Source organism: Pseudomonas sp. HS6-2 (genome assembly GCF_049325675.2).
GTDB lineage: Bacteria > Pseudomonadota > Gammaproteobacteria > Pseudomonadales > Pseudomonadaceae > Aquipseudomonas > Aquipseudomonas putida_N.
In genome coordinates this window covers 1,981,869-2,433,871 of sequence record NZ_CM143906.1, presented here as the reverse complement: position 1 = coordinate 2,433,871, position 452,003 = coordinate 1,981,869, and the positions used below count along the sequence as shown (strand labels likewise).

418 protein-coding genes, 6 tRNA genes, 3 rRNA genes and 17 pseudogenes (2 of these 444 cut by a window edge) are annotated in these 452,003 nt (G+C 60.7%); 221 read left to right on the top strand and 223 right to left on the bottom strand.

All coding sequences use genetic code 11. The features are described 5' to 3' along the window. A protein-coding gene (locus tag ACOKS3_RS11435) for an HD domain-containing protein (protein WP_422764215.1) crosses the window boundary here: on the bottom strand, nt 1–215 show its 5' end (the start). The gene continues 439 nt to the left of window position 1, outside the view; only the first 215 of its 654 coding nucleotides appear in the window; its start codon is at nt 213–215; its stop codon lies off the left edge, out of view. Between the two features lie 20 nt (nt 216–235). Continuing rightward, on the bottom strand, nt 236–598 hold the full coding sequence (locus tag ACOKS3_RS11430) for a hypothetical protein (RefSeq protein ID WP_103446837.1): 363 nt from the start codon (nt 596–598) through the stop codon (nt 236–238). 189 nt (nt 599–787) lie between these two features. Between ACOKS3_RS11430 and ACOKS3_RS11425 the strand changes: the two genes are divergently transcribed. After that, nucleotides 788–1,558: a class I SAM-dependent methyltransferase gene (locus ACOKS3_RS11425; RefSeq protein ID WP_422764216.1), complete on the top strand. Its 771-nt coding sequence runs from the start codon at nt 788–790 to the stop codon at nt 1,556–1,558. A gap of 15 nt (nt 1,559–1,573) precedes the next feature. Here ACOKS3_RS11425 and ACOKS3_RS11420 read toward each other — a convergent pair whose 3' ends face one another. The 3 genes and pseudogenes from ACOKS3_RS11420 to ACOKS3_RS11410 all read right to left on the bottom strand — a co-directional run. Then, complete coding sequence (locus ACOKS3_RS11420) at nt 1,574–1,951, bottom strand: hypothetical protein (RefSeq protein WP_422764217.1); 378 nt, start codon at nt 1,949–1,951, stop codon at nt 1,574–1,576. Nucleotides 1,952–2,083: 132 nt separating this feature from the next. Beyond that, a complete protein-coding gene (locus tag ACOKS3_RS11415; protein WP_422764218.1) occupies nt 2,084–2,512 on the bottom strand; it encodes an MAPEG family protein in 429 nt (142 codons plus the stop codon). Between the two features lie 38 nt (nt 2,513–2,550). After that, nucleotides 2,551–2,661: pseudogene (locus ACOKS3_RS11410) on the bottom strand (DUF2834 domain-containing protein); the annotation flags it as partial. A 107-nt stretch (nt 2,662–2,768) separates the two neighbouring features. Here ACOKS3_RS11410 and ACOKS3_RS11405 point away from each other — a divergent pair. The 3 genes from ACOKS3_RS11405 to ACOKS3_RS11395 all read left to right on the top strand — a co-directional run bounded on the left by ACOKS3_RS11405 (nt 2,769) and on the right by ACOKS3_RS11395 (nt 5,957). Further along, nucleotides 2,769–3,590: a helix-turn-helix domain-containing protein gene (locus ACOKS3_RS11405; protein WP_422764219.1), complete on the top strand. Its 822-nt coding sequence runs from the start codon at nt 2,769–2,771 to the stop codon at nt 3,588–3,590. Nucleotides 3,591–3,653: 63 nt separating this feature from the next. Continuing rightward, nucleotides 3,654–5,402 (top strand): OPT family oligopeptide transporter, encoded by a 1,749-nt coding sequence (locus ACOKS3_RS11400; RefSeq protein WP_422764220.1) that lies wholly within the window; start codon nt 3,654–3,656, stop codon nt 5,400–5,402. Between the two features lie 54 nt (nt 5,403–5,456). Continuing rightward, the gene (locus tag ACOKS3_RS11395) at nt 5,457–5,957 is read left to right on the top strand and encodes a GNAT family N-acetyltransferase (protein WP_103446833.1); all 501 of its coding nucleotides are present in this window, start codon (nt 5,457–5,459) and stop codon (nt 5,955–5,957) included. Nucleotides 5,958–6,033: 76 nt separating this feature from the next. On the opposite strand, the pseudogene ACOKS3_RS11390 reads toward ACOKS3_RS11395, so the two are convergent. The 3 genes and pseudogenes from ACOKS3_RS11390 to ACOKS3_RS11380 all read right to left on the bottom strand — a co-directional run. After that, a pseudogene (locus ACOKS3_RS11390) lies at nt 6,034–6,468 on the bottom strand (GMC oxidoreductase); the annotation flags it as partial. A 602-nt stretch (nt 6,469–7,070) separates the two neighbouring features. Beyond that, nucleotides 7,071–7,457, bottom strand: a complete 387-nt coding sequence (locus ACOKS3_RS11385; RefSeq protein WP_103446832.1) for a cupin domain-containing protein — start codon at nt 7,455–7,457, stop codon at nt 7,071–7,073. Between the two features lie 72 nt (nt 7,458–7,529). Next, a complete protein-coding gene (locus ACOKS3_RS11380) occupies nt 7,530–8,354 on the bottom strand; it encodes an AraC family transcriptional regulator (RefSeq protein ID WP_103446831.1) in 825 nt (274 codons plus the stop codon). A 188-nt stretch (nt 8,355–8,542) separates the two neighbouring features. On the opposite strand from ACOKS3_RS11380, the gene ACOKS3_RS11375 reads away from it, so the two are divergent. Then, nucleotides 8,543–9,259 carry a tellurite resistance TerB family protein gene (locus tag ACOKS3_RS11375; protein WP_422764221.1) on the top strand — a complete coding sequence of 239 codons (717 nt, stop codon included), beginning with the start codon at nt 8,543–8,545 and terminating at the stop codon, nt 9,257–9,259. A 109-nt stretch (nt 9,260–9,368) separates the two neighbouring features. Here ACOKS3_RS11375 and ACOKS3_RS11370 read toward each other — a convergent pair whose 3' ends face one another. The 4 genes from ACOKS3_RS11370 to ACOKS3_RS11355 form a co-directional block, all read right to left on the bottom strand. Then, nucleotides 9,369–9,881 carry a ProQ/FinO family protein gene (locus ACOKS3_RS11370; RefSeq protein ID WP_103446829.1) on the bottom strand — a complete coding sequence of 171 codons (513 nt, stop codon included), beginning with the start codon at nt 9,879–9,881 and terminating at the stop codon, nt 9,369–9,371. Between the two features lie 121 nt (nt 9,882–10,002). Next, nucleotides 10,003–10,353 carry a hydroxyisourate hydrolase gene (locus tag ACOKS3_RS11365; protein ID WP_103446828.1) on the bottom strand — a complete coding sequence of 117 codons (351 nt, stop codon included), beginning with the start codon at nt 10,351–10,353 and terminating at the stop codon, nt 10,003–10,005. Next, nucleotides 10,350–10,853: a nucleoside deaminase gene (locus ACOKS3_RS11360; protein WP_103446827.1), complete on the bottom strand. Its 504-nt coding sequence runs from the start codon at nt 10,851–10,853 to the stop codon at nt 10,350–10,352. The genes ACOKS3_RS11365 and ACOKS3_RS11360 overlap by 4 nt, the downstream gene beginning before the upstream one ends. Nucleotides 10,854–10,914: 61 nt before the next feature. Further along, nucleotides 10,915–12,252: a nucleobase:cation symporter-2 family protein gene (locus ACOKS3_RS11355; protein ID WP_422764222.1), complete on the bottom strand. Its 1,338-nt coding sequence runs from the start codon at nt 12,250–12,252 to the stop codon at nt 10,915–10,917. A gap of 181 nt (nt 12,253–12,433) precedes the next feature. Here ACOKS3_RS11355 and ACOKS3_RS11350 point away from each other — a divergent pair, with 181 nt between their 5' ends. Continuing rightward, nucleotides 12,434–13,348, top strand: coding sequence for a LysR family transcriptional regulator (locus tag ACOKS3_RS11350; RefSeq protein WP_103446825.1), 915 nt, complete (start codon nt 12,434–12,436; stop codon nt 13,346–13,348). Nucleotides 13,349–13,382: 34 nt separating this feature from the next. Here the strand turns inward: ACOKS3_RS11350 and ACOKS3_RS11345 are convergent, their stop codons facing one another. The 3 genes from ACOKS3_RS11345 to ACOKS3_RS11335 all read right to left on the bottom strand — a co-directional run bounded on the left by ACOKS3_RS11345 (nt 13,383) and on the right by ACOKS3_RS11335 (nt 17,476). After that, nucleotides 13,383–14,768, bottom strand: coding sequence for an MFS transporter (locus ACOKS3_RS11345; protein WP_422764223.1), 1,386 nt, complete (start codon nt 14,766–14,768; stop codon nt 13,383–13,385). 78 nt (nt 14,769–14,846) lie between these two features. Further along, entirely contained in the window at nt 14,847–16,430 is a 1,584-nt protein-coding gene (locus ACOKS3_RS11340) for an aldehyde dehydrogenase (NADP(+)) (protein WP_422764224.1), read from the bottom strand. 98 nt (nt 16,431–16,528) lie between these two features. Continuing rightward, on the bottom strand, nt 16,529–17,476 hold the full coding sequence (locus ACOKS3_RS11335; RefSeq protein ID WP_103446822.1) for a LysR family transcriptional regulator: 948 nt from the start codon (nt 17,474–17,476) through the stop codon (nt 16,529–16,531). A 116-nt stretch (nt 17,477–17,592) separates the two neighbouring features. On the opposite strand from ACOKS3_RS11335, the gene ACOKS3_RS11330 reads away from it, so the two are divergent. After that, nucleotides 17,593–18,774 (top strand): fumarylacetoacetate hydrolase family protein, encoded by a 1,182-nt coding sequence (locus ACOKS3_RS11330; protein WP_422764225.1) that lies wholly within the window; start codon nt 17,593–17,595, stop codon nt 18,772–18,774. Nucleotides 18,775–18,794: 20 nt separating this feature from the next. Next, complete coding sequence (locus ACOKS3_RS11325) at nt 18,795–20,582, top strand: IlvD/Edd family dehydratase (protein WP_422764226.1); 1,788 nt, start codon at nt 18,795–18,797, stop codon at nt 20,580–20,582. A gap of 17 nt (nt 20,583–20,599) precedes the next feature. On the opposite strand, the gene ACOKS3_RS11320 is transcribed toward ACOKS3_RS11325, so the two are convergent. Continuing rightward, a complete protein-coding gene (locus ACOKS3_RS11320; RefSeq protein ID WP_103446819.1) occupies nt 20,600–20,992 on the bottom strand; it encodes a RidA family protein in 393 nt (130 codons plus the stop codon). 123 nt (nt 20,993–21,115) lie between these two features. Here ACOKS3_RS11320 and ACOKS3_RS11315 point away from each other — a divergent pair, with 123 nt between their 5' ends. After that, nucleotides 21,116–22,024, top strand: a complete 909-nt coding sequence (locus tag ACOKS3_RS11315) for a LysR family transcriptional regulator (RefSeq protein ID WP_422764227.1) — start codon at nt 21,116–21,118, stop codon at nt 22,022–22,024. 102 nt (nt 22,025–22,126) lie between these two features. Beyond that, nucleotides 22,127–23,035 carry a glutaminase B gene (gene glsB, locus ACOKS3_RS11310; protein ID WP_103446817.1) on the top strand — a complete coding sequence of 303 codons (909 nt, stop codon included), beginning with the start codon at nt 22,127–22,129 and terminating at the stop codon, nt 23,033–23,035. A gap of 141 nt (nt 23,036–23,176) precedes the next feature. On the opposite strand, the gene ACOKS3_RS11305 is transcribed toward glsB, so the two are convergent. Further along, nucleotides 23,177–24,061, bottom strand: a complete 885-nt coding sequence (locus tag ACOKS3_RS11305) for a homocysteine S-methyltransferase family protein (RefSeq protein WP_181004472.1) — start codon at nt 24,059–24,061, stop codon at nt 23,177–23,179. A 118-nt stretch (nt 24,062–24,179) separates the two neighbouring features. On the opposite strand from ACOKS3_RS11305, the gene ACOKS3_RS11300 reads away from it, so the two are divergent. The 3 genes from ACOKS3_RS11300 (at nt 24,180) to ACOKS3_RS11290 (ending at nt 27,449) form a co-directional block, all read left to right on the top strand. Beyond that, entirely contained in the window at nt 24,180–25,001 is an 822-nt protein-coding gene (locus ACOKS3_RS11300; RefSeq protein WP_422764228.1) for an ABC transporter substrate-binding protein, read from the top strand. Then, nucleotides 24,998–25,819: an amino acid ABC transporter permease gene (locus ACOKS3_RS11295; RefSeq protein ID WP_422764229.1), complete on the top strand. Its 822-nt coding sequence runs from the start codon at nt 24,998–25,000 to the stop codon at nt 25,817–25,819. The genes ACOKS3_RS11300 and ACOKS3_RS11295 overlap by 4 nt, the downstream gene beginning before the upstream one ends. Nucleotides 25,820–26,285: 466 nt before the next feature. Continuing rightward, nucleotides 26,286–27,449, top strand: coding sequence for an AAA family ATPase (locus tag ACOKS3_RS11290; protein ID WP_422764230.1), 1,164 nt, complete (start codon nt 26,286–26,288; stop codon nt 27,447–27,449). Between the two features lie 37 nt (nt 27,450–27,486). Here the strand turns inward: ACOKS3_RS11290 and ACOKS3_RS11285 are convergent, their stop codons facing one another. Further along, a complete protein-coding gene (locus ACOKS3_RS11285; RefSeq protein WP_422764231.1) occupies nt 27,487–27,726 on the bottom strand; it encodes a hypothetical protein in 240 nt (79 codons plus the stop codon). Nucleotides 27,727–27,961: 235 nt separating this feature from the next. On the opposite strand from ACOKS3_RS11285, the gene ACOKS3_RS11280 reads away from it, so the two are divergent. From ACOKS3_RS11280 to ACOKS3_RS11270, 3 genes are read left to right on the top strand one after another with little or no spacing between them, the layout of a single operon-like run. Beyond that, nucleotides 27,962–29,662, top strand: a complete 1,701-nt coding sequence (locus tag ACOKS3_RS11280; RefSeq protein ID WP_422764232.1) for an FAD-dependent monooxygenase — start codon at nt 27,962–27,964, stop codon at nt 29,660–29,662. An 11-nt stretch (nt 29,663–29,673) separates the two neighbouring features. Further along, on the top strand, nt 29,674–29,856 hold the full coding sequence (locus tag ACOKS3_RS11275) for a DUF2783 domain-containing protein (RefSeq protein WP_422764233.1): 183 nt from the start codon (nt 29,674–29,676) through the stop codon (nt 29,854–29,856). Between the two features lie 42 nt (nt 29,857–29,898). After that, entirely contained in the window at nt 29,899–31,245 is a 1,347-nt protein-coding gene (locus ACOKS3_RS11270) for an MFS transporter (protein WP_422764234.1), read from the top strand. A 33-nt stretch (nt 31,246–31,278) separates the two neighbouring features. Here ACOKS3_RS11270 and ACOKS3_RS11265 read toward each other — a convergent pair whose 3' ends face one another. Next, entirely contained in the window at nt 31,279–32,670 is a 1,392-nt protein-coding gene (locus ACOKS3_RS11265) for an amino acid permease (protein WP_422764235.1), read from the bottom strand. A gap of 80 nt (nt 32,671–32,750) precedes the next feature. Beyond that, nucleotides 32,751–33,575 (bottom strand): phytanoyl-CoA dioxygenase family protein, encoded by an 825-nt coding sequence (locus ACOKS3_RS11260; protein WP_400724672.1) that lies wholly within the window; start codon nt 33,573–33,575, stop codon nt 32,751–32,753. A gap of 216 nt (nt 33,576–33,791) precedes the next feature. Between ACOKS3_RS11260 and ACOKS3_RS11255 the strand changes: the two genes are divergently transcribed. The 4 genes from ACOKS3_RS11255 to ACOKS3_RS11240 all read left to right on the top strand — a co-directional run bounded on the left by ACOKS3_RS11255 (nt 33,792) and on the right by ACOKS3_RS11240 (nt 36,767). After that, nucleotides 33,792–34,700, top strand: a complete 909-nt coding sequence (locus tag ACOKS3_RS11255) for a LysR substrate-binding domain-containing protein (RefSeq protein ID WP_422764236.1) — start codon at nt 33,792–33,794, stop codon at nt 34,698–34,700. A gap of 267 nt (nt 34,701–34,967) precedes the next feature. Further along, entirely contained in the window at nt 34,968–35,795 is an 828-nt protein-coding gene (locus ACOKS3_RS11250) for a helix-turn-helix transcriptional regulator (protein ID WP_422764237.1), read from the top strand. Between the two features lie 359 nt (nt 35,796–36,154). After that, nucleotides 36,155–36,397 (top strand): hypothetical protein, encoded by a 243-nt coding sequence (locus tag ACOKS3_RS11245; RefSeq protein WP_422764238.1) that lies wholly within the window; start codon nt 36,155–36,157, stop codon nt 36,395–36,397. A 103-nt stretch (nt 36,398–36,500) separates the two neighbouring features. Continuing rightward, entirely contained in the window at nt 36,501–36,767 is a 267-nt protein-coding gene (locus ACOKS3_RS11240; RefSeq protein ID WP_422764239.1) for a DUF3077 domain-containing protein, read from the top strand. Between the two features lie 114 nt (nt 36,768–36,881). On the opposite strand, the pseudogene ACOKS3_RS11235 reads toward ACOKS3_RS11240, so the two are convergent. The 19 genes and pseudogenes from ACOKS3_RS11235 to thrS form a co-directional block, all read right to left on the bottom strand. Beyond that, nucleotides 36,882–37,562, bottom strand: a pseudogene (locus ACOKS3_RS11235) (HNH endonuclease); the annotation flags it as partial. Nucleotides 37,563–37,707: 145 nt separating this feature from the next. Next, nucleotides 37,708–38,508, bottom strand: a complete 801-nt coding sequence (gene istB, locus ACOKS3_RS11230) for an IS21-like element helper ATPase IstB (protein WP_013970780.1) — start codon at nt 38,506–38,508, stop codon at nt 37,708–37,710. Then, entirely contained in the window at nt 38,501–40,000 is a 1,500-nt protein-coding gene (gene istA, locus ACOKS3_RS11225; RefSeq protein WP_169725187.1) for an IS21 family transposase, read from the bottom strand. The genes istB (ACOKS3_RS11230) and istA (ACOKS3_RS11225) overlap by 8 nt, the downstream gene beginning before the upstream one ends. A 69-nt stretch (nt 40,001–40,069) precedes the next feature. Further along, nucleotides 40,070–40,750: an AAA family ATPase gene (locus ACOKS3_RS11220; RefSeq protein ID WP_463581483.1), complete on the bottom strand. Its 681-nt coding sequence runs from the start codon at nt 40,748–40,750 to the stop codon at nt 40,070–40,072. Between the two features lie 151 nt (nt 40,751–40,901). Then, nucleotides 40,902–42,728, bottom strand: coding sequence for an AAA family ATPase (locus tag ACOKS3_RS11215; RefSeq protein WP_422764582.1), 1,827 nt, complete (start codon nt 42,726–42,728; stop codon nt 40,902–40,904). 14 nt (nt 42,729–42,742) lie between these two features. Continuing rightward, nucleotides 42,743–43,936 (bottom strand): restriction endonuclease subunit S, encoded by a 1,194-nt coding sequence (locus ACOKS3_RS11210; RefSeq protein WP_102082553.1) that lies wholly within the window; start codon nt 43,934–43,936, stop codon nt 42,743–42,745. Then, the gene (locus ACOKS3_RS11205; RefSeq protein ID WP_102082554.1) at nt 43,933–45,516 is read right to left on the bottom strand and encodes a type I restriction-modification system subunit M; all 1,584 of its coding nucleotides are present in this window, start codon (nt 45,514–45,516) and stop codon (nt 43,933–43,935) included. Before ACOKS3_RS11205 ends, ACOKS3_RS11210 begins: the two co-directional genes overlap by 4 nt. 29 nt (nt 45,517–45,545) lie before the next feature. Further along, a complete protein-coding gene (locus ACOKS3_RS11200; protein ID WP_241502472.1) occupies nt 45,546–47,678 on the bottom strand; it encodes a DNA recombination protein RmuC in 2,133 nt (710 codons plus the stop codon). An 8-nt stretch (nt 47,679–47,686) separates the two neighbouring features. Then, complete coding sequence (locus ACOKS3_RS11195; protein WP_102082580.1) at nt 47,687–51,067, bottom strand: type I restriction endonuclease subunit R; 3,381 nt, start codon at nt 51,065–51,067, stop codon at nt 47,687–47,689. 49 nt (nt 51,068–51,116) lie between these two features. Continuing rightward, complete coding sequence (locus ACOKS3_RS11190; protein WP_102082555.1) at nt 51,117–52,598, bottom strand: sigma-54 interaction domain-containing protein; 1,482 nt, start codon at nt 52,596–52,598, stop codon at nt 51,117–51,119. A 370-nt stretch (nt 52,599–52,968) separates the two neighbouring features. Continuing rightward, nucleotides 52,969–53,045 (bottom strand) — tRNA-Pro (locus tag ACOKS3_RS11185). 117 nt (nt 53,046–53,162) lie between these two features. Beyond that, entirely contained in the window at nt 53,163–53,519 is a 357-nt protein-coding gene (locus tag ACOKS3_RS11180; protein ID WP_008100384.1) for a MerR family transcriptional regulator, read from the bottom strand. Continuing rightward, nucleotides 53,500–53,802, bottom strand: a complete 303-nt coding sequence (ihfA, locus tag ACOKS3_RS11175; protein WP_003250679.1) for an integration host factor subunit alpha — start codon at nt 53,800–53,802, stop codon at nt 53,500–53,502. Before ihfA ends, ACOKS3_RS11180 begins: the two co-directional genes overlap by 20 nt. Before the next feature lie 4 nt (nt 53,803–53,806). Beyond that, a complete protein-coding gene (pheT, locus tag ACOKS3_RS11170) occupies nt 53,807–56,188 on the bottom strand; it encodes a phenylalanine--tRNA ligase subunit beta (protein WP_422764583.1) in 2,382 nt (793 codons plus the stop codon). 31 nt (nt 56,189–56,219) lie between these two features. Next, nucleotides 56,220–57,236, bottom strand: coding sequence for a phenylalanine--tRNA ligase subunit alpha (gene pheS / locus ACOKS3_RS11165; protein ID WP_422764584.1), 1,017 nt, complete (start codon nt 57,234–57,236; stop codon nt 56,220–56,222). Between the two features lie 109 nt (nt 57,237–57,345). After that, complete coding sequence (gene rplT, locus ACOKS3_RS11160; RefSeq protein ID WP_003250671.1) at nt 57,346–57,702, bottom strand: 50S ribosomal protein L20; 357 nt, start codon at nt 57,700–57,702, stop codon at nt 57,346–57,348. Nucleotides 57,703–57,729: 27 nt separating this feature from the next. Next, a complete protein-coding gene (gene rpmI, locus ACOKS3_RS11155) occupies nt 57,730–57,924 on the bottom strand; it encodes a 50S ribosomal protein L35 (RefSeq protein ID WP_003250667.1) in 195 nt (64 codons plus the stop codon). A gap of 61 nt (nt 57,925–57,985) precedes the next feature. Then, on the bottom strand, nt 57,986–58,537 hold the full coding sequence (gene infC / locus ACOKS3_RS11150; RefSeq protein ID WP_012052879.1) for a translation initiation factor IF-3: 552 nt from the start codon (nt 58,535–58,537) through the stop codon (nt 57,986–57,988). After that, entirely contained in the window at nt 58,537–60,459 is a 1,923-nt protein-coding gene (gene thrS, locus ACOKS3_RS11145; RefSeq protein WP_422764585.1) for a threonine--tRNA ligase, read from the bottom strand. Before thrS ends, infC begins: the two co-directional genes overlap by 1 nt. Nucleotides 60,460–60,789: 330 nt before the next feature. Between thrS and ACOKS3_RS11140 the strand changes: the two genes are divergently transcribed. Continuing rightward, complete coding sequence (locus tag ACOKS3_RS11140; protein WP_103446791.1) at nt 60,790–61,092, top strand: hypothetical protein; 303 nt, start codon at nt 60,790–60,792, stop codon at nt 61,090–61,092. A gap of 162 nt (nt 61,093–61,254) precedes the next feature. Then, the gene (locus tag ACOKS3_RS11135; protein WP_003250656.1) at nt 61,255–61,467 is read left to right on the top strand and encodes a cold-shock protein; all 213 of its coding nucleotides are present in this window, start codon (nt 61,255–61,257) and stop codon (nt 61,465–61,467) included. A gap of 89 nt (nt 61,468–61,556) precedes the next feature. Here the strand turns inward: ACOKS3_RS11135 and ACOKS3_RS11130 are convergent, their stop codons facing one another. After that, nucleotides 61,557–61,877: an I78 family peptidase inhibitor gene (locus tag ACOKS3_RS11130; RefSeq protein ID WP_103446790.1), complete on the bottom strand. Its 321-nt coding sequence runs from the start codon at nt 61,875–61,877 to the stop codon at nt 61,557–61,559. Between the two features lie 261 nt (nt 61,878–62,138). Between ACOKS3_RS11130 and ACOKS3_RS11125 the strand changes: the two genes are divergently transcribed. After that, entirely contained in the window at nt 62,139–62,351 is a 213-nt protein-coding gene (locus tag ACOKS3_RS11125) for a hypothetical protein (protein WP_103446789.1), read from the top strand. Here ACOKS3_RS11125 and ACOKS3_RS11120 read toward each other — a convergent pair. The 7 genes from ACOKS3_RS11120 to ACOKS3_RS11090 all read right to left on the bottom strand — a co-directional run bounded on the left by ACOKS3_RS11120 (nt 62,323) and on the right by ACOKS3_RS11090 (nt 69,259). Then, nucleotides 62,323–63,330, bottom strand: coding sequence for a nucleoside hydrolase (locus ACOKS3_RS11120; RefSeq protein WP_103446788.1), 1,008 nt, complete (start codon nt 63,328–63,330; stop codon nt 62,323–62,325). The two genes, ACOKS3_RS11125 and ACOKS3_RS11120, sit on opposite strands and share 29 nt — an antisense overlap. Nucleotides 63,331–63,395: 65 nt before the next feature. Continuing rightward, nucleotides 63,396–63,794, bottom strand: a complete 399-nt coding sequence (rbsD, locus tag ACOKS3_RS11115; protein ID WP_103446787.1) for a D-ribose pyranase — start codon at nt 63,792–63,794, stop codon at nt 63,396–63,398. Further along, the gene (gene rbsK, locus ACOKS3_RS11110; RefSeq protein ID WP_103446786.1) at nt 63,791–64,699 is read right to left on the bottom strand and encodes a ribokinase; all 909 of its coding nucleotides are present in this window, start codon (nt 64,697–64,699) and stop codon (nt 63,791–63,793) included. The genes rbsD and rbsK overlap by 4 nt, the downstream gene beginning before the upstream one ends. A gap of 9 nt (nt 64,700–64,708) precedes the next feature. After that, nucleotides 64,709–65,731 (bottom strand): LacI family DNA-binding transcriptional regulator, encoded by a 1,023-nt coding sequence (locus tag ACOKS3_RS11105; RefSeq protein ID WP_103446785.1) that lies wholly within the window; start codon nt 65,729–65,731, stop codon nt 64,709–64,711. Between the two features lie 4 nt (nt 65,732–65,735). Continuing rightward, entirely contained in the window at nt 65,736–66,731 is a 996-nt protein-coding gene (locus tag ACOKS3_RS11100; RefSeq protein ID WP_422764586.1) for an ABC transporter permease, read from the bottom strand. Further along, nucleotides 66,728–68,281, bottom strand: a complete 1,554-nt coding sequence (locus ACOKS3_RS11095; protein WP_422764587.1) for a sugar ABC transporter ATP-binding protein — start codon at nt 68,279–68,281, stop codon at nt 66,728–66,730. The genes ACOKS3_RS11100 and ACOKS3_RS11095 overlap by 4 nt, the downstream gene beginning before the upstream one ends. Nucleotides 68,282–68,302: 21 nt before the next feature. Beyond that, nucleotides 68,303–69,259 carry a sugar ABC transporter substrate-binding protein gene (locus ACOKS3_RS11090; RefSeq protein WP_422764588.1) on the bottom strand — a complete coding sequence of 319 codons (957 nt, stop codon included), beginning with the start codon at nt 69,257–69,259 and terminating at the stop codon, nt 68,303–68,305. A gap of 299 nt (nt 69,260–69,558) precedes the next feature. Here ACOKS3_RS11090 and ACOKS3_RS11085 point away from each other — a divergent pair, with 299 nt between their 5' ends. Further along, complete coding sequence (locus tag ACOKS3_RS11085) at nt 69,559–70,647, top strand: asparaginase (RefSeq protein WP_103446781.1); 1,089 nt, start codon at nt 69,559–69,561, stop codon at nt 70,645–70,647. 133 nt (nt 70,648–70,780) lie between these two features. Next, the gene (locus tag ACOKS3_RS11080) at nt 70,781–71,023 is read left to right on the top strand and encodes a DUF1654 domain-containing protein (protein ID WP_103446780.1); all 243 of its coding nucleotides are present in this window, start codon (nt 70,781–70,783) and stop codon (nt 71,021–71,023) included. 3 nt (nt 71,024–71,026) lie between these two features. Here ACOKS3_RS11080 and ACOKS3_RS11075 read toward each other — a convergent pair whose 3' ends face one another. The 4 genes from ACOKS3_RS11075 to ACOKS3_RS11060 all read right to left on the bottom strand — a co-directional run bounded on the left by ACOKS3_RS11075 (nt 71,027) and on the right by ACOKS3_RS11060 (nt 72,592). After that, on the bottom strand, nt 71,027–71,452 hold the full coding sequence (locus tag ACOKS3_RS11075) for a GTP pyrophosphokinase (RefSeq protein WP_103446779.1): 426 nt from the start codon (nt 71,450–71,452) through the stop codon (nt 71,027–71,029). 62 nt (nt 71,453–71,514) lie between these two features. Next, the gene (locus tag ACOKS3_RS11070; protein WP_103446778.1) at nt 71,515–72,087 is read right to left on the bottom strand and encodes an SPOR domain-containing protein; all 573 of its coding nucleotides are present in this window, start codon (nt 72,085–72,087) and stop codon (nt 71,515–71,517) included. 172 nt (nt 72,088–72,259) lie between these two features. Further along, nucleotides 72,260–72,336, bottom strand: a tRNA-Val gene (locus ACOKS3_RS11065). Between the two features lie 179 nt (nt 72,337–72,515). Then, nucleotides 72,516–72,592 (bottom strand) — tRNA-Val (locus ACOKS3_RS11060). A 202-nt stretch (nt 72,593–72,794) separates the two neighbouring features. On the opposite strand from ACOKS3_RS11060, the gene ACOKS3_RS11055 reads away from it, so the two are divergent. Beyond that, nucleotides 72,795–74,078: an NAD(P)/FAD-dependent oxidoreductase gene (locus tag ACOKS3_RS11055; RefSeq protein WP_103446777.1), complete on the top strand. Its 1,284-nt coding sequence runs from the start codon at nt 72,795–72,797 to the stop codon at nt 74,076–74,078. 72 nt (nt 74,079–74,150) lie between these two features. Here the strand turns inward: ACOKS3_RS11055 and ACOKS3_RS11050 are convergent, their stop codons facing one another. Next, complete coding sequence (locus ACOKS3_RS11050) at nt 74,151–74,894, bottom strand: peptidase C39 family protein (RefSeq protein ID WP_103446776.1); 744 nt, start codon at nt 74,892–74,894, stop codon at nt 74,151–74,153. A gap of 156 nt (nt 74,895–75,050) precedes the next feature. On the opposite strand from ACOKS3_RS11050, the gene ACOKS3_RS11045 reads away from it, so the two are divergent. After that, nucleotides 75,051–75,230 (top strand): hypothetical protein, encoded by a 180-nt coding sequence (locus ACOKS3_RS11045; RefSeq protein ID WP_027920521.1) that lies wholly within the window; start codon nt 75,051–75,053, stop codon nt 75,228–75,230. 63 nt (nt 75,231–75,293) lie between these two features. Here ACOKS3_RS11045 and ACOKS3_RS11040 read toward each other — a convergent pair whose 3' ends face one another. Both ACOKS3_RS11040 and ACOKS3_RS11035 read right to left on the bottom strand, forming a co-directional pair. Next, a complete protein-coding gene (locus tag ACOKS3_RS11040) occupies nt 75,294–76,046 on the bottom strand; it encodes a TerC family protein (protein WP_103446775.1) in 753 nt (250 codons plus the stop codon). 30 nt (nt 76,047–76,076) lie between these two features. Next, entirely contained in the window at nt 76,077–76,316 is a 240-nt protein-coding gene (locus tag ACOKS3_RS11035; RefSeq protein WP_103446774.1) for a hypothetical protein, read from the bottom strand. A gap of 132 nt (nt 76,317–76,448) precedes the next feature. Here ACOKS3_RS11035 and nhaR point away from each other — a divergent pair, with 132 nt between their 5' ends. The 3 genes from nhaR (at nt 76,449) to ACOKS3_RS11020 (ending at nt 79,407) form a co-directional block, all read left to right on the top strand. Further along, complete coding sequence (gene nhaR / locus ACOKS3_RS11030) at nt 76,449–77,342, top strand: transcriptional activator NhaR (RefSeq protein WP_103446773.1); 894 nt, start codon at nt 76,449–76,451, stop codon at nt 77,340–77,342. A 74-nt stretch (nt 77,343–77,416) separates the two neighbouring features. Beyond that, on the top strand, nt 77,417–78,628 hold the full coding sequence (sstT, locus tag ACOKS3_RS11025; RefSeq protein ID WP_103446772.1) for a serine/threonine transporter SstT: 1,212 nt from the start codon (nt 77,417–77,419) through the stop codon (nt 78,626–78,628). A gap of 131 nt (nt 78,629–78,759) precedes the next feature. After that, nucleotides 78,760–79,407: a YceH family protein gene (locus tag ACOKS3_RS11020; protein ID WP_103446771.1), complete on the top strand. Its 648-nt coding sequence runs from the start codon at nt 78,760–78,762 to the stop codon at nt 79,405–79,407. A gap of 5 nt (nt 79,408–79,412) precedes the next feature. Here the strand turns inward: ACOKS3_RS11020 and ACOKS3_RS11015 are convergent, their stop codons facing one another. The 8 genes from ACOKS3_RS11015 to ACOKS3_RS10980 all read right to left on the bottom strand — a co-directional run bounded on the left by ACOKS3_RS11015 (nt 79,413) and on the right by ACOKS3_RS10980 (nt 86,741). Beyond that, the gene (locus ACOKS3_RS11015; RefSeq protein ID WP_041166543.1) at nt 79,413–79,601 is read right to left on the bottom strand and encodes a hypothetical protein; all 189 of its coding nucleotides are present in this window, start codon (nt 79,599–79,601) and stop codon (nt 79,413–79,415) included. 83 nt (nt 79,602–79,684) lie between these two features. Beyond that, nucleotides 79,685–81,262 (bottom strand): alkyl hydroperoxide reductase subunit F, encoded by a 1,578-nt coding sequence (ahpF, locus tag ACOKS3_RS11010; RefSeq protein ID WP_422764589.1) that lies wholly within the window; start codon nt 81,260–81,262, stop codon nt 79,685–79,687. Nucleotides 81,263–81,387: 125 nt separating this feature from the next. Beyond that, nucleotides 81,388–81,951: an alkyl hydroperoxide reductase subunit C gene (ahpC, locus tag ACOKS3_RS11005; protein WP_004375926.1), complete on the bottom strand. Its 564-nt coding sequence runs from the start codon at nt 81,949–81,951 to the stop codon at nt 81,388–81,390. Nucleotides 81,952–82,156: 205 nt separating this feature from the next. Next, complete coding sequence (gene gorA, locus ACOKS3_RS11000; protein ID WP_422764590.1) at nt 82,157–83,512, bottom strand: glutathione-disulfide reductase; 1,356 nt, start codon at nt 83,510–83,512, stop codon at nt 82,157–82,159. 98 nt (nt 83,513–83,610) lie between these two features. Next, nucleotides 83,611–84,450, bottom strand: a complete 840-nt coding sequence (gene galU, locus ACOKS3_RS10995) for a UTP--glucose-1-phosphate uridylyltransferase GalU (RefSeq protein ID WP_103446768.1) — start codon at nt 84,448–84,450, stop codon at nt 83,611–83,613. Between the two features lie 218 nt (nt 84,451–84,668). Beyond that, entirely contained in the window at nt 84,669–85,589 is a 921-nt protein-coding gene (locus tag ACOKS3_RS10990; protein WP_103446767.1) for a c-type cytochrome, read from the bottom strand. Continuing rightward, on the bottom strand, nt 85,586–86,236 hold the full coding sequence (locus ACOKS3_RS10985) for a c-type cytochrome (protein WP_103446766.1): 651 nt from the start codon (nt 86,234–86,236) through the stop codon (nt 85,586–85,588). Before ACOKS3_RS10985 ends, ACOKS3_RS10990 begins: the two co-directional genes overlap by 4 nt. A gap of 145 nt (nt 86,237–86,381) precedes the next feature. Continuing rightward, on the bottom strand, nt 86,382–86,741 hold the full coding sequence (locus tag ACOKS3_RS10980) for a hypothetical protein (protein WP_103446765.1): 360 nt from the start codon (nt 86,739–86,741) through the stop codon (nt 86,382–86,384). 159 nt (nt 86,742–86,900) lie between these two features. On the opposite strand from ACOKS3_RS10980, the gene ACOKS3_RS10975 reads away from it, so the two are divergent. The 8 genes from ACOKS3_RS10975 (at nt 86,901) to csrA (ending at nt 92,707) form a co-directional block, all read left to right on the top strand. Next, a complete protein-coding gene (locus ACOKS3_RS10975) occupies nt 86,901–87,203 on the top strand; it encodes a DUF1883 domain-containing protein (RefSeq protein ID WP_008090281.1) in 303 nt (100 codons plus the stop codon). Between the two features lie 8 nt (nt 87,204–87,211). After that, a complete protein-coding gene (locus tag ACOKS3_RS10970; RefSeq protein WP_181004470.1) occupies nt 87,212–87,382 on the top strand; it encodes a hypothetical protein in 171 nt (56 codons plus the stop codon). Nucleotides 87,383–87,406: 24 nt separating this feature from the next. Beyond that, complete coding sequence (locus ACOKS3_RS10965) at nt 87,407–88,483, top strand: NAD(P)H-dependent flavin oxidoreductase (protein WP_422764591.1); 1,077 nt, start codon at nt 87,407–87,409, stop codon at nt 88,481–88,483. A gap of 160 nt (nt 88,484–88,643) precedes the next feature. Continuing rightward, nucleotides 88,644–89,402, top strand: a complete 759-nt coding sequence (gene modA / locus ACOKS3_RS10960) for a molybdate ABC transporter substrate-binding protein (RefSeq protein ID WP_103446763.1) — start codon at nt 88,644–88,646, stop codon at nt 89,400–89,402. Further along, nucleotides 89,402–90,082 (top strand): molybdate ABC transporter permease subunit, encoded by a 681-nt coding sequence (gene modB / locus ACOKS3_RS10955; protein WP_103446762.1) that lies wholly within the window; start codon nt 89,402–89,404, stop codon nt 90,080–90,082. Before modA ends, modB begins: the two co-directional genes overlap by 1 nt. A 1-nt stretch (nt 90,083) precedes the next feature. Beyond that, complete coding sequence (gene modC / locus ACOKS3_RS10950) at nt 90,084–91,175, top strand: molybdenum ABC transporter ATP-binding protein (RefSeq protein WP_103446761.1); 1,092 nt, start codon at nt 90,084–90,086, stop codon at nt 91,173–91,175. A 57-nt stretch (nt 91,176–91,232) separates the two neighbouring features. After that, nucleotides 91,233–92,255 (top strand): DNA topoisomerase IB, encoded by a 1,023-nt coding sequence (locus tag ACOKS3_RS10945; RefSeq protein ID WP_103446760.1) that lies wholly within the window; start codon nt 91,233–91,235, stop codon nt 92,253–92,255. Nucleotides 92,256–92,509: 254 nt separating this feature from the next. Further along, nucleotides 92,510–92,707 (top strand): carbon storage regulator CsrA, encoded by a 198-nt coding sequence (gene csrA, locus ACOKS3_RS10940; RefSeq protein WP_012315047.1) that lies wholly within the window; start codon nt 92,510–92,512, stop codon nt 92,705–92,707. A 68-nt stretch (nt 92,708–92,775) separates the two neighbouring features. Here the strand turns inward: csrA and ACOKS3_RS10935 are convergent, their stop codons facing one another. The 4 genes from ACOKS3_RS10935 to ACOKS3_RS10920 form a co-directional block, all read right to left on the bottom strand. Further along, entirely contained in the window at nt 92,776–93,129 is a 354-nt protein-coding gene (locus tag ACOKS3_RS10935; protein WP_103446759.1) for a response regulator, read from the bottom strand. 12 nt (nt 93,130–93,141) lie between these two features. Continuing rightward, nucleotides 93,142–94,587 carry an ATPase domain-containing protein gene (locus tag ACOKS3_RS10930; RefSeq protein WP_103446758.1) on the bottom strand — a complete coding sequence of 482 codons (1,446 nt, stop codon included), beginning with the start codon at nt 94,585–94,587 and terminating at the stop codon, nt 93,142–93,144. Between the two features lie 5 nt (nt 94,588–94,592). Further along, complete coding sequence (locus ACOKS3_RS10925; RefSeq protein WP_103446757.1) at nt 94,593–95,753, bottom strand: two-component system sensor histidine kinase NtrB; 1,161 nt, start codon at nt 95,751–95,753, stop codon at nt 94,593–94,595. Between the two features lie 84 nt (nt 95,754–95,837). Then, nucleotides 95,838–96,122, bottom strand: coding sequence for a hypothetical protein (locus ACOKS3_RS10920; RefSeq protein WP_181004469.1), 285 nt, complete (start codon nt 96,120–96,122; stop codon nt 95,838–95,840). Nucleotides 96,123–96,326: 204 nt separating this feature from the next. Here ACOKS3_RS10920 and ACOKS3_RS10915 point away from each other — a divergent pair. Both ACOKS3_RS10915 and ACOKS3_RS10910 read left to right on the top strand, forming a co-directional pair. Continuing rightward, nucleotides 96,327–96,411, top strand: a tRNA-Leu gene (locus tag ACOKS3_RS10915). Between the two features lie 104 nt (nt 96,412–96,515). Continuing rightward, entirely contained in the window at nt 96,516–96,929 is a 414-nt protein-coding gene (locus ACOKS3_RS10910; RefSeq protein WP_103446756.1) for a DoxX family protein, read from the top strand. Between the two features lies 1 nt (nt 96,930). Here ACOKS3_RS10910 and ACOKS3_RS10905 read toward each other — a convergent pair whose 3' ends face one another. Then, nucleotides 96,931–97,125 carry a hypothetical protein gene (locus tag ACOKS3_RS10905; protein WP_103446755.1) on the bottom strand — a complete coding sequence of 65 codons (195 nt, stop codon included), beginning with the start codon at nt 97,123–97,125 and terminating at the stop codon, nt 96,931–96,933. Between the two features lie 615 nt (nt 97,126–97,740). On the opposite strand from ACOKS3_RS10905, the gene ACOKS3_RS10900 reads away from it, so the two are divergent. Beyond that, nucleotides 97,741–98,415, top strand: coding sequence for a polysaccharide lyase family 7 protein (locus ACOKS3_RS10900; protein ID WP_103446754.1), 675 nt, complete (start codon nt 97,741–97,743; stop codon nt 98,413–98,415). Between the two features lie 807 nt (nt 98,416–99,222). On the opposite strand, the gene ACOKS3_RS10895 is transcribed toward ACOKS3_RS10900, so the two are convergent. The 10 genes from ACOKS3_RS10895 to ACOKS3_RS10850 form a co-directional block, all read right to left on the bottom strand. Continuing rightward, a complete protein-coding gene (locus tag ACOKS3_RS10895; protein WP_103446753.1) occupies nt 99,223–99,672 on the bottom strand; it encodes a GNAT family N-acetyltransferase in 450 nt (149 codons plus the stop codon). Between the two features lie 443 nt (nt 99,673–100,115). Continuing rightward, the gene (locus tag ACOKS3_RS10890) at nt 100,116–100,415 is read right to left on the bottom strand and encodes a hypothetical protein (protein WP_103446752.1); all 300 of its coding nucleotides are present in this window, start codon (nt 100,413–100,415) and stop codon (nt 100,116–100,118) included. A gap of 421 nt (nt 100,416–100,836) precedes the next feature. Beyond that, a tRNA-Cys gene (locus ACOKS3_RS10885) sits at nt 100,837–100,910 on the bottom strand. A 153-nt stretch (nt 100,911–101,063) separates the two neighbouring features. After that, the gene (sohB, locus tag ACOKS3_RS10880; protein WP_103446751.1) at nt 101,064–102,083 is read right to left on the bottom strand and encodes a protease SohB; all 1,020 of its coding nucleotides are present in this window, start codon (nt 102,081–102,083) and stop codon (nt 101,064–101,066) included. Nucleotides 102,084–102,728: 645 nt separating this feature from the next. Beyond that, nucleotides 102,729–103,202: a Rha family transcriptional regulator gene (locus ACOKS3_RS10875; protein ID WP_054903677.1), complete on the bottom strand. Its 474-nt coding sequence runs from the start codon at nt 103,200–103,202 to the stop codon at nt 102,729–102,731. A gap of 237 nt (nt 103,203–103,439) precedes the next feature. After that, nucleotides 103,440–104,441 (bottom strand): hypothetical protein, encoded by a 1,002-nt coding sequence (locus ACOKS3_RS10870; protein WP_060482673.1) that lies wholly within the window; start codon nt 104,439–104,441, stop codon nt 103,440–103,442. 55 nt (nt 104,442–104,496) lie between these two features. Further along, nucleotides 104,497–104,898 (bottom strand): DUF6971 family protein, encoded by a 402-nt coding sequence (locus ACOKS3_RS10865; protein ID WP_054903696.1) that lies wholly within the window; start codon nt 104,896–104,898, stop codon nt 104,497–104,499. 765 nt (nt 104,899–105,663) lie between these two features. After that, nucleotides 105,664–106,299, bottom strand: a complete 636-nt coding sequence (locus ACOKS3_RS10860; protein ID WP_054903457.1) for a hypothetical protein — start codon at nt 106,297–106,299, stop codon at nt 105,664–105,666. Nucleotides 106,300–106,396: 97 nt separating this feature from the next. Beyond that, the gene (locus ACOKS3_RS10855) at nt 106,397–106,834 is read right to left on the bottom strand and encodes a hypothetical protein (RefSeq protein WP_135192339.1); all 438 of its coding nucleotides are present in this window, start codon (nt 106,832–106,834) and stop codon (nt 106,397–106,399) included. Between the two features lie 205 nt (nt 106,835–107,039). Further along, nucleotides 107,040–108,320: a tyrosine-type recombinase/integrase gene (locus ACOKS3_RS10850; RefSeq protein WP_054903458.1), complete on the bottom strand. Its 1,281-nt coding sequence runs from the start codon at nt 108,318–108,320 to the stop codon at nt 107,040–107,042. Between the two features lie 432 nt (nt 108,321–108,752). Between ACOKS3_RS10850 and ACOKS3_RS10845 the strand changes: the two genes are divergently transcribed. From ACOKS3_RS10845 to ACOKS3_RS10830, 4 genes are all read left to right on the top strand, one after another. Next, nucleotides 108,753–109,463, top strand: a complete 711-nt coding sequence (locus tag ACOKS3_RS10845) for a histidine phosphatase family protein (RefSeq protein ID WP_422763810.1) — start codon at nt 108,753–108,755, stop codon at nt 109,461–109,463. 54 nt (nt 109,464–109,517) lie between these two features. Further along, a complete protein-coding gene (locus tag ACOKS3_RS10840) occupies nt 109,518–109,835 on the top strand; it encodes an SCP2 sterol-binding domain-containing protein (protein ID WP_027920549.1) in 318 nt (105 codons plus the stop codon). Between the two features lie 185 nt (nt 109,836–110,020). Beyond that, nucleotides 110,021–111,088, top strand: coding sequence for a phosphotransferase family protein (locus tag ACOKS3_RS10835; protein WP_422763811.1), 1,068 nt, complete (start codon nt 110,021–110,023; stop codon nt 111,086–111,088). Between the two features lie 23 nt (nt 111,089–111,111). Beyond that, a complete protein-coding gene (locus ACOKS3_RS10830) occupies nt 111,112–111,879 on the top strand; it encodes an SDR family oxidoreductase (protein ID WP_422763812.1) in 768 nt (255 codons plus the stop codon). Nucleotides 111,880–111,988: 109 nt separating this feature from the next. Here ACOKS3_RS10830 and ACOKS3_RS10825 read toward each other — a convergent pair whose 3' ends face one another. After that, nucleotides 111,989–112,339, bottom strand: coding sequence for a hypothetical protein (locus ACOKS3_RS10825; protein WP_103446747.1), 351 nt, complete (start codon nt 112,337–112,339; stop codon nt 111,989–111,991). Between the two features lie 173 nt (nt 112,340–112,512). Here ACOKS3_RS10825 and ACOKS3_RS10820 point away from each other — a divergent pair, with 173 nt between their 5' ends. The 4 genes from ACOKS3_RS10820 to ACOKS3_RS10805 all read left to right on the top strand — a co-directional run bounded on the left by ACOKS3_RS10820 (nt 112,513) and on the right by ACOKS3_RS10805 (nt 116,697). Further along, nucleotides 112,513–112,692, top strand: a complete 180-nt coding sequence (locus tag ACOKS3_RS10820) for a hypothetical protein (protein ID WP_103446746.1) — start codon at nt 112,513–112,515, stop codon at nt 112,690–112,692. Between the two features lie 74 nt (nt 112,693–112,766). Beyond that, nucleotides 112,767–113,156, top strand: a complete 390-nt coding sequence (locus ACOKS3_RS10815) for a glycine zipper domain-containing protein (protein ID WP_103446745.1) — start codon at nt 112,767–112,769, stop codon at nt 113,154–113,156. 154 nt (nt 113,157–113,310) lie between these two features. Next, entirely contained in the window at nt 113,311–115,140 is a 1,830-nt protein-coding gene (locus ACOKS3_RS10810) for an SLC13 family permease (RefSeq protein WP_422763813.1), read from the top strand. Between the two features lie 138 nt (nt 115,141–115,278). Continuing rightward, a complete protein-coding gene (locus ACOKS3_RS10805; protein ID WP_422763814.1) occupies nt 115,279–116,697 on the top strand; it encodes a GGDEF domain-containing protein in 1,419 nt (472 codons plus the stop codon). Between the two features lies 1 nt (nt 116,698). On the opposite strand, the gene ACOKS3_RS10800 is transcribed toward ACOKS3_RS10805, so the two are convergent. Next, entirely contained in the window at nt 116,699–117,457 is a 759-nt protein-coding gene (locus ACOKS3_RS10800) for a sulfite exporter TauE/SafE family protein (protein ID WP_103446742.1), read from the bottom strand. Nucleotides 117,458–117,556: 99 nt separating this feature from the next. Here ACOKS3_RS10800 and ACOKS3_RS10795 point away from each other — a divergent pair, with 99 nt between their 5' ends. Further along, nucleotides 117,557–118,477, top strand: a complete 921-nt coding sequence (locus ACOKS3_RS10795; RefSeq protein ID WP_422763815.1) for a LysR family transcriptional regulator — start codon at nt 117,557–117,559, stop codon at nt 118,475–118,477. Nucleotides 118,478–118,593: 116 nt separating this feature from the next. Here ACOKS3_RS10795 and ACOKS3_RS10790 read toward each other — a convergent pair whose 3' ends face one another. Then, a complete protein-coding gene (locus ACOKS3_RS10790; protein ID WP_103446740.1) occupies nt 118,594–118,788 on the bottom strand; it encodes a hypothetical protein in 195 nt (64 codons plus the stop codon). Between the two features lie 451 nt (nt 118,789–119,239). Between ACOKS3_RS10790 and ACOKS3_RS10785 the strand changes: the two genes are divergently transcribed. From ACOKS3_RS10785 to ACOKS3_RS10775, 3 genes are all read left to right on the top strand, one after another. Then, nucleotides 119,240–119,815, top strand: a complete 576-nt coding sequence (locus tag ACOKS3_RS10785; RefSeq protein ID WP_103446739.1) for a cysteine hydrolase family protein — start codon at nt 119,240–119,242, stop codon at nt 119,813–119,815. A gap of 114 nt (nt 119,816–119,929) precedes the next feature. After that, nucleotides 119,930–120,976, top strand: coding sequence for an alpha/beta fold hydrolase (locus ACOKS3_RS10780; RefSeq protein WP_463581482.1), 1,047 nt, complete (start codon nt 119,930–119,932; stop codon nt 120,974–120,976). 136 nt (nt 120,977–121,112) lie between these two features. Next, the gene (locus tag ACOKS3_RS10775) at nt 121,113–123,026 is read left to right on the top strand and encodes a tyrosine-protein phosphatase (RefSeq protein WP_422763817.1); all 1,914 of its coding nucleotides are present in this window, start codon (nt 121,113–121,115) and stop codon (nt 123,024–123,026) included. 32 nt (nt 123,027–123,058) lie between these two features. Here the strand turns inward: ACOKS3_RS10775 and ACOKS3_RS10770 are convergent, their stop codons facing one another. Then, nucleotides 123,059–123,997, bottom strand: coding sequence for a helix-turn-helix transcriptional regulator (locus tag ACOKS3_RS10770; protein WP_374755298.1), 939 nt, complete (start codon nt 123,995–123,997; stop codon nt 123,059–123,061). Nucleotides 123,998–124,101: 104 nt separating this feature from the next. Here ACOKS3_RS10770 and ACOKS3_RS10765 point away from each other — a divergent pair, with 104 nt between their 5' ends. Next, entirely contained in the window at nt 124,102–124,359 is a 258-nt protein-coding gene (locus ACOKS3_RS10765) for a hypothetical protein (RefSeq protein WP_422763818.1), read from the top strand. Here ACOKS3_RS10765 and ACOKS3_RS10760 read toward each other — a convergent pair. Further along, on the bottom strand, nt 124,343–125,059 hold the full coding sequence (locus tag ACOKS3_RS10760; protein WP_422763819.1) for a glycosyltransferase family 25 protein: 717 nt from the start codon (nt 125,057–125,059) through the stop codon (nt 124,343–124,345). The genes ACOKS3_RS10765 and ACOKS3_RS10760 overlap by 17 nt on opposite strands. Nucleotides 125,060–125,083: 24 nt before the next feature. Then, on the bottom strand, nt 125,084–126,457 hold the full coding sequence (locus tag ACOKS3_RS10755; RefSeq protein WP_422763820.1) for an oligosaccharide flippase family protein: 1,374 nt from the start codon (nt 126,455–126,457) through the stop codon (nt 125,084–125,086). 239 nt (nt 126,458–126,696) lie between these two features. Between ACOKS3_RS10755 and ACOKS3_RS10750 the strand changes: the two genes are divergently transcribed. After that, complete coding sequence (locus tag ACOKS3_RS10750; RefSeq protein ID WP_103446734.1) at nt 126,697–128,196, top strand: sensor domain-containing diguanylate cyclase; 1,500 nt, start codon at nt 126,697–126,699, stop codon at nt 128,194–128,196. Nucleotides 128,197–128,218: 22 nt separating this feature from the next. Here ACOKS3_RS10750 and ACOKS3_RS10745 read toward each other — a convergent pair whose 3' ends face one another. Continuing rightward, complete coding sequence (locus ACOKS3_RS10745; RefSeq protein WP_422763821.1) at nt 128,219–132,799, bottom strand: NEL-type E3 ubiquitin ligase domain-containing protein; 4,581 nt, start codon at nt 132,797–132,799, stop codon at nt 128,219–128,221. Between the two features lie 1,678 nt (nt 132,800–134,477). Here ACOKS3_RS10745 and ACOKS3_RS10740 point away from each other — a divergent pair. Further along, nucleotides 134,478–135,157: pseudogene (locus ACOKS3_RS10740) on the top strand (OprD family outer membrane porin); the annotation flags it as partial. A gap of 148 nt (nt 135,158–135,305) precedes the next feature. On the opposite strand, the gene ACOKS3_RS10735 reads toward ACOKS3_RS10740, so the two are convergent. Further along, nucleotides 135,306–136,388 carry a LacI family DNA-binding transcriptional regulator gene (locus tag ACOKS3_RS10735; protein ID WP_075045727.1) on the bottom strand — a complete coding sequence of 361 codons (1,083 nt, stop codon included), beginning with the start codon at nt 136,386–136,388 and terminating at the stop codon, nt 135,306–135,308. Between the two features lie 4 nt (nt 136,389–136,392). Here ACOKS3_RS10735 and ACOKS3_RS10730 point away from each other — a divergent pair. Continuing rightward, nucleotides 136,393–136,584, top strand: a pseudogene (locus ACOKS3_RS10730) (GntP family permease); the annotation flags it as partial. 291 nt (nt 136,585–136,875) lie between these two features. On the opposite strand, the gene ACOKS3_RS10725 reads toward ACOKS3_RS10730, so the two are convergent. Further along, nucleotides 136,876–137,799, bottom strand: a complete 924-nt coding sequence (locus tag ACOKS3_RS10725; protein ID WP_075045729.1) for a LysR family transcriptional regulator — start codon at nt 137,797–137,799, stop codon at nt 136,876–136,878. A gap of 111 nt (nt 137,800–137,910) precedes the next feature. On the opposite strand from ACOKS3_RS10725, the gene araD1 reads away from it, so the two are divergent. From araD1 to ACOKS3_RS10670, 11 genes are all read left to right on the top strand, one after another. Then, complete coding sequence (gene araD1 / locus ACOKS3_RS10720) at nt 137,911–138,909, top strand: AraD1 family protein (protein WP_075045730.1); 999 nt, start codon at nt 137,911–137,913, stop codon at nt 138,907–138,909. Between the two features lie 64 nt (nt 138,910–138,973). Beyond that, complete coding sequence (locus ACOKS3_RS10715) at nt 138,974–140,293, top strand: MFS transporter (protein WP_075047011.1); 1,320 nt, start codon at nt 138,974–138,976, stop codon at nt 140,291–140,293. A 27-nt stretch (nt 140,294–140,320) separates the two neighbouring features. Further along, nucleotides 140,321–141,874 (top strand): UxaA family hydrolase, encoded by a 1,554-nt coding sequence (locus ACOKS3_RS10710; protein WP_103469836.1) that lies wholly within the window; start codon nt 140,321–140,323, stop codon nt 141,872–141,874. 29 nt (nt 141,875–141,903) lie between these two features. Beyond that, complete coding sequence (locus ACOKS3_RS10705; protein ID WP_075045732.1) at nt 141,904–143,490, top strand: aldehyde dehydrogenase (NADP(+)); 1,587 nt, start codon at nt 141,904–141,906, stop codon at nt 143,488–143,490. A 620-nt stretch (nt 143,491–144,110) separates the two neighbouring features. Continuing rightward, the gene (locus tag ACOKS3_RS10700; protein WP_232861571.1) at nt 144,111–145,103 is read left to right on the top strand and encodes a GntR family transcriptional regulator; all 993 of its coding nucleotides are present in this window, start codon (nt 144,111–144,113) and stop codon (nt 145,101–145,103) included. A gap of 474 nt (nt 145,104–145,577) precedes the next feature. Continuing rightward, complete coding sequence (locus tag ACOKS3_RS10695; protein WP_075045734.1) at nt 145,578–146,084, top strand: TRAP transporter small permease; 507 nt, start codon at nt 145,578–145,580, stop codon at nt 146,082–146,084. 73 nt (nt 146,085–146,157) lie between these two features. Then, on the top strand, nt 146,158–147,435 hold the full coding sequence (locus tag ACOKS3_RS10690) for a TRAP transporter large permease subunit (RefSeq protein ID WP_075047012.1): 1,278 nt from the start codon (nt 146,158–146,160) through the stop codon (nt 147,433–147,435). Nucleotides 147,436–147,532: 97 nt separating this feature from the next. Further along, the gene (locus ACOKS3_RS10685; RefSeq protein ID WP_103469838.1) at nt 147,533–148,555 is read left to right on the top strand and encodes a TRAP transporter substrate-binding protein; all 1,023 of its coding nucleotides are present in this window, start codon (nt 147,533–147,535) and stop codon (nt 148,553–148,555) included. Between the two features lie 40 nt (nt 148,556–148,595). Continuing rightward, the gene (locus ACOKS3_RS10680) at nt 148,596–149,513 is read left to right on the top strand and encodes an NAD(P)-dependent oxidoreductase (protein WP_075045735.1); all 918 of its coding nucleotides are present in this window, start codon (nt 148,596–148,598) and stop codon (nt 149,511–149,513) included. After that, complete coding sequence (locus tag ACOKS3_RS10675) at nt 149,510–150,358, top strand: fumarylacetoacetate hydrolase family protein (RefSeq protein WP_075045736.1); 849 nt, start codon at nt 149,510–149,512, stop codon at nt 150,356–150,358. The genes ACOKS3_RS10680 and ACOKS3_RS10675 overlap by 4 nt, the downstream gene beginning before the upstream one ends. Before the next feature lie 67 nt (nt 150,359–150,425). Continuing rightward, a complete protein-coding gene (locus tag ACOKS3_RS10670; protein ID WP_075045737.1) occupies nt 150,426–151,673 on the top strand; it encodes an alpha-hydroxy acid oxidase in 1,248 nt (415 codons plus the stop codon). A gap of 35 nt (nt 151,674–151,708) precedes the next feature. On the opposite strand, the gene ACOKS3_RS10665 is transcribed toward ACOKS3_RS10670, so the two are convergent. Next, nucleotides 151,709–151,945, bottom strand: coding sequence for a carbohydrate porin (locus ACOKS3_RS10665; RefSeq protein WP_374755443.1), 237 nt, complete (start codon nt 151,943–151,945; stop codon nt 151,709–151,711). A 223-nt stretch (nt 151,946–152,168) separates the two neighbouring features. After that, nucleotides 152,169–153,193: pseudogene (locus tag ACOKS3_RS10660) on the bottom strand (IS3 family transposase); the annotation flags it as partial. 366 nt (nt 153,194–153,559) lie between these two features. Here ACOKS3_RS10660 and ACOKS3_RS10655 point away from each other — a divergent pair. The 3 genes from ACOKS3_RS10655 to dld all read left to right on the top strand — a co-directional run bounded on the left by ACOKS3_RS10655 (nt 153,560) and on the right by dld (nt 158,031). Further along, the gene (locus tag ACOKS3_RS10655; RefSeq protein ID WP_075045739.1) at nt 153,560–154,696 is read left to right on the top strand and encodes an iron-containing alcohol dehydrogenase; all 1,137 of its coding nucleotides are present in this window, start codon (nt 153,560–153,562) and stop codon (nt 154,694–154,696) included. A 161-nt stretch (nt 154,697–154,857) separates the two neighbouring features. Next, nucleotides 154,858–156,201, top strand: coding sequence for an MFS transporter (locus ACOKS3_RS10650; RefSeq protein ID WP_075045740.1), 1,344 nt, complete (start codon nt 154,858–154,860; stop codon nt 156,199–156,201). A gap of 69 nt (nt 156,202–156,270) precedes the next feature. After that, nucleotides 156,271–158,031 carry a D-lactate dehydrogenase gene (gene dld / locus ACOKS3_RS10645; RefSeq protein WP_075045741.1) on the top strand — a complete coding sequence of 587 codons (1,761 nt, stop codon included), beginning with the start codon at nt 156,271–156,273 and terminating at the stop codon, nt 158,029–158,031. A 28-nt stretch (nt 158,032–158,059) separates the two neighbouring features. Here dld and ACOKS3_RS10640 read toward each other — a convergent pair whose 3' ends face one another. Continuing rightward, nucleotides 158,060–158,365 carry a type 2 periplasmic-binding domain-containing protein gene (locus tag ACOKS3_RS10640; RefSeq protein WP_204249901.1) on the bottom strand — a complete coding sequence of 102 codons (306 nt, stop codon included), beginning with the start codon at nt 158,363–158,365 and terminating at the stop codon, nt 158,060–158,062. A 10-nt stretch (nt 158,366–158,375) separates the two neighbouring features. Here ACOKS3_RS10640 and ACOKS3_RS10635 point away from each other — a divergent pair. Next, a pseudogene (locus tag ACOKS3_RS10635) lies at nt 158,376–159,206 on the top strand (IS5 family transposase); the annotation flags it as partial. A 10-nt stretch (nt 159,207–159,216) separates the two neighbouring features. On the opposite strand, the gene ACOKS3_RS10630 reads toward ACOKS3_RS10635, so the two are convergent. Further along, the gene (locus tag ACOKS3_RS10630; RefSeq protein ID WP_204249902.1) at nt 159,217–159,552 is read right to left on the bottom strand and encodes a hypothetical protein; all 336 of its coding nucleotides are present in this window, start codon (nt 159,550–159,552) and stop codon (nt 159,217–159,219) included. 149 nt (nt 159,553–159,701) lie between these two features. Between ACOKS3_RS10630 and ACOKS3_RS10625 the strand changes: the two genes are divergently transcribed. Both ACOKS3_RS10625 and ACOKS3_RS10620 read left to right on the top strand, forming a co-directional pair. Next, a complete protein-coding gene (locus tag ACOKS3_RS10625; protein ID WP_084785226.1) occupies nt 159,702–160,082 on the top strand; it encodes a YidH family protein in 381 nt (126 codons plus the stop codon). Between the two features lie 11 nt (nt 160,083–160,093). Then, complete coding sequence (locus tag ACOKS3_RS10620) at nt 160,094–160,402, top strand: DUF202 domain-containing protein (protein WP_042132572.1); 309 nt, start codon at nt 160,094–160,096, stop codon at nt 160,400–160,402. Between the two features lie 98 nt (nt 160,403–160,500). Here ACOKS3_RS10620 and ACOKS3_RS10615 read toward each other — a convergent pair. The 8 genes and pseudogenes from ACOKS3_RS10615 to ACOKS3_RS10580 all read right to left on the bottom strand — a co-directional run. Then, a pseudogene (locus ACOKS3_RS10615) lies at nt 160,501–160,620 on the bottom strand (IS5/IS1182 family transposase); the annotation flags it as partial. A gap of 203 nt (nt 160,621–160,823) precedes the next feature. Beyond that, nucleotides 160,824–162,056, bottom strand: coding sequence for a CynX/NimT family MFS transporter (locus tag ACOKS3_RS10610; RefSeq protein ID WP_075045743.1), 1,233 nt, complete (start codon nt 162,054–162,056; stop codon nt 160,824–160,826). Between the two features lie 81 nt (nt 162,057–162,137). Next, complete coding sequence (locus tag ACOKS3_RS10605; RefSeq protein ID WP_016488019.1) at nt 162,138–163,349, bottom strand: M24 family metallopeptidase; 1,212 nt, start codon at nt 163,347–163,349, stop codon at nt 162,138–162,140. Between the two features lie 315 nt (nt 163,350–163,664). Then, nucleotides 163,665–164,057, bottom strand: coding sequence for a type 1 glutamine amidotransferase family protein (locus ACOKS3_RS10600; RefSeq protein ID WP_075045744.1), 393 nt, complete (start codon nt 164,055–164,057; stop codon nt 163,665–163,667). Between the two features lie 86 nt (nt 164,058–164,143). Next, entirely contained in the window at nt 164,144–165,232 is a 1,089-nt protein-coding gene (locus ACOKS3_RS10595; protein ID WP_075045745.1) for an ABC transporter ATP-binding protein, read from the bottom strand. A gap of 28 nt (nt 165,233–165,260) precedes the next feature. After that, nucleotides 165,261–166,070 (bottom strand): ABC transporter permease, encoded by an 810-nt coding sequence (locus tag ACOKS3_RS10590; protein WP_028699712.1) that lies wholly within the window; start codon nt 166,068–166,070, stop codon nt 165,261–165,263. Then, nucleotides 166,067–166,984 (bottom strand): ABC transporter permease, encoded by a 918-nt coding sequence (locus ACOKS3_RS10585; protein ID WP_232861573.1) that lies wholly within the window; start codon nt 166,982–166,984, stop codon nt 166,067–166,069. The genes ACOKS3_RS10590 and ACOKS3_RS10585 overlap by 4 nt, the downstream gene beginning before the upstream one ends. Nucleotides 166,985–167,008: 24 nt before the next feature. Continuing rightward, entirely contained in the window at nt 167,009–168,136 is a 1,128-nt protein-coding gene (locus tag ACOKS3_RS10580; RefSeq protein WP_075045746.1) for a polyamine ABC transporter substrate-binding protein, read from the bottom strand. A gap of 316 nt (nt 168,137–168,452) precedes the next feature. On the opposite strand from ACOKS3_RS10580, the gene ACOKS3_RS10575 reads away from it, so the two are divergent. The 3 genes from ACOKS3_RS10575 (at nt 168,453) to ACOKS3_RS10565 (ending at nt 171,910) form a co-directional block, all read left to right on the top strand. Continuing rightward, nucleotides 168,453–169,235, top strand: coding sequence for a creatininase (locus ACOKS3_RS10575; RefSeq protein ID WP_016488025.1), 783 nt, complete (start codon nt 168,453–168,455; stop codon nt 169,233–169,235). Nucleotides 169,236–169,308: 73 nt separating this feature from the next. Next, nucleotides 169,309–170,694: a GABA permease gene (gabP, locus tag ACOKS3_RS10570; protein ID WP_075045747.1), complete on the top strand. Its 1,386-nt coding sequence runs from the start codon at nt 169,309–169,311 to the stop codon at nt 170,692–170,694. Between the two features lie 196 nt (nt 170,695–170,890). After that, nucleotides 170,891–171,910 carry a GlxA family transcriptional regulator gene (locus tag ACOKS3_RS10565; protein ID WP_084785227.1) on the top strand — a complete coding sequence of 340 codons (1,020 nt, stop codon included), beginning with the start codon at nt 170,891–170,893 and terminating at the stop codon, nt 171,908–171,910. A 248-nt stretch (nt 171,911–172,158) separates the two neighbouring features. On the opposite strand, the gene ACOKS3_RS10560 is transcribed toward ACOKS3_RS10565, so the two are convergent. After that, nucleotides 172,159–173,376: a PucR family transcriptional regulator gene (locus tag ACOKS3_RS10560; RefSeq protein WP_075045748.1), complete on the bottom strand. Its 1,218-nt coding sequence runs from the start codon at nt 173,374–173,376 to the stop codon at nt 172,159–172,161. Between the two features lie 725 nt (nt 173,377–174,101). Here ACOKS3_RS10560 and ACOKS3_RS10555 point away from each other — a divergent pair. The 3 genes from ACOKS3_RS10555 to ACOKS3_RS10545 all read left to right on the top strand — a co-directional run bounded on the left by ACOKS3_RS10555 (nt 174,102) and on the right by ACOKS3_RS10545 (nt 176,047). After that, complete coding sequence (locus ACOKS3_RS10555; RefSeq protein WP_084785228.1) at nt 174,102–174,740, top strand: LysR substrate-binding domain-containing protein; 639 nt, start codon at nt 174,102–174,104, stop codon at nt 174,738–174,740. A gap of 491 nt (nt 174,741–175,231) precedes the next feature. Continuing rightward, a complete protein-coding gene (locus tag ACOKS3_RS10550) occupies nt 175,232–175,507 on the top strand; it encodes a hypothetical protein (RefSeq protein ID WP_028699718.1) in 276 nt (91 codons plus the stop codon). A 216-nt stretch (nt 175,508–175,723) separates the two neighbouring features. Continuing rightward, a complete protein-coding gene (locus tag ACOKS3_RS10545; protein ID WP_136915578.1) occupies nt 175,724–176,047 on the top strand; it encodes a hypothetical protein in 324 nt (107 codons plus the stop codon). A gap of 312 nt (nt 176,048–176,359) precedes the next feature. On the opposite strand, the gene ACOKS3_RS10540 is transcribed toward ACOKS3_RS10545, so the two are convergent. From ACOKS3_RS10540 to tnpB (ACOKS3_RS10525), 4 genes and pseudogenes are all read right to left on the bottom strand, one after another. Continuing rightward, the gene (locus tag ACOKS3_RS10540; RefSeq protein ID WP_146050510.1) at nt 176,360–176,686 is read right to left on the bottom strand and encodes a hypothetical protein; all 327 of its coding nucleotides are present in this window, start codon (nt 176,684–176,686) and stop codon (nt 176,360–176,362) included. A gap of 186 nt (nt 176,687–176,872) precedes the next feature. Beyond that, the gene (locus ACOKS3_RS10535) at nt 176,873–177,349 is read right to left on the bottom strand and encodes a hypothetical protein (protein WP_075045749.1); all 477 of its coding nucleotides are present in this window, start codon (nt 177,347–177,349) and stop codon (nt 176,873–176,875) included. A 97-nt stretch (nt 177,350–177,446) separates the two neighbouring features. Then, nucleotides 177,447–178,978 (bottom strand): annotated as a pseudogene (gene tnpC, locus ACOKS3_RS10530) (IS66 family transposase). Nucleotides 178,979–178,996: 18 nt separating this feature from the next. Then, entirely contained in the window at nt 178,997–179,356 is a 360-nt protein-coding gene (tnpB, locus tag ACOKS3_RS10525; protein WP_028699721.1) for an IS66 family insertion sequence element accessory protein TnpB, read from the bottom strand. A gap of 297 nt (nt 179,357–179,653) precedes the next feature. On the opposite strand from tnpB (ACOKS3_RS10525), the gene ACOKS3_RS10520 reads away from it, so the two are divergent. Then, nucleotides 179,654–181,204 (top strand): EAL domain-containing protein, encoded by a 1,551-nt coding sequence (locus ACOKS3_RS10520; protein ID WP_422763823.1) that lies wholly within the window; start codon nt 179,654–179,656, stop codon nt 181,202–181,204. Nucleotides 181,205–181,798: 594 nt separating this feature from the next. Here ACOKS3_RS10520 and ACOKS3_RS10515 read toward each other — a convergent pair. Beyond that, nucleotides 181,799–182,311, bottom strand: coding sequence for a recombinase family protein (locus ACOKS3_RS10515; protein WP_075045752.1), 513 nt, complete (start codon nt 182,309–182,311; stop codon nt 181,799–181,801). Here ACOKS3_RS10515 and ACOKS3_RS10510 point away from each other — a divergent pair. Beyond that, nucleotides 182,292–182,417: pseudogene (locus ACOKS3_RS10510) on the top strand (IS30 family transposase); the annotation flags it as partial. The gene ACOKS3_RS10515 and the pseudogene ACOKS3_RS10510 overlap by 20 nt on opposite strands. Before the next feature lie 87 nt (nt 182,418–182,504). Here ACOKS3_RS10510 and ACOKS3_RS10505 read toward each other — a convergent pair. Genes ACOKS3_RS10505 through ACOKS3_RS10495 form a run of 3 tightly spaced genes read right to left on the bottom strand, consistent with a single transcriptional unit; the run spans nt 182,505 to nt 186,646 of the window. After that, a complete protein-coding gene (locus tag ACOKS3_RS10505) occupies nt 182,505–184,094 on the bottom strand; it encodes an aldehyde dehydrogenase (NADP(+)) (protein ID WP_070095585.1) in 1,590 nt (529 codons plus the stop codon). Nucleotides 184,095–184,114: 20 nt separating this feature from the next. Then, nucleotides 184,115–185,458: an MFS transporter gene (locus ACOKS3_RS10500; RefSeq protein ID WP_070095586.1), complete on the bottom strand. Its 1,344-nt coding sequence runs from the start codon at nt 185,456–185,458 to the stop codon at nt 184,115–184,117. 45 nt (nt 185,459–185,503) lie between these two features. Then, complete coding sequence (locus ACOKS3_RS10495) at nt 185,504–186,646, bottom strand: iron-containing alcohol dehydrogenase (protein ID WP_047595526.1); 1,143 nt, start codon at nt 186,644–186,646, stop codon at nt 185,504–185,506. A gap of 155 nt (nt 186,647–186,801) precedes the next feature. Here ACOKS3_RS10495 and ACOKS3_RS10490 point away from each other — a divergent pair, with 155 nt between their 5' ends. The 10 genes from ACOKS3_RS10490 to ACOKS3_RS10445 all read left to right on the top strand — a co-directional run bounded on the left by ACOKS3_RS10490 (nt 186,802) and on the right by ACOKS3_RS10445 (nt 195,349). Next, nucleotides 186,802–187,800, top strand: coding sequence for a LysR family transcriptional regulator (locus ACOKS3_RS10490; RefSeq protein WP_063423925.1), 999 nt, complete (start codon nt 186,802–186,804; stop codon nt 187,798–187,800). 168 nt (nt 187,801–187,968) lie between these two features. Further along, nucleotides 187,969–188,601 carry a hypothetical protein gene (locus tag ACOKS3_RS10485; protein WP_232891571.1) on the top strand — a complete coding sequence of 211 codons (633 nt, stop codon included), beginning with the start codon at nt 187,969–187,971 and terminating at the stop codon, nt 188,599–188,601. A gap of 218 nt (nt 188,602–188,819) precedes the next feature. Continuing rightward, entirely contained in the window at nt 188,820–189,035 is a 216-nt protein-coding gene (locus ACOKS3_RS10480) for an AlpA family transcriptional regulator (RefSeq protein WP_075045754.1), read from the top strand. 4 nt (nt 189,036–189,039) lie between these two features. Then, nucleotides 189,040–189,927, top strand: coding sequence for a ParA family protein (locus ACOKS3_RS10475; protein ID WP_075045755.1), 888 nt, complete (start codon nt 189,040–189,042; stop codon nt 189,925–189,927). Nucleotides 189,928–190,018: 91 nt separating this feature from the next. Next, nucleotides 190,019–191,590, top strand: coding sequence for a ParB family protein (locus ACOKS3_RS10470; protein WP_075045756.1), 1,572 nt, complete (start codon nt 190,019–190,021; stop codon nt 191,588–191,590). A gap of 16 nt (nt 191,591–191,606) precedes the next feature. Beyond that, a complete protein-coding gene (locus tag ACOKS3_RS10465; protein WP_075045757.1) occupies nt 191,607–192,158 on the top strand; it encodes a DUF2857 domain-containing protein in 552 nt (183 codons plus the stop codon). After that, a complete protein-coding gene (locus ACOKS3_RS10460) occupies nt 192,152–193,006 on the top strand; it encodes an STY4528 family pathogenicity island replication protein (protein WP_232891572.1) in 855 nt (284 codons plus the stop codon). The genes ACOKS3_RS10465 and ACOKS3_RS10460 overlap by 7 nt, the downstream gene beginning before the upstream one ends. A gap of 662 nt (nt 193,007–193,668) precedes the next feature. Beyond that, nucleotides 193,669–194,424 (top strand): PFL_4669 family integrating conjugative element protein, encoded by a 756-nt coding sequence (locus ACOKS3_RS10455; RefSeq protein WP_075045758.1) that lies wholly within the window; start codon nt 193,669–193,671, stop codon nt 194,422–194,424. Continuing rightward, entirely contained in the window at nt 194,421–194,924 is a 504-nt protein-coding gene (locus tag ACOKS3_RS10450) for a DUF3158 family protein (RefSeq protein WP_075045759.1), read from the top strand. Before ACOKS3_RS10455 ends, ACOKS3_RS10450 begins: the two co-directional genes overlap by 4 nt. Next, complete coding sequence (locus tag ACOKS3_RS10445; protein ID WP_075045760.1) at nt 194,921–195,349, top strand: single-stranded DNA-binding protein; 429 nt, start codon at nt 194,921–194,923, stop codon at nt 195,347–195,349. Before ACOKS3_RS10450 ends, ACOKS3_RS10445 begins: the two co-directional genes overlap by 4 nt. A gap of 44 nt (nt 195,350–195,393) precedes the next feature. On the opposite strand, the gene ACOKS3_RS10440 is transcribed toward ACOKS3_RS10445, so the two are convergent. Then, complete coding sequence (locus tag ACOKS3_RS10440) at nt 195,394–195,636, bottom strand: hypothetical protein (RefSeq protein ID WP_075045761.1); 243 nt, start codon at nt 195,634–195,636, stop codon at nt 195,394–195,396. A gap of 140 nt (nt 195,637–195,776) precedes the next feature. On the opposite strand from ACOKS3_RS10440, the gene ACOKS3_RS10435 reads away from it, so the two are divergent. From ACOKS3_RS10435 to ACOKS3_RS10420, 4 genes and pseudogenes are all read left to right on the top strand, one after another. Next, nucleotides 195,777–196,118: a helix-turn-helix domain-containing protein gene (locus tag ACOKS3_RS10435; protein ID WP_075045762.1), complete on the top strand. Its 342-nt coding sequence runs from the start codon at nt 195,777–195,779 to the stop codon at nt 196,116–196,118. A 111-nt stretch (nt 196,119–196,229) separates the two neighbouring features. Continuing rightward, entirely contained in the window at nt 196,230–198,209 is a 1,980-nt protein-coding gene (locus ACOKS3_RS10430; RefSeq protein ID WP_075045763.1) for a DNA topoisomerase III, read from the top strand. Between the two features lie 743 nt (nt 198,210–198,952). Further along, nucleotides 198,953–199,300: pseudogene (locus ACOKS3_RS10425) on the top strand (DUF3577 domain-containing protein); the annotation flags it as partial. Next, nucleotides 199,286–199,648: pseudogene (locus ACOKS3_RS10420) on the top strand (transposase). The pseudogenes ACOKS3_RS10425 and ACOKS3_RS10420, both read left to right, overlap by 15 nt. Before the next feature lie 293 nt (nt 199,649–199,941). Here the strand turns inward: ACOKS3_RS10420 and ACOKS3_RS10415 are convergent. The 17 genes from ACOKS3_RS10415 to ACOKS3_RS10335 form a co-directional block, all read right to left on the bottom strand. After that, nucleotides 199,942–200,544, bottom strand: a complete 603-nt coding sequence (locus tag ACOKS3_RS10415) for a TetR/AcrR family transcriptional regulator (RefSeq protein WP_075045764.1) — start codon at nt 200,542–200,544, stop codon at nt 199,942–199,944. Between the two features lie 111 nt (nt 200,545–200,655). Next, nucleotides 200,656–201,525, bottom strand: coding sequence for a pantoate--beta-alanine ligase (gene panC / locus ACOKS3_RS10410; protein ID WP_051095676.1), 870 nt, complete (start codon nt 201,523–201,525; stop codon nt 200,656–200,658). Nucleotides 201,526–201,529: 4 nt separating this feature from the next. Continuing rightward, nucleotides 201,530–202,081 (bottom strand): glutathione peroxidase, encoded by a 552-nt coding sequence (locus ACOKS3_RS10405; protein WP_051095677.1) that lies wholly within the window; start codon nt 202,079–202,081, stop codon nt 201,530–201,532. Nucleotides 202,082–202,105: 24 nt separating this feature from the next. Beyond that, on the bottom strand, nt 202,106–203,308 hold the full coding sequence (locus ACOKS3_RS10400; protein WP_051095678.1) for an MFS transporter: 1,203 nt from the start codon (nt 203,306–203,308) through the stop codon (nt 202,106–202,108). Beyond that, nucleotides 203,274–204,131, bottom strand: coding sequence for a cache domain-containing protein (locus ACOKS3_RS10395; protein ID WP_051095679.1), 858 nt, complete (start codon nt 204,129–204,131; stop codon nt 203,274–203,276). Before ACOKS3_RS10395 ends, ACOKS3_RS10400 begins: the two co-directional genes overlap by 35 nt. A gap of 58 nt (nt 204,132–204,189) precedes the next feature. Then, entirely contained in the window at nt 204,190–205,314 is a 1,125-nt protein-coding gene (locus ACOKS3_RS10390; protein WP_051095680.1) for an acyl-CoA dehydrogenase family protein, read from the bottom strand. A 41-nt stretch (nt 205,315–205,355) separates the two neighbouring features. Further along, complete coding sequence (locus ACOKS3_RS10385; protein WP_051095681.1) at nt 205,356–206,156, bottom strand: crotonase/enoyl-CoA hydratase family protein; 801 nt, start codon at nt 206,154–206,156, stop codon at nt 205,356–205,358. Next, nucleotides 206,153–207,226, bottom strand: coding sequence for an acyl-CoA dehydrogenase family protein (locus tag ACOKS3_RS10380; RefSeq protein ID WP_051095682.1), 1,074 nt, complete (start codon nt 207,224–207,226; stop codon nt 206,153–206,155). The genes ACOKS3_RS10385 and ACOKS3_RS10380 overlap by 4 nt, the downstream gene beginning before the upstream one ends. Further along, a complete protein-coding gene (locus ACOKS3_RS10375) occupies nt 207,226–208,374 on the bottom strand; it encodes an acyl-CoA dehydrogenase family protein (RefSeq protein ID WP_051095683.1) in 1,149 nt (382 codons plus the stop codon). The genes ACOKS3_RS10380 and ACOKS3_RS10375 overlap by 1 nt, the downstream gene beginning before the upstream one ends. A gap of 110 nt (nt 208,375–208,484) precedes the next feature. Next, a complete protein-coding gene (locus ACOKS3_RS10370; RefSeq protein ID WP_046785926.1) occupies nt 208,485–209,792 on the bottom strand; it encodes an amidohydrolase family protein in 1,308 nt (435 codons plus the stop codon). Nucleotides 209,793–209,925: 133 nt separating this feature from the next. Further along, entirely contained in the window at nt 209,926–211,203 is a 1,278-nt protein-coding gene (locus ACOKS3_RS10365) for a cytochrome P450 (protein WP_051095685.1), read from the bottom strand. Nucleotides 211,204–211,343: 140 nt separating this feature from the next. Beyond that, complete coding sequence (locus ACOKS3_RS10360) at nt 211,344–211,847, bottom strand: carboxymuconolactone decarboxylase family protein (RefSeq protein WP_177328426.1); 504 nt, start codon at nt 211,845–211,847, stop codon at nt 211,344–211,346. 1 nt (nt 211,848) lies between these two features. Then, the gene (locus ACOKS3_RS10355) at nt 211,849–213,024 is read right to left on the bottom strand and encodes a thiolase family protein (protein WP_051095686.1); all 1,176 of its coding nucleotides are present in this window, start codon (nt 213,022–213,024) and stop codon (nt 211,849–211,851) included. Continuing rightward, entirely contained in the window at nt 213,021–213,926 is a 906-nt protein-coding gene (locus tag ACOKS3_RS10350; protein ID WP_051095687.1) for a 3-hydroxyacyl-CoA dehydrogenase, read from the bottom strand. Before ACOKS3_RS10350 ends, ACOKS3_RS10355 begins: the two co-directional genes overlap by 4 nt. Continuing rightward, nucleotides 213,923–214,789: a fumarylacetoacetate hydrolase family protein gene (locus tag ACOKS3_RS10345; protein WP_051095688.1), complete on the bottom strand. Its 867-nt coding sequence runs from the start codon at nt 214,787–214,789 to the stop codon at nt 213,923–213,925. Before ACOKS3_RS10345 ends, ACOKS3_RS10350 begins: the two co-directional genes overlap by 4 nt. Further along, nucleotides 214,789–215,853 carry an amidohydrolase family protein gene (locus ACOKS3_RS10340; RefSeq protein WP_051095689.1) on the bottom strand — a complete coding sequence of 355 codons (1,065 nt, stop codon included), beginning with the start codon at nt 215,851–215,853 and terminating at the stop codon, nt 214,789–214,791. Before ACOKS3_RS10340 ends, ACOKS3_RS10345 begins: the two co-directional genes overlap by 1 nt. Before the next feature lie 321 nt (nt 215,854–216,174). Next, entirely contained in the window at nt 216,175–216,912 is a 738-nt protein-coding gene (locus ACOKS3_RS10335; protein WP_051095690.1) for a TetR/AcrR family transcriptional regulator, read from the bottom strand. Between the two features lie 183 nt (nt 216,913–217,095). Between ACOKS3_RS10335 and ACOKS3_RS10330 the strand changes: the two genes are divergently transcribed. Further along, nucleotides 217,096–218,727 carry an ATP-dependent acyl-CoA ligase gene (locus ACOKS3_RS10330; RefSeq protein WP_051095691.1) on the top strand — a complete coding sequence of 544 codons (1,632 nt, stop codon included), beginning with the start codon at nt 217,096–217,098 and terminating at the stop codon, nt 218,725–218,727. A 54-nt stretch (nt 218,728–218,781) separates the two neighbouring features. Here ACOKS3_RS10330 and ACOKS3_RS10325 read toward each other — a convergent pair whose 3' ends face one another. Next, entirely contained in the window at nt 218,782–219,582 is an 801-nt protein-coding gene (locus ACOKS3_RS10325; RefSeq protein ID WP_051095692.1) for an SDR family NAD(P)-dependent oxidoreductase, read from the bottom strand. 99 nt (nt 219,583–219,681) lie between these two features. On the opposite strand from ACOKS3_RS10325, the gene ACOKS3_RS10320 reads away from it, so the two are divergent. Further along, nucleotides 219,682–220,425, top strand: coding sequence for a DUF2889 domain-containing protein (locus tag ACOKS3_RS10320; protein ID WP_051095693.1), 744 nt, complete (start codon nt 219,682–219,684; stop codon nt 220,423–220,425). A gap of 27 nt (nt 220,426–220,452) precedes the next feature. Here ACOKS3_RS10320 and ACOKS3_RS10315 read toward each other — a convergent pair whose 3' ends face one another. From ACOKS3_RS10315 to ACOKS3_RS10300, 4 genes are all read right to left on the bottom strand, one after another. Further along, entirely contained in the window at nt 220,453–221,028 is a 576-nt protein-coding gene (locus ACOKS3_RS10315) for an aromatic-ring-hydroxylating dioxygenase subunit beta (RefSeq protein WP_051095694.1), read from the bottom strand. Nucleotides 221,029–221,123: 95 nt separating this feature from the next. Beyond that, the gene (locus ACOKS3_RS10310; RefSeq protein ID WP_051095695.1) at nt 221,124–222,524 is read right to left on the bottom strand and encodes an aromatic ring-hydroxylating dioxygenase subunit alpha; all 1,401 of its coding nucleotides are present in this window, start codon (nt 222,522–222,524) and stop codon (nt 221,124–221,126) included. A gap of 111 nt (nt 222,525–222,635) precedes the next feature. Continuing rightward, entirely contained in the window at nt 222,636–223,637 is a 1,002-nt protein-coding gene (locus ACOKS3_RS10305; protein WP_051095696.1) for a fumarylacetoacetate hydrolase family protein, read from the bottom strand. Next, nucleotides 223,634–224,335 (bottom strand): SDR family NAD(P)-dependent oxidoreductase, encoded by a 702-nt coding sequence (locus tag ACOKS3_RS10300; RefSeq protein ID WP_051095697.1) that lies wholly within the window; start codon nt 224,333–224,335, stop codon nt 223,634–223,636. The genes ACOKS3_RS10305 and ACOKS3_RS10300 overlap by 4 nt, the downstream gene beginning before the upstream one ends. Before the next feature lie 135 nt (nt 224,336–224,470). Between ACOKS3_RS10300 and ACOKS3_RS10295 the strand changes: the two genes are divergently transcribed. Continuing rightward, nucleotides 224,471–224,869: a Zn-ribbon domain-containing OB-fold protein gene (locus tag ACOKS3_RS10295; RefSeq protein ID WP_046786390.1), complete on the top strand. Its 399-nt coding sequence runs from the start codon at nt 224,471–224,473 to the stop codon at nt 224,867–224,869. Next, nucleotides 224,869–226,059 (top strand): thiolase family protein, encoded by a 1,191-nt coding sequence (locus tag ACOKS3_RS10290; protein ID WP_051095800.1) that lies wholly within the window; start codon nt 224,869–224,871, stop codon nt 226,057–226,059. Before ACOKS3_RS10295 ends, ACOKS3_RS10290 begins: the two co-directional genes overlap by 1 nt. A gap of 9 nt (nt 226,060–226,068) precedes the next feature. Here the strand turns inward: ACOKS3_RS10290 and ACOKS3_RS10285 are convergent, their stop codons facing one another. The 6 genes from ACOKS3_RS10285 to ACOKS3_RS10260 form a co-directional block, all read right to left on the bottom strand. Beyond that, nucleotides 226,069–226,839, bottom strand: coding sequence for an IclR family transcriptional regulator (locus ACOKS3_RS10285; RefSeq protein ID WP_196996667.1), 771 nt, complete (start codon nt 226,837–226,839; stop codon nt 226,069–226,071). Between the two features lie 107 nt (nt 226,840–226,946). Next, the gene (locus tag ACOKS3_RS10280; RefSeq protein ID WP_103469843.1) at nt 226,947–228,527 is read right to left on the bottom strand and encodes an MFS transporter; all 1,581 of its coding nucleotides are present in this window, start codon (nt 228,525–228,527) and stop codon (nt 226,947–226,949) included. Nucleotides 228,528–228,560: 33 nt separating this feature from the next. Next, nucleotides 228,561–229,445 carry a fumarylacetoacetate hydrolase family protein gene (locus ACOKS3_RS10275; protein ID WP_075045767.1) on the bottom strand — a complete coding sequence of 295 codons (885 nt, stop codon included), beginning with the start codon at nt 229,443–229,445 and terminating at the stop codon, nt 228,561–228,563. A 1-nt stretch (nt 229,446) separates the two neighbouring features. Next, nucleotides 229,447–230,397 (bottom strand): VOC family protein, encoded by a 951-nt coding sequence (locus ACOKS3_RS10270; RefSeq protein ID WP_046786388.1) that lies wholly within the window; start codon nt 230,395–230,397, stop codon nt 229,447–229,449. Between the two features lie 66 nt (nt 230,398–230,463). Continuing rightward, nucleotides 230,464–231,222 carry an SDR family NAD(P)-dependent oxidoreductase gene (locus ACOKS3_RS10265; protein WP_046785910.1) on the bottom strand — a complete coding sequence of 253 codons (759 nt, stop codon included), beginning with the start codon at nt 231,220–231,222 and terminating at the stop codon, nt 230,464–230,466. Nucleotides 231,223–231,273: 51 nt separating this feature from the next. Further along, on the bottom strand, nt 231,274–231,510 hold the full coding sequence (locus ACOKS3_RS10260; RefSeq protein ID WP_046785909.1) for a ferredoxin: 237 nt from the start codon (nt 231,508–231,510) through the stop codon (nt 231,274–231,276). A 307-nt stretch (nt 231,511–231,817) separates the two neighbouring features. On the opposite strand from ACOKS3_RS10260, the gene ACOKS3_RS10255 reads away from it, so the two are divergent. The 4 genes from ACOKS3_RS10255 (at nt 231,818) to ACOKS3_RS10240 (ending at nt 235,595) form a co-directional block, all read left to right on the top strand. Then, nucleotides 231,818–233,077, top strand: coding sequence for an MFS transporter (locus tag ACOKS3_RS10255; protein WP_075045768.1), 1,260 nt, complete (start codon nt 231,818–231,820; stop codon nt 233,075–233,077). A gap of 23 nt (nt 233,078–233,100) precedes the next feature. After that, nucleotides 233,101–233,421, top strand: a complete 321-nt coding sequence (locus ACOKS3_RS10250; RefSeq protein WP_046785907.1) for a 2Fe-2S iron-sulfur cluster-binding protein — start codon at nt 233,101–233,103, stop codon at nt 233,419–233,421. Between the two features lie 20 nt (nt 233,422–233,441). Beyond that, the gene (locus tag ACOKS3_RS10245) at nt 233,442–234,677 is read left to right on the top strand and encodes an NAD(P)/FAD-dependent oxidoreductase (RefSeq protein ID WP_046785906.1); all 1,236 of its coding nucleotides are present in this window, start codon (nt 233,442–233,444) and stop codon (nt 234,675–234,677) included. 78 nt (nt 234,678–234,755) lie between these two features. Then, complete coding sequence (locus ACOKS3_RS10240; protein ID WP_054573044.1) at nt 234,756–235,595, top strand: SDR family NAD(P)-dependent oxidoreductase; 840 nt, start codon at nt 234,756–234,758, stop codon at nt 235,593–235,595. On the opposite strand, the gene ACOKS3_RS10235 is transcribed toward ACOKS3_RS10240, so the two are convergent. The 5 genes from ACOKS3_RS10235 to ACOKS3_RS10215 form a co-directional block, all read right to left on the bottom strand. After that, nucleotides 235,585–235,935, bottom strand: a complete 351-nt coding sequence (locus ACOKS3_RS10235) for a nuclear transport factor 2 family protein (protein ID WP_046785904.1) — start codon at nt 235,933–235,935, stop codon at nt 235,585–235,587. The genes ACOKS3_RS10240 and ACOKS3_RS10235 overlap by 11 nt on opposite strands. A 13-nt stretch (nt 235,936–235,948) precedes the next feature. Beyond that, entirely contained in the window at nt 235,949–237,238 is a 1,290-nt protein-coding gene (locus ACOKS3_RS10230) for an MFS transporter (RefSeq protein WP_046785903.1), read from the bottom strand. Nucleotides 237,239–237,268: 30 nt separating this feature from the next. Continuing rightward, the gene (locus ACOKS3_RS10225; RefSeq protein ID WP_054573042.1) at nt 237,269–238,057 is read right to left on the bottom strand and encodes an SDR family NAD(P)-dependent oxidoreductase; all 789 of its coding nucleotides are present in this window, start codon (nt 238,055–238,057) and stop codon (nt 237,269–237,271) included. A gap of 82 nt (nt 238,058–238,139) precedes the next feature. Beyond that, nucleotides 238,140–239,171, bottom strand: coding sequence for a hypothetical protein (locus ACOKS3_RS10220; protein WP_041505808.1), 1,032 nt, complete (start codon nt 239,169–239,171; stop codon nt 238,140–238,142). Nucleotides 239,172–239,228: 57 nt separating this feature from the next. Further along, complete coding sequence (locus ACOKS3_RS10215) at nt 239,229–240,506, bottom strand: cytochrome P450 (protein ID WP_169774697.1); 1,278 nt, start codon at nt 240,504–240,506, stop codon at nt 239,229–239,231. A gap of 204 nt (nt 240,507–240,710) precedes the next feature. Between ACOKS3_RS10215 and ACOKS3_RS10210 the strand changes: the two genes are divergently transcribed. Further along, nucleotides 240,711–241,376: a TetR/AcrR family transcriptional regulator gene (locus tag ACOKS3_RS10210; protein WP_075047015.1), complete on the top strand. Its 666-nt coding sequence runs from the start codon at nt 240,711–240,713 to the stop codon at nt 241,374–241,376. 47 nt (nt 241,377–241,423) lie between these two features. Here ACOKS3_RS10210 and ACOKS3_RS10205 read toward each other — a convergent pair whose 3' ends face one another. The 8 genes from ACOKS3_RS10205 to ACOKS3_RS10170 all read right to left on the bottom strand — a co-directional run bounded on the left by ACOKS3_RS10205 (nt 241,424) and on the right by ACOKS3_RS10170 (nt 252,633). After that, entirely contained in the window at nt 241,424–243,028 is a 1,605-nt protein-coding gene (locus ACOKS3_RS10205; RefSeq protein WP_075045769.1) for a phytoene desaturase family protein, read from the bottom strand. Between the two features lie 58 nt (nt 243,029–243,086). Next, complete coding sequence (locus ACOKS3_RS10200) at nt 243,087–243,908, bottom strand: SDR family NAD(P)-dependent oxidoreductase (RefSeq protein WP_046785900.1); 822 nt, start codon at nt 243,906–243,908, stop codon at nt 243,087–243,089. Nucleotides 243,909–243,936: 28 nt separating this feature from the next. Then, nucleotides 243,937–244,746: an enoyl-CoA hydratase/isomerase family protein gene (locus tag ACOKS3_RS10195; RefSeq protein ID WP_046785899.1), complete on the bottom strand. Its 810-nt coding sequence runs from the start codon at nt 244,744–244,746 to the stop codon at nt 243,937–243,939. Continuing rightward, on the bottom strand, nt 244,743–245,714 hold the full coding sequence (locus ACOKS3_RS10190; protein WP_046785898.1) for a VOC family protein: 972 nt from the start codon (nt 245,712–245,714) through the stop codon (nt 244,743–244,745). Before ACOKS3_RS10190 ends, ACOKS3_RS10195 begins: the two co-directional genes overlap by 4 nt. 44 nt (nt 245,715–245,758) lie before the next feature. Beyond that, on the bottom strand, nt 245,759–248,293 hold the full coding sequence (locus ACOKS3_RS10185) for an efflux RND transporter permease subunit (RefSeq protein WP_075045770.1): 2,535 nt from the start codon (nt 248,291–248,293) through the stop codon (nt 245,759–245,761). A gap of 35 nt (nt 248,294–248,328) precedes the next feature. Continuing rightward, on the bottom strand, nt 248,329–249,468 hold the full coding sequence (locus ACOKS3_RS10180) for a WD40/YVTN/BNR-like repeat-containing protein (protein WP_463581481.1): 1,140 nt from the start codon (nt 249,466–249,468) through the stop codon (nt 248,329–248,331). Between the two features lie 114 nt (nt 249,469–249,582). Further along, nucleotides 249,583–250,947, bottom strand: coding sequence for a DUF1329 domain-containing protein (locus tag ACOKS3_RS10175; protein ID WP_046785895.1), 1,365 nt, complete (start codon nt 250,945–250,947; stop codon nt 249,583–249,585). Nucleotides 250,948–250,977: 30 nt separating this feature from the next. Next, nucleotides 250,978–252,633, bottom strand: coding sequence for a DUF1302 domain-containing protein (locus ACOKS3_RS10170; RefSeq protein WP_046785894.1), 1,656 nt, complete (start codon nt 252,631–252,633; stop codon nt 250,978–250,980). Between the two features lie 407 nt (nt 252,634–253,040). On the opposite strand from ACOKS3_RS10170, the gene ACOKS3_RS10165 reads away from it, so the two are divergent. Both ACOKS3_RS10165 and ACOKS3_RS10160 read left to right on the top strand, forming a co-directional pair. Then, nucleotides 253,041–253,886, top strand: coding sequence for an SDR family oxidoreductase (locus tag ACOKS3_RS10165; protein ID WP_075045772.1), 846 nt, complete (start codon nt 253,041–253,043; stop codon nt 253,884–253,886). Nucleotides 253,887–253,896: 10 nt separating this feature from the next. Next, nucleotides 253,897–254,781 (top strand): DMT family transporter, encoded by an 885-nt coding sequence (locus tag ACOKS3_RS10160; RefSeq protein ID WP_046785892.1) that lies wholly within the window; start codon nt 253,897–253,899, stop codon nt 254,779–254,781. Between the two features lie 128 nt (nt 254,782–254,909). Here ACOKS3_RS10160 and ACOKS3_RS10155 read toward each other — a convergent pair whose 3' ends face one another. The 4 genes from ACOKS3_RS10155 to ACOKS3_RS10140 all read right to left on the bottom strand — a co-directional run bounded on the left by ACOKS3_RS10155 (nt 254,910) and on the right by ACOKS3_RS10140 (nt 259,189). Further along, a complete protein-coding gene (locus tag ACOKS3_RS10155) occupies nt 254,910–256,109 on the bottom strand; it encodes a phosphotransferase family protein (protein WP_103469844.1) in 1,200 nt (399 codons plus the stop codon). Continuing rightward, nucleotides 256,106–257,143 (bottom strand): amidohydrolase family protein, encoded by a 1,038-nt coding sequence (locus ACOKS3_RS10150; protein ID WP_075045774.1) that lies wholly within the window; start codon nt 257,141–257,143, stop codon nt 256,106–256,108. The genes ACOKS3_RS10155 and ACOKS3_RS10150 overlap by 4 nt, the downstream gene beginning before the upstream one ends. Before the next feature lie 153 nt (nt 257,144–257,296). Then, entirely contained in the window at nt 257,297–258,208 is a 912-nt protein-coding gene (locus ACOKS3_RS10145) for a LysR family transcriptional regulator (RefSeq protein ID WP_075045775.1), read from the bottom strand. Between the two features lie 54 nt (nt 258,209–258,262). Continuing rightward, nucleotides 258,263–259,189: a quinone oxidoreductase family protein gene (locus tag ACOKS3_RS10140; protein ID WP_054573037.1), complete on the bottom strand. Its 927-nt coding sequence runs from the start codon at nt 259,187–259,189 to the stop codon at nt 258,263–258,265. Nucleotides 259,190–259,465: 276 nt separating this feature from the next. On the opposite strand from ACOKS3_RS10140, the gene ACOKS3_RS10135 reads away from it, so the two are divergent. Both ACOKS3_RS10135 and folE read left to right on the top strand, forming a co-directional pair. Next, nucleotides 259,466–263,029 carry an indolepyruvate ferredoxin oxidoreductase family protein gene (locus ACOKS3_RS10135; protein ID WP_060493177.1) on the top strand — a complete coding sequence of 1,188 codons (3,564 nt, stop codon included), beginning with the start codon at nt 259,466–259,468 and terminating at the stop codon, nt 263,027–263,029. A 12-nt stretch (nt 263,030–263,041) separates the two neighbouring features. Next, nucleotides 263,042–263,599, top strand: coding sequence for a GTP cyclohydrolase I FolE (folE, locus tag ACOKS3_RS10130; protein WP_046785888.1), 558 nt, complete (start codon nt 263,042–263,044; stop codon nt 263,597–263,599). 54 nt (nt 263,600–263,653) lie between these two features. Here folE and ACOKS3_RS10125 read toward each other — a convergent pair whose 3' ends face one another. Next, nucleotides 263,654–265,300, bottom strand: coding sequence for a methyl-accepting chemotaxis protein (locus ACOKS3_RS10125; protein ID WP_075047016.1), 1,647 nt, complete (start codon nt 265,298–265,300; stop codon nt 263,654–263,656). 296 nt (nt 265,301–265,596) lie between these two features. On the opposite strand from ACOKS3_RS10125, the gene ACOKS3_RS10120 reads away from it, so the two are divergent. From ACOKS3_RS10120 to ACOKS3_RS10075, 10 genes are all read left to right on the top strand, one after another. Then, nucleotides 265,597–266,481: a TonB-dependent receptor gene (locus tag ACOKS3_RS10120; RefSeq protein WP_311295249.1), complete on the top strand. Its 885-nt coding sequence runs from the start codon at nt 265,597–265,599 to the stop codon at nt 266,479–266,481. Between the two features lie 383 nt (nt 266,482–266,864). Next, nucleotides 266,865–267,602, top strand: coding sequence for a hypothetical protein (locus ACOKS3_RS10115; RefSeq protein ID WP_051095719.1), 738 nt, complete (start codon nt 266,865–266,867; stop codon nt 267,600–267,602). Between the two features lie 113 nt (nt 267,603–267,715). Next, on the top strand, nt 267,716–267,931 hold the full coding sequence (locus ACOKS3_RS10110; RefSeq protein WP_051095720.1) for an AlpA family transcriptional regulator: 216 nt from the start codon (nt 267,716–267,718) through the stop codon (nt 267,929–267,931). A 4-nt stretch (nt 267,932–267,935) separates the two neighbouring features. Next, nucleotides 267,936–268,814: a ParA family protein gene (locus ACOKS3_RS10105; RefSeq protein WP_422763824.1), complete on the top strand. Its 879-nt coding sequence runs from the start codon at nt 267,936–267,938 to the stop codon at nt 268,812–268,814. Between the two features lie 14 nt (nt 268,815–268,828). Then, entirely contained in the window at nt 268,829–270,367 is a 1,539-nt protein-coding gene (locus ACOKS3_RS10100; protein ID WP_051095722.1) for a ParB family protein, read from the top strand. A gap of 16 nt (nt 270,368–270,383) precedes the next feature. Continuing rightward, a complete protein-coding gene (locus tag ACOKS3_RS10095) occupies nt 270,384–270,935 on the top strand; it encodes a DUF2857 domain-containing protein (RefSeq protein WP_075045776.1) in 552 nt (183 codons plus the stop codon). Then, nucleotides 270,929–272,149 (top strand): STY4528 family pathogenicity island replication protein, encoded by a 1,221-nt coding sequence (locus tag ACOKS3_RS10090; RefSeq protein WP_051095724.1) that lies wholly within the window; start codon nt 270,929–270,931, stop codon nt 272,147–272,149. Before ACOKS3_RS10095 ends, ACOKS3_RS10090 begins: the two co-directional genes overlap by 7 nt. A 150-nt stretch (nt 272,150–272,299) precedes the next feature. Continuing rightward, nucleotides 272,300–273,055, top strand: coding sequence for a PFL_4669 family integrating conjugative element protein (locus tag ACOKS3_RS10085; RefSeq protein ID WP_051095725.1), 756 nt, complete (start codon nt 272,300–272,302; stop codon nt 273,053–273,055). After that, complete coding sequence (locus ACOKS3_RS10080) at nt 273,052–273,546, top strand: DUF3158 family protein (RefSeq protein WP_051095726.1); 495 nt, start codon at nt 273,052–273,054, stop codon at nt 273,544–273,546. The genes ACOKS3_RS10085 and ACOKS3_RS10080 overlap by 4 nt, the downstream gene beginning before the upstream one ends. A 5-nt stretch (nt 273,547–273,551) precedes the next feature. Next, complete coding sequence (locus ACOKS3_RS10075; protein ID WP_051095727.1) at nt 273,552–273,980, top strand: single-stranded DNA-binding protein; 429 nt, start codon at nt 273,552–273,554, stop codon at nt 273,978–273,980. A 93-nt stretch (nt 273,981–274,073) separates the two neighbouring features. On the opposite strand, the gene ACOKS3_RS10070 is transcribed toward ACOKS3_RS10075, so the two are convergent. Beyond that, a complete protein-coding gene (locus ACOKS3_RS10070; RefSeq protein ID WP_051095728.1) occupies nt 274,074–274,301 on the bottom strand; it encodes a hypothetical protein in 228 nt (75 codons plus the stop codon). Nucleotides 274,302–274,405: 104 nt separating this feature from the next. On the opposite strand from ACOKS3_RS10070, the gene ACOKS3_RS10065 reads away from it, so the two are divergent. The 16 genes from ACOKS3_RS10065 (at nt 274,406) to ACOKS3_RS09990 (ending at nt 289,302) form a co-directional block, all read left to right on the top strand. After that, nucleotides 274,406–274,750 (top strand): helix-turn-helix domain-containing protein, encoded by a 345-nt coding sequence (locus tag ACOKS3_RS10065; RefSeq protein ID WP_075045778.1) that lies wholly within the window; start codon nt 274,406–274,408, stop codon nt 274,748–274,750. 111 nt (nt 274,751–274,861) lie between these two features. After that, complete coding sequence (locus tag ACOKS3_RS10060) at nt 274,862–276,835, top strand: DNA topoisomerase III (protein WP_051095730.1); 1,974 nt, start codon at nt 274,862–274,864, stop codon at nt 276,833–276,835. A gap of 737 nt (nt 276,836–277,572) precedes the next feature. Then, on the top strand, nt 277,573–278,112 hold the full coding sequence (locus ACOKS3_RS10055; protein ID WP_051095731.1) for an STY4534 family ICE replication protein: 540 nt from the start codon (nt 277,573–277,575) through the stop codon (nt 278,110–278,112). Nucleotides 278,113–278,179: 67 nt separating this feature from the next. Continuing rightward, nucleotides 278,180–278,437 carry a hypothetical protein gene (locus ACOKS3_RS10050; protein ID WP_051095807.1) on the top strand — a complete coding sequence of 86 codons (258 nt, stop codon included), beginning with the start codon at nt 278,180–278,182 and terminating at the stop codon, nt 278,435–278,437. A 66-nt stretch (nt 278,438–278,503) separates the two neighbouring features. Next, complete coding sequence (locus tag ACOKS3_RS10045) at nt 278,504–278,998, top strand: JAB domain-containing protein (RefSeq protein ID WP_051095732.1); 495 nt, start codon at nt 278,504–278,506, stop codon at nt 278,996–278,998. Between the two features lie 67 nt (nt 278,999–279,065). Further along, nucleotides 279,066–279,782 (top strand): DUF5983 family protein, encoded by a 717-nt coding sequence (locus ACOKS3_RS10040; RefSeq protein ID WP_075045779.1) that lies wholly within the window; start codon nt 279,066–279,068, stop codon nt 279,780–279,782. A gap of 129 nt (nt 279,783–279,911) precedes the next feature. Continuing rightward, a complete protein-coding gene (pilL2, locus tag ACOKS3_RS10035) occupies nt 279,912–280,418 on the top strand; it encodes a PFGI-1 class ICE element type IV pilus protein PilL2 (RefSeq protein WP_051095734.1) in 507 nt (168 codons plus the stop codon). Further along, complete coding sequence (locus ACOKS3_RS10030; RefSeq protein ID WP_075045780.1) at nt 280,415–281,086, top strand: hypothetical protein; 672 nt, start codon at nt 280,415–280,417, stop codon at nt 281,084–281,086. The genes pilL2 and ACOKS3_RS10030 overlap by 4 nt, the downstream gene beginning before the upstream one ends. Nucleotides 281,087–281,096: 10 nt before the next feature. Next, nucleotides 281,097–281,816 carry a TIGR03759 family integrating conjugative element protein gene (locus tag ACOKS3_RS10025; RefSeq protein ID WP_051095736.1) on the top strand — a complete coding sequence of 240 codons (720 nt, stop codon included), beginning with the start codon at nt 281,097–281,099 and terminating at the stop codon, nt 281,814–281,816. Beyond that, nucleotides 281,798–282,352: a lysozyme family protein gene (locus ACOKS3_RS10020; RefSeq protein ID WP_463581480.1), complete on the top strand. Its 555-nt coding sequence runs from the start codon at nt 281,798–281,800 to the stop codon at nt 282,350–282,352. The genes ACOKS3_RS10025 and ACOKS3_RS10020 overlap by 19 nt, the downstream gene beginning before the upstream one ends. Further along, a complete protein-coding gene (locus ACOKS3_RS10015; RefSeq protein WP_075045781.1) occupies nt 282,349–282,768 on the top strand; it encodes an integrating conjugative element protein in 420 nt (139 codons plus the stop codon). The genes ACOKS3_RS10020 and ACOKS3_RS10015 overlap by 4 nt, the downstream gene beginning before the upstream one ends. A gap of 9 nt (nt 282,769–282,777) precedes the next feature. Then, complete coding sequence (gene traD, locus ACOKS3_RS10010) at nt 282,778–284,904, top strand: type IV conjugative transfer system coupling protein TraD (protein WP_232891579.1); 2,127 nt, start codon at nt 282,778–282,780, stop codon at nt 284,902–284,904. A 35-nt stretch (nt 284,905–284,939) separates the two neighbouring features. Next, entirely contained in the window at nt 284,940–285,668 is a 729-nt protein-coding gene (locus ACOKS3_RS10005; protein WP_051095739.1) for a TIGR03747 family integrating conjugative element membrane protein, read from the top strand. An 82-nt stretch (nt 285,669–285,750) separates the two neighbouring features. After that, nucleotides 285,751–287,187 carry an IS1182 family transposase gene (locus ACOKS3_RS10000; protein WP_051095811.1) on the top strand — a complete coding sequence of 479 codons (1,437 nt, stop codon included), beginning with the start codon at nt 285,751–285,753 and terminating at the stop codon, nt 287,185–287,187. Between the two features lie 407 nt (nt 287,188–287,594). Beyond that, entirely contained in the window at nt 287,595–288,728 is a 1,134-nt protein-coding gene (locus ACOKS3_RS09995) for an aminotransferase class V-fold PLP-dependent enzyme (RefSeq protein ID WP_075045783.1), read from the top strand. Between the two features lie 22 nt (nt 288,729–288,750). Further along, a complete protein-coding gene (locus tag ACOKS3_RS09990; RefSeq protein WP_075045784.1) occupies nt 288,751–289,302 on the top strand; it encodes a YdeI/OmpD-associated family protein in 552 nt (183 codons plus the stop codon). A gap of 231 nt (nt 289,303–289,533) precedes the next feature. Here ACOKS3_RS09990 and ACOKS3_RS09985 read toward each other — a convergent pair. Further along, a protein-coding gene (locus ACOKS3_RS09985; protein ID WP_087535084.1) for an IS3 family transposase occupies nt 289,534–290,684 on the bottom strand; the annotation gives its coding sequence in 2 pieces (ribosomal slippage) (nt 289,534–290,450 and nt 290,450–290,684; 1,152 coding nt in all). A gap of 224 nt (nt 290,685–290,908) precedes the next feature. Between ACOKS3_RS09985 and ACOKS3_RS09980 the strand changes: the two genes are divergently transcribed. The 14 genes from ACOKS3_RS09980 to ACOKS3_RS09915 all read left to right on the top strand — a co-directional run bounded on the left by ACOKS3_RS09980 (nt 290,909) and on the right by ACOKS3_RS09915 (nt 303,376). Beyond that, nucleotides 290,909–291,328: a helix-turn-helix domain-containing protein gene (locus ACOKS3_RS09980; RefSeq protein WP_051095746.1), complete on the top strand. Its 420-nt coding sequence runs from the start codon at nt 290,909–290,911 to the stop codon at nt 291,326–291,328. A 209-nt stretch (nt 291,329–291,537) separates the two neighbouring features. Further along, entirely contained in the window at nt 291,538–291,873 is a 336-nt protein-coding gene (locus ACOKS3_RS09975) for an integrative conjugative element protein, RAQPRD family (protein ID WP_051095747.1), read from the top strand. Further along, nucleotides 291,860–292,099 carry a TIGR03758 family integrating conjugative element protein gene (locus tag ACOKS3_RS09970; protein WP_051095748.1) on the top strand — a complete coding sequence of 80 codons (240 nt, stop codon included), beginning with the start codon at nt 291,860–291,862 and terminating at the stop codon, nt 292,097–292,099. Before ACOKS3_RS09975 ends, ACOKS3_RS09970 begins: the two co-directional genes overlap by 14 nt. 15 nt (nt 292,100–292,114) lie before the next feature. Beyond that, nucleotides 292,115–292,492: a TIGR03745 family integrating conjugative element membrane protein gene (locus tag ACOKS3_RS09965; RefSeq protein ID WP_075045785.1), complete on the top strand. Its 378-nt coding sequence runs from the start codon at nt 292,115–292,117 to the stop codon at nt 292,490–292,492. A 7-nt stretch (nt 292,493–292,499) separates the two neighbouring features. Then, nucleotides 292,500–292,901: a TIGR03750 family conjugal transfer protein gene (locus ACOKS3_RS09960; RefSeq protein ID WP_051095750.1), complete on the top strand. Its 402-nt coding sequence runs from the start codon at nt 292,500–292,502 to the stop codon at nt 292,899–292,901. Beyond that, the gene (locus tag ACOKS3_RS09955; RefSeq protein ID WP_051095751.1) at nt 292,898–293,536 is read left to right on the top strand and encodes a PFL_4703 family integrating conjugative element protein; all 639 of its coding nucleotides are present in this window, start codon (nt 292,898–292,900) and stop codon (nt 293,534–293,536) included. The genes ACOKS3_RS09960 and ACOKS3_RS09955 overlap by 4 nt, the downstream gene beginning before the upstream one ends. Then, nucleotides 293,536–294,342, top strand: a complete 807-nt coding sequence (locus ACOKS3_RS09950; RefSeq protein ID WP_075045786.1) for a TIGR03749 family integrating conjugative element protein — start codon at nt 293,536–293,538, stop codon at nt 294,340–294,342. Before ACOKS3_RS09955 ends, ACOKS3_RS09950 begins: the two co-directional genes overlap by 1 nt. Next, nucleotides 294,332–295,843, top strand: coding sequence for a TIGR03752 family integrating conjugative element protein (locus ACOKS3_RS09945; protein WP_422764659.1), 1,512 nt, complete (start codon nt 294,332–294,334; stop codon nt 295,841–295,843). The genes ACOKS3_RS09950 and ACOKS3_RS09945 overlap by 11 nt, the downstream gene beginning before the upstream one ends. Beyond that, nucleotides 295,806–296,225 (top strand): TIGR03751 family conjugal transfer lipoprotein, encoded by a 420-nt coding sequence (locus ACOKS3_RS09940; protein WP_051095754.1) that lies wholly within the window; start codon nt 295,806–295,808, stop codon nt 296,223–296,225. The genes ACOKS3_RS09945 and ACOKS3_RS09940 overlap by 38 nt, the downstream gene beginning before the upstream one ends. Further along, a complete protein-coding gene (locus tag ACOKS3_RS09935) occupies nt 296,225–298,966 on the top strand; it encodes a conjugative transfer ATPase (RefSeq protein WP_075045787.1) in 2,742 nt (913 codons plus the stop codon). The genes ACOKS3_RS09940 and ACOKS3_RS09935 overlap by 1 nt, the downstream gene beginning before the upstream one ends. A 224-nt stretch (nt 298,967–299,190) precedes the next feature. After that, complete coding sequence (locus tag ACOKS3_RS09930) at nt 299,191–300,168, top strand: TIGR03756 family integrating conjugative element protein (RefSeq protein ID WP_084785231.1); 978 nt, start codon at nt 299,191–299,193, stop codon at nt 300,166–300,168. Beyond that, on the top strand, nt 300,168–301,523 hold the full coding sequence (locus ACOKS3_RS09925; protein WP_051095756.1) for an integrating conjugative element protein: 1,356 nt from the start codon (nt 300,168–300,170) through the stop codon (nt 301,521–301,523). Before ACOKS3_RS09930 ends, ACOKS3_RS09925 begins: the two co-directional genes overlap by 1 nt. Then, the gene (locus ACOKS3_RS09920; protein WP_051095757.1) at nt 301,520–301,825 is read left to right on the top strand and encodes a hypothetical protein; all 306 of its coding nucleotides are present in this window, start codon (nt 301,520–301,522) and stop codon (nt 301,823–301,825) included. Before ACOKS3_RS09925 ends, ACOKS3_RS09920 begins: the two co-directional genes overlap by 4 nt. A gap of 9 nt (nt 301,826–301,834) precedes the next feature. Continuing rightward, entirely contained in the window at nt 301,835–303,376 is a 1,542-nt protein-coding gene (locus ACOKS3_RS09915) for a conjugal transfer protein TraG N-terminal domain-containing protein (RefSeq protein ID WP_422764658.1), read from the top strand. Here the strand turns inward: ACOKS3_RS09915 and ACOKS3_RS09910 are convergent. Further along, nucleotides 303,365–303,730: a hypothetical protein gene (locus ACOKS3_RS09910; RefSeq protein ID WP_177328428.1), complete on the bottom strand. Its 366-nt coding sequence runs from the start codon at nt 303,728–303,730 to the stop codon at nt 303,365–303,367. The genes ACOKS3_RS09915 and ACOKS3_RS09910 overlap by 12 nt on opposite strands. 438 nt (nt 303,731–304,168) lie before the next feature. On the opposite strand from ACOKS3_RS09910, the gene ACOKS3_RS09905 reads away from it, so the two are divergent. Further along, nucleotides 304,169–304,534 (top strand): DUF3085 domain-containing protein, encoded by a 366-nt coding sequence (locus tag ACOKS3_RS09905; RefSeq protein ID WP_075045789.1) that lies wholly within the window; start codon nt 304,169–304,171, stop codon nt 304,532–304,534. 703 nt (nt 304,535–305,237) lie between these two features. After that, nucleotides 305,238–306,175, top strand: a pseudogene (locus ACOKS3_RS09900) (ArdC family protein). 81 nt (nt 306,176–306,256) lie between these two features. Here ACOKS3_RS09900 and ACOKS3_RS09895 read toward each other — a convergent pair. Continuing rightward, nucleotides 306,257–306,622 (bottom strand): histone-like nucleoid-structuring protein, MvaT/MvaU family, encoded by a 366-nt coding sequence (locus ACOKS3_RS09895; RefSeq protein WP_051095762.1) that lies wholly within the window; start codon nt 306,620–306,622, stop codon nt 306,257–306,259. A gap of 127 nt (nt 306,623–306,749) precedes the next feature. Continuing rightward, nucleotides 306,750–306,944, bottom strand: a complete 195-nt coding sequence (locus ACOKS3_RS09890) for a DUF7740 domain-containing protein (protein WP_075045791.1) — start codon at nt 306,942–306,944, stop codon at nt 306,750–306,752. Nucleotides 306,945–307,168: 224 nt separating this feature from the next. Here ACOKS3_RS09890 and mobH point away from each other — a divergent pair, with 224 nt between their 5' ends. The 4 genes from mobH to ACOKS3_RS09870 all read left to right on the top strand — a co-directional run bounded on the left by mobH (nt 307,169) and on the right by ACOKS3_RS09870 (nt 310,649). Next, nucleotides 307,169–308,887 (top strand): MobH family relaxase, encoded by a 1,719-nt coding sequence (mobH, locus tag ACOKS3_RS09885; RefSeq protein ID WP_051095763.1) that lies wholly within the window; start codon nt 307,169–307,171, stop codon nt 308,885–308,887. 305 nt (nt 308,888–309,192) lie between these two features. Further along, entirely contained in the window at nt 309,193–309,603 is a 411-nt protein-coding gene (locus ACOKS3_RS09880) for a helix-turn-helix domain-containing protein (protein WP_311295225.1), read from the top strand. 58 nt (nt 309,604–309,661) lie between these two features. Beyond that, nucleotides 309,662–310,087, top strand: a complete 426-nt coding sequence (locus ACOKS3_RS09875) for a hypothetical protein (RefSeq protein ID WP_232891582.1) — start codon at nt 309,662–309,664, stop codon at nt 310,085–310,087. A gap of 208 nt (nt 310,088–310,295) precedes the next feature. Then, a complete protein-coding gene (locus ACOKS3_RS09870; protein WP_051095765.1) occupies nt 310,296–310,649 on the top strand; it encodes a hypothetical protein in 354 nt (117 codons plus the stop codon). 931 nt (nt 310,650–311,580) lie between these two features. Here the strand turns inward: ACOKS3_RS09870 and ACOKS3_RS09865 are convergent. The 5 genes and pseudogenes from ACOKS3_RS09865 to ACOKS3_RS09845 all read right to left on the bottom strand — a co-directional run. Continuing rightward, nucleotides 311,581–311,868: pseudogene (locus tag ACOKS3_RS09865) on the bottom strand (group II intron reverse transcriptase/maturase); the annotation flags it as partial. 405 nt (nt 311,869–312,273) lie between these two features. Beyond that, nucleotides 312,274–312,582: an IS66 family insertion sequence element accessory protein TnpB gene (gene tnpB / locus ACOKS3_RS09860; RefSeq protein ID WP_051095814.1), complete on the bottom strand. Its 309-nt coding sequence runs from the start codon at nt 312,580–312,582 to the stop codon at nt 312,274–312,276. Between the two features lie 490 nt (nt 312,583–313,072). Then, a complete protein-coding gene (locus ACOKS3_RS09855) occupies nt 313,073–313,774 on the bottom strand; it encodes a TetR/AcrR family transcriptional regulator (protein ID WP_075045793.1) in 702 nt (233 codons plus the stop codon). Between the two features lie 23 nt (nt 313,775–313,797). Further along, nucleotides 313,798–314,793: a hypothetical protein gene (locus tag ACOKS3_RS09850; RefSeq protein ID WP_075045794.1), complete on the bottom strand. Its 996-nt coding sequence runs from the start codon at nt 314,791–314,793 to the stop codon at nt 313,798–313,800. A gap of 144 nt (nt 314,794–314,937) precedes the next feature. Continuing rightward, nucleotides 314,938–315,654, bottom strand: a complete 717-nt coding sequence (locus ACOKS3_RS09845; RefSeq protein WP_463581479.1) for a PucR family transcriptional regulator — start codon at nt 315,652–315,654, stop codon at nt 314,938–314,940. A 134-nt stretch (nt 315,655–315,788) separates the two neighbouring features. On the opposite strand from ACOKS3_RS09845, the gene ACOKS3_RS09840 reads away from it, so the two are divergent. Continuing rightward, nucleotides 315,789–316,939, top strand: a protein-coding gene (locus ACOKS3_RS09840) for an IS3 family transposase (protein WP_087535084.1) whose coding sequence is annotated in 2 segments (ribosomal slippage) — nt 315,789–316,023 and nt 316,023–316,939 — 1,152 coding nt in all. Because the reading frame shifts where the segments join, the coding sequence is not laid out codon by codon here. Here the strand turns inward: ACOKS3_RS09840 and ACOKS3_RS09835 are convergent. The 11 genes and pseudogenes from ACOKS3_RS09835 to ACOKS3_RS09785 all read right to left on the bottom strand — a co-directional run bounded on the left by ACOKS3_RS09835 (nt 316,878) and on the right by ACOKS3_RS09785 (nt 327,441). Beyond that, the gene (locus ACOKS3_RS09835) at nt 316,878–317,531 is read right to left on the bottom strand and encodes a hypothetical protein (protein ID WP_463581478.1); all 654 of its coding nucleotides are present in this window, start codon (nt 317,529–317,531) and stop codon (nt 316,878–316,880) included. The genes ACOKS3_RS09840 and ACOKS3_RS09835 overlap by 62 nt on opposite strands. 120 nt (nt 317,532–317,651) lie before the next feature. After that, the gene (locus ACOKS3_RS09830) at nt 317,652–318,656 is read right to left on the bottom strand and encodes a SphA family protein (RefSeq protein ID WP_051095769.1); all 1,005 of its coding nucleotides are present in this window, start codon (nt 318,654–318,656) and stop codon (nt 317,652–317,654) included. Between the two features lie 188 nt (nt 318,657–318,844). Continuing rightward, a pseudogene (locus tag ACOKS3_RS09825) lies at nt 318,845–319,936 on the bottom strand (aldehyde dehydrogenase family protein); the annotation flags it as partial. Nucleotides 319,937–320,090: 154 nt separating this feature from the next. Further along, entirely contained in the window at nt 320,091–320,891 is an 801-nt protein-coding gene (istB, locus tag ACOKS3_RS09820; protein WP_013970780.1) for an IS21-like element helper ATPase IstB, read from the bottom strand. Next, on the bottom strand, nt 320,884–322,383 hold the full coding sequence (gene istA, locus ACOKS3_RS09815; RefSeq protein ID WP_169725187.1) for an IS21 family transposase: 1,500 nt from the start codon (nt 322,381–322,383) through the stop codon (nt 320,884–320,886). The genes istB (ACOKS3_RS09820) and istA (ACOKS3_RS09815) overlap by 8 nt, the downstream gene beginning before the upstream one ends. A 105-nt stretch (nt 322,384–322,488) precedes the next feature. Beyond that, a pseudogene (locus ACOKS3_RS09810) lies at nt 322,489–323,565 on the bottom strand (tyrosine-type recombinase/integrase); the annotation flags it as partial. 221 nt (nt 323,566–323,786) lie between these two features. Continuing rightward, nucleotides 323,787–323,862 (bottom strand) — tRNA-Gly (locus ACOKS3_RS09805). A 63-nt stretch (nt 323,863–323,925) separates the two neighbouring features. After that, on the bottom strand, nt 323,926–324,486 hold the full coding sequence (gene pgsA, locus ACOKS3_RS09800) for a CDP-diacylglycerol--glycerol-3-phosphate 3-phosphatidyltransferase (protein ID WP_103446732.1): 561 nt from the start codon (nt 324,484–324,486) through the stop codon (nt 323,926–323,928). Between the two features lie 33 nt (nt 324,487–324,519). Continuing rightward, nucleotides 324,520–326,343 carry an excinuclease ABC subunit UvrC gene (gene uvrC, locus ACOKS3_RS09795; protein ID WP_103446731.1) on the bottom strand — a complete coding sequence of 608 codons (1,824 nt, stop codon included), beginning with the start codon at nt 326,341–326,343 and terminating at the stop codon, nt 324,520–324,522. A 6-nt stretch (nt 326,344–326,349) separates the two neighbouring features. After that, entirely contained in the window at nt 326,350–326,988 is a 639-nt protein-coding gene (gacA, locus tag ACOKS3_RS09790) for a response regulator transcription factor GacA (protein WP_054884910.1), read from the bottom strand. A gap of 63 nt (nt 326,989–327,051) precedes the next feature. After that, nucleotides 327,052–327,441, bottom strand: coding sequence for a helix-turn-helix domain-containing protein (locus tag ACOKS3_RS09785; RefSeq protein ID WP_103446730.1), 390 nt, complete (start codon nt 327,439–327,441; stop codon nt 327,052–327,054). A gap of 525 nt (nt 327,442–327,966) precedes the next feature. Here ACOKS3_RS09785 and ACOKS3_RS09780 point away from each other — a divergent pair. From ACOKS3_RS09780 to ACOKS3_RS09725, 12 genes are all read left to right on the top strand, one after another. Continuing rightward, nucleotides 327,967–329,274 (top strand): nucleotide sugar dehydrogenase, encoded by a 1,308-nt coding sequence (locus tag ACOKS3_RS09780; RefSeq protein ID WP_103446729.1) that lies wholly within the window; start codon nt 327,967–327,969, stop codon nt 329,272–329,274. A gap of 91 nt (nt 329,275–329,365) precedes the next feature. Next, nucleotides 329,366–330,895 (top strand): glycosyltransferase, encoded by a 1,530-nt coding sequence (locus ACOKS3_RS09775; protein ID WP_181004468.1) that lies wholly within the window; start codon nt 329,366–329,368, stop codon nt 330,893–330,895. A 16-nt stretch (nt 330,896–330,911) separates the two neighbouring features. Beyond that, on the top strand, nt 330,912–332,075 hold the full coding sequence (locus tag ACOKS3_RS09770) for a PilZ domain-containing protein (RefSeq protein ID WP_422764661.1): 1,164 nt from the start codon (nt 330,912–330,914) through the stop codon (nt 332,073–332,075). A gap of 21 nt (nt 332,076–332,096) precedes the next feature. Beyond that, the gene (locus tag ACOKS3_RS09765) at nt 332,097–333,548 is read left to right on the top strand and encodes a tetratricopeptide repeat protein (protein ID WP_422764662.1); all 1,452 of its coding nucleotides are present in this window, start codon (nt 332,097–332,099) and stop codon (nt 333,546–333,548) included. Next, entirely contained in the window at nt 333,545–334,999 is a 1,455-nt protein-coding gene (locus tag ACOKS3_RS09760; protein ID WP_422764663.1) for an alginate export family protein, read from the top strand. Before ACOKS3_RS09765 ends, ACOKS3_RS09760 begins: the two co-directional genes overlap by 4 nt. 14 nt (nt 335,000–335,013) lie before the next feature. Next, the gene (locus ACOKS3_RS09755; protein WP_103446725.1) at nt 335,014–336,441 is read left to right on the top strand and encodes an MBOAT family O-acyltransferase; all 1,428 of its coding nucleotides are present in this window, start codon (nt 335,014–335,016) and stop codon (nt 336,439–336,441) included. A gap of 9 nt (nt 336,442–336,450) precedes the next feature. After that, nucleotides 336,451–337,545, top strand: a complete 1,095-nt coding sequence (locus tag ACOKS3_RS09750; protein WP_103446724.1) for an alginate O-acetyltransferase — start codon at nt 336,451–336,453, stop codon at nt 337,543–337,545. Nucleotides 337,546–337,563: 18 nt separating this feature from the next. Continuing rightward, the gene (locus tag ACOKS3_RS09745; RefSeq protein WP_103446723.1) at nt 337,564–338,193 is read left to right on the top strand and encodes an alginate O-acetyltransferase AlgF; all 630 of its coding nucleotides are present in this window, start codon (nt 337,564–337,566) and stop codon (nt 338,191–338,193) included. 27 nt (nt 338,194–338,220) lie between these two features. After that, nucleotides 338,221–339,624: an alginate O-acetyltransferase AlgX-related protein gene (locus tag ACOKS3_RS09740; protein WP_103446722.1), complete on the top strand. Its 1,404-nt coding sequence runs from the start codon at nt 338,221–338,223 to the stop codon at nt 339,622–339,624. After that, nucleotides 339,615–340,793: a polysaccharide lyase gene (locus tag ACOKS3_RS09735; protein ID WP_463581477.1), complete on the top strand. Its 1,179-nt coding sequence runs from the start codon at nt 339,615–339,617 to the stop codon at nt 340,791–340,793. The genes ACOKS3_RS09740 and ACOKS3_RS09735 overlap by 10 nt, the downstream gene beginning before the upstream one ends. Before the next feature lie 3 nt (nt 340,794–340,796). Further along, a complete protein-coding gene (locus ACOKS3_RS09730; RefSeq protein WP_103446721.1) occupies nt 340,797–342,251 on the top strand; it encodes a right-handed parallel beta-helix repeat-containing protein in 1,455 nt (484 codons plus the stop codon). 122 nt (nt 342,252–342,373) lie between these two features. Beyond that, nucleotides 342,374–343,746, top strand: a protein-coding gene (locus tag ACOKS3_RS09725; protein WP_422764683.1) for an IS3 family transposase whose coding sequence is annotated in 2 segments (ribosomal slippage) — nt 342,374–342,847 and nt 342,850–343,746 — 1,371 coding nt in all. Because the reading frame shifts where the segments join, the coding sequence is not laid out codon by codon here. 75 nt (nt 343,747–343,821) lie between these two features. Here the strand turns inward: ACOKS3_RS09725 and ACOKS3_RS09720 are convergent. Both ACOKS3_RS09720 and ACOKS3_RS09715 read right to left on the bottom strand, forming a co-directional pair. Beyond that, complete coding sequence (locus ACOKS3_RS09720; RefSeq protein ID WP_103446720.1) at nt 343,822–344,253, bottom strand: GNAT family N-acetyltransferase; 432 nt, start codon at nt 344,251–344,253, stop codon at nt 343,822–343,824. Beyond that, complete coding sequence (locus ACOKS3_RS09715; protein ID WP_422764626.1) at nt 344,243–344,629, bottom strand: DUF488 domain-containing protein; 387 nt, start codon at nt 344,627–344,629, stop codon at nt 344,243–344,245. The genes ACOKS3_RS09720 and ACOKS3_RS09715 overlap by 11 nt, the downstream gene beginning before the upstream one ends. 121 nt (nt 344,630–344,750) lie before the next feature. On the opposite strand from ACOKS3_RS09715, the gene ACOKS3_RS09710 reads away from it, so the two are divergent. Then, nucleotides 344,751–346,367, top strand: coding sequence for an inorganic phosphate transporter (locus ACOKS3_RS09710; protein ID WP_422764625.1), 1,617 nt, complete (start codon nt 344,751–344,753; stop codon nt 346,365–346,367). Here the strand turns inward: ACOKS3_RS09710 and ACOKS3_RS09705 are convergent, their stop codons facing one another. From ACOKS3_RS09705 to ACOKS3_RS09695, 3 genes are all read right to left on the bottom strand, one after another. Continuing rightward, the gene (locus ACOKS3_RS09705) at nt 346,368–347,063 is read right to left on the bottom strand and encodes a glutathione S-transferase N-terminal domain-containing protein (protein ID WP_422764624.1); all 696 of its coding nucleotides are present in this window, start codon (nt 347,061–347,063) and stop codon (nt 346,368–346,370) included. 74 nt (nt 347,064–347,137) lie between these two features. Further along, a complete protein-coding gene (locus tag ACOKS3_RS09700; RefSeq protein WP_103446716.1) occupies nt 347,138–347,638 on the bottom strand; it encodes a PaaI family thioesterase in 501 nt (166 codons plus the stop codon). Nucleotides 347,639–347,696: 58 nt separating this feature from the next. Further along, the gene (locus ACOKS3_RS09695) at nt 347,697–349,079 is read right to left on the bottom strand and encodes an amino acid permease (RefSeq protein WP_103446715.1); all 1,383 of its coding nucleotides are present in this window, start codon (nt 349,077–349,079) and stop codon (nt 347,697–347,699) included. Between the two features lie 267 nt (nt 349,080–349,346). On the opposite strand from ACOKS3_RS09695, the gene gcvA reads away from it, so the two are divergent. Beyond that, nucleotides 349,347–350,246, top strand: coding sequence for a transcriptional regulator GcvA (gene gcvA, locus ACOKS3_RS09690; RefSeq protein ID WP_422764623.1), 900 nt, complete (start codon nt 349,347–349,349; stop codon nt 350,244–350,246). 102 nt (nt 350,247–350,348) lie between these two features. After that, complete coding sequence (locus tag ACOKS3_RS09685) at nt 350,349–351,599, top strand: 2-aminoadipate transaminase (protein WP_103446713.1); 1,251 nt, start codon at nt 350,349–350,351, stop codon at nt 351,597–351,599. A 3-nt stretch (nt 351,600–351,602) separates the two neighbouring features. On the opposite strand, the gene ACOKS3_RS09680 is transcribed toward ACOKS3_RS09685, so the two are convergent. Then, nucleotides 351,603–351,905, bottom strand: a complete 303-nt coding sequence (locus tag ACOKS3_RS09680; RefSeq protein ID WP_054884890.1) for a hypothetical protein — start codon at nt 351,903–351,905, stop codon at nt 351,603–351,605. 131 nt (nt 351,906–352,036) lie between these two features. Between ACOKS3_RS09680 and ACOKS3_RS09675 the strand changes: the two genes are divergently transcribed. Beyond that, entirely contained in the window at nt 352,037–352,462 is a 426-nt protein-coding gene (locus ACOKS3_RS09675; protein WP_103446712.1) for a hypothetical protein, read from the top strand. Nucleotides 352,463–352,535: 73 nt separating this feature from the next. Further along, nucleotides 352,536–354,647, top strand: coding sequence for an elongation factor G (gene fusA, locus ACOKS3_RS09670; protein WP_422764622.1), 2,112 nt, complete (start codon nt 352,536–352,538; stop codon nt 354,645–354,647). Between the two features lie 113 nt (nt 354,648–354,760). On the opposite strand, the gene ACOKS3_RS09665 is transcribed toward fusA, so the two are convergent. Further along, a complete protein-coding gene (locus ACOKS3_RS09665; protein WP_422764621.1) occupies nt 354,761–356,203 on the bottom strand; it encodes a SulP family inorganic anion transporter in 1,443 nt (480 codons plus the stop codon). Between the two features lie 222 nt (nt 356,204–356,425). Here ACOKS3_RS09665 and ACOKS3_RS09660 point away from each other — a divergent pair, with 222 nt between their 5' ends. From ACOKS3_RS09660 to nuoN, 16 genes are all read left to right on the top strand, one after another. Further along, a complete protein-coding gene (locus tag ACOKS3_RS09660) occupies nt 356,426–357,160 on the top strand; it encodes a secretin N-terminal domain-containing protein (RefSeq protein WP_103448228.1) in 735 nt (244 codons plus the stop codon). Nucleotides 357,161–357,650: 490 nt separating this feature from the next. Beyond that, nucleotides 357,651–358,976, top strand: a complete 1,326-nt coding sequence (aceA, locus tag ACOKS3_RS09655) for an isocitrate lyase (protein ID WP_054913919.1) — start codon at nt 357,651–357,653, stop codon at nt 358,974–358,976. Between the two features lie 147 nt (nt 358,977–359,123). Further along, entirely contained in the window at nt 359,124–359,786 is a 663-nt protein-coding gene (locus ACOKS3_RS09650; protein ID WP_422764620.1) for a lysoplasmalogenase, read from the top strand. A 380-nt stretch (nt 359,787–360,166) separates the two neighbouring features. Next, nucleotides 360,167–360,580, top strand: a complete 414-nt coding sequence (locus ACOKS3_RS09645; protein ID WP_011534614.1) for an NADH-quinone oxidoreductase subunit A — start codon at nt 360,167–360,169, stop codon at nt 360,578–360,580. A 10-nt stretch (nt 360,581–360,590) separates the two neighbouring features. Then, on the top strand, nt 360,591–361,268 hold the full coding sequence (locus tag ACOKS3_RS09640; protein ID WP_029614113.1) for a NuoB/complex I 20 kDa subunit family protein: 678 nt from the start codon (nt 360,591–360,593) through the stop codon (nt 361,266–361,268). 79 nt (nt 361,269–361,347) lie between these two features. Then, the gene (gene nuoC / locus ACOKS3_RS09635; RefSeq protein ID WP_027920599.1) at nt 361,348–363,129 is read left to right on the top strand and encodes an NADH-quinone oxidoreductase subunit C/D; all 1,782 of its coding nucleotides are present in this window, start codon (nt 361,348–361,350) and stop codon (nt 363,127–363,129) included. A gap of 2 nt (nt 363,130–363,131) precedes the next feature. Next, a complete protein-coding gene (gene nuoE / locus ACOKS3_RS09630; RefSeq protein WP_003251433.1) occupies nt 363,132–363,629 on the top strand; it encodes an NADH-quinone oxidoreductase subunit NuoE in 498 nt (165 codons plus the stop codon). Then, the gene (gene nuoF / locus ACOKS3_RS09625) at nt 363,626–364,990 is read left to right on the top strand and encodes an NADH-quinone oxidoreductase subunit NuoF (protein ID WP_422764619.1); all 1,365 of its coding nucleotides are present in this window, start codon (nt 363,626–363,628) and stop codon (nt 364,988–364,990) included. The genes nuoE and nuoF overlap by 4 nt, the downstream gene beginning before the upstream one ends. 133 nt (nt 364,991–365,123) lie before the next feature. Beyond that, nucleotides 365,124–367,838 carry an NADH-quinone oxidoreductase subunit NuoG gene (nuoG, locus tag ACOKS3_RS09620; RefSeq protein ID WP_103446707.1) on the top strand — a complete coding sequence of 905 codons (2,715 nt, stop codon included), beginning with the start codon at nt 365,124–365,126 and terminating at the stop codon, nt 367,836–367,838. Then, on the top strand, nt 367,835–368,842 hold the full coding sequence (nuoH, locus tag ACOKS3_RS09615) for an NADH-quinone oxidoreductase subunit NuoH (protein ID WP_422764618.1): 1,008 nt from the start codon (nt 367,835–367,837) through the stop codon (nt 368,840–368,842). Before nuoG ends, nuoH begins: the two co-directional genes overlap by 4 nt. Before the next feature lie 11 nt (nt 368,843–368,853). Next, nucleotides 368,854–369,402, top strand: a complete 549-nt coding sequence (nuoI, locus tag ACOKS3_RS09610; protein WP_003251442.1) for an NADH-quinone oxidoreductase subunit NuoI — start codon at nt 368,854–368,856, stop codon at nt 369,400–369,402. Between the two features lie 10 nt (nt 369,403–369,412). Beyond that, complete coding sequence (gene nuoJ / locus ACOKS3_RS09605) at nt 369,413–369,913, top strand: NADH-quinone oxidoreductase subunit J (protein ID WP_027920603.1); 501 nt, start codon at nt 369,413–369,415, stop codon at nt 369,911–369,913. Between the two features lie 3 nt (nt 369,914–369,916). Beyond that, nucleotides 369,917–370,225, top strand: a complete 309-nt coding sequence (gene nuoK / locus ACOKS3_RS09600; RefSeq protein WP_008096201.1) for an NADH-quinone oxidoreductase subunit NuoK — start codon at nt 369,917–369,919, stop codon at nt 370,223–370,225. Continuing rightward, a complete protein-coding gene (nuoL, locus tag ACOKS3_RS09595) occupies nt 370,222–372,075 on the top strand; it encodes an NADH-quinone oxidoreductase subunit L (protein ID WP_103446706.1) in 1,854 nt (617 codons plus the stop codon). Before nuoK ends, nuoL begins: the two co-directional genes overlap by 4 nt. A gap of 49 nt (nt 372,076–372,124) precedes the next feature. Next, nucleotides 372,125–373,657, top strand: a complete 1,533-nt coding sequence (gene nuoM / locus ACOKS3_RS09590) for an NADH-quinone oxidoreductase subunit M (protein WP_103446705.1) — start codon at nt 372,125–372,127, stop codon at nt 373,655–373,657. A 7-nt stretch (nt 373,658–373,664) separates the two neighbouring features. Continuing rightward, nucleotides 373,665–375,134 (top strand): NADH-quinone oxidoreductase subunit NuoN, encoded by a 1,470-nt coding sequence (gene nuoN, locus ACOKS3_RS09585; RefSeq protein WP_103446704.1) that lies wholly within the window; start codon nt 373,665–373,667, stop codon nt 375,132–375,134. Between the two features lie 43 nt (nt 375,135–375,177). Here nuoN and ACOKS3_RS09580 read toward each other — a convergent pair whose 3' ends face one another. Next, complete coding sequence (locus tag ACOKS3_RS09580; RefSeq protein ID WP_103446703.1) at nt 375,178–375,483, bottom strand: Ogr/Delta-like zinc finger protein; 306 nt, start codon at nt 375,481–375,483, stop codon at nt 375,178–375,180. A gap of 201 nt (nt 375,484–375,684) precedes the next feature. On the opposite strand from ACOKS3_RS09580, the gene ACOKS3_RS09575 reads away from it, so the two are divergent. Then, the gene (locus ACOKS3_RS09575; RefSeq protein WP_422764617.1) at nt 375,685–376,071 is read left to right on the top strand and encodes a helix-turn-helix domain-containing protein; all 387 of its coding nucleotides are present in this window, start codon (nt 375,685–375,687) and stop codon (nt 376,069–376,071) included. A 2-nt stretch (nt 376,072–376,073) separates the two neighbouring features. Here ACOKS3_RS09575 and ACOKS3_RS09570 read toward each other — a convergent pair whose 3' ends face one another. The 3 genes from ACOKS3_RS09570 to ACOKS3_RS09560 are packed head-to-tail and all read right to left on the bottom strand — an operon-like array spanning nt 376,074 to nt 377,060. After that, the gene (locus tag ACOKS3_RS09570; RefSeq protein WP_103448227.1) at nt 376,074–376,439 is read right to left on the bottom strand and encodes a hypothetical protein; all 366 of its coding nucleotides are present in this window, start codon (nt 376,437–376,439) and stop codon (nt 376,074–376,076) included. After that, nucleotides 376,432–376,803, bottom strand: coding sequence for a head completion/stabilization protein (locus ACOKS3_RS09565; protein WP_103446701.1), 372 nt, complete (start codon nt 376,801–376,803; stop codon nt 376,432–376,434). The genes ACOKS3_RS09570 and ACOKS3_RS09565 overlap by 8 nt, the downstream gene beginning before the upstream one ends. 11 nt (nt 376,804–376,814) lie before the next feature. Next, nucleotides 376,815–377,060: a helix-turn-helix domain-containing protein gene (locus ACOKS3_RS09560; protein WP_103446700.1), complete on the bottom strand. Its 246-nt coding sequence runs from the start codon at nt 377,058–377,060 to the stop codon at nt 376,815–376,817. A 230-nt stretch (nt 377,061–377,290) separates the two neighbouring features. Between ACOKS3_RS09560 and ACOKS3_RS09555 the strand changes: the two genes are divergently transcribed. Then, nucleotides 377,291–379,369, top strand: coding sequence for a TonB-dependent receptor family protein (locus ACOKS3_RS09555; protein WP_422764616.1), 2,079 nt, complete (start codon nt 377,291–377,293; stop codon nt 379,367–379,369). A 9-nt stretch (nt 379,370–379,378) separates the two neighbouring features. Here ACOKS3_RS09555 and ACOKS3_RS09550 read toward each other — a convergent pair whose 3' ends face one another. Beyond that, a complete protein-coding gene (locus ACOKS3_RS09550) occupies nt 379,379–380,443 on the bottom strand; it encodes an AI-2E family transporter (protein ID WP_103446698.1) in 1,065 nt (354 codons plus the stop codon). Between the two features lie 129 nt (nt 380,444–380,572). Here ACOKS3_RS09550 and trhP point away from each other — a divergent pair, with 129 nt between their 5' ends. The 6 genes from trhP to ACOKS3_RS09520 all read left to right on the top strand — a co-directional run bounded on the left by trhP (nt 380,573) and on the right by ACOKS3_RS09520 (nt 386,505). After that, a complete protein-coding gene (gene trhP / locus ACOKS3_RS09545) occupies nt 380,573–381,907 on the top strand; it encodes a prephenate-dependent tRNA uridine(34) hydroxylase TrhP (protein WP_422764615.1) in 1,335 nt (444 codons plus the stop codon). Nucleotides 381,908–381,985: 78 nt separating this feature from the next. After that, nucleotides 381,986–383,677, top strand: a complete 1,692-nt coding sequence (locus ACOKS3_RS09540) for a copper resistance system multicopper oxidase (protein ID WP_422764614.1) — start codon at nt 381,986–381,988, stop codon at nt 383,675–383,677. Next, nucleotides 383,670–384,551, top strand: a complete 882-nt coding sequence (locus tag ACOKS3_RS09535) for a copper resistance protein B (RefSeq protein WP_103446695.1) — start codon at nt 383,670–383,672, stop codon at nt 384,549–384,551. The genes ACOKS3_RS09540 and ACOKS3_RS09535 overlap by 8 nt, the downstream gene beginning before the upstream one ends. A gap of 14 nt (nt 384,552–384,565) precedes the next feature. Continuing rightward, on the top strand, nt 384,566–384,994 hold the full coding sequence (locus ACOKS3_RS09530) for a DUF411 domain-containing protein (RefSeq protein WP_422764613.1): 429 nt from the start codon (nt 384,566–384,568) through the stop codon (nt 384,992–384,994). After that, nucleotides 384,994–385,431 (top strand): YqaA family protein, encoded by a 438-nt coding sequence (locus ACOKS3_RS09525; protein ID WP_103446693.1) that lies wholly within the window; start codon nt 384,994–384,996, stop codon nt 385,429–385,431. Before ACOKS3_RS09530 ends, ACOKS3_RS09525 begins: the two co-directional genes overlap by 1 nt. 75 nt (nt 385,432–385,506) lie before the next feature. Continuing rightward, complete coding sequence (locus ACOKS3_RS09520) at nt 385,507–386,505, top strand: alpha/beta fold hydrolase (RefSeq protein ID WP_422764612.1); 999 nt, start codon at nt 385,507–385,509, stop codon at nt 386,503–386,505. Here ACOKS3_RS09520 and ACOKS3_RS09515 read toward each other — a convergent pair. From ACOKS3_RS09515 to ACOKS3_RS09490, 6 genes are all read right to left on the bottom strand, one after another. Next, nucleotides 386,502–387,083 (bottom strand): DinB family protein, encoded by a 582-nt coding sequence (locus ACOKS3_RS09515; protein ID WP_103446691.1) that lies wholly within the window; start codon nt 387,081–387,083, stop codon nt 386,502–386,504. The two genes, ACOKS3_RS09520 and ACOKS3_RS09515, sit on opposite strands and share 4 nt — an antisense overlap. Before the next feature lie 12 nt (nt 387,084–387,095). Beyond that, on the bottom strand, nt 387,096–388,205 hold the full coding sequence (zapE, locus tag ACOKS3_RS09510; protein WP_103446690.1) for a cell division protein ZapE: 1,110 nt from the start codon (nt 388,203–388,205) through the stop codon (nt 387,096–387,098). 76 nt (nt 388,206–388,281) lie between these two features. Continuing rightward, nucleotides 388,282–389,430, bottom strand: a complete 1,149-nt coding sequence (locus ACOKS3_RS09505) for a PQQ-dependent sugar dehydrogenase (RefSeq protein ID WP_422764611.1) — start codon at nt 389,428–389,430, stop codon at nt 388,282–388,284. Nucleotides 389,431–389,471: 41 nt separating this feature from the next. Continuing rightward, complete coding sequence (locus ACOKS3_RS09500) at nt 389,472–389,789, bottom strand: hypothetical protein (RefSeq protein ID WP_422764610.1); 318 nt, start codon at nt 389,787–389,789, stop codon at nt 389,472–389,474. Nucleotides 389,790–389,926: 137 nt separating this feature from the next. Next, nucleotides 389,927–390,889, bottom strand: a complete 963-nt coding sequence (speB, locus tag ACOKS3_RS09495; RefSeq protein WP_422764609.1) for an agmatinase — start codon at nt 390,887–390,889, stop codon at nt 389,927–389,929. A 25-nt stretch (nt 390,890–390,914) separates the two neighbouring features. Beyond that, nucleotides 390,915–391,994 (bottom strand): extracellular solute-binding protein, encoded by a 1,080-nt coding sequence (locus ACOKS3_RS09490; protein ID WP_422764608.1) that lies wholly within the window; start codon nt 391,992–391,994, stop codon nt 390,915–390,917. Between the two features lie 102 nt (nt 391,995–392,096). Between ACOKS3_RS09490 and ACOKS3_RS09485 the strand changes: the two genes are divergently transcribed. Next, nucleotides 392,097–392,987: a LysR family transcriptional regulator gene (locus ACOKS3_RS09485; protein ID WP_422764607.1), complete on the top strand. Its 891-nt coding sequence runs from the start codon at nt 392,097–392,099 to the stop codon at nt 392,985–392,987. A gap of 97 nt (nt 392,988–393,084) precedes the next feature. Here ACOKS3_RS09485 and ACOKS3_RS09480 read toward each other — a convergent pair whose 3' ends face one another. From ACOKS3_RS09480 to ACOKS3_RS09470, 3 genes and pseudogenes are all read right to left on the bottom strand, one after another. Next, nucleotides 393,085–395,508, bottom strand: coding sequence for a TonB-dependent receptor (locus tag ACOKS3_RS09480; RefSeq protein ID WP_422764627.1), 2,424 nt, complete (start codon nt 395,506–395,508; stop codon nt 393,085–393,087). A gap of 129 nt (nt 395,509–395,637) precedes the next feature. Continuing rightward, nucleotides 395,638–396,513 (bottom strand): FecR family protein, encoded by an 876-nt coding sequence (locus tag ACOKS3_RS09475; protein WP_422764606.1) that lies wholly within the window; start codon nt 396,511–396,513, stop codon nt 395,638–395,640. A 4-nt stretch (nt 396,514–396,517) separates the two neighbouring features. Further along, nucleotides 396,518–397,024: pseudogene (locus ACOKS3_RS09470) on the bottom strand (RNA polymerase sigma factor); the annotation flags it as partial. A gap of 136 nt (nt 397,025–397,160) precedes the next feature. Here ACOKS3_RS09470 and ACOKS3_RS09465 point away from each other — a divergent pair. Beyond that, nucleotides 397,161–397,649: an LEA/WHy family protein gene (locus ACOKS3_RS09465; protein ID WP_103446684.1), complete on the top strand. Its 489-nt coding sequence runs from the start codon at nt 397,161–397,163 to the stop codon at nt 397,647–397,649. A gap of 9 nt (nt 397,650–397,658) precedes the next feature. Here ACOKS3_RS09465 and ACOKS3_RS09460 read toward each other — a convergent pair whose 3' ends face one another. Beyond that, nucleotides 397,659–397,922, bottom strand: a complete 264-nt coding sequence (locus ACOKS3_RS09460; protein ID WP_103446683.1) for a hypothetical protein — start codon at nt 397,920–397,922, stop codon at nt 397,659–397,661. A gap of 129 nt (nt 397,923–398,051) precedes the next feature. Here ACOKS3_RS09460 and ACOKS3_RS09455 point away from each other — a divergent pair, with 129 nt between their 5' ends. Beyond that, entirely contained in the window at nt 398,052–398,372 is a 321-nt protein-coding gene (locus tag ACOKS3_RS09455; RefSeq protein ID WP_103446682.1) for an ElaB/YgaM/YqjD family protein, read from the top strand. A gap of 3 nt (nt 398,373–398,375) precedes the next feature. Here ACOKS3_RS09455 and ACOKS3_RS09450 read toward each other — a convergent pair whose 3' ends face one another. Further along, on the bottom strand, nt 398,376–398,993 hold the full coding sequence (locus ACOKS3_RS09450) for a MiaE family protein (RefSeq protein WP_422764605.1): 618 nt from the start codon (nt 398,991–398,993) through the stop codon (nt 398,376–398,378). A gap of 153 nt (nt 398,994–399,146) precedes the next feature. Here ACOKS3_RS09450 and ACOKS3_RS09445 point away from each other — a divergent pair, with 153 nt between their 5' ends. Beyond that, nucleotides 399,147–400,010, top strand: coding sequence for a universal stress protein (locus ACOKS3_RS09445; RefSeq protein WP_103446680.1), 864 nt, complete (start codon nt 399,147–399,149; stop codon nt 400,008–400,010). A gap of 67 nt (nt 400,011–400,077) precedes the next feature. Here the strand turns inward: ACOKS3_RS09445 and rrf are convergent. From rrf to ACOKS3_RS09430, 3 genes are all read right to left on the bottom strand, one after another. Continuing rightward, nucleotides 400,078–400,193, bottom strand: a 5S ribosomal RNA gene (gene rrf, locus ACOKS3_RS09440). A gap of 130 nt (nt 400,194–400,323) precedes the next feature. Further along, nucleotides 400,324–403,215, bottom strand: a 23S ribosomal RNA gene (locus tag ACOKS3_RS09435). Between the two features lie 280 nt (nt 403,216–403,495). Continuing rightward, nucleotides 403,496–405,032: ribosomal RNA gene (locus tag ACOKS3_RS09430) — 16S ribosomal RNA — on the bottom strand. Together the 16S, 23S and 5S rRNA genes form the textbook arrangement of a ribosomal RNA operon. Nucleotides 405,033–405,636: 604 nt before the next feature. Here ACOKS3_RS09430 and rhtA point away from each other — a divergent pair. Further along, nucleotides 405,637–406,524 carry a threonine/homoserine exporter RhtA gene (rhtA, locus tag ACOKS3_RS09425; protein ID WP_422763288.1) on the top strand — a complete coding sequence of 296 codons (888 nt, stop codon included), beginning with the start codon at nt 405,637–405,639 and terminating at the stop codon, nt 406,522–406,524. Between the two features lie 190 nt (nt 406,525–406,714). Continuing rightward, nucleotides 406,715–406,996, top strand: a complete 282-nt coding sequence (locus tag ACOKS3_RS09420) for a hypothetical protein (RefSeq protein ID WP_422763287.1) — start codon at nt 406,715–406,717, stop codon at nt 406,994–406,996. A 56-nt stretch (nt 406,997–407,052) separates the two neighbouring features. Here ACOKS3_RS09420 and ACOKS3_RS09415 read toward each other — a convergent pair whose 3' ends face one another. Then, on the bottom strand, nt 407,053–408,861 hold the full coding sequence (locus tag ACOKS3_RS09415; RefSeq protein ID WP_103446676.1) for an aminopeptidase P family protein: 1,809 nt from the start codon (nt 408,859–408,861) through the stop codon (nt 407,053–407,055). Nucleotides 408,862–409,081: 220 nt separating this feature from the next. Here ACOKS3_RS09415 and ACOKS3_RS09410 point away from each other — a divergent pair, with 220 nt between their 5' ends. Together ACOKS3_RS09410 and ACOKS3_RS09405 are read left to right on the top strand one after the other, a co-directional pair. Then, on the top strand, nt 409,082–410,200 hold the full coding sequence (locus tag ACOKS3_RS09410) for a DUF3182 family protein (RefSeq protein WP_422763286.1): 1,119 nt from the start codon (nt 409,082–409,084) through the stop codon (nt 410,198–410,200). Further along, nucleotides 410,184–410,954 (top strand): alpha/beta hydrolase family protein, encoded by a 771-nt coding sequence (locus ACOKS3_RS09405; RefSeq protein WP_103446674.1) that lies wholly within the window; start codon nt 410,184–410,186, stop codon nt 410,952–410,954. The genes ACOKS3_RS09410 and ACOKS3_RS09405 overlap by 17 nt, the downstream gene beginning before the upstream one ends. Here ACOKS3_RS09405 and ACOKS3_RS09400 read toward each other — a convergent pair. Continuing rightward, nucleotides 410,933–411,313, bottom strand: a complete 381-nt coding sequence (locus ACOKS3_RS09400; protein WP_103446673.1) for an antibiotic biosynthesis monooxygenase — start codon at nt 411,311–411,313, stop codon at nt 410,933–410,935. The two genes, ACOKS3_RS09405 and ACOKS3_RS09400, sit on opposite strands and share 22 nt — an antisense overlap. Nucleotides 411,314–411,399: 86 nt before the next feature. Here ACOKS3_RS09400 and soxR point away from each other — a divergent pair, with 86 nt between their 5' ends. After that, entirely contained in the window at nt 411,400–411,852 is a 453-nt protein-coding gene (soxR, locus tag ACOKS3_RS09395; RefSeq protein WP_103446672.1) for a redox-sensitive transcriptional activator SoxR, read from the top strand. On the opposite strand, the gene ACOKS3_RS09390 is transcribed toward soxR, so the two are convergent. Beyond that, nucleotides 411,844–412,833, bottom strand: coding sequence for a GlxA family transcriptional regulator (locus ACOKS3_RS09390; RefSeq protein WP_103446671.1), 990 nt, complete (start codon nt 412,831–412,833; stop codon nt 411,844–411,846). The genes soxR and ACOKS3_RS09390 overlap by 9 nt on opposite strands. Before the next feature lie 82 nt (nt 412,834–412,915). Here ACOKS3_RS09390 and ACOKS3_RS09385 point away from each other — a divergent pair, with 82 nt between their 5' ends. Further along, entirely contained in the window at nt 412,916–413,464 is a 549-nt protein-coding gene (locus ACOKS3_RS09385; protein ID WP_103446670.1) for a cysteine hydrolase family protein, read from the top strand. An 11-nt stretch (nt 413,465–413,475) separates the two neighbouring features. Here ACOKS3_RS09385 and ACOKS3_RS09380 read toward each other — a convergent pair whose 3' ends face one another. Next, on the bottom strand, nt 413,476–414,039 hold the full coding sequence (locus tag ACOKS3_RS09380; RefSeq protein ID WP_103446669.1) for a helix-turn-helix domain-containing protein: 564 nt from the start codon (nt 414,037–414,039) through the stop codon (nt 413,476–413,478). Between the two features lie 83 nt (nt 414,040–414,122). On the opposite strand from ACOKS3_RS09380, the gene ACOKS3_RS09375 reads away from it, so the two are divergent. The 7 genes from ACOKS3_RS09375 (at nt 414,123) to ACOKS3_RS09345 (ending at nt 421,279) form a co-directional block, all read left to right on the top strand. Then, nucleotides 414,123–415,073, top strand: coding sequence for a DMT family transporter (locus ACOKS3_RS09375; RefSeq protein ID WP_422763285.1), 951 nt, complete (start codon nt 414,123–414,125; stop codon nt 415,071–415,073). Nucleotides 415,074–415,221: 148 nt separating this feature from the next. Further along, the gene (locus ACOKS3_RS09370; protein WP_422763284.1) at nt 415,222–418,137 is read left to right on the top strand and encodes a monovalent cation/H+ antiporter subunit A; all 2,916 of its coding nucleotides are present in this window, start codon (nt 415,222–415,224) and stop codon (nt 418,135–418,137) included. Beyond that, the gene (locus tag ACOKS3_RS09365) at nt 418,137–418,481 is read left to right on the top strand and encodes a Na+/H+ antiporter subunit C (RefSeq protein ID WP_003250128.1); all 345 of its coding nucleotides are present in this window, start codon (nt 418,137–418,139) and stop codon (nt 418,479–418,481) included. The genes ACOKS3_RS09370 and ACOKS3_RS09365 overlap by 1 nt, the downstream gene beginning before the upstream one ends. Beyond that, the gene (locus ACOKS3_RS09360; protein ID WP_422763283.1) at nt 418,478–420,157 is read left to right on the top strand and encodes a monovalent cation/H+ antiporter subunit D; all 1,680 of its coding nucleotides are present in this window, start codon (nt 418,478–418,480) and stop codon (nt 420,155–420,157) included. Before ACOKS3_RS09365 ends, ACOKS3_RS09360 begins: the two co-directional genes overlap by 4 nt. Next, complete coding sequence (locus ACOKS3_RS09355) at nt 420,154–420,642, top strand: Na+/H+ antiporter subunit E (protein ID WP_422763282.1); 489 nt, start codon at nt 420,154–420,156, stop codon at nt 420,640–420,642. Before ACOKS3_RS09360 ends, ACOKS3_RS09355 begins: the two co-directional genes overlap by 4 nt. Then, nucleotides 420,639–420,917 carry a K+/H+ antiporter subunit F gene (locus ACOKS3_RS09350; RefSeq protein WP_103446664.1) on the top strand — a complete coding sequence of 93 codons (279 nt, stop codon included), beginning with the start codon at nt 420,639–420,641 and terminating at the stop codon, nt 420,915–420,917. Before ACOKS3_RS09355 ends, ACOKS3_RS09350 begins: the two co-directional genes overlap by 4 nt. Further along, on the top strand, nt 420,914–421,279 hold the full coding sequence (locus ACOKS3_RS09345) for a Na+/H+ antiporter subunit G (protein ID WP_103446663.1): 366 nt from the start codon (nt 420,914–420,916) through the stop codon (nt 421,277–421,279). The genes ACOKS3_RS09350 and ACOKS3_RS09345 overlap by 4 nt, the downstream gene beginning before the upstream one ends. An 11-nt stretch (nt 421,280–421,290) precedes the next feature. On the opposite strand, the gene ACOKS3_RS09340 is transcribed toward ACOKS3_RS09345, so the two are convergent. The 13 genes from ACOKS3_RS09340 to ACOKS3_RS09280 all read right to left on the bottom strand — a co-directional run bounded on the left by ACOKS3_RS09340 (nt 421,291) and on the right by ACOKS3_RS09280 (nt 440,301). Beyond that, nucleotides 421,291–421,503 (bottom strand): hypothetical protein, encoded by a 213-nt coding sequence (locus ACOKS3_RS09340; RefSeq protein ID WP_103446662.1) that lies wholly within the window; start codon nt 421,501–421,503, stop codon nt 421,291–421,293. Next, nucleotides 421,500–421,970, bottom strand: coding sequence for a hypothetical protein (locus ACOKS3_RS09335; RefSeq protein ID WP_422763281.1), 471 nt, complete (start codon nt 421,968–421,970; stop codon nt 421,500–421,502). Before ACOKS3_RS09335 ends, ACOKS3_RS09340 begins: the two co-directional genes overlap by 4 nt. 511 nt (nt 421,971–422,481) lie before the next feature. Beyond that, on the bottom strand, nt 422,482–422,676 hold the full coding sequence (locus ACOKS3_RS09330; RefSeq protein ID WP_159411346.1) for a hypothetical protein: 195 nt from the start codon (nt 422,674–422,676) through the stop codon (nt 422,482–422,484). A 187-nt stretch (nt 422,677–422,863) separates the two neighbouring features. Then, nucleotides 422,864–423,268 (bottom strand): TraR/DksA family transcriptional regulator, encoded by a 405-nt coding sequence (locus tag ACOKS3_RS09325; protein ID WP_027919101.1) that lies wholly within the window; start codon nt 423,266–423,268, stop codon nt 422,864–422,866. A 317-nt stretch (nt 423,269–423,585) separates the two neighbouring features. Beyond that, nucleotides 423,586–424,359: an enoyl-CoA hydratase gene (locus ACOKS3_RS09320; protein WP_103446659.1), complete on the bottom strand. Its 774-nt coding sequence runs from the start codon at nt 424,357–424,359 to the stop codon at nt 423,586–423,588. A 13-nt stretch (nt 424,360–424,372) separates the two neighbouring features. Then, on the bottom strand, nt 424,373–425,500 hold the full coding sequence (locus ACOKS3_RS09315; protein WP_103446658.1) for an acyl-CoA dehydrogenase: 1,128 nt from the start codon (nt 425,498–425,500) through the stop codon (nt 424,373–424,375). A gap of 8 nt (nt 425,501–425,508) precedes the next feature. Continuing rightward, on the bottom strand, nt 425,509–426,702 hold the full coding sequence (locus ACOKS3_RS09310) for an acetyl-CoA C-acyltransferase (RefSeq protein WP_103446657.1): 1,194 nt from the start codon (nt 426,700–426,702) through the stop codon (nt 425,509–425,511). Between the two features lie 11 nt (nt 426,703–426,713). Further along, nucleotides 426,714–427,481: an SDR family NAD(P)-dependent oxidoreductase gene (locus tag ACOKS3_RS09305; RefSeq protein ID WP_103446656.1), complete on the bottom strand. Its 768-nt coding sequence runs from the start codon at nt 427,479–427,481 to the stop codon at nt 426,714–426,716. 14 nt (nt 427,482–427,495) lie between these two features. After that, nucleotides 427,496–429,142, bottom strand: a complete 1,647-nt coding sequence (locus tag ACOKS3_RS09300) for an AMP-binding protein (RefSeq protein WP_103446655.1) — start codon at nt 429,140–429,142, stop codon at nt 427,496–427,498. Nucleotides 429,143–429,264: 122 nt separating this feature from the next. Next, complete coding sequence (locus tag ACOKS3_RS09295) at nt 429,265–433,695, bottom strand: NEL-type E3 ubiquitin ligase domain-containing protein (RefSeq protein WP_422763280.1); 4,431 nt, start codon at nt 433,693–433,695, stop codon at nt 429,265–429,267. A gap of 53 nt (nt 433,696–433,748) precedes the next feature. Beyond that, on the bottom strand, nt 433,749–438,299 hold the full coding sequence (locus ACOKS3_RS09290; protein WP_422763279.1) for an NEL-type E3 ubiquitin ligase domain-containing protein: 4,551 nt from the start codon (nt 438,297–438,299) through the stop codon (nt 433,749–433,751). A 77-nt stretch (nt 438,300–438,376) separates the two neighbouring features. After that, nucleotides 438,377–439,399, bottom strand: coding sequence for an AraC family transcriptional regulator (locus tag ACOKS3_RS09285; RefSeq protein WP_103446652.1), 1,023 nt, complete (start codon nt 439,397–439,399; stop codon nt 438,377–438,379). A 38-nt stretch (nt 439,400–439,437) separates the two neighbouring features. Then, nucleotides 439,438–440,301 carry a LysR substrate-binding domain-containing protein gene (locus ACOKS3_RS09280; RefSeq protein WP_422763278.1) on the bottom strand — a complete coding sequence of 288 codons (864 nt, stop codon included), beginning with the start codon at nt 440,299–440,301 and terminating at the stop codon, nt 439,438–439,440. A gap of 113 nt (nt 440,302–440,414) precedes the next feature. Between ACOKS3_RS09280 and ACOKS3_RS09275 the strand changes: the two genes are divergently transcribed. Next, nucleotides 440,415–441,521: a 2-aminoethylphosphonate--pyruvate transaminase gene (locus tag ACOKS3_RS09275; protein WP_422763277.1), complete on the top strand. Its 1,107-nt coding sequence runs from the start codon at nt 440,415–440,417 to the stop codon at nt 441,519–441,521. Nucleotides 441,522–441,556: 35 nt separating this feature from the next. Further along, nucleotides 441,557–442,384, top strand: coding sequence for a phosphonoacetaldehyde hydrolase (phnX, locus tag ACOKS3_RS09270; RefSeq protein ID WP_103446649.1), 828 nt, complete (start codon nt 441,557–441,559; stop codon nt 442,382–442,384). Between the two features lie 65 nt (nt 442,385–442,449). On the opposite strand, the gene ACOKS3_RS09265 is transcribed toward phnX, so the two are convergent. Beyond that, the gene (locus tag ACOKS3_RS09265) at nt 442,450–443,010 is read right to left on the bottom strand and encodes an NADPH-dependent FMN reductase (RefSeq protein WP_422763276.1); all 561 of its coding nucleotides are present in this window, start codon (nt 443,008–443,010) and stop codon (nt 442,450–442,452) included. Nucleotides 443,011–443,168: 158 nt separating this feature from the next. On the opposite strand from ACOKS3_RS09265, the gene ACOKS3_RS09260 reads away from it, so the two are divergent. After that, nucleotides 443,169–443,387, top strand: a complete 219-nt coding sequence (locus ACOKS3_RS09260) for a hypothetical protein (RefSeq protein ID WP_103446647.1) — start codon at nt 443,169–443,171, stop codon at nt 443,385–443,387. On the opposite strand, the gene ACOKS3_RS09255 is transcribed toward ACOKS3_RS09260, so the two are convergent. The 4 genes from ACOKS3_RS09255 to ACOKS3_RS09240 all read right to left on the bottom strand — a co-directional run bounded on the left by ACOKS3_RS09255 (nt 443,371) and on the right by ACOKS3_RS09240 (nt 447,841). Further along, nucleotides 443,371–445,620 carry an Orn/Lys/Arg family decarboxylase gene (locus tag ACOKS3_RS09255; RefSeq protein WP_422763275.1) on the bottom strand — a complete coding sequence of 750 codons (2,250 nt, stop codon included), beginning with the start codon at nt 445,618–445,620 and terminating at the stop codon, nt 443,371–443,373. The two genes, ACOKS3_RS09260 and ACOKS3_RS09255, sit on opposite strands and share 17 nt — an antisense overlap. Nucleotides 445,621–445,797: 177 nt before the next feature. Continuing rightward, on the bottom strand, nt 445,798–446,556 hold the full coding sequence (gene dnaQ / locus ACOKS3_RS09250) for a DNA polymerase III subunit epsilon (RefSeq protein ID WP_103446645.1): 759 nt from the start codon (nt 446,554–446,556) through the stop codon (nt 445,798–445,800). A 51-nt stretch (nt 446,557–446,607) separates the two neighbouring features. Beyond that, nucleotides 446,608–447,054 carry a ribonuclease HI gene (rnhA, locus tag ACOKS3_RS09245; RefSeq protein WP_103446644.1) on the bottom strand — a complete coding sequence of 149 codons (447 nt, stop codon included), beginning with the start codon at nt 447,052–447,054 and terminating at the stop codon, nt 446,608–446,610. Between the two features lie 13 nt (nt 447,055–447,067). Beyond that, complete coding sequence (locus ACOKS3_RS09240; RefSeq protein WP_103446643.1) at nt 447,068–447,841, bottom strand: class I SAM-dependent methyltransferase; 774 nt, start codon at nt 447,839–447,841, stop codon at nt 447,068–447,070. An 85-nt stretch (nt 447,842–447,926) separates the two neighbouring features. Between ACOKS3_RS09240 and gloB the strand changes: the two genes are divergently transcribed. The 4 genes from gloB to ACOKS3_RS09220 form a co-directional block, all read left to right on the top strand. Then, complete coding sequence (gloB, locus tag ACOKS3_RS09235) at nt 447,927–448,706, top strand: hydroxyacylglutathione hydrolase (RefSeq protein WP_422763274.1); 780 nt, start codon at nt 447,927–447,929, stop codon at nt 448,704–448,706. 100 nt (nt 448,707–448,806) lie between these two features. Further along, nucleotides 448,807–450,231 (top strand): lytic transglycosylase domain-containing protein, encoded by a 1,425-nt coding sequence (locus ACOKS3_RS09230; RefSeq protein WP_103446641.1) that lies wholly within the window; start codon nt 448,807–448,809, stop codon nt 450,229–450,231. A 139-nt stretch (nt 450,232–450,370) separates the two neighbouring features. Beyond that, nucleotides 450,371–450,901 (top strand): hypothetical protein, encoded by a 531-nt coding sequence (locus ACOKS3_RS09225; RefSeq protein ID WP_422763273.1) that lies wholly within the window; start codon nt 450,371–450,373, stop codon nt 450,899–450,901. Between the two features lie 104 nt (nt 450,902–451,005). Then, a protein-coding gene (locus ACOKS3_RS09220; protein WP_422763272.1) for an extracellular solute-binding protein crosses the window boundary here: on the top strand, nt 451,006–452,003 show its 5' portion. It continues 832 nt past the right edge of the window; 998 of the gene's 1,830 nt are visible here — the first part of the coding sequence; it begins with the start codon at nt 451,006–451,008; its stop codon lies beyond the right edge, outside the window.

The following is a 452,003-nucleotide window of genomic DNA, read 5'->3' as shown; positions in this document are numbered from 1 at the left end:
GGCGAGTTCTTTTCTATCGCGACACAGTCATGCAGCACAGTCGCGGCGAGCAGCACTTGCAGATCACCGCCTTCCACCCGCTGGATCCGCTGTACATTGACCCACACGCGATGGATGTGAGACTGGTCGTGGGAGCCATCTTGCTGGCTCGCCGGCAGGCATTTCAGCAGTTCGGCGGCAAGCATCTGGAAAGGGGCAAACGCCTCGCTGGTCATCTCAGTTTCTCCATCGACTGCTAGTCGACCAGCTCGACATAACTGGATTCCCCGCCACCCTCTGCACCGGACAACCAGCCCCAGACAAAGCGCAGCGTTGTACGCCCGCTCGGGTCCCGGCCCACCTCGCCGCGCGACCAGCCGGCAAGCAGCTCGCCCTCAGTGGTGATGCACTGGAAAAGCAGTTCGAAGGTGTTACCGCCCGTCACCCGCCCCACTTGATTGCCCACGCGGATGCGGCCGCCCTGATAGGTACTGGTAATGGCCTCGCCGTCGACAAAATAACGGAACACCGTGCCGCTACCCGATAAGCCCTGGCTGTTGCTGGCGACGGTGAATCGACGGTTGTGCAAGCGCGCGTACATATCAAAAGAGTTATCCATGACCCTGGTGCCTTCTGGTGACGTTCCATTTCAGACGCCAAACCTTATCCGAACAGCGTGGGTACTGCCATAAGATCGCAACGCTCACCAGCACCCTGCTCCGCCCGCTGCTGACCTGCTTCTTCATCTTCACGCCACCGCACCGTTTCTATAATCAGCCCATCGCCCGCCCTATCAGGAGCCAGCCACATGCCTCCCGTCCATGACGCCGCCCAGACCGGCTACTCCCGCCAGGCCCACACCTACACCCAAGGCCGGCCAACCTACCCCGAGGCCCTGTCCAGCTGGCTGCAGCAGAGGCTGATGATCAACGGGCAGACGCGTGTGGTCGATCTTGGCGCTGGCACCGGCAAGTTCACCCGTTTGCTGCTGCCGCTGACGGACCGCCTGACGGCCGTCGAGCCCGTCGATGCGATGCGCCAGCAGTTCGCCAAATGTGTACCCGGCATCGAGGTGCTTGCCGGAACAGCCCAGGCCATACCGTTGCCCGCTGCCAGCGCCGACGTGGTGCTGTGTGCCCAGGCGTTCCACTGGTTCGCGGACGCCCAGGCACTGGCGGAGATCCATCGGGTGCTCACACCTGGCGGGCGCCTGGGGCTTGTGTGGAACGTACGGGACGAATCGGTCGATTGGGTGGCGGCGATTACCCGGATCATCACCCCTTACGAGGGTGATACACCGCGCTTTCATACCGGCCAATGGCGCGCTGCGTTCGACGGCTCAGGCTTCTCGGCGCCTGAACTGACCTGCTTCGCACACACTCACCTCGGCAATGCCGAAACGGTGATCATGGACCGTATTCTGTCTGTCAGCTTCATCGCCAGCCTGCCGCCTGCGGACAAGGCCGAGGTAACCCGGCAACTGCGCGAACTGATCCAGACGCACCCTGCGCTGCGCGGCCAGGAAAGCATCGCGTTTCCCTATCAGACCCAGGCGTACCTCTGCCAGCGACTTGGCTGAGGCCCTAGCGGAAAATCACGCCGCCCAGGTTTCATGGAGATGGCGCCACAGAACGCGATCGCCCTGAAGGCTGAACAGTGCCGTCGAGAGCCGTGTCTTAGTGTCCTGGCCGGGCTGCCGATGTGTCTCCTGATAGCGGACCACTGCGCCGTCCGGCCCTTGCGCCAAGGTTTCCAACCCGGTGAGCTCGATGGTCAACCCTGGCTGGCTACCGGCACGCTTGGCGAACAGGGTGGATACATCTTGCAGGCATACCTGCAGGCCAGTCGGCGTGATCATGGAGAAGTCTGGCGTGAAGCGCTCGATCATGGCTTCAACCTGGCCCTCCCCTCTGGCGAAGAGCGCCTCGATCAGTACGTGCAGGTCGATGACTTCTTGTAGGTAAGGATTCATGGCGTTTCAGTCCTGATTCAATAGCCGATTATGACTGATTGTCTGCAACAACGAATATGCCTTCAGGCGCCCGGGGTATGATGCGCCGGAAAGGTGAGCGGCGCTTTGGCGCCAGGGCCCTGCCTCGGCCTTCTAGCGCACCAACATCGTCACTGTGAGCGACCCGCAGAACCCCAAGAGGCAAAGTAACCCAACCCCATAGAAAACCGTGCGCCATGGCTGAACCCCACTCAAGTAAGCCAAGGTATGCAGGACCCTGGCGACGGTGAATAGAATGCTCAGCCCTGCTGTGACGGCTGCAGGTGCATTCATGGCAATGGCCAACCCACCAAGCGCGAAAAAGGCCGGGATGTTTTCCAGGTCGTTTGCCCAGGCCCTGCTCGCCCGAATCACTTGTGCAAGCTCAGACTCGCGGGCAACCCGATTGAAAACGGCGGCGTCCTCTGCGTTAGTGAATGCTCTGTGTCGCAGTCGGAACCAACCTTGGTAACAGGAGACCGCAAACATCTTGAGGAACAGCACAACCACGCACAGCGCGTAGACGTTCAAGGCACCGTTCATACCTGGTGCCCCCGATCAAGGCCATTCACCGCCAGATAAATCAGCTCGCGACCGAAGGCCACCAGCGATTGTTCGGCAATCGACATTGTCCAGCCGGTGTAGATCGAAAAGAGCACCAGCGATGCCAGCGCATAAAAGCGAAGTACCATGATCCTGTCCTTGGAATGTTTTCCTGGCACAGTAGGGATAGGATTGTTGAGGCTCAATGACCTCTGAGGTCATTGAGCCCGAGCGCAAGGACGGGCAGAGACGAAGCATGAGTTACCCATTGTTCCATCAAAAATCCCCCACACCGACCACAACGGCAGGCCAGCATTTGCGCAACCTGCGTCGGCAGGCGGGGCTCAGCCAACTTGAACTTGCACTAATGGCCGGGGTTTCACAGCGCCACCTCAGCTGCATCGAAACCGGGCGCGCGCAAGCCAGCCCCAGCACCTTGCATGCCATACTTTCGGCCCTTGGGGCCCCACTGGATCACTGCAACGAAGTCTTTCTTGCGGCTGGCTACGCGCCGCGCTACGCCGCGACGCCGCTCGATGCACCCGCCATGGAAGTGGTGCACGCAGCCATCGAACATATTCTGCATGCGAACAATCCGGCGCCTGCCATCGTCATCGACAGCAACTGGGATATCACTGCTGCCAACGTGAGCACTGGCCTGCTGTTGGCGCTGGCGGGTGTGACGCAGGAGGTATCATCAGGCCTCAACCTGCTTGAAACACTGCTGAGCCCCGGAGGCCTGGGTGATCGCCTGGCCAACGCCCAGGAGATCCGTGCTGCCGCGTGGCAACGCGCGGCCAGGGAGTCAGTCAGCAACCCTGCGCTCGCCGAGCGCCTGTGCAGCCTCCCGCCACCGGCCATTGCCTTGCAGGCAGCGACTGCCAGCCCCGTGCTGCTGACACGTGTACGCACCGCAGATGACGAGTTGAGCTTCCTCTCTACCTTCACCACCTTCGGGCTACCCCTGGACATCACTGTCGAGTCACTGCGTATCGAGCACCTGATTCCTGCCGATGAATCAACCCGGCGAAGGATGACCCAAGCCTTCGAGCAATGGCGCGTGGATCACGGCCAGTGAACCTTCGTGGCTGTCAGGGCTCAGTTGTCCAGAGCGCGTTTGCGACGTCGACAAAGGATTGCCATGGGACATGCCCCCTCCACCGCCCTCCCTCCGGTTCGCGTCGAACGTGAACTGAGCCTGCGGGCGGTGTTCACCGGCACGGTGCTGGGCATCTTGCTCACGCCCTCGAATGTGTACGCAGGGCTGAAGATCGGTTGGTCATTCAACATGTCGATCATCGCCTTGCTGGTCGGTTTCGCCCTGTGGCAGGGCCTGGCGGGGCGCCGCAAGCACCGCCCCGCGTGGACCTTGCACGAAAGCAACATCAACCAGACCGTGGCATCGGCCGCGGCCTCCATCGTGTCGGGCGGGTTGGTCGCGCCGATCCCCGCCTATACCCTGCTCACCGGTCACCAACTGGACCCGGTGCCGATGATGGCCTGGGTGTTCTCGGTGAGCTTCCTGGGCATCTGGATCGCCTGGTACCTGCGCCCCGCCCTGCTCAACGACCATGGCCTGAAGTTTCCCGAAGGCATGGCGACCCTGGAAACGCTGCAGCAGATCTATAACCATGGGCGCGAAGCCATGGCACGGATCAGGGTGCTGTGCAGCGCCGCGTTGTTGTCAGCACTGGTGAAGTGGATCGACGGGTTCGTCTGGACGATACCGCGCTGGGCACCCACGCCGGCGCTCGAACGCCTGACCTTCACGGTCGACCCTTCGCTGATGCTGATCGGTTTCGGCAGCATCATCGGCATTCGCGTTGGGCTGACGTTGCTGATCGGCGCTGCGCTGGCATGGGGTGGATTGGCGCCGTGGCTGATCGAGCATGCCCTGGTGGTGCTGGCCCCGAACGCCAGCGGGCCACAGTTCGCCGCGCTGGTGGAATGGCTGTTGTGGCCGGGCGTGAGCCTGATGGTCTGCGCGACCCTGACTTCGTTGGCGGTTCGTCTGTTTCAGGTACCCCGGCGATCGGCTGCTGAGCAGCGCACGCCACGCGCCAGGATGCGCTTTACCCCATGGCCTGCGTCGGGGCTGCTGCTGTCCATGGCGCTGGTCGTGACCCTGCAGGTGTTGTTGTTCGGGATCGACGGGTGGATGGCGCTGCTGAGCATTCCGTTGGCGGTGTGCCTTGCCGTAGTCGCGGCGCGCGTGGTCGGCGCCACTGGCATCGCACCGATTGGCGCCATTGGCAAGCTGTCGCAGCTGAGCTTCGGTGTTATCGCCCCAGGCCAGGTGGCGATCAACCTGATGAGCGCCAACACGGCGGGTGGCGCGGCCGGGCAATCCACCGACCTGATGAACGACTTCAAGGTTGGCCTGGCGATTGGCGCTACGCCGCACAAGCAGCTGGTTGCTCAGTGCATCGGGATTTTGATCGGTAGTGTGGTCGGCGTGCTGGTGTATAGGGTGCTGATTCCCGATCCGCAGGCCTTGTTGATCACCGAGCAGTGGCCGGCACCGGCCGTGGCGACCTGGAAAGCGGTGGCGCAGACGCTTACGCAGGGGCTGGGAGCTCTGCCGCTTGAGCTGCGCTGGGCGATCGTGGCGGGTTGCAGTGTCGGGGTACTGCTGGGCGTGCTGGACAGCCTGCTGCCGCAACGGACGGCCCGCTGGCTGCCGAGTACGGCGGCGTTGGGGCTGGCGTTCATCTTGCCGGCATCGATCAGCCTGATGATGGGGCTTGGGGCAGTGATTACCTGGCTGGTCAGTTGCCGCTGGCCCAGCGTTACCGAGCGGTTTGCGATTACCGCGGCGGCGGGGATGATTGCCGGTGAGAGCATCATGGGGGTGGGCGCGTCGTTCTGGGAGATGTTGCGAGGGTTGTAGGGAGTGGCATAGGCTGCATCGTCATGAGTGGATGCTACTGGCGCTGGAGAAACGATGATGGAGGTATCAGGATGTGCAGGATTTCAGGGGCTCGCGTGTCGGCCAGTTGAGCCCTCTGACACAGAAATGATCTGCTCGCATCGCGAGCAAATGTTCCTTGAGGCGGGCGGGAATCCTGAAGAACTGCGCGTCATGACTGAGCACTTTCGCCCATGGCTGGAGCAGCGGCTTGGTGACGGTCGGTATTACGGATTCAAACTCCTGGATGGCGAGCAAGCGGTCGCCGCCATTGGCCTGATGAGCATTGATTGGCCGCCCCATCCCTCGCACCCGACCCTGGACAAGCGTGGGTACGTGTTGAACGTGTACGTCCAGCCGGCCTACCGCCGCCGCGGCCTGGCTTCGGCCTTGATGCAAGCGGCTGACGCCGAGTTCGCTCGCCGGGGCATCACGTTCGCGGTCCTGCACGCCACCGAGACGGGCAAACCGGTCTATGCGCAAGGCGGTTGGGCTGGAACGGCGGAAATGGCCAAATCCATTGCTGCGAAACCCTGATTCACCATGGCTGCGAGAGCAACCCCACATTACTGCGGCATTAGCGCAGCACTGTGGGGTTGGTATGACAGCGCTTACCGACCAGGAACAGGTTGGGGTGGTCCCAGCTGCGCTGGTCTTTGTCCACCACCGACTTGTTGCGGTCCGAGCCCATACGGTAGGTGCCCATCAGGTGACCAGCGCCGAAGAACGGGTAGTTCTGGCCGTCGTACTCGAACACCGTTTGCGAGCCGGGCTCAAGCCTAGGGTTCAGGTCAGTCAGCTCGGTGGCGCCCATCAGCTCGGTGATGATATGCGTGGCGGCCAGGCGCGCCTGCTTGAAGCCCTCCTGGGTGTAATCCGACAGTTCGTAGGTGATTTGAGGCCGAGGCAGGCCCAAGCCGTCGGTGAGTTTTGTGGTCCTCTCCACCCGGCACAGCGCATTGTCGGAGTCTTTCTCCACCTGCTCGATCAGGAAGCCCAGACGGAACTGGCGGGTCAGCACACTGTTGAGCTGCTGCACCAGCGCTTGGCAACAGGACGAAGCCTGGGGCGTCGTGCCCTGGTTGTAGGTTTCCAGCGTGGCGTTGGCCAGGAAGTTCGGCGCAGGCGTGCCCAGCGGGTTGGTCGGCGACGGTATCTCGCAGTTGTCGGCAGGGTCGGTCGGCCACTGGGTGCTGATCAACTGGTAGTTTGCCCACACCGTGCCCTTGAGCGCGCCTTGCCACTGTGCGTTGAGCTGGTGGGTTGCGGCGGTGAGCGGAATTTCCCGCACGATCTGCGAAGGCGTGGCCTTCTTCGACGGATCCCACGGTTGCGCGGGTGGCTCGTTCACCGGGCGGTCGCTGGCCTGGGCGTCGTAGAACAGGTAGGGGCCTTTGCGCTCGTTGATCGGCGTGGAAGTCTTCCGGCTTGTCGCTGCCATCGAGCACTTTCCAGGACGACTTGACCATGATCGCGTTGCGCGTGTAGGTGCCGCTCTGGTCCACCAGTGGGCCGGCAACCTTGCCCATCTGCTGCAGCACAGGCAGGTCACCCTTGCCTTGGCAGGCGGCGGGCAGCGGCGCCTTCTGATTCCAACCGACTGGCTTCCCGCTCTCTGGCCAATAGCGCCTCGTTGCCGGCGACGTCAACCTAGATCCAGACGTCATTCACCGCAGTGCGCGCCCCACCTTCATGGCCGGTGTTCAAAACGCCTCGCGGCTCGATCATCATCAGTTTCGTTTCCGCCTGTGCCGCTGTTCTGTGCTCTACCCCACGTGGCACGACATACAGTTCACCCGGCTGCACATACACGCAGCCCTCTGGCAGGTCGATACGCAAGGTGCCTTCAAGCACCAGAAACGCTTCGTCGGTTTCCGGGTGCGAGTGCCAGATGAATTCCCCTTCGATGCGCACCACCTTGAACTGGTAGTCGTTCATTTCCGCGACCACCCTTGGGCTCCACTGCTGCTCGATCAGTGCAGCCTTTTGAGCCAGGTTCACAGGTTGCGATGCGCGTTGCTCGTGTAAGTCGGCCATGACAGATCCTCTGTAGTTAGAGCGATCAGCCTATCGAACGCAAAGCACGCTGCTCTTGTACGATCCTGCAAGTCAGCGAGCAGGCCGCAGGCGTTCCAGCCAGCGCAGGGGCGGCACGCCGTAGCTGCGCGTGAAGTGTCGGGTCATGTGGCTCTGGTCGTGAAAGCCTGCAGCGAGGGCGGCATCGACCAGGGTGAAACCGTCCAGGATCAGCCTGCGAAAACAGTCCAGGCGCCGCAGCGTGACAAACCGGTATGGGCTGGTGCCGTAAAGCGCCCGGAAATCCCGTGACAAGCTCCACTGCTCACGCCCGCTGGCCTGTTCGAGCATCTCCAGCGTGATACCGTGGTGAAGGTGCTCCATGATGAATTCCCTGGCGCGCTCGGCCGAACGGTAGTCCAGGCGTTTGCGGCCACGTGGCTTGCCGCCGACTGCACGCAGCGCCATGGCCAGGTCATAGACGGCATCCTGCTCCTCCAGTGTTTCCAGGGGATGATCCAATGCCTGCACGAAGGCCTCGCTGGCACGATAGAGGCGCGGGTCGCTGGACAGCCCGCCGGCAATGAAAGGCAACGGTTCGCCGCCGAGCACGTGCTGGATCAGCGCTGGGTCGATGTAGGCCATCCGGTAGCGAAAGCCGATATCCGTGCCGGCCATGCCGTCATGGACTTCGTCCGGGTGCAGCACCAAGGTGTTGCCCGGCACGCCGTGGCACAACACCCCCTTGTAGTGAAAGCTCTGCACACCGGCAAGGGTGCGGCCTATCGAGTAGGTATCGTGCCGATGTGGGTCGTAGCCGTGGCCACCAAACCACGCTTCGATGCGCTCTACGCTGCCAGGCGTGGCGCTGCGTATTACCCAGTCAGACGCGGATGACAGGTTTGCTTTTCGTTCCATGGATAGGGCTTGCTGCCATCGCACAATGTTGGCTGAGGAGGGTCCATCCTATTGCAGATTTGCGCGGGCACCCAATCCATTTCCGCTTGACCTCCGCCAGGGGTCGTCAGCCAGACGGTCATGGCGCATCGCCTTCAGAGGACTATCGTTGCTTGTCTGGGCAACGACTACCGATCGAGGTTAGCGCCATGAACACCAGTGACTTACTCGAACAGCTACTTCGGGCCGGGCAGAATTCGCAAGTGCAACAAAGCAGCGGCGGCATGTCTTCGCAAGACGGTTTGGGTGGTTTGCTGGGCGGCCTGCTTGGCGGCGGTAGCGCCAAGGGCGGCGGCAATGGCCTTGGTGGTCTGCTAGGCGGCTTGTTGGGTGGCAGTAGTGGCAGCAGCGCTGGCGGCTCTTCCCAGGGGCGCGCCGCAGGTGGCATCAATTACGCAGCCCTGGCGTCGTTGGGCATGATGGCGTTCCAGGCCTACCAAAGTTGGCAGCGCAACCAGGCGGCAGCCCCGCAACAGGCGGTGCGTACGGTCGATCAACTGTCCGGCCCCGAGGCCGAGGATCACAGCCATGCAATCTTGCGTGCACTGATCGCTGCTGCCAAAGCTGACGGGCGCATCGATGAGCAGGAAGAACAGTTGATCTACGCGGAAATCAAACGTCAGACCAGCGACCCGCAACTGCAGCAATGGCTGGATGAAGAAGTCAGCAAGCCACTCGACGCGGCCGAGGTGGCGCGGTCGGCGAAAGACCCGGCCATGGCCGCAGAAATGTACCTGGCCAGCGTGATGCTGGTGGACGACCAGCAGGACGCTGAGCGGGCTTACCTTGATGAGCTTGCCAGCGCGCTACAGCTTGACCCGGCTTTGCAGGTGCACCTGGAGCAGCAGGCCAAGGGGGCAGCCTGACGGGCTGAGATTGCGTCCGTTGCTCAGTGCGCGAAGTGGTCGCCAACCAGCAGACGCCCAGGCCCCAACGCCATCAAACTCAATGGCGCAGGGCCGAGCGCGACTGGGCTCAGTCCGCAGGCTGTTCCACTGCGGTTTCGGCGACCGGGGCCGGGGCAGCCGCTTTTGCCTTCGCGCGGTCCTTGCGGCCTTTACCACGCTGCCGCGAAGCTTGCTGCTTGGCGTATAGCGCCTGGCCGGCGGTGACAACGCCCGCGGGCTGGCCATTCAAGTCCAGGCGCGGCGCACCTTCCACCATGCTTGCCCAATAGCGGTTGCCCCGACACCAGGTCGAAATGCCCAGCTTCAGCTGCTCAACGGTGATACCCAGCAGCTCCAGGTGTTGCTCGGCATCCTTGAAGATGCCCTCTTTGAGCGGCACCTTGGGGGCCGGGTTGACCGGGAAGGCCAACGGGAAATGCTTCTGCAGTGGCCAGATGGCTTCCACCGCCGGGTCCTGCTCACGCGCCTTGGCCTGCGGGGCGGGCTTGCGCTTGGCAGGGCGCGGGTTTTCGGCCTTTGCCTGCTGCTCTTTTTCAGACCGCAGGCGGTCACGTAACTCAGCTAGTTGTTCAAAACCCATCGTTAATTCACTGCTTCTACGTTGATTGCGTGGCGCAAGGATAAGCCATGCAGCGCTTGGTAGCAGCAGAAAGAGGATGAATCGCTGCTGATTTAGTTATCAAGCACGGCCACACGCCCCTTCAAGCGCCCCCGCGAAAGCAGCTGACGCCCCAGGCGGTGAGCTTGAACGGCAAGTGATAGTGCGCCTGCGCATCGCCGATACCGAAGCGGTACACCAGTTCATCCAGAAAAGGTATTTCGGGCAACTGCGTACCTATCTCACGATAAAACCGGGCCACCTGCAAACGCACTTCATAGACGCCCACCCCGAATAGCGCGTTCAATTCAGCCAGCCCCGCCCACTGGCCGCGCGCATCGATGATGCCCTGCGCGATCGGCGCGCCGCCCGCTAACCCGATGCTCAGGCGCAGCCCTTGCGCGGCACGCCCGCTGGCAATGTCGACAACATGCACCGAGACGCCACCGTTCATGCCCAGAAGCCCTGGTGAGCAACCGCGGCCTCTTCCTCAAGCACCGGGCCATGCACCTGCACGGTGCGTTGACCGCGGGCAAACACCTCGCGGCACGGCAGCGAAAAGGTGGGGTTTTCCGGGTGCGCACCGGTCAGCCCGAGCAGGGCGTGCTCCGACAACGCATAGACCACCCGGCCAATGCCGGTCCAATACACCGCGCCAGCACACATGCAGCAGGGCTCGGCGCTGGTGTACAGGGTGCAGCCTGCAAGTTGTTCCGGTGTCAGGAGCCTGGCCGCGCGAGCCGCTGCGGCCAGCTCGGCATGCTGGGTCGGGTCGCCCTCCGGGGGCATGGAGTTGTTGCCGGCGCTGGCGATGATCTGGCCTTGCGCATCGGCCACGAGGGCAGCGAATGGGTGGCGGCCGTCCTTGCGCGATTGCTCGGACAGGCGGATCGACTCGCGCAGCAGGGCCAGGTCCATCTCGGACAGGTCGGCGCCGGAGCGGGTGAAAGTCATGGCTGTTACTCCTTGAACGGCAGTTGAAAGCGCGCCTGCTGGCGCGCGTGAAAATGCAGGCTCACTTGGCCATGCTGGTATCGATGGCGTCCTGGCTGCTGGGTTCGGCTTCACGGTTGAGCAGCAGGTTGAGCAGGATGGCGCTGACTGCGGCAAGGAAGATCCCGCTTTCCAGCACCAGCTTCAGCGGGCCGCTGATGTGCTCGAACAGCGCCGGCATAGACATCGGCAACACGCCGATGCTGACCGACACCGCCACCACCAGGCCGTTGCGGGTGCCCTCGAAACGTACCCGGGCCAGCTCCTGGATGCCCGCCACCGTGGTCATGCCGAACATCACGATTGCGCAGCCACCGAGCACTGGCGTCGGCACACTGGCGATCAGCGCGCCCAGTTTGGGGAACAGGCCCATCAACACCATGATGGCGCCCGAGGCGGCGACCACGAAGCGGCTCTTGACGCCGGAAAGCGCGATCAGGCCGGTATTTTGCGTGAAGGCGTTGTAAGGAAAGCTGTTGAATACGCCCCCAAGCATTGTCGACAGGCCATCGGCGCGGAAGGCGTTGCCCAACGTGCGCTGATCGGTCGGCTTGCCGGTCAGCTTGCCAATGGCCAGGCAGTTGCCAGTGGTCTCGGCCATGATCACCAGCATCGCCAACAGCATGATCAGCACCGGGGTGAAGGCGAACTGCGGCACGCCGAACGCCATCGGCGCGCTGAGCTCGAACCACGCGGCATCGGCTACCCGGCTGAAGTCGGTCATGCCAAAGGCCGCGGCCACCACGCTGCCGGCAATCAGCCCCAGAAGCACGCTGAGGTTGCCGATAAAGCCACGAAAACGTGCGTGGATCACCAGCGTCAGCGCCACCGTGGCCACGCCCAGCATCAGGTTGGCCGGCTTGCCGAAGTCTGCAGTGCCTGGTTGCCCTCCCCCCAGCCAGATGGCGGCGGCCGGCATCAGCGAAATGCCGATGACGGTGATCAGGCTGCCGATCACCACTGGCGGGAAAAACCGCAGCAGACGGCTGAACAGCGGCGCGATGGCAATGGTGAGCGCACCGGCCGCGATCACCGCCCCGAACACGTGAGGTAGGCCGAATTCCTTGCCGATCATGATCATCGGCGCCAGGGCAATGAACGAGCAGCCCTGGATCAGCGGCAAGCGCGCGCCGAAGCGCCACAGCCCGAGGGTTTGCAGCAAGGTGGCAACACCCGAGGTCAGCAGGTTGGCATTGATCAACGTCACCACCTGGGCCTGGCTCAGCCCCAGAGCGCTTCCCAGAATCAGTGGCACGGCGACGGCACCGGCATACATCACCAGCACATGCTGCAGACCAAAGCTGAACAGCTGCCGTGCAGGCAGTATTTCGTCTACGGGATGGATAACAGGTTGGCTCATGTCGTGAATCTCCTGAAGTGCGGCTCTTTTTATTGTTGAAGGCGCCCGGAGTGACATGCAGCGCAGGGAAGCGTGGCAGCTGTCGCCGATGTCGAAGTGGAGAATCCTGTGAAATCACCGATGGAGCAAATGATTAACCATCGCTACCATCGATGGATCGACCCGTGGACAGGAGCAGGTAATGCGTTTTTCTCTGGACCAGTTGCAGGTGTTTGTCAGCGCCGTGCAGGCCGGCTCGTTCTCTGCCGCTGCGCGGCGGCTGGGGCGTACGCAGTCGACGGTCAGTGCTGCCATCAGCAACCTGGAAACCGACCTGGGCGTGCAGCTGTTCGATCGCTCCAGCCGCATCCCGGCCTTGACCGCGGCGGGCCATAAACTGCTGCTGCGCGCCGAGGGAATCCTTGAGCGCTGCTACGCCCTGGAAGGCAGCGCAGACAGCCTGGCAGGCCAGGTGGAAGCCGCGCTGACCCTGGCGATCGAGGTGCCATATGGCCCGCTGATAGCGCCCTTCAAAGGCTTTGACGAAGCGTTTCCTTTCGTGGACTTGCTGATCCGCCACCCGCTGCACGGTGATGTCAGCGAGATGATCCTGACCGGCGAGGCGGACCTCGGGGTGAGCTTCGCCCAGCCCCACTACCCGCCGGAGCTGGCCTTCCAGCAGCTGGGCAAGCTGATCATGACCCACGTCTGCCACCCGGAGTTCGCCCTGGCGCGGCAGTGCCCGGTCAGCTTTGCCGACCTCAACGCCCATCGCCGGCTGGCCTTTTTCGCCCATGCCGACAAACTGCCCAGCAGCGAATACCTGCGTGCCGGCCAGCTGTGGCGGGCGGAGAGTTACCTGGCGTTGGTGGAGATGGTGCGCGGTGGGCTTGGCTGGGCAACCCTGCCGCGCCAACTGGTGCAGCAAGAGCTGGAAAGCGGGCAGTTGGTGGAGTTGCAACTGGAGGCCTACCCCCACACCGACTGGCTGGTGGGGGTGGACCTGTTGTGGCATCGCAAGCGCCAGCCTGGCCCGGCGGCGCGCTACCTGCGCGAGTGCCTGCAACGCAGCAAGGTGTTCGAGATCAACCGGATGGGCCAGTCTACGACCTTGTGAGCGGCCCCTTGGCTGGCACCCGATTCAGCACTGCTCAGGCCGCCTTCAGTTCCAGTTGCCCGTGCGTCTCGGCGCCCGAACGCTTGAGCATCGCGGCGGGTATCGCCAGGATCAGCAGGCCGCTGACGAAAAGGCACACGCCCAATACGTAGGTACCGTCGTTGATGTCACCGGTCAGGCTCTCTGCGGTGGCCGTGATCATCGAGCCGGTGAAGCCCGACAGGTTGCCGATGGCGTTGATCATGCCGATGCCCGCCGCCGCCGCGACACCGGACAACACCGTACCTGGCAGAGTCCAGAAAATCGGCATCAGGCTCAGCACACCCGAGGCTGCCACCGTCAGGAACAGGATCGACAGCACGACGTCATGGGCGAACATGGCGCTGAGGATGAGGCCGCAGCCACCGATGAATGCAGGAATTGCAGCATGCCAGCGGCGCTCGCCGGTGCGGTTGGAGTGGCGCGCATTCAGGAACATGGCAACCACGGCCACACTGTAAGGAATGGCGGTCAGCAAGCCGATCTCCAGGGTGCTGGTCACGCCCGCGCTCTTGATGATCGATGGCATCCAGAAGGCCAGGCCATAGAAGCCAGTGTTGAAGGTCAGCAGGATCAGCACCAGCAGCCACACCCGCGGGTTGAAGAACACATCGCTCAGGCGCGAGACCTTGCCGTGCGCCTCCTGTTGCAGATTGGCCTTGAGCAGTTGCTTCTGCGCCTCCGACAGCCAGCCAGCCTTGTCGATGTTGTCGCACAGGCAGGTGAATACCACCACCGCCATGATCACCGAAGGCACGCCTTCGATCAGCAGCATCCACTGCCAGCCTGCCATTTCATGCCAGCCATCCAGGCGGGTCATCAGCCAGCCCGACAGCACGCCGCCCAAGGTGAGGCTGACCGGCATCGCCATCAGAAAACCCGACATCACCCGGCTCTGTCGATGGGTCGGGAACCAGTAGTTGAGGTAGAGGATCACGCCGGGGAAGAACCCGGCCTCGCAGATGCCCAGCAAGAAGCGCAGCACGTAGAACATGGTGCTGGACTCGATGTGGAAGAACCCGGCCAACGGCTGGGTGAACGCCACCGCCATCGAGATGATCGCCCAGCTCAGCATGATCCGTGCGATCCAGAAGCGTGCGCCATAGCGATGCAGCAGCAGGTTGCTGGGCACCTCGAACAGGAAGTAGCCCCAGAAGAACACGCTGGCGCCGAGGGCATAGACGGTGTTACTGAACTGCAGGTCGTCGAGCATGCTCAGCTTGGCAAAGCCGATATTGACCCGGTCAAGGTAGGCGGCGATGTAGCACAGCAGCAGGATCGGCAGGATACGCAGGATGACCTTGCGGTAGGTGCGGTCTTCGAACGCCTGATCGTGGGTGGGGGCGACAGTTTGATGAGCCATGGCCAAGCCTCTTGGCATGTCGTGCATGCCTGATTGTTGTTATTGGAAGCCCACCGGGTGCATGCGCAGCCGGCGGGTGACTATCAGCAGCGGTAATCAGCGAATCGGGTCACGGCTGTACTGGCCATCGATCAGGCGCAGCAGCCCCAGCGGGTTGGCATCGCGTAGCGCCTCGGGCAGCAACGCATCAGGGAAATTCTGGTAGCACACCGGGCGCAGGAAACGGTCGATCGCCAAGGTGCCGACCGAGGTGCCACGGCTGTCGGAGGTGGCCGGGAACGGGCCGCCATGGACCATGGCGTCGCACACTTCGACACCGGTCGGGTAGCCGTTGACCAGCACGCGGCCGGCCTTCTGTTCCAGCAACGCCACCAGTGGCGCAGCGTGCGCAAAGTCGCCTGGCTCGCCGATCAGCGTGGCGGTCAGCTGCCCGCCCAGCGCCTGCAGCGCAGCCAGCAACTGGGCCTGGTCGGCAAGCTCGACCACCACGCTGGCCGGGCCGAAGATTTCCTCCTGCAGCAGCGCTTCGCCAGCCAGCAACAACTGCGCATCAGCCTGGAACAGCTGCGGCCAGGCCTGGTTGCCCTGTTGCTCGGCACCGGCCAGCAGTCGCACGCCGGCATGCGCCTTGAGCGTGGCCACGCCGTGTGCATAGCTTGCCAGGGTGCCGGCATTGAGCATGGTCTGCGGCGGCTGCTCTGCCATCTGCGCAGCCAACTGCTCGACAAAGGCGCTGAACGCGGGTGAACGTACCCCCAGCACCAGGCCAGGGTTGGTGCAAAACTGCCCACAGCCCAGCACCACCGATGCCGCCAGTTCGCGGGCCACGGCCTCACCGCGCGCGGCCAGCGCCCCGGGTAGCACCAGCACCGGGTTGATGCTGCTCATTTCGGCGAACACCGGAATCGGCTGCGGCCGCGCCGCCGCCATGTCGCACAGGGCACGGCCGCCCTTGAGCGAGCCGGTGAAGCCCACGGCCTGGATGGCCGGGTGCTTGACCAGCGCCTCGCCGACCCGGCCACCGTAGATCATGTTGAAGACCCCCGCCGGCATCGCACAACGCTCGGCGGCGGCGACGATAGCCTCGGCCACCCACTGCGCCGTGGCCATGTGGCCGCTGTGGGCCTTGAACACCACCGGGCAGCCGGCGGCCAGCGCCGCGGCGGTGTCGCCACCGGCCGTGGAAAACGCCAAGGGGAAGTTGCTGGCACCGAACACCGCGACCGGCCCCAGCCCCATGCGGCACTGGCGGATGTCCAGGCGCGGCAGCGGGGTGCGCTGAGGCTGCGCACGGTCGATGCGCGCGCCGGCAAAATCACCGCGGCGCAACACCGTGGCGAACAGCCTCAACTGGCCGCTGGTACGCGCCCGTTCGCCGTGGATACGGGCTGGCGGCAAGGCTGTTTCGCGGCATACGGTATCAATGAAGTCTTCACCCAAGGCATCGAGTGCCTCGGCGATTGCGTCGAGAAACTCGGCACGGCGAGCGGCGGGCAAGGCCCGGTACACGGGATAGGCCGCAGCAGCGGCCTGGGCGGCGGCATCGACCTCCTCGTCGCTGGCTTGGTGGAACGCGCCTGGCAGTGGCTGCCCGCTGTGCGCATCGACACTGTACAAGGCCGCCTGACCGGTGGCGCGGCGAACCCCGCCGATGAATTGCTGGCCTGCGTGGGACGTCATGGATGATTCCTCGGCATTGCGAAAGACATGGGGGGCTAATCTAGGCGGCCCTGCGATGCTTTCCCAATGGCATTTATCGATCATCCGATAACGCCGCGTTATCGCTCCCCTTCCCCTCGGCCCGCATGGGCCAGGAGGATTTCAGCGAACTCCAGCGCCGCCCCGTTCAACGGCTCGCCCTTGCGGGTAAGGATGCCGTAGTCCTGGGGCGCCAGGTGCAGCGGCGTGTCGAGGTTGACCAGTACCCCGCTGGCCAGGTGCGGTTCGACCATCGCCTGGGGCAGCATGCCGATCATCGGCCCGCCCAGCAGCACCTTGAGGAAGGTCTGCATGGAAATGGTATCGATGGTATTGCGCGGCACAGCTACGCCCGCCTCGGCGAACGCGCGCTCCATGCGCCCACGGATGGGTGTGCCTTTGGGGTAGAGAATCCAAGGCCACTCCAGCAGTTGCGGCAGGGTCACCGGGCCAGCACCGCTCAACGGGTGCTGATCGTTGACCACGAAGCAGAACGGTTCCGGCGCCAGCGGCTGGAAGTCGAAGCGCTGCTGCTGGGACACGTCGGTAAAGCGCGCCACGGCCAAGTGCAAGTGTTTGTCTTCAAGCATGGCCATCAGGTGATCGCTGGTCTGCTCCACCACCTCGATCGACAGCAATGGCTTGCGCTGCTTGATCTCGACGATGGCATCCGGCAGCGCCACGGCTGTGGCGGCAAAGATGCCGCCCACCTTCAGGTGCCCGTGCCCACCCTGGCGCAAGCTGTCGATCTGGTCGACGAAATTGCGCGCATCGTTCAAGGCCACCTGGGCATAGCGCAGCACCTGCTCGCCGAGCGCGGTGGGCGGCATGCTGCGCGGCAAGCGCTCGAACAGGGCAAAACCGAGCAGGTGCTCGATTTCCTTGAGCATCTTGCTGATTGCCGGCTGGGTCAGGTTCATCTGCTGCGCCGCGACGTGCATGTTGTGCGTGCGCCCGAGGGTCTCGATCAGCAACAGATGGCGGAACTTGAGCCAGTTGCAAACGTGGGAAAAGGAAAGGTCCGACATGCAAGCCCCTGTCGCTGCGATAACCGCTTGTTATTGAATAGTGAGATTAAGCCATTGGAGTTTATCGCGCCGCTTGCCTAGCGTGCAGCTCTCACGTTCCGAGAGATTGCGATGCCATGCCGATGACCCTCACCCCCGCCAACACCCTGCCTGCGGACGGCCTGACCGGCACCCTGATCGGCCGCGCCTGGACCCCGGGCGAACCTGGCGGCCCCTCCCCGATCACCTTGCGCCCCGACGGTGTTTTCGACCTGTCCGAACGCTTCGCCACCCTCAGCCAGCTGCTGGAAAGCGAAGACCCATTGCAGGCCGTGCGCAGCACCCCGGGCCGCTTCCTGGGCAGCCTGGAAGCGTTGCTGGCCAATAGCGGCGAGGCGTTCGACGCCAACCAGCCTTACCTACTTGCCCCGGTCGACCTGCAAGTGATCAAGGCGGCCGGCGTGACCTTCGCCGCCAGCATGATCGAGCGGGTGATCGAAGAGCAGGCCGCCGGTGACGCCAGCAAGGCCGAAGCAGTACGCGCCACCGTGCATTCGGTGATCGGCGACAACCTGCGCGCGGTGCGCCCTGGCTCACAACAGGCCATGGCCTTGAAGGCGCTGCTGATCGAACAAGGCATGTGGTCGCAGTACCTGGAAGTGGGCATCGGCCCGGATGCCGAAGTGTTCACCAAGGCCCCGGTGCTGGCGGCGGTTGGCAGCGGCAGCGCGATCGGCGTGCACCCCGGCTCGGCATGGAACAACCCCGAACCCGAGGTGGTGCTGGCGGTCGACAGCCACGGGCGCATTCACGGGGCAACGCTGGGCAACGACGTCAACCTGCGTGATTTCGAAGGCCGCAGCGCGCTGTTGCTGAGCAAGGCCAAGGACAACAACGCCTCGTGCGCCGTCGGCCCGTTCATCCGCCTGTTCGACGACACCTTCGACCTGGACGCTGTGCGCCGCTGCGTGGTTGACCTGGAAGTCCAAGGTAACGACGGTTACCGCCTGGTCGGCAGCAGCTCGATGGACCAGATCAGCCGCGACCCTGAAGACCTGGTGCGCCAGACCCTCAACGCCAACCATCAATACCCCGACGGCTTCCTGCTGTTCCTTGGTACGCTCTTCGCCCCTATTGAAGATCGCGATCAGCCGGGCGCGGGGTTCACCCACAAACTGGGTGACCGGGTACGCATCGCCAGCCCCCTGCTCGGCCAGTTGCACAACCGGGTCACGACCAGCGACCAGGCAGCGCCGTGGACCTTCGGCCTTCGCGCCCTGATGCACAACCTGGCCGCACGCGGCCTGCTGCATCGCTAAAATAAAAAAGAGAGCCTGAAATGACCGATACCCCGAAACGCCCGCTGCGCAGCCAGCAATGGTTCGACGACCCGAGCCACGCCGACATGACCGCGCTGTACGTCGAGCGTTACATGAACTACGGCCTGACCCGCGACGAACTGCAGTCGGGCCGGCCGATCATCGGCATTGCCCAGACCGGCAGCGACCTTACCCCCTGCAACCGCCACCACATCGAACTGGCCCAGCGGGTCAAGGCCGGCATACGTGATGCCGGGGGCATTCCGATGGAGTTCCCGGTGCACCCGATCGCCGAACAGAGCCGCCGGCCAACGGCGGCCCTGGACCGCAACCTGGCTTACCTGGGCCTGGTGGAAATCCTCCACGGTTACCCACTGGACGGCGTAGTGCTGACCACCGGCTGCGACAAGACCACCCCGGCCTGCCTGATGGCCGCAGCCACCACCGACCTGCCGGCCATCGTACTGTCGGGTGGGCCCATGCTCGACGGCCATCACAAAGGCCAGCTGATTGGCTCGGGCACGGTGCTGTGGCACGCCCGCAACCTGATGGCCGCGGGTGAAATTAACTACGAAGGCTTCATGGAAATGACCACCGCCGCCTCGCCTTCGGTGGGCCACTGCAACACCATGGGCACGGCACTGTCGATGAACGCCCTGGCCGAAGCCCTGGGCATGTCGCTGCCAGGCTGCGCCAGCATCCCCGCGCCCTACCGCGAACGTGGGCAGATGGCCTATGCGACCGGCAGGCGCATCTGCGAACTGGTGCTGCAAGACGTACGCCCGTCCTCGATCATGACCCGCGAGGCCTTCGAAAACGCCATTGCCGTGGCCTCGGCACTGGGCGCCTCGAGCAACTGCCCGCCGCACCTGATCGCCATCGCCCGGCACATGGGCATCGAGCTGTCGCTGGACGACTGGCAGCGCATCGGCGAAGACGTACCGCTACTGGTCAACTGCATGCCGGCCGGCAAGTACCTGGGCGAAGGCTTCCACCGCGCTGGCGGTGTGCCGGCGGTGATGCATGAACTGCGCAAGGCCGGCCGCCTGCACGAGGCCTGTGCCACGGTCAGCGGCAAGACCATCGGCGAGGTGGTCAGCGACACGGTCACCAGCAACCGCGAGGTGATCCTGCCGTTCGACGCGCCGCTCAAGCACAATGCCGGGTTCATCGTGCTCAGCGGCAACTTCTTCGACAGCGCGATCATGAAGATGTCGGTGGTCGGCGAGGCCTTCCGCAAGACCTACCTGGCCGAGCCCGGCAAGGAAAACAGCTTCGAGGCCAGGGCCATCGTGTTCGAAGGGCCGGAGGACTACCACGCGCGCATCGACGACCCGTCGCTGGACATCGACGAGCGTTGCATCCTGGTGATCCGCGGCGCCGGTACCGTGGGTTACCCGGGCAGTGCCGAAGTGGTCAACATGGCGCCCCCGGCCGCGCTGATCAAGCAAGGCATCGACTCGCTGCCCTGCCTGGGCGACGGTCGCCAGAGCGGCACCTCGGCCAGCCCGTCGATCCTCAACATGTCGCCGGAAGCGGCGGTCGGTGGCGGCCTGGCCTTGCTGCAGACCAACGACTGGCTGCGTGTGGACCTCAACCAGCGCCGCGTCGACCTGCTGGTGGACGATGACGAAGTGGCGCGCCGTCGCGCCGCCTGGAAGCCGAACATCCCGGCCTCGCAGACACCGTGGCAGGAGCTCTACCGCCAGCTCGTGGGGCAGTTGTCCACCGGTGGCTGCCTGGAGCCGGCGACGCTGCACATGCGCGTGATCGACCGAGAAGGCGGGATGCCGCGGCATTCGCACTGAAAATGACGGGCGGCGCGTCAGGGTAGCTTGGCGATCACCTTGATCTCGAAGTCGAAGCCTGCCAGCCAGGTCACGCCCACCGCGGTGACCGTCGGGTAAGGGGCTTCACCCCAGAACTCGGCGGCCACCTCCCAGATGGTCGCGAAGGTGGCGTCGGGGTCGATCATGAACAGGGTGGTATCGATCACGTCGGCGAAGCTGCTGCCCGCCTCGGCCAGGATGGCGTTGAGGTTGGCGAAGGCCAGGCGCACCTGCGCTGCCAGGTCGGGCTCGGCCGAGCCATCCTTGCGGCTGCCCACCTGGCCGGACACGAACAGAAAGCCATTGGAGCGAATCGCCGGCGAGTAACGGTGCAGGTCATACAAGGCATGGCGGTCAGGGGGGAAGACGACATCGCGTTGGCGGGTCATGGCAAAGCTCCGGGCTGTTTACGGTGTAGCCACTGTAGAAAGGCCGCCCGCCCCGATAAACGGGCAATGCTGGTCATGACTGTTTGTATAATCCAAACAATCCCGAGCTGATCGAGCCTTGAAATGGACCGTATCAATGCGATGCAGGCCTTCGCCCGCGTGGTCGAAACCGGCAGCTTCACCAAAGCCGCAGACACCCTGGGCATGAGCAAAACCAGCGTGACCCAGCTGGTCCAGCAATTGGAGGCCAGGCTGCGTGTACGCCTGCTCAACCGCACCACCCGCAAGGTCAACGTCACCGCCGACGGCGCTGCCTACTATGAACGCGTCGTCCGGCTGCTGGCGGATATCGACGATGCCGAGACCAGCTTGTCCAGCGCCTCGGCGGCCCCACGTGGGCGGCTGCGGGTCGATGTACCCAGCCCGCTGGCGCGCCTGCTGCTGATACCCGCCCTGCCCGCTTTTTATGCCCGCTACCCGGACATTCAGCTGACGTTGGGTGCGAGCGATCGCATCGTCGACATCATCGAAGAAAACGTCGACTGCGTGGTGCGCGGCGGCGAGATCACCGACCAGTCCCTGGTGGCGCGGCATGTCGCCGACCTGCAGCTGGGCGTCTACGCGACCCCGGGTTACCTGCAGGACGCTGGCAGGCCCGTGCACCCAGGGCAGCTGGAAGAGGGCCGCCACCGCACGGTCAGTTACCTCTGGTTCCGCACTGGCAAGGCGTTGCCGCTGGTGATGCAGCGCGGCGAAGAACGTGTCGAGGTGCAAGGCCGTTCGGTGCTGACGGTCGACGACGGCAACGCCTACCTCGCCGCCGGCCTCGCAGGCCTGGGCGCGCTGTGGCTACCGCATTACATGGCCAGGCCGCACCTGGCCAGCGGCGAACTGCTGCCGCTGTTCGAGGACTGGCAGATGGCGCCGATGCCGCTGTACCTGGCCTTCCCGCCCAACCGCCATGTCAGCGCCAAGCTGCGGGTGTTCATCAACTGGGTCGTGGAGCTGATGGCCGAGCACGCCGGGCCATGATCACCTGCACCATTTGTTCATCATCGTGTGATTTCTGCCGTGCAGTCTGCGTCACAAGCGCAACCCCTCGCTGTCGTCCGGGGACTGATAACAAGGCCTTCCATGCAAACGCTGTTGAACGAGATTCTCGACGAAGTGCGCCCCTTGATCGGCAAGGGCAAAGTGGCTGACTACATCCCTGCGCTGGCCGACGTGCCAGCCAATCAGCTGGGCATCGCCGTCTATGGCAACGATGGCAGCCACTACTGCGCAGGCGACGCCCTGGTACCCTTTTCGGTGCAGAGTATTTCCAAGGTGTTCAGCCTGGTCCAGGCGATTGGTCACTCCGGTGAAGCCATCTGGGAGCGCCTGGGCCATGAGCCCTCCGGCCAGCCGTTCAACTCGCTGGTGCAGCTGGAGTTCGAGCGTGGGCGGCCGCGCAATCCGTTCATCAACGCTGGCGCGCTGGTGATCTGCGACATCAACCAGTCGCGCTTTGCCGCGCCCACCTTGTCGATGCGCGATTTTGTCCGCCGGTTGTCGGCCAATCCCCACATTGCGATCGATGCCCGCGTCGCCGATTCGGAATACCAGTTCCGCGCGCGCAACGCCGCCATGGCTTACCTGATGCAATCGTTCGGCAACTTCCATAACGAAGTCGAGACGGTGCTGCGCAGCTACTTCAGTTATTGCGCACTGCAAATGAGCTGCCTGGACCTGGCGCGAGCCTTCTGCTTCCTGGCCAACGACGGGTTCTGCAAGCACAGCGGAGAGCAGATCCTCAGCCGGCGCCAGACCCAGCAGGTGAACTCGATCATGGCCACCAGCGGGCTGTACGACGAGGCCGGCAACTTCGCCTACCGGGTCGGGTTGCCCGGCAAGAGCGGCGTGGGTGGTGGGATCGTGGCCATCGTGCCGGGGCAATTTACCGTGTGCGTGTGGTCGCCGGAGCTGAATGCGGCGGGCAATTCCCTGGCGGGGATGGCAGCGCTGGAGCTGCTCAGTTCGCGGATCGGCTGGTCGGTGTTCTGATCAAGGCAGATGGGCCGTTAAACAGTAGACAGGATGACCTCGAATGTCGTCCCCTGCTCCGCTGTTGACGCGACCTCAAGAACACGTGAAACCCCGGCTTCATGGGCCAGGGAGACACGGATTGGAAGCCTCGAATCGCCATCAAACCAGGCTGCGCTTGATCTCGGCGATGTGCTCCGGGCCGATGCCACAGCAGCCGCCGATCAGGCTCGCCCCTCGCGCACGCCAGTCGCGGGCCCACACCAGATAACCCGGCGGGTCGAGGTCTTCACGCAGCTCATCCAGGCCATCGTTGGCAGTGGCTTCCTTGGGTTGCGGCGGGAAGGCATTGGCGTAGGCGCCGATGGCGATATCCGCCTGGCGTGCTTCGATCACCGAACGCGCCACATCCAGCGCTGCACCGATGACTTCAGGCTGGCTGCAGTTGAACAGCACCGCCGCAACACCCAGGCCTGCCACCGCCTCGATGGCATCGGCCACCGGCTCGCCGGAACGCAGGCGCGGCACGGCGTCGACGTCTTCGTCCTGCAAGGTGAACGACACCCAGAACGGCTTGCCGTCCGCTGGCAGATGGCTGTGAATGGCCTGCACCTCGGCAATCGCGCTCTGGGTCTCAGCCAGCCACAGGTCCACATGCGGTGCCAGCCCCTGCAGCAGCGGCGTCAGCACCTCAGCCACCCGCTCCGGCTGGAACAGGTCTGGCCGGTAGGAACCGAACAGCGGCGGCAACGACCCCGCCACCTGCACCGGCTGCGCACTGGCATCCGCCGCCCGACGTGCCAGCTGGCCCGCCACCGTGGCCAGTTGCAGGCCCTCCTTGGCAAAGCGCTCCTCGCCGATATGGAACGGCACCACCGCATAGCTGTTGCTGGTGATCACCTGCGCACCGGCGGCAATGAACGCCGCATGCACCCCCACCACCGCTTCGGGGGCCTCGCTCAGGGCCAGCGCAGACCACTCCGGCTGGCGGAACGGCGCACCGCTGCGCTGCAATTCCCGCCCCATGCCACCGTCCAGTACTAACATCGCTCGCTGTTTCATATAACTACTCTGAAGGTTCTTATGAATAAAATTCATTATGTAGGAATGATTTATAACTATTTAATACACTAATCCAGTTTTGGCCAACTTTTCAGGTATTTACATGCGCGTCCCTGCCCTGCTTGGCGCGAGCCTCCTGTTGCTCGCTACCACTACTCAAGCCTTTGCCGGCACGACCCTTGAGCGTGTCGAGACGAACAAAGAACTGGTAAACGTGCTGATGGAAAGCTACCCGCCGTTCTCGTTCCTCAACGCGCAGAACCAGCTCGACGGCTTCGATGTGGACGTGGCCAAGGCAGTGGCGCAGAAGCTCGGCGTCAAGCTGCGCCTGGAAACCCCGTCGTGGGACGTGATCGCTGCTGGCCGCTGGAGCGGGCGCTATGACATCTGCATCTGCTCGATGACCCCGAGCAAGGCCCGCGCCGAAGTGTTCGCCTTCCCGGTGGAATACTACGCCTCGCCCGCCGTCATCGTGGTCAACGCCAAGGATGAGCGCATCCACAGCGCCAAGGACCTGGACGGGCGCAAGGTCGGCCTGACCGCCGCCTCCAGCTACGAGAGCTACCTGAACAAGAACCTGGTGATCGAAGGCGCCGAAGACCGCCACATCGACTACCCGTTCGAGGCCGTGCAGATCGCCCCTTACGACACCGACAACGTCGCCTTCCAGGACCTGGGCCTGGGTGCTGGCGTGCGCCTGGACGCCATCCTCACCAACCTGGTGACCGCCAAGCCGCGCCTGGACCAGGACAACCGCTTCAAGCTGGCCGGCGCCCCGCTGTATGAAGAGCCGAATTCGGTGGCCATCGAGAAAGGCGACCCGGAGTGGGATGCCAAGGTGCGCCAGGTGTTCGCCGAGCTGAAGGCTGACGGCACGCTGGCGCAGATTTCGCAGAAATGGATCGGCGCCGACATCAGCAAATGAGCACTTTCCCCCCTGCCCCCAAACCCGCGGCCCGCGCCAAGGTCGTCGGCTTGTTCGGCTTTCGTACCCGGCTGTACCTGACCTGGCTGGCGCTGTTCGCCCTGTTTGTGGCGTTTTTCCTCAGCTTTGACCTGAAGTTCGCGATCATTCTGGAGAAGTTCCCTAACCTCGCCGGCTTCAAGCTCGGGCCCAACGGCTTTTTGCAGGGCGCGGCACTGACCCTGTTCCTGTGCCTGTGCTCGATGGTGGTGTCGGTGGCGTTCGGCTTTGCCGCGGCGCTTGCGCGGCTGTCGAACAGTGCGGTGCTGGTGGGCATCGCCAGCTTCTACACCTCGTTCTTCCGCGGCACCCCGCTGCTGATCCAGATCCTGCTCATCTACCTCGGGCTACCGCAGCTAGGCCTGGTACCCGGCGCCATCAGCGCCGGCATCATCGCGTTGTCGTTGAACTACGGTGCGTACCTGAGCGAGATCTTCCGCGCCGGCATCCTCGGCGTGGCCCGCGGCCAGCGTGAAGCGGCGCTGGCGCTGGGCATGCGGCCGGTGCAGATCTTCTGCAGCATCGTGCTGCCCCAAGCGATGCGGGTGATCATTCCGCCTACGGCCAACCAGTTCATCTCGATGCTCAAGGACTCGTCGCTGATCTCGGTGATGGGGGTTTGGGAGGTGATGTTCCTGGCGCAGTCGTATGGGCGCTCAAGCTACCGGTACCTGGAAATGCTGACCACGGCGGCGGTGATCTACTGGGTGTTGTCGATCTTGCTGGAGCTGGTGCAGGCACGGCTTGAGCGGCATTTCGGCAAGGCCTACCAGCGCTGACCTACCCGCATTGCGCACTGCTGTAGGAGCGGATTTATCCGCGATGGGCCGCAAAGCGGCCCCAGCTCCCGAAGTAGCGAATTGCCCTGTGGCAAAAGGAGGCATCGTCGGGGCCGGTCAGCACCCGGTAAATCGGTAATCCATCCGGTGGTTGAGTCACTTGTTCCGTCCTTGCAGTAGTAGGTGTGTATTTCGAGAGTACTGTTAACTATCGGGGCATGGCTACGCGCCTGATCATTTCCGGGACAGTCCTCGATTGGACTGCGCCCGCTAGCTCAACCACACCGGCGTCATGCTAGGTGACCACCGCAGGGTCGCTGCCTCCCACAACCTCAATATGATGGTTCGCGCCCTTTTTGATGAACTCGAACACAGCCGCCCCCACTCCCGACGCCGAGCTGACAGGTAGTAACGCCACCCCAGTTCGGCCACAATCGGTCACTCAGTTCAAGCTGGGACGCACCGGATGCTCACCACCCTCGCTATCGGCAACTACCGCTCGATCAATCACCTTGTGTTGCCACTAGGCCAACTCAACCTCGTGACCGGCGCCAACGGCAGTGGCAAATCCAATCTCTACAAAGCCCTGCGCCTGCTCGCCGAAACCGCCCAGGGCGGGGTGATCGAAGCGCTTGCCCGTGAAGGCGGACTGGATTCGACCTGGTGGGCCGGGCCTGAAATGAGTGCGCGCATGAAGCGCGGTGAAGTGCCCATCCAAGGCCAGCATCCGAGCGACGTCAAACGCCTGCGCCTGGGTTTTGCCACCGAGGATTTCGGCTTTGCCATCTCGCTCGGCCTGCCGATTCCTCTGCCCTATCCCAGCGCCTTCATGCTCGACCCCGAAATAAAGAGTGAAGCCATTTGGGGCGCTGGCGCCTACCGGCCGGCTTCCTTGTTGGTAGAGCGCAAGAACGCCATGGTACGCGCCCGGGAGGGCAACAGCTGGACAGTGCTCGATCAACATGCCGACAGCTGCGAGAGCTTCTTCAACATCGTTGGCCGCCCTCGCCAAGCACCAGAGATCGGCGAGCTACGCGCCTTCATCAATAGCTGGCGGTTCTACGATCACTTCCGCATCGACCGCGATGCGCCCTGCCGCCAGCCTCAGCTGGGTACCCGCTCGCCAGTGCTGCACCACGACGGCCGCAATCTCGCCTCGGCGCTGCAGACCATTATCGAGATCGGTGAAGTTGAAGACCTCGTAGCTGCGCTGGAGGACGCATTCCCCGGCAGCCGCCTGCAGATCGATGCGCCGCCGGGCGGCCTGTTCAGTGTGCGACTGCATCAGCATGGGCTGCTGCGCCCGCTGGGCGGTGCCGAGTTGTCAGATGGCACCCTGCGTTATCTGTTGCTGATGGCCGCGTTGCTGACGCCACGGCCGCCGTCGCTGATGGTGCTCAACGAACCGGAAACCAGCTTGCATGCCGACCTGCTCCCGGCTTTGGCGCGGCTGATCATCCGCGCGTCGCAACGTAGCCAGGTGTGGGTGGTATCGCACAGCAGGCCGCTGATCGAGGCGTTGACGGCGTGCGAGGGGTGCAACGTGTTGGAGTTGGAGAAGGTACAGGGCCAGACCCAGCTGCGCGGGGTTGGGCTGTTGGATGAACCGCTATGGCGCTGGATTGACTGATCCATGAGCCGGAAGGGATATCCGGCGAAGAAGCGTATCAGGTGGCGATGAAGTATGCCGCCAGGCCCTTGGCCAAGTGCCAAGGTTTCCACAAGGACAGATGATCGAACATTCGGCTGGAGTTGCCCGCCAGCCCAGCCACCGCGAGATAGATGAACCACTTTCGCAGCGCTCTGGAGAGTTTTCTTTTCACGAATCGCAACAGACGGCACACCTTGGAAAATGCCCTGTCGCCAGAAAGGAAAAAGCCCAACACATTGTTGGGCTTTAGCGCCACTCCTCACCGCGCACAGGAATGGCAGGACGGCGCTATGTTCGGCAAAGCGGCAAAGGAAGTCAATCGGCCGTTCGCCCCAAAGGCGCTCCTGCTTTAGAGGCTCTACTCCAGCGGTTTTCGCCTCAGCAGCCATTTCGTCCAGCGTTGTCCCCTACAGGGGACATCGCGCCGTGCCACCTCAAGTACAGTCATCTGCACACCTGAATACCTACAAGAAATTAGGATGTGCACCGCCATGCATAACCCCCACAGCGCGCCGCGCCGCTCCCTCTATTTCAACTACCAGGTCTTCCCTGCCCACACCGCCAGCGTCGGCGCTGCCCGCCCTGAGCGCAAACCGGTGGTGGTGGCAGGCGCCGGCCCGATCGGCCTGACCACTGCCCTGGACCTTGCCCGCCATGGCATCGCCTGCGTAGTACTGGCTGCAGAGCGGCAAGTGAGTGAAGGCAGCCGGGCGATCGTGTTCACGCGCCGCTCGATGGAAATCTTGCAACAGGTGGGTGTCGCCGACCGAGTCTGCGAACTTGGCTTGCCGTGGAGCTGTGGCAATTCGTTCTACCGCAACCGGCTGGTGTTCCGTATGGAGAACCCACACGACCTAGATGACCGCTTCGCGCCCATGACCAACCTGCAGCAGCCCTGCCTGGAGCAGTTTCTGGTCGAGGCCGCCGAGGCCAACCCGTTGATCGAGCTGCGCTGGGGCAACCGCGTGACCGGTTTGACGCAGCATGACGATTTCGCCCGGCTGGTCATCGACACCCCCGCCGGCAACTACGAACTGGACGCTGACTGGGTAGGGGCTGCAGATGGCGCCCGCTCGACACTGCGCACGCTGCTCGATCTGAAACTTGAAGGCACCGCCTACGAAGGCCGCTTCGTGATCGCCGACATCAAGATCGACCTCGGCCTGCCCACCGAGCGCCTGGCCTACTTCGACCCAGCCTGGAACCCGGGCAACACCGTATTGATGCATCGCGAACCGGGTGATATCTGGCGCATCGATTACCAACTGCCGCCAGACGAAACTGCGGAGCAGGCGTTGCAGCCCGAATCCTTGCGCGAACGCATCAATGCCCAGTTGCAGATGATGGGTATAGAAGACCCGCAGTGGGAAATGGACTGGAACTCGGTCTATTCGGCCCGCGCCTTGACCCTGCCGGACTACATTCACCAGCGCGTGATATTCGCGGGCGACGCGGCCCACCTGTTGCCGATCTTCGGCGTGCGAGGTGCCAACACCGGCTTCCAGGATTGCCATGGCCTGGTGTGGAAGCTGGCCCTGACCCTCAAGGGCCTGGCCGGTCCCAAGCTGCTGCCGTCCTATTCCAGCGAACGCGTGAGTGCCGCGCGGGAAATCATCAGCGAAGCTGGCAAGAGCACCCGTTTCATGGCGCCTCCCACAGCGGGCTACCGCCTGGTACGCGATGCGGTGTTGTCGTTGTCGCTGACCCAGGCGTTCGTCCGGCCGTTGTATCACTGGCGCACCTCGCGGCCACACGACTATGCCGACTCGGTGCTCAACAGTGCGGCTGACGACAACTCGCGTTTCACGGCCGGGCCGCGCAACGGCGCCCCGCTGCTGAATATCCGCCTGGCCGAAGACGACTACTTGTTCGACCGCCTGGGCGCCAGCTTCTACCTGCTGTGCTTCACCGACAGCGATTGCATCCCGACCGACCTGGTCGAGCAGGTGCAGGCCATTCGCAGCAGCGGCGTGCCCTTGGAGATCATCGCGATTGCGCGAGACGCCCAAGCCGCCATCAATGGTGCAGACCAGTTGATCGGCGACGCCAGCGGCCGTATCGCCGCCAAGTATGGCATCACCGGCAACGGCGCCTATCTGGTGCGCCCTGACCAGCACATCTGCGCCCGCTGGCTGCAGCTGTCTGCTGCACAACTGCACACCGCCGTCGACACCGCCCTGGGCAAGTACTGAGAGGAAGCGCCATGAACACCCTGACCGCAGCAGAACTGGAAGTGGTTTACGACGTACTGGCAGAGGCCCTGGACCAGGCCACACCGGCCAAGGCCGAGCTGTTCCTGACCAAGCTGGCGTTGCTCAGCGCCCATGCCCTCGGCGATGCCCAGGCTTTCACTGCACTGACCCAGTCGGCGCTACACAACTTGTAAGCCCTGGCGTTGCCGCATAAACAATAATAATCAGGCGCCCCCATGCACCCGAACACCGCCCCCCTTGCCACGCTAACAACCGCCAGCAGCCCACAGCACGCCGTGATGCGCAAAGTCTCCAGGCGCCTGCTCGGCTTTCTGTTCCTGTGCTTTGTGCTGTCGTTTCTCGACCGCATCAACATCGGCTTCGCCGGCCTGACCATGATGGGCGACCTGGGCCTGAGCAGCACCCAGTTCGGCATGGCGACCACGCTGTTCTACATCGCCTACGTCGCCTGCGGCATCCCCAGCAACATGGCCTTGGCCAAGGTTGGCGCACGCAGATGGATCGGCAGCCTGATGATCGCCTGGGGGCTGGCCTCGACCGCGACCCTGTTCGCGACCGATGCCAGCAGCCTGTACCTGCTGCGGATGCTGGTCGGTATCACCGAAGCCGGCTTCCTGCCTGGTGTGCTGCTGTACCTGACGTTCTGGTTCCCGGCCGCATACCGGGCACGCGCCAATGCGCTGTTCATGATCGCCATGCCGTTTACCGCAGGCTTCGGCTCGGCACTCTCGGGGTTGATACTGAGCCTGGATGGAGTGTGGGGGCTGCACGGCTGGCAGTGGCTGTTCCTGCTCGAAGGCATGCCCTCGGTGGTCATGGGCTTTGTGGTGTTCGGCTACCTGAACGATAGGCCAGCCCAGGCCCACTGGTTGAGCCAGGAAGAGAAGCAACAGTTGCAGCAAGCCCTGGCCGCCGATAAGCCGGCTACAACTGATACGGAGAAAGATGAACCCGGCAGCCTGCTGCGCGAAATGCTCTCGCCCACCATGCTGCTGTTCAGCCTGGTGTACTTCTGCCTGGTCAACACGCTGGCGATGATCGCCGTTTGGACGCCGCTGATCATCAAGAGCATCAGTGCCGCCGACAGCAGCAACAGCACCATTGGCTTTCTGGCGATGATCCCGCAGGTGTGCACCATCATCGGCATGCTGGTGTGGGGCCTGCATTCCGACCGCAGCCAAGAGCGCCGATGGCACCTGGTGCTGCCGATGCTGATGGCCGCTGCCGGCTGGTTGTTCGCGGCCTACGCCGGTAACCCGCTGGTGCAGCTGTGCGGGATCTGCATGGCTGCCACAGGTTCCTACACCGCCATGTCGATTTTCTGGACGACCCCGGACCAGGCACTGACGTTCAAGGCGCGGGCCATTGGCATTGCGGTGATCAATGCGTTCGGCAATATCGGTTCGGCGCTGAACCCGCTGGTTGTTGGCTGGCTCAAGGACCTGACCCAAAGCTTCACGGCCGGGATCGTGTATGCCACGGCGTTGCTGGTGATGGGGGCGCTGTTGACCTTCCTGCTGCCGCTGCGCTCGGCTACATCGGTATCCAAGCAGGCGCGGTAGGAGCGGGCTTGCCCGCCCCTACCGTTCAATGCCTCAAGCGCTCGCAGACACTGGCCGTGGCGCACGCACGCCCCACAACCAGTAACCCAGGGAGAGCAGGACCAACCAGCCAACCCCGACATACAGGGCGGTGCGGCTAGCCGGGAACCAGCCCAGCACGCCAAAGATGAACACCATGAACGCAATCGCGCAGGCTGGGCCCACCGGCCACAGCGGCACCCGATAATCCAGTGCCGCCGCCTCCTCCTCGCTCATGCCGCGACGCATCGCCACTTGCGACAGCAGGATCATCAACCAGACCCACACAATCGAGAACGTGACCACTGCCGCCAGCACCATGAACAAGTCTTCCGGCACCAGGTAGTTCAATATCACGCCCAACAGCAGCGCCACGCCCATGACCGCAACGGTCATCCACGGCACACCGAAACGCGACAGCGCTGCAAAGCCCGCAGGCGCCTGGCCGTTCTGCGCCATGCCATACATCATGCGCCCGGCGCTGAAGATATCGCTGTTGATCGCCGATACAGCCGCAGAAATCACCACGATGTTCAACACCGTTGCCGCTGAACTGATACCCAGGCCGCTGAAAATCTGCACGAACGGGCTACCGTGGCTGCCAATGCTGGTCCACGGGTAAATGGCCATGAGCACGAACAGGGTCAGGATGTAGAACAGCAGGATGCGCAGCGGCACCGAGTTGATGGCCTTCGGCAACACGCGCTTCGGGTCCCTGGCCTCGCCTGCGGTGATGCCGATCATCTCGACCCCGCCAAAGGCGAACATCACCACCGTGAACGAAGCGATCATCCCACCGATGCCATTAGGGAAGAACCCGCCATGGCTCCAGAGATTCGAGACGCTGGCCACAGTGCCTGCGTCGTTATTCAGCTGGATACCCATCAGCAGCACCGCCGCCCCTGCCACGATCATGGCAACGATAGCGGTCACCTTGAGCAACGACAGCCAGAACTCCATTTCCCCAAACACTTTCACGCTGCAAAGGTTCAGTGCCCCGATGAAGAACACGATCCCAAGCACCCAGATCCACGCGGGCGTGTCCGGGAACCACAGCCCCATGTAGACGCCAAAGGCCGTAACGTCTGCCAGGCACACCACCAGCATCGAGAACGCATAACTCCACCCTGTCAGAAAACCCAAGTAGCGCCCCAGGTACTGGCTGGCATAGTGGCCGAACGAACCGGACACCGGGTTATGCACCGCCATTTCGCCAAGGGCGCGCATCATTATGTAGATGGCCGCGCCCCCGATCAGGTAGGCCAGCAGCACCGAAGGCCCTGCCAGTTTTATCGCCGATGCCGAGCCATAAAACAGCCCCGTACCGATAGCAGAACCCAACGCCATGAAACGAATATGCCGGGTCGACAGCCCCCGCTTGAGCTGGTGTGAGGATTGAGCGTTCATAGATACCTTCTTGATCTTATTATCAGGTCCGCACAACGCAGATGCCGTGCGGTTTCATCAGGCACGCATCAGTTCAATCATCAAGCCCTTGGCCACAGCACCGGGAACAGTTCATGGTCCATCGGCGCACCGCTGGCCAGTTGCGTTTCGAGCCCGGGGAACTGTGGCGAAGTTTTCCACTGCCGCGGCGCGTGGGTAATGTCATCGCCCAGGAAGCGCACCGAGAAGGCACGACGCCGGCGATTGCCACCGACACCACCCGAGGCGTGCAAGGTCAGCATGTGGAAGAACACCGCATCGCCTGGGGAGAGTTCCCAGCCAAGGATGTTCCAGGCACTGCGATCGGCCTCGATATCCGGCAAGTCAGCCAGGCTGCCCTCCGGGAACCATTGCGCCTGGCTGTCGAGGAAACTGCGCGGCATCAGCCACGGCCCAAGGTGCGAGCCGCCGACAAACTCAAGGGTGGACTCCCGCGCAACAGGGTCGATGGGCATCCACATGCTGCAGTTCTGGCGCCCATCGATGTTGTAATAGGGCTGGTCCTGATGCCAGGGCGTGCGCTGGCGTGTGTTGGGCTCCTTGACCAGCAGGTGATCGTGATAAAGCCGGGCGGTTTCGCTATTCATCAGTTGAGCGGCAACGCTACCCACCCGGCTTTCCAGGATGAACTGGCGATAGGCCGAAATATCACGCCAGTTGCAGAAATCCTCGAAGAACCAACCCGGGTCATCCGGGCGGCTGGCCACTTTGGCGCGCTCGCTGGGAGTTTTCAGGTTCTGCTCGATGCCGGTTTCGAGCAGTGCAACTTCTTCCGGCGTGAACAGGTTACGCACACAAACGGCACCATCACGCTGGAACGCCTCGATGGTTTCATTATCCAGTTGAAATTCAGCGGACTGTTTCATGAAGCACCCTTTAGTCTTTTTATTCGGGCCGGCGCATACAAGTTGCCCTGTATTTCTTGCGCCAAGTAAAAAACAAGGCAACAAACTGGGTGCACCGCCTATTTCACTTAACGGGCGATCTGGTTTTTAACTGAAGTAAGCAAGGTGCAAGGCGAGTATTGCTTTTCGGCACCAATAGGAAAAGAATATATTTCCTAATTTTGAGTATAGGAAAACATGATAGGGTTCTCCTTCAGGCAGCTCGAGTACTTCGTCGCGGTGGCCGAACATGGCAGCATCAGCGCTGCAGCGAGAGCCCGGCACGTCTCACAGCCCTCGGTTTCGGTGGCGATCGCCCAACTTGAGGAAGCGCTGAACGAACGCCTTTTCCGCCGCCAGGTCAGCCGCGGCCTGGAGCTGACGTCAGCCGGCACGCGTTTGCTGGCCCAAGCCCGCGAAATCATCGGCATGGCCATCGCCATGAATCAAAAGGCCGACCCCACCCAAGGCACGCTGCGTGGCAACCTATCGCTGATCTGCTTTCAAGACCTGGGCCCTTACTACGCGCCGCGCCTGCTATCGAGCTTTCGCAAGCAGTACCCCGAAGTCGAGGTGACCCTGTTCGAGACCGACCTGGCAGGCGTACACCGCCACCTGAGTGCTGGCAAAGCCGAACTCGCGCTGACTTACGACATCGGCCTCGACCCCACGATGCCGCGCCAGGTACTGGCGGAGTTGAAACCCTACGCGCTGATCGCTGTCGACCATCGGCTGGCCCACCTGGCCGAGATACCACTGCATGAGCTGGCGCAAGAGTGCGTGATCCTGGAAGACATCGCCCAAACCCGTGAGTATTTTCTCTCACTGTTCTGGGCGCATAACCTGCAACCACGCACCCAGCAATATACCCAGACCTTCGAGATGCAAAGGGGCCTGGTCGCCCACGGCTACGGCGTAGCCCTGTCCTGCACCCGCCCTGCGGGGGACCACTGCTATGACGGCACGCCGCTGCTATGCCGGCCACTGCTGGAGGACGTATCACCGCAAAAAGTGGTGCTGGCGCAATCAGGCGCGATGCACCCATCCCCAGTAGCGGAGGCGTTCGAGGCCTGGGTCGCCCGCGAAATATCAGCCCAGGCAACCTGATCTCGCACATTCATCACTGCACTCAAAAGCGGCGCAGTCCCCCTGTGGGAGCGGCCTTGTGTCGCGAAAGGGCCGCAAAGCGGCCCCATTCACCGAACTCACAACATCAGTGGTCTACCCGCAAACACCACACACCCAGCACCATGCACCGCACCACTCTTCCCATCGGCCACGCGCCGCATTCACAAATTAGGTATCCTGCCCAACAGCCCACACCAAGGGGCCACCTAAAACAATAAATCATGCCTTTTCCCCAGGGAGCACAGCATGGAATTCTGGCCACTACGCCCCTCCACGACCGACTTTCGCCTGAGCATCGAGCAAACCGCCACCCTGCTCTCCCGCACCCGCGAAAGCCACGGCAAGCTGCTGGCCGCCGACATGCTGAAACTGGTCAGCGCCCAAGTTCCCTTGGCCCAGTGCACCATCTTCGCCTACAACCCCAACCGCAGCCCGCAAATAATCTCCTTCGCCGACCGCGCCCGGATGATTGAGCTGCCCAGAATCTCCAGCAACTATGCCGAACGCTTCTACAGCATGGACGGCAACCAACAGGCGATGACCGCGCGCCCTACTCTCTCGCCTACCGACCGCATCCTGGTGCAACGCCAAGGCATCGAAGACATTGCCCACCGAGACTACCGACGCATTTGCTACGAGCTACCGCAAATATCAGAACGCGTTGCGCTGCTGACCCATTGCGAGGGCAACCGTTGGCTGTCGGTGAATTTCTATCGGGGGCGTGAACATGGGCGATTTTCAGCCAACGAGATCAATGTCATCGAAACAGCGGCGCCGCTGATCGTACAAATCTCTCGGCTGCATTACCGCGCTTATCTCGAAGCCAATGAAATGCCGACGTTGCTCAGTGAGCGGGTTATCAGCCTGTATCCGGGACTGACACGGCGTGACCAGGAGCTGCTGCAATTGATGCTGGCTGGGTGTGAGGTTGAGGGCATCAGTGCGAGCATGGGCATACAGCTGTCGAGTGCGGCTACGTATATCAAGCGGCTGTATCGCAAGTTGGGGATTTCCGGGCAGCGTGAGTTGTTGGCGCTGGCTACTCAGCGTAAGTGGTCGAGTCAGGTTCACTGACTCTGATGGACGTTACAAGTTGTTACGGCGAACGGCTAAAAAATCAGATTTAACCCCTTTTCTGTAGGACGTTTCCCAAAGATACTCGCTCCGGCTGTTATTCGTTGCATACGCTAAAAGTGGACTCTAGTCTCGGCCTGTCGTTGCCATTCAACGACCGGGTTTAGCCGCCCGAACACGTCCGACACCACAGCCGTGCAATACCGAGTTATCGGCAGTTGCGCCTTTATGGCGGCTGTACGTGGGGCACCTTCGGGTGCGCCGGGTGCCTGACGTCCCGGTCGGCTAACCCGCGTACAGCTGCCACCCATTCGTTTAGCCGCGGTTGGTGGCTGCTCCATTACGACAGGAGCCACACCATGCTGAAGATCGTTCCCGATCCGCCCCACAATCTCCACTCCCTCGAAGACACGTTGATGATGGCGGCTGACTATGCACTTTGCGCGGAAGTCGTTGCCCAGCAGGCGATGTTGATGCAGCCCAAGTCACCGGTGTCCTTGTTGATCATGACGTCAATGCACGAGCTTGATTCGCTGCGGAAATTGCTCGAATCGGCGCTGGTTCAAATCCAGAAACCAGCCGATCCGCAGACGCTGCATTAATTCGCATCATGATTCTGCCTGGTCTGACGCTTTCGTCTTTGGGTTCCCAGCTTGCCAGCGATTGGGCCAGCCCAGGCAGCTACAAATTCAGGGAGATCAAACAATGGCCACCGAAGAAACCAAATTCACAGTCGGCAAAACCACCTTCTTCCAAGGTGAAAACCAGACCCATCCCCTCTTCCGCATCGAACCCGGCATACCCTGCCAAAACGCCCGCGAACAGGCCTCTGAACTGATGGGCTACGTCCGCGACCTGACCATCGACGGCCTGATGGAAGACAAACCCCAGCTGCTCTGGGCCTCGCACTACCTCAGCGCCCTGGCCAAGGCCCTGCTTGATGATGCCGAACTGGGCATGATGAAAGATTGAAATAACCCCTCCAGCAGCACCTGCACCGCCCACCCAGTGGGAGCCTCGCTTGCCGGCGATGGGCCGCAAAGCGGCCCCAACAACCTAAGCCCCTGCGCCCAACTCCAGGAGAACTCACTGCTGGGAGTCAGTCTGCGCTAAAGGCTCGAATACCCATCGCCCACGCACTATTCCTCTCAATTGATCGATGCTAAGAGTCATATCCCGCTTGCGGTGGACGACTGCATGACAGTTGGCGCACAACGTTACGAGATCAGTCTCAGGATCAACAGCTTTCTCACCACCAAACTCCGAAATCGGTACTACATGGTGAACGTGAATGAAGCCCTTCGCGTGTTCACCATAAGCCTGTTCAAAATCAAACCCACATCCTTTGCAGTCAAGGCCGTGGATAGCAATAGCCTTCATTCTCAGATCTTTTCGGCGCTCGTAGCGAGTTCCAAAGTAGCTAGATTTGCTGCCTTCATTGGCCGACTCGAAGGTGAATGGGTCGCTTTCCACATTCGGGACATCTGCTTCTGCTTGCGAAGGCTGGAGCTTCGCATGGCTTAAAATGCCATCGAAATCGGCTTGGGATATGGGCCGAACCCCGTCACGCCAATAGTTTTTTTCGCGGATGGCAGGGATGGTCTCTAGGTACGCCCCATCAATTTTCGAAGGGACAGCACCTTCAAACTGCGCGAAGTTCTCGATCAGCGCGTAAAGGTCCCCCTTACTACTATCAGTATCTGCGTAGACCTTACCGATGCGCGCCGTACCAAAATAGTGCGGATTAGCACTCAGCCGTGTCGGCGCTGATTGAAAACTGACCCACCCTGCCGATTGAAAAATGACCCAGGGCTGCTTGCCGATTTAGACCCCGGCAATTGTGGATAAGCCTAGCAGTCGACAGCGTCGTGAAAGTGCTGACCCTGCACTCAGCAAGGCCAGCCCAAAGAGGTCAAAACGGGTCGTCCTCCGATTCCTCGACATCCTGCCGTCTGCGCTCCCTCGCCTGGATCTTGGTCTTGGCCACCAAGGTGCTGTTTTGCAGGCGGTATGATTCATTCCCCGTCTCGACGATGTGGCAGTGGTGTGTCAATCGGTCGAGCAAGGCCGTGGTCATCTTGGCGTCGCCAAATACGCTCGACCACTCGGCGAAGCTGAGGTTGGTGGTGATGATCACGCTGGTGTGCTCGTAAAGCTTCGAAAGCAGGTGGAACAGCAGGGCTCCGCCGCTCTGACTGAAAGGTAGGTAGCCAAGCTCATCAAGGATTACCAGATCTGCACGCAGTAGTCCTCGGGCGATACGCCCTGTCTTGCCCTCATGTTTTTCACGCTCCAGCAGGTTGACCAGATCGACTGTGGAGTGAAAACGCACACGCTTGTTATGTTGGGTGATGCCGGCCACTGCCAAGGCAGTAGCGAGGTGCGTTTTACCGGTGCCAGGGCCACCGATGAACACCACATTTTGCGCTGTGTCGGTGAAGGCCAGAGTGGACAGTTCCCTGATCAATCGGACATCGGCGCTGGATACACCGAAGTCGAAGCCAGCCAGGTCACGGTGCATGGGCAGTTTCGCCATGCTCATCTGATGATGCACCGAGCGTACTGCTCGGTCGGCGTGCTCTTGATCAAGGAGATGCTCGATCAGCCATTTCGATGACGCAGTGGAAGATTCGCCTTGTGCGGCCAGCTCTGCCCAGGCATCGGCCATGCCGTGCAGGCGTAAGTCTTTGAGTTCCTCTGTGAGATCACGCATTGCGCACCTCCTCATCCGTGCTGCGCAACCGGTCATAGCGTGCGGTATTGGCAACAGGGGTAACGTTCAGTTGCAGGTTGGTTTCGACCGAGGGTGGTGCTTCACGAGCGGTCAGACGGGCCACGATGTTGAGGATGTGGTCAGCGCTCAGGCTGCCAGACTCCAAAACCAGCTCAACCGCTACGAGAACAGCATCCAGGCCAGCGATGGGCACGGCGGCCAAGACCTGGGTCATAACCCGGTCACCCTGTAGATTCCGCAGCAGCCCGCGCCTGAGCAGGCGTAGTGGCTTAGGCAGATCGGCAAACGGGGCACCATTGCGTAGGGCCCCCGGTTTGCGTTCAATGAGGGGGATGTAGTGTTGCCAGTCGTAGCTGACCTGATCGCGATCAAACAGGCGCTCATGGCTAGCAATCACACCCTCATCGGCAATCACGACGATTCGCGAGGGATAGAGCCGACTGCTGACCCACTGGCCAACACGCTCACAGGGTACTGAATAGCGGTTGCGAGCCACGTTGATCAGACAGGTGCTGGAAACGCGAACCGTGCGTTCTACATATCCGTCGAAAGGCGTCGGCATCGGCATCATTTCGACGCGCTCCAATTCCAAGACTTCTGCGACGGTAAGGCCGTTGTACTGCGGATGAATCAGCTCATGCCAGAGAGCCCGGCAGCGCTGGGCAAGCCAGGCATTCAACTCTTCGAAGCTATGGAAAGTATTGTCGCGGGCGGACAGCCAGATGCGGCGCCGACTGTCTTGGACATTCTTTTCGACGATACCTTTTTCCCAGCCGGACGCTACGTTGCAGAAGTCCGGGTCGAACAGGTAGTGCGAGCACATCACCATGAAGCGAGCATTGACCGTGCGGCCTTTACCCTTGGAGACCTTGTCGACCGCAGTTTTCATGTTGTCGTAGATGCCGCGACGCGGCACGCCACCTAAGGCGGCGAATGAGCGGGTATGGGCATCGAACAGCATTTCATGCCCTTGGCTGGGATAGGCCACTAGCCAGAAAGCTCGGCTGGCACATAGCTTCATGTGCGCGACCTGGACGCGCCTGAAAACACCGCCAACCAGCAGGCCTTCCTCGCTCCAATCGAACTGGAAGGCCTCGCCCAAGGCGAATGCCAACGGCACAAATGCCCGTACCGCCTTGCCTTGCTCTCCGCGCCAATGACGAACGAAGGCAGTGAGCTGGCTGTAGCCGCCGTCATAGCCTTCAGCGCGGATCATGGCCAGCAGCGCCTTGGCACTGCGACGATGTTGCTTGGCCCTTAAGGCATCAGCCCGCAGCGCTTGCTCCAACATCTCGTGAAAGGGACTGAGCTTGTTGAACACGGCTCGACGCTGATAAACCGGCTGTTTGGACTCCGGCGCTCTGACCCATTTTCGGATGGTGTTGCGCGACAGTCCGGTGCGCTTGGCTATCTCATGCAACGACAGCTTGTCGCGGAAATACATCCGCCGAATTTTGCCCATCATTTCCATGCTGATCACCCTGTGTTCTCCTGCTCAAAAATTGAGCAGGTGCAGTGGAACACCTGGGTCAGTTTTCAGTCAGCACAACGGGCGAAACTGGGTCAGTTTTCGGTCAGCGGCAACATTTCTGGGAACCGATTTGGGTTTGCGATTGGCATTGAGCAACTCATGCAAGTAGCTGACAAACTCACCGCCTGCATAGTCATCCTGATCTGCCTCGGTCAACAGCGCTGAGTGCCGATAATTGAGCCAAGTGATCACCGGCTGCCTGAGGCCGGCATCGCTAGAGAGCTCGGCGATCAGGCTGTCATCCAGCCAGACCTTGTAGCAGGCCACATACGCCATATCCTCGGCTTTCGACCAAGCGACATGAAACTCAACCGCCATGCGGTCGGTGTCTGCCGTCGGGCTGTCTACGGGCAAACAAAAATCCCCACCAACCAGATCCAAAATTTGGTTGTAGCTTGCGCCTATAGAGCCAGACTTATCCAAAGTGAACTTGAGGACCATGCGCTTGGAGAGATCCCGGCCATTGACCAGACTCTTGAACCCGCCAATATGCTTCTCACCCAGCGCATCAATACGCTGTGGGTCGCACTGCCCCTTCTCCAGCATCTGCTGGATATAGAACAGCGCCATCAGTACCGAGCTTTTACCCACGCTGTTGGGTCCGAACAGCAGAGTGACGGGCGCCAGCGCAATCGATTGGGTAGCCTGAAAGGAACGAAAGTTGGTGAGGGCGATTTCTGTAATTCGCATTTTTATGCCCTAGCTCGGCCTAAGGCCGGCAATGTCTTATTTGTAATTTTTAGATGGCAATGGCACCTGCCGATGCATGCACTCACGCAGCCTCTGCACGGCTCGCAGTCAGAGCAAACCGCTTTCGGCTGGTTCTCATGCCGCGCTGAGTTCAAGGGACCAACGCCAGCAGGCTCTCGACTAGCTCTTTAAGCTCTGAGCGCTGCTCAGCGCCCTCTTGGTACATTGAGCACTGGAGAATTTGGGCGGCATTCATCAGTGGCCAGAATCGATCTGAAACATCGTCCGGTTTCATGCCCACTGCGTTACCGATGATCTGCTTTGCATCGCAGGTATCCGTGAAATTAACCACAGCGCCAGCTTCGTGCCGAATCAAATCTGGACACAGGTAGTTTTCGATTTCGCGTTTACGGGTCGAGTAGAACGGCCGGCCAAGGCCCTCTACCTCCTGTTTTCGCTTGAGATTGGTCTTGTGCTGAAAGGGATCCCCGAGATCTGAGTCCAGGAAAACGCACCACGGCAGGCCAATTTCGTCGGCAAGCTGATGGGTAACCCAATGCTTCACGTTTCCACAGCCGCCAACGTGAATCGGGATAAGTCCCTGATCATCGAGATCGCGATCAATAACGTTTGCTGCCTTGAGGGTGCTAGCCGTGTGACGCAGGAAGGTGATATCGCTCTTGCCTTCCACCAGGATGATTCCCTTCGCCCGCTCCATACCCGTTTCGGGAAGTACGCCCAGGCTCTCGGCAGCCTCTTTGAGCACATCGTCATTGGGCATTTTGACGATGGGAATACCGTTCTCATCCTTAGTCACATAGCGGATACCGTCGATGGGCATAAGGCCGGCAAGGGCGGGAACGTGGGTGGTGACGATGATCTGCCGGTTGGGTTGGTTGGAAAGTTCTAGCAACGCCTTCATCAGCATCATCTGGTAGTTCGGGTGCTGGGAGGTCTCCGGCTCTTCGATGGCGTAAATCACATTGCGCTGGGAGCCTACTACCGCCTTCTCCGCCTCGGCTCGGAAGAAGTTGAGCAGGATCAAACGGCGCACGCCGCTGCCGCGTTTGTTGATGGGGATACCGTTCTCACCATCCAGAGTGAAGCTGAAGCTCCACTTGGGCTTTTCCTTGAAACGTGGGGTCAGCTCATTGGCCAGCTCGGGGGCCATTTCCCGCAACTTATCGAGGGTGCGGGCGGCGACATCGAGGACGCTGGCTTCGATCTGCTGCTCCAGCGCGCTGATCTGATCCTGCAGTGCAGCCTGAGCTTCCTTGACCGCCTGCTGTAGCGGGTTCTTAGCTTCGGCGTCACCATCGCTGCTTTCACGATCCGCCTTGAATAGGGCGAAGGTGGGCAGCTGGGCCTCGATCTTTTCCCAGATGGGTTTGTTGTCCGCCGAGATTCCTTTGCCGACTTCGAGCAGGGTTTCCTGGCAAACAATGGGTTGTACTGAAGCACGAATAGCCTGTCGCCACTGCGAAGCAACCCGCTGATCCGCCACCTGCTCTGCGATGCCGCGCTGTACGCCGAGCTTTTTCAAAGCATCCATCTTGAGGCTTAGCAGCCCAGCCAGCGCCTCATCCGTTGGGTGCTGGCAGCGGATGGCGGTACGCTCCAGCTTGCCGGTGCTGGCCTTGAAGGTTTTGACGATCTCCAACGCACCCTCAGCGTTGAGCAGGTATTCCTGTACCAAGGAAGTCTCGGCATTCTCATCCAGCACCAGTGCTTCAGGCAGGCCGTCAAACTCACAGGCAATCTCGAACTGCTCGACGCCCTCGGCCAGGCTGAAGCAGTTCATATCGCTCTTGTCGGCCTTGACGTCGCCGCTCTCGAAGAAGATCGCCAAGGCTTCGAGGATGGTCGATTTGCCATAGTCATTGCGGCCAACGATGCCGGTCATGGCTTCGTCGATGAGAATGACGGTGGTGGCACGGTAGCCACGGAAGTGTGTGAGCTTGACGGACTTGAGGCGCATGGGGATGTCCTTATCTACAGATGGCCAGAAAACGCTTTTTGGCTTAGCGATTCAAATAGACTGTCTCCCGCCTCCCTTGAAGAGGCAGATGCGTCGAGAGTTTCTTGAAGAGCCCAATAAATACGCTTGAATTTTCCCTGAAGCTCCATATTCGGAAAAAATGTATCTGTCTCTTCGAATTTCGACTTTGAAATATTCAACATTGAACCACTCGTACCAGTGGCCTGGGATGTCAACCTTTCTTTAAATCTTGGCTGCCAAAGTAGATAGTTAAGAAATTCTGGCAGAAGTTTATTTTGATCGGTTTCAACCAACCACAGCTTGTCTGGCAGAAAAACATCCTCTGCATCAGTCATAACAATACAACTTGCAGCCACCAGCTCCCTTGTATTTGCCCGACTAAACAAAAGATCCCCTCTTTTGGGGAATAAAAGTTTTTTCCCGTCAGGTATCTGGTCAATGGGGACGGCTTTATTTTCTTCTGGCTTGAAAACGCCACTTGTAACTGCACTAATTTTAAGAACGCCTTTCTCACCAGCGCCGCAAGGACGGTTTTCACCAGACGCGCTCCACCCCGAAGAAATTGACCTTATGCCGGCAGAGAGCGGTTTCACACTCCAACCCTTCGGATTGGTCACTGGGTCGCCGAACATGTCTAGGAACACGGCGCGGAGGAAGTCGTCGGCGAGCTGGCTAGATTGCTGGCGTTTGCGGCGAATGGCGTCGGCCTTGTCGAGGATGGCGGCGATGCGCTTTTGTTCGGGTAGGGGTGGTAGGGGAATCTCAGTTGATCTAATTAGCCCTTGGCTTATGTTTGGCTGCGCACCACCAATAGCACTCCTAAGAAAATCAGGAACCTTACTTAATAGGGCATAGTAAACATACTTGGTGTCTGCCTTAGATGCATCGGGAACAACATTGCACACAGCCTGATTAGTAGCTGCATCAATGCCAAGCAAAGCCATTCGCCCAACAGTTGCACCATACATAGCGACCAAGATGGCACCTTGAGAAACTATCTTGGCACTACTTTTCTTAATGGCCTCGCGCGAAATAAATTCAGTTGCCGAGGTAACAATGTTTTCCTTCAAGTCTCCTGATTTTATCCAGGGAATATCACCTTCATAATACTCAGGAATATCGCGAGATGGAGTACCCCCGCTGCCTGTTTGGCAGAAATCTGAAATCTTAACCAACGGCCAACTCACAGCATCACCTCCAGCTCATCCAGATCCGCCAGAATCTCCTGCTCCAGCCCTTTCAGCCGTCGCAGAATCACCTTCGGATCTTCGTACTGTTCCTGCTGATACTCCACTTCCTTGTAGCGATTGATGGAGAGGTCGTACTTGTTGGCGGCGATATCCTCGGCCGGCACGACAAAGGCCTTTTTGCGCTTGTCGCCGAACAGGGTGTTGATGGTGCTCGCGCTGATGTTGCCCTCGACCATCTGCCGGTACTTATGCCACTGGGCGATAGCATCGGGCAGATCGTTGCTGCCCTCGCCTTTCAGCTCGGTGCGCTTGTCGTCCAGCGAGTAACCGTCGGCCTGGAGGTCGTAAAACCACACGCGCTCGGTGGTGCCGCCCTTGGTGAAAATCAGGATGGCGGTGCTGACACCGGCGTAGGGTTTGAACACACCACTGGGCAGGCTGACGACGCCTTCCAACTGGTTGTTGTCGAGCAGCTCCTGGCGCAATTGCTGGTGGGCCTTGGACGAGCCGAACAGAACGCCGTCCGGCACGATCACCGCCGCACGGCCACCGAGCTTGAGCGAGCGGAGGATGTGGGCGACGAACAGCAGCTCGGTCTTCTTGGTTTTCACCAGGCCGAGTACGTCGGGGTTGGTGTTGGTTTCGTCCAGGCTGCCTTTGAACGGCGGGTTGGCCAGCACCACGTCGAAGAAGTCCTGCTCCTGACGCGGGTAGTGCTCCTTGATGGATTTGCTCAGGGAGTCCTGGTAGCGGATGTTCGCGCCGTTCACGCCGTGGAGCATCATGTTCATGCTGGAGACGCGCAGCATGGTGGTGTCGAAGTCGAAGCCCCAGAACATCTGGCTGTTGATGTGCTGGCGATAGGGTTCGAGCAGGTCACCGGAGTAATGCAGGTTGCCGTCTTCGTCGGTGAAGGTGCCCGCTTCGCTGGAGTGCACTCGGTTGAGGTACTCCATGGTGCGGGCGAGGAAGCCAGCGGTGCCGCAGGACGGGTCGCAGATGACCTCGGTGGGCTGTGGGGCGATCAGTTCGATCATCGCGTCGATGATATGGCGCGGCGTGCGGAACTGGCCGTTGATGCCGGCGGTGGTGAGCTTGCTCAGCAGGTATTCGTAGATATCGCCCTTTACGTCGCTCTGGGTCAGCGGCAGGTCGTTGACCATCTCCACGGCGGAGGTGAGCACGGACTCGTTCTTGATCTCCAGATCGGCGTCCTGCATGTATTCGCTGATATGGCCGAGGCCTTCGCGCTCACCGCCCTCACCGTCGGCACTGCCGAGTTGGGCGAAGAACGGATAGACCTTCTGTTTGAGGTGGCTGTGCAGCTCCTTGCCGCTCATGTTGCGGAAGTTCTTCCAGCGCAGCAGCTGGCCTTCCGGGGTATTGGGGAACAGGCGGGCAAAGTCCTTGCCGGTGCGGCTGGCTTTGCGCTCGGCCACGTCTTCCTGCATGTCGAGCATGCGGGCGAACATCAGGTAGCTGATCTGTTCGATCACAGTCAGCGGATTGGTGATTCCGCCAGTCCAGAATTTTTCCCAGAGCTTGTCGATATCGTTGCGGATTTTGCCGGTGAGCATTCGAGGTACTTCTCTCGTTAAAAATGGGGTCAGGCCTGCGGCAGCGCTTCGCTGTCGTTAGCGATGTGGTTCATGAGCGGTGGCAGCTCTGCGGTGGGCTCATCCGCCTCGTCGAGCGCCTCGACGATCAGGGAGAGTCGCTCGCTTTCGAAATCCATGTGGGTTGGCTCCAGCGCCGGCAGCGTCTTGCTGACCTTGGCCGACAGCTTGTTGAAGCGTTCCACTTTGCCGTACAGACCCTGCTTGCCAGCCAGTGCCTTGACGGTGTCGTTGTAGTGGTTGCTCACGGTATTGAGCGTGCCGCCTAGCTTGCCCAAGCGTTCGGCCACAAGGCAGACCTGGTTGTAGATCTCGCCGGCCTTCTCGCTGATCTCGCGCGCCTCGGCATTACTGCGCTCAATCATCCATAGGTTGGAAACGGTGCGCAGGATCGGGATCAGGGTGGTGTGGGAAACCAGGACGATGCCCTTCTTGTAGCCGTACTCGAACAGGTCCTTGTTGTGCTTCATGGCCTCGATGTAGGCCGGCTCAATAGGCATGAACATCAGCACGAAACTGGGGCTGCGCATCCCAACGAGGTTGGTGTAGTCCTTGGATGCGAGGTCATCGATGTGCCGGCGAACCGCTTTGACGTGCTCAGCCATGGCCTGCTGGGACTCACTTGTTGTCTCTGCCGAAACAGCACGGTCGTAGGCAACCAGTGAGACCTTGCTGTCGATGATGATGTGTTTGCCATCAGGCAGCTTGATCAGGTAATCGGTCTGCTTGCTCTTACCTTCGGCATCCTTGAAGGCGCTCTGCACTTCGTAGTGCGCCTCTTCGATCAGGCCGCTCATTTCCAGCGTGCGACGCAACTGCGCCTCGCCCCAAGCGCCGCGCTGCTGGGAGTCACCTTTGAGCGCCGAGGTCAGGTTGTTGGCCTCTTTGCTCATCTGCAGGCCGATTTCCAGCACCTTCTTGATTTCAGAGTTGAGGCTGGTATTGCCCTGCAGGGACGCATCGTGAACTTCGTTGATGCGCTTCTGGAAGCCTTCGATCTGTTCGCGGAACGGCTTAAGCATGCCGTCGATACTGGTCTGACTGGTCTGGGTGAAGGTCTTGCCCTTCTCCTCGAAAATCTTATTGGCCAGGTTCTCGAATTCCTGAGTCAGCGACTTACGCGCATCAGCCAGTTGCGTCATCTGCTCTTGGAAGTGGTCCTCGCGCTGACTCAGGGTGGTTTTGAGCTCGGTGTGGTCCGCGTTGAGCTGCTGCAGGCGTTCCTGCAGCTCGCTGAAAGACTGCACTTGCTTGACCAGCGCTTGCTTGGTTTCTGCCAGCTGCTCGCGCACTTCGCGCTCAGCGGTTTCCAGAGCCTTAGCCCGCTTACCTTCGCTGGCCAGCTCATCCTTTAGTGATTCACGCTCAGCCTGCAGTTGAAGACCTGCAGCTTGAGCCTTGGCAAGTCGATCATTTAGATCAGCCACTAATTCCTCACGCTTTTCCAAGGCAGTCTTAAGCTCTGCATGAGCATTACTCAGCGGCCCATAACGATCCTGTAGCTCGGCGCGAGACTGTGTCTGCTCAGCAAGTTTCTGCTTGGTTTCGTTGAGCTGCTCACGCGCCTCACGCACTTCTGATGCGGCCACCTGGGCATTGGCATCCAGGCTAGCCAGCTCGTTTTTGAGGCCGTCACGCTCGCGTTGCAGCGAGGTGATGGTGGTTTGCGCCGTATTCAGACGATCACGCAGGTCGGTGACTTGCTCCTGATGCGCTCGCCCTTCAGCTTGAGCCGTTTCCAGAAGCTTGGCGGTTTCGTTATGCCGCCGGTTGGCGTCCTCCAGTTTTAGCTCTTGGGCTGCCTTTACGTCCTTGCTCTCTTGCTGCTCTTGGTTCAGCCGCGCCACGTTGTCGAAGGCTGCCTGCAGCTTGGCTTTCAGTGAGCTTTCTTCGATTTGAAGCGCCTGACCGCGTGCCTCTGCTGCCTTCAATTGCTCACTCAGCGCCGTGCTGGCGGCCACTGCTGAGGCCTGTGCCTCTTGCGCCTGCTCAAGCTGCGCAGTGAGCCGGCTGAGCTGCCGTCCCTGACGCAGGGCTGCGACAACGTAGCCAAACACCACGCTGATTAGAGCGGCGATCGCGCAGATTACGATGATTTCGGTAGTCCATTGACTGGCTTGCATGTGCACTCCTAGTGACTGGTAGGCGGGGTTTCCCCACGCAAGAAGGGCTTGAGCACGGCCACCAGCTCACCCACGTCGGCTGGGGTAAACACACCGTCGATACCTTCGTGGGAAATACTGGAGAACGGTGCGTCGTAGAGCTTTTCGATGACGATGCTGCCGTGCTGGGCAATGTAGTTTTTGAGCAGGTTCATGAAGCTCACCTGCCGGGCCGTGAGTCCTGGATGGTTATGCAGGAAGCTGGCGAAGTGCTGCTCGATGGCTTGTGCGTCCAGCCCGATTAGCTCGCGCACGGTCAGCTGCAGCTCATTGGCAGTACGGCCATAGAACTCGTTGAGCACCTGCAGGCTAACGCCGGGGTGGGTGGTGAGGATGGTCGAGGTGAGCGAGTTCAGCTCCTGCTCGGCAATCGGCTCACCCTTGTGGATTTTCTGCAGGGTCGGGTTGGCAGCCAGCATGTCGTCGAGGATGCCCTTCAGGCGGCGCCGGTAGATCATTGCCTCGTTGGCGCCGGCAATGGTGACCTTGCGCTCATTAACCTCTACGCCGGTATCACGGGTACCTGTGCTGGGCATGGCATAACCGTCGGTGCCACCGGTTTGGCGGTATTTCATGATGCCGCGCAGCTCCTGCCGAGCCCGCTCCAGTTTGCCCACGTCGGAATTGAGCCAGAAGTCCGCGCTGCGCACCTCGGCAATCAAGGTATCCTTCTGACGCACGGCCTGGATATTGATGGCGAGCTTGTCGATCTCTTCCAACAAAGTGATCTTGCCATCCTCGAAACAGCTGGCCTGCTCCACCAGGCAGCGCTCGATACCGGCGATGAGTTTGTCGAGCGCGGTGGCATGTTTGTCGCGCAGGACACGAGCGGACATCAGAGGAGCGATGGTGGTCGCCAGCAGGTGCTGGGTCCTGGCGTCGAACTTCTGCAGTTGGTCGCCCTGCTGTAACTGGTGCACGGCACGCAGCTCGCGTTTGACGGCCACGCTGCTCTCCGGCAGATCGTTGATGTCGGCACGCAGCAGTTCGATGGCGGCATCGAAGGCTGCGGCATGGTTGTGCCTGAGTGCCGCCTGCGCCAGCTCCAGACGTGCTTCGAAGGTGGTCTGCAGGAGCGACTTGCCCCCCTGGTCTTCTGGCTCTTCGTACTCCTGCTCGAAGAAGTCGAAGTTGCCGTAGTGATCGAAGATGAGGAACTCGGTCTTGTGCTTGCCCTGACCAAACAGGTTGGGGCGCAGGCGTGTGCCGCGCCCGATCATCTGCCAGAACTTCACCCAGGATTTGACCGGTTTGGCGAAGACCAGGTTGGCCACTTCGGGCACGTCGATACCGGTATCAAGCATGTCCACCGAGATGGCGATGCGGAACTCATTGCCCGGCTTTTTGAATTCCTTGATCAGGGTATCCACGTGCGGAATGGCGTTGTGGATGACCTTGCAGACCTTGCTGCCGTACTGGGGGTAGAGCTTGCAGAAGAGCGCCTCCAGATGCTCGGCATGGTCCTGACGCTGGGCGAACACGATGGTCTTGCCGACCAGTGAGCCTGTCTCGTCCTTGATGCCGTTGTTGATCAGGTTTTCCAGGATGATGCGGTCGGTGTCTTCGCTGAAGATCTTGCGACCGATGTCCTTGCCAGCGATGGTGGTGCGCTTGGCCTCCTCCTCGCCGAGGTCTTCTTCGAGCTGACGCTGCTGTTCTTCGCTCAGGTCGTTGTAGTGAATGCCATCACGCAGGAAGTCGGTGGTGAGGTCTTTGACACGGAACGGCACCAGGTAAGGAGGATCGTTGTTGATGGCGGCATCGAGGCCGAACTCGAAGGTCGGGTCGGTGGTCTCGCAGTCGAACATGTCGAAGGTGTTGCGGCTGATGAACTTCACCGGGGTCGCAGTGAGACCTACCTGTAGCGCATCGAAGTAGTCGAACAGGTCGCGGTACTTGTTGTAGATACTGCGGTGACTTTCGTCGGCAATGATCAGGTCGAAGAAACCCACATCCAGCTGGGCGAAGCGATTCATCATGCCCGGGTAGGTGGCGATGTAGATGCGTGCGGTCTGATCAACCTTATTGGTTTCCCCAATCACGCAACGCGGCTCGCTGGGCAGGTTCTGCTTGAAGGCATCATCGGCCTGCACGCGCAGCTCTTTGCGGTCACACAGAAACAGCACACGCTTGGCCCAACCGGTGCGCAGCAGCAGCTCGGCCAAGGCGATTGCCACACGGGTCTTGCCCGTGCCGGTGGCCTGGATGATCAGCGCACGGCGACGTTGCTGCTGGAAGTGCGCAGCAACCGTTTTGATCGCTTCGATCTGATAGGGACGGTCAGCGATGTTCAGATCAGGGTTATGACGCTCCAGCTCCGCTCTGCGGTATTGGCGCTGGTAGATCAGGTATTCGAGGCTGTCCTTGCTGTAGAGGCCATACACCGGGCGGTAGGTGTTGTACTGCGCGTCGTCCCAGATGAAGGTTTCGTAGCCGTTGCTGTAGAAAATCACCGGGCGCTGCATGCCCATGCGCTCAAAGCCATCGGCATACATGCGGGCTTGCTCGCGTCCGGCCTGCAGGCTGACATTGCCGGATTTCTTGGCCTCGATCACGGCCAGCGGCTGACCGTTGTCGCCCCATAGCACGTAGTCCGCACGGCCCTTGCCGGAAACGTTATCGGGAAAGTCGACTTCCACTTCCTGGCCGACCTGCGAGGGGTTGCTGATATCCCAGCCCGCCTGCACCAGCATGGCGTCGATCAACAGGGCGCGGGTCTTGGCCTCGCTCCACTGCAGGCTGTCGGCTACCTTCTGGCTCTGCTGCTGACGCTTCTGCTGGTCAGGCTTGGCAGGCGGTTCCAGCTTGTCGAGATGGCGTGTGCGTTCCTGCTCCAGCTTCTCCATGACGCGCTGCAGCTCTTCCTGCTGCTTATGCAGTTCTTTCTCGTAGCTGGAAACGGATTGCTGAAGCTGGTTGAGCGCAGCGGTTGGATCCTTAACTTCCTCGAATACCGGCAGTGCGGCCTGAGCCACACCGTAGTATTTAACGGCCATGTACTTGGCCAACTCATGAGCCGAGTTCAAGGCCAGCTTGGCGTTGCGCACATCACCCTCACCGCCGTGGGCAGTGTCGTTACCCTGGATACGCAGGAAGTTGATCTGATAGACCAGTGACTTGCTGACGCAGTCAGTAAACACCGGGCTCTTCACCAGGTCGTAGAAGGTTGACTGCGGCATGCGCGGCAGCAGCTCTTCCTTGTAGATGGCTTTGGTCAGCTCTTCGGCGAAGCTGCGCAGACGAGTGAGGGCACTGCCCGGATCGATATGCAGAACGGCTTCGGCGAGGCCGGCGAGGTTCGCCAGCAGTTCATTGCCGGAGCGGAGAAACTCGAAGTTGACTGATTTCATGTAGGCGATTCTGTCCATGAGGGTCCTAGAGCGAGGACCGTGCCAAGTTTTATTCGATGCCGTACTTTTCCATCCAGTTGCTCAGCGTCTGCTGGCTTTTGAGGCCTAGCAGACTGGCCGCACGGGTTTTGTTTTTGCCGGTAAGCTTTAGAGCCTGACGCAGATAGTGCCCAGCCACCCCGGACATTATCTCTTGTAAATCAATGCCTTGAGAGACATCTTGAGACATTGAGCTATTCTGCTCACGAGGTAGTTGGAACATCGCCTGATCAATATCCGCAGCGCCAATCACATCACCCGAGCACCAGAGAGCGGCGCGCAACAAGGTGGACTGCAACTCCCGGACATTGCCTCTCCACGGATGGCTTAGGATAAGTTTTTTTGCCTCTGCGGAAATTTTCTTACCCTTTAACGATGCATCCCCTGCTGCAACCTTACTCAACAGAGAATCGGCCAACATCAGCAGATCACCCTCGCGCTCGCGTAATGGCGGTAGATGCAGGACTCCGATGGCAACGCGATAGAAAAGGTCCTCCCGGAAACCACCTTCTGCGACGGTTTGCATCAGGTTGCGGTGAGTAGCGGTAACAAATCGCACATTCACTCTGACTTCCTGGCTACCCCCTACCGGAGTCACCACACCCTCTTGCAGCACCCGCAGCAAACGCACCTGGGCATCAGGAGTCAGCTCACCAAACTCGTCCAGGAACAGGGTTCCACCATCAGCCTGTTGGAAAACACCGGCACGGCTCTCAACAGCGCCCGTGAATGCGCCTTTGCGGTGACCAAACAATGTGGAGTCAATCAGCTCCGGGGGGATAGCGCCGCAATTGACCGCAACAAATGGCCCCGATGAACGAGGACTGGCATTGTGAATCGCTCTGGCAAATAACTCCTTGCCAGTGCCCGTTTCGCCATAGATCAGGACAGGCACCTGCTTTTGAGCAAGAACCTGCGCCTGCGCCTTGAGCCTGAGCATGCGCTCACTCTGAGTAACGATGCTGTCAAAGGCCGCGTTGACTGGGGCCTGGCCGTCAGCAAGCTGAAGCAGCTTGTCACCCGTAATGGTGTTGGCTGCCGGCACATATTCCGCCGCGATCTCGAATGGCACCTCGACCTTCTGCACACCCTGCTCTAACGAGGACTGGTAGAAGGTGACTGAATAGCGGGTCTTGCCTAGCAGAATCCAAACCGCCTGCATGGCTGGGGTGCCGGGGCTGAGCAGAATGGATAGCTGTGTGCCAGGGACATGCAGCCGCTTTAGGTGTGCATTGGCAGCCTGGTAGATATCTCCGAAATGCACTGGGGACGTGAGCGATTCATAGCTGAGATTGACCTGCGAATTTACCTGCTCACGCAGCCAGGCCAGGTAGGGCTCAACCTGCTCAGCCGGGTAAGAAGAAAGCAATTCAACCTGATCGAAAGACTCTGCTCTCAGCGTCGAAAGTACAGGCCCAGCATCAGTTCCTGATAGTGCCTTGAGGTCGTTGCCACCCACCCAGCAGAGCAGCACATTCTGCTTTTTAGCCACGCACCTAACCCTCTATTTTTTATTCGCTTCCACATGCGCGACTTACCAGCACCGTGCTTTGCCTCACAGTTTTCTGGACAGTAAACCTCAATCTGGCGTCAGACTTGAGCGGACCCTTGAGGCTCTCGCCAAGCAGCGAATCAGCTCCATAGGCACTCCCCGCCCTATTGACCAGCGCCGTCATCCACGCAGCGCGCATGAAGCTGATAGCACTGCGCCTCCTAACCGATACTAATCCCCCACCGCTTGCAAGCCAATCTCAATTGGCAACCAATTGGCAACCAGAACGATCATTTTTGATCAGCCATAAAAAACAGCGGGCATAAAAAAATCCAAGCACTCGTAAGTGCTTGGATTTCTTGGAGTATTTTGGTCGGGACGGAGTGATTCGAACACTCGACCCCTTGCACCCCATGCAAGTGCGCTACCGGGCTGCGCTACGCCCCGACTGGGCTTGAAGCATGTTCTCAATCTTGCCGAGAACGTTGAAGAATGTACCCTAACCTCCTGATAAATGAAACCTTTTTCTCAAAAAAAATCCACTCATCAGAAAAACCGCCAGGCTCATTTCTTCAACACCACCAACACATCCTCCAATTCAACAATCATCTGCCGAATCAGCTGCTTGTACTGGCTCGATTCATCCTTCACCTCATCACTGGAGAGCCGCAACCGCGCCCCGCCAATAGTGAACCCCTGGTCATACAGCAGGGCCCGGATCTGGCGGATCATCAGCACATCCTGCCGCTGATAATACCGCCGGTTCCCCCGCCGCTTCACAGGGTTGAGCTGAGGAAACTCCTGCTCCCAATACCGCAGCACGTGTGGCTTCACGGCACACAACTCGCTCACTTCACCGATGGTGAAGTAGCGTTTGCCCGGTATGGGGGGCAGTTCGTCGTTATGGCTTGGTTCCAGCATAGGCCTCAACCCGGGCCTTCAACTTCTGCCCTGGACGAAAGGTGACGACGCGCCGTGCAGTGATCGGGATCTCTTCCCCAGTCTTGGGGTTGCGGCCCGGCCGCTGGCGTTTGTCGCGAAGGTCGAAGTTGCCGAAACCGGACAACTTGACCTGCTCGTTCTCTTCAAGTGCGTGCCGAATTTCTTCAAAAAACAGCTCGACCAGCTCCTTGGCCTCACGCTTGTTAAGCCCCAGCTCCTCGTACAGCCTTTCGGCCATCTCAGCTTTCGTCAGAGCACCCATGCCGTTATTTCCTTAACGTGGTGTTCAACCTTTGTTCGAGCGAGGTGAGGATGTTTTGCAGGGTAGTGTTCACCTCATCGTCGTTAAGAGTGCGCGATGGATGCTGCCAGGTCAAGCCGACGGCAAGGCTTTTTCTATCAGGATCAATGCCTTTACCTTGGTAGACATCAAACAGCCTGAGGTCTGTGAGCCATTCGCCTGCATTGTCACGAATTACTTCAAGCACGTCTTGAGAAGCTACATCACGTCCTGCGATCAAAGCCAGGTCGCGACGGGTTTCCGGGAACTTGGAAAGTTCGCTGAATTTCGGCAGGCGGCCTTCGACCACATCGCCCAGTACCAGCTCGAAGACGAACACCGGGCGGTCCAGGTCCAGGGCTTTGGCAAGCTCTGGGTGGATGGCGCCGAGGTAGCCGACGTCCTTGCCGTCGCGCTGGATCACAGCGGTCTGGCCAGGGTGCAGGGCTGGGTGCTTGCCGGCGGCGAAGGTGAAGTCGCTCAGGGCGCCGCTGTAGCCCAGCAGGGCTTCGACGTCGGCCTTGACGTCGAAGAAGTCGATGGTGTCGCGGCCGTTCGCCCAGCCTTCTGGCAGGCGGCTGCCGGTGACGACGCCGGCGATCATTGGCTGCTGCTGCAGGTTACCGAGTTGGCCGACGAAGCGCAGGCCGCTTTCGAACAGGCGCACGCGGTCTTGCTGGCGGTTGAGGTTGTGCTGCAGTGCCTTGACCAGGCCCGGCCACAACGAGGCGCGCATGGCGGCCATGTCGTTGGAGATCGGGTTGGCCAGCAGCAGTGGCTCGACGCCTGGGCTGAACAGCTCGAACAGCTTCGGGTCGATGAAGCTGTAGGTGATGGCTTCCTGGTAGCCGCGAGCAACCAGCAGGCGGCGCAGGTTTGGCAGCTCGCCGCGGGTTTCCGGGCGGGCTTGCGGTGCGAGGCGGGCTTGCGGGTAGCGCACTGGCAGGTTGTTGTAACCGTACAGGCGGGCCAGCTCTTCGATCAGGTCGACTTCCAGGCTGATGTCGAAGCGGTGGCTTGGGACGTTGACGGTCCACTGCCCTGCCCCGTCCGCCTTGGTGGCCAAACCGAGGTTGTTGAGCAACTGCTCGACCTGGGCCGGGTCCATCTCCATGCCGAGCATCTGGGTGATGCGCTCGGCGCGCAGGGTGACCGGGGCGACGTTTGGCAGGTGCTGTTCGCTGACGGCTTCGACGATCGGGCCGGCTTCGCCGCCGACGATGTCGAGGATCAGCTGGGTGGCGCGCTCCATGGCTTCGCGGGCCAGCTGCGAGTCGACGCCGCGCTCGTAGCGGTGCGAGGCATCGGTGTGCAGGCCGTAGGAGCGGGCTTTGCCGGCGACGGAGATCGGCTCGAAGAAGGCGCTTTCGAGGAACAGGTCGCGGGTTTTATCGGTGTTCACACCGCTGTGCTCGCCCCCCATGACGCCGGCGATGGCCAGAGCGCGGGTGTGGTCGGCGATCACCAGGGTGTCGCCACGCAGGGCCACTTCCTGGCCGTCGAGCAGGACCAGCTTCTCGCCCTCTTCGGCCATGCGCACGCGGATGCCACCGTTGATTTCGGCGAGGTCGAAGGCGTGCATCGGCTGGCCGAGTTCGAGCATCACGTAGTTGGTGATGTCGACGGCGGCGTCGATGCTGCGCACGTCGCTGCGGCGCAGGCGCTCGACCATCCACAGCGGGGTCGGCTTGCTCAGGTCGACGTTGCGGATGACGCGGCCGAGATAACGTGGGCAGGCAGCCGGAGCGCTGACTTCGACCGGGCGCACTTCGTCATGGGCCGGGGCAACGGCTGGCACGACCGGGCGGGTGACCGGGGTGTCGTACAGGGCGCTGACGTCGCGGGCGAGGCCTGCGATGGACAGGCAGTCACCGCGGTTCGGCGTCAGGCCGATCTCGATGCTGGCGTCGTCCAGGCTCAGGTACTGGCGGATGTCTTCACCCACTGGGGCGTCGGCAGCCAGTTCCAGCAGGCCGTCGTTTTCTTCGCTGATCTGCAGCTCGGCGGCCGAGCAGAGCATGCCGAACGACTCGACGCCGCGCAGCTTGGCCTTCTTGATCTTGAAGTCGCCTGGCAGTTCGGCGCCGATCATGGCGAACGGGATTTTGATGCCTGGGCGGGCGTTAGGCGCGCCGCACACGACCTGGAAGGTTTCCTGGCCGTTGCTCACCTGGCACACGCGCAGTTTGTCGGCGTCCGGGTGTTGTTCGGTGGCGAGGATCTCGCCCACGACGATGCCGCTGAACTGGCCGGCAGCGGGGGTAACGCTGTCGACTTCGAGGCCGGCCATGGACAGGCGGGCGACCAGTTCGTCACGGGAGACTTGCGGGTTTACCCAACCGCGCAGCCACTGTTCACTGAATTTCATGCTGTTCTCCTAGAAAGTGCGTCGATTGGGCCTAGCGGAATTGGGCGAGGAACCGCAGGTCGTTATCGAAGAACAGACGCAAATCGTTGACGCCATAGCGCAGCATGGCCAGGCGCTCGGCGCCCATGCCGAAGGCGAAGCCCTGGAATTCTTCAGGGTCGATGCCAGACATGCGCAGCACGTTCGGGTGCACCATGCCGCAGCCCATGACTTCCAGCCAGCCGGTCTGCTTGCACACGCGGCAGCCCTTGCCGGAACACATCACGCACTGGATGTCGACTTCGGCGGACGGCTCGGTGAACGGGAAGAACGACGGGCGGAAGCGCACGGCCAGTTCTTTTTCGAAGAACACGCGCAGGAATTCTTCGATGGTGCCCTTGAGGTCGGCGAAGTTGATGCCGCGGTCGATCAGCAGGCCTTCGACCTGGTGGAACATCGGCGAGTGGGTGATATCCGAGTCGCAGCGGTAGACGCGGCCTGGGCAGACAATGCGGATCGGCGGCTGGCTGGACTCCATGGTCCGCACCTGCACCGGCGAGGTGTGGGTGCGCAGCAGCATGTTGGCATTGAAGTAGAAGGTGTCGTGCATCGCCCGGGCCGGGTGGTGGCCAGGGATGTTGAGCGCTTCGAAGTTGTGGTAGTCGTCTTCGACCTCAGGGCCTTCGGCGATGCCGTAGCCGATGTGGGTGAAGAACTGCTCGATGCGCTCGAGAGTACGGGTGATCGGGTGCAGCCCGCCGGTGGTCTGGCCACGGCCTGGCAGGGTCACGTCGATGCATTCGGCGGCCAGGCGAGCGCTGAGTTCAGCCTCTTCGAAGGCGGCCTTGCGTGCGTTGAGCACGACGGTGACGCGCTCTTTGGCGTCGTTGATCAGCGCGCCGACTTTCGGGCGCTCGTCGGCTGGCAGGTTGCCCAGGGTCTTCATCACCTGGGTCAGTTCGCCCTTCTTGCCGAGGTACTGAACCCGGATCTGTTCCAGGGTATTGATGTCTTCAGCGCGCTCGACGGCCTCCAGGGCTTGTGAGACCAGCGCATCCAGGTTTTCCATGTACAGACTCCAGATACGAAAATAGGGGAAGAGCTTTGAAGGCTCTTCCCCTATCGATGACGTTCAATGCCCGGCGCCGCAAGCGCCGCCGGGTGATTGTCGCGGGTACTTAAGCCAGAACGGCTTTAGCTTTCTCGACAATCGCAGCAAACGCCGCTTTTTCGTTCACTGCCAGATCGGCCAGAACCTTACGGTCGATTTCGATCGAAGCCTTTTTCAGGCCAGCAATCAGACGGCTGTAGGACAGACCGTTGGTGCGGGCACCGGCGTTGATACGAGCGATCCACAGTGCGCGGAACTGACGCTTCTTCTGGCGACGGTCGCGGTAGGCGTATTGGCCTGCCTTGATGACCGCTTGCTTGGCTACACGGAATACGCGCGAACGTGCACCGTAGTAACCTTTAGCCAGTTTCAGAATTTTCTTGTGACGCTTACGAGCGATGACGCCACGCTTAACACGAGCCATGAGTAACTTCCTCTATCTAAACCAGAATTAACGTACGCGCAGCATGCGCTCGACTTTTGCCACGTCAGACGGGTGCAGCAAGCTGGCACCGCGCAGTTGACGCTTACGCTTGGTCGACATTTTGGTCAGGATGTGGCTCTTGAAAGCGTGCTTGTGCTTGAAGCCCGAAGCTGTCTTCAGGAAGCGCTTCGCAGCACCGCTCTTGGTTTTCATTTTTGGCATGTTGAACTCCGCATTCGAAAAAAATTACACAATAATCATCAGGCCTGCCGTGCCCGGGAGATTACTTCTTCTTTTTGGGGGCGATGACCATCATAAGCTGGCGTCCTTCCATCTTCGGATGCTGCTCAACGGTGCCGTATTCGGCGAGGTCAGCTTCGACCCGCTTCAACAGCTCCATGCCCAGCTCCTGGTGGGCCATCTCACGGCCGCGGAATCTCAGAGAGATCTTGGCCTTGTCCCCATCGGTAAGGAAACGTACCAGGTTGCGTAGTTTTACCTGGTAATCCCCATCCTCCGTCCCTGGACGAAACTTGATTTCTTTAATCTGAATCTGCTTCTGGTTTTTCTTGGCTTCGTTAGCCTGCTTCTTCTTCTCGAAGAGGTGCTTGCCGTAGTCCATGACCTTGCAGACAGGTGGTACCGCGTCTGCAGAAATTTCTACCAGATCCAGCTTCGCTTCATCAGCGATACGAAGCGCTTCATCAATCGAGACGATGCCAACCTGCTCGCCATCAGCGCCAATTAACCGAACCTCGCGGGCCGAGATATTCTCGTTGATCGGGGCCTTCGGTACAGCACGCTTATCGTTTCTCATTTCACGCTTAATAGTCATTACTCCGATTCTTGGCGACCACGCCGGGAAACCGCTTGTGTCAGGAGCTCAGCGAACTGGGCGACGGGCATGGAGCCCAGGTCTGCGCCTTCGCGAGTACGCACAGCAACGGTTCGTGTTTCGACTTCGCGATCCCCTATAACCAAAAGGTACGGGACCTTGAGCAAAGTATGCTCGCGGATTTTAAAGCCGATCTTCTCATTTCTCAAGTCCGACTTGGCACGGAAACCGCTACCGTTCAGAGCATTTTCCACTTCGAGGGCGAAATCGGCCTGTTTGTCGGTGATGTTCATGATCACCGCCTGGGTCGGTGCCAGCCACGCCGGGAACACGCCGGCGTAGTGCTCGATCAGCATGCCGATGAAGCGTTCGAACGAACCGAGGATCGCGCGGTGCAGCATGACGGGGCGAACCCGGCTGTTATCTTCGGCGATATAGCTGGCATCCAGACGCTCTGGCAGGTTCGGGTCGTACTGCAGGGTACCACACTGCCAGTTACGGCCGAGGCAGTCGCGCAGGGTGAACTCGATCTTCGGGCCGTAGAACGCGCCCTCGCCCGGCTGGTATTCCCACTCCAGACCCGACTCGTTCAGGGCGTCGGCCAGTGCGCCTTCGGCACGGTCCCACAGCTCTTCGGAGCCGACACGCTTGGCCGGACGAGTGGACAGCTTCATAGCGATATCGGTGAAGCCGAAGTCCTTGTACACGTCCAGGGTCAGCTTGATGAAGTCGGCGGCTTCTTTCTTCACCTGCTCTTCGGTGCAGAAGATGTGCGCGTCGTCCTGCACGAAGCCACGCACGCGCATGATGCCGTGCAGGGCGCCGGATGGCTCGTTACGGTGGCAGGCACCGAACTCGGCCAGGCGCAGTGGCAGGTCACGGTAGCTCTTAAGGCCCTGGTTGAACACCTGCACGTGGCACGGGCAGTTCATCGGCTTGACCGCGTAATCACGGCTTTCCGACGAAGTGGTGAACATGTTTTCGGCGTAGTTCGACCAGTGACCGGAACGCTCCCAGAGGATGCGGTCGACGACCTGGGGGGTCTTGATTTCCTGGTAGCCGTTGACGCGCTGAACCTGGCGCATGTACTGCTCGAGCACCTGGTATACGGTCCAGCCGTTGGCGTGCCAGAACACCATGCCCGGGGCTTCTTCCTGCAGGTGGAAGAGGTCGAGCTGCTTGCCGATCTTGCGGTGGTCGCGTTTTTCGGCTTCTTCGATGCGCTGGATGTAGGCGGCCAGCTGCTTCTTGTCGGCCCAGGCGGTGCCGTACACGCGTTGCAGCTGCTCGTTCTTGGCATCGCCGCGCCAGTAGGCGCCGGACAGCTTGGTCAGCTTGAATGCCTTGAGGAAACGAGTGTTCGGCACGTGCGGGCCACGGCACATGTCGACGTATTCTTCGTGGTAGTACAGGCCCATGGCCTTCTCGTCCGGCATGTCTTCGACCAGGCGCAGCTTGTAGTCTTCGCCACGGGCCTTGAACACGTCGATGACTTCGGCGCGCGGGGTGACCTTCTTGACCACGTCGTAGTCTTTTTCGATCAGCTCCATCATGCGCTTTTCGATGGCGGCCATGTCTTCAGGGGTGAAGGGGCGCTCGTAGGCGATGTCGTAATAGAAGCCTTCGTCGATCACCGGGCCGATCACCATCTTGGCAGTCGGGTACAGCTGTTTCACCGCGTGGCCTACCAGGTGGGCACACGAGTGACGAATGATCTCCAGTCCCTCTGCATCTTTAGGAGTGATGATCTGCAGGGTGGCGTCGTTGTGGATCAGGTCGCAAGCATCGACCAGTTTGCCGTCGACCTTGCCGGCCACGGTGGCCTTGGCCAGGCCTGCGCCGATGGAAGCGGCGACGTCGGCGACGGATACGGCGTGATCAAACGAACGTTGACTGCCATCGGGAAGAGTAATAATGGGCATGGCGCCTCCTCTCCTAGTGGTGACCCCTACCAAAGGTCACGTGGGTTGGGATGAGCCAGTACAAGATCCGACCTGCCTTCCCTGCGGGGAAGCCTGCCTCACAGTGGCAGAAGCCTTTCGGCTTGCCAGGGACGAACCAGAGTGACTGGAAAGAAAAAAGCTCGCAGCAAGGGCGTTGCTGCGAGCCAGGCATGCTAGCACGCGGGTTGCGTGACTCGTAGAAATATTTGGAAATTACGCCGCTGCGGTGAACTATCGCGGAAAAATTCCTATCAGACCTTGGGAAGCAACCTACTCTTGTTGAGACCTTAACCCAAGGAGTAACTGGTTATGCGAGTACCGTCTCTTCTGGCCCTGGCGGCCGCTGGCGCCCTGCTGCTGCCCGTGGCTGCCAATGCTGGCAACTTCCCTGCCGGGAAGGAGGGCCACTACATGACCCAGTGCCAACAGGTGGCAAGCGGCCAGGGCGTCGACGCCGCGACCGCGAAAAAGCACTGCGACTGTGGTGCCCAGGCCATCAAAAAGAATTTCACCGATAAGGAGATCGCAGATCTGGACAGCACCGACGGCGTGGACGCCAAGCTGATGCAGAAAGCACAGACGGTTGTGCAGGCTGCCTGCAAGCCGAAATGAGCCGTGCGCAGGGTGTGATCGACGCATCATTTGCCATGGATCAACATCCTGCGAAGGTAAAAGGCGCTAGATGCGCAGAATTAGACTATGATGTTGCCCGTGCTCCGTAGCCTCGGCCACATTGCACCACTGAAAAATCTAAATGTTCTGGAGATTCACCTCATGTCCAATCGCCAACAAGGCACCGTCAAATGGTTCAATGATGAGAAAGGCTACGGCTTCATCACCCCAGCAGGCGGCGGCGACGACCTGTTCGTACACTTCAAAGCCATCGAATCCGACGGCTTCAAGAGCCTGAAAGAAGGCCAGACTGTTTCCTTCGTCGCCGAGCGCGGCCAGAAGGGCATGCAGGCTGCGCAGGTTCGTCCGGAGTAATTCGGGCAGCTGTAAAAAAACCCGCCCTCGTGGCGGGTTTTTTTATGCCTGCTTGCCGGGCCCCTGTGGGAGCGGGCCTCAAGCGCGCATTAACCGCAATTGACGCGGGTCACTACACCCTGCTCGTCCACATTCAGGTTCAGGCGCTCGGAGCGGTATTCCAGGGTCACTACGTCGTGCGGCTTGAGTATGCGCGCCATCTGCGAACCACTGGCCTTGCGCGCCTGCTCCAGCAGGTCGGCGCTGCCCGGCTTGCCGATGGCGAAGTCGGCACCACTGGCCTCGCAGCGGCCATCGTTGCCGGCCGACGCCTCAGGCGCCTTGCCACCCCCGGCGTTACCGCCAGTGCTGCAACCAGCCAGGACAGCAGCCACCGCCAGGGTTGCCAGGAAAGCGCGGGTACGGAACATGAATCCTCCTAAAATCTATCTGGGAACTGCCTGATCCGACAGCTCCACCCGGAATTTGTTGCAAAACCGCGCAAGTCTGCCTGAACACGGCACCTTGGGGCCAAAGGCAATCGTGACCGAATTTTACCATTCAACCGACGAGCCGCTTGGTTTGCGCCGCAAAGTCATGATTTACTTTAGGAAGTGAAGGCACAGTGCCTCCTTCGAACACCAGGATCCGGTGTTCGCCCCTCCGCCCCGGGCCCGCAGCGAGAGCCTTCCATGAGCAGCCACAGCATCGACGCCGATATCAAGGTCAAATGGGCCGAAGGCCAGAGCGCCTACAGCCCCAGCACGCCCGAAGAGTTGCTGTTGATTGCCATCGACCTGCTGGTGCGCGACCGCGGTGGCGAGGCGGCACGCAGCTTCATCGACCAGGTGTTCGAGCGCTACGCACCGCACACGGCTATTGCAATCGAGCCAGGCGCGCGCTGAGCAGGTCGAAAAAGCCCTGGGCGTCACCCTCGTTCACCCACAGCACATTTGCAGGCTGCTTGAGTACGCCGTACCAGTCGGCGATGGTCTGGCCGAAGGTCGGGCCTTCGCGGCTGTCGACGCTCATGTGGATGCGCCGGCCGCTGAACAGCTCGGGTTTCAGCAGGTAGGCGATGACGCTTGCGTCATGCACCGGGCCACCGGGCATGCCGTACACGTCCATGTCGTGCTTGACGTAGGTTTCGAGGATATCGAGCACTTTCTTACTGGCCTGGTTGTTCACGGCCGCCAGCTGCCTGAAGCGGGCGTCGCTGGTGATGATCTTGTGGGTGACATCCAGCGGCAGGTAAGTCAGCTGCACGCCGCTGGCCAGCACCACCTCGGCGGCATGCGGATCGGCATAGAGGTTGAACTCGGCAACCGGGGTCATGTTGCCGCCATTGAAGTGAGCACCGCCCATGACCACCACTTCCTTGATGCCCTTGACGATGTCTGGGCGCTGGATCAGCGCCAGGGCCAGGTTGGTCTGCGGGCCGAGCATGGCAATGGTGATGCTTTGGGGCTTGGCGTGGCCCAGGGTGTCGACCAGGTATTGCACCGCATTGCCTTCGGCCAGGGGCTTTTTCGGCTCATGCACGGGCACGCCGGTCAGGCCTTCTTCGCCGTGGACATCGGCGGCGTAGATGGGCGCCCGCACCATTGGGCGCCCTGCCCCGGCGTATATCGGGATGTCTTCGCGGTTGGCCCATTCGCGGGCCAGGCGGGCGTTGCGCGAGGTCTTTTCCAGGCGCACATTGCCGGCGACGGTGGTGATGGCGCGGATGTTGAGTTCTTCAGGGGAAGCCATGGCCAGGAACAGCGCGACCACGTCGTCGGCGCCAGGGTCGGTGTCGATGATCAGGTCACGCGGGGCGGCCTGAAGGGTGGTGGTGGCGGCTGCAGCCATGAGGGTGAGTCCTTGTAGCAGAGGTTTGAGCATGAGGGCACTCCTGTTGCCGTGAACAATGCTCCTGGGACACCACAGAAGCAGTATCTCGCCTTGCGTTAAAAGGTGACGCCGGAAATCAGGGCGATGTTGCTGTAGGGCTGGCATTCGCCGGTGCGGACAATGGCCCGCGCATTGCGCGACATTTCCTTGAAGGCTTCATGGCTCAGCCATTCGCGCTTGCCCAGCTTGCCCTTCAAGCGCTCGATCTCGACCAGCGCCGGTGGCACCACCTTCTGCATCTCTTCGGCCAGCACGTGCCGCTCCACCTGCAGCTCGCTCAACACCGCGCGCAGCACGCTGGCGAAATCCGGTATCCCCGCCGTCAACGCCAGGTCGATCAGTTCGACACCCGGCGGCACCGGCAACCCGGCATCACCGATCACCAGAATGTCGCCATGGCCCATCCCGGCGATGGTCCGCGACAGCGCGACGTTGAGCAGCGTGGTCTTTTTCATGGGGTCAGCTCCGCCAGATAAGGAATCGACGGCTGGGCACCGGCGCGGGTGACGGACAAGGCCGCGGCGCGCTGGCCGAAAACGATGGCCTCGCCCTCCCCCTTGCCCTGCACCAATGCAGCGGCAAAACCGCCGATGAAGGTGTCGCCTGCCGCCGTGGTGTCCAGCGGCTGCACCTGGGGCGCCGGAAAATGCTGGCTGCCGTCGCGGCTGACGAACAATGCCCCCTGCGCGCCGAGGGTGACGATCACCTTGCGTGCGCCCAGCTGCAGCAAACGCTCACCTGCGCGGCGGGCGCTCTCCAGGTCATTGACCGGCTCGCCGGTCAACGCCTCGGCCTCGCTTTCATTGGGGGTGAGGTAGTCGATATGAGCGAACCAGTCGGCCGGCAGCGGGCCGGTGGCCGGCGCCGGGTTGAGGATCACGTGCTTGCCCAGCTCGCGACCTCTGGCCAGGGTCCAGGCCACAGTCTCGGCCGGGACCTCGAGTTGACAGATGATCACTTCGGCCGCCTGCAGCAAGGCATCGAAACGCTGCACCGATTCGGGCGTCAGCAGCCCGTTGCCGCCCGGGATGATGACGATGCAGTTCTGGCTGGCAGCGTCCACGGTAATCAGCGCCACGCCACTGGACACGCCAGGGCACACGCTGACTGCCTGGCAATCGATGCCTTCCTCTTCCAGCGCCTGGCGCAACTGCTGGCCGTAGGCGTCATCGCCGACATTGCCCACCATCGCCACACTGCCCCCCAGGCGCGCCACCGCCACCGCCTGGTTGGCGCCCTTGCCGCCGGGCACGGTGAAAAAACTTTCCCCGGCCAGCGTTTCGCCGGCGCGCGGCAGCCGCTGAGCGCGGGCCACCAGATCCATGTTGAGGCTCCCGACCACCACTACCTTGGCATGCATGGCAATTCCTTAGCGGTAATCATTGAACAGGTCCTGGCGCGGCCCGGTAGATTCGCGCAGCACGATGCGCGGGGCGACGATGCGTTGCTCGGCTGCATCGCGACGTGGTGTGGCGATCCGCGACAGCAGCAAGGCGGCAGCATTCTCGCCCAGCTCGCGAATCGACTGGCCGACCGTGGTCAGCGGCGGGTACACATAGCGGCTCAATTCGATGTCGTCGAAGCCGATCACCGACAGCTCGCCCGGCACGTTGATGTTGCGCTCGGCAGCGGCGCGCAGCACGCCGAAACCGATCATGTCGTTGCCGGCGAAGATCGCCGTCGGCCGCTTGCCATCGAGCAGCTGTGCGGCGGCGGCATGGCCACCCGGGCTGGTGAAGTCGCAATGCAGCACACGACCGGCCAGCACCTCGGCCTCGGCTTCGGCCATCGCCCGGCGGAAGCCGCTCAGGCGCAATTGAGTGACGCCGGTTTCGGCCGGGCCACCGATGTAGGCGATGTCGCGATGGCCCAGCTCCAGCAGATGGCGGGTCGCCAGGTAGGCACCGTGTTCGTGGTCGATGCGCACCAGGTCGGCGTCGACGCCCTCCAGCTCACGGTCGACGATGACCATCGGCGTGCGCACGTTGGTCAGGCTCTGCAGCAGGTCGGCATCCTCGCCCACCGACGCCACCACCAGGCCGTCGATGCGCTTTTCCAGCAGCACGCGCAGGTAGCTGCGCTGCTTCTGCGGGTTGTCGTCGGAGTTGCACAGGATCACGCAATAGCCGTTGCGCTCGCAGGCATCCTCGATGCCCCGGGCCAGCTCGGCGAAGTACGGGTTGACGCTGTTGGGCACCAACAGGCCGATGGTGGCCGTGCTGCGCGCCTTGAGTGAGCGCGCCACGGCGCTGGGCACGTAGTCGAGCTCCAGAATGGCCGCTTCGACCTTGAGCCGTACCTGCTCGCTGACCGGGCGGGTCTTGTTCAGTACATGGGACACCGTGGTGTAGGAAATACCCGCGAGGGCTGCGACGTCTTTTATGGTTGCCATGTTGTCAGTTCCGCCGGCCTGCTCGCCGGCTGCGATAAGTGTCGAGCACCACGGCGATGACGATCACCGCCCCGGTGATGATGCGTTTGGTCGGTTCCGAAGCGCCGATCTGCGCCAGGCCTGCGGCCAGCACGGAAATGATCAGCACGCCGAAGAAGGTACTGATGACCGAGCCGCGCCCGCCCATCAGGCTGGTGCCGCCGATCACCACGGCGGCGATCACCTGCAGCTCCAGGCCGGACCCGGCATTGGGGTCGGCGGCTTCCAGGCGCGAAATCTGGAACAGCGCGGCCAGGCCGGCGAGCAGCCCCATCAGGGCGAATACCAGTACCTTGTACGGGCGCGGGTCGATGCCGGCCAGGCGCACGGCCTCTTCGTTGGTGCCGATGCCGATCAGGTAACGGCCGAACACCGTGCGGGTCAGCACCAGCTGGGCCAATACGATCACCAGCAAGGCGATGATGAAGGCCGGCGAGATGCCGAAGGCGACCGGGTCGGAGAACCAGGCGTAGGAATCGCCGATATAGGCAGTGCGCGAGTCGGTGAACTGGTAGGCCAGGCCGCGGGCCATTTCCAGCACGCCGAGCGAGACGATGAACGACGGGATGCGCCAGGCCACCGTGACGCCCCCGGTGATACTGCCTGCCAGGGCGGCCACGGCCATGCCGAGCAAGGCGGCGGGCAGCACGCCCAAGCCCCAGCCGAGGATCGCCACGCTGACCGTGGAGGCCGCCAGGGCCAACACCGAGCCGACCGACAGGTCGATGCCGCCGATGATCAGCACGAAGGTCATGCCCACGGCCAGCACCATCAGGTCGGGGATCTGGTTGGCCAAGGTACTGAAAGTAGCGTAGGACCAGAAATGGCTGCTCAGGAACGAGAACAGCACGATCATCGCCAGCAAGGCGCCGGCCAGGCCCAGGTAGGTGCCCAGGCCGAAATAAGTGCCGCTGTGGCGCGCGGGGGTGCCGCTCGGGGTGTCGAGGGGTGTGGTCTTCATGCATCCATCCTGGGCGCTGCGTCATGTAGCAGGGCATCACGTTTCTGGTAGCCGGCGAAGGCAGCGGCTAGAAGCTGGTCCTGGCTCCAGTGCTCGCGGTCGAAGGTATCGATCAGGCGGCCGGCGGAAAGCACGGCGATGCGGTCGCAGATCAGCATCAGTTCGCGCAGGTCGCTGGACACCACCACCAGGGCCTTGCCCTGGCGCGCCAGCTCGGCCAGCAGGCCATAGATGTCGAACTTGGCGCCGACGTCGATGCCGCGGGTGGGCTCGTCGAACAGCAGCACCTGGCAGTCGCGCTCCAGCCAGCGGCCGATCACCACCTTCTGCTGGTTGCCGCCGGACAGCTCGCCGACCGCCTGCGCCGGGCTGGCGCTGCGAATGCGCATGGCGCTGATCTGGCGCTTGGCCAGGGCATGCTCCGCCTCGCCGTCGAGCACCCCGGCGCGGGACACGGCGGGCAGGTTGCCCAGGGCGATGTTGGCGCTGATCGATTGGGTCAGCAGCAGGCCTTCGCCCTTGCGGTCCTCGGTAATCAGGGCGATACCGGCTTTTACCGCCGCCTTGGGCGAATCGATGGTGACCGCCTTGAGCGGCTGGCCGATTTCGATGCTGCCGCTGTCGGCGCGGTCGGCACCGTAGATCAGCCGCAGCAGCTCGGTGCGCCCGGCACCGATCAGCCCGGAGATGCCAAAGATCTCCCCTGCCCTGACCTGCAGCGACACGTCACGCACCTTGTCGCCGCGGCGCAGCTTGTTGACCTTGAGCAGCGGCGCGCCGATGGTGCGGCGGCCCAGGTCGATATGCTCGCCCAGTTCGCGGCCGACCATCAGGTTGACCAGTTCGGCGCTGCTGTAGCGCTGGATCGGCTCGTCGCACACCAGCTGGCCGTCGCGCAGCACGGCGATGCGCTGCGCCACACGCTGCAGCTCTTCAAGGCGGTGGGAGATGTAGACGATGGCCACGCCGCGCTGGCGCAGGCGCTCGATCTGGGTGAACAGCAGCTCCACTTCGCGGGCAGTGAGCATCGCTGTGGGTTCGTCGAAGATCAGTACATGGCAGTCGCCGATCAGGTTGCGGGCGATCTCGACCATCTGCTGATGGCCGATGCCCAGCTCGCCGACCGGGGTGTCAGGGTCGATGGCATCAAGGCCGACCTGGGCCATGGCGGCCGCGGCCAACTGGCGCAGGCGCTTGTGGCTGATCCAGCCGAAGCGGCTGGGCAGATTGTCGAGAAACAGGTTTTCCGCCACGGTCAGGGTCGGCAGCAGGTTGAGTTCCTGCATGACCATGCGCACGCCGAGGCGCTCGGCCTCGCTGCGGCTGGCCGGTGCGTAGGCCTGGCCACGGTAGGTCAGGTGCCCGGTGGTAGGGGTTTCCAGGCCGCAGATGAGCTTGGACAGCGTGCTCTTGCCCGCCCCGTTCTCGCCGGTCAGCGCCAGCACTTCGCCGGCGCGCAGGGCCAGGCTGACCTCCGCCAGCACCGGCTGGGCGTAGCTCTTGCCCAGGCCACTGGCGGCAAGCACCACTTCATTGGCCGATGCTGGCATGGCCATCTCTCCTGCTAGGGGTCAGGGCTTGGTGATCAGTTCGACCGGGGTCTGGATGACGTTGTCGGCATCCACGTCCGGCTTCTCGCCCTTGAGTATTTTCAGCGCTGCCTGGATGCCGTAGACGGCCTGCTGGCTGGCGGCCTGGTCGAGTGTGGCGAGCACGCGCCCATCCTTGAGCATCGGCTTGATGGCGTTGATGTTGTCGTAGCCCACCACCTGCACCTGGCCGGTCTTGCCGGCAGCCCGCACGGCCGAGACGGCGCCCAATGCCATGCTGTCGTTACCGGCCAGCAGCGCCTTGAGGTCGGGGTATTCGTTGAGCATGGAAGCGGCAACGGCGTTGCCCTTGTCGATCTCCCAGTTGCCGGACTGCACCGAGACGATCTTCATCTTCGCGGCTTCCATCGCATCCTTGAAGCCAGCGGTACGCTGCTGGGCATTGGTGGTGGTCGGCACGCCTTCGATGATGCCGACCTGGTCACCGGCCTTGAGTTTCTGCTGGGCCAGGTAGTCGCCGACCAGGCGGGCGCCCTTGCGGTTGTCAGGGCCGACGAAGGGCACGCTGATGCCTTTGCTCTTGAGCAGTTCCGGGTCCAGGCGGTTGTCGATGTTGATGACGGTGACGCCCTGGTCCATGGCCTTTTTCACGGCCGAGACCAGTGCCTTGGAGTCGGCCGGCGCGATCACCAGGGCCTTGGCGCCGGAGTTGACCATCTGCTCGACGATGCGGATCTGTTCACCGGTATCGGTTTCGTTCTTGATGCCGTTGGCAACCAGATCGAAATCGCCAGGGTGGGCTTTCTGGTAGTCCTTGGCGCCGTCTTCCATGGTGCGGAAGAATTCGTTGGCCAGCGACTTCATGACCAGCGCGACCTTGGGTTTTTCCTCTGCATGGGCAGCGGACAGCGGCATGGCGAGGGACAGCGAGGACATGACGGCGAGCGCCAGCAGACGACCGGGGAACGGCAGTTTCATGGGAGATGACTCCGAATCTTGTGATTTTTATCGGATCGCAAACGTTTGCGCTGAGTAACTATGGAAACAAGACCTGGTTTTGTCAAATCCGTTTCGCTGGCGGGGGCAAGACGCGGCTGGTGCTGATTATCCGTAATTTCTCCGAAAAACCGAACACCTTTTCCTATGCTTGTTCGGGGTTCCGAATGGAATACGCCCCGTAAGGCCCGCGAGCCGGCCTTGAGCGCTGCTGGTACGAAACCTGCCTTGGTTACCGTGCGACACAGCAACCATCTCATTAGGAAGAGAGAATAATAATCATGAATGCTGCACTGAAGTCCTTCGCCCCCAGCGCCTTGGCGCTGCTACTGATCCTGCCCGCCACTGCCTCGGCAAAGGAAGCCGAAACCCAGCAGAAACTGGCCAATGTGGTCATTCTCGCCACCGGCGGCACCATTGCCGGCGCCGGCGCCAGCGCTGCCAACAGCGCCACCTACCAGGCCGCCAAGCTCGGCGTCGACAAGCTGATTGCCGGCGTGCCGGAACTGGCCGACTTGGCCAATGTGCGCGGTGAGCAGGTGATGCAGATCGCCTCGGAAAGCATCACCAACGACGACCTGCTGAAACTGGCCAAGCGCGTCGCCGAGCTTGCCGATAGCAAGGACGTCGATGGCATCGTCATCACCCACGGCACCGACACCCTGGAAGAAACTGCCTACTTCCTCAACCTGGTCGAGAAGACTGACAAGCCGATCGTGGTGGTCGGCTCCATGCGCCCGGGCACGGCGATGTCTGCCGACGGCATGCTCAACCTGTACAACGCCGTGGCGGTGGCCAGCGACAAGCAGTCGCGCGGCAAGGGCGTGCTGGTGACCATGAACGACGAGATCCAGTCCGGCCGTGACGTGAGCAAGTCGGTGAATATCAAGACCGAAGCGTTCAAGAGCGCCTGGGGCCCGATGGGCATGGTGGTGGAAGGCAAGTCGTACTGGTTCCGCCTGCCGGCCAAGCGCCATACCACCCAGTCGGAGTTCGACATCAAGCAGATCAGCAGCCTGCCGCAGGTGGACATCGCCTACAGCTACGGCAACGTGACCGACACCGCATACAAGGCGCTGGCGCAGAGCGGCGCGAAAGCGATCATCCATGCCGGTACCGGCAATGGCTCGGTGTCGTCGCGGGTGGTACCGGCGCTGCAGGAACTGCACAAGAACGGCGTGCAGATCATTCGCTCGTCCCACGTCAACCAGGGTGGTTTCGTGCTGCGCAATGCCGAGCAGCCGGATGACAAGTATGACTGGGTGGTGGCCCATGACCTGAACCCGCAGAAGGCGCGGATCCTGGCGATGGTGGCGATGACCAAGACCCAGGACAGCAAGGAGCTGCAGCGGATCTTCTGGGAGTACTGATAGCGGCATGACCTGGGGCTGGTGCGCTGACTGCACCGGCCCTTGCCCGCGAAAAATCCAGCAGCGATGCAGTTGCGAAATATTTTGCCTTGAAATACTGTACACACATACAGCACAACAAGGAATCGCCTCCGTGGCCAACACCGCCGAAGCAACCGCAAGCAGCTACCAGCAACTGGGCCTGCGCATCCAGAAGATCATCAACAATCCCCTCGCCCAGCGCAGCCGCGCCGCGCTGATCTTCCGCCTGGAACACGAGTCGCCCGATGACTGGGCAACCCTGCTCGAGGAAATCGCCGAGAACGACAACGTTACCCTCGCCCACCGCGACGACGGCGGCGTGCAGATTTTCTGGACGGTGCCGAAGGAAGACTGAGGCTCAGGGCAGCGCCTGCAGATAGGCACTGGCCTCGCGGTAGCGAGCCAGCCGCGCCAGGTCGGCGGGGCCTGGGACGGCTATACGCGAGAGGTCGCTATTGTCGGCCAGGTCGGCCAGCTTGACGGTGCGCGCCAGCGGGTCACTGCCCAGGCGCACTACGAAGTCCTGATAGCTCTCGCCCTTGTTCCGGCTCAACGCCAGCAAGGCGGCGAGAATTTTCAGGGGGAAGCCCTCACGGGCCAGGTCGGAAAGGGTCAGCGACGTGTCTTCGATCACGTCATGCAGCACCGCGACAATGCGCTGCTCCGGTGTGCTGACCCGCATCATCACTCGCAATGGGTGGAGGATATAAGCCGCTCCACCCTTGTCGCATTGCCCTTCATGTGCCCTGGCGGCCACGGCAATGGCCCGCTCCAGCGTAGACATGAGGCCCTCCCCGTTTGGCTAGTCTCAAGCCAAGCATAGCCGGGGAAGGCTACAGATTACAGTTAACGCTGCGCACCATGCTGGATGACGATCGAATCGGTACCCAGCTTGGCCATCACCTCGGCCTTGCGCGCATCGGCTTCGGCCTTGCTCGGGAACGGCCCCATCAGCACCACGGGTTTGCCGTCGCGGTATTCGACCGAGGACGGGATGCCCTTCTCGATCAGGCGTGCGGTCATGTCGGTCAGCGCACCCATGTTGGCACCCTGGATCACTTCGACATCCCACCCCTCAGGGGCCGGCTGATCGGCCAGGGCCTCGGCGCGACGTTGCAGTTCGGCACCGCCGCAGTATTCGCGAATACGCAGATTGTTGCCGCCGTCATCGACGATGATTTCATACTGGCCATCGGCACCCTTGATTGCCACGTAGCTGCGATAGGCCTCGTACTGACCAGCATCGTCCTTGCCACGCACCTGGCCGCAGATGGTGCCCTTGGTGTCGATCCGCACGTTGCCGAACTTGGCAGTCTTGGGGTTGTTCAGGTGCTCGGCAACTTGCTTGTGCACACCCTCGACCTCGTTCTCACAGCCCGCCAGGGCCAGCACTGCCAATACCACTGCCAGTTTGCGCACGCGTGTACCTCCAGATTCGAAGCGGCGGATTCTACCATGGCCGCACGGGGTACCGCCCGCGACCAAAGGTTACACGCTGCGTCGAGGGGTTTTGTTCGAGAGGGGCATGGAATGCAAAAAGGGCGACCCTTGCGGATCGCCCTTTCTGATGCCCGGATACCGGGACTTTGTTTGGTAGGCACAATTGGACTCGAACCAACGACCCCCACCATGTCAAGGTGGTGCTCTAACCAACTGAGCTATGTGCCTGTCGTGTGGTGCGCATATTAGTGATCGAATGCGTACCTGTAAAGCGTTTTTTTCAAAAAAATCAAAAACTTTCAGAAACCTGCGGGCGCCGGTACCCACGACTTCGAAAGCGCCCATAATGCAAAAAGGGCGACCCTTGCGGATCGCCCTTTTCGATGCCCGGAGACCGGGACTTTGTTTGGTAGGCACAATTGGACTCGAACCAACGACCCCCACCATGTCAAGGTGGTGCTCTAACCAACTGAGCTATGTGCCTGTCGTGTGGTGCGCATTCTACGCAATCCAAAAACCCTGTCAACACTTTTTTTCGCGCTAACTCACTGAATCTTAAACTGTTTATAGAGAAGGGCCCGCTGCAGGCCAGTAAAGGATTTTCAACAGACGACTAGCGGGTGTTTATTATTATTGATAGCATCGGTACATTCGTTAAAAATATAAAACACAGAGGTTTCTGCAGCATGGCTAACACCCCCTACCCCCAGTCCTACTACGCCGCCTCGGCCAACCCGGTGCCGCCACGTCCGGCGCTGCAGGGTGAGGTGGAAACCGATATCTGCATCATCGGTGCCGGCTACACCGGCCTGTCCAGCGCGCTGTTCCTGCTGGAAAACGGCTTCAAGGTGAGCATCGTCGAAGCGGCCAAGGTCGGCTTCGGCGCATCGGGCCGCAACGGTGGCCAGATCGTCAACAGCTACAGCCGCGACATCGACGTCATCGAGCGCACCGTCGGCCCTAAAGAAGCACAGCTGCTAGGCCAGATGGCCTTCGAAGGCGGCCGCATCATCCGTGAGCGCGTGGCCAAGTACAACATCCAGTGCGACCTGAAGGACGGCGGCGTGTTCGCTGCGCTGACCGCCAAGCAGATGGGCCACCTGGAATCGCAAAAGCGCCTGTGGGAACGCTTTGGCCATAATCAGCTGGAGCTGATGGACCAGAAGCGCATCCGTGAAGTGGTCGCCTGCGACAACTACCTGGGCGGCATGCTGGACATGAGCGGCGGCCACATCCACCCGCTGAACCTGGCCCTGGGCGAAGCCGCCGCGGTCGAGTCGCTGGGCGGCATCATCTATGAGCAGACTCCGGCCATCCGTATCGAGCGTGGTGCCAACCCGGTGGTGCACACTCCGCAAGGTAAGATCCGCGCCAAGTTCATCATCGTTGCCGGCAACGCCTACCTGGGTAACCTGGTACCGGAACTGGCTGCCAAGTCGATGCCATGCGGCACCCAGGTGATCACCACCGAGCCGCTGGGCGAAGAACTGGCCCGCACCCTGCTGCCGCAGGACTACTGCGTGGAAGACTGCAACTACCTGCTCGACTACTACCGCCTGACCAGCGACAAGCGCCTGATCTTCGGCGGTGGTGTGGTGTACGGTGCGCGCGACCCGGCCAACATCGAAGCGATCATTCGCCCGAAGATGCTCAAGGCCTTCCCGCAACTGAAGAACGTCAAGATCGACTACGCCTGGACCGGAAACTTCCTGCTGACCCTGTCGCGTCTGCCACAGGTCGGCCGTATCGGCGACAACATCTACTACTCGCAGGGTTGCTCGGGCCACGGCGTGACCTACACCCACCTCGCAGGCAAGGTGCTGGCCGAGGCCCTGCGTGGCCAGGCCGAGCGCTTCGACGCCTTTGCCGGCCTGCCGCACTACCCGTTCCCGGGTGGCCAGATGCTGCGTGTGCCGTTCAGCGCCATTGGTGCCTGGTACTACAGCCTGCGTGATCGTCTGGGCTTCTGATGATGTAAGCAGGCCTGGCCTCTTCGCGGGGCAAGCCCGCTCCTACAGGAGCGGGCTTGCCCCGGCGAAACGCTATTTATTCAGACTACGCACAGCTTGTTTAGCCGCAACCTCCTGGCCCGCCCGGGCCAGTTCGTCGGCAGCCTGCAGCCAACGCTGGCGGTCCACCTGGGCCGGTAGCTGGCGCGGGGGCTGCACCAGCACCGCCCAACTCCCCTCCTTCGCCCACGCCGAGGCAAAGTCGTCGAACGCCATCAGCTGGCGCCGATGCATCCCTGAACGCAGCAGCACGCGCTTCTTGAAGCTGTCATAGCCGATCAGCACCGCGTAACGCGGCTCGCTCCACCACGCCGAACCTTCCTCGTAACGCAGCAGCACCGGGTTGCCAGCGGCCACCTGAGTCAGCAAGGCATCCAGTTGCTTGTCCAGCGGGTACACGACCATGCCGTACTCGCGAGCCACACGCGGGATGCTGGTTTCCAGCGCATCGGCTGCCTTCGGCAGATTCAGCGGTTTGTCCAGCAGCCCCGGGGTGATTGGCGCACCTTGCTGCGAGAGCAGCGCGGCCAGGGCCATCGCCCCGCTGTGGTTGGCATTGCCGCGGTAGAACGGCACGCTGCTGATCTCGACCCGCTGGGGCATGCCCTTGAGGCTTGCAGGGGGTGCGCTGGCGCAGCCGCCCAGGGTCGCCGCCACCAGGCAGGCGGCCAACAGCTGACGTGGGACGATCGCCCAGCGCTTGCAGGAATATTGCTCCATGGACACTCGCTTGTTCCGATGCCAGGCAGGCAGCGCCCGGCTCTGGCCACCGATCATAGGGCGCCGCGTTGCGCGGGTATAGTCCGACAAGAAATTGCAACCAATCGGCTTAAGCAATCGACCTTTGGTCAATGGAACGTCACGGGCGGGCAGCTAGACTAAAGCTGTGTCTGGAGGGCAAACCGCAGGTTGGCCCAAGAGAAGGAGGCACACATGAGCCTGACCATGGCAATCCTTATGCTGGTGGGTATGTGGCTGAGCGTCGCGGCCGCCATGCTGTGGGGTGTTCTGCGTATCGTGCGGCGTCATTCCCAGCATCACCACCTGCCACCGCAGGCCCCGGCCAAGGCGCAGCCTGTGCGCAGGGCGCGGCGGCATGCCGGGGTGCACTGAGGTTTCTTCAGCTGAATGCAAACGGGGCGCCAAGCGCCCCGTTGTTTTTTTCACCAGCCTTAATCAGCCTTCAGCAGCTTCACGCTTGAGCCGCGCTCGGCGGGCCAGGATGTTGAGGATCTCGATCACCGTCGAGAAGGCCATCGCCGCATACACATACCCTTTCGGTACATGGGCGCCAAAACCTTCGGCGATCAGCGTCATGCCAATCATGATCAGGAAGCCCAGGGCCAACATCACCACTGTCGGGTTGTCATTGATGAAGTTGGCCAGCGGGTCGGCGGCCACCATCATGACGATGACGGCGGTGATCACGGCAATGATCATGATCGGCAGGTGCTCGGTCATGCCCACGGCAGTGATGATGCTGTCGACCGAGAAGACGATGTCCAGCAACAGGATCTGGAAGATCGCCGCCGCAAAGCCCAGGGTAACCGTATTAGAGACCTTGGCTTCTTCCTTGGCGCCATGCGGGTCGACGTTTTCGTGAATCTCCTTGGTGGCCTTCCACAGCAGGAACAGGCCGCCGGCAATCAGGATCACGTCCTTCCAGGAGAAGGCGTTACCGAACACTTCGAACACCGGGTCGGTCAACTGCACGATCCAGGCCACGGTGCTGAGCAGTGCCAGGCGCATGACCAGCGCCATGCTGATACCGATACGACGCGCCTTGGAACGGTACTCCACAGGCAGTTTGTTGGTCAGGATCGAGATGAAGATCAGGTTGTCGATACCCAGTACCACTTCCATGGCCACCAGCGTTGCCAGGGCGACCCAGGCGGTAGGGCTAGCGGCGAGTTCCAGCAAGTATTCCATTGTTCAAATCCTGAAGCGGCGGTTGTAGGGTCAGATTTCCTGGGTGTGTTCTTTCTTCTCGGCGTCCTTGGGCTTCTGGCCCTCGTGACCGATGGCATCGCTCAACGCCTGCTGGGCGGCCTTGTTGGTGTCGTCGATGGCCTGCTTGGCCGACTTGGCGGCCTGGTCGAGCATCTGCTGGGCAGACTTCTCGGCCTGGTCGCAACCAGCCAGGCTGAACAGCGCCAGGGCCAGCACCAGCGGAGTGCCAATGGATTTGAGATACAGCATGGTGTCCTCGCTTGAAAAATCCCGGCGGCGCGAAGCGCCTGATGGGGTCGCATTCTAAAGACGCCAATACTTCAGGAAAATTCGTATTTCCAGTGTGTATACTTCGGTTTTTTCGAATCGGGACCCGCGTGCGTGCTCAACTATCGCCAGCTCCACTACTTCTGGGCCGTGGCCAAGACCGGCAGCATCGCTCGCGCCAGCGAACAGCTGAACCTGACGCCACAGACCATCAGCGGGCAGATCAGCCTGTTCGAGCAAACCTACGGGCTGGAGCTGTTTCAGCGCGTCGGCCGGCAACTGGAGCTGACCGAAACCGGCCGTCAAACGCTGGTCTACGCCGAGCAGATGTTCCAGATCGGCGGCGAGCTGGAGGCCCTGCTCAGGGCCGGCCCGCAGGAGCAGATCCTGTTTCGCGTGGGGGTGGCCGACGTGGTGCCGAAGTCGATCGTCTATCGCCTGCTGGCGCCGACCATGGAGCTGGACGAGGTGCTGCGCATCAATTGCCGCGAAGACAAGCTCGAACGGCTGCTGGCAGACCTGGCGATCCAGCGCCTGGACCTGGTGATTTCCGACAGCCCGATGCCCAGCCACCTGGACATCAAGGGCTACAGCCAGAAGCTCGGCGAATGCGGCCTGAGCTTCTTCGCCACCCCGGCCCTGGCCCGGCAGCATGCCGGCCTCTTCCCTGCCTGCCTGCAGGATGCGCCGCTGCTGATTCCCGGCCCGGAAACCGTGGTGAGCAGCCGCCTGTTGCGTTGGCTGAGCGAACAGCAAGTGCAGCCACGCATCGTTGGAGAGTTCGATGACAGTGCGTTGATGCAGGCGTTCGGCCAGTCAGGCAGCGGGATTTTCGTCGCACCAAGCGTGATTGCCGAGGAAGTCTGCCGCCAGTATGGCGTCGAGCTGATCGGCCAGACCGAAGCAGTGCATGAATCGTTCTATGCCATTTCAGTGGAGCGCAAGGTCAAGCACCCGGGGATCGTGGCGATTACCGAGGGCGCGCGGCGGGAGCTGTTTCACTGGTAGTGGCTGCCGGCGATAGGGCCGGGCCTGATTGTGCTAAAGTCGCGCCCTTTGAAGATTCCGAGACTTCGCTGCACATGACGCCTGTTTACCACCTCCTCAACCGCACCAGCCTGGTGACCCAGATCGTCATCGGCCTGGTCGCCGGCATCGCCCTGGCCCTGCTGGCACCCGCCCTCGCCCGTGACCTGGGCTTCCTCGGCAAAGTGTTCGTCAGCGCCCTCAAGGCCGTCGCGCCGGTGCTGGTGTTCATTCTGGTCATGGCGTCGATCGCCAACCACCGCCACGGCCAGGAAACCCACATCCGCCCGATCCTCTGGCTGTACCTGCTGGGCACCTTTGCCGCCGCCGTGGTGGCCGTGGTCGCCAGCATGCTGTTCCCTTCGCAGTTGGCCCTGAGTACCAGCGAGGCGACCCTGAGCGCGCCGGGCGGCATCGGTGAGGTGATGCAGAACCTGCTGCTGAGCGCGGTCGACAACCCGGTCAATGCATTGCTCAACGCCAACTTCATCGGTGTGCTGACCTGGGCCGTCGGCCTGGGCGTGGCCCTGCGCCATGCCGGCCAGACTACCCGTACCGTGGTCGAGGATCTGTCCAATGGCGTGACCTTGATCGTGCGCGTGGTGATCCGTTTCGCCCCGCTGGGCATCTTCGGGCTGGTCAGCTCGACCCTGGCCCAGTCTGGCCTCAGCGCCCTGCTTGGCTACCTGCACCTGCTGGGTGTGCTGATCGGCTGCATGCTGTTCGTGGCGCTGGTGATGAACCCGCTGATCGTGTTCTGGAAGATCCGCCGCAACCCTTACCCGCTGACCTTGCTGTGCCTGCGCGAAAGCGGCATTACCGCCTTCTTCACCCGCAGCTCGGCGGCCAACATCCCGGTCAACCTGGCGCTGTCGGAGCGCCTGGGGCTGCATGAGGACACTTATTCGGTGTCGATCCCGCTGGGGGCGACCATCAACATGGCCGGCGCGGCGATCACCATCACCGTGCTGACCCTGGCGGCGGTGCATACCCTGGGCATTCCAGTCGACTTGCCGACGGCGGTGCTGCTGAGCCTGGTGGCGGCAATCTGCGCCTGCGGTGCCTCTGGAGTCGCGGGTGGTTCACTGCTGCTGATTCCGCTGGCGTGTAGCCTGTTCGGCATCCCCAGCGAGATTGCCATGCAGGTGGTGGCAGTGGGCTTCATCATTGGCGTGCTGCAGGATTCGGCGGAGACGGCGCTGAATTCTTCGACCGATGTGTTGTTCACGGCGGCGGCTTGCCAGGCAGAAGAGCGGCGTAGCGTTTGAGATTGCCGGGGCCGCTTTGCGGCCCATTCGCGGGGGCAAGCCCGCTCCTACACAGCCCGCAACAGCGGTGATTGCTTAAGCCTGGCGCTTTACCTACGCTAGTGGCCTTTCCCAAGCAATGAGACAGGGCCATGTCAGAACACGAAACCGCAGGCGAAGGCCGCTTCAGCAGTATCGAGATCCGCATTCTCGGCGCGCTGATCGAGAAGCAGGCCACCAGCCCGGAAAGCTACCCGCTGACCCTCAACGCCCTGGTCCTGGCCTGTAACCAGAAGACCAGCCGGGAACCGGTCATGAACCTCACCCAAGGCCAAGTCGGCCAGGCCCTGCGCGCCCTCGAGGGCCAGGACATGACCCGCCTGCAGATGGGCAGCCGCGCCGATCGCTGGGAACATCGGGTGGACAAGGCCCTGGAACTGGTCCCTGCTCAGCTGGTGCTGATGGGCCTGATGTTCCTGCGGGGGCCGCAGACCCTCAACGAGCTACTGACCCGCAGCAACCGCCTGCACGACTTCGACGACACCGAGCAGATCCAGCATCAGCTGGAGCGCCTGATTTCGCGCGGCCTGGCCCTGCACCTGCCACGCCAGGCCGGGCAGCGGGAAGACCGCTATACCCACGCCCTCGGTGACCCGGCGGAAATCGAAGCCATTCTGGTCGCACGCCAGCAGGAGGGAGGCGTTCGCGGCAGTGGCGGCACTGTTTCGGAAGAGCGCATTGAAGCCCTGGAAGCGCGGATCGCGGCACTGGAAGCACGCCTGGCCGAGTTCGAAGGCTGAACCGCCTACGGTTCAGGGTCGGGGAAGTTGCGACAGCTTTTGCGCTCGGCCAGCTCCCGGTCACTGGGGCGCTGGTCGACGAACACGGTGCGGCCGTCGGCATAGATCTCGAGGTAGCCCCAATGCAGGTCCTGCTCTTTCTGCCCGGGCTTGGGGGGGACTAGCCACCAGGGTTCGCGGCTGATCAGGGTCATGGTGAAGTTCCTGAGGGTGTCTGCGCTAAGCATAGACACCTTCAGGTTTTGCTTCGTCAGTGCGCGAAGGGGCCGGCGCAGGCTTACGCCGGTGCCGAAGTGCGGATCAAGTGATCGAATGCCGCCAACGAAGCCTTGGCGCCCTCGCCCACCGCAATGACGATCTGCTTGTACGGCACGGTGGTCACGTCACCTGCGGCAAACACACCCGGCACACTGGTCTGGCCCTTGGCATCAACGATGATCTCGCCACGCGGCGACAGCTCGACCGAGCCTTTGAGCCAATCAGTGTTCGGCAGCAGGCCGATCTGCACGAAGATGCCTTCCAGCGCCAGGTCATGCACCTCATCCGTGGTGCGGTCCTTGTAACGCAAGCCCGTCACTTTCTCGCCATTACCGACCACTTCGGTGGTCAGCGCGCTGGTGATCACCTTGACGTTCGGCAGGCTGTGCAGCTTGCGCTGCAGCACCGCATCGGCACGCAGCTGGCTGTCGAACTCGATCAGCGTCACCTGGGCGACGATACCGGCCAGGTCGATGGCCGCTTCCACGCCAGAGTTGCCACCGCCGATCACCGCCACGCGCTTGCCCTTGAACAGCGGGCCGTCGCAGTGCGGGCAGTAGGCCACGCCGCGGGCGCGGTATTCCTGCTCGCCCGGCACGTTCATTTCGCGCCAGCGGGCACCGGTGGCGAGGATCACGGTCTTGGCCTTGAGCGAGGCGCCGCCCGCCAGGCGCACTTCATGCAGGCCGCCGTCGGTGGCCGGGATCAGCGCTTCACCGCGCTGCAGGTTCATGATGTCGACGTCGTACTGCTTGACGTGCTCTTCCAGCGCCGTGGCCAGCTTCGGCCCTTCGGTCTCTTGCACCGAGATGAAGTTCTCGATGGCCAGGGTGTCGAGCACCTGGCCGCCGAAACGCTCGGCAGCGACACCGGTACGGATGCCTTTACGTGCGGCATAGATGGCCGCCGCAGCGCCGGCAGGCCCACCACCGACCACCAGCACGTCAAAGGCCTCCTTGGCGTTGATCTTTTCGGCCTGGCGGCTGCCTGCGTTGGTGTCGATCTTGCCGAGGATTTCTTCCAGGCCCATGCGGCCCTGGCCGAACACTTCGCCGTTCAGGTAGATGCTCGGCACCGCCATGATCTTGCGCGACTCGACTTCTTCCTGGAACAGCGCACCGTCGATGGCCACGTGGCGCACATTGGGGTTGAGCACCGCCATCAGGTTCAATGCCTGGACCACGTCCGGGCAATTCTGGCACGACAGCGAGAAGTAGGTTTCAAAGCTGAACTCGCCTTCCAGTGCCTGGATCTGCTCGATCACTTCGGCGCTGGCCTTGGACGGATGGCCGCCGACTTGCAGCAGCGCCAGCACCAGGGAGGTGAATTCGTGGCCCATGGGGATGCCGGCGAAGCGCAGGCTTATGTTTTTGCCATCAAGGGCAGCACCCGGGCGGCTCAGCGAGAACGAAGGGCGACGAGCATCGCTGCCATCCGCGCTGAAAGTAATGAGGTTCGACAGGCCGGCGATTTCCACCAGCAGGTCGTGCAATTCGCGGGACTTCGCGCCGTCGTCGAGAGAGGCAACGATCTCGATCGGCTGGGTGACCCGCTCCAGGTAGGTTTTCAGTTGCGATTTAAGCGTGGCGTCCAACATACGGGCGATTCCTTTTTCAAAACTCGGATACAAAAACGCCCAGGCGAGGTCGCCCGGGCGTTTTTACGGGGCGGTAGGTACTTCAGCTTTGGCGGCTGTCTACCGCCCGCGACGTGCACATCGGCTTAGATCTTGCCGACCAGGTCCAACGATGGTGCCAGGGTGGCTTCGCCTTCTTTCCATTTGGCCGGGCAGACTTCGCCTGGGTGAGCGGCAACGTACTGGGCAGCCTTCACTTTGCGCAGCAGCTCGGCTGCGTCGCGGCCAACACCACCGTCGTTCAGTTCGACGATCTTGATCTGGCCTTCCGGGTTGATCACGAAGGTACCGCGATCGGCCAGGCCGGCTTCTTCGATCAGCACGTCGAAGTTGCGCGAGATGACGTGGGTCGGGTCACCGATCAGCGGGTACTGGATCTTGCCGATGGTATCCGAAGTGTCGTGCCAGGCTTTGTGGGTGAAGTGGGTGTCGGTCGATACGCCATAGATTTCCACGCCCAGCTTCTGGAACTCGGCGTAGTTGTCGGCGAGGTCACCCAGTTCGGTCGGGCAGACGAAGGTGAAGTCGGCCGGGTAGAAGAACACGACGGACCACTTGCCTTTCAGGTCGGCTTCGCTGACCTGAACGAACTCGCCCTTGTGGTAGGCGGTGGCGTTGAACGGTTTGACCTGGCTGTTGATGATTGGCATGAGAGACGCTCCTTCATGGGGTTGGAATCAGTTGATGGAAAGAATCCTAACCGCTGGTCCCGATAAAGGCTCATTGGCAAAGCTCATGCTCGTGATTGGTTTTGGCTATAACCAGGGATAATTAATAGAAGGGAATGGGCTGAGCAAAGGATTGCGGGGTATTCAAGACCCCATCGCCGGCTTGCCGGCGATGGGGCCAGTTGCATCAGCGCGTGACTGTGCGCATGGTGACGAACTCTTCAGCGGCAGTCGGGTGCACGCCAATGGTCTCGTCGAACTGTTGCTTGGTCGCACCGGCCTTGAGGGCGATACCCAAGCCCTGGATGATCTCGCCGGCATCCGGGCCGACCATGTGGCAGCCCAGCACCCTGTCGGTCTCGGCATCCACCACCAGCTTCATCAGGGTCTTTTCCTGGATGTCGGTGAGGGTCAGCTTCATGGCGCGGAAGCGGCTCTCGAAGATCTGCACCTTGTGCCCGGCTTCCAGCGCTTGCTCCTCGGTAAGGCCGACGGTACCGATCGGAGGCTGACTGAACACCGCAGTCGGGATGTTCTGGTAATCCACCGGGCGGTATTGCTCAGGCTTGAACAGCCGCCGTGCCACGGCCATGCCTTCGGCCAGGGCCACCGGGGTGAGCTGCACGCGGCCGATCACGTCGCCAATGGCAAGGATCGACGGTGCGGTGGTCTGGTACTGCTCGTCGACGCGGATGTAGCCGCGGGCATCCAACTCAACGCCGGTGTTTTCCAAGCCCAGGTTGTCGAGCATCGGGCGACGGCCGGTGGCGTAGAACACGCAATCGGCGACCAGCTCGCGGCCGTCCTTGAGGGTGGCTTTCAGGCTGCCGTCGTCAAGCTTGTCGATGCGCTGGATGTCGGCGTTGAACTGCAGATTCAGGCCGCGCTTTTCCAGCTCTTCCTTGAGGTGGGTGCGCACCGAGCCGTCGAAGCCGCGCAGGAACAGGTCACCGCGATACAGCAAAGTGGTATCGGCGCCCAGGCCCTGGAAGATGCCGGCGAACTCGACGGCAATGTAACCACCACCGACCACCAGCACACGGCGTGGCAGGTCCTTGAGGTAGAACGCCTCGTTGGAGGTGATGGCCAGTTCCTTGCCCGGAATGTCCGGCACCTGTGGCCAGCCGCCGGTGGCAATCAGGATATGCTCGGCGCTGAAGCGCTGGCCGTCCACTTCCACTTGGTTGGCGCCGGTGATGCGGGCATGGCCCTGCAGCAAGGTCACGCCGCTGTTTACCAGCAGGTTGCGGTAGATGCCGTTGAGGCGCTCGATCTCGCGGTTCTTGTTAGCGATCAGCGTGCCCCAGTCGAAGTGGCCCTCTTCCAGGGTCCAGCCGAAGCCGGCTGCCTGTTCCAGCTCATCGGCGACGTGGGCGCCGTACACCAGCAGTTTTTTCGGCACGCAGCCGACGTTGACGCAGGTGCCACCCAGGTAACGGCTCTCGGCCACTGCCACTTTTGCACCGAAGCCCGCAGCGAAGCGCGCCGCACGCACACCGCCGGAACCCGCGCCAATCACAAACAGATCAAAATCGTAGGCCATGTATTCACTCTCCTAGGCAGGCGCCCAGCATACCGCCGTTGGCCGCCGCAAACAAAAAAGCCACCCCGAAGGGTGGCTCCTTGAACCTGCATTGCGTATCAGTAGGCCTTGCCGGCCTTGTAGAAGTTCTCGAAGCAGAAGTTGGTCGCCTCGATGTAGCCTTCGGCACCACCGCAGTCGAAACGCTTGCCCTTGAACTTGTAGGCGATCACGTTGCCTTCGGCAGCCTGTTTCATCAGTGCGTCGGTGATCTGGATCTCGCCGCCCTTGCCTGGCTCGGTCTGTTCGATCTTCTCGAAGATGTCCGGGGTCAGGATGTAGCGACCGATGATCGCCAGGTTGGACGGTGCATCCTCCGGCTTCGGCTTCTCGACCATGGCGTGCACGCGGAAGATGCCGTCCTTGATCTCTTCACCGGCGATGACACCGTACTTGTTGGTTTCCTGCGGATCGACTTCCTGGATGGCGACGATCGAGCAACGGTACTGTTTGTGCAGCTTGACCATCTGCGCGAGCACGCCGTCGCCGTCGAGGTTGACGCACAGGTCATCCGCCAACACCACGGCGAACGGTTCGTCACCGATCAGCGGGCGGCCGGTCAGGATGGCGTGGCCCAGGCCTTTCATTTCGGTCTGGCGAGTGTAGGAGAACGAGCACTCGTCGAGCAGGCGACGGATACCGACCAGGTATTTTTCCTTGTCGGTGCCCTTGATCTGGTTTTCCAGCTCGTAGCTGATGTCGAAGTGGTCTTCCAGGGCGCGCTTGCCGCGGCCGGTGACGATGGAAATCTCGTTCAGACCAGCATCCAATGCTTCTTCAACGCCATACTGGATCAGTGGCTTGTTGACCACCGGCAGCATTTCCTTGGGCATGGCTTTGGTAGCAGGCAGGAAGCGAGTGCCGTAGCCGGCTGCCGGGAACAAGCATTTCTTGATCATAAACATCCTTAAACATAGGCGAGGCCTGTGGAATTCGGCGCAGTCTAATCAGGCGGCATGCAGCTTACAATGCCCTGCCTGTGATGACCGCTGCCATGATAGAGATAACCCAGTGTAGATAGTTCCAAAAAGTTCGTGAAAATCCCGTCATCCGGCCCTTGCGCGGCCCTGTGGAAAGCACCGCGCAAGGGCTCGCATAGCGCCGCCGCAACGCCCGCTCAGCTACCCGTGCCCTGCCCGATCATCACCCCGTCGACCTGCTGGCCATACAGGTTGACGCCGTCGTTGGCATGGAATTTCAGCCGTGTTTTTTCGATGGAGCCCTCGATCAGGCGTGGGTCCTGGGGGCGCTCGTGGCGGTTGACCCAGGCGGCCACGTCCCAGGCCTGCTGATCGCTCAGGCTGCCCGGTTTGCCCAAGGGCATGTTGTACTTGATGAACGATGCTGCGGTATTGATCCGGTGCATGCCCGCGCCCCAGTTGTAGGAGTCCTTGCCCCAGAGTGGCGGCATTACGTATTCACCGGCCACCTTCTGCCCCTCACCGTTGTCGCCGTGGCAGATGGCGCATTGTTCACGGTAGACCTGCTGGCCACGCTTGAAGTCATAGCCCCCCTTTGGCTGCGCCACCTCGGGGTATCCGCGCCCGGCAATTTCCACGCCGGTGGGGGCCTTGGTCGAAAGCCAGTAGGCATATACGGCGAGCGCGGTCATCTGCGGGCTGTCGGCGGCCGGCGGCTTGCCGTTCATGCTGAACTGGAAACAGCCCTGGATACGCTCGGCGAAGGTGTTCACCTTGTCGTTCTTCTTGCGGTAAGCCGGGTACATCGGATAGGCACCCCACAGCGGCGCGGAATGCGCCAGGCGGCCCTGGTCGAGGTGGCAGTTGCTGCAGTTCATGCCATTGCCCACCGCCTCAGGCATCAACCGACGGGTATCGACAAACAACGCGTGGCCCTCGCGGACCATCTTGCCGAAGGCATTGTCCGGCAGCTCGCTTTCGGCAGGTGGGGCGAATTGTGGTGCGGCCTGGGCAGCGGGGACCTTCAGTTGCGACTGGTCTTCCATGGCGATGGGCGCCTGATTGGCAAAGGCAGTTGTCGTGGCCAGCAGCAGTAACGTTGGCAGCAAGGTTTTCATGGCTTGACCTCCGGGCTGGCGGGATGGGCGAAGTACTCGGCAATCGCCTTGACTTCGGCGTCGGTCATGGCCTTGGCCACGCCTGCCATCAGCTGGTTGGGGTCATTGCTGCGGCTGCCGTCGCGCCAGCCGTTGAGCTGCGCCACAAGGTAGGCGGCGGGCTGCCCGGCCAGCGGCGGGAAGTGCTCGCCGACACCGCTGCCGCCTGGGCCATGGCACTGCACGCATCCGGGGATCTGCCGGCTCCAGTCGCCATATAGGGCCAGGCGTTCGGTGGGGTTGCTCGCGATCTGCTGGCGATGCAGGTCTGGCGCAGGATCACCCGGCAGACCAGCCAGGTAATGGCTGACGGCCTCGATCTCATCTTCGCTCAGGGCTTTGGCCAGTGGTGCCATGACCGGCTGCTGGCGGCTGCCAGTGCGCCAGTCATGCAGCTGCTTACTCAGGTAACCGGCCGGCAGGCCAGCCAGGCGGGGGAACCCTGCGGCGGCAATACCCTTGCCGTCCGGGCCATGGCAGCCCAGGCAGGCCATGGCGGCGGGCTTGGCCCCGCCCTGGGTGAAGACTTTCTGGCCATCGGCGGCATGCGCCGCAGGCCAGGCCAGGATCAGCAGGCTGCCGATCACGACGCGACTCAACGGTGTCATCACGAATCTCCATTTCTTTTGTTATAAGCTTAGGCTTAAAAAACATAAGCAAATGGATACTAGCCCTGTCAGGGAATTCGCAACAACGCCCAAGCCGACCACCGGCTGGCAATTGGCCTGCTAACCACCGATCCGTTGAGCCAGATCAACTGCCAGAGATGCACTCCGTCGTTGCCTCGCGTACATCACCCGGGCGCAACGGGAAGTTGTTCAGCCGCTCATGCAGCTTGATGCTGCTGCCGCTGCCGCGCTTGTGGATATCGAGCAAGGCTGCCGGCCCGGCACCTGCCGTGAGCTTTTGCGGCACGATCAGGCGCAAGCCGTCATTGCGTTGCTCTTCCACCAACGGGTCACGGCTCTTGGCCAGGTGCGCCTTGACGCAATCGGCGTATTCACGCGGCGTCTTGCCAGACATGACGTCCATGGTTTCATGGGATTGCTCAAGTTCCGAAACACTGACACAACCACCCAGCGCCAGGAACAACGCCGCCACCATCCACTTCATTTCCCGCACCTCGACTGACAAGAGAGCGTAGGACAACGGCCAGGCGGTTTTGCTCCCCGCTTTGGCCGTTTTATCTGCCAGGTGCCATCAGGCGCGGCAGTACAAGCCGACATCGTGGTATCGTTCGCGTTTGCAGAACCAATCTTTGCGGAGCACCCCATGAAATTCGTACACCAGCGCGAGCACCTCAACGAGGACGATATCGTCGTCATCGAGTGCTCCCAGCGCTGCAACATCCGCCTGATGAACGACGCCAACTTCCGCAGCTTCAAGAACGGCGGCCGGCACACCTACCACGGTGGCCACTTCGAGCGCTTCCCGGCCAAGATCACCGTGCCGAGCACCGGTTTCTGGAACATCACCATCGATACCGTGACCACCCGCCCGATCTCGGTAACGCGCAAGCCGACCCTGACCCACAAGATCAAGATCATCCGCCGCTCGTCGTCGAAACTCGGATAAGGCCTACCATGACCCAGAACATCAAGTACGTCATCAAGTACAAGCTCGACGGCCAGCGCCGCTGGGACTTCGCCGTGATGGCCGGCGCCTCGCACGAACAGGCCATGGAAGCCCTGCGCAAGATCCACGGCGAAGACGCCGAAAAGATCAGCGACATTCAGGTGAGCAAAGCACTGTAAGGCAGCAGCGACAAGGAGAAGCGCATGAGCAACTGGCCCGACCGTCGTATCCTCGATCTGCTGGGCATCGAGTTGCCCATTCTGCAGGCGCCGATGGCCGGTGCCAGCGGTTCGGCCATGGCCATTGCCGTAGCCATGGCGGGTGGCCTGGGTGCCCTGCCCTGCGCCATGCTCACCGGCGACCAGCTACGGGGCGAGATCAAAGCCTTCCGCACGGCCTGCCCTGGCCAGCCGCTGAACCTGAACTTCTTCTGCCACCAGCCTCCAGCACCCGACCCCGAGCGCGACGCCCGCTGGAAGCAGGCACTTAAAGCCTACTACGCCGAAGTCGGCGCCGACTTCGATACGCCTACGCCAGTTTCCAACCGCGCGCCCTTCGATGAGCAGAGCTGCCTGCTGGTCGAGCAGTTGCGCCCGGAGGTGGTGAGTTTCCACTTCGGCTTGCCGCAAACTGCACTGCTGCAGCGGGTCAAGGCCACGGGCGCCAAGGTGCTGTCCAGTGCCACTACGGTGGAAGAAGCGCTGTGGCTCGAAGCCAATGGCTGCGATGCAATCATCGCCATGGGCTATGAAGCCGGCGGTCATCGCGGCATGTTCCTCAGCGACGACATCACCAGCCAGATCGGCACCTTCGCCCTGGTGCCACAGATTGCCGATGCCGTGCGCCTGCCGGTGATCGCGGCAGGCGGCATTGGCGACCACCGTGGCTTGGCAGCGGCTTTGGCATTGGGTGCCAGCGCTGTGCAGATTGGCACAGCCTACCTGTTCTGCCCGGAGGCCAAGGTCTCTCCTGCCCACCGCCATGCACTGGACACCGCACCAGCCAGCGACACCGCGTTGACCAACCTGTTCACCGGGCGCCCTGCACGCGGCATCAACAACCGCATAATGCGTGAGCTGGGGCCGATGAGCGAACTGGCGCCGCGCTTCCCCCTGGCTGGTGGCGCGCTGATGCCGCTGCGCGCGATTACCGATGCGCAGGGCAACAGTGATTTCAGCAACCTGTGGTCAGGACAGGCACTGCGCCTGGGCCGACCTATGCCGGCTGAGCAACTGACCAGGGAGATAGCCTCCAAGGCATTGGCGCAGATTGCTCGATAAGGCTTTGAAACCGCGCTGCCTCTTCGCTGGTATACCCGCGAAGAGTCCGGCACTGACAGAACATCACTTCCAGGTTACCCCCCTCCAGCCCCTTCCCGACAAATGGCCTATCGCTATATAGTCCGCACCATAACGATAACCACCTCAAGGAGCTGTCTTCATGCGCATCCGTCTGTACCACTTGAGCGCCATCACCCTGGCCAGCCTGTTCTCCCTCAACAGCGCCTGGGCCGACGAAGTGCAGGTTGCGGTCGCCGCGAACTTCACCGCGCCGATCCAGGCCATCGCCAAGGACTTCGAGAAAGATACCGGCCACAAGCTGGTCGCTGCCTACGGCGCCACCGGGCAGTTCTACGCGCAGATCAAGAACGGCGCGCCGTTCGAAGTGTTCCTCGCCGCCGACGACAGCACCCCAAAGAAGCTGGAAGAGGAAAAGGAAATCGTCCCGGGCTCGCGCTTTACCTACGCCACCGGCACCCTGGCCCTGTGGTCGGCCAAGCCTGGCTATGTGGATGACAAGGGTGAGGTACTGAAGAAGAACCAGTTCCAGCATCTGTCCATCGCCAACCCGAAAGCCGCCCCTTACGGCTTGGCCGCCACCCAGGTGCTGGACAAGCTGAAGCTGACCGAGGCCACCAAGGCCAAGATCGTCGAAGGCCAGAACATCACCCAGGCCTACCAGTTCGTCTCCACCGGCAACGCCGAGCTGGGCTTCGTCGCACTGTCGCAGATCTACAAGGACGGCAAGGTTGAAAGCGGTTCGGCCTGGATCGTCCCGGCCAACCTGCACGAGCCGATCCTGCAGGATGCGGTCATTCTCAGCAAAGGCAAGGACAACCCGGCTGCCAAGGCCCTGGTCGACTACCTGAAAGGCCCGAAAGCCGCAGCGGTGATCAAGTCCTACGGTTATGAAATCTGATGCCACTGGACGCCAGTGACTTCGGCGCGGTCTGGCTGACCATCAAACTGGCCAGCCTGACCACGCTGATCCTGCTGATCGTCGGCACGCCCATCGCCTGGTGGCTGGCGCGCACGCGCTCGTGGCTGCGCGGGCCGGTGGGCGCGGTGGTGGCACTGCCACTGGTGCTGCCGCCGACGGTGATTGGTTTCTACCTGCTGATCGCCCTCGGCCCGCACGGCTGGCTCGGCCAGGCTACCCAGGCCATGGGCCTGGGTACCGTGGTGTTCAGCTTCACGGGCCTGGTAATCGGCTCGACGGTGTACTCCATGCCCTTCGTGGTGCAGCCGCTGCAAAACGCCTTCGCCGCCATCGGCCAGCGCCCGCTGGAAGTGGCCGCGACCCTGCGTGCCAGCCCCTGGGACACGTTCGTGCATGTGGTGCTGCCGCTGGCCCGGCCTGGCTTCGTCACCGCCAGCATCCTCGGCTTTGCCCATACCGTGGGCGAGTTCGGCGTGGTGCTGATGATCGGTGGCAACATCCCCGACAAAACCCGCGTGGTCTCGGTGCAAATCTTCGATCACGTCGAGGCCATGGAATATTCGCAAGCCCACTGGCTGGCCGGTGCCATGCTGGTGTTCTCGTTCCTGATACTGCTCCTGCTCTACGCCGGGCGCCGTAGCAAAGCTGGCTGGAGCTGAAATGAGCGGATCGATTGTGGCGCGCCTGAAGCTGGCGCGCGACGACTTCACCCTGGACGTTGACCTGAACCTGCCGGGCCGCGGCATCAGCGCGCTGTTTGGCCATTCCGGTTCGGGCAAGACCTCGTGCCTGCGCTGCCTGGCCGGGCTGGAACGGGCGGCCAGTGCCTATATCGAGGTCAACGGCGAGGTCTGGGAGGACAGCGCCCACGCTCACTTCCTGGCACCGCACCTGCGGCCGGTGGGCTACGTGTTCCAGGAGGCCAGCTTGTTTGCGCACCTGTCGGTGCGCGGCAACCTGGAATTCGGCTGGCGGCGCATCGCCCCGACCGAGCGCAAGGTCAGCCTTGAGCAGGCCTGCCAACTGCTGGGCATCGGCCACCTGCTCGAACGCAAGCCGGCCACCTTGTCGGGCGGCGAAGCCCAGCGGGTCGGCATTGCCCGCGCATTGCTCAGCAGCCCGCGCCTGTTGCTGATGGACGAACCGCTGGCCGCACTCGATGGGCCACGCAAGCGCGAGATCCTGCCGTACCTCGAACGCCTGCACGACGAACTGGACATCCCTCTTATCTATGTCAGCCATGCCCAGGACGAAGTGGCACGGCTGGCCGACCACCTGGTACTGCTGGAGCAAGGCCGGGCCATGGCCAGTGGGCCGATCGGCGAGACCCTGGCCCGCCTCGACCTGTCGCTGGCCCAAGGCGAGGACGCCGGGGTGGTCTTCGAGGGCATGGTCGTCGGTCACGACCCGCACTACGACCTGCTCGACCTGCGCCTGCCCGGCAGTGACGCACTTTTGCTGCGCATCGCCCACCCCGCGCACAGCATGGGCAGCACCTTGCGGGTCAAGGTCCAGGCCCGGGATGTGAGCCTGGCACTGCGCGCCGACAGCACCTCGAGCATTCTCAACCGCCTGCCGGTGCGAGTGCGCGAAGCGCGCCCGGCGGACAACCCGGCGCATGTACTGGTAAGCCTGGATGCCGGCGGCAACGCCTTGCTGGCGCGCATCACCCGGTTCTCGGCGGACCAGCTCGGCCTGCACTCGGGCCAGGCGCTGTTCGCCCAGATCAAGTCGGTGGCACTGCTGGGCTGAGCATCATCGCCGTGGCCGTTGTCCACTGATCAGTGACCTGATCGAGGCCTGCCACCGATGCTCGACTGCCCTCTTCCACCCAGCCTGCACTATGTCGACGACAGCCAGCCGGGGCTGACCCGGCGTCGCTGGCGCGACCGTTTCATCTACCTCGATGACCAGGGGCGACGCATCCGCGACCAGGAGACCCTGGCGCGAATCGCCGCGCTGGTCATCCCGCCGGCCTACACCGATGTCTGGATCTGCAGCGACCCGCGGGGCCACCTGCAAGCCACCGGCCGCGATGCCCGAGGCCGCAAGCAATACCGCTACCACGCGCAATGGCGCGAACTGCGCGACCAGCACAAGTATGGGCGCATGCTGGCCTTTGCCCAGGCCCTGCCCAAGCTGCGGGCACAACTGGAAGCGCATCTCGCCCGCCCGGGTCTTGACCGGGAAAAGGTCATGGCGCTGGTGGTGAGCCTGCTCGACCACACACTCATCCGCATCGGCAACCAGCGCTATCTGCGCGACAACCAGTCCTACGGCCTGACCACGCTGCGCAATCGCCACGTCGAGGTGAAAGGCAGCACCGTACGCTTCCAGTTCCGTGGCAAGCGCGGTGTCGAGCACAACGTCACGCTGCGTGACCGGCGCCTGGCCAACCTGCTCAAGCGCTGTATGGAATTGCCCGGGCAGGCCCTGTTCCAGTACCTGGATGAAGACGGCCAGCGGCACAGCATCGGCTCCAGCGAGGTCAACCAGTTCCTGCAGCAACTGACCGGCGCCGACTTCACCGCCAAGGACTACCGCACCTGGGCAGGAAGCAGCCTGGCCCTGAGCCTGCTCAGGCCTCTGGCCTGGGAGCCGGAAAGCGAGGCCAAGCGCCAGATCGCGACCATCGTCAAGCAGGTCGCCGCTCGCCTGGGCAATACCCCGGCGGTGTGCAGGCGCTGTTATATCCATCCGGCCGTGCTCGAACATTACGCCCTCGGGCGCCTGGCCGAATTGCCTGGGCGCCGCGTGCGCAAGGGGCTGGATGCCGAAGAGGTGGCCTTGCTGCTGTTCCTCCAGGCCCTGGAAACAACAGACGATGATTGAGCCGAACTATTCGACCTATCATGCAGAGAAATTTCCCATTAAGGCCGAAGCCCCCTATTCTTGCCACCGAGCACCTTCGCCGACACGCTTAGCAGCATTTACCTCGGCACCTGCAACTAAAGACACGCAACAGAATTTGTCTTTCGGGGAATTACTATCCGCCGAAAGCGTCTTTAATGAGAAGGAAGAGGGACAAGCTCCCACCGTTGCAGCCCAATGGCCCGACGGATTTCGACATCACCAAGGAGAACTACATGCTGATACTCACCCGTAAGGTTGGCGAAAGTATCGTCATCAACGATGACATCAAAGTCACCATTCTGGGCGTAAAAGGGATGCAGGTGAGGATTGGCATCGATGCACCAAAGGATGTTCAGGTGCACCGTGAAGAAATCTTCAAGCGCATCCAGGCCGGCAGCCCGGCTCCGGAAAAGCACGACGACCAACACTGACCCGAGCCTCGCTTCAAGCCGCACGGACGCGCTTGATCGAATGGCCGGCGCAAGCCGCAACCTGAACCTCAGGTGCCGAGCAGCTCGCGCACCTTGGCGATCATCCTGTCCATGTCGAACGGCTTGTCGAAGACCGCAGCGAACAGTCTCGGGTCGGCCTTGTTGGCCTGTGCGCCGCTCATGAGAATCACTGGCAAGTCATTCAGCCCCAGTTCGTCGCGGATAGCCCGCGCCAGCTCTCCGCCGTCGAGCACTGGCATCATGTAGTCGGTGATCACCAGCTCCACTCGCTTTTCCTGCAACGCCTCCAGGGCCTTGCGCCCGTTGCTCGCCTTTTCCACCAGAAACCCTTCGTCCTCCAGGGCAAAGCCGAGGATATCGGCGATCAGGTATTCGTCATCGACGATCAGGATGGTGTTCATCGGCAGGCCCCGTCAGCCACCCCCTTGCGGCACCGGCGTGCCCGAAAGAACGCCACAGGCACCCTCGAACGCCTTGCGCAGGCTTATACCCTGTGGCCCGATGTGCAGCTCGTGCAGCGCAGGGTCGTGATGGCTGTCGCGCACCTTAAGGATCGACAGCATGCGCCGCAGTTGCGAGTCCAGCTCGACGAAGCGCATCAGCATGAGGTTGTCGACGATGCTCGACAAGTCCGGCGCCGGGGCGGTGATTTCCGAACCGAAAATATCACGCATCTCCCAGGTGAGCATGACGCTGACATCCCGGGCCCGCAGCTCACCCGCCAAGGCACGGAAGAACGCATTGAGCCGCGCCGGGTCGGTCGCCAGGCGGCTGAACGCGCCCAGGCTGTCGATCAGCACGCGCTTGCTGCCCTGCTGCTCGACCTGCTCGAGCAGGCGCGCGCCCACCTGGTCCAGCAGGCCTTCGGTGGTCGGTTGCCAGCAAAGCTGCAAGGCACCTGTGCGCTCCTGTGCGGCGAAGTCGTAACCCAGCGATGCAGCTTTCAGCCGCAGCCTCGCGGGGGTCTCGTAGAAGCCAAAATGCAAGGCCGGCTGCTCGGCGCTGGCCGCCGCCAGAAATGCCAGGCCCAGGGAGGTCTTGCCAATCCCTGAAGGCCCCATCAGCAGGCTGACCGAGCCCAATGTCAGCCCCCCGCCCAGCATTTCATCCAATGCCTCGACACCCGTGGATACCCGGCTCAGGGAGGCACTACCAAACTGGCTGGGGTGACTGTAAAGCGATTCCAGACGCGGATAGACGTGCATCCCCGCCTCATCGATCAGGCACTCGTGGCGACCGGACAATGCCCCGCTGCCCCGAGTCTTGCGCAGCTGCACATGGCGTACCGCTCGGCTACCGACCAGTTGCTCGCCCAACTCGATCACACCATCGACCATGGTGTGCTCCGGGCTGTTGTCATCCAGGCGCGCGCTGGTCAGCAGCAGCACGGTACAACCGGCGAACGCCGCATGGCCCTGCAATTCCGAGACGAACTTCTTGGTGTCCAGCGCGGTTTCCGCACGCACTCGGGCATTGAGCACGCCATCGACGATGAGCAGGCTCGCCTGTTGCTTGCTGATTTCCTGGCGCAGCAGTTTGACCACTGCATCCAGCCCTTCCTGTTCAAGGGTATCGAAGGCGCTGACGAACTGGATCTGATCACCGACCATGCCAGGGTCGAAGAACTCCATGGTCGCCAGGTACTGGAACAAGCGTTCGTGGGACTCGCTGAGCAAGGTCGCCACCAGCACCTTGCCACCTTCACGCACATGGCCGCAAGCCAACTGGTTGGCCAGGATGGTCTTGCCCGCACCGGGCGGCCCCTGAACGATGTAGGAGGCGCCCGCGACCAAGCCGCCCTTGAGCAATGCATCGAGCCCTTCGATCCCCGTGACCAGCCGTTTGAGTGCCTGCACCATGGTGGCTACCTGTCGTCTTGTGCCCCAGCATCGGGCTGATAGGCCGGAAGATACAGGCGCATGCACGTGCCCCGGCCGAGCGTGCTGTCGACACGGATGGCGCCATTGCTCTGCTTGGCAAAACCGTAGACCTGGCTGAGGCCAAGCCCGGTGCCCTTGCCAAAAGGCTTGGTGGTGAAGAACGGCTCGAAGATGCGCGGCAGCACCAGCGGGCCGATACCGTCACCACTGTCATTCACTTCGAAGCACACGAACCTGCCGTGCAGCCCCTCGACTTCGCCTGCCAGATCGACCGTGAGCACCGCCAGGTCGATCGTGCCCCGCTCACCGATCGCATCGCGCGCGTTGAACAGCAGGTTGAGCAGCACCATCTGCAGCTGCCCGATATCCACCTCGATCAGCGGCAGATCCGACTGCAAGTACTCCTGCAAGACGATTTCACGCGGCAACGCATGCTCCAGCAGGCCGCGCGTGGACTCCAGCAGCTTGGCCGGGGCGACCAGCGAGACATCGAGTTCTCGGTGACGGGCAAAGCTGAGCAGTTGTTGGGTCAGCTCGGTGCCGCGCTGCCCGGCATCGAGAATGTGCCCAAGCATGCGCTGCACCCGCTCCGGGTCCTGGCTGGCTTGCGCCAGGCGCGCCGAGCTGATGATGATGGTCAGCAGGTTGTTGAAGTCGTGCGCCAGGCCGCCGGTAAGCTGGCCCAGCGCCTCGAGCTTCTGCGCCTGGAACAGCTGGGCACGCACGGCATCGAGCTGCAGCGCGGATTCGCGCCGGTCGGTGATATCACGGGTGACCTTGGCCAGGCCGACGATCTGCCCCTGTTCGTCACGGATGACATCGAGCGCGGCCAGGGCCCAGAACTGCGTGCCGTCCTTGCGCACGCGCCAGCCTTCGTCCTGCGCCACGCCCTGCTCCAGGGCCTGCTTGAGCAGGCACTCCGGGCGCCCTTCGGCGCAATCTTGAGGAGTGAAGAACAGCGAGAAATGCCGGCCTATGACTTCTTCGGCGCGGTAGCCCTTGATCCGCTGCGCGCCTGCGTTCCAGGACACCACATGGCCGGAGGGATCAAGCATGTAGATGGCGTAATCCACAACCGATTGCACCAACTGCTCATAGCGGCTAGCGGGCATGACCGGGTGATCGATACAGTCGGCTGAAACCATGCAAACTCCACAGGCACAGCAGGAGGGATTTGGATAGCTTAGCCAAGCGTACGCTTCTTCAACAGCACACGCTGCAACAGATTATCAATGCTCGGGTTCGACCATGACCGGGCTGATTCGCCGCGGCATCGCCACTATCAGCAACCACAGGCCCACCAGCAGTATCAGGCCGCCACCCGCCAGCGCCATCAAGCGCTGCGGTTGCGGGTGCTCGGCATCGAAACCGAGCAGCAGCAGGTAACCACCGAGGGTGATCAGACTAAGGTAAAGAAAAGCGCCCAGCAGCAACACCTGCGCGAACAGCAGGCGCCAGAACAACCGGGGGCGAACAGTACGCCCGGGAAGTGCCGAGGGAGTGGAATGGGACATGGAGTCTCACTCATTGGATCCAAAGAAGTGGGCAACAGTGGCCTAATGACAGCAAGGTGTCAATTGCCCAATCGATCGACTCCCTCATCCCTTTGATCATAGTTGCTGCGATTGACTCAACTATAACAATGGGTTATAAAGCGCACTTGATTGTCAGGCCCTTCTGCCTAGAAGCGCGCCGGTCACTACGACCCTGTCAAGCGTGCGAGTGTGGTGGAATTGGTATACACAGCAGACTTAAAATCTGTCGGCGTGAGCCTTGCGGGTTCGAGTCCCGCCACTCGCACCAAACTCCTTTGAAAAGGCGCCCTTGCGGCGCCTTTTTGCTGCCCGACAGCAATCCCCCGCGCAACTGCTAGAGTGGAGCTTGTCTCCATCTACCGGTATGCCGCCATGCGCTACTCCCTGTTCGATGGTCAACGCGACATCATCCTCCTGATCGCCCGCGTTCTGCTCATGATCCTCTTCGTCCTTTCTGGCTGGGCCAAGATCACTGGCTTCGAAGGCACGGTCGGCTACATGACCTCACTGGGCGCCCCTGCCCCGATGCTGGCGGCAGCGATTGCGGTGATCATGGAGTTCGTTGTCGGCATCCTGCTGATCCTGGGCTTCTACACCCGCCCGCTGGCCTTCCTGTTTGCCCTGTTCGTGCTGGGGACCGGGCTGCTTGGCCATCCGTTCTGGAACATGGTCGACCCGGAGCGCGCTGCCAACATGACCCAGTTCCTGAAAAACCTCAGCATCTGCGGCGGCCTGCTGGTGCTGGCGGTCAGCGGCCCTGGGCGCTTCTCGGTCGACGGGCGCTGATTCAGTCGTCCAGGTCGTCGTGCCAGGCTGGGTGATCGCGCTCTTCGTCATCGAGGTCATCCAGCAGCTCTTCGTCCTCCTCGACTTCGTCTTCGGCGCCTTGGGCATCCGCTTCAGGGTCGTAGTCTTCATAGAGGAATTCATGATCGAGCAGGTGATCGTGCTCGGGTTCGTGCAGGTCGTCTTCGTCGCGCATGGTGGCTCCTGGAAATCTGGCACGCCTGTATAGGCGCATCGTTGGCCGTGGTCAATGGATTGCGGTTAATGCTGACTTAACCAGCGGGCCTCAGGCTGAAATCTCTCCCTTCAAAACGTCTGTTGCCCGCCTTCATGGCGGGCTTTTTTGCTCATGAAGAGTGTCGACACGCTATCAACGTGAACTTCACGAGTTCATGACAAGCGCTTTGGCATTCTGATCCTGCTCCGTACGTTCTTTAGGACCCGCCCCTGGTTGGCGGGTTTTTCTTTTTCCGGGTATTGGAAATGTGTACGGAAGGTTGTCGCATCCTATGCCCGAGCGCACGCAGGCGAGCCCCTCATCGCCAGAAAAACCTGAGCAAAGCCCGACCCTGAGCCGGGCTTTTCTTTGGCTTCCCCCGCAGAGCTGGGCCACTTTCTTACCTGTCATCACGCCTTACCTGTTTGCGGGGCTTGCAAAAAGATCATTCGAATGTACTGTATATACATACAGGTGTCGCGCATTCCAGATCATCCGCCTGCGCATTCACGAGTGCCCAGCCGGATGCGGAGGAACGCATCACGGTTGGAAGGCAATCGTGCCAGGCCAATGATTTTATCGTCAGGAGTATTTATGACCGTAAACATCAGCAATCTAACGATCGCTACCCCGGTGGCAGTCTCTTCAACGAACCCTGTCGCACTTGAACTCAATGGCGCCGAGGCCATCGCCGAGTTCCCCAGCGTGGTGAAGGTGCTCAGCGACGGGTCGGTTCAGTTCACGGCACCGACCAAAGGGGCTTCGAGCAAGAGCACCCACAGAACCCGTTGCGAGTGGTCGGAGACTCAGAACTGGACGCTGGGCAGCGCCCCGGATCACTGGAACCGCCAGGCCATGACCCTGACCAAGGTCAACTCGGCGCAAAAAGTCGTCGTCAGCCAGATGCACGTCAGGGGGGACGACAGCCCGCCGGTGAAGGTGTTCTGGAACAAGGGCAACATCACCCTGGGTTTCCGGACGTCCTACAACCAGACCACCCCGGTGAACAGCACGCTCCTGCAGGGCGTGCCGCTCGGTACGAAATTCGACGTGATCATTCATGCCACCTCGGCGGGTGTGGTCAAGGTGACCGCCCGGTGCAACGGCGTCTCCAGAACATCGAGTGAACTGCAGCTGGATGACAGCTGGGACACTCGCCTGTTCGAGTTCCATGGCGGGATCTACAACCAGGTCGATTACACCGATGCGACGCCGGCTGATGACGGTTCGGTGTGCATCATCAGTGAGCTTTCGCTCAGTCATGGCTGAATGCCGGGCAAAATGAAAAACCCCGCAGATTTTCATCTGCGGGGTTTCTCGAATGGGGGAGGCCGAGGTCGGAATCGAACCGGCGTAGACGGATTTACAATCCGCAATTCATTTTCTTTCTTTTCAAAAACTTACAATCTTTTCGTTTCCGCACCGATTAAGGACATCGTCGGTGGGGCCTGGACATAAATTTGCGGGTTGGGGAACAATGGATTTACCCATGCAGTTGACTGCCGCAAAGTATTTACGGCCGCTTGAATGGGACAACCTTGCGTGACATTCGCAACAATACTCGTCGTGGTATTGGCCATCAGATTTGAAAAATAGTTTGGCCTCGTTGAGGTCGGTTATTAAAAATCCCTCAGATTTCAAAATTTGTTCAAAACGATCACGTAATGAAGAGAGGGCGGTGGGAAGGTGGGGATGACTGCGAAGCTCCTTCGGGTATGGGGTCGCACTCAGTAGATCCACCGTCGCGAAAGGCTCCCCGGTTACTTTGAGCGCTTGCAACAGATGTGGGTGTACGTACGACAGACCGCTGGCAGCGTGATGCGCAATACTTTGACAGACACTACTGAGGCGGCGACGGGAAGGCATTCATTCTTCCAGATTTGGTTTGCGAGCTGCGTCGAGCTGCTGGATTCCTAGAGACCATATGGTGCCTCAAAACCCGGACAAATACCCCATGGCCGAATCGTTATAAAAATGTGTTTTCACACAGCCTGGACCCATGGCGGCCCTTGGCGCAACGCCCCTAACGGCCATTGAAGTCATTAGTGAACAGCAGCCTGGGAGTTAGGCGTCCCTTCAAATGGTCAACCGCTTCTCCATCGGTTGGTAGAACAGCCCGGCAAACTCACCCACTTCCCCTGCCAACGCAAAACCGTAACGTTCATAAGCGGCGACTGAAGATAGCGACGCTCTAACTGTTACTACATTGGCCCTGGCCTGCCCCAGAGCCGCATTCACCAAACGCCTGCCGACGCCGTGGCGCTGCCAGGCCGGCGCAACGAACAGCATTGCTACATGGCGCCCTTCCTTTAGCTCGATCAGCCCGACCAGGATTCCCTCCGCGATACAAACCAGCATTAGGTTGTCACTTGCCATTCGTTCGGCAAACGCCTTCTGAGCAGCCAGCTTTGAGAAGGTTTCCACCCCCTGGGCCGACAGCGATGGCGCAACGGCTAACATGAACGCCTCCAGGCACAGGGCATTGGCGCTTGGCAGGTCTTCCTGAGTCATCTTGCGTATCAGCATCGTCGTCGTCCGTGACTTGGGTAGGGGTATTTTTATACCCGAACATCCGCCTTTGAGATACGCAGCAATGCCTCTCTAACAGTCACTGCCATGCGCGACAGGTAACGTTATGGACTGACAGCTTCGGGTTGGATGTTGCCCTTTGCCCCAGTCAGCGACCGGCCAGACGAGGGCATTGATTGATGGCCGCTTCTAACCGTTAGATGCCCTCAGCGAAAGGCAGTTGTGAGTCGATAGCGGTCGATGACCAACTCGCTATCAAATTGCCACCTTTCGCAAACAGCGCACAAGAAGCCGAACATCTGCCGGTACCGCTCCAAGCATGCCCGATCAGCGCCAAAACTCGCCCCGAAGATGATCGGCATCGTGCACACGCCGCAGGCCGAGTACGACGAACCCTGAAGGAGTACATCCGTACTCCATCGCTGCAACCCCTCTCCCCTCTATCCCGAGGCGGTGAGACGATCAACAGAAGACACGCCCTCCACAGCAATGCGGCGCGCACGGACGACACCCCAGGCTAGCGCCCTGGCCATCGACTCTCTGGGTCTGGAGGCAAATGCCTCCTCATGCAATGCCATACCCGATCGCGCGTAAACGCCCAGAAAAAGCTGCGTCCCTCCGGTGCGGGAAAGTCGGACCTGAACATTTATGTGGGTGCCGTCGTGCAGCGTCTCTTCATGACTTCTATGGTGAAGCGTAGGGTCCGCCCAAGCCCAGTAAACGTTGCCTCGCATGCGCATGCAGCTCTCCTCCATCGCCGGATGATGAATGGTGCAACTAGAACAGGAAGGCCCCTCATTTGTGATTAGGCCTATCCAACTAGCTTGACCACCGGCTGCGAACAAAAGCTCCATTTTTTAACCCCTCCCCCTCTGTTCACTGCCGCGATATGGCGGCCAAGGACGAAGCCATGCCTGAAAAAAAGCAACTGATTCAGCCAGTAGCCATTGAGCGTGATGAGCACGGCTTCTGGATGCGCGGCCATCCACAGACGAGGAGTTGATTTCCTACGCCTGGTTCTACGATCACCGGCTGGAAGTGGTCGGCCCGACCAAGTAGAGGGCTGATGCGGAAACGATGCATCAGGATGCGGAAACGATCTGGTTTTGTATCGCCCAAAGAAAAACCCCGCAGACGTTAATCTGCGGGGCTTTCGAATGGTGGAGGCCGAGGTCGGAATCGAACCGGCGTAGACGGATTTGCAATCCGGAGCATAACCACTTTGCTACTCGGCCTCAAAGTTCGGATCTAGCAGCTTGCGCCTTGCTATCTCCTTGAAACACCGCACCTTTTCAAGGTTTGCTGCGTTTCGATGGGCGCCATTATGTCCGCATTCCTTTCACCTTGCAACCCCCTGAACGAAAAAAAATTTCAACGGGTTCAAGGTGTTAGCGCAAGCGCCCGAGTTTACTCCACAAACCTACCACGGTGTTCTCGACAGTGCCGCTGGCCGCCATGCCGATACGCTCCTGCAAACTCTTGCGCTCGGCATAGTGCAGGTGGAACAGGTTGGCCGTGCGGGCACGGTCGCTGAGGTATTCGTCACTGGTCTGCAGTGCATCGACCAGCTTGCGGTTCAGGGCGGCAACGCCGAGCCAGACCTCACCGGTGGCCACTTCATCGATGTGCAGCTGCGGGCGGTAGCGGGCCACGAAGTCCTTGAACAGCTGGTGAGTGATGTCCAGGTCTTCCTGGAACTTTTCCCGGCCCTTCTCGGTGTTTTCGCCAAATACGGTCAGGGTGCGCTTGTACTCGCCGGCGGTCAGAACTTCGAAATCGATGTCGTGCTTCTTCAACAGGCGGTTGACGTTGGGCAGCTGCGCCACCACACCGATCGAACCCAACACGGCGAATGGCGCGCTGACGATCTTCTCACCGATGCAAGCCATCATGTACCCGCCGCTGGCCGCGACCTTGTCGATGCACACGGTGAGCGGGATGCCGGCCTGGCGGATGCGTGCCAGTTGCGAGGCGGCCAGGCCATAGCTGTGTACCAGGCCACCGCCGCTTTCCAGGCGCAGCACCACTTCATCGCGTGGGGTGGCCAGGGTCAGCAGTGCGGTGATCTCGTTTCGCAGGCTTTCGGTGGCGGAAGCCTTGATATCACCGTCGAAGTCGAGCACGAACACTCGGTCCTTCTGTTCGGCCTTGCCCTTCTTCTGCTGTTTTTCCGCCTTGGCCTGCTGCTTGCGCAGGGCCTTGAGCTGGGCCTTGTCGAGCAGGCCGCTTTCCAGGCGCTCACGCAGCTCTTTATAGAATTCGTTGAGCCGGGTGACCTGCAATTGCCCACCGGCCTTGCGCCGCCCCTTGCCGCGCAAACCGGCGATGGCGGACAACACCACCAGGATGGCAATAACCAGGGTGGCCGTTTTGGCGAGAAAGCTTGCGTATTCGGCAAGAAACTCCACAGTAGTCCTCAATGCCCGGAATTAAAGGGCTACGCTACCATGGCTTGTGACACTTTGGTACGGTCTTGTGACATTCCGAAGCACTTGAGGCAGGCTCAGCGGCGCACCTTTCGGGCTTTCTTCTGGGTCCTTATCACCTGCCCGTGAGGGGTCCCTATCGCGCCTACGGGCACCCATGCGAGGGCCTACGGGGGAACCTGCGCGGGAATGATTGAATAGGTGACCTTTCAGATTTTTCTGTCGGATTCTCAAGGGGGCCTATGCGACCACAACCAGAACCCCAGTTGAACGGCCAGACAGACCCAGTAGAGGGCCTGTAGGTGGTCCATGGGGTTCTCCTTGAAGGGTTAGAGTGACTTGTGAAAGCGAACGTCTGTGAGTTCGTGTTGCAGGGCTACCTCAAGGAGGCGCTCATAGGTATGCGGCCACCTCCCTTGAGATTGGTCATTAGAAGCGCCTGATTGAAGCAAGGCATAGCATAGCGCCGCATGTGGTGTCAGAGACTCGACAGGCACCTTAGTGACTACCCGTTTGCCCTTGTAGGTGTAGCACAGTGTGACACTCATCGCGGGACCTTTTTGTGGGCAACTTAGCTATTGAGCATAGCCCGTCACGCTTCGTTTGAGGAAGTATCAATCAACGACCTCAGCGGGCCTTGAGACGCCTTGCAGCGGCCTTGATGTCCCTCATTGCGATTCGATAGTTGTCCTTCTCTCGTTCGAGCAGGTGAACCACAGCAGCCTGTATCGACACACGTTCAAACCCTGAGCCTTCCAGTTCAAGCCAGCGCTTGACGATCATGTTGGACAGCTTGAAGGAATACCGGGAGAGCAGCGTAAAGGTCAGCTCTTTGTCGAGAATGGTCAGCGGTAATAACTTGCTTTGACTGGACTGGTAGCTGGCCTCGACCCATTGAGGTGCCCCCAGATTTGGGGTCTCCCTTTCCAGCTCGTTGAGCATCTTTCGGATGTCTCTGAGTACATGGTCATGGCGCTTACCGGTGATCTCAGCGATCTCCAAGGACGACATACCGGGTAAGCCGTTGAGAGTCGTTGAGGATACCGCTCCGGCCTTGGAGATGTTCTCGAAGATGGTCGCTGTATTGGTGGTCATGGTCATAGTCTGTTTTCCTCTTGTTTGCTCCCTCAAGTTCGCTCCCACCGGCAGCCGAAAGACCCGACCAAGGTTTCTGCCGGTGGCATGAAGGAACAAACAGAAAGACTTTCGGTTAGATAGATGCCCAGCGACGGGCGATGATGCGGATAGGTGAAGCTGTGCCCCTGCCGGTCCCTCTTTAGGTCCGGCCTTACGGGGCTATCAGGGTTTCCCTTAGATCAGCTCAGGGTTTCCCTTAGATCAGCTCAGGGCAATGCGAGTGACCAGCGGGAACGGCACTTGAACGGTCTGAAGACGATCCTCGGTCAGAGCTACCTTGACCATGCCATTGGCGATGATGTCCACCACAGCCACGATCTCAAGGTCCCAGCCTTGGGCGTTTGGGTTGCGAGTCGCTTCAATCTTCCAGATGCTACCGTCTTGGCGCTCACGGTAGCTCAGCGAGGTGAAAAGCTTGGGCAACATGAAGACGCCGTGGTCAGTGCCTGTATACGGCTGTACGCCTGCGCCAATGAGGTCCTCGATAGAGTCCTGACCAGCACGTTGAGCAGCACGCTCAAGAACAGCCACCAGTGACACGGGCAGCAGGATCACGAAGTCGCTCAGCGAGGTCCCTACAGTCTGGTTAACGTGGGTCGTGAGGATGTCGATGAGGTCCTCAGCGATCTCAGCAGGCTTACCCGTTGGTTTGGCCTCAGAGACGCTCTCAGTGCTTGGGGCAGTCGCCAAGATGGCAGCGACCTTACCGGCTGCGCTGTGCTCAATGTCACGAAGCATCTTGTCAGCGGTTTGCTCCATAGACTGGACGGTGAAGCCTGCCATCAGGTTGTGGTCAAAGATCGTAGCTCGGTGGCTGATGACCAATGCCTTGTCGGTCGCCTCGGTGAAGATCACAGAACCGGCCAGGACCTCGCCCTTCTCGACGGTCTGGTTATCCCAGTTCTTACGAGGGTCGAAGGTGACAGAGCGGTCGGCCATGGTGATGATTTGTTGCCCAGTGGCCTCAGAGCCAGCCGGACGGAACTCGCAAGGGGTTGCCTCCATGGCAGCCTCTCGCCACTCATCGCCGTTCAAATAGTCCTCAGCGGCTTCCACAAGGGCTTCCACATAGACGGACACATCGGTGGCCGCTTGGGTCTCTGGACGGACATCGGCAGTGTTGAATCGAATCGACCCTGTGTGCTCATCGACAATGGCAGTGGAGTAGGTCGAGGGTTTGGTGTACTGGAATGGCTTAGTCATGGTTGTTGTCTCCTGAATAGATGAATGAAGTGGTTGTGTGTCGAGGGAAGTGCTGTTACCAGCCACCGCTATTGCTACGACGAGCAGCCAGAATTTTCTGACCATGCTCACGAATGGCAGCGTTTCGGGCTTCCCGATCAGCCTTCGCTTGGGCGATCTCTCGGGGCGTATGCTCACGGCACCGCTCAGCATGGGCATTGGCCTCAGCCTGTTTACGGGCCTTCTCTTGGGCGTCCTCGTACTGATGCTGGCGGTACTCTCGGGCAACTACAGGAATCGCTTGGAGCGACAGACCGGCCTCATCGAACGCCTTAACGATCTCGAATTGCTGGCCCTTAACGGTCCCGCATTGGGCGACCAGCATGGGCAGCATGATGTTCTCGACGTACTCACGGTTCAGGGTCTGGCCCGACACGGTGACTTCGTTCTTCAGGACTTTCGTGATAGTGATTTTCATGGTTTGGGTTCTCCTGTGAGGTGACCCATTCGCTCAGCCTTGGTGCCATAGACGCGCACGACAAGACGGCAAGGAGTGAGCCGCGTGGGCACCTTCCAAGGCTGACGAATGAGTTCTTGATTTGAGTGGTGTTGATGACGGATCAGGACATGGCGGGCCTGAAGGGCATCGGTATTGCGAAGGGTTCAACCGTGGCAACGGCTGTGCAGCAATGGCAGAGAGAAATTATTTTGTTGTTGGTCTTCCTGTCTTACCCATAGTGAGGGTTTTTAACGACAGTCTTGACGGACATCTTTAAGTTGTGAGTGAGATTCCCTCAGAGCCACTCAATGGAATCCTCAAGTGAGTCGAGGCGATGGCTTGAAGACACAACCCTTGTTCAAGTAGTTGATTCAAACGGTCGAGAGTCTTTTGGGGGCACTTAGCGAGGACCCGTTGGGCCACACCGTCCATATCGAAGGTGACCTGTCCAGCCTTGTAGGTCCTGAAGTTGGAGCGATGGTCACTAAGGGCACGACGCAACTCGATGAGCTGGGTTCGAGCTGGTCGAGGGAATACAGTAGACAAGACTGACATATCTTGTTCGGTGAGGCGTGAGTTAGCTGGGCAGACAATGCTGGTCATGTTGGAAGGTCTCCTTTGAGGTGTTCTTAAAGATGCCCTTTGAGATGAGGGGAGTTGTAATTAACAACCCCTCTCCCTCTGGGTCTGGTCGATGCTTTGACCTGAAGATGGTCGTTGAGATTTTCTTTATATTATCCGGCGTTAAGTCGCTAAGCCCCGGAATAGAGCCTCTGCGCCTACCTCAGCCACAATCTCAGCCTTGATGTCTGGGTGTCTCTCGACATACGAAGCGATCCCATGGGCAGCGTGTCGAGCAGCCTTGGCGATTCGCTGGGCGGTCCTCAAGGAATACTCATTGGTCTTACAGGCGTCCGCTGTGATCTCCGAAAGGAACAACGCACCGATGACCGCTCGTGCCTTGACGTTGATCTTTCCGTTGGTGACTCCGGCACTGGTGATGATTGACCCGGTAATGATGTCGTCTACCCATGGCAGCGGATCGGGAATCGCAAGGAGGTGCATGTAGGCTGCGACAGGGTTAGCGAAGGTGGCCTTTGGGCGTCCACGGCCTCGCTTGGGTTCATCGCTTGGGGTCTCTTGGGGTTGCCCTTGGGTGCCGTTGGTCAGGCCCTTGGCGGCTTTCTGTTGGTCCTCAGAGAGGGACTCATCGGCACGACGCTCAGCGGCCCATGCCTGATACTGGGCTTCGAGGTTTGCGGGTCGTACCATGTCCTTGCGGCGGATGACCTCGCCAGTGATTGGGTCAATGTGAAGGATGGTGCCGGTTTCGTGATCGACGTGGCGGTGTAATGGTCCGGGTTGGGTGAGCAGGGTCATGATAGTGGTCCTCATATGGCCGCTGCGAACGTGCAGCCATAGTGAGGGTTTTTACGACACCTACTTACGAAACAGCTTTAAGCTCAAGCCTTGCGCTTCAGCTCTTTTTTAAGCGAGTCACACAATTAACCCAAGAATTATTAAACACCTTGGTATACTCCGCCACTGCAACATCTTGATCTGGACTGTACTCAAACGATGGTGGCTGACCTTGCTGAATGTTGGCGTTTCTAATTAGATTCCTGAGGTAGGCATGATAATGCGGATTAGCTTGCATCGCGTTAGCTGTTTCAATTGACGTGCACTCACATACTGAAGACGGGCTAATCCTCAAATGATTTAATGCATCACTTTTCGCAGAGTCGTTCTGTATAGTGATAAAGCAGAAGTTAGAGCTTGTCTTTTTAGTTAGCCCATACAACTCATCTTCAACCTGCCCCCCCAACGCCACCACAGGGAGCACCAGGATTGCCGCACAAACTATTTCCCTTGCATTCATTGATCGACCTACAATTCTTAAGTTTTCTTTCAACATGGGCGCGAAGCATCTTAAGAAAAACCTTTTGAGGCGCTTTCACTTCCCTGTACAAGCAGCTTACCTATTAGTCTGGCTTGATGGCAATTTGATTTTAACGGATATCTAAACGGAACGCCTCCACAAGCACTTCAAGGAGAGCCGCTTAGGAGCCCTCTGTAATCCGGCATTTAGGTCTTTGTGGTGCTCCCTGAGACGCGCCCCGTTATCGAATCATCCCCAGCGCCTCGACCATAAGGCCCCTCGAAGCAGCCGCATTGCCCCCGTAGACATCGAATGCAAGTGACCCAGAGCTGTGCCCCAAGATGGCCTGGACGATCCCCACAGACACGCCAGCGGCCTTCAGATCGGACGCCATAGAGTGCCTCAACGAGTGGAACGACAGCCCTCCCCCGGTCTTAGTGCCCAGCAGGTCTCGGATCATCTGATTGGTGAGTTGATCGAAGCCACTCTTGGACTGAGTGAACAACCGCCCTTGGGTCTGCGAGAGTTTCTCAAGGTGGTCCTCTGGGATTCCCAGCAGTGGCACTGTGCGACGACTGAATGAGTTCTTGAGGGTCTTCCCGTCCTTGTCGTTGATGTCCATGACCCAGTGACCGCCATCCTCATAGATGTCACTGCCGGTGAGCTGGTGAATCTCTCCAATGCGTGCCCCGGTGGCAACCCCAAGGGCAATGACAGATGCTTTCCAGTCGTTCCCAAGGTTGCCCATTGCCCAGTCATGGAGAGCCTTTAGGTGGTCCCCAGTGAAGGCTGTGCGGTCGCTATCCGCCCCTTTGGTGATAGTCAGCTTCTTGGAGTAGTCACGCTCAATGAGACCCGTAGCCACAGCCCAGCCAATGACAGTGGAGGCATGGGTCATGACCTTGTTAACAGAGGATGGCTTACGACCATCAGCCAAGAGAGCATCACGAAGGCCCACAAAGGTTGCCCTTGTGTGCTTGGACATATCGGTGTCCCTGAGGTGCGCAACGATGGTGCTGGTGCTGCTCTTCCAGTTCTTCAAGGTATTGGCCGACTTGTCCCCGCCACGCTCAGCCTTGAAGGCTTCGTAGAGGGACTGGAATGTGGTCGTAGAGCTGTCCGTGGAGAGCGACTTACAGATAGGGACAGGGACAGGCACAGGCTCACGACTATCGACATCTCCTACTTGATTAACACTGCCTATAGGTCCCTTCAGGTCCCCATTGAGCAGCTCGACCAGCTCTCTCAGGTCTCCGCTGTGCCGCCCTTGAGCAGCCTCCAGAACCCTCTGAGCCATCAGAACGGCCTGCGCTTGGGCTAACCTCATGGGCATCGTCTCGGCTATCTGAGCGAGGTTCTCGGAGACCTCAGACAGGACCAGCCCATAGGCTTCGCCTTGTGGGTTGCCCAAGGCTTCCTCAGCGATGTCCCGAAGGTTATCCCGTAGTTCCCCCCAAGATGCCTCTGGGTTGTCGAGGTGGAACGCTTTGAGGGTCTGAAGCAGGTGCTTGGCAGTTGTCATGGCAGCAGGTCGATTGGTGGTCTTGAGCGAGATCGTGCAGGAGGTGTGGCAGCCCTTGAGGCGAACTCGAAGGTGATAGCGCCCAGAGGCTCTACGGTAGACGTAGGGCACTGCGATTTGTGACACGTTGGGACGATTTGTGACACTGGATTCAGCGGTAAGGATGGACATTTTGGGTGGAAGCCCCGTGCTGCTTGGCTTTACCCGAGATCAAGGACAGTTGGCAAGAAACTCCACGTTGACTCCTTATGAACCTGCGCCAGATCGGCGCGAAACTGTAGCAAGCATACCGTTGCGCCCGTGCCCTCGCCAGCCGAGGTAAACGCTGGCAACACAGTTCAAACAACCTTTTCAAACGCTTGTATGTTTTTTCGTTGACAGCCTGTGTGGCGCATCCTAACCTCGCAGCAACCTTCAACGCCGGATACCGCAGTGGGCAATCTCTACCTGATCCGACATGGCCAAGCCTCCTTCGGTGCAGACGACTACGATGTCCTCTCGCCCATAGGTGTGCGCCAGAGCCAGGCCCTGGGTGAACACCTCGCCCAGCTCGGCCTGCGCCTGGACCGCTGCGTGGCCGGTAATCTGCGCCGCCAGCAGGACACTGCACGGCACGCACTGCAGGCGATGAACGCCGGCGGTTGCGCGGTGCCGGCCATTGAGACCGACCCGGCGTTCAATGAGTTCGATGCCGATGGCGTGATTCGTGCCCTGCTGCCTGGCCTGCTGGATACGGAACCGCATGCCCGTGAGGTGCTGCGCAACGGTGCACAGAACCGCAGCGAGTTCCAGCGCTTGTTCGCCCTGATGGTGCAACGCTGGCACGCCGGCGACCACGCCGATGACGGACTGGAAACCTGGCAGGCGTTCACCGCACGGGTCGAAGCCGGCCTGCAGCGCGTGCTGGGCACTGCTGAGAGTGGCGACAACATCGCCGTGTTCACCTCCGGAGGCACCATCGCCGCCCTGCTCCACCTCATTACCCGAATCACCCCCAGCCAGGCCTTTGCGCTGAACTGGCAGATCATCAACACGTCGCTCAGCCAGCTGAAGTTCCGCGGCCGCGACGTGGCACTGGCCTCCTTCAACAGCCAAGCCCATGTGCAGCTGTTGAGGGCGCCGGAGCTCATCACCTACCGTTGAGCCCGGCCCGTTGTGTCCTTGCGGACGCGAATATCACTTAACAAGGAAAACACCATGAGCGATGTAGCTAAAGCCGTCGAGGCGATGAAAGCAAAATTCAACCCAGCTGCTGCGGCTGGCCTGGACCTGGTGTTCGGCTTCAACATCACCGACGAAGACAAGCACTATGCGCTGCTGGTCAAGGACGGTACCTGCGAAATTCAGGAAGGCGAGAACCCGGATGCCAACTGCACCCTGGTGCTGGACAGCGAAACCCTGAAGGGCATCGTCAGCGGTGAAACCGACGGCATGCAGGCCTTCATGGGCGGCAAGCTGCGCGTCGAAGGCGACATGATGCTGTCGATGAAACTCAGCGAGCTGTTCCCTTCCTGAGTGATGGGCACAACGCACGATGAGAAAACCGAAGCCTGACCGGCTTCGGTTTTTTTTTGCCCGGCATTCGGTGCAGTGATCGACCAGCAACACCCTCGCCAATATGGCACCTGGCACGCTTGTTCCACGGCCGCCAGGCCATTAGATTAGCCAATAGTCCTTGCGCCAGATAATAAGGAAAACGCATGACGCTCACCGACCAGTCCACCCAGGTACGCCCCGGCGAAGAACTCGACGCGGCCGTTATCGATCCTTACCTGAAGGACCACATTGCCGGCCTAGAGGGCACACCGAGCATCAGCCAGTTCCCGGGCGGCGCGTCCAACCTCACCTACCTGGTCAGCTACCCAGACCGTGAATTCGTGTTGCGCCGCCCACCGTTCGGCCAGAAGGCCAAGTCGGCCCATGACATGGGCCGCGAGTTCCGCATCCTCAACCAGCTCAACAGCGGCTTCCCTTATTGCCCCAAGGCCTACGCCCACTGCACCGACGAATCGCTGATCGGTGGCGAGTTCTACGTGATGGAGAGGGTCAAGGGCGTAATTCTGCGCTCCGACATCCCCACCGAGCTGGGCCTGGACGCCAGCCGCACCGAGGCCTTGTGCAAAAGCTTCATTGACCGCTTGGTCGAGCTGCACCAGGTGGACTACCACGCCTGTGGCCTGGCTGACCTGGGCAAGCCCGAAGGTTATGTGCAACGTCAGATCGAGGGCTGGACCAGCCGCTACGAAAAAGCCCTGACCCTCGATGCGCCACGGTGGGATAAGGTGATCGCCTGGCTGCACGAGAAGATGCCCGCCGACCACTCGCGTCCAGGCATCGTGCACAACGACTACCGCTTCGACAACGTGATCCTCGACGCCGACAACCCGATGCGCATCATCGGTGTGCTCGACTGGGAGATGGCCACCATCGGCGACCCGCTGATGGACCTGGGCAACAGCCTGGCCTACTGGATCGAGGCCAGCGACCCGGCACCGTTGCAACTGATGCGCCGCCAGCCGAGCAATGCCCCTGGCATGCTCACCCGCCGCCAGTTCGTCGACTACTACGCCGAGCGCGCCGGCATCCGCCTGGACAACTTCGATTACTACTATTGCTACGGCCTGTTCCGCCTGGCCGGCATCGTCCAGCAGATCTACTACCGCTATTACCACGGCCAGACCCAGGACAAACGCTTCGCCCAGTTCATTCACATGAACCGGCTGCTGGAGCAGATGAGCCTGCAGGTCATCGGCAAGTCCACGTTCTGACGCCAGACAATAAGGAAAACAGCATGCCCAAGACCCAACTGTTCGACCTCGACGGCAAGATCGCTTTCGTCTCCGGCGCCAGCCGTGGCATCGGCGAAGCCATTGCCCATCTGCTGGCCCAGCAGGGCGCCCACGTGATCGTCTCCAGCCGCAAGCTGGAGGGCTGCCAGCAGGTGGCCGACGCCATCATCGCCGCGGGCGGCAAGGCCACGCCGGTCGCCTGCCATATTGGCGAACTGGAGCAGATCCAGCAGGTGTTCGCCGGCATCCGTGAACAGTTCGGGCGCCTGGATATCCTGGTCAACAACGCGGCCACCAACCCACAGTTCTGCAACGTGCTCGACACCGACCCGAATGCCTTCCAGAAGACCGTCGATGTGAATATCCGCGGCTACTTCTTCATGTCGGTGGAGGCCGGCAAGCTGATGCGCGAGAACGGTGGCGGCAGCATCATCAACGTGGCCTCGATCAACGGTGTTTCTCCGGGCCTGTTCCAAGGCATCTATTCGGTGACCAAAGCTGCAGTGATCAACATGACCAAGGTGTTCGCCAAGGAATGCGCGCAGTTCGGCATTCGCTGCAACGCCCTGCTGCCAGGCCTGACCGACACCAAGTTTGCCTCGGCCCTGGTAAAGAATGACGCCATCCTCAATGCCGCGCTGCAGCAGATCCCGCTCAAGCGCGTGGCCGACCCCAAGGAAATGGCCGGCGCAGTGCTGTACCTGGCCAGCGATGCGTCCAGCTACACCACTGGCACCGCGCTGAATGTCGATGGTGGTTTCTTGTCCTGATCATCGGGGCGGGGTGGCGCTGAGCGCAGGGCTTGGGTGTTGTGTTGACGCGGATACCGAGCGCCGCCCGCGCGGCGCTCGGTATCTGCCCCACCAGAAGACTCAAGCCTTACAAACAGGTGGCCGCCGCCGCCCGGCGCTGCAGGGCCATGCCGTCATTCTTCTGCGCGTAGTAATCCACTCGCGTCCCGCCCGCCTGTGGATACACATCCACGAACGACTCCGCCTCGCGGGTATAAACAGTCAACCCGCCCTGCTTGCGTGGCTCCAGGTAGCCACTGGCGTCGTCGCCGAACACATCCTCTTTCTGCCAGCTGAACTGGATGCACTGGGCCACCAGCTCCGGCGCCTTGCGTGAATCAAGCTGGGCCGTCGGCTTGCCGCCCCGCGCCGTATCCATGGTCGCGCTTGCGCAACCGACCAACACCAGCGCCGCAGCCATCGGCAGAATTGCTCGCATGTTCCATCCTCGGGGCAAAAAAGAAAGCGACTCTAGCACTGCCAATGAATTGGCCCAAGTACGCCATTCATCGCCCACACGGCAAAATTTTGCAGGGCATGGAAACCAAATGGATCGATCCCAGTCTCAGTAAGTGTCCCGTAAACCTATGCGGATCAAGGACCTATATTGAGATGACCCGCTTTGCAAGCTTTTCGCTGATCGCCGCCTTCCTGCTGTTGTCGGGATGCTATCACGACCACTACCGTGATGACGGCGGCTGGCGCGATGACGACCGCGGCCACCGGCACCACCACCGACACGATCGCGACGACGACGACCGCCAATGGCGCGGTGACCGATACGACCGCTGAAGCGTCTCCCCTACCCTGACCCGCCGCCCAACCGTGCGGCGCCTTAACCTGATGATTCCTTCGAGGTTCCAATCATGCGTCTGACTCTACCTTCCCTCGCTCTTGGCCTGCTGCTGTGCCAGGGCGCTTTCGCCGGTGACGGTACTGCCGCCATTGGCGGTGGCCTGGGTGGTGTCCTGGGCAACGTTGTCGGCCAGCAAATGGGCGGCCGCACTGGCGCAGCTATCGGCGCCGGTGTCGGCGGTGCAGCCGGTAGTGCGGTAGCGGCGAAGAAAGGCAACCGTACCGAAGCCGCCATCGGCGGTGGCCTGGGTTCGGCCGGCGGCTCGCTGCTGGGCGGCGCGGTAGGCGGCAAGAATGGCTCCACCATCGGTGCCGGCCTGGGCGGCGCAGCCGGTGGTGCCCTGGGCAACCACCTGGGCGACAACGGTGGCAGCAAGAAGCACCATCACCGCCGTCACTAAGTGATGACAATGAAAAGGGCCGCATCTTGCGGCCCTTTTCATTTGTGCCAAGGCTGCAAACCTTGCAGCACATCAACACCACCTTCACCGCAAGCTGCCACACTGACTGCTACTGTCTTTCGTGCCCCCTTGAGTGAAGGAACACCCCCGCCCCATGAACCAGGAACTGCTCTGGGTCCTCGGCCTGCTGGCTGTCGTCGTCATGCTCTTCGTCATCAACCGCCCACGCATGGACGTGGTCGCCCTGTTGGTGATCCTTGCCCTGCCGCTGTCGGGAATCCTCACCGTGGAACAGGCCCTGGCCGGTTTCAGCGACCCCAACGTGGTGCTGATCGCCGCCCTGTTCGTGATCGGCGAAGGGCTGGTACGCACCGGCATCGCCTACCGCATCGGTGAGTGGATGAGCGAACGGGCCGGTAACAGCGAGGCCCGCCTGCTGGTCTTGCTGATGGTGTCGGTGGCCGGGCTGGGTTCGGTGATGAGCTCGACCGGTGTGGTGGCGATCTTCATCCCGGTGGTGCTGAGCATTGCCGCACGCCTGATGCTGTCACCCAGCCGGCTGATGATGCCGCTTAGCTTCGCCGGCCTGATCAGTGGCATGCTCAGCCTGGTGGCCACCCCTCCCAACGTGGTGGTGCACAGCGAGCTGGTACGCCATGGCGAGCCCGGCTTCAGCTTCTTCAGTTTCACCCCGTTCGGCCTGGTGGTGCTGGTGCTGGGCATCGGTTACATGCTACTGACGCGCCACTGGCTCAATGGCGAAGTGCGCAAGGACGGTCGCGTCGAGAGCCGGCGCACGCTGCTCGACCTGGTGCTCGACTACAAGCTCAGCGGCCGCGAACGGCGCCTGCGCATCCGCCCGCAGTCGCCACTGATCGGCCATACCCTGGGTGAACTGGAGCTGCGTACAAAGCACGGCGCCAACGTGATCGGCATCGAACGCCAGCACAAGTTCACCACCCGGGTGATCGCCGCCGACTCGGGCACCGTCCTGCACGAGGGCGATGTGCTGCTGCTCGACCTGTTCGCCAATCGTGACGACCTGCGTAACCTGTGCCAGACCATGCAACTGGAACCGCTGCACTTCAAGGCGGCCTACTTCATCGACCAGTCCCAGGACCTGGGCATGGCGGAAGTGTCACTGCCGCCAGGCTCGCAGCTGATCGGCAAGAGCATTCTGGAGCTGGCCTTCCGCAGCCGCTATGACCTCAACGTGGTCGGTCTGCGCCGCGAACAGGCGGCCATCGAAGAGCAACTGGTGGAAGAAAAACTGCGCCTCGCAGATACCCTGCTGGTGGTCGGCCCATGGAAGGCCGTGCGCCAGCTGCAGAGCCAGCCAAAGGACTTCCTGGTCTTAAGCCTGCCGGCCGAAATCGATCAGGTCGCGCCCGCCCGCACCCGTGCACCGCACGCGCTGGTCAGCCTGGTGGTGATGGTCGGGTTGATGGTCAGCGGTGCGGTACCCAATGTCATCGCCGCGCTGATCGGCTGCCTGCTGATGGGCGCCGGGCGCTGCATCGACATGAACAGCGCCTATCGGGCCATTCACTGGCAGAGCCTGGTGCTGATCGTCGGCATGCTGCCGTTCGCCCAGGCGCTGCAGAAAACCGGCGGCATCGACCTGGCGGTGGGCGGCCTGGTCAGCCTGCTGGGCGGCGCCGGGCCTCTGGCCATGCTGGCCTGCCTGTTCACGGTAACGGCCGTCATCGGCCTGTTCATTTCCAACACCGCCACCGCGGTGCTGATGGCACCGGTGGCGATCAGCACAGCAACGCAACTGGGGATGTCGCCCTACCCGTTCGCCATGACCGTGGCCCTGGCGGCATCGGCGGCGTTCATGACGCCAGTGTCTTCACCCGTCAACACCCTGGTGCTCGGCCCAGGTCAGTACCGCTTTGGCGACTTCGTCAAAATCGGCGTGCCCTTTACCGTGCTGGTGATGCTGGTGACCGTGCTGATGGTGCCCTGGTTCTTCGGCCTTTAGGCAATCTGGCAAGGAATGGAGGCTATTTGACATCAACTTGCACGATTACGGCAGATTGACATCAAGCACCCGGTGCCAACACACTGACACGTCAACGCCCCAGGTGCTTATTGCCGTTGTCCTGGATTTCGTTCCCGCTTGTCGGTCGAGCCTATGGTTTTTCCAGCACAATCGCGCCTGTTGCCCTTTATCGCCCTGTTCGGGCTGACCTTTGCCCTGACCCTCGGCGGGATCCTGGCCCGACCGATCGAATCGTTATCACTGTTCTGGCCAGTCAACGCGGTGCTGGCCGGCGTGCTCTTGCGCTACCCGCGCCAGGCCAGTCTCGTGGGCTTTATCCTGGTGTGGCTGGCGATGGTCGCGGCCGACCTGGCCTGTGGCAGTGCCTGGGCGCCAGCCCTGTGGTTCAACCTGTGCAACCTCGGCGTGGTGGTGACGGTGTGGTGGCTGCTGTCGCGCCTGCCCCGCCCGCACCGGCGCATGCGCACGCCGTATGGCGTGCTCAGTGTGTTCGGTGCCTGCGCGGCGGGTGCCGTGGTGGCGGCCAGCATGGCCTGCGTAATGGCCGCACCGTGGTTCGAAAAGTCGCTGCAGGCCACCTGGCAGGCCTGGTTCAGCGAACAGTTCTCGACCAGCGTGCTGGTGTTGCCGGTGCTGCTCACCGCCCCTTCGGCGCGCGTACTGATGCGCAGCGGCGCCCAGGCAATCCGCCTGGCGCCCTTGCTGGTGCTGCTGGCCTCAATAGCCTTCAGCATTGCCTTTGGTGGGCCAGGCGCCATCGCCTTTCCGATTGCCGCGCTGTTGTGGTGTGCCTGGACGTACTCACCCTTCCTGGTGTCGTTGCTGGCACTCATCGCCGGCAGCACGCTGATCGTCGCAGTGGCGCAGAACCTCATGCATTTCAGCGTGCCGCAGAGCGAACCCGGGGTCACCACACTGATGTCGGCACGCCTGGGTATCGCCATGCTGGTCCTCGGCCCGCTGGTGGTCGCCTGTGTCAGCCAGGCCAATCGCAGCCTGCTGGCGCGCCTGGCACGCCAGGCCACCATCGACCACCTCACCGGCCTGCTCAGCCGCAGTGCCTTTACCCGCCAAGCCAATGCCCTGCTTGACAACCGCCAGCAGCATGCACTGCCGCTGACCTTGATGATGCTCGACATCGATCACTTCAAATCGATCAACGACCACCATGGCCATGCGGTGGGCGACCAGGTCCTGCGCCAGTTCGCCCGCACCCTGCAGGACCAGTTGCATGACGAAGAACTGCTGGCTCGCCTGGGCGGCGAAGAGTTCGTGGTGGTTCTCCCGGGCTTGCCGCCGGAGCAGGCCAAGTTCACCGCCGAACGCCTTCGCCGCGCCGTGCAGGACCTGCATACGGCCCAGGGCGATGCGCGCCTGCAGATCACGGTCAGCATTGGCCTGGCCGGCTGCGCCGCGGACGAAACCGCGCCCAGCCTGGACGAACTGCTGGCACGCGCCGATCAGGCGCTGTACCGGGCCAAGGCCCATGGCCGCAACCGCGTCGAACAGGCCGAGGCACAGCGCCAGGTGATCTGAATCAGGTCAGCAGGTCCCAGGACAGCTTGGCGATCAGCACGCACAGCAAGATCAGGAACAGCCCGCGCACGAAGCCTGCGCCCTTGCGCACCGCCAGCCAGGTCCCGGTCAGTGCGCCGAGGATATTGCACGCGGCCATCGGCAGGGCAATGGCGTAAAGCACATTGCCCGACGGCACGAAGAACACCAGGGCTGCCAGGTTGGTGGCGATGTTGACCACTTTCGCCGACGCCGAGGCATGCAGGAAGTCGAGGGCGAAGAAGCGGATGAACAGGAAGATCAGGAAGCTGCCGGTGCCTGGGCCGAACAAGCCGTCATAGAAACCGATCGCCCCCCCGATCAGCACCGCCAGGCACTGCTCCCGACGGCCGATCTTCGCCGGCTTGTGCAAGGTGCCGAAGTCCTTCTTGCAGAAGGTGTAGATCGCCATCAGCACGATCAGCACCAGCACCGCCGGGCGCATCACGCTGGGCGGCACCAGCGAAACCGTGGCTGCCCCGGCGAACGACATGACAAAGGCGCTGAGCGCCGCCGGCACGATCAAGCCCCAGTCCAGGGTCACCTTGCGAATGAACGAGCGAGCGGCAAAGGCCGTGCCGCACACTGAAGCCAGCTTGTTGCTGCCCAGCAACGCTGCCGGCTGCGCAGTGGGCAACACGTTGAACAGCGCCGGGATCTGAATCAGGCCGCCTCCGCCGACAGCGGCATCGATCAGGCCAGCAGCAAAAGCAAACACGGAGAGTACGGCGATATCCATCATGGCGCGGTTCCAGGCAGTTAAAACGGACTGCAAGGCTAATCAAAGCGGCGCGCTTGTGTTGAAATGCCATATTGCGAAAACTGCAACAAGGAGCCTTCCATGGCATTGGACATGCTGCGCGAAATCCAGGCGTTCGTCAGTGTTGCGCACAAGCGCAGCTTCGTCGCCGCCGCACGCGCGCTGGGTCGCTCGCCCAGCGCGGTGACACGGGCGGTGCAAACCCTGGAAGACAACAGCGGCTGCAAGCTACTCAACCGTAACGCCAACGCTGTGTCCCTCACCGAAGCCGGTGAGCGCCTGCTGCCTCACGCCGAACGCTTGCTGGATGTGCAACGCGACGCGGTCGATGAACTGGCCGCGCTTACCGGCAGCGCGCAAGGCTGGGTGCGCTTTGCTGCGCCGCAACTGCTCGGCGAGCATGTTTTACCGGGTGTGCTGGCCAACTTCGGCCAGCGCCACCCGCAAGTAACCCTCGACGTGCAATACAGCGACGCAGCCCTCGACCCATTGCACGGCAAGTTCGATTTCGTGGTCCGTGGCGCCTTTGCGCAGTCGAGCGAACTGATTGGTTACCCGCTGTGGCGCTACCACCGACACTTGTATGCCAGCCCGGCCTATGTCGCCCGCGCCGGCATGCCCGAGCGGCCCGAGCAGTTGGACAAGCACGCCCTCATCTTGCATACCGCCCCGCGCATCCTCAAGGCCTGGCACTTCTGCCGTGACGGCCAGATTACCAGCCTACGCCCGCACCCACGCTTGCGCCTGGGTTCTGGCGATGCGGTTTATCACAGCACCCTCGCCGGTGCCGGTATTGCACGCCTGGCCGATTGGGTGGCAGAGGCACAGGTAAGGGCAGGACGCCTGGTGAGGGTGTGCGCGGATTACCGGCTGACCTCAAGCACCGGCCAGGACCCGCAGATGCACGCGGTGTACCCCTCCGGCGAGCTGCCCGCCCGGGTGCGCGAGTTGCTGCTGGCCTTGCGCCAGGCGGGTGAAGCCGCCTCTGAAAGGGCCGGCTGAAGGCTGTTCAAATTCTGCTCAATTTAACAGAACCCGCAATTTGCCTGGCTTACAGAATCTTATCCACAGACCTACCCACGTTTTTTGTGGACAGATTTCCCCGAGCAATGAAGGACTTATCGCACGCTCAGCAGCGCGATATTCGCCGCCTTGACCAGCTCGATCCACTCCTGCGCGCTGATCTCCCCGGACTGTTCCAGGGACTCGGCACAGCGCAGCGCCTGATCGTATTGATCCTCTTCGAGGATGCCTTCGCTGAGAAAACGGCTACGCCACTCCAGCATGGCTGAAGTGCCCTTCTTGCATTCCATCTATGTACTGACTCCCAAGGCAAAAGACTGGGTGCGCTATATACGACCCATTATGACGCAGCGGGAGACTACACGAGGCTTTTACACTTGAGAACGACTTGCACCTACCACTGGTCCAGCGGTACGGCCGAGGGAGACTGCCAGGATCTGGCAGCAATCTGGCCCATCTCGCGAGGTAGACGGGCCGGAGGGCGTGGGGAGAATCAGCTTGGCGGAATGGTGCCCAACAGGCCAATCAGAATGGTCAACAGCAGAAAGCCACCCAGAAACAGCGCGAGCTTGCCCATCGGAACCTCTTCAGTGTGATAGCAGGGATGAAGAGCATTGTCGGCATCAGGCTGATACGGTTACAGATTCAGGTTCGAAGAAAAAAAGCGGATCAGATGATGCGGCCCGGAGCAAAACCTGGCACCTGTGCTAGCTTCAAACGCTCCCAGACAAGGACCCCTCCATGACCGCGCTCGCCGCCAACGCTGCCCTGCTGCTGATCGACCTGCAAGTCGGCATCCACCACCCTCGCCTGGGCCGGCGCAACAATCCCGAGGCCGAATTGCGCATGGGCGAACTGCTGGCGGCATGGCGCCTGGGCGGGCGACCGGTCGTGCACGTACGGCACGTATCCCGCTCGCCCACTTCGGTGTTCTGGCCAGGCCAGGCGGGCTGCGAATTCCAGCCGGCCTTCACGCCGCTGGCCAGCGAAACCGTGTTCGACAAGCATGTGCCGGATGCCTTCGCCAACTCGGGGCTGGAGCGCTGGCTGCACAATCGCGGTATCAGCGAGCTGGTGATCGCGGGTGTGATCACCAACAATTCGGTGGAATCCACGGCGCGCTCGGCAGGCAATCTCGGTTTCACCGTGGTAGTAGCGGCAGACGCCTGCTTCACCTTCGACCAGCATGACCTGCAAGGCCGGCTCTGGCTTGCCGAGGATGTGCATGCAATGTCGTTGAGCAACCTGGCACTCGATTACGCACAGATTCTGGACAGCGCCGACCTGTGCGCCTGTATCTCAATGTGTACAAACTGAGACCGGATACACAAGAACGCTCACCGCAGCTGCAATCGACACATCCTCGATACAGCGATCGTCTTGAATGACTTGCATCCCGCAGCGCCGATGGCCAAGCCAAGGAGACGCCCCATGCAAGCTCGCCACATACCCGTCGCATCGACCGCCCCCCGTCGTTTCAGCCGTTCCATCCTGTTTGCCTGCGCCCTGCTGCCACTGGCCGTATCGGCAGGCGCCACCACGCAGGCGGGGCAAGCGCAACCTGCCGTCGAGGCAAGCGACACTTTCGGCCCGCTGAAACACATCAAGGCTGGCGTCCTCGACGTCGCCTACGTTGAGCAAGGCCCGGCCGACGGGCCGGTGGTGATCCTGCTGCACGGCTGGCCCTACGACATCCACAGTTTCCAGGACGTCGCTCCAGCCCTCGCCGCCAAGGGCTATCGGGTACTGGTGCCTTACTTGCGCGGCTACGGCGAAACGCGCTTCCTCTCGCCTGACACGCCACGCAACGGCCAACCCTCGGCGTTGGCCAGCGACGTGATCGCCTTCATGGATGCACTGCAGGTCAAGCACACGGTGCTGGCCGGCTTCGACTGGGGCGCGCGCACTGCCGATATCGTGGCGGCGCTGTGGCCCGAGCGGGTCAAGGCACTGGTCTCGGTCAGCGGTTATCTGATCAGCAGCCAGGAAGCTGCCAAGGCGCCGTTGCCGCCGAGCGCGGAGCTGGAGTGGTGGTACCAGTACTACTTCGCTACAGAGCGCGGCCAGGCCGGCTACGAGAAGAACCGCCATGATTTCGCCAAACTGATCTGGCAGACCGCATCACCCAAGTGGGGCTTCGACAGCGTCACCTTCGAGCGCAGCGCCAAGGCGCTGGACAACCCGGACCAGGTCGCCATCACCGTGCACAACTACCGCTGGCGCCTGGGCCTGGCCCAGGGCGAAACCCAGTACGACCCACTGGAAGCCAGGCTGGCCAAGCTGCCCAGCATCGGTGTGCCAACCATCACCCTCGAAGGTGACGCCAATGGCGCGCCGCACCCGCCATCCGAGGCCTACGCACAGCGGTTCACCGGCAAGTACGAGTACCGACTGATCACTGGCGGTGTTGGCCACAACCTGCCACAAGAGGCCCCGCAGGCATTCGCCAAGGCAGTTGTGGATGCCGATCACCTCTGACCGGTCCACAGAGACGAAAAACGCACGCAGCAGACAGAACGCGCAGCCATTTGCGTTGCGCGGAAACTTGTAACATCCAGTTTCATCTTGCCCACGGACAGTAGCCAGCCCAACGCACCTGATCGAGGCTACTTCCGTGTTGCAACGTCTATTCTGCTCCGTGTCCCTGCTGGCCCTGGCCATTTCCACCGCCCATGCCGCCGACGCGCTCGACGCCCCGCGCCTGGCCGGCATGGACAACTTCCGCGACATCGCCGGCACCACCAGCGCCTACACCACCAGCGACGATGGGGTGATGCGTGGCGGGGTGTTCTACCGCTCCAATGCCCTGACGCCGACGGCGGCCGACCTCGCCATCCTCAACAGCCTGGGCATCAGCGATGTCTACGACCTGCGCACCCCCAGCGAAATCGCCAGCACCCCCGACACCCTGCCAGCCGGCGCCAGCTACACCAACATCGACATCATCGGCAGCACCACGTCGGGTTCGAACATCACCAGCATGTCGTTCAGCAGCGCCGCCCAGGCGCGGGCGATGATGCAGGACACCAACCGCGCCTTCGTCAGCGATGCCGGCATGCGTGGGCAGTTCAGCGTACTGTTCAACGAACTGGCCAGCGCCGACGGTGCCGCGCTGTTCCACTGCACCGCCGGCAAGGACCGCACCGGCTGGACCGCCGCCGTGCTGCTGAGCATCGCCGGGGTCGACGACGCCACTATCATGAGCAACTACCTGGCCACCAACGACTATACCGCCGCCCGTGTGGCCGCGACGCTGGCCGCCATGCCGGCGAGTATGGCCGCGATCTACGCGCCGCTGCTCGGGGTCGAAGCCAGCTATCTGCAGGCTGGCCTGGATGAGCTCACCGCCGAATACGGGACCATGGACAATTACCTGAAACAGGGCCTGGGGCTGTCGCAGGAAACCATCTACGTGCTGCGCGGCAAGATGGTGCGCTACGGCACGCTGCCCGGCGAAGCCGGCCTGCTGGGCAACGACGCGGCGGGGGCGCAGTTGCTACGCCAACTGCAGGACACCTCGCTCTCGGGCAGCTACACCGCCTACAACTACTACCTGCAGTCGGCCATCGACGCCGGCACGCTGGGTGGCGTCGAGTCGACCGTGGGTGGCCAGGTGCATGCCGACGCCGCCAGCTTCCTGCTGCGCCAGGGGGCGATGATCGACCGTGCGGCCGCGCCCTTTGCCGATGGCAGCGACCTCAAGGTCGGCCAGTCGCGCCTGTGGAGCACCGCGCTGGCCGGCTACCTGGGTACCGATGGTTCTTCCCACGCCGCCAGCAGCAACGAGCACAGCCAGGGCCTGATGGTCGGCATGACTCAGCGCTTCTCCGAGCAGCTCAGCGCCCATGCAGGGTTCGGCTACAGCAATGGCAATGTAGGCGGCGCCGGTGGCGAGGCGGACACCGACCTGACCTTCCTCAGCCTGGGGGCGCGCTTCGCGCCGAATGGCCTGGAGCAAGGTCTGTTCATCAACGCCGATGCCAGCGCCGGCTTGCTCGACTATTCGAGCAAGCGCGAACTCGGCGGCGGCCTGGGTACGGCCAAGGGCGACAGCCACGGCACCCTGGCCGGCAGCAGCCTGGCGCTGGGCTACCGCCTGCCCACCGGCGCCATGGTGCTGGAGCCGAGCCTCGGGCTGCGGGTCAGCCGCGTTGACGTAAATGGCTTCACCGAGAAAGGCAGCGAGTTGGCCCTGCAGGTTGATGACCTGAAAGAAACCCGTCGCGCTGCTGTGGCCAACCTCAAGGCCTCCTTCGCGCCGGTCGCCATGGGCAACTGGCAGCTGGTGCCAGGTGTCGAGGTGGGTTACGAGCATGTGCTGGGCGATCATGAGGTCGACAGCGAAGGCCATCTGCTGGGGCTGGATATCGAGCAGCAGGCGGCCTTTGATAATCGTGACCAGTTCATGGGTGGCGTGAACCTGATGGCCAACCTCGGGGCGCTGAGTGTCGGTGCCGAAGTGGCAGCCATGGGTGGCGGGGACAGCCATGGGGTCAGTGGCAGCCTCAAGGCCAGTTATGCCTTCTGATGCCTGAAGGGGGGCCACTTTGTGGCCCCCGACTACCGGCGCCGAATCAAAGCCGGGCTGACACCAAAGGCTTGCTGAAAGTACTGGGCAAACCGCCCGGCATTGCTGAAACCATGGTGCAAGGCAACCTCCGCCACCGACCCGCCCTCCCCGCGCGCCAGCACCTCTCGCGCCTGCTCCAGCCGCACCTGCCGCTGATAGCCAACAATCGATGTCCCGGCAAAACGCCGAAAGCCATCCTGCAAGGCCCGCAGGCTGACATTGGCCAACCCCGCCAGCTCGCTGCCACTGACTTGCCTGGCCGGATGCTCGCGCAAATAGGCCATGGCCAGCTTCACGTGCCGCGGTGCAATCGCCGGGGCCGGCTTGCGCAATGCCTCGCTGTAGTTGTGCGGCCAGGTTTCGAGGAGCGCGTCGACCAGCATCTCCTGCAAGCGCACAGGCATCAGCAGGCCGGTGTTGATCAACTGGTCGAACTCGGTCCCGGTTGCCAGTTCGAGCAAGGCCCGGATCCCCTGAAACGCCGGGTTGCCCAGGTCGACCTGCGGCGCGAAGCGAATCGGCGCAGGCAAGGGTTGTTCGAGCAGGGTCGAAAGCCGCTCGGCGAACGCGCTGCGGCGGATCGACATACCGCACTGGGCATGCCCATCGGTGATCCTCACCGAACGGATGTCGAGCTTGTCCACTGCCAGGCCGACCTGGGCACCGCCGATCGACTCGCTGCGGTGGTCGAAGATGATCTTGCCCGCAGTAGGCAGCACAAAGGTAATTTCGTCCTGCGGCGCCGGCAGGACGATGGTGAAGTCGCCCCGATACTGCATGTGCCGCACGCTCATGCCGCCGAAACGGCCGTAGACGCCACCGATGGCGATACCTTCGCCCAGTGGCGGCATGTCGGCATACAAGTTGCCGTACAGTTGCGTGAACAAGGCGGCGAACTCGTCGCTGCGCATGTCGCTGGAACGGAGCATGAACTGCTTGCGGGTCGTGCCGGGATACACCGCTGCACACCTTGTGCCACGAAAGGGGACCGGTACACTATCAGCCGCGCATGACAGGCATGTGACGCCCTATCTTGGCCCAATCAACCTACCGATTTCAGCTGCGGCCGCCCTTCCAGGCGTTCGAGCATGGTCTCGCAGTACAGCACGCGGAACTCAATGCGTGGTCGCCCAAAAGTGGTTCCAGCGGGTCCGTGTTCAGCCGGCTGGCCTTTGCACAACTCAGCACTTCGCTGTCCTTGAGCAACTTTTGGGAAGGCCTGATTGCGACATCGGGCGCTATCAGCCCAAAACTGAAGTTGAATGCGCTGAAGGCTATCGAGTTCTCCTGAGTTTTTCCGCCTTCAAGCGCCGATACAAAGCCATTACCGGCCGCAGCATGGCCAGCCGGTCGAATATCGACAAGGCATGCAGGTCGGTGCGCGAAGGCCTTTGGTAACCGAGGCTCCAGGTGAAGTAGTAGGCCTGGATGTTCTTGTCGGTGTGGATCAGCGTGTTGAGGGCCGCGTCATAGTGCATCGGCCCGCCGTCGGGGTGCCCTGGCGGGCGCTGCAGGATCTGCGCGAGAAAGTCCCGCAGCTTGCCCACGCTCTTGCCGTTCACCGCATAGAAGTGCGACAGGTGGATGGGGCGATCGACCGGTGCCCAGCCCGGGGTATCGGAATTGCCCTCGCAGGAATGGCCCAGGTATGCAATGTCCCAGTCCATGCCTTGCAGGGACTCGACGGCCTTCTTGCCAAACGGGCCAATGTGCCGGGAAAACTGGATGTCGTCTTCCATGATGAGGATGTTGTCGACATTCAGGCGCACGGCTTCTTCCAGTATCTGCATGTGGCTCATGAAGCAGCCCCGGGCGCCGATGCTGGGGAAGCCCTCTTGGCCGGTAGGCGTCACTGCCGGGAAAAAGCCGATCTTTTGGTCATCGATGTGGAAGCCGTTGCGGGCGAACTCGGCTTCGGTTTCTTCGCGGCGGTCCGTTCTGGACGGGATATTGATGATTCGGGTCCGATCAAAAAAGTCGATCACATTCATCGTTCAGGTCCTTGGTACAGCCGATCAGAAGGCGAACAGGTGGCTGATGAACTGGCCACACAGGGCGCCAAACACCATGACGGGCAAGACCACCAGTTCACGCTTGATACTCAGCATGCCCAGCTGGTGGCTGACCTTGAAGATCAGGAACAGCGTGAAGAAGGTATGCAGGGCCACCCCCCACAGTGCGTAGGTCACCCCGCCGATGGCCAGCAGCAACGGCATCAGGGTGAACAGCGCCACCACCCGGATGATGTTGTCCATGGCCATGTACTTGGTCAGCCCCAAGGCCATCCAGATCTGTTGCGTCAGGCCGTAGCGCAAGGTGAACAGCGACAGCGACAGAATCGCCATCATGTGCCCGGCGTCCTGGTACCGGGCGTCATACAGCCAATGGATGATCAGCGGGCTGGCGGTGAACAGGAAGCCGCAGGTGAACAGGGTCAGCACATCGAAGATCAGCCTGAAGCGGAAATACAGATTGCGCAGGCGCTCCATGTCGCCGGTCCTGGCCGCCTCGCTGAAGGCCGGCAAGGCGACCGCCCCGGCCAGCCGCTGCAGGCTGAGCTGGAAGGCCGCCAGAATGCCCACGGCAATCGAATACACCCCCAGCTGCGCCACGGTCATGCTGCCGCCGAACCAGATCCGGTCGCCCTGCATGGCCAGCACGCCGACGGCGGACGACAGAAACACCCAACGGCCGTAATTGACGATCTCGCGCAGGGCTGCCGGGTCCCACTGCGGGCGGTCTTTGTGCCCCGGGAAAATCATATGGCTGAGCACTGTGGTCACCAGAGTGGAGACCAGGCCTGCTGCCACCAGCGCCCAGATGGAACGGAAGAGATAACCGATCACCAGCATCACCACCAGGCCGGCGATTTGCGAAACCAGTTCGACCAGCACCACTTTCTTCTGCTGGAAGGTGCGGATGGCCACATCTATCTTGGTTGACTGGAAGGCGAAGATGATCGCGAAAAAGCCGGTGACAGCCAGTATCCCGGGCAGCTGAGGGTCAGCGTAGGTGGAATGCATCGGCCACATTTCGAAGTGCTGGGAAATCCACGACGCCAGCGCCACCAGCTGCATCACCACAAACAGCCCCAGGCCGCGAATGATCTGCAGTGACCAGATGGTATTGAGGAACAGCGGCTCGTCGCCGCGCGGGCTTTGAATGATGTTTTGCCGCAGCCCTACATCGGACAGCAACAGCAGCAACACCGAAACCGTGGTGGCAATGGCCATGAGGCCGAACATTTCCGGCAGCAGCAAACGGGTGATAATCAGGTTGCCACCCAATCGGATGACCTGGGAGGCGACGATGGAGCCGATATTCAGTGCCCCAGCCAACAACACGCGTTTGCGAAGACTTTGCGAGGACGACAGATCGATCGTAGACATGGCACCCACAGTCCCTGTTTTTATGACGTTACTATAGTCTCAATCTGCCATGTTGCTATGGCGCCAATGATCATCCCCACGGATGGCCGCACCCTGCCCGGCATGGCCCGGCGTTACGGTAGTTACTGCGCTTTCAGGTAGCGCCTTGTATGCTTGCCTGCAGCCAGGAATGGCTATATGCCATGGCTTTCAACGATTGATCGCCAGCGTCGGAATTCGGATTTCCATCAGGTACTACCGTGAAGCGTGACATTCAACTCGTCGTTCTGCTGCTATCAGTCATTGGTTGCTCCCTCGCTTCGCTGACGCTCTGGAAAGTCATGGCTTCCCGCGAACGCGCCCTTGCAGAAGTCGACATCCATGGCCTGAACCTGACCCAAGCCCTGTCCACCTACTCCGAGGGGATTGTCCGGCAAAGCTCCATGATCCTGCTCGGGCTGGTCGAACGCCTTGAAACCGAAGGCAGCGGGCCACGGCAGATCGAACGCCTCAGCCAGCTTGTCAGCAGGCAGCAACCGCTGATGCCGCAGTTGAGCGGGATCACCGTATACGACAGGGACGGGCGCTGGCTGATGTCCTCCAACCGCCCCATCCCGGCCGGTGCCAACAGCAGCGACCGGGCGTACTTCATCCACCACCGTGACGACCCTTCCCGCGAGCCCTTCATAGGGCTGCCCATACGCAGCCGCGCTACTCAGGAATGGGTCATCACCATCAGCCGCCGCTTCGACGACGTCACCGGGCAATTCGCCGGTGTGGTGGCCGTGACCTTGGGCGTGGAGAATTTCCTGCGCCTGTTCGGCCAGATCGACCTCGGCCACGACGGGGCCATCGGGCTGTCCTACACCGATGGCTCGCTGCTGGTGCGTTACCCGTTTCGCGAGCAGGACATGGGGCGCAATTTTTCCAGCTCGCCCATTTATGCCAAGTACCTGATCGACAAGTCGGTGGGTACCGCTTCGTTCACGTCAAGCCTGGATGGCGTCGAACGCCTGTATGCGTTTCGCAAGAGCGACCAGCTTCCTCTGGTGACCACTGTCGCCCTGGGCAAGCGTGAGGCACTGGCGGCCTGGCAGCTGGAAGCGCAACTGTCGGCGCTGGTGGTGAGCGGCCTGCTACTGCTGATCGGCAGTATCGGCTGGCTGTTGATCGGCGCCATGCGTCGTCGCAGCCTGGCAGAAGGTGAACTGCGGGTGACCCAGCAGCAACTGCTCGACAGCAACCAGCAACTGGAGCGCCTGGCGATGCACGATGCGCTGACCGGGCTTGCCAACCGGCGCCGCTTCAACGAGACCCTGGCCCAGGAGGTCGGCAGGGCCAGGCGTAGTGGCAGGCCCCTAGCGCTGCTGATGATCGACATCGATCACTTCAAGCGTTACAACGACAGCCACGGCCACCTGGCCGGTGACGCCTGCCTGCAGCAAGTGGCCCAGCGCCTTGCGGGCTGCACGCGCCGGCCACCCGACTTGCTGGCGCGCTACGGCGGCGAGGAGCTGGCAGCGATCCTGCCGGATACCGACTGCGCAGGCGCGGCCAGGGTAGCCCAGGCGATGCTCGACTGCCTGGCCCTGGAACCGCTTGCCCACGCTGACAGTCCTTTTGAAAAGGTGACCGTAAGCATCGGCGTCGCCAGTGCCCGTGGCTGCGACCTGGACAACAGCGAGGCGCTGCTGGCACGCGCCGACCAAGCACTGTACGTCGCCAAGGAAGCGGGTCGCAACCGCCTGCATATCGGCTGAAAACGACGCGCGCGGCAACTGCTTAAACCGCGGACGCCCCCGGCGACACAGGCTCTTCTGTACCACCGCTCGCCTGCGGATCAGCGCCAGGCTCCAGCGCAGCCAAGGTCAACTCCTCCATCAATTGACGCTGTGCAGCCTGGCGCGCATCCCGCACCCGGTTCATCTCCGTCAGCCGTTCACCGTCCGGAACAGCCTGCTCGTCCATCAGCACATTCAACTGCTCATGAAAAGGCGCATCGACGGCTTCAAATCGCGCCCCATAGGTTCGCTGCAAATGGTCCTGCCAAAAACCACGTTCGACAAGGGATGCAGCAACTGTGGCGGAAGTTTCAGCCTCCCGAACACGCGCCAGTGCATCGGCCACACCCGCCTCGTCTACCCGAGCAGACTCTCTGAACAGCATGCCGCCGGGCTGCGCAGGCAAGTCGAGCGCATCACGCAGGGACACTCGATAGGCCAGCCCGACCTCGACCTCATCAGGATCTGCCCCATCCTTTCGCCGGGCCTGTATCTCCTCAAGTGCAATGCGGTTTACCTCATCCAGCCGCCACAACTGTCGCCCCAGGTGCAACAAACCCTCTTCTCGATCTTCAGCACCGCGCTGCGTTTGCCACACCAACATGCGCAGCTCCAAGTTGCTGAAGGTAAGCGCTGCACCATCCTGGCAATTGGTTTCGTCTACCTCGTTGAATAACTCCTCCCGCAAGCTGGAGTACTCCGACATGGCCACAATCATCGAGTACACGCGATCTGCCAACGCCTGAGGACTCTGATGAAAATCGGCCGAACGCAGCAGGAGTGTGAGCATGGAGAAAAACTCGCCTGACCGAGGGGCGCTCTGGAGATTGTCCCAATGCAAAGAGAACTCTCCTCTATGTGTACTCTGGCAGGCATCCAACCAACGCCGACGGGAGTGCCCTACGTCATCGACAACCACCTCTTCACGTAACGTTCCCACGCCTTCCAAGGATGCTCGCAAGCGCGAGATCTCCATCTCGGTCAGTGGATTACCGCGTACCAGAATGCTACGGCGGATCCACCCGGGCGCTCGATAGAAATGCTCAGGCAAGCGATCAATCTGGTTGTCACGCAAATCAGCCAAAAGCAAATCCGGTCGATCCGTCAGAGCATTAGGCAGTTGGTTGATCCCCGTACTGCGCATATGTAATCGTCGTAGCCGGCCAAGCCCGGCCAGCGAGAACACCCGCCCAAGGGGATTGAACGAAAGGTTGATGTACTCCAGTGATTCACAACAGGCCAGTATGGTTGCCTGAGCAGGCGTCATCACAATCTGGTTACCAAAGAGGTCCAGACTCTGCAATGATCTGATTTGCATCAGCTGCAATGGCAATTGTGTGAGTCGATTCCCTGGAAGCTCTAATGTTCTCAGGTTCGGAAACGCCCGTATGAACTGCTCCGGCAGCGCTGTGAGCCCCACTTCAAAAACCGCCATCTCGGTGACATGGCCAAAGCTGACCTGTGAGGGCAGTTCAGGCAGCGCCGGGAGTGATAGATTGAAGATGGCCCAACGATAACTGTGGGTCTGCCCAGTGGCTGGTCCTGGGTAAGTGAGTCGTCGCCGCCAGCAATTGACCAACGACTCACGAAACTCTCGCCGCACGCTGCGCTCCCCTCCCATCGGAGCACGCATCTGCCATTGATGAAGACTGGTTCCGAGTGCCTCCAGTTCCTGCCCCAACCTTTGCAGCTCCGATTCCAGGTTCAGCCCTGCTGCCTGTACATCGCTAATCCAAGTAAGGGACTGCTCATCAGAGAATGATGGATAGAGAGAACGAATAATGGCGAACAGTGCTTGCGGTCGTCTTCTAACTGGCGCGCCCCCCTCGCCCCGCCCACTCAACGGGTAACCAATACGCCCGTCTTGTATACGTTGGGGCGGCGTAAACCATACTCCGTCGCCTTGGCGCCGCCCAAACAGCGCCTGGACTTGCGCACGTCGAACGTTAGCAAGCCGAGCCAGTAGCACCCGCAGGTTATGAGCAATCGGATCGCCCACTCCCAAAGATTGCCGCAGCCCTTCGTCGTAGGCTGAGGCCATGATGTCAAACAGTTCCCCTGGAGCCCCCACGGCAGTGCCTTGATCATCAAGCAACTGAAAGCGCCCATCCCGATGCAAGAGCCCGCGTTGTCGAGTGCCAGACTCGCTATCCAGCAACTTAATGTTTGCGTCACTCCCAGCCTCAAGTAGCCGCCAACGAATGCCGGTGGAGGCATTCGGTAGATACTTGCTCATTGCCACTGCAGCTCTTGCAGTGTCCGCATTCTGCGGGGAATCGATCACCAACGATTCATAGGCCCTCGCCGTGCGAATCCGCTGCACACAGTTGCGGGCAGCCTCTGACAAACTCAATGAAATGCGTTTGTCGACTTCCAGTAGACGACGATCCGTCACACTGGCAGCGCTTATCAAGCCTCTCGCCGCTGGCCCATGCAAACTGGTGAATACCCGGCGAAGCTGCGCCACACCGGATGAGTCGGTTTCCTGCATGCTTTCGTACAGTCGCTGGAACAGCTCACGCCTTCGAGGCGAGATTTGATTGGCCAAGTCGGCACTGACGCTTGTACTGTTCCCCAGCAGGCTGCGGGCATGCTCAAGCACAAGCTGATCCGTTACAGCTTTGCCTGAACGAAGATCGCCAATGACATTGCGAATACGTTGATCAAGCTTGACGCGTAGCACCGTGTCCATCACTTCGGGATCAAGTGCCCGACCGTACACATGAAGTCCACGCAGATGCTCTGCATCCAACGCATGAGCCGCCAGAACCTGGTCGATCTGCTCTTCATCCAACCCTTGGGCATCCTCGCCAAAACGGCGGAACAAGGTGTGAAGGTCATCCCATTGGGCAGGCTGTTCGCTCCACAAACGCCAGGCACCTGCGCCGTTGTGGCATAGCAACGGTGCGTGACCCTCCCGAGCCAACAGCCGCCACGCCCCCGTTGTCACTCGTTGCTCTACTGCGTAGTAGCCTCCGTCAATCTCCACCCACGCGAACGTACCCAGGCGATGAATGCCCTGGGCGTCCCGAACGGCCCCTGGCGCTGGCCCGGCCAATCTATAAGGCAAGAGGTCCTGGTTCCACAGTTTGACCGTGCCATCTTCAAGGTGAGCAGGCACCAGCTCATCGACCACTGTGGCGCCATGCCATAAACGTCGGGTCAAAAGCAAACCCGCCGATGTCACTGTCATCGCCGCGACATCGCCCCCCACATTGAGCAAGTGACCGAGTGCTTCATTGTCGTCACCCTCACGCCAGGCATCGATGCCATGGTAAACCTCGCCCAATAGCCTCCATGCCGTGATGGCAAGCAAGCCGAGGCCAATGGCAGGTACAAACAGGCCTGCCAGGTTCAGCAGCGTCCATCCCTCGGCCGCCAGTCGCCGGTTATGCGCGACTTCGACCGCCCGGTCCAGCTTGGCCACCGGCACGGCGATCATGGCTGCATCATCTTTGATCTGTGCTATACGCGCTGTCGCCAGTGTATTGAACAGCGGCAACCCATACGGCTCGACCTCTTCATTGAGTTCGTAATTGGCGGTCGAGACCAGATCGGCATAGGCTGGAATGATTTCACCGAAGAAGGCCTGGCTATCGCGCCGTCGTACAAAGCGAGTGAAGAACTTTTGGTAACTCGGCTCGCGCAAGCGCCGGCCCAGCGCATTTGCGAATTTGCGCAGACTCTCGAATGCACACCAAGCGCCATGTTCATCACCCGGAATGTGCACGAGTACCCGCTTGATGGTGTTGCGAATGATGCCTTCGTCCATGACCGCGAGCACGACGATCTGCTGCATCGTATGGCCCAACAGTTGAAGACGGTTAGCGACTACAGGATCGCCATTCAACCTACCCAAGGCATTGTCGTTGCAAAGTCCCGCGATCAATTGCAGTTCCGCCTGAGTCAGCACACCTGTGAGCTTGGCCTCATAGGCATCCACCAGCAGCGCATCACGATGGGCATCAGCCAACAGGCGAGGCGTGCCCGATGCCTGATCGAAACCGGACGTGGGCTGCAATGCTTCGTCCAGATGCTGTTGATACTGCGCGCCTAGGTCCAACTCTCGACAGAACCGCGCAAACTGGTCCGCACTGGGTGGCGTTACCCTGCCCTGCCGAGGATTCAACAAACGGTTTCCCCTGGGTTGCGCGCCGTCCAGGGTTCTGTCCGAAGCAGTCTCTGCCTCAGTGAAATTGCGCAAGGCCGCCTCCAGCAGCGGCATCGGCTCGTACTTCACTTCGGTGAGGTGCGCGCCCACGGGTAGCGCATTGATCACGACCTCCCGATTGCCAACCAGCATCTGCCAACGTCGAACGTTGTACGCATGGCCGAACTTCGCCTGCATTTGCGAGGCCAGGATCGGCGTTGCGAATGCGTCGATGCCCTCAATCTGCGCCAGGACCCTCGACAGGTGGCGGCGAGTGTCCAGGCTTCGGCGCATTGCTGCGCGAAGCTGTTGCAGTTCTTCCGTGGTAGCAGCTTTCAGCCAGGCGGGGAGGCGCTTGGCAATGATGCTGTCCTGATAGGCTTGCGCCAATGCGAGCGCGTCGGGAACGGTGGATGCTCGATCTGTCTGCATGACAATACCCAATGGGATGATTGAGCAATCAACCTATCGGAGCACGCTGTCGAGGGGGTGTATACAGTTAACACCCGCGCTTGAGCCCCTGCTCGGGGGAGAAATGGTGTCTGCCTTTGGCCTGTGTCCTCATTTCTACCTATTGCCAGAAAGCCAGGCACTCGTGCAAAAGGCAGTGGAATCCCACCGACCTCGTCTGCACGAGACAAACATACCGCTGATCTGGGACGCAAGGTCTTTGCCAAGGCATCGGAGACATGGCCCTAGGCTCTTGCGCTGGGCCTTGGTCACGGGTGGGTTCAACCCATGCACCACGAGGCATCCAATAGCAGCCTGACGCTGCTGCGCCCGCACGTCAGCGTGTCCATCAACGAGTTGTATCAGTGGCCGCCAATGTCATGTGGCTGGCCGAACGTCCGCATCTTGCCGCACTGCGCGAGGCCAGCGTCAATGACACTCACGTGCCTTGTGGACCTTCGTGCTGTACTTAAATTTCGTGGCTGCTGATGGGTTCAGGCAGACTGCGCTGAAACGAAAAAAGACGCCGAAGCGTCTATTTTCAAGTATCTACAGACTTCCATGGAACTCTGTAGATCTATATTTGGAGCGGGAAACGAGACTCGCATCTGGCTTCCGAGCCGTTGAAATCAAAGGGCTTTCAGCGTTCCCTGAAACAGGGATAGCCTTGATTCTGGACTCATTTTTAGAGATAGGCAAGTGAGCGGGCATGCACATGGTCAGACAGCGCAGTCGCTTCGGCGCCGACTGATCACCAGCACTTCTCGGCCGCTCAATCCACCCTCCCCGTTGGTCAGCAGGAGGTTTGACCGAAAACCATGCACGGTGATGACGAAGAGGATGGCATCAAAAATCGCTTTGAACGGGTTCTATAGCAGAAAAGTCAAAATGTTATTTGTTCGAAGATCACTTGTTCGACGATGAAGAGGAGCGTGTATTTTTCTTTACTCGAGTAGGATGATAAGTTGCTTTCCATTATTGGCAAGCAAGATACCTGCGGTAAGGTCTACAGATCGGGCTGGATGTTAGCTCATCCGCCCGATTGACCGGCCACCAATGCAGAATTCTACCAGCCATTCAGCTGGTAATTTCAACGCTTGCCCCCTACGCGTGCCCCAGGCCGGTGCAACGGGGAGTGGATATCACCCTTCACCTTGGTCGAGCGTGCCGAGGAAATAGTGCGGAAAGGCTGCCGGCCTGCCACTGACTTCAAGTGGCATCCTGTAAGCAAGGAAGTGAGGAATATCCATAACCAGGGACCTCAATTGATATCAGCTGAAAGCTGCAAACAACATCTGGCAGGCTGCGGAGCAGAGCTTATGAAATTTTACCGGCTAAATTCGATAATTCATATGCGGGTATTCAAATAGAAATTTTGGCTAAAGAAATTTTCAAACAAAAAACTCTATAAACCTACAAATGTAGAACTCCACATACAGATCAATGCTGATTGGAGCAAACCGCTTTACGCAAAAGCACAAACCATGCGCACGCTTGTACCTTTGTACATTCCATTGACACTCACCCAATGATTCAGATCAAACCAGCCACCGATATAACAACACTAACTCTCACGCTCAATTAGCGTCGACCCGTTACCGGAGGAACCATATCCACCGTAAATTTACTCATCATTCTTTGCATTGAAGTTGTGCGGTGGCTTGACTACAAACCTACCGACAACCTGACCCTGCAGTACTACTACGGGAGCCTCGAAGACTTCTACAAACAGCACTTCCTGGGCCTGAAGCACGACCTCAAGCTTGGTGAAGGCACCCTGCGTACTGACCTGCGCCACTTCGACAATCACTCCGACGGCGCCAATGGCCACGACAGCGACTACTACACCGTGGGCTATTACGGAAATGGCGTGACCAAGGGCAAGGTCGACAGCCGCCTGTCCAGCGCCCAGTTTTCCTATCTGATCAAGGGCCACATGTTCGCTGCGGGCTACCAGGTGGTCAGCGGTAAAAGCGATGCGGTATGGCTGAACCAGGGCGATGGTTCCACCGCCTATTTCATGACCGAGTCGATGATCGGGAAATTCCAACGTGCCGGCGAACGCACCTGGCAAGTACGTTACGGCTATGACTTCGCTAACGTCGGTATACCGGGCCTGACCTTCGTCGGCATGTACGAAAGCGGTTCCAACATCAAGGCGGTCGATGGCGACAAGCAGGAATGGGAACGCAACGTCACCCTTGCCTACACCGTGCAATCGGGCCCTGCGAAAGACCTGAACATACAGCTTCGCCATGCACAGCTGCGTTCAACCGTCGGCAACCAGCGCGATGCCGACGAGCACCGGATATGATCAACTATCCGATCAATATCTTGTAACGCCATGATCGTAGCGGCTGACCACGCCCCCGCCATTCTCCGCCCTGGAAGTGGGACAGCCTCTGACCGGGGGCTTAGAGACCGAGGTAGGCGCCAGCCGCACGAAAAAAGCTCTTGGCTCTATCTACATACGGGGCGCTCTCCCCCATCAACTGGTGGCTTTGCCAATCTCAGTCGGTGCCCATATGGTGTCTTGACCAAGCTTGGTAAGGCCAGTTACAGGACGGCGAGCGCTGTCTCTAATAATCAGATTTCCGGGCAATACCTGCTGAATGGATGGCGTAGTGCTCTCTTCCAGTTGCGCCCTGATGATGCCTATGGCTTGCTCCACAAGCTGGTCTATGGGCTGCACATAGGTCGTCAAACCGACCAATGGCCAGCCGGCAATATCGATATTGTCAAATCCAACTACCGAAACATCCTTACCAGGGACAAGGCCTAACTCCTTCGTAATGACGTTCAGGGCAGCAATGGCCATTAGGTCGTTGGCGCAAAAAATGCCATCAGGAGGAGATTGCCGTGACATCAACAATCGCGTTGATGCCATCGCATCGGCAAAGTTGTAGTTACCTACCTCACGTAATGGCGCAGGGTAACCATGCTGGGCAAGCCGGCTAGTAAAGCTGCGTTCCCGATCCCGGCTGGTCGATGAATGTTCATTACCTGCCATGAACGCTAGATGCTTGTGCTGCGTAGAGACGAAGAAATCCGCAATGACCTCCCCTCCCTTGGCATTGTCACTCGTCACGCTCGAGACGGTATCACTGTCATTTTTCCGGTTGAGCAATACCACGGGGAGCCCCGTCTGCTTGCACTCCTGCGCAAAATGCGACGAAAGAGAGGACGAGACTAGAATCAACGCCTCCACCCGATGCCGCAAGACCTCCTCCAAAATGGGGTCCGAGTTCTCATTTGTACTTGTCGAGAACAGCAGCACCCGATAGCCGGTTTCTTCAAATGCCTTGGATAGAGCCTCCAGCACGGCGGAATAGAAAGGGTTCACCATGCTAGGAATTACCACGCCAACAAGGCTTGAGCGACGGGTGATCAACGATCGAGCGACGAAATTAGGACGGTAGCCTAGTGCCGCTGCGGCGGCTTCGACCTTCTCTCGTGTCTTGGGCGCCACGCTGGCGCCCTTTGTGTAAGTGCGTGAAACAGCAGACTGCGAAACCCCTGCGAGCCTAGCTACGTCGTGAGCTGTGACGGGGCGACGAACAGATTCAGCCATGGTCATTAAGGCCTTGCACAGAACGAAAAAAATCATCCTACCCACCCTACCCCATAACGGCGCTGTCATTACCCTGCTAGCGGTGACGGGCCTGACCCACCGAGAAGCATATAAGTTCATATTTGGCATTACAGGGTTCAAAATTTTAGGCGCATTCTTTGCCATTGCCCTGTATTATATTTTCGGCATCATTTAATCACCCGTCATTTCCAGTGCCTGCCCAATTTAAGCGCCTCGAAGAAACTAGTATTCGAGACCCAGGGGACACAAAGGCAATAAATAACCATTATCGACCCAACGATAAAACATGCGATTATGAGCTAACTACGGGGAACACAAGCCCTTGTCAGAGGCCCATGGCGCGCCAAAGAAAAGGTCAACGATATGATGAATGTGTATTTAATAAGGGCTGCTCATGGCATATCCCATACGACAACGAAAAGGCGCCCTTCCGAAAACTGGCGAGGCTATAGATCAGATGATCTATTCAATCTTTGGCCATTAGAATCTCGATGAACACATTGGCGGGTCGGCTCAATTCGACTTCTCGTCGCGTCACCACTTCGTAAGGCTCGCTACGCGCCATGAGCTGCAACGGCAAGCGTACCAGCATGCCGTGATCCACTGCCACCTTGGCGACATCCCAGGGCATGACGGCGAGCAAATCGGCATCTTGCTGCAACATCGACAACGTGGTGAACGTTGACGAGGTTTCTATAGGGTATTGTGGAAAGCTCAATCCGGCCTCTCGAAACTCGCGCTCAAGCGTCAGGCGCATGGGCATGTTCACGGGGAACACGATCCAGCGCGACTCAGTCAGTTGCGCCAAGTTCAGCGATTCGCGGCCAGCCAAAGGATGTGCTGGATTGGCCACCAGCACGAGTTGCTCCTGATGCTTGACCCGGCTCTCGTATGCCCCTGGCCGTGGGCTGACACTGGTCCGGCAGATCACCACGTCCAGGCGACCCTGATCGAGCAGATTAAGCAGGCGATCGCTTGTGTCTTCGACCACCGATACCGACAGATCCGGCTGACACTCGCGCAAACGCGCCAAGCCGTCCACCAGGATCGGCACCGCCCCCATGATGGTACCCACCGACAAGCGCCCGCCATGGCCTTGGAGGATGCCGAGCATCTCTTCGCGCAGGTGCGCCAGGTCATTGCTGATCAAGCGCGCATAACGCACCACGCAACGCCCCAGGTCATTGGCCTCAAGGCCTTTGCTGGTGCGTTCGAAAAGCACCGCGCCCAAGGTTGACTCGATCTCGTTGAGGGCTTTGGTAGCGCCGGGTTGGGTAATCGACATTGCCTCAGCCGCTTTATGGACCGAGCCCAGCTCATCGAGGCTGATCAGTAAGCGCAATTGGCGCAGGCGAAGGCGTGAAGCGATGGAGCTCAACGATGGCAGCATAGGGGATCACTAAAAGTTATCACAGTGTCAGCAGCTCTCATTAGGCAGCAATCCCGAGGAAATTTAAAGTGGCCATCAACCATTTCCCTAGAAGAACAAACAGGAGCCAGCATGCGCCTGATCCAATTTGAAACCGCACACGCCCAGCGCCATGTCGGCGTGGTCGAAGGCGACCTGATCCAGATCGTCCGTAACACGGCGTCCATGCGTGAACTGGCCCTGGCGGCTATTCGCAATCAGCGTAGCCTGGGCGCGGAAGTGCTCGAGCGTGGCCTTGACAACAGCAACGAGCGCTATGCCCAGGCCTTGGACGAGTGCCGGGTATTGCCCCCGCTGGACCACGAAGACCCTGCTCACTGCCTGGTCAGCGGCACCGGCCTGACCCACCTCGGCAGCGCCTCGACCCGCGACAAGATGCATCAGCAGAAAATCGACGATGCCGCCGCCCTTACCGACACCGCGCGGATCTTCCAGTGGGGTATCGAAGGTGGCCGCCCTGCCCCAGGCACCGCCGGCGTACAGCCGGAATGGTTCTACAAGGGGGACGGTTCGATCGTGATCCGCCCGGGCCAGCCATTCCAGACCCCGGCCTTCGCCGAAGACGCCGGTGAAGAACCGGAGCTCGCCGGCCTCTATGTGATCGCCGATGATGGCCAGCCCTACCGCCTGGGCTTTGCCATCGGCAACGAGTTTTCCGATCATGTGATGGAACGGCGCAATTACCTGTACCTGGCGCACTCCAAGCTACGCAATTGCTCGTTCGGCCCGGAACTGCGGGTGGGCGAATTGCCCCGTCACCTGGATGGCATCAGCCGGATCCGTCGGGACGGCCAGGTGATCTGGGAGAAAGCGTTCCTCAGCGGCGAGGACAACATGTGCCACTCGCTGGAAAACCTCGAATACCACCACTTCAAGTACGCCCAGTTCCTGCGCCCAGGCGATGTACACATTCACTTCTTCGGCACCGCAACCCTGTCGTTCGCCGACCAGGTCAAGACCGCCGAAGGCGATGTGTTCGAGATCAGTCTGCCGGAATTCGGCGCCCCGCTGCGCAATGGCATTGCCGTAACGCCATCGGCCATCTCACCCGGAGAGGTGAAAGCACTCTGACCTGTCGGCGGCGCAGGGCCGCGCCGCCGCGGCATTTCATAACAATCACAAGAGTGAGATGAGCATGAAGAACAGCCCTAGTACGGCGGCCTCTGCGCCCGCCATGGCCATCACCGACATTGCCAAGCCGACCACGGTGCGCTGGCGGATCTTCCTGATTCTGCTGTTGCTGGCAGCGATCAACTACATCGACCGCGCCTCGCTGTCGGTCGCCCTGCCGCTGATTTCCGCCGAGTTCGAACTGACCCCGGCACTCGAGGGGCTGATCCTCAGTGCGTTCTTCTGGTCGTACGCATTGATGCAGATCCCGGCTGGGGTCATGCTCGACCGCTTCCAGGTGCGCAACATCATTGGCGTGGCCACTATTGGCTGGGGCGCCTTCCAGGCGCTGGGAGGCTTTGCCCACAACTGGATCACCCTGCTGATCACCCGCATCGGGCTGGGCGTGGCCGAGTCGCCGATCATGCCGGCCGGGGCCAAACTCAACGGCGCCTGGCTGACCCCCAACGAGCGTGGCCGTGGCGCCACCCTGGTCGACGGCGGCGCGCCATTGGGCACTGCGTTCGGCGCTATCATCATCGCCGGCCTGATCACCTGGTTCGACTCCTGGCGCATCGCTTTCATCGTGGCCGGTGTCGGCACCGTGGCCGCTGGCATCTGGGCCTGGTGGTACATCCGCAACCACCCCAGCGAACACCCGCAGGTCAACGCCACGGAGCTTGCTTACATCACCCAGGCCAACGAGACCGCGAGCAAGGCCAACGGCAACCGCAAGGCAGTCCTCAAGGAACTGCTCAAGAGCCGCTCGGTGCTATGCATGTTTGCCGGCTACGCCTGCTACAACAGCGTGTTCTACGGCCTGCTGACCTGGATGCCGAGCTACCTGCACCAGGCCCACAACCTGGACATCAAGGCCATGGGCGGCGCGACCTTCCTGATCTTTATGTGCGGTTTCGTCGGTGAACTGGTCGGTGGCTGGATCTCCGACAAGTGGAAGGCCAACGGCGGCCAGCCCAACACCGTCATGCGCAGCATGTTCGCCGGCTCCGCGGCCGTGGCAGCGCTGTGCATCCTGCTCGTAGCCTACACCCCGGATGCCGCGCTGGTGATCGCCCTGCTCTGCGTCGCGCTGTTCTTCATCCGCTGGTGCGGCATGTACTGGTGCCTGCCAGCAATCCTCGGCGGCAAGTCCAAGGCTGGCGTGCTCGGTGGCAGCATGAACTTCTGCGGCAACATGGTTGGCGTGCTGGTGCCGATCCTGATCGGCCTGATCGTGCAGTTCACCGGTTCCTATTTCCTGGCCCTCATCTTCTTCGTGGTCATGGCCTTCGGCCTGATGCTGTTCTCCGGCCTGATCGACTATCGCGAGCGCGGGCTGGCCTGAGCCCCGCTCCCCACTGAGGTAACAGTCATGCAACTCATTACGACAACAGGCAGTACAAGCGCTGCCAATGCCGTGATCCGACTCAACCCGCTGGACGATGTGCTGATCGCCCGTCAGCCGCTGCCCGAAGGCCTGCTGCTGGACGAAGCGATTACCGTACGCGAGCCGATTCCGGCAGGTCACAAGGTCGCCGCACGGGCGCTGGCAGCCGGCCAGCCACTGCGTCGCTACGGGCAGATCATCGGTTTTGCCAGCCAGGCCATCGAGGCCGGCCAGCATGTCCATGTGCATAATCTGGCGATGGGCGACTTTGCCCGCGACTATGCCTTCGGTGCCGATGCCCGCGGCGTGCAAGCGTCTAGCGACGATACGTTCATGGGCATCGTGCGCGCCGACGGCCGGGTCGCCACGCGCAACTACATCGGCATTCTCACCTCGGTGAACTGCTCGGCCACCGTGGCCCGGGCCATCGCCGACCACTTCCGTCGCGATATCCACCCCGAAGCGCTGGTGGCCTATCCCAATGTCGACGGCGTGGTCGCCCTGACCCACGGCGTCGGCTGCGCCGTCGATCCCGGCGGCGAAGCCCTGGCGATGTTGCGCCGCACCCTGGGTGGCTACGCCGTGCACGCCAACTTTGCCTCGGTGCTGTTGATCGGCCTGGGCTGCGAGACCAACCAGATCCCCGACCTGCTTGCCGCCCAGGGCCTGGAACGCAGCCACACCCTGCGTACCTTCACCATCCAGGGCACCGGTGGCACCTCCAAGACCATCGCCAGCGGCATTGAGCAGGTCAAAGCGTTGTTGGCCGAAGCCAACCAGGTCGAGCGCCAGCCGGTCAGCGTCCGTCACCTCACGGTCGGTCTGCAGTGCGGTGGCTCGGACGGCTACTCAGGCATCACCGCCAATCCGGCGCTGGGCAATGCAGTAGACCGCCTGGTCGCTGCGGGCGGCACCGCGATTCTTTCGGAAACCCCGGAGATCTATGGCGCCGAACACTTGCTGACCCGGCGCGCCGTGAGCCAGCAGGTCGGCGAAAAGCTGATTGCCCGTATCCATTGGTGGGAAGCCTACTGCGAACGCATGGGTGCCGAACTCAACAACAACCCCTCGGCCGGCAACAAGGCCGGGGGCCTGACCACCATTCTGGAAAAGTCCCTCGGCGCCGTCGCCAAGGCTGGCTCCAGCGACCTGGTGGATGTCTACGAATATGCGGAACCCGTCCGCTCCCACGGCCTTGTATTCATGGACACACCTGGCTACGACCCGATTTCCGCCACTGGCCAGGTCGCCGGCGGCGCCAACCTGATCGCGTTTACCACTGGCCGTGGCTCGGCTTACGGCTGTGCGCCCTCGCCCTCGATCAAGCTGGCGACCAATACCTGCCTTTGGGAAACGCAGGAGGAAGACATGGACGTCAACTGCGGTGGCATTGCCGACGGCAGCATGACCATCGAAGAGCGTGGCGAACACATCTATCAATTGATGCTGCGCATTGCCTCGGGCGAACGCAGCAAGAGTGAACAGCATGGCTACGGCCAGAACGAATTCGTGCCGTGGCAGATCGGTGCCATCACTTGAATCACCCCTTATTCGCGACAGGAGCCCTCATGACCTCGATCCTCGGTCATAACTATATCGGCGGCCAACGCTCGGCCCAGGGCAGTACCTTGCTCAAGAGCCTCGATGCCAGCTCTGGCGAGCCCCTGCCTGGTGTGTTCAGCCAGGCCACCGAAACGGAAGTCGACGCCGCGGCCCGCGCCGCCGCCGCCGCCTTCCCTATTTATCGAAACCTGCCTGCCGAGCGACGCGCAACGTTTCTCGAGGCCATAGCCGACGAACTGGACGCCTTGGGCGACGACTTCATCGCCACCGTGTGCCGCGAGACAGCCCTGCCAAGCGGGCGCATCCTCGGCGAACGAGGCCGCACCAGCGGCCAGATGCGCCTTTTTGCCAAAGTGCTGCGTCGTGGCGACTTCCATGGCGCGCGTATCGATCGTGCCCTGCCCGAACGCCAACCCATCCCTCGCCCGGACCTTCGCCAGTACCGCATCGGCGTTGGTCCGGTCGCCGTGTTCGGCGCCAGTAACTTTCCGCTGGCCTTCTCCACGGCTGGCGGCGATACCGCCTCGGCCCTGGCCGCCGGCTGCCCGGTCGTGTTCAAGGCCCACAGCGGCCATATGGCCACCGCTGAACGGGTGGCCGATGCCATCCTGCGCGCAGCCGAACGCACCGCCATGCCGGTTGGCGTTTTCAATATGGTCTATGGCGGCGGCGTTGGAGAGTGGCTGGTCAAGCATCCGGCGATCCAGGCAGTCGGCTTTACCGGCTCGCTCAAGGGTGGCAACGCCCTGTGTCGCATGGCCACCGAGCGGCCTCAGCCCATTCCGGTGTTTGCTGAGATGTCCAGCATCAACCCTGTGATCCTGCTACCTGATGCCCTGCGGGTACGCAGCGAGGCCATCGCTCGGGAACTCAGCGCCTCGGTAGCTCTGGGCTGTGGTCAGTTCTGCACAAACCCTGGTTTGATCATCGGCTTGCGCTCTGCTGAGTTCAGCACCTTTGTCGAACAGTTCAAAACCCAGATGGCCGACCAACCGGCGCAGACCATGCTCAATGCCGGCACACTGGCCAGCTACCGCGAAGGCCTGGAGCATTTGCACGCCCACCCCGGCATCAGCCACCTGGCAGGCGCGAAGCAAGGGGTGCAGCAGGCCCAGCCGCAACTGTTCAAAGCCGACGTCGACCTGCTGCTTGATGGCGACGAACTGTTGCAGGAAGAAGTATTTGGCCCTGCCACACTGGTGATCGAAGTCGAAGACCAAGCGCAACTGGGCGCCGCCGTCCAGGCACTGCGTGGTCAACTGACCGCAACCTTGATTGGCGAGCCTGCAGAGCTGCTGGCCCATGGCTGGTTGAGCGAGCTGCTACAGGAGAAAGTCGGCCGTTTGCTGCTCAATGGCTACCCGACCGGCGTCGAAGTCTGCGACGCGATGGTGCACGGTGGCCCGTACCCCGCCACTTCGGATGCGCGGGGTACCTCTGTCGGGACGGCAGCCATCGATCGCTTTTTACGGCCTGTATGCTTTCAGAACTATCCCGATGAGTTGCTCCCCGCCGTTCTGCAGAACGCTAATCCTTTAGGTCTCTTGCGCCTGATCGATGGTGAATACAGCCGGGCAGAGATAGCAGGTTGAGCTAGGTAACACATCAACGTCATCGGCCAGGCCGAGGAACCATCCCAGACGGGTTCCTCGGCCTCTTTCTTCATTGCCTCTCCCCTTTGCTGCGCTCAGGCGATATTGGCGGCGCATCACGTTTCACAGCATCGCTTATGAAAAGAGCTTTGATGCTATCGCATCCTCAGAATATTAGTTGCCGACCTTATGCAACGGAGCCCGTAGCCCATGGTGACATGGGTATTCTAGCCATAAGGAAAATATCCATCAGCGTCGCCGAGCTTCGCGAACTTCCCTGCTTAGGTTTTGAGCAACTTAAAACCCGTGTGACTCCCCCTGAATCATTCTGCTGCACAACAGCATAGTGCCCCCCCCAATACACCATTGGCAAAGTTGCACTGCCATCAGCTCATGATTGCGGCTAAAAAGCACCGGGATTATGGGTGAACCGCAGAGGGATTTGCGAAAATAGCTTGACTATGGTTCCATACGTCGTTTGGGTTTTGCGTCACCGATATCTCTGGCTCGCCTAATATCCTAGGTCACATAAGGCTTAACGGTGCCCTCGACATCATCTGAAGCTCGATGAACCTCCTGAGGATAATGGCTGTCACGGTGGACACAGGCTGGATCAATGCATGAAAGCATCAACGATGAAAAAACACCTGAATGATCAGCTTTTCGAGATCATCGCTGAAAGCATCAGATCCGGCCAACTGAAGGTAGGCACCCTGTTGCTCGAGGGTCCGCTGGCAGAGTTGTTCGGTGTGAGTCGCTCGCCGGTAAGACAAGCATTGCTCAGTTTGCAACAGGCCCGATTGATCTGCACCTTTGAAGGTCGTGGATACCTCGTTGGGCCACTGCCGGGAGCGGTGCTGCGACGGAAACTAGGGGCCAGCGACTTCAGATTTACCGAAGACAATGTACAGGCACCACGCAAGACCGAAGCCTGGCAAGCTGTATACAACCAGATCGAGCGTGACCTGCTGCACCAGTCGCTGTTTGGCATCTACCACGTTAATGAGCTGGAGCTTTCGCGTTATTACTCGATCAGTCGCACCGTATCGAACCAAGTGCTGACCCGACTATCGCTGATGGGCCTTGTGGAACGCGACGAACGGTCTCGCTGGCAACTCTGGCAGTGGGACGAGGGGCGCGTCGGCGAGCTCTTTGAAGTACGGCGTCACCTGGAGCCCTATGTGCTAAAGCGTGCTGCCGCGTTCCTGCAGGCCGAGCAGCTTGATAGCTACATCGAACGTCTGCACCGCGCCATGGAAATCTACCCGAACATGGACAGTCGCCAGCTCGATGAGCTTGAGAGCGACCTGCATATCGAGACGCTGGGGCATTGCCCGAATCGGCAAATGCTGCAGATTCTGCGACGCACCCACTCATTATTGCTGTCAGCCAAACACATTCTGCTCGACAAAAGCTACTTCCCCGATGAAGAACCCTTCTTCCGCGAGCACCTGAGCATCTTCGAGAATCTGCGAGGGGGATGCGTAGATCTCGCAGCACAGAGCATGGAGGAGCACTTGGTGACCGCCGAACGCAAGATAAAGCAACGGTTGGCCCACTTCCGCGCGCATAATCGCATCGCGCCCATGCCTTATCTCGATAAGTTGACCTGAAGCCGTACCGTTTGCCTCGCCCTGAGGGAGCGGTGATGCGACCCCCTTCCCATCGAACTGGACTTATCTTCCCGTCATTCTACTGCCATGCTTTTCGTTAGCGTGTCCGAGACGCTTTCGTAAACCTTGGCAACGCCTGCATTACGGTGCCTCGCAGCACGCGCGCCAAGAACCTGTAGCTGCCGCTGATCACATTACCTTGCGACAGCGGGCTTCAGGTTATCCCTCATCGCCCCCTGGCACGACCCTGATAGCCGGAACGCTCTGACCGCAGCAAAGGCATGTCTTGCGCATAAATTGTACATTGCACGCAATGAACGCTACTGCTAATATTCACCTACAAATGGCCTAGGGCCGCAATAAGAACAACATCAAGGTGTACACTTATGGTTAGTGCCATTGCTCTGTGCTCAATACGCGTTCATCCTGAAACCTACCCCGCACTAGTCATCCACACTCAGCTGGAGGTGGTCCATGGCTAGATGGGTAAATTGGTATTTCAATGGTCTCAAGATACTGGCAGTATTTTTCTTGCTGGTGATGTTGGTATTGGTCTTTGGCAACGTTGTTTTGCGCTATGGCTTTAACACCGGCATCTCGGTTTCCGAGGAACTTTCCCGCTGGGCCTTCGTCTGGCTGACATTTACCGGCGCCATCGTGGTACTGCGTGAACGGCAACACATGAATGTCGATGCGGCATTACGAAAAATGCCCCCCCTGGCGCAACGTGCTTGTCTGTGGGCCAGTCAACTACTCATGCTGATGTGTTCGATGTTGTTCTTCTGGGGCAGTTTTCAGCAAGTTGAAATCAATATTCACACCCCTTCACCTGCAACCGGCCTTTCCCTGGGGCTGTTCTATGGTGCCGGTATGGTCTTCGGTTTTTGTGCCAGCCTTATTCATCTTTATGAGATGTATCGGTTGGCGCGTGGCGCCGGTTTGCCCGAGCCACCCTGTGACGATACCGGTACCCCCCACTAAATATTGAGCCCCTGCTCCGCCGCCTCGGCGTAGCCCTCGCTAGTAGAAAAACAACAAGCGGAGTGATCCCATGATCATTATTGGTCTGTTCGTGCTGACTTTGATCGGCGCGATGGTCATCGGTGTGCCCATTGCCTACGCACTGATCCTGTGTGGTGTCAGCATGATGTACTACCTGGACCTGTTCGATGCGCAAATCATCGCGCAGAACCTTATCCACGGTTCCGACAGTTTCCCCCTGATGGCGATCCCGTTCTTCATGCTGGCCGGTGAGTTGATGAACACCGGCGGGTTGTCCAAGCGTATCGTCAATATGGCGATCACCAGCGTGGGCCATATCAAAGGTGGCCTGGGCTATGTAGCGATCCTGGCCGGCGTGCTGCTGGCTAGTCTGTCCGGCTCCGCAGCCGCCGATGCGGCCGCCCTCGCTGCCTTGCTAGTGCCGATGATGGTCCGTGCCGGGCACAACAAAGCCACCTCCGTAGGCCTCATCGCCTCGGCCGGCGTCATCGCCCCGGTCCTGCCTCCGTCCATCGGACTGATCCTCTTTGGTGTGGCTGGCAATATCTCGATCACCAAGCTGTTTCTTGCGGGAATCGTTCCCGGCTTGTTGATGGGGGTGTCGCTGTGCGTAGCGTGGTATTTCATTGCTCGTCGAGATCAGGTCGAAACCGCAACCAAGTCCACCCGTGCCGAACGCCTCAAAGCATTTACCGAGGGCATTTGGGCACTGATGCTGCCTGTGATCATCCTGGTAGGGCTGAAGTTCGGAGTGTTTACCCCCACTGAAGCGGGTGTGGTAGCAGCCGTGTACGCCTTCCTGGTGTCGATGCTGGTGTACAGGGAAATGACACTGAGCGACCTCGCACGCGTTCTGCTGGCCTCTGTACGCACGACCTCCATGGTGATGTTCCTGGTGGCGGCGGCGATGGTTGCCGCTTGGGTGATTACCGTGACCGACCTGCCAAGCGAGGTGATCAGCCTACTTGAGCCGGTGATGGATAGCCCTCGCCTATTGATGGTGATCATGGTGCTGATCGTGCTGGCCGTGGGCACCGCCATGGACATGTCACCGGTCATCCTGATCCTGGCTCCGGTAATGCTACCGGTGGCGGTGGCCGCAGGCATCGATCCGATTTACTTCGGCGTGGTGTTCGTCGTGACCTGCGCGGTCAGCTTGATCACACCGCCGGTGGGCCTGGTGCTCAACGTGGTCTCTGGGGTAACCAAGCTGGACTTGCTCGATACCGTGCGAGGCTGCCTGCCATTTTTGCTGGCCGAGCTGGTGGTGCTGGCGCTGATTACCTTGATCCCCGAACTGATCACTGTACCGATGCACTGGATGTTCTGATTCACCGGGCCGCCCGCTGGCCGGGCAGCTTGCGCCATGGGCTGTTGAACGGCCTATTCACAGCTCTGCTAGGGCTACTTCCAACGAGAGATAGATCATGAAAACAATTCCAAGATTGATCGGTGCACTGCTCTGCGCCAGCGTCCTGTTCAGCGGCTTCGCGCAGGCAGAGGAAGAAATCAACAAACGACTTTTCAAGGTGGCGGTCGTTCAGGCCAAGGACCACCCCCATGGCCTGGGTGCCCAGAAATTTGCCGAGCTGATCAAACAGAAAAGCGACGGCAAGATGAAGGTCATGGTGTTTGCCAATGGCACCCTGGGCGGTGATGCTCAAGTGATTTCGTCGATTCAAGGCGGCACTGTCGACATGGCCATGGTCACGCCCGGCCTGCTGACGGGCATCAACAAGGGTTTCGGTGTGTTCGGCCTGCCTTTTGCCTTCAACAACTTCGAAGAAGTTGATGCAGTGCTCGACGGCCCTCTGGGACAAAGCCTGCTGGCAACCCTGCCCAACAATGGGCTGATTGGCCTGGACTACTGGGACCATGGCTTTCGTCATGTGACCAACAGCAAGCACCCGATCACCCGGATGGAAGACCTTGCCGGCCTCAAGCTACGCGTCATGCAGATCCCTTCGGCGGTGGACAGCTTCAACGGCCTCGGGGCCAACGCCGTGCCCATGTCCTATACCGAGATCTACACAGCGCTGGAAACCCGCACCGTGGATGGCCAGGAAAACCCGCTGTCGTCGATCGAGGCGTCGAAGTTCTACGAAGTCCAGCGCTACCTGTCGCTCACCGGGCATTTCTACGACCCCCTGGCGGTAATTTTCAGCAAGAAGGTCTGGGACCGCCTCAACGAGCGCGAACGCAGTATCGTCTCCGAGGCTGCCCGCGAAGCCGGCCGCTACGAGCGCCAGGTATCCCGCGAGATGAGCGCCAAGGCGCTGGCCTTCCTCTCCTCGCAGGCCAACGTGGCCGTCAACCAGGTATCGCCTGAGGAGATTGAGCGTATGCGTGAATCCCTCAAACCGACCATCGAGAAACATATCGAAGCGTTCGGCGCCGAGCGCGTGGCTGAACTGAACAAGACCCTGGCAGCGATCCGCAGCAAGAATTAAAGCGTACCCCGGCTCGGCCGGGGTTATTGGAGCTCATGCTATGACTGGAACTACCGTAGGTTTTATTGGCCTGGGCCTTATGGGACAGGGCATGGCCAGCAATCTGCTGAACAAAGGGTTCGCCCTCACTATCATGGCTCACCGCAACCGTGAGCCGCTTGAGGCTCTTGTCACTCGCGGCGCGGTAGAGGTCGAAGACCCCTTCGCCATGGCCCAGTGCAGCACCGTCGTGCTGCTGTGCCTCCCTGGAAGCCAAGAAGTGTGCTCCGTATTGACCGGGCCGCGCGGCCTGCTTGCGGGCCTGCGGCCCGGGCAACTGGTGATCGACTGCAGCACCGGCGACCCGTCACGAACCCGCGAGATCGACACCCTGGTCCGCGAAGCCGGTGGCCGCTACATGGACGCACCAGTCAACCGCACGCCCAAAGAAGCAGCCGAGGGCCGGCTGAATGGCCTCGTCGGCGGTAGCGATGCCGATGTCGAGCAGGCACGGCCGATTCTCCAGGCGTTTTGTGAAACCCTGCATCACCTCGGGGTGGTCGGCAGCGGCCACAAGGCCAAAGTGATTCATAACTTCATCGCTCAGGGCAATGCCGCCATTCTCGCCGAAGCGTTCTGCGCTGCGGCGAAAAACGGCCTGGACTTGCGTGCCTTTGCTGATATCTGCCGGCTCAGCGGTGGCCACAGCCGAACCTTCGACCGCATCATTCCCTTCGTGTTGGAGGGCGATGACAACGGCCAACGCTTCGCCCTGGCCAACTGCGAGAAGGACATGCGCTATTACACCGACCTGGCACGAGCTACGCCCACCACAGGGCCGGTGGCAGATGCGGTGTACCAAACCTTCCTGTTGGCCAAGAGCCTGGGACATGGGGACAAGTATGTGCCGCACCTGTTCGATGTGCAGGGGCAGATCAACGGCACGCAGGTGCGTGCAGAGCTGGAGTTGAATGGATGAAAGTCGTACGTTATGGGCCCCTGGGGGCAGAAAAACCCGGCCTGGTTGATGAACAGGGCTTATTGCGTGATCTCAGTGGGCAGCTCACGGATATTGACGCGCAGTGGCTGGCCGATGGCGGTATGCAGGCATTGGGCCAACAAGATCTGAGCCAGCTTCCCGAGGTACAGGGCAGCCCGCGCCTAGGGGTGCCGTGGGCCGGGATCGGCAAAATTATCTGCGTCGGTCTGAACTACGCCGACCATGCCAAGGAGTCAGGGCTGCCAGTCCCTACCGAACCGGTACTGTTCACCAAGGCGATCAGCGCGATCAACGGCCCCAATGATCCGGTGATGCTGCCTCGTGACTCGCAGAAGACCGACTGGGAAGTGGAGCTGGGTGTGGTCATCGGCCGCACCGCTCGTTATGTCAGCCGTGAGCAGGCGTTAACGCACGTGGCAGGCTACTGCATCGTCAACGACGTCTCCGAACGGTCTTTCCAACTGGAGCGCGGAGGAACCTGGGACAAGGGCAAGGGTTGCGACACATTCGCGCCTATCGGCCCATGGCTAGTGAGCCCCGAGGCGATCAGTGACGTGCGCGATCTGGACATGCGCCTGAGCGTCAATGGTGAACTTCGCCAGGTCGGCAATACCCGGACCATGGTGTTCGGTATTGACCAGATCGTCAGCTACATCAGCGAATTCATGACCCTGCATCCCGGCGATCTGATCTGCTCCGGGACCCCGCCCGGGGTAGGCGCAGGCATGAGCCCACCACAGTTTCTCAAGGCTGGCGACCGCATGAGCCTGAGCATCAGCGGCCTGGGCGAGCAAAGTCAGCCCGTGATCGCCTGGCAACCTTGAGGCTTGCGCAGACCTATTCCAATCGGGCGCGCCATAGGGCGCGTCGTGGCAAGAGCTTGGAGCATCTATGAGACGTTTCTATACGGGCCGTGATTATCGCAGGGCTCAAAACATCGATGAATTACGGGCGATGGCGCAGCGTCGACTGCCAAACTTTTCCTTCGAGTATGTCGAGGGTGGTGCCGACGATGAGGTGACACTCAAGCGAAATCGCAGCGTATTCGAAGACATCAGCTTGCAACCACGCACACTGGTCGATGTCGGACAGCGAAACCTGAGTTGTAGCTTCTTCGATCGCCCATCGACGATGCCCTGCCTAATCGGCCCGACCGGGTTCAATGGACTACTGACCGATCGTGGTGATTGGCACCTGGCTCAGGCCGCAGCCCGCGCCGGTATTCCCTTCGTTCTGAGCAATGCCTCGACGATCTCCATCGAAGAGATAGCGACAATCGATAACGTACGTGCATGGATGCAGATATACCTATACCGCACCCGCCAGCATGTCGCTGACCTTGTGGCGCGTTGCAAAGCCTTGGAACTCGAAGCGATAGTAGTCACTACCGACAGCGCGATCCTAGGTAATCGTGAATGGGACAGGCGCAATTATAAACGGCCACTGAAGCTTGATCTGCGCAATGTTCTGGATGTTGCCGCACACCCCCGCTGGATCTGGGATGTGCTGATTCCCCATGGCGTACCGCGCTTCAAGAATTTGGGCAATCTGCTGAAACCAGGGCAAGACTCTGTAAAGGGCGCAGCTAGTGCCATTGGCAAGGAGCTGGACGCCACCTTGAACTGGCAGGATATTGCATGGTTACGTGATTTGTGGCCGGGTAAGTTGCTGGTCAAGGGGTTGATGCACCCTGACGATGCGCCACACGCACTCAAGTACGGTGTCGATGGCGTCGTGCTGTCCAACCACGGTGGTCGTCAGCTTGATGGCGCGGTCTCGGCCATGGAGGTACTGCCTGATATCGCCCAACAGTTGAAAGGCCGTGTCAGCGTGTTCCTCGACGGCGGTTTCCGCCGGGGAACGGACATCCTGAAGGCGCGTCTGTTAGGCGCCGATGGGGTGTTCCTAGGACGTGCGGGCTTGTACGGTCTGGCTGCGGGGAAAGGGCCTGGGGCCAGCCATGCGATTGAGATACTGCGTTGCGAGATGGACCGCTCCCTTGGTCTGTTGGGCTGCAGCGAGTTGGCGGGCCTGACGCCAGACCTGATCTACGACCCTGCCTGGCGCGCCGCCGCTGAGCGAGTCCAACGACAGGCTGTCGGGGGGGCCCTTGCACGCACTGGTTTCGTCCGGGCTTAGACAATGGCAGGCGCCATCCAGCAGCTGGAGGGTGCCTACCAGGTCATACAGATGCAAACCTCTCGATATGTATGCCCAGAGAAACTGCTCTGCCCCTTCACTCCCAGCACCCACGCATCATCGACCTCACTGACCCCACCGGGATTGCGCACATACTGCACATTCGGGCGAATCACCAGCCAGCGGGTGGCGTGGATGCGTAGTACAGCTGTAATAGGCTCCGGCAGGATCAGGCCCTTGTCGCCGCTGAAATTGAGTTTACGCGAGGCCATCCAAAATCAGCCAACCTAAATCGACGCTCCTGAGCCCTCTCGTTCCCAATCCGGTATACAACCGGCATGCGATGATTCAGCAAGATTCTTGGTGGGGCAAAAAGTGGGGCAAAAAATGCTAACAGCTGGAAAACGTACAAGAACAAAAAAATCCAGTCACCGCTAAGTGACTGGATTTTCCAGGGATTTTTGGTCGGGACGGAATGATTCGAATACTCGACCCCTTGCCCCCAATGCACTCGACCTTCAGGCTGTGGAAGAAGCTCTCTGCACAGGCATTGTCGTAGCAGTTGCCTTTGGCGCTCATGCTGCATCGCAAGTGATGGGCGCGGATCAGCTCCTGGTAAGCCGCTGAGCAGTACTGGCTGCCGCGGTCGCTATGCACGATCACGTCATTAGGCTGCCTGCGTCGCCACAGCGCCATGTGCAAGGCATCGCAAACCAAGTCGGCCGTCATGCGTTCGTTCATGGCCCAGCCGATCACCATCCGTGAATACAGATCGATGACCACTGCCAGATACAGCCAGCCTTCCTCCGTATGCAGGTAGGTGATGTCACCCACCCATTTCTGATTTGGCGCAGATGCCTTGAAATCCTGCTTGAGCAAGTTCTCTGCCACTGGCAGGGAGTGCTGAGAATTGGTCGTGGCCTTGAACTTCTTGGCGGCCTTGGCACGCAGTCCTTGCCGTTGCATCGAGGCGGCTACCGTCTTGCGATTGCAGGGTAGGCCGGCTTCCCGCAGGTCGTGGCACAGCCGTGGAGCCCCGCTGCGGCCCTTGCGTGCGCTGTATGCCTGAGCGACCTGCCGATCCAGTTCGGCTCTTCGCCGCTGGCGCATTGACGGCCTGCGAGAGCACCAAGCGTAGTAACCGCTGCGGGCAACGCCCAACACGCGACACATGGCCTGGATCGAGAAATGCGCGGTATGAGTCCTCATGAAGGCGTACTTCACTTGAGGCTCTTGGCAAAGTACGCGGCGGCCTTTTTTACGATGGCCAGCTCCTCGGCGTGCTCGGCCAACAGCCGCTTGAGTCGGGCATTCTCGTCGGCCAGCGACTGCTCGCGCTCGCTGCCGGCCTGAGTCTGGTGCTTCTTGCTCCGCCAGCCGTAGAGCTGGGAAGCATGCAGGCCGAGCTGTTCGGCAGCCTTGCTGACGCCAATGCGCTCGGCCAAAGCCAGCGCTTCGTCCTTGTAGGCTTGGGAATGGCGGGTGCGGGTCTGTTTCATTGGGGTTGCTTGTCTTGCCATGATTCACCTCGTTGCAGTTTATCGCTTAACGGGGTGTCCACTGGGACTGGGCAAGATCACTAGCGCGCTTGTAGAGTACGACAGGCACTCACCAGGTAGAGCGCGCCATTCGGAACGCGCTCATCCCCATCCCATATCACCGCCCTCACGCAACAGCTGAGCCCTCTGCAATACGCATGAGCCACGTCAAAAAGCCTTTTCGAAGACAGCCGTCGCCGGTACTCAGTTGCGCCCAGCAGTCTTCAAAAGGCGCGCGACTGATCTAACTCACAGTTATATCGCTATCGCTACCTCTCAGTATTTGGAATGGTAATGCCGTCGCTATAATCGGGCCGTCTAAGAATTTCAAAAATAACAGGACGGATCATGGCGATAATCAACTATGTAACGGAGATTCGCTTCGGCGCAGGCTGTGCCGCTGAACTAAGTGAAGTCAGTGCGCGCTTGGGCTTTAAACGCCCGCTGATTGTTACCGACCGCGGCGTGGTGGCTGCCGGCCTCATTGATCAGCTTCTGGATCTGAGCCCCCTGCCAGCCTATCAGGTGTTTGACGGCACGCCGGCCAACCCCACCGAGGCCGCTACCCGAGCAGGCGTAGCCTGCTTCCTTGAAGCGCAGTGCGACGGCATCATCGCCGTCGGTGGCGGTTCGTCCATCGACCTGGCCAAGGCGATTGCGGTATCCGCTCGCCATCCAGGGCCGCTGAAAAACTTTGCAGTGATAGAGGGCGGCCTGGCGCGAATTACCGCGGCCACCGTCCCCATCATCGCCATTCCGACCACGGCCGGCACCGGCAGCGAGGTTGGCCGTGGCGCCATCATCATCCTCGATGACGGTCGCAAGGTCGGCATCCTCTCCCCTCACGTCATTCCGCGTGTAGCAATCTGCGACCCCAGCCTGACCCTCAGCCTGCCACCGCACCTGACTGCGGCAACGGGCATGGACGCAGTGGCTCATTGCATCGAGACCTTTCTTGCTCCTGGCTTCAATCCGCCAGCCGATGGCATCGCACTGGATGGCCTGCGACGTGCCTGGCGCAACCTGGAGCTGGCCTTCAACGAGCCAGGCAATATCGAGGCTCGCACCCAGATGCTCAGCGCTTCGCTGCAGGGCGCGCTGGCTTTCCAGAAGGGGCTGGGTTGTGTGCACAGCGTGAGCCATTCATTGGGTGGAATTGATCCACGTCTGCACCATGGCACCCTCAACTCGATAATGTTGCCTGCCGTGATCAGCTTCAACCGAGGGGCCGAATCGGTGATCCGCGAGGAGAAACTCGAACGCCTTGCCCAGGCCATGCAACTGCCTGCTCAGTTGTCGGTGGAGCAAGCGCTGGCGGACAAGGCCGCGGCGTTGCACCTGCCTAGTGGACTGGCGCAGATGAGCGTTGGTGAGGGACTCATCCCGAGTATCGTTGCCGGTGCCCTGGCCGATCACAGCCACAAGACCAACCCCCGGGAGGCCACGGCGGAGGACTATGTCCGGCTGATCCAGGCCTCGTTCTAAGTGCCTGGCAAACCAATGGACTGAACCTCTACCACCGCATAGCCCGCAATCTTTGCCCCGTGGCACAGCCTGGTTACGGGGCTGCAGATAACGGGTTGTGCATGACTACTGTGCAAGACAATCGCGCTGCAAACACAACAATTAAAAGGACGCGAAACATTATGGCAATCCTCGCTACCTCCGTATCCAAGGTGCAGCTAGACCCGCTGTACCGCAAAGTCGCCTGGCGGGTACTGCCGCTGCTCCTGTTGGGCTACATCGTCGCTTATCTCGATAGAGTCAACGTCGGCTTCGCCAAGCTCGCCATGCTCAGCGATCTTGGCATGTCCGATGCCGCTTTCGGGCTGGGGGCCGGCATCTTCTTCATCGGCTATTTCATCTTCGAGGTCCCCAGCAACCTGATGCTGCATCGCGTCGGCGCCAAGCTGTGGATCGCCCGCATCATGATCAGTTGGGGGCTGATTTCATCGCTGATGGCCTTCACAGGCCCCATCGCGCAGTTGCTGGGGATCAGCCACGAAGCCACGTTCTACGTGCTGCGCTTTCTGCTGGGCGTGTGCGAGGCCGGCTTCTTTCCTGGCGTCATCCTTTACCTGACCTACTGGTTTCCTGCAGCGCTGCACAGCCGCATGATGGCCATCGTGATTCTCGGCAATCCGGTGTCCTTCATCTTCGGCGGGCCGCTCAGCGGGGCCATCATGTACTACACGGCAGGCAGCAGCCTGTTGGCCGGCTGGCAGTGGATGTTCGTCATCGAGGCAGTGCCCGCCGTGATAATCGGGGTGGTGGTACTGTGCCTGCTGGACAACGGCATCCAGAGCGCCAAGTGGCTTAACACGCAGGAAAAAGCCGAGCTGGCCCGTCGCCTCGCGGTGGACGCTGCGGAAAAACCCCGCATTGGCCTTAAACGGCTCTACGCCATGCCTATTATCTGGATGCTAACCCTGATCTATGTGCTGCTGATGATCGGCAACTACGGCATCAATTTCTGGGTGCCAACCATCATCAAGAACGCCGGAGTCGCCTCGATCCTGGATATCGGCCTCATCACCGCAATTCCCTACGTGTTTGGCGCGGTGACCATGGTCTGGGTTACCCGCCAGGCCCAACGCACTGGCAACCAGCGGGCCTATGCGGCGCTGATGACGGTACTCGCTGGTATCGGCCTGATTCTCTGCGCGGCCTTTCCCCAGCAACTGCTGCTGATGATCCTGGGCGTCGCCTTCGCAGTCGGCGGCAGTCTGAGCGCCATTGCACTGTTCTGGGGGCTGCCGGGCGCCTTCCTGCAGGGCGCCGCAGCCGCGGCTGGCATCGCCATCATCAACTCATTCGGCAACCTTGGCGGTTTCGCCGGCCCCTATCTACTGGGCCTGCTGACCACGCTTTTCGGCTCGGCGCAAGCTGGCCTGATGCTGCTTGGGGTTTGCCTGTTGGCGTGCGCAGCACTGATGCTTTGGGTGACACGTCGGCCGGCCCAGTCGAGTGTCGGCATGTTGGCCGACTAACCACTCGAGCGTAGTTGCAACCGGGAGCGGTAGACTCGCTCCCCTCCTTTCACCAACGAAGAGAGCTTCATGGATCTGGTCAGCGAGTTGCAAAAGATCGTCGGGCGTCGCCATGTCCTGCAGGGCGATGCCGAGACCCGTCGATTCCGCCTGGGTATCCGCTATGGCGGCGGGGCAGTACTCGCCGTAGTTCAGCCGGGCAGCCTGGTGGAAATGTGGCGCGTGCTGCAAGGCTGCCACCGCGCAGGCACAGTCATCATCTGCCAGGCAGCCAATACCGGCCTGACTGGTGGCTCTACCCCGGTAGCCGAGGGCTATGATCGACCGGTAGTGCTGATCAACACCCTGCGGCTGACGCTCCTAGCGCTCCTGCGCCAGGGCGAGCAGGTCATCTGCCAGCCGGGTGTGAGCCTGAGTCAACTGGAGACAACCTTGAAGCCGCTCGGGCGCGAGCCACACTCGGTGATCGGCTCGACCTGCATCGGTGCATCGGTCGCCGGAGGCGTATGCAACAACTCTGGCGGATCGTTGATTCGCCGTGGCCCGGCCTTTACCCAGTTGTCGCTGTTCGCCCGCATCGACGAAGCCGGGCAACTGCAACTGGTCAATCACCTGGGCATGGACTTGGGCGATACACCCGAGGAGATTCTGGGCCGGCTCGATGAAGGACGCTTCGATGACAGCGTTGTGCAGGATCCAGCAGGTGCCATGGCCTCCGATCGCGAATACTCAAGCCACGTTCGCGACGTGGGCTCGGCCACCCCGGCGCGCTATAACGCCGATCCTCGGCGGCTTTACGAAGCGTCGGGCTCGGCAGGCAAGATCGCGGTGTTCGCCTTGCGTCTGGATACCTTCCCCGCTGATCGCAACACCCAGGTCTTCTACATAGGGTCCAATCGGGCCGCCGATCTCGAAACCATTCGCCGGCACATCTTGGTCAATTTCACCGCGCTGCCGATCGCCGGTGAATACATGCATCGCACGGCCTACGAGCTGAGCCGCACCTATGGCAAGGATCTGTTTCTCTTCATTCAGCGTTGCGGCGCGCAACGGGTGCCACAGGCGTTCGCCTGGAAGACCCGCTTCGATGCTTTAACGGAGCGCCTGGGGCTCGGTGCCCAACTCGGTGATCGCCTACTGCAACGCCTCGCGGCACCACTGCCCGAACATTTGCCCCCGCGCCTGAACGCCTTTGCCGCGCGCTTCGAACATCATCTGCTGCTGAAGATGGGCGAAGACGGCATCGACGAAGCGCGGGCCTATCTGCAGTCGTGGCTGCCCACAACGGATGCGGACTTCATCGAATGCGACGCTGCGGAAGGCAACGCAGCGTTCCTCAATCGCTTCTCGGTCGGCAACGCCATGAATCGCTACCGAGCGGTGCACCGGGATACCGTCGAAGACATTCTTGCCCTGGACATCGCCTTGCCGCGTAACACACAGGACTGGTTCGAGACGTTGCCATCGGAGCTTGCAGAGCAAATCGAAGTATCCATGTACTGCGGGCATTTCTTCTGCCATGTGCTGCACCAGGAATACCTGGTGAAGAAGGGCCGCGATTGCGCAGCGCTCAAGCAGAGCCTGCTGAACCTGCTCGATGCTCGTGGCGCCCGCTATCCCGCCGAACACAATGTCGGCCACCTCTACGACGCCGCGCCCGAACTGGAGCAGCATTATCGCCAGCTCGATCCGACCAATGCCTTCAACCCCGGTATCGGTCGCCTGACACGCAGTTATCGCTGGAGAGACGACTGTTGCGCCAAGCATCCCGAGAACACCATCGCAGCAGCCGCTACCGCTGCCCGAGCAGAACAAAAGACCCAGACATAGCTCGCCATGCCAAGGCTTCGAGGCGAGCTCAGCCCTCTTGCTGGATGGCGTACAGCGACTCCACGAGTAGCGAGAAAGCCGGATTCTGCTGGGCGCTGGGCCGCGAGACCAGCTCATAGGGTTCGCTGTGAGATTTGAGCTGCAGCGGCAAGCGGCTTACCAGACCATGCAGGCAGACGTAGTCCGCCACCTCGACTGACACCAGGGCCACCAGCCTCGGATTGCGGCTGAGCAGTGACAAGGTGGCCAGCGCCGAGGTGGTCTCGATCAGGTGCAGCGGGAACGGCAACTGCGCTTCGAAGAATTCGTGCTCCAGCGTTCGGCGCATGGGCATGTTGGCCCGATATCCGCTAGAGACCATGCTGCGCATTCATCTGCTGCAGAACTGGTTTTCTCTCAGTGATCCAGCCATGGAAGAGGCCCTGTACGAAATCACCTCGATGCGCCAGTTCGCTCGACTGACGCTCAGCGCTCCGATCCCTGAAGACACCACGATCATGAACTTCCGGCACCTTCTGGAGAAACACCAACTGGCAGCGGGCATCCTGGACGTAATCAATCGCTACTGGCAGGACAAAGGTCTGTCGCTTCGCCAAGGCACCATCGTCGACGCCACAAACATCCACGCCCCCAGTTCGACCAAGAACAAAGAAGGCAAACGTGACCCTGAAATGCATCAGACCAAGAAAGGGAATCAGTACTTTTTTAGCATGAAAGCCCACATCGGTGCCGATGTAGAATCGAGCCTGGTGCATCACGTCCAGGGTGCTGCGGCCAATGTCGCAGATGTGACGCAAGTGACTGAACTGCTGCACGGTGACGAGAACGCGGTCTATGCCGACGCGGGGTATACCGGTGTTGAAAAGCGGGAAGAGCATGAAGGCCGCAAGGTGATCTGGCAGATTGCAGCGCGTCGCAGTACGTACACGAAGCTGAGAAAGCGCAGCCTGATCTACAAGACCAAGCGCGAGATCGAGCGGGTAAAAGCACAGACCCGAGCCAAGGTCGAACACCCGTTTCGGATGATCAAGCGTCAGTTCGTCCATGTGAAAACCCGGATCCTTGGTTAGGTGAAAAACACGGTTCATCTGACCACGCTGTTTGCCCTGTCGAATCTGTGGATGGTGCGCAAGAAACTGATGGGCAGATACCTAAATCTGTGCTGCGCACCATAGTTTGTTATCGCTACTCGCCTTCCAGGACGAACACATGCACATCCTGGATAGGGTGCGTATGCGGCGGTATGAAGCTGCCGGGCGGGTCATAGGTCAACCAGGCAAAACTGCTTTGATCATCCCCGCCAAGAATCGGCCAATACGAAGTACCCAGCACGTTCCAGACTTTGCGGCCGATCATGGATTTTATGTCGTCAACACCGAAAGGCAGTGGCACGTTTTGCGCGGAGTGCAGTTTCCCGGACGCCATATAGTTCACCTCTTTAAAATATAATTGGTCGGATGCTTTACCCAGCCTGACCTTAGCCAACCGCCCAATGTGTGGGCTATGCAGATATTCGAGCAACGCTGTGCTTTTTTAGCAAGGCCGTTGCCAAGAAGTGCATAGCATTCAGCAAGAACTGCCCTAGCCAGACAAACAAAACCATTCAGAATGCCAACGCAGGCGGTCAATCGACCGTACAACACCGGCGTTTAAATAGAAGGTTTGTTGCCATGCAGCATCCACCCGCTGAAAAATCGTTTAAATCCAGATTCCGTCAGGTCTTTGCACTGGCCGATGGATGCGAGCCCGACCCACGCTTCACGCTCGCCAATGAACGCACCTTTCTGGCCTGGATCCGCACGGCCCTTGCCCTGCTGGCCAGCGGCATCGCACTGGATGCACTGCCGCTGGAGCTGTTGGCCGGCCGCCCACAAACGCTGCTGTCCCATGCCCTGACTGGCATGGCGTTGCTAGTGAGCGTCAATGCGACCCTACGCTGGCTCAACGTCGAGCGCGCCCTGCGTCATCGGCAAGCGCTTCCGTACCCGATCCTGGCACCGCTGCTGGGCTTGTTCGGGCTGATCGTTTCCACCCTGCTGTTGCTGCCTTGAGGGCACCCAACATGCCCCTGCATGACGACCAAGGCCTGCAGCCCGAGCGCACGGCGTTGACCTGGGAGCGCACGGTGCTGTCTACCTTGGTATTGGGATGCATCGTTTTTCGTCATCCCCTGGCCCATTACGTTGCCATGACCACACTCATGCTCATGGCAGTGGCTATCGGCACCGTCTATTCGCTGTTGATTGGCGGCGGCTATCGCAGGTCAGCGCGGCACATCCGCGAAGAAAGCTCGGCCCCCCGACCGGGCGCTGTGGTGGCATTGGGGTTTGGCGTTGCGCTGCTGAGCATTGCAACATGGTGGAGCACCTGATCTCCGAGGAAACACGCACGCCCCTATGCAACGAGCTCTGCCAGGGAACCGCGTTTATAGGCTGGAAGACCGCCTTCGACTTTCGCGTAGTGCGGCTAAATCAGAGCAATCAAATCCTTCCATGGAATCACTTGATCCTTCTCGATAAGAAACAACTCATTGCGGGTCTGCTCACACATACCGGCGGACTCAGCATCGGCGAAGGTCATCTGCTTCATCGGGATAATCGGGTAGTTGGATCTGGGCAGGGCTTTGGCCAGGAAGTGGGTGCTTCTCATCCAGTATTTGGGAGTTCCAAAAAGATGCTCGACAGTCTGTAGCCGCAGCTTCATCTTTTCTGCGTCAATTTCCAAGTGGATCTGTACCGCTTCGCTTGATGTTCCGAGCGCTCCGGTGACTAGGTGTCAGCTGGAGGATAGCGCTAATGGCGGGCTGCCACGAGTCGGCGTCGACCTGAGGTATATCCGAAATACAGCATCGCTACGCCTACCCCGCTAAGAAATATCTCAACGTGCGCATAGCCAATGACCGGCGTATAAAGCACCCCGACTAGCAACGGCCCGAGTGCGCCCAGGCCATAGCCGACGCCTTGCACCATGCTCGAAAGTTCTGCCGCAACCTGTGCGTTTGCCGAGCGCAGCACAATCATGGTGATGGCAATGGAAGTCAAGGCACCTTGCCCGATGCCTTGTACCCCGCCCCACAGCCATACCGTGTCGAGCGGCGCGGACAGGCAACCGAGAAAACCGACCGTGGTGAGCACCACCACAACAACATTGAACCAGGATTGATTCGGCAAGCGTGTGGCTATCAGCGGCCCGAACAGACAAGCGACCATTTGTAGCAGGATTGAACTGGAGACGATGACGCTGGACTCCAGCGGTGTCATCCCCCGCCCATTCAGAAACGGGGCGAGCCAGCCAAACACGGTAAACGAATACATCGATTGCAGCACCATGAACAGCGTGAGTTGCCAGGCTAGCGCGCAGCGCCACACCCCTCGTACGCGCGGCGCAGCCTTGGGTGCCAGCGCACTGCCCTTGGGCAGTTGGAAAAGCCAGCAGGCACAGGCTGCCGCTGCCGGCACTGACCACAGCGCCAACGCCGTCGTCCAGCCACCGCCCAAGGTGCTTTGCAGCGCCAGGGTGAACCCTGCGGCAGTCGCCGCCCCGCTCAACAGCGCCATGGAGTAGAGGCCGGCCATCAGCCCGGTGATCTTGGCGAAGTCGCGTTTGATAAGCCCAGGGAGCAATACGTTGATGATTGCGATGGCGCTGCCAATGACGATCGAACCGACCACCAGGCCGCTGACGTTCCCGGCGCCACGTATCAATAGCCCTACGGACAATGCCACCATCAATACCAATATCGTGCGCTCTGTGCCTATTTTGCGGGCAAGCCAGGGCGCCACGGGCGCGAACAACCCCAGGCAAAGTACAGGCAGCGTGGTAATTGCACTGGCGACGGCAGGCGTCAGGCCTAGGTCGCTGGATATATCGGCAAGCACAGCGCCGAGGCTTGGGTATGCAGTGCGAAGGTTGAAGGCTACGAAAATGATGCTGCAGGCGAAATAAAAAAGCCGCGAACCCTTGGCAATTTTGCCAGGTTGCGGCAGCCCCCGTTCATTGCGAGCGTGCGCTGTAGTGTACTCCACACATGTCCTCCTTGAACCTTGGGCATGGACAACGACATACTGATAAAAAAAGCCGCACAGTTTCCTGTGCGGCTTGCTCGGTTACTTCTTGATGATGTTGTGTTCTGGGCCGTATGGGAACTTGGTGATGTTTTCAGCGCCGTTTTCATTGACGATCAGAATATCATGCTCGCGGTAACCACCCGCACCCGGCAGCCCTTCGGGCAGCATGATCATCGGCTCGATGGACACGACCATGCCAGGTTCCAGCACGGTGTCGATGTCTTCGCGCAGCTCAAGACCAGCTTCACGGCCGTAATAATGGCTCAGGGTGCCGAACGAATGGCCATAACCGAAGGTGCGGTATTGCAGCAAGTCGTGCTCGAGGAAAATCTCGTTCAACTGATGGGCAATATCGCTGCAACGCATGCCTGGCTTGATCAGCTTCAGTCCGGCCTCGTGGACCTTGACGTTGACCTCCCACAGGCGCAGGTGCTCATCGGAGCAATGGTCGAGGAACAACGTGCGCTCCAGCGCGGTGTAGTAACCGGCGATCATCGGGAAGCAGTTGAGGCTCAGAATGTCGCCCTTATTGACCTTGCGAGAGGTTACCGGGTTATGCGCGCCATCGGTGTTGATACCAGACTGGAACCAGGTCCAGGTGTCCATCAGTTCGGAATCGGGGAAAGTACGGGCAATTTCACGGACCATGGCCTGGGTGGCATGCAGCGCCACTTCGTACTCAGGCACCTGGTCACGCAGAGCCTCAACCACCGCAGCACCACCGATATCGGCAACGCGGGCACCGTGACGAATGATGGCGTGTTCTTCAGCCGACTTGATCATGCGCATGCGCATGCATGGCGCGGCGACGTCCACCAGCTCGGCCTGGGGATAACGGCTGGCCAATTTGTCGCGGTTGACCAGGTTCAAGTGGTCGAACTCGATCCCGATACGTCCGGCCTTGGGCAAGGCTTGTTGAATCGCGACAAAGTAGTTATCGCGCTGCCAGTCAGTGTAGATGATGTTTTCGGTGCCCACGGTACGCCGCCATGGCTGGCCACCGTCGATGTTAGCGCTGATCGACACCACGGCGTCCTGAGTCACCACCAGGGCATAAGGACGGCCAAACGAGCAATACAGGAAATCGCTGTAGTAGTTGATGTTGTGATAAGACGTGAAGACGGCGGCGTCGATATTGTTCTGGGCCAGATAGCTGCGCAACTTGGATTGACGGTTGGCGTATTCCTGGTGCGAGAACGTCGGCTTAACTTTTTCGCCGTTTTGAATCTGTATTGTTTTCGGCATTTGCATGTCTTCACTCCTTGGTAGGTGATCAGTAGAGAGGCCCTGTTTTGGGTGCCACTGGAGATCATTCGAACAGATAAAAGGCGGCCTTTTTTGCGCGAATCCGACCCCTAGATGATCAGATCCGCCTTGCTGTAAACACCGCTGTGGAAAGGACAATATTGCCCGCCACTGCCGTACAGGCCTCGCTGCGGCAAGAACAGGCAGAGGTATAGATGAGGGGGAATGAAGGAGAGGAAACGCGCGATGTCGCACCCATTGCAGGCGCGGATCAATATAATTATCGAGGCAGGTTCAGCTCTGGTAGCGGGTGAACACGCGCTACGGGGACAACCGGGCAACGCTGATCAATTCGGCCAATTCGCCGACATCGAGCGTGCGGCAGGTCGGTTTGGTCAGCAGCGCCAGCGATTCGCGGACACTGTCGTCGGTACACAACTGCAATTCACTGCCAAGGCACAGAATCAGCACATCGAGGGGCTTGGCCTGGCTCAGTTGCAAGGTGGCCGCCACGATGCCATTGTTGGCCTTCAGCGGCTGGCCCTCAAGGCTCAGTATCTGCCATTCGCAGACCACGCAGCGGGCCACGTCGTTGGCTTGGCGCAAGGGTTCCAGCGCAGCGGCCAAGGCATAGAAATCGAACCCTTCGGCCAGCAGGAAGCCAATACGCACGGCGCTGGCCAGGTTTTCGCTGGTTTCAGTCAATTGCTGCATGTACTGCCTCCTTCGGGTCAACTGGGCGTGGGTACGTCTACAATTGTCCACGCTGCCGCCCCTGCGCAGATGTCAGATATCGACCTCTAATTGCCACGTAAAATCAGCGCCCGCGCATCGTCCCACCCGACATGCACCCTCTGCCCGCTCTTGAGCCCAAGTAGGTCGTAATCCGCGTACGGCTTCTGCACTTGCAGTTCCAGCCCGTTGGCGGCTTCCAGGTATATGTTGACCATTGACCCAATGAATTCCTCCCCCATCACGGTACACGCCAGGCGGCTGGCTGTGGTCGGTTGCGCGGCGAGGTTGATATGTTCGGCACTGATGCACAGGGTGACCTCTTCCCCTACCGCAACAGATCGGTCTTCGGGCAAGCGTGCCAGAAAGCGACCATACGCCGAGTCCAGTTGCACCAGCCCGGTGTCGTCGAAGCCAAGCACAACGCCGCCAAGCATGTTCTTGCCGCCGACGAATTCAGCGACAAAACGGTTGTGCGGTTCGAAGAAAATATCCTTGGGCGTGCCAATCTGCTCAACCCGGCCACGGCTCATGATCACCACGCGGTCAGCCATGGCGAAGGCTTCGGATTGGCTGTGGGTGACATAGACGAAGGTGATGCCAAGGTCCTTCTGCAACCCAGTCAACACCGCCTGCATGCGCACGCTCAAGTGCGCATCGAGGGCACTGAGCGGTTCGTCCAGCAGCAGTATCGGGGGCTCGGTGACCAGTGAACGCGCCAGCGCCACCCGCTGCCGTTGCCCGCCAGAAAGCATGCTGATATCACGGTTGGCAAACTCGCCCAGGTCCAGGCGCTCTAGCCAGTGCAGGGCTTTTTTGCGCCGTTCAGCTTTGCCCATGCCGCGCATGCGCAAACCGAACTCAACGTTTTCAAGCACGCTCAGAAAGGGGAACAGCGCCAGGTTCTGCCACACCAGCGGGGTGTCCCTTTGCCAGGAATACAAGTCGTTGACGCGCTCGCCGTTCAAGCGAATTTCACCGCTGCTGGGCTTGTCGAGCCCGGCAAGCATGCGCAGCGTGGTGGTTTTACCACAGCCACTGGAGCCCATGATCGCGACGAACTCGCCCTTGTAGATTTCCAGGTTCATCGGTTCGACAGCGACGTAACTGCCGAAGTGTTTGGTCACGTTATCGAATACCACTAACGGTTGAGTCATGGGGAGCTCCTGCGTCGGCATGGGATGTTCAGCTTTTTTTGCCGTCAGCCGGTTTCTTCTGCCGGCGCATGAGCAAAACCTGGGCAACGATCGTCAGCGTGATCGTGGTGATGAAAACGATCGTGCCTATCGCATTGATGGTCGGGCTGACCTGCCCTTGCAAAGTATTGAGGATGCGTACCGGGACTGTCTCGTTAAGGCCCGAAACGAACCAGGCCACCGCGAACTCGTCGAACGACACGGCCATGGTCACGAACAGTGCGGCGAAAATGCTCGGGGCGGTGAACGGCAGGATCACGTAGCGCATGGCCTGCCATTGGCTGGCGCTCAGGTTCCAGGCGGCGGCCTCCAGTTGCGGGTCCATCTGCGCCAGGCGCATGCGAATCACCGCCATGGCGAATGGTGAGCACATGACGATGTGGCAGATCATGACGGCATACAGCTCGCCGGACAGGCCGATTCGCGACAAGAACGCGAGCATCGCCAGGCCCAGAATCACCACCGGAATGGTAGGAGGCAGCAGTGCCAATGCCATGTACACCGACTTGCCAAAAAAGTGATAACGAAAGTCGGTATAGGCGGCAGTGAAGCCCAGCAGCGTGGAAACCAGCGATACCACCACACCGACGACCAGGCTGTTGTTGAAGGCTTGCCAGACTTGCGGGTCGGCGGCAATCGCTTCGTACCAGCGCAAACTGAAGCCACCCAGGGGCAAGGATGGGAAGCGGTCGACGTTGAAGGAAAACACGAAGCTGCCAATGATAGGCGTGAGGATGAACAAGAACACCAGGACGACGAAGCTGCGCAGCATGAAGTTGATGACACGGTGTTCGTTCATGCGCGCCTCCTATAGGCGTGGCGAACCATCAGGAACGCCGTGGCCAGCAAGGTCACGATCATCGTCGTGGCAATAACCGCCGCGCGTGGCCATTGCTGCCCCGATTTGGTCGTGTCGGTAATCAGGGTGCTCAAGGTTGGTGGTTGGCCGCCCCCCAGATAGAGCGGGCTGACAAAGTCACCGAAGGTCATGATGAAACAGAACAGTGCGGCGATGACGATGCCGACCCGCGCCGATGGAATCACTACCCCAAATACCGCGCGCAGACGGCCCGCGCGCAAGTTGTGGGCAGCTTCGATCAGCGTGCGGTCGATGTACATGAGGCTGAACAACTGCAGCAACACCACCAGCGGCAGGCACAGGGTGAAGTAACCCACATAGCTACCAAAACTGGTATTGAGCAAGGGCAACGGCCCAATCCCCAGCAACGCCAGGGCGCTATTGAGCAGCCCCTGGTCACTGAGAAAGACTTGCCAGGAATAGGTGCGCACTAGGTAACTGGTAAAAAATGGCGTGATCAACAACAGCACCAACCATTGCCGGGTCGATTCGCGGAACTTGAAGGCAATGGTATAGGCGCACGGAAAGGCTACGGCACTGATCAGCACACTGGCCCCCGCCGCCATCGCCCAGGTGTGCAAGTAGGCATCCCAGAAGTACTCGCGGCTGAACAGGTACTTCCAGTTCAGCCACTCGAACGCAGGGACCATGCGAAAGTTGCGCACCAGCCAAAAACTGATGGTCAGCAGAAACAGCAAGGGCGCTACAAAAAACAGTAACTGCCAGACCAGTATCGGCAGCGACAGGATCAGCCCATACCCCGGTAAGCGCCAGGTGCGCTTGCCGAACTGCCCACGCGTGCGTGCAGGCTCCTCACTGGCGGGCAGTGGGGGCGATAGCTTGTTCGAAATCATTACGCCGCTCCTGTGTAGGCGCCATCAAGCGCCCTTGTACTGCGACCAGAAGTCGTTCCAGTCCTCCAGGCTCTGCTGCATGGGGAGCGCGCGATACTGAATACGCCCCTCGCGGATGTCGTCCATGACATTGCGCTGGCCCAGTACCATGCCTTGGCGTCTGGCTTCGGCAAGGTCGGTCTTGTTCAGCAACTCCCAGCCGCGCTTATTGGGAATCAGCGCCGGGTAAGCCTCCATCTTCGCCGACTTCACCTGGCCTTCAGGGGAGGTGATGTATTGAATGAACTTCTTCGCAAGTTCCGGGCTGCGGGCTTTCTTGGCGATGCAATAAGACTCGGTCCATTGCAGGCCGCCCTCCTCGGGTATCACTGTTTTTACCGGTGCCCCGGCACGCTGCAAGACCCCGGTAATCCAGTCGCCAATGCCACACATCGCGTGGATCTGGCCGTTTTTCAGGGAGGAGAAGGTACCGCCATAATCGAAGAACCCGGCCACTTGTCCGCGTAGGCTCATGGTTTTGTCCTGGAGCCTCTTCCAGTGCGCCGCGTCGATGTCGTAGGGCAGCCTGTTGCCATTGAGCAAACTGATCTGGCCCAGGTTTGGCAGGTGCCAGTCGAAGTGGCCGACCTTGCCCTTGAGGCTATCGTCCCAGAACACCTGGTAGCTTTTCGCCTTGGACTCCGGCAGCAACTGGGTATTGAAGGCGATACCGAGAAAGCCGAAGCGGACCATGACCGAATACAGTTCATCGCCCTGCCAGTGCCCTGGAAAGTGCTGAAACTCTGGGTAGAAGTCATCGAAGGGATAATCGGCAGGGTCCAGTCGCTCGATATAGTCGGCGGCGTTGAGTTGTTGCACATACTCGGCATCCGACAGGATCAGGTCGAAGGTGCCCGGTGGTGACTGCGAAATGAGCCCCAGCATGTTATCGCCGCCGGTGTAGTACTTGGCCCGCACCTTGACCCCATGCTCGCGCTCGAAATCCGCGACGATGTCGGGCGCGGCGTGGCCTGCCCACGCCAGTATCACCAGTTCTTTTTCGGCTGCGCCAAAGGTTCTGTTCGGAAGTACCCCGGAGAGCGCCGCCACACCGGCCAAAATGCTGCTGTTCTTGATGAATGTACGGCGTGAAAAATCGGCGCGACGCGTCATGGAGATACCCTCGGTAATCAAAAGTGCCTTGGCCCTGCCGCGCTTTCGCCCCGCTTCCCCAAGGTTTTCACCGCCTGTGTGATTACCGATTGCAGCAGATTGCCATCAGGGCAAGTTGTGTTTTTCCGACCTGTAATTTGTCAAATTCGCCCCCTGCCCCACCCGACCCACCTGGATCGCAGGTCCGTCAGCATTTGTCAAATTCAGGTCGGGAACTGACAAGTGAATGTCGTTGTGATCTGATCAAATCGTTGCATGTACTGGCTCGCTGCAAACGGACTACTTCAACGAATACAAGAATAAAGAGAGATAACCGATGAACGAAAGCGTAGTGGTTGGCGAACTCACCTGGCCTGAGTACGCACAGAAGGTAGCTTCCGGCAGCACGATTTTCTTGCCGGTGGGCGCCTTGGAGCAGCACGGTCATCACATGTGCATGGAGGTGGATGTGCTATTGCCTACCGCCCTGTGCAAGGCAGTAGCGCGAGAAGTCGACGGCTTGGTGTTACCCGCCTTGGCCTATGGCTACAAGTCACAACAGAAGTCGGGAGGTGGCAACCACTTTCCCGGCACCACCAGCCTGGATGGCGCAACGCTGACCCATACCATCCAGGACATCATCCGCGAACTCGCCCGGCATGGGGCGCGCAAGCTGGTCTTGATGAATGGCCATTATGAAAACTCGATGTTCATCGTCGAAGGCATCGACCTGGCGCTGCGCGAACTGCGTTATGGCGGTATCACCGATTTCAAGGTGGTCGTTCTGTCCTACTGGGATTTCGTCAACGCGCCGGCGGTCATCGAAGAGCTCTACCCCGAAGGTTTCCTCGGCTGGGACATCGAACACGGTGGCGTTTTCGAAACTTCACTGATGCTGGCCCTGCACCCTGAAAAGGTCGACCTGAGCCGCGCCGTCGACCACCCTCCGGCAAAATTCCCACCTTACGATGTCTTCCCCATCATCCCTGAACGCACCCCCGCCTGCGGAACGCTTTCCTCGCCTAAGGGCGCCAACCGAGAAAAAGGCGAGTTGATTCTGCGAGTTTGCGTAGAGGGCATTAGCAGCGCTGTGCGGGAGGCCTTCGACCTGCAGAAATAACACCGATCTCCAGCCCAGAGCAGCACCGCCGTTCGCAGTTCACCCTCCCTCAAGAATAAAAAGGGTAATTAGCATGTCCAGCAACTCAACTCTGGCCCCCGGTCTCAAGCAGCGCCACGTCACCATGTTGTCAATCGCCGGCGCTATTGGCGCCGGCCTCTTCATCGGCTCGGGGCATGCCATTGCTGCAGCCGGTCCTGCGGCAATTCTCGCGTACATCATGTCTGGCACACTGGTCGTTCTGGTCATGCGCATGCTCGGAGAAATGGCGGTGGCCTCGCCAGATACCGGGTCATTCTCCACCTACGCCGAGCGCGCAATGGGACGTACAGCAGGCTTTACCATTGGCTGGCTGTACTGGTGGTTCTGGGTGCTGGTCATTCCAATCGAAGCCATTGCAGCAGCGGCCATTCTGCATGCCTGGTTCCCTGCGATAGAAACCTGGGAATTCGCACTGGTGGTGACCGGTTTGCTGACCGTAACCAACCTGTTCAGTGTGGCGCGCTACGGTGAATTCGAGTTTTGGTTCGCGATGCTCAAGGTTATCGCGGTGCTAGGGTTCATTGCTCTGGGTGCATTGGCACTGACAGGCGCGCTGCCCGATATTTCAGTTAGCGGTGTGGTCAACCTGAGTCATGAGTTTGGTGGTTTCATGCCCAACGGCATGACCGCTGTCATCGGTGCCATGCTCACCACCGTGTTCAGTTTCATGGGAACCGAAATTGTCACCATTGCCGCTGCCGAGTCGAAAAACCCCTCCAAGCAAATCACCCGTGCCACCAATTCCGTGGTGTGGCGAATGGGGATCTTCTACATCGTCTCGGTGTTCCTGATCATCTCCATCGTGCCCTGGAACGACCCCATGCTGGTGCAGGTCGGCTCCTATCAACGGGCCCTTGAGCTGATGAACATCCCGCACGCCAAGATGATCGTCGATATCGTCGTGCTGATTGCCGTTGCCAGTTGCCTCAACTCGGCCATCTACACCGCATCGCGCATGGTCTATTCGCTGAGCAAGCGCGGCGACGGCCCTCGCGTTCTGCAGCGCACCTCAGCGGCGGGCGTGCCAGTGATTGCAGTGCTGGCCAGTACCGCAGTGGGCTTCTTGACCACAGCACTCAATTACTTTGCTCCCGACGAGGTGTTTTCCTTCCTGCTGGCAAGTTCGGGGGCGGTAGCGCTTCTGGTCTATCTGGCAATCGCTGTTTCGCAATTGGTTCTGCGTAAACGGATGGATAGCCAAGGTACTGCGCTGGACTTCAAGATGTGGCTGTTCCCCTGGCTCAGCTACCTGGTCATCTTCTCCATCATCAGTATCTTGACGATGATGCTGATGATGCCAGGGCATCGAATGGAAGTGGTGGCAACCGGTGCGCTGGCGTTGTCCATCGTCTGCATGAGCGCCATTTTCTCGTCTAGAAGGAGCACTTCGGCCACGGTGGCGAGCAAGCCTGCCTGACCAGGCCAACTCATTACCCACCCTGCGAAGGCGTTACTTTCGCAGGGTTTTTTGCTTTTCGCCGGGGCACCTCCCAATGCTAAGGCACTGCGTGTACTATCACTCGGATAAATGCATCAACCTAAACATAATGAATTGCCGATTTACGACAAACAGACGCAGAGCACGTCATTTTTGCATTCAAGGAGTCATATTGATGGGTACGTTGAAATCCTCGCCGTCGGCACCGGCATACCCTGTCAATGATGCCCCGCCGCTGAAGGTCGTCGGTTTCCTGGTCATTCCCAATTTCACCACCATTGGCTTCGCCTCGGCGGTGGAAACCTTGCGCATGGCCAACCTGGCAGCACGCAAAACCATGTTCCAGACCCTGATCATTGCAGCCGACATGGAGCCAGTGAGTGCCAGCAACGGCATGCGAATCCTGCCCGATTTCAGTATCAAGGATACCCCAAAGCTGGACATGCTGTTCGTGGTGGGCCCAAACCCGATAGTCTCCGACCACAATACCCGCCCCATCCTCAACTGGCTTCGCAAGTTGGCACATGACCAGGTACCATTGGGCGGAATTTGCACAGGCAGCCATTTGCTAGCGCGCGCCAATCTGCTCACGGGTTATCGGTGCACCATCCACTGGGAAGATATCGAGGCGCTAAAAGAGCGATTTCCCGGCATTATCATTTCCAACCAACTGTTCGAGCTTGACCGTGACCGTTTCACGAGCTCCGGCGGCGTGGCCTCCATGGACATGATCCTACAACTGATTGCCCGAGAACCTGGCGGACGGGACATTGCCAGTCATGCGGCTGAACTGCTGTTATGTGATCGAGTACGTGGTTCGCAAGAGCGCCAGCGCGTGCCTTTGCGGCAAAAGCTCGGCACTTCTCAGCCCAAACTCAGTCAGATTGTTACAATCATGGAAGCCAACCTTGAAGACCCGATGACCTTGGAAGAGCTTGCAGAACTAAATGAGATCTCGGTTCGGCAAATGGAGCGTTTGTTCCACAAGCATCTTCAAAACACACCGAGTCAGTATTACTTGGAACTACGCCTGACACGGGCTAGGCAACTATTGCTACACAGTGAATCCCAAGTGCGTGATATCGCCCTCGCCTGTGGTTTCATTTCGCCAGCACACTTCTCAAAGTGCTACAGTCGTTTCTTTGGTGTCTCACCAATCGGCGAGCGGAAAAAGGTAGTCTCTTCACTTCACTGAACAACCCTGTCGTTAGTTTTCGTGGCGCGGCCCAGGATTTCCTCGCCATGCTCCCCTCAGCTGGCCCGCAATGTGAGGGCATCCAAGTGAATGTGCGCTCCACGAGGGCGCCACCACAATTCTGCAGGGGAATCTCGGTCATTCCGCACAGTTTTGGACCATCACTTGGATCTGGCTAGATGTCATGCCATTCAGGACGAAGCGGACTACGCTTGCTACGCAGGCGCGCATTGATGATGTTCATGTCATTATTCCTTACCTCGGGCGACAGACATGTGCCATACCATAATAGCGATCGAAGCATTCATACGAAAAAGTGGATCGTCCAGGGATTTTCCACTCAGTTGTTCGATGCGCTGGATACGTTGATTGATGGTGTTACGGTGAAGTCCCAGGCGCTGGGCAGCCTTGAGCCCGTTGCCATTTTCCTTGAGCAAAGCGTCGAGGGTATGCACGAGTACTTTAGGGTGTTTACGGCCGGGCACGAACAACGGGCCGAGTGTCTTTTCGACGAAGTCGTCGATGAGCGTGCGGTCGACTACCCCCTGCAGCAAACCCAACACGCCCAACTCGTTGAAATCGCAGTAACCGCTCTCCGGGCGCAGTTTCTGCGCCACATTCAACGCCTGGCGCGCTTCGTTGAGCACTCGGCGGTAATGACCACAATCTTCAGCAACCCTCGACAGGCCCATGTACATATCCAACTCCCCTGCCACTCCGATCAGTTGCCGACGCAACGTGGTCAAGGCTGCCGGCAGGTCATCGGCATCCGCCAGCAGTAGCACGAAGAGGTCGCCCGGCATCTCTACCGTCATCGTTCCCGGGCGGCTGCGACCCCAGGCTTCAAGTTGGTCTTCCATGGACTGGCGAGTGGCTTGCCACAGCTGCTCGCCTTGGGCCAAGCCTTGGCGCTCAAACAGCGTCTCGATACCTGACAAGCGCAGCACGACCAGTCGCCGTGGAATATCAAGCATCAGTTGCAGATGCGCAGCCCGCTGTCGGGCAATGGCCAGACTCGGGTAATCTCCGGTCAGCAACTGGCCGAGAATGTGGTTACGTGAGCGCCGCACTTGAGTCATATGCATCAGGGCCGTATCGATCAGGTGGGTCACAAACACCAACTTCAGCGGAGAGGGCTGCTCGATCAGCGACAAGCCCAACTGTTCAGCACGAGCGATCACTGCAGACGGGATGCACTGGGGAAACGGGCCTCCAGTAAGAACCACCATCCCGGCAATACCCAACACAGCACCAGTCTCGACCAAAGTGAGTAGCTTGCGTTCGTCACATAGGTAATTGATTTCCGAAATAAATACTAGTTCGCCGCCCATTTTACACGCGGTGATACCCTCATTTCCCGCCACGTAGGACCAGCATACTCGCCGTTGCAAGTAAAGCTCGCCTGCACGGACCCTCATGTCTTCCAAGCCGGGCAGGTTCAGGACCTCACTCAGAGTCAAGCTCATGGCTCGACACCCGCCAGGCTCTGCATCTGACGCCCTCTAACTGGCTCGCACATGAGAATGTCGGGCTGTACCATGGCGTCACTGCTCGCCGAAGATATCAACTTTAGAAATTGAAAGGACATGCCAGTACTGCTCCTACGCCATGACCGAATTGCGCATGCGGTTAAGTCTCAGCAAGTTCATCGACGACCATGCCGGGGACTTGTAATAGAGATGCTACCTGAAATCGTTCATGATCACTCCCTCAAACGGCGAGATGACTGCGATCAACAGCACCAAGTATCGAGATGCCCTCCCGTACATTCCATCTACTCTCACGACTTTGGAGATAATCCCATCAAGCTTCATGCACTCGACGACCACGCGGACGTATGACCAAGTTTCCGGTGGAGTGATGCTCACCCCCTATCCAAACGTTACAGCTTAGTGCTCGCTTTCTCTACGATCTCTTAGCAACATCTACGTGAGCAACCGAGCGGCCTCGCCCTGCTGGTGCTCAACACTGCCCGGTATCAAGCGACATCACTGACCGTGCCCGCCGCCGCACGCCGCTACACCTTGCAAGCAACCAACGCTGACCGACAAAACGGTGACGTTCAATGGCAGACTCCTAAAGCTCGGCACCAACGATGAAATGCCGACAATGGACTTTGTGCCGACCAAAGCCGGCAAACTGGCCCTCGAGTCGGCAAGCGATACTTTCCTGAGCCTGCCATCCGCTGGAAATGAGACCTGCAATTACATTAGCCCTGAATTGGCCGGCCTCTTTCGGCCGTCTGGTGGTCATCCCGGCACTGCCCACCTTTTACCAAATCTACCACGAGATCATGCTGGAGATCGGCATCGGTGACCGAATGATTGATCTGGTACAAGAAGGCGTCGATTGTGTGGTCAGAGTCGGCGAACTGTCGGACTCAACCTTGGTCGCGCACCCTTTGCCCCCGTTGCGCCAGGTCACCTGCGGTAGTACCGACTATGTGGCCCGTTATTGCCTTCCCTCCAAGCTCGAACAACTCGAAGGGCAGCGTTGCGTGGACTACCTATCGGCCACCACCGGCAAGCTGCAACCTTTGGAGTTCTGCGTCCACGGCCAGGTGTTGCTTCGCACCCTGCCAGCCAGCCTGGCGGTCAACAATGGAGAATCTTATGTGGCTGCCTGCGAGGCTAACTTCGGCCTCGTCCAAGTCCCTTATTACCATGTCGCCCGTCAACTGGAACACGGGAGCTTGATCGAAGTACTGCCCCAGCATCGACCGCCGGATTTACCCATCACCATCCTCTACCCCCACCATCGACGTCTAACGCCACGCTTGCGGGTGTTTATCGACTGGCTGAATGCGCAGTGCAGAAACCCAAACATTTGAATACAACCTCAGGCGTGGTGATCAGTCAGTACGGTGCGATCTACTGAAAGCCTGCTGCTTTCGGTGCGAATGATCCTGTGTGACTGGATAGGAAGTCGAATCAAGGCTTGCCACCTGAAATCACATCCAGCGAGCCCGCAATCTTAATCTGCTGGTGCGAGTATCGGTGCTCGCTAGTCGTTTCACATCTGAAGCAGGTAGAGGTTTGTGCGAACATCGTGAAATCTCAAAAAGCAGTAGGATGGGATAGCGTAGGAACTGTGAAATACAATGACTGTTATAAAATATCAGACGTATCAACTTATTGCGGGACGAACGGAAGCGGAGTTATTGCGCTGAAATTCAGTAGAGATAACGCAAATGGCAGCACAACACCTTAAAGCTCTTGACCAAACCGCCTAGCAAGGCGGTTTTTATTAGACCAAAGTATTATTGCCTTGGGTAAAGAATTATTTTTAGTGTCGTGAAACACCAAAAGCAGGAAGCAAAGGATGCGACAGAAAATTATCGAAATCCATAGCATTTCATCGGTTCAGGACTGGTATTTCGACTTGGACAGTGGAAATGACCCAAACGATTATGAGGGAATTGTCTGCTTGGCGTTAGTCACCACTATGGATCTCGACGATGAAGACCATAGGATAGAAAAGAAAATTGTCCCGGTAGAATCACAAGACTTTTATGCTTTTCGAGTCGGAGAGATTTACCAACTAAAATGTGAGGCTCTGGTCAGAGGGAATCACATTCGAATGCGCAATCCAAAATGATACGCGCTTTGCGCCGTGTTGGTTGGAATACCAATGGCGCATTCCAGAGCAAAATTTTAAGTGCATATGTGAACAGCCTTTGCCAAGATGTTCCCTCACGGGCTATTATCCCTGATATAGTTAAATTCCAACTTTTGTCTCACCAAGACTTTCGTGCGATGGCAAATAAATTGACAGCCTTGTAGGTTGTGTATATGCTTGGGAAAAGAGGAGTGCGTGGCAATGGATAAAGCAAAGGATTATGAAGGCGCAGTCATTCAGATCAATAATTCAATTCGTGAATTAGAAAAGATAATTCTATCCGACCGAATCGAAGGGGTTAAAGTCTTAGAGTTTTTCCTTTCTTTCAATCCTGCAATATTTAATCAAGACGATTTGAGCATTAAAATGGATGCATGGCGATTTCTTGATGGGCATTGCAAAGCTCATGCACGCCTGATTGTTGAACAAAGCATATCCTTTGATATACCCATCTGGAAAACCTATCGGGAGAAAATCCAAAAGGTGATTGACCTTAGAAGAGAAGTTTTCTCGGTCTAAGCAAAATTATTGGATTAGGAGGGAGAAGGATTCGCCAAGATGCTCCCCTTACGGGGTTGTTTAACCAAAGGCAAAAGCATCATCCTCTCCAGTGTAGAACATCCCTCGGGCCATTTCTGGTGGGATTTCTATTTGCTGTTCAGTTCGTAGCAGGGACTGCTGAAAATCAGCCAGTAGTTTAGGCGTAACCAAAACCTTACCTATTGTTATATTCGACCTCCTATGATTATCCCAATGCCATTCTACCAATTTATTCAACGAAAACTCATGCTTTTTGAAACTGAGAGTAGATTCTTCGTTTTCACCACCGAACTACATACGCTGAAGAGTATTTAGGTTATTACTAAACTGACGACCATGAACAAATTTATCAAATACTACGGCAAGGGCAGGAAGATCATCAACCTGATAGCAAAAGAGGCATGCACTTACACGGTCTAATTTGAGATCACCAAGATAGTACTGATTGGTTATACCACTATAAGAGAGACTTTTACGCTCCCATTCACCAGCGTAACACTCCCAAAAACTATCATTTTCAATACGATAAATATCAAAGCCCTGCTTTATAGTCAGCCTGGTCTGCATTTCGCTTTTTAGTCCCTTGTTAAGGGTGAGATTGTAGATTTTAAATGTCATGTAATGCCTAATATTGTTGTTTTTATATCGTAAAACTTAAAGTTAAAAAATCAAGAGCAAGACAATGATTTAATGGTCTTTCGGTGCTGGAAATTGCAAGAGCAAAACCATGTCTAAAAGGCAGATTCAAATAATACTTACAACCCCCTCACCGCAGTATCCCCTTAGATAACAGGACGAAGTAGTTCACCCTACTTGTAACCCCCAAGTTTGCTGCCTTTGTAACTTCTTACGCTTGCAATAAGTCGTTTTGCCTATTCCTAACTTTTCCCATGGCTTAGTTCGGGCATCACTATTCTTCTGTTCACTCGCTCCACGCTGCCTGCGCTCCCATATTTTCCTTTCTTTTCCTCGGCGTGCTCTTTCCACTGGATCAATGATAGTAATCATGTGTTGTTGTTCCTCCGGCGTGATATTGAAAGCACGTATCAGCGTTGAATTACGGGGAGTGTAGAGTGGCTTATAGCTTTCCCCATTAAACTCGACCTTCTCACCTCTGCAATGCTGACAGACCTTCTCAAACACGGTTCCAAGCGCCGCTTCTTCCCAATCACCATTGGGGAAGAACCTCTCTGCTACGGCTTTGGCCTCAACCCAAAAGTTCATACTGTTGACCTGGAAGCTCATACCCATGAAATTGAGTGACCAGAACAGGAACAGCATGCGCTGTCCTTCCTGAACGCCACCACGGAGGCTCGCCAAGGTGCGAAGGTCTGTAACCGATCCATGAACCCCACCTACCGCAAGGTGGAAGCCAAGGTTACCGTGGCATCTCTGGCGAACAGTTCCATGGCAGCAGCGCTTCGTAGTCTGCTACTGACGACGCATGCGGCAGTCGCTCAAGTACGTGGCGCAGCCACGTATAGGACTCTTGGCCGTTGATCTTGGCGGTTTCGACCAAGCTGTAGATCTGCGCGCTGGCCGTGGCTCCCTTGGGCGTGTCACTGAACAGCCAAGCCTTGCGCCCGATCACAAACGGCTTTATGGCCCGCTCTGCCAGGTTGTTGTCGATCGGCAGGTGGCCCGCCTCGACGTAGCGTTCCAGGCGGTTCCAATTGTTTGCCAGATAATGCAACGCCTTGCCCAGTACGCTTTGCGGTGTCACTTGCGAGTGCGTCTTGTCGAGCCAACTTTTCAACTGCTCAAGGATCGGCAGGCTTCGTTCCTGACGACCGATAAATCGATGTTCATCGCTGGCATCCTTGAGGTCGCGTTCGATGCCATACAGTTTGTTGATCATCGTCAGCTCAACATCGGCGCGACCGGTCTTGCCCTTGGGCTGCACCTTCTGCGTTTCGACGAATTTACGCCGGGCATGCGCCATGCACGCCAGTCGTTCAACACCCGGCTGTAGCGCCAACGCGTTGTAGCCAGCGTAATCATCGGTCATCACGTAGCCGCGATAGCCCTCCAGCAGGCGCAGCGACACCTCCTGCGCGCGACTGGTGGTGTAATCGAACAGCACGACTTGTCGATCAGGCGGGCCACTGGCCTGCACCCACATCCAGGATTGACTGGTCGGATCACGATCCGGCTCTTTGAGCACCTGCACTCTAGTTTCGTCGCAATGGATCACCGGGCTTTCCAGCAAGCGGTCACGCATCAGGTTCAGCAATGGCTGAACGTGTTCGCTGCACTGGATGACCCAGCGGGCCAGGGTTTGCCGGGGAATCTCGATACCATGTCGGCTCAGCACCGTCTCGAAGCGGTGCAACGGTAGGCCATCGACGTACTTGGTGGTCAGCAACATGGCCAGCACGCTGGGACTGGCCATGCTCTTTTCGATCAATTGCGCCGGCTTGCCAGCGGTGAACGGCGCAGTTTCGCAACCACGGCAGCCATAGACTTTGCGTACGTGTTTGAGCACACGGATCTGCATCGGCACGATGTCGAGCTGTTCGCTGGTTTGCTCGCCAATCACGTGTTTGCGGCAACCACAGGCGCAAGTCAGTTCGTGATCGGGCAAGTCATGAATGACTTCAATACGTGGTAGGTCAGCCGACAGGGGTTTGCGTTTGCCACGCGGCTCGGTCGGGGCAACAACGTCTTCGTCGGCATCATCAGCGGCAGGTACCCACTGGCTTTCAGGTTCGTTAAACAACGCCAGTTGGGGTGTGTTGGACTCGACGGTTTGCTCGACTTGCGATTGAACAGTCGGTCGCGCAGCAGCTTGACCTGTTCTTTAAGATCGACGATCTGGCCTTTATCGACCGTGCGCTCGGCCAACAACTGCGCAAGCAGTTGTTTGAGCGCGGCAGGGTCGTCAGGAAGGTCATCGGGCACTGAAATCATGGCCCGGATTATACCGGCTCAAGCGACGAAACGGGGTGTCAAAACCTGATGCGGACGGTTGCGCCAGAGATCGAAACCGTCGAGTAGCCAATTCAGTTCCTGGACGGTCAGAATGATAGCTTCGTCGGTGGCGTCGGGGGAGGTTTTGAAACGCTCGGCTTCGAGGCGCTTGAGCCAAAGGCAGAAGCCGTTGCGCTCCCAGTACAACACCTTAATGCGGTTGCGGGCTTTATTGAGGAAGACGAAAAGTACCGGGTCGAACACGGCGACTTTGATATCCAGTTCGACCAGGGCAGTGAGCCCGTCGATGGACTTTCGAAAGTCCACGGACTTGGGATAGAGGTAGACTTTTTCGACTTTGCTGTCGGGACGCATCATGGTGGGCTGGCTCCAGAAAGAAATCGGGAGCGCAGCATCGTGAATCAGGTGGACGCTTGGAATGTGGGGATGATGGATCCCTTACATTTGTCCAGCGCCTCGGACTTGTCCGAGGCTTTGGTTTTTAGCCGGATTTGTCCGGCTGGCCCTGACTTGTTAGGGCCAGCATTTGGCGCTGGATTTGTCCAGCGCCGTCACGCATAGCGTGATGGTTGAAAATGCTCATATAGCCCCTATGCAACCCCACAGAGATCTGGCATAAGGCGGAAATAGGGAATCATGGGTGGTGCGGTGCGCATGAAAAAGCTCGAAAAAAGCACTCTGTGCTATTTAGCTGGATGCCTGACAGTTGGAGTGCTGTTCTCATTTGGAGTGACACAGCTTTTATGGTTGGCTAGTGCAGATAACAGGATAGAGTCCCACGCTAAGGTTATTCTCAATCATGCCGAAATGGTCGCAGGAAACCTTACAGCTGCACTTGATGAGCTAAACAATACCTCTGACGAGTCTTGCGGGCTAACTGACCTAGACACGTTAAAACGAGTTTTATATGAATATCGCTTTGTAAAAGATGCAGGGCGAATAAAAAACAACACTATTACTTGCTCCGCTATGTGGGGCGTAATCCCTGCTTTCAGGTTGGCTGGTGAGGGTAGACTTACGAAAAACAATGTTAGGCTGTGGAGTGCAGCTTCAAGCTATTTTCCCGGCGCAATAAAAATTGATGTTTCAGCAAAAGAAAACTCATTTGTGGTTACGTCACCCACCGCATTTGCACCTTTTGAATCACCGCCAGCAGAATTAAATGCATTTATTGTCTCTCGTGACGGCAAAACCATCATGCGCACGTTCGGCGATTTTCAGCAAGGAAATATCCTAAGCAGCGCATCTGCAAGAGTGTGCTCTGAAAAATACGACATTTGTGTTAGCTCGAACATTCAAGCAAATGTTTTCAAGGCCAGCAAACCTACTCTTTTCCTGTTTGTCGCATTAATTGGCTGTTCTTTGGGCTTGTTGGCTTTCTATGCTGCCCACCAATATCGTAGAGTTAGAAACTCACTTTCATATCGTTTAAAATACGCTATTAGAAATGGGCTAATATCAACTACATATCAGCCAATTGTTCATGGCAAGACCGGCAAGGTTTCCGGGTTCGAAGTTTTGGCGCGCTGGCACGATAAGAAATTCGGATCAGTCCCTCCAAATGTCTTCATCCAAAAAGCGGAAGCTCTTGGTTTGCAAGAGAAGCTGAACAAGCTGATTGTTAATAGGGCTTTGGAAGAGTGTTCGAGAGGCCTGGCTTGCCATCCGGGAGTATATTTGAGTTTTAACATTGAAACCAAGGACCTGCTGGATGGCGGTCTAATTCGACACATATCAGATACAGCAAGAAGTCACGGCGTATCAGCTAGCCAGATTGCAATTGAAATTCTTGAAGGGGCAACGGCTGAAATTAGCCAGGTCGAACAAAAAATTGAGTCCATTCGAGCTTCTGGTTATAAAGTATTAATTGACGATTTCGGCTCAGGATATTCAAGTCTATCCTATCTGGCCGGGCTCAATGTTGATATTATAAAAATTGACAAGTCGTTCTCAAAAGCTGCTGGAACAGACTCTCCGGCAGCAGTAGTGCTGCAAAAGATTCATGAGATAGCAAAAGCTTTAAACGCAAAAATAATTTTTGAGGGCGTGGAGACGGAAGCTCAGAAAAAAGCAATTCTTGATTTCTGTCCTGATGCACTTGTTCAAGGATGGCTATTCAGCAAGGCATTGCCAATTAGCGAACTTACTGAAAAAGTCAGATCGCAAAGAGCTAGGGGTGAAGCGATGAATTTTGCACATGAATAAATTTTATATTAGCCCTAAAAGGTGCCCAATCTTTGACTGGGTGCGTTTTAGGGCTGGTAGCGATTTAGAGATGGGGCTTCTTTTCGGCAGTGTATCCATTCGGGGTGAAACTGATGCGGTCAATGTGCTCATCAGCCAAGTGAACATCCATGATGAAATGTTTTTCTTAGTAGGCGTTATAGTAATTCTTACGTTTTGACCGATTAGGAAATTATTTACTCGCATTCGCCCATGCTCGTTCAAAAGGAGCTTGTAAATTTCCATAACGTTAAGCATGGATTTACTGGCCAGATGCAGCGAACTAATTCTTAGGCTAATCTCATTATGCTTTGCTTTAAGCTGGTCCAAGTCGTGAGCTACTTCCTCAATTTTGCTTAGAATGTATTTTTTGGCCGTTTCCGAGGTATTAGTAAGAATGTCGAAATTGCTTGCTAACGATTTTTCCTGTTGAAGAATTTTTCCAGCTAGCTCTTGCTTTTCATTTTCCAGCGACTTAATATCCTTAGGCTTTGGTATTATTCTGTGAAATGGGATAAGAGATTGGTAGGCAAGGAATATTTCCTCTATTCGTGCATATCTATATCTGACGCCTTTTCATGGTGATGCATACGTGCAGCGCCCAGCCAATGAGGCCGAGCACACCAAGTCAACATACTCTCTTTTTTGTGCGTGGTAACGGAAGCCCGAGCCACAGGCACAAAAAACAATCCCTCGTAAGATGTTTTTGAATTCTGCGACCTTCCGCCCTGCAAGTTTTGGGTCTTGTCGCTCACTCAATTTTGCGCCGACTCTATAAAACTCTGACTCTGAAATTACTGCCGGATAATAGCCTTTAATCTCTTTTTTGACCTGAATCGGCTTACCTGATTCGTCCCACTCCATAGCGATAAAAGACCCGTAAATTGCGGGCTGTCGAAGAACCTTCCCAACAATGCTTTCAGTATATTTCTTGGGGAAGTTCATCTTGTTTAATTCTTGGGCAGTTGCTCTTGCACCCATTTCAAAACAGAGTTCTGCGGCACGTTTCACGGCTTCTGCATGTTCGTTAAGGATGAATCCCTCATCAACATAGCTGATCCAGAAAGGGGTCGCACTGCAACTGAACATGCGTCCGCGTAAGCGCTTCGACTTCAAATGCCCAATCGAGGTTATGGGCGAGGTGATGCAGAAGGCCATGGTTATGCGGCATGATGCTCCAGCTTCAATTCAATGACCGTGTTGCACTCAGCTCCTGCAACCGCCATTTGATCAATTGGATGCCAGCAGCCACGGCTGCGTGTGGCTGCTGGCATTTGTTGCTCTAGCCTTTCGGAGCAGTGGTTTTTCCGTCTACCAGGCGCCAGATATTCAAAGGGTTGTTTTGCTTCAATGCCTCAGGGAGGAGGACATTTGGCAAATTTTGATAGCAAACAGGACGAAGGAAGCGGTCGATTGCAGTCGAACCAACCGACGTTGTGCGGCTGTCAGAGGTAGCAGGGAAAGCACCGCCGTGTACCATGGAGTCACATACCTCCACGCCAGTTGGGAAGCCGTTGACCAATACGCGGCCAGCCTTCTTCTCCATGGCTTGCACCAAACCTTGAGCAATCGCCAAGTCCTCATCTTCAAGATGAAGTGTCGCCGTCAGCTGACCCTCGATGGATTTGGCGAACGCGAGCATTTCGTTGACGTTCTGGCAACGGATGACGATAGCTGCCGGGCCAAACACCTCCTCCAAGAGCTGTGCATTGGCTGCCACGCTTTCGAAGGTCGTTTGATAGAGATGCCCCTGTGCCTGTGTGGCTCCAAGATCAGGCTGGCCTGAAGCAACGGCCTGAACGCAGGACTGACTGGTGATGCGATCAATCCCTTGCGAATAGGCAGAATGAATGCCAGGAGTCAGCATGGTTTGCGCAGCCTTGTCGCCCAGATGAGCTCCGGCCTTGTCCAGGAAGGCTTCCAGGTCAGGGCCATCGACTGCAAGCACGATGCCTGGGTTGGTGCAGAACTGGCCTGCGCCCATTACCAGAGCGTCGATGAAGCCGGTGGCGATGGACTCTGCCCGAGCAGACAGTGCACCTGGCAGGAGGAATACCGGGTTGATGCTGCTCATTTCGGCGTAGACGGGGATGGGTTCAGGCCGCGCTGCCGCTGCCCGCATCAATGCCAGGCCACCGCTACGTGATCCGGTGAAACCTACGGCTTTGATAGCCGGGTGCGATACCAACTGCTGTCCTACATCGTTGCCATCACCGACAATCAGCGAGAACGTTCCCTCAGGCAATTCAAGGCGCTTCGAAGCTTCCTGGATCACTCGCCCTACGAGCTCGGAGGTTCCCAGGTGAGCGCGGTGTGCTTTCACGACAACAGGGCAACCTGCGGCCAGTGCGGAAGCGGTATCGCCACCTGCGACAGAGAAAGCGAGCGGGAAATTACTTGCACCGAAGACGGTGACAGGCCCCAGCGCAATTTTGCACATGCGCAGGTCCGGGCGTGGAAGCGGCTGACGATCTGGCAGAGCCGAGTCGAGTGTCGCATCCTGCCAACGGCCTTGGCGAAGAACAGATGCGAAAAGCCGCAACTGACCGACGGTGCGTCCCCGCTCGCCTTCAAGTCGAGCCATGGGCAGCCCGGTTTCGAGGTGAGCACGCTCAGTCAATGTAGAGCCCAGGCCTACGATCCCTTCCGCAATCTCTTCGAGAAAACGGGCACGCAATTCAGGTGCAGCGGAGCGGAACGAGTCGAACGCCTGTTCGGCCAGCTCGCAGGCCTCGTTAACCAGAGCTGCGCTTGCGCAGTTGAACACAGGGCTTGGAATAGACTGTTGGTTATTAGGATTGATCGCAAGGAGTTCACGGCCTTCGCCGCGCACCGCTCGATAACCGATTAGTTGTTCACCTGTGAGTTGCATATATCTACTCCGAAAACTTGTTACTTGTCAGTGGAAATGGGCTGCTTCAGAAGAAGCACGTAAGCCATTGCTGCCACCGATGCCACGGCAGCACTGATCAAAAATGCGGAAGCGAATGAGCCGGATTGCTGGATGCTGAAGCCAGTGACAATGGGTGCCACCGATCCCGCCAGGTAACCGCCGAAGTTCTGGATAGAGCCGAAGGAAGCAACCCGTCGACTATCCACGACTGTGTTAGCGATCATCCAAGCAGTTGAGCTGGCCATGTTGACGCTGAACAATGCACCGCACAGCAACACCACGCTGAGGATGAAGCCACTGCCGAACGACAGAGGGATGGTGAATGCAGCAGCTGAGAACAGTGCGCAGACAACTACGAGCTTCCGGCTACCCAGTACGGTGGCCCCATTCTTCACCAGTCGGTCACAGAAACGGCCAGCGACGATGGTGCCCAAGGCGCCAAATACATAGGCCAAGGAAACGATCCAGGCAGTTTGATACAGGCTGAGACCGTGCTCACGCTCGAAATAACCTGGCAACCAGGTGAGGTGCAGCCATAGCATGTAGATCACGCCCATGAACCCCAGGACTGCACCCCAAGTGCTTTTGTGCTGGAACAGCTCAGCCCACGCGCTCAACTGAGCTTTCACGCTGGGCCTTGCTGTAATTGCTGCCTGCCTCTGTGCTTGCGTAGCCAGTAGACGTTCGCGTTCCTCTGCAGGAAGCTCAGCCAAAAAACGCTCTTTGCTCTTGTAGAAGGCGAACCAGCAGGCAGCGATCAAGATTCCAAAAACGCCGGTGGCAATGAACATGCCACGCCATCCCCAATTGACCATCAGCAGGGTCAAGAGTGGTGGCGCGATGCAAGGCCCTATGCATGTCGACGACAACACGATCCCAGTGGGCGTCCCACGCTTCTCAGCTTCGAACCACTCTGAAAGTGCCTTAGCAGCTGAAGGAAACATTGGTGCTTCACCGATACCCAGCACGATCCGCAAACCGATGAACGCAGAGAATGTGTTGATCAAGCCAGAAGCAGTTTGAGCAACAGACCAGCCAAGAAGCGCTGCGCCCAGTGAAATCTTGCTGCCCAGGCGATCAATGATCACACCCAGTGGAAGCTGAGCCAGGGCATATGCCAACGAGAACGCTGACAGGAGGATGCCCATCTGGGAAGGCGTAATCCCCATATCCCGCTGGATAGAGGTGTTTGCAATCGACAGAGCGCTCCGATCCACATAGTTGATGATGCCGATCACCAGCAGCAGGCTGACGGTGATGACCTGGTACTTCTTGAAGGGGTTTGAGCTCGCCACCGTTTCAGGCTTACGGTTGAGCTCCGCTTCCGCATATTTGGTGTTCATAGGCGTTCACTTTCTTGTTATTGGATGAGGGCAGGATTTCGAGGCTTACATGGAGGCCTCGAGAATCCACTGGTAATCCTCTGCAGAAGCTTCACGCGGGTTTGTGCGATGGCTGTGATCTGCGAGAGCGCCTTTGATGATTTTGGGGAACATGTCTTCAGTGACTTCCAGCTCCCGCAGGCCGGTTGGCAGGCCGAGTGCTCGGGTCATGTCCCGGATCGCATCTTCGATTTGGCTTTCGTCAGCCAACCCCATCGCTTGAGCAATACGCGCTGTCTTGTGCTCGTTGACCATGGTCGCTGCCTTGCGGTTGAACTGGATCACAGCCGGCAGGAAGATTGCGTTGAGAGTGCCGTGGTGCAGGCGAGGATTGATGCCGCCCAGCGAGTGGCTCAGGCTATGAACGCAACCCAGACCTTTCTGGAACGCGAGAGCGCCTTGCAGGGAAGCACTCATCATGTTGGTGCGACCTTCCAGATTTTTCGGATCTTGGGTAGCGGTTTCGATGAAGCGCCAGGCACGCCACAGGCCGTCCAATGCAATACCGTCCGCAGGTGGGTTGAACGACGGAGCCATGAAGGTTTCGAGGCAGTGGGCAATCGCATCCATCCCGGTAGCAGCAGTCAAAACTGCAGGCAGGCCAAGAGTCAGTTCCGGGTCACAGATTGCAGATTTTGGAACAACGTGGGGGGAGATCACGCCAACCTTACGGCCATCGTCCAAGATGAGAATGGCGCCACGACCAACTTCGCTGCCGGTGCCGGCAGTGGTCGGCACTGCGATCACAGGGGCCGTTGCTGGAGTGATGCGAGCCAGGCCACCTTCGATGACAGCGAAGCTTTTCAGCGGGCCTTCGTGCTTGGCGCATACGGCTACACCTTTGGCAAGGTCAATAGCGGAACCGCCGCCGATGGCGATGATGCCGTCGCAACCGCATTCCTTGAACATGGCCACTGCTTCACGAACAGCATTTTCGTTTGGGTTGGGTGGCGTGCCGTCATAGATCGGCAGCTGAACAGTGGAGTCGGTGAATTTGCTCAGAGCTACATCGACGATACCTGCCGCACGGACACCACGGTCAGTGACGATCAAAGGGCGGGTAATACCAATGCGCTGACACTCTGCAGGCAGGAGCGAAATAGCTCCGACTTCAAACTGGATCTGGGTGATGTAATTGATCAGGGACATGGGGTCTCCTCGAGCCTACTGGCTTTGTTATTTTGGGCCGATCTCAGGCCAATCCGCCGCACCGAGTGCGACATCGTGCCGCGCCAGTATAGAAATCTGAATTCAGCCGTGGTATTGAGAACAATCCATACAGGTATAACTAGGATTCATACCAAATGACCCCGTCCCTCAACTCGATCATGTCCAGGCTCCACGCTAGACACCTGCGATTGCTCATCGAGCTGGACGAGCACCGCTCTCTTCTCGGAGCCGCAAATAGCGTGGGGCTGACACAACCTGGGGCAAGCAAGGCCCTTCAGGAGATCGAGACGACTTTTGGTACGACGCTTTTTAATCGCAACAACCGTGGGCTTGAACCAACGGCTGCCGGCTATTGCGCCATCAGGTACGCCAGGGTGGTGCAGACTGATATCTCGAACCTGCGGCACGATTTGGATGCGATCCTGAGAGGGGTCGGGGGACGCCTTGCGGTGGGGGCGATCATGGGGGCAGTGCCGCTGTTGATGAAGGCGGTCTCCCAGCTGACTGCTATACAGCCGGAAATGTCATTCGAGATCATTGAGGACACCAGCCAATCGCTCTTAACCCAGATCGAGAGCGGGCGTCTGGACATGGCCCTGTGCCGGACGAGTGTGAGCAGTTCGCCGCATCTTTTCTCGAGTGCGTTTGTTCAGGACGAGACTCTGGCGGTCATCGCCAACATCGACCACCCCCTCCAGGCCGCTGGAGCACTTCGCTTGGAGGAGTTGGCTGAAAGTCGGTGGATCGTCTACCGGGCCAACATGCCTATGCGGGTGCAGCTTGAGCGAGAGTTCCATGATGCGGGCATCCGCTTCCCTCTGCACCTGGTGGAGACCACGTCGATTCTGGCAACGCTGTCACTGCTGCAGAACCAGCCCGAATTCGTTGCGCTTGTGTCAATCGATGTGGCCAAGCAGTGCGTCCAGCACAACCGCGTATGCATCTTGCCCTTGGCCATCAAGTCCGTAAGCGACCCCTACGAGTTGGTAACACGCAGAGGTAGCCAGGCCACACCGGCTATGGAGCAACTGAGGGGGTTGCTGATACAAGTCGAGCTCGACGATGCAGGCCGCCCTAAAGCGCTTCAATCAGAAGGTGGTCGGGCACTGCGACCGAACCACAATCCCCACTGATCTACGTCAAAACTCGTCGCAGCCTGAAGAGTTACGGCGAACTATAATGAAAATACTTTGTCACGTTATTGGATCCGAAACTGCTTTCGGAGTCTAGCTCGCTCGAATGAGATTCAAAATAATGATCCCATCGGCGATTAGGACGACTTCAGCTGGAGGCTGTTCTCCATGGACGCGATCAAAAGCTGCTATCACCCCATCGATGCGGCAATTCTTTGGTGCGATCTGGCCGATCACACCGCAGAGATCTTACAGGTCGAAATAGCCCACTCAGGTGAGCTACTCAAGCATTTTCCGCAGTGGCCCTGTCTCTACTTCTATGTGGAGCGCATCTACGACGCCATTGCCTCGGGTGAGCTACCGGCAACGTTCCTCGGCGGGCCCATTACGCTCAACGACCACGCCGAGCGAGTGTATTGGTCCACACGCCGTCCGGATCTGCGGGCCTGGTTTGCGCTAAACCATCCGGAGGAAAAACCCGAATTCCTGTTCCCCAAAAATATCGACCACCTCGAATGCGTGAGTTTGAACGCCTTTTTGGCTGTGCAAGCTGAACGGGACTTCTACGCGCGTGAGTTTGAGAAAATGCATCAGGCCTACGATTCTGTTGTCGAAGAGATGACGGTCTACAAGCGCCATGAAAACGAGCTAACGGCGCAGCTTGATGCAGCGGAGCCAGCCCCTGAAGCCTCCGCCAGCGTCCACTACACGATCATCGGCGCCCTACTGGCAATCACCGTAGGCAAGTCGAAATCCGGCCTAGTGCAGTCGATCTATAAAAATCAGACTGCGGTAGTCTAGGCTATTTTGTCTCAATTTCCCGGCCTACATGGTTTGAGCAAACACACCCTTGATCGGAAATTTGCGTTGGCTCGCCGCCATTTGGCCCAAGCGGAGCAGGCCTAACTCCGAATAGCCAGGCAATGGCGGCCATTGCCTGGCAATGATTTTTCACCCCCACGGACCTTCACTGACTGTCACATCCCACTGCGCGCCACATGGCGCTAAGGAGTGACACCATGGAACCGGCCAGCCCTGCCCCAGCTTCCGCCGATCGCCACATCATGCGCCGCGATGAGGTGGAACAAAAAACCGGCTTCAAACGCTCGCACATCTACAACTTGATGAAGGCCGGACTATTCCCGCAATGCCGGCGCATCGGCACGCGCGCGGTCGGTTGGGACTCGCTGGAGATTGAGCAGTGGGTTCAGGATCGCCTGTCTGTTCGGGAGTAGTGCCATGAAAGTCCTTTCGCTGATCTCGACCAAGGGCGGGGCCGGCAAGACCACGGTTGCCGCCAACCTCGGCGGCCTGCTTGCCGACGCGGGCTTGAAGGTGCTGCTGCTCGACCTAGACAGTCAACCGACGTTGTCCAGCTACTACGCTCTGTGCAAGTCACGTGAAGCGGGCAGTTACGAACTGATCTCGCAGCGGCTCACGGTTGCCGAGCAGATCATTTCCGTCACCACCATCCCGCGGCTTGAACTGATCGTTTCCAACGACCGCGCGGGCCACCTGGGCACCGTACTGCTGCACGCGACCGATGGCCGACTGCGCCTGCGCAACCTGCTACCCGCATTTGCCGATCAGTACGATGTGCTGATCGTCGACACCCAGGGCGCGCGCAGCGTGGTGGTGGAAATGGCCATCCTCGCCTCCGATTGTGCGCTATGCCCGTTGCCACCGGAAATGCTCGCGGCACGCGAACTGCGCCGCGGCACGCTCGGCCTGTTCGAAGAGCTGGAACCCTACCGCTACCTCGGCGTGTACTTGCCCCCGGTGAAACTGCTTCTCAATCAGGTGAACGCCAACCGGCGCGATACCTGCCTGATCATGCAGAGCCTGCGCAACACCTTTGCCGCCGACCCGCATGTCAGCGTCTGTAAAACGGTGATTCCCGATCGCGTCGCGTACCTCAATGCCGCGTCATTGGGATTGCCGGTGCACCGGATCGAGTCGAAAGCCGCCCCTCGATCGCGCAGTCGCTGCGCGGCCGATGTCATGCGGGCACTGGCCAATGAACTGTTCCCGGAGTGGGAGCAGCGACTGGCCCAGCCCAGGGGCCGTGCGCGCTCTTATCCCGACAGCATTGCCTCAGAGGAATGCGTCACCGGCCGACCCGCCTAGTGCCCTGCCCTTCCCCCCGCTGCCCCACCCACGCAGACAACTGGGAAGGCCAGGGCGGGGGCGCCTGCACTGACAGATCAGGGGCAAACCCATGAAACCACCAACCTCCGACGACATCACGCGTAAGCTCCAGCACGGGCACTTCCCACAGCGGGCAACACAGGTATCGCCCACCGATCCCGACTGCGACACGCCGATGGTGGTGACCCTCGAGCAGCTGCGGCCCTACGAGCACAATCCACGCTTCATCCGTAATCCGCTGTACGAGGAACTGAAGGCCTCCATCCGCGACCGCGGCCTGGACCAGCCCCCCTCTATCACGCGCCGGCCCGGCGAGCCGCAGTTCATCATCCGAAATGGCGGCAATACACGGCTGAGTATCCTCGGCGAACTGTGGCAAGAAACCCGTGACGACCGTTTTTTCCGCATCCATTGCCTGTTTCGCCCCTGGCAGTCGGAGCTCCATACGCTGCTGGGCCATCTGGCCGAAAGTGACCTGCACGGCCAACTGACTTTCATCGAGCGGGCCCTGGCCGTGGCCAAGTTCCGCGACATGCTTCTGGTAGACGGTGGTAGCCTGAGTCAACGTGAACTGGCGGCGCAACTATCGGCCGGCGGCTACCCAATCTCGCAATCGCACATCAGCCGGATGCTGGACACCCTGGAGCACCTGCTGCCGGCGATCCCGCAAACCTTGTACGCCGGCTTAGGCAGACCTTCGATCGAGCGGACCCTTAACCTGCGTCGACGTGCCGAATCGGTGTGGAATCGGTACGTTGCGACACGGTTGGATTTCACCGCGTTGTGGTTGGAGGTGCTGTCTACGTTCGACTGCACAGCCGCCGAGCTGGACACCGCCGAGCTGCAGGACGAACTGCTCGCGCACATGGCGAAATCCTTGGACCAGTCACCACGCCTGCTGGCGTTGGAGCTGTTCCAGGATAGCGGCCAGGCATCACGTCAGCCACTGACGCCCGACCGGTCCCTGCCCTCGCCGCAGGGCGTGGGCCAAGACACCGATACCACTTCCGGTAGTGAGCCTGAAGCCCCCACGGGGCTCCACTCACCGGAGCTGGTCTGCCCTCCGCAACCTGCTGATAGGCAACCCGAACAGGCAGACCTGAAGCAGCCTCCTGCCGTCACCCGTGAACAGGTACGCACTCCAACTGCGCCACCGCCCGCTCAGTCTGCCAATCTCGGCAATGCTGGGCTTCAGTCCTCGCCCGGCTCACTGGATACGATCTGGCCGATTCCGCCGGCTCTGGAAGATCTGGTGCGACTGCGCCAGGCGTGCGCGCAGCTGGCCAGCGAACTGGCCGGCTACGCCAATGCACCACACATGGTCTGCGCCACGGAGGAAGGCCTCGGTTTCTCATTGGCGCCCGATACAGCAGCGCCTTCGACACCCCACCGCACCGGGATTCAACTGCTGTTGGGCGCGCTGCTGCGCGTGCAAGACGACGTTGCTTGGGAGCAACGTCAGCAGCTCCCGGCAGCGCTGTTTGGTCAACTGCTGCTGGGTGTCTACGACCTGCCGCTGATCGAGCGCCCAGCGCTCGCGATCGGGATTGAGCGGCTCCCCGATCCTCAACTGGCGCAACTGTTTTCACTTATCCGGCTCTCTCGACGCCTGATCGAACTCACGCTGTCGTCCACCCGCTGACACCCGGAGGTGCCGCATGAGCACGTCGTTCAATCTGCTGAACCACGCCATGTTGAACCAGGTCCTGCATGAGCTGCGCCATGGTCGGCTGCAACGCTGCAAGGCCTTGGGCCTCGGCGACGAGGACATCGAGGTGCTGCAGTCGCTGGCGCCTACGACCTTGTCCCACCTGGCGCACTCCACGATTGCCTGGGTCGAAATCAAGGTCGACACCACGGTGCTGCGGCGCCTGATCGCCCAGGCCGAACGCGACGAGCTGAACGAGCGGCTGATCAACCGCGCCCTGAAGTTGGGGGCGAGTTCGAACATCATGTACCGCTGCTTCGGCCTCGACCACTCCGACACGGCGTTGCGTCGGCGAATCCTGAAGATCGAGACCCATCGAGGTCGCCCTGTCCAGCTCAGCGAAGCCCAGGAACATGCCGTGTGGAACCGTTGGCGCCAGTTGCGAACTGAAGATCCGGACAGCGAGCCACTGGACGCGATGATGATGCTGGCCGAGGAACAACAGATCAGCCTGACCCTGATCTGGCAGCAGATCGAGCTGTACGGAGGTATCCCATGCTGAATTTCTACTCCGTGGACTGGGCTGACGTGGTGCGCCAGAGCATGGTCACGCTCAAGCGCTGTCTGGAGCAGGCCGAACAAGCCAGGGCCGCCCGTGCGTTGGCCGAGGGGCCGGGCTTCGTCTACCACGGCAGCACCGAACCGCTACCGCAGGGATTGCTGCAGGATCGCCGGCTCACGCCCGTGGAGCGCAATCTCTGGTTGGTGCTGCGCTGGTTGATCACCGAGCGGCAAATGCGTACCCCACGTTATCAGGACCTGCAGCCCTATCTGGCGACCAGCCCCTGTGGCGCGCGGGCTTCCCGCGAGACCATCGCCCGCGCGCTGAACGTGCTGCGTGCCACCCGCTGGCTCAGCCTGAGCGAACGTTATCGCGATGAGCAGGGTTGCCTGCGCGGCTGTGTCTACGTGCTGCACGACGCGCCGCTGTCACCCGCACAAGCCATCGGCCAAGATGCCGGCTACCTGCCCCTGATCAGCCAAAACCTGTCCCATGCCACCAAAGGCGTGCGCGATCTCGCTCAACACCTCCTCCAGGAACTGCGGGCGGATCCGGAGGTGGCTGAAGAGGCCTTAACCATGATGGCTTCGCTCCCCGCAACAGGCGCTCAACAGGTCTTGCCGCTGCAGGCCGACAGCCATGTCGAGCATTCCGAACTAGGCGAGGCGCACTGCGTTCGGTCTGCCGCACCGTCCTCGACCGATTCCGAACCCAGCGTAGATGTCCCGGCTACGGCTGCCGTTCGGAATTCAACGCTCGACCGTACCGTACAAAAAAAAGCAAAAAAAGTACAGTACCGCCCACCTCGGCCGATGGCAGCGCCGATTGGCCAGAGGGTCTGCAGCTGAGTCCGACCGAACAGCGTCGGGCAGTCCAGGCGCTGCGCCAGCTCGAGCCCGAACAGCGACAAGCGGTGATCAATGAAGCAGCCGTTCGCTGCAGCCGCGGCGACATCCGCAAACCCATTGCCTACTTGTTGGGGCTGATCAAGCGAGCCTGCCAGGGCGAATTCACGCTTTGGGCCGCACGAAGAGATGTACCACCAGCACCGCGCAAGCGCATTCGCCCGCCTGAGCCGGCTGATGAGCGCTCACGGGAATCCGGAAGCCGGGTGGCCTCGCCGCTGGCCAAGGCGTACCTGGAGCAGCTCAAGCTTCGCTGCGGTGTCGTCAACGGGACAACGTAACAGCGCGTTGAGTCTTCCAGGTCTCCAACGTTCAGCGGCCCTCAATGGATTTGATCACAGTGGCATCAGTCCAGTGACGTCTTCTAGCCAGACACAATCGCTCGAGGGGTGCGATAGGTAGGGTTAGGTGACAGATCGGAGCAGTGGCCGAGGCAGAACGTATCCCTTGGCTGCGTTGGCACTCAGTGGATTTGATCACAGTGGCATCAGTGTCAAGACCATTGAGACCCCAAGCAATGTGAGCCCATCGCCTTCATATTGATCACTGTCAGGTCGCCCTAGAGCGCAGATCGTCGGCGTCATTCCGACGGCGAGGATCTGGCAATGGCCGACCACTACCAGCTCAACCTGGGCTCACTGCGCAGCAGCATCACCCTCACCCTGCACACGCATCATGCGGCACGTCTGTGGCAGGGCCGTGCCGGACGCGAAGGCGTGTTCGGGATCATGGGCATGGCGGGCTACATCAGCGTCACCAACCTGCTCAAGCAGGCGAGCAGTCAGGACGACCCCTTCGCCGACTGGTTCATGTTGCAATTGGAAGACAAGGTGCTGCAGGTCAAGGCCGAGCTGCTGGCGTTGACCGAGCAAGTCAAACTGGTCGAGCGCGACCTACCGTCCCAGGTCAGCATCGGCGACAACCTGAACATCCACCCTGTCACCCTGCCACTGTTCATCGGCAGCCAGTTGGGGTTTCTCGCAGTCTACCTGCTGACCGACTACGATAGCCTGGTGCGCCGGATCCTGCTGGCCCACCACACTGCGCTGATTGGCCGGGTCGACATGGAGCATTGGATCGATCGTGGCGCTCACCTGCTGCGCAGCCTGTTCAGCATGGCGCAGCTGTACCGGCTCGCTGGGGTCAGCCGAGATGACATGGCCGCCAACAACGCCCGCGCTCGCGAAGCCATCGACAAGTTCGGCATCCCACCGCAAGACATTCTCGAAGGCACGCGGCGCTCGCAATTCGCGCCGCCCATCGTCCGCGCAACAAAAGCACCGTTGACCGTCGAGGTCGATCCACTGGAGACCGGCGTGGAGCCCTCGCCCGGCGCCCCAGCCGAAGGCGGTGAAGCATGACTCTGGCCGAAGCGATCGCCCATTGCTTGTCATCGGAGGCCTATCGCGAGTTTGAACAAAGTGCCTCTCTAAAAGGCCTTTTAAAGCCTTTTAAGGGTAAGGGGGAGCTGTTCCAGTTCGCCGAGACAATCAAACAGCTGCGCGGCGAACTCGAGACCCTGATGGGCGCGATGCTGGCGATCATGGCGCAGCCACCCTTCTCGTTGCTCGAGTTGCGACTGAGCGTCCAGCACAGCTCCCAGGGCGCCTGCTTCCTCCGCTGGCGCAGCCCGGACTTCAAGCGCATGGGCGTGGAGGTCTGGGAAGCGGCGATGGAGCATCCGTTGCTTCAGCCGGAGTTGCGCCAGGCGCTGTACCAGCTGGAGGCCAACCGGATCGTCCTCAACCTGCAGATGAGCAGCCTGAACTCGCTCTATCGCCAGGTATTCATCGGCGCCATCAAGCTCGGCTATGCCGACGACGTCCTTTCCGATTTCACCACCGAGGAGAAACACCCATGAGCACGTTCTTTGTTGGCGAAGGCAACATCGGCAGTCCGCCTGAGTTTCAGGAGTTCAACAGCAACCCGGACGAGCCAAAGCGGTTGCTGCGGCTGAATGTGTATTTCGACAACCCAGTACCACGCGAGGGCGGCTACGAAGATCGCGGCGGCTACTGGGCCCCGGTCGAGCTCTGGCACCGCGATGCCGAGCACTGGAGCACCTTGTACCAGAAAGGCATGCGCGTCTTGGTCATGGGCCGAACGGTCAAGGATGAGTGGGAAGACAGCGAGGACAATGCCCGGGTGACATTCAAGGTCGAGGCGCGGCACATCGGCATCCTGCCGCATCGTCTGGCCGGCGTATCCATGCGCGAAAAGGCCAGTGACAATGGGGGCAGCAGCCGCAAGCCGGCCGGCAAGAAAACCACCCGCAAGTCGACCTGAGCGGATGGACGTCAGTGGAAGCGGGCCCTTCAGCGCGATACCGCTCAGTCGCTGCGCCCCACGCGGCGGGCGACGCCCTGCAGGTCGTCCCCCTCGATCAACCCTTTGACTTCCGCCAGGTACTGGTCCAGGGCAAGGAACGCCCGCCAGTGCGCCGGCGCTTCCTTGGCCCACTCCATCAATTTGTCGCGCGCAGCCTGATTGTCAGGTTCCTGATAGGTGGCCATGAACAAATCGCAGGCCTTGATCGCTAACGCATCCGCTTCATGCTGTTCAGATTCGTACAAGTCGCTCCCTCCGCGTGATGGGCAGGTCCCCAAACTCTCATCATGTGATACGCCCTCTAGCGTTGCTAGTCAACCTTTCAAGGCGTTCATATTTTTGGGTGGCTGGTCAACCATACGGGTTGAATTGGAGAGCTGCCCCGTTGCCAGTCAAAGAGCCTAGCCCACAACACATCGGCCGCCAGTTGGCCAAGTACCGCCGTGCCCAGGGCTTTACCCAGGCGCAGGTCGGTGAACACCTGGAGATCGGCACCGAAGCAGTGTCGCGCATGGAGCGTGGCAAGGTCGAGCTGACCGTGCCCAAGCTGCTACAGTTGGCGGATATGTATGGCTGTCCGGCCGATGAGCTGCTGCTGGCCATCAGTCCTCGGCCACAGGACCAGGGGCAAAAGATTGCCTCGCTGATCAAGGACCTTGGCGAGACGGACAAGCAATTTGCCTTGGACCTTCTGCAGACCGTGACCGCGCACCTCGCGCAACGGTAAGTCGTTCGGTGATGGCGGCTACACCGATATGATCTCGACCAATTCAGCTTTTCCCTAGCGCTCCCCTGCCACGCGACCACCCTGTCGGTACCTGTCCGAGAGGGCCATGCCATGCGCCTCTACATCTGCGAGAAACCGTCCCAAGCCCGCGACATTGCCCGGGTGCTGCAGGCTCATCGTCGCGGCGAAGGCTGCCTGCAGGGCACGGGAGTGACCGTGACCTGGTGCGTGGGTCATCTGCTGGAGACCGCGCCACCGGAAATTTATGGCGACCAGTTCAAGCGCTGGTCGCTGGAGCACCTGCCGATCATCCCGCAGCACTGGCAACTGGTGGTGAAGCCCAAGGTCGCCGCGCAGCTGAAGGCCATCAGCCGGCTGCTGCAGGCCTGCGCCGAGGTGGTGATTGCCACCGATGCCGACCGCGAGGGCGAGATGATTGCCCGGGAAATCCTCGAACGCTGCGATTACCAAGGGCCGGTCCTGCGTTTGTGGCTGTCCGCCCTCGACGAGGCCTCGATCCGCCGGGCCCTGACGGCGTTGCGTCCGGGCGAGCAAACCCTGCCGCTGTACCACTGCGCCCTTGCCCGGTCGCATGCCGATTGGCTGGTCGGCATCAACCTCAGTCGGCTGTTCACCCTGCTCGGTCGCCGCGCCGGCTTCGACGGTACGCTACCGGTGGGCCGCGTGCAGACGCCGACGCTGCGCCTGGTGGTCGAACGTGATCGCGCCATCACCAGCTTTGTCGCCCTGCCATTCTGGACCGTGTTCGTTGTACTGCACGCTGACGGGGTTGAATTTGAGGCACGCTGGCAACCACCCGCTGCACACTGCGATGATACCGGTCGCTGCGTTGATCAGGTGGCGGCCCAGCAGGCTGCCCGGCGCCTGGCAGCTGCGCGGTCAGTACAAGTCGAGCGGGTCGACGTTGAACGCGTGACGGAGGGGCCGCCCTTGCCGTTCGACTTGGGCACGCTGCAGGAGGTCTGCTCGGCCAAACTCGGCCTGGGCGCGCAGGAAACCCTCAGTGTGGCGCAGGCGCTGTACGAAACCCACAAGGCCACCACCTACCCCCGCAGCGACTGTGGCTACCTGCCAGAGAGCATGCTGGACGAAGTGCCGCGTGTGCTGCATGCCCTGGCCGCGGCCGACCCGCCGCTTGGCCAGCGCTGCAAAGAGCTTGATCGGACACGACGTTCCCGCGCCTGGAACAGCAGCAAAGTCACCGCCCACCACGGCATCATCCCCACCGCCGTGATGATCCCGCTGGATCAATTGTCCGAGCGGGAGCGCGCCGTGTACACCCTGATCCGCGCCCGCTACCTGGCGCAGTTTCTGCCTCACCACGAATACCTGAAGACCCTGGTGCAGTTGCGCAGCCAGGCCGATCAGCTGGTGGCCCGCGGCAAGCAGATCCAGGGACGTGGCTGGAAGGCCGTGATCGACGAAGCCGACGCCAGCGAGCCGACCGAGCAAACGCAGCGGCTCCCCACCTTGCAGGAAGGTGCGTCGGTTGGTGTGCGCGACGCCAAGGTCAACACGCAGCGCACCCAGCCGCCCAAACCCTACACCGAAGGCACACTGGTCAAGGCGATGAAAACCATCGCCAACCAGGTGGCCGACGTGCGCCTGAAGCAAACGTTGAAAGACAGCATTGGCATCGGCACCGAGGCCACCCGCGCCGCGATCATCCAGGGCCTGATCGATCACGGCTACTTGACCAAGAAAAAGCGCAGCCTGGCGGCCTCTGCCGCCGCCCACACGTTGATCGAGGCCGTTCCGCGTGTGGTGGCTGACCCGGTGATGACCGCGGTGTGGGAACAGGCACTGGCACGGATCGAGACAGGGCAGCTGAGTATCGAGGCGTTTCTCGCCAAGCAGTCGGCCTGGCTCACCCAGGTGGTGCGCAGCCAGGCCTCGTTGAACCTGCAGCTACCCCGTTCGAAAGGTCCGGCCTGCCCGGTGTGCCGAAGCCCCATGCGCCAGCGCAAAGGCCGCACCGGTAACTTCTGGTCCTGTGTGCGCTACCCGGACTGCAAGGGCACCAAGCCAGTGAAGGCCAGCGCGGCGTCTGCCAAGCCGAAGCATTCCTGACTGCTTGACGCTAGGGGCCGTCACTGGTGTAGTGAACAGGCCCCTCGCCATTTGGCGACCCCAGGCCGATTCGCTCCGGGCAGCTCGGCCAGACTCGTTGAGTTCGGAGCCTCTTTCATTACGCTGCATCACTGTTCCGGATGTCCAAGGTTCCCGAGACGGATGACCCGTGCGACCTGCTGCAGGCTGCAGGGGTCATCCGCCTCGGCGACGATGCTCAGTGCCGGTGCCCGCCGGCGAAAAAACGGGCGCCGTTTGTGCGCGGATGCGTGCCAGTTATCCCGACCCAGGCCACGACAAGGGTCGGTTGATCAGGGTGACAAGACAGCGGAAGTGAAGCGACGACTTCGCTGCCAACGAACCGGATCAAGGGTGGCCCTTCTGTTCCTAGCCTGACGACCGTTGGGCTATTTTTTCGCGCGCTTGGGTCCACTGCGCGCCACCCACGTTCACGCCTCTGAACCCAGTCAAAATCGCCGTTGACGGGCGCTGCGCACCGTTCTATAGATGAACTGCAATGCGCTGTCGTTGACAGCACCAGGTAGCCGGAACCTGCAAGGCTACGCTCTCCCCAGAGTGGTTCCTCCCAAAGTGCGACTAGCGTTCGGCGGCTCGCACGGTTATCGCTCCCCGCGATGATGAGCGCTCTTACACCACTGCTGTTGCACCTGACCTTCCCTTGCGGACTCACCCCCCGCCAGGGCCGGTGAATATCCGCGTTTCTCGCAAACAGGAGATTCACCATGACCACAGCAAACACTGCTGCCCCCACCACGTACTTCAACCTGCACACCCAGGGCATTGGTTACTTGAACCGCGTGCGCGAGGTGCCAGTGCGGCGCGGCCAGCCCTTTTTGGCCTGCGACATCGCCGCCTTGCACGGTGCGTCGGATGACGTCGAGTACACCCGCTTCGACTGCAAGGTCGCTGGCGGTGAAGCCGAACGGCTGATCCGCGAACACCTCGAGGATGTCCGTGCCGAACGCAAGGTGCTGATCGCGTTTCGCATTGGCGACCTTTGGGTCGATGCCTTCACCTACGAGAAAGGTGAGCGCAAAGGCCAACCCGGTGCCAGCCTGAAAGGTCGGCTGATCTTCATCGAGTGGATCAAGGTCAACGGTCAGCTCACCTACAAAGCGCCAGCTCGGCAGGATGCTTCCTCGCCTGATCAGCCGTCCGAAGCGGCTGGCGAGGATGCGCCGGATTCTTCACGCAGTGCCCTGTACAAAGCGATACGTAAGATCGAGAAGGCCAAGGCTCAGGTTCGAGCCAAGGTCGAGCACCCGTTCCGGGTGATCAAGCACCAGTTTGGCTATGAAAAAGTGCGTTTTCGGGGCTTGGTCAAAAACACCGTATAGATGGTGACGCTGTTCGCTCTGTCGAACCTGTGGATGGCACGTCGACATTTGTTGGCGAACGCAGGAGAGGTACGCGTGTAATACAGAAAATGGCTGCTGCGCAGTGGCCGATGGGCCCGAAAAATCAAAGAGGATCGATCAAATCCTGGCGTGCGTCGTTTTTTGAAGTGCTGACCGCTCGATAGCCGGATAATATCCGGCTATTTCAGACCATCCCTAGTACAACTCGCTAACCGCCATATTCTAACTTGCTAACAAAAAGCCCCGTGATGCATGCCGCGGGGTATCCCGCAAAAGTTACGACAGTTCGCCCCTCCGACAGGAAATGCCGGTTCGGGTATTCGATCTGCAAACGGCGTTGTACGAAGCCCCAGTCAGGCAACGGTCGCACTTATCGCACCATTGATAATACTGGTCAGCTGGTCAACCTCATCCCTAGGCGATGAAGCGGCCTCGCCGCGGTCCCAAAAGTGCGAGCCCTGCAGCATGCCAATGATTACCACAATTAAAAGATCGAAGCGGTGATTGAAAGTATGCCCCTTGGCAGGCTGACCGGCGATCACCGACTTCAGGCAGCGGGCATAATCCTCCACTAGGGATTTGATATGTTCTTGCTGCTCGGTAGAGAGATTGATCATCTCGCGATTGATCAGGATCATGCGCTTGCCCTCACGCTTCTGGAAATCCAGCGACGCTTGGACGAACAGCCGTATACGCTCATTACGAGTTTTGCCCTGCTTGACACTGGTGCGTGTATTGGCCAACAGGTCGTCCAGCGCTTCTTCCATCAGCTCGTAGAGCAGCGACTGTTTGTTCTCTATATGATTGTACAGGGACCCCGCTTGCATCCCGAGGCAGGATGCCAGGTCGCGCAGGCTGGTTGATTGATATCCCTTCTGGGTGAATAGTTCAAGCGCGGCTTGACGCACGCGCTCGTGTGTTTCAGCGTTGACATGCGATGAAGAGACTCGAGACATTTGTTTTCTCCGCTCGCAGTTGGTTGTTGCATCTAGAGGCGTAGAGGGCCATACAAGCGACGGGCAAATCGCGCAGTAGATAGCGCCTGTAGTAGAGAATCCGACTCCCATTCAAGGGACAGCGACCGCTGGAACGTGAACATCGACCACAAGGTTGTCGATAAGCCGCGTCTTACCTAGACGAGCTGCGCCCAGAATCACCCAGTGGTCGTCATCGTGTGTCGCCGGTTCCAAGCTCTGCGCGTTTCTGACCTCCAGGTACTCAAGCTCGAACCCTGCTGCCTCTAACCGCTGTCGGCAACCATTCAAGGAGGGACCGACCTCCTGCCCTAGCTTTAGCAATGAGGCTAGGTCCACCAGGCACTTGTGCAGCAACGGCGCCATCGAACGTTGCTCCTCACTCAGATAGCCATTTCGGGAAGAGAGTGCCAAGCCGTCCTGGGCACGAACTGTCGGCGCCCCCACGATCTGTGTCCCTATGTTGAGGTCTCGCACCATTGCACGGATGACCGCTAACTGCTGGTAGTCCTTTTCACCAAAGATCGCCACGTCCGGCTGGACAACATTCAGCAGCTTGATGACCACCGTTGCCATGCCATCAAAATGGCCAGGGCGCGAGGCGCCACACAACCCTTGAGAAACTCGCGGCACCCTGACGAGAGTGACATCCTGCATTCCATCCGGGTACATCTGTTCGACGGTGGGTGCAAACAGCACATCGCATCCTACAGCCGTCAAGCGTTCCTTGTCGGCTTGCAGCGTTCTGGGGTAATTGGCCAGATCTTCGCCAAGCCCGAACTGCAGGGGGTTGACGAAGATACTGACCACCACGACGTCGGCCTTCTGCTTGGCCAGCTCAACCAACGCGATATGCCCGTCGTGCAAGTTGCCCATGGTGGCCACCAGCGCTATCGTGCTGTGTTCGGCACGCAGGTGCCCAAGGTGTGTGTGAAGCGCCTTGACCGTACCTATTGTCAGCACAGATTTATACCCCACTGGCCAACTGAGCGTCGATTGCTTCGAGCAAGCGTGGGTCGTCAGCCGCCACATCGGGAGCGAAACGGGCGACAACCTTTCCCATCCGGTCTACTAGGAATTTCTCGAAATTCCACAGCACGTCCGTGCGGTTATCAGCCACGATGCCATAGCCCTTGAGCCGCTCCCTGAATGGGCCTTCACCAATCGTCTCGGGTTGCGCAGCCGTGAGCTCGGCGTATAGCGGGTGCCGATCTTCACCGTTGACCGACAGCTTCGAGAACAGCGGGAATTGTATGCCGTAGTTCAACGAGCAGAACTCGGCGATTTCGGTGTCGCTGCCGGGTTCCTGCTCCTTGAAATTGTTAGCTGGGAAACCCAACACCTGCAGCCCTTGGTCTTTCTTGCGCTGATAGAGTTTTTCCAAACCTTCATACTGTGGGGTTAGCCCGCACTTCGAAGCCACATTGACCAGCAATAGAACTTTGCCGCGATAACGGCCAAGGGTGCTGGCTGTGCCATCGATCTGCTGCAAGGGAATATCGTAAATGGAATTGCTCATGATTACTGCCCCTAAAGATTGAGTTCAACGGTGGGAAGAACTGGATTTCCAATACAGGTGAAGAACTAGCCCCCCAGCGCTCCCTGACAACAGTGCAGACCAAAGGAACACCCAAGCGTAGCCGTAGCCTGCAGCAACCAGGCCCAGCGCCGGCCCAGCCACCCCGACTGCGACGTCAAAAAACAATGAAAGTGCACTGAGCGCCAAGGTTCGGTTAGCCGCAGGGATCATCGCCAGAGTTTCCATGCCTAGCCCTGGATAGACCCACGACACGCCGATGCCAGTGAGGGCGCCCCCTGCGATCACCAGTGCCGGTGACGGCGCCAGCCCGACCAGCAGCAGGCCGCTCGTCTGTACCAGCAGGCAGCCAGCAACCACCGTATAGCCGCGCAACCGGTGCAGAATGCCCGGCGATGCCAGCCGCGCCACGATGAAACCCGCACCAAACCCGCTCAGACAAAACGCCGCACCCTGCCAACCCAGGCTGTCGAAATACAGTGCTACAAATGCCATGAGCCCACCGTATCCAACCGAGCTGCACACGAGCACAATCCCATTGGGCAGCACCGCCAGCAGTACCCGATGAAAGGCCAGCCTCACCCCAGCCACTACCGGCGCCGGGCGCTTGCCCAGGGCCATGAACACAAATACCAAGCCCAGCAGAGCACTGCACAGCCCGACACTGGCAATGCCGAACGTATTGCCCAGTAACCTTCCCAACGGCGCGCCAACCGCCACACCGCCATAGGCCGCGATGCCGTTCCAAGACATCACCTTGGCGGTGCTAGGTACACCGTTCAGGCCAATCGCCCAGGTACAGCAGGGCGTGGAGATCATGGCGGTACACAGACCCAAGATGATCCTGCCCAGCACCAGAAGCACCAGGCACAGCGACACTGGAGCCAGCAGCGTAAGCGCAAGCCAGGTCGACAGACCGCTAGCGATCAGGCCGCCGAGCCCGCAGAGCACCGAGCACCTGGCCCCAAAGCGGTCTGCCACGCTGCCAGCCAGCGGCCGTGCGAGCAATGTCGCTACGTACTGCACACCGATCACCGCGCCAGCCAGCACCGCGCCCAAGCCGAGGTCATGCAGCACGAAGCCCGGCAGCACCGCCAGCGGCAAGCCGCTGCATATGTACCCGATGAAGTTGAAGCAGATGATCGAAAGGATCTGCGCATTGGGATGCGCCGGCCTACTGACCGCTGTAGTATCCCAGCGCAACCACATACCCGTTTACCCGCTGCAATAAGGTTTTCTTGAACTCGTTCTGCCCAGTGATGGGGTTGCGCCACAGGTAGTCGAGTTCACCGGTTTCATGCTGTTGCATTTGCCGCAACATAGCCTCGCCAATCGGCTGGCCATCGGTGGAACGCAGCGACTTGAAATCCGTACCGATCAGGCGCGGCAGGAAGCCGTGGGCAACGAAGCGCTGGCTCTTGATGTCCACCACGAAGGCATACAGGTCATCCTGGGTGAGCTCTTTGTCGTGCTGGTTGATGAGGGCAAAGGCCGCGTTTGGGTCCTTGTGCACTTGGTCCACGACCCGCTGCAGCAGTTCACGGGCCCGTTCAGGGCTGGAGCGCGGCATGTAATAGCCCACGGAGATCACCCGCTCGCCCACCCGTTGATAGAACACGCGCTTGCGCTCTACCTTGGCATGTTGCCAGTTCCACCAGCGATACTCGGCGCTGCGCACGGTGCCATCAGCGGGCTGCTCCATAGCTTGGCGAAACGCGGCCTTGAGGTCGTCGTCCAGCACGCTCACCACCGGTTTGCCGACCAGCGACACCGATGGCCCGCCGCTGGCCAGCATCACCCCAGAGGTATCGACCACGTAGATATACAACTCGCCATCGACGAACGCACCCTGGCGGCTGAACTCGGCCAGGGCGTTATCGCCGCTGGCCTGGTAACGGGCCACCGCCTTCGCCAGCAGTGCACGAGCGCGCTGGCTTTCAGCATCGTAGACGTCACTCGACGGCGGCTGCGCCATGGCGAACAAGCAAGCAAGACACAAGCAAACACCTGTGAACGCTCGATAAAGGCTCATTGTTTTCATTTCTCCGGTGACTTTACGGGTAGCACTGCCACGCCCTGCCCGTCGGCGCCTACAGCGTGCGACCGATAATCTCTTTCATGATTTCCGAGGTACCGCCGTAGATCCTCGCAACACGCGCATCGACCCAGGCCCGGCTGATCTTGTACTCGCTCATGAACCCATAGCCGCCGTGCAGTTGCAGGAACTCGTCAAGTAGCTTGCCCTGCATCTCCGAGCCCAGCAGCTTGGCCATGGCCGCCACATCCGCGGGCAGCTCGCCGCGCATGACCTTGGCCAGGCAATCATCGACAAATACTCTCAGCATGGTGAACTGCGCCTTTGCTTCGGCGAGCTTGAAGCGGGTGTTCTGGAAATCCAGCACCGGCTTGCCGAATACCTTCCGCTCGCGGGTGTATTCGATGGTCTCTTCCAGTAGCGTCTGGATCGACTGTGCGGCGCGGATCGCGATGATCAGGCGCTCCCACGCCAATTGGTGAGTCAGGTACTTGAAGCCCTGCCCCTCCTCGCCGAGCCGGTTGCCGGCAGGCACCCGCACATCGTCGAAGAACAATTCGGCGGTGTCCTGGCCCTTCAGGCCGATCTTTTCCAGCAACCGCCCCTTGGAGAACCCCTGGCGCTCTTCTTCGACGCAAATCAGGGTGAGCTCTTTGGCGCTGAGGTCGAGCTTGGTTGCGGTCACCATCAGGCCGGCATTGCCCCCGTTGGTGATGAAGGTCTTCTGCCCGGAAATGATGTAATCATCGCCCTCCCGGCGCGCCAAGGTCCGCATCGAGCGCAGGTCGCTGCCGATACCCGGCTCGCTCATGGCGATCACGCCAATCAGCTCGCCGCTGACCATCCGGGGCAGCCAGCGCTGTTTCTGCTCTTCGCTGCCGTAGGCGACAATGTAAGGGGCAACGATCTCTGAGTGGGTAGTAAACCCTACCGCGGTGGCATTGGCCCGCGCCAGCTCCTCGATCATCACGGCCGAGTGGCCAAAGTCCCCGCCAGGCCCGCCGTACTCCTCGGGCACGGTAGAACACAAAAGTCCGGTCTCCCCCGCCTTGAGCCAGAGCTCCTTGGGCACTATGCCGTTCTTTTCCCACTCATGCAGGTAGGGCACGATCTCGCGATCGACGAACCGGCGCGCTTGTTCGCGGAACATGTTGTGGTCTTCACGGAAAACGCCACGCATCTTCAATACTCCAAAATTCCGTCGGTTGTGCCTTTATGCGGTCACCGGTCGAGGTAGTCGGGATTTCGCTTTTCGACAAACGCCGAAACGGCTTCTTGATGGTCTTCAGTGTGGTGGGCCAGCGATTGATAAGCCGCCGACAGCTCGAGCAGTGAGTCCAGGCGCATGTGCTGCCCTTCGCGCAGCAAGCGCTTGCACAGGCGCAGCGAGTGCCCCGGGTTGCTGGCGATGCGCTCGGCCAACGAACGCGCTTCAGCCATCAGCGTCTCGTGTGTGCACACCTGCTCCACCAGCCCCCATTCCAGGGCTTTGACCGCATTGATGGTGTCGCCGGTAAAGGACATCAGGCTCGCCTTGGGAACGCCGATGATCCGCGGCAGCAACCAGGCGCCGCCATCGCCCGGCACGATACCCAGGCGTACGAAGCTCTCGGCGAATACCGCCGAGGTGGATGCCAGGCGGATGTCGCACATGCAGGCAAGGTCCAGGCCCGCGCCAATCGCGGGCCCGTTGACGGCGGCGATAACCGGAATGTCCAGGTCGTACAGCGCCAGCGGAATGCGCTGGATGCCGTCACGGTAGGTGTTGCGCAGCTCATAGGGCGAGCCTGCAAAGATGCCGGCACGCTCGTGCATATCCTTGACATTGCCGCCGGCGCAAAAGGCGCTGCCATTGCCGGTCAGCACCATGACCCTGGCGGACTTGTCGCGGCGCAATGCGGCGCACAGATCGACAAACTCCTGGATCTGCTCCGGTGTGGTCAGGGCATTGCGGGTGTCCGGGTGGTTCATGCGCACAGTGACGATACCGCCCTCGCGCTCGATCTGAAGAAAAGGGTTCATAGTCGATTGCTCGCAAGGCCGGTCAAGGGTTGCTCGCTGTGGTGGGTCAACAACGGCCAGTACCCGTCGCTGCCACCCTGGCAGATTTGTGCGCCCAGGCGTTGGCTCCAGAGGCTGGCCGAGCCAAACTCGCTGCGCCATGCCCACAGCCTTCGGCTGAGCAGATGAAGGGGGTATTCCTCGGTAAAGCCGATGGCGCCGTGTACCGAATGGGCGATGCTGGCGCCGACACTCGCGGCGTCGGCGGTACTGATTTTCGCTACGGCGATGGTCAATGCCGCGAGCCCGTCGTCGGACTCGCAAAAGGCCGCTTCAGCGGCAATGCTGGCAGCGGCCGTCTGCTCGGCCAGTACCGCCAGCTGTTGCTGGATCGCCTGGAACGACCCGATGGCCTTGCCGAACTGCTTGCGCTCTCGCGCATAGTTGGCGGTCATGTCCAGCAACGCATGCAGCGCCCCGGCGGTCTGCGCCGAGCGCAGCATCGCGCCCCCAAGCTCCAGGACATCGACACCGAGCCCGTCTGGCAGGTGTGCGTGGGCAACTACCCGCGCACCGCGGAAGACCAGATCATCGCGCGGTTCTCCCGCCACGTTGAGGCTGGGGGTGAGTTCGCAGGCCGTGCTGCGTTGCAGCAACACCACCTGCGGTGTACCTGCATCGGTCGTGGCGACGGTCACCACGGCATCTACATTGCGCCCCCAGGGTACGGCGCGGGCGGTGCCGCTGACGTGTCCATCGGTCAGGGTCAAATCGGCATGGGCGGCGATGCTCAAGGCGCCCTCGCGCCCTTCAAGGCCGGCCTTGCTCAGCAGCCAGTTGGCCAGCAAGGCCTCGCCCAGCGGGGCCGGCACCGAATAGCGCCCGGCGGCGCGGACCATCACATAGATATCCGCCCAGCTGGCGCCCGCGCCGCCCAGCGCTTCGGCGGTGCCCGCTAGGGTAAAGCCTGACTCATCGAGCGCAGACCACAGCTCGGCTGGCCACTCGCCGCCCTCGCAGCCAAGCACATAGGCCGGGGTGGCCAGGTCGGCAAACAGGCGTTCGATCATCGTCTCAAATAGTTCGCGCATTATCGCAACTCCAGGCCCCGGGCAATGATGCCGCGCAGAATCTCGCGCGTACCGCCACGCAGTGAAAAGGACGGCGCCATCTGTGTCAGGTAAGCCAGCACCCGTGCGTATTCGCTGCCACCCTCCTGTCGCGGCTCGGTGTCCAGCAGCAGTTGCGCGACTTCCGGCAATTCCTGTTCAAACACATTACCCAGGTCTTTCACGCAAGAAGCGGCCCACGCAGGATGTTCGCCTGCAGCCAGTTGCGCGGTGACGGACAGCGACATGTTGCGCAATGTGAGCAGCTTGGCCGACAGGCGTCCCACCTCCCGTGCCTGCAAGGCATCCGGCGCCTTGCCGAGTGCGTCGATCAAGGCAGTGAGCAGCGCCATGCAACTGAGAAAGCGCTCGGGGCCGCTGCGCTCGAACGCCAGTTCGGCGGTCACCTGATCCCAGCCCTTGCCTTCACTGCCGATCAACGCGTCGGCCGGCAAGCGCACGTTGTCGAAGAACACTTCGTTGAAATGTTCGCCGCCGGCCAAGTCGCGGATCGGCCGGATGGTTATGCCGGGCAGGCTCAGGTCGACGATGAATTGCGACATGCCCTCGTGGCGCGCGGCCTGCTTTTCGCCGGTGCGCACCAGGGCAATCATGTACTGCGAATGGTGGGCGTTGGTAGTCCAGACTTTCTGCCCGTTGAGCAGCCAGCTGTCCCCCTCACGGACTGCATTGCTCTTGATGGACGCAAGATCAGAGCCGGAATTGGGCTCGCTCATGCCGATGCAGAAGTAGCTTTCACCCCGGCAGATGGCAGGCAAGTAGCGCTGTTTCTGTTGTTCCGTACCGAACCGATTGATCAGCGGCCCGCTTTGCCGGTCGGCGATCCAATGGGCCGACACCGGCGCACCGGCAGCCAGTAGTTCCTCGATGATCACGTAGCGGGCGAACGGCCCCGCCGCAGCGCCGCCGTAGGCTTTGGGCAACGCCATGCCGACCCAGCCGCGGGCGCCCAGCTTCTTGCTGAAATCGGCGTCGAAACCCATCCATGAATGGGCACGCAAGGTCGGCGGGGAATCGGCCAGGTGGACCTGGATGAACTCCCGGACTTCGGCACGAAGCGCCTCGGCCTCGGGAGGGATGGAGCTGTAGCTGAATTGACTGATGGCCATATGCGCTCTCTAACGCTGAACACAGGCGCAATCGCCCCGCTTGAGGCGACCACAGAACCGCCCCCTTGCTTCAGCCGCCGATGCGCGACACCTGAAGCAAGGTGGGCGACTTACAACGCGGTTTGCGCGTCAGCCTGGGCGAACATCGCATTGATGTCGCCGGAGGTGACAGGCTTGTTGTCATGGCGTCCATGGTCGGCGCCGCCCAGGCCCAGGGCAGGCTCGATGCTGACGTGTGTGGCCTGGGCCCGCAGCGCACCCACCGTGCAGTTTTCGCGACCGTGGATGGAGAATGGGTCGAAGGAAAACTCGCGCATCGCATTCAGATGGGTGACCTTGTCGATGACGTCCTTGGAGAGGTGTTGCAGCCCTTCCCAGGCGGTTTCCGGCGAGTTGGGCCATGTGCAGTCGGAGTGTGGGTAATCGCTCTCCCAGGTAACCATGTCGGCGTTGAGGAAATCCAGGTTTTTGAGGCCGAAATTGTCCTCAATGAAACAGGTGATGAAGTGCTTGTTGAAGATATCGCTAGGCATCTTCCCGCCGAAGTTGGAGTTGGTCCAGGCGTTGTGATGGCGGTGAGTGAAGTCGGCACGCTCCAGCAGATAAGGCACCCAGCCGATGCCCCCTTCGGACAGGGCCATGCGCAGGTCGGGGAATTTCTTCCACATTGGCGCCCAGATCCAGTCGGCCGCCGAATTGGCGATGGAGATGGGCATGGACGTGATCCAGGCATCGATAGGCGACATGTCAGACGCATGGTTCGCTTTCACGCCAGTACCGATATGGCAGCAGATGACCACCTTGTTGTCGCTACAGGCCTTCCACAGTGGGTCCCAATAGTCGCTGTGAATCGACGGGTAACCATGGATGGCCGGGTTATCCGACAGCGAAATGGCATGCACGCCTTGCCGTGCCAGGCGCTCGACTTCAGCGGCAGCGGCCTTCATGTCCCACCACGGTACGATCATCAGCGGGATGAAACGGCCCGGAGCGGCGTTGCACCAGTCGTGCAGGTGCCAGTCGTTATAGGCCTGGATTGCAGCCAGCGACACGGCGCGGTCGCCGTGCACCTGAAAGCGCTGCCCGGCAAAGCCCGGGAAGGTGGGGAAGCACAAGGAGCCCAGTACGCCGTTAGCGTTCATGTCGTCGACACGGTCCTTGATGTTCCAGGTGCCACGACGCATCTGGTCGTAGCCCAGCGGCTCCATGCCGTATTCCTCTTTCGGCCGGCCGACTACCGAGTTCAAGCCCATGTAGCCGGTGGCCTGCTCTTCGAACACCCAGACGTCGCGCTCGCCTTTCTTGACCACATGCGGCTCGCGCCCCTTGAAGCGGGCCGGCATATGGCGGGCAAAGGCATTGGGCGGCTCAATCGCGTGGTCATCGACACTGACGAGAATCAGATCTTCAACTTTCATGGCTATCCCCTTCGCATTCGGGCTTGTTGTTGTGAATGAAGCATAGAGCAGATTCAAACAGAATTAAACACTTTTTTTATTTGTGTTCATATTTAGTCGAATGCAAGGCTGTCAGCGACGACCAGGGGCTGCTTCAATCCCACAGCACATGCAGGTAATGCGGACCGCGCAGCTGCGCGCCTACTATCTGCGGCGCGGGTTTGCTCGGGTCTAGGCGGATGTTGGGCATCAGGTCGAGAATCGCGTTCAGCGCGCAGTTGATCTCGGTCTTGGCCACGAATTGGCCGATGCACATATGCGGACCGAAGCCGAAGCCGAACGAAGGCTTCGGTTTGCGATCGATGTCGAACACGTCGGGGTGTTCGAAGGCGTCTTCGTCGCGGTTGGCGGAGCTGACAATGCACTGCACCATCGCCCCTTGCGGGATAGGTACATCGCGGATCTGCAGGTCTTTGGCGGCCTGGCGCACCTTGAAGGTGGCCACGGGCTCGAAGCGCACCGCTTCATCGATGGCCTTGTTCACCAGGCTGCGGTCATTGCGCACCCGCTCCAACACCTCGGGGTGCTGCAGCAGTAGAGACATCAGGGTGCCGAAGGTGCGGGTGGTGGTTTCACTAGCCGCAGGCAGCAGCGACCGCACGAAGGTCGCGATCTCATGATCATCCAGTGATCGGCCCTGGTATTCAGCCTGGATCAGGCGGCTGATCAGGTCATCACCCGTACCACCCTGGGCACGGCGCTCCGCTACCACGTCCTTGACCACGTCATACAGCGCCTGAGCCGCCTGCATTGCCGCGCCGCGTGCGGAAGCGGCCTTTTCCGGGTCCACCTGGGGCCCCGCCAGGATCGCCAGTGCCCAGGCCGCATACTGCTCGATCTGCTCTGGCCGGTCTTCGGGAAAGCCGATCAGCGAATAAATCACACGGATGGGGAAATACAGCGCGAAGTCCATCAGATCGGCCGACCTGGCCGACACCATGGGCTTGAGGTATTCCTCGCGAATCACCCGGTCGATCCGGGTTTCCTTCCAGCGGTTGACGGTATCGGGCATGAACACCGGCTGCAGCAGGCTGCGGATGTTCTTGTGCGCCTCGCCATCCATCGCGGTCAGGATCAAGCCATCGAAAAAGGCACCCAGACCCTCGGCGATAAAGCCGCTGGTGAAGTTGCCGGCATCACGCATCACAGCCATCACGTCGTCATACTTGAACAAGGTGAAGGTGGGCCGTGTGGCATCCAGCCCGGCGATGGACGGCACCCCGAGGCGTGCCATGAAGTTGTCTTGAAGGACGGGGGAATTGGCGCGCATGTCACGGTAGGTCGCGTGCAGATCGATGTCGCTGGTACCCCGGTAATTGCTGGCTACATCGGTGAATGCCTTGGTCAGGTCGCTTTGTGCCGGTGTGGACATGATCATCTCCTGTTTTATTGTCATTATTTTTTATCAGGCCGTGGCAGAGCCCCTATACGCTGGGTAATGGTAGGCCTTATTTAACTACAACTGAACAAATATGACTTTTTTGATCACCAAACATGAATGCGTGACAATTTTCAATAGGCCTGGTGTACCAGCGTCATGCGTCCGCCTGCCAGCATCAGCGCGCAGTACATTCCCAGCTCGGCTATCTGGCCGGCAGAAAAATAGGCTTCGAGCCGTCTGAAATGCTGGTCGTCGATGGCCAGATAATCGCTGGCGAACAACTCAGCGTAGTCCAGCGCCGCCCTTTCCTCAGGGCTGAATTGCGCGCTGTCGCTGGCCATGCAGGCGATGTCCTGTTCTGTGACGGTGTCCGACTTGCGCGCCAACTGGCAGGCCTGGCAGGTGGTGATGCTGGCGATCTTCAGGCGCACCATCTCGCGCAAGCGCTCGGGCAGCAGGCTGTCGCTATGCAAACTTTCCATCAGCTCTAGCCAAGCCAAAGCGGCCGCGGGACGGTGCGCCCAGACCTGAACTGGGGTGACGGAACTGAGCATGCGGCTACGTTGCCCACGCTCGACCGCGTCCTGCAACGCGGCCGGCATGTCACCGAGGGCAACCAGAGGCAGGCGGGCCACCTTAATCGAGCCGCTCGATAAGGGTGGCGGTGCCCATGCCACCGGCACAGCAGATGGCCTGCAGGCCGAAGCGGCCACCCCGGCGCTCAAGCTCGTTGAGCAAGGTGGTCATCAGGCGCGCACCGCTGGCCCCCAGCGGATGTCCCAGGGCAATGGCTCCCCCGTTGACGTTCAACTTCTCATGGGTTACGCCAGTTTCCAGCATCCACGCCAGCGGCACCGAGGCAAATGCTTCATTGACCTCGAACAGGTCGATGTCATTGATGCTCAACCCGGCCTTGGCCAGCACCTTGCGAGTGGCAGTAATCGGCCCGGTCAGCATCAAGGTCGGGTCAGAGCCAACCGTGGTGAAAGCGCGAATGCGCGCACGCGCCTTGAGCCCAAGTTTTTTCGCCGTGTCGGCATTCATCAGCAGCAGCGCGGCAGCACCATCGGAGATCTGCGAAGAATTGCCTGCGGTGATGCGCCCGGACTCGGGGCGGAAGCTGGTCTTGAGCGTCGCCAGCTTTTCCCGCGAGGTATCCCGGCGAATGGTTTCATCGCGACGCAACACACCAGCCGGCTCGGCCAGTGATTGCTCCTTCAGGTCATCGACCACGACCTGCACGATCTCGTTGTCGAAATACCCCGCGTCGCAAGCGGCCGCAGCGCGCTGATGGCTGGCAAAGGCGAAGTCATCCAGGGCGTCGCGGCTGAGCGACCATTGGTCGACGATCCGCTCGGCCGCCTCGCCTTGGCTGGTCAATTCATAGCGTTGCACCGCCATCCAGCCGAACGCCTCGCCGTGAAGGTCTCGGTTGCTGCCCATCGGAACGCGGCTCATGTTTTCCGCGCCACCGGCCACTACCACATCCACCGCGCCACTGGCGATGGCGCCAGCGGCCAGGTGCACAGCGACTTCACCCGAACCGCATTTACGGTCGATGGTCAACCCGGGAATGCTGACCGGCCAGCCTGCACCCAACAATGCGGTACGGGCGATATTGGCGGACTGCTCACCGATCTGCGTCACACAGCCGAAGATCACATCTTCGACCTGCTCAGGAGCCATATCTACGCGCTCCAGCAAGCGGCTGATCACCAGCGAGCCCAGATGATCGGCGCGCACTCCCGCAAGGCTGCCACGAAACCTGCCGATGGGCGTGCGCACCGCATCAACGATAACGACCTCGTTCATAGTGCACTCGCCTTGAGGCCGGACCCCGGAACCTGCTTGCCATCGGCATAGCGATACACGCCCTGCCCTGTCTTGCGCCCCAGGCGTCCGGCCGCAACCATCTTGATAATCAGTGGGCAGGGGCGAAATTTCTCGCCCAGGGTCTGATGCAGGTAGCGCAGCACCGACAATCGCGTATCCCAGCCGGTCAGATCGCCCAGCTCCAGCGGCCCCATCGGGTGATTGAAGCCCAGGCGCAGTGCGGTATCGATGTCTTCGGCGGTCGCGGTGCCTTCTTGGAGCATCCACATCGCCTCATTACCCAGCAGCGCAGACATGCGACTGGTGGTGAGCCCTGGCGACTCATTGACGATGATGGAGGTCTTGCCGATCTGCTCGCACAGCGCGCGCGTGCGTATCACCACCTCGTCGCTGGTGGCCAGGCCACGCACCAGCTCCACCAGCTTCATCTTGTGCACTGGGTTGAAAAAATGCATGCCGATGACCCGGTCGGCACTGTCCACCGACGCGGCAATTTCGGTCACACTCAGGGCCGAAGTGTTGGTGGCGATGATCGCGTCGGCGGCCAGCAGCGGGGCTGCCTGGCTGATGACTGCCTTCTTCACCGCCAGTTGTTCGGAGACGGTTTCCACCAGCCAGTTCGCCCCGCTAGCGGCTTCGCTCAGGTCACTGGTAGTCAGCAAATTAGCCAGTGATTGCTGCGCCTGCTCCTCGCTGACCTTGCCCAGACGTACGCCATCGCCAAGGACCTTTTCGATGCTGGCCCGCGCGTGGGTCAACGAGGCCGGCTTAGTATCGACCACGACGGTGGCGAAGCCGGAACTGGCGAAAGCATGCGCAATGCCGGTGCCCATCAAACCAGCACCCACGACCACTACTTTCTCTTTATTGTTGGTGTTCATGTCTGGCTCTCGATTGGCTGCGGTTTTTTACCGACTACATTTCGCAATGTGCCGATGCCTTCGACGCTGGCTTCAACCACGTCGCCCTCCTTGAGATACAGCCCTGTGCCCATGCCCACGCCCGCCGGCGACCCGGTGAACAGTACGTCGCCCGTGGCAAAGCTGGAGCGTTGCTGCACAAAGCTGATTAACTGCCCCACGTCCCAGGTCATCTCCGCGGTGGAACCATCCTGGCGAACCTCGCCATTGACCTTCAGGGTCAAGCGCAACCGCGGGGAGCCCTCGGCAAACTCGTCCTTGGTGACGATCCACGGGCCCAGGCCCGTGGTCCGGTCCTGGCTCTTGGCGGCGAACAGGTCCATGCCGATGCCGGGCGGCCCGCTGCGCTGCAGGTCACGCGCACTCACGTCGTTGCCGACGGTGTAGCCCAGCACGCAGGCCATCGGGTTTTCGACGTCGATCTCGCCCGTACCGATCACCACCACCAGTTCAACCTCGTGGTCGAGTTCTTCGGTCAAGGGCGGAAAGCGTATTGGGTCCCTGGCGCCGATTAACGCACCGTAGGCCTTGAGGAATGCGACCGGCTGCGCCGGTGCATTCAGTCCGAACTCCACCAGGTGCTTGGCATAGTTGGCGCCCGCCACCACTACCCGATTGATCGGTTCGATCGGTGGCAACAAGCACACTTTCGACAGCGCCAGCGCCGGGCCGGCGAGCCGGACGGAGCTGATGCCCCGCCCCGCCGCCACGCCCGGAGCCCAGTCCCTGAAGTCGCCGGAAATAGGGGTTACCTGGTCCTGGGCGACATCGACCACGGCCCAGAAAATACCGACCGCTGGATGCTCACAGCGTGCCAACTTCATCAGGCACCTACCTTGCCCAGCTTGGTGGGATCCAGATGCAGCAGGCGGCAGGCATTCTCATAGCGGATCTTGCGCAGATCGGCATCCGAAAGCTTCAGGCCATGGGTCAGGTCATGACGCACCGCATCGCTGCCGCCGAAGTTGCTGCCGTACAGCACATGGTCGGCACCGATGATATCGACCAACGCCTGGCGCATCGGCACTTCGTGCAATTCGACATCGAAGTAGAAGTTCTTCATGTAGTCGAGCAACGGCTTCTTGTTGTATTTGACGTCCAGGTTCTCGTTGGTCTTGGCCAGGCGCCCAAGCTGATACGGCACGTAGCCGCCGCCGTGGGTGATGTACACCTTGAGGTCGGGGAAGCGGTCCAGCACGCCACCGCAGATCAGGTTCCAGAAGCAGCGACTTTCGTCGTACTGCATGCCGACGATGGCGGTGGTTTCGTAACGGTCGTCGTTGGCGTTCTTGCCCCAGGTGACCGACTGGTTGTAGCCGTGGATGAACATCGGCAGGTCCAAGTCGCAGAGGGTGCGCCACACCACGTCAAGCTCCGGCGAATCGAACTCCAGCCCGCCGAAGTTGGCGCCACCGGCCACCATGCCCTTGGCCCCCAGCTCGGTACAGGCATAGCGCAGTTCGGCGGCGGCCGCCTCGGGCGCGTTCAACGGCACGTGGGCCCAGAACATCAGGCGGTCCGGGGCCGCCGAGCAGTACTCAGCCAGCGTCGTGTTGACGGTACGTGCAAATGGTACGGCGAACTCGGCCTCGGTCCAGTACATGTAGCAGTGCGACGGCACCGAGATTACCTGCAGGTTCTGCCCTGCCGCATCCATGCCGGCCAGGCGGACTTTCGGATCCGCCCAGCGCGCGAAATACTCTTCAAGCTTGGGGCCGTTGCCAGAACGCACGGCAGCCTTACGCTCAGGCGAACCGAGCCCCAGAATCCATTCCCCCACCCGCAGCTTGATATCGCCATCGGCGTGCTGTTCGAAGAACGGCCCCCAGTGCGGGTGCTGGTTGTAGTAGCCCGGATGGGGTGCGTGAGCGTGCAGATCGATAAGCATGTGCAGGTACCTCGAGGTTGGCACTTTTTTGTTGGTTTGCAGCAGGGCGCCTTTGCGCGGTCACGGTCAACCGACGCGGGAAGGGGAACGGCAAGGCTCGCTACTAGGCCAGAGCTTAAAATTAATTTGAGCATAAATCAAAATTCTGTTCATATTATTTTCAGGCCACCCTGAAACCCCCGAGGCAGAGCCTGCCCCAACCTAGGCAAGAGGGCTTGAACTGACCAACAAGCGCGAAAATGAGGAAGAAGAATTTCGACAAACCACAAAAAACCCCCGACTGACGGGGGCTTAGGGTGTACCGAATGGCGAAAGAAGGTTTCAGCGGCGGGTGCGCGAGGTAGACCCCATGATCAATGCGCCAAGCAGCTTTTTCACGCGTACCGGGAATAGTCGGCGTCCCGCCGCCTCCGGCACCAGGACTTCGCTCAACACATAGCGAATGATCATTTCGCAGATCAGCTCCCGATCCAGGCGTACGCCCAGGCGGTCGTCCCAGTCATCGAAGACAATGCCCAGGCCATCCTGAAAACGCACGATCGAGTCGTGGAAAATTCGCCGAAAGAACCCCAGCGCATAGTCTGGCGCCACCACCAGCAGGCGCCGCGCACGGCTTTGCTCAAGGTAGTTGTCGAGGTAGGCGAACAGTGCGTTCAGCCGCGCTTCCGGGTCACTGATGTGGCCCAGTTCCTGCGACAACGAGGTGTGGAAGCTTTCACGCTTGTGCCGTGAGAAGGTGTCCAGCAGGTCTTCCTGGGAAGAGAAATAGCGGTAAAAGGTACCGCGCGATACACCCGCGACCTGGCACACATCGAGAATGGAAATGCGATCGGCGCCTGACATCAGCACCACTTCTTCGGTCGCCTTGAGGATGTTGGCGATGGTTTCTTCCGAACGGCGATTGGGCTTGACCTTATTGCCTGACGTCGCCGGGCCATTGCGTCGCTCGACGGTCTTGACGGCTTTGGCGCCGCTTGCAGGGGCGTCAGGTGCGGCTTTTTTTCTGGTTTTGGCAGCGGCCTTAGGCGCTTCTGCCAGCTGAGTAGCATTTTTTGGCATGGACTTGCAGGCTCGTGGAGAGTAATGATGAGGCAACGTTAGCACAGAATCTGCGCACAAATAATCGTATATGTTCAACTTTATGCTAAAGACAATTTGATATTTTGCATTTAGAATCAGGTTCTCTATTTAAAACAAAAACCAGGCAGACCAGCAGTTTCGGGGCCTAAACGGAGAAAACTCATGGGTAGCAGTGGGAATCCAGACACTTGGGCGGTAGGAGAACGAGACACGGTCATTGATGCGCTAGACCGTGCGGTGGCACGGCATCCGGAGCGAATCCTGCTGGATTTCAGCGGAGAGTTATACACATACGGTGAAGTTGATTCACTTTCGACAAGAATGGCCAACGCCCTGGCGTCGCTCGGCATCAAGCCGGGTGAAACTGTACTGACCATGCTCGACAACAATATCGATGCGGTCATCACCTGGCTGGCCATCAACAAGCTGCGCGCAGTAAGCGTGCCGATCAACACGGCACTCAAGGGCGAGTTTCTGCGCCACCAGATCGCCGACACTGGCACCTCGCTGGTGATCTGCGAAGCTGCCTACCTGCAGCGCATCACACCGCTGGCAGAACAGCTGCATGACGTGCACCACATTTTGCACCGCGGCACCCCCGACAGCGTGCCCGAGTGCGCGATTCGCATTACCGCGCTGGACAGCTATCGCGGCCAGGACGCCACCCCGCTGGCCACTAAGCCGCAACCTTCCGATCTCGCCTGCCTGATCTACACCTCGGGCACCACCGGCCCGTCCAAAGGCTGCATGATCAGCTACAACTTCATGTGTAACCTGGCCCGCCTGCAATTGCGTGCCGGACCTGCTAGTGCCGATGACGTCACCATCACACCGCTGCCGCTATTCCACATGAATGCCCTGTGCGTGTCGATCATCGCCAGCATTCTGGTGGGTGCACGTGCCGCCATCCTGCCGCGCTTTTCGGTGTCCGGCTTCTGGCCGGAAGTGGAACGCTCGGGCGCCACTATCGCCTCGATTCTCGGCGGCATGGGCGGGCTCCTCGCACAGGCGCCAGACAACGAGGCCATGTTGCGCTGCGTCGGGCAAATACACACCGCTCGCGGCAACCCCTATACCGAAGAAACCAAGAAGATCTGGCGCGAACGCTTCGGCACGCCGCTGGTGGGTGGCAACGGCTATGGCCTGACCGAAGCCTGCGTGATCACCTCGCTGGCAGCCGGCGAATATGCAGCGCCCGGCTCCTCGGGCAAACGTATTGCCGACTTCGATGTACGCATTGTCGACGACCTTGACCAGGAAGTACCCCCTGATACCGCCGGTGAAATCGTGGTACGCCCACTGCGCCCGGACATCATGTTCCAGGGCTACTGGCGCCGGCCGGAAGACACCCAGAAGCTGATGCGCAACATGTGGTTCCATACTGGCGACATCGGCAAGTTCGATCATGACGGCTTCTTCTACTTTGTTGACCGCAAAAAGGACTATCTGCGACGCCGTGGAGAAAACATCTCCAGCTTCGAGATGGAGGCGGCCTTCGGCGTGCATCCTGCCCTGGCCGAAGTGGCGGTACATGCGGTGCCGTCCGATAAAGGCGAAGATGACGTGAAGGTCACTGCAGTTTTGCATGAAGGCGCCACGCTGCACCCCGAAGACCTGTTCCACTGGGCCGTGGAGACGGTGCCCTACTACGCCCTACCGCGCTACATCGAGTTTCGCCCCAGCTTGCCGAAGAACCCACAGGGCCGTGTTTTGAAATACCTGCTGCGCGACGAAGGCAAAACCTCTACTACCTGGGACCTCGAGACTACCTCGATCAGCGTTGCCAAGAAGTAGCCGCTTCACCCAGCACGCGAAAAGCGCGGCACTAGCCGCGCTTTTTTATTGGCTTCAGTATTCGCGCACGGGGATGCCTTTGGGCCGAGAGTTGTAGCCAGGCAGGTGCAGACCGCCGTCGACGTGAATGGTTTCGCCGGTAATGAAGCGCGACATCTCGCTGGCCAGGAACACCACCACCGGGCCGATATCGGCCTCAGGCTCGCCACAACGCCCCAGCGGGCGCATGGAAGCAGACATTTCAGCGAACCCCGGGTTCTCTGCCGCCAGCTTGTGGAAGGTGGCGCCCATCGCGGTGGGCGCGATAGCGTTGGTGCGAATGTTGAAGCGCCCCCATTCGGAGGCCGCGCTGCGGGTCAGCCCCACGATGGCCGACTTTGCGGTGTTGTAGTCGCCATGCAGCCAGGCACCGATCTCGATATCGATCGAGTAGAAGTTGATGATCTTGCCGCCCCCGCGCGCCTTCATGTGCGGGAGCGCCGCCTTCATCGCCCACCAGGCTGCCCACACGGTCGAACCCAGTGTCTGCGCGAGCATCGCATCGGTCTTGTCTTCCAGCAACACGTTGGGCGTGGGCGCAAACGCGTTGTTGACCAGTATGTCCAGGCCACCGAACTCGTCTACGGCCAGTTGCACCGCGGCTTCGATATCGGCCTTGCTGCAGACGTCCGTGCGGATGAACACCGCCCTGGCGCCAAGCGCCTTGAGATCCGCTACCACCGCTTCCCCGCTGGCTTCATCCAGTTCTGCGACCACCACCGCAGCTCCCTCTTTGGCGAAGTTCAGCGCGATGCCTCGGCCGATTCCGCCCCCTGCGCCGGTAATCAGCGCGACCTGTTCGTTCAGCAGGGCCATAACCGCTCCTTTTCTTGTTTTTAGTGAACATTATAGTATTTAGTGTTCAAATATAGCTGATTTCAGCGCCCCTCACACCCTTTGCAAAAGGACACCAGGATGACTGTATTTCGACGCCGCGTAGACATCATTGCCCACGCAGACCACGTTCGTGCGGCCCTGGAAGATGATTTTCACCACTTTCGCGTATGGGCCAGCCACACAGCCGGCCATGTCACGGCCATCGGTGGCGAAGCGCTGCGCTACCCCTATTCGCTGTGCCCGCAGGCAGGCGACCAACTGCAGGCGCTGATAGGCATGCCACTGGCGCGCATTGCGCATTCGGTCACCCGGCACACTGACGCCAGCCATCAATGCACCCACCTGCTCGACCTGGCCGGCCTGGCTATTGCGCGCGCCGCCCGCGGCGCCGGCGAGCGGCGCTACGAGATCCAGGTCGGCGCACGTATCGACGGGCGTACCCGCGCCAGTCTGAGCTGCGACAGCGGGCAGGTCCTGAGCTGGGAAGTGAACGGTACGATGATCGAAGGGCCGCCACCCTATGCTGGGGTCAACCTTCGCGAAGGGATGGCGCGCTGGGCGTTGGGCACCCTCAGCGAAGACACCGCCGAAGCGTCGCTGCTTCTGCGCCGTTGCACGCTTATATCGATGGGGCGCGCCTACAACCTCGACGAACAAGCCCACGCCGTCAGCAGCGGTCGCTGCTACAGCCAGCAACCGGCCCGCGCCGAACAGGCACTGCGTATGCAGGGCTCGACCTTGGATTTCAGCAACAACCCACAGGCATTGTGCGCCCAGGACCAGGCGTGGCTGCGTGCCATGCCCGGTGACCACGCGGCGTGACACGCCGAGTGGCCTTTACACGACGCTTTAGAGGAAGATGGCCAGGTTGGGTGTGCCCAGCACCGCCTGGTCCAGAATCACCTCGCGCCGCGCCAGCTTGAACCCGGCCGCCCCCAGGCGCAGCACATCGCGCCGCTCACCGCTGATGATGTCGACGTGGTGGTCTTTGAAACGGCTGCGCGTGAGCAACAGGTAACTGGTGACCACGAACTCGTCAGGCTTCTGCGTTTCCTCCACGAACACGTTGGTCACCAGCCGGCGGGTACGCGAAGGCGGGTCTTCTGCCCAGGCGCTCTTGCCGGACAAGCGCAGGATGCGCCCCATCATCGAACGGTAGTCGTCGTGGTAGTGCTGCACACTGCGCACGATGGTGGTCTTAAGTTCCGAGGCCAGGCGCGTTTGGCGCAGCGGCACTGTGTAAACCAGGTCGGTGTCCAGGCGCTCGGCCCATTCCTGAAGGCGAATCTGGTCGAGCAAGGTGGCCTCCTCGAAAAGGAAGGTCACTACATCGTTGTAGACCGCCGACCCCACCGGCACTCGCCGTGTGCCGACCGGGGAGCCAGGCTGGATCTCCTCCACGCCGCGTTGCTGAACCTGCGTCATGAGCAATTCCTCATTGTTGTTCTTCTACTTGAAGGGTGACGAGTTGAGGCGACAGCACAGGAAGGGCCGCTTCGAAAAGCGAGCCTCCCCCATGCTCATGCCTCATCCGCGGCAGTCATCAGTTCGTGCCAGTACAGCCACCAGTGCCACTGCGTGTCGTCCTTGGTAAAGCCTTCGTTGACGATGCCCGGGCCGGGCCAGCCTTCAGGCGCACCCGTCTCGTAGCAGGCCTGATACTTGAGGGTGCTCTTACGCCCCATCGCGCCCTTGGCGGCCAACGTCATGTGCGGCCAGGTATCGGAGTCATCCTGCTCGACCATGCCGGAGGTGCCGAATAGTTGAATGGTCTGCTTGAGCATCTTGTCTCGCAGCTCTGGTGGCGCGTCCTTCTCGGCGAACACCCAGTTGACGAACTCCAACTTGTCAGGGCCTTGCGGCACATAGGCGTGCAGGGTCATGGAACCGACGACGCTGCCGTCGGGCTGTGGAATGTAGACAAACCCAAAAAGAATATTCGGGAACATGCCACCCACTTGTGGAGGCATGCTGGTGAGCACCTGCAACTGCTCGTCGCTCAGGTTGCGTGCCAGCTGCTCGACCATCCCGGCGGTCATGCCGGCAGGTGGCAGTGCTTCAAGCTTCTGCTGCACGCTCAGCTCGGCCGGATCCAGGCCGGTAAGGCGCTTGATCTTGCGGGCCAGGTCGATGCAACGCAGGGCATGGCCATGCGGCGAACTGATCTCGACACCGATCATTTCCGGGCTCAGGTCGGCGGTTTCACCCTCGCCCTTCTTCGCATAGTTGCCCACCTCGCCCAGCCAGCGGTGCAGGGTCAGGGTGTGGAAGCCGTCCGCGGCGGACTGCTCGCCAGCGGTTTTCCAGTTGGCGTTGACGATGAAGCGCTGAGGCGGACCGAGCACTTCCATGCCCTTGTCGGAACGACAGAACAGCATGTCGTAGTACCACTTAGCGTCGCCCAGAAACTCCTCGAAGGACGGCCCCTCGGTGTTCCAGGTGGCAAACACCAGGCCGCCGTACAACGTGACCCGCGCCTTTTTCAGCCCCAGCTCCTCTTTAGGCATCATCTTGCCGTGCATGCACTCGCGCTCCACCGGCGAACCGATGAAATCCCCGTTCGGACGGAATGCCCAACCATGGTAGATGCATTTATGGATCTGAGTGTTGCCGCAATCGGCGGTGGTGATGCGCATGCCGCGGTGCGGGCACACGTTTAAGGTGACGAAGACCTCGCCTTGTTTGCCGCGGGCGACGATCACCGAGTCAGAACCCAGGTCGCGAACCATGAAGTCCCCGGCGTTAGGGATCTCCGTTTCATGGCCCAGCAGTACCCAGATCTTGCCGAAGATCTTTTCCATCTCCAGCTCGTAGATTTCACGGTCGGACAGCACGCGCATCTGCACTTCGCGAGTGTTGGGGTAAATGAGGTCAGAGACCTTGGTTCCATCAGACAATACGGGGCTTGTTCTTGTTAGCATGATTGCCTCCTGCTCAGGGTGTCACGGCGGGTCCGCAACGAATATAAGACACTTTATTAATTTTTGTATACTTAATTTACGTTCAAAAAAGAGACCCTTGGCGGTCCAGTATCAGGCCTCAGTAGCCGCCTTGCGGCCAACCTGGGTGCGCAGCATGCCGATACCGTCGATTTCCAGCTCGACCACATCGCCAGGCTTGAGGTAGCGCAGCTGCTCCAGGCCACAGCCGTTGCCTACCGTGCCCGAGCCCAGGAACTCGCCGGGGTATAGAGTCTCGGAACGCGAAACATGGGCGATCACGTCTTCGAAGCGCCAGCGCATGTCTCGGGTGTTGCCACGCCCCCACTCCTCGCCGTTAACCCGCGCCACCATGTTAAGGTCGTAGGGATCTCCCAGTTCATCCACAGTCACCAGGCATGGGCCCATGATGTTGGCAGTGTCGAAGTCCTTGCTCTTGGCTGGGCCGAGCATGCCAGGCATTTCCAGAGCCTGGGCATCGCGGGCGCTCATGTCGTTGAAAATGGTGTAACCGACGATGTGCGCGCCAGCGGCCTCACGACTGATGTCCTTGCCCCGCTTGCCGATGTAACAGCCGAACTCCAGCTCAAAATCCATCGCGCAGCTGAAGCTGGGCCACTGAAACTCATCGTCGATGCCCACCACGGCAAAGCGATTGCCCTTGTAGTAGATGGGCTGCTTGTTAAAGGTCTCGATCACTCGGTCGTCGGCACGCGTATTCATGGCCTTGAGGGTCGCTTCGGGATCGTCGGTACGCAGCGCTCGGGCGCGCCGTGCGGCGGCAAAACTCTGGCGCAGGTGCAGTTCGAAACAGGAGCAATCGCGTATTTGCGGTGGTGGCTGGATCGGTGCTCGCAACTTGACCGCAGAGCGCTCCAGCACAGCCGCCGAGGGCGCCTTGGCTACCAGGGCGCGGGCCAGCTCCAGCGCCGCATCACCGCCTTCGACCAACGCAAGGATGCTTTCCAGAACGGGGCTGTCGCCCCCTTGCATCACCCGATAGGCCGTTTGCAGATCGAGCACCTGGCGATCCTGGTCAAGCAGTGCACCGGCACGGTCAACGCCATTGGCGTCCGTATAAGTAACCAGCCTCATACCCTACCGCTCACAGGCAACAACGCGCCGGTCACGACCGCCGCTTCATCGGACAATAGGAACGCGACCACCCCCGACAGTGCCTGCGGGGTCACCCAGCGGCTGCTGTCGGCGCCAGGCATGTCAGCGCGGTTGGCGGGGGTGTCGATGATGCTAGGTAATACCGCGTTCACCGTCACACCACGGTCTTTCAGCTCCTCGGCCAGGGCTTCGGTCAGCCGGGCCACTCCCGCCTTGGAAGCAGCATAGGCGCCCATGCCGGCAGCGGCCTTGACCGATGCCAGCGCGCCGACATTGACGATTCGCCCGGCGCCGGACTGCAGCAGGTAAGCCAGCGCCGACTGGGCGCTTACCACGGCGGTGCGCACGTTCATCTGGTACAGACGGTCCCAGGTGTTCAGGCTGCCACCCTCGAGGGTTTCCCAGGCAAACCCGCCGGCGACATTGACCAGGCCATCGACGCCGCCCCAGTGCGCTGCCACCTGTTCGAAGGCGGCAGCGGCCGACTCGGTCGAGGTCAGATCGACGCCGCCCAGCCGCAGCAGGTTGTGCGTATCGAGCAGGTCGGCAGGTGCCTCGCTGCGGTCCAGCAGGGCCACTCGCGCGCCCTGCGCCAGCAAGTACTTGCCCAGCGCGCTGCCCAAGACACCGAAACCGCCCGTGACGACTACCCTTTTGTCCAGTAATGACTGGGACATAGCCAAATCCTCTTGTTGTTTTACCGCGCGAACGGTCGATTCGTGCTTTCGCCTGAGCCAATATATGACACTTTTCCAAAATATGTGCAAATGATACTGTGTGACTCCATGTCAAACATTCACCACGGACTGCTGATGCCTAGAAAACTCCCTGCACTGAACGCCGACAACCGCGCCTTCTGGCAAGGCGGTGAAACGGGCCAGTTACTGATCCACCGCTGCGCCGCGTGCAGCCGCTACTTTCACCCGCCTGCTCCGCTCTGCCCGCAGTGCGCCAGCTTTGAGGTGGGCCCCGAAGTGGTGTCTGGCCGGGGCAAGGTGCTCAGCTTCACCATCAACTATCAGGGTTGGACGCCCGACCTAGAGGTGCCCTACGTGGTGGCGATCATCGAACTCGCCGAACAGGCCGGCTTGCAGTTCATCAGCAACGTAGTGGGCATGCCGGTCACGGATGTGCACATCGACATGCCGGTTCGGGTCAGTTTCCTCAATGTCGAGGACGTGTGGCTGCCCCTGTTCGAGAGGGCTCAATGATGTTCGATCACCGTTACGAAAAAGACGTGGCCATCACCGGCATCGGCCAGTCGGAAGTCGGCCGGCCGTCGGACAAATCAGCCATGCGTCTGACCCTCGATGCGTGCCTGCAAGCGATTGCCGACGCTGGGCTGCAACGCAGCGATATCGACGGGGTGGCCTGCTGGCCCGGCGACAACAACAATGGCGACCCGTTTTCCCCGGTGGGGCCCAGCGCACTGAAGAGTGCACTGGGGCTCAACGTCAACTGGTTTGGCGCAGGCTACGAAGGACCGGGTCCCCTGGCTGGGGTGATCAACGGGGCGATGGCGATCGCCGCCGGGTTATGCAAGCATGTGCTGGTGTTCCGCACCATCACCGAAGCCTCGGCACGCGCAGTCAACCGCCAGGCCGGCGCCTTGACCGCCAAAACCCAGGGCCGCGACAACAGCTACGCCTGGCAATGGTTCACCCCATTCAATGTGCATTCGGGAATCAACCTGATGGCCCTGTATGCCCAGCGCCATTTTCACGAGTACGGCACCCGCCCCGAGCAACTGGCACAGATCGCCCTCACCTGCCGACGCAATGCCATGCGCAACCCCAAGGCGGTGTACCGCACGCCCATGACGATGGACGACTACATGAACGCGCGGATGATCTCCTCGCCCCTGCGCCTGTTCGACTGCGATGTGCACTGCGATGCCTCTACCGCGATCATCCTGTCGCATCGCGATGTCGCCCAGGATCTGCCGAACAGGCCGATCCGCATCGAGGCGATGGGCGCCGCGCTGAACCAGCCCTGGTCGTGGGACCAGATTTCACTGACCCGGATGGCCGCCTTCGATGTCGGCCAGATGATGTGGGCGCGCACCGACTACACCCCGCAGGACGTCGGCTCAGCGCAGCTGTACGACGGCTTCTCAATCCTGACCCTGATCTGGCTGGAAGCCCTGGGTCTGTGCCCGGTGGGTGAAAGCGGGTCCTTTGTCGAAGGTGGAGGGCGTATCGCGCTGCAAGGCAGCTTGCCGATCAACACCAATGGCGGGCAGTTGTCAGGCGGGCGCACCCACGGGCTGGGCTATGTGCACGAGGCGTGCCTGCAACTGTGGGGGCGCGCCGAAGGCCGGCAAACCCGCGACCATGGCGTCAGTACGGTGGCCGCAGGCGGCGGCCCGCTGGGGGGCAGCTTACTGTTGGTACGCGAATAGCGACGGGGTTCAGTAGAGTACGCAGGCCACTTCGTTGCAGAACTCGATCAGCGCCTTGCCCATCTCGGCAAGGCCCTCTTCGTCGCGCTGGCCGCGGAACATCACCGCCGAAACGGTGAACTCGATGCTGTTGGAAGGAGAATAGATCGGCGCTGCCACGGCCAGGATACCGCCGGAAAAATGCCCATCGTCCATCGCCCAGCCGCGCTCGGCAGCCACTTTGACGTCCTCGCGGTAATTTTCCAGAGACAACGGCCGGGCCCAGCGGATCTTCTCGAAATTACTTTCCACCAGCGGGTCGTGCATGTCGAGCTGAGTGGCGAACAGTCGCCCGCTTGCGCCCATCAGGATCGGCAGTCGTTGGCCTTCGGCCATGTCGATGCGCACATCGGTGGGGCTGGCCGCGGAGCTGACGATCACGATCCGGTCCGGACTCATCTTGCGCCACAGCGTGATGGTCACCCGCAGCCGCGACGCAAGGTTCTGTAACAACGGCTTGGCCATCTGCACGCGATGACCCTGAGTCACCAGTTGCTCCACCAGGCGCGCCAGGCCGGAGCCCACTGAGTAGCGTTTGGACAGCGGGCTGAAATCGACCACATCCTCCTGCACCAGGGTACGCAGGATGTTGAAGCAGGTACTGGGGTTGATGGAAAGCTGCCGGGCGATATCCAAGGAGCGTTCAGGTTTGCCGACCTGGCTCAGATGACGCAGGATGCGTATGGCGTTGGATACCGGCTTGACGAGGGTTGCATTGGCCGATTTGGCGGTGTCGCTCATGTCTGAAGTGTCCATACTGCGTCCGGTAACTAGTTGTTACCAACATTCTAGCCTGAGAATTACTCGCCCCGTAAAGTTTTACATGGGAATTTACCGCGATCCGGAGCCTATGGGTTCAGCGGCGGCTGGTAGATCAGCCGGCGGGTTTGCAGGTCTTCGCGGCGAAACTGCTGCAAAAGCCCTTCCAGAGCCAGGTCGGCCTGGGTCACCCGCACCTGCTGGCGCAAGTAGTCGAGCCAGGACTCGACGATGAACCGTTCGCTGTAGCGTTGCGTCTCGGCCATGTCGCGGTAGAGCCGCCAGTTCTGCGCGCCATTGCGCCGCCGCGCCTTGCCTACCGCATACACCGCCAACAGAAAATCATCTCGCTGCGGCGCAGGCACCTCGTATATCACCTCCACCGAAACCGGCCCGTCGGCGTGCGCCACTGGGGCCTGCAATTGAAGGTTGTCGGTCAGCGGCGCCTGTGCAAAGTCGGCTTCTTGGCCCAGTTCCACACGGCCGTTACGCGTCAGTAGCACCCCGGCGAACAGGCACAGCGTCGAAACCAGCAGGCTTGCCTGCAGCCCCGCATACTCGGCCAGCACCCCCCAGGCGGCGCCACCGAAGGCCATCGCGCCCATCAGGGTCAATACGTACATCGACGCTACGCGGGCGCGCACCCAGTTGGCGGCATAAGTCTGCACCACCGAAGAGAGCGTGGCGTTGACCGCCATCCAGCCGAACCCGGCACACAGCATCATGACGCACACTAGGTAGCGGTTGCTCGACAACGCAGCGGCCAGCGCGGCGGCGGCAAAGGCGGCGGTACCGCAGGCAATCAGTTGACGCAGGCCGAGCCTGCGATGCAGGCGAGGTGAGTTCAGTGCAGCCAGTACCGCCCCCGCCCCCAGGAATGCCATCAGCAGGCCGTAGCCACCGGCGCCCATGCCCAGTTGCTGGCGCGCAACCAGGGGCATCAGCGCCCACAGAGCACTGGCGCTGGCAGTGAACACCAGCACCTGCTGCATTGCGCTGGACAGTACCGCCGAATGGCGAATGTAGCGCAGCCCGCTGCGCATACCGCCTATCAGGGTTTCCGGCGGAAGCCCGTGGACAGGCGGTGCCGGCGCCAGGCGCAACAGAAAGAACATCACGGCGCCCATGCACAGCGCGATCAGCACGAACACAGACGTGTTGTTCCAGTAGGCAATCAACGCCCCGGCCAAGGCCGGCCCCAGGGCACGGGTGGCGTTGACCGCAATGCCATTCAGGGCGACCGCTGCCGGTACCTGATCACGCGACAGCACGCTGATCATGGTCACCATCCACGCCGCCATACCCAGCGCGCTGCCGGTGCCCAGCACGAAGGTGAAAGCCAGCAGCCCCCAGGCTTCGAGGCGCTCGAACCCGGCCAACAGGCTGAGCATGATGGCCGCGAACACCATCAGGCACTGGGTGACGATCAGCCAGCGACGTCGGTCGACCAGGTCGGCGAGCACCCCGCCCGGCAGTGCGAATAGAAAGACCGGCAGTGTCACCGCGCTTTGCACCAGCGACACCATGATTGGTGAGGCGGTAAGCGTGGTCATGATCCACGCTGCGCCGACCGTCTGCATCCAGATCGCCAGATTCACCACCGCACCGGCCAGCCACAAGCCCCGAAAGGCCCGGTTGCGAAATGGCGCCCACGCCGAACCCTCGCTCATCATTGCTCCTTAGAACGTCTAGCCCATCAGGGTTTAGTGATCCAGCGGCAGCCCCAGGCGCCCCACCGCGCGGGCCGGGCCGAGCGGGCACGGCGCAGCAATGGTATTGCGCAGCTGGCCGATGCCGGAGATTTGCGCCACCACCTGGTCACCCGGTTGCAGGAAGCGCCCGCTTTCCAGGCCCACCCCGTGCGTGGAGCCAGTGAACACCAGGTCGCCGGGGCGCAGCTTGATCCGTGCATCCAGGTAATTGAGCAGCTCGTCCAGGGGGAAGATCATGTGCTGGGTATTGTCGTGTTGGCGTACTTCGTCATTGACGCTCAGGCGCATCTCCAGCGCAGGCTGCTGCTCGCCGCCCAGCTCGTCAGCCGTCACGATCCACGGCCCTGCGGGCGTGGTGCAGTCCATGGCCTTCTGGGTCAGTAGGTCGAGCCGCCCGATCTGCTGGCCCGCATCGCGTGCACTGATGTCGTTACCCACAGTGAAACCCAGAAGGCAGGCGCTGGCGCGGGGTTCATCCTGCAGCGCTCGCCCCACTACCGCCACCAGCTCCACCTCGTAATCCAGTTGCCTGGTCAGCGGCGAATACCTGATCGGGTCATTGGCCCCGACCAAGGCCGACTCGGGCTTGAGGTAGGCCAGTGGGTGTGCCGGGGCCTGACTGCCCAGGCGTTCGAGGTGGCTCAGGTAGTTCAGGCCCACGCCGAACACGCGGCTGCCCGGTTCCAATGGCGGCAGCAAACGTGCCCGGGCCAACGGCAGGCGTTCGCCAGCCAGGTCCAGAGCGTCCAGGTGCAGCCCCGCGCCCAGCCGCGCCCAGCACGCGAACGGCGCCCGAACCTGCCTGCAGTGCTCGCTGCTGGCGTCTACCAATGCCCAGAACGCCTGCCCGCCCAGCTCGATCCGCGCCAGGCGCATGTCACTGCCGGGCCAGGTAGGTAGGCAGATACTCGGCGTCATGGACCTCTTCGGGAGTCTTGACACTCGGTCCCAGGATGGGCCCCACCATCTCGTGGCCCCACAGGCTCAGTTTTTCGGGGTTCAGCTCGTAGGGGTCGCCTTGCCACGGCTCGATTTCAGCAATGGTTTCGAAGGCAAAACCCGAGGGGTTGTAGTGATAGAAGGACAGGTGCGGGTCTTGCGCATGCTGGCCGAGCGTCATCATCATCGGCAGTTCGCGCTGGCGCACGATATCGTAGGTCTCGCCCACATCACGCACGTTGCGAACGAACAGCCCGACGTGCTGGACGCCCATTCGCCCGGGCCCATGGCCATAGGCGATGTCGTGGCTGGTGTGATGGTTGAGCCGGGAGCGGAAGAAGCCGGTACGCCCCTTGCCCGCTCCCGCGCCATACCAGCTGAAGCCCATGACATTGAGCAGGAAGTCTTCAAGTTCCGGGGTGTACTCCGGAGTGATCAGCACTACGTGCCCTGCACCGCGCTCGTCGGCCAGAAAGCCGCTGTGGGGGCGCCCTGGCTGAAATGAACGCGGCAGCCATTTCTGTCCGTAAAACAACTCATGTTGGTAGCCGACCGGGTCACGAAAACGCACCACCTCACGCACGCCGCGGGTCTCGCACAGCTGCGCGTCACCACGGGTGTAGGCCACGTTGGCGGCCTCGAGCTTCCTGATCCCATCCTCGAACGCCATGCGCCCGATGGCTTCCCAGCCGATATACGCGATGCGGTCCACCTTACCCGGATGGAATGCGAAGCGGTGACGGCGATCATCGATTCTGAAATACAGCGACGCCGGGTCGCCGGGCGGATTTTTGCCGATACCAAAGCCCATCACCTGCGGGCCATACTCGCGCCAGGCGTCAAGATCAGGGGTTTCGAAGCCCATATAACCGATACCAATGATGTCCAATTTGTTCACCTTGTTCTTGTTCGAGATGAAACGATGCCAACTATCGCTCGCGCTGTCGCAGCAGGGCTAGACCGCCAGCAGCCCGCCGTCTATGACAAAGTCCGAACCGGTAATGAAGGAGGCCTCTTCGGAAGCCACGAACACCGCCAGCGCCACCACCTCTTCAGGTTCGCCGGGGCGATCCATCAGCACACCGTCGAGCAGCATGGCGCGGGCCTTGGGGTTTTCCAGAAACGCTTGAGTGCCAGGCGTGGCGACGAAGCCAGGACTCAGGCTGATGGCACGAATACCGACGGCTGCTCCCTCCACGGCCAATTGCCGGGTAAACGACACTACCGCGCCTTTGGCTGCCGCGTGGGCACTGATACCGGCCACCTTCGAACCGCCCCACGCCGCAGTGGAAGAAACGTTGATAATCACTCCGCGCTGCTCGGCCAGGTATGCCCAGGCGTACTTGGTGGTATAGAACAGCAGGTCGATTTCATTACGCAGGGTGTACTGCCAGTCTTCGATCGACAGCTCACTCACCAGGCCGAAGCGCGCTGCTGAAGCGTTGTTGTAGAGAACATCAATGCGCCCGTGCTCGGCGACGGCCGCCTCGATCCACGCCCTGGCCTGCTCGTGATCGCCCAGGTCCACGGGGGCAGTGCCATACAAGGTAAACCCCTCGTCGCTCATCAGGGCACGGGTCTGTTCGTGGCCCTCGGCATTGAAGTCGCACCCGACCACGATCGCCCCTTCACGGGCAAAGCGCAGCGCTGCCGCACGGCCTTGGCCGCCTCCGGTGCCGGTAATCAGGGCCACCTTGTTGTGTAAACGTCCCATCAGCACCTCCTCAACTCGTTGGTAATGACACCCTCTCAAGTGAGTGTGTACTCAAGCGGGGCAGTCTTGGGCGTCGATGGGCTCCAGCCATACTGCTTCGGCCGGGCAAGCAGCAGCGCCCTCGCGGGCATCTTCTTCAAGTTCGGGGGGTACCCGAGCGTCATCGAAGTACACCAGGCCGTCGGCATCGAGCTTGTACACACTGGGGCAAATGGTGGCGCACAGGCCGTAACCACAGCAGCGGCTACGGTCGGCAACAGCTTTGAACTGCGCTTTTTCTGAACTCATTTTTTTCTCCTTATCAGGTTCAGTCTCAGCAAATTATGAACACTTATTTATTTTATGTGCAATTTATTTTTAGCGAGGATATGCTCGGCCTCAGTTGCAGCAGTGAACCACGGTTGCGCCCTGGCAAACGCTCTGCGGTCAGCGCGATGTTGAACATGGCGTGACCGAGGGTGATTCAACTGGGTGCGCAGCGCAGCACATTCGTTTGTCTGTGAGTCATACGGCTGTGCTGGACAAACCGGAAATCACGGTTTTCACACAAAAAATGCAGTGTTTGGCTCAACAAAACCTACAAGGAAGCCAACTCATGAACCCTTCGAAAAACCAGGCGGCCATCGACCTGCACGAGTTCCGGCACAGCTGGAGAATCCTGCTTCTGTCAGTTGCCGGCGTGGCCATCAGCATCAATGCCGCGCTTCTGTACGGTTTTGGCACGCTAGTGGTACCGCTGGGCGATGCCTTTGGCTGGGGCAAAAGCGAATTGCAGGCGTGCATCACCTTCCTGTTTGGCGGCGCGGTGGTGTCGCTGCAACTAGTGGGCTGGTTCAACCTGCGCTTTGGCATGAGGCGCGTCACCGTGGTGTCCCTGTTGCTGCTGTCGGTCGGCTACCTGGCCACCACCCAGGTCAGCTCTTCGATCTGGTCGATGTACCTGGCCTTTGCGCTGCTGCCGATCGTGGGCATGGGCGCACTGGCCGTGACCTGGACCCAACTGATCAGCCTTTGGTACGACCGAAATCGCGGCCTGGCGCTGGCCATTGGCCTGTCAGGTACCGGCGTCACCGCCGCCACCGTTCCCCGGCTGATGACGTGGGGCATAGAGCAGTGGGACTGGCGTGCGGCCTTCGTGATCCTTGCGCTGCTCAACCTGCTGGTGCTGCTGCCGCTGATCCTGCTGTGGTTCAAGCTGCCCAAGGCCGCCGATACCACCCGGCAGGACGCCCTGGAGCAATTGCCGGGCATGAGCTTTCGCGAAGGCATGTGCTCGCTGAAATTCTGGACCTGCAACCTGGCGCTGGGCCTGGTAATTTCGTCGATTGTCGGCATGGTCACCAGCACGGTGCCGATGCTCCAAGCCAAGGGGCTATCGGCGGCAGATGCGGCCACCATTTTCAGCGGCTTCGGTATTTCGCTGATCCTGGGGCGTATGGTCATCGGCTATCTGCTCGACCGCCTGTGGCCGCCGGTGGTCTCAGCGTGCAGCCTGCTGCTGCCCGCTGTCGGCTGCCTGGTATACCTGAGTGGCACCACCGAGTTCATGCCCCTGATGCTGGCAGCCGTGCTGGTCGGGTTCGGCGCCGGGGCAGAGTTTGATATCGCCGCGTTCCTGATTGCGCGCTACTTCGGCCTGCGTGAATACGGCCGGTTATTCGGTGTGCACCAGGGCCTCAATACCGTGGCATCGGCCTTGGCGCCGCTGCTGTTCGCCTTCCTACTCGCACGTACCGGCTCATACACCGCCATGCTGGTGTACAGCGCCGCATGTTGCGTGGTCGGCCCGCTGTTGCTACTGACCCTTGGACGAGTGCCGCGCTTCGACGCGCAGCCCTTGCCCAGCCACTCCTGAGCCCACAAGAAACGGAGCAGAACATGCCCACACTGACCTTTATCGAACATAACGGCACCCACCATCAGGTCAACGGCGAAGTCGGCCAGTCGGTCATGCAGGCCGCCACGTTCGCTAGCGTGCCGGGCCTGCCCGCCGATTGCGGCGGCGCCTGCAGCTGCGCCACATGCCACACCTACGTAGACGAAGCGTGGCTGCACAAGGTGCAGGCACCGGAAAGCATGGAGAGTGACATGCTCGAGTACGCCTTCGAGCGTCGTGACAACAGCCGCCTGAGCTGCCAACTGATTATCAGTGAAGACATGGAAGGCATGGTACTGCACCTGCCCTCTTCGCAATTCTGAATGCGTTGCAAGGAGTACTCATGACCCTCGCCTCAGTCGTTATCGTCGGTGCCGGCCAAGCCGGATTCCAAGTGGCCGCATCGCTGCGCCAGGAAGGCTATGAAGGCCGTATCACCCTGATCGGCAATGAACCCGGCCTGCCCTACCAACGCCCACCACTGTCCAAGGCCTACCTGCTCGGCAAGATCCAGGAAAACAACCTGCTATTCCGCCCGGCCGAGTTCTACGCCACCCAGCGCATCGAGCTGCTGCACGACCCGGCCACCGCCATCGACCGGCTCAACCGCCGCGTGGTGCTGGCTTCCGGCACCGCCCTGAGCTATGACCACCTGATACTGGCGACCGGCGCGCACAACCGCCCGCTGCCAGTGCCTGGCGCGGAGCTGCCTCAGGTGTTCGGCATCAAGACCAAGGCCGATGCCGACGCCCTGGCGCCGCTGGCCAGGCAGGCGCGCAACGTGGTGGTGGTCGGCGCAGGCTTTATCGGCCTCGAGTTTGCCGCGGTAGCCGCCGCCCAGGGTGCGCAGGTGCATGTGCTGGAGCTGGGCGAGCGCCCCATGGCGCGTGCGGTGTCGCGGGAAATGTCCGAGTTGTTTCGCCAGGCGCATGAGCAGTGGGGCGTGCACTTCGATTTCCGCCAAGGCCTTGCCCGCATTCTCGACGACAACGGCAAGGTGTGCGGCGTGCAAACCGCAGATGGCCGCACCCTGCCGGCTGACCTGGTGGTATTCGGCATCGGCGTTATCCCCAATACGCAACTGGCCACCGAGGCCGGCCTGGACATCGAGAACGGCATCAAGGTGGATGCCCACCTACTCACCTCTGACCCACAGATTTCCGCACTCGGTGATGTGGCCAGCTTTCCATGTGTACAGAACGAAGAGCAGCACACCCGACTCGAGTCGGTGCAGAACGCCATCGACCAGGCGCGTACCGTGGCCGCGCGCCTGATGGGTAAGCCCTCGCCCTATGCCGCCCTACCCTGGTTCTGGACCGATCAAGGCGACCTAAAGCTGCAGATCGCCGGGCTGTCCAGCGGCTACGACAGCACGGTTGTGCTCGGTTCTGCCCATGACCGGCAACTTTCGGTGCTGTGCTTTCGCAATGAGCGCTTGGTGGCTGTGGAGTCTTGCAACCGCCTGGGCGACCACATGGCCGCGCGCAAGATTCTCGCCCGCGCACCCAGGCTGACGGCGGCTCAAGCAGCAGCCGAAGGTTTCGACCTCAAGACTTGGGAAGCGGCTAACCGCGACTGACAGCCCTCACCCACATCTCGCCGCACTGTACCCCCAAGGGCCCAGCGCGGCGTTTGCGCAACCTGATGGAGCGATGCAATGAACAAGGTCTGGTTTGTTACCGGTGCGGGCCGCGGGTTGGGCGCCGCCATTGCCAGGGCGGCATTGGCGGACGGTGACTGCGTGGTGGTCAGTGGCCGGCGCCTGGCGCACCTGCAAGGCATGTTTGCCGAGTACGGCGACCGGGTGCTGGCGGTGCCCCTCGAAGTCAGCAATCAAGCGCAGGCATTGGCCGCCGTGGAGCAGGCAGTGGCCCGCTTCGGTCGAATCGACGTGCTGGTCAACAACGCCGGGTATGGCCAACTGGCACCCTTCGAGGACAACCTGCCGAGCGATGCCGAAAAGCAGTTCGCCACCAATGTGTTCGGTGTGTTCAACGTGTGCCGCGCCGTGCTGCCGGTGATGCGCGCACAACGTAGCGGCCACCTGTTCAATGTGTCGTCCATGGCCGGCGTGTTAGGCATGGGAGGCGCCGCACTATACTGCGCCTCCAAATTCGCGGTGGAGGGGTTCTCCGAATCCCTGGCCCAGGAGGTAGCGCAGTTCGGCATCAAGGTCACGCTGGTGGAACCCGGGGTGTTTCGCACCGACTTTCTCGATGCCAGCTCCGCAATGTTCGGTGAACGCGGGTTGCAGGACTACGCCGCGTTCACGGCCAAGGTCAAGGCTGCGTCGGCTGCCGGCAATCATCAACAGGGCGGCAACCCGGCGAAGCTGGGCGAAGCCCTGGTGCGCCTGGCCAACACCGACCAGCCACCATTGCGCTACCTGGCCGGTTCCGACGCCTACGGCCAGATCAGCGTCAAGCTCACCGGAATGCTCGCTCAGATAGAAGCCTGGCGCGAGCTCTCCTGTTCTACCGATGGTTCTACTGGTTGATGAAGTAACGCACGGACAACCGCCCCCCTTCGAACCGGTACAGCTCGATCGTCTCTATGCCACCGTCCTGCTCGCGAAAAGCGTTCAAGTGGTGGCACGCCACTTCATTGCCATTGATGATGCACTGGCGTACCTCGACCCGAACTTTGGGTTGCTGTTGCGCCCACATGCCCTCCAGCACCTGCCAAGCGTCATGCTGCGGCTTGCCAACATACTCGATACTCAAGCCATTGGGTGACACGCTGCGGTAGTGGGCAAAAAAGCCTTCCTTGTCGCCGCGGTTCCAGCAGTCGACCTGGCCGTGCAGAAAGTCTTCGATCACGTGTTTGTCCATTGTCATGTAAGGGTCGTCCCTAGGCAGTTTGTTGTTTGAGCTGACGCTGCAGCGCTTGAAATGCCGGTTCCATTCTCAGCCACAGCAGAATGATCGGGCCGATGATGGCGCAGAAGAAGCAGCTCACCAGTACTGCCGAATAGCTGCCGTACACATCGAACAGGTGGCCGAAAAGCATCGGCACCAGGCCGGACACGATGGTGATCAGGCACAGGTGCAGGCCAAAGATGCGCGCGTAGTCCTTCAGGCCGAAGTAGCGCGCCATCAGAAACGCCGCCAGGTCAAACTCGGCGCCGGCACTGGCACCGATGCACAGGGTCGCCAGCATCAACAGCGGTACGTGCTGCGAGCCGCCAAAAAAGAAGATTGCGCACCCCAGTGCCGGTAACGCAAGGCTCACCGCCGCCACCAGCGACGGCGAGTAGCGGTCCAGCAGGTACCCCACCAGCAGGCGCCCGCCAATGATCGAAATGCCGAACGTACTGAAGATCTGGCTGGCCTGCTGCGCGCTCAGGCCCTTGCTTTGCAGCATCGGCACAATGTTGGTGACCATGCCCACTGTCAATGACACTGATAGGATCAACGCGATATTGAAACCCCAGTACTTGCCCGAGCGCAGCGCCTGTCTGAAGCTCATGCCCGACAACGACGGTTGCGGCTGCGCCGTCAAAGGGTCGGCCGCGGCGACCTCGACCGGCATGCGCAACCACATCAACGCCAGCGGCAGCGTGAACAGCAGCGGCATCGCCCCCAGGGCAATGAAACCGGCCTGCCAGCCATAGGCACCTATCAGCCGGGACAATAACGGAGGCAGGATCATCGCCATCAGACCGGTGCCGCACAGGATCACCGCCAGGGCCAGCCCCCGGTTACGCTCGAACCACAGGTTGACCAGCTGCGTCCAGGTGATGGCGATGGTACCGGCACAGACGATCGGCATGCTGAAGAACGCCAGGTACAACCAGGCGATTGCCCCCTGGATCTGGGTGATGGCGAAGTAGCCGACGATCTGCAGCATGATCGAGACGATGGCGACCCGACGCAGGCCGTAGCGCCGATACAGCCAACCGACCATCTGGGTGGAGATGGCCACCCCGGCGAACAGAAAGGAAATCGAGGCCTGCAAGTCGCCCCGGCTCCAGCCGAAGGCCTGTTCCAGCGGAATCACCAGGGTGCCGAACGCATACAGCAAGGCGGCGGTGATGCTGGTGCAGATGCCGAACAGCCCCAACAGCACCACGCGCCAGCCGCGCCTGAATTCGGAAAAATCGTTGCCAGCGCGTTGGCGCTCACGTGTGTCTGTAGTCATGCACTTTCACTCCCGTAGCAGCGCGGCGCGTTACTGGCCCTTGAGGATTTCTTCGACCTTGGGCAACGCCACCATGGTGGCGCCCCCGTCCACCAGCAACGAGGTGCCAGTGATATACGACGCCTCGTTGGAGGTCAGGAACAGCACCGCATTGGCAATGTCGGCAGACTCGCCCAGACGCCCGACCGGAAAATGCGCCGCCAGCTTGTGGGGCAGCTCCTCGCCCAGGGTTTCGAGCATGTGATCAGTGCCAATAAGGCCGGGCTCGACCACGTTAACCAGAATGTTCATGGCGCCGAATTCCACCGCCAGCCCACGGGCGAAGGCATTCATGAAAGCTTTGCTGGAACCATAGGCGATCAGCCGCGGGGTGTATTTGCGGTTGGCTTCACCGGAGGAGATAAAGATCAGCCGGCCCTTGTCGGGGGCCTTGGACAGGTACGGCGCGCTGTCCTTGGCCAGCCAGAACAGCGACTGGATATTGCTGCGCACGATGTGATCGAACGCGTCGTCCGGCATCTCGGCGATCAACCCGTGACGGGTGTCGGCGGCACAGTGCACCACGATATCCAGGCCGCCGAACTGCGCCACGCCGCCCTCGACCATCGACCTGATGGCATCGCGGTCGGCAATGTCGCCGCCCACCAGGCATGCCTGGGCGCCCAGTGCGCGGATCTGCTCGACGGTGTCTTCACCGTAGCGCGCAGTACGTGCCGAGACCACCACCCGCGCCCCTTCGCGCGCGTAGGCCAGTGCAATCGCCCGACCCATGCCACGACCCGCACCGGTTACCAGTACTACTTTGTCGCGAAACTTCATCGCGGTTCCCCGTTGTTGTTATTGGTTGAGGGTTTTGCTTTATGCATACGCCTGCCCACCGAGGCAGGCGCACAGTGCAGCGTTACAGATCCTTGCCAGGCACATTACGCGCCGAACCGTTGCGCCGGTCAGATTCACCCCAGCCCAGCCAGTGCGACGGCTCACGGGTATCGCCTACCCGACGCCAGCGCCCTTCCTGCTGGGCAGTGATCGGGAAGCCGCCGACAAAATCGATCATCTCGCCCCGCTCGTCCGGCAGGAACTCCCATTCTTCCTTGCCTTCCAGCACGATCCGCGCCGACTTCAGGAAGTAGCTACCGTCCTTGTGCTCGGTCTGGCCTTCGATGTCGGTGGTCACCCGCACTTCGCCTTTTTCATTGTTGAAGAAGGCATAGCCGAGATGGTCGTGGCCGACCATGAACGAGCCGGTATCCCAGGTGCCGTCCTTGTACACGGTGACGAACGACCACCAGATCACGTGCTTGTTGTTGTTCACCACCAGGTCTTTCTTGAAATGGATGGCGCCGCCTTCAGCCATGTAGAACTGGTCCAGCGCCAGCGCACCTTTGACCGGCCGACCCTCGCATACGCCCGCCACATCCCACAACTGCGAAACATAGAACGTACCCCACTCCACGCCCGGCAAGTACCATTGCAAACCCGGCCCGAGCAGGCGACCCTCGATAGCGAACAGGCCCTCCTCCTTCCAGGTCAGGCGTTCGCTGCTGGCAGTGATTTCCCAGGCATTGCCCGGTTCCCCCGGTTGGCTGGCCCAGCGCGCGGTATCACCGTCGAGGCTGTGCACGGGCATGGGCGTTAGCGCCTGTTTGGCCATCTTCTCGTGGTCCATGCGCAGGTTGACCTTGTCGACATGGTTGTTCAGGTAAAAGAACTTGGTCGGGTTCGGCGTGCCGTTGGGGGCCATCAGCGAGCGAACGAAGGAATAGATGTTGCCTTGCTCATCGCGCACCGATCCGAAGGGTGAGCTCTTGCTCAGGTGCAGGCCGAAAAAACCGCGCTCGGCCGACATCGAGGCGCCGCTTACCTTGTGCGGGCCCACCAGTTGCTGGAAGCCGAAGTCGCCGCGCTCTGGAATGGTCTTGAACGTTCTCATAGTGCCCTCTGTTGTTTTTGTAAGGCCGTAAAGCTGAATGTGGTATCCGAGGTAGGCTCAGTCCCAGATCACTGGCAACCTGGATACGCCGCGCAGCTGCGCGCCGCTAATCATCGGCAGCGGTTGGCTGGGGTCCAGGCGCAGGTTGGGCAACAGGTCGAGGATGGCGTTGACCGCGCAACTGATCTCGACCTTGGCGACAAACTGGCCGATACACATGTGCGGACCGAAACCGAAGCCGAAGGAAGGCTTGGGCTTGCGGTCGATGTCGAACACGTCAGGGTTTTCGAAGGCGTCTTCGTCGCGGTTGGCCGACACCACCATGCACTGCACGAACGAACCCTTGGGGATTTTTACGCCATGGAATTCGACGTCCTTGGCCGTCTCGCGCACCTTGAAGGTGGCCACCGGCTCGAAGCGCGTGGTTTCGTCCATCAGCTTGGCAATCAGGCTGCGGTCGGCCTTGACCCGCTCCAGCAGGCCCGGCGTGGTCAGCAGCAGGGTCATGACCGAGCCGAACATGCGCGTGGTGGTTTCACCTGCCGCCGGCAGCAACGAGCGAGTAAAGGTGATGACCTCATGGTCGTTCAGCGTGCGCCCCTCGTATTCGGCGCGCAGTAGGCGGCCCACCACGTCGTCGCCCTGGCTGCCCGCCTGACGGCGTTGCACCACCACTTCGGCCAGCGCGTCGTATAGCCCTTTAACCGCGATCCCGGCCTGGCGGCGCGCCTCGACCATCTTGCTCGGGTCGATCTGGTTGCCCCCCACGATGGCCAGTGCCCAGGCCGCGTACTGCTTGTATTTGGACGGGTCGTCGGAGGGGAACCCCATCAGTGCGTACATGATGCGAATCGGCAGCTCCAGGCCGAACTTCATCAGGTCGGCCTTTTTCGCCGGCAGCATCGGATGGATATATTCCTCGCGGATCACCTGGTCGATCTGCGGACGCCACTTGTTGACCGTTTCGGGCATGAACGCCGGTTGCAACAAGGCGCGCACCTTGCGGTGCTCGTCACCGTCCATAGCCAGGATGATCAGTCCATCAAAAAACGCACCAAGGCCCTCAGCGATGAAACCGTTGGTGTAGGTGGCGCCGTCGCGCAGCACGCTCATCACGTCCTGGTACTTGAACAACGCGAAGGTCGGGCGCGTGCCCTGCTGAGTGCCCGCATTGGTCGGCACGCCGAACTGGGTGATGAAATCGCCTTCGTAGATGGGTGATTTCAATCGTTGCTCGCGGCACACCGCGTGAATGTCCAGATCGGTACCGCGGTACATTTCCGACACGGCGTTGTACGCCGTTGCCAGGTCCAGGGCTGCACTTTCGTTGCTCATCAGGATCTCCTGTGTTGTTTTTATTCTTGCCTGCGCACCGATATTTCTGCGCTTTACGTAGGATGTATCGCCTGCCAACCTATGGTATGCCCTTGTCTGTGAGGGGCGGCTCCGATTCGTTTGACTCGGGGTCAAACGAAGGCAGCCGGGTAAATGCTTCAAGGTGTGAACAACAAGGGCCAACACCGGCATGAGGAGTCCAGGGTGGTAGTCAAAGCAACAGACGGTGTCGAACAGGGCAAGCGCAGCACGATGAAACGGCTGCTCGCGGCTGCACGTGTGGAGTTCGCCAAGAAAGGCCTGGCTGGGGCACGGGTGGAAGAAATAGCTCGGGAGGCCGGCGTCACCAAACAGCTGGTCTACCACTACTACGGTTCCAAGGAAGGCCTGTTCGTAGCGGTACTGGACGAGTCGTCGAGCCACATCATGTCCGAGCTGGTGAACCTGGAGGTCGAGCAACTGCCACCGCCTGTGGCGCTGCGTGCCGTCCTCAATCACTTCTTCGACCAGTACCGGCTCGACCCCTTCCTCGGCAGCCTGGCGCTGGAGGGCATTCGCTATCACGACGCCCACGAAACACCTCGTAATCATTTCCAAGAAATGGCGCCGGCACTGATTGCCAAGCTCGACGCCATCCTGCGCAGGGGCGCCGCCAGCGGGGATTTTCGCGCCGACATCAACCCACGCCTGCTACTGGCCTGTGCCTCGCTGGTGACCACGGGCTGGTTCACCAACCGCTATTCGATGTCGACCCTCGCCGGCCTGGATACCGACTCTGCCGAAGGCATGATCACCTGGCGCCAGTACTCGGCCGACTTCGTCATTGCGAGCCTGTCTCTGGGCGCAGAAAAGAAAACCGGCAGCGTCTGACGGCTGCCGGTTTCGTCTGCCTGCGGCCCCTGTAGACGGGGCGCGTTTCAGCGCCGCGACTTGCTCAGGTAGCGGCTGACCCGCCTGGCCGCCAGCCGGCCTGCCATGCCATTGACCCCGCCCCCAGGATGGATGCCCGCACTGCCCAAGTACAACCCCGCCACCGGCAGCGTATCGCCACCCAGGCCGTGCGCCGGGCGCATGGTGCTGGAGCGCATCGAAGTGGTATCGATATGCACCACGCAACCGTTCACGGTATTCAGGCGCGCGGTGAAGTCCGGGGCAGCCTCGATGCGTCGGCCGATGATTTGCCCCTCGATACCGTCGACATAGGCGTACAACTGCTCGATCACCTGATCAGCCACTCGCTCACGCAGGGCATCCCACCCTTCATTCGGGTTGACCGGCATCACCGGTGGGTAGATGTACAGCACGTCCTGGCCCGCAGGCGCCTGTGACGGGTCGGCGGCGCTGGGTACGGCCATGGTGATGTAAGGCAAGGTCGGCACTTCGCCCCGCGCACAGGCGGCAAAGTTCTCCAGCACGGCCTCTTCGGTGCCGATCAGCAGACAGGTGTTGCGCAAGTCGACACCATCGCCGCGCACCGCCTCGAAGCGTGGCAGCGAAATCTGCCCGCGCAGGGCCACATCCACCTTCAACGGGCCCGAGCCCTTGGCGTTGGCCGGGGCCATGGCGATGCGGGTCAGCAGATGCTTGGGAAGCTGACCGGCAGTGACCATCTCCAGCGCCGGCCGGGGGTGGCAGCCGGCAATCACGGCGCGGGCAGAGAAGGTACGGCCATCGGCCAATTTCACGCCTTTGACCACGCCGTCACTGGCCACGATTTCACTGACGCTGGCCGACACCAGCACCTGGCCGCCCAACGCCTCCAGGCGGGCCCGCATGGCATTGCTCAACTGCTGCATGCCGCCCATCACCCGCCCCACACCGAAGCGGTGCAGGAACCCTAGCAGGGCGTAGTAGATGCCACCGCCGTCGGCTGTGATGTCGCCCGCAAGCCCGGTAAGCGCGCACATCGCCGAGCGGGTGATCGGATGCTCGAATCGTTCGCGCGCCGCCTGCAGAGCCGACCCAGTCATCAGCGCCATCAGTTCGGGCTTCAGGGCCCTATGCCTGATTGCTGTGGCGACCATCCGCAGCTTGACCCCCAGGTTGGCCTTGGCCGGATCGACCCGCATCATCGGCAGCGCGATCTCCAGGAACAGGTCGATGACCTTCATGAATTCAAGAAACGCGTCGGCGTCGCGGGTGCTGAAGCGGCGGATCTCGGCAGCGGTACGCTCGCGGTCACGCCAGAAGATCAGCGATTGGCCGTCCGGGTGCAGATACACATACCCCGGCGCCAGTTCCACAGATTTGAAGCCGTGTTGCTCCAGGCCAAGCTCCGCCGGCACGTGGGCGTGCACGCGCATCGACATCATGTCCAGCGCGCAGGGGTGAACCAAGTGCTGCGGCGCCTCAGGTATCAGGTAGCCCGAGGAGGCCATGCCACCCACCTTGTCCAGGGCTTCGAGCACCAGCACTTTCTTGCCCTCCATGCCCAGGTAGCAGCCAGCAGATAGGCCATTGGTGCCCCCGCCGACCACGATCACATCAAAATCAGGGTTTACTGCGGATTGCGTCTGGTTCATCACATGCTTCCAAGTCGAAGGTCAGCTGCGGCGACGCAGGTACGCGTCGCCGCGGGGGTCACATGCCAGTTCTGCCCATCTGCGCGAATAGCGAGCGCATGGCCACCAATGAAGGGGTGTGGGTACTGAACCCGCCATCGGCCACCAGTGTGCTGCCGGTAACGAAGGACGACTCGTCGCTCGCCAGGAACGCCACGACATCGGCGATCTGGCGCGGGGTGCCTAGTTCGGCGGTACAGTGGTTGTCGCGCAGGATGTCTAGCAACGCCGGCGGCATGGCGTGTTCGGAGGGCGCCAAACCGATCTGTACGGCATTGCCGCGAATGCCCTGCTTGCCGTACTGCGAGGCCACCATGCGCGGTAACATCATCAGGCCGGCCTTGGAGGTAGCGTATCCGGTCAGGGACATGTCACCCTGCATACCGAGCCCCGAGGTGGCGAAAATGATCGAGCCCTTGCCCAGTTCCAGCATGGCCGGGATCACGTGCTTGGTGCACAACACCGCGCCGCGCAGGTTAACGGCGATGGCGCGGTCCCAGGCCGCCATGTCGAGATTGACGAAATCGCGGTCTGCCTGGCGCTGCTCAGCATTGAGGATTGCCGCATTGTTGTGCAGTACGTCGATACGACCAAACCGCTGCCTGACCTGGGCAACCATCGCCTGGACGTCGGCCTCCGACGACACGTCGGTGCGAATCGCCAACGCCTGGTGCCCTTCGTCGAGCAACGATTGGGCAACCGTCGTGGCCCCGTCCAGGTTGATGTCGACCACGGCGATGCTCGCACCATGGGAGGCGAGCACGCGGGCGCATTCTGCCCCCAACCCGCCACCGGCGCCCGTGATGATGGCCACCCGTCCTGCCAGCTTGCCTGTACTCATGTGGATTTCCTTGTTGTAAGTGAGCCCGTCACTCGCCGGTGAAACGCGGCTCACGCCGTTCGCTAAAGGCCTGGGCAGCCTCGCGCGCGTCGTGGGTAGGTGCCAGCAGCGCGAACAAGTCGAGCTCCAGGTTCAGTCCGCTCTTGAGGTCCAACTCCAGCGCGGCACGGGCCGCCTGCTTGACGAAGGCCGATGCGGTGGGCGGCTTGGCGGCGATACGCCGGGCAAAGGTCGTGACCTCCTCCAGCAGGCCGTGGTTGTCGCTGGCCACCCGACTTACCAGCCCGATGCGCTGCGCTTGTGCTGCATTCATGCGATCACCAGAAAGCAGCATGTCCAGTGCCTGGCCCGGTGCGACCACACGCGACAGACGTTGCGTGCCGCCGCCACCGGGGATCAGCCCCAGGCCGGTTTCCGGCAGCGCAAACACCGCATTGGGCGCCGCGAAGCGAATGTCGCAGGCCAACGCCAGCTCCAGCCCGCCGCCCATGCAGTAGCCGTGGATGGCCGCGATCACCGGCTTGGCGATACCGTCCAGAGCTTCGATCCAGCGCACCTTTTCCATGCGCTGGCGAACCTGAAGGCTGGATTCAGGGCCACGGCGTTCCTTGATGTCGGCGCCGGCGCAGAAGCCGCGCTCGCCTTCACCACGAATCACGATCACGCGAATCTCGGGATCTTGCTGCAGCAGGGTCAGCGCCTGCGGTACCCCCTGACGAATCGCGTCATTGATGGCGTTGATCTGGTTGGGGCGAGTCAGTACCACCCAGCCGACCCGTGCGTCACACTCCACGCGCACCGCCTCGTTGATCACCTGCTCGCTCAGCGCTGTGCTCATGCAGGGCACTCCTCAAACTCGAACACCTGACCATTGAGCTCTTGCGGGTCGACCTTGATCAGCGCCCGGCCGTCCACCGCCTGCGATGACTCAACCCACTCAAAACGGGTGCCGCGGGCGCGCAGGTCCTCGGCCTTGGCGGCCAAGTCGTTGACGCCGATGCGGATGTAGTAAGGGCCCGGCCCCCAGTTGTTGAGGTAATGGCCGGCATCAGTGTTCCAATAAGTGGCCTCCAGTACATCGAGGGTGGCGCTGTTGGGCACGCTGAACCCCATGCGTGCACGGCGATATCCTTCACCGGCGATATGCTCTACCGGCCCGCTCGGTTCCCAGTCCAGGTTGGTGGAAATCTTGCGCAGAGTTTCATCCAGGTCTCGCACCAGGAACCCACGGGCGGTCACGCGCACCATGTCGCCGGGCTTGAGATCTCGCGGCTTGACCGGCGGCAGTTGGTAGGTTTCGGCCGGCATCTGCAATGGCTCGGTCGGCATGATCTCGATGCACAGGCCCCCATCCACGGACGGCTGGTAACAGGGCTTCTCGGGGGTCGCACCGAGCCATAGACGATCGAATGGCATTTCCGGGGTACGCTGCGCCATGCGAAAAGGCAGGCGACGGCGCATCAGCTTGTCCACCAGCGCATCGAACTTGTCACCATGCAGCGCCAGCACGATGGAGTGGGTCAGCATGGGCCGATGGCGGCCCTGGTAGTCCTTTAGACTCTCCAGGAACTCATGGAACAGCGGGTCGCCCGGATTGGGGCGATCCAGGTGCCACTGCGGCTCAATGCGCGTGGGAGACACTGCCAGAGACTTGTGCACCCGCAGAAAGTGCGCAATGTACGGGTGATTGTCGAACGCCTGGCGCCAGCGTTCATGCTTGTAGATACCGAGCTTGTCGACCAGTATTTCCGTCATGGCGTCCGGGTCCGGCACCATCATGTCGGCACTCATCAGTAATTCGAACATTTCTCTCTCCTCAAAGGGGTTGGCAAGGCCTATACCCGGCCTTTTCAGTCAGCGGGCACGCCGCGTACGGTGGGCGCGGGCAATGCATGGCGTTTGGCCACGCTTGCAGGCTTGTCGGGGCGCTGCTGCACGCGGGCCTCGTCAAGATCCAGGGTGGTCCCGGCCTTGGCGTTGCGTCTGGGGTTGAGCAGGTAATGTGACAGTGCCGGGATCAGGACCAGCGCCCCGAGCATGTTCCACAGGAACATGAAGGTCAGCAGGATGCCCATGTCGGCTTGGAACTTGATGGGTGACCAGGCCCAGGTAATCACCCCGGCCGCCATGGTCAGGCCGACCAGCGCGACCACGCGGCCGGTGAAGTCCAGCGAACGACGGTAGGCGACTGCCAGGCTGGCGCCGCGCTCTTGCACCGCCAGCTGTACGCTGAGTAGGTACAGCGCATAGTCCACGCCGACACCGACGCCCACCGCAATGACCGGCAACGTCGCGACCTTCAGGCCGATGCCCAACCACACCATCAGCGCCTTGCAGATGATCGTGGTCATCAGCAGAGGGATCAGCGCAACCACCGTCGCGCGCCAGCTGCGGAACGTCAGCAGGCACAGCAGCGCCGTTGCGCCGTACACCGCCAGGTACATGGTGATGATGCCCTTCTCGACCTCGATGTTGGTTGCGGCCTCGATGCCGGCATTGCCCGCTGCCAGCAGGAACTCCACTGGGTTATCGGCGTCCGCACTGGTGTTGTTTTCCTTGGCGAACGCTTCCGATACTTTCAGAACCCGGCTCAAGGTGTCTGCCTTGTGATCGGCCAGGTAGGCAATCATTGGGGTAACCGAACACTGCTGATTGGTGATTCCAGGGGCGGAAATCATTGCCGCATCCACCGCCGCGTTGGTAATGGCCTGGTCGCGACTGATACTGAGCCATTTCGGGCTGCCCTCGGCCATACCCGAACTGATCATGCGCACGGTTTCGGCCAGAGACTGGGTGGTCTGCACCCCCGGAGTCCGGTTAAGCTGCCAGGCCAACTTGTCCATGCGTTGCAAAGCCTGGTAAAGCCTGCAACTGTCTTCGTCGGTTTTCATGATGACCACGAACTGGTCACTGGAGAGCCCGTAATTCTGGGTAATGAAGGCATTGTCGCGGTTGTAGCGCGAGTCCGGGCGCAGCTCGGGAGCCCCTGGATCCAGGTCGCCCACCTTCAGGTGCATCATCACCATGCTGCCCAGCAGTGTCACCACCAGCGACAAAGCAATGATCGCGGTGGCCATCGGGCGCTCCGTAAAACGGTCCAGGCCACGCCAAACACGCCCCAAAATACCTTGTCCGGCCTCCCCCGCCTGGTCCTTGGCGATTGCGATGCGCGCGGCTTTGGCACTCACGCCCAGGTACGACAACGCCACCGGAATCAACAGCAACTTGGTGAAGATGAGTACCGCCACACCGATGCTCGTGGTCAGGGCCAGATCGCGGATCACTGGGATGTCGATGATGACCAGCACTGCAAAACCGACGATATTGGTCAACAGCGCGGTAAGCCCGGTCAGGAACAGGCGACGGAACGTGTAACGCGCCGCCACGTACTTGTGTGTACCGCGGCCGATGTCCTGGAGAATGCCGTTCATTTTCTGGGTGCCATGGGAGATGCCAATGGCGAAGATCAGGAACGGCACCAGAATCGAGTAAGGGTCCAGATCGTAACCCAGCAGTTGCATCAGCCCCAGCAGCCAGACCACGCCAGCCACCGCTACGCCTACCAGCAGCAGCGTACTGCGCAGGCAACGGGTGTAGAAGTACACGAACACCCCTGCAATCACTACCGAGGCACCAAAGAACAGCATGACCGAATACAGACCATCGATCAGGTCGCCCACCAGCTTGCTGAAGCCAACGATGTGGATGCCGATCTTGTCGCTCTCTAACGCGCGAATCTTCTCTTCGAGCTGTTTGGAGAACACGCCGTAGTCCAGCGGCTCGCCGGTTTGCGGGTTGGTATCGAGCAGCGGTGCCACTAGCATGCTCGACTTGCTGTCGTTGGCCACCAGATTGCCGATGATGCCGGCGCGTGTGATGTTACGACGCAAGGCCTGGATGGATTGTTCGCTGCCGTCGTAGTCCGATGGCATCACCGCCCCGCCATCGATGCCCTCCTCCGTGACCTCCTTCCAGCGTACGATGGGCATCCACAACGACTTCATCCATGAGCGGTCTACGCCAGGAATCAGGTACAACATGTCGTTGACCTTCTGCAGGGCCAGCAGATAGTCGGCGTCGTAGATATCGCCCGTCTTGTTCTCGACCACCACACGAACGCTGTTCCCCAGGCCCGGCAACTGGTTCTTGTAAGCCAGGTAGTTCTTGATGTACGGGCTGGAGCTTGGAATCATCTTTTCAAAGCTGGCGTTCACCTGCAGCTGTGCAGCGAAGAAGCCCAGCACCACGGTGGCGAGCAGGCAGGCAACGATGACCAACATGCGGTTACGGAAGATCACCCGCTCAAACCAGCCGCCGGAGCTTTTATCGAAGTCCTCCAGGTGGGTGATCACTGGCATCCCGCTGTTGAATTTTTGCTCGACCATGTTTTCTTTCTCGTTAGGGAATCGTGCCGACGGCGTCAGTTAGCCCGGGCGATATCGATGACCTTGGCACCGGCAAAGCGTGCCACCACTAGCCGCCCGGCCTGCTTCGTGTCGCTTGCTGCATACACCTCGCCCACGCGCGTTTGTACCAGCGGAGTGACCTTGAGACTGTGGAGATCCAGACTGACCAGTTGCCCGCCCTGGCTCACCATCACTAGCGCCGGTCCTTGCTCCACAATGCTGACCAGGCTGGTGTCGATCCCGGTTTCTATCTGCTGCCACTGCTGGCCATCATCAACACTTGCGAACAAATTGCCGCGCAGCCCGTAGGCCAGCAGCAGGTTTTCAAAGGCGGCGATGCCAAAATAGGTGCCGGTGTAGGGCGTCTCGATTTTTTCAAAGCGCTGTTGGCCAGGCTCAAGGCGCAGCAATACACCCTGTTCTCCGCTGATGTAGAACGTGCCATTGCGCTCCGCCAGTCCATACAAATGCATTCTGCGTGGGTTGTCTGCGCGCTCGAGCCAGGGTTGCCAGGTGCTGCCGGCATCCTCACTTCGAAGGATCATGCCAAAGGCACCTACGACGAAGCCGCGACCGCTGGCGTCGAATAACACGTCCAGCAAGGGCGCCGGTATCACAGCGGGTGTCGCGGACGTAGCCACCGCGCGGTTTACCTCCTGGACCAGATCGCCGGCTTCCTGGTCGCCCTGTTCGGCCCGCCGGCCATAGACACTGCCAAGCAGGCTGAACAACTTGCGCCCATCCATCTGCACGACCCATGTGGCGCCGCCGTCACTGCTGTGCAACACCACTGAGTCGTGGCCGACAATCCAGCCGTTTCGCGCATCGCTGAAGCGCACTTGAACGAAGTCACTGGACACCGGACTGGGGACTTGCTCCCAGCTGGTGCCATTGTCGTGGGAGCGTTGAATCAGGCCGTGCAGGCCGACACCGACCAGCACGTCGCCGGCGCGGGCCACGCTGATCAACGGTGCGGTCAGCGGCTGTGCGAGTGTCGGCGCCTGCATTTCAAGCGGATCAATGGTGGGCGTGCCAGCCTGGGTTGTCCCCATCATGGCCAGCCACAAAGGAATCAGAGCCGCACTCAACAAGTGCACACTCAAAGAATTAGGTCTTGCTAGGCCTTGGCTAATCATTGTTTTTATCCTCACCATGCCAGAGTCGCCCTGCTACCCGACAACAAGCGCCACTCATTGCCGGGCTCAGGAACAACGTTTTCAACTGCGAACCACTTTGCACGCGCGCAGCTCACAACCAGCCCGGAGGGCTTAGCGCTGGGTCTCCCGAGCGACAATTGCCTCGGGGTTCATGTCCCGTTCGGTTCGTGGTGTATCGACGAACTTGTAGCCGCCCTTCAACCCGTCGTTGAGCAGCGCCCACATGCCTTTGTTGAAGTCATACACGACGTTTTTCACGTTGTACGGCAAGTTTTTGTCGTACAACTGCACACCACTGAGGAAGATCGCGCGATACAAGGCACCGCTTTGGTCCCAGGCGTCGTACAGCCCAATCCCAAAGGTGTCCTCGTCTAGGTAATAAGTTCGCTTGCTGTAGACGTGTCGCTTGCCCGGCTTGAGCGTGGCCTCGACAACCCATACACGGTGCAACTCCCAACGCTCGCACGCCGGATTGGCATGGTGCTTAAGGAATTGCTCGTCCTGGTTGCACTCGAAGTAGAACTTGTAGGCGTTGTAAGGAATGAACATCTCCTTTCGGCCCACCAGCTTGTAATCGAAACGGTCCTGACTGCCCGAGAACATTTGCAGCTCATCGAACAGCGTAACCCCGCCTTGGCTAGCGACTGGCGTATCGAAAGCAAACTCCGGCGCCAGCTTCACCCGCCGCTGGCCAGGCGAATAACTGAAGGCTCGACGCGCTTTGGCCGCAGGGTCCAGATAATCGTTGAGTACGGTGACTTCACCCGAACGGCGTGCCGGATAGTTGTTCAGTGAATACACACGGGCATACATCATTGGATCGCGGTCGGCCTGCGTAGGCTGATAGTAGGGCTGCTCTTCGAACGTGGCTTGCTCGGCAGCCTTGGTCCGCTGACCATTCGCATCCATCACCCAGCTATTAGAGGAGCTGGTGGTGGAGTACCCGGGGCCGATCTTGTATCGCAGTTGCTGGTTCCAGATAACCTCGTTGCCAGTCTTCGGAATCGGGAATGGCAACCCTCCACGGCAGGCCGGGTCGACTGCCAGCCCGTCTCTCTGTGTGTTACAAGTGGTGGCGTTGCGTACCGTGGCATCCAACACCTCCTTTGGATATGCCGTGGTGCGGTGGCTCGGATAGATATCGAAGTAGTACTCCGGGTATTTCTTGAGGATTTCCTTTTGTCCTTCACTGAGCTTGTCAGCGTATTGGGCCATATTCTGCGAAGTGATGCGGAACAAGGGTTTCTCATTGCGGAATGGATCGGCCCAGAACCCGCTGTCTGGTTTGAAATCTGGCGGTGCAGTACGCAACCCGCCATCGTAGGCAGGGATCGTGCCCTCTGCATTTCCCTCTTTGATCGCACCGAAAAGGGTCAGGGTTTTACCTAGCTGCGCCGCTTCCTCCGGGCTGACCGCGGCCACGCTGCAGGTAGCGATGCCGAACAGCGCCAGGGACAAGGCCAATTGTCTTTTCATTCGGGCAGTCTCCGTTTTTATTGGATTTGTTCAGAAGGAGGTTTTGAATGTGAATGCCAACCAGCCCCGGTCTGTGTTACCAACGCCGCCATTGCCGCCGACGGTGCCATTTGCCAGGTTCTTGGGTTGGGCGCGGGTATCGGCGTAACGTAGGCCGAATTCATACTGTTGCTGATAGGTGAACTTCACACCAGCCGACCAGGACATCGCACCTTCACTGCCGCCACCAGCCGAGGCAGCGTTACCATGAATGCCATAGTTGATGGTCAGAGGTACGTCCATGTCCCAAGATGGGAAGATGCTCAGGTATTGCGGCGTGTAGTTGACTGCCACCGCGTAGTAGTCGCGCGTCGAGCAACCATCGGACGCGTCGCCGGAGCCGGCGACACCGGGTGTACGGGCGTCCGTACAGGCGGCATTGCCCTTGTACTTGAACAACTCGTCATGCTCGGTCACCTTGACCAGGTGACTGTAGGCAAACTCGCCAACCAAGGTCGCGTTATTGGCAATGAAGTTGCGTGGCATGCCATACACGGCGTTAGCGATAAAGTGGATGGTGTCACCACGCGGCCCCTCGTCATCCAGCGTGCTGACACCAGTGGCGTTCAATGCGCCGTTCTTGCGGTATGACAGCTCCGTGCCCACGGCCACCGAATCGAACACACGAGCAAAACTGATACCGGCAAGCTTGACCCCGCGGGGGTACACGACGCGGTACTCACCCAGGTTCGCCTTGACCTGCGGTGCGAGCCAAGGCTGATAGTCGTCGAACTGGCGGTAGTAGAAGCCGAAGGTCGATTCGATCGCCTCAACGTTGTATTTGGCCATCACGCCCCAGTTGGCATTACTGTCGCGACCATACTTGGAGGAGGCGCGCTTGAGTGCCCCAGCACCGGCTGGCATCTGATCCGGACCTTCGAACAGGAAGTCTGCACCGCCGAAGTAGGTCCCGCCGTAGGGAATACGGGTGTAGTCCCACTCATAGAAGTACTGGCCGGCGATGGAAAGATGATCAGTGACCTGGGCCTTGGCAGATATCTGGCCGATGGGCAGAAATACTTCTTTTGTCTCGATACCCGGGCTGGTAGCGGCTTTTACACCGTCGCTCGGGGCCTGAGAGTAGGAAACTGAGTGTGCACCGAACAGCAGGCCCTCGCCCCAGTAGTTGGTATGGCGACCGATCTTGACGTTAAGCGGTGTATCGCCTACCTGAAAGTTTTTCCACACGAACGCATCGAGGATTTCACCAGAAGGTCCTCTGACATAGCGCTTGACCTCATCGCTGTAGTGACCATTTTCGTAGCTGGTCTGGCCACCCACCTGGCTGTGGACCTTGGTGTCACGGTAGGCATTGTCGTACCAGCCAGCAGCACTCAGGCGTGCCCCCCATTCGTTCAGGTAGGAGAAATCCACTTCGCTCAACACATCGAGTCGATTTGTAACGATATCGCCTTTGTCGAATTTGCTGTCGGACTCGTCGTAGGTCGGGGTCCGCATGATGCGGTGGTCTTGGTCTTCCATGCGCACGCCCAAGTTGTAGCGGACGGTATTGTCCCAACGCAGGCGGTAGTCAGGGTTGCTCAGGTCAAACGAAACAGCGTGCGCTCCACTCATCCCGCCGAGCACTGCCAGCGCTATCGCGCTGCGGCTAAACACATGCCTTCCCTGCTTGGTCATGTCTTTCATACGGCACCTTTTATTTTTATTTTCAGTCGTTTGTATAAGGCCAAGTACTGGCTACAGCCGTGCTGACGTACTGCTACCTCACCTGCCTAAGCAGCTCGGGTGAGCTTGTCGGCAGGTTTCACCGGTGAAGCGCGCCCATGGCTTGATTTCAAATTAACCGAGAAAAACAAATAATTCCATATAAAGATTTCAATTCTGTATTTAGAATCTCAGTCGATTTTTTTGTTGCCGCTGATCGCCCCCGGTGTCAGAGGGCATGGAGAAAAGCATGGTCAATACTGCACACAAAAATGCTAACTGTTCAATTATGTTTTGCTCAACCGGCTTTTTTCCGGTAAACAAGCCACTGAAGACACCCGCAACGTGCCTGCGTCAATCCAACAAGAATCACAAGGAGCTTGCCCCGCATGAACATCGATCTGAGCGGAAAACGCGTGATTGTCACTGGTGCTTCACGCGGTATAGGCCTTGCGATAGCCCGTGCCTTCGCACTGGAAGGTGCCCGTGTGGCCATCTGCGCACGTAGCTTGGCGGCCGTCCGCGAAGCGGAAGCACAACTGCAGGAACATGCGCAGGCGGTACTGGCCCGAGCCGTGGATGTCACGGACACTCAGGGTGTTCAACATTTCGTCGGTGAGGTGGTGCAGACCTGGGGAGGCGTGGACATTTTGGTAAATAACGCGGGCCAGGGGCGTGGGGGCAACCTAGAGACCCTCACGCCGGAAGCCATCCTTGAACACGCCAATGTGTTGCAGATGGGGCATTTTCGCTTCGTCCAGGCTGTGGTGCCGTTCATGCGGCAACAGCGCTGGGGGCGGATCATCGAGATCAATGCCCTGGCCGGCACCGTGCCGACCCCCGACGGGATCCCTTCGGTGATCAACCGTGCATCATGTGTAGCGCTTTCGCGCTCGCTGGGCATGTCGCTGGCCAAGGACAATATTCTCGTCAATAGCCTGAACATGGGCTGGATCGACACTGGCCAGTGGGACCGCCACTACAAGGAGATGGGCCCCGGGGTCAGCCGTGAGGAGTTCGATGCGATGGTTATGAAGGTGGTGCCGATCGGCCGTTATGGCAAACCGGAAGATGTTGCAGGCATGGTGTTGTTCCTTTCCAGCGAATACGCCTGTTTCATCAGCGCGGCTTCGATAGACATTGCCGGGGGCATGGGTGGCCAGATTGCCTACTTCCCGACACTCAAGCGTGATTTTGCCGCGGCACTGGCCGCTCGAAACACCGACAGCCACTAGAGCGCCCGTAATGAAGCTGCTGTTTCCAGTGCTTGCCACACTGATCTGGGCTGCCAGTACCGTGGTCAATCGCCTGTCGGTGGGGGTGATAGATCCCGCGGCCATTTCGTTCTATCGCTGGTTGACCGCATTGCTGGTGTTGTCACCAGTCATGCTGCCCAGGGTCTGGAGAATGCGCCAGAGGATACGGCCATACCTGCCCAAACTATGGCTACTGGGATTGCTCGGCATGTCGCTGTATCAGTCTCTGGCCTACTTTGCTGCACATACGGTCAGTGCCACCTCAATGGGATTGATCCTGGCGACCATGCCCTTGCTGACGGTACTGGTAGCCTTCCCGCTGCTGAACACACGCCCCACCCTGCCGTTACTGACAGGCACGGCAGTTTCATTCGCAGGGTTGGCATGGTTGCTGACCGCGGGCCACCTGCCATCGCTCTGGCAGCGCGGGGTGGGTCTGGGTGAATGGCTGATGCTGCTGGCGTCACTGTCCTACGCCCTGTATTGCGTGCTGGTGAAGCGCTGGCAAATCCCCCTGCCCACCTGGGAAAGCCTTTATGTACAGATACTCTGCGGCACGTTAATGCTGGTACCGCCATTTTTGCTTACATCATCGATGGCCCTGAGCGCTCAGAGCCTGCCGCTGGTTCTGTTTGCTGGTCTATTCGCTTCGGCGTTGGCACCGGGCCTGTGGATGCAAGGCCTGCAACGCCTGGGCCCGGAAAAAACCGCGGCACTGATGAATCTGGTCCCTCTCTTCACCGCAGCCTTGGCGATTGGGCTGCTCGGTGAGCCATTGCACCTGTATCACGCGGTAGGCGGCGGACTGATTCTGCTGGGAATTGCATTGGCCCAATGGCAACCCGTACGGGTCACCGCAAGTACCCTGCCCTAAGCCACTAGGAGTCGATTGCGGAGCGCGTCCAAGCCGTAACGATCTATACCGCTCAAGCGCGCCAGGTAGTACTCCAGTCCGCCATACTCAGCCTCGCTTACCTCCATGCACGTGCGTTTTGACCATGTTCAATCCTTCAAGAGGTGTGCATAGGCTGGCGTCAGCGGACGAGCGCCCTCGCCCAGCACCGGAGTACGCCGTGGCTTGCGTCCTCGTGTCAGCAGGCGAAGCGTGTCGAAGTCTTCGGCGGCGGTAAAAAATCGCTCCACCATCGGCAATCCTGACTGCCCCCAGTCATCCATGTTCGACATCCATGTCTGCATGCCCCACACCGGCCAACGCCGCAGTTGCTCCCAGGCGGCGTGCTGGTCGAGTACACCAGCCGCTCCCAGACTGATCAACTTTTCGCGGTACACCTGCAGAAGCCGTTGCCCCTCGGCGCGGCGTTCTTCTATCGTCAACGCGCCGAGCATGAAGTACGCCACATCGCGCCATGGCCGCCCGCGTCTTGCCAACTGCCAGTCGAGCCAGATGCGTTGTCCATTGTCACGCTGAAAACTGTTCCCTTGGTGCGAATCGCCATGGATCAAGCAAGAGGGCGAAACCTGTGCCCGCTCGAAGGCAGCCAACTCATCGAAAGCATGGCTGAAGAGCTCTGGCGTCTCATAGATCCAACGAGGTAGACGCTGCCGGTAGTCATCCTTGCCCAGGTTGACCTTGATGTAGTTGTACATACGCAGCAGGCCGTCGTTGTCTACCGGGTTGGCCATCGACACCGGAAGCCAGACCTGACGGTGCAGCCGTGGGTGGGCCCAGGTCACGGCATGCAACGCGGCTAAAGACTCCAGCCCCTGCGCGACTCCATCCACGCCCAGGTGATCAGTGCTGTGGCCGAACTTCCCGGCTGCCAGCCCAAGATCCTCCATTACCACTACGCCGCGCCCACCACCATCGGCGTCCCAATCAGTGAAATACGTGGCAGGCAATGGCGCGCCGGACCACGCGCGGGTCAGATGATAGAAACGCGACTCCAATTCGCAGATATCGCCGCTCTCGAAGCCTTCTGACCAGTTCGATTTCAGGCAGACATGGGACGGTATCCCTGCGCGCTGACCGACCTCGTTCAGCTCGAGCCTGGCGCGCAGCTTGGTGGTATGCCCATTGCGGACCTCCACCACCACCAACGCCTGCACCTCGATACCGGGGTAACACGGCTGCAGCAGTTGCGTCAGCCAGGCGGCGCTGATGGCGCCGAGTTGCCGCGGCAGCCGCCCGACACGTTGCGGATAAGGCCGCCCATCACTCATCGCCAGCAGGCTGCCCGTCATGGCGTCACGGCACGCGCAGCGTGGGCCGGCACTTTCAGTTTGAGCAGTTCGATTGCGTTGCCGCTGCGGATCCGCTCGCGGTCCTCCACCGATAACCCCAGCCCGGCGGTCAGGTCACCGTGGTCATAGGCCCCACCAAAGTTTGTGCCGTACAGCAAGCGTTCAGCGCCCACCACTTCAGCGACACCGCGACGCAAACCAGGTGCGTGCACGTCGAGATCGAAGTAAAAGTTCTGCAGATAGTCCAGCAGCGGCCGCTGGTTGCGCGTATCAGGCGCCATCGCTTGGTTGAGCTCGCTGAGTCGGCCCAGCTGGAAGATCGCCATGCCCCCCGCATGGGTGATATAGGTCTTCAGGGTTGGAAAGACATCCAGTGCTCCACCACAGATCAGGTACCAGAAAAACAAGGTCTCATCGACGCAATCACCCACGATGGAGGTCGTTTCGAACTTGTCATCAGTGTGTTTCTCGCCCCAGTAGATCGACTGGTTGAAGCCATGCACCATGATCGGTACATCCAGCTGTGTGAGCTTCTCCCACACTGGGAACAACTGCTCGTCATGAGCTTGCAATCCGTTGAAGTTGGCACCGCCTACGCATACACCCTTGGCCCCCAATTGGGTTACCGCTCGCTCGATTTCCTTGGCGGCGTTGCGTGGGTCGGCCAGATTAGCATGGCACCAGAAGTCGAAATGGTCAGGGTCGGCGCGGCAGAACGCTGACATCTCGTCATTGCAGATACGCGCGTACTCGTTGGCAAAATCACCAGCCCAATACATGAAGCAATGCGAAGGCGTGGAGACCACCAGCTTGTCGACACCCCGCTCGGCCATCAGCTTGCGACGACTGGCGTGGGTCATGCGTGCCAATAGGTTGACTTGCGCCTCAGCGTCGCTCGTGGCTTTGGCCGGCTGCTTGGTGCCGAGGGAAAAATGGCCGACAGTCAACCCCTGCACCTTCATGAAGGGGCCCCAGAATTCGTGGCGGTTGAGCATACCCTCTGTCAGCAGGTGGGCGTGTACATCGATCAGCATGGCATTCTCCTTGTTGTAATCGGCCAGCAGGCCGAACGGTCACCGCTCGGCACTTTCGGAACCAATGCAAATATAGACATTTATATTATTTTTGTTCATTTATATTTATTTTGCGCATAGCAGCCTGAGGAACAGCGCTAGGCCAGCAAGGTTTCACGACGTACACGCCATGATCAGGAACTGTCGAAATGCTTGGACCGATATCGATAAGTGCTTGTCGGGTCGCCAGATCAGCCCCAGTTCCATGGGCGGAATGACATCCGCCAATGGCCGAGCCTCGATCCTCTTACCCTCCAGAGACCAGGGTCGGTAAAGCATGTCGGAAAGAATGGTAACGCCAAAGCCATGGCCGACCAGGCCGCGCAGCGCCTCCATGGAAGAAGTACGAAAAGCCACGTTGGGAGCCAACCCACGAGACGCCCAGTAGCGAAACGTCGAGCTGTCACCTTCATCCACGGTGGCAAGGATGTAGGCGTGCTGCGCCACGTCTTCGAGGTTGATTGAGGAGGCAGTCATTAAGGGGTGCTGGATGGCCAACCAGAGTTGCCGGCGGGACCGAATCAACACCTGATGGGAGAACACATTCAGGCTGGGGGTGTTGGACACTATCACCAAGCCTAGGTCGAGATCGCCATTGTTAACGGCCTGCTCGATGCTGTGGCGATCTATGTCGACGAGTTCGATCTCCACCTGCGGATAGTTGCGCTTGAATCGTGCAAGCAGCGCTGGCAGGAAGTAGCCCAGCAGCGTGTAGGAAGCCCCCACACGCACGCTTCCCCGTGTCGAGTGGCTGAGGAACAGCGGCTCGCTCAGGGCGTCCTGCAACGTTTCGAGGATATGCCGCGCATGCTGGGCAAACTTATTGCCTTCGGCTGTCAGTGTCACGCCATAGGGCAAACGGTCGAAAAGGCTAACACCCATAGTCTCTTCCAGGTGCTGCACCGCGGCGGTGATGGCCGACTGCGACACGTGCACCTTCAGAGCCGCCTGGGAGAACTGACCCGCATCAGCCGCCGCCACGAAGTACCGAAGCTGGCGCATGGAAACGTCTTTGCCCTTGATCATCTGCTATGCCGAGCCCGCCGCCAGAACCAATGAAACCGCTTGCCGCTGCGGCCTTCAGCGGCGGATCGTGGCCGTGATCTTGGCGTGCGGTCCATCTATCTGAGCAGCCCAAGCCTCTGCGGCCTGGTCAAGGGTGAAATCCAAGTAGTCCACGTGTATCTGCTGTTCCCTGGCGATCTTCAACAGTCGCAGCCAGATCTGTTCACGGTCCGCAGGGGGACGCTGGCCGGTCCCGATGCACGACAAGCTGCGAAACAGCAGGTCGGCGATATCCAGGTTGAGCTGGCGGCCAGCACCAGTGCCAATGGTCATAATGCGTGCCCCCCAATTGGTGGCCTTCAGAGACGTCAGCAAGGGTTGTCCGCACACCAGGTCGAGTACCACATCGAAGCCACCGGCCGCTGCCTCCTTAAGTGCGTCAACATCATCGCTGCCACCCAGGGTAACGACCTCGTCGGCGATTCCGCGCGACTTCAGACGGCCAAGCGCTTCCTGTGAACGCGCAGCACCAACGACCTTGCCAGCACCCATGCCACGCGCAAGCTGCAAGGCAATCTGTCCCAGGGTGCCGGTGGCGCCGAGGACCAAGACCTTTTCGCCCTTCTGAATCTCAGCCTTTTCCAACGGCACGATGGCCCCGGTAGCGGCAATACCCATGCTGATCGCGGTTTTGTCGTCCACATCATCCGGCACATTCCACACTTCGGCTTGCGGCACCAAAGTGCGCTCGGCCCAGGCACCGTAGGGCAGCACCGAACGCTCACCGAAATATACCCGCCGCCCATCCGGCGCTCGTCCCACGCCCTCACCACGGATGACGCAAGGGTATTCGACACCCAGACGGTAGGCCCCGAGCACATCCCACCCCCCAAGGCCGGCCGTGTCCACGTCGATCAGCACCGCACCGTCTTGCGCTTGCGGCTCATTGAACTCACGTACCTGTGGCAACGCATTGCGTTCGGAAATGATGGCTGCACGCATGGCTTTCTCCCTTGTCTGTTTTGTTCTCAAGCGTCTTCAAGACAAATAATTGAACATTTTTTGATTATTTGTCCATATTTAATTAGCATCTAGGCCCGACAGTCCCGGTTTGAGCTGCAACACCGCCAATGCCGACGCATGCAGGTATTTGAAACACCAATACCTCACGGCTGTTTTTGTGATTTTACGATCGCGCCCCTGCTTTCTAGAGTCGGCCTCTACAAGGCATCGCCCTTACCGGTGCAGCCATACAAGAACAACGCCTGGAGGATGAACATGAGTACCCCGGTTTCTCTGGAAGATAAGTACGTACAACACAGTGGACATGTACTGCTCACGGGGATTCAGGCGCTAGTGCGCCTGCCCCTGATGCAACGGCTACGCGATCAGGCCAACGGTCTGAATACCGCCGGGTTCATTTCCGGATATCGAGGCTCGCCGCTAGGGGGACTCGATCAGGCCCTGTGGAAAGCACGTGACTACCTCAAAGCACACCACACAGTGTTCCACCCTGGTATGAACGAAGACCTTGCCGCAACCTCGATCTGGGGTACGCAGCAGGTCAATTTGTTCGAAGGTGCCATGTATGATGGCGTATTCGGCATGTGGTACGGCAAGGGCCCCGGCGTAGACCGTTGCGGTGATGTTTTCCGCCACGCGAACGCAGCTGGCACATCAAAATTTGGGGGTGTATTGGCCATTGCAGGCGATGACCATGGCGCCCGCTCCTCTTCCCTTCCCCACCAGACCGAGCACATTTTCAAGGCAGTGATGATGCCGGTGTTGGCGCCCTCCGGCGTACAGGAGTACCTCGACTATGGCATGCATGGTTGGGCCATGTCGCGCTACTCAGGCTGCTGGGTCGCCCTCAAGGCTGTGGCGGACACTGTTGAAAGCGCGGCCGTCGTCGATATCGACATTCATCGCGTACAGCCTGTAATCCCGACCATTGCGTTGCCTGAAGGGGGTCTGAACATCCGCTGGCCCGACCCACCACTGGCCCAGGAACAGCGCCTGCTGGAGCATAAGCTGTATGCCGCCCTGGCGTATGCCCGAGCCAACCGCCTCGATCGCATTGTCATGGATTCGCCGAATGCACGAATTGGCATTGTCACTTCGGGAAAGTCCTATCTCGACGTATGCCAGGCCCTGCGCATCCTTGGGATCGACGAAACACAAGCGCAAAAAATCGGTCTGCGCCTTTACAAGGTCGGCATGGTCTGGCCGCTGGAAGCTGAAGGTGTGCGACAGTTCGCCGAAGGTCTGGAAGAGATTGTGGTGGTGGAAGAAAAGCGCCACATGATCGAGTACCAACTCAAGGAAGAGCTCTACAACTGGCGTGAGGACGTACGTCCGCGTATCGTTGGCAAGTTCGACGACAAGGGTGAATGGAGCCTGCCGCACACCGATTGGCTGCTGCCGGCTATAAATGACCTGACGCCGGCGATGATCGCACGAGCCCTGGCCAAGCGAATCCTGCGCCTGCACCCAGGCGGTTCGCTTCAAATGCGCCTAGCCCTTTTGGAAGCGCAGCTGGCGTGCAAAGGCCAGTTCAGCAACCTGATGGAACGCGTGCCGCACTACTGCTCTGGCTGTCCGCACAACACCTCGACCAAGGTGCCGCAAGGTAGCCGCGCGCTGGCCGGTATCGGCTGCCATTACATGGCCGCCTGGATCTACCCGCAAACCCAAACTTTCAGCCAAATGGGTGGCGAAGGTGTGGCCTGGATCGGCCAAGCGCCGTTTACCACCACCCAACACGTCTTCGCCAACTTGGGTGACGGTACTTACTTCCACTCCGGTATTCTCGCTATTCGTGCCGCCATCGCGGCAAAGGCGCAAATTACCTACAAGATTCTCTACAACGATGCCGTTGCCATGACAGGCGGGCAGCCAGTGGACGGCAGCCTCAGCGTGGCACAAATCAGCCGCCAACTGGCTGCAGAGGGCGTTCAGCGCTTAGTGGTGGTCAGTGACGATGTTGAGAAGTACAAGGGCACTGATGATCTGGCCCAAAGTGTCCCGGTAGTACGCCGCGACAAGATGGACGAGGTCCAGGAGCAATTGCGCCAGTTCCAGGGAGTGTCGGCAATCATCTATGACCAGACCTGCGCAGCGGAGAAGCGCAGGCGTCGAAAGCGCGGCAAGTTCCCCGACCCGGCACGTCGAGTGGTGATCAACGAAGCGGTATGTGAAGGCTGTGGCGACTGCAGCAGCAAGTCCAACTGCATGTCGGTGGTGGCGGTGGACACAGAGTACGGCCGCAAGCGCGAGATCGACCAATCTTCGTGCAACAAGGACTTCACTTGCCTGAACGGCTTTTGCCCAAGCTTTGTCACCGTCGAAGGCGGAACGCTGCGCAAGCCACAGGCCCTGGCAGCCAAGGCCGACGATGACTGGGACTTGCCCGCTCCGTCGGTCGTCGCCCTCGAAGAGCCATACAGCATTCTGGTGACCGGTGTGGGCGGCACTGGTGTAGTAACCATAGGTGCCTTACTGGGCATGGCGGCATTTATCGAAGGTAAGGGAACGCTTAACCTCGACATGGCTGGCATGGCACAAAAAGGCGGCGCCGTCTGGTCCCACATTCGCATCGCTGCCCGCCAGGATCAGTTGTTCGCCCCGCGGATCGCCGAAGGTGAAGCAGCCTTGTTGTTGGGTTGCGATCTGGTTGTCAGTGCCAACACCGAAACGTTATCCAAGTTGCGCCAAGGTGTGACGCACGCTCTGGTCAACAGCGAGCAAAGCATTACCAGTGCGTTCGTGCGTACCTTTGCTCTGCAGGCGCAAAGCGGTGATCTGGCCAGCCACCCTGACCCGCAATTCCATACGCAAGGCATGTCAGCGCAAATAGCCGAAACCGTTGGCGCAGCGCGGGCGGACTTTGTCGACGCAAGCAAAATTGCCACGACTCTGATGGGCGATTCAATCGCTACAAATACCTTCATGCTGGGCTATGCCTATCAGAAAGGCTGGTTACCGGTCGGCGAAGAGGCGCTGGAACAGGCCATCGAGTTGAATGGCACCGCGGTAGCCTTCAACCTGGCAGCCTTCGCCTGGGGCCGACGCAGTGCCCACGATTTGCCACGGGTACTTAGCATTGTGGAAGCCGGCAAAAAGCAAAGCGCCGACCGCATACTTTCGCAAAACCTGGAAGAAATGGTTAAGCGGCGTATGAGCGTCCTGACGCAATATCAGAATAAAGCCTATGCCCAGCGTTACCGGCAACGCGTAGAGCAGTTTATGGAGGCCGAAACTCGGCTGCTGGGCCAGCCGGACGAGCTGTCCAAAAGCGTTGCCCGCCACTACTTCAAGGTCCTGGCAATCAAAGATGAATACGAGGTAGCCCGACTGTTCAGCAACGGCGACTTTCTGACAAAGATCCAGTCAACGTTCGAAGGCAACTACCGCCTGCGTTTCCACCTGGCACCGCCGCTGCTCAACGATAACAGCATTAGCAAAGAACCCAAAAAACGCTGCTACGGGCCTTGGATGCTGCAAGGCTTCAAGCTGCTGGCCAAACTCAAGATACTGCGCAACAGCTGGCTCGATCCGTTCGGCCATACCCATGAGCGCAGGGTCGAGCGTAACTGGTTGCGTAACTATGAAAGCATTCTGGATGAAGTGTTCGCAGGCCTGCGCAGCGACAACCTGCAACTAGCCCGCGAGCTGCTGGAGCTGCCAAACAGCGTGCGCGGTTACGGGCCAGTGAAAGAGCGCTTTCTACATCATGCCCACCAGCGTCAAGCGCTGTTACTGGAGCAATGGCGTAATGGCTCGACTGCACAGTTTCACGACGCCAGCCAAGCCACCGACAAAATTTCTATAATTCAACTCTAAACAGGGACAACAATGAACGAGGAACTGACCCGAAACTATCGCGAAATTCTGCAGGGCATTGGCGAAAACCCGCAGCGCGAGGGCTTGTTGGACACTCCAAGACGCGCCGCTAAAGCCATGCAGTACCTGTGCCATGGCTATCAGCAAAGCCTTGAGCAGATCGTCAACGGCGCACTGTTCGACTCGGACAACGACGAGATGGTCATCGTCCGTGATATCGAATTGTATTCGCTGTGCGAGCACCACCTGTTGCCGTTCATTGGCAAGGCGCACGTTGCCTATATCCCCACAGGCAAAGTGCTGGGGCTGTCGAAAGTGGCGCGTATAGTCGATATGTTTGCTCGCAGACTGCAGATTCAGGAAAACCTGACCCGCCAGGTTGCCGAAGCGATTGCCCAAGTTACCCATGCCGCCGGTGTGGCGGTAGTGATCGAGGCGAAACATATGTGCATGATGATGCGCGGTGTGGAAAAGCAAAACTCGGTAATGAGCACCTCGGTCATGCTCGGATGCATGCGCGACTCGTATAACACTCGCCAAGAGTTCCTACAACTGATTCGTAACCGTTAGCTCTCACTGATTTTGTGGGGAGCGGCGCATGCGCCGCTCCCCACAAAAACAGATTTAGAAGCGGAAGCGACTCACCGCCAGGCTCAGTTCCTCCGAAAACTCACGCAGTGATACCACCGCTCCAGAAACTTGACGTGTAATCGCATCTCCTTCCCCAGCCATACGGGCAATGTGCTCGATGTGCTCCGCGATCCCTCGCCCGCCCTCGCTTTGCACACTCACCGCATCAGCGATCTGGTCTACACCTTTAGTCGAGTTCCCAACTAGGTCCGCAGCTTGCTGCAAAGTGCTCTCCAGTTCGCTCAATAGCCTGCCACTGTCATCCAGTGCCACAGTGCCTGCATGCAGAGCGTCGCCAACCGCCTCGGACTGGCCTTCAAGGTTAACTGTCAAATCATTGATTGAATTGGCCGCTTGGGCCGAGCGTTGCGCTAACTGACGCACTTCATCTGCTACCACACTGAAGCCGCGCCCACTTTCACCTGCCCGCGCCGCCTCGATCGCCGCATTGAGCGCCAGCAAGTTGGTTTGTGCAGAGAGATCCTTGACCTGGGTGATACTGGCGGTAATCGCCGAGGTGCTTTCGACAAAAGCACCTACCGAGCCGCGAATCGCTAAGAATGCCAGCCGTACGCTGTCGATGTTTTCGAGTAGACGCGACAGCGCCAAGTGTCCGTCCTGCGTGCCTCGCAAGCTAGCCTCGGCCGAACCTCGCAGGCTCTGGGCATGGTTGGAGATGGCGGCAATACTGGCGCTCATCTGCTCGATGGTCATCGATACTACCCCAACCGCACCGGTCTGTGCTGAGGAGCTCTCGGCCACCTGCGCCGAGGCGCCTACCAGCGTCTCAGCCGATGCACTGACCGAGGCGGCTACCGCGGCAACCTGACGCATCGCCTGCTGGAAACTGTCAATTAGCTCATTGAACGCCTGCGCAGTGTGAGCGATCTCGTCGCCACCGATCACGCGCACTCGGTGCGTCAGATCACCGTCTCGCAACCTAATCGATGCCTGCTCGATTTCCCGGATGGGGCGCAAGATCTGCCCCCTTAACAAAAGACTGACCAGCAACGCCAGAGCACTGGCGGCCAGTGATATCACTACTAGCATCTTTGATACCTGACGCTGCAAAGCTTCGGCCTCGGCAAACGCGTCAGAGGTCAGTTGCGCCTGCAGCGCTAACAGGCGGTTGAATTGCGCTTGCAAGCCGTTGCTGTCAGCGCGCACCCGTCCCAACAACGAAGCAGCCTGAATCTGATCTTTCAAGGCAGTGCGCTGAAAATCGTCCAGTCCCTCGGTCACTACAGCAGCCTGCTCCTGCACCGCCCGATAGAGTGCCTTTTCCTCGTCACCCAAGCGGGTCTCACGGGCTGCATTGCCAAGGCCAGTGCGCATGTCGTCGACACTCGCCCGTATATCCTCGAAGTAAGATTCCAGTTCCTCCAGCTCGGTCTGCCCACCGGATTCAAGAATGCGTGCCCCCGTGGCATAGGCGCCAACCATCGCCGCCTGCAGAGCAGTCGCGGTTTCCAAGACCTGCCTATATTGCTGGAAGCGCAACTGTTGAATTTCTTCGATCACTGCCTGCTGCCTGGCCAGCCCGTGGTAGGCGACACCCGAGACAACCAATAATGCAAGTACGAACAAGATGGGCAGGACCAAAAGCTTGGCGCCAATGGAGAATTTCTGTGCAAAGAGCATGATCAAAGACCGTTCTTCTTGTTATGAGGAGCCTCTAGCTTAGTAAGTCTTCACGAGCAATTCTATATTTGATATTAAATTCTCAATATAGAATAATATAGACTAGCCACTGTGCCTCTCGAATGGCCCAACCGCCACTTACCCAGTACAAAGATCATAAAATGCCCACTCACTTTATCGCGAGATGGGACAGACTCTGCGCCTTACCAATGCTCCACTGGTTTGTTCCTCTCACCTAGCTCTGCTCGGTTCATGGTTCCTTTTCCCGATTTTAAGCCCTCAAAGGCCGCCCTCAGATTGCCTTTATCAAAGACACTGGCTTTACTCTGCTCAATGCGTGTGCTCTGTCGGATAAATGGCTGCTCAACACCGGCGTACGTCTGGACTACTACAACACTCGGGTGCACCAGAGCGGCACGCAGAACCTGCAGAACATCGCCAACCTGTTCAGCTACCAGGTGGGCCTGGTGCACAAACCCATCGACAACCTAAGCCTCTATTCCTCGTACGGCACCTCGGCCAATCCGCCCGGCGCCAACGGTGGCACGGGGGGCGGCAACGACCAACTAACCGCGGCCAATGACGACCTCTCACCCGAGCGCAGCCGCAATATCGAAGTGGGGGCCAAGTGGGATGTGCTAGACGGTCGCCTGTCGCTGACTTCGGCGATTTTCCAGACCGACAAGACCAACGCACGTGTCAGCAATGGCCTAGGCGGTATCGAGAACGCCGGTTCCCAGCGCGTACGCGGCGTGGAACTGGGTGTGGCCGGCGAGTTGACCCCGCAATGGCGTGTGTTCGGCGGCTACTCTTACCTCAATGCCGTTACCACCGATGCCGGCGATGCTAACGAATCGGCATCGGGCCTGCCAATGGTCATGGTACCCAAACACAATCTGACGCTCTGGACCTACTATGATGTGACGCCGAAATGGACGGTGGGCACCAGCGTGAAAGCTTCCAGCCTGATCTACGCGTCGGTCAGCGACACCACGCGTAAGTGGACACCAGGCTACGCCGAGGTCGATGCCATGGCGTCTTACAAATTCTCCAAGTCGCTGGACGTTCATCTGAAACTGAAGAACCTGTTCGACCTTCAGTACTTTGCCTCATCCTACCCAATCTATGCGACCTGGGCTGAAGGCCGCTCGGCCCAGATGACGCTGAACTTCCATTACTAATTCCGAAGCAGACACAGCGTCGTACTCATAGGCTAGAGGCAAAGAGCGCAAGGCCTAGGTCTGGAGCTCCCGTCTTTAGCCGCGAGTATTTGGCACGACAGGTGCCATACAATGCACCGACCGATTTGAGCGACGATGTCTGGATCAGCGTGGCAACCTTGCCAGGGCAGCCACATTTAGTCAGACAGACTCAGATTTAGGGACGAGAGAGCAGCGCCGAAACCTGTCGTGACCACCACTACCCTGCCGAACCAACTGATCAGAACATTGTCACCACCATTGGATCTTAAACGGTCTTGTTGGAGTCAGGCTCACTAGACTGAGGCCAAGATCATTGCCCCCGCCAGCGAGTCTAGGACGAATTCAGCAGGAGGCTGTGCGTCATGATCTCAATCAGAAGCTCTTACCACCCTATCGATGCCGCGATTCTCTGGTGTGACCTCGAAGATCACCAAGACGAGATTCTGCAGATAGACCTCTCTCACCCCGGTAGTTTGCTCAAGCACTTTCCACAATGGCCTTTTCTCCACGCCTATGCCGAGCGCATCTACGATGCCATCGCCTGTGGTGAGTTACCTGCGACCTACCTAGGACGTCCGATCACTACAGACAGCCAAGCGGACCGCGTCTACTGGTCCATTCGCCATGTGGATCTTCGCCTTTGGTTTGTACGCAACTACCCGGCAGAGAAGCCCACATTCTTGTTTTCGCAAAATATCGATCATGCTGAATGCGTGAGCCTGAACGCTTATTTGGCACTGCAAGCGGAGCACGATGCAGCCTTACGCAAGTTCGAAAATCTACGCCAAACACATTCGGCTGCCGTCGACGAGGTGACAGCTCTCGCTGCTCATAACAAAGAACTATCAGAGCGGCTTGACGCCCTCGGGATTCCCTCCGAAGCGTCTGCAGGTACGCAATGCATAATCGTCGGTGCACTGCTGGAGGTCACGCTGGGCAAATCGAAGGACGGCCGTGTGCAGTCAATCTACAGGTCCCAGAGTGCTCTAGTCGAAGAGATTACGCGCCGGTTCCCTGGTACTCCCGGCCTGAGCAAAAGTACCCTTGATCGGAGATTTGCCGACGCGCGTCGGCATTTGGCCCAAGTCACACGGGGCTAACGCTGCATTGTCAGGCAATGGTCGGCATTGCCTGACAATGTTTTTTCTCTCCTGTCGACCTTCACTGACTGTCACATCCCACTGCGCACCACATGGTGCTACGGAGTGACATCATGCAACCGATCAGCCCTGCCCCTCTGCCTACCGACCGCCACATCATGCGTCGCGATGAGGTCGAACAGAAAACCGGTTTCAAGCGCTCGCACATCTACAACCTGATGAAGGCCGGCCAGTTCCCGCAATGCCGGAGGATCGGTACGCGTGCCGTCGGCTGGGATTCACTGGAGATCGAGAAGTGGGTCCAGGATCGTCTGGCGCTCAAGGAGTAGCGCCATGCACGTTCTCTCGCTGATCTCGACCAAGGGCGGCGCGGGTAAGACCACGGTCGCCGCCAACTTGGGCGGAGTCCTTGCCGATGCGGGCTTTCGCGTATTGCTGCTGGACCTGGACAGCCAACCGACGCTGTCCAGCTACTACGCCTTGTGCGCACCCCGTGAGGCCGGCAGCTACGAGCTCATCGCCCAGGGTCTCACCGCGCCTGAGCAGGTCATCTCCACGATGGTCATTCAACATCTGGATCTGATCGTCTCCAACGACCGCGCCGGACACATCAACACCCTGCTCTTGCATGCCGCCGATGGCCGCCTGCGTTTACGCAACCTGCTGCCGGCCTTCCAGGATCAATACGATGTGCTCATTATTGATACTCAAGGGGCACGCAGCGTCGTGGTGGAGATGGTCATCCTCGCCTCCGATTGCGCCCTGTGCCCGGTCCCACCGGAAATGCTCGCCGCGCGCGAGCTGCGCCGTGGCACCCTGGGGCTGTTTGACGAATTGGAGCCCTACCGCTACCTGGGGGTGGCGTTGCCATCGGTGAAGCTGTTGCTCAACCAGGTCAACGCCAATCGCCGCGATACCCGCTTAATCATGCAGAGCCTGCAAGCGTCCTTTGAAGGCGATCCTCACGTCAGCGTGTGCGCCACGGTCATTCCCGACCGCGTGGCCTACCCCAATGCCGCCTCGCTGGGACTGCCTGTGCACCGGGTCGAGCCCACCCCGCCCCCCAGAAGCCGCAGCCCTTGTGCCGCGGAGGTGATGCGTGCCTTGGCAGTCGAATTGTTCCCGCAATGGGCCAAGCGGCTGGTCGGGGCCGGTCCGCAGATGCCCAGCCAGCAGTCAGCAGTCGAATGCCGGCTGATCCGTCGCGGCTGATCGGAGGATGTGTGATGAAACCGCCGACCTCCGAAGACATCACGCGTCAACTGCAGCAGTCGCATTTCCCGCAAAAACACGACCGTGAGGCCACGGTAGTGCCGATCAGTGACACACCCATGGTGGTCAGTCTCGAGCAGTTGCGCCCCTACGAGCTCAACCCACGCATTGTCCGCAACCCGCTGTACGACGAAATCAAAGCGTCGATCCGCGAACGCGGCCTGGACCAGCCCCCGGCCATTACCCGCCGGCCGGATGAGCAGCACTTCATCATCCGTAACGGCGGCAATACGCGGCTGAGCATCCTCGCTGAGCTTTGGCAGGAAACCCGCGAGGAGCGGTTCTTTCGCATCCATTGCCTGTTTCGTCCTTGGCAGTCCGAGTGCCATGCCTTGCTCGGGCATCTGGCTGAAAGCGACTTGCATGGCCAACTCACGTTCATCGAACGGTCGCTGGCCGTGGCGAAACTCAAGGACATGTTTCAGGAACCGGACAGGCCTCTCAGTCAACGGGAGCTCTCCGTGCACTTGAGCCAGGGTGGCTATCCCATCTCCCAATCCCATATCAGTCGCATGTTCGACGCGTTGGAGCACTTGCTGCCTGCCATTCCACTGGTGCTGTATGCGGGTCTCGGCAAACCCGCCATCGATCGCCTGATAACGGTAAGGCGTCGCGCGGAATCGAGCTGGAATCGCTATTTCGGTGATACCCAACAGTTCGCGCTGCTGTGGCTGGAGGTGCTGTCAACGTTTGACGGTGAAACACCTGAGCTGGACGCGAGCGAGTTGCAGGACGAACTGATTGCCCAAATGGCGGTGGCGCTACAGCAGACACCCCGTCTGCTGGCCCTGGAAATGCATCAGGAGCAACGCCTTTCGCCTATCATGTCGCCCGCTCTCCAACCGGTGCCGCAGGATCTGGCGAGCAAGCCTGTGGAGTCGCCACCTACCCTTGAGGCCGCGTCTGGAACAGCCACTGAGTTGCCCAGCCCAGACCCGGCAGATTCTGGCAGTGATCCCTCGCTGGTGGTGGAACCACGCCTGCCCCACATTCGCCAAGCGTTGAGTGATGAGCCGCCTTCTGCGAAGCAACCCGATGGTGGGAAAGCCGTTCAGCCGCAGGTGGGCCCATCTCCATCGTCCCCCGCTTCGCCGGACGACATCAGCAGCTTGCGTGAACGCTGTGCGGAATTGGCGGCTAACCTTGCCGATTATGCTGATGCCGCAGCCTTGGTCAGCCCGCACCCTGATGGACTCGGGTTCACGCTGTCACCTGAACACAGCGATCGGCTTAGCCCGCGACACACCGGCATTCAGCTGATCCTCTCGGCCTTGCTACGCCTGCAGGATGATGTGAGCTGGAGCCAACGCCAGCAGTTGCCAGCCGCATTGTTTGGTCAGTTGCTGATCGGCGTCTACGACCTGCCCTTTGCCGAGCGCCCTGCCCTGACCGTGGGCCTCGAACGACTCCCCGACGCCCAGCTGGAGCAGCTGTTCACGCTGATCCGCCACGCTCGGCAGTTGATCGAGCTGACGCTGTCGCCCACTCGTTAACGTGAGGAACTGCCTCATGAGCACGACCTTCAATCTGTTGAACCATGCCATGTTGAATCAGGTGCTGCATGAACTGCGCCATGGTCGCCTGCAGCGTTGCAAAGCCCTGGGCTTGGCCGACGAGGACATCGAAGTGCTGCAGTCGCTGCCGCCGACCACCTTGTCGCACCTGGCGCACTCGTCGATCGCCTGGGTCGAGGTCAAAGTCGACACCACCGTGCTGCGCCGCCTGATTGTCCAGGCTGAACGCGATGAACAGAACGAGCGCTTGATCAACCGCGCGCTCAAGTTGGGCGCGAGCTCCAACATCATGTACCGCTGCTTCGGCCTGGACCATTCGGAAACCGCCCTGCGGCGCCGCGTGCTGAAGATCGAGACCCACCGCGGCCGCCCGGTCCAGCTCAGTGAGGCGCAGGAACATGCGGTGTGGAACCGCTGGAGCCAGTTGCGGGCGGAAGATCCGGACAATGATCCGCTGGACACAATGATGATGCTTGCCGAGGAGCAGCAGATCAGCCTGACCCTGGTCTGGCAACAGGTCGAACTGTACGGAGGTGCGCCATGCTGAGTTTCTACGAGGTCGATTGGCAGGACGTGGTGCGCCAGTGTTATGACGCCCTCCGGCGGCGTAACGAGTGGCAGGCAGCGCAAGCCAAATCGGTCGCATCCGCCGAGGAAGCGCCGCTGCGCACGATCTACTACGGCGACAATAATCCGTTGCCGCAGGCCTTGCTGCTCGATCGTCGGCTGACGCCGCTGGAGCGCAACACCTGGCAGGTATTGCGCTGGTTGATCACCGAGCGCCAGGTGAAAACGCCGCATTACCAGGACCTGCAGCCTTACCTCGCGACCAGCCCCTGCGGTAACCAGGCATCGCGCGAAACCATCGCCCGTGCACTGAACGTCTTGCGGACCACCCGCTGGCTCAGCCTGGTCGACCGCTCTCGCGATACCCAAGGTTGCCTGCGCGGTTGCGTCTACGTGCTGCACGGTGATCCGCTGACGCCGGCGGAGCAGCTTGAGCTGGACAGCGGCTACGCAGGGTTACTGCAACAGAACCTCAGCCATGCCACCAAGGGCGTACGTGATGTGACGCAGCATGTGCTTACCGAAATTCAAGCCGACCCGCAGGTCGCCCAGGGCGACAAGGACAGGCTGCGCTCACTGCCCCCGACACAGCAACACACGCTGCCGCTGATGAACGAAGACGCGCAAGCGCAACATTCCGAACCTGGTCTGCGCCACCCCGTTCGGAATCCTCACGCCTCGGCCACCGAATCCGAACCCTGCGACAATGCACCGGTTGCGGCTGTAGTTCGGAATGCCGACGCCGGCCGTACCGTACAGAAAGACCAAAGCAAAAAAAGTACGGTACTGGCGCAGGTGGAATTCGGTCGAGCGCAATGGCCGGAGGATCTACCGCTCAACCCGACCGAGCGGCGCATGGCCACCCAGGCGATGCGTCAGCTCGAGCCTGAGCAGCAACAAGCGGTGATCAACGAAGCGGCGGTGCGCTGCGCCCGCGGCGAGATCCGAAAACCGGTCGCCTACTTGATGGGTTTGATCAAGCGCGCCTGCCAGGGCGAATTCACCCTCTGGGCGGCCCGCGCCGACGCGACAACGCCTGCGGCTGCGCCGTCACGCGCATCAAGGCCGGAGTCAGTGTCGACGCTGGCCAGCGAACGGCCACACCGCAACGGTCAGCGCACCGCCTCGCCACTCGCCCTCTCCTGCCTGGCGGAACTGAAGCAACGCTGTCGCGGCCTCGGTACAGCGTCATAGGCAGTGGACGCCTGTGGAATTGATGCCACTGCCATCAAATCCATACTGATCCACTGCCGGTAATGCGAGCACGTCAGCTTCACGTTGATCCCCCTCGGCCTTCACCGTTCAGCCCATCGTCAGCCTCACTTCGACGGCGAGGTACTGGCAATGGCCGATCACTACCAGCTCAACCTGGGCTCCTTGCGCAGCAGCATCACCCTCACCCTGCACACCCACCATGCGGCGCGATTGTGGCAGGGCCGTAGCCGCCGCGACGGGGTGCACCCGATTCTCGGTATGCCCGGCTACATCGCAGTCACCAACCTGCTCAAGCAGGCGAGCAGCCAGGACGATCCGTACGCCGACTGGTTCATGCTGCAGTTGGAAGAAAAGCTGCTGCAGGCCAAGGCCCAGATACGCACGCTGACCCAGCAAGTCAGCCACGTCGAGCGCGCCCTGCCGCCTCAGGTCGATGTCGGAGACAACCTCAACATCCACCCCGTCACCCTGCCGCTGTTCATCGGCAGCCAGCTGGGCTTTCTCGCGATCTACCTGCTGACCGACTACGACGTCCTGGTCCGTCGGGTACTGCTCGCCCACCACACCGCGCTGATCGGTCGCATGGACATGGAATCCTGGATCGATGGTGGTGCCCATGTCCTGCGCAGCCTGTTGGGCCTGGCGCAGCACTACCGCGTGGCCGGCGTCAGCCGGGATGACATGGCCGCCAACAACGCCCGCGCGCGCGAAGCCATCGACAAATTCGGCCTGCCGCCGCAGGACATTCTGGAGGGTGCCCGCCGCTCGCAATTCGCCCCGCCCATCGCCCGTAAAGGTGCGGCGGCGGTGACCGAAGCCCTCGAAGCGCCAGAGACCGAGCCCCCGCCCACACCGGATGCGCCAGTCGACGGGGGTGACGTATGACCCTGGCTGACGCGATTGCCCGGCGTTTGTCCGCAGAGGCCTATCGCGAGCTCGCACAAGGTGCCTCCCTAAAAGGCCTTTTAAAGCCTTTTAAGGGTAAGGGGGAGCTGCAGCAGTTCGCCGAGACGATCCTGCGCCTGCGCACCCAGGTCGCCGAGTTGATGGGGGTGATGCTGGCGATCGTAGCGCAGCCACCCTTCGCGCTGCTGGACCTGCGACTGGTGGTCCAGCACAGCGCGACCGGCACCGACTTTTTACGTTGGCGCAGCCCAGACTTTCAGCGCATGGGCGTGGCGGTGTGGCAGGAGGCGATGGTTCATCCGTTACTCCACCCCGAGCTGCGGCAGGCGCTGTATCAGCTGGAGACCAACCGCGTGGTGCTGAACCTGCAGATGAGCAGCCTGCAGTCGCTGTATCGCCAAGCCATCGCCGGTGCCAGCAAGCTCGAGGTCGCCGAACTCGCCCTTTCCCGTTCCCCCACCGAGGAGTAGCACGCATGAGTACGTTCTTTGTTGGCGAAGGCAACATCGGCAGCGTTCCGGAATTTCAGGAATTCAACAACAACCCGGAGGAACCACGGCGCCTGTTGCGGTTGAACGTGTATTTCGACAACCCGGTACCGCGCGAAGGCGGCTACGAGGATCGCGGCGGCTACTGGGCCCCGGTCGAGCTCTGGCACCGTGACGCCGAGCACTGGAGCACCCTGTTCCAGAAGGGCATGCGCATCCTGGTCGAGGGTCGGACGGTCAAGGACGAGTGGGAAGACAGCGAGGACAATGCGCGGGTGACCTTCAAGGTAGAGGCGCGGCGTATTGGCATCCTGCCGCACCGCCTGGCGTCGGTGTCCATGCGCGAGAAGGCCCAGGAAAACGCCGGTTCCGGGCGCAAAGGGGCCAGCAAGAAGGCGTCGCGCAAGACCACTTGAGCGGGTGGATTTCAGTGGAATCACGGCCCGCAGCGCGATATCGCTGGATCTGTGCAGCCTGCCCGGCGGGCAACCCTTACGCCTGCGGCACTTTCACTCTCGCCGAACTTTCCCCCGTTGGGCCCCCTCCAACAACTGCGACACGTCCTCCAGGTACTGGTCCAGGGCAAGGAATGCCCGCCAGTGCGCCGGACTTTCCTGGACCCAGTCGATCAACCTGGCGCGCGCCTCGACGTTATCCGGTTCCAGGTGGGTGGCCATGAATAGCTCATAGGCCTTGATCGCTAGCGCATCCGCCTCAGTCTGGTTTGATCCGTGCAAATCGCAGCCTCCGTGTGGACAGGCGGGTGATACAACTATTTTTTGGTCGTTCATATCTTGGGGTGGTTGGTCAGCCATATGAGTTGAACCGGAGAGCGCCCCCGTTGCCAGTCAAAGAGCCTAGCCCACATCACATTGGCCGCCAGTTGGCGGCGTATCGTCGCGCCCGTGGTCTGACCCAAGCGAAGGTAGGCGAGTACCTGAACATCTCCGGTGAAGCCGTGTCGCGACTCGAACGTGGCCAGGTTGAGCTCTCCGTGAGTAAGCTGCTGCAACTGGCCGACCTTTACGGTTGCCCCGCCGATGAGCTGCTACTGGCCATCAGCCCTCGCCCCCAGGACCAGGACGTGCAGATCACGTCGATCATCAAGGCGCAGGGCGAAGCAGATAAGCAGTTTGCCTTGGAGTTTCTGCAAACGCTGGCCACCCACCTGGCGCAGCGCAAGTAACCGTCTGCCGGATCTCGCTGCACACCAACAGGAGCGCGGCGGCTTCGGATTATCGCTGGTGCTCCCTCCCCACCCCGCCACCCTATCGGTACCCACCGAGAGGGCCTGCGTATGCGCCTTTTTATTTGCGAAAAACCATCTCAAGCCCGCGATATCGCGCGCGTGCTGCAAGCCAGTCGGCGGGGCGACGGCTGCCTGCAGGGGACGGGTGTCACCGTCACCTGGTGCGTCGGCCATCTGCTGGAAACCGCGCCCCCTGAAGCCTATGGCGACTACAAACGCTGGTCGCTGGACGATCTGCCGATCATTCCCGCCCGCTGGCAACTGGTCGTCAAACCCAAGGTCGCCAGTCAACTGAAGGTCATCCACCAGTTGCTACGCACCTGCAGCGAGGTGGTGATCGCCACCGACGCCGACCGTGAGGGCGAGATGATCGCCCGGGAGATTCTCGAGCGCTGCCAGTACCAGGGTCCGGTCCTGCGCCTGTGGCTCTCGGCCCTTGATGACGCCTCGATCCGTAGGGGCCTGGGTAGCTTGCATCCGGGCGAGCAGACCTTACCGCTGTACCACTGCGCACTGGCCCGCTCCCGCGCGGACTGGCTGGTGGGCATCAACCTGAGCCGGTTGTTCACCCTGCTCGGTCGCCGCGCCGGCTTCGATGGTCTGTTGCCGGTGGGGCGTGTGCAGACGCCGACGCTGCGCCTGGTGGTCGAACGCGACCGGGCGATCGCGAGCTTCGTGCCGCAGCAGTTCTGGACCGTCGACGCTCAGCTGGAAGTCGATGGCACGCGCTTTCAGGCGCGCTGGCAGCCACCCGCCGAGGTTTGCGACGACGCCAGGCGTTGCATCGACGAGGTAGACGCACAGGCGGCAGCGCGGCGCCTGATTCGGCAGGCATCGGCCAAAGTCCACAGCGTGGAGGTCGAGCGGGTTCGCGAAGGCCCACCGCTGCCCTTTGATCTGGGCACCCTGCAGGAGGTCTGCTCAGCCAAGCTCGGGCTTGGTGCGCAGGAGACCCTGGGGATCGCCCAGGCGCTGTACGAGACCCACAAGGCGACCACCTACCCGCGCACCGACTGCGGCTACCTCCCCGAGAGCATGCTCGATGAGGTCCCGCGTGTCCTTCACGCCCTGGCGGCGGCCGCGCCTTCACTGGGACAAACGCTAAAAGACCTCGACCCTTGCCGCCGCTCCCGCGCCTGGAACAGCAGCAAGATCACGGCGCACCACGGCATCATACCCACCGCCGTTTCACTGGACCTGGCGCAGCTCTCCGAGCGCGAACGGGCGGTGTACACGTTGATTCGCGCCCGCTACCTGGCGCAGTTTCTGCCCGAGCATGAATACCTCAAAACCCAGGCGCTGCTCCACAGCCAGGCTGATCGGTTACTCGCCCGCGGCAAGCAGATCCTAACTCGCGGCTGGAAAGCGGTGATCAACGAAGGCGATGGTCACGAGCCGGTTGAGCAGGCCCAGCGCGTGCCGACACTGCATGAGGCGGCAGCATTGACCTTGACCGACGCGACGGTCAACGCGCAGCGCACCCAGCCGCCCAAGGCCTACACGGAAGGCACCCTGGTCAAGGCCATGAAAACCATCGCCAACCAGGTGGCCGACCCGCGGCTCAAGCAGACGCTCAAGGACAGTTGCGGCCTCGGCACCGAGGCGACCCGCGCCGCCATCATCCAAGGCCTGATCGATCACGGCTACCTGACCAAGAAGAAACGCAGTCTGGCCGCTTCGGCGGCGGCGCATACCTTGATCGAGGCGGTACCGCCTGAAGTCGCCGACCCGGTGCTGACCGCGCTGTGGGAACAGGCGCTGGACCGCATCGAGTCAGGCCAACTGAGTGTCGAGACCTTCCTCGCCAAGCAGGCGGAGTGGCTGACCCGGCTGGTGCGCAGTCACGCCTCGCTCACCCTGCGCGCGCCCCCCAGCAAGGGACCGTTCTGCCCGGTGTGCCGCAGTGCCATGCGTCAGCGCAAGGGTCGCACTGGCAGCTTCTGGTCCTGCACCCGCTACCCGGAATGCAAGGGCACCAAGCCGGTGGCGAAACCCAAGCAGGGGAAAAAAACCGTGACTTGACGAGGCACCATCGCGCTGGTGTAGTGAGGGTGCCCTTCGCCGCGAGGCGATCCAAGACCGATTCGCTCCGGGCAGCTCGGTCAGACTCGTAGAGTTCGGAGCCACTCTTCTCTGCATCTTCGGATGGCTTCACCGCGTTCCCAAGTTGTCCAGGTGGATGACCCGTGCGGCTTGTGCCAGGCCTCAGGGGTCATCCGCTTCGGCGACGATGCTCAGCTCCGGTGCCCGCCGGCGAAACACTGGGCACCTTTTGTGCGCGGATGCGTGCCAGTTGATGCCGACCCAGACCACGACAAGGGTCGGGTGATCCAGATGGATCGGCAGGGGAGATTGTGCGACGAACCCCGCTGTCAGATTGCCGGATCAAGGGTGGTCCAATTCTTCCTAGCCTGATGACCGTCGGGCTATTTTTTCGCCTTCGAAAATCCACAGAACACCACCGTATTCCGTTGGCCAAAACTGCCTGAAACTCACGGTTGACGGGGCTTTTCCCGCGTTTTATAGATGAGCTGCACACCGCTGTCGTTGACAGCGTAAAGGTAGCCAGAACCTTCAAGGCTACGCCCGTTTTCGGGTGGTTCTCCCCAAGTGCGATGCGCGCTCGGCAGCTCGCACGGTCACCGTCCCCTCGGTGATGAGCGCTCTCTACACCGACACGTTTTTGCACTCCCCTTGCGGAACTCACCCGCCGCCAGGGCCGGTGGAGGTCCGCGTTTCAGCTGAACAGGAGCGCCATCATGACGACTGCAAGCAATAACGCCCCCACCATCTACTTCAACCTGCACACCAGCGGCATTGGTTACCTGAACCGTGTTCGCGAAGTCCCGGTCCGCCGCGGCCAAGCCTTCATGGCGTGCGACATCGCCGCCTTGCACGGTGCCTCGGACGACGTCGAGTACACCCGCTTCGACTGCAAGGTCGCCAGTGGTGAAGCCGACCGGCTGATCCGTGAACACCTGGAAGACGTCCGTGCTGAACGCAAGGTCTTGATCGCGTTTCGCATCGGCGACCTCTGGGTGGATCCCTTCCTGTACGAGAAAGGCGAGCGCAAGGGGCAACCCGGCGCCAGCCTCAAAGGCCGCCTGATCTTCATCGAGTGGATCAAGGTCGACGGCCAGTTCAGCTACCGTGCGCCCGCTCGCACCGACGCTGCCAGCGCCCCTGACGCTCCAGAGGAACCGGAAGCGGAAAACGCGGACACCGGCGGTGACGCCGATCAGCGTCAGCCAACTCCGACCGCCGCACATAAATCCACCGCAGTACCTCAGCCTGCCTGAGGCAGCTTGACCGCCAACAACAGGTGCTCCCACGAGCACCTGTTGTTCACTCATGTCGGAGGTTGCCATGGAAATCTTCTGGCTTTGCGAAGACTGCCTACAGACGGTCGCCTATGACGACTTCAGCGCGCTGTCGCTGTACTACAGCGAGGCTGAAGTCGAGCAACGCATCGTCCACCTGCGCACCCAACTGCAGGCCCTGATGCCACTGAGCGCCGATTTCGATCCACACACCGGCGCCGGTTTCGAGGCCTTTTCCACCCGACCGTGCGAGGGCTGCCAAAGCTCGCCCCACGGTGCCCGTCATCGCTTCACGCGTCTTTGAGTCACGCATTTCACCAGCCTGGGGCACTCCCCCAGGGGGCGCTCCATCTCCCACGAGGAATTGCCCATGAACACTGCCCTGAACCGGGTCGACCCACTGGACCCCGTGTTGGCCCAACGCGTCCGTGAGGATACGCTGATCACCGAAGCCTTGCAGTTGCTGGACCAGCGTCACTTCCAGCGCGGCGAGCAGCTGATCACCCCCGCCGATGCCGCGGCCTACCTGAAACTGCGACTCGCCCCATACCACCACGAGGTGTTTGCCCTGCTCTGCCTCGACTCGCGTCACCGCGTGTTGAGCTTCGACATTCTGTTCACCGGCAGCATCGACGGTGCCTCCGTGTATCCCCGCGAGGTGGTCATCAAGGCACTGCAGCACAACGCGGCCGCCGTGATCTTCAGCCACAACCACCCTTCAGGCTGCTCGGAACCGAGCGGTGCCGATCGGATACTCACCACACGCCTGACCGAGGCCCTGGCCCTGATTGAGGTCCGCGTCCTTGACCACATCATCGTCGGCGAAGGCACCCCGCTTTCGTTGGCCGAATACGGCTGGCTCTAACAGCCCACCTCTGTCCAAGGAGGCCATCGCCAATTCGGGGTGGCCTCTGCGCCTTCGGAGAACCATCATGCATCCATCGACTCGCAATCCGTTTCTTCGCGGCGTCCAGAACCTCAGCTACGAACGCGTCGTCCAGATCAATTATGCCGACGACTGCCCGCCCTGCTACCGCGCGCTGCACCTAGCCCAGAACCAGCTACCCAATGAGGCCATCAACTTGCAGCCGTGCCTGTTCGATGACGACTATGCCGTTATCACCGACAGCGAAAGGGTGCCACCATTAGTGCGCATGCGCTGCCCGGTGGACGGTCTAGTAAGGACGGTGCTCTATCAGGTCATTGACAGTCACCTCGGACGCCTGCTGCAACTCGGCGACCTCCCCAGCGAGGAAGCTGCGCGCGACCTGGTCGAGCAGCTTTCCTTTGCCACCGGACACTACAGCCGCAGTTGGGAAATCAGCAGCGCTCACCTGCCGGCGGAAGCGTTCGAGTACCTGCAAGTACGCGCGTGGTGTAATTCACCGGCGAGCTTCTTCGAGTGTTTTGAACTCAACAGCAGCCATGCCGTCGGCTGCAAGTTGTATTCGACACCCTGGGTAGTAGGAATGGGGACAGGAAGCAGCAGTTGCAGCATCGACGAAGTCAGTGCACGCCTGCGCGATGATCATGTACCGCCCGCGTTACTCCAGCTGCTCCTGCTGGCAGGTCAGGCTGACACCCGTTTTCTGATCTTTGACCCCGACGCCGCAGCGCTTCCGGAGCTGCCCCTGTTCACTGAAAACTGATCCAAGGCGCCCCATACGGGCGCCTTTTTTTTGGCCTCGACGGAAATCTGGCTGGCAAGATTCGGTTTTCCAGTGGGGACCCGTCCGCACTTTCGCCAAGGTATCGGCAACTTTTATCGAGACCTGGTCATGCACAGCTCCCCACTCCCCGTCCTCTGCCTGATAATCGCACTGGTTGGCTGCAACACCCCACCACCGGCGCCCACGCCTGCACCAGCTGAGCCACCGCCCTCCTCGCCCAAGCCGAAGCCTTCGATACCGGCTTGGGTCCGCCAGGACCGCTACACCTTGGTCAGTACCCGACCGACGCTGGAGCAGCGCCAGCCCCTGTACCAGCTCATCAACGTGCAGATCGCCCCTGCCCTGCACGCGAATGTCGGCGAAGCCCTGCGCCACGTGCTGCAGCGTTCGGGCTACTCACTCTGTCCCGATAGTGGGGTGGTGGATCGGTTGTTCCGCCGTCCCCTGCCTGCCGTGCACCACCGCCTCGGCCCGATCGCGCTGCTGGACGCCTTGACCATCATTGGTGGCCCGGCCTGGCGGCTCGACATTGATCCGGTCGACCGGACCGTGTGCTACGCCCTGCGCTTGCCACCGCCCGAATCACCCTTCTCGGCCCTGGAGATTGCGCCATGAAGGTTCAGCACTTTCAGGCCCTGGTGATCGGCGCGCTGTGCCTCGGCGCCGCCGTGCTCGCCGCCGAAACGTACAATCATCACCAGCAACTGGTCGAGCTCCAGGCCACCGCCCGCGATACCCCTGCCGATCCTGCCCCGGCTCTACGCCGCGACATCGATGCACTGAGCAATACGCTCGCGACGCTCCAGCCGCAGGTAGCAGCGCTGGGCGAGGCGCAAGGCCAGAGTGCCTCAGCGCAGGCAGGCCTCAGCCAGCAACTGGCTGATCTGAGCGCTTCACTGAAAGTGCTTCAAGCGACACCCCGTGGTCCGAGTAACGCCGATTTGACCAGACTGGAACAACGACTGGCCGCGGTTGAATCGGCGATCGAGAAACTGTCGACGCCCGCCGCTGTACCAGCGGCCGCCATCACACGACCGGCTACGGCCACCGGCCAGAAAACCAAGGCCAAATCCCCGGCGCCGCCCTTCACCCTGCTTGGGATCGAGACCCGGGGCGCCATTAGGTTTGTGGCAGCCCTGCCCGCCGGTGCGCGGTCATTGTCGGCTGTGCACCTGCTGCAGCCCGGCGACAGCCTGAACAACTGGCAGTTGCGTACGATTCGCGAGGACCAGGCCGTGTTCCACGTCCCGGGGCATGGCGACCGCACACTATCTCTACCGTGAAGAGGTGCTTATGGCTCGGCTCTTCGTCCTCTCCCTCATCCTGCTCCCCGCCGGCCTGCTGGCAGACTCGGCATGGAGCGCGCCGACGCTGGTCGACTCTGCCCCGCAGTACAGCGAGCAGACGCCACTGGACCAACAGCATTCCGCTGCAACTCAAGCCAAGGCCTGGGGGCTGACCGATGACGAATGGGCCATGTTCAAGCGCCTGCAGGCCGGGCCTCGCCACTACTGGTCGCCCCAACTCGACCCGCTCACCACCCTTGGCGTGGAGGCCAACTCAGACCAGGAACGACAGCGCTATGCCGAGCTGCAGGTCCGCCTCGAAGCCAAACGCGCCGAACGCGAGTTGGCCTACCAGAAAGCCTACACCGCCACCTGGGTGCGCCTGTTCCCAGGAATGCTGCCTGTGCAGGGCATGGCCGACGACGCAGCGTCCACGAGCAACAGCCGCACGGCCCTGTTCGTGGAAGAACAATGCCCAACCTGTGTGACCCGTACCCAGCAGTGGCTGCGTGCCGGCGCACGCCTGGACGTGTACCTGGTCGGCAGCCAAGGCGACGATGCGCGTCTGCGCCAGTGGGCGCGTGGCGCTGGCATTACCCCCGCCCAAATCAGCGGCGGTCAGGTGACCCTCAACCACGACCGCGGTCGCTGGTTCGCGCTGGGCGCCAGCCGCCCGTTGCCGGCACGCTTCCAACAGGTAGACGGAAAATGGCAGCGGCTCGACTGATCCTCGCCCTGGCCTTGACCGCGGTCAGCGCTGTCCAGGCGGCCGCCCTGCCGCCGCCAGCCTATCAGTTGGCCGCCGCGCGGGCCGGTATCCCCGCCTCCGTGCTGTTCGCCATCGCCTTGCAAGAAAGCGGCACGCCGCTGCGCGGTCACCTCATGCCCTGGCCCTGGACCTTGAATGTTGCCGGCACGCCGCAGCGCTTTGCCAGCCGCCATGAAGCCTGTGCCGCGCTTCGCCTGGCGCTCTCCGACCACAACCCCAAGCGCATCGATGTCGGACTGGGACAGACCAACCTTGGCTACCACCCGGACCGCTACCCCAGCGCCTGCGACGCCCTCGACCCACGTGAGAACCTGGCCGTCACCGCCGACCTGTTGCGTGCGCACTATGCTGACACGGGCGACTGGGTGGTGGCGGCCGGCCGCTATCACCGGCCAGCCGGCGGTGCACCCGCGGCGCGCTATCGCAGACAGTTCACCCGACACTGGCAGCGCATCCAGGCGGTTGCGTCTTTTCCTGGAGGGAGACAGCCATGAACCGCTCATGCCCGGTGGCGCTGGTCATCTGTCTGTCGTTACCGCTCGCCGCGCTCGCCACTCCGAGCATGCCTGCCGATCCCAGCAAACTGAAATGGGTGCTGCCGGTGCGCAGCGAGCGCCTCACGCCGGGTACCGTGCCGCCTAGAACGCTGGACCTCCCCGCCATCACACCGCTGTTCCTGGTCGGGCATGACCTTGCGTCCCTGGAGTGGTTGTCCCGCCATGCGCAGGTTCTGCGGGACCTGGGCGCCAGTGGACTGGCGGTCGAGGTCACCGACGTCCAGGCCTTGCGCCGCATCCAGGCGGCAGCCCCTGGGGTGAACATCTGGCCGGTGAGTGGCGACGACATCGCCGAGCGGCTGGAGCTGCAGCACTACCCCGTGCTCATCACAACCACCGGCCTGGAGCAATGAGGAAACATCATGGGCGATCACGCGATGGAATCCCTGCTGCGGCCAGCGGTGGAGCTGTACACCGTGGGCATCTGCGCCGGTGCCGGTGCCCTGTGCCTGCACTCGCCCTGGGCAGTGGCACTGTCGCCCGAGGTCGGCGCCGGGATGGCCCTGGCCTACACCGCGTTCGGCCTCAAGCGGCTCAATGAGGCACGAATCGTCCTGCGTTATCGGCGCAACATCCGACGCTTACCGCGCTACTCGCTGACCAGCCGACAGATTCCGGTGAGCGGCAAGCGCCTGTTCATGGGCCGCGGCTTTCGCTGGACCCGCCTGCATACGCAGCGCCTGCTCGAGGCGCAGGACCCGGCGCTGGCCCGCTACGTCAACCAATCAGCCGCCTTTCAATGGGCACGCCGAATGGAGCATGCGCTGGAGAAGGCCCCTCCCGGGTTGTCGCTCCTGCCCCGCCTGACCGCATGGAACAGCCCGTTCAATCCGGTGCGTCCGCTGCCGCCGGTCGGCGGCTCACCGTTGTTGCATGGCGTCGAGCCGAATGAGCAGGAGGTCTCGTTGCCATTGATCGAACGCGTGGGCCACACGTTGGTACTGGGCACCACCCGGGTAGGTAAAACACGTGTGGCCCAGGTTTACATCACTCAGGATATCCACCGGCCCACTCGGGAAGTGGTGATCGTCTTCGATCCCAAGGGCGATGCCGAGCTCCTCACCAGCATGTATGTGGAAGCGAAACGAGCTGGCCGCGAGAACGAATTCTACGTCTTCCACTTGGGCTGGCCGGAGATCTCCGCACGCTACAACGCCATCGGCCGCTTTGGTCGGATCTCCGAAGTGGCCACACGAATCGCCGGCCAACTGAGCGGTGAAGGCAACTCCGCAGCGTTTCGTGAGTTCGCGTGGCGCTTTGTCAACATCATCGCTCGCGCCCTGATCGAACTGGGCCGGCGCCCGGACTACCTGCAGATCCAGCGGCATGTGGTAAACATCGATGCGCTGTTCATCGAATACGCCCAGCACTTCTTCGCCCGCCATGATCCGCAGGCCTGGGAAGCGATCGTGCAGATCGAGGGTCGCCTCACCGAAAAGAACATACCGCGGCACATGATTGGCCGGGAAAAGCGCGTAGTCGCGATCGAGCAATACCTAACCGCCAAACGCATCTTCGATCCGGTGATGGACGGCCTACGCTCAGCCGTGCGTTATGACCGCACCTACTTCGACAAGATCGTCGCCTCACTCCTGCCGTTGCTGGAGAAGCTCACCAGCGGCAAGACGGCGCAACTGCTCGCCCCCAACTATACCGACCTGGCCGATCCACGGCCTATCTTCGACTGGCTGCAGGTCATCCGCAAACGCGGCATCGTCTACGTGGGCCTAGATGCGCTGTCCGATGCCGAAGTCGCGGCCGCCGTCGGTAACTCGATGTTTGCCGACCTGGTTTCCGTGGCCGGCCATATCTACAAGCATGGCATCGACCACGGCCTGCCAGGCTCCTCCAGCGCGGCGGATAAGGTCCCTATCAACCTGCACGCTGACGAGTTCAACGAGCTGATGGGCGACGAGTTCATTCCGCTGATCAACAAGGGCGGGGGTGCCGGTATCCAGGTCACCGCGTATACCCAGACCTTGAGTGATATCGAGGCGCGCATCGGCAGCCGGGCCAAGGCCGGCCAGGTCATCGGTAATTTCAACACCTTGCAGATGTTGCGGGTGCGGGAAACCGCGACGGCGGAATTGCTGACCAATCAACTACCCAAGGTCAATGTACAAACGCGTACCCTGGTCTCCGGCGCGACCGACACCGCGGCCCCCGATGCTCACACGGACTTCACCTCATCCTCGCAAGACCGTGTCACCACCACCGCCGTGCCGCTGATCGAGCCCGCACACATCATCGCCCTGCCCAAGGGCCAGATGTTTTCATTGCAAGAAGGCGGGCAACTGTGGAAGGTACGGATGCCGCTGCCCAAACCGGCCAGTGAGGATGCCATGCCAGCGGACCTACAGACCCTCGCTGCACGCATGCGCGAGTCCTACAACGCCAATGCGGGTAACTGGTGGACCAGCGCCGGAGGTGCGCCGACGGTCGACTTCGATCCCGAGATGCCACCGCCTGGACGTAGACGTGCCTCGTAAGCGGCCCGGCAACAATCGAGTCCTGCGGAGGCCGTATGCCCACCACCCCACCCAGCCAACCTCCGGCACAACGACGTCCGGGGCTCATTTTCGGTACGGTCGAGCTATGCCTAAGGCTACTGGGCCTGCTGTTCGCCGCGCTGGTGTTCTCCATCGTGCTGGAGTTCGCGGGCATGCTGTGGTTCTGGCCGGAACAAGGCTGGCATCACAGCCATGCCATGTGGCAGACCGAACTCGGCTGGCTCAGCAGCCACTTTAAGAGTTCGTTGCTCGTCCAAGAGCCGGCGCAAGCGACCGCGAAAATTCTTGAGCACCTGAACGACTGGGTCGTGGTCCGCTCCGGATGGGTGCAATCCGACGCCTACTTGAAGCTGCTCAGTCGCGAGGCGTCGCTGCAGGGGCAGTTTGCCCAGGTTTACGTTGTGCTACAGGACTACCTGTTGGCAGCCCTGTTTACAGTCTTCACTTTCGTGGTGCGCCTGGCCGTCCTGACCCTAGCTATGCCCATTTTTCTGCTGGCCGTTATTACCGGTGCTGTCGATGGTTTGATACGACGCGATCTGCGCAAATTCGGGGCGGGCCGGGAAAGCAGCTTTGTCTACCACCGAGCGAAACGGACATTGCCTTCGCTGATGGTGAGCCCCTGGGTAATTTACCTTTCTCTTCCCTGGTCGCTCAACCCCAACTGGGTGCTGCTGCCATGTGCCGTACTGCTTGGATGGATGGTGGCAATCACAGCTGCAACGTTCAAAAAATATCTTTGAGCGTCCGCTATCGACCCAGGCTGTGTGAAAACGCCCACGGTTGTCTAACCTTCTGACCGTCGTGATCGTGGCGGGGGCAATCATGAAGCGGTTCATCAAAGGTGAGGTTCGGACGCAGGTCGCATTGCTGCCGGAGTGCCTGGACGACTACATCACCGATGAAAACCTAGTGCGAGTGGTCGATGTCTTCGTCGATGAACTCGACCTGGGCGCGCTCGGTTTCGCAGGCGTCGATCCGGTAGCAACAGGTCGCCCGGCCTACCATCCAGCGGTCCTGCTGAAGATCTACATCTACGGCTACCTAAACCGCATTCAGTCCAGCCGCCGGCTTGAGCGTGAAGCTGAACGCAATGTCGAGTTGATGTGGCTCACTGGGCGTCTGGCTCCAGATTTCAAAACCATCGCCGACTTTCGCAAGGACAACGGTAAAGCCATTCGCAGCGTCTGCCGTCAGTTCGTGATTCTCTGTCATAACCTCAATCTGTTCTCTGAATCGATCATTGCCATCGACGGCAGCAAGTTCAAAGCAGTGAACAATCGCGACCGTAACTTCACCCAGACCAAGGTGAAGGCCCGTATGCAGCAAATCGAGCAGAGCATTGAGCGCTATCTGACAGCGATGGATTCGACAGACCGGGCAATGCCGGAAGTGGCCGTGGCCAAGGCCGAGAGACTGAAAGAGAAGATCGAAACGCTGAAACAACAGATGCAGAAGCTCAAAGACATTGAAACGCAGCTACTTCAAAGCCCAGACAAACAAATCTCTCTCACAGATCCCGATGCCCGCTCCATGTCAGTTGGCGGTCGAGGCAGTGGCACCGTTGACTATAACGTACAAACGGCCGTTGACGATCAGCACCATCTGATCATTGCGCATGAGGTGACGAATGTCGGTCATGATCGCGGCCAGTTGAGCAACATGGCGAAGCAAGCGCGTGACCAAATCGGTGCTGAATCGCTGACGGTCGTTGCCGACCGGGGCTATTACACAGGCACGGAAATCGTTGCATGTGAGCAAGCTGGAATCTCGCCCTTCGTACCGAAGCCACTGACCTCTAGCAGCAAAGCCGAAGGTCGATTTGGCAAGCAGGATTTCCTGTACGTCTCGACATCGGATGAGTATCGATGCCCTGCGGGACAATTACTGACCAAGCGTTACTCAACATGGGAAGACGGGATGCTGATGCATGTTTATTGGTTCTCGGGCTGCCAGTCCTGCGCAATGCACAAGCAATGTACGACGGGTAAAGAGCGGCGGTTGAAACGCTGGGAACATGAAACGGTCCTCGACTCGATGCAGGTTCAACTGGAGCACGATCCAGGGAAAATGAAGGTGCGCCGCCAAACCGTCGAGCCCCCATTTGGAACGCTCAAGTACTGGATGGGGGCGAGCCACTTCCTGACCAGAACCCTGCCAAGGGTCAGTACTGAAATGAACCTTCATGTGCTCGCTTACAACCTCAAGCGAATGATGAGCATCTTGGGCATCAGGGGGCTGCTCGAAGCGATCAAAAGGTGAAATGGTCTACTGAGGCGCTGTCCCCAGGAACGACTCATACCGGGCAGATGCCCCCTTGCGAGGCTAATTGAGCTAATTCACGCAATCTCCTGCCAGTTTTGCAAACGACCCTAGATCCTCCCCCCTCAACACGTTCAGCGCGTTTTCACACAGCCTGGGCCGAAAGCCGCCTCCTGTAGAAAGCATGAATACCGCCACTCGCCCGCAAAGGCAGTTGTGGGAACACATGACCAGCTAACTGTAGGAGGTGCCTGTAAGGGCCTCATCGCCGGCGTACCGGCTGAGTTATCCCGTCATCTGCCCCCAGAGTCGACAGAAGTCGCAGCTCAATCCCAAGTAATCTTGTCATTTGCAATCGCTTAGGGCAGGGTCGATACCACGGACATCTCTGCCAAAGGAGTCACACCATGTCAAAGATATATCCCGATATCGATCCTGAGGGACTGGTCGAGTACTCGGTGGTCTACACCGACCGCTCGCTCAACCACATGTCGCAGTCGTTTCAAGGTGTGATGAAGAACATTTCCAGCACCCTGAAACAGGTCTACAACGCCCAGGCTGTTGCGGTAGTCCCCGGCAGTGGCACATTCGGCATGGAAGCGGTGGCGCGCCAGTTCGCCAACGGCCAGCAATGTTTGGTGATACGCAACGGCTGGTTCAGTTACCGCTGGAGCCAGATCCTTGAGATGGGCAACATCCCGGCGGCCACTACGGTGCTAAAAGCCCGACCGGTCGACACGGGGCGCCAGGCTGCCTACGCTCCGCCCCCTCTGGACGAAGTGCTGGCAGCCATTGAGGCGCAGAAGCCGCAGATTGTCTTCGCCCCCCACGTTGAAACGTCATCAGGGATCATCCTGCTCGATGAGTACCTGCGGGCCGTAGGCGACGCCGTGCATGCGCAGGGTGGCCTGTTCGTGCTGGACTGCATCGCCTCAGGCGCGCTTTGGGTTGATATGCAGAAATGCGCGGTCGATCTGCTGATCAGCGCACCGCAGAAGGGCTGGAGCGCCTCTCCTTGCTGCGCTCTGGTGATGCTCAGCGCTTTGGCCCTCGAGCGCATCGGGCAGACGCAAAGCAGCAGCTTCGCCTGCGACCTGAAAAAGTGGCTTCAGATCATGCAGGCTTATGAACAGGGTGGACATGCCTACCATGCGACCATGCCCAGCGATTCCCTCGCGCGATTTAACGAAGTGATGAAGGAGACGCACACCTACGGTTTCGACAAGGTCCGCGACGAACAACAGGCCCTGGGTGATCGGGTGCGCGCAATGATGACCGGCAAAGGTATCAAGAGCGTGGCCGCAGCCGGCTTTCAGGCCCCTGGCGTAGTGGTGAGCTACACCGATGATGCCGACATCAAGAGCGGTAAGAAGTTTGCCGACCACAATCTGCAGATCGCCGCCGGTGTGCCGTTGCAATGCGACGAGCCGGCCGACTTCCAGACCTTCCGCATCGGTCTGTTCGGGCTCGAAAAGCTGCACAACATCGATCGCACGGTCAACATCCTTGAGCAGGCACTGGACGAGGTGATGGATAACTAGACGCTCAGTTGGAGGACTTGCAATGACAACAAACGCTGTGAAGTCCCGATTCGAAGCAAAGCTTCTTCGTCCGGCAAAGCCCGGTGATGACACGTCGTGGGCTTTCGCAGTCCTTCCAAGAGACGCGAGTGAACGGTTCCCGAGGCGAGGAAGGACGACAGCCGAAGGCACAATCAATGGGCATCCTTTCCGAGCAACCCTTGAGCCCGATGGTCAGCTGAGCCATTGGCTGAAAGTAGGTCGCGAGTTACTCGACGCCGCAGGGGTGGCCGTTGGAGATATCGTTACCCTCGAGCTAACCCCTGTGAAGAAGGAACCCGAGCCTGACATCCCGGCAGATTTTGAGGAAGCACTGGCAGCCTCGCCTGAGGCTCGTAAAGTTTGGAACAATACAACGACCATCGCGCGCGTGGACTGGATCCACTGGATTACTTCAGCGAAGCAACTCAAGACACGCGAAAAGCGAATGGGTGATGCCTGCGATATGCTTGCAACCGGCAAGAAGCAGGTTTGCTGTTTCGACCCGTCCGGCTACTACAGTAAAGCCTTCCGTGCACCCGAGGGAGAAAATTAACCCAGGACCGGCAAAACCGACCTTTTGGTTTAATTGAGCTGAGTGTCTGCATAGGGTCGAGGCTGTGTGAAAACTTCGACGGTGCTCAGACTGGTTAAAAAACAACCTAAAAATCGCGTTCTTACGTGGATTCTGGATCTGTTGAGTAGCCAGACTTTTTCAGAATTCGCGTAAGAACGCGTTCTTCGAAATGGTGTTGAGGTTTTCACACAGTGAATCGCCCCTGGTTTTCTAGACACTCTCCAAGCTCAGGAAATAGCGTTTCTCATACTCTACTGGAGACAGCTGCATAGCACTGCTGTGTCGGCGTTTAGGGTTATAGAACATCTCGATGTAATCGAAAATATCACTTCGGGCTTCTTCACGGGTTGTGTAGATCTTTCGTCGGATTCGCTCTCGCTTCAAAAGCTGGAAAAAGCTCTCGGCTACGGCATTGTCGTGGCAGTTTCCCCGCCGGCTCATGCTGCTGATTACATTGTTGGCCTTCAAAAAGCTTTTCCAATCCGAGCTACTGAACTGACTGCCTTGATCTGAGTGAATCATAACTTGCTGCTGAGGCTTGCGTCGCCAAACAGCCATCAACATCGCGTCGATAGCCAGGTCGCTGCACATCCTTGGCTTCATTGACCAACCAATTACTTGGCGTGAGAACAGATCCAGCACTACCGCGAGGTAGAGCCACCCTTCATAGGTGCGGATGTAAGTGATATCTGTCACCCAGACCTTGTTCGGCTCACTTACCTTGAACTGCCGCGCGAGGTGGTTGGGCGAGGCCACTGTTGGTTTTCCACCATAGAACCCTGGACGCCGCCGATAGCCCGTTTGAGAACGCAGTCCCTCCGCCTGCATCAAGCGCCTGACTCGATTTCGGCCGCATTCCTCTCCCAGCTCACGCAGGTCATCGTGAATTTTGCGGTAGCCGTATACACCTCCGCTTTCCAGCCAAGCGTGTTTGATCAAGCCAAGCAGACGTTGATCTTCTTTTGCTCGGGCAGATTGAGGCTCGGCCAGCCAGGCGTAATAGCCGCTGGGGTGCACCTTGAGGGTTTGGCAAAGGCGCCGCACCGGGTAATCAGTCGAGTGCTTCTTGATGAAGGCGTACTTCAGCCGCACTCCTTGGCAAAGTACGCGGCGGCCTTTTTTAAGATGTCTCGCTCTTCCGTCACGCGCTTGAGTTCAGCGCGTAGCTTGCGCAGTTCGGCCTGCTGATCGTCGTCTTGCTGACGCTGCTCTTGGGGCTTGCTGTAGACCTTGATCCAGGCGTAAAGACTGTGCACGGACATGCCCAGGCGCTGGGCGACATCGGCGACAGGTTTGCCTTTCTCGGTCACTTGCTTGACCGCTTCGATCTTGAATTCTTCGGGGTAACGCTGACGACTCATGGCACCTCCTATTTGGGCCTCATTATGAGGCTTGGAGGTGTCTACGAAACCAGGGGCGATTCACAGCCTGGGTCGAAAGCAGACGTTCGCAGGACGGTCCCGGACGCCCATAGGGCCTGAACCAAGGGTGTATAGTAAAGTTGAATCAGGTGGCCAGAGCGCATGCATCTCCAACTAAAGTCGCCTTCAAATGTACCTACTTGCCCCACTCCTCAGGTAATTTCATGACGTTGAAGTCATCGTTTGCCAACGTGCTTCGAGTACTACGCAGTCAGCGCAACATCACCCAGCGCGGATTTGCCGACACGACCAGCCGTACCTACTTGTCCAAGCTCGAAACCGGTAGATCGAGCATCACGCTGGACAAACTTGAGCAGCTTAGCGAGCGATTGGAAATGAGCCCTTTGACACTGGTAGCTTTGACACTAAGCGAGGATACGGGGCAGACGGCAAATGAGTTGCTCGCCAGAACCCAAAACGAGATCCGGGCGCTTGAGTCAGATGGCCGAATTCCAGGGTTACAGGCCACTCTGGGGAACGATCTAGCTGCACGTCCATTGCCGGCCAGCTCACGCAATCCTCGAATAAAAATGACCTCACACGCTATAGGTTCCGTTCAGGCGGAGCTGTCCTTCACCGACTGATGGCTGGCTAGCCTCTCAGGCGTTCGCTGCAGCATTCGTGAGGCCAGCAGCGCTCGCAGATTAGTATCGTCCCCACCTTGGTTGAACTCCAGTCTTACCCCGGTCCGGCCAACTTCGCCAGAAAGCGAAAGGCCAAGAATCCTTTTAACTCGTGCCCCAACTCGCCCACTCAGTAATGGTGGCGACCAGAGATTGCTCTGGAGCCCGCCATGAGGACATATGCCTTCCCGTTGCTTGTGATTTTTCTAGCAACACTCCCGGCTGTTGCACAAGAAAATCGCGAGCGCTCGGATCTGGGACTCGTGCAACGACAGTTCAATGCCATCGAACAGTTGGTCGATCGCGCGGAAAGCGGCTCTGACGGTGCCACTGGAGCGCGCTATCGCTTCGACTATCAGAGGTTTGCGGCCGACCTCGAACGTGTACGTGAAGGCATCCGTAACTACCTGTCACCCTCCCGCGCGCAGCCAGCCGACCTGGTCGAGCTGGCCGGTCAGTACCGTACTGAAGCGCCTCACTCGAGCCCCTCCAATGAGCATGACTGAAGCTCAACTCAGCGCGTTTTCTGCCGTGGCCGGGTTCACCCCGCAGCTCAGTTCGGTGCTGTGGCGCTCATCGGTACTGGTGCTCGCGTTGCTCTGGTGCGCTTGGGCCCTGTGGACCGGCTACCGCGGATGGGCTGCCGGTAACCTCAATTTCGGCGCATTGGGCGGCAGCACGCTGCGCCTGGCGTTAGCACTGATCGTGCTGATGTTTTTCATGCTGTCGTAACTAGGAGACCCTGCCATGAAACCCTCCCGTCGCTGCCTCCTTCCGCTGCCCCTGCTGCGAGCTATCTATCCAAAAGCCCTGTTCGGCAGTTTGGTGCTGCTGAGCTCGACGCTGGCGTGGGCTGATCTGCCGACAATGGAAGCGCCCTCCCGCGGCGAAGGCTCGGGCCTGATCGACACCATCAAGAACTACGCCTACGACGGCGGCATCCTGCTAGGCCTTTTGATCGCCACCCTCGCCTTTCTCGGTGTGGCCTGGCATTCACTTACCGTCTATGCCGACGTGCAGAACCAGCGCAAGACCTGGAAGGACCTCGGCGCCGTGGTCGGCGTCGGTGCACTTTTGGTGGTGGTGATTCTGTGGTTCCTGACCAAAGCTGCCACGATTCTGTGAGGTCGCCATGTCCGACGTCCCTGCTACCCTACCCGACGGCACTCTGACCTTCCTGCCGGAACGCCTCAACCGCGATCCAGCCGTCCTTCGCGGCCTCACCAACGACGAGATGTGGGTCGCCCTGATCGTCGGTGCCGTGCTGGGTGTGGTCCTCGGCGGACCACTGGCGGTGGCCACCGCCTCCATCGCCACGCTCCCCACCTGCCTGTTCTTGAGCATGGCGTTGGTGCTGCTCGGCGGCGGCAAACTGCTGCGCCGGGCCAAACGCGCCCGCCCCGAAACCTGGTTGTACCGGCGCCTGCAGTGGCAGCTGGCGGTGCACTGGGGCATCGGTACTCACCAGTTGATCCTGCACTCCGGCCCGTGGACCGTGCGCCGTACACGCGGACGTGTGAGGGCCACGCCATGAGCCGTTTTCGCAACAAGGTAGATGCGCAGCAGGCGCATATCCTCAGCCTGCGCCTGGCCGTGGTGACCCTGGCACTGCTGTGCGCCGGACTGTGGTACGGCTGGCAGTCCGCCCCCTCCGAACTGACCATTCACGTGCCACCCGACCTACGTTCCGGTAGCACCCGCAAATGGTGGGACGTGCCGCCGGAAAACATCTACGCCTTCGCCCTGTACATCTTCGGCCAGCTCAACCGTTGGCCCACCGACGGCGAGGTCGACTACCACCGCGCCATCTTCGCCTTGCAGCCCTACCTGACACCAGCGTGCAAGACCTTCTTCGACGGCGACTTCGAGTACCGCAAGGCCGCAGGCGAACTGCGCGGCCGCGTGCGCGGCGTGTACGAAGTGCTGGGCCGCGGTTACAGCAACGATCCCGACCTGCGGGTAAAGCAGCTGGATAAGCACAGCTGGCTGGTCAAGCTCGACCTCAATGCCGACGAGTACTACGCCGCTGAGCCGGTGAAGCGCGTGGTGGTGCGCTACCCGCTGCGCGTGGTGCGCTTCGACGTCGATCCCGAGCACAACAAGTGGGGCCTGGCCCTGGACTGTTACGAAGGCACACCGCAGAAGCTGACGCTGCCGGGAGGTGCGTGATGATGCGTGTCTTAATCCTGATTCTGGTCTTGGTCGCCGGCTGGTGTTCCGCCGTAGCTGCCGTCGAGGTCAAGTACTGGGACCGCCTGCCGCTGGCCGTGCCGCTGACGGTGGGCCAGGAACGTATCCTGATGCTGGATGAGGATTTCCGCGTCGGGCTGCCCAGCGCGACCACCAGCAAGCTGCGCGTGCAGTCGGTCGGTGGAACGGTGTACCTGCGTGCGTCGGAAGCCACCCCCCCTACTCGACTGCAACTGCAGTCGGTGAAGTCGGGGGACATCATCCTGGTCGACGTCGAAGCACTCGAAGGTAGCGAGGCGCTTGAGCCGGTTAAGATCGTTGCCCAGGCACAGGCTACGGACGTGGACACCGCGAAAGACACAGCGCCTGCAGCGACGCCAGTACCGGTTGTGCTGACTCGCTATGCGGCGCAGAACCTGTATGCGCCGCTGCGCACCGTGGCACCCTTGCCTAGTGTGCGTCGGGTCCCGCTAGGCGACTCCTCTGGATTCAGCACACTGCTACCGACCGAGCATGTGGCCATCAAGGGACTCGCAGCCTGGCGGCTGGGTGAGTATTGGGTGACGGCGGTGAAGATCGTCAACCGTGGGCCGGCCAAGGTCACGCTGGACCCGCGTCACCTGCAGGCCACGCTGTACGCCGCCACCTTCCAGCACGAGTACCTTGGCCGCGCTGGTACGCCCGAAGACACCACCGTGGCGTACCTGGTCACCCGGGGCGGCGACCTGAAGCACGCGCTGCTGCTGCCACCTCTAGCGCCGGAGGCCGCCGATCATGAAAGCTAACGGCTTGCTGAAATGGCTGGTACCTGGCGTTCTGCTGGGGATTTTGCTGATTATCGGCAAATCCTGGGTGACTGCACCGAACGCTCGGCCTGTCCATGACCCCGAGAACACCACCCTCAGCCCGGATCAGGCCAAGGCCCTCGGCATCGCCGGCGACACGCCGCACGACACCGTGGCCACGTTGATCGGCCAGGTCAAGGCGATGCGCAGCGAGATGCTGTCGCTGAAGAAAGACAACGAGACGCTGCAGACCGAGAACAATCGGCTGCGCACGCGTGAGGGCAACATCGACAGCCGAATCCAGAACACGTTGAGCAGTGTCACCCAGCAGGTCTCCGAGCAACGCCAGCAGGCCAACGATGCCCGGCAGAAGGCCGAGCAACAGCACCGCGAGACCCAGGGTTTGCTGTCCCGGCTCAAGGACCAGCTCACCAGCAAGCCCACCACCACGAAGTCCGACGTGCCGGTGGGCTTCGGTCTCGAGCCGGTTGACGAGCAACAATTCTCTGGGGCCCAACCGCCGGCGGATGCGGTGCAATGGATCGAGCCGTCGAATGCGCGACCCAACCAGGAAGTAGCGAGCAAAGCCGAGGGCCCGTTGACGGCGCTGACGTCGAAGTTCAAGGATCTGCATGGCCTGGACAACAACGCGATCGACCGCGGTCAGGATCATCTACGTGCCGTAGCCAAAGGCGAGCGCGACCTGGAGAGCACTCAGGATCGCGCCGAGGGTGCCATGCCGGTCTACACCATCCCGGAGAACTCGACCCTGATGGGCTCGATCGCCATGACGGCCCTGATTGGTCGCGTACCGGTAGACGGCACGGTGAACGATCCCTACCCGTTCAAGGTGCTGGTGGGACCGGACAACCTTACCGCCAACGGCATCGACCTGCCGAACGTGGTCGGTGCGGTCATGAGCGGGACCGCAGCCGGAGACTGGACCTTGTCCTGCGTGCGCGGCCAGGTTGAGTCGATCACCTTTGTCTTCAGCGACGGTACTGTCCGCACAGTGCCACAGCCGCAGAAGGTGGTCAGCCGAAACCGCAGCAGCACCCAGACCTCGGACATCGAGAAAATCCGCGGCAGCCTGGGCTACATCTCCGACCCTTACGGCATTCCCTGCATCGCCGGTGAACGTCGCTCCAACGCCCAACAGTACCTGGGCAGCCAGAGCCTGATCACCGCAGCCGGCGCCGGCTTCGCTGCAGCGCTGGGCAGCGAACAGACCAATACCTCATTCATCAACTCGGCCAGCGGCAGCCTGGGGCTGGCCCAGAACAGCGGTAACAGCGCGCTGAACTCGGTCATCAGCGGTGGCATCGGCGACATCCGTGACTGGATCAACAAACTCTACGGCGAAGCCTTTGCCGCCATCTACGTGCCACCGGGGGCCAAAGTGGCGTTGCACCTGGATCACGAAATCAGCATCGACTACGAACCTAAAGGCCGGAGAGTGAACCATGAAAACCCATCCGTTTCGGTACTGGACCTGGATTAGCCTGCTGCTTTGCCTGCACCTGGCGGGCTGCACCACCAGCAAGGACGAAATGTTGCCCCACAGCGAGCAAACCATGCTGGATATCTGGAACAGCGGCGGCTCGGTCGGCACCCAGCAGCAGTTGCAGGAAGCCCGCAGTGAGCTGCGCCGGCCGGTGCTCGATCCCGAGCGTCTGATCAAGGACCAGAGCACCTACACCCGCACAGCCGCCAACGAGATCCGCGCGCAGTTCCCGCGCCTGCCCAACCCTGACCTGGTCATGTACGTGTACCCGCACTTGGCCGGTACCCAGCAGACACCGGTGCCCGGTTACTCGACCGTGTTCCCGCTGTACGAGAAGGTCCAGTACGCGCTGCCCGGCGAACGCCTGGACGATCTGTGATGGACGATGACACAGATCGCGCCCCGCCACGCTGGCAGCCCTGGCGCGCGGCGCAGCGTCGGCGAGCAACGCGCGCGGATGAGGCCGCCCAGTATGCGCACAACCCCAGCTTCACCGACCACTTGCCCTGGGTCGAATACCTCGAGGAAGAGCAGTGCTTTCTGCTTGACGACAACCGGTCGGTGGGCGCCGTGTTCGAGTTGCAGCCGATCGGGACCGAAGGCCGTGAGCCCGAATGGCTGATGGCAGCGCGGGACGCCCTGGAAGATGCGCTGCAGGACAGCTTCGACGAGCTCGACCAGGCGCCTTGGGTGGTGCAGTTTTTCTGTCAGGACGACAGCGACTTTTCCCCGTACCTGGAGCGCCTGGAGCAGTACGTCGCGCCGCGGGCAACAGGCACGCCGTTCACCCAGGCCTTCCTCACATCGATGCAGCGCCACCTGGATGCCATCGCCAAGCCGGGTGGTTTGTTCGACGACCATGTCGTCTCACACCTGCCTTGGCGCGGCAGCAATCGGCGGATTCGGCTGGTGGTCTATCGCTGGCTCGGTGACCAGGCCGACGACGAAGGGCAAAACCCCGCTCAGTTGCTGAGAAGGACCTCTGACCGCCTGATGGCCTCGTTGCAGGCCTGCGGGGTCAATCCTCGCCGACTGACCGGGCGTGACTTCTACGCCTGGCTGCTGCCCTGGTTCAACCCGGCCCCTACCCTCACCGGCGAATCAGCGGCGGCGTTCTATCGACGTGTGCCCTACCCGGAGTCAGATGACGGCGATGGCCTGTCGCTGCCGTTCGACCACGACTTTGCCGAGCGACTGTTCTTCCATGAGCCGCGCTCGGACAGCGAGCAGGGGCTGTGGTACTTCGATCACCAGCCGCACGCGGTGATGGTGGTCGACAAACTGCGCAGGCCACCCCACATCGGCCAGCTGACCGGCGAGACCCGCAAAGGCGAGGCGCTCAACGCGTTGTTTGACCAATTGCCGGAGCAGGCCGTCATGAGCCTGACCTTGGTGATCACGCCCCAAGATGTGCTCGAGGAGCAGCTCAATCGCCTGGCGCGCAAAGCCATCGGCGAAAACCTCGCCTCGACCCAGACCCGCCAGGACGTGGAAGAGGCCCGTGCGCTGATCGGCCGCCAGCACAAGCTGTACCGCGGCACCTTGGCCTTGTACCTGCGCGGCGCCGATGAACAGGAACTGCGCCAGCGCTCGATCCAGGCCGCCAATGTGCTGCTCGGTGCCGGCCTGCAACCGGTCCGCGAGGGCGATGAAGTCGCCGCATGCAACAGCTACCTGCGCTGGTTGCCGATGGTCTACAACCCCGCCCGCGATACGCGCAACTGGTACACCCGGTTGTTGTTTGCCCAGCATGTCGCCAACCTGCTCCCCCTGTGGGGACGCAGCATCGGTACCGGCAATCCGGGCATCACCTTTTTCAACCGAGGTGGCGCGCCGCTGTCGTTCGATCCGCTGTCACGCCTCGACCGTTCCATGAATGGCCACCTGCTGTTGTTCGGCCCGACCGGGGCTGGCAAGTCGGCCACCCTGGTGTCGATCCTGATGCAGGTCATGGCCGTGTACCGGCCCCGGCTGTTTATCGTCGAAGCCGGCAATTCCTTCGGCCTGCAGGGCGACTACTTCGCTACCCTCGGGCTGAGCGTCAACAAGGTCCAGCTCAAACCGGGCAGCGGCTTGAGCCTGGCGCCTTTCGCCGATGCCCGGCGGCTGATCGAACACCCCGACCAGGTCGCCAGCCTGTCGACCGAGAATCTGGATGAGATTGCGTCGGACGGTGACGAGCAACGCGACGTGCTGGGCGAGCTGGAGATCACCGCCCGCCTGATGATCACTGGCGGCGAAGCCAAGGAAGAAGCGCGACTGACCCGGGCAGACCGCAGCCTGATCCGTGAGTGCATCCTCGATGCCGCCAGGCACTGTGCGGCCAACAATCAGCAGGTCATGACGTGCCATGTTCGTGATGCCCTTCGCGCGGTCGCCAGCGACGCCCATCTGCCCGACAAGCGTCGCGAGCGGGCCCAGGAAATGGCCGAGTCCATCGACCTGTTCTGCCAGGGCTTCGAAGGCGCGTTGTTTGATCGGCCGGGCACACCCTGGCCGGAAAGCGATGTCACGATCGTCGACCTCGCCACTTATGCCCGTGAGGGCTATGAAGCGCAGATGTCGATCAGCTACATCAGCCTGATGAACACGGTGAACAACCTCGCCGAACGCGACCAGTACCTCGGTCGCCCGATCATCATGGTGACCGACGAAGGCCACATCATCACCAAGAATCCGCTGCTGGCGCCCTTTGTGGTCAAGGGCACCAAGATGTGGCGCAAGCTAGGCGCCTGGTTCTGGTTGGCAACGCAAAACCTGGCCGACTTCCCCGATACAGCACAGACCATGCTCAACATGATCGAGTGGTGGATCTGTCTGAACATGCCGCCAGCGGAGATTGAAGAGATTGCGCGCTTCAAGAAGCTCACGCCGGCGCAAAAAGCGCTGCTGCTGTCTGCGAGCAAAGCCTCGGGCAAGTACACCGAGGGCGTAGTGCTGTCGAAGCAGCTGGAGACGCTGTTTCGGGCGGTACCACCGAGTTTGTACCTCGCCCTAGCCATGACTGAACCCGAGGAAAAAGCCCAGCGCTGGCGGCTGATGGAGGAGCATCAGCAGTCCGAGCTGGACGCCGCCCTGCAGGTCGCCGCGGAGATCGATCGCCTGCGCGGCATGTCGTGAACACCTCAGTACCAGCGTAGTTCGACGCCCTTTCCCTCTATGAAAATCGACAGAAGTACATTTGTACTCCATTGATATTTTCGCACTATTCGCAGCCTTCAGTTGAGCGACTGACGAAACCGATCACCCCGGCCTCGGTTTGTTCGTCTCGCTCTTTTGCCTGATCGGGGATGCTGCAGCTTGGCGCATGGATGCACACCGCTGCCACCTGCCGAGCGCTGCCCATGAACGTGACCGTCACGCCCCCATGCAGAGCACCACAGCCCAAGAAGACTGATCGTGGCCGTGCGTTCATAGCGATCGTTTTGCTCGTGGCTGCCGAGCAGTGTCTGGCGCTGACCACCCCCGCCATCATTGCCTCCGTCACGTCGCTGCAGTGTCTGGAGTACCGAATCGTCGGGATCTGCTACTGGCTGCTCTGCACGCCGTTCGGCTGCACAGTGAGGACCTCGCCCAAAGTCCGGCACTTAATCCCCGAGTTGGTGGTATCAAGCTATTCCGCCACCGGCGGCAATCCTTGGGACGAGATGTCCGCATTGTCGGTGCCGACGCCCGCGTCGCAAGGCGGGGGCAACCTGATCACGCCTTCGCCACAGCGCAACAACCTGGCCCGGTTCAAGAATGTCGACGGCATCGGGCATCCCGGCGGCGCTGCGTTGACAGCCCTGGCCCACAGCTTCGGCTATGCGTGTCCGAGCGGGGCGGTGCCGCTTGCGCCCTACTACCTCAGCACACTCGATCCGCTGGCCTGGCGCCAAGCCATCCCCGAGTCCGTCTACCCGCAGGCGCTCATTCCGGGCATGCGCGAGATTGGTAGCCAGGCCCTCGGCAACATGTGGGGCAGCGTCTACCCACGGCAGGGTTTTCTGGTACAGCCCGACGACTTCAAAGCCTCCGCCGTGATGGCGCAACGGGCCAGTGATTTCATCACGCGCGTCGGCCAACCGCATGTCTATCTACCGCTGCAGCCAACGCCCTCGCCGGGCTATTGGCCGCCGCAGCCGGTGATGGAGAACAACGTCAACAACCATCGCTGGCAGTTGCTCGCACCAGTTATTCAGAACACCTGCGCCATCTTCCCCAGCCCGACCATCCAGAGTGCCGATGGCGCCTATGCCTGGTCGCTGTGGCGGCCCTACCGCTGCTGCCAGCGCATGGGCCAGACCTTTCTGTTCAGCATCGACTTCGATGGAGGCCGATGATGAACGCCCTTACGCTCGGGTTGGCATGTTTCCTCGTTTGCGCCGCCGGCCATGCCGCCGAGAACGGCTACCACCTTGGGGATCAGGCCCAGGTGTTGGACGACCGCGTGATGTACACCATCGGCGGCGGATCGGCGGCGGGCGCGCCCTCCTCGCTCTACCGACCCAGCGGGCTCGGCGTGGGCCTGTCCTGGCGTGCGAACATGATGTGCGGAAACATGAACCTGTCCAACACCCTGCAGAATCAGCTCAACGGTGCCACGCAGGGTTTCCAGCAGATCATGGGCAATGTCATCCAGAACGCCACCCAGGCGGTGATGTCGCTGCCGGCGATGATCATCCAGCGCGCTAACCCTGGGCTGTATGAACTCCTGAGCAATGGCGTGCTGCAAGGGCGCATCGACTTTGACCGTTCAAAGCTCACCTGCCAGGCGATGGCGGCCAGAATGGCGGACAAGGTGGACCAAGCCGGTTGGGGAGCGCTGGCACAGAACCAGGAAATGCAGCACAACCTGGAGCAGTCCGACGGGGATGCCGTGGTGGCGGTGAAAAACACCGAATCGAACAATGGCAACAACGGCGTCAGTTGGGTCGGCGGGCAGAAAGCTGGCGGCCATGGCCAGGCGCCCATTCGGGTGACCTCGGACGTGGTCAAGGCGGGCTATAACCTGCTGCACAACCGCTCGGTCGAGGACACCTCGGCCATCGGCTCGGGATGCCAGACTGGCGCGATCTGCCAAGCCTGGTCGACCCCCGAGGAGGCTTCCGAATGGGCTACTCGGGTGCTCGGAGAAACCGAGGTAGAGACCTGCGACGACTGCGAGACGTTGCGCGTGAGCGCGGGTGCAGGTCTCACGCCGCTGATCCAGGAAACCTACACGCAGCACCTTGAAGGTCTTGAGCGCATGCTGTCGGGCGCTGAGCAGCCTACACCGGAAAACCTTGGCAAAGTCTCCAGCCCTTTGCTGCCAGTCTCGCGCGGGGTCATCGAGGGTCTGCGCGACGACCCTGACCAGAACCTGCTGGCCCGGCGCTTGGCCAGTGAGACCGCGCTGTCGAGTGTGATCTACAAGGCGATGCTGCTGCAGCGTACGTTGCTGGCCGGCAGCCGTGAGCCCAATGTGGCATCGGCGCAGCCCGCCACCACCGCCCTCGACAGCAATGGCGAAACGCTGGAGCGCGAGATCCGCCTGCTGCAAACGGAACTGCAGGTACGCCAGTTGCTGGCCACCAACACCGTCAGCTTGGTCCTTGATCGCCACGCCGGCGGCGCCGACGCCTCGCGTAGCATCGATCAGCGCGACCCGCAGCCGGACCGCCTGCGCCGGGCGGACCAGGGGAGAAGTGCACCATGATGCCGTTTTCTTGGAGGACCACGGTCATCCAGGTCCTGCTGATCTTCGGCGCCATTGTGGCCATGTTGCTGATTGCCTGGATGGCGCTGCACCTGACCGACGCCCAGCTTGATGGGTTCGAACCAGCCCGGCTGACGTCACCCTATTTCGCCTACTGGCGCGCCCTGCTGTACACCCTGATCTTCGCCGGCTGGTCCGCGGGGCTGCGCTTGCGGTCAGCGCCCGAGGAGCAGCAACGGCTCAAGCACCTGGGGCTGATCGGTTTCGGCTCGATCATCCTGGTCGAACTGTCGCGCGTGTGAGGTGCAACCATGAACATGAGCACCAACAGCTACCTTGAGTACTACCTGTCGCTGCTCGCCTGGATCATCAACAACGGTATCTGGAACACGCTGGCAGACACGGGTCTATTCGCCGCGCCGTTTGGCGCGATCATCCTGCAAGAATGGCTGTCGGCCCGCCAACAGGGTGCCGACGAGGGCAACAAGGGCTTACTGTCGATTCCACGAGTCGAGAACCGCCTGTGGATGAGCTACGTGGTCATCCTGTTTGGCTGCATGCCGTTCTTCCCGTTGAACCTGTCCTCGGTGACCTTCGATGATGCGGCTAGCCAGCGCTGTGGTGTGTCGATGACCAAGCCCGCCGACACGGCCTGGGGCACGACGTTCAACACCATCGGCGAGAAGTCAGCGAATGTGCCGGTATGGTGGTATCTGGTGCATGCCATGAGCAAGGGCATCACCGCCGCTGCGACTGCGTCTATCCCGTGTGCACCCGACATCCGCGCGATGCGCATGGAGATCGACAGCTCGCGGATCAACGACCAGGTGCTGCTGCAGGAAGTCGCCGACTTCACCCGCGACTGCTACGGCTTTTCGCGCTCGCGGCTGTTTACCAATCGCCCCGAGCTGGACGAATCGCAGAGCTACGATGCGTCCTGGATCGGCTCGACGTATTTGCTCAACACGCCGGGCTATTACGACACGGATCGCTCGCACACCCCCCGAGTCGCTTGGCCGTACGACGAGACGCGGGATACCTCGCTGCCCCGGTTGGACAACGGCGCGGGCTTCCCTACCTGCAAGCAATGGTGGAGCGATGCCACGGTCGGGTTGCGTGATCGCCTGGTTGCCGAGGTCGATACAAACCTGCTCACCCAACTGCGCGGTTGGCTGACCGGGCGGACCTCCACCGAAATCGAAGACGCCACCCTGCGTGAACTGGTGAGTCCGCGGCAGCAGTCGTTGAGCATGGCGTCTGGGCAAGTATTCCAGGACTATGGCAGCAGCGCCCGAGGCGGCTCATTGACGCAAGGGCTTAATAACCTCGCCACCAACACCGGCCTGGCCCTGGGTTCATTCAGCAATTTCCCGGCGATGAATGCACTGCGCGCTGCATTGCCGATGGTTCAGGCTTTTTTAATCATGGGCACGATCATCAGCCTGCCACTGGTGCTGCTGATCAGCACCTATCAGCTCAAGGCGCTGATGACGATCACCTTCGCGCTGTTCACGCTGCACATGCTGACATTCTGGTGGGAGCTCGCACGCTGGATCGACTCGAGCATGCTGGACACGCTGTACCACCAAGTCTCGACCACGGATCAGGCGCTGTTGTCATTACCTACTGCAGGGTTCATGGATGGGACAGTCACCGCGCAGGTGATCGAGTACGTAATGGGTGCGATGTTCATTGTCTTGCCGGCATTGTTCGTCGGCGCAATGAGTTGGGCAGGGTACTCCGTGGGGAACGGAATACAGAGCATGCTGGCAAATGGCGGTAGGGCTGCGAGCGACGCCGCAAGCAAAGGCACAGCCCAACTGACCAATGCCGGAAAGAAATCAATCAGATGATTTGCAGTCACCTATGTAATGACCGTTACTATCGTAATCGCCAATATAGAGATCCGCGCCCAAATAGTCTGGGGTTGGTTCTTCTCGACTCGCCACAGGTTCGACGCCCCCCCACCAGCTGCGTATTACAGCAACTGCCAGATTGGTGATGATCAGCAAAGCGAAAGCGGTAGCTACAGCAATAAGACCAAATAAGCAAAGTAGCTTGCCGGCCACCGTCTCCAAAACTTTTCTACGGGGGCTTTTTGCCAGCCTCTCAGAGCTAGTCACCTTGAGGATTAAATTCCGCCAAGCTGTGCCTAGACTAGATCCCAGACGACCCGAAAATGAATGAGAACGGATATGGCAATTCATATTGCACCTCCACCGGCGTATAGCTCGTTGGATCCAAGACTCAAGTCTACTCCTTTCACACCTGCGAGCAGTACCGCTCATCATTTGGGACCAGACTAAAACAGCATCATGGAACGATGTGGACGCGAAGCCTGATTATGCATCTGACTTACCGTTGACCGCGGCCTACCCGCTTGCTATTTAAGAAGTGCAATCGCTGGTTTTCCAGCATCCCAGGTAGCCTTAACCTTCAAGGCTACGTCACTCCGGTGATGGTTATCCCCAAATGCGATTCGCGTTCGGCAGCTCGCATGGTTACCGCTCCCACGGTGATGAACGCTCTCTAATCCTCTGGCTCACCGAGCCTACGTCTCTGACTCGACCTTACTCAATCCATTCCAGTGCTGGGAATTTCCCCGCACGGGTGGCATTCCTCCGCACCCTCTGGAGGATCTCACCATGCTGCGTTTCACAGGCACTGAACTTCATGCCGTGTTGGCCGAGGCCGGTATCAATGGCTGCCGGGTCATTTTGGTCAAGGACCACGGTGTCTATCTCATGTCGGAGGTCGGCGAGAACAAACCGGATGGGGGCGGCCGCAAACGCGTGGCCTACGCCACCGGCTGCAACCCTGACGTCGACGACTTCGATTCCTGGTGGAATCGCGCTCGAGACGAATTTGGTGGCGATGATTTCGCCGAGTACTTCGACATCGATGATCCTGTCCTGGCCAGTCTTCGCGGGACAGCGGGATCACTGGTGGTTGAAGTCACATCCACCCACGTGTACTTGGCCGCCGAGGTTAACCCTGAGAGAAAATCTTGAAGGCTGCTGCAGGCTTTACCCGCGTCCAGAAGCCCCTCGCAACGGGGCCTTTTTTGGATGTATTTCGCACCACATTGCGGAGGATTGAAGAGTGCCGTTGGTCAGGCATTTGAGGTCGATTTTCCTCCTTGGAACGCTCTGGACAGACGCACCCATGTGGGTTGCGGATTGGAGATTGACCTCCCCTCCGAGGGCGTTTTAATACATGCACGCTCCCTGCTCGCTGCGTAGCGAGCAGATCCACGCTGGCGCCCTGCTGCGGGATCGCGGAATCCGCTGCCCGGAGGTTCCAATGTCCAGGATCACCCCCTTCTCCACCGCCGTGGTACTGAGCCCAGGCGTATGGCGACAGTTCGTTGGAGCCGCCACAGACAACGACTCCGCCAGGCAATCAGCACAGCGCTTGACGGCCCTGCTCGACAGCGTCCTGACCTCAGCACCCCGTACTGTGCAGTGCCCGGTCGAGCTGAAGTGCCACTCCCCGCAGCGCGGAAACACATCACCTGCGTCCGTCCCACCACGGTTACAGCTGGCTCGCATCACACCACGCAGCGGCCCGGCTTTCCTATTCATCCGGCTGGCCGATGAGATCACGGTAGACATCGCCGCTCTCTGACCCCTCCAGCCCATCCACTGCCCCTTTCACCCCAACCGGGAACACTTCCCGGTCGGGCGGCGTTCCCCCTTCACAACGGAGAACGTCATGTCCGATATCTACCTGGACGTCACCAACAAGGTCGTCAGCGTCCTGAATCAAGGTGTGATCCCTTGGATCAAACCCTGGACCACCACAGGCTTGCATGCTGACTCGCCTTTTCCCATCAACGCCATCACTCGGCGCCCTTACGCTGGCATCAACATTCCGCTGTTGTGGGCCGAGGCCCGTCTGCGCGGTTTCCGCGAGGATCGTTGGCTCACCTTCAACCAGGCGCGCAAGGCCGGTGGCCATGTACGCAAGGGCGAGCAATCGACCCTCGCGGTGCTGTACAAACCCATGAGCAAGGAAGCGCACGACGAGGACGGTCAGGTCGTTCGTGATGAGCAAGGCAACATCAAGATGGTGCAGTTCGCGCTTCTACGGACGCATTGCCTGTTCAACATCGAGCAGACCGAGGACTTGCCTGACGAAGAGCCAAGTGGCGACGAAAACGACGGACAAGCGGCCTTCATCGATCATGCCCCCGCCGAGCAACTGCTGGTCGCCAGTGGAGCCCGAATCGAGCATCGCTATGGCGATGACGCCTTTTATCAGCCAGTGCGTGATCTCATCCAGTTGCCACCAAGGCTCAGTTCGAGGACGTCGGCAGCTACTATGCGACGGCTCTGCATGAACTGACACACTGGTCGGGTCACCGTTCGCGTCTGAACCGCGAAGGCATCACTGGCGGACACGCGTTCGGATCCGCAGCGTACGCATTCGAGGAGTTGGTTGCGGAGATGGGCGCTGCATTTCTCTGCGCGCTGACCGGCACCCAGGGTGAGCTGCGTCACGAGGAGTACCTGGCCTCCTGGCTGAAAATCCTCAAGGAAGACAAGCGGGCGATTTTCCGCGCCAGCGGCCAGGCCCGTGAGGCGTCCGAATACCTGCTGGCGCTACAGTCCGATCAGGCCACTGAAACGACTGAACGACTAACAGCGTGACACTTTCAGCAAAAAGGCCCCATGATCGGGGCCTTTATTTTGCCCGTTGTCGGGCATCCGCTGCTGAGTCTGAGCAGTCGATTACTGCAGCCAGCCCTCGACAGTGTCCGAACCGTGCTCCTGCTTCCACTGCTTGAGGATCTTGTGGTTGCCGCCCTTGGTTTCGACGACTTCACCGCTGTGTGGATTCTTGTAGCGCTTGACTTCACGCGGCTTGCGCTGAACGCCAGTAGAGGAGCTGACTGCAGTCACGCTCACGCCCTTGGACGGGTCCAGAATGGTGATCACCTGACGCAAGTTCATGCCGTACTCTTCCAGCAAGGCTTTGAGCTTTTGTTCAAACTCGATTTCCTGCTTCAAGCCAGAGTCATTTTTCATCGCGTCCAGCTGTTGAAGTTGCGCAGCCAGTTGCGCTTCCAGTGCTTTGAATTCGGCAAGTTTGGACATGTGCAATTTTTCCTAAGGTTGAGGCATGTGAGGTGATAGTACCTGAGACACAACTACTAGCCGAGCTTTAATTCTCCCTTCGGATAACTTTTCATTCTTCGGAATTTACACATATGTATGTGACTACTCAGTCCGGCAAGAACTGGCAAAGGTGACCTACTAGTTCCCGAGGGGCGGGGCTGTTGCCAATCTTGAACAACATATCACGCTGACTGCGTGGCAGCTTTTTCGCACAGCGCTTGGCTGCTGATCGAATGGCAGCATCCGTACCATGAATTCGATCCGCCAGTAGCACGATCAAAACGGCATCGCTCAACGTCATCAGGCCACCTGCCCTAAAAATGATGCCAGACAGTCTACCCCCCGAGAAAAGGACAGGCCATTCCAATCCAGCACGTAACCCGATGCGCCAGGCTTCGTATTTTCGCGTTCGCAAAAAGGCCCAAGGGGGGTTAAAGGGTAACGGCGGCAATGGAAGGGGGCACAAGGGTAAGAGGCCTATCCGAAAAGGCAAAAGGACCTTCTGAATGCAAAGCAGGTAACACAATGAAGCGCTGGTGGTTTAAACATCAAAAAGGGGGTGCCGCAGAGCCCACGCTCGCTCCAGCTCCCAAGGGCTTCCTCCTCCCGCTATCCTCTGAATCCCTGCTCTGTGCCGAGCACCGGAAAAAGCTGCTCGAGCGCATCTGGCAGTACACGGCGCTCTCCGAGCCGCAGTTCGATCAACTCTACCTCGAGCCGATCCGCCGTTACGCCAGCTATGTACAGCAACTCCCCGCCAGCGAAAGCCACCATCATGCCTATCCGGGCGGCATGCTGGACCATGGACTGGAACTGGTGGCCTGCAGCCTAAAGCTGCGCCAGTCGTACCTGCTTCCCAGCGGCGCCGCACCGGAAGACCAGGCCGCACAGGCCGACGCTTGGAGCGCGGCGATTGCCTACGGCGCCCTGCTCCACGACATTGGCAAGATTGCCGTCGACCTTCAAGTGGAGTATCAGAGTGGCGAGGTGTGGCACCCCTGGCACGGCCCTTTGAACCAGCCCTACCGCTTTCGCTACGTGACCGGTCGCGACTACAAGCTTCACGGCGCCGCTACGGGGCTGCTGTACACGCATATTTTGACGCCTCTTCAGCTCGACTGGCTGAGCCACTATCCAACCTTGTGGGGCCATCTGCTCTTCCTGCTGGCCAACCACTACGAGCATGCCGGCACCCTCGGGGAACTGGTGCTGCAAGCTGACCGGGTTTCCACCGCACAAAACATCGGTGCCAACCCCACCAAAGCCTTGCAGGCACCTAAACACTCACTACAGCATCACCTGCTCACGGGCTTGCGTCACCTTGTCAAGAACGAGTTCAAGCTCAACCAGCCCGGTGCTGCTGGCTGGCTCACCGAAGACCATCTATGGCTGGTCAGCAAGACCGCCACCGACAAACTGCGCGCCTACCTGCTGGCTCAGGCCGTGGATGGCATCCCCTCCTCCAACATCGCCTTGTTCGATGAGCTGCAATCGTATGGATTGGTGGATGCGACACCGGAGGGCAAAGCGGTATGGAGCGCAAATGTCACCGGCAAAGGGTGGCAGCACCGCTTCACCTTCCTCCGGCTGCAACCGAGTCTCATCTGGGGCCATGAAGCGCGCCCCCAATGCTTTGAAGGAACCGTTGAGATTGTGACAGACGATGCCATGCCAACCAGTGAAGCCAGCGAGTCAGCCCCGACTGGCCCAGAAGCGGCCTCGGACGTAGAACAGCGTGCACGCTTGCCTCCGGACGAGAACTTCGCCTATCTCGATGATTTAATGGACATGTTGCAGGAGACGGTCAAGCACGAGCATGAGTCGATAGTTCAAGGACTGAAAGCCTCAACGGCTCTACTCAGCGATGCCTCAGGGCAGGCGTTTATCGAGTGGCTGCACAAGGGAATCCAAAACCACCATTTACTCGTCAACGACAGCAAGGCCAAAATCCACACAGTCGAAGGCACGTACTTCTTGGTGACACCTGGCATTTTCCAGCGCTATGCCGCCGAACATCCCGGACTGGCCGGTAGAGATCCTGAGAGCGACGCCTGGCGGTGTATCCAACGCCAGTTTGAGAAGCTGGACGTTCATCAGAAAAAGCCCAATGGTCAAAATATTTGGACCTGCAAGGTGGAAGGTCCCCGCAAGACTGGCTCTCTTATGGGCTATCTCCTGCGCGGAGCAGCAGGCATTGTCGGCGAGCGCCCGGCAGACAACCCATACCTCGAGCTGATCAGGTAAACCGCTGCTCTATGGCCAGCAACATTCCGTCGGGCCGGTTCTGACCGCAATGATGGATTGGAAATGTTCTTCCTGAGGGTCTTTAACAATGCTGCCTCCAGAGCAGCCATTCAGGTCTAGTACCATTTTTGTACCATCTTCTCTCTATCACAACCCAGCCCTTGCGCAGACATCGGCTACCATATACTGTATATAGATACAGCGCCCAAGGTAAACACGATGACCGCCGACATCTTTGAATTCCCACAAAGGCCGAGCTCTGATACTCCTTGGGATTACTTGGAGCTGCTTTTAAATAACCACCCTTGCCCTTCAAGAGCGCCCACTGCGAACCAGCGCGTTCCCTGCTTGGTTGGAGCGTAGAAGCTTTGGCATTCCGCTCGGGTGTCTCGCCAAACGCAATCAGACGTATCGAGAAAGGGGCCGAGCTGCGCCGCGTCACGATGCAGGCTCTCGCCCATACTCTCGAGGCAAAGGTCTGGTGTTCTTCCCCAATCACCCACCAGTGCGAGCCGATAACTGCCGCGGCGCCACACCTGACCCGAAAAACCGAGACGATTTTCACCTGTTTGAGTGACCGGATCCCTCAGCGTCCCCGCTGCAGCCGCCGACCGAACTGTGGCAGGAAGGCGGTAAAGATCAGGATGGCCTCCGGGTTGCCTCACGACTTTGTATACCGCCTGCACCCTCTCACTTTGCACTTGGAGCCCCCCTAAAGCTTTCCCCGAACTGGCCGAACTAGACGGATATCCTCCAAATCAAGGAGAAGGACACATGGGTTACGACTCTCGCGATACAGCAGCAATTAACGCAGCCATCGCAGCAGGCTTTGACTGCTCACTCTCGGGAACTGTCGAGGCCGACGATCAGGTCTTCGTGCACTCGATTAAATGCCCCTCCCTGCCCGGCAGCCAGGACAACGGAAAGCTCCTCGCCAATGCCATCGAAGCCCTCACGAGAATTTACCCCGGCGATACGGTGTGGGTAGATGTCCTTAGTGAGGACCTCCCGCAATATGTTCAAGACGCTGTTGATAGCTTGGTCGGCTTCGGCACTCGAGTCATCATCACCCACAATGGAAGCGCTACCCACGGGAACGACCCGCGCCTCGCGGAGGCTCTCTGCAACGCTGTCAGAAGAGCAAATGTCGGCGGCGCACTCTGGCACCCCATCGAGAAAGAGTTCGTAAGATCGTTCTAAGGCGTCTGCCCTCCCGGCCGAAGGCCGTGCGGCCTACCAGCAAATACCCCGATTGTGCTGGGGTATTAGGCGGAAATCGGCTGCAACCCTTGGAGTACAAGGCATTCAACAGTTATGCACGTTGATGCATATGCATTCATCCGGGCGCTGGATGGCATGGTTAGGCGCCCGGTGTTCCCCATTTTTGCCTCAACACAAGGAGCCCTGTATGCCCCCGCTCACCAAGTCCCCAGCGCTACCAAAAATCGAAGTAGTCCAAGACAGGAAAAGCTTCAAGGTCGATTGGGATTACCAGCACGCCCCTGAGAGCGACGCTTTGTTTGAAAACCGCGAGTTTCTTGAAGGCTATATTCTTGGGGCCATCGACGCCTTAGGCATTTCCCGAGAAAACATCTCATGCCTGAGTGCAGAAGCCGGGACAGTGAAGAGTCTACCTCAGGAGTTAGCTGATCGCCTGGCCGAACTGATCAAGCATAAACTGCACTCCGTTGTCACCGAAGCCCATCGCTGCTTGGCCAACCACGCGAAACTGCCACACGTTCGCCTGGCTCAGGGAGACTGACTGGCGACGGCCAGGGGTTTGAACCCGCCCGACATGCACCGGAGACTTCGATAGGTCAGCAAAAACAGCTATGCTCGTCTTCGCAAATCGCCTACCCGGGCCTGAAGCGCCCCTAAATTTGCCCTAAGAATTCTCGTACCTGGAGCATGCGCATGGATGACCAAGCCTCAACCACAGCTGACACGCTTGAGCTGTTGCATCTGAACCAGGTCGCCATCAGAGCAGCTCTGGAGGAGCTCTCGCTACGGGTGAGCCATCGCGGATGAATTTCGAGAATTAAAGCGTAAAACTGTCGCAGACTGTAAAAATTCACCTTGGCCGCCACGTGCTAGAGAATTAAAACTGGCGCAGCCTTCTACCACGGCGCTTTGGCGGTAATTTCCCCCTTCAGTTCTGGGCAGTTGCTAACGACTTGAAGCATCGGAAAGCGGTCCTCCGGCAGCTATGAGCCGTGCCCTACTCACACCACAAGTCAACGCCTCAGTCATCGGTTCATTAGGGCGGGAGTCGAATGCTTCCTCGTGCACGGCTGTCCCGGAAGGCGCGTAGAGACTGCGCGGGAAAGTCTTACCTGCACATCCAGGTAAGAGATCACCCAGCCCTTCCGGGCTGCGCTATCGCGCAGCAAACAGGATGCGCATGACTTTAGATCTGCACTGACATCGAGATCTAGAAAAGCATTCGGCGACTGATCCGGGTAGGTCAGCCGCCGAATGCTTTGCTATGGTTCCCAATGCGCGGGAAAGAGGCCGTAGACCGCACTGGTGTGCAGCTTTGCTCCCGAATGAGAGAGTGGCCCAAATGGCATCGGCGTTAGTCCCTGTCGGCACAGCTTGCTGTGACCACGTATAGAAGAGTGGACACTTCGCCGCCATTGACCCCGCGCACCTGTTTTTTCTTTTTGAAGAACAGTGGGTTACCTATTGTTTGATAGAAGCAGCTTGACGACGGTCTGAGCTACACGATCAGCCACTGTTGGAATACCCAGCTTGCGTTTGCCTCCTGATTGCTTCGGAATCTCCACTTGCCGAACCGGCGGCGGTAAATAAGAACCCGATGACATCCGGTTCCACAGCTTGTAGAGGTTCCGTTGCAGCTTCTGCTCAAACTGGGCAATAGATTGTTCGTCTATCCCAGCGGCTCCTCGATTGGCTTTCACACTCTGGTAAGCTTCCCAAACTGTCAACTTGGAAATATCGTACGACTTTGCTGTGCTCATGCCGCTCCTCCTCGCCATAGCGAGTTGACGGCATGAGTCAGCCGGGCAACGCCATCCCTTCGCTCCGCTCTCATTACAAGAGGTTCATCACTACTACGAATGGCTCCCCCCTGGACCTTTGCATTGGTATTCTTCCTCGCGGTAGTAGCCGCTTGTCATTTCCCTTAGCATCAAAGGCCAGGTTCTCACGTTTCATATCAAAGCCTGTATTGAGCTCATGCCACCTATACACCGGCTGCCATCTGGACAGTAGACAGGTATCTTCCAGACTGATCCCGAGGCTACTGGGCGACCTCGGTTTTGACAGCACTTGAATATTTAACGATGCGTCTTCGGACGGTTTGCTTTCGCTCATCTTCTCAATACGTACCTGACGCCATCATTGGCGCCGTTTCCAACGGTCGCTCACCACCGCGCCTTTTGAACGCAGCAGCACCGGGTGGTTTGAAGCCGGCTCCTGCAAGCAGACTCCGGGAGACCTACTCCCATCTTTGATACAGCATCGCTGGCTGACGCCAGCATTCGTGACACACCCCAATAAAGGATCTTCACGCGATTGCGTGGTTTGTTGAGGAACACGAAAAGTACCGGGTCGAACACGGCCACCTTGATATCAAGTTCCACTAGAACGGCCAGCCCGTCGATGGATTTTCGGAAGTCGACGGGCTTGGGATAGAGGTAAACCTTTTCGACTTTGGCGTCGGGTCGCATCATGGTGAATGGGCTCCTGAGAAATTGGAGCACAGCATCGGACATCAACAAGCGGCTTTGAATGTGGGGTTCATGGCGCGCGTACAGTTTTCTGTGACATACCGAGAGTAGGACCGCGCGTATGATGCCCTGCCTCTACGCCAAGTCCTCTAAGCGAGGACCGTTTGAGTGAACGCGTGCGAGAAGCCTGGTCGCTGAGATAGTGGCAATGCTGGAACTCAGTACCGGCGGTGCGGCAGCTTTTATCATTTCGGCGCGGCAGCAACGATTATGTTTTGTCAGGTTTGAGTTTAAGAACGGCATTAGCGTCAACTGAAGGAGCGTCTAAACCACCTCATTTTACTTATCTGAAAAAAGACATCCATGTCCTGAAGAAGGTACCACTCGCCGAGACCCCTTAGCCGGGCGTTATGACACCTAAAAACTCACTGGCAGCTCGAAAAATCTACTTTACGAACAGCGAACCCCTACCGGAGAATAAGGTGCGGGTATACTAACACACAGGCCCGCGAGATACCCCAAGACCCGCCAAAATGTGCTGAACCAAGCTTTGAACGGCGCTTGATGAACGAGCACCCTCAAGAATTTTCCGTAGCAAGTATAGGATGCCACCCATAATACCATCGACGGTAGAATCAACATCATCAACAAGGAAGATCTTGGCCTCCTTACCGATCCTTATGTCTCGAGCCAAATGATTTCCCACCACGTTCATCATTTCACTAATACTGTAGGCCGAGTGAATAAAAAACCATCCCCACACTGGATCGGCAACTCCTTTGTGAAGGATTAGACGAATTTTAACATCAAGAATTTCAGCGATGCCCCCTTCCATTGGAGGAATCGAGTCCAGCGTTTGTAACATCAACAATGTTTCATCAATGAACACCGCCCGCGCAATCTCTTTCTTACTAGAAAAATAGTTATAGAAAGAACCAAACGAAACACCAGCCTCTTCAGTAATATCGTTAATTGCGGTGGACTCTATGCCCTTACACCCGAATACAGACCGGGCCGCACAAAGCAATTTGCTCCTGGTGCGAATCCTAGCCTTTTTGTTGATTCTATACTGCCGAGGCTCAGCGCATGGTAAATCAGCGTTTCGCAGCTTGAATACGTGAGATTGTTTTCCCGATATCTCAGCTGCGACCGGAATCTCACTTACTCCGGTCGCAGGCTTCTCTTCTTTACTCATACAGGTTAGCAGTGCTTGGATTGTTATTTGACGGCATCATTGATGTGCCGACTATTAACATCTTCCGGGCTCTCGGATCCTGCCGAGTCTGTGGAACGCAGATGCGGACAACCGCCTTGCATCTGGCGAGCCTTCAGGGCTGAAAATGGGCAACCCTTAGTTTGAGAATTTCGGGTCTTCAGTCGGCGCTCCTCGAAGGTGTCTAGAGGGTCCGGCAAGACATTTTCACCGAACCAAAAGAACCAAGCGGTCAGCTTCCTTAGCACGGCAGTTCCTACAGCTGACGGCCGCTTTATCGAAAAGGCTTTCAGCACGTGCTCTGGATAAAGGGACGCGATCCACTTGTAGACCAAAGGGTGCAGAATCTTCGGGAAGTAGCGATCGGCAAACTGACTCATGATGGCTTCAGCAGCAGGTGGCCCTATTTTGTGAGGTGGGACCTCTTCGGCCTCCCATTTGTCCATGAATTCCATGATGCCATCAAACGAATCAGGGAACCCGACTAACTCTTCGCCTGTGCCTGCGTTACGAAATACTTTAGACATGTTTGTCCAGTAGTGAACCGCAGCCAACTTCTCTTTATCGGAAAAACCAGTTAAACCTACTCGACGAAGAAGCCTATGCATGCCAGCAGCTTCATAACACAAGGTATAAATATAAGTGCCATTGCGGCTAAAACTTTCTGAGAATTTTTTAGCGTAATGCTCATGAAGCTTATTAATGGACTCGACGTTTTTCAAAGTTAATTCATGTGATGATCCATAGTTCCACCAAACCTGCATTTTCCGAGACGTATCGTCAGCCCTCGCGTCTCGACGGCTTAGAATCTTCCCTGAGCCTTCATCAAACAATGGCAGGGCATCGAGTTCACGCACAAAGAAGTGAGGGAACGTGACGGTGTAAATCAAGTTCATGATGAAATCGTTGGGCCGATAGGCGGATGACAGCTTCCAGATCTCATCAAAGTCGGTGGTAGGATCAAGGCTATTGATGCGCTTAGCGATCCACTTTCTAGGCATGTTCAAGACCTCATCTTGTTATTGTTTTGATATTTTAACTGACTCCTATTAGATGCTATGCCTCTCAGACCTACGTGTCATTAGACACCGAGTACAAATTTTTTCGAAAAATTCGTACTAAGGTACAGGAGATGCCAGAAAGGTTTAGTCGCGCGATTTCAGCTCAAGCAATGCCAGTGCGCAGCTCAATGAAAAATCAAATTCCTTTATCGGTTTGCCCAGGATATCTTCAACAGCTTGCAGTCGATACACAACCGTATTTCGATGAATGCCTAAACTTTCCGCAGCATGCAGTAAGCTATTTCCTGAAAGCAGATAACTCTTGAGAGTTTCTCTATAGCTCTCGACTTTTTTATCAGTGCTTGCCAACTCTCCCAACGTAGATTGTACAAACCAGTCTGTAAGCTCTTTATTCCTGATGAAAATTGCCGTAGCAGCGTGGGTAGGCCATTGTAATACCCTACCAACTGAGAACTGCTTTCCTACCTCCAACAACGCACGAGCTTGTACGTGAGATCGCCTGAAGCCCTCAATGCCTCTGACTGTCTCCCCTAAGCAGTAAGTTCCGACCTCCGCGGACTTTAAAGAAGTAGTCAGATTGGAAATTTGATTTTTCAATGGCGGAGTGCCGGTTGCAATCCAAAGCCATGCTCCATCTGCCTGAGGCAAGTGAACCAAGCTAGAATTTGAAATTAGCTCACTGATGGCCCGCTGGGTATATTTGGTAGCTTTAGAAGCAGCACGAGCGGAAGAGATTATGATGGCAGTGTAAAATTTATCAGGATCTACCCCTAGGTTACTCTTAAAAGCCTCGACCACTTCCGATCCGATAGACGATCCGCCTTCTATAAGTTCTTCCACTAGTCTTCGCTTCGAAACAAGAGACTCTTCCAGCAATAACTCTTTTTCGGCCAGGCAACCTTCAAAAAAATTGAATCGCCCCTGGTTTCGTAGACACCTCCAAGCCTCATAATGAGGCCCAAATAGGAGGTGCCATGAGTCGTCAGCGTTACCCCGAAGAATTCAAGATCGAAGCGGTCAAGCAAGTGACCGAGAAAGGCAAACCTGTCGCCGATGTCGCCCAGCGCCTGGGCATGTCCGTGCACAGTCTTTACGCCTGGATCAAGGTCTACAGCAAGCCCCAAGAGCAGCGTCAGCAAGACGACGATCAGCAGGCCGAACTGCGCAAGCTACGCGCTGAACTCAAGCGCGTGACGGAAGAGCGAGACATCTTAAAAAAGGCCGCCGCGTACTTTGCCAAGGAGTGCGGCTGAAGTACGCCTTCATCAAGAAGCACTCGACTGATTACCCGGTGCGGCGCCTTTGCCAAACCCTCAAGGTGCACCCCAGCGGCTATTACGCCTGGCTGGCCGAGCCTCAATCTGCCCGAGCAAAAGAAGATCAACGTCTGCTTGGCTTGATCAAACACGCTTGGCTGGAAAGCGGAGGTGTATACGGCTACCGCAAAATTCACGATGACCTGCGTGAGCTGGGAGAGGAATGCGGCCGAAATCGAGTCAGGCGCTTGATGCAGGCGGAGGGACTGCGTTCTCAAACGGGCTATCGGCGGCGTCCAGGGTTCTATGGTGGAAAACCAACAGTGGCCTCGCCCAACCACCTCGCGCGGCAGTTCAAGGTAAGTGAGCCGAACAAGGTCTGGGTGACAGATATCACTTACATCCGCACCTATGAAGGGTGGCTCTACCTCGCGGTAGTGCTGGATCTGTTCTCACGCCAAGTAATTGGTTGGTCAATGAAGCCAAGGATGTGCAGCGACCTGGCTATCGACGCGATGTTGATGGCTGTTTGGCGACGCAAGCCTCAGCAGCAAGTTATGATTCACTCAGATCAAGGCAGTCAGTTCAGTAGCTCGGATTGGAAAAGCTTTTTGAAGGCCAACAATGTAATCAGCAGCATGAGCCGGCGGGGAAACTGCCACGACAATGCCGTAGCCGAGAGCTTTTTCCAGCTTTTGAAGCGAGAGCGAATCCGACGAAAGATCTACACAACCCGTGAAGAAGCCCGAAGTGATATTTTCGATTACATCGAGATGTTCTATAACCCTAAACGCCGACACAGCAGTGCTATGCAGCTGTCTCCAGTAGAGTATGAGAAACGCTATTTCCTGAGCTTGGAGAGTGTCTAGAAAACCAGGGGCGATTCAAATCTTTAACTGCATCATCAAATACTAGTGCCAGCATCACAACCAGCTGCGAGATATTCTGGCGCTCAATTGATAAGTCTAAGGAATCTAAAATTTCCTTAGTCCAGAGCCCCTGCATCTCTCTTATGCCTTGAACGATGCTTTCAAAATATACATCCATGCGCACTGCCTTATATGCCATCGCGCGCATAGATTCAGACAATCCGACATCAGCATCCTGGCCCGACATTCTGACGAGCAGTTGCAATATCAGAAGCTCAAGGCTCTTAAGAACCTCCGTCTCAGGGAAGCTATCAAGGTATGAAAACTTTGATTTAGCCACAGCCAGTGAGCGCTGAGACAACTCTAGCCCCCATGCAACTTCTTTCTCACCAACCTTGGAAATGGCAAGTTCCAGAATTACCGGTGCAACAATAGCTTGGCTTAAAACCTGATCTGCCCTGCACGAGGGTTGAAAGTAAGCGAAGACAGATCTCAAGTTTTCCATGTAATCCCCGATCAACCGAGAGCCGAACACTGCAGGTTTCGATTTCATAATCATCAGGAATAGTATAGCAGCTTGAAGCCTAGACATGCCGAAGCTCATGAAGCTGAGCTTTCGGCTCCGTAAACGTCAAAAGTAATCGAATGCTCTGGCATCCGATTACCTTGTTTATGCTTGCGCATTCACTTGTTGGCGATCCGCTTATCCAAGCTAGAACATATGCAACCAGCGAAGGGTTACAGAGTTTTCTACCTTAAATCTATTTTCCACGTTTGACTCGCGATAGGCCGTCACAAAAAACTTATCTTTATCAAAGTCAACGACTAGACCAGGACCAAAACCGAGCGTTTTTTCTTTGGAATCCGAGATACTATGCCCGTTGATCTGGTCGTCTGTAATTTGCTTCAGGTAATAGCCGCTGACGCCCACAGTGAGATAATCGTTAACTTTATAACCAAAATTATAGTTAATCGATGCACTCTGCCCGGCTTGCGTATCGTCAACACCCTCGTCGAGAGGGAGACTGCTCGCTGGGTCATTGTTTTTGAAGTTGTAGTAATACTGAGGCCGGAGGCTAATCGACCACTTGGGGCTGAGTAGGAATGTCATCGCCCAGTATGTGTGAATGGACCAGAAATTGTTGCCAATATTGAAATCTTTATCGTTGTCGTACTTTCCAACTGGCATTGTCACGCCGGCATTCAGTCGCGAAACAAAGAACGGATTCCCATTTATTGTAATCGGGTCATACTGAACGAACAGCGACACCGTTGGATCGCCCAACCCAAATCCATTGTCCTTGAGTTTTACCCCTGGAAATGGTGGCGCATTTTGAAAGCTCGCATCCAGCGAGGCCATCGGCACGATCACATCAACGCCAGGGTGACCACCCAAGATCTTTTGATCTGTTTTAAACAGATAACTGTACTGACTGATAACGGAATAGACATCCATTTTTGGATCATTAAAAATAGGGATATCTTTCCCATCACCATCTTTCATGCCTTTATTGTGAGCATATGAAATATACGTCTGCCAGGCACTGTCTCCCGGCTGCCCCCCAAAGCCGTCATAAAAGCTTGTCGCTCCTAAGTTCAAACCAGTAGGAAGTGTAACAGTTGGCTGGACAGCGAACGCCTTGCTTACATCAAAGGCAACAAGTCCAGTCGCAGCTATCGCTGCAAGTGCATAACTACGCATAACTTTAGCCATCATCACGAACCGCCTTATTTTTATTTGAACGGCATTAAGTGCGAGCAGATTAAATGAAATTCTGCCTCAAGCAACCTGTCGAATTATTTGAAATTAATTTCACTTTCCAATCTAGCGAGCTCTCGCTGGGTCTAGCCTCTTGATACCGAAAAAGCGGAGCCGCCGTTCCCCGCTTTCTCAGAAAAAGCTTCTCAGAAAGGATAATTGTGACCTGCTTGCTGCCAGGTTACCCAGTGAGCTCTGGTGAACTCGTCGATGGCATAGCTTCCGTTGAATCGACCTAGGCCAGAGTTTTTCTCCCCTCCAAAGGGCGCGTTTGGCTGGTCGTCGATGGTGATGTCGTTGATATGAGTAATGCCTGCAACGATACCGCTTGCGAAGCGCAAGCCGCGATCCATGTCTCGCGTAAACACAGCGCTCGAAAGCCCGAACTCGCTGGAGTTAGAGAGCTCCAAAGCATGCTCTTCGTTTTGAGAAATGACCAAAGGCATGATCGGCCCGAATGTTTCGTCGTACGCCAGCTCGTGATGTGGTGCTACCCGTCCATAAACATGTGGTGGAAGAACCAAGCCTGATGCAGCTCCGCTATGGAGGCACTCAAGACCATCGCGGTTTGCTCGGGTGATTTTGTTGAGCAAACCAGTCAGTTGGCTCTGGCTCACAACTGGTCCGATCACCGTTTCAGCCAGGTTAGGGTCACCCACAGAAAGCTTCTGAACTCGCTCCACTACGAGGGCGGCAAAGTCGTTATAGATCTTTTGATCAACGATGACCCGATTGACACTCATGCAGACTTGGCCCTGATGCAGGAAGCGACCCACCACTGCCGCATGGGCTGCGGCCTCCATGTCGGCGTCGTCCAATACGACCAGTGGGGCGTTACCACCAAGTTCGAGGGCTACGCGCTTGATGTATTTTCCGCCGACAGCAATGCGCCCCACACTGCGGCCGATGTCTGTCGATCCTGTAAACGAAATCAAACTTGGAACGGAGTGTTCTACGAAGGCATCACCGATTTCGGAACCGGCGCCAACGATCACGTTTACCACCCCTGGCGGGAAGCCAGCTTCCTCAAACAGGTGGGCTATCAAAAGACCTCCGGTAATGGCCGTATCGCTAGCTGGCTTCAAGACTACGGTATTGCCTAGTGCTACCGCTGGCACTACTGAGCGCATGCTGAGATAGAGCGGGAAATTCCAGGGGCTGATGACACCAATGACCCCGAGCGGTTCACGAAATACGAAGCTTTGCTTGCCCGGTTTATAGCTGGTAAGGACTTTACCTGTCGGCGCTGATTGAAAACTGACCCACCCTGCCGATTGAAAAATGACCCAGGGCTGCTTGCCGATTTAGACCCCGGCAATTGTGGATAAGCCTAGCAGTCGACAGCGTCGTGAAAGTGCTGACCCTGCACTCAGCAAGGCCAGCCCAAAGAGGTCAAAACGGGTCGTCCTCCGATTCCTCGACATCCTGCCGTCTGCGCTCCCTCGCCTGGATCTTGGTCTTGGCCACCAAGGTGCTGTTTTGCAGGCGGTATGATTCATTCCCCGTCTCGACGATGTGGCAGTGGTGTGTCAATCGGTCGAGCAAGGCCGTGGTCATCTTGGCGTCGCCAAATACGCTCGACCACTCGGCGAAGCTGAGGTTGGTGGTGATGATCACGCTGGTGTGCTCGTAAAGCTTCGAAAGCAGGTGGAACAGCAGGGCTCCGCCGCTCTGACTGAAAGGTAGGTAGCCAAGCTCATCAAGGATTACCAGATCTGCACGCAGTAGTCCTCGGGCGATACGCCCTGTCTTGCCCTCATGTTTTTCACGCTCCAGCAGGTTGACCAGATCGACTGTGGAGTGAAAACGCACACGCTTGTTATGTTGGGTGATGCCGGCCACTGCCAAGGCAGTAGCGAGGTGCGTTTTACCGGTGCCAGGGCCACCGATGAACACCACATTTTGCGCTGTGTCGGTGAAGGCCAGAGTGGACAGTTCCCTGATCAATCGGACATCGGCGCTGGATACACCGAAGTCGAAGCCAGCCAGGTCACGGTGCATGGGCAGTTTCGCCATGCTCATCTGATGATGCACCGAGCGTACTGCTCGGTCGGCGTGCTCTTGATCAAGGAGATGCTCGATCAGCCATTTCGATGACGCAGTGGAAGATTCGCCTTGTGCGGCCAGCTCTGCCCAGGCATCGGCCATGCCGTGCAGGCGTAAGTCTTTGAGTTCCTCTGTGAGATCACGCATTGCGCACCTCCTCATCCGTGCTGCGCAACCGGTCATAGCGTGCGGTATTGGCAACAGGGGTAACGTTCAGTTGCAGGTTGGTTTCGACCGAGGGTGGTGCTTCACGAGCGGTCAGACGGGCCACGATGTTGAGGATGTGGTCAGCGCTCAGGCTGCCAGACTCCAAAACCAGCTCAACCGCTACGAGAACAGCATCCAGGCCAGCGATGGGCACGGCGGCCAAGACCTGGGTCATAACCCGGTCACCCTGTAGATTCCGCAGCAGCCCGCGCCTGAGCAGGCGTAGTGGCTTAGGCAGATCGGCAAACGGGGCACCATTGCGTAGGGCCCCCGGTTTGCGTTCAATGAGGGGGATGTAGTGTTGCCAGTCGTAGCTGACCTGATCGCGATCAAACAGGCGCTCATGGCTAGCAATCACACCCTCATCGGCAATCACGACGATTCGCGAGGGATAGAGCCGACTGCTGACCCACTGGCCAACACGCTCACAGGGTACTGAATAGCGGTTGCGAGCCACGTTGATCAGACAGGTGCTGGAAACGCGAACCGTGCGTTCTACATATCCGTCGAAAGGCGTCGGCATCGGCATCATTTCGACGCGCTCCAATTCCAAGACTTCTGCGACGGTAAGGCCGTTGTACTGCGGATGAATCAGCTCATGCCAGAGAGCCCGGCAGCGCTGGGCAAGCCAGGCATTCAACTCTTCGAAGCTATGGAAAGTATTGTCGCGGGCGGACAGCCAGATGCGGCGCCGACTGTCTTGGACATTCTTTTCGACGATACCTTTTTCCCAGCCGGACGCTACGTTGCAGAAGTCCGGGTCGAACAGGTAGTGCGAGCACATCACCATGAAGCGAGCATTGACCGTGCGGCCTTTACCCTTGGAGACCTTGTCGACCGCAGTTTTCATGTTGTCGTAGATGCCGCGACGCGGCACGCCACCTAAGGCGGCGAATGAGCGGGTATGGGCATCGAACAGCATTTCATGCCCTTGGCTGGGATAGGCCACTAGCCAGAAAGCTCGGCTGGCACATAGCTTCATGTGCGCGACCTGGACGCGCCTGAAAACACCGCCAACCAGCAGGCCTTCCTCGCTCCAATCGAACTGGAAGGCCTCGCCCAAGGCGAATGCCAACGGCACAAATGCCCGTACCGCCTTGCCTTGCTCTCCGCGCCAATGACGAACGAAGGCAGTGAGCTGGCTGTAGCCGCCGTCATAGCCTTCAGCGCGGATCATGGCCAGCAGCGCCTTGGCACTGCGACGATGTTGCTTGGCCCTTAAGGCATCAGCCCGCAGCGCTTGCTCCAACATCTCGTGAAAGGGACTGAGCTTGTTGAACACGGCTCGACGCTGATAAACCGGCTGTTTGGACTCCGGCGCTCTGACCCATTTTCGGATGGTGTTGCGCGACAGTCCGGTGCGCTTGGCTATCTCATGCAACGACAGCTTGTCGCGGAAATACATCCGCCGAATTTTGCCCATCATTTCCATGCTGATCACCCTGTGTTCTCCTGCTCAAAAATTGAGCAGGTGCAGTGGAACACCTGGGTCAGTTTTCAGTCAGCACAACGGGCGAAACTGGGTCAGTTTTCGGTCAGCGGCAACAATCGTGGCCCTCACACCGTGCCCCGTAAGCCGGTCAGCAAAGCCCATACGTCGCAACGCGCTGTTCAGCGTATTTTCGCTGATGCGCTTGCTCAGATCGCTTCGATGGGAGAGCAAATACCGTTGAGCAGGAACCACCTGATCCAGCAACAGGCGCACGACTTCGGCCGCCTGGATAGACAGCGGGACGATATAGGGTGGCACCTTGGTGGTTTGACGGCGCGTTTTGCGCATCTTGAGCTGGAGCTGCTTGACCACTTCCGGCGGGATGATCCAAAGGCATCGCTCTAGGTCGAACTGATCGGGCGTCGCCAAACGCAACTCACCGGTACGCACTCCGGTCAACAGCAACAAGCGGATACCGAGTTGTGTCTGTTGCGAGCCGCGAAACGCACGCAGCTTGCCCAAGAAATGCGGAAGCTCCTCCATGCGTAGGAACGGGTTATGCTCCACCGGCGGTTTGGGCACCGCCACCACATCGAGATCTGCGGCAGGATTGTGCTCAAGGCCCGCTATGCGCACCAGTGCGTAGCGGAACAACTGATTGAGCCAGGTCCGGCACTTCTCTGCAGTTGTGAAGGCCTTCCTGCATTCGATACGGCTGAGCAGATCCATGAGCACATGCCGATTGATCTCATGGATCGACTGCTCGCCAATGTAGGGCTGTATGTCTTTGGCAAAAATGCGCAGGATCTGCGACAGCGTGCTTTGTCGCCCTTCTTTGAGACTCAGCCTACGAAAGGCAATCCACTGCTCAAAGACAGCATCGAAGGTTTGATCATTGGCAAGGCGCACGGCCACACGCTGCTGCTTGCGCTGTTCACAGGGATTGTATCCCTGAGCGATGAGCGCTCGTGCCTCGTCTCGCCGCTCCCGCGCGTCACGCAGGCCCACCTGTGGGTAACTGCCGAAGGACATGCGCTTCTGCCGGCCCTCCCAGTAGTAACGGAAGTGCCAGATCTTGCTGCCTTGGGCAGTGACATTGAGGAACAAGCCATCACTGTCTGCGAGCGTGTACTCCTTGGCGGTGACTCGAGCATGCCGAATCGCCATTTCCGTGAGTGCCATAGTGACCTCCTGAATCTGTCAGAGGCCAAATGCTCGTCTCGTTACCTGCCCTGCTCCACCGGAAAACCGAATGAGCCGATTTCCAATTCTGGACTCATTTCTGGACTCATTTTGTCCGGCTACCCCCGGTTTTCGGTGGTTTTCGCTGGAACGAAAAAAGGGCCTTTCGGCCCTTTTTTCAACGACTTACAGACTTCCATGGAACTCTGTAGATCTATAACTGGAGCGGGAAACGAGACTCGAACTCGCGACCCCGACCTTGGCAAGGTCGTGCTCTACCAACTGAGCTATTCCCGCGTCGTGATGGGTGCCATTCTAGCGATATCTGAAACGGCGTCAACCCCTTGATTCAAAAAACTTTTATTTTTGCTCGGAGCCTTCGCGCAGATGCGGCCAGGCGGCTACTAGGTAGTGCACCATCGACCACAGGGTCAGGGCAGCTGCCACCAGCAGCAGGCCATAGCCCAGTACCACCCAGAAGCTCACCACCGGCGGGTTGGCCAGCAGGATCACCAGCGCCAGCATCTGCGCCGCAGTCTTCCACTTGCCGAGGTTGGACACCGCCACATGCGCACGTGCCCCCAGTTCGGCCATCCACTCGCGCAGCGCCGAAACGACGATTTCGCGACCGATGATCACCGCCGCTGGCAGGGTCAGCCAGAAGTTGGCGTGCACCTGCACCAGCAGCACCAAGGCCACGGCCACCATCAGCTTGTCGGCCACAGGGTCGAGGAAGGCGCCGAATGGGGTGCTTTGCTGCAGGCGACGCGCCAGGTAGCCGTCCAGCCAGTCGGTGGCGGCGGCGATGGCAAACACCGTGCTGGCAGCCATGTAGCTCCAGTGATAGGGCATATAGAACAGCAGGATGAAGATCGGGATGAGCAGGACGCGTAGAACGGTGAGCAGGTTTGGAATATTCATCGGTACGACTGGCTGCGGGTTGAACCCGGCATTCTACTCGCTATGCAGGCTGGCATAAATCGACTCGGCAAGCTTTTTACTGATGCCGGGGGCTTTGGCGATCTCATCGATACTGGCGCGGTTGAGCTCCTGCAGGCCGCCAAAGTGTTTCAGCAGGTCGCGGCGGCGCTTGGGCCCTACCCCGGCGACGTCTTCCAGGCTCGAGGTACGGCGGGCCTTGCCGCGCCGGGCACGATGGCCGGTGATGGCAAACCGGTGGGCTTCGTCGCGGATCTGCTGGATCAGGTGCAGCGCCGGGTTGTCGCCTTTGAGGGTGAACTCGTGGGCCACGTCGTTAAGGTACAGGGTCTCGAAGCCAGCCTTGCGGGTCACGCCCTTGGCCACGCCGAGCAGGGTCAGGTCGGTGAAAGCCAGCTCCTGCATCACTTCGCGGGCCATGTTCAGCTGGCCCTTGCCGCCGTCCACCAGCAGCACGTCGGGCAACTTGCCCTCGCCGTCCTTGATCCGCCCATAACGGCGGGTCAGGGCTTGGTGCATGGCGGCATAGTCGTCGCCACCGGTAACGCCTTCGATGTTGAAGCGACGGTAATCCGACTTGATCGGGCCCTCCGGGCCAAACACCACGCAGCTGGCCACCGTGGCCTCGCCGCTGGAGTGGCTGATGTCATAGCATTCCAGGCGCTGCGGAACTTCATCCAGCCCGAGCACTTCGGCCAGGGCCTCGAAGCGTGCGGCCATGTGCTGGCGGTTGGCCAGGCGGGCATTGAGCGCCTGCTCGGCGTTGGTCACCGCCAGTTGCTGCCAGCGCGCACGGGTGCCGCGCACGCGGTGGCTGATGGCCAGCTCGCGACCGCGCAGGCTCTGCACGGCTTCGGTGATGGCCTCGAAGTCTTCGTGCACCACGTTGACGATCAACTCGCCAGGCAGCTCGCGCTCGGCATTGCCCAGGTAGTACTGCGACAGGAACGCGGCCATGACTTCGGCCACCTCCTCCTCGATGCCCACCTGCGGGAAAAAGTTCTTGCTGCCCAGCACCCGGCCACCGCGCACGCTGATCAGGTGCACACAGGCACCACCCGGGTTGACGAAGGCGGCCACCACATCGACATCGCCGGAGCCGCCTTCGATGTACTGCTGGTCCTGGACCCGGCGTAACAAGGCAATCTGGTCGCGCAGTTCGGCGGCCTTCTCGAAGTTGAGGGCCATGGCCGCCTTTTCCATGGCCTCGTTGAGCTCGTTGCCCAACTGCTGGCTGCGCCCTTCAAGGAACATCACCGAGTGACGCACGTCCTCGGCATATTCCTCGGGTGTGACCAGGTTGGTGCACGGCCCTTTGCAACGCTTGATCTGGTATTGCAGGCACGGGCGAGTGCGGTTGGCGAAGTAGCTGTCTTCGCACTGGCGCACGGAAAAGGCTTTCTGCAGCAGGCTGAGGCTCTCGCGAATGGCGCCCGCACTGGGGTACGGCCCGAAATAACGCCCCTTGGCTTTCTTCGCCCCGCGATGAATGCCCAGGCGCGGGAACTCACCGTCCGAAAGGAACACGTACGGATAAGACTTATCGTCGCGCAACAGGATGTTGTACGGCGGGCGCCACTGCTTGATCAGGTTCTGCTCGAGCAGCAGCGCCTCGGTCTCGTTGGCGGTGATGGTGGTTTCGACCTGGGCGATGCGCCCCACCAGCGCGGCGGTTTTCGGCGCCAGGCCGGTCTTGCGGAAATAGCTGGCCAGGCGCTTCTTGAGGTTCTTGGCCTTGCCCACATAGAGCAACCGCGCCTCGGCGTCGAACATCCGGTAAACGCCCGGGCGACCACTGCAGGTCGCCAGGAATGCGCTGGAATCAAAGACTTGTGACATGAAGGTTTACAGGCTTGCGTCAACCATACCGTGGCGAACGGCCAGCAAGGTCAGTTCGACGTCGCTGGTGACCGAGAGTTTTTCGAAGATCCGATAACGGTAAGTATTGACGGTCTTGGGCGACAGGCACAACTTGTCGGAGATGATCTGCACTTTCTGGCAGCCGACGATCATCAGTGCAATCTGGATTTCCCGTTCCGACAGCGCATCGAACGGTGACGCCTGCGGCTGGAACGACTTGAGCGCCAGCTGCTGGGCGATCTGAGGGCTGATATAGCGCTGGCCGGCAAACGCCAGGCGAATCGCCTGGACCATTTCGTCCAGCCCTGCGCCCTTGGTCAGGTAACCGGCGGCACCGGCCTGCATCAGGCGGGTCGGGAACGGGTCTTCTTCACACACGGTAACCGCCACCACCTTGATGTCGGGGTGGCTGCGCAACAGCTTGCGGGTGGCTTCCAGGCCGCCGATCCCAGGCATCTTGACGTCCATCAGCACGACGTCAGGCTTCAGTTCCCGGGCGAGCTTCAGCGCCGACTCGCCCGAATCCGCCTCACCCACCACCTGCAGGCCATCGATATCAGCCAGCATACGGGTAATACCGGTTCGAACCAGATCGTGATCGTCGACCACTAGGACCCTAATCAAGCAGACACCTCGTCAACAGGGCGATTGGATCCCGCCACCTTAACAAAATTTTTCATGGCGGACCTAGCGTAAAACTTCCTTCAGAAACGTCCGACGCTCATGACGCGGTTGCCGTGCCTGCTCACTGCTGCTGCTCTCACCTACCAGACGTCCCAACAAGTGCCACAAAGCCGCCTTGTCGGCCGCTGGCAAACGCCGAAACGCGCTCAGCAGACCACTTTCATCCGCCGTCAGGCTCTCCAGCGGTGCCGGCGTACGCTCACCGCTGAGCACATACAGCGCATCCACACCCTGGTTCGCCAGTGCCGCCAGGTAGTCCGCCCGCGGCGTGCGTTCACCACTTTCGTACTTGCCCTGGGCATTGGGCTCGACGCCACCGATATCACCGAATACCCGCTGGGTCATGCCCAGCCGTTCACGCTCTTCCCGCAGGCGTGGACCGAGTCCTTTCATATGACGTTTCTCCTGGTTCCTTTGCCGTCATGGGTGCTGCTCACAATCCTGTAAGCAGTTGCAGACTGTGCAGTCACTATGCCCATCGCCGGCCAGCGTCGCAAGCCAGTATTGCGCCACCAGTCAGCCCTGCGAGGCCCTGATTTAGAGGGATTTGATACGTCCGGCGGTGCATGCCAAGCCGCACAACGCGAGGGAGAAACCGCAAAGGCGCCACGCCTTTGGCGTCACTTTATTGCCGCTTGCGGCATTATCATTTTTTTGACGCCCAACTAACAGCAACTTTAAATGATTGATTTATAAGGGTTTTTAAACTTTCACATGGAGCTTGTAAGTTATTTTCAAACAAATAGACATCAAGGCTTGCAATAAAAATAAAAACGCCTTTAGGCTGTAAGAAGACAACTAAGAAACAGCCTGCAACGCCACTTCTGAGCGCGGCTTACTTCTGCGCGTCTGCCATTACGACAACTTCATGAACGATGTATCTCGGCCGGCTTTGCCGTGCCCCAGGGAGAGGGATCTATGAACATCAGCATCTTTGGACTTGGCTATGTTGGCGCTGTCTGCGCGGGGTGCCTGTCGGCCCGCGGCCACAATGTGCTGGGGGTGGACATTTCCCCGGCGAAAATCGAACTGATCAACCAGGGCAAGTCGCCCATCGTCGAGCCGGGCCTGGAGCAGCTGCTCCAGGAAGGCGTCAGCAAGGGCCGCCTGCGCGGCACCACCGATGTGCAGGCGGCGATCCTCGCCACTGACCTGTCGCTGCTGTGCGTCGGCACCCCGAGCAAGAAGAACGGCGACCTGGACCTGGTGTACATGGAAGCGGTCTGCCGGGAAATCGGCACCGCCCTGCGCGACAAGGGCAGCCGCCACACCGTGGTGGTGCGCAGTACCGTGCTGCCAGGCACGGTGAAGAACGTGGTAGTGCCGGTCCTCGAGCAGTACTCGGGCAAACAGGCCGGCGTCGACTTCGGCGTGGCGGTCAACCCGGAATTCCTGCGCGAAAGCACCGCGATCCAGGACTACGACTACCCGGCCATGACCGTGATCGGTGAACTGGACAGCCAGTCGGGCGACCTGCTCGCGTCGCTGTACAGCGAGCTCGACGCGCCGATCATCCGCAAGCCGATCGAAGTTGCCGAGATGATCAAGTACACCTGCAACGTGTGGCACGCGGCCAAGGTGACCTTCGCCAACGAGATCGGCAACATCGCCAAGGCTGCCGGTGTCGATGGCCGTGAGGTGATGGATGTGGTCTGCCAGGACCACAAGCTCAACCTGTCGCGCTACTACCTGCGCCCGGGCTTTGCCTTCGGCGGCTCGTGCCTGCCCAAGGACGTGCGCGCCCTCACCTACCGCGCCGCCAGCCTGGACGTGAAGGCACCGCTGCTCGACTCGCTGATGGCCAGCAACGTCTCGCAGGTGCAGAACGCCTTCGACCTCATCGAGCGCCAGGACAAACGCAAGATCGCCCTGCTCGGCCTTGCCTTCAAGGCCGGCACCGACGACCTGCGCGAAAGCCCCCTGGTGGAACTTGCCGAGCGCTTGATCGGCAAGGGCTACCAGCTGCACATCTTCGACGAGAACGTCGAATACGCCCGCGTGCACGGGGCCAACAAGGAGTTCATCGAAGCGAAGATCCCGCATGTTTCGTCGCTGCTGCACAGCGACCTGCAGCAGGTGATCGATGACGCCGAGGTGATCGTCCTGGGCAACAACGACCCGCGCTTCGCCAGCGCCCTGCAAGCCGACAACGGCAAGCAGGTGATCGACCTGGTCGGCTTCATGCCCGGCCTGAGCGACAGCCGCACCCAAGGCATCTGCTGGTAACCGAGCCGGCACCCACCGCGCTCCACCTGCCACAGGCTCACGCCTGGGCGGGGTGGCGCGCGGGCACCGCAAAAACAGGAGTCAAGGCGACATGGATCGACAGCAACCACCCTTCGTGGCACCCGGCTACCTGCGCGCAGCCGCCAGCTTCTTCGGCTGGGCGTGCCTCGCCGGGCTGATCGCGCTGGCCTCGGAGATGGTCGCGCCGCAGTACCTGGACCCGAACCACCACCTGTTCATCTTCATCATCGGCACGCTGGGTATGTGGCGCTACGGCAACGCCATCGTCCACTACCTGCGCGGCATGTATTTCCTGCACTGGAAGTTCCCGCGCCTGCGCCGGCAGGTCGAGCGCCTGGGCGATGCCGCACTGCCCTCGCACATGTTCATGGTGGTGACCAGCTTCCGCATCCCCACCACGACCACCTTCAAGGTCTACCAGTCGGTATTCCAGGAAGTGCAACGGCTGAACGTGCCATGCACGGTGATCGCCTCGATCGTCGAGAAAGGCGACGAGACCTTCATCAAGGAGATCATGCGCAACGAGGTCAAGGACCGCGACGACATCAAGCTGGTTATCGTTCGCGCCCGTGGCACCGGCAAGCGTGACGGCCTGGCCCATGCCTTCCGTGCGCTGTCGCGGCAGATGCCGCTCAATGACGCGGTGGTCGGGGTGGTCGACGGCGACACCATGATGCTGCCCGGTTGCGTCGAACGTGCGGTCAAGCTGTTTGCCGTGCTGCCGGACGTGGGCGGCCTGACCACCAACGAATTCTGCGAAGTCGAAGGCAGCCGCTGGATGCGCCAGTGGCACTCGATGCGCTTCGTCCAGCGCCACATCAACATGTGCTCGATGGCCCTGTCGCACCGGGTACTGACCCTGACCGGGCGGCTGTCGTTCTTCCGCGCCGAAGTGATGACCGACCCCGAGTTCATCCGCGACGTCGAAGCCGACTTCCTCGAACACTGGCGCCTGGGCCGCTTCCAGTTCCTCACCGGTGACGACAAGTCGAGCTGGCTGAGCCTGATGCGCGCCGGCTGGAACACCTACTACGTGCCCGACAGCCACACCTTGACCGTCGAGCACCCGCCCAGTGACAGCTTCCTGGTTGCCACCCGCCAGCTGATGTTCCGCTGGTACGGCAACTCGCTGCGACAGAACTTCCGCGCCACCGCCCTGCTTGGTCGCGCCCGCCTGGGGCTGTTCACCCTGTATGTGCTGCTCGACCAGCGCGTGTCGATGTGGACCTGCCTGATGGGCCTGACCGCCTCGGTGGTGGCCGGCCTGGTGTTCGGCATCCAGTACTTGCTGGTGTACCTGTTCTGGGTGCTGATCTCGCGCAGCCTGGTGACGGTGTTGTTCGTCTTCGCCGGCCACCCGGTCAGCCCGATGTACCCCTTCGTTCTTTATTACAACCAGATCGTCGGTTCGCTGATGAAGGTCTACGCGATGTTCCACATGGACCAGCAAAGCTGGACGCGGCAGAAGACCACCCTGGCCACTGGCAGCGTCGACTTCGACGCCCGCCTCAACCGCTGGTCCTCGAAGGCGATGCTGTGCTCGTCGATCGCGATCTTCTTCGGGGTCATCACCGTTCTTTTACAACTCTCGCAACGTTAAGGAAAGGCGCCTGCACATGAGTACCACGAACATTCCCGCGGCCCCGGGCAAGACAGCGGCCAATATCGTCCACGAAGCAGTCGACGAGCGCCAGTACGTGCGCACCCGCATGAACGCGCGGGTGCGCCTGGCCACTGCCGGTCAGGCCCCGTTCGAAGTGGCCCTGCAGGACATCTCCTTGGGTGGCCTGGGCCTGACCCACGACGCACCGCTGAAAGTCGGCACGCTGTTCGACGCTTCGATTCGCCTGCGCCTGAACCAGGTGGACCTGAACATCGACAGCAAGATCCGCATCGTCTCCCAGCGTGGCAGCGAAGTGGGCGCGCAGTTCGTCGAGCTCGATGCGCAGAAACGCGACATCCTGCGCTACCTGATCAGCGCCTACATGTCCGGCGAAATCGCTGACATCAATGGCCTGTTCAATGTCATGCAGCGCGAGAACTACATCAAGGAACGCAAGCAGAAGTACGCCAGCGCACGCACCCCAGGCGCCCGCATCAAGGCCTTGACCGGCACCTTGCTGTACACCGCTGCTGGCGTCGCCGCGCTGGCCTTCGTTGGCTACAAGGGCTACCTGCTGTTCTTCCGTATCCCGGCGCTGCAGGCCCAGGTGGCGACCAACGCCCAGGTCATCAGCATGCCCGACAACGGCTATGTGAAGTACCTGCTGCCCGCCGGCGCCACCGAAGTGCAGGCCGGCCAGCCGCTGGCCAGCATCTCCACGCAGCTAGCCACCAGCTTCACCAGCCCGGCCGACATGAAGGCGGTCGCCGACCTGTCGCCTGGCGACCTGCAGACCCTGCTTGGCCGCGCCACCATCGAAACGGTAATTAACAGTCCGTGCGACTGCACGGTCTACTACCCGAGCCAGCGCCTGGACGGCTACGGCTACAAGGAAGCCCCGCTGATGCACCTGCTGCCCAAGGACCAGGGCCTGTTCGTGCGCGCTAACGTGCCGTTCGACAAGCTCGCCGATGTCGACCGGGTGAAGTCGGTGGACATGCAGGTGTTTGGCCTCGACCAGCACTACAGCGGCAAAGTGGTCGACGCGCGCGTCGACGAGGTCAACCGCAACCTGGCGCTGACCATCCAGCCTGACAGCCCGCTGCCGGCCGCGGCCTACCAGAAAGCAGTGGCGGTCGACCTGTTCATGGGCCTGCCGTTCGGCGCAGCGCGCTAAACGGCCGAGGACGACGACGCCATGACCGCCAATATGCCTCCCCGCCTGCTGCTGGCCGGCCTGGCCCTGGCCTGCGCCACTACAGCCAGTGCCGGGCAGAGCCTGGAACAGATCCGCTACGCGCTGTACAAGGACCCGTCGGCCGAGGTCACCACCGACCTGCGCGAATTGGCCGCCCGTGGCGACCTGGCCAGTACCCTGCTGCTTGGCGATGTGCTGGCCGGCCGCGAAGACGCCAGCCGCGCGGAAGTGGTAGCGCTGTACCAGAAGGCCTTTGCCGACGGCCATGGCATGGTCCCGGCACTGGCTTCGCTGGCCCGCCTGATCGACCGCACCCCGAGCCTGCGCGAGGTGCAGCGGCCGTGGATGGCGCAGGCACTGACGCGCTACCCGGCCAACCTCGACCCGCGCAACACCAGCACCACGCTGGAAGTGTTCCTGACCTACCCGGAGCTGGTCGACAGCGCCCAGGCGAGCCAACTGCTGGCGCTGTACGAGCAGGCCTGCCTGCTCAATTGCCGCCCCGAGCTGTACCACGCCGTGCTCGCCGAGCGCCAGGGCGACCGCGCCAGTGCCGAGCGCTGGTATCGCCAGGCGGTGCGCGTGGACGTGCGCGCCCTGGACCGCTACTACGCCTTCCTCGGCGAGCAGCAGTACCGCCTGTTCCCGCCGTTCGCCGACCAGCTTGAACCTGAGCGCGAGCAGTTGCCGGTGGAGATCATCCACCGCGTCGCCGCGCTGCTCGACAGCATCACCAGTGTGCAGCGCGCCGAACAGGAAGCCGACCGCTACGAAAACCAGGCCAGCACGCCCGGTGCCGAGAAGCTGCCACCCACCCCGGAACAACTGGCCCGCGAAAAAGCCCAGAGCGATGCGCTGAACCTCGCCACCGCCCGGGTCCAGCGCTGGCGCGATGTGGCCGTGGCCCGTGGCTTCGTGCCGGCCATGGTGTCCAAGGCCAACTACATGATCTCCAACCCGACCGAGCACAACGCCGAGGAAACCCAGGCGCTGATCGACCAGGTGCGCGAGCGCGAACCGACCCGGGCCAAGGCCCTGCAGGCGCAGTTCTACATGGTCAACAACTGGCTGACCCTGGACCCGGACAAGGCCCGCGCACTGATCGACGAGCTGCGTGCCAGCGGCTACCCCGGTGCCGGCCTGCTGCTGGGCGAGTACTACAGCAAGGGCGTCGAGGACCAGCCCGACCAGGAGAAGGCCCTGGCGCTGTTCCAGGCCGAAGCCGACAAGGGCAACACTGCCGCCTGGTACCGCATGGCCACCCTGCACGCCTACGGCCGTGCCCTGTGCCACGACCCGGTCAAAGCCTATACCTACGCCCGCGTCGCTCTCGACCTGGGTGAACGCAGCGCGCGCAGCCTGATCAAGCGCCTGGAAAAGACCCTGCCAAAGGATGATATCGAGCGCGCCCTGGCCGCTCGCAACGGGCTGTTCAAGGAGACCACCCTGTGAAAGCGCATCACCCCCTGTTCGGCGCCCTGCTGGCCCTGGCGCCGTTGCCAGCGGCCATCGCCGCAGAAGAAATCACCGGCCCCGAAGCCGACCGCAACGAACCGGTGCGCATCGCCGCGCTGGATGGCAGCGAGCCGGTCATCACCTCGGAAGTGTTCAACAAGCTCACCGTGCAGACCGGCTACGGCCCGGAAGACTCCCAGGTTGGCAGCGACCGCGAGATGTTCTACAGCCTGCGTTACGAGCCATCGTTCGCCTGGTACTCGCCGGAAAAGCGCTGGGCCAAATGGATGGTCTACGGCCGCCTGTGGTTGAACTATGACTCCAGCCAGTCGAGCAACCTGACCAACGAAGCGTCCAACGCCAACGAGCGCGAGCAGCCCGAAGGCTGGTACGCCGAACTGCGTGAGCTGTACGTCAAGCGCAACCTGATCGGCGACGACCCGCGCTTCTCCGCCTCGTTCGGCCGCCAGCGTTTCTATGACGATTACGGCATCTGGTGGGACGACAGCCTCGAGTCGCTGCGTTTCAATTACCAGGACACCTTCAGCGAGGCGTTCTTCGCCGTCGGCCAGAAGTTCCACAACTACAACACCGACGTCAACCGCCTGGCTGACAGCGAAGAGCGCACCACCTACCTGATGGGCCAGTACGCCTACCGCTGGAGCCAGAACAACCAGGTCGGTCTGCGCCTGATGCACGAGAACGACCACAGCGGCCACGACGCCGACGACCGCTATGACTTCAAGGGCATGCGTTACGGGCTGTTCTTCAAGGGCGACAACCTGGCCTACCCGGTGCTCAGCGACTATCACCTGGAACTGGCGGCGCTGGACGGCAAGATGGACAACACCGACGGCAACGGCGTCACCACCACTGGCCACAGCAGCAAGGGCTGGGCGGTGCTGGGCGAAGTCGGCAAGCGCTTCGACAACCTGGCGTGGACCCCGCGCGTGGCGCTGCGCGGCGGCCTGACCGACAAGCCCAGCGATGAGAACGACGGCTTCCGCCTGAACGCCATCCAGTCCGACCGCATCACCCGCTCCGGCTCGTACAGCACTCGCCTGACCAGCTCGTTCGTCGCCCTCGACCTGCGCAACCTGAGCTACTACGGCTTCGCCGTGGAGACCCGCCCCACCCCGCGCAGCGCGCTGGACCTGCGGGTGACCCAGCTCGACCTGCGCGATGCCGACGGCACCCTGCCGATCCGCATGAATGGCGACCAACGCGCGGAACGCAACCGCGCCATCACCCAGGGCACCAACGGCAACGGGCGCAATGTCGGGCAGATGATCGACCTCAACTACTACTGGAAGATGTTTCCGGTGGCTATCGATGGCAAGCACCTGGACGTCAACGCGCTGGTCAGCGCCAGTTATCTCAATGCCGGCAGCGCATTGGAAACCGGCGATGACTACCAGCTGAGCGTCGGCGTGGTGATCAGTTACTAAGGAAGGGCCGTGCCATGATCTTCGCCTCCAATGTGTTCCTGTTCCTCTACCTGCCCCTGTTCCTGGCCGTGTACTTCCTGGCCAAGGCGCAGTGGCGCTCCACGGTGATCGTGGCTGCCAGCTATATCTTCTATGCCTGGTGGCGCCCGGACTTCCTGCTGCTGTTCGTTGGCATCACCTACTGGAACTACTGGTTCGGCCTGCGCATCAAGGCACGCCTGGACGCCGGCGACAAAGTCATGGCCCTGCGCCTGTTGTGGATCGGCATCGCCGGCAACCTGTCGACCCTGGGCTACTTCAAGTACGCCAACTTCGGCGCCGAGGTGCTGGCCCTGTTGCTGGCACCGCTGGGCATCAACACCTGGACGCTAGAGAACATCTTCCTGCCGCTGGGCATTTCGTTCTACGTGTTCCATGCCCTGAGCTACATCGTCGACATCTACCGCAAGGACGCCACGCCGACGCGCAACTTCATCGACTTCGCCGCCTTCGTCGCGCTGTTCCCGCACCTGGTGGCCGGGCCGATCCTGCGTTACAGCCAGCTGGCACCCCAGCTGCGCGAACGTACCCATTCGCTGGAGCTGTTCTCGTTGGGCGTGTGCCGCTTCATGCTCGGTTTCATCATGAAGGTGCTGATCGCCGACCGCCTGGCGCCGATCAACCTGCTGTTCGTCAGCGAAGGCACGCTGCAGTTCGCCGATGCCTGGTTCGGCCTGGTGATCTCGACCCTGCAGCTGTACTTCGACTTTGCCGGCTACAGCCACATGGCCCTGGGCCTGGCGCTGATGATGGGCTTCCGCTTCCCGGAAAACTTCAACCAGCCCTATGTCTCGCAGAGCATCACCGAGTTCTGGGCACGCTGGCACATGACCCTGGCGCACTTCCTGCGCGACTACGTGTACATGCCACTGGTGCGCAAGCGCGTGGCCGGTGCCCTGCCGGCGCTGATCTGGACCATGCTGCTGTCGGGCCTGTGGCACGGGGCGAGCTTCGCCTTCATCTGCTGGGGCCTGTTCTTTGGCGTCGGCATGGTGATCGAGCGCAAGTTCAACCTGGCGACCAAGGTCAGCACGCCCTACCACCTGGGCCGCAACCTGCGCACCGCGGCGCTGATCCTGCTGAGCATGCCGCTGTTCTTCACCATGGACCTGCGCCACAGCCTCGACATCTACCAGGCGCTGTTCGGCCTCAACGGTTTCGGCTCGCTGGAACTGTACGTGCTCGGCGCCTCGAAGATGGCCATGGCCTTCGCCCTGGTGGCGCTGGCCTGGCTGGTACTGGCCGGGATCAACAACGTGCGTTTCTACGCCGGCAACAAGGACGGCTACTTCATGCGCCATGTCGGCGCGCTGCACAGCGTGCTGCTGTGGGGCGGCTTCCTGCTGGCGCTGAGCAGTCTGGCGGCCAACTCGTTTTCGCCCTTCCTGTATTTCCAGTTCTAGGAGACGGCCATGTACCCGGTGATGAATTCGGCCAGCAAGGCCAATGGCATTCTGTTCGTGGTGGTGTTGGCGGCGATGTTCGTCTATTCGCTGCCACCGGTGTTCAGCTTTGCCCGCACCTCGACCGATACCTGGAACCTGTTCGTCGACGGCAAGCTGCTGCGCAAGTTCGAGCAGGCCTACGACAAGCGTTTCTTCCTGCGTGACCCGTCGGTGGAGCTGTGGGCCGATGCCCAGTTCCACCTGTTCGGCGAAGGCACCAAGGGCGTGGTGCTGGGCAAGGATGGCTGGCTCTATACCAATCAGGAATACCGTGTACCCAACGACCTCGAGGCCAACGTGGCAAGCCAGCTGGAGCAGATCGACAAGGTCCGCACGCAGCTGGCCGAGCACGGCAAGCAGCTGGTGATCCTGCCGCTGCCGATGAAGCTGGACGTGTACGCGGCCCATGCCCAGCATGCCTTCGACCCACGGGTGACCAGCCTCTACGACCACTTCGTTGGCGAGTTGCAAAACCGCCAGCAGGACGTGGTGCCGCTGCGCGGGGCCTTCCTCGCCAACCTCGACGGCCCGCAGCTGTTCCTCAAGTCCGATACCCACTGGAGCCCGGAAGGCGCGCGGCTGTCGGCCTACGAACTAGCGCGCCAGCGCCCGCAACTATTGGGTGACCAGGTGTACGTGTCGCGCAAGGCCGGCGAGAAGAGCGTCAAGGGCGACCTGATGAACTACATCCAGTTTGACCATGCGCGCCTGGCGCCGCAGTTCGGCCCCAACCCGATCGCCCTGTACGAAACCCTGAAGGCCGCGCAAGGCGCCGACGACCTGTTCGCCGAGGAAAACCAGAGCCTGCTGCTGGTCGGCACCAGCTACAGCAAGATCGACGACTGGAACTTCGTCGGCTTCCTCAAGGAGGCACTTAACCGCGACCTGCTGAGCATCGCCGTGGAAGCCCGCGGCCCGTTCGAGGCGATGAACCAGTTCCTGGCCAGCGACCAACTGGCCAACCCGCAGATCGACACCGTGGTCTGGGAATTCCCACTGCGCACCCTGCTCGCCCACCGCCCCGGCTCACTCAGCCGCAGCGCTGCGCCCCAGCATTTCTGACGATTCAAGGAGAGCCTGATGAAACTTACCCAACTGTTCACCGCCATCGCCCTGGCCGCTGCCAGCCATGCCACCCTGGCCGCCGAAGGCAACGCCGACCTGTACGATGCCGTGGCCCCGGCCGACTCGGCGTTCGTCCGCGTGCTCAACCTGTCCGACAGCAACATCGACGTGACCCTCAGCGGCAAGGTCAACCCGCAGCGGGTTGCCGCCGGCCAGCTCAGCGGTTACCGCTTCACCCCTGCCGGCCCGCACAAGATCGCCGTCGGCGGCAAGTCGATCGAGCCGCAGCTCAAGGCCAATGCCGCCAGCACCGTGGTCTACGACGGCAAGCAGCTGAAGCTGATCAGCGACAAGTACGTCAACGAGCCAAAGAAGGCGCAAATCGCCTTCTACAACCTGACCGCCAACAAGGCCACGCTGAAAACCTCCGATGGCAAGCATGACGTGGTCGAGGCCATTGGCAATGGCGAGACCGGCACGCGCATGGTCAACGAGATCAAGATCGACTTCGCCGCCTACCAGCAGGACACCAAGGTCGCCAGCTTCGACGAGCAGTTCCTCAAGAAGGGCCGCTCGTACAGCTATGTGCTGCTGCCCGGCAACCGCAGCATGACCCTGGCCAACAGCATCGACCCTACCGAGTGATGAATGCCCTGCAAGGATGAATGGCACATGAAGACCCTTGTACCTTTTGCCCTGAGCGCTGCCCTGGCCTTGCTCAGCCTGCCCGGCCAGGCCGCACAGGCTGCCCAGGTGGCCGGGGCCGGCTGCGAGAACCTGCAGTGCATGGTTTGCCCGGCCTTGAGCGACCCGCAACGCTACGCCGAAGGGCGCATGAAACTGATGCGCGAGATCGTGCCTGGCAAGGACCGCTGGCTGTTCCGCTCGGCCGTAGACCTGACCAATGACTTCGGCATCCCCGCGCCAATGCGCCCGGAGTTCGCCCGCCTGATGCAGGCGTTCGAACGCCAGGGCATCCATGTGGCCATGGCGATCCAGCCGACCCGCGGACTGATGCACCACGACAAGCTGTTCGCCGACCAGTTGCACGGTTTCGACTATGCCCGCGCCAGCAACAGCCTTGCCACCTACCTCGGCCAGCTGCGCCAGGGCGGCGCGGTGGTGGCGCCAATGATGCAGCTGGTGCAGCAACCGCCGAAGGGCGAGTACTTCTTCCGTCGCGACCACCACTGGACACCCACCGGCGCCGAGGCCACGGCGAAACTGATGGCCGAGGAAATCCGCCGCCAGCCGTTCTATGCCGGGCTGACCAAGAAGGCGTACCGCACCGAGCCGGGCGTGATGGTGCCCAAGGACGGCACCATGAACCTGGCGATGAGCAGCATCTGCGGCAACAACTACGGTTTCCAGTATGTGCGTGGCTACCAGACCATCCCGGTGGCTACGGGCGCTGATGCGTTGTTCGACGAAGCACCGGACCCGGAAGTGATCCTGGTCGGCGACAGTAACGCCGCAGCCCGTGAGGACGAGAGCAAGCAGTTCAACTTCGACGGCTACCTGAAACAGTACCTGAATGTCGACATCCTCAACTACGCCCTGCCCGGGGTGGGTGAAGATGGCTCGCTGCTGGAATACCTGTTGTCCAGCGACTACAAGCCCAAGGCACCGCCCAAGCTGATCGTCTGGGAGCTGCCGGCCAACTACCGGCTCGATTCGCCGCTGATGTATCGCCAGCTGGTGCCGGCGGTCCAGGGTGGGTGCTCGGCAAACAGGGAAGTACTTGGCTCGAAACTGCAGCGTCCGGCGTTGCAGGTGGGCGAGCGCATCGAATTGCTGAGCAATGCCGGCAGTGGCCGCCAGGCGCTGTCCAAAGGGTTCCTCGACATTCGCCTGAGCGACAAGAACGTCAAGGACTTCTACATCATCGTCTATTACGACAACGGTGCGCGGGACAAGGTGTGGTTCCGCCGCGAGGCGGCGGTGACCGGCGGGCAGTATTACCTGGAGCTGAGCAAGGCACCGGAGTTTGCCGGGGCCAACCTGTTGTCGGTGTTCATGGAGCCGACCAAGGCCGGGACTGTGGCGACCGATGTGGAGACCCGGCTATGCCTGTAATGCCGCTGTTCAGGGCTGATGCGGTCGCTGTGGGAGCTGGCTTGCCGGCGATGGGCCGCAAAGCGGCCCCAATCCTGCTAACCCTGTTTTTGATAAGCCCACTGACCCAGGCGGCACAGTCTATCTGGCCCGCCCACAGCACTCCGCAATCGGCCATGATCGCCGACTACCGCACCCTGTCCTGCACCAAGGAACCGCCCGCGCCCTACACCGGCAGCCTGCACCTGGAAAGCAAGTACGACCAACGCGACGCCAGCAAGTCGACCCTGCGCAGCAGCCCCGACGCCAACAGCGAGCAGATCGCCAAGCAGGTCAAGCAGTTCGTCGGTGGCCTGATCTACGCCAGCAAACGCTTCCAGGCCGCCAAGAAACCCCAGGACGCCAACATGGCCCTGGCCTGCCAGGACCAGTGGCTGCAACACTGGGCCAAAGCCGGCGCCCTGCTCAACCCGGATGCCAGCGGCACCGGCATGGCCGTGCGCAAATGGGCGCTGGCGGCCATGGCCGGTGCCGTGCTGCTGACCCAGTCGGCCGCCGACGGCAAGCTGCAACTGAACGATACGCAGCGCAGCTGGTTCACCCGCCTCGGCGAGCTGGTAATCCGCGAGTACGACCCCCGCCGCAGCGCCAGCGGTGTGTATTTCAACAACCACGACTACTGGGCAGCCTGGGCCGTGGCCGCCACCGGCATGCTGGTCGGCCGCGACGACTTCATCCACTGGGCCGACGGCAACCTGCGCCGTGCCCTGGCCCAGGCCGTGCGCGCCAACAACGGTAACTACGCCTATCTGCCGCTGGAAGTGGCGCGCAGCAAGCTGGCGGCCAACTACAGCCAGTACGCCCTGGTGCCGCTGGTGCTGCTGGCCGAGTCGGCACGTGCCAATAACCTGCCGTGGAGCAACGACGACCAGCAGACCCTCGACCAGCTGGCCAGCTTCGCTGCCCGCACAGTGCTCGCCCCGGGTGAGCTGCCCGAACTCAAGGGCCAACCCCAGGCGGACGTGGCACCCTACAAATTGGCCTGGCTGATCCCGTTCCTGCAACGCAACCCCGGCCATGCGCTGGCGCGCCAGCTTTACGACAGCGAAGACGGCGAGGTGGACAACTACAGCCAGCTCGGCGGCCCGATCAAAGCGTTCTACCCCCCATTGCCCGGATCAAGGAGCTGACCCATGGCTGCCCTCGCCCGCTTTTCCCTTACCTGCCTGGCCGCCCTGTGCCTGGCAGGCGCCGCCCAGGCTGCCAACCAATCACTGCCGGTCAACCAGACCGTGGACACCCTGCCCCGGGAGCAAGGCCAGCTCAAGGTCGAGCAACTGCGCCAACAGGTGCGCCAAGCCGTGGCCTTCCAGCAGGCCGAACGGCAACGCCCGGCCGGGCGCGCCAGCGTCAGCCTGCAGCCAATGTTCTCATCCCAGGCCGGCAGCTGGCCGTTCGAGCCGTTCGTCAACAACGGCCTGTTCCGCGCCATCGCCGGTTACCAGGCACACCACCCGCAGGTGGTGATGCTGCGCAGTGGCAGCATCACCCTGGCGCAGTTGCATGACGCCCTGAACAACCCGCGCATCCTCAAGCGCTACAAGGATGGCTACCTGCTCAGCTACCCGCTGATGATCGGCAGCGATGCCGGGCTGGTGCTCGAAGGCACCAGCCTGTACCTGTCGAGTTTCTCCGGCACGGCGCTGATCAACCAGGGCTGGCTCGGGCTCAACCAGTCCAGCCTGGAGAGCATGGCCGGCGACAAGCCCGGTAGCACCGACCGCGCCTGGCGGCCTTTCGTGGTGGCCTGGGCCGGCAGCCATACCCAGGTGCTCGGCTCGACGCTCAAGCGCCTGGGCTACAACGCCAACCTTTCCCGTGGTCTGACCACGGCCTTGAGCACCCAGCAGGCGGCCAGTACCCGTCCAGCCACGGTAATCGTCCGTGACAGCCAGTTCAGCGAAATGTCCAGCGCGGTCGAACTGCAGCACAGCCAGGCAACCATTACCGGCAGCCAGTTCGAACAGTCACAGCAGTACGCCATCGATGTGCAGAACAGCCAGGTCAAGCTGCAGGGCAACCAGCTGCGCGGTATCGACAACAACAGTGGCGTGCGCCTGCGTGGCCAGACTCGCGCCTTGGTCGAAGGCAACCTGATCCTCGGGGCGAGCAAGGCCGCCATCGAAATCAGCGAGCAACAGGGCGCGGTGCTGCTGGCCGGCAACCGCATCGGCGACAGCCGTGGCAACGGCATCCAGCTGCGCAACCTGGCCCCCACTGCAGCGGCACCGCTGGTGATCGACGATAACCTGCTGGCCAGCAGCCAGGGCAGCGCGGTGGATGCCAGCGAAGTGGGCGCCGTGGCGCTGCTCGACAACCGCATCGGCAACACGGCGGAATATGCCATCAGCCTGCGCAACGCCACGCCACTGGCCGGGCCGCTGGTGCTCAGCGGCAACCGCCTGGGCCGGGTTGGCAAGGCACTGGTGCGGGTCGAAGGTGTGCGGGATGTGGTGCTGGGCGGTAACAGCTTCGATGGCAAGCCGTTGTTGCAGAACCTGTTGATCGGGGATTTGTTGCCCTTGCAGGGGCAGCTGCTTGAGGCCACGGTTCGCCAGGGTGAGACTGTGCGGGTGAGGCAGGAGTGATCCATTCCTTGCATTGACTTCACCGGCCTCTTCGCGGGGCAAGCCCGCTCCTACAGGCCTGCGCAGGGTCTGAACTGCGCCCCTGATGTTGGACAAAAAATCCAACCTCAGGGGCGTTTTAGGTGAGCAAGCACACCAAGCAGTTCAAACTTTCAGCCATCCATGCCTTTCTGCAGCGAGGCATTGGCTATCGCACCATCGCATCTGAGTTGCAGATGGATCCCTCCTTGCTTCGGCGCTGGGTCGCGAGCTATCGCATCCATGGCGAGGCTAGCCTCTGCGGACAAACACGGACTTTCAGCCCTGAGTTCAAGCTTTCGGTGCTTGAGCGGATGTGGCGCGACAAGCTATCGCTGCGCCAGACGGCAGCCGTTTTCAATATGAGCCACTCCAGCCAGATAGGCATATGGGAATCGCAGTACTACAGTGGCGGCATCAAAGCCCTGACAGCAAAGAGCAAAGGTCCGCGCAGTCTCATGCCTAAACCACCTGTTCCACCCGCCAACACCCCACCTGTAGCCGATGAAGATCTCTCGCACGCCGAGTTGCTGGCCAAGCTGCGCCATGCCGAGATGGAGATCGCCTATCTAAAAAAGTTAAAAGAGCTGCGCGAGGAGAAGGCGAGGCAGAAGAAGGCCGAGAAGAAAAAGTCCTGATCATCTCGGCCTTGCGTAACCGATTCCCCCTCAACAACCTGCTCAAGTTGGCTGGGCTGGCGCGCAGTACGTACTACTACCAACTCAAGGTGATGGCTGCAGGTGACAAGCTGGCCCCGTTAAAGGCTCATATCTGTGAGACCCAGGGGCGGCATAAGGGGCGCTATGGCTATCGACGCATGACTGCAGCGCTGCGCAACATTGGCCAAATAGTAAACAGTAAAGTTGTGCGCCGGCTGATGGGTGAACTCGACCTCAAATGCACGGTGCGCGTGAAAAAGTACAAGTCCTATCGCGGTCAGCCCGGACGCATTGCGCCCAACACAATGGAGCGCGATTTCACGGCAGCAGAGCCCAACGAGAAATGGGTAACAGACGTGACCGAGTTCAAGGTGGCGGGTGAGAAACTGTACCTATCGCCGATATTGGACCTGTTTAGCGGGGAGATCGTGGCGCATCAGATCGATACTTCGCCGCACTATCCTCTGGTCGGCCAGATGCTGGAGCAGGCGCTTGCGAAGCTACCGGAAGGAGCCAAGCCGATGCTGCATTCCGACCAGGGCTGGCAGTATCAATACTACGCCTACCGGAATCGACTCGAAGAAAAGGGGCTGGAGCAGAGCATGTCGCGCAAAGGCAACTGCCTGGACAATGCACGAATGGAGAGTTTTTTCGGCACACTGAAGATAGAGATGTACCATGGTCAGCGCTTCGCCAGCATCGCAGAGCTGAGGGCGGCAATCGATGAATACATCAACTACTACAACCATGATCGAATCAAGATGGGGCTGGGCGGCCTGACTCCCGTGGCATACAGGAGTCAGGCTGCAGCAGCCTAATCACAGACTGTCCAACAAATGGGGCGCAGTTCAGTCTGTAGGAGCGGGCTTGCCCCGCGAAGAGGCCAGTGCAGGTCACCCAATGACCCGCTGCATCCTCACAAAGCAATCATCCTCCCCCATCTCGACAAACCCATGACGCAGGTACAGTTGCCGCGCCGGGTTGCTCTTGAACACCATCAACCTCAACAGCGGCAGCCGCCGCTGCGCTGCCCATTCGGCCAGCGTCTCCAGCACCTGACTGCCCACCCCGCGCCCACGCTGCTCTGGCAACAGGTGCAACTCACGAATGAACAACGCCTGCCGGTCCTGGCTGAGGCTGCAGAAACCCAGCACGGTCTCCCCTTCCATCACCAGCCACTGCTCGCGCCAGTCCCAGGCTTGGTCAAATGCCTCCTCGATCCACAACAGGTCGAACTCGCGGTAATAGGGCAACATGGCTCGTCGCGTCAGGTCCCGGGCAAAGGTGCACCAGGCATCGCTCGCGGCGATCAGCTCAACGGGCATAGCACACCGGCGAGCTGCCCGGGCCACGTCGCTCCAGTTCGCCTTCCAGCCAGGTTGCCAGCACCTGGGCGTTGTTGTGCTCGGTGTCCTTGCCGGCATACAGCAAGGTCAGGTTGCCTTTGGCCGCAAGGTCCAACAGCGGATACCAGTGCTCCGGGTGCGCCGCCAGTTCCTGCTGATAGCGCTGGGTGAACCCGGCGAAATCCACCTCGCCCTGGTTGAACGCCTTGCGCAAATCAGTGGATGGCGCCACTTCGCGCAGCCACTCGCCATGCAGCTGGTCCTTGCGTTTATTGCGCGGCCACAGGCGGTCGACCAGCACCCGCTGGCCATCTTCCTTCTCAGGCGCGTCGTAGACGCGCTTGCAGCGAATCATGGGGTTCTCCTGCCTTTACCGTCTGTCTTGAGCCTAGGTAATTCATTGACCGAGGTCACGTCCAGCCGAGGAATTGTTTCTATGCTCAGAGCCACCCTCGCCGACGCCAATCGGAGTCCCCATGCTAACCCCGCCCCTGGCCAGCCAGCCGCCACTGGCCCGTAGCGATTCACGCCCACAGCTTTCGCACAAACCCGGGCGCGCCACCCTCGTGCTGTTCTTCGGCCTGCTGCTGGCCGGTATCGCCTACACCGCCTGGAACCTCAAGCAGGACGTGGCCGCCAGCGGCACGGTGATTACCACCGTCACGCCCTTCCTGCTGCTGGGCCTGGCGCTGCTGATCGCCCTGGGCTTCGAATTCGTCAACGGCTTCCATGACACCGCCAACGCAGTGGCCACGGTGATCTATACCCACTCATTGCCGGCACCGGTGGCGGTGGTCTGGTCCGGGTTGTGCAACTTCCTGGGTGTGCTGCTTTCCAGTGGCGCGGTGGCGTTCGGCATCATTGCCCTGCTGCCGGCCGAGCTGATTCTACAGGTCGGTTCTTCGGCTGGCTTCGCCATGGTCTTCGCCTTGCTGCTGGCGGCGATCATCTGGAACCTCGGCACTTGGTGGCTGGGGTTGCCAGCGTCCTCTTCACACACCCTGATCGGCTCGATCATCGGTGTCGGCGTGGCCAACGCGCTGATGCACGGGCGCGACGGCACCAGCGGGGTCGACTGGGGCCAGGCCAGCAAGGTCGGCTATGCCCTGCTGTTCTCGCCGCTGATCGGCTTTGCCTGCGCCGCCTTGTTGCTGCTTGCGCTGCGCGCGCTGGTCAAGCGCAAGGAGCTGTACCAGGCGCCGGAAGGCCGCACGCCACCACCGTGGTGGATCCGCGGCATTCTGATCCTGACCTGCACCGGCGTATCGTTTGCCCATGGCTCCAATGACGGGCAGAAAGGCATGGGCCTGATCATGCTGATCCTGGTCGGCACCCTGCCGATGGCATACGCCCTGAACAAGACCATGCCCAGCGAGCAGGCGCTGCAGTTCTCCGCCGTTGCCGAAGTGACCCGCCAGGCACTGCTAAACACGGCGCCCGGGCCGGCCCCCGCCGACCCGCGCCAGGCGCTGACCGCGTTCATCGCCGAGCCCAAGGCCAACCCGCATCTGGTACCGGCACTCGCCGCGCTGACCAGCATGATCGGTGACCAGGTCAAGGGCTATGGTTCACTGAAGCGCGTGCCAGCCGAAGCCATGGCCAACGTGCGTAACGACATGTACCTGGCCAGCGAAACCATCCGCCTGATCGAGAAGAAACAGCTGGTGGCGTTCGACGCCGACACCCGCAGCCATGTGCTGCTGTTCAAGACGCAGTTGGACGATGCCACCCGCTACATCCCGCTGTGGGTCAAGGTGGCCGTGGCCATCGCCTTGGGCCTGGGCACCATGGTCGGCTGGAAGCGTATCGTGGTGACAGTGGGCGAGAAGATCGGCAAGACCCACATGAGCTACGCCCAGGGGGCTTCGGCGGAAGTGGTCGCCATGTGCACCATCGGTGCGGCGGACATGTTCGGGCTGCCGGTGTCGACCACCCACGTGCTGAGCTCGGGGGTGGCCGGTGCCATGGTCGCCAACGGTTCGGGGATCCAGAAACGCACGCTGATCAACCTGCTGATGGCCTGGGTGCTGACCCTGCCGGCGGCGATGCTGTTGGCCGGGAGCCTGTACTGGCTGCTGAGCCAGATTTTCTGATCAGGCGGGGATTTTCAGGCCACGCTGCACCGCTGGCCGCTCAAGGAATTTCGCCAGCACCCGCTGCACTTCCTTGAACTCATCGAAGCCCACAAGCTCGCGGGCGTTATAGCGCTCCACCAGGTTGCGCACCCAGGGGAAGATGGCTATGTCGGCGATGCTGTATTCATCGACCATCCATTCACGCCCTTTCAGGTGCCGGTCCAGCACGCCCAGCAGGCGCTTCGATTCGTTGACGTAACGGTCGCGCGGGCGCTTGTCTTCGTATTCCTTGCCAGCAAAGAAATGGAAGAAGCCGACCTGGCCGAACATCGGCCCGATGCCGCCCATCTGGAACATCAGCCACTGCAGGGTCTGGTAACGCTGGGCCGGCTCCTGGCTCAGCAGCTGCCCGCTCTTTTCCGCCAGGTACTGCAGGATCGCCCCCGACTCGAACAGCGGCAGCGGCTGACCGCCCGGGCCGTTGGGGTCGAGGATCGCCGGGATCTTGTTGTTGGCACTCAGCGAGATGAACTCCTGGCTCAGCTGGTCATCGTTGTCGAAGCTGACCTTGTGCGGCTCGTAGGCCAGGCCGATCTCCTCCAGCATGATCGACACCTTGACGCCGTTGGGCGTGGGCAGCGAGTACAGCTGCAGGCGCTCGGGATGCTTCGCGGGCCATTTACGGGTGATGGGGAAAGCGCTCAGATCGGTCATGGTCAACCTTGGGCTTGAATAGGAACCTGTCACTCTAGAGACATCCCGGCTGACTGACCATCACCCGCCGTTGATCAGCTGGCCTGACCGTGGGCCTTGAGTTTGAGCTTTTCGGTGTCCACCCGCACGAACACCGAGTCGGCGCTGACCGTCAGCACATCGCCAGCCCAGACCTCGCAGATGACTCGGGTCTTGCGCCCGACCTCACCTTCCACGCGTGCCTTGAGCAGCAGCTCCACGCCCATCGGGGTAGGCTTGAGGTAGTTCAACCCGAGGCTGCCGGTCACACAATCGATGCGCGGCAGGCTGCCCGCTTCGCGGCCTTCGGCGCGGTAGTGGTAAGCCATGGCGGTCCAGTTGGAATGGCAGTCGACCAGCATGGCCAGCAGGCCGCCATAGACCAGGCCGGGCCAGCCGATGTAAGCGCTGTCGGGTGAGTGCCGGCACAACAGGTGGATGCCGTCGGCATCCCAGTGGCTTTGCAGGTGCAGGCCAGAGGGGTGGGAACAGCCGCAGCCGAAGCAGGTGCCTTCGGGGGCGGCAAGGGCCTGGAGGGAAAGAATCGGGTCGTTCATACGCTGCCTGTGCTTGTTGGAATGGGGGCGCGAAACGCCCCTCATTAAAGCAGAAACCTCAAGCCGGCTGGGCAACAGCCTTGCCGCCCTTCTGGGTCAGCGACACCAACAGGATGAACAGGGTCACGCCCGCAGTCATCAGCGTCTCGTAGCGGTAGGCATCGCTGAACAGCATGTAACCCAGGACCATGACGATGGTGCCGATCACCAGCCAGGTCAGCCACGGGAACAGCCACATCTTCAGCTCCAGCGGCCGCCCTTCACGCTCGGCACGGGCCCGCATGCGCAGTTGCGACACGGCGATCACCAGGTACACCAGCAAGGCGATGGCTCCAGTGGTGGACAGCAGGAAACCGAAGACCTTGCCCGGCAGTACATAGTTGACGAAGCAACCGACGAAGCCTGCCAGCGTCGAGAGGATCACCGCCACGGTCGGCACGCCAGCACCGGAAATGCGCTTGGTCATGCTCAGCGCCTGGCCACGGGCACCCAGCGAATAGAGCATCCGCGAAGCGGTGTACAGGCCGGAGTTCATGCAGCTGGTCACGGCCACCAGCACCACCAGGTCGACCAGCAACTTGGCACCCGGCACGTTGAGCACTTCCAGCACGCGCTGGAACGAGCCTACCGCTTTCAGGCTTGGGTCATTCCAGGCCACCAGCGACACCACCAGGAAGATCGACGCCAGGTAGAAGATCGCGATGCGGTACACCACAAGGTTGGTGGCACGGCGGATCTTGTCTTTCGGGTTGGCGGTCTCGTCGGCGGCGATGGTGACGATCTCCGCGCCGAAGAACGAGAAGATGGTGATCAGCACGCCACCGAGCACGGTGCCGAAACCGTTGGGCATGAACCCGCCGTTGTCCCACAGGCGGCTGATGCCGGACACCTCAGCCAGCGGCCAGAAGCCGAACACGGCCAGGCTGCAGACGCCGATGAAGGCGATGATCGCGACCACCTTGACCAGCGCGAACCAGTATTCGAACGCACCGAAGTTCTTCACGCTGACCAGGTTGCTGCCCGACAGCACGACCATGATCAGGAAGGCGAACAGCCAGGATGGCACGCCCGGGAAGTAGGCATGCAGGATGTCCGCGCCGGCGATGGCCTCGACGGGAATGATCAGCACCCAGAACCACCAGTACAGCCAGCCGATGGTGAAGCCTGCCCAGGGGCCGATGGCCTCCGAGGCGTAGGTGGAGAACGAGCCGCTGTTGGGGTTGGCGATGGCCATTTCGCCCAGCATGCGCATCACCAGCAGCACCAGCAGGCCGGTCATGGCGTAGGAGATGAGGATGGCCGGGCCCGCCGTCGCGATGGCGTTGGAAGAACCGATGAACAGGCCGGCACCGATGATGCCGGCAATGGAAATCATGGACACCTGACGCGAGGTCAGGCCGTGCTGCAAGGAACGCTGTTTGTTGTTGTGTAGCGAAGCCATGAAGAACCCTCGAATGGGTCGGCCGGCGTGCGGCTTGAGTGCTGTCGTCGGCTGAAAAGTTGGAGCAGAAGTCGGGTAGGTCGTATTGCTCGTTGTTGTTGTTTTATGTCTCCGGTCGCGCCCTTACCTCCTCTTCGCCGTACCGGTTGTAATCGTTGATCGAGGTCAGTATTAATCTATAGGCCGAGGTCAACAAACGACCTTTTCGAAGCACATGATTCCAATACGGAATGAACTTCATCCTTTTTTGCTCGGTACGCGCCTGCCATGTCCAAACGCCTGATGCCCTCGACCACCGCCCTGCAGTGCTTCGAAGCCGCCGCCCGGCACCTGAGCTTCACCCGTGCGGCACAGGAGCTGCACCTGACCCAGAGCGCCGTCAGCAAGCAGGTCGCGCAGCTCGAGGACATGCTGTCGCACTCGCTGTTCCAGCGCATCCGCCGGCGCCTGCACCTGACCCCGGCCGGCGCGCTGTACCTCACCGAAGTGAACAAGATCCTCACCCAGATCGACATCTCCAGCCGCTACATCCTGAGCTACGGTGACGAGACCGAGGTGCTGCGCATCGCCACCCAGCCAACCTTCGGCGCGCGCTGGCTGGTGCCCAGGCTCAAGGGCTTCGGCGACCGCCACCCGCGCATCCACCTGGACATCCGCAACGAGCTGGAGCCGTTCGACCTGGTGCAGGCCAAGGCCGATATTGCCTTCTTCTTCGGCCAGGGCACCTGGCCGGGGGCCACCTGCATCGAGCTGTTCAGCGAGGAGGTGGTGCCGGTGTGCGCACCCGAGCTGCTGGCCCGGCACCGCTTCGACAGCGCCGAAGCGCTCACCGAACACCGGCTGCTGCAATGCGCATCACGGCCGGAGGCCTGGCATGAGTGGTTTTTGGGGTTGGGCTTGCACAGCCAGAACAGCTACCACGGGCCGCGCTTCGACACGTTCTACCTGTGCATCCGCGCAGCCATCGCCGGCTGCGGCATTGCCCTGATTCCGCGGTACCTGGTGGCTGAAGAACTGAGCGAAGGCAAGCTGGTTGTGGCCTGGGACCACCCGGTGGCGAGCAATGGCCGGCATTTCATCGCCCACGCCGAACACGCCGCCGAAGTGCCCAAGGTCAAGGCCTTCGTGCAGTGGATTCGTGAGCGGGTGGCTGAGGGTGATCGGTGAAGTTTGCGAATCCAAGGAATGACCGCAATCGAATAATTCGTTTGCGGAATAATACTGCGGCGCGCTTGGATATTAAGAAACTCGAACAAGGTCCGCGCGCCCATGAATCTGGAAAGTATCAGCCAATCCATTGCCATCGTTCATCCGATCACACTTTCCCATGGCCGTAATGCCGAAGTCTGGGATACCGACGGCAAACGTTACATCGACTTTGTCGGCGGTATCGGCGTGCTCAACCTGGGCCACTGCAATCCGGCCGTGGTCGAGGCGATCCAGGCCCAGGCCAGCCGCCTGACCCACTATGCATTCAACGCTGCGCCCCATGGCCCGTACCTGGAATTGATGGAGCGCCTGCGCCAATTTGTCCCGGTCAGCTACCCGCTGGCCGGCATGCTCACCAACAGTGGCGCAGAAGCGGCGGAAAACGCCCTGAAAGTTGCCCGCGCCGCCACTGGCAAACGCGCCATCATCGCCTTCGACGGCGGCTTCCACGGCCGCACCCTGGCCACCCTGAACCTCAACGGCAAGGTCGCGCCCTACAAGCAGCGGGTCGGCGAACTGCCGGGGCCGGTGTACCACCTGCCCTACCCTAGCGCCGATACCGGCGTGACTTGCGAGCAGGCGCTCATGGCCATGGACCGCCTGTTCAGCGTCGAGTTGGCGGTGGAGGACGTGGCGGCGTTCATCTTCGAGCCGGTACAAGGCGAAGGCGGCTTCCTCGCCCTTGACCCAGAGTTTGCCCAGGCGCTGCGGCGCTTTTGCGACGAGCGCGGGATCCTGATCATCATCGACGAGATCCAGTCCGGCTTCGGCCGTACCGGCCAGCGCTTCGCCTTCCCGCGCTTAGGGCTTGAACCGGACCTGCTGCTGCTGGCCAAGAGCATCGCCGGCGGCATGCCGCTGGGCGCAGTGGTCGGGCGTCAGGACCTGATGGCGGCACTGCCCAAGGGCGGTCTGGGGGGCACCTATTCGGGCAACCCGATCGCCTGCGCGGCGGCGCTGGCGAGCCTGGCACAGATGACCGACGAGAACGTCGCTACCTGGGGTGAGCGCCAGGAACAGGCGATCGTTGGCCGCCACGCCCGCTGGAAGGCCTCGAAGCTGAGCCCTTACATCGGCCGCCTGACCGGTACCGGCGCCATGCGCGGCATCGAGTTCGTCAATGCCGACGGCAGCCCAGCGCCAGCCCAGCTGGCCAAGGTGATGGAAACGGCGCGGGCCAAGGGACTGCTGCTGATGCCCAGCGGCAAGGCGCGGCACATCATTCGCCTGCTGGCACCCCTGACCATCGAGGCCGAGGTGCTCGAGGAAGGGCTGGATATCCTCGAGCAGTGCCTGGCTGAACTGAGCTGAGCCTTACAGGCCCAGTTCTTCAGGGGTGAGCATGTCGGACTCAAAGGCGATCCAGCCGCCTTCGAGTTCGGCGTGGCCGTTGACGATCGGGCCGTAGTAGGTCAGGCCGTTCTCCAAGGTCACGCAGATGTGCGTGGCGGTTTTCTCGGGGGCCGCGAGGGTACCGACAAAATGCACCTTCTTCAGGGTTTCGGTCACCGCTTCCAGACCGACGCGCATGCCCGGGTTTTCCGAGGCTTCTGTGTCACCGCCGCGGTCTTCGGCGCTGATGGTGACGGTGGCGGTGTATGGGTACTTGGTGCTCAAGCGGGGTTACCTCAAAAGGGTGTCTGGGTAGATGGGCGCGTAGAGTACGCGGAAGAGGCCAGGCCTGCAAAAGCTGCCCCGATCTGTTAGGGTGCCCGCCGATGCACGCCACACCACACGAGGACACCTGAGTGAGCGCCGAAGAACCCCTGATCGCCGACCTGTTCGAGGTCGACAAACGCCTGACCCTCAAGCCCGTCGTGGATTTCAACAACTACCTGCGCAACGCCTTTGGCGAAGGCCCGTGCCGCTGCCACCGCTGCGCTGAAGGCAGCGACGAAAGCACCTACAGCCACGCACACAACTTCACCTTCGAAGGCCGCCCGTGGCACCGCCGCTTCGCCAGCACCGCCGGCAGCGACGTCGCCCAGGTGCTGAAAAAGGCCTGGCTGTCGTACACCAAGGCCGACCTCAGCCTGATCGGTGCCCTGGACCTCACCACCCTCAAGACCTTCACCGAAGGCGCCCTGCACCAACGCCTGCTGGCCCTGCTGCCAGCCAGCGGCCTGGCCCGCGAAATCGATGGCCAATGGATGCTGCAAGCCCAGGCCGACTGACGGCCCGGCGGTCAGGCAGGATTCCTCCGCTCTGCTACCGTGGGGGAATCCGCCCATCCGCAGGTAGTCCGCCATGGCCCGTACAACGCCCATCGAGCTGTACCGCAATATCGGCATCGTCGCCCACGTGGACGCTGGCAAGACCACGACCACCGAGCGCATCCTGTTCTACACCGGGGTCAACCACAAGATGGGCGAGGTGCACGATGGCGCCGCGACCATGGACTGGATGGCCCAGGAGCAGGAACGCGGCATCACCATCACTTCGGCGGCGACCACGGCCTTCTGGCAAGGCTCGACCAAACAGTTCGAGCACAAGTACCGCTTCAACATCATCGACACCCCCGGCCACGTCGATTTCACCATCGAGGTGGAGCGCTCGCTGCGCGTGCTCGATGGCGCGGTGGTGGTGTTCAGCGGCGCCGACGGCGTCGAGCCGCAATCGGAGACGGTCTGGCGCCAGGCCAACAAGTACCATGTGCCGCGCCTGGCCTACATCAACAAGATGGACCGCCAGGGCGCCGACTTCCTGAGGGTGGTCAAACAGATCGACCAGCGCCTGGGCCACCACCCGGTGCCGATCCAGCTGGCCATCGGCAGCGAGGAGAACTTCATCGGCCAGATCGATTTGGTGAAGATGAAGGCGATCTACTGGAACGACAACGACCAGGGCACCAGCTACCGCGAAGAAGCCATTCCCGCCGAGCTGCAGGCGCTGGCCGACGAATGGCGAGCACATATGATCGAGGCTGCCGCCGAAGCCAATGATGAGCTGACCATGAAGTTTCTCGAAGGCGAGGAGCTGAGCGTCGATGAAATCAAGGCTGCCTTGCGCCAGCGCACCATCGCCAATGAAATTGTCCCGACCATTCTCGGCTCGTCGTTCAAGAACAAGGGCGTGCCGCTGATGCTCGACGCGGTGATCGACTACCTGCCCGCGCCTTCGGAAATCCCGGCGATCAAGGGTACCGACCCGGACGACGAAGAAAAGCACCTGGAGCGTCACGCCGACGATAAAGAGCCCTTCTCTGCCCTGGCCTTCAAGATCGCCACCGACCCCTTCGTCGGCACCCTGACCTTTGCCCGGGTGTATTCCGGCGTGCTCAGTTCAGGCAACGCCGTGCTCAATTCGGTAAAAGGCAAGAAGGAACGCATCGGCCGCATGGTGCAGATGCACGCCAACCAGCGCGCCGAGATCAAGGACGTGTGTGCCGGTGACATTGCCGCGCTGATCGGCATGAAGGACGTCACCACCGGCGACACCTTGTGCGACATGGACAAGCCGATCATCCTCGAACGCATGGACTTCCCCGACCCAGTGATCTCGGTGGCGGTGGAACCGAAGACCAAGGGCGACCAGGAGAAGATGGGTATCGCTCTGGGCAAGCTGGCCCAGGAAGACCCGTCGTTCCGCGTGCGCACCGATGAAGAAACCGGCCAGACCATCATCTCCGGCATGGGCGAACTGCACCTGGACATCATCGTCGACCGCATGAAACGCGAGTTCAACGTCGACGCCAACATCGGCAAGCCGCAGGTGGCCTACCGCGAAAAGATCCGCAATACCTGCGAAATCGAAGGCCGCTTCGTTCGCCAGTCCGGCGGGCGCGGCCAGTATGGCCACTGCTGGATCCGTTTCGCCCCCGGCGATGAAGGCAAGGAAGGCCTTGAGTTCATCAACGAGATCGTCGGCGGCGTGGTGCCACGCGAGTACATCCCGGCGATCCAGAAAGGCATCGAAGAGCAGATGAAGAACGGCGTACTGGCCGGTTACCCGCTGATCAACCTGAAGGCGGCGGTGTTCGACGGCTCGTACCACGACGTCGACTCCAACGAGATGGCTTACAAGATCGCAGCCTCCATGGCCACCAAGCAGCTGTCGCAGAAAGGCGGCGCAGTGTTGCTGGAGCCGGTGATGAAGGTCGAGGTGGTGACGCCGGAGGAGTATCAGGGCGATATCCTCGGCGACTTGAGCCGGCGTCGGGGGATGATTCAGGATGGCGACGAGACTCCGGCGGGCAAGGTGATTCGCGCCGAGGTACCGTTGGGCGAGATGTTCGGCTATGCCACTTCGATGCGCTCGATGACCCAGGGGCGGGCGAGTTTTTCGATGGAGTTCACCCGCTATGCCGAGGCACCGGCGAGCATTGCCGATGCCATCGTCAAGAAGAACCGCGGGGAGTAAGCATTTTTCCTGTACCGGCCTCTTCGCGGGACAAGCCCGCTCCTACAGGTATTGCGTCGCCTTATAGGAGCGGGCTTGTCCCGCGAAGAGGCCGGTACAGGCAGCAACCACCTTCAGTGCTGCTCGCCAGCCCGCTTCAGCAGCTTCTTGCAGCGCTCCGACAGATGCACCACCCGCAGGTGCTTGCCGGCCTTGGCATAACGCTCACGCAGAGTCTTCAACGCCGCAATCGCCGAATAATCGACAAAGCTCAGGTGCTGGCAATCGAGGGTGACCTTGGCCGGGTCATTGGCGGGGTCGAACTGGTTGAGAAACGGCGTGGTAGAGGCAAAGAACAGCGTGCCATGCACCTGGTAATGCTTGCCCCCTTCCCCGTCCTCGTGGCTGTCGGCATACAGCTCGCGGGCGTGCTGCCAGGCAAAGTTCACTGCCGCGATGACGATGCCGAACAGCACCGCCATAGCCAGGTCAGTGAACACCGTCACCACGGTCACCGCGATGATCGCCAGCACATCGCTCACCGGCACCTTGTGCAGCACCCGCAGCGAGGCCCAGGCAAAGGTCTGCTGGGCCACCACAAACATCACCCCGACCAGCGCCGCCAGTGGAATGCGCTCGATCAGCGGCGACAGGAACAGCACGAACAGCAGGATCATCACCCCGGCCGCCACGCCCGACAACCGACCACGGCCGTTGGAGCTGAGGTTGATCACGGTCTGGCCGATCATCGCGCAGCCACCCATGCCACCGCACAGGCCGGAGACCATGTTGGCCGCACCCAAGGCCACGCATTCGCGGTCCGGGTAGCCACGGCTCTCGGTGATTTCATCGGTCAGGTTAAGGGTCAGCAGGGTTTCCAGCAGACCGACCATGGCCATCAGCACCGCGTAAGGGGCGATGATCTTCAGGGTTTCCAGGTTCCACGGCACCTGCGGCAGGGCCAGCTGCGGCAGGCCACCGGCGATGTGCGCCAAGTCGCCGAGGGTGCGCGTCGGCAGGTCAAGCAGGTACACCGCCACGCCAACCCCGAGGATCGCCACCAGTGCCGGCGGCACCGCACGGGTCAGCTTCGGCAGCACGTAGACCACCAGCATGGTCAGCGCCACCAGGCCGATCATCAGGTACAGCGGTGCGCCGCTGAGCCAGTGCTCACCGTCCTTGAAGTGCTCGAGCTGGGCCATGGCGATGACGATCGCCAGCCCGTTGACGAAGCCGAGCATCACCGGGTACGGCACCAGCCGCACCAGCTTGCCCAGGCGCAGCAGGCCGAACAGGATCATCACCACCCCACCCAGCAGCACCGTGGCCAGCAGGTATTGCACACCGTGCTGCACCACCAGCGCGACGATCACCACCGCCATGGAGCCTGCGGCACCGGAGATCATCCCCGGACGGCCGCCGAACAACGCCGTCAGGGTGCAGATGATGAAGGCGCCATACAGGCCCATCAAAGGGTTGAGGTGGGCTACCAGGGCGAAGGCGATGCACTCGGGCACCAGGGCGAACGAAGTGGTCAGGCCGGCGAGCAGGTCGGCGCGTAGTCGGGCGGGTTTCATGGGCATCCTGTGGTGCGGTCCGGGCGGACGGTACGGAAAAACAAGGGGCGCGATGTTACGGAATTTGTCTGACAGCGGCCACCGCGAGCCCCGGCTTTTATCCTCAAATATCCGTCGGACTATAATTTATAGTTCGCCGGATAATTGAGGATAAAGGCCGTAGCACGACAAACTCCTGACAAATTTGCCATCATGTTGATTCCACCTGCGGAGATCATGGACATGCCGCTACGCCCCCTCATCACTGCCCTGTTGCTGGCCGCCAGCCTCACCGCCCAGGCCGCCACCGAGGTGGTGCCCCTGCAGCATCGCAGCAGCGCCGAACTGCTGCCTGCCGCCCAGGCCTTGATCGGCCGCGACGGCACGGTCAGCGCCTTCGAGAACAAGCTGATCGTCAATGCCAGCCCCGAACGCATCGACGACCTGCGCGCCCTGCTGCAACAGCTGGACACAGCCCCCAAACGCCTGCTGATCAGCGTCGACAACAATGACAGCAACTATCAGGACAACCGCGGCAATGGCCAGGTCATCCGCTACGGCACCAGCAACCGCAACGGCGGTTTGCAGCAAATCCAGGCCAGCGAAGGCCAACCCGCGCTGATCCAGATTGGCCAGAGCATCCCGATCACCAGCACCAGCACCGACGGCTACGGGCGCATCCAGAGCAACACCGAATACCGCAATGTGACCCAGGGTTTCTACGTCACGCCGAGCCTGAGCGGCGATACGGTTCGTCTGCAAATAAGCACCAATGATGACCGAATGAGCCAGGAACGTGCCGATGTAGTGAAAGTGCAAAGTACCGACACGACAATCAGCGGGAGGCTCGGCGAGTGGATCACTCTGGCCGGCTACAACCAGCAGAGCCAAGCCGATCGCAACCCGTCAAGCCGCACTTACAGCACGCAACGGGGTGAAAACATGACTTTGCGCGTCAAAGTCGACCTTCTGGACTGAACCCAGGCAATTCAAGGCCTCGACCAAAGGCCTTGAAACTGACCGCCAGGTCGCACTAGACCAAAGATGTAGTAAGTAGAAAAAAGCACTACAAAACCGTTGACAGGGTCTTTTTCCCAAAGGCATGATGGCCTCGCTCCCGCTAATCAGGGGCCCTGGCAAGGGCCTTCGAGGCGTACTCCTGCCACCCCTGGAGGCACCTCGTGTCTATACGGCCCACAAGGCGGTTCGACGGGATTGCGACTGCAACGAAGAAGTTGTCCCGAGGGACGGAAGCGAATCACCGCAGTAATGGCAATCGCGTAGCACCGCAGCAAGGCAACCACGAGCCGACCTGCCGGAGCACACCTGCGCCTGACCTGCACCTCCTTCCCCTTCGAGCCTTCGCGTTCGCCGCCGCACTCCTCCGGACAGGACAGCCGCCAGGTCCCTGATCAGCCCCGAGCATCAGCACAATTAACCCAAGATCGATGCGACGAGGTTTATTTCCATGGCACTGACACGCGAACAGCAAATTGCAGCCCTCGAGAAAGACTGGGCCGAGAACCCGCGCTGGAAAGGCGTGACCCGTACCTACACCGCCGCCGATGTCGTTCGCCTGCGTGGCTCCGTGCAACCTGAGCACACCTTTGCCCGCCAGGGTGCAGAAAAACTGTGGAAGCTGGTCACCGAAGGTGCCCACCCATCCTTCCGCCCAGAAAAAGATTTCGTCAACTGCATGGGCGCCCTGACCGGCGGCCAGGCAGTGCAGCAGGTCAAGGCCGGCATCCAGGCCATCTACCTGTCTGGCTGGCAGGTTGCCGCCGACAACAACTCGGCCGAGTCCATGTACCCTGACCAGTCGCTGTACCCGGTCGACTCGGTACCGACCGTGGTCAAGCGCATCAACAACGCGTTCCGCCGCGCCGACCAGATCCAGTGGAAAGCCGGCAAGAACCCCGGTGACGACGGCTACATCGACTACTTCGCGCCGATCGTGGCCGACGCCGAAGCCGGTTTCGGCGGCGTGCTGAACGCCTACGAACTGATGAAGAACATGATCGAAGCGGGCGCCGCCGGCGTGCACTTCGAAGACCAGCTGGCCTCGGTGAAAAAATGCGGCCACATGGGTGGCAAGGTATTGGTACCGACCCAGGAAGCCGTACAGAAGCTGGTGGCTGCGCGCCTGGCTGCCGACGTATCGGGCGTGCCGACCATCATCCTGGCCCGTACCGACGCCAACGCCGCCGACCTGCTGACCAGCGACTGCGACCCGTACGACCAGCCATTCGTGATCGGCGAGCGTACCCGTGAAGGCTTCTACAAGGTGCGTGCCGGCCTCGACCAGGCCATCGCCCGTGGCCTGGCCTACGCCCCATACGCCGACCTGATCTGGTGCGAGACCGCCAAGCCGGACCTGGACGAAGCCCGTCGCTTCGCCGAAGCCATCAAGAAGGAATATCCGGACCAGATCCTGTCCTACAACTGCTCGCCTTCCTTCAACTGGAAGAAGAACCTGGACGACGCGACCATCGCCAAATTCCAGCGCGAGCTGTCGGCCATGGGCTACAAGCACCAGTTCATCACCCTGGCAGGTATCCACAACATGTGGCACGGCATGTTCAACCTGGCGCACGACTACGCCCGCAACGACATGACTGCCTACGTGAAGCTGCAGGAGCAGGAATTCGCCGACGCCAGCAAGGGCTACACCTTCGTGGCGCACCAGCAGGAAGTCGGCACCGGCTACTTCGACGACATGACCACCGTGATCCAGGGTGGCGCTTCGTCGGTGACTGCACTGACCGGTTCGACCGAGGAAGAGCAGTTCCACTGATAGTGGGTTACTGACAGAGGCCCGTGGCTTGCGAAAGCCCCGGGCCTTTCTTTTATCTGTACCGGCCTCTTCGCAGGGCAAATACAGGCCGACGCAAAACCCAGGATCAGAGCTATGCTTGTGGCAGCCCAGCAGCAAGGCCCGCCCATGCCCCGTCCAAGCCACCTGATGATGCTCGCCCTGGCCGCCGCCGCCCTCTATCTATATGCAGTGGCCAGCGACAACGCGCTGCTCGGCCTGTTGGCCAAGCCCATCCCGGTCATGACATTGATGGCCTGGCTATACACCGCCCCCGTGACACCCTATCGCCGCTGGATCACCATCGGCCTGGCGTTCTCGGTACTGGGCGACATCCTCCTGGCCATCCCAGCCGACCTCTTCGTGTTCGGCCTGGCCGCGTTCCTTTGCGCCCACCTGGCCTACCTGCGTGCCTATTGCGGCAAGACCATCCGCCCCGCCCTGCCCGCACTGCTATTGAGCGCCATCACCGGCATCACCCTGTTCAGCGTGCTGGCCAACCACGGCCTTGGCCCGCTGCTGGCCCCGGTCGCGCTTTACGCACTGGCCATCAGCGCCATGCTCTGGCGCTCGCTGGCCTGCGGCGGTGTTGCCGCATTGGGCGCCTGCCTGTTCGTTTTCTCCGACAGCCTGATCGGCATCGACCGTTTCGTCAGCCCGTTCGCTGCCGCGCCGTACCTGATCATCCTCGCCTACTGGCTTGGCCAGTGGGCCATCGCTTCGTCAGTCCGTCATGCCCCAACCGATAAAGTATTGACCCAGAGCGGTGCGCGCGGCATCGGAAGCTGCTAGAACACGAGTCTTTCGCATTTACAAGTAGGGGGATCTGCAGATGAACTTTACAAGGTGCAGAAAAGCCCAATTAGATGGGATCAGGTCAAATGCTATTAATTATCATTACTAAAATTGTAATTCGTTACCACTGGCAAGAAACATAATTAACAAAACCGCATGCAATGCCCGAATCTCAAGGCTTTCAGCCAGTTAGGCGCGGGTTTTGTTCTAAATCCTACGAATAAATTTGCAACGGAAATTTTACTTGCATCGGGTTTACCCATAAAATCAGCCCGATTGATTCAGCTGCGACATTTGGTCACTGCACCTGCGACACCACGTCGCCGCTCTACTTATTTCAGACTGCAGAGCTGGGTCTCTGTATAAGGATCTCTAGCATGTCCGATTCGGCAGGACTCATCGCCCACAACTGGGGCTTTGCCATCTTCCTTTTGGGTGTCGTCGGCCTGTGTGCCTTCATGCTCGGTCTCTCCAGCCTGCTCGGTAGCAAGGCCTGGGGCCGCGCCAAGAACGAACCCTTCGAATCCGGCATGCTGCCCGTCGGCAGCGCCCGCCTGCGCCTGTCCGCCAAATTCTATCTGGTCGCGATGCTGTTCGTGATCTTCGATATCGAAGCCCTCTTCCTGTATGCATGGTCTGTGTCCGTCCGCGAAAGCGGCTGGACCGGATTCGTCGAAGCACTCGTTTTCATAGCAATTCTGTTGGCTGGTCTTGTCTACCTATGGCGCGTCGGAGCTCTTGACTGGGCACCCGAAGGTCGCCGCAAGCGGCAAGCGAAGCTGAAACAATGAGGCTTTGGCAATGCAATACAATCTCACCAGAATCGATCCGGATGCGCCCAACGAGCAATACCCGGTAGGTGATCGGGAAACCGTCACCGACCAGCTGCTCGAGGACCAGGTCCACAAGAACATCTACATGGGGAAACTCGAAGATGTACTGCGTGGCGCGGTCAACTGGGGTCGCAAGAACTCCCTCTGGCCGTATAACTTCGGCCTGTCCTGCTGCTACGTGGAAATGACCACGGCCTTCACGGCGCCCCACGACATCGCCCGCTTCGGCGCCGAAGTCATCCGGGCATCGCCGCGTCAGGCCGACTTCATGGTCATCGCCGGTACCTGCTTCGTCAAAATGGCGCCGATCATCCAGCGCCTGTACGAGCAGATGCTCGAGCCGAAGTGGGTCATCTCCATGGGTTCGTGCGCCAACTCCGGTGGCATGTACGACATCTACTCGGTCGTTCAGGGGGTCGACAAGTTCCTCCCCGTGGACGTCTACGTGCCTGGCTGCCCGCCACGCCCTGAGGCTTTCCTGCAAGGCTTGATGCTGCTGCAGGAGTCGATCGGCCAAGAACGACGCCCGCTTTCCTGGGTGGTTGGTGATCAAGGCATCTACCGTGCCGAGATGCCAGCCCAGAAAGACCTGCGTCGCGAACAGCGCATTGCGGTAACCAACCTGCGCAGCCCCGACGAAGTCTGATCCAGCGACCTGCCGCCAGCTCCCAATGGAGCCGGCGGCCTGGCTTCATTCTTAACGCTGACCCAAAGCGACCGAGACCATGACAGCGGACAACGCTATTTTCATTCCGCCCTACAAGGCTGACGACCAGGATGTGGTCGTCGAACTGCACAACCGTTTTGGCGCCGACGCATTCGTCGCCCAGGAAACCCGCACCGGCATGCCCGTGCTGTGGGTCAAGCGCGCCCAGCTCAAGGAAGTGCTCAGCTTCCTGCGCGGCGTGGCCAAACCGTACAGCATGCTGTACGACCTGCACGGCGTCGACGAGCGCCTGCGCACCCAGCGCCGCGGCCTGCCAGCTGCCGATTTCAGCGTCTTCTACCACTTGCTGTCGGTCGAACGTAACAGCGATGTGATGATCAAGGTGTCGCTCAGCGAAGGCGACCTGAACCTGCCGACCGTGACCGGCATCTGGCCAAACGCCAACTGGTACGAGCGGGAAGTCTGGGACATGTTCGGCATCGACTTTGCCGGCCACCCGCACCTGAGCCGCATCATGATGCCGCCGACCTGGGAAGGTCACCCGCTGCGCAAGGACTACCCGGCCCGTGCCACCGAGTTCGATCCCTACAGCCTGACCCTGGCCAAGCAGCAGCTTGAAGAGGAGTCGGCGCGCTTCAACCCGGAAGCCTGGGGCATGAAGCGTCAGGGCGCCAACGAGGACTACATGTTCCTCAACCTCGGCCCGAACCACCCTTCGGCCCACGGTGCCTTCCGTATCGTCCTGCAGCTGGACGGTGAAGAGATCGTCGACTGCGTACCGGACATCGGCTACCACCACCGTGGTGCCGAAAAAATGGCCGAGCGCCAGTCCTGGCACAGCTTCATCCCCTACACCGACCGTATCGACTACCTCGGCGGGGTGATGAACAACCTGCCGTACGTGCTCGCGGTCGAGAAGCTGGCTGGCATCCAGGTGCCGCAGAAGGTCGACGTGATTCGCATCATGCTGGCCGAGTTCTTCCGTATCACCAGCCACCTGCTGTTCCTGGGCACCTACATCCAGGACGTCGGCGCCATGACCCCGGTATTCTTCACCTTCACCGACCGCCAGCGCGCCTACACCGTGATTGAAGCGATCACCGGTTTCCGCCTGCACCCGGCCTGGTACCGCATCGGTGGCGTCGCCCACGACCTGCCGCGCGGTTGGGACAAGCTGGTCAAGGACTTCGTCGAATGGCTGCCCAAGCGCCTCGACGAATACACCAAGGCCGCCCTGCAGAACAGCATCCTCAAGGGCCGTACCATTGGCGTTGCCGCGTACAACACCAAGGAAGCCCTGGAGTGGGGTACCACCGGTGCCGGCCTGCGTGCCACCGGTTGCGACTTCGACCTGCGTAAAGCGCGCCCCTATTCCGGCTACGAGAACTTCGAGTTCGAAGTGCCGCTGGCCCACAACGGCGATGCCTACGATCGCTGCATGGTCCGTGTCGAGGAGATGCGCCAGAGTATCCGCATCATCGACCAGTGCCTGCGCAACATGCCGGAAGGCCCGTACAAGGCGGACCACCCGCTGACCACGCCGCCGCCGAAAGAGCGCACCCTGCAGCACATCGAGACCCTGATCACGCACTTCCTGCAAGTCTCGTGGGGCCCGGTCATGCCGGCCAACGAGTCATTCCAGATGATCGAGGCGACCAAGGGCATCAACAGTTACTACCTGACGAGCGATGGCGGCACCATGAGCTACCGCACCCGGATCCGTACCCCGAGCTACCCGCACCTGCAGCAGATCCCTTCGGTGATCAAAGGCAGCATGGTCGCCGACCTCATTGCGTACCTGGGCAGTATCGACTTCGTTATGGCTGACGTGGACCGCTAAGCATGAACAGCACGCTTATCCAGACAGACCGTTTCGCCCTGAGCGAAACCGAGCGCTCGGCCATCGAGCACGAAATGCATCACTACGAGGACCCGCGCGCGGCGTCCATCGAAGCCCTGAAGATCGTCCAGAAGGAACGTGGCTGGGTGCCGGACGGCGCCATCCACGCCATCGGCGAAGTGCTGGGCATCCCGGCCAGCGACGTCGAGGGTGTCGCCACCTTCTACAGCCAGATCTTCCGCCAGCCTGTTGGCCGCCACATCATCCGCGTGTGCGACAGCATGGTCTGCTACATCGGCGGCCACGAATCGGTGGTCAGCCAGATCCAGAGCGAGCTGGGCATCGGCCTCGGTCAAACCACTGCCGACGGCCGCTTCACTCTGCTGCCGGTGTGCTGCCTGGGCAACTGCGACAAGGCCCCGGCGCTGATGATCGACGACGACACCTTCGGTGACGTGCAGCCGGCTGGCGTTTCCAAACTGCTGGAGGGTTACGTATGACCATTACTTCCTTCGGCCCGGCCAACCGCATCGCGCGCACGGCCGAAACCCACCCGCTGACCTGGCGCCTGCGTGATGACGGCGAGCCGGTCTGGCTGGCCGAGTACGAGTCGAAGAACGGCTACGCCGCTGCCCGCAAGGCACTGGCGCAGATGTCCGCCGACGACATCGTGCAGAGCGTCAAGGACTCCGGCCTCAAGGGCCGTGGCGGCGCGGGCTTCCCCACTGGCGTGAAGTGGGGCCTGATGCCCAAAGACGAATCCATGAACATCCGCTACCTGCTGTGCAACGCGGACGAAATGGAGCCGAACACCTGGAAGGACCGCATGCTGATGGAGCAACAGCCCCATCTGCTGGTCGAGGGCATGCTGATCAGCGCCCGCGCCCTGAAGGCCTACCGTGGCTACATCTTCCTGCGTGGCGAATACACCACCGCGGCGAAGAACCTCAACCGCGCCATCGACGAAGCCAAGGCCGCCGGCCTGCTGGGCAAGAACATCCTCGGCAGCGGTTTTGATTTCGAGCTGTTCGTGCACACCGGTGCCGGCCGCTACATCTGCGGTGAAGAAACCGCACTGATCAACTCGCTGGAAGGCCGCCGCGCCAACCCGCGCTCCAAGCCGCCCTTCCCTGCCGCCGTTGGCGTCTGGGGCAAGCCGACTTGCGTGAACAACGTCGAAACCCTGTGCAACGTCCCGGCCATCGTCGCCAACGGCAACGACTGGTACAAGTCGCTGGCCCGTGAAGGCAGCGAAGACCACGGCACCAAGCTGATGGGCTTCTCCGGCAAGGTGAAGAACCCGGGCCTGTGGGAACTGCCGTTTGGCGTCACCGCTCGCGAGCTGTTCGAAGACTACGCCGGTGGCATGCGCGACGGCTTCAAGCTCAAGTGCTGGCAGCCAGGCGGCGCCGGTACCGGCTTCCTGCTGCCCGAGCACCTCGACGCACAGATGTACGCCGGTGGCATCGCCAAGGTCGGCACACGTATGGGTACCGGCTTGGCCATGGCGGTCGACGACAGCGTCAACATGGTCTCGCTGCTGCGCAACATGGAAGAGTTCTTTGCCCGCGAGTCGTGCGGCTGGTGCACCCCATGCCGTGACGGCCTGCCGTGGAGCGTGAAGATGCTGCGCGCGCTGGAGAACGGCCAGGGCCGCGCCGAAGACATCGAGACGCTGCTGGGCTTGGTCAACTTCCTCGGCCCAGGCCGTACCTTCTGTGCTCACGCACCGGGTGCCGTCGAGCCATTGGGCAGTGCCATCAAGTACTTCCGGTCCGAGTTCGAGGCCGGTGTCGCGCAAGCGTCTGCTGGAGACACCCTGCGCCCCAATTTGGCCAAGCCGATCGTGGTCGGCGCATAACAAGACGATTAGGCGGGTGGTCCGTGCCACTCGCCAGCTTGCCGGCAGGCCCGAGTCGATCGTGGCGTGTCGCAAGCTCACCGATTTCCATTAGCCACGCCCGCTCACGCGGGCCAACGAAGAACTTTGAACAATGGCCACTATCCACGTAGACGGCAAAGCGCTCGAAGTCAACGGTGCGGACAACCTGTTACAGGCGTGTCTGTCACTCGGCCTCGACATCCCTTATTTCTGCTGGCACCCGGCGCTCGGTAGCGTCGGCGCCTGCCGGCAGTGTGCGGTCAAGCAGTACACCGACGAGAACGACACCCGTGGTCGTATCGTCATGTCCTGCATGACCCCTGCCTCCGACGGCACCTGGATTTCCATCGACGATGACGAGTCCAAGGCGTTCCGCGCCAGCGTCGTCGAATGGCTGATGACCAACCACCCGCACGACTGCCCTGTGTGCGAGGAAGGCGGTCACTGCCACCTGCAGGACATGACGGTAATGACCGGCCACAACGAGCGCCGCTACCGTTTCACCAAGCGTACCCACCAGAACCAGGACCTCGGCCCGTTCATCGCCCATGAGATGAACCGCTGCATCGCCTGCTACCGCTGCGTGCGCTACTACAAGGACTATGCCGGTGGTACCGACCTGGGCGTGTACGGCGCCCACGACAACGTGTACTTCGGCCGCGTCGAAGACGGCGTGCTGGAGAGCGAGTTTTCCGGCAACCTGACCGAGGTCTGCCCGACCGGCGTGTTCACCGACAAGACCCACTCCGAGCGCTACAACCGCAAGTGGGACATGCAGTTCGCCCCGAGCATCTGCCACGGTTGCTCCAGCGGCTGCAACATCAGCCCGGGCGAGCGCTACGGCGAGCTGCGTCGCATCGAGAACCGCTTCAACGGTTCGGTCAACCAGTACTTCCTGTGCGACCGCGGCCGCTTCGGCTACGGCTACGTCAACCGCAAGGACCGCCCACGCCAGCCACACCTGGCCGACGGTACCAAGCTGGGCCTGGACGCTGCCCTGGACAAGGCCGCCGACCTGCTGCGCGGCCGCACCATCGTCGGTATCGGCTCGCCACGCGCCAGCCTCGAAAGCAACTACGGCCTGCGTGAGCTGGTCGGCGCCGACTACTTCTACTCCGGTATGGAAGCTGGCGAACTGGCCCGCGTGCGCCTGGCCCTGGACGTGCTGAACAACAGCCCGCTGCCAGTGCCGACCCTACGCGACATCGAAGACCACGACGCCGTGTTCGTGCTCGGTGAAGACCTGACCCAGACCGCTGCCCGCGTTGCCCTGGCCGTGCGCCAGTCCACCAAGGGCAAGGCCGAGGCCATGGCCGAAGCCATGAAGGTTCAGCCGTGGCTCGACGCCGCCGTGAAGAACATCGGCCAGCACGCGCTGTACCCGCTGTTCATCGCCTCGCTGGCTGAAACCAAGCTGGACGACGTTGCCGAGGAATGCGTGCACGCCGCCCCGGCGGACCTCGCCCGCATCGGTTTCGCCGTGGCCCACGCCATCGACCCGAGCGCACCGGCAGTCGCCGGCCTGGACGACGAAGCCAAGGCCCTGGCCCAGCGCATCGCCGATGCTCTGGTCGCTGCCAAGCGCCCACTGGTGATTGCCGGTACCTCGCTGGCTGACCCGGCGCTGATCGAAGCCGCCGCCAACATCGCCAAGGCCCTGAAGCTGCGCGAGAAGAACGGTTCGCTGAGCCTGGTGGTGCCTGAGGCCAACAGCCTCGGCATGGCCATGATGGGTGGCGAGTCGGTGGATGCCGCACTGGACGCCGTCATCAGCGGCAAGGCCGACGCCATCGTCGTGCTGGAGAACGACCTGTACGCCCGCGTACCGGCCGCCAAGGTCGATGCTGCCTTGGCCGCGGCCAAGGTGGTGATCGTCGCCGACCACTCCAAGACCGCCACTGTCGACCGCGCCCACCTGGTGCTGCCGGCCGCCTCCTTCGCCGAAGGCGACGGCACCCTGGTCAGCCAGGAAGGCCGCGCCCAGCGCTTCTTCCAGGTGTTCGACCCGCAGTACCTGGACAGCAGCATCCTGGTTCACGAAGGCTGGCGCTGGATGCACGCCCTGCGTGCCACCCTGCTCAACAAGCCGGTCGACTGGACCCAGCTGGACCACGTCACCAGCGCCTGCGCCGAAGCCGCTCCGCAACTGGCCGGCATCGTCAATGCCGCACCAAGCGCCGCGTTCCGCATCAAGGGCATGAAACTGGCCCGTGAGCCGCTGCGCTACTCCGGCCGTACCGCCATGCGCGCCAACATCAGCGTGCACGAGCCGCGTACCCCGCAGGACAAGGACACCGCGTTCGCCTTCTCCATGGAAGGCTACTCGGGGTCGGCCGAACCGCGCCAGCAGGTGCCGTTCGCCTGGTCGCCGGGCTGGAACTCGCCGCAGGCCTGGAACAAGTTCCAAGACGAGGTCGGTGGCCACCTGCGTGCCGGTGACCCGGGCGTGCGCCTGATCGAACCGCAAGGCGATCGCCTGAACTGGTTCAACGCCATCCCGGGCGCATTCAACCCGGCCCGTGGCACCTGGACTGCAGTACCGTTCTTCCACCTGTTCGGCAGCGAAGAGAGCTCCTCGCGCGCCGCCCCGGTGCAGGAGCGCATCCCGGCCGCCTACGTGGCCCTGGCCAAGTCCGAAGCCGACCGCCTGGGTGTCAACGACGGCGCCCTGCTGAGCCTGAACGTTGCCGGTGTGGCCCTGCGCCTGCCGCTGCGCATCAATGAAGAACTGGGCGCTGGCCTGGTTGCCCTGCCCAAAGGCCTGGCCGGCATCCCGCCGGCCATCTTCGGTGCATCCGTCGAAGGTCTGCAGGAGGCAGCACAATGAGCTGGTTCACCCCCGAAGTGATCGATGTGATCCTCACCGTGGTCCGGGCCGTCGTGGTCCTGCTCGCGGTGGTGGTCTGCGGCGCGCTGCTCAGCTTCGTCGAGCGGCGCCTGCTGGGCTGGTGGCAGGACCGTTACGGTCCTAACCGCGTCGGCCCGTTCGGCATGTTCCAGATCGCTGCCGACATGCTGAAGATGTTCTTCAAGGAAGACTGGAACCCGCCCTTCGTCGATCGCATGATCTTCACCTTGGCACCAGTCGTGGCCATGAGTGCCCTGCTGATCGCCTTCTGCGTGATCCCGATCACCCCGCTGTGGGGCGTCGCCGACCTGAACATCGGCCTGCTGTTCTTCTTCGCCATGGCCGGCCTGTCGGTCTACGCGGTGCTGTTCGCCGGCTGGTCGTCGAACAACAAGTACGCCCTGCTGGGCAGCTTGCGTGCCTCGGCACAGACCGTGTCGTACGAAGTGTTCCTGGGCCTGGCGCTGATGGGCGTGGTGGTGCAGGTGGGTTCGTTCAACATGCGCGACATCGTTGAATACCAGGCACAGAACCTGTGGTTCATCATTCCGCAGTTCTTCGGCTTCTGCACCTTCTTCATCGCTGGCGTCGCCGTGACTCACCGTCACCCGTTCGACCAGCCGGAAGCGGAACAGGAACTGGCCGACGGCTACCACATCGAGTATGCCGGCATGAAATGGGGCATGTTCTTCGTCGGTGAGTACATCGGCATCATCCTCATCTCGGCGCTGCTGGTGACCCTGTTCTTCGGCGGCTGGCACGGCCCGTTCGGCATCCTGCCGCAACTGTCGTTCCCGTGGTTCGCCCTGAAGACCGCGTTCTTCATCATGCTGTTCATCCTGCTGCGCGCCTCGATCCCGCGCCCACGCTATGACCAGGTGATGGACTTCAGCTGGAAGTTCTGCCTGCCGCTGACCCTGATCAATTTGCTGGTGACCGCTGCGATCGTGCTCTACAACACGCCAGCCGTCGCGGCCCAGTGAGGATTTGACCCATGTTCAAGTATATCGGCGACATCGTTAAGGGCACCGGCACCCAGCTGCGCAGCCTGGCAATGGTGTTCTCCCACGGGTTCCGCAAGCGCGACACCCTGCAGTACCCCGAAGAACCCGTGTACCTGCCGCCGCGCTACCGCGGCCGCATCGTCCTCACCCGCGACCCCGATGGCGAGGAGCGCTGCGTAGCGTGCAACCTCTGCGCGGTGGCCTGCCCGGTCGGCTGCATCTCGCTGCAGAAGGCCGAGACCGAGGACGGCCGCTGGTACCCGGAGTTCTTCCGCATCAACTTCTCGCGCTGCATCTTCTGTGGCCTGTGTGAAGAAGCGTGCCCGACCACCGCGATCCAGCTGACTCCGGATTTCGAAATGGCCGAGTTCAAGCGTCAGGACCTGGTGTACGAGAAAGAAGATCTGCTGATCTCCGGCCCCGGCAAGAACCCTGACTACAACTTCTACCGTGTTGCGGGTATGGCGATCGCTGGCAAGCCGAAGGGCTCTGCACAGAACGAAGCCGAGCCGATCAACGTGAAGAGCTTGCTCCCATAAGGACAGAAAGATGGAATTCGCTTTCTACTTCGCATCCGGGATCGCCGTGGTCTCCACCCTTCGGGTGGTGACCGGCACCAACCCCGTGCACGCCTTGCTGTACTTGATCATCTCGCTGATTTCCGTCGCGATGATCTTCTTCGCCCTGGGTGCGCCGTTCGCCGGCGCCCTGGAAGTGATCGCCTACGCCGGCGCCATCATGGTGCTGTTCGTGTTCGTGGTGATGATGCTCAACCTCGGGCCGGCCTCGGTCGCCCAGGAGCGGGGCTGGCTCAAGCCCGGCATCTGGGCGGGGCCGGTGATCCTGGCCGCCCTGCTGCTGCTGGAGCTGCTGTACGTGCTGTTCGTCTCGCCGAGCGGCGCGGCCATCAGCGGTACCACTGTCAGCCCTAAGGAAGTGGGTATCAGCCTGTTCGGCCCGTACCTGCTGGTGGTCGAACTGGCGTCGATGCTGCTGCTGGCTGCAGCCGTCACCGCCTTCCACCTGGGCCGCAACGAGGCGAAGGAGTAAATCATGGGTGCTATCCCTCTCGAGCATGGTCTGGCAGTCGCCGGCATCCTGTTCTGCTTAGGTCTGGTTGGCCTGATGGTCCGCCGCAACATCCTCTTCGTGCTCATGAGCCTGGAAGTCATGATGAACGCCTCTGCCCTGGCGTTTATCGTCGCCGGTGCCCGTTGGGTCCAGCCCGACGGCCAGGTGATGTTCATTCTGGTGATCAGCCTGGCAGCCGCCGAGGCCAGCATTGGCCTGGCGATCCTGCTGCAGCTGTATCGCCGCTTCCACACTCTCGACATCGATGCTGCCAGTGAGATGCGCGGATGAACCTTCTCTTCCTGACTTTCGTCTTCCCCCTCGTCGGCTTCCTGCTGCTGTCGTTCTCGCGCGGGCGGTTCTCGGAGAACCTGTCCGCCCTGATCGGCGTCGGCTCGGTGGGCCTGTCGGCCGCCACCGCCGCGTACGTCATCTGGCAGTTCAACGTCGCCCCGCCTGAGGGCGGTGCGTACAGCCAGCTGCTGTGGCAGTGGATGTCGGTGGACGGCTTCGCGCCGAACTTCACTCTGTACCTGGACGGCCTGTCGGTCACCATGCTCGGCGTGGTCACCGGTGTCGGCTTCCTGATCCACCTGTTCGCCTCCTGGTACATGCGTGGCGAAGCCGGTTACTCGCGTTTCTTCTCGTACACCAACCTGTTCATCGCCAGCATGCTGTTCCTGATCCTCGGCGATAACCTGCTGTTCATCTACTTCGGCTGGGAAGGTGTGGGCCTGTGCTCGTACCTGTTGATCGGTTTCTACTACAGCAACCGCAACAACGGTAACGCGGCACTCAAGGCATTCATCGTCACCCGCATCGGCGACGTGTTCATGGCCATCGGCCTGTTCATCCTGTTCGCTCAGCTGGGTACCCTGAACGTGCAGGAACTGCTGGTGCTGGCACCGCAGAAGTTCCAGGCTGGCGACACCTGGATGGTACTGGCAACCCTGATGCTGCTCGGTGGCGCGGTCGGCAAGTCGGCTCAGCTGCCGCTGCAGACCTGGCTGGCCGATGCGATGGCAGGCCCGACCCCGGTTTCGGCACTGATCCACGCGGCAACCATGGTGACCGCGGGCGTGTACCTGATCGCCCGTACCAACGGCCTGTTCCTGCTGGCGCCGGACATCCTGCACCTGGTGGGTGTGGTGGGTGGCGTGACCCTGGTACTGGCCGGCTTCGCCGCGCTGGTACAGACCGACATCAAGCGTATCCTCGCCTACTCGACCATGAGCCAGATCGGCTACATGTTCCTGGCCCTGGGCGTTGGCGCCTGGGACGCGGCGATCTTCCACCTGATGACCCACGCCTTCTTCAAGGCCCTGCTGTTCCTTGCCTCCGGTGCGGTGATCGTTGCCTGCCACCACGAGCAGAACATCTTCAAGATGGGCGGCCTGTGGAAGAAACTGCCACTGGCCTACGCCAGCTTCGTGGTCGGTGGCGCTGCCTTGGCAGCCCTGCCGATCGTGACCGTGGGCTTCTACTCCAAGGACGAGATCCTCTGGGAAGCCTTCGCCAGCGGCAACACCGGCCTGCTGTACGCCGGCCTGGTCGGCGCGTTCATGACCTCGCTGTACACCTTCCGCCTGATCTTCATCGCCTTCCATGGCGAAGCCAAGACCGAAGCCCACGCTGGCCACGGCATCAGCCACTGGCTGCCGCTGGGCGTGCTGATCGTGCTGTCGACCTTCGTCGGCGCCTGGATCACCCCGCCACTGGCCGGTGTGCTGCCGGAAAGCGCCGGCCATGCCGGTGGTGAAGCCAAGCACGCGTTGGAGATCACCTCCGGTGCCATCGCCATCGCTGGCATCCTGCTGTCGGCCCTGCTGTTCCTCGGCAAGCGCCGCTTCGTCAGCGCCGTGGCCAACAGCGGCATCGGTCGCGTGCTGTCGGCCTGGTGGTTCGCCGCCTGGGGCTTCGACTGGATCTACGACAAGCTGTTCGTCAAACCTTACCTGCTGATCAGCCACGTCCTGCGCAAGGATCCGGTTGACCGCAGCATTGGCCTGATTCCTCGCCTGGCTCGCGGCGGCAACGTCGCCATGAGCAAGACCGAGACCGGCCAGCTGCGCTGGTACACCGCTTCGATTGCCGTTGGCGCAGTGCTGGTACTCGGCGCTGTGGTAGTGGCAGCGGTATGACCATGAACTTTGCGAACCTTGCGACTCTGCGAAAGGAAACCAACCCGTCATGATTTTGCCTTGGCTGATCCTGATCCCCTTCATCGGCGGCCTGCTGTGCTGGCTGGGTGAGCGCTTCGGCGCCACCCTGCCGCGCTGGATCGCGCTGCTGACCATGTCCCTGCTGCTCGGCATCGGCCTCTGGCTGTGGGCCCACGGCGACTACACCCTGGCCCCTGCCCCGGGCGCCGAACCCCACTGGGCGGTGGAATACAAAGTCCAGTGGATCCAGCGCTTCGGCATCAGCATCCACCTGGCCCTCGACGGCCTGTCGCTGCTGATGATCCTGCTCACCGGCCTGCTCGGCGTGCTGTCGGTCCTGTGCTCCTGGAAAGAGATCCAGCGCCACGTCGGCTTCTTCCACCTCAACCTGATGTGGATCCTCGGCGGCGTGGTCGGTGTGTTCCTGGCCCTGGACCTGTTCCTGTTCTTCTTCTTCTGGGAAATGATGCTGGTGCCGATGTACTTCCTCATCGCGCTCTGGGGTCACAGCTCGGCAGACGGCAAGAAGACCCGGATCTACGCGGCGACCAAGTTCTTCATCTTCACCCAGGCCAGCGGCCTGATCATGCTGGTGGCGATCCTAGGCCTGGTGCTGGTCAACTACAGCAACACTGGCGTGATCACCTTCAACTACAGCGACCTGCTCAAGGCACAGCTGCCAGCCGGTACCGAGTACCTGCTGATGCTGGGCTTCTTCATCGCCTTCGCGGTGAAGTTGCCGGTGGTACCGTTCCACTCCTGGCTGCCTGACGCTCACGCCCAGGCACCGACCGCAGGCTCCGTGGACCTGGCCGGTATCTTGCTGAAGACCGCGGCCTACGGCCTGCTGCGCTTCGCCCTGCCGCTGTTCCCGAACGCCTCGGCCGAGTTTGCGCCGATCGCCATGACCCTGGGCCTGATCGGCATCTTCTACGGTGCCTTCCTGGCCTTCGCGCAGACCGACATCAAGCGCCTGATCGCCTTCTCCAGCGTCTCGCACATGGGCTTCGTGCTGATCGGTATCTACTCCGGCAGCCAGCAAGCCCTGCAAGGCGCGGTGATCCAGATGCTGGCCCACGGCCTGTCGGCTGCCGCGCTGTTCATCCTGTCCGGCCAGCTGTACGAGCGCCTGCACACCCGTGACATGCGCCAGATGGGCGGCCTGTGGCACCGCATCGCCTACCTGCCGGCCATCAGCCTGTTCTTCGCCGCGGCGTCGCTGGGCCTGCCAGGCACCGGCAACTTCGTCGGCGAGTTCCTGATCCTGATCGGCAGCTTCGTGCATGTACCGTGGATCACCGTGATCGCCACCACCGGCCTGGTGTTCGGCTCGGTGTACTCGCTGATCATGATCCACCGCGCCTACTTCGGCCCGGCCAAGGCCGACACCGTGCTGGCCGGCATGGACGGTCGCGAGCTGATCATGGTCCTCGGCCTTGCCGGGCTGCTGATCCTGCTGGGCGTGTATCCACAGCCGTTCCTCGACACCTCTGCCGCCACCATGAGTGGTGTGCAGCAGTGGCTCGGTTCCGCTTTCACTCAACTCGCTTCGGCCCGGTAAGAGCGCTATGGAATTCACCACTCAACACTTCATCGCATTGGCGCCGATGCTGATCACTACCATCACCACGGTGGTGGTGATGCTGGCGATCGCCTGGAAGCGCAACCACTCGCAGACCTTCCTGCTGTCCACCGTGGGCCTGAACCTGGCCCTGCTGTCGATCCTGCCGGCGCTGAAGGTTGCGCCATTGGCGGTGACCTCGCTGGTCACCATCGACAAGTTCGCCTGCCTTTACATGGCGATCATCCTGGTCGCCACGCTGGCTTGCGTCACCCTCGCCCACGCCTACCTCGGCGAAGGCTCCAAGGGCTTCCCGGGCAACCGTGAAGAGCTGTACCTGCTGCTGCTGATGTCCGCCCTTGGTGGCCTGGTGCTGGTCAGCGCCAATCACCTGGCCGGCCTGTTCATCGGCCTGGAGCTGCTGTCGGTACCGGTCTATGGCCTGGTGGCATATGCCTTCTTCAACAAGCGTTCGCTGGAAGCCGGCATCAAGTACATGGTGCTGTCGGCCGCAGGTTCCGCCTTCCTGCTGTTCGGCATGGCCCTGCTCTACGCCGACGCTGGCAGCCTGACCTTCGACCAGTTGGGCAAGGCCTTGGCCGCCACCAGCATGCCAAGCCTGCTGGCCCAGCTGGGCCTGGGCATGATGCTGGTCGGCCTGGCCTTCAAGCTGTCGCTGGTACCGTTCCACCTGTGGACCCCGGACGTGTACGAAGGCGCCCCGGCGCCGGTCGCAGCGTTCCTGGCCACCGCCAGCAAGGTTGCCGTGTTCGCCGTGGTCGTGCGCCTGTTCATGCTCTCCCCTGCCGCCAGCAGCGGCGTGCTGAGCACTGTCCTGGCCGTGATCGCCGTGGCATCGATCCTGATCGGTAACCTGCTGGCGCTGACCCAGAGCAACCTCAAGCGCCTGCTCGGTTACTCGTCCATCGCCCACTTCGGCTATCTTGTCATCGCCCTGGTCGCCAGCAAGGGCCTGGCCCTGGAAGCCATGGGCGTGTACCTGGTCACCTACGTGATCACCAGCCTTGGCGCCTTCGGTGTCATCACCCTGATGTCCTCGCCTTACGGCGGCCGTGACGCCGACGCGCTGTACGAGTACCGCGGCCTGTTCTGGCGCCGCCCGTACCTGACCGCAGTACTGACCGTGATGATGCTGTCGTTGGCGGGCATCCCGCTGACCGCCGGCTTCATCGGCAAGTTCTACATCATCGCCACCGGCGTCGAGTCGCAGCTGTGGTGGTTGGTCGGTGCCCTGGTGATCGGTAGCGCCATCGGTGTCTACTACTACCTGCGCGTCATGGTCACCCTGTACCTGGTCGAGCCAAACCTGCGTCGCCACGACGCCCCGTTGAAGTGGGAACAGCGCACCGGCGGCGTGATGCTGCTGGCCATCGCCATTCTCGCCTTCGTCCTGGGCGTGTACCCGCAGCCACTGCTGGAAATGGTCCAGCACGCTGGCCTGCAACTGCTTGGCTGATCACAGCTGAAAAACAAACACCCCGCACATGCGGGGTGTTTTTTTATCTGCGTTTGGTGGCCGCTTCGATGGGTTTTCCCAGCCCTGGGCCATCCGGCGAGCCTTCATTGCGCGCCAGCACAGCAGATTTGCGCAGTTCCTTGCTAGCCGAAGGCAAATGCACTTCCGGGTTGGGCATGCCACTGGGCGAAAGTTCGTGGGTCATTTCAAATTCCGCCCTCACCGACCAGCCACAGGCCTCATTGATACATTGCAAGTAGGCAACGCGCAGGAATATATGCCGACCTTCACTGGTGCGAATGCGCATCCGGCTGTTGCAGTGGGGGCAGACAAGCTTGTAGGTACTCACGCAAGGCACCTGCGCGTGTTGCTTGACCCACCAAGCTGTAAGAAAAGCCCGCAACTGGCTTGAGCTTCGGCTACGGTGTTAGAAAGGTTTTTCATCATATTACTTCTCATGCCAAGATATCTCCTCAAATCAAATGGCAAATATTCATATAGAGTATTTTAAGCCCAGGGAATGTTGCTAAACCAGTCATGGATATTTGTTATGAGTAGCCACTTGTTCGCATCGGTGCTGGCACGCCTCAAGCTACTGACCGGCTCAGATACGGACGTTCAGCTGGCAAGGGCGCTGAAAGTCAGCCCGCAGACCTTGAGCAGCTGGAAGGTACGCGACAGCATTCCATACTCACTTTGCGTAGATCTCGCCCGACAGCACGGCTGTTCGCTGGATTGGTTGTTACTAGGTGAGCGCGATGACAGCCGTGCGGTGGGAAGCCAGGACAGCTGGCAGAACGACCTGCTCGGACGGTTGTGCGAGCTTTCCCATTCAGACCGCCAGTCGGTGCTGCTCTACATCGAAGACAAGCAACGTATCCGTCAGCTCGAGCGGCAATTGCAGGAGCTGACCAAACACGCCTCTGCGGCACACTAAAATCAGCCCCCCCGGCGGCGCCAGCGCTGGATGAGCTCGCGCAGGTCCACCGAGTCCAGCCAGACCAGTACCTTCAGGGTAATCGGGATAACCACTACCGCAGCTGCGAACGCGGCCATGCCGCGGGACAGCATTGGCGCCAACGCGTGCAGCAGCGGCTCGAACAGATAACCGACCCCCAGGGTCAGGAACACCAGCAGCACCTGCTTGCGGCCAGACAGGCGCCTGCGCGAAACGATGATGAAGCGGTCCCGGGCGGCGCTTACCAGCAACGCCCCCAATAGCGCACCGAACAACGCCCGGCCCTCGGTATCGAGCAATTCGTAGAAGGCGGCAATGGCTGCCTCCATCAGGTAGGGCTCATTCATGTGCAGTGCCTCCGCCAGCAGCCGGCCCGGCATGCAGGCCTCGCCTTACCGCAGCCGCGATGAAGTACCGATAACAGATTGACAGCGCCCTGCCGTTGGCATGCCCGGCCACCTCTTCAAGCCGCCGGTGACCACGGCGACGCAATGCGATACGCCAGCTTGCGAATTCCCTGGCGGCATCGATGGCGGCGCAGCGCACGGCCAATGCAAGGCGAGCCTCACTGACCTCTTCGCCAAGCTGCAGGCGTTCACGTAGCACGCTCAGTTCGATGCGCGGCCAGAAGGGGTCGTGACAATCAGGAAACCGTGAGGCATTGAACGAAGACTCGGTCCGTGATTGCGGGGTTATGATTTCTGCACGCATGTCGCTCCTCTTTACTCGGCCAGCATGCCGTAGCGGATGGCTTTGATGACGGCTGCGACGCGGGTGGGAACATCGAACTTGCGCAGCAGGTTGGAAATGTGAAAGTTCACCGTCGACTCTTTGCACTGCAGAATCTGACCAATTTCCCATGAGGTCTTGCCGTAGGCGCACCACAACAGCACTTGCTGTTCACGTGGTGTCAGGTGAATCGGCGCATCGGTATGGCTTTCAGGTGTCCGTCGCAGGTTGGTTTCCATCACTGAGTTCCCCAAGTAGTCGCCAGATTGGGCAGCGCGGAGTGCTGCCGCCTATGGAGCCACCTTACGGACGCCAGCCGTGCCTGCTCCAGCGATGCAACTTGTAAAGAACCGTCTTACACATCCGTCCAACACGAACTACACAGGAAAATTTCTTATCGCCGTGCTTCGATCGGCTTTTCGCGCGTCACAACGCCGTTGCCCGTCCGCCTATCGCCTGGAGTTGTACGATGCGTCCCGTTTTACCCCTCTCGTCTTACCTTGGTCTGCTGGCCCTCTTCACCGTCAGCCAGCAAGCCACGGCAGCGCCTGCCGTCGAACTGGGCCAGGTACTGATCAACGACGAGGAGCAAAGCGAACTGGACGACGCCCGCGAACGCCTGCGAGCAGTGCCGGGTGCCACCAACCTGGTGGACATGCAACGTGTCGGGCAAGGCCGGGTCGCCAGCAACCAGGATGTGCTGGCCTACCAGCCCGGCGTGTTCGCGCAGTCGGCGGGTAATGATGGCATCAAGCTGTCGATTCGCGGCTCGGGCATCAACCGTGCGCCGGGTGCCCATGGTTCCGGGGTCTACACGATGTTCGACGGCCTGCCTCTGACCGGCCCGGGTGGTACGCCTTACGAACTGTTCGAACCCCTGTGGCTGAGCCGTGCCGAAGTGCTGCGCGGGGCCAACGGTTTCGATCAGGGCTCGCTGGCCCTGGGCGGGGCCATCAACTACGTGACCCACACCGGCTACGATGCCGCGCCGCTGCAGGTGCGCTATGAGGCCGGCAGCCGCGGCTACCAGCACCGGCAGATCAGCTCCGGGCAGGTGCTGGGCAACCTCGACTACTACGTGGCCCTTACCGACTCGGAGTACGACGGCTATCAGGAACACAGCAGCGGCAGCTCGAAAGGCATTGCCGCCAATGTCGGCTACCGCTTCAACCCGAACCTGGAAACGCGCTTCTACCTGCGTTATCGGGAAACCGAAAACGAGCTGGCCGGGCGTTTGACCAAGGAGCAGATCAAGCACGATCCACGCGCCGCCAACCCAAGCTACCTGTCGCGCAACGACAGCCGCCCGCAACCCGGCAGCACCTGGGTGGGCAACAAGACCACCTTCTTCCTCGATGACGATTCGCGGCTGGAGGCCGGGCTGGTCTATCACGACTACCCGATGGACCTGCGCGAGGGCGCCACGAAAGAAGGACCAATGCGCCTGAAGGTAGCCTACACCGATGTCAGCGGCACGCTGAACTACTTCCGGCGTGACACCCTGTTCGGCCATGAGAGCAAGACCACCCTTGGCTGGCGAACCACCAAGCACTTGCCCAACAGTGGCGCCTCGCAGTTCTCGCGAGTCAACGATGTGGTCGGCGCACGCACACGCGACTTCAGCTACCAGGGTTCGGACACGGTATTGCATGCCGGTAATGACCTGGAACTGATCCCGAACTTGTGGCTGACCACGGGTCTGGCAATGATCTACACCCGTCGGGAAAGCGATGTCACTTACCCGGCCAGTGGTGGCAAGGTCAGCCAGCATGATTGGGACTATGCACCACGTCTGGGTCTGCGCTACGACATTCGCCCGGACCTTCAGGTCTACGGCAATCTCAGCCGCTCGGTGGAGCCACCGCACCCGTGGTCGTTGGTCTGGAGTGCGCCGGTAAACAACCAGCCCATGAAGATGCAGAATCAGACCGCCACCACGCTGGAACTGGGCGCCCGCGGCGACTCGGCGCTGGGGCACTGGGACTTGGCCTGGTACTACTCGCAGGTACGTCACGAACTGCTCAACGTGGAAGTCGTGCAAGGCTTGCCATTCAAGGAGTTCAATGCCAGCCCTACCGTGCACCAAGGCGTCGAGGCCGGGCTGGACAGCATCCTCTGGGCGCAACCCGGCACTGGCAAGCTGAGCCTGCGCCAGGCCTACACCTTCAGCGACTTCCACTACCGCGACGACGATAAATTCGGCGACAACCGCCTGCCCGGTATCCCCATGCACTACTACCAGGCGGAGTTGCGCTACGACTGGCCGAGCGGGTTCTACGCCGGGGTCAACACGCAGATGGCGTCGAAGGTGCAGGTCGACTACGCCAACAGCTACCACGCCGACGAATATGCCCTGCTTGGCGCGCGCCTGGGCTGGGATTCGCCGAAGCAGGACTGGCAGACCTGGCTGGACCTGCGCAACTTGACCAACAAGCGCTACGCGGCGACCGTGACCCCGGGGTACAACGATGCCGGGCAGGACGTTGCCCGCTCGACACCGGGCGAAGGCTTTGGCGTCTATGCCGGGGTTTCGTACAGCTTCCGTTGACCGAACGCCTCAGGACGGTAACTGCACCTGAGGTTTGGTCGCGGCGAAAATTGCCCAGCTGGAAACGAACAACGCCGCGATCAACGGCCCGATCACGAAGCCGTTGAGCCCGAATACCGCCAGCCCGCCCAGGGTGGACACCAGGATCAGGTAATCGGGCATCCGCGTGTCCTTGCCCACCAGGATCGGTCGCAACAGGTTGTCCACCAAGCCGATCACCAATATGCCGAACGCCGTCAGGATCACCCCCGGCAGAATCGCCCCAGTCAGCAGGAAATAAGCCGCCACCGGCGCCCAGACGATCCCCGCCCCCACCGCCGGCAGCAGCGACAGGAACGCCATCAGCACCGCCCAGACCAGCGCACTGGGGATATCCAGCACCCAGAAGATGAAACCACCCAGCGCACCCTGGGTGATGGCCACCAGCACATTGCCCTTGACCGTGGCCCGCACCACCCGGTTGAACTTCAATTGCAGGCGGCGCTTCTGGTGTTCCGGCAGCGGCACGGCAAGGCGTACCCGGCGCGCCACGTCGGCCCCCTCGCGCAGGAAGAAGAACAGCAGGTACATCATGATGCCGAAGCTCACCAGGAACTCGAAGGTGCCCTGGCCAAAGTTGAACGCCTGGCTGGCCAGCACCTGGCTGCCCTGGGTAGCCCACTTGGTGATCTTGTCGCGCAGCCCATCCAGGTTGCCCATGCCCATACGGTCCAGGCCGTGCTGGGCAAAGGCCGGGAGCATGTCCTTGCCGTGCTCGACGTAGCTGGCGATGTCCAGCTGCCCGCTCTCGATGCGCTGGTACAGCGCGGCGCCTTCCTGCACCAGCAAGGCACTGGTGATGATCACCGGCAGCACCGCCACCAGCAGGCATACCAGCACGGTGCAGAACGCCGCCAGGTTGCGGCGGCGGCCAAAGCGCATCAGCAAGTGACGCTGCAACGGCGCAAACAGGATGCCGAGGATTACCGCCCAGAAGATCGCGCCGTAATACGGCAGCAGGATCCACACGAAGGCAAGGGTGACCAGTGCCAAGAGTACTGCCAGGGCTTTGTTCTGCAGAGCATCGTGGTTCATGGCGACTCCTCGGGTGTCATGGTTATTAGTGCACACCACCTGCGCAAAAGTGCCACCCTGGTGTTGATTCAAATCAATACCTCGGCCTCGGTCAGCATTTAGCATCCGCGCCTTTGCCCCGGTGCGCCTATGACCCTACTTGCCAAGCCCGAACTGCTTGCCCCCGCCGGCAGTCTCAAGACCATGCGCTATGCCTTCGCCTACGGTGCCGACGCGGTCTATGCCGGCCAGCCGCGCTATAGCCTGCGGGTACGCAACAATGAGTTCGACCACGCCAACCTGGCGTTGGGCATCAGCGAGGCACATGCCCAGGGCAAGCGCTTCTATGTGGTGGTCAACATCGCGCCGCACAACGCCAAGCTGAAGACCTTCCTCAAGGACCTGGCACCGGTGATCGCGATGGCGCCCGATGCGCTGATCATGTCCGACCCTGGATTGATCATGCTGGTGCGCCAGCATTTTCCGCAGATGCCGGTACACTTGTCGGTGCAGGCCAATACGGTGAACTGGGCCAGCGTGCAGTTCTGGCAGCAACTGGGCCTGAGCCGGGTGATTCTGTCGCGCGAGCTGTCGCTGGAGGAGATCGAGGAAATCCGCCAGCACGTGCCGGACATGGAGCTGGAAGTGTTCGTCCACGGCGCACTGTGCATGGCCTACTCCGGGCGCTGCCTGCTGTCCGGCTACCTCAACAAACGCGATGCCAACCAGGGCACCTGTACCAATGCCTGCCGCTGGAAATACGAGGCCACGCCGGCCACGGAAGACGCCACCGGAGACATCGTTCGCGAGGTCGAGCCGACCCTGGGCCTTGGCGCCCCCACCGAGCAGGTGTTCCTGCTGCAGGAAAGCAATCGCCCAGGCAGCGAGATGCCGGCCTTCGAGGACGAGCATGGCACCTACATCATGAACGCCAAAGACCTGCGCGCCATCCAGCACGTCGAGCGCCTAGCCGCCATGGGCGTGCACTCGCTGAAGATCGAAGGCCGTACCAAGTCGCATTTCTACTGCGCCCGGGCGGTCCAGTCATACCGCAAGGCCATCGACGACGCTGCGGCCGGGAGGCCGTTCGACCTGGCCCTGATGGACAACCTCGAATCGCTGGCGCAACGGGGATACACCGAAGGCTTCCTGCGCCGCCATGTACACGACGAGTACCAGAACTACCTGCGCGGCAACTCGTTGTCCGAGCGCCAGCAGTTCGTCGGCGAACTGACAGGGGTGCGCGTCGACGGCCTGGCCGAGGTCAAGGTGAAAAACCGCTTCGCCCTGGGTGACCACCTGGAATTGATGACCCCGCGTGGCAACTACCACTTCGACCTGCACCGTCTGTTCGACCGCCAACAGCACGCCATCGAGGTGGCGCCCGGCGACGGCCACGTGGTGTACCTGCCGATTCCCGAGCAGGTTGCGCTGGAGTACGGCCTGCTGATGCGTGACCTGGGCAACGCTGAACAGGCTGCCTGACACCGCTGTAATCTGCGCCTCAGCCAGCTGACAGGTGCAACCGGTGAGGATCGTGGCTCCCCCGCATGAGGCCACGCCATGTTGCGCAACCCTACCCGCCGCACCTTCGTCAAAGGCCTGGGCGCCGCCACCACACTGGCCGGTCTGGGCCTGTGGCGGCCGCAGGCCCAGGCCAGCGATGGCCGCGAACTGGCCGGCCAGCACTTCGAGCTGTTCATTGGCCAGATGCCGGTCAACATCACTGGCCGGCCACGTACCGCGCTGACCATCAATGGCAGCCTGCCCGGCCCGCTACTGCGTTGGCGCGAAGGTGACACGGTGACCCTGCGCGTGCGCAACCGCCTCGACCAGGACACCTCGATCCACTGGCACGGCATCCTCCTGCCGGCCAACATGGACGGCGTACCGGGCCTGAGCTTCGCCGGCATCGCGCCGGGCGGCGATTACCTCTACCAATTTACCCTGCGCCAGAGCGGCACCTACTGGTACCACAGCCATTCCGGTCTGCAGGAGCAGGCCGGGGTATATGGCGCGATCGTCATCGAGCCGCGCGAGCCCGAACCGCATAGCTACCAGCGCGACCATGTACTGCTGTTCAGCGACTGGTCCGACCAGGCACCCGATGCGTTGCTCGCGACCCTGAAGAAGCAGTCTGACGCCTTCAACTACCACAAGCGCACGCTCGGCGATTTTGTCACCGACGTCGCCGACAAGGGTTGGGGCAGTACCGTCGATGAGCGCCTGGCCTGGGCACGCATGCGCATGAGCCCGACCGACCTCGCCGACATCAGCGCCGCCAGCTACACCTACCTGCTCAACGGCCAGCCGCCTGACGGCAATTTCACCTGCCTGTTCCAACCCGGCGAAACCGTGCGCCTGCGCCTGATCAACGCGTCGGCCATGACCTACTTCGATTTCCGCATTCCGGGCCTCACGCTGACCGTGATCGCCGCCGACGGCCTGCCAGTGACGCCGGTAACCGTGGATGAACTGCGTATCGCGGTGGCCGAAACTTACGACGTGCTGGTGACCGTTGGCGACCAGCCCGCCTATACCCTGTTTGCCCAGAGCATGGATCGCAGCGGCTATGCCCGCGGCACCCTGGCCCGTGCCATGGGCCTGCAGGCCGTGGTGCCAGCGCCTGACCCGCGTCCCGTGCTGAGCATGGCCGACATGGGCCACGGCAACATGGCCGCGATGGACCACAGCGCCATGGGCGACATGGACCACGGCAGCATGAGCAGCATGCAGGACCACCCCGACAGCGAAACCGGCAACCCGCTGGTCGACATGCAGACCATGGTACCCCGCGCCAACCTGGACGACCCTGGCATCGGCCTGCGCGGCAATGGCCGCCGGGTGCTGACCTATGCCGACCTGCGCAGCCCCTATCCCGACCCGGATGGCCGCGAGCCTTCGCGGGATATCGAACTGCACCTGACCGGGCATATGGAGCGCTTCGCCTGGTCGTTCGACGGGGTCAAGTTCAGCGATGCCGCGCCGTTGCGCCTGACCTACGGCGAGCGGGTGCGCATCACCCTGGTCAACGACACCATGATGACCCACCCCATCCACCTGCACGGCATGTGGAGCGACCTGGAGGACGAACACGGGCGCTTTCAGGTGCGCAAGCACACGGTCGACATGCCGCCCGGCAGCCGCCGCAGTTACCGGGTCACGGCCGACGCCCTGGGCCGCTGGGCCTACCACTGCCACCTGCTCTACCACATGGAGACCGGCATGTTCCGCGAGGTACGGGTCGATGAATGAGAACAGCAACCGGCGCCTGGTCACGGGTGTCGCCCTGGCCGCGCTGCTGGCAAGCGAACGGGCCATGGCCGCCAGCGCGGAGCACATGGACCATGGCGCCATGCCGATGGAGCACGGTCAGATGAGCCATGGCCAGATACAACATGCCAGCATACCGGGCCAACCGCTCACACCGCTCCCCGTGCTGACCGACGCCGACCGCCAGGCCGCCTTCCCGCCCCTGCCAGGCCATCAGGTACATGATCGCGCACTCAACTGGGCGGTGATCGTCGACCAACTGGAATACCAGGATTTCGAAAGCAGCAGCGCCCTCAAGTGGAATGCCACGGCGTGGGTCGGTGGCGACATTGATCGCCTGTGGCTACGCACCGAGGGCGAACGGCAACAAGGCAAGACCCACAAGGCAGAGTTGCAGGCGCTGTGGGGCCACGCGCTCAGCCCATGGTGGGAGCTGGTAGGCGGCCTGCGTCAGGACTTCAAGCCGGCCAGCGGGCAGGTCTGGGCCGCCTTCGGCATCCAGGGTACACCGCTGTATGGACTGGAACTGGAAGCCACCGCCTATGCCGGCGAGCGACAACAGAGCGCACTGCGCCTGGAGGCCGCTTACGCTATCCTGCTGACCAACCGCTGGATCCTCGAGCCGAACCTGGAAGCCAACTTCTACGGCCGCAACGATGCCGGCCACGAACAGGGCACCGGGCTTGCCGACAGCGAAGTCGGCCTGCGCCTGCGCTACGAAATCAGCCGGGGCTTCGCGCCCTATGTCGGGGTAAGCTTCGAGCGCCTGCACGGCAACCGCGCCGACCAGGCCCGTGAAGACGGCGATGACCTCGGTCAGACCCGTCTGGTGGCAGGCATACGCCTGCGTTTCTAAGGAGTTGTTCGACCATGCTGCGTAAACACCTGATCACCTTCGGCCTGCTGGCCATTACCGGCCTGGCTCAGGCTGGCGAAACCATCGATGTCTATCGCGACCCCAACTGTGGCTGCTGCAAGGCCTGGATCAGCCACCTGCGCGACAACGGTTTCAGCGTCAACGACCACGTCGAGCCGAACATGAGCGCCGTAAAGCAGCGCCTGGGCGTGGCGCCGCGCCTGGCGTCGTGCCACACCGGGATGATCGACGGCAAGTTCGTCGAAGGCCATGTGCCTGCCGAACAGGTGCGATTGCTAGCCAAGCGCAGCGACCTCAAGGGCCTGGCCGTCCCGGGCATGCCCATGGGGTCGCCCGGCATGGAAATGGGTGACCACAAGGATGCCTATCAGGTCATCGGCGTGACCCAGGATGGCCAGGACTCCGTGATCGCCAGCTACTGATGTTGAGCCTCTGGGCGCTGTTTTTCAGCGCTTTCGGTGCCGCCACCCTGCTGCCGCTGCAATCGGAGGCGGTGCTGGTCGGCCTGCTGCTGCGCGAGCCCGAAGCCTGGCTGACCTTGCTGCTGGTAGCCACCCTGGGCAATGTGCTCGGGTCGGTGGTCAACTGGCTGCTCGGCCGGGCCATCGAGCACCTGCGCGACAAGCGCTGGTTCCCCTTCAGCGCCAGCCAGCTGGAACGCGCGCAACAGCGCTACCAGCGGTGGGGGCAATGGTCGCTCCTGCTGAGCTGGATGCCGGTGATCGGCGATCCACTGACCCTGATTGCCGGCATCATGCGGGAACCGTTCTGGCGCTTTCTGCTGCTGGTGACCCTGGCCAAGGGCGGGCGCTATATCGTCGTAGCGATGATTACCCTGGGCTGGTTTCATGCTTGGTAACACCTTTAGCGTTTAAGGTGGTCCACTGACTGCTACAGTCGCCAATTCCTACATGGTCCTACACGGAGTGCCCCCATGCTGCGCGCAACCGCCCTGGCCCTGGCCTGCCTCGTCGGCCCCCCCGCCATCGCTGCCGAGTCGCCCACCTACGGCAAACAGCTCGAAGGCTTCACCTACCCTCACCCACTCAAGCATTTCGACTTCCAGTCCCAGGGCCAGCACCTGCAGATGGGCTACATGGATGTGCCGGCCCAGGGCCAGGCCAATGGCCGCAGCGTGGTGCTGATGCACGGCAAGAACTTCTGCGCCGCCACCTGGGAGACCACCATCGACGCTTTGAGCCAGGCGGGCTACCGGGTGATTGCCGCGGACCAGATCGGCTTCTGCACCTCGAGCAAGCCGGCCCAGTACCAGTACAGCTTCCAGCAACTGGCGGTGAATACCCACGCCCTGCTCGAACAGCTGGGCGTCAAGCAGGCCATCGTGCTCGGCCACTCTACCGGCGGCATGCTCGCGACCCGCTACGCGCTGATGTACCCGCAGCAGGTCGAGCGCCTGGCGATGGTCAACCCGATCGGCCTGGAAGACTGGAAAGCCCTGGGTGTGCCCTACCGCACGGTGGACCAGTGGTATGCCCGTGAGCTCAAGCTCGATGCCGAAGGCGTGCGCGAATATGAACGCAAGACCTACTACGCGGGGCGCTGGAAGCCTGATTACGAGCGTTGGGTGCAGATGCTGGTAGGCCTGAACAAGGGGCCGGGGCATGAGGCGGTGGCGTGGAACTCGGCGCTGATCTACGACATGATCTTCACCCAGCCGGTGTATCACGAGTTCAAGGACCTGAAGATGCCGACCCTGCTGCTGATCGGCGACCAGGACACAACGGCGATCGGCAGCGACATCGCCCCGCCTGAAGTGAAGGCCAAACTGGGCAAGTACAAGGAACTCGGGCCACAGGTGGCCAAGCTGATTCCACAGGGCGAACTGGTGACCTTCGAGGGCATGGGGCATGCGCCGCAGATCGAGGAACCACGGCGCTTCAACCGCACGCTGGTGGAGTGGCTCGGCCGCTAACCCTTCCAGACCTGCGATTCGCTCCAGCCGAGTTCGGCAAAGTCCAGCGCCCGCAGGTCGGCTTCCTCCTCACAGAAAAACTCATCCAGTTGCGGCGGCCTTACCGCCGTATCACTGAGCATCGCATGCACCTGCCCACGGTGATGGATCTGGTGCTCGAACAGGTGCGCCAGCAAGCGCAGTCGCTGTTCGCGCTGGATCCGTTCGGGCCGCACGATACTCACGTAGCGCCCCAGTTGGTCGTCCTGCAACAGGCTGCAATAGGCGATCAGCCGGTGGTCGGCCTGGGCCTGCTCGGCATGCAGGTCGGTGCAGGTGGCGAACGGTTGCTCCGGCTCGAAGAAGCGCTCGCCATCCGGGTTCGGCGCTTCACCGCGCTGTTCGCACTCGAGCATGTCCAGATAGAACCAGTCCACCGTCAGCAGGTGATTGAGGGTGGCCTTGATCGAGGGGAAGAAGCTGCAACGGGGGGCGACGAACTCGTCGTGGGTCAGTTGCAGGCAGGCCTTGTACAAGCGGTGGTTGGCCCAGCCATTGTTGTAGGCCTGGGTCAGCAGATGATGCGACAGCGGCTCCATGGTTTGGCTCCTTCAGGCGAAGCGTTGCAGCTGCATCTCCCGTAGCCGGCTCAGGGTCCGTTGGTACGGGAACGCCAGATACCCTTGAGTGTAGAGCGCATCGAGCGGAACCTGCGCCTCCAGGTACAGGGCCACCCGGCGGTCGTAGCATTCGTCCACCAGGGCGATGAAGCGGCGCACGGCGTCATCCTTGGGTGACAACATAGGCAATTCGCGATCACCTGCCGCGACACGCGCTGCGCCATCTTCGGTGCCACGGGCGATGCGCCCGGCCCGCTGTTCACCGCCCAGGGCCGGGATACCCTCGACCAGGATTGCCGGGAATTGATCGCACAAGGCCATGAACTCCATGGCGGCCAACGGCCGTTCGCAGAGCTCGGTAAAGTGGCACCAGACGGCCTGGGTGCTGCTGCGGATCACCTGGATCTGCCGCGTACCGATGAGCAGGGGTGCGTTGCTGCCGGGGTCATCCGGGCTGAGCTGCTGGAAGACGGCTTCAAGCGCCCCGCTCTTGCTCCCCGCTTCGGCCACCCAGTAACGCTGGCGCTGTACGCCCGGGTGCAGGCGATGATCCTGCTCGCCGGCCACCGCAAGCACCTGCATGTGCCGTTCGATGGCACTGATGGCCGGCAGAAAACGCTCGCGATTGAAGCCATCGCGGTACAGCTGTTGCGGTGGCTGGTTGGAGGTGGCGACCACCACGACGCCGTGATCGAACAGCACCTGGAACAGGCGACCGAGGATGATCGCATCGCCAATGTCGCTGACGAACAGTTCGTCGAAGCACAGCACGCGGATCTGCCCGGCCAGTTCCCGTGCCAGCGCCTTCAAAGGGTCGGCAGTGCCGTTGAGCTGGAACAGGCGCTGGTGGACCCAGGCCATGAAATGGTGAAAGTGCTGGCGCTGGGACGGGACGTTCAGGCAGCGGTGGAACAGGTCCATGAGCCAGGTCTTGCCGCGACCGACCGGGCCCCAGAGGTACAGGCCCTGAGGGGTATGGCCATGCTCCAGGGCTTCGAAACAGGTTTGCAGGGCCATCACGGCCTGGGCCTGAGCCGGGTCCTGGGCGAAGCCTTGTTCAGTGAGAGCCTGATGATAGAGGGACTGCGGATCGAGGGGCATGGTAGCTGGCTTGGCCTGTTAGAGCTCCATTGTCTGCACTGGCCCTTTCGCGGGCAAGTGCAGGCAAAAAGCTTTTTCAGCCCTCGCTCAACCCCACCTTCAGTAACTCCCCATCCTTGGCATCGGTCAGCACATACAGGTAGCCATCCGGCCCAACCCGCACATCACGGATGCGCGCCTTCAAGTCACCCAGCAAGCGCTCTTCATGGACGATCTTATCGCCTTCGAGTTGCAGACGGATCAGCTCCTGGGTCGCCAGCGCGCCAACGAACAGGTTGTGATCCCAGGCCTTGAAGGTCGGGCTGTCATAGAAGGCCATGCCGCTGATGCCGGGCGACTTCTCCCAGGCATGGTGCGGGTCGACCATGCCGTCGACATGCTTGCCCTTGGCCTCGGGGATGGGCATCAGCGAATAGTTGATACCGTGGGTTGCGATAGGCCAGCCATAGTTCTTGCCAGGCTCCGGGATGTTGATCTCGTCGCCGCCGCGCGGGCCGTGTTCATGGGTCCAGAGCTTGCCAGTCCAGGGGTTGAGCGCCGCGCCCTGTTGGTTGCGGTGGCCGAACGACCAGATTTCCGGGCGCACATCCTGCTTGCCGACGAAGGGGTTGTCCTTCGGTATTTCACCGTCAGGCAAGATTCGTACGACCTTGCCCTGCAGCTTGTCCAGGTCCTGGGCGGTTGAGCGCTGGTTGTTCTCGCCCAGGGCGATGAACAGGAAACCGTCGCGGTCGAACACCAGCCGCGAGCCGAAGTGATTGCCTTCGGAAAGCTTGGGTTGCTGGCGGAAGATCACATTGAAGTTTTCCAGCCGGGCGCGGTCCTCGGACAGCTGGCCACGGCCCACCGCTGTGCCGGCCTTGCCATCACTGCCCTCCTCGGCGTACGACAGGTACACCGTGCGATCCTCGGCGAACTCAGGCGACAACACCACATCGAGCAGGCCGCCCTGGCCTTCGGCCCAGACCTTGGGCACGCCGCTGATGGGCGGGCCGACCTTGCCCTCGGCGCTCACCACGCGCAGGTTGCCGGGGCGCTCGGTGACCAGCATGTCCTTGCCACCCGGCAGGAAAGCCAGCGCCCAAGGGTTGCGCAGGCCATCCGCCACGGTGCTGACCGTGAGTTGCCCCTCCTCGCTGGGAAATTGCTGCTCGGGGGCGGCATGGGCCAGCAGCGGCAACAGTGCAGCGGCGGTCAGAGTTGTCAGCCAGTGGGTTCGGGTCATGCAGGATTCCTTTCTATGGGGTCGCGCTATGGGCTATGGGGTCAGGGCACACGCTGGCTATCACGCGAAGGCCGCGTCGGCTCCAGGTTGGGCGCCTGCTGCTGGCGGCGCAGGTTGTCGCCATTGCCGATACCGCGGTTGTCCAGGCTTGGCGTGCGGTAGATGGGCTGGGTGGACGGGCCGCGAACAGGCGCAGTGGCCGGCATGCTGCCCTGGCGACTGTTGGGGTTGGCACGCTGGATCGGGCTGTTGTAGGGGTTGTTGTCACTGGCGGCGAGCTGCAAGGGCTGTGCATGCGCTGCCTGCAGCGGCAAGCCCAGCGTCAAGCCGATGATCAAGGTTGGCAATGTGAGTTTCATGCTTCACCTCCTGTACGAAAAAGCGCGCCTTGGGCACTTGGATAGCCTAAGGCGCGAAGGGTTCGCGGCAAAAGTGTGAATGCGATTCCTGATGTTTCAGTATGGGCCTGATGGCGCAGTGCATCAGGCCCGCCTGATCACCGGGCGGCATCGACCTTGTGCCGTGCCGCGTACAGGCACAACATCTCCATGGCCAGGGTGGCGCCGGCTAGCGCGGTGATATCGGCGTGGTCATAGGCCGGTGCCACTTCCACCAGGTCCATGCCCACCAGGTTGATGCCGCGCAGGCCACCGAGGATCTCCAGCGCCTGCACCGTGCTCAAGCCGCCACATACCGGGGTACCGGTGCCGGGTGCATAGGCTGGGTCGAGGCAGTCGATGTCGAACGTCAGGTACACCGGCCGGTCGCCGACCCGCTGGCGGATCGCGGCGATGATCGCTTCGGTGCCCTGGCGGTGCACCTGCCGGGCATCGAGAATGGCGAAGCCCTGGCTGTCGTCATTGGTGGTGCGCAGGCCGACCTGCACCGAGCAGGACGGATCGACCAGGCCCTCGCGGGCGGCATGCCAGAACATGGTGCCATGGTCGATACGGCCCTCTTCGTCTGGCCAGGTGTCGCTGTGCGCATCGAAATGGATCAGCGCCAGCGAGCCGTGGCGCCGGGCATGGGCCTTGAGCAGCGGGTAGCTGATGAAATGGTCCCCGCCCAGTGTGAGCATGGCGCAGCCGGCTTCAAGAATGTGCTCGGCGTGGGCCTCGATGCTGTCGGGTACCGACTGCGGAGTGCCGCTGTCGAAGGCGCAGTCGCCATAGTCGATCACTGCCAGGTGGTCGAACGGATCGAATGCCCACGGCCACTGGCGTGCCCAGGCCTGCTGTACCGAGGCGGCACGGATCGCACGCGGCCCGAAACGCGCGCCGGGGCGGTTGCTGGTGGCGGTGTCGAACGGCACGCCGCTGACCACCACATCCACCCCGCGCAAATCGCGGCTATAGCGGCGACGGGAGAAACTGGTGATACCGGCGTAGGTACTTTCCGCTGCGGTACCGTACAGGCTGTCGCGAGTCATGGCCTGGTCGTTGTTCTGGGCTTGTTCCACGGTTGGGCTCCTTTATGGTTATCGGTTACTGGCGGCTGCGGAAGGCCGTCCACAGCCGGTTGCGCTGGCGCAGGTCGGACAGCGCCATGCTGCGGTCGGCATACAGGCGCTCACGCACGTCGGCAGGGGGGTAGATGTCCGGGTCGTTGCGCACGGCGTCATCCACCAACGGTGTGGCCGCCTGGTTGGCATTGGCGAAGAACAGCGTATTGGTGAGCGCTGCCACCGACTCCGGTTTCAACATGAACGCGATGAACGCCCGGGCCGCTTCCGGGTGCGGGGCGTCCTTGGGAATGACCAGGTTGTCCTGCCACACCAGCGTGCCTTCACGGGGGATGCGGTAGATCAGCTCGAACGGCTTGCCGGCGCGGCGTGCCTGATCGGCGGCCATGGCCGCATCACCGTTGTAGGTCAGCGCCAGGCACACGCTGCCGTTGGCCAGGTCGCTGATCTGTCGGCCATTGGCGACGTAGCTGATCGACGGTTGCAGCTGGTTCAGCAGGTTCTGCGCTGCCGCGAGGTCGGCCTTGTCCTGGCTGTAAGGGTCCTTGCCGAGGTAGTTGAGGGCAACGCCGATCACTTCCTGCGGCGAGTCTGGCATGGCGATGCCGCACTCCTTGAGGCGGCTGGCGTACTCGGGTTTGAACAGCAGGTCTAGGCTGTCCAGCGGCACATCGCCCAGGCGCTGGCGCACCGCCTCGACATTCACACCAAGGCCCAGGGTGCCCCAGGTATAGGGCACCGCGTAACGGTTGCCTGGGTCAGCCTCGGCCAGCTTGGCCAGCAGGTCCTTGTCGAGGTTGGAGTAGCCGGGCATGCCTTGCGCATCGATCGGTTGCAGAGCATTCGCCTTCAGTGCCCGGGCCAGTACGGTGGCGGACGGCACGACCACGTCGTAGCCGCTGCGGCCGGTGAGCAGCTTGGTTTCGAGGACTTCGGTGGTGTCGAAGGTGTCGTAGCGCACCTTGTAGCCGGTTTCCTTTTCGAAGCGCTGGAGGGTTTCCGGGGCGACATAGTCGGCCCAGCTGTAGAGATTGACGACCTTTTCTTCGGCCTGCAGCGGCAGGGCCAGGATCAGGGACAACAGGCACAGCGATCGACGCATGACGGGCACCTCGGCAAATGGGTGGATGCCGCCAGCATGCCAGCCGGGTAACATTGCAAGAATGGCAAGTTTGCAAAGCTGACATTCATCGGGAGCAATGTGATGCTCGGACAACTGCACGACCCCGACCTGCACCTGCTGCGGCTGTTCGTCACTGTAGTAGAGGCCGGCGGCTTCAGTGCCGCCCAAGGTGTACTGGGCCTGAGCCAACCCACCATCAGCCAGCGCATGGCGCAGCTGGAAACGCGCCTCGGCTACCGCCTGTGCAGCCGCGGCAAAGGCGGCTTTCGCCTGACCGACAAGGGTGAGTTGCTGCTGGAGGCGGCCCGAGGCCTGTTGCTGAACATCGAGTTGTTCCGCCAACAGGCCAACGGCGTGGCCGGGAGACTGCTGGGGACGGTGCGGGTGGGCATGGCTGAGAACCAGGATGCTGCCGTGAGCCTGCGCCTGGCGTCGGCCATTTCACGCTTTCGTGGCCGCGAGGAAGCGGTGCAGCTGGAGCTGATCAGCGCACCACCGGCGGAGCTGGAGCGGCTGCTGCTGGAGCAACGGCTGGACTTCGCCATCAGCTACTTTTCCGGCAACCAGGCGGCGTTTGACTACCAGCCTTTGTTCGAGGAGCGCCAGCGGTTGTACTGCGGCAAGGGGCATGCGCTGTTCGATGCGGCCGAGGTGACCCATGAGCAGTTGCTGGAGGCGGATCAGGTCCGGCATCCCTATCGCTTCCTCAAGGGCGGCGAGCCGTTCCAAAGCCGACGTAGCATGGCGGTGGCGGAGCAGATCGAGAGCGTGCTGACGTTCATTCTGTCAGGGCGGCATATTGGCTATCTGCCGTATCACTGTGCGGCGAGTTGGGAGGCACAGGGGGAGTTGCGGGCGCTGGATCCGGGGCTGGATTTCGTGGTGCCCTTCACCTTGGCCCGGCATCGGGTACAGGTGCCTGGGGAGGCGCAGGCGGCATTTGTAGAGGATTTGCTGACAGCGTTCTCCTGACACGGCCTCTTCGCGGGACAAGCCCGCTCCTACAGATATCTCATGTTTCTGTAGGGGCGGGCTTGTCCCACGAAGAGGCCGTGTCAGGCAGCGACAATCAGTAAGCCATGCTCCAGGTCAGGGTGTAGGTACGGCCGCGCCCCTGGTAGTCATACAGATAGGCCGGCCCGTAGGTCGGCGAGTAGAACAGCGTCGCCCGCTGCCCCCACACGGTGCTGTACTGCTTGTCCAGCAGGTTCTGGATACCCGCGCTGAAGGTACCGAAACCGGTGTCCTGACTGCCCAGAAGGTCGAAGGTGGTGTAGCCGTCGATCTCATGATCGGCATCGTCCTTCAGGCTGAAAGCATGGTTGGCCTGCAGCCGCGCGCTGCGGCCATCGCCCTTCCAGCCAACGAACCCGGTGGCCTTGGACAGCGAGGCATAGCGGGCATCGCGTTTGATCCAGCCGCCTTCGGTGTCTTCTTCCTCGGAACGGGTCAGGTGAACGGTACCGCCCGCCTCCCAGCCCGTCTGGAAGTGCCGGGTCAGCGCGCCTTCGAAACCGAAGTCGCGGCTCTTCTGGTCTTCAACGTTGATGGTCAGCGTTTGTGAGTCGACGTTGATGATCTTGTCCGACCAGATGTAGTAAAGCGCTGCCTGCGCGTCCCAATCAAGGTCGGCATAGCGCCACCCTAGTTCGACCTGGCGGCTCTTGATGCCGGCCAGCGGGTTGTCCGCGACGCTCAAGCCAGGCTTGCCGTAGTATTTGGCCGGGTCCGGCAGGTCGAAGCCTTCGCCATAGTTGGTCCACACCTGGTGGCCGTTCTTGAAGTCGTAGATGGCGCCGACGTTGTACAGGTTGACCTCATAGTCGTTACTGCCACCGGGCACGCCCTTGAAGTCGCTGACATCCACATCCACCTGCTGGCGCCGGGCGCCGCCGGACAAGGTCAGGTTGTCGGTGGCATGCCAGTCGAGCTGGGCGTAGACCGAAACGCCATCGACCCGATAGCTGGGATAGCGCTCCGCCTTGCTCTGCTTGTTCAGGTCAAGGCCGCCGCTTTCGGATGAAGTCTGAGCATCGAAGGTGGTCTGGTCGGCATTGAAGCGCTCGCGGTCCAGGTCGACGCCATAGGTCAGCTTGAGGGTATCCCACTGCTTGGCGAACAGGCCCTTGAGGCTGGTGACCTCGAAGTTCTGTTGCGAGGCGGCGAAGTACACGCCGCGCGCACCGGTCGGCGTGGCGCGGTTGTAGTACGGGAACGGATAGAAGTTGTCGTTTTCCTTGCGGTACGAGGCCTGCAGGTAGAAGTCCTGGCCCAGCACGTCGGTGTGGTGGTAGTTGGCATTGAGCAGCAGGCGCCGGGTGCGTGGCTCCAGGTCCGAGGAATAGCCGCTGCGCAGTTCGGCGTCCTCCAGGTCAGAGGGGGCGTTGTAGTTGAGGTTGGGGAAATAGATACCGGTACTGCCGTGGTTGCCGGAATCGTAGTACTGGGCCAGCAGGTCGAGGCTTTGCTCATCATTGAGTTTCAGGCCGAGGGTGCCCAGCACGTCTATGGTACGGTTGTACTGCAGGTCGGTCTGGGTGTTGTCGATGAAGATCTGATCGCCCGCGCCATCGTAGAACGCTTCGTTCTGCTCTCCGGAGATCCCCAGGCGCCCGCTGACTCGCTCGTTGCCGCCACTGACCGACTGGGCGAAGCGCGTAGCCAGGTCGTCGCTGTTGTTGAAGCCACTGCTGGCACCCAGCTGGGTTTCGAAGCGTGCCGGGCCTGGCTCGCCCTTCTTGGTGACGATGTTGATGATCCCGCCGGTGGCACCGCCGCCGTAGATGGCGCTGGCGCCGGACAGGACCTCGACACGTTCGACGTTGAACGGTGAAATGCTGTCGAACTGGCGCGACAGGCCGCGCGAGCTGTTCTGGCTGACACCATCGATCATCACCAGCACATTGCGCCCACGCATGTTCTGGCCGTAGTTGGTACGCCCTTCGGGGGCCAAGTCGAGGCCTGGCACCAGTTTGCCGATGGCCTCCTTGAGGCTGACGCCGCTGTCGATCTGTTCGCGCAGCTGCTGTTGGTCCACTACCCATACCGTGCCGGGGATTTCGCTGATGGCGGTGCTGGTGCGCGAGGCAACACTGACTTCGATGGGTTTCAGGTTGACCGCCTGCGGCGCAGGCGCAGCCTTGCGCAGGGTGACCGTGCGTGAGTCGTTGAACTGCCAGGCCGTGTCGCTGCCAGCCAGCATTAGCTGCAGCGCCTGTTCGATGCTGTAGCTGCCCTGCAGCGCCGGGCTGTTCAGGCCTGCCACATCCCCCGTGGTGTACAGCAGGTGCAGGCCGGCCTGGTCGGCGAATGCGGTCAGGGCCTGATCCAGAGGTTGTGTCGGCAGGTCCAGTTGAACCTGGCGCGCCTGAACCTGTGCTGGCACGTCTGTGGCGGCCCACGCCTGCAGGGGGCCGGCGAACATGGCCAGGGCACTGCAGGACATCAAGGCATGGTGAAGGCGACCGCCGCGACGGTGTGAGGGCATGGGCAAAAGAGGCACGAATGAGCTTCCAGACAAGTCGTAAATGAGAATGGGTTGCTGATCAGTCCCACTACGACGTTCTGGCTTGCACGAACTTGCAGCGCCAAATGAAAAAAGTTTCGATTATTTTTTACAGGCTCAATGCACCACGGCCAGCCACGGCAGGTAGGTGACCTTGAGACCGTAACGCTGCTCCAGCGTGCGCAGCAGGGCCTGTGGCTCGTTCAAGTCGAATACGCCACTGACTTCGAGTGCCGAGAGCGTGTGGTCGGAGAGCAGAATGCGGCCGTGCTGGTAGCGTTCGAGCTCGGCCAGCACCTGCCCCAACGGTTTGCCATTGAAGATCAGCTTGCCCCGCTGCCAGGCTGTCTGCGCGCTGGCGTCGGCTGCAATGGCCAGGCTGTGATCACCGAGCCGGGCTTCGCCTTTGGCCAGCACCACATGGCCGTCACGGCGCACACTGAAGGTTGCCGCACTGCCCTGCACGGCCTCACCGGCGGTTTCTACCACGAAGGGACGTGGGTCATCGGTGGTTTCGAACAGGGCCTCGCCGGCCTCGAGCGTCACCCTGCGCTCGTCGGCGCTAAACGCCACGTTGAGCGCGCTGCCGCTGTTGAGCAATACCCGCGAACCGTCCGCGAGGGTTATGCGCTGTTGCTCGCCGATACCCGTGTGATAGTCCGCCAGCCACACCGGCACCTGTTGCCAGCCGCCGTAAGCTGCCACCAGAAGCATCAGGGAGGCGGCGATGCCTGTTGCCCAGTGGCGCTTGCTACGGCGCGCGGGCGCTGCTTCGAACACCTGGGCAGTCGGCGTGTGGCCCAGATCCTGCCACAGTGCTTCGGCCTCATGCGCCGCCTCGGCATGTGCCGGGCTCAGCTGACACCAGCGCTGGTAGCGTGCCTGATCGGTAGCACTGGAATGGCCCGAGTGCAGCAGTACCTGCCAGTCGAGGGCATCGTCGGACAAGTCACTGATCGGCTGCGGAGCGTGCATGGTCGAGGTATCAGTCATGTTTGTGCTTGAGCCAGTCACGGCAATGGCGCAGGGCCTGGCCGATGTATTTTGCCACCATGCTCTCGGAAACGCCCAGCTGTTGTGCGATCTGCGCCTGGGTCAGGCCCTCGACCCGATTGAGCAGCAACGCCTGGCGAGCATTACTGGACAACTGCAGCAGTGCTTCGTCGAGGATCTGCAGGCGCTCATGGGCCAGCAGTGTCGCCTCTGGTGCCGGCGCCGGGCAGGCCACCTCCCCCGCGCCATCGCTGTCCTCATGGCTGGCTGCGATGCGCTGCTCACGGCGCAGCGCGTCAATGGCCAGGTTGCCGGCCACACGGAAGATGAAGCTGCGCGCATGCAGCACTGGCACCGCCTGCTCGTCGATCTTCACCAGCTTCAGGTACGTCTCCTGCGCCACGTCGGCGGCACGCTGCCGGTCGCTCATGCGCCGGGTTAGAAACTGCAGCAGGTCGTCGTAGTGCTCCTGGAAACTTGCCAGCAGACCGGACACGGGAGACGTCAGCATGGGGTAGAAGCACTGCCAGTAGGAGGAATTGTCGGGCGTTAATGAGAAACAGTATCTTTCATAAAGCCCAACACTTTCAACGCCGCCGTGCATTTGCCACACTGCAGGCACTACTTTGTCGGCAAGGTCCTTACCCATGGCTGCCCGTTTACGCCACTCCCTTCGTCTGCTGCTGGTCCTGATGCTGGCCACTGTGCTCAACGCCTGCGCGCTATTCCAGGACCGCGACCCGCTGAACATCAGCGTGATCGGCATCGAGCCTCTGCCGGGGCAGGAGCTGGAAATGCGCATGGCGGTGAAGATGAGGGTGCAGAACCCCAACGAATCGGCGATCGACTACAACGGCATTGCGTTGAACCTGGAGGTCAACGGTCAGCCGCTGGCGGCCGGCGTAAGCGACCAGCAAGGGCACATCGGCCGCTACGACGAGGCCGTGATCGTGGTACCGGTGAGCATCACGGCGTTCGCCTTCCTGCGCCAGGCCTATGGCCTGGGCAAGCTCGATTCGCTGCAAGGGATGCCTTACAAGCTGCGTGGCAAGCTCGCCGGCGGGCCGTTGGGCACCGTGCGCTTCACCGACGAAGGCAAGCTGGACCTGCCCAAGGAGGGCAGCCTGTATTGGTAGGAGGATAAATCAGCGATTGGCGCTGGCGGCAGCCATCATCTTGTTGACCTCGCTGCGCACCATGCTGGCGTATTCCGGCGGCGACAGGCTGTCCAGTTCGGCACGCACCCATTCCGCCCACTTGCCTTTGCGGCGTGGTTTTTCGGCGATCAGTCGGGCAGCTTCACCCTTGGCCTTACCCAGGTTGCTCTGCCACATTTCAAACAGCCGGGCCTTTTCTGCCTCGATCTGCGCCCGTTCCTCGAAGCTCATGTTGGCTAGATTGAAACTCATGAAGGTACCTGCCTGTTGAAAATGGCCGTTATCTTACACCCTGGCGTCGCATCATCAGCAAAGCCGTCGCAACTTTCCCGGCGCGCTGGCATCCATTATTCAAACCACCCGATCGACGAGGACGTGTTCATGGCCCGAAAAACCGCCGCACTGGCCGACAGTGATCAGATCAAGGACCAGGTGTTCAGTGAACTGCAGGCATTGATCGAAGAATCGGAAAAACTGCTCAACGAAAGCGCCGCGCTGGTTGGCGAAGAAGCCGAGACCCTGCGTGCGCAGGTCAGCCTGAAACTGCGCCAGGCACGCGAGGCCGCCGGCCAGGTGCGGGCCAAGGCGCAACCGGTGGTGGAGGCCACCCAAGACTATATCGGTGGCCATCCATGGCAGACCGTGGCCGTGTCCGCAGGCTTCGGCCTGGTGATCGGCCTGCTGCTGGGGCGCCGCTACTAGGCGTCAGGCAGCTTGCGCCATCGGGATACCGCTGTGGAAGCGTAGCTCCTGATCGGGAGACTGGATCAGCTCCGCTTCTGCTAGGCGTACCAGTTCGACGCGGCGGGCGATGTCCGCCTCTTCCCCATACTGGTGGGCCAGCTTCAGGTAGCTCTGATAATGGCGGGCTTCGCTTTTGAGCAGGCCGTGATAGAAGGTGCCGAGCTCCTCATCGAGGTGTGGCACCAAGGCCGCAAAACGCTCGCAACTACGGGCCTCGATGAATGCCCCGACCACCAGGGTATCCACCAGCTTCACCGGCTCGTGGGCGCGCACCAGGCGGCGCAGGCCAGACGCATAACGCCCCGCAGAAACCGGCCGCAGCGGCACGCCGCGACGCTTCATCAACCGCAGCACCTGCTCGTGATGCACCAACTCTTCACGGGCCAGGCGCGACATCATGTTGATCAGGTCCAGGTGGGTGTTGTACTTGGCGATCAGGCTCAGGGCGGTGCTGGCCGCCTTGAACTCGCAGTTCTTGTGATCGATCAGCAGGGTTTCCTGGTCGGCGAGCGCCGCTTCGATCCAGGCATCTGGGGTCGGGCAGCCGAGGAAGGCATCGATTTCGGGGATCAGCGACATAAACGAACAACCACACTGGACAGGCAAGACCGGCGATTATACCGAGGGCGACGGGCAGCACCAGTGACTATGCTTGATGTACATCAAGCGGCGACGCGGGAGGCGCCGACTATAGTCAGGCATTGGTCGCCACCTTTGACGGAGTTCACGCCCATGCAAGCTGTCCGTAGCATCCTCGTCGTTCTAGACCCCGAACATGCCCATAGTCGAGCGCTGACTCGTGCCAAGCTGATTGCCGGCGTGACCGGTGCTCGCCTGCATCTGCTGATGTGTGACAGGAAGCATGACCACAGTGCACTGCTCAGCCTGCTCGGCAGCCAGTTGCATGATGATGGCTATGACAATGTCACCCATGAACAGACCTGGCATGAGACCTTGCATGAGTCGATCATCGCCGTGCAACAGGCCGAAGGGTGTGACCTGGTCATCAAGGAACATCGGCCGGATAACCCGCTGAAGAAGGCATTGCTGACCCCGACCGACTGGAAGCTGTTGCGTCAGTGCCCCTGTGCGGTGCTTATGGTCAAGAGCGAACGCGCCTGGACCGGTGGCGTGATCCTGGCAGCGGTGGATGTCGGCAATCAGGACGAAGACCATCGTCGCCTGCATGCCAGTATCATTGACCATGGCTATGCCATTGCCGGGTTGGCCAAGGGTCAACTGCATGTCGTCAGCGCGCACCCCTCACCCATGCTGTCGGCATCAGACCCGGTTTATCAGCTGAGTGAAACCATCGAAAAGCGCTATCGGGAAGCCTGCAGTGCATTCCAGGCAGAGTTCGATATCAGTGAAGAGCACCTGCATGTCGCGGAAGGGCCTGCAGATGTGCTGATTCCCCATTTCGAGGAGCGGCTCGATGCCGTTGTCACGGTGATTGGCACCGTTGCGCGCAGCGGGATTTCCGGGGCACTGATCGGCAATACCTCGGAAGTGGTACTCGATTCGCTGGAAGGCGATGTGCTGGTACTCAAGAGCGAAGAAGCAACGGCGCACCTCGCCGAAGTTGCCCGAGGCTGAAGGTTTCCTTCGTCCGAAAAGACAAAACCCCTACCTGCATGCGCAGATAGGGGTTTTGCGAAATGAATCTTGACGATGACCTACTCTCACATGGGGAAACCCCACACTACCATCGGCGATGCATCGTTTCACTACTGAGTTCGGGATGGGATCAGGTGGTTCCAATGCTCTATGGTCGTCAAGAAATTCTGTAGCCAGAATGTCTGTTGAACACTCTTGGCGAATTCGGATATGTGAATTTGTGATGTTGCGAACTTTCGGTTCTTTCGTCTTCACCACCGCAATCTGCGTTAGCAAATTGCTTGGGTGTTATATGGTCAAGCCTCACGGGCAATTAGTATTGGTTAGCTCAACGCCTCACAGCGCTTACACACCCAACCTATCAACGTCGTAGTCTTCGACGGCCCTTTAGGGGATTCAAGATCCCAGTGAGATCTCATCTTGAGGCAAGTTTCCCGCTTAGATGCTTTCAGCGGTTATCTCTTCCGAACATAGCTACCCGGCAATGCCACTGGCGTGACAACCGGAACACCAGAGGTTCGTCCACTCCGGTCCTCTCGTACTAGGAGCAGCCCCTCTCAAATCTCAAACGTCCACGGCAGATAGGGACCGAACTGTCTCACGACGTTCTAAACCCAGCTCGCGTACCACTTTAAATGGCGAACAGCCATACCCTTGGGACCGGCTTCAGCCCCAGGATGTGATGAGCCGACATCGAGGTGCCAAACACCGCCGTCGATATGAACTCTTGGGCGGTATCAGCCTGTTATCCCCGGAGTACCTTTTATCCGTTGAGCGATGGCCCTTCCATACAGAACCACCGGATCACTAAGACCTACTTTCGTACCTGCTCGACGTGTTTGTCTCGCAGTCAAGCGCGCTTTTGCCTTTATACTCTACGACCGATTTCCGACCGGTCTGAGCGCACCTTCGTACTCCTCCGTTACTCTTTGGGAGGAGACCGCCCCAGTCAAACTACCCACCATACACTGTCCTCGATCCGGATAACGGACCTGAGTTAGAACCTCAAAGTTGCCAGGGTGGTATTTCAAGGATGGCTCCATGAGAACTGGCGTCCCCACTTCAAAGCCTCCCACCTATCCTACACAAGCAAATTCAAAGTCCAGTGCAAAGCTATAGTAAAGGTTCACGGGGTCTTTCCGTCTAGCCGCGGATACACTGCATCTTCACAGCGATTTCAATTTCACTGAGTCTCGGGTGGAGACAGCGCCGCCATCGTTACGCCATTCGTGCAGGTCGGAACTTACCCGACAAGGAATTTCGCTACCTTAGGACCGTTATAGTTACGGCCGCCGTTTACCGGGGCTTCGATCAAGAGCTTCGCTTGCGCTAACCCCATCAATTAACCTTCCGGCACCGGGCAGGCGTCACACCCTATACGTCCACTTTCGTGTTTGCAGAGTGCTGTGTTTTTAATAAACAGTCGCAGCGGCCTGGTATCTTCGACCGGCATGGGCTTACGGAGCAAGTCCTTCACCCTCGCCGGCGCACCTTCTCCCGAAGTTACGGTGCCATTTTGCCTAGTTCCTTCACCCGAGTTCTCTCAAGCGCCTTGGTATTCTCTACCTAACCACCTGTGTCGGTTTGGGGTACGGTTCCCAGTTATCTGAAGCTTAGGAGCTTTTCTTGGAAGCATGGCATCAACCACTTCGCGCTCTAATGAGCACTCGTCATCAGCTCTCGGCCTTGAAATCCCGGATTTGCCTAAGATTTCAGCCTACCACCTTAAACTTGGACAACCAACGCCAAGCTGGCCTAGCCTTCTCCGTCCCTCCATCGCAATAACTGGAAGTACAGGAATATTAACCTGTTTTCCATCGACTACGCTTTTCAGCCTCGCCTTAGGGACCGACTAACCCTGCGTCGATTAACGTTGCGCAGGAAACCTTGGTCTTTCGGCGTGCGAGTTTTTCACTCGCATTGTCGTTACTCATGTCAGCATTCGCACTTCTGATACCTCCAGCAAGCTTCTCAACTCACCTTCACAGGCTTACAGAACGCTCCTCTACCGCGTCATCAAAGATGACACCCGTAGCTTCGGTGCATGGTTTGAGCCCCGTTACATCTTCCGCGCAGGCCGACTCGACTAGTGAGCTATTACGCTTTCTTTAAAGGGTGGCTGCTTCTAAGCCAACCTCCTAGCTGTCTAAGCCTTCCCACATCGTTTCCCACTTAACCATGACTTTGGGACCTTAGCTGACGGTCTGGGTTGTTTCCCTTTTCACGACGGACGTTAGCACCCGCCGTGTGTCTCCCATGCTCGGCACTTGTAGGTATTCGGAGTTTGCATCGGTTTGGTAAGTCGGGATGACCCCCTAGCCGAAACAGTGCTCTACCCCCTACAGTGATACATGAGGCGCTACCTAAATAGCTTTCGAGGAGAACCAGCTATCTCCGAGCTTGATTAGCCTTTCACTCCGATCCACAGGTCATCCGCTAACTTTTCAACGGTAGTCGGTTCGGTCCTCCAGTCAGTGTTACCTAACCTTCAACCTGCCCATGGATAGATCGCCCGGTTTCGGGTCTATACCCAGCGACTAAACGCCCTATTAAGACTCGCTTTCGCTACGCCTCCCCTATTCGGTTAAGCTCGCCACTGAATATAAGTCGCTGACCCATTATACAAAAGGTACGCAGTCACCTAACAAAGTAGGCTCCCACTGCTTGTACGCATACGGTTTCAGGTTCTATTTCACTCCCCTCTCCGGGGTTCTTTTCGCCTTTCCCTCACGGTACTGGTTCACTATCGGTCAGTCAGTAGTATTTAGCCTTGGAGGATGGTCCCCCCATGTTCAGACAAAGTTTCTCGTGCTCCGTCCTACTCGATTTCATTGATAAGAGATTTTCGTGTACGGGGCTATCACCCACTATGGCCGCACTTTCCAGAGCGTTCCACTAATCTCAAACCAACTTAAGGGCTGGTCCCCGTTCGCTCGCCACTACTAAGGGAATCTCGGTTGATTTCTTTTCCTCAGGGTACTTAGATGTTTCAGTTCCCCTGGTTCGCCTCTTGCACCTATGTATTCAGTACAAGATACTCAGCTTATGCTGAGTGGGTTCCCCCATTCAGAGATCTCTGGATCACAGTCTGTTTGCCGACTCCCCAAAGCTTATCGCAGGCTACCACGTCTTTCATCGCCTCTGACTGCCAAGGCATCCACCGTATGCGCTTCTTCACTTGACCATATAACCCCAAGCAATCTGGTTATACTGTGAAGACGACATTCGCCGAAAATTCGCATTTCGCTCAATTAAGAGCAGAACTCACAAATTTTACCTTAGCCTGATCCACCAGCAGTGAAACTGGTGTTCAGTCTATATCTATCACATATCCGAATTTTTAAAGAACGGTCTGACAAAAGTCAGAAATCAACATTCACAGGGAATGCTCATTACTGAGTTCTGATCAGCAAATGAATCAAGCAATTCGTGTGGGAGCTCATCAGTAGGCTGATGTCGTCGATTAAGGAGGTGATCCAGCCGCAGGTTCCCCTACGGCTACCTTGTTACGACTTCACCCCAGTCATGAATCACACCGTGGTAACCGTCCTCCCGAAGGTTAGACTAGCTACTTCTGGTGCAACCCACTCCCATGGTGTGACGGGCGGTGTGTACAAGGCCCGGGAACGTATTCACCGCGACATTCTGATTCGCGATTACTAGCGATTCCGACTTCACGCAGTCGAGTTGCAGACTGCGATCCGGACTACGATCGGTTTTGTGAGATTAGCTCCACCTCGCGGCTTGGCAACCCTCTGTACCGACCATTGTAGCACGTGTGTAGCCCAGGCCGTAAGGGCCATGATGACTTGACGTCATCCCCACCTTCCTCCGGTTTGTCACCGGCAGTCTCCTTAGAGTGCCCACCATAACGTGCTGGTAACTAAGGACAAGGGTTGCGCTCGTTACGGGACTTAACCCAACATCTCACGACACGAGCTGACGACAGCCATGCAGCACCTGTGTCAGAGTTCCCGAAGGCACCAATCCATCTCTGGAAAGTTCTCTGCATGTCAAGGCCTGGTAAGGTTCTTCGCGTTGCTTCGAATTAAACCACATGCTCCACCGCTTGTGCGGGCCCCCGTCAATTCATTTGAGTTTTAACCTTGCGGCCGTACTCCCCAGGCGGTCAACTTAATGCGTTAGCTGCGCCACTAAAATCTCAAGGATTCCAACGGCTAGTTGACATCGTTTACGGCGTGGACTACCAGGGTATCTAATCCTGTTTGCTCCCCACGCTTTCGCACCTCAGTGTCAGTATCAGTCCAGGTGGTCGCCTTCGCCACTGGTGTTCCTTCCTATATCTACGCATTTCACCGCTACACAGGAAATTCCACCACCCTCTACCGTACTCTAGCTTGCCAGTTTTGGATGCAGTTCCCAGGTTGAGCCCGGGGCTTTCACATCCAACTTAACAAACCACCTACGCGCGCTTTACGCCCAGTAATTCCGATTAACGCTTGCACCCTCTGTATTACCGCGGCTGCTGGCACAGAGTTAGCCGGTGCTTATTCTGTCGGTAACGTCAAAACAGCAAGGTATTAACTTACTGCCCTTCCTCCCAACTTAAAGTGCTTTACAATCCGAAGACCTTCTTCACACACGCGGCATGGCTGGATCAGGCTTTCGCCCATTGTCCAATATTCCCCACTGCTGCCTCCCGTAGGAGTCTGGACCGTGTCTCAGTTCCAGTGTGACTGATCATCCTCTCAGACCAGTTACGGATCGTCGCCTTGGTGAGCCATTACCCCACCAACTAGCTAATCCGACCTAGGCTCATCTGATAGCGCAAGGCCCGAAGGTCCCCTGCTTTCTCCCGTAGGACGTATGCGGTATTAGCGTTCCTTTCGAAACGTTGTCCCCCACTACCAGGCAGATTCCTAGGCATTACTCACCCGTCCGCCGCTGAATCAAGGAGCAAGCTCCCGTCATCCGCTCGACTTGCATGTGTTAGGCCTGCCGCCAGCGTTCAATCTGAGCCATGATCAAACTCTTCAGTTCAATACTGCTTGGGTTTTTAAGAAACCCTAAACTTGGCTCAGCAATCTCAAATGACTATGTGATTTCTCGCATGGCCACTTGTGATGCTGATAATCTTTGTGACTATCAGTCCGTACTCACAAGCACCCACACGAATTGCTTGATTCGATTTGTTAAAGAGCGTTTGGTTAAGAGCTTTTCGTCTCAACCGAGGCGCGCATTCTACGCTTTCCTCACTTACTGTCAAGCGTTTATTTTGAAGTTTTTTCCGAGAAACTCGTTTAGCTTCAAACACTTGACTCGCTGCGATCACTCGCTAGCGGGAGGCGAATAATACAGCGTTTAAAACCGCTGTCAACCTTCATCTCAACCGCTATCGATCTTTCGATCGAAGCCCCTCCAACACCACCTCAACTACTTAACTCATTGAATCTCAAGGAGTTTGTCGTTCCGATGTCGCTGGAAGTGGGGCGCATTATAAGGGGATTCGAAAGCGCGTCAACCCTTAAATTCATGAAATTGAAACATTCGATGAAAAGCCTACTAAAGGAGCCTTGCACCTCGCACCACCAATTGCGCACTATATTGCACAACCCGCACACCTCCCAAGGATAGCCGCGCATAAATGAACACCCAGCCCCGCAGCCTGGCCGCCACTCTCTTCCCGATCGGCCTGCTGCTCATCGCCATGGCCTCGATCCAGTCCGGCGCTTCATTGGCAAAAAGCATGTTCCCCATCATTGGCGCTCAAGGCACCACCACCCTGCGCCTGATCTTCGCCAGCATCATCATGCTGCTGATCCTGCGACCATGGCGCGTGCGCATGACCGCCAATACCCTGCGTAACGTCGTCGTCTACGGCATGTCCCTGGGCGGCATGAACTTCCTCTTCTATATGTCGCTGCAAACCACGCCGCTAGGCATCGCCGTCGCCCTGGAGTTCACCGGCCCGCTGGCCGTGGCATTGTTCGCCTCGCGCCGTGCGCTGGACTTCGTGTGGATTGCCCTGGCGGTTGCCGGCCTGTTGTTGTTGCTACCGGTCGGGCACGGCGGCCAGCCGCTCGATAAGATGGGTGCAGCCTATGCGCTTGGCGCAGGCGTTTGCTGGGCTCTGTACATTCTGTTCGGCCAGCGCGCCGGCGCCGAGCACGGCATCCAGAGCGCGGCCCTCGGCGTGGTTGTCGCGGCCTTGTTTGTCGCGCCCATCGGCATCGTGCATGCCGGCAGTGCATTGCTCACCCCTGCCGTCATCCCGCTGGCACTGGGTGTCGCCGTGCTTTCGACCGCCCTGCCCTATAGCCTGGAAATGGTCGCCCTGACCCGCATGCCAGCCCGTACCTTCGGTACGCTGATGAGCATCGAACCGGCGATTGGCGCACTCTCAGGCCTGCTGTTCCTCGGCGAAGTACTGAACACCACCCAGTGGCTGGCCATTCTTGCCATCATCGCAGCCTCGGTCGGCGCTACACTGTCCATGCGCCGCGAGGCAAACCCTGCACTCGCCGCAGACTGACTTGAGAAATATTTTCATTTGAGACGAGATTAATCATTGTCCCCACTCGCCTCGCTGATTAAGCTGTCACAAAATCATAATCTTTACGCTATCTACTTGTACGGACACGGAAGCCGAGGAAGATTCAGGAAGAACCGAAGCGATAACGACCGGGCCAGACAACTGATCAGCCCTGCAATTAAGGACAGGAATGAAACGTATTTTGCTCATCCTGGCCGTCTTGGCCATTGCCGGATGTGCCGCAACGGCCAAGACTGAGGTCAAAAAAGGGAAAAAAGGCCTGCATATCAATTGCTCCGGCCTCTCTTCGTCGTGGGACAAGTGCTACAGCAAAGCGGCCACGTCCTGCAGCTCTCGCGGATACAAGGTGATCGCCCGCTCCGGAGACACCGACGAAGAGCCCGGTGATTACCTGTTCGGCATCAACCCTGCTGGCTACACCAGCCGCAGCATGATCGTCATCTGCAAATAAGAAAGGGCAGCCCGCGAGCTGCCCTTCTTTTATCTACCGACGTGCCCGCAACCAGGTCAAAGCGGCGCTGTGCGCGCCTTCAGCCAATCCAGCGAAGCCCCTTGCAACAAGGGCGCCAGACGCTCAAGTACCGTTGCATGGTATTGGTTCAGCCATTCCCGCTCTTCCTTGGCCAGCATTTCGGGAAGCAGGCAACGCGTATCGATAGGGCACAGTGTCAAGGTTTCGAAGCGCAGGAACTCACCAAAGGCACTCTTGCCCGCTTCACGGTTCGCCACCAGGTTCTCTATACGCACCCCCCAGGCGCCAGGCCGGTAGGTACCTGGCTCGATCGAGCTGATCATGCCCACCTGCATTGCCGTCTGCGGCGTGGCTCCCGCCTGGTAGGCAATCACCTGGGGACCTTCGTGCACGTTCATGAAGTAGCCAACGCCATGCCCGGTGCCATGACCGTAGTCGACCTGGTCTGCCCAGATTGGCGCCCGTGCAATGGCATCGAGCAAAGGTGACAGGATGCCGCGCGGGAAGCTGGCACGCGACAAGGCGATCATGCCCTTGAGAACGCGGGTGCAGTCCTGCCTCTGCTCCAGGGTCGGATTACCCACCGGGACCATCCGCGTGATGTCGGTGGTTCCGCCCAGATACTGGCCTCCGGAGTCGATCAACAGCAGGCCATCACCCTCTATGACTGCATGGGACTCTTCCGTGGCGCGGTAATGCGGCATCGCGCCATTGCCGTTGAACGCGGCAATGGTCGAAAAACTCAGCGAGACGAAGCCCGGTCGGCGGGCACGCGCAGCGCTCAACTGCTCATCCACAGTCAATTCGGTGATGGTCTCCAGACCCTGATGCGCCTCAAACCAGGCGAAGAATTCGCACAAGGCCGCGCCATCCTGCTCCATGACCTGGCGTATGTGCACCAGTTCCTCTTCACCCTTGCGTGATTTGCTCAGCGTGGTCGGGTTCAGCCCTTCGACCAGTTGCACCTGAGCATCCAGGTGCTTCAGCAAGCCGCAGGTCACGCGAGCCGGGTCTACCAGCAGGCGAGTATCCGGGGCCAGCTCCGCCAACACCTGCTGAACCGCGGTGTAATCGCGCACTTCGATGCCGTCGACCGCAAGCACATGGCGCAAGTGCTCATCGAGTTTCCCGGCACCGACGAACAGGATCGCCTGGTCCTTGCCGATCAGTGCAAAGGCAACGAAAACCGGGTTGTAAGACACATCACTGCCACGCAGGTTAAACAGCCAGGCGATGTCGTCGAGGGTCGCGATAAAGTGCCAATCGGCCCCCTTGTCCTGCAGCGTGGCCCGCAGCTGGCCAAGCTTCTCGGCCCGGCTGACCGTGGCGTAGGGCGGCAGGTGCTGATAGATCGGGTTGCCTGGCAGTGCCGGGCGGCCCTCCCATACCTCGGCGAGCACGTCCCGATCGGTTACCAGACGCGCCTCGCGGGCCTTGAGCCGCTCTTCGAGCTGACGCGCCGAAGCCAGTGCCATGACCGCGCCATCCACGGCCACGGCGCCTTTCAGCGGAACATTGTCACCCAGCCATTCCAGCGCTCCCGGCTTGCCTGGTAGCAGCTTCATCAAGACGATGCCGCTACCGGCCAGCTCCTTCTCGGCTTGCTCCCAGTAACGGCTGTCGACCCAGACACCGGCAAAGTCCGCGGTAACCACCAGGGTGCCTACAGAACCATCAAAGCCAGACAGCCACCGACGCCCCTGCCAGTAGCCCGGCAGGTACTCGGAAAGATGCGGGTCGGCCGAAGGCACCAGCAGGGCATCGACCCTTTCTCGGGCCATGACCTCGCGCACGCGCGCCAGGCGCTCCGGCACACTTTGCTGAATCGTGGTCTGAACGTTCATGCGCACTCCTGCGGACACATCGTGGTTATTCCAGGATGAGGATAATGGAACAGCTGCCACGGTGCCGCAATCATGGCGACCGACTCGCGGGATGCTATGCCCATGACGTCACCTGCAAATAAGACGCTTCCTACACTTGTGCCGGGACCATCAGTCACTTCTAGCTGAACTTACCGCTGACACGAGCTTCACAACCTATACATTCATTGCACACAGGCAGATGCCCATGCCCAGTGCCAACGACCGGAAAACCGCCGTGGTATTGCTCGATACCCGTGAGCACACCCCGGAACATGAACATGCCGTGCACTTGAAACTGGCGGACCGACTGGCCCGATTACTCGGCTGCCATGCCGTGCTGACCGATGTGCCAGCCATGGAAGACCCACACTTCTATTACTTGCCGACCGAAACCCTGGTTGGCCCTGAGCGTTATGCCGCCATGGGCATTCACAGCGAGCACGACCTGTTCGGTGGACTGGTCAGCCACCCTTACATGGCCACCAAGGCCATTTCCCACCCGTTGCCAGCAGATGCCGAGTTCCCACCGGGTTGGACCGATGCCTTCGCCCTCCAGGCCAGTGATGCCCTGCTCTGCGGCTACACCGTGTTCAGCAAGGCCGATGCCCGGCGCGCTGCCCAATTGCTGCTGCTTGAAGGCCCCTTGCGGGTGAAGCCCGTGCTGGCCTGCGCCGGCCGCGGCCAGCAAGTCATCAGCCATGCGGATGAACTGGAGCCGCTGCTGGCCAACATCGATGAACGGGACCTGGCCCTTTGGGGCCTGGTGCTGGAAGAAGACCTCAGCGACGTAGAGACCTTCAGCGTTGGCCAAGTTCGCGTCGCCGGCCTGACCTGCAGCTATCACGGCACCCAGCAGCTGACGCGAGACCACCAGGGCTGTGAAGTCTACGGCGGCTCCGAGCTCGTTGTGGTTCGTGGCGACTATCAGTCCCTGCTACAGCTACCCTTGGAGGATCACCTGCGCCTTGCTATCAACCAGGCCATGACCTACGAACAAGCCGCCGAGCAGCACTTCCCGGGCTTCATCGCATCGCGGCGCAACTACGACATCGCCCGCGGCACTACAGCCCAAGGCCATCTGCGTAGCGGCGTGCTCGAACAATCCTGGCGTCTGGGGGGAGCCAGTAGCGCAGAGCTCCTGGCACTGCAGGCATTCGCCGACGACCCGGCACTGCAGCAGGTCTGCGCCTCTACCCATGAAGTATTCGGCGCCCCCGACCTGCCCGCTGACGCCACCCTCTTCTATCAAGGAAACGACAGTGAACTCGGACAACTCAGCAAATACGCGCGGATTCGCCAGCATGAGCATTCAGAGTGAAACCGTGGAGCTGCAGGTCGAAGATGACAGCATCGCCGGCACCCTGGTCAGCCCAGGCAGCAAGATGCCCGGCATTCTCTTCGTCCACGGCTGGGGCGGCAGCCAGCAGCGCGACCTGGCGCGCGCCCGGCACATTACCGGGCTGGGCTGCGTGTGCATGACCTTCGACCTGCGCGGCCACGAGAAAACCGAAAGCCAGCGCCTGACCGTTACCCGCGAACAGAACCTCAAGGACCTGCTGGCCGCCTACGACCGACTGGTCAGCCACCCGGCGGTGGACAGCAGCGCTATCGCCCTCATCGGCAGCAGCTACGGTGGCTACCTGGCTACCCTGCTGACGTTGCAGCGGCCGGTAAGATGGTTGGCCTTGCGCGTGCCTGCAATGTATTGGGACGACGAATGGAACATGCCCAAGCAAGCCCTTGATCGCCAGCGCCTGAACGACTATCGGCTGCGCCTGCTCGGCCCTTCCGACAACCGTGCACTGGCCGCCTGTGCCGAGTTTACCGGCGATGTGTTGCTGGTCGAATCGGAGCAGGATGACTATGTGCCGCACGCCACGCTGATGAGTTACCGCTCGGCATTCGTCAGCGCTCATTCGCTGACCCATCGCATTGTCGATGGTGCCGATCACGCGCTCTCCAGCGAGGAAAGCCAGAAGGCCTACAGCTCGATCCTTGCCGCCTGGATCAGCGAGATGGTGGTCGGCGCACGCCTGGACCGTTACCCGCACTACGCCCCCTGGTATGCCTGAGGGCCACCGACCTGGCAATGCAGACCACCATCAGACCCACGTACCAGGCTGTGCAACGTCTGGTACGCGGCAAAGTTGACACCACGCGCCTGATGGCGGCTGAGCAGGTCGAAGAAAGGCTCTTCGGCAAAACAGTCCGCCGCCTCCACCCAGGCCAGGCGTGACTGCCATAGCAGGTACTGCAAGACCCGGCTGCCATCGTCGCTGACCTGGATGCTGACACTCTGCAGACCTTGGCAACGCACAGCCAATTCTTCACTGCGCGTGACCAAGGCCTCTGCCAGCGCTGCCTGGCGCGAAGCGGGTACTTCATATTCGATCATCTGGGTGAACCACAGGGAATGCGGGCTGGCCGTCATGGCGAGTCTCCTTGCTGCGAACGCTTGCTTCGGAATGGACTGCAGGGTAAAACCTCCAGTTAACTCAAGGTCAAGCGTTTTTTCCCATGCCCGATACAGCACCTGCCACGACGGAAAAGCTGCTCAGTGTCGGCCAGCTGGCTGCTCGCAGCGGCGTGGCAGTGACCGCGCTGCATTTCTATGAAACCAAGGGCCTGATCCAGAGCACCCGCAATGCGGGGAACCAGAGGCGCTATCCGAGGGCAATGCTGCGTCGGGTCGCGGTAATCAAGATGGCCCAGCGCCTGGGCATTCCGCTGGCCGAGATTGCCTCTGCCCTGGCCGCCCTGCCCAACGACCACACCCCCACGGCCGAAGATTGGCAGCGTCTCTCTGCGCGCTGGCGGGAGGACCTGAACCACAGAATCGACGAAATGGTCAGGCTGCGCGACCAGCTCGATGGCTGCATTGGCTGCGGTTGCATGTCGCTGAAGGAATGCCCGCTGCGCAACCACCAGGATCATCTGGCTAATGAGGGGCCGGGGCCGCACCTACCCTGAGCAGGGCAAGGCGAAGCGTTGCCGGTACTCGCTGGGTGTCAGACCGGTGATGCGTTGAAACACCTTGCGAAACGCCCCTGGGTCCTGATACCCCACTCCCCAGGCAATCTGCTCGACCGTGCGCCGGGTGAATTCCAACATCCGGCAGGCACGCCCCACCCTTACCTGCTGGCAGTACTCGGTGGGTTTCAGGCCGGTGGCCGCACGGAAGCGTCTGAGGAAGGTGCGCGCCTCCAGCCCGGCGCAGGCTGCCATGCCGGCGAGGTCGGCATCTTGCGCACCGTTCGCCTGCAACCAGTGCTGAACCTTCAGCACCGCTTCGTCACCGTGATCCAGGCGCGGATTGAACAACGCCCCCGGCAAGGGCCTGGCAACTGGCTCGACGGACATGTAGCGCGCCGTCTCCCAGGCCACCGAGCCGCCGAGATAGCGCTCCAGCAGGCGCAGCCCCAGTTCGGTCCAGGCCATTAACCCGGCGGATGTCATGATGTCACCGTCATCCAGCAGCGGCTGGTTGGCCTCCACATGGACCATGGGGTAACGCTCGGCAAGGCTCTGCGCGTAATTCCAATGAGTGCTGGCTGCCCGGCCATCCAGCAGGCCACTGGCGGCGATAAAGAATACGCCGATGCACACCGACGCCAGCACCGTGCCCTGGCCATGCTGCTGGCATAAGGGCAGCTTGTGCCGCTCTAGCAAGTCTGGCGGCGGGGTCGACTCCAGGCTCGGTGGAATGATCAACACACGCAACGGCTGGCTCGGAGGGCCAAGGCTATCCTCAATGAACTGCAACTGACCCGCCTCATCGACCTGCCAGTGGCTCACCCTGATCTGCGGCAGCCCGGCAGCGCCCAGCTCGGCGGCCACGCGATTGGCCACGCTGAACAGGTCGCTCAGACCATGCAACGCCGCGCGTTGCGCGCCCGGGTAGTGCAGCAGGCCGATTTCCAGGCTGCCGTGGCTGTCAGTTTTTGCCGTCATTGTGTCGATCGCGCCAATCCTCAAGTCGATGCCCACAGCCTATAACTATCGTCATCCAACGACTACTGCCACAGGAGGCAGCATGAGCAAGCAGGCCCTGATCATTATCGATATTCAGAACGACTACTTCCCCGGCGGCAAATGGACCCTCGACGGTGCCGACAAGGCGGCTGACAACGCCGCACGCCTGCTCGCCGCGGCACGTGAGAAAGGCGACCTGGTGGTTCACGTGCGGCATGAGTTCGACAGCGCCGATGCGCCATTCTTCGCCCCGGGCACACAAGGCTCGGCCATTCATTCGAAGGTTGCGCCAACAGCAGGCGAACCCGTGGTACTCAAGCACAAGGTAAACGCGTTTCTCGGCACCGACCTGAAGCAGACGTTGGACCAGCATCAAGTCAAGGCCGTGACCATCGTCGGCAGCATGAGCCACATGTGCATCGACGCCGCCTCCCGCGCGGCCGCCGACTTCGGCTTTGACGTCACCGTGGCACACGATGCCTGCGCCACCTTGCCGCTGGAGTTCGATGGCAAGCAGGTACCGGCCGCCCATGTGCACAACTCGGCCATGGCCGCGCTGGCGTTTGCCTATGCCAAGGTGGTGAAGACCGACGAGCTGCTCAAGGGCTGATCCGCAGCCGGTCAGATCACCACATTACGCACGAAGCGCACGGGCACTGCTCCATCATTGCGGTAGGCATAACGGCAGTTGCTGGGGAACACATGGAACTGCCCGACCTGCAGGCAGTGCTCGGCGCCTTCGATGATCAGCGTCAATTGGCCTTGGGCCACGTAGATCTGCTCACTCCAGCCCTCGGCATCGGCTTCGCTGGTGTAGCACTCGCCAGGCGCGAGGGTCCACTCCCAGATTTCCACTTCGCGCCGGGCCGTGCTGCTGGCCAACAGCACGGCCTTGCTTTGCGGGTGCTCGCCGGTCCAGGCAAGCTCGTCGATACGACTGGGGTCGCGCTGGTCCGGGGCCTGGATAAGGGTGCTGAACACCACCCCGAGGGCTTCGGCAATCAGATCGAGGGTGGTCAGGCTGACATTCTTCTCGCCCGCCTCGATCGCCACCAACATCCGACGGCTGACCCCGGAGCGTTCGGCCAGGGCGCTCTGGCTCATCCCGGCCGCGTTGCGCAGGCTGCGGACATTGAGGCTGACATGCTGCAGCACCGATGCACGGTGCGCGGGATCTTTGTGCACTATATTGCTCACTTCTACGGATTGCGCAGTATACTGCCCACTTTGCGGCGATTGTGCGCCGCCCCCTCCGAGTGCGCAAGACCATGAGCCAACCGACCAGCAGCCCACAGACCGCGGTATCTTTTCGCCTGAGCAAGGCGGAAATGGTGCTGGTGTTCATCACCATGCTGTGGGGCGGAACCTTCCTGCTGGTGCACAACGTCATGACCGTGAGCGGCCCGATGTTCTTCGTCGGCCTGCGCTTCGCCGCAGCGGCGCTGTTCGTCAGCCTGGCCTCGGCGCGCGCGTTGTCCGGGCTGACCTTCACCGAACTGAAGGCCGGCGTGCTGATCGGCGTGTCCATCATGCTGGGCTACGGCCTGCAGACCATGGGCCTGCAGACCATCAGCAGCAGCCAGTCGGCATTCATCACCGCGCTCTATGTCCCGTTCGTGCCACTGCTGCAATGGCTGGTGCTGGGCCGCCGCCCAGGGCTGATGCCGAGCATCGGCATCAGCCTGGCGTTCGTCGGCCTGATGCTGCTGGCCGGCCCCGAAGGCGGCGCGCTGCATTTCAGCGAGGGTGAAGTGGTGACCTTGGTGAGCGCGGTAGCCATCGCCGCCGAGATCATCCTGATCAGCCGCTTCGCCGGCCAGGTCGATGTGCGCCGGGTCACCGTGGTGCAGTTGGCGACCGCTTCGCTGCTGGCGTTCCTGATGATCGTGCCGACCCAGGAGCGTCTCCCTGACTTTTCCTGGTTGCTGTTGCTCAGCGCGCTGGGGCTGGGCGCCATGAGCGCGGTGATCCAGGTGGCGATGAACTGGGCACAGAAGTCGGTTTCGCCCACCCGTGCCACGCTGATCTACGCGGGCGAGCCGGTATGGGCCGGCATCGTCGGGCGCATTGCCGGCGAGCGCCTGCCAGGCATCGCGTTGATCGGCGGGTTGCTGATCGTCGTCGCCGTGGTGGTCAGCGAGCTGAAGATCCGCCGCAACCGCGAAACCAGCGACACCCTCGAAGCGCCAGCCCCCCGCGAAACCGAAGCCGGGCTGTGAAGTGCCCGGCAGCGTCTATGCTCTGTAAAAAACTGTTATAAAAAAACAGCTTGTCACAGCGCTTTTGTAGGATTCTGCGACAGCTTGCGTGTTGGTGATCAACGGTCCGGCACGTATGATCCTTGCAAACCTTTCCAGAATAGAACCTATGTCATTGATAGTGCTACTGCTTCTGCCGTTCGTGGGCAGTTGCCTGGCAGCTGCGCTGCCGCACAACGCACGTAACGCCGAGTCCATCCTTGCCGGGCTCGTAGCCCTGGCCGGCACCGTCCAGGTAGCACTGCTGTACCCTCAAATTGCCGATGGCGGCGTAATTCGCGAAGAACTGCTGTGGCTGCCCAGCCTGGGCATGAACCTGGTCCTGCGCATGGACGGTTTCGCCTGGCTGTTCTCATTGCTGGTACTGGGCATCGGCACTCTGGTGTCGCTGTATGCCCGCTACTACATGTCGCCGCAAGACCCGGTGCCGCGCTTCTTTTCCTTCTTCCTGGCATTCATGGGCGCCATGCTCGGCCTGGTGATCTCCGGCAACCTGATTCAGTTGGTGTTCTTCTGGGAACTGACCAGCCTGTTCTCCTTCCTGCTGATCGGTTACTGGCATCACCGCGCCGACGCCCGCCGCGGCGCCTACATGGCCTTGATGGTCACGGGGGCTGGCGGCCTATGCCTGCTGGTCGGGGCCCTGCTGCTCGGCCATGTGGTCGGCAGCTACGACCTGGACAAGGTCCTGGCTGCCGGCGAAACCATCCGCCAGCACGCACTGTACCCGGTGCTGCTGCCGCTTATCCTGATCGGCGCACTGAGCAAGAGTGCGCAATTCCCCTTCCAGTTCTGGCTGCCCCATGCCATGGCAGCACCCACTCCAGTTTCCGCTTATCTGCACTCAGCAACCATGGTCAAGGCCGGGGTGTTCCTGCTGGCGCGTCTCTGGCCAGTGCTGTCAGGCAGTGAAGAATGGTTCTGGATCGTTGGCGGCGCGGGTGCCATAACCCTTTTGCTGGGCGCCTTTGCCGCGATGTTCCAGAACGACCTCAAGGGGCTGCTGGCCTATTCGACCATCAGCCACCTGGGCCTGATCACCCTGCTGCTGGGCCTCAACAGCCCGCTGGCCGCAGTCGCCGCGGTGTTCCACATCCTCAACCACGCCACCTTCAAGGCCTCGCTGTTCATGGCCGCCGGCATCATCGACCATGAAAGCGGCACCCGTGACATCCGCCGCCTGAGCGGCCTGATCCGCCTGGTGCCCTACACCGCGACCCTGGCCATGGTGGCCAGCGCCTCGATGGCCGGCGTGCCGTTGATGAACGGTTTCCTCTCCAAGGAAATGTTCTTTGCCGAAACCGTGTTCATCAACTCCACAGCCTGGGTCGAAGCGACCCTGCCGGTGATCGCCACCCTTGCCGGTACCTTCAGCGTCGCCTATGCCCTGCGCTTCACCGTCGACGTGTTCTTCGGGCCGACTGCAAAGGACCTGCCGCACAAACCGCACGAGCCACCGCGCTGGATGCGTGCACCGGTCGAACTGCTGGTGCTCACCTGCCTGGTAGTGGGTATCTTCCCGGCCCAGTCGGTCGGCCCGCTGCTGGCCGCCGCCGCACTGCCGGTGGTGGGTGGCACGCTGCCAGAATACAGCCTGGCCATCTGGCACGGGTGGAACGCCCCGCTGATCATGAGCCTGGTGGCCATGAGCGGCGGTATCGTCCTCTACCTGCTGCTGCGCAACCAGTTGCGCCTTGGTCGCTTCCCGTATCCGCCGCTGATCGAACGCTTCAATGGCAAGCGCCTGTTCGAACACGGTCAGGTCAGGCTGATGCTGCTGGCGCGACGCATGGAGCGGTTGATGACCAGCCGCCGCCTGCAATCGCAATTGTTCATGCTGGTGCTGGCAGCCTTCCTCGCCGGCCTCACGCCGATGCTGTACAGCGGCCTGAGCTGGGGCGACCGGCCGAAGATTCCGGGCTCTGGCGTGTTCGTCGCGCTGTGGCTGATCGCCATCGCCTGCGCCATCGGCGCCGCCTACCAGGCCAAGTACCACCGCCTGGCGGCGTTGATCATGGTCGGCGTTTGCGGCCTGATGACCTGCATCACCTTCGTCTGGTTCTCTGCCCCGGACCTGGCCCTTACCCAGCTGGTGGTCGAGGTGGTCACCACGGTACTGATCCTGCTCGGCTTGCGCTGGCTGCCACGGCGTATCGAAGGCGTCTCGCCGCTGCCCGGCAGCCTGGACCGCGCCCGCGCCCGACGCCTGCGCGACCTGCTGCTGGCGGTGCTGGTCGGCGGTGGCATGGCGGCGCTCTCGTACGCCATGCTGACCCGGCCAACGCCCAACGACATCTCGTCCTTCTACCTCAGCCGTGCCCTGCCGCAAGGCGGCGGCACCAACGTGGTCAACGTGATGCTGGTGGACTTCCGTGGCTTCGATACCCTCGGCGAGATCACCGTGCTGGTGGCCGTAGCGCTCACCGTGTTCGCCCTGCTGCGGCGCTTCCGCCCACCGAAAGAGAGCATGCAGTTGCCGGCCCAGCAGCGCCAGCTGGCCCCCGATGTGGTCACCGACCTGATCAACCCACGGCATGCCACCGACACCGCACTTGGCTTCATGATGGTGCCAGCGGTACTGGTTCGGCTGCTGCTGCCAATCGCCCTGCTGGTGTCGATGTACCTGTTCATGCGTGGCCACAACCAACCGGGCGGCGGTTTCGTTGCCGGCCTGGTGATGTCGGTGGCGTTCATCCTTCAGTACATGGTGGCCGGCACCCAGTGGGTTGAAGCACAGATGAGCCTGCGCCCGCTTCGCTGGATGGGCACCGGGCTGCTTTGCGCGACCTTGACCGGGGTCGGCGCCATGCTGCTCGGCTACCCTTTCCTCACCACCCATACCGCCCACCTGCACCTGCCGGTGCTTGGCGACGTGCACGTGGCCAGCGCGCTGTTCTTCGACATCGGCGTGTATACCGTGGTGGTCGGCTCGACCCTGCTGATCCTCACCGCCCTGGCGCACCAGTCGGTGCGTGCCTACCGCCCGGGCAGCCCGTCGAAATCCAGCCAAGCAGGAGCCGCCTGATGGAAGAAGTCATTGCAGTCGCCATCGGTGTGCTGGCCGCCTCCGGGGTGTGGTTGATCCTGCGCCCGCGCACCTACCAGGTGATCATGGGCCTGTGCCTGCTGTCGTATGGGGTCAACCTGTTCATCTTCAGCATGGGCAGCCTGTTTATCGGCAAGGAGCCGATCATCAAGGACGGCGTGACCCAGGACCTGCTGCACTACACCGACCCGCTGCCACAGGCGCTGGTGCTCACCGCCATTGTCATCAGCTTTGCCATGACAGCGCTGTTCCTGGTGGTATTGCTGGCATCGCGCGGCCTGACCGGCACCGACCACGTGGACGGCCGGGAGCGTGACGAATGAGTGGCATGAGTCAACTGATCGTCACCCCAATCCTGCTGCCGCTGCTAACGGCGGCGGTGATGCTGCTGCTGGGCGAGAAGCATCGCCAGATCAAGGCACGCCTGAACCTGCTGTCCACCTTCACCGGGCTTGCCATCGCGGTCTGTTTGCTGCTGTGGGTGCGCACCCAGGGGCAGGCGGAATCGATCGGCGTCTACCTGCCCGGCAACTGGCCCGCGCCCTTTGGCATCGTGCTGGTGGTGGATCACCTTTCAGCCCTGCTGCTGACCCTGACCGGCGTGATCGGCATCAGCGCCCTGCTGTTCGCCCGCGCTCGCTGGGATGGTGCCGGCGCCAGCTTCCATGCGTTGTTCCAGATCCAGCTGATGGGCCTGTATGGCGCCTTCCTCACCGCTGACCTGTTCAACCTGTTCGTGTTCTTCGAGGTGTTGCTGGCCGCCTCCTACGGCTTGCTGCTGCATGGCTCGGGCCGTGCGCGGGTGCGTGCAGGGCTGCATTACATCGCGATCAACCTGTTCGCCTCATCGCTGTTCCTGGTTGGCGCGGCGATGCTGTATGGCGTGACCGGCACCCTCAACATGGCCGACCTGGCCCTGAAGGTCCCACTGGTGCCAGAAGCCGATCGTGGCCTGCTGCATGCGGGCGCGGCGATCCTGGCCATCGCGTTCCTGGCCAAGGCCGGCATCTGGCCGCTGAATTTCTGGCTGGTGCCCGCCTACGCCTCGGCCAGTGCACCCGTCGCCGCGCTGTTCGCCATCATGACCAAGGTCGGCCTGTATGCCGTACTGCGCCTGTGGACCTTGCTGTTCTCCGGACAAGCCGGTGCTTCCGCGCATTTTGGCGGTCAATGGCTGGTTTACGGCGGCTTGGTCACCCTGGCAGTGGCGGCGGTGTCGATACTGGCCGCACAGCGCCTGGAGCGGATGGCAGCGCTGAGCATCCTGGTTTCTGCTGGCACCCTGCTTGGCGCGGTCGGTTTCGCCCAGTCGGCACTCACTGGCGCAGCGCTGTTCTACCTGGTCAACTCGACCCTTGCGCTGTGCGCGCTGTTCCTGCTCGCCGAACTGGTCGAGCGCTCGCGCTCGGCCAACGAAGCGCCGCTGGATGAAGAAGAAGACGCCATGCCTTCACCGCTCGAGTCCCTGCACCCACCCAAGGGCATCAACCTCGACGACGATCAGAAGGCTGTCATCGGCCAGATCATTCCCTGGACCATGGCGTTCCTCGGTTTGAGCTTCATCGCCTGCGCCCTGCTGATCATCGGCATGCCACCGCTATCCGGGTTCGTCAGCAAGGTCAACCTGATCAACGCACTGTTCAATCCGCAGGGCCTGGGCATGCCAGCCGATCAACCCCTGTCGACGGCGGGCTGGGTGCTGGTGGCCTTGCTCATTCTCTCGGGCATGGCCTCGCTGATCGCCTTTGGCCGGGTCGGCATCCAGCGTTTCTGGAAGCCCGAGGAACGTCCCTCACCCGTGCTGCGTCGCTACGAATGCCTGCCGATCGTGATCCTGCTCGGCCTGTGCATCATTCTCAGTTTCAGGGCTGAACCGCTGCTGCGCTACACCCAGGACACGGCGGCCAGCCTGCAGGCTCCGGACGCCTACATCGAAGCGGTGATGGCCGCCCGCCCTGTCCCCGGCCCGACCACTCTCGACGTACAGGTGCAGCCATGAGCCGACTGTTACCCGCGCCGCTGCTGTCCGCTGCACTGTTCGTGCTCTGGCTGCTGTTGAACCTGTCGGTCAGCCCCGGCAACCTGTTGCTGGGCGCAGCACTTGCCGTGCTGGCCCCACTGCTGATGGCACCGTTGCGCCCACAATACGCGCATGTGCGCAAACCCTGGGTGGTGGCAAGGCTGATTGGCCGGGTCGGCATCGATGTCATCCGTTCCAATCTGTCGGTAGCCATTGGCGTGCTGTGCGCCGGGCAACGTTCGCCACGTTCGGCCTTCGTGCACATCCCGCTGGACCTGCGCGACGCCCACGGCCTCGCGGCACTGTCGATGATCACCACAGTGGTGCCCGGCACCGTATGGTCGGAACTGGCCCTGGACCGCAGCGTACTGCTGCTGCATGTATTCGATCTGGATGACGAAGCGGCCTTTATCGAGCACTTCAAGCTCACCTACGAACGCCCGTTGATGGAGATCTTCGAATGACAGGTCTGCTCGCCAATGCAGTCCTCGCCAGCCTGTTCATCTTCGCCCTGGCCATGGGCCTGGCATTGATCCGGCTGTTTCGCGGCCCCTCCGCTCAGGACCGAGTGCTGGCGCTGGACTACCTGTACATCCTGGGCATGCTGACGATGCTGGTACTGGGGATCCGCTATGCCAGTGACACTTACTTCGAGGGGGCATTGCTGATTGCCCTGTTCGGCTTTGTCGGCTCGTTCGCCCTGGCCAAATTCCTGTTGCGTGGTGAGGTGATCGAATGACCGAATCCCTTGAACTGCCGTTCTGGCTGGAGCTGGTCACTGCCGCCCTGCTGCTGATCGGTAGCCTCTTCGCGCTGATCGGCGCCATTGGCCTGCTGCGGCTGAAAGACTACTTCCAACGCATGCACCCACCGGCATTGGCATCGACCATCGGCGCCTGGTGCGTAGCGTTGGCGTCGATCATCTACTTCTCCTGGCTCAAGGATGGCCCGGTGCTGCACGCCTGGCTGATTCCGATCCTGCTGTCGATCACGGTGCCGGTCACCACCTTGCTGCTGGCCAGGGCCGCGCTGTTCCGCAAGCGCATGGCGAAAGAAGACGTACCTGAGGAAGTGAGCAGCGGCCGCGATCACGGCAACTGAAACGGCTGGGCTCAGCCCTGGGCAAGGCGCTGCAGCTCACGCCGCACCATGGCGGCATAAGGTGGAGGGCTCAACTGATAGAGCTGGGCCGCTACCCAACTCAACCAGCCCGGGCCCATCGCCTCACGTTGCGCCAGCAGGCGCTGGGCCTCGGCCATGGCTTGCGCCTGGTGCTGCCGATGAAACGCGGCACGCGTGCCAGGCGCTTCGTCAACCTCGCTCATTCACTGGCCTTGAAGGTGGTCAGCTCACCCTTGCGCCACTTGGCGACCTTGCCGGTCACCGCCTTGAGCAACTTACCCAGGCCTTCCTGAACCTGCTGCTGCGCAGCGAACACTAACATCACGCCCTGCCCTTCGCGGAACACGATGCCCTCGCCTTCCGGCACCGAGACAAATGCGTAGTCGCCCACACCGTAGACGTTCAGCTTGATCTCGCGAAAGCGCATTTCCAGTTTGCCGCCTTCACGGCTGGGCAAGACGGCGGCGCGGAAATGATCGCCGACCTTCAGTTCCAGGCGCTGTTTGTCATCGACCACCAAGGCGCTTTCGGTGTCGATCTCGGCCATGTACAGGCCTTCGGGGCTCTGCTCGGTGACATAGATGAAACGACTTTGAAACAGCTTGGCCAACTTGCCGCGCAAATCGCCCAGGGCAAACAAGGCGTGGGTATCCAGTGTACTGACTGCCAATGAAGTAATCCTCAAACCGGTGACATCCGCTCTCACTCGAAGTCGGTGAGGCACGGCCATTTCATTTCGATAGGCGAAAAGAATAATAAAGTGATACACGAAAAATCTGTGCCCGCTGGCGATGCAGCACGCAAGAAACTTTACTCTGGCTTGCCAGATATAGCCTCAGCACAGGCTTTCGGCATATTCCCTGTCAGGGAAGCGTAATGTCTGACAACAAACCCGCCAGAAAAGATGCGATAGATAACTAGAGGCCCCTCGGCAGAACGGGCTCAGGCATCCATCAACGCATTACCGGGGAATGAATATGCACGAAAACACTGAAATCCGTCGAGAGGTAAAGAACATTTCTTACCTCGCATGCGCCAACGACAAGCCACGCTACGTCGTGATACCCGCAGGCATCGAGTTCTTCCACGTTACCGAAAGCACGACGGGTAGAGTCAAGGGCTTTCGCCGTTTACACCGCGACGCCTGCGCATTGGCCCGCAGACTGGAAGCCTGAAACCGTTCAGGCGGCGTGGCCATCTTGCATAAGCTGCAACCAGGCCGCCTGACATTCCTTGGCCTCGCCACGGGTGGCGAACGCGGTACCACGGCGCTCGCCATTGACCAGGACCACCCAACAGACCCGCTTGCCCAGTGCCTGCAAGCTCGCTGGCACACCTGAACCGATCATTACCGCTACATCGACCCGGCTGTTCATCATTCCCTCCGGCACTTTAGATAGCACCCTAACGATAAGGTCATGATACGCCCAGCGACTGCCGTGTAACAGCGCATCCTGGTACAGCAGTCTTACGCCTTGAGCAACAAATAGCGCGAGGCCTTTCCCACAGGAAACGCAAAAAGCCCCAGGGATCGCTCCATGGGGCTTGGCGCACTGCGTCCGGTCAAACTTGACGCTGGTGGCGGTCGAGCTGCTCGTGACGCTCCTGGGCTTCGATGCAGTACTTCGTGGTCGGGCTGATCAGCAGACGCTTCAGGCCGATTGGCTCACCACTGTCGTCGCACCAACCGAAGCTCTCGTCGGAGATACGGTCCAGGGCCATTTCCAGCTGCGGCAGCAAGCGCTGGTCGCGGTCGATGGCATTCACCAGCCAGCTGCGCTCTTCCTCGACCGACGCCACGTCGGCAGGATCCGACGGGGTGTCCAGGCCTTCGATGGTGGCGCGGCTCAGCTCGATGCGTTCATGGGTTTCGACTTTCATCGCCTGCAGCAGGCCAGCAAAGAAAGCCAGCTGGTCAGCGTTCATGTAGTCATCGGCCGACATGGCCAGCAACTGTTCCTTGGTCATCGATTTCTCTATGAAAAAATGTGCATTTGGGCGATTCAGGTGCCGCCGACGCCTTGGCATCGGCAGCGGAATTCTTCAAGCGCCAACCGGCACTCTTTTACAGGGGGCGGCAGTCTAAGGCGCCACGTCGCCTTGAGCAACAGCAATCATGGGAGAAATTGCCCGAAAGGGGCTGGAATCCGCCCGCTGGCACCCTTGCCGGCTCCGCAAAGAAAGCGCCACGGTATACCAAGGTATACCGTGGCGTCGACCTGCCCGCTTCATCCACCCAGGCAAAACACTGAGTATGGTACTGCCTTAACAGTACCTTGCTCGCTTCAACGATCCTTGAATTGTGCTTCGCGCTTGGCAATGAAAGCCGCCATGCCTTCTTTCTGATCCTCGGTGGCGAACGCGGCGTGGAACACTCGGCGCTCGAAGCGTACACCTTCGCTGAGGGTTACCTCGAACGCACGGTTGACGCTTTCCTTGACCATCATGCTGACCGGGATCGACTTGCTGGCAATGGTGGTGGCAACCTTCAGCGCTTCTTCCAGCAGCTCTGCCTGCGGCACGATACGCGCCACCAGGCCAGCACGCTCGGCTTCCTCGGCGCCCATCAGGCGGCCGGTCAGGCACAGTTCCATGGCCTTGGCCTTGCCAACTGCACGGGTCAGGCGCTGGGTACCGCCCATGCCCGGCAGCACGCCGAGGTTGATTTCCGGCTGGCCGAACTTGGCATTGTCGGCAGCAAGAATGAAGTCGCACATCATCGCTAGCTCGCAGCCACCGCCCAAGGCGAAACCGGAGACTGCGGCGATGATCGGTTTGCGTCGGTTGGCGATGCGGTCGGAATCGCTGAACAAGTCTTCAACGTAGATCTGCGGGTATTGCAGCTCGGCCATCTCCTTGATGTCGGCACCGGCGGCAAACGCCTTGGCAGAGCCGGTGAGCACCACGCAGCCGATGTTCGGGTCACGCTCGAGCTGGTCCAGAGCCTGGTTGATCTCGCCGACGATCTGCGCATTCAGCGCGTTCAGCGCCTGGGGGCGATTGAGGGTGATCAGGCCGACCTTGCCGTGGATATCCAACAGGATGGTTTCGAATGCCATGCAGTCTGCTCCTTCAAAGATTGCGCGCAATGACCATGCGCTGAATGTCGCTGGTGCCTTCGTAGATCTGGCAGACCCGAACGTCGCGGTAGATCCGCTCCAGCGGGAAGTCGCTCAGATAGCCATAACCGCCCAAGGTCTGCAAGGCATCCGAACAGACCTTTTCGGCCATTTCCGAGGCAAACAGCTTGGCCATCGACGCTTCCACCAGCGCCGGGCGCCCGGCGTCGCGCAGCGCGGCCGCGTGCAGCACCATCTGCCGGGCCACGGCAATCTTCGTAGCCATGTCGGCCAGGCGAAAGGCCACGGCCTGGTGTTCGATCAGCGGTTTGCCGAAGCTCTGCCGCTCCTTGGCATAGTCGCGGGCCACTTCGAAGGCCGCGCGGGCCATGCCCACCGCCTGCGAGGCAATGCCAATGCGACCGCCTTCGAGGTTGGCCAGGGCGATCTTGTAGCCCTCGCCTTCCGCGCCCAGGCGGTTGGCCACCGGCACGCGCACATTGTCGAAGACAATCTGGCAGGTATCTGAAGCATGCTGACCCAGTTTGTCCTCGACCCTCGCCACCTGGTAGCCTGGGGAGTCGGTGGGCACGATGAAAGCGCTGATGCCACGCTTGCCGGCATCCGGATCGGTCACGGCAAAAACGATCACCACGCCGGCATTCTGCCCGGACGTGATGAACTGCTTGCTGCCGTTGAGCACGTAGTGGTCACCCTCCAGCCGTGCACGGGCCTTCAGGCTGCTGGCGTCGGAACCGGCCTGCGGCTCGGTCAGGGCGAAGGCACCCAGCATCTCGCCCATGGCCAACGGGGTCAGGAACTGCGCCTTCTGCTGCTCGTTGCCGAACCGCAGAATCGGTACGCAACCCACCGAGTTGTGCACGCTCATTATGGTCGAACAGGCACCGTCACCGGCAGCGATCTCCTCCAGCGCCATGGCGTAGGCCACGTACCCAGTGTCACTGCCGCCCCACTGCTCCGGCACCAGCATGCCGAACAGGCCAAGCTCGGCCATTTCCTCGATGGCCTCCTTGGGGAACTGGTGCGCCTTGTCCCATTGTTCGGCGAAGGGTCTGAGGCGCTCCTGGGCAAAGGCGCGCACCGCATCGGCAATCTGTTGTTGCTCGTCAGTAACCAGCATGGCTCACCTCAATACAGGCATTCGACTGCAATGGCCGTGGCCTCGCCACCGCCGATGCAGATGGCGGCCACGCCGCGACGCAGGTTGTTCTGGCGCAGGGCCGACAGCAGGGTCACCAGGATACGTGCGCCCGAGGCGCCGATCGGGTGGCCCAAGGCGCAGGCGCCACCGTGGATATTGACCTTGTCGTGCGGCAGGTCGAGGTGTTTCATGGCCGCCAGGGTGACCACGGCAAACGCTTCGTTGATCTCGAACAGGTCGACGTCGCCCAGATTCCAGCCGGTTCGCTTCATCAGCTTGTCGATGGCACCGATCGGCGCGGTCGGGAACAGTGCCGGGGTGTCGGCGAAGGCGGCATGGCCGTGGATCACCGCCAGCGGCTTGAGGCCACGCTTGTCGGCTTCGGAGCGGCGCATCAGCACCAGCGCTGCAGCACCGTCGGAGATCGAACTGGAGTTGGCGGCAGTTACCGTGCCCCCTTCGCGGAACGCCGGCTTGAGCTGCGGGATCTTGTCCAGGCGCGCCTTGGGCGGTTGCTCATCGTCCTTGACGACGCGCGTCTCCTTGCCCTCGGTGACCTCTACCGGCACGATCTCGGCGGCAAAGCGGCCATTCTTGATAGCGTCCTGGGCGCGGGTCAGCGAGGCGATGGCGAACTGGTCCTGGGCTTCGCGGCTGAAGGCATTGGCCTGGGCGCAGTCTTCGGCAAAGGTGCCCATCAGGCGACCCTTGTCATAGGCATCTTCCAGGCCGTCCATGAACATGTGGTCGATGATCCTGCCGTGGCCCATGCGGTAGCCACCGCGGGCCTTGTCCAGCAGGTATGGCGCGTTGGTCATGCTCTCCATGCCGCCGGCCACCACCACATCGGCGGTACCGGCCAGCAGCAGGTCATGGGCCATGATCGCCGCCTGCATGCCCGAGCCACACATCTTGTTCAGGGTGGTGCAGGTGGTGTGCTTGCCCAGCCCGGCACCGAGCGCAGCCTGTCGTGCGGGGGCCTGGCCCTGGCCGGCGGGCAGCACGCAGCCGAACAGCACTTGCTCGACGCTGGTGGCGTCGATGCCGGCGCGCTCCACGGCACCGCGGATGGCTGCGCTGCCCAGTTGCGGCGCGGTCAGGCTCTTGAGGTCGCCCTGCAGGCCGCCCATGGGCGTGCGCACGGCGCTGACGATAACGATCGGGTCAGTGGCGAGGGTCATGTGCATTCTCCTTACTTGGCAGCCATGCGCAGTGCGCCGTCGAGGCGGATCACCTCGCCGTTGAGCATGCTGTTCTCGATGATGTGGCGGGCCAGCGCGGCGTATTCCTGAGGACGGCCCAAGCGCGGCGGGAACGGCACGCCAGCCGCCAGCGAGGCACGTACTTCATCGCTCATGCCGGCCATCATCGGGGTTTCGAAGATGCCCGGGGCGATGGTCATCACGCGGATACCGAAGCGCGCCAGTTCGCGGGCGGTCGGCAGGGTGAGGCTGGCGATAGCGCCCTTGGAGGCCGCATAGGCGGCCTGGCCGATCTGGCCATCATAGGCGGCGATGGAGGCGGTGTTGATGATCACCCCGCGCTCGCCGTTTTCGTCCGCCTGGCCTTCGGCCATGGCCGCTGCCGCCAGGCGCAGCAGGTTAAAGCTGCCAATCAGATTGACGTTGATGACCTTGGCGAAGCTGGCCAGACCGTGTGGGCCTTGCTTGCCCAACACCTTTTCGGCACCAACGATACCAGCGCAGTTGATCAGCCCGTGGAGGCTGCCGAAGGCGCTTACCGCCGCCTCGACCGCCGCCTGCGCAGCATGCTCGTCGCTGATGTCGGCCACCGCGAAGCGGGCCTTGTCACCCAGCTCGCGGGCCTTGGCCTCGACTGCCTGGGCATTGAGGTCGACCAGCATGACCTTGGCGCCGGCCTCTGCCAGCATTTGCGCGGTAGCCGCGCCCAGCCCGGACGCGGCGCCGCTGACGATGAAGTGTCTGTTGGCTATCTGCATGATCTGTTTCCTTTTCAGGCGCTGGCAGGGGTGGCCTGTTGCGCTTGTTGTTTGGCGACTTCCTGGTTACGCAGGATGAAACGTTGCAGCTTGCCGCTTGGGGTCTTGGGCAACTCGCTGACAAATTCGATTTCCCTGGGGTAAGCGTGAGCGTAAAGCCGCTGACGCACGTGCTGGCGTAGGGTTTCCTCCAGCTCGTTAGTGCCTTGATAACCGCTGGCCAGCACCACGAAAGCCTTGATCAGCTCGGTACGCTCGGGGTCCGGCTTGCCGATCACCGCCGCTTCGATCACCGCAGGGTGCTCGATCAGCGCGCTTTCCACGTCAAACGGGCCGACCCGGTAGCCGGAGGTGGTGATGACGTCGTCACTGCGACCGACAAAGCTGATGCTGCCATCCTGGTTAAGCTCGACGGTATCGCCGCTGAGGTAGTAGTTGCCGACAAAGGCCTTGGTTGACAGGCCATGGTAGCCAGCGAACCAGCACAGCGGTGACTGCTCGCGGTCCACGGCAAGAATGCCTGGCTGACCGGCCGGCAGTTCGTTGCCCTGCTCGTCCAACACCACGATGCGGTGGCCCGGGATGGCGAAGCCAGCCGAACCCAGATGCACCGGATGCGCCAGGCCATGGTGGTTGCACAAGACCATGCCCAGTTCGGTCTGGCCATAGTGGTCGTGGATGGTCACGCCCAGCTCGTCGGCGAACCAGCGGATCACTTCCGGGTTCAGTGGCTCGCCAGCACTGCTGACCACCCGCAGGCGGCCCTTGATCGGGGCCGAAAAGTCATTGCCGGCAGCAATGAGCAACCGATACGCCGTGGGCGAACCGGCCAGGTTGGTGATGCCCAGCTTGGCGATCACCCGGGCGCAGCTGTCGACACTGAACGGTCCATCGTAGAAGGTGGTGGCATGGCCAAGCGACAGCGGGCCAGTGACGGCGTAATACAAGCCATAGGCCCAGCCTGGGTCGGCCAGATTCCAGAAGTTGTCTTCGGGACGCAGGTCGATGGCGTCGCGCATGTAGCCCTGGAAGGCGACGATGGCGCGCAGCGGCACTTCGAGCGGTTTGGCCGGGCCAGTGGTACCCGAGGTGAACATGAGCAGGAACGGGTCGTTGCCCGCCCGCATCACCGGCTCGCAGACGTCCGCTGCACTGTCCAGGCATTGCTGGAAGTCCAGTTCGCCGTCGCGGGAATTGACCGTGATGATCGCCGGGCAAGCGTGCACATCATCCAACTTGACGCGGTTGTGGCTATCGGTGACCACGACACGGGCGTGCGACTGTTCCAGTCGATGCTCGATCGCCTTGGGGCCGAACGCGGTAAACAGTGGCTGGTACACCGCCCCGAGGCGCCAGGTGGCAAGGATGGTGATCAGCAGCTCGGGCGTACGCGGCATCAGCCCGGCAACCCGGGTTCCGGGCTCTACGCCCTGTGCCTTGAGGACATTGGCAAAACGGGCGGCTTGAGCCTGAAGGTGATCGAAGCTGTACCGCACGCCATTGCCATCGCGGTCCTCGTAGATCAGCGCCAGCTTGCCGTCGCCAGCATGGCGGTCACAGCATTCGACACAGGCATTGAGGGCAGTGAGGTCGCCATGCAACGCCGCTGCAGCGGCTTGGGCATGGTCGAACGCACGAGCTGCCTCGGCGTAATCGCGCATCGTCGGACTCCTGGTTTCTTGTTTTTGGAGTTGAACCATCGGTCCGACGATGTTCGCGCTGCCTGCCAAACGCGGCAATGGCCAAAGCTGTCAATCTGGATGACCGGTTTGGCAGCCTCTGTTCAACCTTCTGCGCGTTCGCCAGCGCGCAAGTAGGACTCGGTGAGGCTGCTGACCAGGCGCTCGACATCGTCGACCTCCTGGCGTCGCAGCTGGCTGAGCCGCTCATCGTATTGTTCTGCAGACAAGCCGGGCCGCTCGGCCTGCAACTGGATCGAGCGCTGGTTGTAGTCCGTACTGATTGCTTCGAACATCAGGACGTGTTGTTGACGCAAGTAGCGGCGCCAGAACTCTCGCTGGCTCAGGTTATCGGTGAGGGTTTCCAGCGTTTGCGCTTGCTCGACCCGCCGCAAAGCCGCCTCAGCCTGCGTCGCAGTCAGCTCGGCGGTGTCGGGATAGCGCATGGCATGAGGCTGGAAGGGCAAATTCAAGCGACTACGAAGCTGCACCCTGTAGGCCAATCCCAGTGCGAACTGATCGAAATGCTCACCGGCGACCTGGCGCTGCCGACCATCCCGATAGGCGACCCCTTCGAGCTGCTCCAGGCGGAAAAGCTGGCGGCCGAGTTCCAACAGCACGCTCCTGTTTTCAGGGTTGAGGGCTTCGGTTTCGGCTTGGGCCTGCCTTACCAGGACCTGAAGTGCGCTGAAGCGGCTGGCGACGGCATCCAGGCAAGACGACGGCAGGCTGGCGCGCACCAGGACCCGCTGACAGAGCACCGGATCTTCATCGAGCGCCTCCAGCAACGTCCACACACCTTCGGCCAGCGCAGTTCGCCCTTCCCCCGCCTGCTCGTAGTCCGCAGTAAACTCCAGGCGGGCCAGAAGCCTGAACAGTCCCGAACTCCCGGGTTGATCCAGCAGCCGCTGCCACAACGCCTCGCGCCCTGCCTGAACGGCTGCATCCACATGCGCCACCCAGAGCGTGCGGGCCCGGGCCAGATCTACCGGCCCGGAAGCCTCAGGCAAGTGCCCATGCTCTTCAACGACCTCAAGCGCATACAACTGACGCAGTTGCATGGCCGACAACGGATTGCCTTGCACCAGCATTACGCGCCGGAATGCGTAGGGCATTTGCTGGATCTCCTGCGGCACTGTGCGGATACTGTTGTCACGTAGGTCGGCACGTTCGAGCAGACCGCAAAGCTCCAGGCGCTCAGGCCATCCCCCCAGCCGGCAATGGCGAAGGTTGAGCGTAGTCAGCTGGGAAAGGTGGTGGAGTCGCAGGTCCAGCCCTTCCAGCCGGTTGTGACTCAGGTCAAGATGAACCAGGTTGGGCAGGCCGTGAAGTATCTCGACTGCCTGTGCGTTAAGCCGGATCTGATTGTGTGCCAGGCGCAGCACCCGGATTTGCGGGAGATGAGCGATGCCCGTTGGCATGAGCAGCAAATGGTTGCTGCTGAGGTTCAAGTCGGTCACGGCGGTGAACGGACGCAGGAAGTCAACCGGAACATCGCTGACCTGCGTATCGCTCACGCTCAGCATGGTGATGCGATGAAAGTCGATCTGCGGCGGTAGCTGCGGAAGCGTCCGCAGATGACTACCCCTGAGCGACAAGCGTTGCCCCTGTGCTTGCCCCGCACTTGCCGGAACGATTTCACCCTGCAGCCGCCATGCCCGCAGGATACTGTCCGCTGTCAACCGGCGCGCGTTCTGACGACCTTCCTGCAGCTCGGCGCTCACCCAGCGGTTAAGGTGTTGCACGAGCTGATCATGATCGTCCTGCAACTCCACCAGACGCTCGAGTACCGGTCGCTCGCCTTGCTGCAGGCGTGCCAGTTCATCCTCGATCGCTTGCTCATTCAGGCCGGGATAAAGGGCGCGCAGCTGATCGCGAATGATCGCCTGCTCACTCCTGGGGCCAGCGGAAGGATGGCCACTGAGCGGGTACCCTACCCGCCCATCATCCAGGCGACGACCCGGGTTGAACCAGGGGCGTTGCTCCGGCCTGCGCAGCATGCGGCTGATGCCCCAGTGCGAAGCGGGTAAAAGTGCCAGCAGCTGCTCGCGCAACTGGCCAGTTGAGACGTTGGCGGCCTGCTGCTCGGGTGAAAGCGCTGCATAGATTGCCTCGAAGATGCAGCCAGGGTCAGCTGGCTTGAACACTTGCTCCTCGCCCAGCCCGTTGTAAATTTGAAAGCGGCCGTTACTGCGCACCAGCAGCCTGTCCTGCTCACCTTGCCCGCCATTGCCTACAAGCTTGATCGAGCGTCCATCCACCGTCCCTTCGCGCAAGTCGATGCTGACGCCTTCAAGCTCCAGGCCATCCAGTAAGGCAAGCACCAGCTCCCCCGTATCATCGCAGTAGCCCGTACTCAGGTAGAGGCCTGCCAGCGCCCGGTTCAGCCGTGCCAGGCGCAGCAGCGAATGGGCATTGTCAGCACACGAAATTGGCAAGCGGCCCTCGACCTTTGCCATGTCACGCTCAAGGTCAGTAGCCTGGCGTAGCACTTCGCTCATGTACGACGAAGGCAGACCCGGAAAGTCCCGAGCGACCAACACGCTGAGTGGGTCTTGTGCAAATGGTTGTTGCGTCAAGTGAGCGAACAACTGCGGGCGCAATTCAACTTCATGGGCCAATACTTGCTCCAACCCGCTACCGCCCCCCGCGCGGCCCTCACTCCAGGCCAGAAGTTCACTGTCGGCTGGCATCAGCGCCTTCAGGCGAATTCGCTTGAAGAATGTTTCAATGCGCGCATGTGCCTGGAAAGCACGCAGGGCGTACCTGAGATTAACCGGGGCTGGCCGGTTTTCCACCAGAACACCGCGTAATTCGTCCTCATCGACGCCTGCCACCTGCAGGATGTGCTCTGACTGTAATTGGTCAATTGGCGGATGCTGCGGCCAAAGCGCATCGAGCATGCGCACAGGCTCCTCCCATGCCAGCGGGTGCTCGCGTAACAGGCGCCATCCGCGCTCGCCGTTGTAGAGCACTACGGGTCCGTAACTGCCATCGCCTGCAACATGACGTAATCGATAGGGGCCGTCAGGAACAGGCTGATGCACTTCCTGATAACGTCCATCGACCTGAATCCAACCACGTCCACCGGCGCCATAACGCCCGTCTTCGAGCAAATCGATATCGCTTGGGGATGACCGATAATTCTCGGCATCAAAACACCACAGCCGCCCGCCCCCCTTCCCCAGGCTTACAGGTTCCAGACTAGCGACAAAGGCGCTACGCACGTAACTGACACCCACCACAGTGGCTGCAGTGGCCGCCAAGGTCTCGGCAACCCCGAGCAGATGCCCCAGCGCTTCATGCTGACGGCCCCTCGACCAGTCTCTCACCCCCTCGAATACTTCCAAGCACGTCTGAGCAACCAACTGACCCAGCAAAAGCCCGCCCACCACCGGAATGAAGAACCCTGCCAAGTTCACCAGGTCCAGGCCTGCCGCTTCCCATTTCGCATGCCTGGCTCGCACTGCCGCGCTATCGGCATCGGCGCTGGTTACCAGCAACACTCGCGCGTCATCCTTGACCCGCTGAATTTGCAGGGCAGCCAGTTGCGAGAAGATGTTATCGGGCTGTTTGCGACCCTCGACCTCCAAGTCAGGCTGGGCGTCCTTGAGGCGAGTGTCCAGCAGCGTGACAAAATCTGCACGGTGCTCGAGGCTGACCAACTGCGTGAAGTACTGACGGTAATCGGCCTTTTGCAGCAGGTTCGCCAAGGCACTTTCAAGGGACACACGATTGTCGAAATGTCGCAGCGCCTGCTGCGGGTCACTGGGAAGGTAGAGCACGATGCCCCTGTCAGCCCTCGCGCTGTCGCGCAATGGAATCAACAAGCCATCGGCCACCGGCTGCCCCAGTGCCGCCAGGAGACAGGGATCAGCTGTCAGCCCCTCCTGCCGATGCGCCTGCCCATCATCTGCGATCTCACGCAAGGCAATTTGCACATCGGCACTGATCTGCCCCTTCAACGCAGCCAACTCGATCGCAAGCTTGAGCCCTGCACGTTTATCCTCGACCAGTATTGCCTGCGTTCTGGGATTAAAGATCTGCTCCAGTTTCTCTTGATAACGCGTGCCGATATCCAGCTCGCGGCATTTCTTGATGAATGCGTCAAGTGGTCCATTCAAAGGTTGATCGCGCCCCGGCGACACCAGCCCGGTACCATCGTAGTAAGTGGTACCTGCGGCAAAATTGCGCATGAGCCGTAACAACCCGTTCTCACGTTTCTGGCTGTATTCGTAAGTCTGCTGCAAGGAGCCTGGCAACCTGCCGAAGCGTGGCGCCACCAGGAGCCACTCAAGTTGACCGAAAGGCTGGCCGTCGGGCAAAGGCTTATCGAGCAGCGCCACCAGGTGCTGCTCGGCGAACTGAGGAATTGGTAGTAGCTCGAGCGTGAGGCCACGCAACCGCGCCTGGCTGGCGTGATGTGCGTCAAGGCTGGTCCGCAGGGCCTTGATTTGCCCTCTTGATGCTCGCTTGAGCCAGTCAGGCAATTTGGCCTCGATGAATTGATCGATCTTGGTTACTGGGTTCGACATGATTGGCTCTTTGGCATTCGGATGAATGCCAATCATGTTGTCCAATACTCAGATCAGGATGCAGGAGGAAGCGGTTCGTTGCCACCCGACGTGCGGGAACTGCCTGACGAGGTCATGTTCAATTCATCCTGGGTGAGCTTCAAGGCAAGTGCAGCCAAAGCTTGCTCTCGATCATCCCGAAGCTTTTCGCAACGCTGCACATATGCACTACTGCCAAGCGCTTCTTTCTCATCGTCCAGCGCATCCATCTTTGTGTCGAAACGTTCGGCGATCTGCGCAAAAGCCTCGGGATATCTGTCGCGGAGGTAGGGTGTCCAGAAGTCGCGTTGGCTGATGTAGCGAATCCGCTCACTGCCCGTTTCGGCAGCCAGAACTGCTCGGTATGCCCGATCAAGATGAACCTGCGTCACCTCGGCAAGCCGTTGGTACTCCATGGTCCGCGGCTGTCCCAGAAGATTGAGGCGCTCCGCCAGGCCCGCCCTGTAAGCCAGGCTGACCTCGACCTCATCCACACGACGCCCCTTGGCAAGCCGGCCCTGAAAATCGCTGCGGGCGAACATCTCCACCTGGTCAAGACGGAACATGCGTTGAGCCAATAGCAAGCGGGCATCCCTCGAAGCCAGTGGCTCCTGCCCGAACGTCACCTGTAGCACCCGCATGCGCACTTCCAGCTGGCTGAAGCAGTGCGCCACACTGTCGACGCAGGTACGAGGGTCAGCCGCTCGTTCGAACAACTCCGTTCTTATGCGCGAATCGTCATGTGCGAGCTGGATCATGGTCCAGGCCCTTTGCGAAAGGTCGTCGCGTGCCAGACGGAAGTCAGACGTGTCAGTCAACTCTACCAACAACTCGAAGAATTGAGTGCTGCCTGCCTCCCCCTGCAAGGCGTCCCACTGCTCAGCCCTGGACACTTGCTCGGGTGCGGCCAGTGTGTCGAGCCAGGCGTTCCTGGCATCGAGGATCGCTTGCACCTGCAAGTTGTCCTCGAGCGGGGGCAGATTCGCAGGTGCCGGAATGGGTGCATACAACCGCTCAAGGTCCGCCACCGACAGCGGGTTATGCGCCACACGGACCACTTGCCGCAGGGCCAACGGAGCATCGAGCAGTACCTCAGGCAAGCTGGAAATCTGGTTGTGGCTCAAGTCGGCATACTCCAGCAGACCACACCACTCAAGGCCGCTCGGCACTGCCAGCAATCCAGCTCGATACAAATGGAGTTCCCGTAAGCGGGATAACTGGTTGAAGCGCAGGCTGATCGAGCCCAGTCTATTCTCGTTGAGGTTCAGCGTGCGCAGGCGGCCCAGAGCGGCCAGCGCATTCACCTGTCCCTCGCTCATGCGAATCTGATTGCGGGCCAGGCGCAGATGACGCAGCGCAGTCAACCAATGAAGATCATCCGGGATCGTACTCAAGGCATTGTCGCTCAGATCCAGTCGTCGCAGTTCAGGAAAGTGCCTCAGGAACCCGGCTGGCAGAGCCTCCAGCCGCATCCCCACGAGGGCCATGTCGGTGATGTGGCCGAAGTCCGTACCGACAGGAATCGGCGGCAGGCTACGTGCCGGTATGCCCAGCACGCTGATCCGTAAGCCAGCAGGTTGGCCGTTGCGGTAGAAAGCCTCTTCACCCTCCAGCCGCCACGCCCGCAGGAATATATCTGCAACTGCGCCTCTGCGTCCCCGTTCAGGAGCGCTGACTGCGTTTCGCCAGTGCTGCAGGCTTTCTTCAAGCGCTCGATATTCCTGCTCCTGGCGCAGCAGGATGGCATAGGCCGACCCTGACTGATTGAGCAGCAATTGCAGGTATCGATCGACTGCTGCCTCATCGAACGACGGGTACAGACCACGAATCCGTTGCCGCAGAATCCGCCCCTCAGTCCCCGCCGGGGCGCCCCGGCCGCTGAGCAGATAACCCAAGCGGCCATCGCGCAATCGGTGCAAGGAAGATCCAACAGGCCTGGCTTCGAGCCAGCCAAGCAGTCTGATCAACGCCCGTCGATCCCCTGGCAACGCACGCTGCATGGCTGAACGGATGCGCTCTGCAGCGTCCTCGCCGGCCCACCCTCGACGCTGCATGAATGCGGGTGGCAGACAGGCAGCCAGCACCTCGAACAATCCCTGTGGCTCTGCGACTTCGATCTCGCTGGCACGTCCCGCCTCGTCGAAGAGCGCAAATGCGCCATTGGCCCTGACCATGACCGTCAGCGGCTGCGCACCGCCCATTTCAGGGAACAGCCGCTCCAGTACCGCCCCGCCACTGGAGCGCTCGCGCAACACCAGGTTGATCTCTCCGGGCAGCAGGCTCTGGCGCCGCAGCAAGGAGAACACCAGGGTGACGACATCGGCATGGTAACTGCTGCGCAGGTAGAGTGCTTCGCGCGCCCGGGTCAAGCGAGCCTCCTGGAGCATACCGCGCACCTGTTCCGCCAGCGCCAGCGGCACACGGGATTCGCTGGTCAGTCGTTGCCGTACCTCGACACTGGCGTTCTTCAGCAAATCCAGGGCGTAGGCATCCGCAAGCCCTGGGAAGGCCGCTTTCAATGTGGCTAGCAGCGGCTCATCGGCCAGGTAAGCCTTGGCGAAATGTTCCAGCATTGGACTGCGTAGCGCTTCGCTGGATGCCTGGATCGACTCAATCTGCCCTGCCAGGCTTTGGTCTTGCAAACCCAGCCTGTCGATACACCATTGCAAGGCCTCGGTATCGTTGCCTCCTGCCCCGATTTGAGCGAAAAAATCATGGATTCTTGCGTCGACGGCAAAGCGCTCCAGGGTATCGCGGAGCCTGACCGGCAGAGGCCGTCGCTCAACCAACAGACCACGCAGATGAGCTTCATCGACATCCGCGACGGCCAAGATCTGGCTGATCCGTTCAGTGCTCAATTTGGTTGCATCCGGCCACAGGCGCTTGAGCAGCAGGCTCGTCCCCTGCCACTCCAATGGCCGCTCGTAGACCATCCGCCAGGCGCGCTCTCCATTATTTTCCAAGACAGGGCCAAACACGCCCGCCCCTTCACGATGCAACAATCGCCAGGTACCTGCGCCATTGCGCCTTACCCGGTAAAGCACACCGTTACAGCGCCACCAATGGGCTTTGCCGTCACTGAGCAGGCCGTTGTCCAACTCCTTCAAAGGGGGCAATGACGCCCGCTCCTCGTAGGGCTGCAGATCGTGCTGCCACAGGCGTTTCCCGCCTGCCTCGGTCACTACTGGCTCCAGCCGGTCGACGAAGGCGCTGCGCAACGCCTGCGTACCACCTGCAATGGCTGCCCCTGCCGCCACTGTCGAGGCAACCTGAAGCAGGTGCTCCAGTGCTTCGTGCTGGTGATCCTGCGCCCAGTCGCTGACGCCTTCGTACACTTGGCTCAATACCTGGCGGGCCAGGTCAGCCAACAGCAGTACGGCGACACCCGGAACGAACAAACCCGCCAGATTCACCAGCACCAGTCCAACCGCCTTCAGCTGGCGCAAACGCTCGGCAGCGGCGCTGGCATCGGCCTGCGCCGTCGGTACGGCCAGCAATGCAGCGTCGTCCTTGATGCGTTGTACATGCCCTGCCGCCAGCGCTGCAAAACCCTCACCGTTCTCGGCTACTCGCCTGGGCTCCAGATCCGGCTTGGGATCCCGCAGACGCTTGCCCAGGGTTATCAAGAACTCGGGCTGCCCGGCCAGCGCGATACGACGGGCAATGGCCTTACGAAACCGGTCATCGCGCATCGCCGCGACCAAGGCAAGGTTCGCCGTGGCCCAGTCATCGAAACGGCGCAATGGCCGCTCTGCGTCGTCTGGCAAATACAGCAGTACCCCCAGCAGTTTCCTGGGGTTGAAGACCAGCCCTGGCAGACCTGCTGGTGTCCCCACCAATTCGAACGCCACTGCCCCGTCCACGCGTTGTCCCAGCAACTGCAGGTCGCCCATGGACAATTCGAAGCCCAAAGGCAGCTGTGCAGGTCGTCCCTGAGCGACCTGGCGCAACATGTTCTGGTCGCTATACGTCAACTGCCCTTTGATGGCGGCGATTTCGACTGCCACAGCCAGTTCCTGGCGTTTGTCCGTAGCCAACTGACGCTCGAAAGCGCTCGTCAAGACCTGCTTCAGGTGCTCCTGATAGGACTTGCCAACATCAACGCTGCGACAAAGCCTGACGATATCGTCGATACGCCGCGAGACCACCCGCTCCGGCTCACCGGGCGCTGCCGTTGCATCGGTCAGCGCTGTCTGCGCGTAGAACGTTTCACCCTCATGGAAGTTCTGCAACAGCTTCTGCAAGGCAGGCATCGTCACAAAGTAGTCGTCGTCCTCAGGCAGGCGGCCCGGCGCAACCGAGAAGCGTCGGCGCTGTTCATGCCAGTTGACCTTGAACAGGTCAATGTCCAGCGCCAGCTGTTGCCTGATGGCCAGCTCAAGCTTTTGCGCAGCAAACCGGTCAAGCGGCAGCAGTTGCTGCGAAGCCGCAGCCATGTGTTTCTGACTTTTCAAATGCGCACTCATGCAGGCGCGCAATGATCCGAGCTGTGCTTGAGTGGCGTTCTTCAGCCAGCCGGGCAATTGCTCAGCGATAAAATCCTGCGCGAGGTGCTGCAGCTTCGAGTGCACCTTCGTTTTGGCCATGGTCGAATCCTCAGGGTTGTTCGACCTGCCAGCCTGCTTCCATACGCTGGCGCCAGGAACACGGAATTAATCGCCCATCATCCCCCCGGACCACGTGACTGGATCAGCGCGCGATAGTGCCCTGGATTGCAACCGAACCATTTACGGAACGCCTTGTAGAACGAACTACTGTCGGCAAAGCCCAGGCGCACAGCGATATCGCCCAGCGCCGCGTCATGCTGGCTCAGCCAGGCGATCGCCAGCTCACGCCGCACACTGTCCTTCAACCCTTGGTAATTCTGCCCCTCTTCAGCCAGACGCCGGCGCAGGGTGGAGGGCGACAGGCACAACTGCCGCGCCAGGCTGTCGCCATCGGGCCAGTGGCTGGGGTCCTGGCGCAGCAGGTCGGTGCGAATACGCCGCCCGAGGCTGGCCGGGTCTCGGTACTTGACCAGGATGTTGCCCGGCGCCTCCGCCAGAAAGCGCTGCAGTTCCTCCTCGCTGCGTCGCAGCGGCAGCTCGAGGCAGTCGGCGGCGATGATCATGCGCGTTCGCGGGCGCTCAAATTGCAGGTTCTGCGAAAACATCACCCGGTAGTCGTCGCAGAACGGTGGCTCGCCACAGCGTAGATCGATGGCCAGGATCGGGATGCGCCGCCCGGCAAGCCAGCAGGCCACGCCATGCACGATCATCCAGAAGGTGAAATAGGTAAATGCGCGACGCGGCCGGTCGCGTGGCTCGTTGATGACGATTTCGGCCAGGCTCGCTTGGCGTACCAGGCTTGGCTGCAAGTCTTCGAGCATCAGCGAAAGAAACGCCAGCACGGTTTCCAGGCCGGCGCCCAAGGTCGGCTGCCCCATGCCAGCACGGCACATGAACGCCAGGCTGCCGCTGCGCAGACCGCGCGGGTCCATGGCGAAGAACTCATCGTTGCAGCGCCGCGCAAGCAAGCGCCAGAGCCGGGCATAGGAATCGGCACTGACCCGCGCCTCGGGCAGATGCAGGTGTTCGACAGCGATGCCTGCCCGCGCCAGCAAGCCGGTGTCTGGCTCGCCGGCGGGGCAGGTCTGCAGCAGTGCCTCACGTACCAGCTGCATGGAAATGGTGTCTTTTTCGCTCATAGGCATTCCATTTGCTGATGCAGGCATCTTAGGCTGGCTCAAAGGTTGGCCGCCAGGCCCAGGAACGCCTGGATCAGGCGCAGTTCGCGGCGCCGCTCCAGGCAGCCAACCATGTGCTGGTTGAGCAGGCCCTGGCCGCTCAGAGGCCGCGCCACCACCCGCGGATCATTGGCCACCTCGGTCGATGACACCACACCGATGCCCAACTCCGACGCCACCGCCTCGGTCACCGCCTCGCGGCTATCCAGCTCCAGCTGCACCCGCGGCTGCACGCCGGCAGCGTTGCAGGCCTTGTCGAAGGTGCGACGCGTCGTTGAACTGGGCTCACGCAGCACCATGATCTGCTGGTGCAGTTCTGCCAACGGCAGGTCGCTGTCCACCTGTGCCCAGGCGTGGCCGGCCGGCAGCAAGGCGCACAGGCGCGATTCGCAGAGGTTCTGCAGGTACAAGCCCTTGCGTGGCTCGATCTCGGTCAGCACCGCGACGTCGGCATGCTCGCTGAGCAATGCCGCCAAGGTCTCCTGGGCATTGCCCAGGCGCAGGTTGACGGTAATGCCCGGGTAGCGCTCACGCAGCAGCGCCAGCATCGGCATGACCCGGTGCGGGCCATCGGCCGCCACCTCCAGGCGCCCCGTCAGCAGCTGCCGGTTGGCTTCAAGCATGGCCTGGGCCTCTTCGGCCAAGCCGAACATGGCCCGGGTGATGGCTGCCAGGCGGGTGCCCTCCTCGGTCAGCTCGACCCGCCGCGCAGTACGCCGCAGCAGGGTGATCTGGTAGTGCTCCTCGAGTGCCTTGACGTGCCCGGTCACCGCCGGCTGGCTGATGAACAGGCGCGCGGCGGCGCGGGTAAAGCTGCCTTCACGGGCGACGGCATCGAAGGCGCGCAGCTGGAACAGATTCATATCTATCGGCCTGACTTATAGCTCGGATAACAACAAACAATTTGATTGATGAGAGCGGGAATTGCAACCTAGACCCCGTAGTTTCAGCCCACTGCTTGTGAGGAAAAAACGGAATGAGCAACGCCCCGATTCTGCTGACCCCCGGTCCCCTGACCACATCAATCCGCACCCGCCAAGCCATGCTCGTGGACTGGGGCTCCTGGGACCGCGATTTCAACCAACTGACCGCCAGCGTCTGCGAACAACTGCTGGCGATCATCGACGGCATCGCCAGCCACCACTGCGTGCCCCTGCAAGGCAGCGGCACCTTCGCCGTGGAGGCGGCCATCGGCACCCTGGTGCCACGTGACGGCAAGGTCCTGGTCCTGATCAACGGTGCCTACGGCCAGCGCCTGGCGAAGATCTGCAAAGTGCTGGGCCGCACCTACAGCACCTTTGAAACCGCCGAAGACCAGCCGACCACCGCCGCCGACGTCGACCGCCTGCTCGCCGCCGACCCGGCCATCACCCACGTGGCGCTGATCCACTGCGAAACCAGCACCGGCATCCTCAACCCGCTGCCGGAGATCGCCCAGGTGATCAAACGCCACGGCAAGCGCCTGATCATCGACGCCATGAGCTCGTTCGGTGCGCTGCCGATCGATGCCCGCCAAATCCCCTTCGAGGCGCTGATCGCCGCTTCCGGCAAATGCCTGGAAGGCGTGCCAGGCATGGGCTTCGTCTTCGCCGAGAAAACCGCCCTGGCCGCGGCTGAAGGCAATGCCCACTCGCTGGCCATGGACCTGCACGATCAGCACGCCTACATGGCCAAGACCGGCCAATGGCGCTTTACCCCACCGACCCACGTGGTCGCGGCCCTGCACGAAGCCCTGCAACAGTACAACGAGGAAGGCGGCCTGCCAGCACGCCATCAGCGTTACGCCGACAACTGCAAGACCCTGCTCGACGGCATGGCCGCCATTGGCCTGCGCAGCTTCCTGCCGGCCGAGATTCAGGCACCGATCATCGTCACCTTCCACGCGCCGAACGATGCCCGCTACCAGTTCAAGGACTTCTACGAGCGGGTCAAGGCCAAGGGCTTCATCCTCTACCCGGGCAAGCTGACCCAGGTCGAGACCTTCCGCGTCGGCTGCATCGGCGTGGTCGGAGCCGATGGCATGCAGGCCGCCGTCAATGCCGTGGCCGACGTGCTGCGGGAAATGGAAGTGCTGGACATCTAACCCCTTTGCCCACCCGACTTCAGGAATCAGCGCACATGAACTACAGCAATCCTACCCAGCTGCAAGCCGCCATCCTCGATTGGGCTGGCACCGTGGTCGATTTCGGCTCCTTCGCCCCGACCCAGATCTTCGTCGAAGCCTTCGCCGAGTTCGACGTACAGGTGTCCATCGAAGAAGCCCGCGGCCCGATGGGCATGGGCAAATGGGACCACATCCGAACCCTGTGCGACGTGCCGGAGATCGCCGAGCGCTACCGCAAGGTGTTCGGCCGCACCCCGAGCGACGATGACGTCACCGCCATCTACAATCGCTTCATGCCACTGCAGATCGAGAAGATCGCCGTGCACTCGGCACTGATCCCCGGCGCCCTGGACACCCTCACCGGCTTGCGCCAGGACGGCCTGAAAATCGGCTCGTGCTCGGGCTACCCGAAGGTGGTGATGGACAAGGTGGTGGAGCTGGCAGCACAAAACGGCTACGTCGCCGACCACGTGGTGGCCACCGACGAAACCCCGAATGGCCGCCCATGGCCAGCCCAGGCCCTGGCCAACGTGATTGCCCTTGGGATCGATGATGTGGCGGCGTGCGTAAAGGTCGACGACACCGTGCCGGGCATCCTCGAAGGCCGCCGCGCCGGGATGTGGACCGTGGCCCTGGTGTGCTCGGGCAATGCCCTGGGGCTGACCTGGGAAGGTTACCAGGCGCTGAGTGCGGAGAAACTGGAAAGCGAGCGCAAGCGCATTCACCAACTGTTTGCTGGCTCGCGACCGCACTACCTGATCGACACCATCAACGACTTGCCAGAGGTAATTGCCGATATCAATCGCCGCCTGGCCAAGGGCGAGATGCCGCAGTCCTTCTGATAGATCGGTGCGTGGGCATTCGCGGGTTTACCCGCGAATGCGTCAGCTCAAGAAACAACGATGGCTCAGACCACCCTGTTCAATTTCACCCAGGAAGCAAACTTGTCGATGAACCCCTGCAGGAACGGCCGGGTCTTGTCACTGAGCTTGCCACCTTCATCGAACAGACTGGCCGCCCCACCGATATACGCTTCGGGCATCTGCATGCAGGGCATGTCGAGGAACACCAGCGACTGGCGCAACGCATGATTGGCACCAAAGCCGCCAATGGCGCCCGGGGACACGCTCGCCACCGCCGCCGGCTTGCCACTCCAGGCACTCTGCCCGTAGGGCCGCGAACCCACGTCGATGGCGTTCTTCAGGCCGCCCGGTACCGAACGGTTGTACTCCGGGGTGACGAACAGCACCGCGTCGCTGCGGCGGATCTCATCACGAAAGCGCCTCCACGCCTCTGGCACGCCCTCGGCCTCGACATCCTCGTTGTACAGCGGCAGGTCGCCGATCTCGACGATCTTCAGGGCAAGGCTGGACGGCGCCAGCTCCGAAAGTGCGCGGGCCACCTTGCGATTGTAGGAGTCCTTGCGCAAGCTGCCGACGACAACCGCTACCGAATACACCTGGCTCATGGCGTGATCCATCCTTTGCTGGGAAAAGGGACGTCAGTAGTTATAGATGACCGTTCCTCGGCGGTCTGGATTTTTTTCCACCACACGAAAACTTCCAGGTATCTTTTACGGTCTATGTCTGCAGACATTTCCTACGTAATTCAGAGGTTTCTCCCCAAATGGCAGCAGTAATGGTCGGCCAATTCCACGCCCGTGACGCCGAAGGCCGTATCTACCCCGTCCACGAATTCCAGGAGTCCACCCTGCAGGCGGACGGCAGCGCACTGGGTGCCCCGATCACCACCTACCGCCTGGCCATCGGCGACCGCGTCAACCACCTGGGCGAAAACCGCTTCGAACTGGCGCAGTCCGGCGTCGAGATCATTCGCATTCCTTGATGCAGTCGACTGTATATTGGCCGCTTTCATTCTGCAGGCCATGCACATCGGCGACGAAGCCCGGGAAGCCAAGGTTGAAGGCCCGCGCGAACGCCAGGTAATCGAGGATAGAGCGGGTCGCTTCGGTGAACCGCTCGCCCGGCATAATCAGCGGAATACCCGGCGGGTACGGCACCAGCATCACCGCAGCAATCCTCCCCAGCAATGCTTCGATCGGCACAGCTTCCACTTCTGCGCGCACCATCTGGTCATAGGCCCGCGCTGGGCTCACGGCCACTTCCGGTAGTCGTGTGAACAAGCGCTTGAGCTGCTTGGCCGTGGCATTGGCACGGTAACAGTCATGCAACTGATCGCACAGGTCGCGCAGGCCCAGGCCTTGGTAACGCCCGGCATCGACTGCGACGACGCTCGGCAGGCAGGCACTGAGCGCCGTGTTGCCATCGTAATGGCGCTTGAACTCCAGCAGCTCGGTGAGCAGCGTACTCCACTTACCCTTGGTGATGCCCATCGAGAACAGCACCAGGAAGCTGTATAGCCCGGTCTTCTCCACCACCAGCCCGCGCTCCCAGAGAAACTTGCTGACCACCGCCGCCGGTATGCCGTGCTCACCCAGTACGCCATCGGCACTGAGCCCAGGCATCACCAAGGTCACCTTCAGCGGGTCGAGCAGGACGTAGTCGTCCGCCACTTCGCCAAAGCCATGCCACTCGGCCCGAGGCTGTAGCAACCAGTCCTGCGCCGCCAGGCGATGGATGCCCTCCGCCGCTGGCGGCTGCCAGATGCTGAACCACCAGTCCTCGGCGGCGATGTGCTCACGCAGGTTGGCCAGGGCGCGACGGAAACTCAGGGCTTCGTCGAACATCTCTTGCAGCAGCGAGCGTCCGGCCGGGCCCTCCATCATGGCCGAAGCGACATCCAGCGAGGCGAGGATGCTGTATTGCGGCGAGGTGGAAATATGCATCATGAACGCTTCGTTGAAGCGGTCGCGATCCAGCTGACGCTGGGCGCCGTCCTGCACGTGGATCATCGAAGCCTGGCTGAAGGCGGCCAGCAGCTTGTGAGTGGAATGGGTACTGAACACCAGCGGGCTGCTCTCGCTGCACGCGGTGCCCATGGCGTAGCGGCCCTCGAAGAATTCGTGGAACGCCGCATAGGCGAACCAGGCCTCGTCGAAGTGCAGCACCTCGACGCTGGCACCCAGCGCCTGCTTGATCAGCCCGGCGTTGTAACACAGCCCGTCGTAGGTTGAATTGGTCACCACCGCCAGCTTGATACGCGGCTCCCGCCCTACGGCCAACGGGTTGGCCCGGATCTTGGTTTGGATCGACTCAGGGCTGAACTCGCTGAGCGGAATCGGCCCGATGATGCCTAGCTCGTTGCGCTCCGGGCACAGGTAGATGGGGATCGCGCCGGTCATGATGATGGCGTGGACCACCGACTTGTGGCAGTTGCGGTCAACCAGTACCAGGTCATCGCGACCCACCATGGCATGCCAGACGATCTTGTTGGCAGTGGAGGTGCCATTGATCACGAAAAAGGTGTGATCAGCGCCGAAGTTGCGCGCTGCACGGGCCTCGGCCTGGGCCAGGGGGCCGGTGTGATCGAGCAGCGAGCCCAGCTCCGGCACTGAGACCGACAAGTCCGAACGCAGGGTGTTTTCGCCAAAGAACTGGTGGAATGCCTGGCCCACCGGGCTCTTGCGGTAGGCCACGCCGCCGCCGTGTCCGGGTGTGTGCCATGAGTAGTTGGACTGGGCGGTGTGCTGCACCAGGGCCTTGAAGAACGGCGGCAGCAACCCGTCGAGGTAGTTGTGCGCGGCACGCGCCACCTGGCGGGCGAGGAATGGCACGGTGTCTTCGAACAGGTAGAGGATGCCACGCAGCTGGTTGAGCTCGCTCATGGCCTCGGCAGGGGCGTTTTCCAGGGTGACCTGTTCGCCCAGGGCGAAGATCGGCAGGTCCGGTGCACGCAGGCGGGCCAGGCGGATCAGCTCGGCCATATTCTGCAACAAGTGAATGTTGTCACCGACGCCTTCGGCGGCGATCAGCATGCAGGCCAGGCCGTGGTGGGTGGTGGCGACCAGGCGCGCCTCGGTGTGATCGGCAGCCTTGATGATGGCGAAGCCGTCCTGGCTCAACTCCTCGGCAATGCCGCGGATGCGCTCGCCGGCAACGCTGTCGGCCTTGATCGCACGGTGGACGATGAGGATGGGGAACTTGAGGTCCTTGTACATCCGGCTACTACCCTCGCAGGACTTGTTGTCCTGTTAAGGGTAGTTGGCCTTGTGCTGCCTGTACCGGCCTCTTCGCGGGGCAAGCCCGCTCCTACAGAATTATCATTGAACCTGAGAGAGATGACATTTCTCTAGGAGCGGGCTTGCCCCGCGAAAGGGCCGTAACAGGCTCATCGATCAGCCAGCAGGCGTCTCGGTCAGGGCTTGCCACATTGACGGCCCACCCGCCGACTTGGCCACCGCCGCCAGCCGCTCGGCATGCGCCTCCAGCTCTTCGGCAGACGCCATGATCACTCGCCCAGGCGCACGCCCGACGATGCGGCGGATTTCGCTACCACCAGCGCCCTGCCCGTCACCATCAGCGTCGGCCCCGTGCCCAGCCAGCGACAGGCTGGTCTGGCCACCGGTCATCGCCAGGTAGACGTCCGCCAGCAACTCGGAGTCGAGCAACGCGCCGTGCAGTTCACGGCCAGAGTTGTCGATGTCGTAGCGTTTGCACAGCGCATCGAGGCTGTTGCGCTGCCCCGGGTGGCGGGCACGGGCCAGCAGCAGGGTATCGAGGATGGTGCAGTGGTTGGCGATGTCGGCGCGGTCGTCCTGCCCCAGCAAGGCGAATTCGTTGTTGATGAAGCCGACGTCGAACGCCGCGTTGTGGATGACCAGGGTGGCGCCCTGAATGAATTCGAAGAACTCTTCGGCCACATCGGCGAAGCGCGGCTTGCCGACCAGGAACGCATCAGTAATGCCGTGCACGTTGATGGCGCCCTCGTCACTTTCGCGGTCGGGCTGCAGGTAGACGTGGAAGTGCCGCCCGGTCAGGCGCCGGCCCATGACCTCGACACAGCCGATCTCGATGATCCGGTGGCCTTCGCTGACCGGCATACCGGTGGTTTCGGTATCGAGAATGACCAGGCGTTTATCTTGCTGCTGCTCCACGCGGGGCGCTCCAACTTGCATCAGTTACAAAGGCGGCGATTGTACCGCAGCTCAACGCTTGGCGCGCACTTCCTCGACGCCGCGGTTGGCCAGCTGGTCGGCGCGTTCGTTGCCGGGGTGGCCGATGTGCCCCCGCACCCACTTCCAGGTGACCTTGTGGCGATTGACCTGCTCGTCGAGCAGTTGCCACAGGTCAGCGTTCTTCACTGGCTCCTTGGCCGCAGTCTTCCAGCCACGCTTCTTCCAGTTGGTCATCCACTCGTTGATGCCCTTCATCACGTACTGCGAGTCGGTGGTCAGCACCACGTCGCATTCACGCTTGAGCGCCATCAGCCCTTGAATCGCGGCCATCAGTTCCATGCGGTTGTTGGTGGTTTCGCGCTCGCCGCCCCACAGTTCCTTCTCGACGCCCTTGAAGACCAGCAGGACGCCCCAGCCGCCTGGGCCGGGGTTGCCCTTGCAGGCGCCATCGGTATACATCTCGACGCTATCGCTCATGTACCACTCATGTTCAGTGCTTTTCGGTATCCGGGTTGGCGGTGGTACGGTTGACCTTGGCCAGCGGCAGCGGCAGCAGCTTGCCCATCGGCTCGCGGCGCACCTGGCGCAACGGCCGCAGGCCGACCACCATCTTGCGCGCCACCAGCAGGTAGACCCCGCCGCCAGCACACTGCCAGCCCCCCGCCATCCGTTCCCAGCCTGCCAGGCGTTGCTGCCAGGCCGGCGAAGTGAGCGGCGGACGATAGCACCCGAAGCGGCGTTTCTCCAGCGCGAAGCCCAGCAGATTGAGCCAGTCACCGACCCGTGACGGCGAGATGCAGCGCGCCTTGCGCAGGGCACCATGGCTGAAGAAATGGCGCACGCCCCAGCCGCTCCAGGGGTTGATGCCGACGATCAGCAGGTGCCCGCCAGGGCGCACCGCGCTGGCTGCCTCGCGCAGCAGGCCATGGGGCGACAGGCTGAAGTCCAGGCCATGCTGCAGCACCACCACGTCGGCGGCGTGCTCGCTCAAGGGCCAGGCCTGTTCCTCGCAGACGATCTCCACCCCCGGCAGCGGTGCGCCAAGGCGCACGTTGCGCTGCACCTGAGGCGCGCTGGGCGGCGCCTCGGCACAGGGGCCATAGTGCACGAGGTAGCCACCGAAGAAGCGCCCGAGCTCCTCTTCCAGCAGTTTTTCCTCTTCCTTCAACATCAGTTGGCCGAGTGGGCCGTTGAACCACTCACGGGCCAGTCTGATCAGCTCGACCCACTCCGGGTCGGCCTGAGCAAAGGCTTGGTCGGTCATTGCGCTCTCCCTCGAAGGTTCTCGCACCGCGCCATCGCGGCTAAGATGCCCTCATGTGCCACGCCAGGCGATACGGATCCGCACCATGATACAGATCGACGCTCTACCCGCTTTCTCCGACAACTACATCTGGTTGTTACAGGATACTGCCAAACGCCGTTGCGCGGTGGTCGACCCCGGTGAAGCCGGCCCGGTGGAGGCCTGGCTGGCCGCCCACCCCGGCTGGGTGCTGGACACCATCATGGTGACCCACCACCACCATGACCATGTCGGCGGTGTCGAACGCCTCAAGCAGCAGACCGGTGCCAGCGTCTGCGGCCCGGCCCAAGAACAGATTCCGGGCCGCGACCTGGCGCTGGACGAGGGCGACCAGGTCAACGTGCTGGGCGTGGTCTTCCAGGTACTGGCCGTACCGGGACACACCCTGGGACATATCGCCTACTTCAGCGACCAGCCGACAACACCGCTGCTGTTCTGTGGCGACACCTTGTTCGCCGCCGGCTGCGGTCGCATGTTCGAAGGCACGCCGGAACAGATGCAGCCCGCCCTCGCCCGGCTGGCGGCGCTGCCGGAGCAGACCGAAGTCTATTGCACCCACGAATACACCTTGAGCAACCTGCGCTTTGCCAAGGCCGTGGAGCCCACCAACCCGCACGTTCTGCAGCGGTTCGAAGACGTTACCCGGTTGCGCGCCGAAAATCGCATCACCTTGCCATCAACGATCGGTCTCGAGCGCCTGACCAACCCCTTCCTGCGTACCGCTGAAACATTAGTTAAACAAAAAGCAGACGAATGGAAGGGACATTCAAACGACTCGCAGGTCACTGTTTTTGCTGCTTTGAGGTCTTGGAAGGACACCTTCTGATAACCTCAAGATATATCGCAGAGGGTTCACAACGGTTGACCCAGGAGGGTGCGGTTTCTAGAATCGCCGAAATTTTTCGCCCGGAAACCTGTCTCAGCCGATGTCTTCCCGTAGCCGCAGAAACGCTCATTCAGTCGCCCTGACGCGCCTGGCCCAAATCAGTGCGCTGGCGCTGGCCGCCACCCTGGTGGGCTGCCAGAGCACCCGTCAGCTCGACGAAGCCGACAGCGTTCGCGCGCACACCTACCAGGCACGGATCAAGCACAAGCCCTCGCCGCTGGCGGTCAAACCGGCCGAACCGCCGCAGGATGTGTGGGAGCGCATGCGCCAGGGCTTTGCCCTGCAGGACAACATCGACGTCAACCCGCGCATCGAGCAGCAGCGCCTGTGGTTCGCCAGCAACCCGACGTTCCTCGAGAGCGCCGGCGAGCGCGGCAGCCTCTACCTGCACTACATTGTCGAGCGCCTCGAAGAACGCGACATGCCGCTGGAGCTCGCGCTACTGCCGGCAATCGAGAGCGCCTACAACCCAATGGCCTACTCGCGCGCCAGCGCGGCGGGCATGTGGCAGTTCATGCCGGCCACCGGTCGCCATTTCAACCTGCGCCAGACCAACTTCTACGATGGCCGTCGTGACATCACTGCGTCGACCAACGCCGCACTGGACTACCTGACCCGCCTGCACGACATGTTCAACGGCGACTGGCTGCTGGCCCTGGCGGCCTACAATGCAGGGGAAGGCACCGTCAGCCGTGCCATCGAGCGCAACGAAAAGCTCGGCCTGCCCACCGATTACTGGAACCTGCCACTGCCACAGGAAACCCGTGACTACGTACCCAAGCTGCTGGCACTGTCGCAGGTGGTCTCCACGCCTGAAGCCTATGGTGTGAACCTTACCCCCATCGCCAACGAACCCTACTTCGAAGCGGTGGCCATCAATGATCGCCTCGACCTGTCGCGGGTCGCCGCCTTCGCCAACATCGACGAAGACGAACTGATCCAGCTCAACCCGGCCTTCAAGAAACGCATGACCGTGGATGGCCCCAAGCAGCTGCTGGTGCCGACCGCCAAGGCCCAACTGCTCAGCGACAGCCTGTCCAACCTCAAGCCCGAGCAGCTGGTCAGCCTGCAGCCGAACAAGGCCGTGTTCGCTGCCGCCGTGGCCGAAGCCACGGCGCCTGCCGCGCGCAGCTACCGGGTCAAGCGAGGCGACAGCCTGAGCAGCATCGCCAAGGCCAACCGCGTTGCGGTCAAGGACATCCAGCGCTGGAACAAACTGCCGGGCAACCGCCTGAAAGCCGGTCAGGTCCTGGCCCTGCGCGGCGGCAACGCGCCGAGCGCCGCAGGCAACCGCGTGGCTGCCTCGGGGCAGCGCTCCACCCAGTACAAGGTACGCAAGGGTGATTCGCTGTACCTGGTTGCCAAACGTTTCAATGTCGAGATGAAGCACCTCAAACGCTGGAACCCACGCAGCGGTCATGCGCTGAAACCGGGCCAAACCCTGACGGTTTATCTATCTCGCTAAGTCACCCTGTTGCCTCTTCCAAGACGCAGGCTCATCTGTCGCCAAGACTGAAATCGGGCCCGCTGTCATATCTATGTACCTCACGACTTGGTGACGCGCGGTGATCATGCAACCTCACATCACAAGCGAGGATCACCTGATGAGCACGCCGCGTGAACTGTTCGACAAAAACATCTTTCAAGCTTTCACGTTTGACCGCATAGACTATGCCAGCCAGGGAAGAGTGGGAGTCAACCCTTCGATCGATCTTGATCTGTACACACTGAAGTTTAATGATCCCGCATTTCGGATCGAACAGTCGACCGAACACCTGGAATCCAATGGTGGCCTCTACACGGGGCCAGTCACTGATTCGTTTTTCTACCACAACCGATACTCCGGCGGTGTCGTTCTGGACGATATCGAACCCGAGAATCACAGCTACCTGCACTACGCTTTACCGGTCGGGCCGGCAGTAACCCATGAATGGTTCGGGCAGTCCGTGACGTTCAACGATACTCCTGGGCAAATGAATGTACTGCGTATCAGCCGACGTAATCGTAAAGCCCCAACACGCGCCTCACGCGACACATATTGGAAACTATTCGATCAGAACGGCGCCGAATACAGGGTCAAATTCACCGCCGCTGATAATGGAAATGTAATCGGCGTCGCACGCTACAGCGGCTGAGACCCACCTCGAAACAGAGCGCCTCAGCAGCGCTCTTTTTCCAACCCCGCCAAGCTGTTACTGTACCCCGACCAAAGCCCAACGCCTCTGGATCGGATGCCGACTTGATACGTCCCCTCCTGCTGTCATTCAGCCTGGCCTTGAGCTTCCCCGCCGTCGCGATGGTGAGCGAAAGCCACGGATACGCGCAGTTCGGCACGCTCAAGTACCCAGCCACATTCACCCACTTCGACTGGGTCAACCCGCAAGCGCCCAAGGGCGGTACCTTGCGGGCCATGGCATTCGGCACCTTCGACACGCTCAACCCCTACACCTTCAAGGGCACCAGCCCGGTCACCACGCCGAACTTCCTGCAGTATGGCATCAGCGAGCTGAACGAAACGCTGATGGTCGGCACCGGCCAGTACGACCCGTCCGGTGACGAGCCCACCTCCAGCTATGGCCTGATCGCCCGTTCGGTGGAGTACAGCGAAGACCGCAGCTGGGTGGTGTTCAACCTGCGCCCGGAAGCCCGCTGGCATGACGGCGCGCCGATCACCGCCGCCGACGTGGCATTCTCGTACCGTACCCTGCTCAAGCAAGGGCACCCGATCTACCGCACCAACCTGCAGGAGGTGCAGCGCGTCGACATCCTCGGCCCGCTGCGCGTCCGTTTCGTCTTCAAGCGCGCCGGCAACCCACTGCTGATCCTGCGCCTGGGCGAAATGCCGGTATTGCCCAAGCACTACTGGCAAAAGCGTGACTTCGAGGCCACCACCTTCGAACCACCGCTGGGCAGCGGGCCGTATCGCATCACCCAGGTGGAACCTGGCCGACGCCTGGTGTTCGAGCGGGTGAAGAACTACTGGGGCAAGGACCTGGCGGTGAACCGCGGCAAGTACAATTTCAACCGCGTCGAGTACGAGTTCTACCGCGATGCCACCGTGGCCTTCGAAGCGTTCAAGGCCGGTGAGTTCGACATCTATATCGAGCACCAGGCGAAAAACTGGGCCAATGGCTACAACTTCCCGGCCGTGCGCCGTGGCGAGGTGATCAAGGCGCAGATCCCGCACCGCATCCCCACCCAGACCCAGGGCCTGTTCATGAACAGCCGCCGGGCCAC

Excerpts from the sequence above, each read along its gene's own strand:
- ACOKS3_RS11320 (WP_103446819.1), bottom strand. The coding sequence starts at position 20,992 with ATGACCCGCCAACGCGATGTCGTCTTCCCCCCTGACCGCCATGCCTTG.
- ACOKS3_RS10050 (WP_051095807.1), top strand. The coding sequence starts at position 278,180 with ATGGAAATCTTCTGGCTTTGCGAAGACTGCCTACAGACGGTCGCCTAT.
- ACOKS3_RS10980 (WP_103446765.1), bottom strand. The coding sequence starts at position 86,741 with ATGAAGTGGATGGTGGCGGCGTTGTTCCTGGCGCTGGGTGGTTGTGTC.
- ACOKS3_RS10700 (WP_232861571.1), top strand. The coding sequence starts at position 144,111 with ATGAAAGCATCAACGATGAAAAAACACCTGAATGATCAGCTTTTCGAG.
- ACOKS3_RS11140 (WP_103446791.1), top strand. The coding sequence starts at position 60,790 with ATGCGAGTACCGTCTCTTCTGGCCCTGGCGGCCGCTGGCGCCCTGCTG.
- ACOKS3_RS11400 (WP_422764220.1), top strand. The coding sequence starts at position 3,654 with ATGGGACATGCCCCCTCCACCGCCCTCCCTCCGGTTCGCGTCGAACGT.
- galU (WP_103446768.1), bottom strand. The coding sequence starts at position 84,450 with ATGATCAAGAAATGCTTGTTCCCGGCAGCCGGCTACGGCACTCGCTTC.
- ACOKS3_RS09315 (WP_103446658.1), bottom strand. The coding sequence starts at position 425,500 with ATGCTGGTTACTGACGAGCAACAACAGATTGCCGATGCGGTGCGCGCC.
- tnpB (WP_051095814.1), bottom strand. The coding sequence starts at position 312,582 with ATGATGCGACCCGACGCCAAAGTCGAAAAGGTTTACCTCTATCCCAAG.
- ACOKS3_RS10835 (WP_422763811.1), top strand. The coding sequence starts at position 110,021 with ATGACGCTCACCGACCAGTCCACCCAGGTACGCCCCGGCGAAGAACTC.
- ACOKS3_RS10505 (WP_070095585.1), bottom strand. The coding sequence starts at position 184,094 with ATGCAACTCACAGGTGAACAACTAATCGGTTATCGAGCGGTGCGCGGC.
- ACOKS3_RS09660 (WP_103448228.1), top strand. The coding sequence starts at position 356,426 with ATGCCGCTACGCCCCCTCATCACTGCCCTGTTGCTGGCCGCCAGCCTC.
- ACOKS3_RS11325 (WP_422764226.1), top strand. The coding sequence starts at position 18,795 with ATGACCGATACCCCGAAACGCCCGCTGCGCAGCCAGCAATGGTTCGAC.
- ACOKS3_RS10870 (WP_060482673.1), bottom strand. The coding sequence starts at position 104,441 with ATGACTAAGCCATTCCAGTACACCAAACCCTCGACCTACTCCACTGCC.
- ACOKS3_RS09780 (WP_103446729.1), top strand. The coding sequence starts at position 327,967 with ATGAACATCAGCATCTTTGGACTTGGCTATGTTGGCGCTGTCTGCGCG.
- ACOKS3_RS10180 (WP_463581481.1), bottom strand. The coding sequence starts at position 249,468 with ATGGTGAGGATAAAAACAATGATTAGCCAAGGCCTAGCAAGACCTAAT.
- ACOKS3_RS10150 (WP_075045774.1), bottom strand. The coding sequence starts at position 257,143 with ATGCTGATCGATGTACACGCCCACCTGCTGACAGAGGGTATGCTCAAC.
- nuoL (WP_103446706.1), top strand. The coding sequence starts at position 370,222 with ATGAACCTTCTCTTCCTGACTTTCGTCTTCCCCCTCGTCGGCTTCCTG.
- ACOKS3_RS10095 (WP_075045776.1), top strand. The coding sequence starts at position 270,384 with ATGAGCACGACCTTCAATCTGTTGAACCATGCCATGTTGAATCAGGTG.
- ACOKS3_RS10415 (WP_075045764.1), bottom strand. The coding sequence starts at position 200,544 with ATGTCTCGAGTCTCTTCATCGCATGTCAACGCTGAAACACACGAGCGC.
- ACOKS3_RS09710 (WP_422764625.1), top strand. The coding sequence starts at position 344,751 with ATGCTAACCCCGCCCCTGGCCAGCCAGCCGCCACTGGCCCGTAGCGAT.
- infC (WP_012052879.1), bottom strand. The coding sequence starts at position 58,537 with ATGACTATTAAGCGTGAAATGAGAAACGATAAGCGTGCTGTACCGAAG.
- ACOKS3_RS09920 (WP_051095757.1), top strand. The coding sequence starts at position 301,520 with ATGATGCCGTTTTCTTGGAGGACCACGGTCATCCAGGTCCTGCTGATC.
- ACOKS3_RS10085 (WP_051095725.1), top strand. The coding sequence starts at position 272,300 with ATGGCCGATCACTACCAGCTCAACCTGGGCTCCTTGCGCAGCAGCATC.
- ACOKS3_RS10350 (WP_051095687.1), bottom strand. The coding sequence starts at position 213,926 with ATGAACACCAACAATAAAGAGAAAGTAGTGGTCGTGGGTGCTGGTTTG.
- ACOKS3_RS10925 (WP_103446757.1), bottom strand. The coding sequence starts at position 95,753 with ATGGTTTCAGCCGACTGTATCGATCACCCGGTCATGCCCGCTAGCCGC.
- ACOKS3_RS10895 (WP_103446753.1), bottom strand. The coding sequence starts at position 99,672 with ATGCTGATACGCAAGATGACTCAGGAAGACCTGCCAAGCGCCAATGCC.
- ACOKS3_RS09240 (WP_103446643.1), bottom strand. The coding sequence starts at position 447,841 with ATGACCGACCAAGCCTTTGCTCAGGCCGACCCGGAGTGGGTCGAGCTG.
- ACOKS3_RS09540 (WP_422764614.1), top strand. The coding sequence starts at position 381,986 with ATGTTGCGCAACCCTACCCGCCGCACCTTCGTCAAAGGCCTGGGCGCC.
- ACOKS3_RS09520 (WP_422764612.1), top strand. The coding sequence starts at position 385,507 with ATGCTGCGCGCAACCGCCCTGGCCCTGGCCTGCCTCGTCGGCCCCCCC.
- rplT (WP_003250671.1), bottom strand. The coding sequence starts at position 57,702 with ATGGCTCGTGTTAAGCGTGGCGTCATCGCTCGTAAGCGTCACAAGAAA.
- ACOKS3_RS10125 (WP_075047016.1), bottom strand. The coding sequence starts at position 265,300 with ATGCTCTTTGCACAGAAATTCTCCATTGGCGCCAAGCTTTTGGTCCTG.
- ACOKS3_RS09895 (WP_051095762.1), bottom strand. The coding sequence starts at position 306,622 with ATGTCCAAACTTGCCGAATTCAAAGCACTGGAAGCGCAACTGGCTGCG.
- ACOKS3_RS10335 (WP_051095690.1), bottom strand. The coding sequence starts at position 216,912 with ATGCCAAAAAATGCTACTCAGCTGGCAGAAGCGCCTAAGGCCGCTGCC.
- ACOKS3_RS09460 (WP_103446683.1), bottom strand. The coding sequence starts at position 397,922 with ATGAGTTTCAATCTAGCCAACATGAGCTTCGAGGAACGGGCGCAGATC.
- pheS (WP_422764584.1), bottom strand. The coding sequence starts at position 57,236 with ATGGAAAACCTGGATGCGCTGGTCTCACAAGCCCTGGAGGCCGTCGAG.
- ACOKS3_RS10115 (WP_051095719.1), top strand. The coding sequence starts at position 266,865 with ATGATCTCAATCAGAAGCTCTTACCACCCTATCGATGCCGCGATTCTC.
- ACOKS3_RS10500 (WP_070095586.1), bottom strand. The coding sequence starts at position 185,458 with ATGAACACCAAATATGCGGAAGCGGAGCTCAACCGTAAGCCTGAAACG.
- ACOKS3_RS09300 (WP_103446655.1), bottom strand. The coding sequence starts at position 429,142 with ATGCGCGATTACGCCGAGGCAGCTCGTGCGTTCGACCATGCCCAAGCC.
- ACOKS3_RS11290 (WP_422764230.1), top strand. The coding sequence starts at position 26,286 with ATGCTCACCACCCTCGCTATCGGCAACTACCGCTCGATCAATCACCTT.
- ACOKS3_RS10855 (WP_135192339.1), bottom strand. The coding sequence starts at position 106,834 with ATGTTGAAAGAAAACTTAAGAATTGTAGGTCGATCAATGAATGCAAGG.
- soxR (WP_103446672.1), top strand. The coding sequence starts at position 411,400 with ATGCCCGATACAGCACCTGCCACGACGGAAAAGCTGCTCAGTGTCGGC.
- ACOKS3_RS10370 (WP_046785926.1), bottom strand. The coding sequence starts at position 209,792 with ATGAAAGTTGAAGATCTGATTCTCGTCAGTGTCGATGACCACGCGATT.
- ACOKS3_RS09560 (WP_103446700.1), bottom strand. The coding sequence starts at position 377,060 with ATGGAAACCAACCTGCGACGGACACCTGAAAGCCATACCGATGCGCCG.
- ACOKS3_RS11075 (WP_103446779.1), bottom strand. The coding sequence starts at position 71,452 with ATGTCTACGCTGGAGCGGGCCATTGCCGTGGCCGCCAGGGCACATGAA.
- ACOKS3_RS10045 (WP_051095732.1), top strand. The coding sequence starts at position 278,504 with ATGAACACTGCCCTGAACCGGGTCGACCCACTGGACCCCGTGTTGGCC.
- ACOKS3_RS11330 (WP_422764225.1), top strand. The coding sequence starts at position 17,593 with ATGCCGATGACCCTCACCCCCGCCAACACCCTGCCTGCGGACGGCCTG.
- ACOKS3_RS10450 (WP_075045759.1), top strand. The coding sequence starts at position 194,421 with ATGACTCTGGCCGAAGCGATCGCCCATTGCTTGTCATCGGAGGCCTAT.
- mobH (WP_051095763.1), top strand. The coding sequence starts at position 307,169 with ATGAAGCGCTGGTGGTTTAAACATCAAAAAGGGGGTGCCGCAGAGCCC.
- ACOKS3_RS10075 (WP_051095727.1), top strand. The coding sequence starts at position 273,552 with ATGAGTACGTTCTTTGTTGGCGAAGGCAACATCGGCAGCGTTCCGGAA.
- ACOKS3_RS09875 (WP_232891582.1), top strand. The coding sequence starts at position 309,662 with ATGGGTTACGACTCTCGCGATACAGCAGCAATTAACGCAGCCATCGCA.
- gcvA (WP_422764623.1), top strand. The coding sequence starts at position 349,347 with ATGTCCAAACGCCTGATGCCCTCGACCACCGCCCTGCAGTGCTTCGAA.
- ACOKS3_RS11430 (WP_103446837.1), bottom strand. The coding sequence starts at position 598 with ATGGATAACTCTTTTGATATGTACGCGCGCTTGCACAACCGTCGATTC.
- ACOKS3_RS09740 (WP_103446722.1), top strand. The coding sequence starts at position 338,221 with ATGAAGACCCTTGTACCTTTTGCCCTGAGCGCTGCCCTGGCCTTGCTC.
- rpmI (WP_003250667.1), bottom strand. The coding sequence starts at position 57,924 with ATGCCAAAAATGAAAACCAAGAGCGGTGCTGCGAAGCGCTTCCTGAAG.
- ACOKS3_RS10100 (WP_051095722.1), top strand. The coding sequence starts at position 268,829 with ATGAAACCGCCGACCTCCGAAGACATCACGCGTCAACTGCAGCAGTCG.
- nuoH (WP_422764618.1), top strand. The coding sequence starts at position 367,835 with ATGAGCTGGTTCACCCCCGAAGTGATCGATGTGATCCTCACCGTGGTC.
- ACOKS3_RS10170 (WP_046785894.1), bottom strand. The coding sequence starts at position 252,633 with ATGAAAGACATGACCAAGCAGGGAAGGCATGTGTTTAGCCGCAGCGCG.
- ACOKS3_RS10580 (WP_075045746.1), bottom strand. The coding sequence starts at position 168,136 with ATGACGCGTCGCGCCGATTTTTCACGCCGTACATTCATCAAGAACAGC.
- ACOKS3_RS09715 (WP_422764626.1), bottom strand. The coding sequence starts at position 344,629 with ATGATTCGCTGCAAGCGCGTCTACGACGCGCCTGAGAAGGAAGATGGC.
- ACOKS3_RS11385 (WP_103446832.1), bottom strand. The coding sequence starts at position 7,457 with ATGGCCGACTTACACGAGCAACGCGCATCGCAACCTGTGAACCTGGCT.
- ACOKS3_RS09445 (WP_103446680.1), top strand. The coding sequence starts at position 399,147 with ATGCAAGCTGTCCGTAGCATCCTCGTCGTTCTAGACCCCGAACATGCC.
- ACOKS3_RS10055 (WP_051095731.1), top strand. The coding sequence starts at position 277,573 with ATGACGACTGCAAGCAATAACGCCCCCACCATCTACTTCAACCTGCAC.
- trhP (WP_422764615.1), top strand. The coding sequence starts at position 380,573 with ATGACCCTACTTGCCAAGCCCGAACTGCTTGCCCCCGCCGGCAGTCTC.
- ACOKS3_RS09340 (WP_103446662.1), bottom strand. The coding sequence starts at position 421,503 with ATGAGCGAGGTTGACGAAGCGCCTGGCACGCGTGCCGCGTTTCATCGG.
- nuoJ (WP_027920603.1), top strand. The coding sequence starts at position 369,413 with ATGGAATTCGCTTTCTACTTCGCATCCGGGATCGCCGTGGTCTCCACC.
- ACOKS3_RS10875 (WP_054903677.1), bottom strand. The coding sequence starts at position 103,202 with ATGACCATGACCACCAATACAGCGACCATCTTCGAGAACATCTCCAAG.
- ACOKS3_RS10840 (WP_027920549.1), top strand. The coding sequence starts at position 109,518 with ATGAGCGATGTAGCTAAAGCCGTCGAGGCGATGAAAGCAAAATTCAAC.
- ACOKS3_RS09770 (WP_422764661.1), top strand. The coding sequence starts at position 330,912 with ATGAGTACCACGAACATTCCCGCGGCCCCGGGCAAGACAGCGGCCAAT.
- ACOKS3_RS09485 (WP_422764607.1), top strand. The coding sequence starts at position 392,097 with ATGCTCGGACAACTGCACGACCCCGACCTGCACCTGCTGCGGCTGTTC.
- ACOKS3_RS10190 (WP_046785898.1), bottom strand. The coding sequence starts at position 245,714 with ATGTTCGAATTACTGATGAGTGCCGACATGATGGTGCCGGACCCGGAC.
- ACOKS3_RS09420 (WP_422763287.1), top strand. The coding sequence starts at position 406,715 with ATGAAACGTATTTTGCTCATCCTGGCCGTCTTGGCCATTGCCGGATGT.
- nuoC (WP_027920599.1), top strand. The coding sequence starts at position 361,348 with ATGACAGCGGACAACGCTATTTTCATTCCGCCCTACAAGGCTGACGAC.
- ACOKS3_RS11130 (WP_103446790.1), bottom strand. The coding sequence starts at position 61,877 with ATGTTCCGTACCCGCGCTTTCCTGGCAACCCTGGCGGTGGCTGCTGTC.
- ACOKS3_RS10140 (WP_054573037.1), bottom strand. The coding sequence starts at position 259,189 with ATGCGTGCAGCCATCATTTCCGAACGCAATGCGTTGCCACAGGTACGT.
- ACOKS3_RS10850 (WP_054903458.1), bottom strand. The coding sequence starts at position 108,320 with ATGACAACTGCCAAGCACCTGCTTCAGACCCTCAAAGCGTTCCACCTC.
- nuoK (WP_008096201.1), top strand. The coding sequence starts at position 369,917 with ATGGGTGCTATCCCTCTCGAGCATGGTCTGGCAGTCGCCGGCATCCTG.
- ACOKS3_RS10600 (WP_075045744.1), bottom strand. The coding sequence starts at position 164,057 with ATGCAGCAATTGACTGAAACCAGCGAAAACCTGGCCAGCGCCGTGCGT.
- nuoM (WP_103446705.1), top strand. The coding sequence starts at position 372,125 with ATGATTTTGCCTTGGCTGATCCTGATCCCCTTCATCGGCGGCCTGCTG.
- ACOKS3_RS09970 (WP_051095748.1), top strand. The coding sequence starts at position 291,860 with ATGAGCATGACTGAAGCTCAACTCAGCGCGTTTTCTGCCGTGGCCGGG.
- ACOKS3_RS09310 (WP_103446657.1), bottom strand. The coding sequence starts at position 426,702 with ATGACCCTCGCCACTGACCCGATCGTTATCGTCAGCGCCGTGCGCACG.
- ACOKS3_RS09960 (WP_051095750.1), top strand. The coding sequence starts at position 292,500 with ATGTCCGACGTCCCTGCTACCCTACCCGACGGCACTCTGACCTTCCTG.
- ACOKS3_RS11245 (WP_422764238.1), top strand. The coding sequence starts at position 36,155 with ATGCTGAAGATCGTTCCCGATCCGCCCCACAATCTCCACTCCCTCGAA.
- ACOKS3_RS11100 (WP_422764586.1), bottom strand. The coding sequence starts at position 66,731 with ATGAAGACCACACCCCTCGACACCCCGAGCGGCACCCCCGCGCGCCAC.
- modC (WP_103446761.1), top strand. The coding sequence starts at position 90,084 with ATGAGCGGATCGATTGTGGCGCGCCTGAAGCTGGCGCGCGACGACTTC.
- istA (WP_169725187.1), bottom strand. The coding sequence starts at position 322,383 with ATGGAAATGATGGGCAAAATTCGGCGGATGTATTTCCGCGACAAGCTG.
- ACOKS3_RS09685 (WP_103446713.1), top strand. The coding sequence starts at position 350,349 with ATGAATCTGGAAAGTATCAGCCAATCCATTGCCATCGTTCATCCGATC.
- ACOKS3_RS10970 (WP_181004470.1), top strand. The coding sequence starts at position 87,212 with ATGACCCAGAACATCAAGTACGTCATCAAGTACAAGCTCGACGGCCAG.
- ACOKS3_RS09640 (WP_029614113.1), top strand. The coding sequence starts at position 360,591 with ATGCAATACAATCTCACCAGAATCGATCCGGATGCGCCCAACGAGCAA.
- ACOKS3_RS11135 (WP_003250656.1), top strand. The coding sequence starts at position 61,255 with ATGTCCAATCGCCAACAAGGCACCGTCAAATGGTTCAATGATGAGAAA.
- ACOKS3_RS09550 (WP_103446698.1), bottom strand. The coding sequence starts at position 380,443 with ATGAACCACGATGCTCTGCAGAACAAAGCCCTGGCAGTACTCTTGGCA.
- ACOKS3_RS10990 (WP_103446767.1), bottom strand. The coding sequence starts at position 85,589 with ATGAAAACCTTGCTGCCAACGTTACTGCTGCTGGCCACGACAACTGCC.
- ACOKS3_RS10105 (WP_422763824.1), top strand. The coding sequence starts at position 267,936 with ATGCACGTTCTCTCGCTGATCTCGACCAAGGGCGGCGCGGGTAAGACC.
- modA (WP_103446763.1), top strand. The coding sequence starts at position 88,644 with ATGCGCATCCGTCTGTACCACTTGAGCGCCATCACCCTGGCCAGCCTG.
- ACOKS3_RS10005 (WP_051095739.1), top strand. The coding sequence starts at position 284,940 with ATGCCCACCACCCCACCCAGCCAACCTCCGGCACAACGACGTCCGGGG.
- ACOKS3_RS11365 (WP_103446828.1), bottom strand. The coding sequence starts at position 10,353 with ATGAACGGTGGCGTCTCGGTGCATGTTGTCGACATTGCCAGCGGGCGT.
- ACOKS3_RS09255 (WP_422763275.1), bottom strand. The coding sequence starts at position 445,620 with ATGTACAAGGACCTCAAGTTCCCCATCCTCATCGTCCACCGTGCGATC.
- pgsA (WP_103446732.1), bottom strand. The coding sequence starts at position 324,486 with ATGAATATTCCAAACCTGCTCACCGTTCTACGCGTCCTGCTCATCCCG.
- ACOKS3_RS09965 (WP_075045785.1), top strand. The coding sequence starts at position 292,115 with ATGAAACCCTCCCGTCGCTGCCTCCTTCCGCTGCCCCTGCTGCGAGCT.
- ACOKS3_RS11045 (WP_027920521.1), top strand. The coding sequence starts at position 75,051 with ATGAGCCTGACCATGGCAATCCTTATGCTGGTGGGTATGTGGCTGAGC.
- ACOKS3_RS10475 (WP_075045755.1), top strand. The coding sequence starts at position 189,040 with ATGAAAGTCCTTTCGCTGATCTCGACCAAGGGCGGGGCCGGCAAGACC.
- rhtA (WP_422763288.1), top strand. The coding sequence starts at position 405,637 with ATGAACACCCAGCCCCGCAGCCTGGCCGCCACTCTCTTCCCGATCGGC.
- ACOKS3_RS10345 (WP_051095688.1), bottom strand. The coding sequence starts at position 214,789 with ATGAAGTTGGCACGCTGTGAGCATCCAGCGGTCGGTATTTTCTGGGCC.
- ACOKS3_RS10230 (WP_046785903.1), bottom strand. The coding sequence starts at position 237,238 with ATGACTACAGACACACGTGAGCGCCAACGCGCTGGCAACGATTTTTCC.
- istB (WP_013970780.1), bottom strand. The coding sequence starts at position 38,508 with ATGCGTGATCTCACAGAGGAACTCAAAGACTTACGCCTGCACGGCATG.
- ACOKS3_RS10165 (WP_075045772.1), top strand. The coding sequence starts at position 253,041 with ATGAACATCGATCTGAGCGGAAAACGCGTGATTGTCACTGGTGCTTCA.
- ACOKS3_RS10250 (WP_046785907.1), top strand. The coding sequence starts at position 233,101 with ATGCCCACACTGACCTTTATCGAACATAACGGCACCCACCATCAGGTC.
- ACOKS3_RS10830 (WP_422763812.1), top strand. The coding sequence starts at position 111,112 with ATGCCCAAGACCCAACTGTTCGACCTCGACGGCAAGATCGCTTTCGTC.
- ACOKS3_RS09490 (WP_422764608.1), bottom strand. The coding sequence starts at position 391,994 with ATGCGTCGATCGCTGTGCCTGTTGTCCCTGATCCTGGCCCTGCCGCTG.
- ACOKS3_RS10175 (WP_046785895.1), bottom strand. The coding sequence starts at position 250,947 with ATGAAAAGACAATTGGCCTTGTCCCTGGCGCTGTTCGGCATCGCTACC.
- ACOKS3_RS10380 (WP_051095682.1), bottom strand. The coding sequence starts at position 207,226 with ATGCGCGAACTATTTGAGACGATGATCGAACGCCTGTTTGCCGACCTG.
- ACOKS3_RS11055 (WP_103446777.1), top strand. The coding sequence starts at position 72,795 with ATGGCTAACACCCCCTACCCCCAGTCCTACTACGCCGCCTCGGCCAAC.
- ACOKS3_RS10470 (WP_075045756.1), top strand. The coding sequence starts at position 190,019 with ATGAAACCACCAACCTCCGACGACATCACGCGTAAGCTCCAGCACGGG.
- gloB (WP_422763274.1), top strand. The coding sequence starts at position 447,927 with ATGATACAGATCGACGCTCTACCCGCTTTCTCCGACAACTACATCTGG.
- ACOKS3_RS09975 (WP_051095747.1), top strand. The coding sequence starts at position 291,538 with ATGAGGACATATGCCTTCCCGTTGCTTGTGATTTTTCTAGCAACACTC.
- ACOKS3_RS09935 (WP_075045787.1), top strand. The coding sequence starts at position 296,225 with ATGGACGATGACACAGATCGCGCCCCGCCACGCTGGCAGCCCTGGCGC.
- ACOKS3_RS10030 (WP_075045780.1), top strand. The coding sequence starts at position 280,415 with ATGAAGGTTCAGCACTTTCAGGCCCTGGTGATCGGCGCGCTGTGCCTC.
- ACOKS3_RS09785 (WP_103446730.1), bottom strand. The coding sequence starts at position 327,441 with ATGAAAGGACTCGGTCCACGCCTGCGGGAAGAGCGTGAACGGCTGGGC.
- ACOKS3_RS10000 (WP_051095811.1), top strand. The coding sequence starts at position 285,751 with ATGAAGCGGTTCATCAAAGGTGAGGTTCGGACGCAGGTCGCATTGCTG.
- ACOKS3_RS09890 (WP_075045791.1), bottom strand. The coding sequence starts at position 306,944 with ATGACGTTGAGCGATGCCGTTTTGATCGTGCTACTGGCGGATCGAATT.
- ACOKS3_RS09870 (WP_051095765.1), top strand. The coding sequence starts at position 310,296 with ATGCCCCCGCTCACCAAGTCCCCAGCGCTACCAAAAATCGAAGTAGTC.
- nuoN (WP_103446704.1), top strand. The coding sequence starts at position 373,665 with ATGGAATTCACCACTCAACACTTCATCGCATTGGCGCCGATGCTGATC.
- ACOKS3_RS10655 (WP_075045739.1), top strand. The coding sequence starts at position 153,560 with ATGGCGATAATCAACTATGTAACGGAGATTCGCTTCGGCGCAGGCTGT.
- ACOKS3_RS10430 (WP_075045763.1), top strand. The coding sequence starts at position 196,230 with ATGCGCCTCTACATCTGCGAGAAACCGTCCCAAGCCCGCGACATTGCC.
- ACOKS3_RS11015 (WP_041166543.1), bottom strand. The coding sequence starts at position 79,601 with ATGACCCTGATCAGCCGCGAACCCTGGTGGCTAGTCCCCCCCAAGCCC.
- ACOKS3_RS10795 (WP_422763815.1), top strand. The coding sequence starts at position 117,557 with ATGGCATTGGACATGCTGCGCGAAATCCAGGCGTTCGTCAGTGTTGCG.
- ACOKS3_RS09915 (WP_422764658.1), top strand. The coding sequence starts at position 301,835 with ATGAACATGAGCACCAACAGCTACCTTGAGTACTACCTGTCGCTGCTC.
- ACOKS3_RS10555 (WP_084785228.1), top strand. The coding sequence starts at position 174,102 with ATGAGACCTGCAATTACATTAGCCCTGAATTGGCCGGCCTCTTTCGGC.
- ACOKS3_RS09735 (WP_463581477.1), top strand. The coding sequence starts at position 339,615 with ATGCCTGTAATGCCGCTGTTCAGGGCTGATGCGGTCGCTGTGGGAGCT.
- ACOKS3_RS09305 (WP_103446656.1), bottom strand. The coding sequence starts at position 427,481 with ATGCAGATAGCCAACAGACACTTCATCGTCAGCGGCGCCGCGTCCGGG.
- ACOKS3_RS10910 (WP_103446756.1), top strand. The coding sequence starts at position 96,516 with ATGCGCTACTCCCTGTTCGATGGTCAACGCGACATCATCCTCCTGATC.
- ACOKS3_RS11355 (WP_422764222.1), bottom strand. The coding sequence starts at position 12,252 with ATGAGCCAACCTGTTATCCATCCCGTAGACGAAATACTGCCTGCACGG.
- ACOKS3_RS11280 (WP_422764232.1), top strand. The coding sequence starts at position 27,962 with ATGCATAACCCCCACAGCGCGCCGCGCCGCTCCCTCTATTTCAACTAC.
- ACOKS3_RS10575 (WP_016488025.1), top strand. The coding sequence starts at position 168,453 with ATGAACGAAAGCGTAGTGGTTGGCGAACTCACCTGGCCTGAGTACGCA.
- ACOKS3_RS11195 (WP_102082580.1), bottom strand. The coding sequence starts at position 51,067 with ATGAAATCAGTCAACTTCGAGTTTCTCCGCTCCGGCAATGAACTGCTG.
- ACOKS3_RS09565 (WP_103446701.1), bottom strand. The coding sequence starts at position 376,803 with ATGCGTGCAGAAATCATAACCCCGCAATCACGGACCGAGTCTTCGTTC.
- ihfA (WP_003250679.1), bottom strand. The coding sequence starts at position 53,802 with ATGGGTGCTCTGACGAAAGCTGAGATGGCCGAAAGGCTGTACGAGGAG.
- ahpF (WP_422764589.1), bottom strand. The coding sequence starts at position 81,262 with ATGTTGGACGCCACGCTTAAATCGCAACTGAAAACCTACCTGGAGCGG.
- ACOKS3_RS10945 (WP_103446760.1), top strand. The coding sequence starts at position 91,233 with ATGCTCGACTGCCCTCTTCCACCCAGCCTGCACTATGTCGACGACAGC.
- ACOKS3_RS11405 (WP_422764219.1), top strand. The coding sequence starts at position 2,769 with ATGAGTTACCCATTGTTCCATCAAAAATCCCCCACACCGACCACAACG.
- ACOKS3_RS09555 (WP_422764616.1), top strand. The coding sequence starts at position 377,291 with ATGCGTCCCGTTTTACCCCTCTCGTCTTACCTTGGTCTGCTGGCCCTC.
- ACOKS3_RS09995 (WP_075045783.1), top strand. The coding sequence starts at position 287,595 with ATGTCAAAGATATATCCCGATATCGATCCTGAGGGACTGGTCGAGTAC.
- ACOKS3_RS10825 (WP_103446747.1), bottom strand. The coding sequence starts at position 112,339 with ATGCGAGCAATTCTGCCGATGGCTGCGGCGCTGGTGTTGGTCGGTTGC.
- ACOKS3_RS10400 (WP_051095678.1), bottom strand. The coding sequence starts at position 203,308 with ATGTGGTTGCGCTGGGATACTACAGCGGTCAGTAGGCCGGCGCATCCC.
- ACOKS3_RS10790 (WP_103446740.1), bottom strand. The coding sequence starts at position 118,788 with ATGGAATGCAAGAAGGGCACTTCAGCCATGCTGGAGTGGCGTAGCCGT.
- ACOKS3_RS10185 (WP_075045770.1), bottom strand. The coding sequence starts at position 248,293 with ATGGTCGAGCAAAAATTCAACAGCGGGATGCCAGTGATCACCCACCTG.
- ACOKS3_RS09370 (WP_422763284.1), top strand. The coding sequence starts at position 415,222 with ATGTCATTGATAGTGCTACTGCTTCTGCCGTTCGTGGGCAGTTGCCTG.
- ACOKS3_RS09835 (WP_463581478.1), bottom strand. The coding sequence starts at position 317,531 with ATGTCTAGGCTTCAAGCTGCTATACTATTCCTGATGATTATGAAATCG.
- ACOKS3_RS10900 (WP_103446754.1), top strand. The coding sequence starts at position 97,741 with ATGACCGTAAACATCAGCAATCTAACGATCGCTACCCCGGTGGCAGTC.
- ACOKS3_RS10780 (WP_463581482.1), top strand. The coding sequence starts at position 119,930 with ATGCAAGCTCGCCACATACCCGTCGCATCGACCGCCCCCCGTCGTTTC.
- zapE (WP_103446690.1), bottom strand. The coding sequence starts at position 388,205 with ATGCCCCTCGATCCGCAGTCCCTCTATCATCAGGCTCTCACTGAACAA.
- ACOKS3_RS09575 (WP_422764617.1), top strand. The coding sequence starts at position 375,685 with ATGAGTAGCCACTTGTTCGCATCGGTGCTGGCACGCCTCAAGCTACTG.
- ACOKS3_RS09830 (WP_051095769.1), bottom strand. The coding sequence starts at position 318,656 with ATGATGGCTAAAGTTATGCGTAGTTATGCACTTGCAGCGATAGCTGCG.
- nuoF (WP_422764619.1), top strand. The coding sequence starts at position 363,626 with ATGACCATTACTTCCTTCGGCCCGGCCAACCGCATCGCGCGCACGGCC.
- ACOKS3_RS10535 (WP_075045749.1), bottom strand. The coding sequence starts at position 177,349 with ATGCTGTTCCTGTTCTGGTCACTCAATTTCATGGGTATGAGCTTCCAG.
- ACOKS3_RS11415 (WP_422764218.1), bottom strand. The coding sequence starts at position 2,512 with ATGAACGGTGCCTTGAACGTCTACGCGCTGTGCGTGGTTGTGCTGTTC.
- nuoG (WP_103446707.1), top strand. The coding sequence starts at position 365,124 with ATGGCCACTATCCACGTAGACGGCAAAGCGCTCGAAGTCAACGGTGCG.
- ACOKS3_RS10625 (WP_084785226.1), top strand. The coding sequence starts at position 159,702 with ATGCAGCATCCACCCGCTGAAAAATCGTTTAAATCCAGATTCCGTCAG.
- araD1 (WP_075045730.1), top strand. The coding sequence starts at position 137,911 with ATGCGCCTGATCCAATTTGAAACCGCACACGCCCAGCGCCATGTCGGC.
- ACOKS3_RS09730 (WP_103446721.1), top strand. The coding sequence starts at position 340,797 with ATGGCTGCCCTCGCCCGCTTTTCCCTTACCTGCCTGGCCGCCCTGTGC.
- ACOKS3_RS10200 (WP_046785900.1), bottom strand. The coding sequence starts at position 243,908 with ATGAGTACAGGCAAGCTGGCAGGACGGGTGGCCATCATCACGGGCGCC.
- ACOKS3_RS11340 (WP_422764224.1), bottom strand. The coding sequence starts at position 16,430 with ATGACGTCCCACGCAGGCCAGCAATTCATCGGCGGGGTTCGCCGCGCC.
- ACOKS3_RS11370 (WP_103446829.1), bottom strand. The coding sequence starts at position 9,881 with ATGGGTTTTGAACAACTAGCTGAGTTACGTGACCGCCTGCGGTCTGAA.
- ACOKS3_RS10590 (WP_028699712.1), bottom strand. The coding sequence starts at position 166,070 with ATGAACGAACACCGTGTCATCAACTTCATGCTGCGCAGCTTCGTCGTC.
- ACOKS3_RS10595 (WP_075045745.1), bottom strand. The coding sequence starts at position 165,232 with ATGACTCAACCGTTAGTGGTATTCGATAACGTGACCAAACACTTCGGC.
- ACOKS3_RS09275 (WP_422763277.1), top strand. The coding sequence starts at position 440,415 with ATGAGCAACGCCCCGATTCTGCTGACCCCCGGTCCCCTGACCACATCA.
- ACOKS3_RS11035 (WP_103446774.1), bottom strand. The coding sequence starts at position 76,316 with ATGCTGTATCTCAAATCCATTGGCACTCCGCTGGTGCTGGCCCTGGCG.
- ACOKS3_RS10205 (WP_075045769.1), bottom strand. The coding sequence starts at position 243,028 with ATGAACCAGACGCAATCCGCAGTAAACCCTGATTTTGATGTGATCGTG.
- ACOKS3_RS09325 (WP_027919101.1), bottom strand. The coding sequence starts at position 423,268 with ATGACCAAGGAACAGTTGCTGGCCATGTCGGCCGATGACTACATGAAC.
- ACOKS3_RS09775 (WP_181004468.1), top strand. The coding sequence starts at position 329,366 with ATGGATCGACAGCAACCACCCTTCGTGGCACCCGGCTACCTGCGCGCA.
- ACOKS3_RS10670 (WP_075045737.1), top strand. The coding sequence starts at position 150,426 with ATGAGACGTTTCTATACGGGCCGTGATTATCGCAGGGCTCAAAACATC.
- ACOKS3_RS10540 (WP_146050510.1), bottom strand. The coding sequence starts at position 176,686 with ATGACATTTAAAATCTACAATCTCACCCTTAACAAGGGACTAAAAAGC.
- ACOKS3_RS10710 (WP_103469836.1), top strand. The coding sequence starts at position 140,321 with ATGCAACTCATTACGACAACAGGCAGTACAAGCGCTGCCAATGCCGTG.
- ACOKS3_RS09345 (WP_103446663.1), top strand. The coding sequence starts at position 420,914 with ATGACCGAATCCCTTGAACTGCCGTTCTGGCTGGAGCTGGTCACTGCC.
- ACOKS3_RS11215 (WP_422764582.1), bottom strand. The coding sequence starts at position 42,728 with ATGCGCCTCAAGTCCGTCAAGCTCACACACTTCCGTGGCTACCGTGCC.
- ACOKS3_RS09765 (WP_422764662.1), top strand. The coding sequence starts at position 332,097 with ATGACCGCCAATATGCCTCCCCGCCTGCTGCTGGCCGGCCTGGCCCTG.
- ACOKS3_RS10665 (WP_374755443.1), bottom strand. The coding sequence starts at position 151,945 with ATGGCCTCGCGTAAACTCAATTTCAGCGGCGACAAGGGCCTGATCCTG.
- ACOKS3_RS10325 (WP_051095692.1), bottom strand. The coding sequence starts at position 219,582 with ATGGCCCTGCTGAACGAACAGGTCGCGCTGATTACCGGCGCAGGGGGC.
- ACOKS3_RS09855 (WP_075045793.1), bottom strand. The coding sequence starts at position 313,774 with ATGAGTAAAGAAGAGAAGCCTGCGACCGGAGTAAGTGAGATTCCGGTC.
- aceA (WP_054913919.1), top strand. The coding sequence starts at position 357,651 with ATGGCACTGACACGCGAACAGCAAATTGCAGCCCTCGAGAAAGACTGG.
- ACOKS3_RS09285 (WP_103446652.1), bottom strand. The coding sequence starts at position 439,399 with ATGAGCGAAAAAGACACCATTTCCATGCAGCTGGTACGTGAGGCACTG.
- pheT (WP_422764583.1), bottom strand. The coding sequence starts at position 56,188 with ATGAAATTCAGTGAACAGTGGCTGCGCGGTTGGGTAAACCCGCAAGTC.
- ACOKS3_RS09375 (WP_422763285.1), top strand. The coding sequence starts at position 414,123 with ATGAGCCAACCGACCAGCAGCCCACAGACCGCGGTATCTTTTCGCCTG.
- istA (WP_169725187.1), bottom strand. The coding sequence starts at position 40,000 with ATGGAAATGATGGGCAAAATTCGGCGGATGTATTTCCGCGACAAGCTG.
- ACOKS3_RS10930 (WP_103446758.1), bottom strand. The coding sequence starts at position 94,587 with ATGGTGCAGGCACTCAAACGGCTGGTCACGGGGATCGAAGGGCTCGAT.
- ACOKS3_RS09365 (WP_003250128.1), top strand. The coding sequence starts at position 418,137 with ATGGAAGAAGTCATTGCAGTCGCCATCGGTGTGCTGGCCGCCTCCGGG.
- ACOKS3_RS09410 (WP_422763286.1), top strand. The coding sequence starts at position 409,082 with ATGCCCATGCCCAGTGCCAACGACCGGAAAACCGCCGTGGTATTGCTC.
- ACOKS3_RS10145 (WP_075045775.1), bottom strand. The coding sequence starts at position 258,208 with ATGATCAAGGGCAAAGACGTTTCCATGCGCCAGCTTCGGTACTTCGTG.
- ACOKS3_RS10985 (WP_103446766.1), bottom strand. The coding sequence starts at position 86,236 with ATGACACCGTTGAGTCGCGTCGTGATCGGCAGCCTGCTGATCCTGGCC.
- ACOKS3_RS09400 (WP_103446673.1), bottom strand. The coding sequence starts at position 411,313 with ATGACGGCCAGCCCGCATTCCCTGTGGTTCACCCAGATGATCGAATAT.
- ACOKS3_RS11360 (WP_103446827.1), bottom strand. The coding sequence starts at position 10,853 with ATGACTTTCACCCGCTCCGGCGCCGACCTGTCCGAGATGGACCTGGCC.
- ACOKS3_RS10300 (WP_051095697.1), bottom strand. The coding sequence starts at position 224,335 with ATGTCCCAGTCATTACTGGACAAAAGGGTAGTCGTCACGGGCGGTTTC.
- ACOKS3_RS09505 (WP_422764611.1), bottom strand. The coding sequence starts at position 389,430 with ATGACCCGAACCCACTGGCTGACAACTCTGACCGCCGCTGCACTGTTG.
- ACOKS3_RS10080 (WP_051095726.1), top strand. The coding sequence starts at position 273,052 with ATGACCCTGGCTGACGCGATTGCCCGGCGTTTGTCCGCAGAGGCCTAT.
- ACOKS3_RS11375 (WP_422764221.1), top strand. The coding sequence starts at position 8,543 with ATGAACACCAGTGACTTACTCGAACAGCTACTTCGGGCCGGGCAGAAT.
- ACOKS3_RS09230 (WP_103446641.1), top strand. The coding sequence starts at position 448,807 with ATGTCTTCCCGTAGCCGCAGAAACGCTCATTCAGTCGCCCTGACGCGC.
- folE (WP_046785888.1), top strand. The coding sequence starts at position 263,042 with ATGAACGAGGAACTGACCCGAAACTATCGCGAAATTCTGCAGGGCATT.
- ACOKS3_RS09290 (WP_422763279.1), bottom strand. The coding sequence starts at position 438,299 with ATGGCCAAAACGAAGGTGCACTCGAAGCTGCAGCACCTCGCGCAGGAT.
- ACOKS3_RS11040 (WP_103446775.1), bottom strand. The coding sequence starts at position 76,046 with ATGGAATACTTGCTGGAACTCGCCGCTAGCCCTACCGCCTGGGTCGCC.
- ACOKS3_RS11305 (WP_181004472.1), bottom strand. The coding sequence starts at position 24,061 with ATGTTAGTACTGGACGGTGGCATGGGGCGGGAATTGCAGCGCAGCGGT.
- glsB (WP_103446817.1), top strand. The coding sequence starts at position 22,127 with ATGCAAACGCTGTTGAACGAGATTCTCGACGAAGTGCGCCCCTTGATC.
- ACOKS3_RS11345 (WP_422764223.1), bottom strand. The coding sequence starts at position 14,768 with ATGCCAAGAGGCTTGGCCATGGCTCATCAAACTGTCGCCCCCACCCAC.
- ACOKS3_RS10375 (WP_051095683.1), bottom strand. The coding sequence starts at position 208,374 with ATGGCCATCAGTCAATTCAGCTACAGCTCCATCCCTCCCGAGGCCGAG.
- modB (WP_103446762.1), top strand. The coding sequence starts at position 89,402 with ATGCCACTGGACGCCAGTGACTTCGGCGCGGTCTGGCTGACCATCAAA.
- ACOKS3_RS10760 (WP_422763819.1), bottom strand. The coding sequence starts at position 125,059 with ATGAATGTGATCGACTTTTTTGATCGGACCCGAATCATCAATATCCCG.
- ACOKS3_RS10605 (WP_016488019.1), bottom strand. The coding sequence starts at position 163,349 with ATGCAAATGCCGAAAACAATACAGATTCAAAACGGCGAAAAAGTTAAG.
- ACOKS3_RS11395 (WP_103446833.1), top strand. The coding sequence starts at position 5,457 with ATGATGGAGGTATCAGGATGTGCAGGATTTCAGGGGCTCGCGTGTCGG.
- ACOKS3_RS09955 (WP_051095751.1), top strand. The coding sequence starts at position 292,898 with ATGAGCCGTTTTCGCAACAAGGTAGATGCGCAGCAGGCGCATATCCTC.
- ACOKS3_RS09355 (WP_422763282.1), top strand. The coding sequence starts at position 420,154 with ATGAGCCGACTGTTACCCGCGCCGCTGCTGTCCGCTGCACTGTTCGTG.
- ACOKS3_RS09320 (WP_103446659.1), bottom strand. The coding sequence starts at position 424,359 with ATGGCATTCGAAACCATCCTGTTGGATATCCACGGCAAGGTCGGCCTG.
- phnX (WP_103446649.1), top strand. The coding sequence starts at position 441,557 with ATGAACTACAGCAATCCTACCCAGCTGCAAGCCGCCATCCTCGATTGG.
- ACOKS3_RS09990 (WP_075045784.1), top strand. The coding sequence starts at position 288,751 with ATGACAACAAACGCTGTGAAGTCCCGATTCGAAGCAAAGCTTCTTCGT.
- ACOKS3_RS10405 (WP_051095677.1), bottom strand. The coding sequence starts at position 202,081 with ATGAGCAATTCCATTTACGATATTCCCTTGCAGCAGATCGATGGCACA.
- ACOKS3_RS10465 (WP_075045757.1), top strand. The coding sequence starts at position 191,607 with ATGAGCACGTCGTTCAATCTGCTGAACCACGCCATGTTGAACCAGGTC.
- ACOKS3_RS10340 (WP_051095689.1), bottom strand. The coding sequence starts at position 215,853 with ATGCTTATCGATCTGCACGCTCACGCACCCCATCCGGGCTACTACAAC.
- ACOKS3_RS10310 (WP_051095695.1), bottom strand. The coding sequence starts at position 222,524 with ATGCTAACAAGAACAAGCCCCGTATTGTCTGATGGAACCAAGGTCTCT.
- ACOKS3_RS10020 (WP_463581480.1), top strand. The coding sequence starts at position 281,798 with ATGGCAGCGGCTCGACTGATCCTCGCCCTGGCCTTGACCGCGGTCAGC.
- ACOKS3_RS11260 (WP_400724672.1), bottom strand. The coding sequence starts at position 33,575 with ATGAAACAGTCCGCTGAATTTCAACTGGATAATGAAACCATCGAGGCG.
- csrA (WP_012315047.1), top strand. The coding sequence starts at position 92,510 with ATGCTGATACTCACCCGTAAGGTTGGCGAAAGTATCGTCATCAACGAT.
- ACOKS3_RS10155 (WP_103469844.1), bottom strand. The coding sequence starts at position 256,109 with ATGACGGGCAGCCTGCTGGCGATGAGTGATGGGCGGCCTTATCCGCAA.
- ACOKS3_RS09525 (WP_103446693.1), top strand. The coding sequence starts at position 384,994 with ATGTTGAGCCTCTGGGCGCTGTTTTTCAGCGCTTTCGGTGCCGCCACC.
- ACOKS3_RS11300 (WP_422764228.1), top strand. The coding sequence starts at position 24,180 with ATGCGCGTCCCTGCCCTGCTTGGCGCGAGCCTCCTGTTGCTCGCTACC.
- ACOKS3_RS11095 (WP_422764587.1), bottom strand. The coding sequence starts at position 68,281 with ATGCCAGCATCGGCCAATGAAGTGGTGCTTGCCGCCAGTGGCCTGGGC.
- ACOKS3_RS11085 (WP_103446781.1), top strand. The coding sequence starts at position 69,559 with ATGAATGCTGCACTGAAGTCCTTCGCCCCCAGCGCCTTGGCGCTGCTA.
- ACOKS3_RS10745 (WP_422763821.1), bottom strand. The coding sequence starts at position 132,799 with ATGCAGACAGATCGAGCATCCACCGTTCCCGACGCGCTCGCATTGGCG.
- ACOKS3_RS09265 (WP_422763276.1), bottom strand. The coding sequence starts at position 443,010 with ATGAGCCAGGTGTATTCGGTAGCGGTTGTCGTCGGCAGCTTGCGCAAG.
- ACOKS3_RS09385 (WP_103446670.1), top strand. The coding sequence starts at position 412,916 with ATGAGCAAGCAGGCCCTGATCATTATCGATATTCAGAACGACTACTTC.
- thrS (WP_422764585.1), bottom strand. The coding sequence starts at position 60,459 with ATGCCCATTATTACTCTTCCCGATGGCAGTCAACGTTCGTTTGATCAC.
- ACOKS3_RS11090 (WP_422764588.1), bottom strand. The coding sequence starts at position 69,259 with ATGAAACTGCCGTTCCCCGGTCGTCTGCTGGCGCTCGCCGTCATGTCC.
- ACOKS3_RS10195 (WP_046785899.1), bottom strand. The coding sequence starts at position 244,746 with ATGAGCACAGCGCTGAGCGAGCAGGTGATCAACGAGGCGGTGCGCGTG.
- ACOKS3_RS10040 (WP_075045779.1), top strand. The coding sequence starts at position 279,066 with ATGCATCCATCGACTCGCAATCCGTTTCTTCGCGGCGTCCAGAACCTC.
- ACOKS3_RS10025 (WP_051095736.1), top strand. The coding sequence starts at position 281,097 with ATGGCTCGGCTCTTCGTCCTCTCCCTCATCCTGCTCCCCGCCGGCCTG.
- ACOKS3_RS09700 (WP_103446716.1), bottom strand. The coding sequence starts at position 347,638 with ATGAACGACCCGATTCTTTCCCTCCAGGCCCTTGCCGCCCCCGAAGGC.
- ACOKS3_RS10265 (WP_046785910.1), bottom strand. The coding sequence starts at position 231,222 with ATGGGACGTTTACACAACAAGGTGGCCCTGATTACCGGCACCGGAGGC.
- ACOKS3_RS11420 (WP_422764217.1), bottom strand. The coding sequence starts at position 1,951 with ATGAATCCTTACCTACAAGAAGTCATCGACCTGCACGTACTGATCGAG.
- ACOKS3_RS11125 (WP_103446789.1), top strand. The coding sequence starts at position 62,139 with ATGAGCAGCCACAGCATCGACGCCGATATCAAGGTCAAATGGGCCGAA.
- ACOKS3_RS10240 (WP_054573044.1), top strand. The coding sequence starts at position 234,756 with ATGAACAAGGTCTGGTTTGTTACCGGTGCGGGCCGCGGGTTGGGCGCC.
- ACOKS3_RS10225 (WP_054573042.1), bottom strand. The coding sequence starts at position 238,057 with ATGAAGTTTCGCGACAAAGTAGTACTGGTAACCGGTGCGGGTCGTGGC.
- rnhA (WP_103446644.1), bottom strand. The coding sequence starts at position 447,054 with ATGAGCGATAGCGTCGAGATGTATACCGATGGCGCCTGCAAGGGCAAC.
- nuoI (WP_003251442.1), top strand. The coding sequence starts at position 368,854 with ATGTTCAAGTATATCGGCGACATCGTTAAGGGCACCGGCACCCAGCTG.
- ACOKS3_RS09465 (WP_103446684.1), top strand. The coding sequence starts at position 397,161 with ATGGCTGCCCGTTTACGCCACTCCCTTCGTCTGCTGCTGGTCCTGATG.
- ACOKS3_RS10565 (WP_084785227.1), top strand. The coding sequence starts at position 170,891 with ATGGGTACGTTGAAATCCTCGCCGTCGGCACCGGCATACCCTGTCAAT.
- ACOKS3_RS10320 (WP_051095693.1), top strand. The coding sequence starts at position 219,682 with ATGACTGTATTTCGACGCCGCGTAGACATCATTGCCCACGCAGACCAC.
- ACOKS3_RS10650 (WP_075045740.1), top strand. The coding sequence starts at position 154,858 with ATGGCAATCCTCGCTACCTCCGTATCCAAGGTGCAGCTAGACCCGCTG.
- ACOKS3_RS09360 (WP_422763283.1), top strand. The coding sequence starts at position 418,478 with ATGAGTGGCATGAGTCAACTGATCGTCACCCCAATCCTGCTGCCGCTG.
- ACOKS3_RS10260 (WP_046785909.1), bottom strand. The coding sequence starts at position 231,510 with ATGAGTTCAGAAAAAGCGCAGTTCAAAGCTGTTGCCGACCGTAGCCGC.
- ahpC (WP_004375926.1), bottom strand. The coding sequence starts at position 81,951 with ATGCCAATCATCAACAGCCAGGTCAAACCGTTCAACGCCACCGCCTAC.
- ACOKS3_RS11255 (WP_422764236.1), top strand. The coding sequence starts at position 33,792 with ATGATAGGGTTCTCCTTCAGGCAGCTCGAGTACTTCGTCGCGGTGGCC.
- ACOKS3_RS09750 (WP_103446724.1), top strand. The coding sequence starts at position 336,451 with ATGTACCCGGTGATGAATTCGGCCAGCAAGGCCAATGGCATTCTGTTC.
- ACOKS3_RS09530 (WP_422764613.1), top strand. The coding sequence starts at position 384,566 with ATGCTGCGTAAACACCTGATCACCTTCGGCCTGCTGGCCATTACCGGC.
- ACOKS3_RS11315 (WP_422764227.1), top strand. The coding sequence starts at position 21,116 with ATGGACCGTATCAATGCGATGCAGGCCTTCGCCCGCGTGGTCGAAACC.
- ACOKS3_RS09695 (WP_103446715.1), bottom strand. The coding sequence starts at position 349,079 with ATGGCTTCGCTACACAACAACAAACAGCGTTCCTTGCAGCACGGCCTG.
- ACOKS3_RS10585 (WP_232861573.1), bottom strand. The coding sequence starts at position 166,984 with ATGATTTCGAACAAGCTATCGCCCCCACTGCCCGCCAGTGAGGAGCCT.
- ACOKS3_RS11200 (WP_241502472.1), bottom strand. The coding sequence starts at position 47,678 with ATGCAAGCCAGTCAATGGACTACCGAAATCATCGTAATCTGCGCGATC.
- ACOKS3_RS10355 (WP_051095686.1), bottom strand. The coding sequence starts at position 213,024 with ATGAACGAGGTCGTTATCGTTGATGCGGTGCGCACGCCCATCGGCAGG.
- ACOKS3_RS10060 (WP_051095730.1), top strand. The coding sequence starts at position 274,862 with ATGCGCCTTTTTATTTGCGAAAAACCATCTCAAGCCCGCGATATCGCG.
- ACOKS3_RS10245 (WP_046785906.1), top strand. The coding sequence starts at position 233,442 with ATGACCCTCGCCTCAGTCGTTATCGTCGGTGCCGGCCAAGCCGGATTC.
- ACOKS3_RS10520 (WP_422763823.1), top strand. The coding sequence starts at position 179,654 with ATGAAAAAGCTCGAAAAAAGCACTCTGTGCTATTTAGCTGGATGCCTG.
- ACOKS3_RS09515 (WP_103446691.1), bottom strand. The coding sequence starts at position 387,083 with ATGGAGCCGCTGTCGCATCATCTGCTGACCCAGGCCTACAACAATGGC.
- ACOKS3_RS11220 (WP_463581483.1), bottom strand. The coding sequence starts at position 40,750 with ATGCGAATTACAGAAATCGCCCTCACCAACTTTCGTTCCTTTCAGGCT.
- ACOKS3_RS10460 (WP_232891572.1), top strand. The coding sequence starts at position 192,152 with ATGCTGAATTTCTACTCCGTGGACTGGGCTGACGTGGTGCGCCAGAGC.
- fusA (WP_422764622.1), top strand. The coding sequence starts at position 352,536 with ATGGCCCGTACAACGCCCATCGAGCTGTACCGCAATATCGGCATCGTC.
- ACOKS3_RS10965 (WP_422764591.1), top strand. The coding sequence starts at position 87,407 with ATGAGCAACTGGCCCGACCGTCGTATCCTCGATCTGCTGGGCATCGAG.
- ACOKS3_RS10715 (WP_075047011.1), top strand. The coding sequence starts at position 138,974 with ATGAAGAACAGCCCTAGTACGGCGGCCTCTGCGCCCGCCATGGCCATC.
- ACOKS3_RS09450 (WP_422764605.1), bottom strand. The coding sequence starts at position 398,993 with ATGTCGCTGATCCCCGAAATCGATGCCTTCCTCGGCTGCCCGACCCCA.
- ACOKS3_RS09940 (WP_051095754.1), top strand. The coding sequence starts at position 295,806 with ATGAAAACCCATCCGTTTCGGTACTGGACCTGGATTAGCCTGCTGCTT.
- tnpB (WP_028699721.1), bottom strand. The coding sequence starts at position 179,356 with ATGATGCGTCCCGACAGCAAAGTCGAAAAAGTCTACCTCTATCCCAAG.
- ACOKS3_RS09280 (WP_422763278.1), bottom strand. The coding sequence starts at position 440,301 with ATGAATCTGTTCCAGCTGCGCGCCTTCGATGCCGTCGCCCGTGAAGGC.
- ACOKS3_RS09260 (WP_103446647.1), top strand. The coding sequence starts at position 443,169 with ATGGCAGCAGTAATGGTCGGCCAATTCCACGCCCGTGACGCCGAAGGC.
- ACOKS3_RS10935 (WP_103446759.1), bottom strand. The coding sequence starts at position 93,129 with ATGAACACCATCCTGATCGTCGATGACGAATACCTGATCGCCGATATC.
- ACOKS3_RS11250 (WP_422764237.1), top strand. The coding sequence starts at position 34,968 with ATGGAATTCTGGCCACTACGCCCCTCCACGACCGACTTTCGCCTGAGC.
- ACOKS3_RS10110 (WP_051095720.1), top strand. The coding sequence starts at position 267,716 with ATGCAACCGATCAGCCCTGCCCCTCTGCCTACCGACCGCCACATCATG.
- ACOKS3_RS09720 (WP_103446720.1), bottom strand. The coding sequence starts at position 344,253 with ATGCCCGTTGAGCTGATCGCCGCGAGCGATGCCTGGTGCACCTTTGCC.
- gabP (WP_075045747.1), top strand. The coding sequence starts at position 169,309 with ATGTCCAGCAACTCAACTCTGGCCCCCGGTCTCAAGCAGCGCCACGTC.
- ACOKS3_RS10725 (WP_075045729.1), bottom strand. The coding sequence starts at position 137,799 with ATGCTGCCATCGTTGAGCTCCATCGCTTCACGCCTTCGCCTGCGCCAA.
- ACOKS3_RS09405 (WP_103446674.1), top strand. The coding sequence starts at position 410,184 with ATGAGCATTCAGAGTGAAACCGTGGAGCTGCAGGTCGAAGATGACAGC.
- ACOKS3_RS10755 (WP_422763820.1), bottom strand. The coding sequence starts at position 126,457 with ATGTCTACGATCGATCTGTCGTCCTCGCAAAGTCTTCGCAAACGCGTG.
- ACOKS3_RS10235 (WP_046785904.1), bottom strand. The coding sequence starts at position 235,935 with ATGACAATGGACAAACACGTGATCGAAGACTTTCTGCACGGCCAGGTC.
- ACOKS3_RS11350 (WP_103446825.1), top strand. The coding sequence starts at position 12,434 with ATGCGTTTTTCTCTGGACCAGTTGCAGGTGTTTGTCAGCGCCGTGCAG.
- uvrC (WP_103446731.1), bottom strand. The coding sequence starts at position 326,343 with ATGTCACAAGTCTTTGATTCCAGCGCATTCCTGGCGACCTGCAGTGGT.
- ACOKS3_RS11295 (WP_422764229.1), top strand. The coding sequence starts at position 24,998 with ATGAGCACTTTCCCCCCTGCCCCCAAACCCGCGGCCCGCGCCAAGGTC.
- ACOKS3_RS10550 (WP_028699718.1), top strand. The coding sequence starts at position 175,232 with ATGCGACAGAAAATTATCGAAATCCATAGCATTTCATCGGTTCAGGAC.
- ACOKS3_RS09665 (WP_422764621.1), bottom strand. The coding sequence starts at position 356,203 with ATGAAACCCGCCCGACTACGCGCCGACCTGCTCGCCGGCCTGACCACT.
- ACOKS3_RS10770 (WP_374755298.1), bottom strand. The coding sequence starts at position 123,997 with ATGCTCCGTTCCAGCGACATGCGCAGCGACGAGTTCGCCGCCTTGTTC.
- ACOKS3_RS10815 (WP_103446745.1), top strand. The coding sequence starts at position 112,767 with ATGCGTCTGACTCTACCTTCCCTCGCTCTTGGCCTGCTGCTGTGCCAG.
- ACOKS3_RS10220 (WP_041505808.1), bottom strand. The coding sequence starts at position 239,171 with ATGAGAACGTTCAAGACCATTCCAGAGCGCGGCGACTTCGGCTTCCAG.
- ACOKS3_RS10620 (WP_042132572.1), top strand. The coding sequence starts at position 160,094 with ATGCCCCTGCATGACGACCAAGGCCTGCAGCCCGAGCGCACGGCGTTG.
- ACOKS3_RS10860 (WP_054903457.1), bottom strand. The coding sequence starts at position 106,299 with ATGACCCTGCTCACCCAACCCGGACCATTACACCGCCACGTCGATCAC.
- ACOKS3_RS09650 (WP_422764620.1), top strand. The coding sequence starts at position 359,124 with ATGCCCCGTCCAAGCCACCTGATGATGCTCGCCCTGGCCGCCGCCGCC.
- ACOKS3_RS09925 (WP_051095756.1), top strand. The coding sequence starts at position 300,168 with ATGAACGCCCTTACGCTCGGGTTGGCATGTTTCCTCGTTTGCGCCGCC.
- ACOKS3_RS10315 (WP_051095694.1), bottom strand. The coding sequence starts at position 221,028 with ATGACGCAGGTTCAGCAACGCGGCGTGGAGGAGATCCAGCCTGGCTCC.
- ACOKS3_RS09535 (WP_103446695.1), top strand. The coding sequence starts at position 383,670 with ATGAATGAGAACAGCAACCGGCGCCTGGTCACGGGTGTCGCCCTGGCC.
- ACOKS3_RS11270 (WP_422764234.1), top strand. The coding sequence starts at position 29,899 with ATGCACCCGAACACCGCCCCCCTTGCCACGCTAACAACCGCCAGCAGC.
- ACOKS3_RS09295 (WP_422763280.1), bottom strand. The coding sequence starts at position 433,695 with ATGTCGAACCCAGTAACCAAGATCGATCAATTCATCGAGGCCAAATTG.
- ACOKS3_RS10090 (WP_051095724.1), top strand. The coding sequence starts at position 270,929 with ATGCTGAGTTTCTACGAGGTCGATTGGCAGGACGTGGTGCGCCAGTGT.
- ACOKS3_RS10275 (WP_075045767.1), bottom strand. The coding sequence starts at position 229,445 with ATGCGCCTGGCGCGGATCGAGCTGGGCGGGCAGGCGTTCTGGGCATTG.
- ACOKS3_RS11020 (WP_103446771.1), top strand. The coding sequence starts at position 78,760 with ATGTCAGAACACGAAACCGCAGGCGAAGGCCGCTTCAGCAGTATCGAG.
- ACOKS3_RS09755 (WP_103446725.1), top strand. The coding sequence starts at position 335,014 with ATGATCTTCGCCTCCAATGTGTTCCTGTTCCTCTACCTGCCCCTGTTC.
- ACOKS3_RS09415 (WP_103446676.1), bottom strand. The coding sequence starts at position 408,861 with ATGAACGTTCAGACCACGATTCAGCAAAGTGTGCCGGAGCGCCTGGCG.
- ACOKS3_RS09330 (WP_159411346.1), bottom strand. The coding sequence starts at position 422,676 with ATGAACAGCCGGGTCGATGTAGCGGTAATGATCGGTTCAGGTGTGCCA.
- ACOKS3_RS09850 (WP_075045794.1), bottom strand. The coding sequence starts at position 314,793 with ATGCCTAGAAAGTGGATCGCTAAGCGCATCAATAGCCTTGATCCTACC.
- ACOKS3_RS11335 (WP_103446822.1), bottom strand. The coding sequence starts at position 17,476 with ATGTCGGACCTTTCCTTTTCCCACGTTTGCAACTGGCTCAAGTTCCGC.
- ACOKS3_RS09910 (WP_177328428.1), bottom strand. The coding sequence starts at position 303,730 with ATGAATTGCCATATCCGTTCTCATTCATTTTCGGGTCGTCTGGGATCT.
- nuoE (WP_003251433.1), top strand. The coding sequence starts at position 363,132 with ATGAACAGCACGCTTATCCAGACAGACCGTTTCGCCCTGAGCGAAACC.
- ACOKS3_RS10455 (WP_075045758.1), top strand. The coding sequence starts at position 193,669 with ATGGCCGACCACTACCAGCTCAACCTGGGCTCACTGCGCAGCAGCATC.
- ACOKS3_RS10705 (WP_075045732.1), top strand. The coding sequence starts at position 141,904 with ATGACCTCGATCCTCGGTCATAACTATATCGGCGGCCAACGCTCGGCC.
- ACOKS3_RS10920 (WP_181004469.1), bottom strand. The coding sequence starts at position 96,122 with ATGTCCCATTCCACTCCCTCGGCACTTCCCGGGCGTACTGTTCGCCCC.
- ACOKS3_RS10480 (WP_075045754.1), top strand. The coding sequence starts at position 188,820 with ATGGAACCGGCCAGCCCTGCCCCAGCTTCCGCCGATCGCCACATCATG.
- ACOKS3_RS10800 (WP_103446742.1), bottom strand. The coding sequence starts at position 117,457 with ATGATGGATATCGCCGTACTCTCCGTGTTTGCTTTTGCTGCTGGCCTG.
- ACOKS3_RS09705 (WP_422764624.1), bottom strand. The coding sequence starts at position 347,063 with ATGACCGATCTGAGCGCTTTCCCCATCACCCGTAAATGGCCCGCGAAG.
- ACOKS3_RS10810 (WP_422763813.1), top strand. The coding sequence starts at position 113,311 with ATGAACCAGGAACTGCTCTGGGTCCTCGGCCTGCTGGCTGTCGTCGTC.
- ACOKS3_RS10285 (WP_196996667.1), bottom strand. The coding sequence starts at position 226,839 with ATGAGCGACACCGCCAAATCGGCCAATGCAACCCTCGTCAAGCCGGTA.
- ACOKS3_RS11425 (WP_422764216.1), top strand. The coding sequence starts at position 788 with ATGCCTCCCGTCCATGACGCCGCCCAGACCGGCTACTCCCGCCAGGCC.
- ACOKS3_RS09980 (WP_051095746.1), top strand. The coding sequence starts at position 290,909 with ATGACGTTGAAGTCATCGTTTGCCAACGTGCTTCGAGTACTACGCAGT.
- ACOKS3_RS10865 (WP_054903696.1), bottom strand. The coding sequence starts at position 104,898 with ATGAAAATCACTATCACGAAAGTCCTGAAGAACGAAGTCACCGTGTCG.
- ACOKS3_RS10695 (WP_075045734.1), top strand. The coding sequence starts at position 145,578 with ATGGCTAGATGGGTAAATTGGTATTTCAATGGTCTCAAGATACTGGCA.
- ACOKS3_RS11120 (WP_103446788.1), bottom strand. The coding sequence starts at position 63,330 with ATGCTCAAACCTCTGCTACAAGGACTCACCCTCATGGCTGCAGCCGCC.
- ACOKS3_RS11205 (WP_102082554.1), bottom strand. The coding sequence starts at position 45,516 with ATGCTCACCGGCAAAATCCGCAACGATATCGACAAGCTCTGGGAAAAA.
- ACOKS3_RS11380 (WP_103446831.1), bottom strand. The coding sequence starts at position 8,354 with ATGGAACGAAAAGCAAACCTGTCATCCGCGTCTGACTGGGTAATACGC.
- gorA (WP_422764590.1), bottom strand. The coding sequence starts at position 83,512 with ATGGCCTACGATTTTGATCTGTTTGTGATTGGCGCGGGTTCCGGCGGT.
- ACOKS3_RS09945 (WP_422764659.1), top strand. The coding sequence starts at position 294,332 with ATGAAAGCTAACGGCTTGCTGAAATGGCTGGTACCTGGCGTTCTGCTG.
- ACOKS3_RS09455 (WP_103446682.1), top strand. The coding sequence starts at position 398,052 with ATGGCCCGAAAAACCGCCGCACTGGCCGACAGTGATCAGATCAAGGAC.
- ACOKS3_RS11265 (WP_422764235.1), bottom strand. The coding sequence starts at position 32,670 with ATGAACGCTCAATCCTCACACCAGCTCAAGCGGGGGCTGTCGACCCGG.
- ACOKS3_RS10735 (WP_075045727.1), bottom strand. The coding sequence starts at position 136,388 with ATGGCTGAATCTGTTCGTCGCCCCGTCACAGCTCACGACGTAGCTAGG.
- ACOKS3_RS09390 (WP_103446671.1), bottom strand. The coding sequence starts at position 412,833 with ATGACGGCAAAAACTGACAGCCACGGCAGCCTGGAAATCGGCCTGCTG.
- ACOKS3_RS10290 (WP_051095800.1), top strand. The coding sequence starts at position 224,869 with ATGTTCGATCACCGTTACGAAAAAGACGTGGCCATCACCGGCATCGGC.
- rbsK (WP_103446786.1), bottom strand. The coding sequence starts at position 64,699 with ATGCATGCCAAGGTAGTGGTGGTCGGGAGCCTCAACATGGATCTGGTG.
- ACOKS3_RS11275 (WP_422764233.1), top strand. The coding sequence starts at position 29,674 with ATGAACACCCTGACCGCAGCAGAACTGGAAGTGGTTTACGACGTACTG.
- ACOKS3_RS10255 (WP_075045768.1), top strand. The coding sequence starts at position 231,818 with ATGAACCCTTCGAAAAACCAGGCGGCCATCGACCTGCACGAGTTCCGG.
- ACOKS3_RS10785 (WP_103446739.1), top strand. The coding sequence starts at position 119,240 with ATGACCGCGCTCGCCGCCAACGCTGCCCTGCTGCTGATCGACCTGCAA.
- ACOKS3_RS09930 (WP_084785231.1), top strand. The coding sequence starts at position 299,191 with ATGAACGTGACCGTCACGCCCCCATGCAGAGCACCACAGCCCAAGAAG.
- ACOKS3_RS10445 (WP_075045760.1), top strand. The coding sequence starts at position 194,921 with ATGAGCACGTTCTTTGTTGGCGAAGGCAACATCGGCAGTCCGCCTGAG.
- ACOKS3_RS10015 (WP_075045781.1), top strand. The coding sequence starts at position 282,349 with ATGAACCGCTCATGCCCGGTGGCGCTGGTCATCTGTCTGTCGTTACCG.
- ACOKS3_RS10485 (WP_232891571.1), top strand. The coding sequence starts at position 187,969 with ATGGACGCGATCAAAAGCTGCTATCACCCCATCGATGCGGCAATTCTT.
- ACOKS3_RS09950 (WP_075045786.1), top strand. The coding sequence starts at position 293,536 with ATGATGCGTGTCTTAATCCTGATTCTGGTCTTGGTCGCCGGCTGGTGT.
- ACOKS3_RS11105 (WP_103446785.1), bottom strand. The coding sequence starts at position 65,731 with ATGGCAACCATAAAAGACGTCGCAGCCCTCGCGGGTATTTCCTACACC.
- ACOKS3_RS09645 (WP_011534614.1), top strand. The coding sequence starts at position 360,167 with ATGTCCGATTCGGCAGGACTCATCGCCCACAACTGGGGCTTTGCCATC.
- rbsD (WP_103446787.1), bottom strand. The coding sequence starts at position 63,794 with ATGAAAAAGACCACGCTGCTCAACGTCGCGCTGTCGCGGACCATCGCC.
- ACOKS3_RS10890 (WP_103446752.1), bottom strand. The coding sequence starts at position 100,415 with ATGCGCATGCGAGGCAACGTTTACTGGGCTTGGGCGGACCCTACGCTT.
- ACOKS3_RS10280 (WP_103469843.1), bottom strand. The coding sequence starts at position 228,527 with ATGAGCGAGGGTTCGGCGTGGGCGCCATTTCGCAACCGGGCCTTTCGG.
- ACOKS3_RS10295 (WP_046786390.1), top strand. The coding sequence starts at position 224,471 with ATGCCTAGAAAACTCCCTGCACTGAACGCCGACAACCGCGCCTTCTGG.
- ACOKS3_RS10490 (WP_063423925.1), top strand. The coding sequence starts at position 186,802 with ATGACCCCGTCCCTCAACTCGATCATGTCCAGGCTCCACGCTAGACAC.
- ACOKS3_RS10640 (WP_204249901.1), bottom strand. The coding sequence starts at position 158,365 with ATGCCCATGCGCCGAACGCTGGAGCACGAATTCTTCGAAGCGCAGTTG.
- ACOKS3_RS10215 (WP_169774697.1), bottom strand. The coding sequence starts at position 240,506 with ATGAGCAACGAAAGTGCAGCCCTGGACCTGGCAACGGCGTACAACGCC.
- ACOKS3_RS10820 (WP_103446746.1), top strand. The coding sequence starts at position 112,513 with ATGACCCGCTTTGCAAGCTTTTCGCTGATCGCCGCCTTCCTGCTGTTG.
- ACOKS3_RS10975 (WP_008090281.1), top strand. The coding sequence starts at position 86,901 with ATGAAATTCGTACACCAGCGCGAGCACCTCAACGAGGACGATATCGTC.
- ACOKS3_RS09905 (WP_075045789.1), top strand. The coding sequence starts at position 304,169 with ATGCTGCGTTTCACAGGCACTGAACTTCATGCCGTGTTGGCCGAGGCC.
- ACOKS3_RS10160 (WP_046785892.1), top strand. The coding sequence starts at position 253,897 with ATGAAGCTGCTGTTTCCAGTGCTTGCCACACTGATCTGGGCTGCCAGT.
- ACOKS3_RS09745 (WP_103446723.1), top strand. The coding sequence starts at position 337,564 with ATGAAACTTACCCAACTGTTCACCGCCATCGCCCTGGCCGCTGCCAGC.
- ACOKS3_RS10390 (WP_051095680.1), bottom strand. The coding sequence starts at position 205,314 with ATGCGTGGCGTTTTCCGTGAAGACCACAACATGTTCCGCGAACAAGCG.
- ACOKS3_RS10135 (WP_060493177.1), top strand. The coding sequence starts at position 259,466 with ATGAGTACCCCGGTTTCTCTGGAAGATAAGTACGTACAACACAGTGGA.
- ACOKS3_RS11240 (WP_422764239.1), top strand. The coding sequence starts at position 36,501 with ATGGCCACCGAAGAAACCAAATTCACAGTCGGCAAAACCACCTTCTTC.
- ACOKS3_RS11050 (WP_103446776.1), bottom strand. The coding sequence starts at position 74,894 with ATGATCGGTGGCCAGAGCCGGGCGCTGCCTGCCTGGCATCGGAACAAG.
- ACOKS3_RS10905 (WP_103446755.1), bottom strand. The coding sequence starts at position 97,125 with ATGCGCGACGAAGACGACCTGCACGAACCCGAGCACGATCACCTGCTC.
- pilL2 (WP_051095734.1), top strand. The coding sequence starts at position 279,912 with ATGCACAGCTCCCCACTCCCCGTCCTCTGCCTGATAATCGCACTGGTT.
- ACOKS3_RS11180 (WP_008100384.1), bottom strand. The coding sequence starts at position 53,519 with ATGCTGGAACCAAGCCATAACGACGAACTGCCCCCCATACCGGGCAAA.
- ACOKS3_RS10495 (WP_047595526.1), bottom strand. The coding sequence starts at position 186,646 with ATGTCCCTGATCAATTACATCACCCAGATCCAGTTTGAAGTCGGAGCT.
- ACOKS3_RS10385 (WP_051095681.1), bottom strand. The coding sequence starts at position 206,156 with ATGAACCCTTTTCTTCAGATCGAGCGCGAGGGCGGTATCGTCACTGTG.
- traD (WP_232891579.1), top strand. The coding sequence starts at position 282,778 with ATGGGCGATCACGCGATGGAATCCCTGCTGCGGCCAGCGGTGGAGCTG.
- ACOKS3_RS10305 (WP_051095696.1), bottom strand. The coding sequence starts at position 223,637 with ATGAGGCTGGTTACTTATACGGACGCCAATGGCGTTGACCGTGCCGGT.
- ACOKS3_RS09570 (WP_103448227.1), bottom strand. The coding sequence starts at position 376,439 with ATGAATGAGCCCTACCTGATGGAGGCAGCCATTGCCGCCTTCTACGAA.
- ACOKS3_RS10365 (WP_051095685.1), bottom strand. The coding sequence starts at position 211,203 with ATGTCCACACCGGCACAAAGCGACCTGACCAAGGCATTCACCGATGTA.
- ACOKS3_RS09500 (WP_422764610.1), bottom strand. The coding sequence starts at position 389,789 with ATGAAACTCACATTGCCAACCTTGATCATCGGCTTGACGCTGGGCTTG.
- ACOKS3_RS09475 (WP_422764606.1), bottom strand. The coding sequence starts at position 396,513 with ATGACTGATACCTCGACCATGCACGCTCCGCAGCCGATCAGTGACTTG.
- ACOKS3_RS10680 (WP_075045735.1), top strand. The coding sequence starts at position 148,596 with ATGACTGGAACTACCGTAGGTTTTATTGGCCTGGGCCTTATGGGACAG.
- istB (WP_013970780.1), bottom strand. The coding sequence starts at position 320,891 with ATGCGTGATCTCACAGAGGAACTCAAAGACTTACGCCTGCACGGCATG.
- ACOKS3_RS10395 (WP_051095679.1), bottom strand. The coding sequence starts at position 204,131 with ATGAGCCTTTATCGAGCGTTCACAGGTGTTTGCTTGTGTCTTGCTTGC.
- ACOKS3_RS10515 (WP_075045752.1), bottom strand. The coding sequence starts at position 182,311 with ATGTTCAGTTGCAGTGCGACCCCTTTCTGGATCAGCTATGTTGATGAG.
- sstT (WP_103446772.1), top strand. The coding sequence starts at position 77,417 with ATGACGCCTGTTTACCACCTCCTCAACCGCACCAGCCTGGTGACCCAG.
- ACOKS3_RS10675 (WP_075045736.1), top strand. The coding sequence starts at position 149,510 with ATGAAAGTCGTACGTTATGGGCCCCTGGGGGCAGAAAAACCCGGCCTG.
- dld (WP_075045741.1), top strand. The coding sequence starts at position 156,271 with ATGGATCTGGTCAGCGAGTTGCAAAAGATCGTCGGGCGTCGCCATGTC.
- ACOKS3_RS09350 (WP_103446664.1), top strand. The coding sequence starts at position 420,639 with ATGACAGGTCTGCTCGCCAATGCAGTCCTCGCCAGCCTGTTCATCTTC.
- ACOKS3_RS10560 (WP_075045748.1), bottom strand. The coding sequence starts at position 173,376 with ATGAGCTTGACTCTGAGTGAGGTCCTGAACCTGCCCGGCTTGGAAGAC.
- ACOKS3_RS10685 (WP_103469838.1), top strand. The coding sequence starts at position 147,533 with ATGAAAACAATTCCAAGATTGATCGGTGCACTGCTCTGCGCCAGCGTC.
- ACOKS3_RS09225 (WP_422763273.1), top strand. The coding sequence starts at position 450,371 with ATGAGCACGCCGCGTGAACTGTTCGACAAAAACATCTTTCAAGCTTTC.
- ACOKS3_RS10330 (WP_051095691.1), top strand. The coding sequence starts at position 217,096 with ATGGGTAGCAGTGGGAATCCAGACACTTGGGCGGTAGGAGAACGAGAC.